Here is a 461373-nt window from a genome sequence, read left to right on the forward strand (position 1 = left end):
ATTCACGTTGAGAAATTGTTTTCCTCATCAGACACTCTCACGGCCGACTACCGAATGACGCTCGGGCTGCCCTCGCAAAACAAAAGGACGTGGAATGCCTCGAGAGGCATTCCACGTCCAGCTCACGATCGCGGCTTTCTGATTGAGGAGACAGAGGAGCAGCGCCGCTGCCGCTCCTCTCGATATCTGCTTCGCGTGAGACGTAGCTCATGCGAAAAGGCTGCTAGCGAAAAGAAGCCGTGGAGCCGTTCAGGTCACGCGTGACAAGCACCTTCACAGCCTTATCGGTGCCATAGACGTGCGTGCCCTCCGGCGCGTTCAGGGCATACTCGCCCTTCGCGGCAATCGTCACCGGCTTGTCTTCAATCAGGACGTCCATCGGTGCATCGGTCTGGTTTTTGAGGGTCATCTTCACCATCTTGACCTTGGCCTGGGCGGTCTCACCCTTGGCGAAGAATGGGAAGGCGTGCGAAGCGACGGGTGCGAAGGTGGAGGCGGCAAGGGCGAGAGCGATAACGGAACGACGGATCATGGTGACTTCTCCTAAGGGTTTAGTAGCTGGCGAAGTTCCCTGCAGGTTGAACATCGTCGCGCACTGACAGATACGTCGCAAGTTCGCTTCCGTTCCATAGTTTTTTCAACTTTCTTTCTGAGGGTGTTTCAGGACCGTGAATAGGTCACGCAAGTGAGTAAAGACCCTGCATTCATAGGGGATCTTATTCAGGAAGGGATCTTCTGAATGAATGCGTTTACATTCAAGGCAGGAGCCAATGCCATGCGATTTGCACATATCCTGTCCGCTTTCGCGGTGACGCTGTCCATAGTTGGACACTGCGCGAACTCTCACGCGCAGGAGATCAAGTCCGTCCCCGGGCAGTTCGATTACTACGTGCTGAATCTGTCGTGGGCTCCAGCGTTCTGCGACAACCTGAAGACACTTACGCCACTAGAGCGGTCAAGGTCGAGCCGCGACGACCTTCAGTGCAGCACGCCGCACGCCTTCGTGCTGCATGGCCTGTGGACGCAGAACAATGACGGCACCTATCCCGGCTACTGTGCGGAGCGGATGGGGCCTCTGCATCCCGAGCGCAACCTGGACATGACACCGAACCTCGCCCTGCTACGGCATGAGTGGGCAAAGCACGGCACCTGCACCACCCTGTCGCCGGAGGCTTTCTTCGCGACAGCACGGCAGGCGTATAACTCTGTCACGGTGCCCGAGCAGTTGACGCAGCTGGAGCACGATACGGTGATGCGGTCGGCGGACGTCCTGACGCTCTTTTATCGCGCGAATCCCTTGTTTCCACAGGGGAGCTTTGTGTTGTCGTGCAGCGACAGTCAACTGACAGCGGTGGAGGCCTGCTTCAACCGGGATGTCCAGCCGATGGCGTGCGTCAACCTGAAGAGTTGCGCATCCGACTCGATCAAGGTGACCTCCGAGTCGCCGGGCGGCATCGTCCAATAACACACAGGCCGTCGCGATAAACTGGATCCTGTCTGGAGCCGCTTCGCCACGTGTCACGTCTGCTTGAAAACATGAATCCGCAACAGCGCGAAGGCGTGCTGAGCGTTGACGGCCCAGTACTGCTGCTGGCCGGTGCCGGCAGCGGCAAGACGCGCGTCATCACGCATCGCATCGCCTACCTGATTGAAGAGCGGGGCGTTGCCCCTGACAGCATTCTTGCCGTCACCTTCACCAATAAAGCCGCGAAGGAGATGGGCGAACGCGTCGACCATCTCATCGGTCACAGCTCCCTGGCGCGACCGCTCATCAGTACCTTCCACTCGCTTTGCGTGCGTGTTCTGCGGCGAGACATCGAGGCATTGCGTGTGAACGGCGTGGGCCTGACCAAGAGCTTCGCCATCTATGACGAGACGGACCAGCAGGCCATCGTAAAGACGGCCCTCAAGCGCCTGGGCTTTGATGACAAGCAGTTAAAGCCGCGTGTCGCGCTGGGGCGCATCTCCTGGGCGAAGAATCACATGATCGACCCGCAGGAGTACTTCCTGGCTTCGACGAACCCGCTGGAAGAACGCATCGCGCACATCTTTAAGATCTACCGTGACGAAATGGCGAAGAACAACGCCATGGACTTCGACGACCTGCTGCTCGAGACCGTCCGCCTGTTGAAGACCAGCAAGGAGACACGCGAGAAGTATCAGAAGCGCTATCGCTACCTGCTGATCGACGAGTACCAGGACACCAACCGCCCGCAGTACGAGTTGATGCGTCTGCTGAGCGGCGAGCATGGGAACGTCTGCGTCGTCGGCGATGAGGACCAGTCCATCTATAGCTGGCGCGGCGCGGACATCAAGAACATCCTCGACTTCGAGAAAGACTTCAACGACACCAGGATCATTCGCCTGGAACAGAACTACCGCTCCACGCAGGTGATCCTGGAAGGCGCGGGCTCTGTCGTGCGCAACAATACGCAGCGCAAGGGCAAAGAGCTGTTCACCACGCGCGAGGGCGGCTCGCTCATCGGCTTCTACGAAGCGCCCGATGGTGAGAATGAAGCGCTCTTCGTCGCGGACCGCATCCAGACCTATATTCGCGAGGTCACGTCGGCTGGCGAGACTCCGAAGTGTGCGGTGCTGTACCGCACCAACGCGCAGTCGCGCCTGGTGGAAGAGTCGCTGCGCCGCTACAACATCCAGTACCACATGGTGGGTGGCTTCAGCTTCTATGACCGGGCTGAGGTCAAGGACATGCTCAGCTATCTGAAGCTGGTGCAGAACCCTCATGACTCCATCGCATTGAATCGCGTCGTGAACTCGCCGCCGCGCGGTATCGGCAAGACGACCATGGAGACGCTGGAGCGCATTGCTCTGACGACCGGTATGAGTTCGTGGGACGCTATCGAGCGCGTCGCCGCAGAGCAACTGCTACCCGCACGCGCGATCACTGCCTTGACGGGCTTTCGGCGTTTGATTCTGGACGCGCGGGCGATGCTGGGCCCTGGCTTTGGCGATGCGCTGGCCGCGGACGCTGGCCTTCCCGCGCCAGAGGATGCTGTTGAGTTCGTAGGCGAAGAAGAGAATGCTTCTGCCAGCGATGCGAACGAGGACACGTCCTTCGACACCAGCTTCAACTTCGGCTTCGACTTTGGTCCCAGTGAAGAGCGCAGCACGATCGCTCCCGAGAACTCCCAGATCGAGGACGCCGATACCAGCTTCGACTTCAGCTTTGATCCCCCTGCGCAAGCCGCAGTAGAGGAGGCACCGCAGCAGACTGTCTCCTTCAACCCTTTCGAGACCAGCAACAAAGCCGCGCAGAAGCGGTTGACCTCCGACAAGTTCGCTGAGCTGCGCGCCATGGCTGCCCCCATCGTGGAGAGCACTGCTCCTGCTGAGACCAGCACACGCATCGATGGCTTCCGCGCTCCGGGAGACCCGGCGACGCTGCCGGAGTTGATCAAGTTCCTCAACGATCGCAGCGGCTATATCAAGATCCTTGAAGCAGAAGGCACACCCGAAGCCTTCAGCCGGATAGAAAACCTGAAGGAACTTGCCAACGCCGCGCAGGATGCACAGGAGCGTGGCGAAACGCTCTCCGACTTCCTGGACCATGCTGCCCTGGTCAGCGACGCGGACGGCATCAACATGGACGCTCGTGTGACGCTGATGACGCTGCACGCTGCGAAGGGCCTTGAGTTCCCTCTTGTGTTTCTCTGCGGCATGGAGGAAGGCCTCTTTCCCAGTTCGCGCACCATGCAGGATCCTGCCGGACTGGAAGAAGAGCGCCGCCTTTGCTACGTGGGCATGACCCGTGCGATGGACACGCTCATCATGACGCGGGCCCGCTACCGCCGTCGCTACGGATCGGATATGCCAGACGCCACGGTGGCCTCACGCTTCCTGGAAGAAGTACCGTCGCGCCTGGTGGAAGACATGGGCTCGCCTGCGGACCGTCCCAGCTTTCGTGCCGACACGGGCTATGGTGGCTACGGCGGCGCCTATGGCAAGAAGTGGCCCAAGAAGGGTGCCGACGACTTTGACGGGGAGCGCCACTATAACTACGAGGACGAAGACCAGAGCGCAACGGCGCCCCCACCGAAGCCAAAGAGCAACTTCGGTCTGCAGTTTGGCGCATCCAAGAAGTCTGTGAGCACAGGAACCAAGCCGAACAGTATCGATAACATTGCCAGCTTTTTCGGCGGTGGTGGCAAGTTTGCCCGGCCCAAGATGGAGATTCCTGAGGCGACAGGCGCCACCCATCTGGGTCGCGGAAGCCGCGTTCGACACCCGAAATATGGCGATGGAATCGTCGCACAGCGCGAAGGGGACGGCCCGGACGCCAAGCTTACAGTACAATTTACAAAGCACGGCGTGAAGAAGCTGGTAGAGAAGTTCGCCCAGCTTGAAAAGCTCTGACGGAAGCCGGAAGGCTGCATGGAAGAGAGCTTCAAACTCTAGCGCCCTCGCAGGCGCACCGCCGGCGAAATTTTCAGGAAAAAGGTTCAAGCAATTATGGCAAACACCAAGGCACTGGCACACGACGAGCGCAAGGTAGCAAAGCGCACGGCACGCAAGAACGCAGCACCGAAGGCTCCCCGCACCACGCCGCGCGGCAGCAACAAGCAGAAGATGCGCTCCGCCGTTAAGGGCACCAGCAAGCGCTAGTCCCACACCGAACTTAGCTGAAACGGCCCGCACGGCATCTGCCGCATGCGGGCTTTTCAGCGTCCGCAGATAAGCGAGACCTCTCCTCGCTCACAACGAAACCAGCGACCCGATAAGTCATTGACCAACTCTGCAATTTAGCCTAGCCTAAATTTGTTTTAGGTAAAGCTAAATTGCATACGCAGATGTTCTTTGCACTCCTCTTCGCTCTTGGATCCATCGGTCTCCTGCCGACTTCGCCCGCAGCGCAGAGCGGCAACGCTTCGGAGCTATCCGGACTCGTGACCGACAGGACTGGAGCAGCGCTTCCACGGACGAACGTGACGCTGCTTCAGCAATCGACGCAGGCCACGCGCATCGTCGTCTCGGACGCAGAGGGTAGATTTTCCTTTGCAGAACTTACTGCGGGTAAGTACCGCATCAGTGCCCAGGGCGGGGGCTTCGCAGCAGCCTCTGAGAGTTTGGATTACTCGGGCACACCACTGCAGGTCAACTTCCGCCTCGCTCCGGTAAGTACTGCCAGCAGCGTGGATGTCACCGCAGACGCGACCGCTCTCGACCCCACGGCGCCTGCCCGCGTCTCCATCACGCTCGAAGAGATCGAACGCATCCCCAGACAGAGCGTCAGTTCCCCGCTGAGCTCGCTCATCACCAACACCACACCCGGTGTCGCCGCAAACTCCAATGGCTCCTTTCATCCCTTGGGCGATCACGCGGAGGCCTCCTTCGTCATCGACGGCCAGCCCATCACCGATCAGCAGAGCCGCACCTTCTCCTCGCAGATCTCGCTCGACGCGCTTCAATCACTCGAGGTCCGCGTAGGCGCTCCGCAGGCCGATGTCGGCGACAAGACCAGCATGGTCATCGTGGCGCATACCAGATCGGGCCTCGATCAGAACCACCCCACCGGTGAGTTCTCCATTAGCCGCGGCAGCTTCAATTCAATTCAGGCAAGCGCGCGCGTGGGCTACGGCACCGAACGTTTCGGAACCTTCACCGCCATCGACGCACTCAACAGCGGACGCTTCCTCGACACACCGGAACTCGTCCCATTGCATGCCAACGGCAATCTGGAAAATATCTTCCAGCGGCTCGACTATCGCCTCACCCCGCGAACATCACTGCAACTCAACGCCATCCTCAGTCACTCCTGGTTTCAGACACCCAACACCTACGATCAACACGCAATGCGCCAGAACCAGCGACAGACAATCCAGAGCTTCAATATCGCGCCGTCGCTCATGCATACCTTCAACGCCGCGTCGTTCCTGCGTACCAACCTGTGGGTGCGCCAGGACAAAGTACGCTACAGGCCTTCGACCGATACCTTCGCAGACACACCGGCTTACCTCGCACAATCGCGCCGTCTCATCAACGCCGGCATCCGCTCGGAGTACAGCTACGCAAAGGGTAGGCACAACGTCACCGTCGGCGCGGAGTGGAAACACGCCTTCCTCGCAGAGCGCTTCGCAACCGGCCTCACAGACTCCATGTACAACAGTCCATGCCTCACAGCGGACGGCGCATCCTCTCCCGCCACATCGCTCACAGCAACGACGCAATGCACGAGCTTCGGCCTCACCGTCAATCCTGACTTCCTCCCAAACCTTCTCGCCAGCGACCTGACGCGCGGCGGCACCCTCTTCGCCTTCGCCGGTCAAACCGACATCAAGCAGGAGGCGGTCTTCGGCCAGGACAGTATTCAGCTCGGCAACTTCACCGCGAACCTCGGCCTTCGCTTCGACAAGTACAACGGCCTCACACGATCCACCGGTTTCCAGCCCAGGGTGGGCGTGGCCTACAACGCAACGCCACTCCGTACAGTCCTTCGCATGGGCTATTCGCGCGTCTTCATCACGCCGTATAACGAGAACCTCATCGTCGCCAGCTCCGCGGGCCCGGGATCAACCTCCGCAGCACTCGGGGCTGCGAACTCGGCACCGCTCGCGACCGGCCATCGCAATCAATTCAACATCGGTAGCGAGTCGCAGCTCAGCAAGCACCTTACCCTCAGCAGCGAATACTTCTGGAAGTTCACCTACGGCGCCTATGACTTTGATGTCCTGCTCAACAGCCCACTGACCTTCCCCACGCAATTCCGTAAGTCGAAGATCGACGGTGGTCTTCTCCGGCTCAGCGTTGCACCCACTCACGGCCTCGCCGGCTACTTCACCGCGAGCCACGTTCGTTCGCGATTGTTTGGCCCGGAGACCGGTGGCGTCAGCTTCAACGCACCGTACAGCAACGTCACGCGGCCCGATCACGACCAGGGCCTTGCCACCAACACCTACGTCCGTTATCAACTCGGGCGTCGAGGCCCGTGGGCCGGCTTCTCATGGCGCTACGACGGCGGCCTCGTCTCCGTCGCCACGCCAGACGCCGCCTCCGTCCTACGCCTGACCGGGGATGAACAGGCGCAGATCGGCTTGCACTGCGGTTCGGTCTTCGCAGACGTAGGCCGACCCGTCCGCTCCTGCGCCGCTGGCAGTCTGCAGACCACGCGCATCCGCATCGCACCCGCCGGCACCGAAGACGATGACAGGAACCCCTCGCGCATCGCGCCCCGAAGCGTCTTCGACATCTCACTCGGAGAAGACGATCTTTACCACCACGAGCGGCAGCAGATCGGCATCCACGCCGACATCGTCAACCTCACCAACGAGGACGGCCTCTACAACTTCCTCTCGACGTTTTCCGGAACGCACTTCCTGACACCGCGAGCCATCACCGTCCAACTGACCTACGCGTTCTGAGCGGGTCACTTCTCTGCAGGCGCCCGCACCGAGCGATCGGAGCGTGCCTTTCTCTCTTTGGAACGGGTCATGCGGGACTCAAGGGTGAACGGTCAGATTCGCGAAGTGCGCAACCGTTCCCGGTCCTACCCACAAGGCGATGTCGCCCGCCGCCGGGGCCTGCTTCAGATCATTCACCATCAGGGAGGGCTGCTCGGCTCCGTTCAGATAGAGCCGTGCCCGTTGACCGGAGACCTCAATCTTCACGTGGATCCACTTCCCCGCGACCATGTCCGCATAGGACTCGTACTTGCCTGGGGTTTCAGACCGAAGCTTCTGCCACGGATAGCCGGGCAGCGAGATGTACTGCGTGGAATGGTTGCGCTGCAGTTGGTCCTCAGCACGACCGTTCTTGGGACGGAGATACAGGCACTCAAACCGCGACCGATCCGCCGATACTCGAAACGCAAATGCCGACGAATCCACGAGCATCGGCAGCGGCAGTAGGGAGCGTATCGCCTGCAATGTCCACCTCGATGACGCCGTCCTGAAAGGGGGCGTGGTGCAGGACAGCCAGGCGTCCGGCATCTCCAAGAGTCTCTGGTCCGTAATCTGTGATCTGGACCGACTGACGCCCGCTATAGGTGACCACTTCGGACTTCACATTGTGGAGCTCCAAGGGCCCGGGTGCCTGTGCCACCAGGAACTGCGTCATGAAGCACAGGGCCAGCATTCCAGAAACAAACCTCATCCGCTTTCTCCCTTTGGGAATGGCTAATCTTCCTGCGATGCTAACCCGGTCTGTGCACGAGACGGTGGCGATTCGATCCCTCTGAGGATGAGATCGATCCCTGCGAGAAAATCTTCGCGGTCATCATGAACTCGTAACTGCCCCGCGACGCTGCGTACGAACGGATACGCCTCCGGATCCAGCTTCGACCAGATCTTCGCCATGGCCTCCAGGAAGTCGCCTCGGTCCAGCCCGTGCGCGCGCGCAAACTGACCGTTGGCCGCATTCTGCCCACCGACGCCAACGATGTAGCTGAACAAAGCGCCTACCGTTGTCCACTGTTCCTGAGCCGGAACGCCCATCGCCAGGATCTGCTGGCCGATGCGTTCGACCACGCGCACCATCGGCGATTGCAGTTCAGCCCGTATCAACACGGAGCCCATCCAGGGATGCGCATCCAGCGCGTCGAACATACCGAGCGCCAGCGACCGGAGCTTCGCCTTCGGCGTGCCGCCAGCCAACTCGGACTGGAGCGTGCGAGCGATCACAACGTCGCAGGCAACTGTGAGCAGCTCGCCCTTATTCGCGATGTGCCAATAGATCGCACCAGGACCCGTGGCGAGTCGTTCCGACAACGCACGAAAGGTCAGACCATCTTCGCCGCTGCTATCCAGCAGCTCGATCGAGGCGTCGACGATTCGCTCCCGGCTGAGTGATTCCTCCCGCCGGGAGGGGCGGGGTGACTTCTTTGCCATGTCTTATGTTGAGACAGATGGAACGTCATTCCATAATTATGGAACGCTATTCCATTTGACAGTGGTGGAGGAGTCATTTTTTGAAAAATGCAGTCACGATCCTTGGTGCCGGTCTTGGCGGCCTAACACTTGCGCGAGTGCTCCACGTCCACGGCATCGATGCTGTCGTCTATGAAGCTGAAGCCTCACCGGCGGAAAGGTCGCAGGGCGGCCTGCTCGATGTTCATGTCTACAACGGGCAGCTCGCGCTCAAGTCCGCCGGACTCTACGAGGAATTTCTTGGCCTGATTCAGGCGGAGGCGGAGTCGCAGTACGTTCTGGACAAGGACGGCAATGTCCTGCTGTTTGATCCGGACAAGGGGAACGGGGGGCGGCCGGAGGTTGCACGCGGAGAGCTTCGAGGCATTCTGCTCGACTCGCTTCCTGCCGGCATGGTTCGCTGGGGGCATAAGACTACGGCAGTCACCTCGCTCGGCAATGGGCAACATGCGGTGAGCTTCGCCAACGGCGTGACGGCGACGACAGACCTGCTTGTCGGTGCGGACGGTGCCTGGTCCCGCGTTCGTCCGCTGCTCTCGAGCGCAATGCCGGCCTATCTGGGCACCGCGTTTATCGAGACCTTTCTGTTCGACAGCGATGTCCGTCACGGGGCAACTGCGGAAGCAGTGGGGAAAGGCACGATGATGGCGCTGGCGCCCGGAAAAGGCATTATGGCGCACCGCGAAGCCAACGCCACTCTGCACGCTTACGTGGCGCTGAATAAATCGGAGGCATGGATTGCCAGTATCGACCCAGGCGACCCCGCAGCCACCCTTGCCCGCGTCGCCACAGAATTCGAAGGCTGGGCCCCGCAGCTTACGGCGCTCCTCACCGACACGGAGACCGATCCCGTGCTTTGCCCTATCTATGCGCTGCCGATCGATCATCGTTGGGACCACGTTGCCGGGATAACGATACTGGGCGACGCCGCACACCTGATGTCGCCGTTCGCGGGCGAAGGCGCCAACCTGGCCATGTATGACGGCGCCCTGCTGGGGGAGGCCATTGCTGCAAACCCGGACGCCATCGAGGCCGCGATTGTGACGTTTGAAAATGAGATGTTCTGTCGCAGTGCGAGCGCCGCTGCGGAGGCAGACCGGAACCTGAGGCTCTTCTTCAATGAAGACTCGCCACAGAGCGTGGTCGACCTTTTTGCCAGCTTTCAGTCCGTCGGCTCCTAGCGCCGTAGATCACTTCTCCGCAGGCGCCCATGCCACGCCCACGAACGAGTCCGCGCAGCCGTAGTAGAGCCACCACTTCCCTTTGAAGAGCACCAGGCCTTCTCCAAAGGTCGTTCCGGCTGCGTACTGGCCGCTCTGCTCAAAGGGCAGCTCGGGTTTGAAGACCGGCGTGTCCGTCCGAGCGATCACCTTGAGGGGATCATCCGCAGCAAGAACCGCGCGCAGCACCGAGTACGTGCCAGCCTTGAGCGACGGATCGGCACCATCGCCGTCTTTGTTCTTGGCGTTGTAAAGCATCACGATACCTTGCCTGGTCAGCACGGGTGGAGGTCCTGCCTCAGGGAAGTCGCTGTCGGGTTTGGCGGCTCGCGGCACAAGGATGACCCGGGGTGTACCGGGAGATGACTCGACCGGGATCCAGTGGACCAGGTCGGTCGAGGTAGCAGCGCGAATGCCAAGATCGCCCCAAAACATCCAGTACTTGCCCTGCACCCGGGCAGCAACGAGGTGTTCTCCCTTTACTTCCGTCAGGATCGCCGCAGACTTGTATTTGTAGGTGTCATAACGTCCGTCGAGAGCACCGGCGAAGGCAGGCCCGTGCTTCTGCCAGTGCGTCAAATCCTTCGACGTTGCGATGCCCACGGAGTACCGGCCCAGCTTGCGCGACCACTGCGTATAGGTCAGCACGTACCCGCCATCCGGGGACTCCACGATGCGCGGGTCCTCCACGCCGCCCGGTGATTCCCGCTGCTCCTGACTATCCTTTGCTGGGAACAGCACCGGCTGCGGCATTCGACGGAAGTGCACGCCGTCTTCGCTTACCGCGAGCCCCAGTCGCGAGACGTGGCCGCCGATCTCCATCGAGCCGGAATCATCCTCGGCACGATACAGGACGTACACTTTCCCATCCCGAACCACTGCCGCCGGATTGAAGGTATGCAGTGCCTCCCAATGCGTCGATTGAGCTGTGATCGGATCGAGAAAGGTGCTGTCGGCTTGCGGTGCGATCACCGGAGCGGTGGAGGCGCGAGTCCATAGTCCTGCCAAGGGTTCGGAAGGCGCGGCTTCGGCCTGTGCCGCGCATATTCCCAACAGACCGCCCCACACGGTCATTCCCATTGCCAATCGACACAATCGCACCTCGGACCACCTTCCGGCACGGATTCCTCTGCTATCGCCCGTGGCCAACACGCTAAACTACCTCTGCCTTCATCCGCAAAACACTGAGGACACGCCGCTGCCCCGCCAGATCTTTGCCACCAAGTCCATCGACAAATTGATTGCCGACTCGGAGCGACCAGAACATGCCCTGAAGAAGACTCTCGGCCCCGTCTCGTTGACGGCGCTGGGCATCGGCGCAGTGATCGGCAGCGGTATCTTCACCGTGATTGGCACTGCGATCGGCGGCAACCCCGAGAAGCTGGCGGACTGGAAGGGCTCGCCGATCATCGACCTGATCCTGCACCACGGCGCAGTAGCCGGTCGCCCGGGAGCAGGTCCGGCACTCGCAATCTCGCTGGTGCTGGTCGCCATCGTCTGCGCACTGACGGGACTTTGTTACGCAGAGCTTTCGAGCATGATTCCGATTGCCGGTTCTGCCTATACCTATACCTATGCCACGCTGGGTGAACTGGTCGCGTGGATCATCGGCTGGGACCTGATCCTCGAATACGCCTTCAGCAATATGAGCGTATCGGTGGGCTTCGCTGCACACATCGTGGACCTGCTCGACTGGCTGAATATCCGTGTCGATCCGAAATGGCTGTCTCCGGCTTACCTGCCGCTCGGTCTCCAGGACCTTTCCGGCAAAGACATTTTTCCGCCGGGCTGGCACTTTGGCTTCGACTTCCCAGCCTTTGTCGTCGTGCTGCTGCTAACCGTGCTGCTCGTGCGTGGCATCTCGGAGTCGGCGCGCACCAACAACATCATGGTGCTGGTGAAGATCGCCGCGATCCTGCTCTTCATTGGCTTCGGTTTCAGCTTCATCCATGGCTCGAACTACCATCCTTTCTCGCCGAATGGCTTTTCCGGCGTGCTTGCCGGCGGGTCGATCATCTTCTTCACTTACATCGGCTTTGACTCCGTTTCGACGGCCAGCGAAGAATGCAGGAACCCGCGGCGCGACGTGCCGATTGGCATCATCGCCACCCTGGTCGTCTGCACCATCCTTTACATCGGAGTGGCGGCAACATTAACCGGCCTGGTGCCGTGGAGGACCATCGCCGGCGATGGAGCGCCTGTTGTGAATGCGCTGAAACGCGTGAGCCTGCTGCCCGGTGCCCACCGTCTGCACTTTGTTCGACTGGCGGTTCTGCTTGGGGCGCTGGTCGGCATGGTGTCGTCCATCCTTGTCTTCCAACTGGGCCAGGCGCGCGTATGGTTCGCGATGAGCCGCGATCGGCTGCTGCCGGACGTCTTCTCATCGGTACATCCAAAGTTCCGCACACCGGCTTTCGCAACGTGGGTTGCCGGCATCCTGGTCGCCATTCCGTCGGGTCTTTTCGATGTGGGTACCTTTGCGGAGATGTCGAACATTGGTACGCTCTTCGCGTTCGTGCTGGTTTCCATCGGCGTGATCGTCCTTCGTTACAAGGACCCCAGCCGACATCGTGGCTTCCGTGTGCCCGGCGGCCCGATCATCCCGATCCTGAGCACACTCTTCTGCGTGCTGCTGATGGCTGGTCTGCCCGCCATTACATGGCTGCGATTCTTTGTCTGGCTGGTCATCGGCCTGTTCGTTTACTTCTTCTACAGCCGTAAGCGAAGCGAGTTCGCCGGACTGGACCACTAAGTCGATCCACGCCCAGGTGCCGGATTGTGTGTCGCCCGCACGACATATACCTACAGAGTCCGAGAAGGCGAAAATATCTCTTTTTCGAACGTTTCGTTAATTTCTTCATCCGCCAAACATCGGCACGGCTCACGGCGCAAGCTGACTCAACTATGTGGGCTGTTGAACACACAGATCGTGCATCCATCTATCTGCAGACGTCTTTATGGGTCTCGCAAAGGAGCAGCGGATGGACATATATGGTCAAGGGCCGGCAAGTATCCGTCCGGTGAGGCCGTTGGTGCCCGCTGTTCTAGCGGTGTTGCAGCACGTTCCCGTCGGTATCTACACCGTGGATATCCATGGCTGCTGTGCGCAAATTAACGAGGCTGCGCTTCGACTGCTGGGCTATACCGAAAGCGAGTGCCTGGGCAAGGACATGCATGCCCTGGTTCACTATCGATATCCTGATGGCAAGCCGTACCCAGCGGCCGACTGTCCTCTGCTGCATGCGCGCGAGAAGAACGATACCGCGACTAACATCGATGAAGTGCTTTGGACCAAGAATGGCGATCCGGTTTATGTCACCTGCTCCTCGGCCCCGGTGATGTTGGCGGACAGTGTTACCGGCACGGTGGTCACGCTGACCGATGCGAGTACCCGTCACCGCACCGAACAACGACTCTTGCGTGCAGAGGCCGAACAGCGCGAGATTCTGCGTCAGCGCGATGCCACTGCTCGTATCGAACGAGACCTGGCGCAGGAAGAAGCCATTCGCCAGCGCGAGATGTCGGCGGCTGTCGAGCGGGCCGCCGCTGAGCAGCTTCGTCAGCAGCAAAAGATGTCGGAAGAGCGGCTATTGCAGAGTGAGCGACTCGCCGCCGTGGGCCGCTTGGCCGCATCCATCTCGCACGAGATCAATAACCCCTTGGAAGCCGTAACGAACCTTCTATACCTCGTGCGGAATGATCCATCACTGTCAAGTGAATCGGGCTCCTACGTCGAGATGGCGGAGAAAGAACTTGCCCGCGTCTCTGAAATTGTGGCGCAGACACTTCGTTTCCAGCGCGGCGGCGCGGCGCCCACGCTCTGCTCTCCGGAGGAACTGATCGAGTCGGTACTGGCGCTGCACCAGGGCAGGCTGCACCATCGCCGTATCGTTATTGATCGCCGTCATAAGGACTCGAAGCCGATCTTCTGCCCGGAAGGGGACATCCGGCAAATCCTGAATAACCTGGTGGGCAATGCGATCGATGCCATGACGGAAAAGGGCGGCACCATGACGATCCGCACGAAGAATATGCGGGATCCCCACACCCGCACGGCAGGACTCCGCATCAGCGTCTCAGACTCCGGCCACGGCATGACCCTGGACACCGCTTCGCAGATTTTTGAGCCTTTCTACACCACCAAGGGCGATGGTGGCTCTGGCTTAGGATTATGGATTTCGAGCACGATCGCTCGGCGGCATGGTGGAAGGCTGAACGTCCGGTCACGCACAGGCGGTGGACCCCGAGGCGGCACGACCTTCTCGTTATTCGTCCCGGAGTCCCAGCAGGACGCTGCAAAGGCAGCTCCCTCGACTCATTAGTCGACGACGGCAGCCAGTTGTCAGCAGTAGCTGGCTCGGTGAAACGGTACAATAAATTGGTTACGAAGAAATTTTAGTTGGGGAGCATCATGTCGCAGCGCACCTTTTCCATCGTCAAGCCGGACGCCGTCCGCAAGGGTTACACCGGAGCCATTCTCGCTGAAATTGAGAAGGCCGGATTCAAGATCGTCTCCATCAAGAAGATGTCCCTCACGGATGAGCAGGCACAGGGCTTTTACCACGTTCACAGCGCCCGTCCGTTCTTCAAGGACCTCACACGCTTCATGTCGTCTGGCCCCATCTTTCCCATGGTGCTCGAGAAGGACAACGCGATCCTGGATCTACGCAAGCTGATGGGTGCAACCAACCCCGCGAACGCTGAGGAAGGCACGATCCGCAAGCAGTTCGCAGCATCCATCGAAGAGAACGCGATCCACGGCTCCGATGCGGAAGATACGGCAGCATTCGAGATCGGCTACTTCTTCGCTGGTTATGAGCTGAAGTAAGTATTCCTCTCAGTTATGAAAGGAAGGCCGCTCCTCGGAGCGGCCTTTCTTTTCAGTTGCGATGAAGCACTCAGTCTTTCTGCTTTGCGGCCTCACGCGCCAGGCGCATTGCTTCTCTCTGTTTCTCCTGCGCGTCCTTCATCGCCTGCCTTGCCTGCTCCATTGCCTCTTTGGCCTGTTGACGGGCATCAGCGCCTGCCTGTGCCGCCTGCGCCTTGGCATCCGCAACTTGCTTCTTCGCGTCTTCCAAAGCGGCAGCTGCCTCGGGTGGCATGCCTGGCGTCAGTGGTATTGGCGTCTGCGGGATCGAGCCGAAGCCGGTAATCGTGGGTGCTGGCGGCCGCGGTGGCAATGGAGCGACCGAGTTCCGCGTGACATTCACATCGCCGTGCGATGTGTTGATGCGGACAGCAACGCCGCCGCCATTGACGGTCCCCGAGATTGTCCCGCGTCCGTCCGAGTTCACACCAGCAAAGTCGCTGTGCGTGTCGCCGTCGCTGGTCTCCGCATTCAGGTTGAACTTGGTCCCGTTAGGCAAAGTCACGTTGACGTCACCCTTCTGGTTGTCGATGGTGATCGCACCGGTCGGCGGCGCAGCATGGACATCCACCGTGCCGTTGCTGTTAACGACCTTCACCTCACCTGTCACCTTGTCCAGTGTGATGTTGTGGCTGCGCGTTTCTACGCGAACCGGTCCAATGACCTGCGACAGGTTCAGGTCTTCCTTATCCAGCGCCATCTGCCCGTCCAGACGCGCCAGCGTCAGGTCTGTGCGGCTGCTGTGATAGCTGACGGCACCTGTAATGCGCTCCAACTGACCGCCGCTGAGGAAGTCACCCTTGACGGTCGCGGTGCCGTTCACATCAGACAGCGAAACACTGTCGCCATTGCCGTTGACATTCACATCGCCCGTCACACTCCGCACATTCGTGCTGCGCCGTCGATTGTTTACGTGAACCAGCACGCTGCCAGTGATGGCGGCCACTTCCACGTCGCCGTTGTTCGCCGTGACGACCAGGGGCGATTTCAGATTGGTCACATGGACGTCTCCTCGATCGCTGTTCAACTGCACGCGAGTACCTGCCGGTACCAGCAGCGTGAGATCAGCACTGGCACCCTCCTTCGCAGGGATCCGCAGCCGCAGATTGTCGTCCGCACCCTCGAAGACCGGCGCCATCTCTCGGAGGCGGTCACTCGCCGTACTGTCAGAGTTGGTGTAGACCTCCTTATGCAGCGACAGGTGAACCTTACCGTCGTCGCTTGTGCCGGATACGGAGACATCACCGCGTGGGTTGTCGATGGTCAGCGAGGCCCCGGAAGGCAGTGCATGTTCCATTGCGGGGGAATCTTCCTCATGCTTCTGGCCGAAAAAGTGTCCCATATCGTCGCCACCAAACGGTCCGGTGAAACCGAAGCCATTACGGTCAGCACGCCACTGCATGGTGTGCGTCGCGAGTCCCAGGCAGATCAGAACAATCACGCCAAGAACCACGCCGCCTCCTACGGAATAGCGCATGGGTGGAGCGTCCTGCGGTGCACGCGCCCGGTCGATCGCCCACTCAGCCAATCGCAGCAGACCGATGAGGATCAATAGCAGCGGCCACCAGCGTGAGTACCAGCTGATGAAGTTCACCATGGACACGCGGCCGGTGTGGATCAGAAAGAAGATGACACCGAGTGCAATCAGCAATAGCGGACCAACAATCGACGCGCGACGCTGACTGCGCCAGTACATCTTCCACTGATCGCGATTCGCACGGCTTTGGGCGCGCCACGCGGCAGCCTGCGCCCGTGTTGCCGCACGCCCCTGGTTCGCAGCAGCGCGCTGCTGGTCGCGGTAGAAACGCTGCTGTGCCTTCTGCCATCGCGGATCGTACCGAGGGTCACGGCTTGGGTCGTAACGCGGATCGTTGACGTTGGTCGGGTCGAACGGGGCATTCGGATCGACGCGAGCGGTCGGATCGAAGGGCGGCTGGTTCGGGGGTGTGGTGCTCATGGCTAGCGTCCTTCCCCGCGGTCGTCCGCGTCTGGTTTGATCGAGAGATCGTTGTTGGGTCGGTTGTACCTCGGCAGAATCGAAGTCGATTCGGCCTCAGTGGGGGACTCAGCCCGAGTATCCGGTGGCGCCGCAGGTGGTTCTGGAGCGACGGGGTAGCCCGGGTAGCCAGCAGCAGTGTTCATCGTGTTCAGCGACATGCGTTCCAGCACCATCACCACGCCGAGGAAGATCAGCAGGAAGGGCCACGATTCGTGCCACGCGACCACGTGCAGGCCCTGCAGCAGCGTTAGCAGACCGACGATAAACACGACGCCGGCACTCCTGCTGGCACGCAGCATATTCCACCGCGCCGCTGGTGAACCAGACGGATACATGCCGTTCCGGCTGTTCTGCCGCCAGAAGATAAAGACTGCAAGGCCGATCAGGAAGAGACCGCCGGTAGCCTCCCCCTCAAGGAACGCAAAGGGATGGAGCGATCCCAGCAAGGCAAAGAATCCAAGGCCGATGAGCCAGATCGCGCCAGTGGGCAAACCGCCACGTGCCGGAGAGACCGGGGGCACTCCACCAAAGCCCGGAGGTGGAGGCGGCATGGGAGGTATCCCGTACCCAGGTGGCGGTGGCGGGACCGGAGGCACACCGTATTGCGGAGCACCATAGGGCGCGCCATAGCTTGCTGGCGGCGCATAACCTCCAGCGGGCGGAGCGTAGCCGGACGCCGGAGGAGCAGTGCTGCTAGAAGTGTAGACGCTACCATCCGGATCGACTTGATAGGTTGCACGAGCACCTGTCGCGTCAGTTCGCGAATAGTAGGCAGCACCCGACGGGTCGACGCGTGACTCGTCAACGAAAGGCGCAGCTCCTGGCATTTTGCCAACCGTCTGCGACCACGCGTTGTTCAGGTCAGGATGGTGATTGCTGTTGAAACCAAAGCGGTCGCCGATCGTGTTCAGACCAAAAGGATCGGGTAGCGGACGGCCATCGCGACGCGCGACTGCCGTCTGGTAAGCCTCGAAAACCATGTAGAAGATCCAGCCCGCGACAAACAGCCCAAAGATGCCGTTCACGTGGTCCGCCAGCGACGACAGCACGGCAAAGATTGCGATGTGTGCAATCCCCTTCGCGAACTGCCCGTTGTACATCGCGCCGACGCCGGGAATAAACCCAAGCAGACCGGCCAGTAAGGGATTGGGCACGTGGGGCATGCCCGGCCCGTATGGCGGATAACCAGCAGGAGGTGGCGGTGGGACATCCGCCGGGTTGTAGGGCGCGCCCGTTGCCGGGTCGTACGCCGCCGAAGCACCCGGCGCAGTGTAATGCTGCTCGTATGGATCCGTGTTCGGATTCTGCGTGCTCATGCCTGGACTCCTTCGCCGCGGTTATGGACCGCGATCATCTTGTTCTGATTGCTATGTACGCGTTCTAACTCTGTGCGGTTCCCGTCGGGCGAAGAAAGGTTGAAAGGACCTTCTCGATGCACGTGCGGAGCGCTGCTGTGGGGCTGTCCGCCAGGCTGCGTACGCGGCTGAGTCTGGGGCTTCGTTTCGTCAGTCGGGCGCGTCGTGTTCAGCGGCGCCGACATGATGCCGTTGCGGGGCGTTGCTTCACTGTCGCTGTCGCGTTGCATCTCGCGCACACGCGACTCAAGCTCGTAAACCACGCGGAGATTGTCGTAATAGCGCACGACCTGGCTGTTCACAGCCCAGAAGCTCTTCCGAACATTGGCGGGTCTCAGGTCGCTCGCGCGGAGCGAGCTGAGGCGAACACCCGCAAGGTTCAGAGTCAGCGCAATTGAGAAGAACGCCATTGCCGCCGTCATGGCGAAGCGCGGCTGCATAACCGTATGCACCATGCGCGACCACGGGGTACTTGGGGGTGGCACACGAAACGGCAGGACCTTCGCACCCTGACTGTGACCGAAGAGCGACGCTGCATGCGCCGTCTCCGCCATCAAGGCATGGGCCGCCTGAGGGTTACCGCTTGTCTGCGCAAGGATGCGGTCCACCAGGCCAGCTGGCGGCACAGGAGGCGCGTCCTTCAGCATCTCCATCCAGGCCCCACCCCGCTTGATATCGTCAAAGGTTGAGGTGCAGTTGGAGCAGTCGGCGAGGTGCAGCTGGAAGTGAGCCTCATCTTCCGGCAACAGCACACCGTCCGCCGCGTCCAGCAGCATGCTCTCGCACTGGGTGCAGGTCAGCCGGCTCATGCGCTTCTTCCCTTCGTTCGGATTTGATCTCTCATCGGCCACCTCACATCACCTTCCCTTCTGTGCGTCCCAGCATCCGCGCCATCTCTGCGCGGCCGCGGCTTATGCGGCTCTTTACGGTGCCCTCCGGCACCTTCAAGACCGCGGCAATCTCCTTGTAGTCCATGTCCTGCAGGTCGCGCAGGATCACTGCCTCACGCAACTCCGGAGACAGCTGCTTTAACGCATGCTGAATCCGTACACGCAGCTCAGCCTGGGCCACCTGCTGCAGCTGATTGGGGCGACTATCCGCCAGGCGGTCGGCCATGGTTGGGCCATCCTCGCCCTCGCGCGAACTCTCGTCGAGTGAATCCGTCGCACGATCCTGACGTGTCCGCCGGAAGTGATCCACCAAAAGATTGCGTGTCAGAGTTGTGAGCCACGTCGTAAACGCGCCCTTGGCAGGATCAAACCCGGTGAGGTTCCGGTAGACCTTAAGGAAGACGTCCTGCGTCAGGTCTTCCGCGTCCGTTGGCGACCCGGTGAAACGGTAGCAGATGCCGTAGACGCGCCGATGCTGCGAGATAACAAGCTGCTGCCATGCAGCACCATCGCCACGCATGCATGCGTAGACCAGCCGATGCAGCGCGTCGATCTCCGCAGCCTTCGCCGCATCCAGCGCGGGGGGCACTGCGGTTTCGCCGCGCCAAGGCTCGCGATCTGCGGGTTCTTCAGCGGTTCGCAACAAACTTACGTCTCCGTGCAGTGGCAGCAGTGTACCCCGATTATCGCGGACAACAGGCAGCTCCGCGCCACGCAGTGTCGTCGGCAGCAACTCTTCTGCGGCAGTCGAACCTAGCAGGATCTCCGGCAGCGACGCCTTGGGTGTTGCATCCAACAGCTTCGCACTACGTCCGCGAGCAAACCGGCTACCACCCGGCAGGCCCATCGTCATCGTTATCGGCATGGTCACCGTTCCCATGTCCTTCTGTACGCAAACGGACGGGAATCAGTTCCCTGAGGAGCGCTGCTTCTTCTGCATCCGGTCCAGGCCATCGCAGGCTCACGGAAGAAGCTACAATTCGCCCATGCGTCTTGCTGCTCTCCTGCTCGCTCTCTCCATACCCGCTGTTGCTGAACAAACGTGGCTGGGAACCTGGACGACGGCCGCCATGCCTCTCTCCGCCCCCGCCGCTCAGAAACTTCCTATCGGCAAGCAGGACGTTACGCTGCGGCAGATCGTTCACATCAGCCAGGGTGGAAAGCGTATGCGGATCACCTTCACCAATGAGTTCGGCACCACGCCGCTCCACATCGCAAACGCGCACGTCGCCTTTCTCTCCGCCGGGTCAAAGATCCTGCCTGAGACGGACCGCCAGCTGACCTTCGCCGGGAGGCCCGATATCACCATTGCTCCGGGCCAGTTTGCCGCCAGCGACGCTGTCGTGGAAACCGTGCCGATCTTCTCCGACCTCGTCATCTCCACCGCAATTCCCCAGCAGGATCTCCCAGTTCTTACAACGCACTCGCTCGCGCTTCAGACCACCTTCATCACTGCTGGTGACCAGACCACAGCGCTCGAATTTGATTCCGCTGCCGCCGTACCTCCCGGCGTAAGTCCTCCGGATGTCAGTGCGCCGATCCAGTCACCGCTGGGCGCCAGGCCCATCGTGAAGAGCGAAGCGCACCCGGCAATTGCTGCAGGCAATACTCCTGCGCTGCTGACAAGGACCACGTCCTGGTATTTCTTGAAGGATGTAGAAGTCGATGCGACGAGGAAATCCGGTAGCGTCGTGATGCTCGGTGACTCCATCACAGACGGTGCACAGTCCACGACCGAGACCAATCGGCGCTACCCGGACGATTTGGCTCCGCTGCTCGCGGCAAATAAGAAGACCGCTGCACTCTCTGTGCTGAACGTGGGCATCAGCGGCAATCGCATCCTGCATGTCAACTCAGGTCCCAGCGCTCTGGATCGCTTTGATCGCGATGTCCTGGCCCAGACCGGTGCTCGCTATGTGATTCTGCTGGAAGGGATTAACGATATCGGAAACATGCACCGAGCTCCTGCCGACGCAATTACCGAACAGGCTCTGATTGATGGCTTTACGAGCATGGCCAACCGCGCTCATGCAAAAGGTTTAAAGTTCTTCGTAGCAACGATCCTGCCCTACGGTGGCGCGAAGTATGACAGTCCCGATGGCGAATTGATTCGCCAGCACGTGAATGCCTTCCTGCGCACCAGCCCGGCCTTCGACGGTGTGATCGACTTCGACAAGACCATGCAGGATCCAGAACATCCCGAGCGCCTGCTGCGTAAGTACGAGTGCGGAGATCACCTGCATCCGAATGACGCAGGCTATGCGGCCATGGCCGCCGCCATCGACCTGAAGCTATTTAGAAAAAAGAAGTAATTACGGGATATTCGTATCCGGCCTGGACACAATGTCAGGCTCGCGCACAACCGCGCGCCGCTACGGAGGGTAAAGCTACTTCTTTGTGATCTCGATCGTCTCGTGGAGCGCTTTGTAGCATGGAACGGCGTCGTTGGCATGGGTTCGCAGGGTGTCGCGCACACTACCATCGAAGATCGCGCTGTCACCCTGTGTGAGGAAGATCTTCGCGCCAGACAGATCGCACTCTGGCTCTCGCGTTACCTTCATCTTGAAGAGAGTGCGGTCGCGCAGTAGCGACGTGCGGATCGGCAGACCAAATCCTGGATACTGATCAATCACGCGCGCGAACTCGCGTCCTCCGCCCTTAACCTCGACTGTCGCCAGATAAACTTCCTGGTTGCCGGCAAAGCTCTGTCGCGACGAACTGCTCATGGCCAGGATCGACACCGTTGCGGTCATCGGCTTGGACTGATTGGTAAACGGAGAGGGCTTCGCCGCCCGACCAACCGCCACGGATCCAGCCACGAGGATCAAAGCACCAAACCCACGAATCACGACTGATCGCATCACAACCTCCAACCAACTCAGTGTACCTGTAAGACTCGCACGCCCTTGGAAAGACACCGGGAGGCTGTGTGTCCTCCTGCGGCAAACAATCCAGTTTTTGCCGCTCAAGACAAAAGGCCCACTCCGAAGAGTGGGCCTTTGTTGTTTATGCCGGCGATAACCTAATCTCCCACACAGTCACCCGTGCAGTACCATCGGCTCAACGAGACTTAACTTCCGTGTTCGGGATGGGAACGGGTGTAGCCCTCGTGATATTCTCACCGGCAAATTGTCAAAACTCGCGCAATACCTGCTGCGAAGTTTCACGACTGAATAGATTGAGTAGACATATACTTCGTAATTTTCGTACTTAGTTTCGTCGCAGAGCTTGCGCTCCGAACATAACTACTTAGCTTGTGTTGAATTGTCTCAGGACAGAAACGATGTTTCTGCGCAGAGTAAATTCTATGATCAAGCCGAACGGGCGATTAGTACTGGTAAGCTACACGCATTACTGCGCTTCCACATCCAGCCTATCAACCTGGTGGTCTTCCAGGGCCCTTCATTTCCCTTTTGGGTTGGGAGATCTCATCTTAGGGCATGCTTCCCGCTTATATGCATTCAGCGGTTATCATAACCGAACTTCGCTACCCAGCCGTGCCTTTGGCAAGACAACTGGAACACAAGAGGTTCGTCCATCCCGGTCCTCTCGTACTAAGGACAGCCCCCTTCAAATCTCCTACGCCCACAGCAGATAGAGACCGAACTGTCTCGCGACGTTCTGAACCCAGCTCACGTACCGCTTTAATAGGCGAACAGCCTAACCCTTGGAACCTTCTACAGCTCCAGGATGCGATGAGCCGACATCGAGGTGCCAAACCATTGCGTCGATATGAACTCTTGGCAATGATCAGCCTGTTATCCCCGGCGTACCTTTTATCCGTTGAGCGATGGCCCTTCCATACAGAACCACCGGATCACTAAGGCCTGCTTTCGCATCTGCTCGACTTGTAGGTCTCGCAGTTAACCACACTTATGCCTTTGCACTCGACGGCTGATTTCCAAACAGCCTGAGTGTAGCTTCGCGCGCCTCCGTTACAATTTAGGAGGCGACCGCCCCAGTCAAACTACCCGTCTTACTATGTCCCTCTTCCCGATAAGGGAAGGAGGTTAGAGTCACAACATTCGCAGGGTGGTATCTCACCGTTGGCTCCTTCGAAACCGAAATCCCGAGATCAAAGCCTCCCACCTATCCTGCGCAGCAAATGCCGTAACCCATAGTAAAAGTATAGTAAAGGTGCACGGGGTCTTTTCGTCTAGCTGCGGGTAACCGGCATCTTCACCGGTACTACAAGTTCGCCGAGCAACTCGTTAAGACAGTCGTACGATCGTTACTCCATTCGTGCAGGTCGGAACTTACCCGACAAGGAATTTCGCTACCTTAGGACCGTTATAGTTACGGCCGCCGTTCACTGGGGCTTCAATTCAGAGCTTCGCTTGCGCTAACCCCTCCTTTTAACCTTCCAGCACCGGGCAGGAGTCAGCCCCTATACGTCGTTTTAGACTTTGCAGAGACCTGTGTTTTTGTTAAACAGTCGCCGTACGCGTTTCACTGCGGCCACTTCGGGCTATAAACCCTACCGTGGCGACCCTTCTCCCGAAGTTACGGGTCTAATTTGCCGAGTTCCTTAACAAGCCTTCACTCGAGCGCCTTTGGATATTCTCCTCGTCTACCTGTGTCGGTTTGTGGTACGGTTCCCAATCCCTCTCCTTAGAGGTTTTTCTTGACAGCGTGAACTCATCAGCTTTCAGGCATACGCCTTACTGTTTTACACCTCACTGTTAAGACCCGACGGATTTGCCTATCAGATCCAGCTTACGTGTATCAACCCCCATAGCCATAGGAGGGCCTGATTATCCTTCTGTGTCACCCCATCGTAATAACGAGGTATTGGGAGGTCCGGAATATTAACCGGATATCCATCGCTTACGCCTTTCGGCCTCAGCTTAGGGACCGCCTAACCCTGAGCGGATTAACCTTCCTCAGGAAACCTTAGACTTTCGGCGTCAGTGGTTCTCACACTGATTATCGCTACTTATGCCGGCAGGGTCTCTTCTCGAAACTCCAGCAGTCTTCTCAGTCTGCCTTCATTGTCGCGAGAATGCTCTCCTACCACGCACACCATAGGTGTGCATCCGCTGCTTCGGTATATCGTTTTAGCCCCGTTGTATTGTCGGCACCGGACCGCTTGACCAGTGAGCTATTACGCTTTCTTTAAAGGATGGCTGCTTCTAAGCCAACCTCCTGGCTGTCTGAGCGTTCCGACTTCCTTTCCCACTTAACGATAATTTGGGGACCTTAGCAGGCGGTCTGGACTGTTTTCCTCTCGACTGTGAAGCTTAGCCCCCACAGTCTGACTCCCGGGCTGGTTGTGATTGGCATTCGAAGTTTGGCTGGATTCAGTAAGCCGGAAAGCCCCCTAGTCCAATCATGTCTCTACCACCAATCCAAATCACCCGAGGCTAGCCCTAAAGCTATTTCGGAGAGAACGAGCTATCACGGAATTTGATTAGCCTTTCACCCCTACCCTCAGCTCATCCGAGCTTTTTTCAACAAACACCGGTTCGGTCCTCCAATGGGTGTTACCCCATCTTCAACCTGGCCAAGGGTAGATCATCCCGCTTCGCGTCTATTCCTGCCAACTTATCGCCCTATTCAGACTCGCTTTCGCTGCGGCTCGCTCACGCTTAACCTTGCTGACAAGAATAACTAGCCGGCTCATTATGCAATAGGCACGCGGTCAGACATTCCCTTACGGGCATAGTCCTCCCACTGCTTGTAGGCACACGGTTTCAGGTACTTTTCACTCCCCTCAATGGGGTGCTTTTCGCCTTTCCCTCACGGTACTGGTTCACTATCGGTCAGAATCGAGTATTTAGCCTTACGGGATGGTCCCCGTGGATTCAAGCAGGGTTTCTCGTGCCCCGCCTTACTCAGGTACCTGCTTCGAGTCCAGATAAATTTCGTCTACGCGCCTGTCACGCTCTATGGGGCCCCTTTCCAAGGGCTTTGACTATCTACTGGATTGGTAACTCTACTTGTTGCAGGCCCTACAACCCCCGTGCCACCGAAATGGAACGGGTTTGGGCTCATCCGATTTCGCTCGCCACTACTCTCGGAATCGAGGTTTCTTTCTTCTCCTGGGGGTACTGAGATGGTTCACTTCCCCCCGTTCGCTTGAGCCCGCCTATGTATTCAGCGGGTCATACATGAGTTTTGCTCATGTGGGTTTCCCCATTCGGAAATCTCCGGATCAACGCCTGTGTGCGGCTCCCCGAAGCTTATCGCAGCTTGCCACGTCCTTCATCGCCTGATTCTGCCAAGGCATCCACCGTGCGCCCTTAGTAGCTTGTTCATAGAATTTACTCGCACGCAGAAACATACTCTGCTAATGCTGCAAGTCCTTTACTTCGCCGTTTATTATCCTAAAGACACTCAACACTAAATCTTCAGATTTACTCCCAGAGAAAACCCGGGAAACTGAAGGCTCAGCCTTGTAGTTATATTTACCCAATCTATTCAGTTGTCAAACATCACAGGCAAGCTATCTCGCTTACCATCACACCCTGGGGTGCGGGACTTTTCCTCGCGGCAGACTAATCACTTAGCCGCACACGCGTTCTGTCCAAGGCTCAGGAGCACTACCGAAGTAGCTTCCTCAACCTCATACAGACTCATTCTTTCGAGAGAATGGTGGAGCTGACCGGGATCGAACCGATGACATCCTGCTTGCAAAGCAGGCGCTCTCCCAACTGAGCTACAGCCCCATTCAGAACAACTTCACCAGAGTACCGCTCGCACGGCTTCCAATCAAGTGGTTGGTGGTGGGCCTGGGTAGATTCGAACTACCGACCTCACCCTTATCAGGGGTGCGCTCTAACCAACTGAGCTACAGGCCCAGATCAGGGCGATACCGGCAGAGCCCCTCGCGGAACCCTGCCGGCAACCCTCTGATTTACCTTGAGCTCACTGCAAAGCAGTTGGCTCTCGAAAGATTTCGAGGACACAGTTGAACGTGCTCACCGGCTACGCCAGTGATGACCATCGCATAGATGGGAATTAGACCAAAGAGAGGCTTAGTTCAAGCTCTCCAGGATAAATCCTGGAGGTTGTCTGACCTCAGTCGAACTCAGCTCGTAAGCTGCTCGCGATACGCGAGGCGTTTTGACTTTGTCAGACTGGTTCTCTTTAGAAAGGAGGTGATCCAGCCGCAGGTTCTCCTACGGCTACCTTGTTACGACTTCACCCCAATCATGAATTATACCTTGGGCGGCTGCTCCTCTTGCGAGTTAGCGCACCGACTTCTAGTACGACCCACTTTCGTGATGTGACGGGCGGTGTGTACAAGGCCCGGGAACGTATTCACCGCAGCGTTCTGATCTGCGATTACTAGCGATTCCAGCTTCATGGAGTCGAGTTGCAGACTCCAATCCGAACTGAGGCCGGCTTTTTCCGATTGGCTCCCCCTCGCGGGTTCGCAGCGGTTTGTACCGGCCATTGTAGCACGTGTGTAGCCCTGGACATAAAGGCCATGAGGACTTGACGTCATCCCCACCTTCCTCCCCGTTATCCGAGGCGGTTTCGCTAGAGTGCTCAACTAAATGGTAGCAACTAGAGATAAGGGTTGCGCTCGTTGCGGGACTTAACCCAACATCTCACGACACGAGCTGACGACAGCCATGCAGCACCTATATACCGGTCCATTGCTGGACGCCGACGTTTCTGCCGGATTCCGGTACATTTCGAGCCCAGGTAAGGTTCTTCGCGTTGCGTCGAATTAAACCACATGCTCCACCGCTTGTGCGGGCCCCCGTCAATTCCTTTGAGTTTCAGCCTTGCGACCGTACTCCCCAGGCGGATTGTTTATCGCGTTAGCTTCGACACGGCAGGATTGGGTACCTGCCACATCAAACAATCATCGTTTAGGGCTAGGACTACCAGGGTATCTAATCCTGTTTGCTCCCCTAGCTTTCGCGCCTCAGCGTCAGTAATGGTCCAGTGAGCCGCTTTCGCCACAGGTGTTCCTTCCGATATCTACGCATTTCACCGCTACACCGGAAATTCCACTCACCTCTCCCATACTCAAGCCCGGCAGTTTTCCGTGCAGACTTCGAGTTGAGCCCGAAGATTTCACACGAAACTTGCCAAACCGCCTACGCGCCCTTTACGCCCAATAATTCCGAACAACGCTTGCCCCCCTCGTATTACCGCGGCTGCTGGCACGAAGTTAGCCGGGGCTTCTTCTACAGGTACCGTCATTATCTTCCCTGTCGAAAGGAGTTTACGTCCCAAGAGACTTCATCCTCCACGCGGCGTTGCTGCGTCAGGGTTTCCCCCATTGCGCAAAATTCCCCACTGCTGCCTCCCGTAGGAGTCTGGACCGTGTTTCAGTTCCAGTGTGTCCGTGCGCCCTCTCAGGCCGGATACAGATCATTGCCTTGGTGGGCCATTACCCCGCCAACTAGCTAATCTGCCGCGACCTCCTCCCCAAGCGCATTGCTGCTTTGACTCGTAAGTGTTATGCGGTATTAGCCCAGGTTTCCCTAGGTTATTCCCCACTCGAGGGTAGATTAGTCACGTGTTACTCACCCGTGCGCCACTTTACTCAGATCCGAAGACCCTTTCTCGTGCGACTTGCATGTGTTAGGCACGCCGCCAGCGTTGATTCTGAGCCAGGATCAAACTCTCGTTTGAATGCTGGTTGCACTTACTAACTCACGGAGGTGGTTAGCATAGGTGCCCGGTCTAGTCTCGAAAACTAGCCGGTTTAAAACAAGTGAGAATGACTAAACCGTAATGTCCAATGCATCTCACGACTGGCACGTTCAACCATGTTGTCAAAGATCCTAGTCAGATCAGGCCTAAGCCGTCCGCTTTGGATCAAGGACGCCGCAAGTCATTGACTCAACGGTTGTGTCCTCGAACTTGTATGGGCTGCAATTGTCTTGATTTGGGACTTACTTAGTAAGTCACTTTCTACTCGCTCGCTGCTTTCCAGTCAGCCACTTCGTGGCGTGAACCGGAACCGCGTCGCTTTCGCTCTCGACTGCCGTTCACCAACTTTTCTAGAGTATCGCGATTTCGCTTGCTTGTCAACTCGCTCGCTTCTATACTGTTTCATTCGCTTTTCGATCCTCATGGTCGACGTAGGCCCGCGGCCACGAATTGGAAACAGCTAAAAGCAGCGATGACTCTCGCGATATCACACTCCAGTTGCGAGCCTCATTGGGTCTCGCACTTGGCGTACAGCTTTACAGCACCAAAAATCTCAAACGATCCGAAGGAGCAAACGCAAACGTTTGTCCCGGGGCGTATGCCCCTTAAACTTTTACTGCAGTGTCTTGGGCTTGTCTTTGGATCAACCGGAACCCGTGGGCTCTCGATACTGACCACGCGTGACAAACGCTTGGACTGCGCTGCTGCTCTTTCGAGACTTACGCTGCAGGATGCCTTTCGGCTACCCACTCTTGCCGCGCCGTACTGGCCGCTTGCATGAGTTTCTTTTATACAAGCAACGTTTCGCTTGTGTCAAACGGTAATGTTTTCCGTTTCGTTTCGCGCCTCACAACTGCGCTCGACTTGATTGACATTACCGGAACCCTCCGTGCCATGCAACCACCGGGGTGGAAAACTCTGAGGAAAAGATGTCTCGGTTGCGACAGATCACCCGTAAACACTGGGTAAAGACGGTCTTTGTTTTTTACTCGCAGACCGGCCGGAACTTCAAGGGACTCGGTCCGGGGTCCGTTTGATACCCTTAGTGTCTCGCGACTGCGATGTTGGAGCACCACACCATGCCCATCCAAACCACCGATAAGATCTGGCACAACGGATCGCTGATCCCCTGGGCCGACGCAAACATCCACGTGATGTCGCACGTGGTCCATTACGGCTCGTCGGTGTTTGAGGGCATCCGCGCCTATACACAGGGTGAGAAGGTTGGCATCTTCCGTCTGCGCGAACACATGCAGCGCTTCATCGATTCCGCCCGCATCTACCGCATGCCCCTCCCCTACACGCTGGATGAACTGATGGAAGCGGTCGTCAGTGTTGTGGAGACGAATGGTGTGGCCCCCTGTTACATCCGCCCGGTCGCTTTCCGTGGTTACGGAGAGATTGGGGTCAACCCGCTGAAGTCTCCGGTTGAGATCTACATCGCGAACTTCCCCTGGGGAAAGTACATGCCGGGTCACCAAGGCGCAGACGTTTGTGTTTCAAGCTGGAACCGGCTGGCACCGAACACCATGCCGTCGCTGGCAAAGGCTGGCGCCAACTACATGAACTCGCAGTTGATCCGCATGGAAGCTGAGATTAACGGGTATGCCGAGGGCATCGCACTGGACCGCAATGGGTACCTGAGTGAGGGTTCTGGCGAGAACCTCTTCCTGATCCGCGAGGGCAAGCTGCTAACCTCCCCGCTGGCGAACTCGGTCCTGAACGGCATCACGCGCGCTTCGGTGATTCAGATCGCCCGCGAGATGGGTATCGAAGTCGTCGAGCAGGCCCTGCCGCGCGAGATGCTGTACCTGTGTGACGAGGCCTTCTTCACCGGCACTGCGGCTGAAGTCTCTCATCTGCGCTCGGTCGATCGCATCGTGATCGGCGACGGCACGATGGGGCCTGTGACAAAACTGCTGCATGATGAGTTCTTCGCACTGGTGAACGGCACAAAGGCCGATCGCTTCAACTGGCTGACACCGGTCAACGTAAAGATCGAAGAAGCTGAACCGGTGAACGCCTAAGCTTCAGAGTTCGCGGTAACGGGCCTGCTCCGCTGAGCAGGCCTTTTTTTTGGCCCCGCGACCCGAAATCCAGCCGCCGTGGATGAGGAACCTTGGGCGAGCTGAGACGAGACTTCCTCCTGCAATTACCTTGCGCCTGCCGCTCCTGTTCGATACCTTCCTAGTTAGTTCCCCTAATTAATCCATGCAGTGCCGCAGCCCATTTGCGCCGCAGCGCAGCCGCACCCGAAGGGATGTCGCCCATGAGCCTGACTCGTCGCAGCTTTCTCAATCGCGTTGCCCAGCTTGGTGGCTACTCCGCCGCCTTCTCTACGATGAACGCGCTTGGACTACTCGGCAGTGCGGAGGCCTCGGCCCTGACGCCACTGTCCTCCAGCCTGGGCAAAGGCAAGTCCGTGGTGATTCTTGGCGCAGGCATCGCAGGACTTGTCTCGGCGTACGAACTTCGGAAGGCTGGCTATACCGTCTCCATTCTCGAAGCACGCAACCGTCCCGGCGGACGCAATTGGAGCGTCCGCAACGGCACCGATGTCATCTTCACGGATGGCACGAAACAGAGCTGTACCTGGGAAGACGGCCATTACCTGAATGCCGGGCCTGCGCGGCTCCCGTCCATCCACAAAACCATCCTCGGTTATTGCTCGGAGCTTGGCGTACCGCTCGAGGTTGAAGTCAACGTCTCGAGGTCTGCCCTGTTGCAGTCTGACAAGCTCAACGGCGGCAAACCCGTGGAACAGCGTCAGGCCGTCTACGACACCCGCGGCTACATTGCAGAACTCCTTACGAAGTCGGTGAACAACCACGCGCTCGAGGAAGATCTTAGCGCCGAAGATTCGAAGCTCCTGCTGGACTTCCTCTCGGGCTACGGCGATCTGGACAACAAGGCGAAATACCACGGCACTACGCGTGCCGGCTTCGTCACACCACGTGGCGCCGGTTCCGATCCAAGCAAGCTGCACGACACCATTCCGCTTCACGACTTGCTCGTTGCAAATTTCTCCAAAGCCGAGTTTTATGAAGACCAGATTGACTGGCAGGCCACGATGTTTCAGCCGGTGGGAGGCATGGATCGTATTCCCTACGCCTTTGCGGAATCGCTGAAAGGTCTGATCCAGTACGGCAGCCCCGTCAGCGAAATTCGCAAGACGGCGACAGGCGTTCGGATCGCCTACAAGTCCGGCACAGAAGCGAAGGAAGCGAAAGCAGACTTCTGCATCTGCACGCTGCCCATCAGCGTTCTGCAGTCCATCCCGAATGATTTCAGCCCCGCCATGCAGAAGGCCTTTCACGGCATGCCGATGGCCGCTCTCTACAAGATGGCCTGGGAATCTCCCCGTTTCTGGGAGAAGGAAAACAATATCTACGGCGGCATCTCGTTCCTTGATCAGCCGGTCGATCTTGTCTGGTATCCGAGCGACAAGATGTTCTCGAAGACCGGCGTCATCCTGTCCGGCTTCAATGCTATTGGGGATGAGAAGGGACAGCTCACCGCGCTTGGCAAGATCCCCACGATGCAGGGTCGGCTTGATTCCTCACGCAGGAGTGTTGACCTGCTGCATCCGGGGCGTGGCAAGGATCTGACAAAGCCCATTTACATCGAGTGGACGAGAATCCCTTACAGCATTGGCTGTTACGCGAATAACCATATCGACGAGTCGCAGCCCGCTTACAACCAGTTGATTCAACCGGAAGGCGCGCTCATGCTTGCGGGCGACTATGTGAGCCGCATCGTCGGCTGGCAGGAGGGCGCGGCGCTTTCCGCGCACAAGGCCGTTGCGCATATCGCAGCGATGACGAAGGCCTGATCGATTACGGCGCTATGCCGGATCGACCACGACCTTCGTTTTCGGGATCGCGTGCAGCATCTCTTCCCCCACCTGGATGTGTTCGTTCACCAGGCGTGATGGTGTGTGGGCGAGCCACTCCGCGAGTGCGATGTCCTGATATGTGCTGATCGGAAAGACCTCAAGAAACACCAGGTCTTCGTCGCCGGTGTTCTCGATGTAGTGTGGTCGCGATACGCCGATGTAGCCCACGTCACCCTGCTGAAAGTCGAAGGTGCGAGCCTTTGCTCCGGCCTCAAAGACAGTCATGCGTCCCTTGCCGCTGACATAGTACTGCCACTCGTCACTCAGCGGATGCCAGTGCAGTTCTCGCAGGCCACCGGGCTTGAGACGAACGATGGCTGCGGCGATCGTCGTGATGGGAAAGTTCTTGTTATCGATGATGCGGACTTCGCCGCCGGGTGTCGTCTTGGTCGGCGGCATCTTGCTTGCGTAGAACGTCATGGATTGAGGCACAACTCCCGTGCTCGCGGAGGCCTCGCGAGTCTCGTCAGCCAAAGGACGCGGCGGCTCCGCTGCAAAGATGAACAACTCTTTCTTTGGCACTTTGTCGAAGGTGCTCTCTGGGACACCGAAGTTCTTTGCCAGCACCTCCTTCGGCGTGTGAGCCATGAAGTCTGTCAGGAGGAACGTGCTGAACTCATCGAAATCTCCCTGGTCGAAGACCAGCAAAAACATGCAGCCATCATCACCAATGCCTTGGATTGAGTGTGGGACACCGCCAGGAAACAGCCACAGATCGCCCGCGTTCACGTCGCTCACATGGCTGCGCGCCTCCGCGTCCACAGCGGTGATACGAGCGCTGCCGGAGATCATGAACGCCCATTCTGAACTCACATGCCAGTGCAGTTCCCTCACGCCGCCCTTGATCAGACGCATCTCTACGCCAGCCATGCGCTTTGAGACTGGTAATTCACGGGACGTCACCTGTCGCGTCCATCCACCGTCCGTGATGCGCTTGTGCGCCAGTGAGAAGGAATACCAGAACGGCTCTACTGTGCCGTTGTCTGTCTCGGGAGCCCAGACGGAACTTGGGCTCTCATTCTCAATCGGCATGTTGCGCCGCAGTGGCTGTTCTTCGTTCGGCAGATGATGATCTGCTGATCTTGGAACTGGCCGATCCTGCGCCAGCACTGGCGCAGCAAACGCTGCAGCTAAGGCTGCCGCACTGCTGCCCATAAACTTCCGACGACTAACTTCCTCTTCACGCTCTTGCATGCTTCCCTCGCTTTGCTACGGTCGTGCGTCGATCAACTTTGCTGTGCCCGATGGCAAAGACGCGAGATGCCTTAGGTTGAAGCTGCAGTGCATCACCGCCGGGGCAAGAAAAGACATACTCCGACGGGATGCTTCCACGTTACTGTCCGTCGGACGGTTTATGTGCGCCGATCAACTCTGGCAGCTTCACAGGACTAAGCTTTTGCACCTGGTCACTCACCGCACGGCGGGAGCGAGTGTAGGGCTGCAGCTTCACTGGCATGCCTGTTTTCAGCGACTGCTCTGCAGCGACCAGGATGCGAACATCCAGCAAGCCTTCTTCGCCGTCGGGTTCGGGATCGGTCCCGTTTAAAACGCACTCTGAGAAGTACTTCAACTCGCCGCCGAACTGGTCGGTCTTGTTGAAGCTTTCGGTACTCTCGTCCTTGTCGATCTTGACGGTGTGTTTCATACCGCCGGGCATACCGTAGGCCGGAGAACTGTACAGGCTTCCGAGTTCCCCCACAATGCGGAAGTCGTCAAGGTCTTGTCCGTTGTAACTGAGGACGAACGCAGCCACACGATTCGACTCAAACTTCATCGTCATTGCGACCGTGTCATCGAAGTTGAACTTCTCGTCAGTCTTCACGCCGGTTGCGAATACCTCCATCGGCTCAGAGCCGAAGAGCGTACGCACCATATTGATCGGGTACGGCCCCATGTCTGGAACGGGCCCTGCCCAAAAGCCATTCTTCGCGCGGTGATTTTCGCGGCTTACCGGTTGCGAGAAGCTGGAGTTGAAATAGCGAATGGGGCCAAACTCGCCAGAGCGCACACGCTCCAAAGCCTTTAGAGTTCCAGGCTCAAAGTGCAGGCGATACGCGATCATCAGCTTCGCACCCGTCTTCTGCGAGGCGGCAATGATGCGCTGACACTCCTCGACACTGATAGCCATCGGCTTTTCGAGCAACAGGTGCAGGCCTGCTTCGAGCGTCTTCACGGCAAGCTCAACATGATCAAAGTTTGGAGTCGCGAGATAAACCGCATCTGCTACATCAGAGCGGAGGAAGACGTCGTACTCCTCGTAGCTGTAGCCGTGCTCGATGGTTGGATACTTCTCCGCGAGCTTTTCTGTCTTGTACTCGTGCCCCGTGACGATGGTGGTCACGACAGAATTGTCTGTGTGTTCCACGCCCGGCAGCAGCGCCGTCTGTGATATCCATCCTGCGCCGACGACGGCATACCGAACCTTGCCGCCCTCCACCTTTTTCGCTGTCGCCATGTCCGTTGACTCCCTACGAACACGTGGGACGGCGAGCCATGTAGGCAGGATGCCCAGGCGGCGCGAAGCTGCGTGCGCTGCGATAAAGCTCTACGGCTGTTGTTCCACGGGATCAATCGGCCTGGTTGTCAGCTTCCCGTGCGGATCATCGACAACGCCCCATCCGGGGAGTTCCAGATCGCCGGTAATGAGGCGCGAGCCCTCCGTGAAGAAGAGGTAAGTCCAGGCCCAGTTGCGAAAAACACTGAAACGATTGCGGAAACCGATGAGGAAGAAGATATGCACCACGAGCCACGTGATCCACGCAGGGAAGCCACTCAGGTGTCCCTTGAAGGGCCACTTGACATTGGCAACAGCAGCACTGCGACCGATGGTAGCCATGTCGCCCTTGTCCCAGTAGACAAACGGTTTCTTCATCCGCTGTCCCTTGATCTCCAGCGCGATCGTCTTGCCTGCGTATTCGCCCATCTGCATCGCCGGCTGAGCAACGCCGGGGACGGGCTTACCTTCGCTCATGGCATGAGCGAGATCGCCACAAACAAAGATCTCCGGATGTCCCGACGGATGCAGGTTCTCATCCACTACGACCGCGCCACGCTTGTCCACTTCGACGCCCAGCAGTTTACCCAGCGGTGACGCCTGAACACCTGCGGCCCATAGCGTCACGACCGAATCAATGCGCTCCTTGCCATCAACGACCACAAAGCCAGGCTGCACATCGGTGACACGTGTGTTTGTGCGCACCTGCACACCAAGTTCACTCAGTTGTTTTAGAGCACTCTTCTGCAGATCCTCAGGATATGCCGTCAGGATCGCAGGCGAACCCTCGACGATCAGCACCTTGGCCGTCGCAGGATCGATGTGTTTGAAGTCGCGGCGGATGTATAGCTTTGCAATATCCGAAATGGCTCCGGCGAGCTCCACGCCTGTCGGTCCCCCACCAATTACGATGAAATTGAGCGCTGGATGACGGCCCGTCTCCTGCATCTCGCCCTCGGCTAACTCAAAGGCGAGCAGTACGCGTCTGCGAATTTCCACTGCGTCTTCGATTGTCTTCAGACCTGGCGCCAGCGGCGCCCAGTCATCACGTCCAAAGTAAGAATGTGTGGATCCAGTCGCGAGTATCAGGTAGTCATACTCCAGAACGGTGCCGCTCTTCAACGTGGCACGTCGCGCAGCCGCATCGAAGCCCACCACTTCATCCATCAGCACCTGTGTATTGGGCGATCGCAGAATGGCGCGGATTGGCTGGGCGATCTCGTTCGGAGAGAGCACGGCGAGTGCCACCTGGTATAGCAGCGGCTGAAAGGTGTGGTGATTACGACGGTCCACCAAGGTGACATTCACATCGACGTCGGCAAGCGCCTCCGCTGCCTTTAACCCTGCAAAACCACCGCCCACAATCAAGACCCGCTTGCGTATTCCACCCGTCACGCCACTCGACATCTGTACTCCTCATCTCGCATCTGCTTCTTTCGATGCGCAGGAAGCCTTCGCCGTCGCGTGACCGCTCTCACTGAACCTTCGCGAACGACGATCCTACGGGGTTTTCTGCAATGCAAGCGTGACCATTCCGTGCGTGCCAACGGCCGCCGTGATCTTCGTAGTAGCAGGAGTGTTCGCATATTGCATTTGGAGTTACTGTGAGCAATCCGTCATCGCCACTCACGCGAGGATGCGCATCAGTGGCACTGCAACTGCGTCGATTGCACCGTCCTCGTCTTCTCTATCGGTACACGAGGACGACGCGTCACAACCTAACTTTCAAACGGGCGGAGTTGAGCCTCGGTAGGCGCGGGCGTCATGAGGCTGACCAACAGAAGCGCGACAACAGATACCAGAAGCGCCGGCAGAATCGCATCACGTTGTGCAACCATCGGCGGCAGCAGGCGCTTGATGAAATCCGAATCCCAGCCAATCGTCACGACGGTTCCCAGCGCAATGGAAGCCACCGCACCGGCACCGGTAGCACGCTTCCAGAAAAAGGCCGCAAGGATCACCGGCGTGAGCGCCGCAGCGTAGATCGTGTAGGCGTACAGGCTCTTCGCCAGCACACTCTCGGTGCCTAGCGACTGCCACAAGGACCACAACCCCAGCAGCACCACCATGCCACGCGAGACCAGCAACACGGCACGATCGCCCGCCTGGGGTGCGATATATCGAACGAAGACATCGTTCACGAGATTCGTCGCCGGACTGAAGAGGTAGTTGTTCGCCGTCGAGATGATCTTGGCGAAGATCGCACCCATCATCAACGCGCCCAGCAGTTGTAGGGCACCACTGCCGTGCAGCCCGTTCATCGCGGCGTAGGCAAGGATTTCGCGCGGATGCTGGCTGACTTCGCCTGTTGGGAAGAGTGCGGATCCGGTGACGGCCAATGCCGCGATTGCCGTTTCAAGAATCACCGTTCCAATGATCCAACCCACCACCGCTCGACTCGCGTCACGCTGGCTCTTCGCACTGAAGAACTTCTGATACATCGATTGATTGCCCAGCATCAGCAGGCACGTTGGCAGAAACAGTTCCGCGGCCTGCACGCCGCTGACATCACCGAAGACCTGGAAGTGCGTCGCCGGCAACGCAGCATGCACAGCGCCCCAGCCGCCTACCAGGTGGATCAGGATCGGGAGCGCAACCAGCATGGTCACCGTCGCAAGTGAACCGATGACAACATCCATGTAAGCAACCGACCCCATACCCGCAATGGCGGTGAAGACGATCACGAAACCAGCAATGATGTAACGACCGGCAATGTTCGAGATGCTGCCCGGAAAGATCAGGTGGAGGATATCCCCGCCACCGATCAACTGGTAGCTGGTGATGGCCGTATAAGCGAACAGCACAGCGATCACGCCCAGGACGCGTGCGGTCTGGTTGTAACGAGCTTCCAGCAGGTCCGGAATGGTGAACTGGGCAAACTTTCGTGCCCGCGGGGCGATGAAGTAGATCAGCAGCAGGCCGGCCCATCCGCCGCCACCCTGCCACAAAGCGGCAAAGCCGTGTTTGTATGCGTTCTCCGCACCGCCCAGCAGCGACCCGGAACCAATCCAACTGGAAAGCAGCGTGAAGACCAGCACCGCCGCCGGCAGGGTACGGCCCGCAACCAGGTAATCCGCTTTTGTCTTTGTCGCCCGCAGCCGGGAAAGCGATACCGCCAGCAGCGTGACCACAATGATGCCAACCACAATTCCGTAGAGACTCATGTCCGAATTGAGTCTACTCGTTGGGGTGCATCGCCCGAATCCGGACTCACGTTCTCTACGATTCGTACAGGAGCCGCATCCAACCCAGCATGCCAGAAGCAGCCGCAATTAACGCCCCGGTTCGCATTGACGGTCGCGCCAAGGTCAACGGCGAGGGCCTCTACACCGGTGACATCAACAGCTTCGACCGCTACCTGCATCCGGGCGAGGCTCCGAAGTCCTTGCTGCATGCCGTGGTGGTGCCGGCAGCCATCGCCTTTGGCCGCGTTCTCCATCTGGACACGGACACCGCGCAGAGGCTACCGGGCGTTCGCTTGGTGATGACCCCTGTCAATGCACCGAAGCTGAAAAAAATCCGCTCGCTGTTGATGAGTGAGCAGTCGAACTATCTGCCGCTGCAGGATGACCGTGTGCGCTATCACGGCCAGCCCATCGCGCTGGTCGTTGCCGAGACACCCGAGATCGCGCGAGAAGGTGCTTCGCTTGTGAAAGCGACCTACTCGCCGCAGCCTGCTTTGCTGGACTTTGAGCGGAACCTCGACAAAGCAGAACCTGCGAAAAAGGTCGGCGCAGGAGCAAAGGCCGAGGTGAAGCGCGGGGATGCAGAGGCAGTGTTTGCCGTGGCTCCGATTCAGATCGATTCGCACTTCGAGTTGCAACCGGCACATCACAATGCGATGGAACCCGGCGCAACCGTCGCCCACTGGCATGCGCAGGACGGTCTCGCGAATCGCGTCACAGTCGTGTCGACAACGCAGTTTGTCTATGGCGACGCCGTCGCGATCGGCGAAGCCTTCAGCCTTGGCGTGAAGGACAAGCTGCCGCGCATCGTCGCGCAGGTGCTGGTCGGCAAAGAGTTCGACAGCGCCGTGCGGGTTATCGCGCCACTCATTGGCGGCGGGTTCGGATCGAAGGGCGGAGCGAACCAGACCATGCTGTCCACCATGGCCGCAAAGCTACTCGGACACCCCGTGAAGCTGGTACTCACGCGGCAGGATACCTTCAGCCAGATGCCATACCGCGGCGGTCTGGACGTGCGTCTTCGCCTGGGCGCAACGCCCGACGGCAAGCTAACCGCAATGGTGCAGGAGAGCCTGCTGCAGTCGTCCGAGACCGCAAGTTTCCTTGAGCCGACAAGCGAGGTCACGCAACACCTGTACGCCGTTCCCAACTTCCACGCAACGCATAAGGCCCTGCGGCTCAACACCAACTCACCCGGATGGATGCGTGCCCCTGGCGTCACGCCGGGCCAGTTTGTGCTGGAGACGGCGATGGACGAACTGGCAGAAAAACTGGGGATCGATCCGATCGATCTGCGCCTGCGTAACTATGCCGAGGTCGATCCGGAAGGCGGCAGGGAATGGTCCAGCAAGTCACTGCGCGAGTGTTACGCCACAGGCGCGGAGCACTTCGGTTGGCATCGCCGCACCGCACGCAGTGCCGAGCGCGAAGGCGCAGAGCTCATCGGTTACGGCATGGCTACCGCGGCCTATCCTACGAATCACTTCCCTGCGACGGCACGGTTGGTCCTGCAGGCCGATGGCTCCGTCATCGCCCAGAGCGCAACGCAGGAGATCGGCCAGGGCGCCATCACCTCCCTGTCGCAAGTAGTAGCAACGGAGTTGAGTCTTCCGCTTGACCGCGTACGTTTTGACATCGGCGATACCACGCTGCCTTTCGGCGCGTTCTCCGCAGGGTCCTCCACATCCCTGTCGGTTGGATCTGCGATCCGTGTTGCAGCAAAGATGCTGACGGAGAAACTCGCACGTATCGCGCGCGTTGATAAGGAAAGCCCGCTCTACCTCTGCGGCCTGAAGGACATCGTCTTCCGGGGCGGCATCCTTTCGCACCGTATCGAGTCCGCCCGGCGTGATCCTGCAACAGCCGTACTCGCGCGAGCGAAGCTGACAACGCTCGAGGTGAAAGGCATAGCGGGCCGCACCTTCGGCAAAAGTGACTACGCGCGGATGGCCTTCGGTGCACAGTTCGCGCGGGTCGCGGTGAATGAGTTCACGGGCAGCGTGCGTGTCACGCACATGACCGGAGCCTTCGCAGGTGGCCGCATCCTGAATGCGCGCACCGCACGTTCGCAGTTACTCGGTGGCATGGTTTGGGGGGTGGGTCACGCACTGATGGAAGAGAGTCTGCGCGACATCCACGTTGGCGCCTGGGTCAATGCAAATCTGGCGGAAGCGCATGTTCCTACCAATGCAGATGCACCCGATATTGAAGTGATCCTGGTACCCGAGGATGACACTCGCGGCAGCGAACTTGGCGCCAAGGGTCTGGGAGAGATCGGCATCACCGGTGTCGCCGCAGCCATTGCGAACGCTATTCACAACGCCACCGGAAGACGCTTACGAAACCTGCCCATCACGCCCGATCAGGTATTGGGCCTGTAACGAAAGGCGGGTGCCCGTACTTTCGCTGCTGAATCGCAAGAGAGTAGGGCACCCGAAACCTTGGAACAGTAAGTCTACGAAGCTTTCCTGGCAGTATTGATGTCTACCTTGTCCACCGCGGAAGATGGCGGCAGCGGACACTCACCGCTCACCAGCTTCTTCTCCGCAACCGCATGCTCGATCTCTGAATTGACCTCGCCACCCAGCAGAATCATCGCGCCGGTGAGGTAGAACCACAGCAAGAGGATAATCACCGCACCAAGCGATCCGTACGTCACCGAGTAGCTATTGAAGTAATGCAGGTAGACACGCAGCCCTACGGAACCAGCGATCCACCCCAGCAGACCGATGCAGCCGCCTGGCGTAAACCAGCGCCACTTGCGGTTCTGCACGTCCGGGCAGAAGTAATACATCACCTCGAAGGACAGCACCATCAACAGGCATGCAACCGCCCAGTAAATGATGCGGAAGATGATGGACAGTACATACGCGCCACGGAACATATGCTCCAGGTGATTCGCCGCCCAATCGCCTGCGAACAATGTCAGCAACGCAATGATCACAAGAGCCGCGACCATCAGCGTTAGCCCAATGGCCTGCAGCCGCGCCTTCCAGAACGGCCGCGTCTCTCGGACCTTATAGATGGAATTCAACGTGTCCTGCACAGCGGAGATGCCAACGCTCGCGGAGAACAATGCGAACAACAGACCAAAGGTAACTTTGCCCGTTGTGCTGGCGCTGGTCGTCTGCTTGAAGGTCTGCGTTACAAGCTCAAAGGCACTCGGCGGGATCAACTGACCGATCTTGCCCAGCAGCGTGTAGTACAGTTGCCCGCTTGACTGCGCTACCAATCCCATCAGCGAGGACATCGCGATCAGCGCCGGGAAGATCGCCGAGAAGAAGGAATACGCCAACTGCGAGGCGCGGCCAAACAGGTTGTCTTCGTTGATGCCATCCCACACCCGCTTGCCGACTTCTTTCACCGGCACACCCTGAAGATCCCACATGCTGCTCAGCGGCGTGTGCTGCACATGCGCCCAGGCATTCTGCTCCAGTGCGTGCAGGCTCCATCCGTTAGCACGGGCCTGCTGGGCGACGCCTGTCGAGACATTCGCAGCTGCCTTCGCGTTGTCCGCCCGTTCCTGTTCGCCGTGGGCTCTGGCCGTGCGCTCGCTCGCTTCCCTGCCTGCATTGGTTGCTTCACTCATCGTGGAACTCCGTGACTGCAACTGTTGACAGCCGTTGAGGATACGGACACCGCACAGCGTCCGCGAACTTGCTTCTGGAGGGTTGTGATGCGGAGGAGCGCCGGATTTGTCGTCTGGACAGAACCTGCCGCGTGACGCACTCCGCATCTCCCAACGCTTTTCTTCATCCAATGAATGTGAGCAATCCTCGTCCGCATCCCTCGGTACTGCGTAAGCTGCGCCAACTGTGGGGCGTTGTGCGCGAAAGCCATCGCACTCCCCTGCTCGGTAAGCCGAACCCGCCCAAGCTCGTCGATCCTGAGCAGTTGGGCGTGACCTTCATCGGCCACTCGTCATTCCTGATCCAGATCGCCGGCCGCAACCTGCTGGTCGACCCCGTCTTCGCGACGCGGCTGATCCTGCTGCGCCGCCAACGCCGGCCCGGCATCCTGATCGACCATCTGCCGCCCATTGACGCTGTGCTTCTGACGCACGCACACATGGACCACCTGAACCTGCCTTCGCTGCGCCGCATTGTTCGCCACGCGAAGAAGCTAACCGGCGTTGCACCGCAGGCCATTGTTCCCAGCGGCGTGCGAGATCTGGTGGAGGATCTGGGCTTCCGCAGCGTCACCGAACTGGAGTGGTGGCAGACCACGGAACTCGATGCCGAGGTAGATGAAGAGCCAGTGACCATCACCATGACGCCTGCGCAGCACTGGGGCGCGCGCATGTTCAAGGACACGCACCGGCTCTTCGGTGGCTACGTTATCTCCGGCGCAGGCCACAGCATCTATCATTCGGGCGATACGGCTTACTTCAGCGGCTTCAGCGAGATCGGCCGCCGCCTGCGGCCGCAGATTGCATTGCTGCCCATCGGCGCCTATTTCCCGGACAGCTACCGGGCCGTGCACACGTCGCCGGAAGAGGCGCTGCAGGCATTCCTCGATCTCGGCTCCGCAACGACGATGGTGCCCATGCACTACAACACCTTCCCGCTGGGCCGCGAGCCGATGACAGAGCCACCGATCCGACTGCGAACTGCGGCAAGGAAGGCTGGCGTCGCCAGCCAGGTGGATGTGCTGGGCGAAGGGGAAACGCTGGTCATCCGCGCGAAGGATCACAGCAGCGAAGCACGCTCTATGCGCTCTCGATCCGCATAAGTTTCGCTGCCGCTTCTTCCGCGGATATGCCCGTAACGCGCACGATCTTAGAGCGTGACAGTGTTCCGGATGCAATCTCAACGCTCATGCGGGGAACACTCAGCAACGTAGCCACATAGCGGATCAGCGCTTCGTTCGCTTTACCGTCAACAGCCGGAGCAGTCAGCGCGATCTTGAGTGCATCGCCATACTCGCCGACGATGCACTCGCGTGAAGCTCCCGGCTGTACACGCACCGCGAAGCTGACACCGCCATCCATACTGCTCACGGCAAAGGCCACGGGCTACGCCTCGTCTTCTTCGTCCTTCGGAGCGTACGTCCGAACACCAAAGATCGCCGACCCCACGCGCACGCAGGTCGATCCCTCTTCGATAGCAACCGCAAAGTCATGCGACATGCCCATCGAAAGTTCGGGCAGCTTGATGCCAACCTCTGCCTCGGCCGAGTCACGTAACTCGCGCAGACGGCGGAAGTACGGCCGGGCATCCTCGGGATCGTCCGCGTAGGGCGGGACCGTCATCAGGCCGCGCACCTCGACACCATCCATCTCCAGGATGCTGTTCAGCAGGCCTGGCAGAGCATACGCTGTTACGCCCTGTTTCGTCTCCTCTTCGGAGAGCTTCACCTCAATCAGGATCGGCAGCACTTTGCCTACCTGGTCGCAGACATCATGCAGACGGCGCGCGACCTTCGCGCTATCGACCGCATCCACCGCGCTGAAGAGCCACGCCGCCTTACTGGTCTTGTTGCTTTGCAGGTTGCCGATCAGGTGAACGTCCATCTCACCCACGCCTTCACCCAGAATCGAATGCAGATCGGCGCGCTTATGCTCCCACTCCTGCACACGGTTCTCACCAAATAACCGCTGGCCCGCGCGGAACGCCTCGGCGACCGCGGGCGGTCCCCACGTCTTCGACACCGCGAGCAACTTCACATCCTCGGGCTGGCGCCCGGCCTTGGCACATGCTGCGGCGATCTCCGCCCGCACACGCTCCAGATTTTCTGCAATCGACATGCTTCCAGCTTATCCCGCGGCTCACTTACCGCGCAGAAAGGTCTCTATGGTCGTGCGATAAAACTCTGGCTGCTCCAGCCAACCAAAGTGGCCGGCCTTCTCCGCGATGACCAGTTGCGCGTCCGGAATCGCATCGCGGGTCAAAGCAGCAAGATCTGGATCGAGCGAATCCTGGCGGCCCTGCACGATCAGCGTTGGGATATGCAGTTTCGCCAGGGCCGGTCGCTCGTCGTAGTCCGGCAATGCCGTCTCAAGTACCGCGGACGTCCCCATGTGGAAGTTATCCACGGTCATCGTCTGCGCAAAGCGATGTCCTGCTTCTTTGTCCACGAACTCCGCCTCAAACGTCATCCGCAACATCTCGATCTGCCGCGCATTTTGCTGTGCAACCGTGCCCGTGTTTCCGAGCTTGCTTAGTTCCGCCATACGCGCCTGCTCCGCCGGGCCAAGTCGAGCCATCCGGCTCGGCCCGACCTTCAACAGCGGGGTGAAGTTCGGCGGCATCGTGCCCAACAGCACCAAAGCGCGAATCGATGACGGATGGGCCACCGCGTACAGCATGGCCGTCAGGGAACCGGCAGAGTGACCGAGCACCACCCACTGGCGATATCGCAGCTTCGTCCGCAGAGCCTCCATGTCACTGAGCATCAGGTCTGCGCTCACCGTCTCTGGAGCGATCTTCGCCGGCATCGACCGACCGGTGCCCCGCTGTTCCAACAGGATGGCCGTATGATCCTTCGCCAACAGCCTCGCCACGGGCAGCATGTAGTCCACGTCCATGCCGGGGCCACCGGCCAGGATCAGCACCGGCGATCCCTGGCCCAGTGTGCGGTAGTACAACGTCAGACCGGCGTTCTCGAACGTCCCCTGGCCCTGCTGGGCCAGCGCAGCGGGAAGGCAAAGAAACGCCATGGACAGGACAACACAGAGAGGCACGCGGATGCCACGGCGGAGGGTGATGAGCAGGTTCAGAACGAGACGGGAGGCCATGAAGCAAGGCTAACCCTCACGGCGGATCGAACCAAACATCCCGCGTCCAGAAGTCACGGGCATGCCATGCACAACGCCTCAACGCGGAAGGTGAGGCGGCCTGAAGGTACAGCGATCGGAAGATACGGCGGGCTGAAGGTACGGCGGGCTGAAGGCCCGCGACTTCCCAGCCCAGGTTGGAGCCCTGGGTTGCAAACCCTGCACTATCCAGCGGGCTGAAGGCCCGCGACAAAGACTAACGGGTAGATTGAGGTCTCACGAAAGGCGATCACTTTGTCGCGGGCCTTCAGCCCGCAAGCTCTGCATCCTTCCCGAATCCCAGGGCGATGCCCAGGGCTGGGAAGTCACGGACCTTCATTCCGCTTGAAGCAATGTGCAACGAGTCGATGCGCACCCATCGCACTGACCAACCAATCGATGCGCGCCCCATCGCCTCACCAACCAATCGGTGTGCAACCTATCGCCTTTGTCTGTCCCAATGCGATCTAGGCGCCGGCGCCACGACCAACGGCCGATGCCCGCAGACGATCCGCCGCGTCCTTCATCGATCCCACCGCAGGCACCATCGCACCGGCCTTCGCCAAGCCGAAGCGTGGCATGTCGACATAGACGGTCTCGTAAGTACCCGGCTTCTGCAGATAGCTCTCGTGGTAAACGCCCACCGCCGCATTGCCGCGAGCAGCCCTGTTAAACGCTGCCCAGGCCGGCAGATGCGCCTTGTCCCGAGCGTGCGCATAGGCGTGCAGGTGGTCATAGCTGCGCCAGTACTGCAGCGTCATCACGTTGCGATCGGCCAGGTTCATGAAGAACTCGGCGTGCAACAGACCAAGCTCCGGCTGGCGAAAGAGTTCCTGCAACATGCGCGGCATGGCACGCGATACCGGCAACCACTTGTTCACCGCCAGAAGATTGTTGATCCGCATCCCGATCACGAAGACGACGAACTCGCCCTCCATCGTGCCCGCAAACCGCCCTGTTTCAACCTTCGCCATCGCAGCCTCCACGCAACAGTTCCATGATGCGCTGTGCCGCTACCAGGACATAGAGAGAACCGTCAGGGCGTTTTCATGACAAACGTCATCCACCGATTGAAGCGTGCGCAGACGACACACCGCTGACAGTAAGGATCCGGGTGCCGTCGTTCACGACGGGAAACTGGTCGCGCCAAAGAAAAGCCCACGTCTCAGAAACGAGACGTGGGCAAGCTTTTGTTCGAGCTGATGCTTACCGGCCGTGCTCTTCCAGGTACTTTTCGACTTCCAGCGCGGCCATGCAGCCTGTGCCGGCAGCCGTGATGGCCTGGCGGTAGCGACGGTCCTGCACGTCGCCTGCACAGAAGACGCCGGGGATGATCTTGCCATCCTTCGTGGTGAAGACGTTGTCGTGGCTCTTGATATAGCCGTCTTCGTCCAGGTCCATCTGTCCCTCGAAGAATTTCGCGTTCGGGATGTGACCGATACCGAGGAAGAAGCCGCTGAGCGCAATCTCGCTGACTTCGCCGCTGACTGAGTTGCGGATGCGGATGCCGCGAACATCCTTCTCTTCCACGCCGAGCACTTCCTCGACAATGGTGTTGGTCAGGAACTCGATCTGCGGATGCGCCATCGCGCGATCCAGCATGATTTTGCTGGCGCGGAACTGTGCCGACCGGTGGATCAGGTAGACCTTCGTGGCGAAGCGCGTCAGGAACATCGCCTCTTCCATGGCGGAGTCGCCACCACCAATCACGCAGATGACCTTACCCGAGAAGAAGAAGCCGTCGCACGTCGCGCAGGACGAGACACCATGACCGATGAGTGCCTGTTCACTTGGCAGACCGAGCCAGCGCGCGCTGGCGCCGGAAGCGACGATCAGCGTGCGCGTATGCACGATCTTATGGCCGAAGTTCAGCTCGATCGGCGACTTGGACAGGTCTGCACTGACCAGGTGTCCCATTTCCATCTCTGCGCCAAACTTCTCGGCCTGCTTGCGGATGTTTTCGACCAGCTCCGGTCCCTGCACGCCGTCGGGCCATCCCGGGAAGTTCTCAACCAGGGTGGTGATGGAAAGCTGGCCGCCAGGTTCGTGGCCTTCAATCACAAGCGGCTTGAGGTTGGCGCGCGCGGTATAAATGGCAGCGGTAAGGCCGCTGCAACCGGAGCCGAGAATGACGGTATCGCGTGTGGTGCTGGTCGTAGGGGTGACGTTCGACATGGTGTCCGATCTTGGGTGTCTTCCTGCAGTCTGATGCAGGTCGCGCCGCGCACTTGCTTTGCGGGCACGCAGCCCTCATTCTAAATGCGCCAACTCACGAAAGGATTCATTTGGGACACACTCGGCAGACCACCCGAGCCCACCGCGCCGCGTCCCAATGCCTGCTATGACTAAGACTGTGAAGCCTTTGACCAATCCGACGAAGAACCTTCTGAAGGGCGCGCTGGCCGGCCTGGTCGGCGGCCTGATCGCCACCGCTGCCAAATCCGCGGCTGAGAAACTCTACCCCCCCCGCACCCATGGCGAACCCGAACCGCCTGCCGTCCTGGCAGAAAAGCTGGGTCAGCCGAGACTCGAAACGCCGGGCAAGAAGGCAGTCGAAGAGGGCATTCACTGGACCTTTGGCGCGCTCGCCGGCGCCGCCTACGGCATCATGGCCGAACTCTATCCCGCCGTGACCGCCAAGAACGGCGCCACCTTCGGCATCGCGCTGATGTCCGTCACGCACGAGGGTGCGCTACCCGCGCTGGGCCTCTCCGCAAGCCCGGAAGAACAGGAAGGCCGCGAAAAGCGGAGCGAGATGGCCACACACGTCGTCTACGGCGTCGTCTGCGAAACGGTCCGCAGCGTGGTCCGCAAAGCCCTCTAAGCTCGGCGTATCGCGTAACGCAAGGAAGGGATTTGATTCTTTCCGCATCAGCGATGATGCGAAAGGGTCAGATCCCTTCGTGCTGCCGGGTGCAGCGATCTAGACCTGCGAGTAAGCAGTCGGCGTCAGCACCAGATTGTCCACGCGCGACACGGTCGGTTCGCTGGCGTAACGAGGGTTAGTCGAAAGCTTCTTCCAGTCCGGGTGCGTGGTGAAATTCTTCCAGTTCTGATCCATCGCTGCCAGATCTTTGTGCGCCAGCATGTACGTCAGGCTTGGAAGATCCGGGCCAATCAGATTGTCTCCGTAGAAGACCGACTTTGCGCCTGCTTCGGCAAAGATGCGGAACTCACCCTGGTGGAACATCTCCATCTTCCGCTCATGTGCTGCGTAAGTGGGACTGACGTAGGTACGGATCTGGACAATGTGCGGATCCTTCGCCGGAACAACGAGCTGCGGAAACCCCTCAAAGCCGATGGAGACGGTGCTGGTCACGGTGAGAAACGGCGGAGCGATCGCAGGTGCGGCCCAGAACGGTGCAGCCGCAGCCACGAAGGCGGGATCCTTCACAAGGTTCAGATCCAGCATGGCCAAAGCTGTCAGATCGCTGCCAGGGATGAGGACAAACATGGTCGGCGTCCCATCGCCGTACGAAAGGTTGAAAACACCCACCGGCCCCAATCCCATGCGGGTGAGCGCAGGGATCAACGCCTCACTAAAGTACTTGTTGGCGGCCGCACCGAACGTCGGCCCCGACTGCAGCTTGTAACGGCGCAGCAAAAAGTAGCTTCGGCCACCCTTTGCGGCAGGTGCCTGCGCCTCCGCAAGCTTTGTGGAAATACCTGCGGCGGCTGCCAGCGTGGCAGTGCCTTTTAACCAGTCACGGCGGTTCATAACGATCTCCTGACCCATTTCGTTGCGGTGCAAGTGTATCCGGGTTCTTGCGAGTTTTGAATCGTTTCAATCCGCGGCATTCTGCGCCCCGCAACGCTGCGGCTTTATGCTTGATCGCATGCGAAAGCTTCTTGCCGCCCTTGCCTCCTCCGCTCTCCTTGTCGCCACGATTGCACCACCATCTGCCTCGGCCTGGTGGGAGAAAGGGCATCGTCTGGTCGGTAAAGTCGCATGGGATCACCTGACGCCCGTCGCTCGCCGCAACGTAAAGGCTCTGCTCGGCACGGAGTCCTTGGCCGACGTAGCCGCATGGCCCGACGTCTACCGTCCACTGGTCGCGCAGACGGGCGGCTGGCACTTCACCGACATTCCGGGCGATAAGACGACCTACGACCGCGACCGCGATTGCCCCACCCAGCCCGGCGTAAAGGCCGGCAGCTACAACGACAAGTGGCGCGACTGCGTGACCGACCGCATCCTGTTCTTTAAGAGCCGCATCGGCGATCTGAAGCTCGACCCGAGTGAACGCGCCGAGTCTCTCAAGTTCCTCGTGCACTTCATCGGCGACGTCCACCAGCCCTTCCACGCATCGGGCGTCGAGAAGGGTGGCAACGGCATCCAGGTCACGGCCTTCGGCCAGGACACCTGCGGCAGCAAGAACAACTGCAACCTGCATGCCATCTGGGATGGCTACCTGATCGACCATCGCAACCTGACCGACGCGCAGTACCTCGCCAGGCTGGAAGCGGAGATCCGCAAGGAGCGCCTCGCCGCAGGCAGCACCGATCCCATCGCATGGACGGAGCAGTCGAAAATCCTGAGCGACGCCGCCATCGTACCCAAGGGCGCCGACATTGATGAGGCTTACTTCACCAAGAACATCCCTCTGATCGATCGTCAGCTTGAGCTCGGCGGTCTGCGCCTCGCGGCGGCCCTCAACGCTGCCTTCACCGCGCCGCCGGCGGTCTTCCACCCCGTGGATCAAGAGAAGGCAAAGTAAGTCGGCATCGACGCACCGGTCGCGAGGCCGGGGCTACGCTCCTAGGCAAGCAGGAAAGGGCCGACGCATCACGCGTTGGCCCTTAGATTTTTTGCGGCGCTGGTTACTGCGCAGCCTTCTTCGAAGTGAAGCTGCCGTCGACGTTGAAAGGGTCCACACTCATGGTGCCGGTCATGGCGCCATCGGTGCCTAACTTGCCGGTGTAGGTGATGACGAAGTCCGTCCCCTGGTAGTTCCCGCCGTGCGACCAGATGATGGTCGTGTCCGTGACAGTTCCCGTCGTTGGATAGGCTTTGCCATCGACCAGGCAGCTACCGGCCAGCTTCGCATCCGCGCCCTGCGTGAAGGTGCAGGTCTCCTGCACGGCAACGCCAGAGACATCACCGGTGGTAGACCAGACGCCTGCAACAGTTGCCGGTGCGGCTGCATGGGCCACAAACGGAACGACGACCAGCGCCGCGACTGCAATCCAATGCTTCATGTGAACTTCCCCCCTGGTATGCAATTCGATTCCTGATACGGATCAACCTGAGCGATGGTTCCTTACTTACTGATCTTCTTCATGGCAAAGGTCCCACCGGCGTTCAGCGGCTGCATGTCGATCGATCCGCTGACGGATGTGGGCTCATCCAGCTTGCCGAAGAAGGATACCGTCATATCTTCCTGCTGGTAGTTGGCCGGGTGCGAGAAATTGACACTGGTGCCCGTGACCTTGCCTGTCAGCTTGTACTTTCCCGCAGAGGTTTCGCAGATACCGCTCAGCGCGCCATCTGCCGCTTCCGTGAAGTGGCAGGTTTCATTGACGGCGATGCCCTGTACTTCCGTCTGCGTGGTCCATGTGCCGGAGACGTCGGCAGGCGCCTGTGCAAAGGCCAGCGGGGAGACACAGACGAGGGCGGCAATCGAGAACAAGCGCTTCACAAAGAACTCCTGGCAATGCGGGGATCAACATCAATGTACCGCAGCGGCCCGCTACTGCAGCACCGATCGCACAGGCTCCATCGCTTCCGGGATCTCCCGTTCGCCGATCGTCTCGAGCAGGCTGATCTCGACTGTGCGGGCCATGGCGGTCAGCGGCAAGGCGTTCAGCGTGTCGCCGAACGGCTCCTGCAACTCGTCTCCGAGCGCGTCCAGACCGAAGAATGCATAAGCGACGACGGCGCAGAAGACCGGTGTTGCATAGCGCAACGTTCCCACCAGGCCAAAGGGCAGTAAAAAACAGAACGCATACGCCGTGCGGTGCAGCAGCAGCGTGTAAGGAAAGGGCGTCGGCGTTCCCTTGATGCGTTCGCACGCCACCTGCATGGCGGCGAACGAGGTCAGACGCTCGTCGAACGTGCCATACAGCAACTCGCCGAATTCGCCCTCCGCTAGCATCGCGCCTGTCTCCATTGCAATATTGCGCAACATCGCGTCGGGAACGTTGCGGGCTGACCGCAGCGAGTCGTCTTCCGGTGCGTAAAACGCCACTTCACGCGGCATGGCGGCGCCGCGCAAGTGTGCCATCAAGGCGTAGACGAACCCGATGGCCCGCTTCACCACGCGAACCCGCCGCGCACGATCGCCGCCAGGCGTCGCAATCAGTAGGCGAGCAAAAGAACGCATCTCGCCGATGAGCGCGCCAAGCTGTCGACGCGCCTCCCACCAGCGGTCGTAACAGGCGCTGTTCCGGAAGCCAAGAAAGATGGAGAGCGCAATACCAAGCAGCGTGAAGGGCGCCACGTTGAAGGTCCGGAAGAGCGCCGGAAAGCGATCTGCAGCAAGCACCACGCCCGCGGAGAAGACGGCTTCGACCAGAATCAGAGGCCAGATGCGGCTGAGAATCGACAGCCGCCAGATGCCGAAGAGTTCCCATCCACGCGGCCTGGGGCGAACGATCACGCGTGCGCCCCAGCCAGTTGATCCAATAGCTGCGTGACACGGCCGCTATCGATGGCCGCAGCAGCAACCGCCACGCCACCACGCAGATCGTCTGCAACACCGGCCACCATCAGGACCGCCGCCGCGTTCAGCAGAACGATGTCGCGGGCGGGCCCCGCCTTTCCGGCGAAGATGCCGCGGAGGATCGCGGCGTTCTGCTCGGCATCACCACCTGCCAGTGCGTCCTGCGAACGCATGAGACCAGCGTCTTCCGGAGTGACGGTGAACTGTGTGACCTCGCTCCCCTTCACCTCGGCAACGAGACTTTCGCCGCTGAGCGACAGCTCATCCAGCCCGCTCAATCCATGCACGACCAGCGCATGTTGCATGTGACCGCTGAAGGCCAGCGCCTCCGCGACCAGCGGCACGGCCTGCGCAGAGTAAACACCGATGACCTGCCTGCGAGCCCCGGCTGGATTCGTCATTGGCCCCAGCAGATTGAAGACAGTCCGAAACGGCAGAGCCCGCCGCACGGGCCCGACAATCTTCATGGCCGGATGCATGCGGGTCGCGAGTAGAAATGCGAAGCCGTCGCGCCGCAGCGTCGCGGCGGCCGACTCCGTTGTGTGTTCCGTCGGGATACCCAGAGCGCCCAGCACATCGGCCGATCCGCAACGCGACGTCACCGCGCGATTGCCATGCTTGGCAATGCGAGCACCCGCCGCCGCCGCAACGAGCGCAACTGCCGTCGAAATATTGAAGGTGCCGCTGCCGTCGCCGCCCGTACCGCAGGTGTCGACTAAACCATCGCGCTCCGCATCGGTCAGCGGTAGCTTCACTGCCGCGCCGCGCATGGCGTCGCTGAAACCCGCGAGTTCCGCGGACGTCTCACCGCGTTCGTGCAGCGCGCTCAGAAGCGCAGACATCTCGTTCTCGCTGAACTCGCCCTCCAGCAGCGCAGACATCAGCGCGCGTGCGTCATCGAACGCGAGTGCATCGGCACCATCCACCACGCCCTGCAGAAGTTCGACCGGCTCCATAGATCCTCATTTATCAAGGTAAATGTTGTCGGACCAACGACGGCGGGTGCCCCATACTTTCGCGCATAGCGCGAAACCTTTCCTTCGATGATTGAAGAGGGGCGCGCTTCGCGCGATAGCCCACCCTCGCTTCACAAGAATGGGGTGCCTAAATCCGAGACCTCCCGATCCACGAACGAGCGGCAAGGACTGCTCTGCTGCATCGGTGGCATCACCGTAACATCGACCGGTAAACGCACAACCGTGCGGTATCCATTTACTGCTGTGATCTACGTCCGCTACCATTCCCTTGTCTTTAGATCGCTGTCCCGGAGTTTGCCACCAGATGAAGATTCACGAATATCAGGCGAAGGAAATCCTCCGCAAATACGGCGTGCCCGTGCCCGAGGGCGAGATGGTCACGACGCTGGAAGACGCCGACCGCGCCGCCAAGCAGCTCTTCTCCGCCGGCAACGCGGTTGTCGTCATCAAGGCGCAGATCCACGCGGGCGGCCGCGGCAAGGGTGGTGGCGTCAAGGTCACCAAGACGCTGGATGATGCGAACACCGCTTCCAAGGCCATCCTGGGCATGCAGCTGATCACGCACCAGACCGGACCGCAGGGCCAGAAGGTACAGCGCCTGCTGGTTGAAGCTGGTTCCGCCATCGAACGCGAACTCTATCTCGGCATCACGCTGGACCGTCTGAACGGCAAGCTGACGTTTATGGCTTCGCAGGCTGGCGGCATGGAGATCGAAGAAGTCGCTGCCGAGAATCCCGACGCCATCTATAAGGAAGCGATCGAGCCCGCGCTTGGTCTGCAGCCCTGGCAGGCACGCAACCTGGCGTTCAAGCTGGGCCTGAAGCCGACACAGATCAACGCCGCAGTCACCTTCATGCTGGGCCTGTACAAAGCTTACGTGGAGACTGACTGCTCGCTGCTGGAGATCAACCCCTTCATCACCACGAAGGACGACAAGCTCGCCGCGCTCGACTGCAAGATCAACTTCGACGACAACGCAATGTATCGCCACAAGGACCTGAAGGAACTACGCGACGTTGCGGAAGAAGATCCGCTCGAAGTGGAAGCCTCCAAGGATTCGCTGAACTACATCAAGCTGGACGGCTCGATCGCCTGCATGGTCAACGGCGCCGGTCTTGCGATGGCCACGATGGACATCATCCAGTACAGCGGCGGTTCGCCGGCAAACTTCCTGGATGTGGGCGGCGGTGCGAACCAGCAGCAGATTGAAGCTGCCTTCGCGATCCTACTGGCCGACCCCAACGTCAAGGCCATCTTCATCAACATCTTCGGCGGCATCCTGCGTGTGGACGTACTGGCAACGGCCGTCGTCGCCGCGGCTCGCAACCTGAACGTCACCTTGCCGTTGATCCTTCGCCTAGAAGGAACGAACGTCGAGGAAGGCCGTCAGATTCTTGCCGAGAGCGGCTTGAAATATGCAGTAGGCGCAACGATGGCGGAAGCCGCAAAGCTGGCAGTGGAAGCAGCGAAGGGAGCCAAGTAATGGCAGTTCTCGTTAATAACGACACGCGGCTCATCGTTCAGGGCATCACCGGCCGCGAAGGTACGTATCACGCCAAGGGTTGCCAGGATTACGGCACCAAGGTTGTCGGCGGCGTAACGCCCGGCAAGGGCGGCACCACGCACGAGGGCTGGCCCGTCTTCAACACGGTCGAAGAGGCAGTTGCCGCAACCGGCGCGAATGCGACCATGATCTTCGTTCCGCCGCCATTCGCTGCGGACGGCATCATGGAAGCCGTTGCTGCGAATCTGCCGCTGGTGGTCTGCATCACCGAAGGCATTCCGATCCTGGACATGGTCAAGGTGTGGTCGGTTGTGAAGGATTCGAAGTCTGTGCTGATTGGACCGAACTGCCCCGGCGTCATCTCGCCCGGCATGGCGAAGATCGGCATCATGCCCGGTCGCATTCACATGCAGGGCAAGGTCGGTATCGTGTCGCGCTCGGGCACGCTGACCTACGAGGCGGTGCACCAGTTGACGCAGCGCGGTATCGGCCAGTCGACCGCCATCGGCATCGGCGGCGATCCCATCATAGGCACCAAGCACATCGATGCGATCAAGCTGCTGAACGAGGATCCTGACACTGAGGCGATCGTCATGATCGGCGAGATCGGCGGCACCAATGAGGAGATCGCGGCGGAGTACATCAAGGCTCACGTGAAGAAGCCGGTAGTTGGCTTCATCGCTGGCCAGACGGCACCTCCGGGTCGCCGCATGGGCCACGCCGGCGCCATCATCAGCGGCGGCGAGGGTACCGCTGAAAGCAAGATGGAAGCTATGAGCGCTGCAGGCATCCACGTCGTCAAGTCTCCGGCTGATATCGGCGAGATGATGGCCAAGGTCCTCGGCAAGTAACTGACGGAGGGTCCATAAGAAGAGGCCAGAGCGCGTATGCGACTCTGGCCTTTTCTTTATTGGAGATCGTTCGGGGAGACTCTTCGGTCAATCGATGGATTAGCCGGGCACAGCGAATCTATCGGGAAAACGATGATATCGGCGATCCGGAAGGGCACAGCTGAAGCCGTGCCCTTCCGAGCGCCTATAGACCACCAGGCCTCTCTAAGCGTTGCGGCGCTTTGCCTTCAGCGTGAAGCCTACGGCAAGCAACAGTCCGCCGAGCAGGCCGTAGGTGGGCAGGTTGGTGCCCGAATCCGGCTGCTCCAGGTTGGGCTGCTGGTAGAAGGCAAGCTTGCCGCTGATCGCCGGCGCCTTCACGGCATTCATGGGGCGGTTGTCGCCGTCGGTACGAATGCTGACCAGCGTCAGTTCGACGGTATCGCCAACCTTGGTACCGGTGGGCACACCCTCGGCTACGGTGACTTCCTTCGACTCATCTTCAACCTTGACGACCATCTTATTCGGCGGCGACAGGCTGATGACCTTGGCCTTAACGACCGAAGCATCATCGACCACCTTGCCGCCCGTGAGGCCTCCTGTGATGGTCATGCCGGGCTTCAGGCCCGAAACGGCTACGTCGCCGGCTGCTGTCTTGACCTTGTCACCGGCGCCCAGCATGTAGCCGTAGTCCAGCTCGTTCTTCATGTTCTTTACAACGACCTGTCCGCCGGAGACATAGACGACCGTCGCGGTGTCTTCAGCGTGGGCAGCGGCTGCAAGCAGCGGGAAGGCGACGGCAGCGGTGACGACAAGCTTGCGTGCGGAAACGGAAAACAGACGGCTCATTTATCTCTCCAGATGGGGTGCGGCGGTGTTGGTCGAAACTTGTGAAGTCGAGAGCAGGGACGCACGCACGATGTACCGTTGCGGGGCCGGCCCGAGGTAGAAGAACGGATAGCAGGTGACCAGGGTCAGGACAGGCTTCGCGGTCGGCTGCAACGAGGCGACGTCGCTCGGCGAAACGATCTGCAGGCTGTCGACCTGATAGACGTTGTTCCCTTGTGTGGAGTTCACCTCGATGCGGTCGCCCACGTGCACATCTTTCAGGTGTCGGAAGTAGCCATCACGATGGCTTGCAAGGGCAACGTTCCCTGCACCACCCGGACTGGCTGTGCCCTCAATGTGTCCGGCGCCGAGATTCATCACCAGTTTCGAGGTGCCTTCCATGACCGGCACTTCGATCCCCACGCGGGGGATCCGCAGAACCGCCTCTGCAGGTGGTGCGGCAACCTTCAGTGCGTTGCGATACGCCGCCACGCGGCCCGGAGCCCAGGCAGTCGTCTCAGCGTGGTGTGCCTGAAAACGCGACAGTACGACGTGCGAGAAGACCAAGCCGTAGACCGTCGGCACGCACCAGAACCCGAACAGCACGGTACCGGCCAGCAGGCAAAGCCGGCTGATCCACTGCGTCGTCGATGGGCTAACACTCTGCATGCGGGACAAAAATCTCCGTGCGGTGCTTTGGAACTGAAAGTTGTGGAAGAGGACTTTTCGATTATTTCATTCCTTCCGTCCTGCCGGCAGCGCAAATCCTCAGGAAATCGCGCTGTTTTTCGCTCGTCCAACGAACCCGGGCCGCATGGTCCACACTAGAGGGATGAAGGAAATGGCGATCACGCCGCGCGAATGGCTGCGCGGACTTCCGAAGTGCGAACTGCACCTGCATCTGGAAGGCACCATTGTGCCGGAGACGCTGGTCAAACTCTCCCAGCGGCATGACGATGAGCCGCTGACGCTGGAAGCTGCGCGCGCGCTCTATGTGTACGACAATTTTCTCGGCTTCCTGATGGCATTTAAGGCCGTCAGCGAGCGCCTGCAGACCCCTGAAGACTACGAGCTGATCACTTACGAGATGATCCATCGCCTGAGCGAACAGGGTGTTCGCCACGCGGAGGTTTACATCTCTTATGGCATCATCCTGCGCTTCAAAACGCAGCTCACCGTCGAGGATGTCACTGCTGCCATCGAGCGTGGACGCGTACGCGGCGAAGCCGACTTCGGCACTACGGTTACGTGGCTGATCGATGCCGTGAGGCACTTCGGTGTGGAGGAGGCCGCCGTGGTCTTCACGAAGGCCGCGGAGCTACGAAAGATCTATCCCAGCATCGTCGGCATCGGCATCGGCGGCGACGAAGCGCGCGGACACGCACAGGATTTCAAGCACATCTACGCGGAGGCGAAGGCCGCTGGTCTGCACCTGACCGCGCATGCCGGTGAGAACGTTTCTGCGCAAAGTATCTGGGCTGCCATCAACATTGGCGCGGAACGGATCGGCCATGCGCTGTCCGCGGTCGACGATCCCGAGCTGCTGGACATCCTCTCTGAGAAGCAGATTCCCCTCGAGCTCAATGTCACCAGCAACCTGCGTACCGGCTGCTGTAGCAACATGGAGTCGCACCCGGTACGCCACTACTTCGAACGCGGCCTGATGATCACATTGAACTCGGACGATCCGCCCATGTTCGGCGCAGACCTGCTCGATGAATACGAGACGGTTCATCGTGAGTTTGAATTCACCTTGGAGCAGATGCGTGAGATCGCCGGTAACTCCGTCGAGGCCAGCTTTCTGCCGCCGGAACTCAAGCTGAAACTGCTGGGCGAAGTGGAGCAGTATCGTTAGGCGCTTTCGTTAGCGCGCGCATTGCAGTGCGATAAGCTTGCGCCAGAAGGTGACCCGATGACCGCAAGCGCAAGACGTACGTTCGCTCCGTTGTGCCTGCTGATGGCGAGCATGGCGCAGGCGCAGGCGCTCTCTTCCCTGCACATCGGCGATGCTTCCCGGAAGCTCGCCGCGCTGGGGAAGCCCGCGTCGTCGCAAGCGGATGGCGACCGAGCCGTCGCACGCTGGACGCTGCCAAACGGCAACGACCTCTCCGCTACCACGGGCAAGAACAGTCGAATCGTCTATCTGGAAGCCAATTGGAATCGCGTCAACAACGCCACAGGATCCGACCTTTCCTGGCTGCGCTTCGGGACAACAACGCTGACCGAAATCCGCAAGCACTTTGGCAGCAATGGCTTCGCCTTCAAGGGGCAGGCGGGGCAGCTACTCGCAGACGACGGGGCGGTACTGCTCAACTCGTACGAGGTAGGCGATGCCGTGATCACCTTCTACAACAAGGTCAACAATGCAGAAGTGGCAAAGCTGGACCCGAACGGACAGAGCACCTTTGCAGACCACGCCCGGCTCGATGCAATCTCCATCGCCTCCCAGAGCTACGCGATGACTGAGTGGGGCGACCGCGTTTACGATCCGCAGTACAAGAAAATCACTTGGAAGTAGCGCAATACGGAGCGCACTTAGGCCGACATCTTCCGCGATTTTTCGCGGTTCGCCATGACTCTGCCGACGTTGCTTTCAACCCACCCGGTCAGACTCTTCATGTGCTCGGCCAGTTCTCGGCCGAACGGGGTCAGACTGTACTCCACGCGGGGCGGCTTGGTCGGAAAAACCTCTCGCAGCACGAAGCCATCCTCTTCCAGAAGACGCAGCGTCTGTGCCAGCATCTTTTCGCTGATCCCGCCGATGCGATACGCCAACTCACTGAAGCGGTAGGTCTGCTCCAGCAAAAGAACGATCACCAGCGATCCCCATCGCGACGTGATGTTGTCCAGCACGGTCCGCGTCGGACACTCCGTCGCGTACAGGTTCCCTTTGCGAATGCGAACGGTCTTTGTGCTCTTAGGCCACGCCATGCAAGCAGCTTACTCAAAAGTACGTACTTACTACAAGTAAGCGAATGGACTAGTCTGGGTTTGTTCGCGCCAGGATGCGCGAGAAGGAGTGGGTCACTATGATCGTCGTTACAGGAGCAACCGGAAAGCTGGGCCAGCATGTTATTGAGGGCCTGTTGAAGTCAGTACCGCCGGCAGAGATCGTCGCCGCAGTCCGCACGCCCGAAAAGGCCGCAGACCTTGCTGCAAAGGGTGTCCAGGTTCGGCAAGCCGACTACTTTCAGCCTGCATCACTCGGCACAGCATTCGCCGGTGCCGATGCCCTGCTGCTCATCTCATCCAGCGAGTTGCGCGACCGCGTATCGCAGCACAAAACAGTTATCGATGCAGCAAAGTCGGCGGGCGTAAAGCTGATCGCCTACACCAGCCTTTTGCGCGCGGATACCAGCACCAACTCCGTGCTGGCACCAGACCACTCGGCCACGGAAGACTACCTGCGCGCCAGCGGCGTACCCTTCGTCATTCTGCGCAATGGCTGGTATCTCGAAAACCACACGGAAAACCTCGGACCGGCGCTGGAGCATGGAGCGATCCTGGGTGCAGCAAAGGACGGCCGTTTCGCCTCGGCTGCACGCGCTGACTACGCGGCCGCAGCGGTTGCGGTCCTTACCGGCAAGGGCCATGAGAACAAGGTCTATGAACTCGGCGGCGATGCGCCGTACACGCTGACGGAACTGGCAGCAGAAGTCACCAGGCAGTCGGGAAAGACCGTCATCTATCAGAACCTGCCCGAAGCGGAGTACGAGAAGACGCTGGAGAGCTTCGGCCTGCCAACCGCCATCGCGCATATGCTGGCCGATGCAGATCGCGGCGCGAGCGAGGGTGAACTGGATAATCCGGGGAGTGACATGCGCACGCTGATCGGTCGGCCGACGACCTCTCTCGCGGCTGCCGTCACGGCTGCTCTGCGATAGCCTGATGTGAGTCGCACGTACTGGCCCGCGGACTCATCCGTGGGCCGGTATGCTCTGTCGAAACATCAAGAAAGAAGGCTTCCATGAGCAATCCCATCGTGCCGCCATTCACGGATCCAGAGCAGGCAATACGTAAGGTGCAGATGGCAGAAGACCTTTGGAACACGCGCGATCCCGAGCGCGTTGCCCTGGCCTACACCGAAGACACCGAGTGGCGGAATCGCACCGAGTTCCTCACGGGTCGCCAGGCTGTCGTAGAGTTTCTGACGCGTAAGTGGAACCGCGAATTGGACTACAAGCTGAAGAAAGAGCTGTGGGGCTTTCGCGGAAATCGCATGGCCGTTAAGTTCCAATATGAGTGGCACGACAGCGAGGGGCAGTGGTTTCGCAGCTACGGCAACGAACTGTGGGAGTTCGCTCCGTCGGGCCTGATGCAGCGGCGCGAAGCCAGCATCAACGACCTACCCATCGCGGAGTCTGAGCGCACCCTTTAGTCGTGATCCAAAGAACTAAGCGATCTGCTGCGTGCGGCGCCGCGGACGAGCCGCTGCCGGTGATGTCACTGGCAGTACGCCGTGCTCCTGTGCGATGTAGCGGCGGTAGCGCTGCAGCAACGATGCCGGGCCGTGCGCCGTGAAGAAGATGACATTACCCTCGAATCGCTTGTCTTCGATGAAACAGCCTGCTTCCAGCGCGGCGATGGTGCGGCCTTCGCGCTGTGGGATACGGAAGCTTGCCGTAGCCGTTGGATCGACCGCTTGCGCGCCGCCGATGCGCTCTTCAATCGCAGCGATCAGTGCCTGCAAGCCATCGCCCGTGTGAGCCGAGACGGCGATGGTATTCGCCTCAGGAAAATCCTTCAGCTCCGCGATCTTGTCAGCGGGCAGCAGATCTATCTTGTTCAGCACCTGCAGTGTCGGGGTCTTCGACACTTCGAGTTCCGCGAGTACACGTTCCACCTGCATCTTCTGCTCGTCGATGTTGGGTGACGCTGCGTCGCGCACGTGCAGCAGCAGTTCTGCACGCTCCACCTCTTCCAGCGTTGCGCGGAAGCTGGTGACGAGCGCATGGGGCAGGTTGCGGATGAAGCCAACGGTATCGCTCAACAGCACCTTACGGCGCGATGGCAGTGCCAGGTGTCGCAGTTTGGGGTCCAGTGTGGCGAACATACGCGCGGACTCGAGCACGCCCGCGTCGGTGAGCGCGTTGAACAGCGTGCTCTTCCCGGCATTGGTGTAACCGACGAGTGCCACCGTGGGTACCGGGACGGCCTCACGACGCTGGCGCTGCTGCCGGCGGTTGCGCCGCACGGTGTCCAGTTGGTCCTTCAAGCGGTCGATGCGCGCGCGAATGCGGCGGCGATCCGTCTCAAGTTTGGTCTCGCCGGGACCTCGCGTGCCGATGCCGCCGCCGAGCTGGCTCATCGACTTGCCCTTACCGGCCAGTCGCGGCAGCTGGTATTCAAGCTGTGCGAGTTCGACCTGCAGGTGCCCTTCGCGGGTGCGAGCGTGACGGGCGAAGATGTCCAGGATGAGCTGCGTGCGGTCGATGACGCGGACCGGCAGCTCCCTGTCCAGATTGCGCAGTTGCGACGGCGTCAAGTCGTGGTCGAAGAGCACAAGGTTCGCGCCACTGCTGGCCACAACCGCGGCCAGTTCTTCCACCTTGCCAGGACCGATCAACATTGCCGGATCCGGTTTGCCGCGGCGCTGCACGACAGTCGCAACCACTTCCGCACCGGCCGAACGCGCCAGTTCCTGAAACTCTTCAAGCGCTGCGTCAAAATCCAGCTCGGCGATAGCCCCGGGCTCGCCGCTGTCCTCATCCCCTTCATGGATCGCAGCGGCAGCGCGTGCCTGGGCGGCAGCCGCGGTCAGGCGGCGACGCTCGCCGCTGATCTCAACTGAGACCAGAACGGCAAGCTCGCGCTCTTTCTCTGTAACGTAGCCGCCCTTGGGAGCGGCAGCAGCAGCATTTGCCGCGGTCTCAAGTCGCGAAGGGGATGGGCGCGCTCCGGAAAGCCCCGTGCGAGCTGTGCGTTGTTTTGCCGACACTGACGAACCGCCCCGCGTCGCGCTCAGGAGCCGACCGTTCCGCCCATCGCCTCGGCGCCCTCAAGCGCAGACTCACTGCGCGGAGTGCTGTGGCTGGCATGGGAGCGGTCGCTATGAAGTGCGCCGCCGCGCGTGGATACCACCGTGGAGATGGCATGCTTGAAGATCAATTGCTCTTGGGCGTTGTTCTCAAGAAGAACAGAGTACTTATCGAACGACCGGATCTTGCCCGTCAACTTGACGCCACTAACCAGGTAGATGGTGACTGCACTCTTATCTTTACGGACGGTATTAAGAAAGGTGTCCTGAATATTCTGTGCCGGCTTGGAATCCATGTGCCGATCTCCCCTTTTTCTTGCGCTGCATACGTGCGCGCGCTGTCAAATGTACTGCCTCTAAGAAAAACCTGAACGACTCGCTTTGGCAGATCGTCTTCGGTTGAGCACAAGGGCCGATGCCCCCAAGACCCTACACAATACGGGGACAACCCTAACCCTGGCAAGGGTAAACCTACCACGGAACGGCGAGCGATTGACCCCGAGGTGTTAGACGCAGGTTATCGCCCGACGACACGGCCCATTTTGGGCCATCCTTGGAAATTATTGATAGAGTGCCATGTCGCCGTGCGCTATTCCACGTATCGAACTCAATGCGCCCTTTTACCGCGATGACGATACCATCAACGGTGATGTCTTCAACCGATTTCGCTCCCGTCCCAATCCTCGACCTCAGCCGCCAATACGCCACCGTGGGCGACGAGATCGGGCGCGCCATCGCCGACGTCTGCGCGGGCGGCCGCTTCATTCTGGGTCGCGAGGTCAGCGACTTCGAAGCCGCCTTCACCCGCACGACGGGTGCAACGGAAGCTGTGGGCTGCGCGAGCGGGACCGATGCTCTCTGGCTGGCCATGGCTGCACTGGGTGTTGGCGAGGGCGCGGCCGTGGTCACTACGCCGTTCTCGTTCTTCGCGACCGTCAGCAGCATCCTTCGGGCGGGAGCGCGGCCGGTGCTGGCCGACATCGACCCCATCAGCTTCAACATCTCTGCGGATGCCGTGGCAGATGCCGTGGCTGCCAACCCCGACGTCCGTGCGGTCATACCCGTTCATCTCTACGGCCAGTGCGCGGACTGGGATGCGCTGGCACCCCTGGCGAAAAAGCACGGGCTGCTGACGATCGAGGATGCCGCACAGGCTTTCGGTGCCAGTTGGAGCGGCACCGAGGCGGGAGCGCTCGGCGATGCGGGTGCCTTCTCCTTCTACCCCACCAAGAACCTGAGCGCGTGGGGCGATGCAGGCCTGACCACCTTCCGCGATGCCGCCGCCGGCGAACGAGCCCGCGCGCTGCGTGCCCACGGCATGCGCCGCCGCTACTATCACGACGAGGTCGGCTGGAACTCGCGCCTGGATACCGTTCAGGCGGCCGTGTTGCTGGTGAAGATGAAGTACATCGCACAGTGGAATGAGGACCGCCGCAGCGTCGCCGCACGCTATGCCGCAATGTTTGCCGACACAAATCTGGTGGGGACGGTAGCAGATGGTGGCATCGTCCTGCCCACGGCCGACTCGCGCGGCGTGCACGTCTGGCATCAGTACGTCATCCGCACGCCACGCCGCGATGAACTACGCGCGCACCTGGCGTCACTCAAGATTGGCAGTGAGATTTACTATCCGGTGCCGCTGCACATGCAGGACGCGCTGCAGAACCTGGGCTATCGCGCAGGCCAGTTCCCCGAGAGCGAGAAGGCTGCGCGCGAAGTGCTGGCACTGCCGATCTATCCAGAGCTTCGCGAGGGTGAGCAGATCCGCGTGGTTGAAGCGATTCAGGGCTTCCTCCGATAGCAGGCTTTCCCCAACTCCCAGGTCGTGATCGTGTGCGAGTGCAGCGGAGTCGAAAAGGACAACCCGAAGTGGGCGAGCCTGACGCACTAAGATGGAATGCGATGAGCTCAACCGTAACCGTCGGCAACGTCACCTTCAGCAATCGATCCCCTCTGGCGTTGATCGCCGGCCCGTGCCAGATGGAGAGCCGAGCCCATGCGCTGGAGACGGCATCTGCGCTGAAGGAGATCACGTCGAAGCTGGGCCTCGGCCTGGTCTATAAAAGCAGCTTCGACAAAGCCAATCGCACCAGCGCCAATGCGCAGCGGGGCATCGGGCTTGAGGCTTCGCTACCGATTTTCGCCGAAATCCGCGAGACGCTCGGCCTGTCGACACTAACGGATGTGCACGAGAGCTGGCAGTGCGAGCCTGTCGCTGATGCCGTGGATGTCTTGCAGATTCCTGCGTTTCTTTGCCGTCAGACCGACCTGCTGCTGGCCGCCGCCGCTACGGGCCGCACGGTGAATGTGAAGAAGGGCCAGTTTCTCTCGCCGCCGGAGATGGCCCATGTCGTCAACAAGTTGAAAGATGCAGCGGGCGGCGTGCTGGTGACAGAGCGCGGCACGACCTTCGGCTACAACACGCTGGTGACCGACATGCGATCGCTGCCTGTACTGGCACAGACCGGAGCGCCGGTGATCTTCGACGCGACGCACTCGGTGCAGCAGCCCGGCGGCTTAAACGGCGCCAGCGGCGGCCAGCGCGAATTTGTGCCGGTGCTGGCACGCGCGGCCGTCAGCGTTGGTGTGGCGGGCGTCTTCATCGAGACACATCCCGACCCCGATCATGCGCCGAGTGATGGACCGAACATGATCGCGTTGAAAGATATGGAAGCGCTGCTGCGCGACCTGATGGCCTTCGACACACTGTCCAAGAGTCTGACGGCGCGTTCGGCCGATCCTGCGAACGCACCTTCTTGCAGCTAAAGGGTGCTTAAGGCGAGGACAGTCATTGTGAGCAACGAAGCCCGGCAGAGCGCAGCAGACACGATCGCGTGTGAGATTCGCGGTCTGGAAGCACTGCGGAATGCCTTCGGGGGACCGCTTGGCGCTGCGTTCGAACGCGCTGTCGAAGCCCTGACAAATGCACCCGGCCGCGTCATCGTCACAGGCGTCGGCAAGAGCGGGCACATTGCTCGCAAGATCGCGGCAACCCTGGCTTCCACCGGTAAGCCCGCGCACTTCGTGCATCCCTCGGACGCGAGCCACGGCGACCTGGGCATGGTGCGCCCGGACGATGTCGTCATGGCGCTGTCGTGGTCCGGCGAAACTGCAGAGCTATCCGACATTGTTGCCTATACGCGCCGCTTCGGCGTAACGCTGATCGCCAGCACCGGAAGTGCAGAGAGCACGCTGGCGCGCGCTGCGGACATCGTTCTGGCCATGCCCTCCTGCGACGAGGCGTGCAGTGACCTGCTCGCTCCCACGACCAGCACCACGATGCAGCTCGCATTGGGCGATGCGCTGGCCGTTGCGTTGCTCGACCGTGGCAGCTTCAGCGCGGAAGACTTTCGTACACTGCATCCTGGCGGACGCCTGGGTGCGCGTCTGCTCCGCGTCAGCGCGCTGATGCACACGGGCGACGAACTGCCGTTGGTCACAGAAGATGCCTCGCTTCAAGAGGCGATCGTCCGCATGACCGGTGGTCGATTCGGCATGACCGGCGTGGTGAATACCGATGGAACGCTCGTGGGTGTTATCACCGATGGCGATCTGCGACGTGCATTCACGCGTGGCTTCCAGGATCGACCGGCAACGGAAGTCATGGGCCGCTCGCCACGCACGATCGCACCCGACGAACTTGCTCAGGCCGCGCTCGCACGCATGAATGCTGAAGGCATCACCAGCCTCTTCGTGCTGGACCACGGTCGTGTAACAGGCGTGCTGCACGTGCACGACCTACTGCGTGCCGGCCTGGTCTGAAACGAGAGGAATTCGGATCATTGACGCGCTAATGGTTGTCGATCGGATCGGGCAGCGGTGCGGAAGCGGGACGGTGCGGCGTGAGCTTTGGCACCACGAACTCCTGCATGATGGCGGCAAAGGCGCCGAAGGCTGAACCAAGCGCCGCGTTCGTCAAAGTCAAACCGGCTCCGTTCCGATTCGCGGCCGGGTAGTACAGATTCGAGATACCGGCAGACGCGAAATTACCGAGGACGCTCGAATAGTTGAATTCGCGTCTCCCATCGTCACCCCGGCAGACGAAGACGCTGGCAATGGCGTGCTTCGCCCGAGACGTTTTGGTGCCGGTTCCCTGCCAGTAGTACCGCGGATCCTGGTGAAAGATGACTGGCAGGATCGCGCCGCCGAGGAAGGTGCTGACGGCGCCGTCCGCGAAGTTCGCACCATAACGTTGTGCGTACCCCTTGCCGTCGTAGCCCCAGCCATTGACGCCGCCGGTCGCCTGCTCAATGCCCGCGGCCACGCCGCTGCCGAGAAACGACACCGGGTCGAGCGTCGATCTCCAGGCAAGATGGAACTTCTGCTTTGTTGTGAGCGGAGCGGGATTCCGAAAGTAGACGACGTAGAAGTTTGGAATAACGCCGAGTACGCGCTGCTTCTCTTCTGCGGCGAGCTGTGCCACCGCGATGTCATGGGATGAAGCAACCACCGAAACCGAGGTGGCGACCGTAGCGGGGAGGGCCAGGGGCTCCAGTTCCTTCTGTTCCGCGGTGGCCAGCGTGCCCTCTTCCACCTCGGCCTCAAAGCCGCTCGCAGCGGCGCGGACCGTGTAGTGTCCGGCGGCCAGGCCGTAGACATGGAAGGTGCCGGAACTGTCTGCCAGTTGAGCCGTGGTACGGCCGCTCGCGGTGACCTCGACGTGCGCGCCGGGGAGCAGCCCACCCTCCTGGTCAGTGATCACACCGGTCAAGGAAGCGTTGCTGTCGGCCTTGGGCCCGTCGGGAAGTGTTGATTCCACCACTGCACCGCCCTGCTGGCCTGCGCAGATGCGCACGCAGAGGCAAACCACTAGCGCGGCCACCGGTCCACGGATGCGAAACATGCTCAAGTAGACGCCGCGCAATCGGAAGAGTTCTCGCCCACAACAAATAAACCGCGCGCTGGCGAGGCTTTCATTCCGCTTTTGGCGCGGGGGACTTCCGGTCACTTCTTTTTCTTCTTGTCTTTCTTTTCGATGGGCGCAAGCTGCGCTTCGGCCGGTGCCGTAGTTCCAGGTGCAAGGACACGTCGAGTAATATTGCCCTCAAGCCGATATGTCTTGGTGACTAACTGAGCCTTCGAGGGCCGGATCTGCCCCGTCGCCGGGTCTGGCTGCGGAACGGGCGCACCAGCTGCCAGCACCGTGTACGTGTAGGAAGGGGCAGGGCCGGTCGCGGGGATGCGGTCGTGTGCCGGTGTGCCGGGATCGATACCAATCTTGACCGGCAGATAGCCCAGGATGTTCCGGTCGCGGTTCGCCGTCTCATAGCGATGCTTCTTCAGGTTCCAGGAGAAGACGCGGATCTGGTTGAAGTCGTACGGCAGCCCCGCCTGGTACGGACTGTAGACAGCCACGTATTGCGGCACTTCCTGGCTGGCGCCTTCCACCGTCGGGTCGACGACCTTGTTCAGAACGTAAGCGCCGACGATGCGCTGGCCTTCGGAGTAGCGCGTGATGGACTCTGGCGCGTCGGTATCGAGCATGCGGCTGACCATCCAGCCTGTGCGATTCTTGCTGTCGCGGACCAGCCACCAGTCGTCCATGGCGGGCGGCGGAGGGGGTACCGGAGCAGCCCCCGGAATGGGCCTCCCAGCCTTGTCTTTCGGTATCTGGGCCGTGGGCGGAGGTGTGCCCGGCGGCAGCGGTTTCAGGGTGCTGGCGCGCTCCAGCAGCTTCAGCTTTTCACCTTCATCCAGGCGGTACAACTTATCCGTGGCGAGACCCGGTGATGCGTGCAGGTAGACATCGTCACGCACGGTGCCGGTCGCTACGAATGGCTCGTCCTTGTGGGCCTTGCCCAGGTCTTCGAACTCGGTGGCAACCTTCTCCGTTGCAACGGCGCGCTCATCAATCCAGCCAATCTCGCCGGCATCGGTCTTCACGCGGTAGAAGCGGCGGTTCTGTTCCAGGATCTCGAGGCGCTGGCCGTTCACTACGTTTCCCGTACGGTTCGACACCGCGGCAATACGATCTCGCAGGAACGTCGCCTTCGAGGTGACGTACACATAGTGTGTGAATGGCTTGGGCTTAAGGCTGCTGCAACCGGTCAGCAGCAGCGGCAACAGCACAGCAGCGGCAACGGAACGCAGGGTCTGGCGACGGAAAATCGATAAAGGCTGAAAAGGCATCCGAGCAGGTTTGAGGATAGCATCGCATTCCGCGTTGCTAATGGGATAGCGCCAACACGCTGGCGTTCGTACCAGTCGCGGCCGAACTCACGGAATACAGTCGGCCCAGGTTCGTGGCATCGAAGCCGTACAGCGACAGGTCCGGCGAGCCAGAGTAAGAGGCCGCCAGCAACCACTTCCCTGTCGAGTCCGCACCGAGCGACTGCACCGCGACACCCGAAGAGAACGGAGAGCCGGCAATCGCTGTCAGCGCGGCATTGGTGCCGATGTTGTAGCCGCTGATGGTGCCGTCCGTGCGGTTCGCCACGTAGACGTACTTGTTCGTATTGTCCAGAACGACAGAATAGGGCTGCGCTCCTGCCGCGTACGTGGTCGAGGTTGTAGGCGTCAGGTTCCCGTTACTTCCTACCGTGCTGACCACCAGGCCCGGATTACTGCCGGATCGGGCCTCATAAAGGTAGGTGCTGGTGCTGTCGATTGCGATGCCGTTATCGCTGGTGGTGCCGGGAGGCGTGGTCTGCGTCAGCAGTGCCAGTGCGCCCGTTGTGGTGTTGAAGCTGAAGACCAGTTCGCCCGCCGTACCCATCGCCGCGACAACGTAGGCGCCACTGGGCGCAATGCGCAACTGCTGCGGGATGACGGTGCCGCTGGCGGTAAAGCCAATACCGCTGTTGGGCCCTGGCGTCAGCGTTCCATCCGTGTTGATGGCGAACAAGTCAATCGAATTGCCGCTACCATCCAGGACCATCATCCACTTACCGTCAGGCGACACCTGCATGTCCGTGCAGATGGCATTGGCAATTGCGTTGCCGCTGCTCATTGCGGCAAGCGTACCGTCGGACGCAATGGTGTAGCCGTAGATCGCCGAGACCGTGCCGACCCACAGAAATTTGTTGTCGCGGCTGACGACCAGCGCTGTCGGCGGCAGGCCCAGCGTAATCGGCGAACCTGACAGGGCCGCCAGAGTACCAGTCGTGGAGATGCCAAGACCGGTGACCGTATTCGATCCGGTGTTGGCTACAAACGCATAGTTGGTGGCGGAAGTACCAGTGGTAGTGCCGGTCGTGGAGTCCTTCTGAAAAAAGCCGTTGCAACCCGAGATGGGCAGCAGGCAAAGCAACAAAAGCGACGGCTTGATCCGCATGAACTTGATGGTAATGCTCCGCATCGGGGTAGGGCGGAAGACCGCGCTAACGCATTGGACGAGCCAGCGCCCAAATCGAATCACGCCGCTCTGTGCTTTTCGCCGCTTTCAGGAACTAGTTGGGCCGCGCCTGGCAGTCCGTGCAAATGCCAATCACATCGACTGAGATGCGTTCCACCAGGAAGCCGCCGGGCAGCACCGTCTGCGAAGTTTGCAGCGTTAGTTCGTCGTCGGGCAGGTCAGCTACCTTCCTGCAGATGCTGCACACCATGTGGTGATGCGGCACCTTATTCATCTCAACGCGCAGAGTGCCGTGATGGATGGAGAGTTCGCGGAAGACGCCGCTCTCAACAAAAAGGTGGATGTTCTTGTACACGGTTGCCAGTGAGATCGAAGGGATGCGCCGCTTGACCGCTGCGAATACCTCTTCCGGCGATGGGTGGCCGTACATGCCCTGCATCGTCTCGTACAGAACCTGTCGCTGGTGTGTCACGGCGATACCGTGCTGCGAGCAGAGTTCCCGGAATGTTCTTAAACCGTCAGGCATGGCATCTTCAAGTAGAAACGCCGGTCCCCCGGGTGTCAATACACATATGGCGGATGCGTTTCTCGCGCAGGCCAGACGCGGACGACCGGTCCGGCTTTTCCACCGTCCAATGGGCAGTACGCCGGTAGACTGACCGGAACGCACGGCTTGCGAGGAGGTGCACATGCGGACATTTACCCTGCCGGAGGCACAAACACTGCTGCCCGTGCTGGATTCGCTGCTGCAGCGCGCGCAGGCCGCGGCAACTGTCGCCACGACCCGCGAAAATGCGCTTCGAGGCCTGTCGCAGGCCATCTTCCTCTCCGGTGGTCTGCGGGTGGACCTGCCTGAAGTGGCGCGCATTAAGGCGGAACACTCCGCCGCCATCACCGAAGCCAAGGACACGCTGGAGGAGATCAGCTCTATCGGTGTTGAAGTGCACGACCTGGCCGGCGGCCTGCTCGAGTTCCCCTTCCAGCTTGGGGACGAGATCGTCATGCTCTGCTGGCTCCAGGGAGACAAGAACATCACGCAGTGGCACTCGGCAGAGTCTGGTTGGGACGAACGGCAGCCGCTGGATGACCGCTTCACCCGCGGCGACCGACCCCAGTAACGGAGACGATTCAGCAAGTTAGAACGTCAGGGTTTCCGACGTTGCCGACGGCACCGGAAACCGCTACCGCCACCACCAATCCCCCCGACTTGCTATTCTTGTTTTCACGATGCCCAGCTTAGGCGATTCCATCTTCATCTTCGTGCTGGCCCTGATGCTTGTGGGCCCCAAGAACCTGCCAAAGCTGGCACGCCAGCTCGGCAAGTTGATGGCCGAGTTCCGTCGCGCCTCCAACGAGTTCCGTATGCAGATGGAAGATGAGCTGCGCGTCGAGGAACAGAAGGAACACCAGGCGAAAGTAGCGGCCATGCCCGGCCCCCCGTCGACTCTTCCGGACCCCGAACATCCGCACCTGCCGGCGCCCACGCCAAACTTCGACGAGACACCCGCCATCGACACAACCCCCATGCCGATCGCCGAAGCTGGCGAACTGAAAATGATGCCGCCCTCCACCGGCCTGCCCGTGCAGAGCGGCGCCTACGGCACGGCCCCGCATATCAGTCCGGAGGGTGCAGCGGTCGAGTCCAGCGAAATCCCGGAGCACACCATCCACCAGACCTCCGCCGGTATCAGCAGCGAAGAGCCAGTAGCGGAAGCGAGCACCAACCATGCCTGATGTGATCGACAAAGCACGCGAGGCCGTTCAGGAACGCGCGGAACTGCCGGGCATGAGCCTGATGGAGCATCTGACCGAATTGCGCACGCGCCTCATCCGGTCCTCCATCGCGCTGGTGATCTGCTTCTTCATCGCCTACATCTTCCATGAGAAGCTGTTCGCCATCATCACCGCCCCTATCGATGCGCTGCACTACCCGCTGAACTATACGCATCCGACCGATCCGCTGAATCTGTACCTCAAGACATCGCTCTACGGCGGCGCCATTATCGCAGCGCCGTTCATCCTCTACCAGATCTGGCTCTTCATCTCGCCCGGCATGTATTCGAACGAGAAGAAATACGTCATTCCCTTCATGGTGGCGACGGTCACGCTCTTCTTTGGTGGAGCTTACTTCGGCTATCACTGGGTACTGCCGTCTGCGCTGAAGATGCTGATCGGCGACTTTGGCCATCGCTTCCACCCGATCATCACCATCGAGGATTACAACAGCTTCTTCCTCTCGATCATCTTTGGCCTGGGCATTACGTTTGAGCTGCCGATCCTGATCTTCTTCCTGGCGCTCTTCGGCATCGTGGATGGACGCTTCCTGGTGAAGCATATGCGCTACGCGATCCTGATCATCTTCATCATCGCGGCCATCATCTGCCCACTGCCCGACCCGCTGAGCATGTGCCTTTTTGCCGCACCCATGCTGGTGCTCTACGCCCTGAGCGTAGGCGTGGCCTTCGCCGTAAGTCCGAAGAAAAAAGAGATTCCTGCATAGTGCGCGCCGGTAACTCCGGGTGCCCCACATCTCCCCTCTGAGATGTGGGGTTTCTATTTGCACCCAATAAGTGCCACGAAGAGTAGATCAAACTCGCCCCCTGTCTCAGAGGTGAGAGGGGGCTCCCGCTTCGAGCGCGAAGACAATGCGCCAATTCGTGACGCGAGCGCATCTGACTCATCATGCCTAACGCCCAGCCTATCGACTGGATCGTCTTCCATGCGCTCCTGTTAGTCCTGTTGGGACTCGAAGTCCTGCTGCTTCACAAGACCACGCCAGAGACCGCGCCGCGCCGCTCCTACGCTGCGACCGCGCTCTGGATCCTGGGCGCGATCGCCTTTGGCGGATGGGTCTACGTCCGCATGCACCCACAGCTCGGCCAGGAATTCCTCGCGGGCTACGCGCTGGAAGAGTCGCTGTCGATCGATAATCTGTTCGTCTTCCTGCTGCTCTTCAAGAGCTTCCGCGTTGAGCCTGCGAAGCAGCGCCGCGTGCTCTTCTGGGGCATTCTCGGTGCGGTCATTCTGAGAGCCGGCTTCATCGTCGCGGGCGTGGAACTGCTGGCGAAGTTTGACTGGGTCACCTACATCTTCGCTGTCGTGCTCTTGATCGCAGCCGTGCGATTGGTTTTACCGGAAGATCACGAACACCCGAAGAAGCCTGGCTGGCAGACATGGCTGGAGAAGCGCCAGCCCATCTCTCTTTCGCAGGACGCCTTCACGTCGGTCGAAAACGGCCGCCGCATTCCCACCGTGCTGATGCTGGCTCTAGTGGGCATCGCGTTTGCGGACTTCGTCTTTGCGCTCGACTCCATTCCCGCCGTCCTCTCGATCACGCGACACACATTCATCGCATACACATCGAACATCCTCGCGGTCATGGGACTGCGCTCGCTCTTCTTCGTGCTGACCCACGCGCTGGGCAAGCTGGCTTATCTACACTATGGTCTCGCCGCCGTGCTGGCCTTCGCCGCGGGCAAGATGCTTGCCGCACCATGGATCGACGTCACGCCAATGATCTCGCTCGTGGTGATCTTCGCGATTCTGGCCGTGACGATCGTGGTGTCGTTGCTGCTCGAACGCAAGCAGAAGACTGCATAGACGGGTGGCCCATTCTTTCGCGGCGTTATCGCGAATGGGTGGGCTGTGTATCCGGGAGTGCCATTGTCTTCCCGTGAATCCAATCCTGGGAACTGAGGGTCGCGCTTTGCACGATATCCACGCTTTGCTTCGCAAAGAACGGGGCACCCGGATTGGTGGGGCACTCTGACCGAACCCGGCAGGCCTGCGATAATCAGTTGTGAGCGAAATTCGCGTCGAAGCCGCATCGGCTAACTACTCCGTACATATTGGGCAAAACCTTTTGCCGTCTTTGGCCGCGCAATCGGTCGCGCTGGCGAAGAAAGTTTCGCGCGTCTTCATCATCACGTCGCCCGATATCGATAAGCTATGGGGCGAACCTGTCCGCCGCGGCTTTGACGCGCTTGCTGTGCCCTATAAGACACTTCTGATTCCCGCAGGAGAGCAGCACAAGCGTCTGTCGACCATCGAGCGCCTGCTGGAAGAACTGGCAGAAAACGGTGCCGACCGGGACGCGCTTCTGGTGGCTCTTGGCGGCGGCGTTCTGGGTGACATGACAGGCTTCCTCGCTGCCATCTACATGCGTGGTGTGGCATTTGTGCAAGCCCCGACAACACTGCTGTCGCAGGTGGATTCCTCCGTCGGCGGCAAGACCGGAGCGAACCTGAAGGCGGGCAAGAATCTTGTCGGTGCTTTTTACCATCCACTGGCTGTCTTCGCCGATCTGGACACGCTGAAGACGCTGCCTCCGCGCGAGCTGCACGCTGGTTTGCAGGAGTGTGTGAAGGCTGGCGTGATCCGCGACAGCGCGCTCTTTGACTACATGGAGAAGAACGTCGATCTGGTACGCAGCGGCGATCTCGCAGCCATCGCACATGTCGTGAATGCCAGTGTGCAGATGAAGGCAGACGTCGTCGCCGCGGACGAGCGCGAAAGCGGCCTGCGCATGATCCTGAACTTCGGCCACACCGTCGGACATGCGATTGAAGCGGCCACGCACTACAAGGGTCTGCTGCACGGCGAAGCGATCGGCTGGGGCATGATCGCTGCGGCCCGCCTGAGTGAAGCGCGCGGTGTCCTGAGCGAAGCCGATGCGCAACGCATCATCGATCTGGTCTACGCTTATAGCGACCTGCCACGCTTCAACGTGACGGCAGAGCGCCTGGTGATGCTGACCGGCAGCGATAAGAAGAAGCGCAGCGGTACCCTGTCATTCATCGTGCCGACAGCAATCGGAAAGGTCGACATCGTCACCGACGTGACCGATGTCGAGCTCCAGGAAGCCGTCGAGCAGATGCTGGTGGAGATGCGCGCCCGTCCCATTCCGCCACCGGTGCTGCCGTGAGTACGTCAGGACCGACTCTGGGCGCGAGGCCCGAGGGCACCGCGAACAACACAGAAGCGGCGGATGCCGTGCAGCGCATGTTCGACGAGATTGCACCGCAATACGACCGTGCAAACCACGTCCTGAGCATGGGGATGGATCGCGTCTGGTGGAATCGTGCCGCGCGCCGTTTTGACGCGACGCTGAAGCGGCCTGACGCGCGAGTGCTGGACCTTTGCTGCGGTACCGGTGACATGACGGCAGCCCTGCTGGCGCGGCGTCCTGCTGAGAATGCTCAGCCGCTACTCGCTGTGGACTTCTCGCACGAAATGATCGAACGCGGTCGCGAAAAGATGCGGGGGAAGGCCGTCGAATTCGTCGAAGACGATGCGCTGAATCTGCACATCGAGGACGGCTCGCTGGACTTGGTGGTCAGTGCCTTTGGCTTCCGCAATCTGGCGGACTACGCGGCAGGCCTGGCCGAAATACGGCGTGTCCTGAAGCCCGGCGGCGAAATCGGCATCTTGGACTTCAGCATGCCGCCCCCACCGCTGGACAGCGCCTATCGCCTGTACTTTCGGCATGTCTTGCCGCGCATCGGTGGCATGATCTCCGGCAGCACCTCGTCCTATGAATATCTGCCCGAAAGCGTCGAGCGCTTCCCGAAACCGCAGGCCTTCTGCGGCATGATGCGCCAGGCGGGCTTTGCGGATGCGGCATGGAAGCCCTATCTCTTCGGCATCGCGGGACTGTGGAGCGCACGCGCCGTCTAGGTGCATCGCGGGGTGTTGGTCGTACATCTAAATGCGGTATAACACCTGACGATGAGTAGTCGGATGGACCCGCCGGCTGTGTAACCGAAACAGCATCTGAACGATCCCAACAGGAGTCACCACCATGCCCCAGGCATCCGGATACGCCGCTCAGTCGGCGAAGGCACCGCTCGCGCCCTTTAGCTTTGAACGCCGCGAACCGCGCGAGCACGACGTCAACATCGAGATCAAATTCTGCGGCATCTGCCACAGCGACATTCACCAGGCACGTGACGAATGGGGCGGCAGCATCTTCCCCATGGTTCCGGGCCACGAGATCGCCGGCATCGTCACCTCCGTCGGCAGTGGCGTCACCAAGTTCAAGGTAGGCGACAAGGTTGGTGTGGGCTGCTTCGTCGATAGCTGTCGCCAGTGCGCGGAGTGCGTGAAGGGCGAGGATAACTACTGCCTCGTCGGCATGAATGCCACCTACAACGGTCGCGAGAAGGATGGCACGCCAACGTACGGCGGTTACTCCGACCACATCGTCGTCGATGAGAATTACGTCCTCAGCATCCCGGACAATCTGCCGCTCGATGCCGCTGCACCGCTGCTGTGTGCTGGCATCACGCTGTACAGCCCGCTGAAGCACTGGAATGCAGGCCCCGGCAAGAAGGTCGGCATCGTCGGCCTTGGCGGTCTTGGCCACATGGGTGTGAAGCTCTCGCACGCACTCGGTGCGCAGACGGTCGTTCTGAGCCAGAGCATGAAGAAGGCAGACGACGCCAAGCGCCTGGGCGCGGACGAGTTCTATGCCATGAGCGATCCGGAGACGGCGAAAAAGCTCGCAGGTAGCTTCGACCTGATCATCAGCACCGTTGGCGTGGCGATGGACTTCGGTCCTTACCTCGCCATGCTGAAGAAGGACGGTGCGATGGTCCTGGTGGGCGCTCCGGAAGACAGTTCCACGCTTAACTCCTTCTCGCTGATCGTTGGCCGCAAGTCGCTCGCCGGATCGATGATCGGTTCCATCAAGGAGACCCAGGAGATGCTGGATTTCTGCGGCGAGAAGAACATCGTCTCGGACATCGAGATCACACCGATCGACAAGGTGAACGAAGCCTACGAACGCATGCTGAAGAGCGATGTGCGCTATCGCTTCGTCATCGACCTGTCCACGTTGAAGGCGTAACTCAACTTAGCAACCACAGAGGCCGCATGCGGCCTCTGTCCTTTTGGAACTTACAAGAGACCTGTCATCCTGAGCGAAACGAAGCAGAGCGTAGTGCAGTCAAAGGACCTGCATTCTGTCAGTGACATCGCAAAGGTGCGCTGAAAACGGCCACATTTTCTCATAGCGAGCAATGCAGGACCTTCGACCACACTGCGCTTCAGGATGACAGCAGTGGAGTCTTGCGCTACGAGTTCAAGACCTTCCTTTCATAGTCCAACTCACGCCGCGTTTCAGCGATCACGTCACGGCCATCCGCGCCAACATACTCGAGTTCATAGAACGCTGGTATGGGCCATTTGTTATCGCGGATCAATTGCAACACTGCTTTGGTCGGTGCAACACCCTCGCCGAAAGGCACGCTGGCGCCTGCGTTTGCCTTGCGATCATGCACGTGAATGTTTGTGATATTTGCGTGCTGCTCCTTGAGAAACGCAACGGCATCAAAGCCTGCCGAAGCGAAGTGCGCAACATCAAGATTGATGCGGTAGTACGGCGAGAGCGCAAGCACGGTCCGGAAACTCTCGGGCGTGGTGATCTGGTCCGGATCCTCTTTGTCCGCGTGGCCATGAAAGGCGATGCGCATACCGTGCTTTGCAGCAAACGGCACCAGTCGCTTCGCGTCGGAGATCCGGCTGGACGCGGTGATCAGGTTCACCTTGAGCGCCTTTGCAGCCGCAAAACCGTACTCAATCTCCGCATCGTTCATCGTCGGTTCAAAGCTGTAGTTGAAGGCGAACAGGCGAACATTAGCGCTGGCGAAAGCATTGGCAATCTGCTGGAAATATCCCTGCGGCGGGCTGGTACGCCATGCCCGAAGCGCCATTCGCTTGGCAGCAATCTCGTCGTGGGAGGGCTTCGCTGGGGTTCCCTTCTCCACGTTTGGCAGCCACGCTCTCCAGTAGCCGTCTGCGAGCGGGAATGGCTCGATCTGCGGCGCCCACAACTCGCACAGGTCGACCCCAAGTGTCTTCATGGCGGTTGCCATCTCTTCAGCCGCTGCAACACCGCCCGTGCGCAGTTGATGGAAGGTAAAGCTCTGCAGGCCAAGCTGCACGCCGTGCGCCTGGAGTGCCTGCGTGGGTAAAGCGGTTGAAGCAAGCGCTGCAGCAAGCGCCCCGGTGAACTGTCGCCGATTCAGAACCATGGATCTATCCCTCCCTGCGGCGCTGATGCTCCAGCGGCAATCGCAGCCATCCTACCGTAGACCGTGTCGCACTGTGCGGGCGCGTGTAGGCTAAGGATTCGGCATGCCAGACCCAATGCAGAACGCGCACCCGCAAAGTACCCGCGAGCCAGACGGCGCGATCCACGCGGAGTCGCTGACGAAACAGTCCGCGGCGCTTACCAGCGTACTGGCTGCCAGCGGCATCACGCTGCTTAAGGTCATCACGGGCCTGTCCACCGGATCGCTCGGCATGCTGAGTGAGGCGGCACATTCCACCATCGATCTGATGGCGTCCGGACTGACGCTCTTCAGCGTGCGCGTCTCCGATCTGCCACCGGACGACGACCACACCTACGGTCATGGCCGCGTGGAAAGCCTGTCTGCGTTTGTAGAGACTGTGCTGATGCTCGGCTCGTCGATCTGGATCATCTTTGAGGCCGTGCGCCGCGTCCTGCGCTTCCATCGCGGCGAGGCCCTGGGCCTGCATGCATCGATCTGGCCCGTGCTAGTGCTGCTGCTGTCCATCGCCGTGGACTACACGCGATCCCGTCACCTGGCCCGCGTGGCGCACATGGTGCACTCGCAGGCTCTGCAGGCAGAAGCGCTGCACTTCGGCACAGACATCTGGTCCAGCGCCGCGGTCCTGATCGGCCTCGCAGCTTCGTTTGCAGGCCAGCGGTTTCACATCCGCGTGCTTGAACTGGCCGATCCTGCAGCGGCGCTGCTGGTGTCTTGCATCATTCTGAAGGTGACCTATCAGCTCGCGCACGAGACGGTGAACGCGTTGCTGGATGCGACAACCCCGGAGATGCGGCGCGAGTTGACCGAGGCCATTCGAGGGGTCAACGGCGTGCTGTTTGTCGAAGACCTGCGTATGCGCCGGGCGGGCGCGCGCTACTTTGCGGACGTTGCCATTGGCATGCAGCGCAACACGACCTTTCAACGCTCCGAACAGATCGTGATGGCAGCCACGGAAGCGGTACAAGGAGTAATGCCGGGAACCGACGTCGTCGTGCGCACCGTGCCTGTCGCCAGCAGTGAAGAGAGTGTCTTCGACCGTGTCCGTGCTGTCGCGCAGCGGGCGAACCTGGGCATTCACGACGTGACCGTGCAGCAGATGGACGGCGGCCTGGGCGTGGAGCTTCACCTGGAGTTACCAGAGCATATGCCGCTGCGTGAGGCGCACGAGACGGTGACGCATATCGAAGCCGACATGAAGCGCGAGGTGCCGGAGATTCGCTCGGTCATCACGCACATCGAGGCAGAGGAAAGCACCATTGAACCCGCCGTGCGGCTGCAGAACGACCGCGTGCTGGAGGATGAGGTACGGCGCGCGGCCGAGGCCTTCCCGGAGATCGAAGACGTCCACAACATCGTCGCCATGCGCACCGGTGAGCATCTCCAGATGAGCTGCCACTGCAGCATGCCGGATGACCTGCCCATGGGCGCCGTGCACCGCATCATCTCGCAGATGGAGGCAAACTTCCTGCGAGAAAGGCCCGAAGTGGACCGCCTGTTGATCCATCCGGAGCCAGTAACGGATAACGATCGCTGATGGAAGTCCGCCAGAATCGACAACCGGCGGTTGCGTGCGCGCGTCCTATGCGGTCGGTAAGATAACTCACAGTGAAGATCCGCGTTCGCTATCGCAACAACTCCAGCGAGGTAACGGCTGGCGCCGCTCGCGCCTTCCGCATCAGCATGACGCTGCTGGCCATGACGGCAGTCGCCCTGCTCTCTGCGCTCATCACAATGCGACTGGCGATCCATACCGGCGAGGTCGAGGTTCCCAGCCTCAGCGGTCTGACGGTGGAAGAGGCTGCAGACAAGACCTCAAGCGCGCAACTAAATCTGACTGTCGAAAATCGCTTCTACTCCACCACCGTGCCCGCGGGTCGCGTTCTGTCGCAGTCGCCCGCGGCCGGCGCCAGCGTGCGTAAGGGCTGGCACATGCGCATCACAGAGAGCATGGGACCGCAACGCGTTGCGATCCCGGATACCGTCGGTCTGAACGAGCGGGATGCGGCCATGGCGATTCGCCGCGCATCGCTGGACCTTGGCGAGATCGCTCACCTTCCCTCGCCCGGCCCCGCCGACATCGTTCTGGCGCAGACACCACCCGCAAACGCGGAGGGCGTCGATAAACCCGAGGTGAGCCTGCTGCTGAGCCAACCCGAGAGCGCCTCACCCCGCGCTTACGTGATGCCGAACCTGGTCGGGATGAGCTATACCGCAGCCAGTGCAAAGATGCGTGAGTTGGACCTGCGTATCTACGCCATCGTTCCGCAGCCGATTCCTGTCGCAGTGGACCCGACCGCACCCGCAGGAGCGCCGCCACCACCTCCTGTCGCGACTCTGCCCGCCGGCGTCGTGCTCTCGCAGACGCCGGCCGCCGGCATGCGCGTCAGTGCCGCCGATACCGCCCGAGTGAAGATGAGTGCCGCAGCAGTGGCCAATCCAGCCCCGACCGCGGCTCCCTCGACGATACCCACGGCTCCCGTGAACGGGACCAGCGCTCCAAAACCGCCAGCGCCCGTCGTAAGGCAAATCGCCCCGATCTCGACACCGTCTCGATAGATCCTCCGCGCCGCGGCTTTCTAAGAAGCAGAAGCAGTCAGCGAGACGCTACGGATCATGAAGTGAACGGCCCCCGAGGAAGCATGAATCGTGAGGACGCAGTCCCAAAGGACAGCACATGTCGTAACGAAACGGCTTCAAGGAAATCACGGATCGCAAAGACAGGGCTTCAGCCATATTGCATGTGGCGTGAAGCTTGGCCGGCTTTAGCCGCTGAGGTACGCCTGAGTCAAGTTGTGGGTCCCAAAGCTAACCTCAGGGACGGAAGCCCAACTTGATGGAAGTCGTGCCATCAAGCGAGTCTTCGACCACCTACCGTGTGCGCTGCAGCACTGCTGCGTAGAATCCATCGCAGGCCTGTGTGCCAGGCAGTGTTCTGAGTGCTGCATCCGTGAAGCCTGCAGCCATCAATTGCTTCAAGGCATCCGGTGCCAGATCACCGATTTTCTCGGCGATTGGCTGCGCGTTCGTCTGCTCAAAGCCCTCGACGTCCTGTAATGCTGCGGCCACTACGGCCTCGTTCTCCTCCGGTTCCAGGGAGCAGGTGGAGTAGACGAGCACGCCACCCGGTGCCAGCAGGCGTAATGCACTGGCCAGGATGGCGCGCTGACGTTCGGCCTGGCGCGGGAGATCGCTGGGGCGCAGACGATGACGAATCTCAGGATTGCGCGCGAGCGTTCCCGTGCCGGAACACGGGGCGTCACACAGGATCAGATCAAAGCCCTCGCGCAGCATGTGCGCTGTCTGGGGCACGGTCATATCCGCGACGACGGTCTTGATCGAGGAGGTTGCAGGATCGCGATCCATACGCTTGCGCATCGCGTCCATGCGCTTCTCGCTAATGTCTACGGCGACGATCTCCGCATCGGGATGCCGCACGGCGAGCACGGCGGTCTTGCCGCCGGGAGCCGCACAACAGTCGAGGATGCGCTTCGGTGAAGTGACTGCGGCCGCAGCCAGTTCTGCGACGAGGCGTGAACCGTCATCGATCTCGGGAAGTGCGGGATCGGCGTTGAACAGGGCGTGCGACGGAGGCTCAGCCTGATCGTAGTCGGCGATGCGGCGTGACGCAGCGCCGCCAAAGTTTGCGCGCCAGCGGGCGATCAGCCAAGCCGGGTGCGCCTCTTCAGACGGTGTGACAGCGACCGCGAGTGTGGAACGGTTCGACGTTGCCGCGATCTTCTCGCGCAGTACGCGACGAAGAATGGCGTTGACCATGCCTGCGGCGTGCGCGGCGCCATTGGCGCGCGCCAGTTCCACGCTCTCATTCAGCGCAGCGTGTGGCGGCACGCGGTCGAGATGCAGCAGTTGGAAGACACCCAGGCGAAGTGCAAGCAGTGCGCCGGGATGCAGTTCGGCATCGGGACGCTGCAGCATCGGGCGCATCACAGCGTCCAGGTGCAACTGCCAGCGAAGCACGCCCAGCACCAGCGCCGTGGTCAGGTTGCGGTCCTCTGCCGACAGTGCATTCACCGCAAGCGAGTGCAGCAGGTCGTCCGAATGCGAAGCGCTGTTCGTCACCTTGCTAAGGATATGAAAGGCAGCGGCGCGGGCGGGCGAGATCTTCGCAGCAGCGGCGGCACGGATCAGGCTGGCTTCGCTGGGCGGCACCACCTGACGTGCCACAGCCGGCTGCCTCGACGAGATCGGAGCAGACGATCGCGAAGCTGGAGTATGGATCGCTGACTTCGTCATTTGCTTCGGGGCACCTGCGGGCCTCGCTGCGATCACTGGCTTTGTAAAGTCCTGCTTGCCGCTGCTGGACGGCTTGCCAAATGCGGATTTGCGCGGTGGCTGGGTCATTGCGTTGTTGCCTCACCGAGCGCTTCGCCGCTCTTGATCTGGAAGCCGCGAAGAAACTCATCTGCGGGCATGCGCTTCTTGCCTTCGGTCTGCACTTCATCCAGCGCGATGGCCGTACCGTTCGCGCAGATTGCGAACATCACTCCATCGCGCAGCACCAGGGTTCCCGGCGCATCCGTCGTGTAGATCTCCGCGACGTGCATGGCATGCACAATGAGCTTCTTGCCGCGCAGCGTGGTGAAGGCGCCGGGCCAAGGCTGGAAGCCGCGGAAGCGCTGGTCGATCTCGGTTGCGGTGCGTGTGAAGAGGATGCGCGCATCGTCGCGCGTCAGGATGGGAGCCAGCGTGGCCTGCGCATCGTCCTGCTCCGTAGGCGTGACCAGTCCGGCTTCAAGACCGGCAAGTGTCTTCACCATCAGGTCTGCACCAATCGTCGAGAGCGTCTGAAAGAGCTCTGGCGACGTGGTCTGCGGCGTAATGGTGACAGCCCACTTCATCAGCATAGGACCGGTGTCCAGGCCGGCGTTCAGTCGCATGGTGGTCACACCCGTCTCGGTGTCGCCGCTGGCGATAGCCCATTGAATCGGTGCGGCGCCACGCCAGCGCGGCAGTAAGGAGCCATGCCCGTTGATGCATCCATAGCGCGGCAGATCCAGCATCCATTGCGGAATGATGCGGCCATAGGCGACGACGATGATGGCGTCCGGCGCGATCTGCGTCAGCGTCTCGCGCAGCGACTCGTTGTGCTTCAGCTTTTCCGGCTGGGTGACGACGATACCGCGTGCCAGCGCAGCACGTTTTACGGGTGTGGGGTTGATCTCACCGCTACGTCCCACGGGCTTGTCAGGTTGCGAGATCACCAGGGGAATCTCGTGTCCGGCAGCCAGCAACGCCTCAAGGGTTGGGACAGCGAACTGCGGCGTGCCACAGAAGACTAAGCGCATAGGCCACGCCCCGCCACAGGCACTACCACTCGCCGTTCTTCTGCAGCTTACGGATGCGACGAAGGATCAGGTCACGCTTCAACCGCGACAGGCGATCAATAAACAGAACGCCATCCAGGTGGTCGAGCTCATGCTGGAACGCGCGAGACAAAAGCTCCTCGCCGTCCATTTCGAACCACTTGCCGTACTCATCCTGTGCGCGGATGCGGACGGTAAAACTGCGGCTGACCTTGTCACGGATGTCCGGCAGTGAGAGGCATCCCTCTTCCTCCACCTGACGGCCTTCGCGCTGAATGATCTCCGGATTGATCAGAACGAGCCGGTCCTTCTTTTCCTTGCCGAACGACAGATCGACGATGAACAGACGTTTTGAGATGCCAATCTGAGGTGCCGCCAGGCCGATGCCCTCAGCCGCGTACATGCTCTCGAACATGTCGTCCGTCAGCTTCTTCAGCTCGGCGTCGAAGACAGTAACCGGGTCGGCCTTCTGCGCCAGAACGGGTTCGGGGTACTTCACGATGGGATAGATCATTGCTTGAATCGAATCCTGAAACGAAAGGTGCTTAGAACTTCTTAATTTGCTCGCGATAACCATCGAGATTGCGCTGTGTCTCTGCGAGGCTGTCGCCGCCAAATTTCTCCAGCACCAGCCGTGCAAGTGTGATGGCGACCATCGCCTCGGCGGCTACTCCCGCAGCAGGTACCACGCAGACATCGCTGCGTTCATAGGCTGCTTTAACGGGTTCGCGTGTCTCGAAGCTGACGGAACCAAGCGGCCGGCGCAGCGTGCTGATGGGCTTCAAGTAACCGCGTACCGTAACGTCCTGCCCGTTGGAGATGCCGCCCTCGATACCGCCGGCATTGTTGCCCGCACGCGTGAAGCGTGTATGCGCTGCCGCAGCCTCTTCATCCGATGCATACGCGATCGCGTCGTGCACAGTCGATCCCATGGATTCCGCCGCAGTGACGCCGCGGCCCAGTTCGACAGCCTTTACAGCCTGCAGACTCATGACCGCCTGTGCCAGCAGGCCGTCCAGCCGCTCGTCCCAGTTCACGTGCGTGCCGATACCGGGAGGCACGCCATGCGCCACCACTTCAAAGACGCCACCGACGGTATCGCCTGTGCGCAGTGCTCGGTCGACTTCTCCGCGCATGCGCCGCTCGACTTCCGGGTCGATGCAGTTCAACACAACGGTCTCGCGCGCGTTGCTGGCGACGATCTCGTCCCACTGATAGGGCCGTTCCAGATCCACCGCTCCCACCCGGACGACGTGCGACAACACCTCAATCCCCAGCGTGCGCAGCAGCATCTTTGCCAGCGCGCCACCGGCGACCCGGGCGGAAGACTCACGCGCGGAAGCACGTTCCAGGATGTAACGGGCGTCGGGAAAGTTGTACTTAAGTGCTCCGGCCAGATCGGCATGGCCTGGCCGTGGTGACGCGACCGCCTTATGCTTCGAGGCGTCCCCCTCTTCCACCGGCAGGATCTCTTCCCAGTTCTTCCAGTCACGGTTCGCGATCGTCATGGCGATGGGCGAGCCAATGGTCTTGCCGTGCCGGACGCCGGACAATATATGTGCAGTATCGGTCTCGATGCGCATACGGCCGCCGCGACCGAATCCCTGCTGCCTGCGCCACAGTTCGCGAGCCAGAAATGCGCTATCCACCGATACACCCGCGGGCAGCCCGCTCAATAGCGCTACCAGCGCCTCGCCATGGCTCTCACCCGCTGTAGAAAAACGAAGCATTAGTCTCCCTGATCAAAGTTTCATTGTATCAACGCGACCAGCATTCTAAAGGCGACAACGCGCAATCGAAGCGTGTTTCCACACAACGGGTAGCCTACGATGGTGCTCTTACGTCGTAGCCTCCGTGGCGAATTTGTGGGACTGGCAGGGACGGGTGTGTCATGGCCCGCACCCATAGTGCCCTCTAGTCTTTTAAGGGCTTTATGAGTACAAAGAATAATTTTGACCCGATCCCCGCGCTCGAGGACGAGATCCGGCGATACGAGACGGAGCACATCGCTTCGCTCCGTTTTTCGCCGGAACTTGAGACTCGCTTCCAGCGGGAAACCGGGCGGTCGCGGGCGCGCATGCTGCTGGTTCAGGGCCTTTTGTCGCTCCTTGCGTATGACTTCTTTATTGTGGGCGACTACTTTATGGCGCCCAGCCATATCGAGCAGGCGGTCATCGTCCGCTTCGGCATCATCACGCCAATCGTTCTGCTCGTGGCCATGCTGGTCAAGAGCCGGACCAGCGTCTTCCTCCGTGAGTCCGCAACCTCGTTTCTTTGCGTCCTGGGCGCGCTGAGCATTCTGTACCTGCACCACGACATCAGTTCGAATGTGAGTGTGGATGCGCAGACAGGTCTGATCCTGGTGCTGCTGGTCGCGAACTGTATGTTGCGCATCGACCTGCCATATGCGGCAGTGACGTCGGTGATCATTGCCCTCCTGGACGCACTCTCTCTTTCAAGAGATGTGCAAATCCCGCTTTCGAGCAAGATGGTCTCTGGCGGCATGCTGGTGTGGGTTGCCATGCTGACCTTCACGGCCAACTACACCATGGGCCGCGAGCGCCGCTTTTCGTATCTGCTGCAACTGCGCGGACGGCTGCAGCGTGGTCAGCTTGCGGAGGCGAATGCGGAACTGCTTGCGCTGTCTTCCACCGACCGCCTGACCGGCCTGCCGAACCGGCGCGCCTATGACACTCGCCTGCTGGAGCTGTGGCAGCTGACCCTGGAGCGCAAGCACCCCATCAGCGCCGTCATGGTCGATGTGGATCACTTCAAGAAGTTGAATGACAACCACGGCCATCCCTACGGAGACCGCGTTCTACAACGCGTTGGATCGCTGCTGCAGCAGGCGCTGCGAGCCGAGGACGATTTTGTTGCCCGGTACGGCGGCGAGGAATTTGTGGTTCTGCTGCCTGACGCAGACCCGGAAAGCGCCCTGAAAGTAGCCGAACGCATCCGCACGCTGGTGCAGGTGGCAGGATCACCAGCGCTGCAGCGTGACACCGTGACGCCGTCCCAGGAGGTTTGGGCCACGGTGAGCTGCGGCGTTACCACGGCGTGGCCGACGGCCTCTCTGGACCCGCACCGGCTCATCGCAGACGCCGATGCAGCGATGTATCGCGCCAAGCAGGAAGGGCGCAACCGTGTGTGTACCGCTCCGATCCAACAGGCAGCGGGCAAGGTCACAGTGTTCCCGGCAGTCGCGGGCCGCGGCTGATTTCCAGGCTGGCTGCTGTGCGTAAACCGCACAGCAGCCGTGGAACGCAGCGCGACTTATAGCCACTGAGTGCTACGCTTATGCCCATGGCGATGACCCTCTTTCAACACGTGCGGCAGCGGCACAATCAGGAACTCGGCGCGCTGATCACAGCGATCGCAGACGGCGCTGCAGCGATCGAAGCAAGGATCCGAACGGCAGGCCTGTCGGATGACATTCTGGGCGCTGCTGGCAGCGAGAACGTTCAGGGCGAGCAGCAACAGAAGCTCGACGTGTTTGCGAATGACACACTGATTGAAGTCATGAAGGCGCTCCCCACCGTGGCCGCCGTTGTGAGTGAAGAAGATGACGAACCGATCGTCTTCCCTGACCGTCCAAACGCAAAGTTCATTGCGATCTTCGACCCGCTGGATGGCTCTTCCAATATCGACGTGAACGTCAACGTCGGCACCATTGTCTCCATCCAGGTCGTCAAGCCAGGCAGCGATGTCCGCGCTGCCATCCTGCAGCCGGGCACCGAGCAAGTGGCCGCTCTCTATGTGAACTATGGCCCTTCGACCATTCTGGTTTACACCGCAGGCAAGGGCGTGCACGGCTTCACACTGGCCGACGGCGAATTTCTTCTAAGCTCCGGCGATATGCTGATGCCGGAACAGGGAACCTACTACTCCATGAACGAGGGCAACATCGGCGAGTCACTGCCGGTTTATGCCAAGGCCATTGGCCGCTTCCGCGATGGATCGATGATGGGCCGCAAGTACAGCTCGCGTTACGTGGGATCGTTCATTGCAGACTTTCACCGCACGCTGCTGAAGGGTGGCGTCTTCCTGTACCCGCCGACCGTCAAGGCGCCCAATGGCAAGCTGCGCCTGTTGTATGAAGCCAATCCGCTGAGCTTTATCGCAGAGCAGGCGGGCGGCGCCGCGAGCAACGGTCGCTACCGCATCCTTGAGATCACACCAACTGAGCCGCACATGCGCACGCCACTGATCATCGGCAGCCAGAGTGAAGTGTCCGCGATCGGCGGCATGATCACGATCACACCAAGGGAGTAGCGCTTTTCGTGAGTCATGCAGCCGAACGCATCTACTACGACGAGCCCGCGACGCTGGAGTTTACTGCCGAAGTCACCGCCATCCGTGAGGTGGCGCGTGTCGACGGCAGGCAGGTCTGGCAGATCGCACTGGACCGTACCGCCTTCTATCCGACCAGCGGCGGACAGCCCAACGACACCGGCAAACTGACCGCCACGGCACGCTCCGGCGCCTCACTCGACGCTCCCATCACCGACGTCGAAGAAGACGAAACGGGCGAGGTGTGGCACACAACGTCGAAGCCACTGCAGGAAGGCACGCCTGTTCGCGGCGTGGTCGATGCCGCTCGCCGGCGTGACCACATGCAGCAGCACAGCGGCCAGCACCTGTTGTCGGCCATCCTGCTGCGCGACTTCAACGCGAAGACTGTTTCCTTTCATCTTGGCGAAGGCCTCTCGACGATCGACCTGGACGTGCCGGCGCTGGATGATGCGCAATTGAAGCAGGCAGAGAGGACGGTCCACGATGTCATCGCATTGGCGCTCCCGTTCTCCGTCCGTTACGTCGAGCAGCAGGAGGCGCAAGCAATGCTGGCGGACGGCCTGCTGCGTAAGCTACCTCCGCGCGCCGGCCGCATCCGCATCGTGCAGATTGATGGCGGCATCGACACCAATGCCTGCGGCGGCACACATGTCGCTACTACGGCAGAGATCGGTCCCCTGCTGCTGCGCGGCACCGAGCGTGTGCGTGGCTCTCTCCGGCTCTCGTTTGTTTGTGGACTCCGCGCCATGCAAGCTGCGGCCGATGACTTCCGCCGCTTGCAGACACTCGCACAATCACTGTCGACCGGCACGGACGCAATCCTCGCCAGCGTGAGCCGCATGCAGGCAGACTCGAAGGCCGCCGCGAAGGAGCGCGCAGCGCTGCTGGCCGAAGTTGCCGCGCGCGAGGCGCAGACGCTGGCATCCAGCGCGACAGGCCCTACCACTGCGATAAGGACGGTACTGGACCCGCAGCAGCCGGGCCGGGATGCAGTCTATGCAAAGATGCTCGCTTCTTCCCTGGTAAACAGCACATCCGTTGCAGTCGCACTGATCGGCATCCCGGAGTCGGAGCGCATGTCCGTGGTACTCGCTGCGAAACCAGGCGCCGCCGACTGCGGGACGGTTCTTCGGGTAGCCCTGGATGCTCTCGGAGGGCGCGGCGGCGGCAGTAGGGATTTGGCACAGGGGGCGATGCCCATTGACCATTTCGAAGCCCTCGGAGCCGCGATCGCCGAGCAAACCGGCAGGTCAGGCTGACGATTCGCAGCGTTGAGCCCCTCTACGCTTCCTGATACACTCAGTAAGTTGTTGGAAGCTATAACGCCGCGCGCCCGCGCCGCGAGAGCAACACCAAGGGCCTGTAGCTCAGCTGGGAGAGCGCCTCGTTCGCAACGAGGAGGTCAGCGGTTCGATCCCGCTCAGGTCCACCAAAAGAATCAACAACATACGCTGCTCAACCGAAGAGGACGGCGACCTCGTGTCGCTGATTGTGTCGTAACCTTCTCTTCGTGTCGAGCAAGATATCGAAGACAAGGCGTCTAGGGCGTCTCGCTTGGCTTCAAGACGAACGTGAGAGTAGTGCTGCAGCATTTTCCGCGATACGTGCCCGGCAATAGACATGATGGTTTGATCGCTCGCTGAAGACTCTGCCAGTTCAGTGATGGCCTGATGGCGCTTCGCGCTACAGAGCCGCATCAGCCGCACCCGGGAGCGCGGGTGAATCAGGGATAAAGGAGAGATTCCGGCTGGCCCGCAAACCGTGTAGGTTCTGTGTCGCGTGTGCGCGGGGCCGGAAGCCCTACCAATTCGGACAGTCTGCGGCGACGTTCGGCGACCGCTGCGCTATCTGCATCGGGGTGTTGGATATGACAACAACGAACTTCTAGCCTCGAAATCGGGCGATGAAAGCCCTTGATTGGGCAGGGCGCCGCAGCCGCATTTTTGCTTAAACTTTTGGTGTAGCGGATCTTTCGAAAATTCCGCTCAAGTCTGTTCAGCGCCAAAGCCTGCCCAGTCGCTTGGCGCCGCTGGCTGGATACCACGCTCGTTCTTGGACGGAATTACAGGTCTGTCGGATTTGATTTTCCGAACAATCGTTGGAGTGGCGAATCACTTTGGTTATAGGCGACCTTCACCAGCGGTGGTAGGTGAGATGCTACGCGTATGTGGGAAGTTGATGACGGATCTTCCCGTCGTCTTTGGCTGGGTGGCGATTGCTGTGGACATGAAATCACTCCTTGAGCGTGTTGTTCGGAAGAGCTCATCCCAGATCGTGCTCAGGGATGAATGGTCAGGTGATTCGCGACCTGGTGGACGCCCGGTGCCTGCCAGGCAGCGCGCTCAGCCCGATCTCGTTCTGACCAGGAATGAACGTTTCCGTAGAGCGAGACGGTCCCGTCCGTGGTGTAAACGGACATAGACCGGGCATCCAGGTCAGCCATGCTTCGTAGTGCAGCCTCGATCTTTTCGCGGACCTGTTGACTGGAGGCCCTCGGGGCGATCTTTAAGAGATTTACGATGCCACGCACGCCGCCTACCGAGTGTGCAGCCAGTTCCGCATTCTCTAGTTCATAGTGCCAATCCAGGGTGCCAGCGAGAGTCACAAAGCCACCTGCAACGGTCACCTTGATCTTCGCCTCCGGCACGCTGGCGTGAAGACGCAGAGCCTCTGCCACGTCGCGCGCAATCTCGGGATCGGTTCGAGTAGTCGCCGGCTTGACCTCAATGTCATCCGCTACCGTGAGGACCCCTTAGACCGACTTGGCAGCTCGCTCTGCCGCCATCTTTTCAAGGTAGCCATGCACGAAACCCGTGAGCGTCACATTGCCGTCGATGACTTTCACGCTGATGTCCTTTGAATGGACCTCTGGCTGCCATGCAATCTGTCGCGTAACATCCTCCTGCATGCGCAGGTCGTGGACTTTTGTATAAGGAGTATTGCTTTCTGGCATAGTATTTTCCTCTTTCTTGGTCTCGATGTTGTTGAAGTAGAGCCAGTACCATTCGCCTCGCAAGGACGCTTCAGCGATGGAACCCCGAAGTCAGGCCGCGCTGACCGACCTGTACTCCGAGGCGTGCTGCTCGACTCGGCGACGCCTGGAGATTGCGGCTACCGTCTCGGCTAGGTGCTGTGCGGAATCAAGCAGTGCGACATCCGCCTGAGAAACAATGCCAACGCAAGTGCCGCTGGAATCCACCACCGGGATCCGACGGATTTGATAGAGTTCCATCTGCGACTCGCAGGACGCGAGTGTGTCGTCCGGGTGAGCGCTTACAACCTTCCTTGTCATCGCTTCCGAAACCTTGGTAAGAGGCGACGTTGCAGCGCCAATAATCTTTAGGCAGATGTCGCGGTCCGTAACGATCCCGATGAGCTTCTTGTCTTCGCGATGAATCACCACAGGAATTGCGCCGACATCATGTCTCCTCATAAGTTCGGCGGCATATTGAACCGTGTCCGTCTGCATGCAGCAATACGGCACCTTCGTCATCACATCCTTTACTTTCATGGAGTCTCCTCGTAGCCTTGAACAGGTGCTGGAACCGATCATGAGAACCTCATCCGGATCCGATGTCACAATAGGTCGCCCGATCTTTCACTTGCTGTGACCCGCATCACCGCAGCATGTGAGTAGAAAAAAATGCACGCAAGGAGAGGGTTATCGAGGCGGTCTGCAGATTAGCCAGATCAAGTGGTTGAAGCCACGCAGCGTCAATTACAGAGGGTGTTTCGCCGATCACTTCAACCACCCCTAATACGCTTCTCGTGTGCTGAACTCTGGCTTCTACTGACGGAGTCGAAATTAGAGAATCCTGGGCTGAATGCGAGAACGACGCTTGCTGAAGTCAGCTTGAGACACGAGGATTCGGTTCTTGCATGAAGAGAATTGGAACGAATTGCAATAAGGCGGTGATCGCCGTCAGGCCCAGCATCTTCACGATCAGCCACTCGGAGCTCATGAACAATGTGCCAGCCAGGGCCAGTGCTGCGGCGAGATCAACGAAACCGCACACGGCGAGAGCAATGCGCTGTACACGATGACGCCGAAGATGTCCAGACATGCGAAGCTGTGCTAACCCCAGCAGGAGTGCGTGAGGCGCAACGACCAGGCTGATGGTGCGGAGAGATACATCTGGCCGGGTCGCCAAGAAAATGCCTGATGCCAGCGCGACAGAGGCAAGGGCGGAATAGCCAGCGACCTCACGCCGGTGACTTTGCCCAAGGTCCAGAGCGGCCATTAACTCGACCAGTCCCACGCCCACGAACCCCGCGGAGACCACGATCGAGTAAAGAAGGATGACCTCTACAGCAACTTTTGCGTCCGTGTCTTCCACGCCAAGAAGGACCAGCAAAGCGATAAAGATCGCAATCCAGAGACTCAGGATGGAAAGAACGAAGCGGTGAACCTTCAACTCTGCGCGCATGGAGCACCTTCAAGCATGGCTACGAGCAAACGGATAGCACGGCACAGGGCGCACCAATGATGATCTGGAATCCCGTCTTCAATGGGAGATGCGCGTTGAGCTCACCGCTCCGATGCATTCCCATGATGAGGAGTTCCGCCTTGTCCTCTGTCGCCGCTTCAATCAGAGCCTTCGTCACCTCGGAGCTATGGATCACCTTCCACTTCACCTGGTGCTTCATGGCTTGATCCGGGAGGTAGAGCGCCATCCTCGCTCGCACAGTGTCCATGGCCGCTCTTGCATCCGTCTCCAGAACCGATTCCGTGACATGCACTACCGTGAGATGAGTCGACGGTGTCATCAAAGCCGCAAGCAGCGGGATCGGTTCGAGCGAACGCTCTGTCAAATCCGTCGCAAACATCAACTGGTCGTTGCCCATTCCAAAACGCCGCTTCACATGCGGCCCGACGGTAATTACCGGAAACCGCGTTGTCCGCAGAACCTGTTCGGCTACGGAGCCAAGAAAGAATCTCTCGATGGGATCACGGGCGTGCGTTCCCAGCACGAGGATCGCCCGCTCAAAGCGAGCAGACTCTTTCAGTAACGAACCAGCGGGGTCCTCACTCTCGATGACCTTCGTGCTCGCGGAACATTGTGAATCTTCTGCACGCTTTTTCAGTCTGCGGAGTTTGGCGTTGATGTCCCGGCGCACCTCCTCCAGCATCCAGGAGACCGGCATACGGTACCGATGGTGAATGAGGTATTGGAAGACGTGCAGGATGCACAGCTCGACATCCAGGCGACGAGCAATTTCGATCGCCGTGCCAGCCACAACTCCTGAAGTTGCGGTTAGGTCCGTTCCCAGAACTACGGCCTGTGGCTTCCATGGATGACTCATATCGATGCCCCGAATCATCCTCTGCGACGACGCCATCAGGCTTTGTGACTTCCGTCACAGAGCACCGTGCGAAGGATCGCTAGTTTGGGATCGGAGCAGTCCGCTGAAGGAATCCATGACGAATGACCCGCCGGACCTTCGAAGATTAATGAATTCTCTTTCCCTGCCGGAGGTGGCTTCCTCGCTCTCCGCCGACGTTGACGGCGGCCTGAACAGTCTTGAGGCACATCAGCGGCTGAGTCGTTATGGTGCGAATACCCTTCGGTCAAAAGAGCAGGTCTCACTGCTGCGACGGTTTCTTAGCCAGTTTATCGATCCGCAGATGTATCTCCTTCTTGGAGCCACTGTACTCTCGGTCTTCGTGTCTCTCTTCCGTGACGGGCGGTCCTTGCCGAAGGAAGCGCTTTTCATTCTGGCCATCGCCGTCACCAATGCAGTCATGGGCTTCGTTCAGGAGCTCCGTGCGGAAAAGGCCCTCGCTGAACTCAAGGATCTTCAGCCGCTGACCACCCAGGTCAAGCGAGATCGCGCGATCCTATCGATCCCGGTAGCGGAGGTGGTGCCCGGCGACCTGATCCTGCTGACTGAGGGACATCTGGTACCGGCGGATGCGCGCCTCATCCACAGCAGTCAACTTACGGTCACAGAATCGATCCTGACAGGCGAAAGCGATGCCGCAAGGAAAGCGCCGGGGCAAACGGCATCCACAGCGTCCCTCGGTGAGAGAACCAACATGCTCTTCTCCGGCACCTCCGTGATCTCCGGAGAAGGCCTTGCGCTCGTGTGTGCCACGGGCATGCACACTGAGATTGGCCAGATTGCTTCGCTCATCGCGTCGGCGCCGGAAGAAACGACGCAATTCCAACAACGACTGACCACGCTCAGCAAACAGCTTGCTCTTGCTGTCATCCTGGTGGGCGCGGTCACTGTTGTCGCCTTCGCGGCTGTCGTGAAACATCCAACGCCAGCGTTGCTGCTGAACATCCTTCTGTTTGGCGTCTCGCTCGGTGTAGCTGCGGCTCCTGAGGCACTCGGAACCATCATCACGCTGGCTCTTGCTATCGGTGTGCGACGGATGGCGAAGGCAGGTGTCATCGTTCGCAAGCTCAACGTGATGGACACCCTTGGCGGGGTGGACACGATCCTTTGTGACAAGACCGGAACACTTACCTGCAACTAGTTATCCGTCGTCACATTGCATGCAGACGGCAGGTCGGGCAGCGCGCCTGCACCGGATCTGGCCGCATCGCCGCAAGACGATATGGTTCTGAACGTTGCACTGGCGGCAGCGATGGCAAACGACGCGCACCCGGCTGAGCAGAAGGGTTCCAAGGCATTCACCGGAGATGCCATGGACGTGGCCCTGTGGGAATTCGCCGCGAACGCAGGAGTTACCCCCGACTCAATTCACCAGCGATTTCGGCTCATCGCGAAACTTCCCTTCACGTCCGAGAGGAAACGGATGACGGCGTTCGTTGAAGATGGTATCTGGCAGAAGCAAGTGGTGTTCAGCAAGGGCGCACCGGAATATCTGCTGGATCTCTGCACGCAGGAGCAATGGCAGGGCGAGGCGATACCGCTAACTCCGCACCGGCGAGCGCAGATCCTGCGAGAAGTGGAGCAGCTATCCGATCAAGGGGAGAAGGTTATCGCTCTTGCGACGAAGATCCTTTCCGACGGTATCGATCAGGAACATACGGAAGACCGTAGCCGCTTGACTGCAGAAGAGCGGGAGCTGACTTTCCTGGCCCTGATTGGAATGATCGATCCACCACGACTCGAGGTGCGGGCTGCAATCGTCGCAGCACACCGCGCAGGCATCCGCACAATCGTCGTCAGTGGAGATCATCCCCATACGGCCCTCGCCATTGCTCGCCGCATCGGCATGACGCAGAATCAGCTTGTCATCTCGGGGAGTGAGTTGCGAAAGCTCACAGATCCTGAATTGTCTCTACGCCTGAGGGACTGTTCCGTGTTTGCGAGGATCGATCCGGAAGACAAGCTCCGTGTCGCGCGTGTCCTTCAGCAATCGGGACACATCCTTGCCATGACCGGTGATGGTGTGAACGATGCTCCTGCACTCAAGACAGCCGACGTGGGAATCGCTATGGGAAGCGGAACGGATATTGCAAAGGAGACTGCCGACATGGTGCTGACGGATGACAACCTCAACACCATCCTCCAGGCAGTCCGGCAAGGAAGAGTGCTGACCGCGAATGTTGCAAAGGCTGTCACCTTCCTCTTCACCACGAACTTATCCGAAGTCATCACACTCTTTATCGTCGCGATCGCTTCCGCCACACATGCGCTCCATTCGGTGGACGAGTTGGTCCTGCCCCTGACCACACCCCAAATCCTGTGGATCAATTTGATTACGGACGCTGCCCCTGCCATTGCACTCGCACTCGCACCTGCCTCGCAGAACGTGATGGAGGGCCGGGAAGCGGAGTCTTCTCGGAAGATGCTTACAGCCTCGTCCCTAGGGCAGCTCGCCGTAGCAACACTACTGATGGTGGCAGTAACTTTGGCCTTGTATGTCCACGCCGTTGACGCCGGGGCAACGGTGGGCTACCAGAGATCCGTAACACTGACTGCGCTGATCTTCTCTCAGGCGTTTTATGCCATCGCCGTGCAAACAGGTCGTGAGAGTCTTCTGACCTACTTTCGAACTCTGAGCTGGCTGCATGGAGCGATCTTGGTCTCCGTGGGACTCCATATCGCGATGCTCTTGATCCCCGCCGCGCGCGGGGGCCTCGGTTTGGCGCCGCTTGACCGCCAGGGCTGGATCGAATGTTCGCTTGCTCCGGTCATCGTTCTCCTCGGCAGTCAATTGCAGAAGTTCTTCGTCGATCGGAACTGGCGCAATCCTGACTCGCCGCCGGTCCCCCTCGCCGCAACGGAAGACGCTTTGTGGGGAGCGCGATGACACCCGCCAACCGCGACAGGCAGCTGTCGCCACAGACCAACGACAATGCAGCACTCCTGCTCGTCACCTGCGGTGGGGTCGTCCTCTCTCTGCTGCTGTTGAAACCGTTAATCGGGGCCATCACCGGCGCACTGCTTCTTTATGCTTTCACTCGCCGCTTCTATGGATGGTGTCTCCGCCGGATTCCGAACGCCACCGTAACCGCCGCCCTCGTGGTCTGCCTGACAACGCTGAGCTTGGTGATCCCTACCGTCCTCGCACTGCGAACCGTCGGTATGCGGGCGATCGCAGCGATCGAGATGATCCGACAGCAGATTGCAGTATCCGGATCTCCAAGGCTCTTCGAGCGCATGTCCGGTGGCAGATTGGTTCTGGCCTCTCTGGGCGGTCGCGATACTCTGAGCCGGATTGCCCAGCAGATCCTGGGATTGACCTCCAATCTGGCCATGTCATTTCTTGGTGGAACCGTTGTCGTCCTCACCCAGTCCATCATCATGTTGTTTCTGCTGTACTTTCTTCTTCGCGACGGTGAGAGAGCCCTCGTCCGGTTGCATACTTATCTGCCATTTCGTTCTTCCGAGTTCCGCTTCCTGACTGGTCGTGTGACACGCTCCGTTCATGCCACGGTCTTCGGAAGGCTGGTCATTGCTCTCGTTCAGTCCTTGCTCTCCTGGGTGCTCTTCGGCGCATTACACGTTCCGGGTTCCCTGCTGCTCGCAAATCTCACCTTCGTTTGCGCTCTCATACCCACGTTTGGAGCTGTCCTTGTCTGGTTCCCAGTCATGCTGTGGCTCCTTTTCCTGCATGCGTGGACGCGGGCCTTGATCTTGCTGGCACTTGGGACACTTCTGGTCAGCACCGCAGACAACGTCCTTTATCCAATCGTTGTGGGATCGCGTGCACAGATGCATACAGCGCCGATGTTCCTGTCGATTCTTGGAGGCATGTGGATGTTCGGGATCAGCGGCATCTTCCTGGGCCCTCTGCTCTTCACTGTCACTGACGCTCTCCTTGCCATCATGAGACATCGGGACCCGGTCTCGCCCGGAGGCTAGCAGGTGTTGTCTGCCTTCGCTATGGAGAGCAGAGTCCAGATGCGCTGTCGCAGACCGGCGATTCCGCTCGGCCTCTGCAGGTAGTCGGCTTAGTGAACGACATGGTGATGCGCCCAACCTGACAGAGAAAGATCGAAAACACACGCGCCGGTATGGTCTCGACATCAGAACGTGTAACGCTGAATGGGTATATTCGCTGCGTCCGCGCAGCGTTCATCCTACGAACTTATTCGCCGGAGAACTTAGGGCGAACCGTAGCAAATGCGTCCACTAGATGCCATCCGCTAACATCACCGTCCTGCGCACCGCAGTGGCAAGCGAAAGCCGCGCCAGACCACTCACGATCAGATTCACGCCCACGAGCGTGCCAATTGCCCACGCGGCACTGGATGGCCAGTTCTCCCAAATCATGAGTCCGAGTAGCAGCGTCACGATTCCGTTAAGAAGTATCCATCCGGACCGCAAAAGCGGTGAACCAACGATGAAAAACAGTATCTCCACCACTCCCTCGAAGCAGAGAAGAAGCGTGAGCCAAAGCGTAAGGGTTGTGAGCCCGACCGATGGATGCGCCACAAGGTAGACTCCGACAGCCAGGTCGAGAGCACCAAGTAACGTTCGCCAGAGGAACGATCCGATGCGCCACGCAGCGAACGCATACACAAGGTAGGCGATGCCGCTGAGAGCGATGAGCCAGCCGACAACAATCGTGACGCCCAGCCCGGCTGCGCTGGGAAGAGCGATTGCAAGGATCCCGAGCACGATCATCAAGATCGACGAAACGCTCAGCGCTCTGCCAAACATCTTGGGTGAAGTCTGTGATGATGCCGCCATCATGATGCCCCTTTTCGAAAGCTCGGCGCGGCGTTTGGGGTCGTTGAGTTCCACAAAGCGGCAAGCTCAAGGCCAGTGTCCGATCCGAGATTCTCGTCCGATGTGATCGGGATCACCACTTCTCATCGTTATTTCAGTCAATCTTGTGTTCGCCGGATTGGTTTCCAGGCAGGACGAGACTTGCGGTCTCGACGGCAGACCCATTTGAGATTGGAGAACGCATGTTGATCGAACACTCTCAAGAGACGATTGATACGGCGTCCGTAAAAGCTCCGCTAAAACTCCAGAAGATTGTGATTGCGTACGATGGGTCGAATTCAGCGAAGCGAGCGCTCCACGATGCGGAGTTGCTTGCCTTCCAACACCACGCCGAACTGCTGATTCTTTTCGTCGATGGTGCCGACGCGATCTCAGAGGAAACCGGGCTGTCCAACGCCGCGAACGCGAGTCTCCAGGTGACTGCCCACGGTATCCACAACCAGTGGATCCACCGCATCGGAGCGGTTCACGAAGTAATCCATGAAGTTTGCTGCGACTTCGCTGCTGACCTGTTGATGATCGGAGCGTACGGGCATGGCAGCCAGGAGCGGCAGACACTGGGATCGAGCACAGAAAAGCTGCTTCGCACCGAATCGTGTCCCGTTCTCACCTACGGTCCCGCAGTGGCGCAGGATCTGTTTGCGCGCGAACGTGGCGGTCCTGTTCTCTTCACCATTGCTCTGCCATGCATTCCAGCTCAATTACCCAAAGCCCTGAGCCTCATAAAGCTATTCGACGTAAGCATCGAGGTGTTTCACACGGTTGCTGGTCCTCGGCGCCATGATGCCCACTGGTTTGAGAACGAATGCCTGAGCGTTGCGAAGTCCTTTCGGGAGCAGGGAGTACACGCGCAATGGAACGTCGTCTACGGAGATCCGGCTCTGTCCATCTGCAACATGAGTGACCAGATTAAGAGCCCTTTCATCCTGATGCCCTTAAAGAGACGAAACGAGTTGTCAACCACTACGTCGGACAACGTCGCAGCCCGCGTTGTTCGCCGAGCAACTGTTCCAGTTCTGAGCTATCGGTTCAACTGAAGTTCCAGGTTGGACTGAGCATGAGTCGGGCAGCATGCCGTCACGCTGAGGTTTTCGATGATGCTGGCTGATCGCAAAGCTGCGGGTAAGCAATTAGCTGCTAGGTTGCTGGACTACGCAGGCCATGACAACGTGCTTGTTCTTGGCATTCCTCGCGGAGGAGTCCCCGTCGCGTTCCAGATTGCGTCGCGGTTGGATCTGCCACTCGACATCTTTCTCTCGCGCAAGTTAGGAGTACCCGCGCACGAGGAACTCGCATTTGGTGCGATCGCCACGGGCGACGGACGCTATCTCGACCAAACGATCGTCCAGAAAGCTGGCCTCTCGCCAGTGCAGGTTGAGGAGGTTACGCAACGCGTCCAAAAGATATTGAGCGAGCGCGCCGCGCTCTATCGAAGTGAGCAAGCACGCCTCAATGTGACCGGTAAGACAGTCCTATTGGTCGATGACGGGATTGCTACGGGCGCGAGCGTGTATGCCGCTATCCTGGCGTTGCGACAGATGAAGCCAGCAAAGATGGTGGTGGCAGCACCCGTTGTGGCTGCATCCACTCGCGCATGGCTGCAGAAGGAAGTCGATGCATTGGTCTACCTACTCTCGCCAAAAGATTTTCAGGCCGTAGGGCAGTTCTACACTGATTTCGAACAAACAACAGACCGGGAAGTCATCGCCTTGCTGGCCGAGTCACGTCAGCATGCAAAATCTGGAATTTCGGCAATGTGCCATCAGAGCCTTTACGCATCGGACATCTGCGAATCTGATGATCGACATGACGTTCGATGAACCTCCTACAAATTGAACCTGCTTGACGCACGGGCCAAGGCAATTGCCTCTTGCTGGGCGCCGTTTGGACTCCGTCCCGCTAGGGTCCAATCGAAAGACGTCCGCTGGATGCCTTCAATAGACTGGAAGCATGCTGCGCGTACGTTCGCTTTTTCGTTTGCATCTCCCTTCCCAGCTTTGCTTCGCACTGCTGCTCTTCGCTTGCCAGATTTCAGCACAGCAGTGGAACAGTCCGCATGACGGCAATCCGTTTATCCCGGGCTATTACGCCGATGCATCCGTCGTACAGACAGCGGAGGAGACGTACGTCTTCGCTACAGAAGACCCGTGGGGAGGCGATCACCTGGGGTGCTGGCGCTCCACTGACTTCGCGATGTGGAAGTCGTGCACGCTGAACTGGCCTACGAAGCAAGCTGCAGTGAGCGCAACGGCGAATGGCAACAAGGTCTGGGCGCCATCGGTCATTCGTGCGAAGAACGGCCGCTACTACATGTATGTCTCGATCGGCAGCGAGGTGTGGGTGGGCACGGCGGATCGCCCACTTGGTCCGTGGCGTAACGCGCTGGGTTCGCGCCCGCTCATTCCCGCTACCTTCCATCGCGCATACAACATGATCGATGCGGAGGTGTTTCAGGATACGGATGGCACCGCGTATCTCTATTGGGGATCTGGGTTGCATTGGGTCAACGGACATTGCTTCGCCGTGCGTCTCAAGCCCGACATGATCACCTTCGATGGCGAGCCGCAGGATGTGACGCCGCCGAGTTACTTCGAAGGCCCCTTTATGTACAAGCACGCGGGCCTCTACTACCTGATGTACTCGCAGGGCAAGGCCACCGATAGCACCTACAATGTGCGTTACTCCATCGGTGATACACCCTTCGGCCCGTTCCGTGAGGGCCGCAACAGTCCACTGCTGAGTACGGATGAAGCGCAACAGATCCTTGGGCCGGGACATCACGCAATCTTCGATCGCGCGGGCAAGACTTACATCCTCTACCACCGCCATAGCCTGCCCTTCGATGCAAAGATAGTTCGGCGACAACTCTGCATTGACGAATTGCAATTCGACGCGGATGGCGAGATAAGACGTATCACGCCGACACACACCGGCCCTACCCTGTTGCGCGTTGCCCGCAAGACCAAAGAAGCACTGGGCGCTGATGTTACTGCGTCATCGTCACTCGATGAGTTACACCATGCGAGCGCATCGGTGGATGACAACTATGCAACGCGCTGGCTGCCTGCCACGGACGACCACGCACCATGGCTGCAGCTTAACCTGCGCAGGACTACGCAACCTCATCGGCTTGAGATTCGATTCGAATATCCCGAGAAAACCTATGCCTTCCGTCTGCAATCATCGCTTGACGGCAAGATATGGGCGGATATAACAACAGGCGTCACGCATCAAAGCGGATCGCCTGTTGTGATGGATCATCTGCCGAAGAGCCGGTATCTGAGAATGTCATTCCCTGAGCCCAGCTCAGAACCGGTCTCAATCTTTGAGTGGAATGTTTTTTAGTGCGACGCCGGGGCCGCATCGCTCATGGTGAAGCGGAGTGTGCCACCCTGCATCAGGTTCTTGTGTTGCAATTGCGCATCTGTGATCGGCTTGCCGTTCCAGGTGACGCGGCTCGCATAAAACTTTCCGCTCTCTGCACCGGGCGCAAGGATTCGTAACTTGCGTCCGGCGGGCAGCATTACGGTGATGCTGTCGAAACGCGGCGAAGCCAATGTGTACACCGGGCGGCCAGGGCACACCTGGTAGAAGCCAAGCGCGCTCATTACGTACCAGGCGCTCATCTGCCCGGCGTCGTCATTGCCGGCGAGTCCATCGGCGCCGTCTTTGTATTGCCTATCCAGAATGTTGCGGACTTCCTTCTGCGTCTTCTCAGGATGACCTGCGGCAGCGTAGAGATATGCGATGTGATGACCGGGCTCGTTGCCGTGATCGTCGTAGCCTTTACTGAAGAACTCATCCAGGCGCGCCGTGAACTTCTCTTTGCCACCCATGGCTTCCATGAGACCGGGGACATTCTGAGGCACAAAGAAGGTGTACTGCCACGGTGTCCCCTCGGTCACCCACGACACGTGCTTCGTCGGATCGAATGGAGTGACCCACGAACCATTCTGGTTGCGGCCACGTGCGAAACCTACCTGCGCGTCATACACCTTCCGCCAGTTCTCTCCACGCTTGTGAAGCATTGCCGCATCGTCCGCATGACCAAGCTTCGCGGCGAGATCGCCCGCAATTGCATCGTCGTATGCATACTCCAGAGTGCGCGAAACCTGCTCATCTTTATGGAAGGCATCGGTCATGTGATCTTCGAGTGGGATGTAGCCATACTTCAGATACGAGTCGAGGCCGCGACGTCCTTTGCCGTCGATGTATTCCGCGCGATCGCTGGGGACTTCTGTCGCATTCTTACGAATCAGCTTGTATGCACTTTGAATGTCAAAGCCGCGAATGCCTTTGTTGTACGCATCCGCAATCATGCTTGCCGCGTGGTCCCCAACCATCTCGGAGGTATAGCTATTCCATGCCGGAAAGATCGGCAGATAGCCACCCTGTTCGCCCTTCGTGATGATGGATTGCATCATCGATGCTTCCAGCTTCGGATCCAGGATCATCATGAGCGGCGCCTGCGCCCGGAAGATGTCCCACACGGAAAAGTCATCGAACTGCGTGTCGCCGCTCGCGACGTGTTCGGCTGTGCCGTGATCGTGAAAGCGCGGGTAAGTGCCGCTGACATCGCTGTAAGTTCTTGGCTGCAGCATTGCATGGTAGAGCGCGGTATAGAAAATGCTGCGCGCCGGATCATTACCGTCCACCTGAATGGCGGACAGACGCCTGTGCCAGGCGGATCGTGCGGAATGCTTGACGCGTTCGTAGTCCCAGTCGGGGATCTCAACGATTAGATTCTTCCGCGCTTCTTCGAGCGACACAAAGGAGCTGCCGACGCGGACCGTGATCACATCGCCACGATGGACCGCGCCGAAGTGCAGATATGTGCCAAAGCCGGGACGTGTCGCCGATGTTGGAATCGATGCAGCCGCAGCCGATGCGCCACCGGTCGAGGTCATCATCTTCGCGACGGGTATCACCTTCGCTGGCATGCCATCGCCTTCCTGCCTGGTGGCCCCGTCTTTCGTCGATGCCCCGACGTAAGTGCCGACGGCATTAGGCAGGCGGTCGAACTGCGCAACGAACCATGCGCTGTAACCTGCCTCCTTGCCGGACCCTGCATACTCACGCCGCACCGGGACCTGCGCGGTGACTTCCTGACGCGCGGCATCCACTTGCACGAAGCCTTCCCCGGCACGCGCGTTGTTCTCAAGCACGACCCATGCGTCCGGCTGATCCTGCTGAAACTCAAAACGCAAAATACCCGCGCGCGTCGTTCCCGTGACCGATGCTGTGATCTTCGTATCCTTCAGATCGACGGAGTACGCATACGGGCTTGCCTGTTCGCTGGATCGATCGAACGACGAAGCGCGCTGCACGGCATCTGTCTTCAGTGCTCCGGTGCCGGGCATCAGCGTGATGGTGCCGTAGTCCGGAACGCAACTGCCACTGAGGAAGTGCGATGCGCGAATACCCTGGATGCGCGAGTCCGTGTAGTAGTAAGGGGCGACGCACTTGGTCTCACCCGCACGCGTCTGCGGCGTCCACTGGGTCATCGCAAACGGCACGCCGACAGCCGGATAGGTCTGCCCTTCACTCATCGTCCCGTTCCTCGGATGTACCAGATCTTCAGGGGCCTGCTGGCACGACGCGGATGCGCCAACAAAAAGAGCGAGAGAAAGACAGGCAAGATTTTTCATAGGAGTCCAGCGCGATCAAGAGTATGGGATGTTGGGTGTTTCAGGCGAGAAAGAAATGCAGGGCGCAAAGTAAATCGGGCTGTGAGCGGCAACCGGTATGCACGGTCGCCGCTCACAGCCCATCTGTTAGAACGTCAGTTTCAACCCGGCCTGCTGGATGCGCGGTGCGACAGGACCAATCGCCGTGATGCGGCCATAGGTGCTGCTGCCAACCGTGTTGTCCGGCGTCGCGAAGCTGGTGTGATTGAAGGCGTTGAACATCTCCCAACGGAACTGCAGGTGGTAGTGATCCATCGCGGTCCAGTTCTTCATCAATGCCAGGTCACCGTAGTTCAGGCCCGGCCCCTGCAGCAGGTTGCGACCGGACGTACCGAAGGTGCCCGCTGCATTCTGCGCAAATGCCGTCGTTGTGAAGTACTGCTGCAACCACTGCGACTTGCCACCCTGATGTGTCTGCAGGTTCACGTTCACGTTCCTGTCAGCACGATCCTGGTTCTGCAGCGATCCGGAGTTGTTGTTGCCGTTGCCACCGTTGATGCCGAAAGGCAGACCGGAACGCATCGTGTAGATGATGGAACCTTCCCAATCACCCAGCGCACCGCGCAGGAAGGCATTGTGTCCCTTGAGCGAGGGCGTGGTGTACACCACGTTGGTTACGGAGTTCAGCGGAATGTTCAACGACGAGATACCGCGGTTGTAACGGACGTTGTAGGGGTTTGGCAGGTATGCCTTGGCGAACGTCACGTTGCCCGACGAGATGATGTCGATGTTTTTCGACCAGGTAAAGCTCGACTGGAACTGCAGACCGTGCGACATGCGCTTTTCCAGTTGCAGCTGCAGCGAGTGATAGCTGGCGGTGCCGAAGCTTTCGATATCCACCAGCTGCCCGATCGCCGTGTTGGGACGAACACCGCGTAAGGCAGCCGTAGCGATCTGGCCGGGGTTGCGGTCGATGCCCGTGGTCTGGTGGTACGACTGGCTGCCAACGTACGCGAGGTGCGCTGCAAAGTCCTTCCCGAACTGCTGCTCGACGGAAGCATTCCAGCTCTGCGTCATGCCCAGCTTGAAACCCGGTGAGAACGCCGCACTGACCGAAGTCTGGCTACCGAAGTTAAAGTTCGATGCCGGCGCGGCGCCGCCGTATACGAAGGGCGGGAAGGGACTGGTGAAGTTGGTCGCGGCGTAGTTCTTCCAAGGATTGGAGAGCTGAATATCCGGCGTGGTCAGTGTTGCCTGCAGCGTGTACGTCGGGCTGAAGGGGCTGACGTCCACCGTGTGGTTGTACAGCGAGTACGGCAGCGGTGCGGAGAACACACCGAAGCCGGCGCGGATCGCAGTCTTCGGAGTCCACTGATAGGCGATCGCCATGCGCGGTTCGAAGTAGCCGTAGGTGGCCTTCACCAGCGACTGCGGCACGCCACTGTCACCCGGGAAGACCAGGCCGCGGGGCGCGCCTGGGAACATCGTGCTCTGCTGTCCCGGCGAGTACACAACACCACGACCACCCTTTGCGTTGGGCATGAAGTTCGGATCCCAGCGCAGACCTGCGGTAATGGTCAGCTTCGGCGTCGCGCGATACTGGTCCTGCGCGAAGGCACCGAACAGATTGCCCTGCACCTCTGCCAGTTCGCCGGCGCCCTGCAGGTACGTTCCAACCTTACCCAGCAGATAGTCTGCAAGGCCAAGGCCCGTGTAGTAACCGCTGAACGTCGGGATCGCGTTGGCCGGGTAGGAGGTCAGCTCACGAGCCCACTGGTGCCACAGGTCGGCACCGGCTGTCAGGGTGTGGTTGCCCAGCGTCTTGGTGAAGCCTTCGTTGAAGCCGAAGCTGTTGCGGCGCTCACCGGTGAAGCCGGAGTTGCTGGCCGAGAAGGCGCCCGTGACCGAGAAGGTACCGAGATAGCAGGTGCCGGCTGGATCAGAAATGTTCGCCACCTGCGACAGGCAGAACTGCGAACCGCTGGACGTCAATGTGGGAGCACTGGTGCTGACGTTCATCTGGTTCCAGAAGAGCGACAGTTCATTCACGGCCGTCGGCGAAATCGTCCAGGTGTGGTTTAACACCTCGTTGAACAGCTTGCCCGACTTTGCCGTGACCGCTGCCAGCGCGTTACCAGGCTGCAGTGCCTGCGGACGGTTGTAGTACTGAATGAAGCTGCGCAAAGCCAGCCGCTGGTTCTGGCTCAGGTTGTAGTCGATGCGGCCCGTTGCCTCGTGAAAAACCTCGACCGTCTTCGGCGTCGTGTAGTAATACAGGCCGGTCGCAGGGTCCGTTCCCAGCGGGAACACGGTGCGGGCGATCGCCAGTGCAGCCGAGTCATACTGGTTCGGGTTGATTTGATTCTTCTTGCCGTTCACGGTCGTGAAGGGAGCCCGCAGCGTGCCGCTGTACGAACTGAAGTCGCCGTTCAGCATGGCGGCCGTCGGCAGGTTCACGCTGTTGCCGGTGCTCGCCGACGACTGACGCGTCTGCTGATAGTTCGCGAAGAAGAAGGCGCGATCCTTGAGGATCGGTCCGCCGAGGAAGCCACCGAACTGGTTGCGCTTGAGCGGATCGACGGCATGTGAGAAGTAGTTGGCCGAGTTCAGCGCGCTGTTGCGGATGAACTCAAAGACGCCACCGTGGAATGAGTTGGTACCGCTCTTGGTCTCGATGGAGACGACCGCACCCGGCGAGAAGCCGTAGTGCGCGTCGAAGTTATTGCTGATGACGCGGAACTGTCCGGTCGCGTCAGAGTTAGGCGAAGGCGCCGCCAGCAACATGTAGGTGTCCATGTTGGGCACACCGTCCAGCAGGTACAGCGTGCTGCCCTGACGGCCGCCCCCGGCGCTGGCGCCTGACTCATTCGGGAAGGTCGTCTGGTTCTGCTGCGTACCGGCGCTGGTGTTCAGAATGTTGACGATGCCCGGCGAAAGCAGCACCAGGCTGGATGGGTCACGGCCGTTCAGCGGCAATTCCCGCACGGCCTGCTCGCCCACCGTATTGCTGACCTCGGCGTTGGTGGCGTTCAGCAGCGGTGTATCAGCTGTGACGTCGACCACCTCATCCTGGCTGCCGACGATCAGGGCAATGGGCAGTGTCGCCTGCTGGCTGACGGTAAGCTGGATGCCCTTCTGCTGGAACTTCTGGAAGCCCTCGTGCGACACCGTCACGATGTAGTTGCCAGGGGGGACGGTTGGGAACTGGTAAAGACCGGAATCATTCGACTTCGCGGTCATGGTCAGATTGGTCTCGGTATTCACCAGCGTGATCTGGCTGTCAGGAACGGCGGCACCGGTGCTGTCATTCACGACACCCGATAAAACTGCTGAGCCACCCTGTGCGTGGGCCATGGCGGCCCCCGTCATCAGAACCGCAATCGTTGGCCTCAAAAACTTGTGCATCATTCAAATCCTCGCGAAATCCGGACTTAGGCAGCGTCATAGCGCGCTTCTCTAAGTGCCCGGCCATCCTTCGCGGCGCGAAATACGACTGGTAAGTTAATTCACCGTAAAGCTCGACGAACGCCCGGAGACCTCTTGCTTTCAGTGACATAGAGATAACTCTTTACAGTGAGATACCCTGTATTAGCAGGGTTTTCAGGAAGAGAGTATTCGAAGGTGCAGGCAGAAGAGGGCAAACAGACCGTAGTTTCGGTGACTGACCGGGAACGGCAGGAAGCTCTGGAACGCGTTCTGATAAGTCCGCTGCTCAACCGCTCTGTCCGCCTCCGCCGCTTCCTGAGCTTCGTCGTGGAAGAGAGTATGAAGGACGACGCTGCCGCGCTTACCGAGCAGCGAATCGGCGTTGCTCTCTTCGACCGCTCCCCCTCCTATGACACCGGGGCGGACAATATTGTTCGCGTGAATGCCACGGAACTGCGCAAGCGGCTGGAGCAGTTCTATTCGGGAGACGGCATCGCCGAGACGCTGCTCATCGAAATTCCTCGCGGGTCGTACAAGCCGGTCTTCATCCGACGTACGGTTGTGGCCTCTGCTACCGAGGAGCAGCCCCCGGCTATCGAACAGCAGGACGAGCTGCTCCCTCCCGTCACCAGCACAGATCCCGCGCTCGCAGAGCGCCGCGCCTCCGCCGTGAACAGTGGAAGCCTTCTGACCCGGGCAGCGATCGCCGCGCTCGTTCTAGTCACGGCGCTCCTGGCCATTCAGACTTACCGCGCACATAGTCTGGCGGCGCAGCTCGAACCATGGCGGGCGCAGCCGGCGCTGCAGGCCCTGTGGAGGAACTTTTTCGACAGCGATACAGAGACGACGATCGTGCTGGCCGACACCTCGTTCGCCATGGCGCAGGACGTGTCCGGCTATCGTCTGACGCTCGACGACTACCAGCGGCATCGGTTTGGTGAGGTCGCCCAGCAGTATGCCCTTCAGCCGAACGGTGGAGCGGCGAACTCCTCTGTCCTCTCCCTGCTCTTCAGCCGCTACAGCGGCAGCATCGGCGATTTCTACACGGCCCGCCGCATCCTCGCGTTGCAACCGGCCTCATCCGCAGTGAAGATCCAGTTCGCTCGCGATTTCACCGGGGAGCTCTTGCGGCACGACTCGACCATCCTGCTCGGCAGCACCCGTTCCAATCCTTGGGTCGAACCCTTCCAGGCGAAGCTTCTCTATCGCCTGCAGAGTTCGGCAGATGGACACAGTATTGAGGTCCATGTCGAAGCGCCTCAATCCGGGGAGCAGTCCGTTTATGCCACCTCGTCCGATCCCAACCGGACCGACGGCTTTTGTGTCATCGCGCTGATGCCGAGCCTGGGCGGCTCGGGCAAGACCATGATCATCGCCGGAACCGACTCCCAGGCGACCGAAGCGGGCGGAGACTTCGTAACGCAGGAAGCCACGCTGAAGCAGTTGCAGGCACGTCTGCCTGCAGCCAGCTTCGACAACTTCCAACTGCTGCTGCGCACCTCGCGCACCTCCGGCAGTCCCCTGGCCGCCGAAATCGTCTCGGTACGTGGCAACACCGCACCCCACCCCGCCACTCGCTGATTCCGGGATTACTCGATGATCGGGGCCTGATCTCACGCTCAGGATGGAGTGCCTCTCCGCACCAGGCCCCACGCCGAGCCTGGAACTTCGATTGCAATCGGCAGCAGCAAATTGCTTCAGGCGAGTGGTCTGTCGACGGTGGAACAGCGAAGACTGCTGTGTACCAGAAGGCGTGATCCGTTTCGTGTGATTCACATCACAGCGTTTCCGTTCATGGCTCCGCAGACTGATGCAGTCCCCTGATACCTGGAATCGGCCCGCAGAGTTGCGCCGGCATTCGACTTCTGGACCAGGCTGCGAACCGATCGGAGAACGAGATTCACGAAAGCGCTGAGTCCACCCGCATGGAAGGTAGCACTCCGAATGAGAGCCGCGACGGGATGCGGCCATGATGACGGAGCATTCCGAGTTAATCCTTACCATCAATCACGGCTCTTCCTCGCTGAAGATCGCCTTCTTCGAAGTTCATGGTCATACCGTTCATTGCGTCTTACGGGGCGCTGCGGAAGCGCTTGGCAACCCGCCGTCGCGCGCATTCTTGTGCGACAGCATAAGATGCGTCCTCTTCAACACCGAGAAGACGTTCGCTTCGCCAGAAAAGGCACTCGAAGTCCTGTATGCGGCCGCGATCCGGATCCTGCGGAGACGCCCGACCTGCGTCGGGTACCGCGTGGTTCACGGCGGCCCGCACCTCCTGAAGCATTGCCGCATCGACGACGAAGTTCTGATGACTCTGAAAGAGTCGATCCACTTCGCGCCGCTCCACATACCGCAGGCTCTCACGATCATGCAGCACATGCGGACGGTCTTGCCGTATGCGGTCCACTGCGCATGCTTCGATACGACCTTTCACCGCACCATGCAGGAGGTGGCTACACGGCTACCGCTGCCGCAGCGTTACTTCGACGCAGGCATTCGCCGCTATGGCTTCCATGGCCTTTCCTATGCGTCGATTGTCGAGCGCCTGGGCAGTGACGTGCCCGAGCGGATGATCATTGCGCACCTGGGCAATGGATCCAGCCTCTGCGCGCTTCGTCATGGCAATTCCATCGACACCACTATGTGCTTCACACCCACGGGCGGCATCCCGATGGCGACACGGTCTGGCGATCTTGATCCCGGAGTCTTGCTCTTCCTGATGAGGACCTACGGACTCGGTGCGGACGAACTGGAGGCCATCGTCAATCGGCAGTCCGGCCTGGCAGCGTTAACCGGAGGCGGCGGGGACATGCGCGCGATCCTGAAGGGTCGGAACGATGGAAACGCCTGTGCCGAGCTTGCGATCCAGACCTATACGCGGTCGGTCCGAAAGGCGATCGGCGCCTATGCCGCTCTGCTGGGAGGTGTCGATCGACTCATCTTCACTGGCGGCATCGGCGAGCACAGCAACGAAATCCGCGACATGGTCTGCGGCGGGCTGGAGTCCCTGGGCATACGACAGGGCGACCGTGGCAAAGGGAACGTCATGGTGATGGCCGCAGGAGAAGAGCAGGAGATCGCTCACATCTGCCGAACCATTGGATGACTTCCGAGAGTGCGCGGCTACGACGCTTCTCGAAGTGTGATCGGTATCACTGCCCGTAAATCTGCTCGTTTTTACTCTTGATGCAGAGGAAGGGAGCGAAGGCGATGCAAAGTTCGCAGCGCAGTGAAAGCCTCAGCATGCTACCCCGGCCCCACGGCCTGGAGATCGGCAAGATCCTCGTAGCGCTGGACTTTGATAACCAGGCGCTCAAGGTGCTCGAAGCCGCCTTGTGCATCGCCAGGACGTTCCGGTCCGAGGTTTTCCTGGTGCATGCCGTCCCGGCCCATTCGAACGACGATACCCTCGTGAAGGAAGATGCCTGTTTTCGGGAATCCTGCATCCAGGCAGCGATCCGAAAGCTGAAGGAGGCTGTGGCCGCGCGCCCCTCGCTCAACTCTCTGACGCACCATGAGGTCGCCGCCACGGGTTCCCCGTTCAACCTGATTCAGAAGCTTGTCGCATCCGAAAAGATTGACCTCATCATTGTGGGATCACACGGAGCGATGGGCCTTGAGCGCATTGCGATTGGGTCTTTCGCCGAAGGTCTCGTGAGGCGTGCGAACTGCCCCACGCTTGTGGTCGGCCCTCATGCCGTCATCTCCGGCGACCTCTTTCGAAAAGTTCTGCTTGCCACCGATCTCGGGAAGAGCTGCGTTTCGGCGACGGCCTTTGCCGCAGCCCTCGCAATGCATTCGCAGGGCGAGCTGTATTCCCTGCACGTCATCAGCCGTAAGAACGTGCCGATCCTGGCGCAGTCCCCGGCCACCGAAGAACAGTTCGCCCGTCATAGTATGCGAACGAGCCTGCCGCCGGATCTCACGTCGCAATGCAGTGTGGGCCTCCTCGCGAAGCACGGCGTCGCCGAAGAAATCATCGTAGACACGGCTACGGAATACGCCGCCGGCGTGATCGTCACCGGGGTATCGGAAGGCATGCTGCACGACGAACACGCACCCTGGTCGACCTTCGGAGCGATTGTTCGGGAAGCCCGGTGCCCCGTGCTCGCGATTCCGAACGGTGCTTACCTACGCACCTCGGATTCCGGAGTAAGCGATACCCTACTTGCTCACTCCGGGCACTGATCGTCAACGCACCAGCGTGAACGTCGTGTGCAGATCTGCCTTTACGGAGTCACCCGTCCACACATCGTACGTGCCCGGCTCCGTGACCCACGAGCGGCTGCTGGCGCTCCAATACGTGAGCTCGTTCGGCTGCAGTGTCAGCGTCACCGTGCGGGACTCATGCGGCTTCAGACTGATGCGCTGGAAGGCCTTCAACTCCCGAACCGGCCGCGATGCACTGCCGGCACGCTGATGCACGTAGAGCTGCACGACATCATCGCCTGCCGTGTCGGAAGTGTTCTGCACATCGACGGAGACCTGCAGCGGCTGGCCCATACGCAACGTCTCTGAAGCGGCATGCACGTTCGACACCGCGAAGCTCGAATAGCTCAGACCAAACCCAAACGGATAGAGCGGCGCACTCGAAGAATCCCAGTAGCGCGTATTCGGCTCCGATGCGATCTGCGTCAGGTTATCCGCGTAGTACAGCGGCACCTGGCCTACGCTGCGAGGCCACGTGATAGGCAGCTTGCCACCGGGATTCGCATCGCCCGAGAGCAGGTCCGCAACCGCGTTGCCACCCTCTGTTCCCGGATACCAGACATCCAGAATCGCGGGCACATGCTGCGACGCCCAGGTGATGTCGAGCGGACGTCCATTCATCAGCACCAGCACAACAGGCTTGCCCGTCGCAACGGCCGCCTCCAACAGCTCCTGCTGCTTCCCGGGCAGTGTGAGCGAAGCGCGAGAGGCACGCTCACCACTCATCGTCTGCGCTTCGCCCAGCACGAGCACAGTCATGTCGGAGTTACGAACCATTTCGATGGCGCGATCGAACTCGGCTTTCTTCGCTTCCTCGGTCGTCAGCGTTGGCTTTGGATCAGGAAACTGATCGTCGAAGATAGAGCGCTGATCACGCCAGATCTCAACACCCTTGGTGCTGCGGATCTCGCTTGTCGGGAAGCGCTTCTTCAAGCCTTGGAGCACCGTGATGGTATCTTCCGGATGCCCCGCAAGACTCCACGATCCCATGGTGTCTGCCTGCGCATCGGCCAATGGTCCAATCACTGCCAGCGTGCGCGGGGCCTGTTTCATGGGCAGCAACTTGCCCTCGTTACGAAGCAGCACCGCCGTGCGTGTTGCAGCATGACGAGTCGCCGCGCGTTGCTCTTCTGACAGTGTCTCCGCAGCATTGCGCTGCAGATCGGCATAAGGATTCTTGAAGAGACCGAGGCGATACTTTGCCACGAGGATCTCACGCACTGCACCGTCGATGGTGGCGATGGAAACCTCGCCCTTCTGCACTGCTGACGGCAGTTGTTCGCGATAGGTATGACTCGTCATCTCCATCGCAACACCTGCATTCACGGCGCGTACTGCCGCGTCGTGATCGTCGGCCGTGAAGCCATGCGTGGTCAGGCTCTTCACACTCTCCCAGTCGCTGACGACGAAGCCAGGAAACTTCCACTGGTCTCGCAGTACGTCATGCAGCAGCCACTTGTTACCCGTTGCCGGCACCGAGTTCAGATCCATGTACGCGCTCATCAGTGAACCGGCACCAGCGTTGACCGCTGCCTGATAGGGCTTCAGGTAGACGTTGTAGAGCTGGTCGTCGGAGAGATTTGCCGAGTCATAGTCGCGGCCCCCCACGGCACCGCCGTAACCTGCGAAGTGCTTCACACAGGCGAGCAGGGTATCGGGATCGCTCAGATCCTTGCCCTGGAATCCACGCACCTGCGCTTCGGCCATGCGAGCGCCGAGATACGGATCTTCGCCTGCGCCCTCCATGATGCGTCCCCAGCGCGGATCGCGCGCGATGTCCACCATAGGCGCAAAGGCCCAGCGAATGCCGAAGGAACTTGCCTCACGTGCGGCCATGCGCTGTGCCTTCTCCGCTGTCTCCGGCTCCCACGATGCAGCCATGGCAAGCGGCACGGGATAGATCGTGCGATAGCCATGGATGACATCGAAGCCGATCAACAGGGGGATGTGAAGACGCGACTCTTCCATCGCGATCTTCTGCATGCGGTTGATCTCGTTCGGATCCTTGATGAAGAGCAACGACCCAACCAGCCCCTTGCGGATGCGGTCTTCCACGCCGGGGCCGTCGGGCGAGTTCAACGCAACTTGCGTCATCTGCCCGACCTTCTCTTCCAGCGTCATCTGCTTCAACAGCTTGTCAGCAAAGCGGTAAGCCGCAGGATCAATGGGAGCGGGCGCCGTGGGCGGAGCGGCCTGTTGCGCACCCATCGTCGGAGTCATACAGCAGGAGAGCGCGAGCGAGCCAACGACCGCAGCGGCAGAGACAGAGCGAAGAACACGAATTACCAAGAAACACATCCTAAGTGCAAAGCAATCAAGCTTAGCGGCCGTTCCACGTGTAAGTGACGAGAGAATGCGCGGGCAGTGCGATGGTTGCAGTGCGCTGATGCCAGGTAAGTGCGACCGTCTGGTCTTCTTCGCCGGTGTTGAAGGCAAGCAGCACAAAGCTGCCGTCGAGGTTACGGAAGGCAACCTGCTCAATGCCCGCGCCCGTCATCACCGAGGCGATGTGGACAGCGCCGGGGTGAACAAACTTACTGGCATGCGCCAACGCGTAGAAGTCGCCATTCCACGTGATCGTCGCAGGCCTCTGCGCAGAGTCGATGGTCAGCAGGCCGCGGCACGTGCCGCATCCGCCGGCGTGCGGATTCCCTTTGGGATCGAGCGCGATGCCCCAGAGTGAAACACTCTTCGACCAATGTTGTGTCGACGAGATGATAAGCATCGCGGTGCTGGCAAGCGGCGGTTCCTTCTGCCATGTGCCACCCGAACACTCCGTCATCCAGATGCCCATGCCGGGGTCCTTCTCATGCATGCCATCCTGCACGTCGGCACGGCCGCCATAGCAGTGCATGGCTGAGCCCGCCATGAAGGGACGTGCCGCAGCATCGGCGATCACGCTCAATGGATATTCCGGATGATCCCAGTTGTGGTCGTACGCGAGAACCTGTGTCTTCAGGCCTGCGGCGCGCAGTGCCGGGCCAAGATCTTTACCGATAAAGCGCGTCTGCTGATCCGCCAACATCTTTGTCGTCGGGAAGTCTTTGCGCTCGTTCAGCGGCTCGTTCTGTACGGTCAGGTACTGTGGCACAATGCCTTCCTGCTGGAAGGCTCGCAGGGAGCGGACAAGGTACTTCGCATAAGAGGCCTCGGCATCTTCCCGCAGCGCGCCTCCACCCAAAGCATTGCCCGTCTTCATCCACGCAGGCATACTCCACGGCGAGGCGATTAAGGTCATCTTCGGATTCAGCTTCAGCGCTTCGCGCACCGTCGGAAAAACGTCTGCGCGATCCTTCTCCACGGAGAAATGCTCCATCGCAGGATCCTGCTGGCCCGCGGGCATGTCGTCGTAGCTGTAGTGTGTGCGAGACAGATCGGTGGAAGCAATGGGCAGGCGCATTGCGCTGAGACCGATACCGCTGGTCGGCGAAAACAACTTCGTCATCACCTCGGCACGCTGCGCAGCGGATAGCTCGTGCTGCAACAGGTAAGCCGATCCTTCCACGAAGGCCGCACCAAAGCCATCGATGGTCTGGAAGCGTTTTGTGTCATCGACTGCGATGGCGATGGGGGAAGCAGATAGCTTCTTCTGAAACGTAACGGCGGGCAGCGGTGCCATGGTCTTCGAGAGATCCACCGTGGTCTGCACGGCCTGCACGGTCTGTGCCGTCAATGGGGTTGCCAGCACTACGGCCGAGGCGAGGAACAACAATCGGGAACAGGTCACGCAAATCCTTGAGGGGAGAATCAGTAAGTGAGAAAAGGCTGGGCTGACCGAATCCGGTCAGCCCAGGGTTTAGGGAGAGTGCGCCGCTTAGAAGTAGATCTTCGCTGCGAGCTGGACCACACGCGGGCCACCGGGACCGCTTGGGCTGCGAACGCCGGTGGGCGTTCCCCATGCGGAATCCTTCGTGATCGACAGCGGCGTGTAGGTGTTGCTGGCCGAGTTATAGCTGGGCAGCGTCACGTTTGCGCCGTAGTCACGCGAGGAGAAGTTGGTGTGGTTCAGGATGTTGAAGAACTCACCGCGCAACTGGATGTAACGACCGCCATCAGACTTTCCGAATGCGAAGTTTTTGAAGATGGAGCTGTCCCAGGTGACGAGAGCATCGTTGCGGATGCTGCCCGGTGCACCCTGGGTGGGAGCGCCGATCGTGGGGAGGATCAGGTTGCCCTGATGATCCACACCGACGTAGGCGGGTGGCGTCTTGCTGTACTGGCGTCCGCCGGTGAGCTGGTTGGCAGGCGAGTACAGCGTGTTGCGAACAGGATTGCCGCTCTGGAAGTTTGCAAGACCAGAGAGCTGGTAGCCGTCCGTGATGTACGCGATGAAGTGCGATGCGCTTCCGAAGTGCTGCGCAATCTTCGGCAGGTCATACACGTAGTTGATCGAGCCGATGTTACGCCGATCAAATCCGGCGGGACCGTAGCTGTACAGCTTAGGGTTGAACTTGTCGACAAAGCTCTCGTCAGCCGTGGAGGTAGTCATCGCCTTCGACCAGGTGTACACGCCGCCAAAGGTCAGGCCACGCGAGAACCGGCGCTGCACGGAAAGCTGTAGCGAGTGATAGTTCGAAGTACCGTCGAACTTGTAGTACTCCATCTGGTCGTAACCCTTGTAAGGCGCCAGGTAGTTTGTCTGGTAGGCCTTCGCACCGCTGAAGCTGAGGCCAGCGGCACGATACTCCGGCGGCAGGTTCGGCTCGACCGTGGGAACAACGCCACCCGCGTACTGCGACGGATCCTGCGCGGCGCGAGTGAAGGTAGTGCCGTACGGAATCTGGTTTAGATCGCGCGCGGTTACCTGGTGACGGGAGAGCGTTCCAACATAGGCCACATCCAGCGTGGTGCCGGGTGCAACTTCGCGCTGAATACCCAGCGAGTAGCTATACGTTGTGGGTACCTGGCCGTTGATGTCTGCACCGTAGATACCAGACAGAACACCAGGGGCCGACTGCGCCGCCGTTGCAATGCCGGTAATGTTGCCGGTCGTCAGAGACGGAGTCTGCACCAGTGCCGGGTTACCGAAGACGGTGTTGAAGACCAGGTTGCCCTGCGAACGGTCATGCGAGATGCCGAAGCCGCCACGCAGCACGCCCTTGCGGTCGCCAATCGTATCCCACGAGAAACCAATACGCGGCTCATACATGATGCCGCGACCATTCCAGCCGCCCTTGGGCAGGGTTCCGTTCGAGGCATAGGTCATGCCGTTCAGACGATTGCCTGTCCCGGCCACGATAGCACCGCTTGTCGGGTTGATGGTGACGGCTGCTGCCGGGTCATACGCAGACGGTGTGAACAGCGCGATCTGGTTCTTCGCGTCATACTGCGGCGGGATCCATGCGAAACGGACGCCGTAGTCCAGCGTGAAGCGCGGCGAAAGCTGCCACGTGTCCTGCGCGTAGAACTCGAACTGGTTGTAACGGAAGAAGCCCGTCGGACGTGCGCTGGACTGCGAGAAGCTGTTGAAGGCGCCTACCAATGCCGAAGCAAAGGGCGAACCCTGGCTGCTCGAGGTCGATCCGGCGAGACAGCCGCCGGCACTGGTGCAGGCGTTGCTGAAGCTGAACTGACCGTTGCTGTTGCCGTAGCTGATCTGGTCCTTGCGCGCACGCTGGTAGAACGCACCGAACTTCATGGTGTGGCTCTTGTAGCTCCAGCTCAGGTTGTCGTTCGCGTTGATGGTGGTGGTGGCCTGGTGCCAGGGTGTGGAGCCGAGGTAGCTGCTGGGATAGGTCTGTCCGTTGCCGCTGAACGAGAAGTCCGGGATGGACGTGTCCGACGTGACCGGGTACAGCAGCGGCAGGTTAATGTTGTTGGCGCCAACGCTGATGTTGCCGTTCACACCCGCAATGCGTGAGTGGTAGACGCTGGGTCCGACGCTGACCTCATTCACGATGGTGGGTGTGATGGTGCTGGTCAGGTCAAGCGAAGCATTCCAGCCGGGCTGCGAGTTCGTGCAACCACCGGCGAATTGCAGGTTGGAGGAGCACTGCAGGCCGAAGTTGCCGAAGGGGCCTGTCTGCGTGTCCTGGTTATTGATGTAACGGCCGAAGAGGCGCTCCGTCGGGCTGATCTGGTAGTCCACACGGGTGATGTACTCCGTACGCGGATGATCGAACGACAAAGGATCCTGGCGGTTGTAGGTGGCGTTGCTGGTGACGTTGGGCTGCGGATACAGGTTCAGGATGCGCTGAATCTGCGCGTAGTTCGCCGCCTGAGCTGTTGTAAGCTGCGCTGCCGTGACCTGGTTGTTGGCAAATGGCCGACCGGTGTTCGGGTTGTAGATGGTCAGCGCGTTGCCGCTGCTGTCCTTGCTCTGGCTGAAGTCGCCCGTGCGCTCCAACGCCGTGGGCACGCGGTACTGGTTGACCGCGCCGGGCTGTAGCTGGCGATAGAACTCCGTCGAGAAGAAGAAGAAGAGCTTGTCCTTCACGATGGGTCCGCCAATCTGTGCGCCGGCGGTGTTCAGGCGGTACAGCTGCTGCGCGGTCTTGTTGTGGTTCTCAAGCCAGCTGCGTGCGTCCATGCCTTCGTTGCGATGAAAAAAGTGCACGTTGCCGTGGAAGTCATTGGTGCCGCCGCGGGTCGTCACAATGATGGACCCGCCGCCAGCCTTGCCGAACTCAGCCTGGTAGTTGCTGGTGAGCACCTTCACTTCGGAGATGGCGTCAGTGTTGATCGTCACCTGCGTGCCGCCGTTGTTCCCGGTGTCGACGTTCGAGGCGCCGTCGATGGTGAACTCGTGCTGGTTGGCGCGGGTGCCGTTGACGCTGTAGCTGTCGAGACCGCCTGTGCCGGAGACGCCGAAGCTGCCGGACCCCGAGACGCCGGGGATGACGCGGACGATGTCGAGGACGTTCCGGCCGTTCAGAGCAATGTCATTCAGCTGCTTGCCGGTGATGAGATCCGAACGCTCGCCGGAGTTTGCCTGGATCTGCAACTGGCCTTGATCGGCGGTGACGCTAACGGTCTGGGCCTCCGTGCCGATCTGGAGCTGGAAGTTGCCGGCATTCAGACGGTCCGCCGAGCTGAGAACGATGCCGTCCTTCTTGAGCTGCTGGAAGCCGTTCATGGAGACGGTCACGGTATACGTGCCACCCGGCAGGTTCGGGAGCGAGAAGGTGCCGTTCGCGCCGGACGTGACGGTGCGCGTAATGCCAAGGGCCGGCGCAGTTGCGGTTACGGTTGCGCCGGGGACCAGTGCTCCGGATGTATCCTGAACAGAGCCGAGAATGGTGCCGGACGTGACCTGCGCACCCGCAAAGGCGGCTGAACTCAACGCCAGAATGCAGGCGATCGGGAGTGGTCGCAGGGCGAGTGATGGGGCCGTCCGGGGAAGAATGACGCTGCTCCAGCTGGCCAAGCGGAGTTTGGAACGGGAAGATAGCACTTTTTTCCTACCTGCTTTCGACTGCTTTTCGAACGACCTGAACCCTAGGGATCGGCGTTAACAATTGTCATGAGAACCCTCCGAAGGTTCCCTGAGGTTTTCCTGATGGACGTTAAGTCTCACGGCAACAACGAGATAGCAGAGCCTCGGGAAGCCACAAAGAAGCCACCAAGCCCCTTTATGGCAGGCAGTTGGCTTGTTGAGCCGGAGCTGAATAGTCTTCGAAGAGGAGATATAGAGCGCCACCTGGAACCAAAGGTGATGAAGGTTCTGCTAGCGCTTGCAGAGCATCCGAACCACGTCGTCTCCAAGGATGACCTGATTACCGCAGTATGGCCCGGGACGTTTGTCAGCGATGACGTGCTCACCCGGTGCATCTCCATGCTGCGACGCGCGACGCGAGATGACCCGGCAACGCCGCATTTCATCCAGACAATCCCGAAGGTCGGGTACCGCCTCGTCGCAGAGATCCAGGAGGCTCCGCCAGAGCCGGCACCGGCCCAGCCCAAACCGCTCCCTGCGCCTGTCACCAGTAACGTCGAAGACTTGCCGGGAATCGTAGCCGCGACGAAGAAGACGGAGACTGAGACGTCTCATCGCAATGACGAGAAGCCTCAAAGCATTCATAATAAATCACTTAACAGAAAACTACTTGTACCAGTTTTTGCAGCGCTTTTCGTCGCCGCGGTCATCACAGTTGTGCTCCTGAGGGGTGCCGCCGCCAGGCAGCACGAAGTCGTACTGCGGACGCTTCCCTTTACCAGCCAGGCCGGCGAGCAGCTGCAACCGGCCTTTTCGCCCGATGGCAGCGCGCTCGCCTACGTTGGAGTCTCCAGTGACGGGCGCTCACAGCACCTGTTCCTGCAGAAGGTCGGCTCTGAGGTCATGCAACAGATCACAGACGGGCCCGGACAGGACTTCAGCCCAACCTGGGCGCCTGACGGACGTCAGATCGCCTATCTCTCGGACACACCAGAAGGGCTGGGCATTTTTCTGCTGGATCTCGCGTCACAAACGGCACGCAGGGTCTTCGTCCCGCAGGAGTTAACGCACTGGGATGAGGGCGCGCTCTCTTGGTCTCCGGATGGCCGCAGCCTGGTCTTTCCCGATCATGCTGGCTCCAGCCCCAGCTCCTCAATCTTCCTTCTGGACCTCGCCACGCTGCAGGCACATGCGCTGACGCATCCGCCGGACGGCTGGGAGGGCGACCTGACGCCAGCTTTCTCGCCTGATGGCAAGCGCATCGCCTTCACCCGCGCCAGCGAGACGGCGGTGCGCGATTTGTTCTGGGTTCCGGCCGCGGGCGGCGAGGCACGTCCCCTGACCCATGACCGCACCTACGTCGACAGCCTTGCCTGGGCAGCCGATGGCCGCTCGGTCGTGTTCTCCTCCAGCCGCGGCGGCAAGTCAGCCCTCTGGCGGGTCGCGGCGAAGGGTGGCGATCCGGAACGCATGCCGATGGGAACGGAGGATGCCGCACAGCCGGCGATCAGCCGCATGGGCGACGTCACACGCGTCGCCTACACACAGGGCTCCGCGGTGTGGAGCATCGTTGAAGTGGCCGCGGGATCCGACGCTGAGCCAAAGGCAATCGTCTCCTCCACACAGCAGGACTCGGCTCCGGCCCTGTCTCCCGATGGGAAGCGCTTCGCATTCCAATCGCAGCGCTCCGGCTTTCAGGAAATCTGGACAGCCAGCATCGACGGCTCAGACCTGCAGCAGATCACGCACCAGGGAGGCCCGTTGACCGGCAGCCCGGCCTGGGCACATACGCAAGACGAGATCCTCTTCGACTCGCGCGTCGGTGGGCACTCGCATATCTTCTCCCTCACGGCTGAGGGAAAGACTGTTCAGCTCACTTCGGGCGAGTTCAACGACATCACGCCCCGCTGGTCCAATGATGACAAGACCATCTTCTTCCGTTCGAATCGAGGCGGCCGCTGGCAGTTATGGCGCATGGACACGCGCGATCACCAGCCCACGCCCCTGACGTCTGAGGACGGCATCGTGCCCCAACCTTCCGCCGATGGAAAGTGGGTCTACTACACGCGGGGCAGCGAAGACGGGCTGTGGCGTGTGCCCGTGGAGGGCGGCCCAGAGACGCAGGTCCTGCCGCAGCCCGCCGCCGGATACTGGGGATTCTGGCAGGTCACGCCGCACGGCATCGTCTACCTCGACCTGCGGGACAAGGCTCTTCACATCTTCGAAGCCGCGACGGGCACCAACAGCCTCTTCGCCCGGCTGCGCCGCATGCCTCCAAAGTTCGCGGGTCTAAGCGTGACCTTGGATGGCCACCGCGCCCTGCTCACAGACGAAGCGCAGGCTGGTCGACACATCACCCTGACAGAGACAGGGCCATCCAGTCGATGACTACCATGGCTCTGAGCAGTGCGCCTTCAGAGGAGCGCTTCGAAGCCCGATAGAATCCATGCAGCACAGGAGCTAAGGGTAATCGTGGAGCGACAAGATCAAGCGGTCACTGAAGAATTCTGTACTGGCGTAGCAGACGTCACATCGACTCGGACTCGGCTGCTCGCCTGGCTGGGGCTTTTGGTACCCCTCGCTTCCTTCTGGGCGATGTGCGTGCGTTTCTTGTCACCGCTCCCTGTCTCGGACGACTACGACGCAGTGCTTCTGTTCTTGGCGCGCGCGCGGGAGAGCCACACATCTTGGCTCAGCGCGGTCCTATTTCATCAGCACAATGAGTACAAACCGATCTGGGCGAACGCTTTGATCGCGCTGCAGTACGGACTGGCTGGCCATGTCAACTTCATCGTGCTGTCGCTGCTCGGCGATCTGCAGGTCATGCTGCTGGGCTGGCTGCTCTGGAAGACCTTCGCGCCCGACACGACTACTCGGATGTGCCGGCTGATTCTATTTGTGCCAGTCGCGCTTCTCGTATTCCAGACCAACTACGCTGAGACGCTCAACTGGCCGATGCCAGGCATTCAAAACCTGGGAGTCGTGACTTTTGCTCTCTTGTCTCTGTGGCTGCTGAACCGCGAAGGAGCCTTAAACCTGGTGGGCGCGTGCGTCGGCTTTGCGCTCGCAATCGCCGCATCGGGCAATGGCCTCTTTCTGTTCCCGGTTGGCTTCTGGCTGCTTTGGCATCAGCGACGACGCGCGCACCTTTTCCCGTGGACATTCACCCTGCTGGCGTGCGTGGCTGTTTATTTCACGCACTACACCCGCTATTCGGCGGGCGCCGGTGCTCCCCACGCAGGTATTCACCCCATTTTCTTCCTGTCGTTTTTGGGATCCTTTGCGGGCGTCAAGCTGCCGATCATCCGGTACTTCTCGATCCCGATCGGCATCTGTGTTCTCGGGGGAATGGCTTTCGCAGCGAAGCGCGGTTTCTATCGCAGAAATCCTGCAATGGCGGGCCTGCTTGTGTTCCTTCTGATCACCGCAATCGGTGTGTCCACCACAAGAGGTGGCTTTGGCTACGCAGGCAGCCTTTCGGGGCGCTATAAAATCTACGCCGACTTGATGTTGATCGGGCTCTACGCCTTCGGTCTCGATATGGTGGCGAAACAACCGGCCAGGGTACGTCTGCGGGCGTACCGTTGGTCGCTTGTGATGGCGTCCCTCTTATTTCTGTTCGGGACTGCATTTGGTTTTCGAGCGATGAAGACGCGACTTACAGAGCTGAATAGAGGGATGGCGCTCTACCGCGTAACCGGCGGCACCGAAGGCCCGATCCCTACGCAGGCTCCGGGAAAATCTGCAGAAAGTATCGACCCTACGGCGTTCAACGTTCATTTTCGCGAGGCACTGCAGGAAGCTGCCACATCCGACGTTTACCACCTGCCATAGAGAAGAGGTAATTATTAGCCGCGAAACGAAAAGTGCTTGTGGCCAAAATAGCTGCTGACGATTGGGCTACCTACGCCCACAAGGTGCGCGACGCTCTCGGTGTGCCAGTGAAAGTTCATTTTTGGTAGAAGCCACGAAGCGAGCAGCAGGCTGACCAGTTCCACCTGGATGAAAGCAACTGCATTCACGATGGCGAAGCGAACCAGTTCTTTCTGCCACGGATTCTCCGTTTCGTCGAAGACGAACATCCGGGTAAGCGTGAAGGCTACCGCCATCCCCACCAAGTAGGCAGCGGCGACCGCAAGGGAGTATCGCATGACGTGCGAGAAGGCCATCCGGCTAAGGACGTTCGCAATGGCCGCGACGATCCCGGCGCCCGTAAAGCGGATGAATCGCTTGAGTTCGCCGTGGCGCGACTCGTTCCGTGTGTCGAGAGCCTCTTCGATATGCACTTACGCAGTCACTCGCGCGGCCATTTCTTTGCCAAAGCGCAAACTCTCTGAGATACCGCGATCTTCCGGATAGTAGAAGCAGGTATCGGCGATCTGAAGGCCGGCGATCGGTGTCTGCACAGGAGGGATCTTCGCAGCAAACCCCGGTTCGCAGATGGGCTGCGCGTACTTCAGTCGTGCGACGGACCCCGCGATAACATCGTCGTCCGTTAGAGACCGGTTGATGCGCTTGAGATATCCCAGAGCCTCGCTCAGCAGCTGATCATCAGACCAGGAAAACTTCGGATGCGTGATCGGCATGTAATACGGCACGTAAACCACGTGGTCGTCGCCAACCTTCCGCAGGTTTGAGAACTCGACAACGCCCGGAATCTCGATATCCGGCTCACTGATGTTGACCCAGAAGTGCGGTGTTACGGCCTTCTTCAACTTGAAGACAAGGCAGCAGATACCGATGTTTTCGATGGCGTCGTATCGCGCCCGCCACTCTGCGGGAAGATCCGGAATCATGTTGCCCAGCAGTGGTGTCGGGACGGTGCAGATGACAAAGTCCGCAGGCACAAAGCCGTTCGGCGTCTCAACGCCCGTGACCCGGCCATTCTCTGAAGTCACCTTGATCGCGAGCGAGCTAAGACGGATCTTGCCGCCCAGCCGCTCGATCGCGGACGTCAGGGTATCCACCAGCGTCTGGCTGCCACCTTCGATATAGCCGAGCTTCTCTCGCATCATGGAGTAGCGCGATCGGCCGATGCGGCGGATGCGCGTCCAGATCCACGCGGCAGAGATGTTGTCCTGATAGCTGAAAAATTTCAGGCGGAAGAGCGGTTCCCACAGCTTGTCATACGCTTCCTGGCCGCACCAGCGCAGAATCCAGTTCTTGGCCGACTCTGTTTCGATGCTGTCCCACCGGTCGCGCTTCACGGACACAAAGGCAAACAGGGCGTAGCGCAGCCGGGCGATGAGGCTGAGGTGAGGATAGGTGAGTAGCGCAATCGGATTGCCCCACGGAAACAGCTTGTTATTGCTGAAGACACCCATGGTCGTAACATGCCAGCGCATCTTGTCCCAGATGCCCAGCTCCTTCATAAGGTCGAAGGTGGCGAAGTCGGTGTTGCACACGAAGTGATAGAAGCGTTCCGTGGAAAGACCTGCAAGGTCAAAGTGGGCCGCCATGCCGCCTGGCTCTGGCGAGCCTTCGACCAACTCGACGGTATGACCCGCCTTGACCGCGTGGTACGCGGCGGAAAGCCCCATGGCTCCGGAACCGATAACAACAACGCGTGCGATGATCTTGCCTGCTTTCTAGGGGGAATGGATTGCAAACAATGAGAATTGCGGATGCCTAAAAGTCCAGTACGACACTAGAATACTTCGGATCGCGGAAGGTAATTTCCAGGGCTTCCTGCAACGGTGTGGCGCGCACACCAAAGATGCCGGGCCAGTCGATGACTTCGAAGACATCGGGTGTCGTCAGTGCCTCAAGCTGCTTCGGAGTGAACGCGGGATTTTTGTCAAAGATCCCGGCAATCTTCAACATTGCATAGAAGGCGTTGTAGGGAATCTTGACGATTCTCGCCTTTGCTCCAACGGCATTCCGCACCATCGTCATCAGGTCGATGTAGTCAACGCGCTCCTGGCCCGTGATGTTGTAGGCACCGGTGATCTCCCGCTCGACCGATGCAATGATCACATCGCAGAAGTCACCCGCGAAGAGCGGCTGGCGAAGATACTTGCCGTTGCCGGGAATAGGGAAGACCGGGATCTTCTTCATGAGGCGTGCCAACCAGCCCACATGCTTACGATCGAACCATCCGAACATCAAGGTGGGGCGCAGGATCACCTGCTTGATGCCCGCTTCCAGCACCAGCTTCTCCTGGGCCTTCTTGGTCTCTGTGTAGTTATCCACGGCCATGGAATTGACCACAGACGACGAGATATTCACTACATACGGAACGCCGTGTAGCTTCGCGGCTTCCATCAGCCGTTCGGAGGCGGTGACGTTGTTCCGGACGTACTCTTCCTTAAACAGTCCGCCGATCTGCGCGTTTCCTGAGACTAGCGCGGTGCAGCCCGCGAGTGAATCCTGCCAGTCATTTCCGCTTGCAAGATCTGTCTGAATGACTTGAATGTCGGGGTGGAACTGACGAAGCACGTTGCAGTTCGTGGGGTGCTTGTCTATGGCGACAATATTGGTCCGGCCACGCGCCTTCAGGCGGGCGATCAGGTTCTGGCCGACCAGGCCTGCCGCTCCAGTAATGACGATCTTGCGGTTTTGCATGAGGGTTACTTAAGCGTACACGAGACGAGCATTTTGGGCTGTTCGCAGGGTGCTCGTCCCGGCTTATAATCACCGCACGAGCGGGAGTAGTTCAGTGGCAGAACGTCAGCTTCCCAAGCTGAATGTCGCCGGTTCGATCCCGGTCTCCCGCTCCAAGGTTTCGGGCAGGCACACAAAGAAGAGCGGCACTCCTTTTGGAGTGCCGCTCTTCTTTGCCTCAACCCTGTTTACTGAATGCTGGCAGTCGTCTTTTCCTTGCTCTTGTCGCTGCGCTCTTCCAGTGCAAGCGCTTCCGGCATGAACGTAAGTGCCTTGGCGATCTGCGGATCGTCGTCCTTCGCAGCACGGAACCCTTCGTTAGCGCCGAACTGCGAGATGAACAACTGGCTGCGGATATTCATCTTGACCCATGCAAGATTGGCGTTGAAGTCGGCGTCTGTATAGTCCACCTTCTTCTCCGTCTTCAGGAATGTCTTGAAGTCGGTCAGGACAGCGTCATCTACCTGGAAGTCCTTGCTGATATTGCGATGGGCCAGATAGTGCTTCATGAAGTCAAAGAATGCGCCGTGTACCAGCAGGGCGTTCTCAAAGGCATTGGAACGCGGTGACTCGATTTTCTCGTCCGGCGTGATGCCGCCACCACCGTAGACGGTACGGCCGCTGTCGGTCTGCTTCACCTCGAGATTGCTCTTGTCGGCGGGCTTAGCGTCATTGCGGACGTAGTAATAGTCGTACAGCGACACACCGTTGTAGTCGCGCTGGATCAGGCGACCACTGGGCGTGTAGTAGTGATAGGTCGTCAGGGCGAGACCGGTGTTTTCAGCGATCTGAAACACTGTCTGCACAAGGCCCTTGCCGAAGGTGGTTTCACCGACGATCAGCGCGCGGTCGTGATCCTGCAACGCGCCGCTTACGATCTCTGCAGCAGAGGCTGTATTGCGGTTCACGAGGACGATGATGGGATACTTCTTGCCCTGCTCACCATGGTTCGCCTTATAGACCACGTCCTGGAAGCTGCGGCCCTTCTGGCTGACGACGATGTCGCCGCGGCTCAGGAACTTGTCGCTCATCGCGACAGCCTCATTCAGGAGGCCGCCCGGATTGCCACGAAGATCAATGATCAGGCCCGTCATCTCGGGGCCAAACTTCGTCAGGGCGTCTCCGACTTCATGGGAGGTCGTCTCCATGAATTGGGTGACGTGGATGTAGCCAATTCCTGGCTTGATAAAGTAGGCCAGGTCGACGGAGGGGCGCGGAATCTCATCACGCGTGAGGTCAAAGGTCAGCGGCTTGTCGGCACCTTCACGCTGCATCTGCACGGAAATGTGGGTGCCCTTCGGGCCCTTCAGCAGATTGCTGACAGCGAGCGAGTCCATGCCATCGGCGCTCTTGCCTTCAATGAAGAGGATGGCGTCGCCAGGCTTGATGCCGGACTTGTATGCGGGCGACCCATCGAAAGTATCGATGACGACGACGCGCTGAACGCCATCCTTACCCATCTGCGGCTGGATATGCATGCCGACGCCGTAATAACGTCCGTGCTGATCCTCGCGCATCTGCGCGTATGCCTTCGGATCGTAGAAGTTACTATGCGGATCCAGCACATGCAGCATGCTCGGGATCGCGCCGTCGTAAATAACCTTATCGACCTTGTCCGTATCCAGCTTGTCCGCGTAGTTGCCTTCGACGACCGAATACACGTCCGTGAACTGGTGCAGGCTGTCCCGGACAGTGCTCTCGTCCGTGGCGCTTTGGGCATTCACGCGGCCATTCAGCATGGAACCAGCCAGCGCGCAGGTGCCGAAGAACAGCGAAAGGGAGACAAGTGCGCGGCGTGTACGTGTCGGCATGCGGTACCTGAACCTCAGCATGGTGCGTTGGCCATCTGCCTGTAAGAGGCAGGGCGCTCCAGAGTAAGACGGAGTATAGCACCGGACTGTCACCCGGAAATCAGTCTGCGGCTTCGGAATTGTGGCGCAATCGCCCGCTTTGGCATCGCCCCACGCGCGCGGACAAGCATCTCGCACGCGTAGAATACGAGTTGTCTACCCAGCGCGCTTCATCGCCCGTCCAACACCCTGTGGGCACGGTGCGGCACGCGCGGTGTGGCACGCTCCGAGTCTCCTTTGCAGGTACGCATGACCGAATCGACCAGGCTGTTCCGCGCCGGCATCTTTGCCGGTCTGCTTCTCTCCACCGCGGCTGTATCCGTGGCCCAGCAGGCTCCCGCAGCCGCACCATCGAGTCTTCCGGTGCCGCGGTATCAAAGCCCCGGCGTGCCGCAGGCCCCGGCGCCCGCGCCCGTTCCGGAGTTCAACCTGCCGCAGACGCCTGCCATTACTCCCAACGCGACCGTCGTTGAGGATGTGATCGTGCGTGTGAACGATGGCATCATCTCGCGGTCTGACCTGGAGCGCGCGGAAGCCAGCCTGCAGCAGGAGCTGGCGCAGAATCCCGGAGCCGCGGGCGACGCCACGGAACGCCAGAAGAACCTGCTCCGCGACCTGATCGACCAGCAGCTTCTTCTGTCAAAAGGCAAGGAACTCGGCATCAATCCGGACGCCGAGGTGATCCGTCGTCTCGACGAGATCCGTAAGCAGAACAACCTGCCCAGCATGGAAGCGCTTGAGGCGGCTGCCCGCTCGCAGGGCGTGTCCTTTGAAGACTTCAAGGCCAACATTCGCAACAGCATTATCACCGGTCAGGTTGTGCGTGACGAGGTCGGTCGCAGCATCCGCATGAACCGCGCAGACGAGCAGAAGTATTACGACGCGCACAAACAAGATTTCGTCCAGCCCGAGCAGGTTCGCCTGTCCGAGATCCTGGTACCGACCGCGGCCAACGCAGACGATACGCAAATTGCTGCGGCCCTGAAGTCCTCGCAGCAGATCTACGACAAGCTCAAGGCAGGCGCTGACTTCGCCGCGACGGCCAAGGCCTCCTCAGGCGGCCCGACTGCCGCACAGGGCGGCGATCTCGGCCTGTTCAAGCACGGCGCGCTTGCGCCGGTGCTGGAGGAGAAAACCTTTTCGCTGCCGGTCGGTGGCTTCACGGAACCCACGCGGACACGTCAGGGCTTCGTGATCCTCAAGGCGGTCGAGCATCAGCAGGCCGGTTCACCGCCGCTGGCGCAGATCGAGGGCGAGGTGCAGAACGCCATGTACCAGGAGGCGATTCAACCTGCTCTGCGTGCGTACCTGACGCGACTGCGTGAGGAAGCATTTATCGATCTGCGCGCTGGCTTTGTGGACAGCGGCGGCAGTGCGAAGCAGACCAAGCCCGTATTCGCCGCGTATATCGCACCCGTGCCAAAGAAGAAGACTGAGAAACAGCGCATGGACGCAGCCGCTGCGGGCCGCATGGCACAGCAGAAGAGCGCTGCTGCAGTAGCGTCCGCTGCTCCCGCGACTCAGGAGCTGGACAAACATGGCAAGCCGAAGAAGGTGAAACGCGAGAAGGTCCGTATGGGCCAGGCACCGCGCACCGCACTTCCCGACGCTCCGGAGACCGCCGAGGCGACAACCGATGCAGCTGCGCCGGGAGCTGCGATCAGCCCGCTGCAGGGATCGGCCAACACCATCTCGGCCAATGCGCCCGACGAGGATGCACTGACACCGAAGCAGGCGCCTCGCGCCAAGACTCGCTATGCTTCGCGTGAGCCGGAAGTGAAGCAGGCCAAGATCGAAGCCAAGACTGCCAAGATCGTCGAGAAGGCCAAGGCAACACCGATCGCCGCGACCAGCGAAGAAAAGCAGACGCAAAACGTGCAGGCGCAGGCGCTCGGTCTGAATGGCAGCAACGCCAAAAAGCAGAAGGTGAAGCGGAAGAAGGGCGATCCGAAGGATCGTCTGCAGACCAAGCCGGTCGAGCCGAAGGCTCCGCTGAACGACAACGGTCTGCCAGATCGCCTGCACCAGGTGAATGCGCCGACGCGACCGGACGGCACCAAGGTCACCAGCGACAGCACCACGCTGCCGCCGGCCAACCAGCCCGCTCCCGGGAGCACATTACCCAGCCCCGCTCCTGCCGGCACGGGTGCGGCGCCGACCAGCAACCAGCCCGTTCCACAGCCGTAAGCAACCAGCACGAACGAGAGGGGCGCGGCGAGAGCCGCGCCCTTTCGCTTGCCCGGAACAGCTACGCCGCACAGTATTCTGGAACCTATGAAGGACTTCTATATTGCCGATGCGGCGCAGCATGAGAACGCCGTGATCACCTCTTACTTTCTGCTGTCGCAGATCTCTGCCCGCGACAAGAAGGGTGGCGGCGGACAGTACCTGGCGCTGACTCTGGCCGATAAGACCGGCACCTTCGAAGCGCGCATGTGGGAGGACTTCGCCAAGGCACTCACGACCTGCTCACAGGGTTGTTATGTCAAGGCGATGGGACGCATCGACAAGTACCAGGGACGCTTCCAGATCACGCTGCAACAAATGCGCTCGGCAGCTGACTCAGAGATCGATGTCTCTGACTTCCAACCGGCTACGCAGTATGACGTCGACACTTTATGGGCTGAGTTGAACCGCTTCGTCGACGGCTTCACGAATCCGCATCTGAAGCAGCTCGTTCGCAGCTTCCTCGATGATCCTGATCTGGGTCCGGCCTTCCGTTCAGCACCCGCAGCCAAGATGCTGCATCACGCGTGGATCGGCGGGCTGCTGGAGCACGTCGTCTTCCTGCTGCGGCTGTGCGGGCGTGTTGCGCCGCAATACGCAGAGGAGGTTGATCCCGACCTGTTGATGACCGCTGCAATCCTGCACGACTTCGGCAAGGTCCGCGAACTGGCCTGGAAGACGAGCTTCAGTTACACCACGGAAGGCCAGTTGCTGGGTCACATCACCATCGTGATCGGCATGCTGCGTGAGCGCATCGCCGCGTTGCCGGAGTTCCCGGATCGCCTCCGCATACTGGTCGAGCATCTGATCCTCTCGCATCATGGACGCTATGAGTACGGCTCGCCCAAACTTCCAATGACGCCAGAAGCCCTGGTCTTCAGTGCTCTCGATGATCTGGAAGCCAAAATGCAGAACATGCGCGCCGAGTTCTCGAAGGCTGTCGAAGCCGGCAAAAAACCGGACGAGGTCACCGAATTTTCACGTTCCATGGAGCGGGCACTGCTGAACTCGAGGGCCTATCTGGCTAACGAGTGATAGGGGTACCCCCTCCCCCATTTTCGCTAAATATTACTTTCGAAAAGGGTTGACGATTCCCGATATGGCAAAAATTAGATTCCAAAGGAGTTACGGGTAAAAATAAGATTACAAAGGACTTAGCGGACAATAGAAAAGCGGGAGAGCCAGTTGGCTTTCCCGCTTCGTTGTCATTATTGTATCGCGCGTGTCAAGCGCTCTCGGTGCCTACCATTGCCGCCCCCAATACAAAACGACTCCGGGCGCCCCATCCTTTCGCGGCTTCGTCGCGAAAGGGTGGGATATCGCGCAGAGCGCCAACCTCTGCGCACCTGAGTAGGCCACCCCATCCTTTGGAAGAGGACGGGGCACCCGGTGATCTTCACAGCTCGCTGTTATCGCGGGATGGTGATGGGCTGTGGCGGTGGCGATTGTGGGGTTGCGGGCTGGCTTGGTGTGGGCTGGATGTTGTTGTCTTCGTGCTTGCCCAGGCCGAACATCTTCTGGAAGATGTTGCGATGGGGTGTGCCGTCCGGGTTCAGATTGCCGCTACCGTTATTGCCATTGACGCCGCTGCTGTTCGTGCCGCTGCCGCCGCCAGTCATGTTGGTGCCTGCGGTGCTGCTGTCTGCGCCGAAGAGTGAGCCCATGATGCCGGTGCCGTCGCCCATATGGCTGCAGGTGTTGTGTGGCTGCGTGCCTTCCACGAAGGCTGCCGTGTAGTTGGCGATAGGGCAGGTTTCGTCTGCGAGCTGGCTGGTGGCCTTGTCGATGCGGTAGAGGCTGATGCCGTCCGGCGCAGGTGTGAAGGGCTTCATGTCGCTGTACTGCGGCAACTTAATGGCGCGCTTCATGAACTCAGCCCAGATGGGTGCGGCCGTATCGGCACCCTGCACCTTCTTGCTCAGGTTGTCGGAGATGTCCGTGTAGTCATCGTTCCCGATCCACACGATGCACAGCAGGTTGGACGAATAACCGGCAAACCACACGTCGTGCGAGGTACCGGTCTTGCCGGCAGCCGGGGCCGTAAAGCCAAGCGCACGGACGCCCGCCGCAGTGCCGCGCGTCATCACGCCTTCCATCATGGACTGCGTCAGGAAGGCCACTTTCGGGTCCAGGACCTGCCGCGCTTCCGGTGTGAAATCGGCTACGATGTCACCGCGATCATTGCGAACACTTGCCAGCAGCCACGGATTCAGATGCACGCCGCGGTTGGCAAAGACGGTGTAGACACCCGCCATATCCATGGGCGTTGCGCTGTACGTACCGATGGCAACGGACGGCGTGGGCCGCGCGGAAGTGATGCCGGCGGAACGCGCCATCGCAGCCACATTCTCGAATCCCACACGCTGTGCCAGCGAGATCGTTGCAATGTTGAGGGAATGCTCAAGCGCCACCTGGGCCGGCACCATGCCGGGATACTCGCCACGCTCAAAATTGCCGGGCGTGTACGACTTGCCGCCCGTGCTGAAATCCTGCGGATCGTCGTTCAGGGGCGTGACCGCAGTGAAGGGTCCGCTGTCACCCAGCGCCTGCCCCGCCACGCTCTGCGAGAAGGCGGTAGCGAAGACCAGCGGTTTGAAGATGGATCCCGTCGGCCGGCTGGAGACTGCATGGTTCAACTGCGACTGGCCGTAGTTGCGGCCACCCACCAGCGCAAGCACCTGGCCTGTATGCGGATCGAGGGCGACGAGGGAAACCTGGGGATACTTGAGGGGTGTATCGCCCTGGTGGCGCTTGCGAATCATCTCGTCGATGCGCGGCATCATTGCCGCTACGGCATCGGCGGCGGCCTTCTGCAGATCAGGGTCGAGCGAGGTGTAGATGCGGAGGGGCGAACCGTTGTTCTGCTGGTCTCCCAGGCGCTGCTGCAGTTGGTCGTGCACCATGTCGACGAAGTAGGGTGCTTCGCTGGCGTCGACGTTCTGCGGCGCCAGCTTCAGCGGCTCGGCCTGCGCGCGTTCGGACTGTGCGGCAGTCAGAGAGCCGGTTTCCACCATGGATCGCAGCACAAGGTTGCGGCGTTCCAGAACGCGTTCGGGATGGCGGAAGGGGTTGAAATAACTGGGGCGCTGAATGATGCCCGCGAGCAGGGCACACTCCGCCAGGTCAAGCTGCTTCAGGTCTTTTCCGAAGTACGCCTGTGATGCTTCCCCGAAACCATTGATCGCGAAAGAGCCACGCTGCCCAAGGGGAATCTGGTTGGCGTACATCTCGAAGATCTGCGGTTTGCTGAAGCGCGACTCAAGCTGCAGGGTGATCATGATTTCGATCAGCTTGCGCTTGATGTGTTTCTCCGGGGAAAGGAAGAAGCCACGCGCCAACTGCTGCGTGAGCGTCGATCCGCCGCAGGAGAAGTGACGGCTCAAGGTATCTTCCACACCGCACTTCACCAGCCGGCCGAAGTTAAGGCCATTGTGCTCAAAGAAGCGGCGATCTTCAATCGCCGTGACGGCCTGCACCAGTCGCTGGGGAATCTGGTTGTAGGTCACCAGCCGGCGCTTGGTGCGGTTCTTACTCTCGCTCAGGCTGGTGATGAGCTGCGGCTCCAGCTCGTAGGCGCGCAGCGCGGCACCGTTGTCCGCGGCAATGTTTTGAACGATACCGCCCGTTGCCGTGATGGTGGCGCCATCCGTGGAATGAAAGGAGCCGGGGCCGGGCTTGATGGTGATGGTGTCGCCCGAAAGCTGGTAGGTGCCAAGGTTCGAGTTGGCGTTATAGCCAGCCCGGCGCAGATCCTGTGCGATGGACTCCACCGTCAACGTCTGGCCGGTGCGCACCTCTTTCGGTGCGGCATAAATCTGTGCCGTGCTGGCGAAGAGAGGACCGTTGTTCATACGGTCATCCACCACTTTTTGGTAGTGGTTGTAGTAGTAGCCAAAGGTGATGGCGCCCACCAGCAGGCATGCCAGACCGACGACGACAAGGAACAGCAGGGCGCGCTGCCACAGCGGCCGATAGCCGCGGGGACGACGTGCTCGTGGGTCTTCGTCGTACCGCTTGCCGCCGTTGCCGAGCTTTACCTTGACCGCCATCGTCCTCCTACGTGTCTCCGGCCGATGGGCGACCGGAAGCGTCACAGGGCCCGTAGACTCCGCCCACTCCCGATCGCACCACGCCGCACGACTTGAAACACTACTCCGCGTTGGACGCAGTCCCGGTGCCAAGGGTCTGTTGACGGATGGTGATCATTGCATTCACCACATCGGCGACGGCGATGTTCTCCGTGTTGCCGCTGAGACGATCGACCACTTCCAGCGTGCCGTCTGCAAAGCCTTTGCCGATGGTCACGCGATACGGCACACCGATCAGGTCCGCATCCTTGAACTTCGATCCGGCACTGTCGTTGCGGTCGTCCAGCAGGACGTCGAAGCCGGCCTGTTCCAGGTCGAGCGCGATCTTCTCGCCCGCTGCGGCAAGTGTTGCGTCACTCTGCTTCGTGACCGTGACGACGACTTCGAAGGGCGCGATCGACGGCGGCAACGCGTAGCTGTACTCGCCGCGGTCGTTCTTGCCCTTCTTAGCGGCGGACTGCTCGATTGCCGAGGTCAGGATGCGCTCGATGCCGATGCCGTACGAACCCATGATCGGCGTGACTTCCTTGCCGTTGTTGTCGAGCACGCGCGCGCCCATGGACTGCGAGTACTTGTAGCCCAGCTTGAAGATGTGACCGATCTCAACTGCCTTGCCCAGGCGCAGGGGCTGACCGCCGATGGGGTCGGGCTCGCCTTCGTTGATGTTGCGGATGTCGGCGATGACGGTGGGCGTGAAGTCGCGGCCGGGAGTGACGTTGCGGAGGTGGTACTCCTCTTTGTTTGCACCAGCGATGAGGTTCTTGCGGCCCCCCAGCGCGGCGTCGAGCACGACGAGCGTACCCTTCTCTTCCCCGGCTTTTGCGGCAGCGACCCCGATGGGACCGAGGTAGCCGGCGGGTGCGCCGAAGGTGGCTTCAATCTCTTCCGCGACCATCGGACGCAGCTCCGCGCCGCCGACGAGCGAGCCGAGCTTGGCCTCGTTCAACTGGTGGTCGCCGCGGAGGAAGGCGACGATGGTGCGCGTCTTCACGATGCCCTTCGCATCTGCGGGCCAGGTGGCAAACATCGCCATGGTCTTGATCTGCGCGTGCTTCTCAACGCCGAGAAACGCGCCGACTTCGTCGATGGTGCGCTGGCCGGGCGTGTGCACGAGTTCCGGTGTGCCGTCGCCGCTTGCGTCCAGGTCTGTGACGGCTGCGAGCTTCGAGGTCGCCTTCTCGATGTTGGCGGCGTACTTGCCGTCGGGCGAGCTTGCGATCCAGTCCTCCCCGGCGTCGGTGTAGACCATGAACTCCTGCGACTGGGAGCCGCCCATGGCGCCGCTGTCTGCCTCGACGGCGACGAACTCCAGGCCGCAGCGGGTGAAGATGCGGCGGTAGGCTGCGTCGTGCTTGTTGTAGCTGACGTCAAGGCCGGCCTCGTCGATGTCGAACGAGTACGAGTCCTTCATGGTGAACTGGCGCACGCGGAGGAGGCCGCTCTTGGGGCGGGGCTCGTCGCGGAACTTGGTCTGGATCTGGTACCAGATCTGGGGGAGCTGCTTGTAGCTGCGCAGTTCGCCGCGAGCGATGGAGGTCATGATCTCCTCGTGCGTCATGCCGAGGCAGAGGTCCGCGCCTTTGCGGTCCTTGAGGCGGAACATGTTGTCGCCCATGCCGGTCCAGCGGCCACTCTCTTCCCAGATTTCACGCGGGTTCAGCGCGGGCAGGAAGAACTCCTGCGCGATGGTGTCCATCTCCTCGCGCACGATGCGGTTGATCTTGTTGATGGCGCGGGTGGCAAGCGGCAGGTAGCTGTAGATACCGGCGCCAAGCTGGCGAATGTAGCCCGCACGAAGCAGGATCTGGTGGCTTGCGACCTCCGCGTCTGCGGGTACGTCACGCAGCGTGGGAATGAAGAGTTTGGACCAGCGTTGCATTGTTGTTTGTACTTGCTTTCCCTGCCCTTTGGAGCGCGGACAAATAGTTTGTCCATTCTACCGAGTCGGGTGACAGGGCCGTCCGCACCTGCGACGACTTGTCATCCTGAGCGGAACGCAGGGCAATGAAGTGCAGTCGAAGGACCTGTATTTCGCCAGCACGGCCGGAAATGTGGTTCGGCGGTTACAGCAGCCTGGAACTCCGCACCAGATTTCTGCGCGACAGGCAGAATGCAGGTCCTTCGACTTCGCTGCGCTCAGGATGACAAATTGTTGGGGCACGGCGGGACACTTCCAGGTGGCGCGCAAGATGACAATTCGATTGGGTGTCAAAGGCGCATTCGAGCGCGTCCAATGCATCGGTACACTGTTCAGGGTCATCTGTAAGAGATTGAGGTTTGCTGAAATGCGGAATGCCGTCGTTGGTGGAATTATTGCTGCTGTCGTAGCCGTGCTGGTGTGGGCCGGCGTTCACAACCTGCGGGCTCGGCGTGTGGCCGATGCGCAGGCGAAGTCCCAGCAGATGTCCATCGGCGTCGATAAGGCCGGCGCAACCGCGACGGCAGACAGCCCGCTGGCTGCGGATATGCGCGGCAAGCAGGCAGCCGTCTTCACGCTGACCAGCAGCACCGGCAAGCGCGTTTCACTCGCCGACCTGAAGGGCAAGCCCGTCCTGCTGAACTTCTGGGCGACCTGGTGCACCCCCTGCAAGGTGGAGATGCCGTGGTTTGAGGAGTTCCAGAAGAAGTACGCCGCACAGGGTCTTGAGGTCGTCGGCATCAACGAGGACGAAGACGCGAAGAGCCCGGAGATGCAGGCGACGATCAAGAAGGTCCTGGGCCAGACGGGCGTGGACTACACAATCCTGATGAGCGACAAGAAGGTGGGCGACGCCTACGGCGGTCTGGACGTGCTCCCCGCAACCTTCTTCATCGATCGCAATGGGAAGATCGTAGCGCAGGCGATTGGCCTGGCTCCCAAGGAAGACGCGGAAGCGAACATCCAGAAGATTGTGGCGGGTAGCTGATCGTGGTGAAGATGGGTTCGTTCGTCTCTTGCTTCAAGACCGCGGGTGTCACCGTCACAGCTGCGTTGATGCTCGGCGCTGGACAGATCAGCGCGCAGAGCATCAATGCCGGCGTCGTGACTGCGGTGAAGAAGGGTCATGTGGACTTCATTGCGGACGGCCAGTCCGTCCCGGCAAACCAGCCGGCGACCGTCAAGCTGCACTTCCGCGTCGACCCGGGCTTCCACATCAACTCGCACACACCGAAGAGCGATGTGCTGATCCCGACGAAACTCACGGTCGCCATGGTGGGGGACGATCCCGAAGTGACGGGCGTCGACTTTCCCGCCGGCGAGCCGTTCGCCTTTGCCTTCGAGCCGAAGCAGAAGCTGGATGTGTACCACGGCGACATCGTCCTGACGGCGCACCTGAAGGCAAAGCCCGGACAGCACAGCATCAAGGCAGAGCTGTACTATCAGGCCTGCGATCAGGCTGCATGCTATCCGCCGAAGAAGCTGCCGCTTGAGCAGCCTTACACGGCGAAGTAGCCGTCGCTAGCGGTGGGGCCGGCGACCGGGATGCGTTACAGTTCCTGCGTGAGCACCTCTGCCCCGATCTCTGTTGCGAACGGTAATGCTGCGCTGTACCGGCGGGTGACGTTGCGCGTTGCGCCGCTGGTGTTGCTGCTGTACTTCATCGCTTTTCTGGATCGCGTGAACATTGGGTTTGCGTCGTTGACGATGAATCGCGACCTGGGCATTAGCGACACGCTCTATGGCCTGGCTGCGGGCATCTTCTTCGTTGGCTATCTTCTGTTTGCGGTGCCAAGTAACAGTGCGCTGGCGCGCGTCGGTGCGCCTCGTTGGGTCAGCTTTCTGATGGTCTCGTGGGGCATCGTCGGCTGCTGCACGGCCTTTGTGCATGGGCCCACGATGTACATGGTGCTGCGGTTTCTGCTGGGTGCGGCGGAGTCGGGCTTTTTGCCCGGCATCGTTTTCTACCTGACGCGATGGCTACCGGGGTCGGCACGCGCAGGCATCCTGGCGCTGCTCTATCTGGCGATTCCGCTGTCCAGCGTCGTTGGCTCGCCCATCTCCGCCGCGATTCTCCGGATGAATGGGGCGCATGGCCTTGCGGGCTGGCAGTGGCTGTTCTTGCTGGAAGCCCTGCCCGCGATCCTGCTTGGCCTTGCCGTACCGTGGCTGCTGGATGCAGGCCCCGCGACGGCGACATGGCTCAGCGAGGAAGAGAAGGTGGCGTTGACCGGAGCGATAGAAGCGGAGGCCGCTCTTGGCGAGGCGGCGGGTGCAGCGGAACGGGTGCCCGTGGGACTGGTGGTGGCTCTTGCAGCGACCTACTTCATGCTGATGATCGGGCTGTACGAGCTTGGCTTCTGGACGCCGCGGCTGATCGCCAGCTACGGCGTCGGGCTGCGCTGGCTGGGATGGCTGAATGCTGCACCCTACGCCGCAGGTGCAGCAGTGCTGCTGCCATGGTGCCGATGGTCCGACCGTCATGGCGATCGCCGGTTGAGCCTGGTGGTTTCATTCGGCTGCGGCGCGCTGGGCTTGGTGCTGGCTGCGCTGGGTGGCTCGCTGGTGTTGTGCGTGGTGGGCCTGTCGCTGGCGGCGTTTGGGGTGTTTGTATCGATGCCCGTCTTCTGGGCGGCTAGCAGTCAGCGCATCGCCGTGGCGGCCGCAGCGCTGGCGATTGCGATCATCAATTCCGTTGGCAACGTGGGCGGTTTTATTGGTCCCTACGCCACCGGATGGCTGCTGGCCCGCACGCATGACTATCGTGCCGGCCTGCTGGCGACAGCGGCCGCGCTAAGCCTTGGCGCATGCCTGGCTGGTGTGATCTTTTCGCCGCAGAAGCCTCTTCAAGAGGCAAGCGTGTGAGCGATGCGTTGCGTTCTGTCGCTCGCCGCATCTTTCTGAATGCGCTGCGAGCCGTCGATGTGCGCAATGCAGTGAGACAGCAGGTCAACGTTGACGCGGAGACGCTGCGACTGGGTGCGCACACGCTGTCCCGTGCAGCAGTTGAGTCGGTCATCCTGATCGCCGTTGGCAAAGCTGCGGTACCCATGTTCGAAGCTGCTTCGGAGAAGCTGCAGGGTGTTCGTGTACAGGCGGTTGTTGTGGCGCCGCGCGAGACCTTTCCTCCGGGCCATCACGAGCGTTTTCTGGTGGGGGAACATCCCACGCCGGGGGAACACTCACGCCGTGCTGCCGACACGATCCTGAGCCTTCTGGCAACGGCTACGCCACGCGATGCGGTGTTGTTCCTCGTCAGCGGTGGTGCTTCGGCGATGGTGGAAAAGCCACTCGACGACGCGATCTCACTGGCCGACGTGGCGGCTTTTCATCGCGCACTGGTCGGCAGCGGCATGACGATCACGCAGATCAATGCACTGCGTAAACATATGTCTGCCGTGAAGGGCGGACGTCTGGCCGCAGCCGCCGCGGCCGCTGCATGGCAGTGCACGCTGCTGGTCTCGGACGTGCCGGCCACGGAGCCCGATGCGATTGCCTCCGGCCCGTCGCTGCCGGATTCGACCACCGTTGAGGATTGCCTGACGCTCTTTCCGCGCTTGCAGAATGCCTGCGGATCGCTGCCGGAGAGTGTTGTTCGCTACTTCTCCAATGGCAACCTTCCGGAGACGCCAAAGGCGGGCGACGCTGCCTTTACGCGGGCTTCGTTTGACGTAATTCTTTCCGGCGATCACCTGGCGCACGCGGCGGCGGAAGCGGCGCGGGCTGCCGGCTTTCACACCGTCATCGACAACGCATGTGATGACTGGGAGTACCGCGACGCCGGTCGTTACCTGATGGACCGCAGCGCTTCGCTGGCAACGAAATACGGACGCGTCTGCGTGATCTCGGTGGGCGAGGTTGCGGTCAGCATCAGTGCGGAAGCAGGCGAGGGCGGACGCAACGGCCAGTTCGCGCTGTGGTGTGCACGCGACCTGACCCATCACACACCTGCGACTGTGCTGAGTGCCGGTTCGGATGGTGTTGACGGCCAGAGTGCAGCGGCGGGTGCGGTCTGCGATGAAACGACAATGGGCCGTGCCGAGCAAATCGGTCAATCAGTAGATGAAGCGCTGCAGCAGTTCAACACCGCTTCCCTGCTGAGGCTTGTCGGGGACGCGATCCAGACCGGTCCGACCGGGAACAACCTGCGGGATCTGCGACTCATCCTGAAGGAGCGTTAGAGTCGGACGTTTTTGAAGAGATGCAAAGCACGAAGGGCAGCCTTGGCGGCCGCCCCTCGTGGTTTCGTTCCAGGTTCGTTCGTTATGCGGGGGAGGGACGGCCTTCGCCGAAGCCTGGCGCGCGGCCACCTTCCGGCTTGAGGACCTTCTGCGTCTCGCCGCCGCCCGGATCCGAGTTCGACAGGGCGTTGCGCACTGGCGACAGGTCCTTGCCTGCGATGATGAGTCTGATCTCCTCAGCATCCAGCGTCTCGCGCTCCAACAGCAGGGCGCTCATGCGGTGCATGATGTCCTGATTGTTGTCGAGGATGGTGTACGCAGCGGTGTACGCCTCATCCATGAAGCGCTTCACTTCTGCGTCGATCGCCTGCGCGGTCGAGTCGGAGAAGTCGCGATGCTGGGTGATCTCGCGGCCAAGGAAGATTTCTCCACCTTCCTTCTTGCCGTAGGTCATCGGTCCCATCTTCGACATGCCGTACTCGCAGACCATCTTGCGTGCCAGTTCGGTGGCGCGCTCGATGTCGTTGCCGGCACCCGTGGTCATCTCGTGCAGGAAGATTTCTTCGGCGCAACGGCCTCCCATCATCATGGCCAGACGCGTCGTCAGGTAGCCCTTGGTGACGGTGTGTTGATCTTCTTCCGGCAGGTAGACCGTCACGCCCAGCGCCATACCGCGCGGGATGATGGTGACCTTGTGCAGCGGGTCGGAGTTTTCGCTAAGTGCGGAGACGAGGGTGTGACCGGCTTCGTGGTACGCCGTGACCTTCTTTTCCTGGTCGCTGAGCAGCATGCTCTTGCGCTCGGCGCCCATCAGGACCTTGTCCTTGGCAATCTCAAAGTCGTACATGTGTACGGCCTTGCGGTTGTAGCGGGCAGCGGTCAGGGCAGCTTCGTTGACCATGTTGGCCAGGTCAGCGCCGCTGAAGCCTGGTGTGCCACGGGCCAGAACGTTCAGATTGACGTCTTCGGCCATCGGAACCTTCTTGGAGTGGACCTTCAGGACCTCTTCGCGGCCGCGGATGTCCGGGCGGTCGACGATGACGCGGCGATCGAAACGGCCGGGGCGGAGGAGTGCGGGATCGAGAACGTCCGGACGATTAGTCGCGGCGATCAGGATCACGCCCTCGTTCGACTCAAAGCCATCCATCTCGACGAGGAGCTGGTTCAGGGTCTGCTCGCGCTCGTCGTGTCCACCGCCGAGGCCTGCGCCGCGGTGACGGCCGACCGCATCGATTTCGTCGATGAAGATGATGCACGGAGCGTTCTTCTTGCCCTGTTCGAACAGGTCACGGACGCGCGATGCGCCGACGCCGACGAACATCTCGACGAAGTCCGAACCGGAGATGGAGAAGAACGGAACGTTTGCTTCACCCGCGACAGCACGTGCCAGCAGAGTCTTGCCGGTTCCGGGAGGTCCGACGAGCAGCACGCCCTTGGGGATGCGACCGCCGAGCTTCTGGAACTTTGCGGCTTCGCGCAGGAATTCGATGATTTCCTTGAGCTCTTCCTTCGCTTCGTCCACACCCGCCACGTCCTTGAACGTGACTTTCTTCTGCTGCAGGCTCAGCAGGCGCGCGCGGCTCTTACCGAACGACAGCGCCTTGTTGCCACCCGACTGCATCTGGCGCAGGAAGAACAGGAACACACCGAGGATCAGCAGCATGGGCAGGAACTGCACCAGCGCCGAGAACCACAGGGAATTGTTCTGGTCCTTGATGGTGATGTTGACGCCCTTGTCATGCAGCGTCTTGTACAGGTCCGGATAGTTGGCAGGGATGGTCGTGTGGAAGGACTCCTTGGAGTCCTTGAAGTGGCCGGTCACGTCCGTTCCGTTGACAGTTACGTCAGAGATTTTGCCCTTGTCGGCGAAGTCCTGCATCTGCGAAAGGCTTACCGCAGAATCATGACCGCCCGTGGCAGAGCGCGTGACGAACTGCCAGACTGAGATCAGGCACCCCAGCATCAGCACCCAGATCAAGACGGTCTTCACAGTGGAATTCAACGTTGCTACCTCTTCTCTCTCGGCCACGGCGCCATGGGTATGGCTGCGCTGCAGCCCGCTTCCCCGGATACACGTGTCCGCCATTCATTAGACGTCTGGACGAACCGGTTGTTTCAGGGGGAGGCCGGTGCAGAGCGGCGGACGGCCATCCGCCGCACATTCCATCAGATTCTACTCCCGGCAGCAAGGATACGGATGGGTCCGATTTCACTTTTGTCGTGTCGGGTGACATTGAAATGCGATGCTACGCAGTGCGGGACAGTCGCAGCTCCCGCAAGGATCGTTCCACACGCATACCGCCAGCGAAATCGAGCCTGCTATTAGGTTTTGAGGGAACGGTCGGGGCCGGCGCGGCATCCGCAGGAGCCAAACCCGCGAACTGGAGCAGCCTGAGGGTCTCGGCTGAGCCTAGCCGGACGCCCATCCTCTCGGCCGCCCCGCGCAGCAGGCGGCGGCGCGTGGGAAGATCGAGCGAACGCAGCCGTTCCAGCTCGAAGGCGACGGACTCCTCGCCGGGCTGCGTCCCGACAGATCGACCGCCACCGCGTACCGGCTTGCCGGGCAGGGCGAGCTGGGTCAGCAGCCGGGCGATCTCGGGCTGCCAGCGGGCGTGCTCCTCGCGGGCGAGTTGAGCCGTTGCGCTCAGCGTTGCGCCGATCGACGGATTGAACTCGCGCAGGAGTGGCATCAACTGGGCGCGGACCCGGTTGCGTGTGTGTTTGTCGGAGCTGTTGCTGCTGTCCTCACGCCACGTCTGGTCCTTATCCTGCAGGAACGAAACAACATGCGCCCGTGTAGCGTTCAGCAGCGGCCGGATGATGCGCCCCGACGCGCGGTCCACCACGGGCGAGATGCCGCCCAGGCCCTCGGTCCAGGCGCCTCGCAGCAGCTTCATCATGACTGTTTCGGCCTGGTCGTCCTCCGTGTGGGCGGTTGCGACTGCCGTCGCCGTACCTGCAGCCATCAGGCGATCAAAGAAGGCCAGCCGGGTGTTGCGTGCGGCCTCCTCCAGCGATTCGCGTTCCCCCTGCCGTGCGCGGGATGCCGCGTCCGCACTGGCGGGGTTGCCGGCCGTAACCTCTGCGTGCTCCACGTGCAGCGGTATGTCGAGCCGGGCGCAGAGTTCTCGCAGAAAAGCGAGGTCGCCGTCCGCCTCAGCGCCACGGATACCGTGGTGCAGGTGCGCTGCGGAGATGCCGATGCCGAACGCCGCAGCCTGCTCGTGCAGGGTCAATAGCAACGCCGTAGAGTCCGCGCCGCCGGACACCCCGACCGCAACGCGGTCGCCCGTGCGCAGGAGCGCGCGATTCACCGGCAAAGTTTCCTTCAAAGCCATCCCTCCATCCTAAGCGGGCTGCTAGGTTGGAGGAATGGTCACCATTCGCCACTCAACGATGGAGGATGTTGCGTTGATCGCAGCGCAGCGCCACAGCATGTTCCTGGATAACGAGTTCGCCACGGCGGACGAACTGGACACAATGAACGTGGCCTTCGAGCCATGGCTGCGCGAGCGCCTGGTCGATGGCCGGTATCTCGGCCTGTTTGCCGAGGAGAACGGAACCGTGCTGGCGGGCGCTGGCATCCTGTTTAACGACTTTCCGCCTCACTACCTGCACGTCGACGCGGGTCGGCCCTACTTGCTGAACTTCTACACGTCGCCCGAGGCTCGCGGCCGTGGCCTGGCAAAAGAACTGTTGAAGGCCTGCGTGGAAGAGTGCCGTGTCCGTGGATGCAAAGTGGTCACGCTGCACGCATCGCCGTTCGGACGTCCCATCTATGAGAAATTCGGATTTGAGCAGACGAACGAAATGATGCTGAAGCTGTAGCGGCAGACGCGGCGGTAGCGAGTCACGTGGCCTCTCGCGCGGCTGTGCTGCAAGGGAGTGACGATGCAGGACGAAACGATACGGCAGGCACTGGACGATCACTGGCATGCATCCGCGGGTGGAGATGCAGATGCCGAACACGCAATCTACGCGGACGATGCTATCTGCGAGTACCCGCAGTCTGGCGAGCGCATTGTGGGACGAAAGAATCTGCAGGCGTTGAGAAGTCACCATCCCGGAAAGCCGTCGGGGTTCCAGGTACGGCGGCTTCTCGGGAGCGGCGATCTCTGGGTTACGGAATACACCATCACCTATCAAGACCGTGAAGCCTTCACGGTAAGCATCATGGAGTTCGCAGACGGTAAGGTCGTGCATGAAACCCAGTATTTCGCCGATCCGTTTCAGGCTCCGGCATGGCGATCCCAATGGGTGACAAAGGTCCCCGCAGCTCAGGTGGAATAGCTGCGATCGCAATCCTTTGTCGAGTTTCACTCCAGCGATGAATTTGCGAGCACTGGCTGCGTACGAAGGGGACAAGATCTTCCGACGCAACGTATACTCTGCAGCGCCCTGGAGGCGTCCTTCTTGAAGACTTCCTGTCCCGTAGTCCTGCTGCCGTTGCTGTGCAGCCTGGTGACCATTGCCGAGGCGCAGATGAAGTTGCAACCAACGACCATGAAGCGCGTCGCGGAAGTGAGTCCGCGCTATGTCTCGTACAACATTGAGGCCGTCGAGGTGACCGGCGGCCGCTTCTGGAAGCCCTATGGAAGTACGGCGAAGGAGTCGCAGACATCCGGGAACCAACCCGGGGCGATGGATCCCAGCCTGTACGAGTTCCGGCCTCCCATCGACTTGTCGAACGCGAAGTTGCGTGGGCTGGCGGCGGCGCTTGGGCCTGCTTATCTGCGCGTCAGTGGCACCTGGCGGAACTTCACATACTTTCAGGACGACGACCAGCCCGCATCGAAGACGCCGCCCGCAGGCTACAACGGCGTGATGACGCGCGCAGAGTGGAAGGGCGTGATCGACTTCGCGCACGCGGTGAACGCGGAGCTGGTAACGTCTGTGGCGGTTAGTGCCGGCACGCGCGATGCAGACGGTAAGTGGACACCCGCGGAAGCGAAGAAGTTCTTCGACGCGACGAAGCGCCTGGGAGGCCACGTTGCGGCGACAGAATTTATGAATGAGCCCACCTTCCCGGACGTTGGCGGAGCGCCCAAGGGATATACCGCCGCGATGTACGGGGAAGACGTCAAGACTTTTACAAAATTCATGAAGTCAGAGGCACCGGATGTCCTCTATCTCGGGCCGGGCAGCGTCGGTGAGGGACTGAGTCTCGCTCCTGAAGGAACGCCTGCCGCGTTGAAGATCCGCATGTTGGATTCGCACGACCTGATGGCATCGAGCGGGCCTGTCTACGATATTTTTTCGTACCACTTCTACCCGACGGCATCCAGCCGTTGCCTGGGGTCGAACGCGACCAAGTCAGACGTGGTTCTTACACCGGCATGGTTCGCGCGCAACATCACGGTATACGACTTCTACGCAAAGATCCGGGACGCGTCGATACCGGGCAAGGACATCTGGCTGACCGAGACAGGGGAGGCCGGTTGCGGCGGCGATCCGTGGTCGTCGCAGTTTGCGGATACCTTCCGGTACGTCCATCAACTTGGTTCGCTGGCGCAGCGAGGCGTGAAGACTGTCATGCAGAACACGCTTGCTGCGAGCGACTATGCGTTTCTAAACCCACAAACCCTTGACCCGCGTCCGAAATACTGGGCTGCTCTCCTTTGGAAGCGGACGATGGGAACTCGTGTGCTTGATCCCGGAGTTCCCGCGACGGAGGGACTTTCGATTTACGCGCACTGCATGCCGAATGCGCGCGGAGGCGTCACGCTGGTAGCGCTGAATACAAGCAAAGACGCAGCGCAGACGGTGAGTATCCCCGTGCCGGCGGAGCGATACACGATCACTTCGCCGGCGCTGTTCAGCTCCTCAGCCATGCTGAATGGACATGCCCTGACGGTTGGTGACAATGGCTCCTTACCTGAGATGAAGGCAGTGAGCGTCAAGAAAGGCGTCGTGTCGCTGGCGCCTTTAAGTATCAGCTTCCTGACCATGCCGGATGCCAGGAACGCAGCATGCCAATAGGTGCGGGACTATCCGCGCTGGCGCAGATAGAACTCCGCAAGCTCCAGATCGCCGGGCTGGGTGATCTTCAGGTTCGCGGGTGAGCCGGGGACGACGGCGACGGTGATCCCGGCGCGTTCCAGCAGGCTGGCTTCGTCGGTGCCGGCGAAGCTGTCCGCTTCTGCTTCGTCAAAGGCTCGCACCAAATCCGCGTACACAGCACCCTGCGGAGTCTGCGCCTGCACGATGCGCTCACGCGGGATGGTAGCGGTGATGATCGCGCCGTCGGCCGTGCGATCAACCTGCTTGATGGTGTCGACCGCACCCACGCCAACGATGGCCGCGCCGTGCTTCGCAATGGCGTCGATGGTGCGCTCGATGGTTGGCCCGTCAATCAGAGGACGGACGGCGTCGTGGACGAGGACAATGTCGCCTGCCTCGGCCTTCAGAGAGCGCAGCGCTGCGGCTACGGACTCCTGGCGGGTCTCGCCGCCGGTGACGACGCGCACTTTGTCCGCCAGTCCGTACTGGGTCAGTTGCTGCGCGACATGTTCGGCCTCAGAGGCGCGCACGGCAAGCGTGACCGATGCGACGTTTGCCTTGTCGGCAAAGGCGCGAACACTGTGAATCAGAATGGGAATACCGCCCAGGGAAAGGAACTGTTTGGCGCTGACACCGGGTACTGCCATACGTGTGCCGAGACCGGCTGCCGGAAGAATTGCGTGAACGACCATAGGTTGTGAAGTATAGCTGTCGCGCAGCAAGGCACAAAACCGGGTGCCCCATTCTTTCGCGGCTTCTTCGCGAAAGGGTGGGCTGTCGCGCGTCGCGCGACCAACGATGTCACATCGAGTCGTGGGCCGCTATGAGCTGGACGGTTCGAGCGTTGCTCGAATACCCCACCCTTTGCTAGCGCAAAGAATGGGGCACCCGGTTCCGTTGCGCGAACTTCGTTATGCTGGGAGGCGACGAAACTCCAGGCTGCGTGGGTGCACCGCGGCAGAAGCAGGCTGTGACGATGGGTATGAGAATTGGGTACGGCTTTGATTCGCACGCGTTCAAGCCCGGCGTGCCGCTGGTGATTGGCGGCATGAAGATCGAGCACAGCGAAGGTCTGGCGGGCCACAGCGATGGCGACCTGCTGTTGCACGCCATCACCGACGCCTTGCTGGGCGCGGTGTCCGCGGGAGACATCGGCACGTTCTTCCCGCCAAGCGATATGCGGTGGAAGAACGCCGACTCGACGATCTTTCTGAAGACGGCGCTGGAAGAGATTGCGACGGCGGGCTACCGCATCGTCAACATGGACTGCGTGCTGATCCTGATGCGACCGAAGATCGTGCCCATTGCGGGCGAGATGCGTGCGCGCGTGGCGGAGCTGCTGGATATCTCAGAGCGTGATGTGAGCATCAAGGCGAAGACACCCGAAGGCCTGAACCAGGACGGCACTGCCGTAGCGCATGTGACGGTTCTGCTGGAATCGATTGACGTACCCGGCGAGCCCAAGCGGATGACCGCCACCATGGAAGAGCCGGACGAAGTGGACGAGATGGTGCGCACGCTGATTGACGGTGAGGAGCCCTACAGCACGGCGCGGCTCGGACGAAAGCCGGCTTTCGATACCGACGATCTGACATAGCGTTTCGCTCCGAAGAAATAGCGCGTGGCACTGTCTTCGGGCTGATGTACATTGGCTCGCAACAGCGTCACGCGAACTTCTTTCTCAGGAGCCAAGCCATGCAGCAGCCCGATCCGGTTCAAGTGCAACACATGATGTTGGCGATGATGCCGATCTTCGTCCTGATGGGACTTATCGGCTCTGCGGTGATGGTCGTCCCCTTCTGGGTGATCTTCAAGAAGGCGGGCATGAGTGGGGCGATGTCCCTGCTGATGCTGTTCCCCGTGGTGAACCTGGTGATGCTGTACGTCCTCGCGTTCTCGCAGTGGCGGGTAGTGCCGGTGCCTGAGTACGGAATGCCGTATCCGCCGCCGGGCTTTCCTCCTGCCTATCCGCCGCCGGGTTATGCGCCGCCTGTGGCGTATCCCACTCAGACGGCGCAGGCGCCAGGGTACGTGCCGCCTTCCGACCCTCCCTCGACGACCTGAGGATGCCACGAAAGTGGTAGCTGCTTTGAGGACTTGTTGCCACAGAAGCGAAGACCTCAGCAGACACGCCGCCATCCTAAGTCTGCAGAGGTCTACCCCTATGCTCCCCCTGCGTAGAGTGTTTTCTGCCGCGACCGCCCTGATCATCGTTCTTCTGCTGGTGTCGTGCAGCGGTTCGAGTCCGACAACACTCCCGGCGGACTTTACGCTGACCGCCACGCCTTCGACAGTGAACCTTACCGCAGGCAGTGCGGGGCAGGTTGTGACAGTCAATGCATCCGCTGTCAACGGCTTCAACGGCACGATACCCATCACGATCGGCGGCCTGCCGACGGGCGTTACCGCTTCGCCTTCGACACTTACGCTGGCGGCTGGAGCGCAGGCGACCACGACGCTGACCGCGGCGTCCACGGCGACCGTCGGCACCGCGTCCGTTACGTTCACCGGATCGACCGGATCGCTGACACACATCGCCACGGTGACCGCGAATATCTCTGCCCCTGCCGTACCGGTGCCGGACTTTACGCTGACAGTCTCTCCTGCTGCGATCACTGCAGTTGCAGGCGGCACGGCCGGCCAAGTAAGTGTTCGCGCAGACGCCGTGAATGGCCTGACGGGCACGGTTGCTGTTGCGATTGTGGGCGTACCGGCCGGCGTCACAGCAAGTCCAACGAGTCTGGTCCTGACGCCGGGCACAGCGCAGACAGTGACCTTCACCGCCAGTGCGGCGGCGGTTGCATCGAACTCCAACCTTACGTTCACGGCCACTTCAGGCAGCCTGAGCCACACCGGTACTGCGGCCCTGACCGTGCAAAGCACACTGATCACCGTGGCGCCCGATGTGACGACGTACCACTACAACGTGCGGCGCGATGGTGTAAATGCGCAGGAGACGATCCTGACGCCAGCGAACGTGAACGCAAACACCTTCGGCAAACTCAACTTCCTGACCGTAGACGGCAAGGTGGATGCAGAGCCGCTCTTCCTGGCGAATCTTACCGTGGGTGGTGCGCTGCACAACACGCTCTTCGTCGCGACGGAGCATGGCAGCGTCTATGCCTTCGACGCGGACACTGGAGTCGTGCTCTGGCAGAAGTCGGTGATTCCGACAGGAGAAGTGCCGAGCGACGATCATGGCTGCAACCAGATCACGTCGGAGATCGGAATCACTTCCACGCCTGTCATCGATCGCACCTACGGCGCGCATGGTGGTCTGTTCACCGTGAGCATGAGCAAGGAGACGAACGGCACGTATCACCAGCGGCTGCATGCGCTGGACATCACCACCGGCGCGGAGATCGCTGCGACACCGACGGAGATCACGGCGACGTATCCGGGAGCCGGGCCGTACTCTTCCGGCGGTGTCGTGACCTTTAACCCCGGGCTCTATGCGGAACGTGCCGCGCTGTTGCTGCAGAATGGCAGCCTGGTGCTGGCGTTCACCTCACACTGCGACGGTGGCCAGTACACGGGCTGGATGATGGCCTACAACGAGACCACTTTGCAACAGACTTCCGTGCTGAACCTGACGCCGAACGGCAGCATGGGTGCCATCTGGATGGCAGGTGATGGAGTCGCGGCGGACGCGAGCGGCAACCTGTATGTGCTTGTCGGCAACGGCACCTTCGATACCACACTGGTCAATGGCTTTCCGCAGTCGGGCGACTATGGCAACGGCATGCTGAAGCTAAGCAACACCGCGGGCAAGCTGGCCATCACCGACTACTTCGAGGCGTACAACACAGTCGCCAACTCGAACGCTGATCTTGACCTGGGATCAGGCGGTGAGGTGCTCTTCGATGCGACGGACGCGGCAGCCACGGTGCATCACCTGATCGTTGGCGCGGGCAAAGACAGGAGCATCTACGTGGCCGACCGCGACAACCTGGGCAAGTTCAATCCATCGAACCTGGCACCCGACAGCAACCTGTATCAGCAGATCGATGGGCAGTTGACGGGTGGTGTCTTCTCGACGCCGGTGGTCTTCAATGGGACGCTGTACTACAGCGCGTCCGGTGATGCCTTGAAGGCCTTTCCGCTGACCAATGCGAAGCTAGCGACGACACCTGCAAGCAGATCCGCCATAACCTACGGCTTCCCCGGCACAACGCCGGCGGTAAGCGCGAACGGGACGGCTAACGGCATCGTGTGGGCGCTGCAATCCGCTACCAGCGGGCCAAACGTTCTGCATGCCTACGATCCGACGAACCTGGCGAATGAGTTCTACAACAGCAACCAGGCAGCGGCGAGCCGCGATGCCTTCGGCAACGGCAACAAATTCATCACGCCGCTGGTGGTGAATGGCAAGGTCTACGTCGGTACGACGAATGGCGTGGCAGTCTTCGGTCTGCTGCCGAAGTAACCGGGTGACACAAATTCGGGTGCCCCATTCATGACGGCTTCATCGTCATGAGTGGGACCCACCGATAGTCGACCGCGGATCCCACTCATGCAAAGAGCGTATGAATGGGGCACCCGCATCTTCTGTTACATGCGGCCGCGCAAGGCGGTGGAGGGTGGAACGATACCCTTCATCCGCATGTAGACGACCATCTGGCCGTACATTTCGTTGTCGTGCGCCACGTTCTTGCCGATCATGCCAAGCTTGGATCCGCGCATGAAGCCGGCACCGCTGATCTCCGTGGCGTTGTCCGCCGTTACCTTGGCATAGGCCGCGTCGCACAGGTCGAAGGAAGCCTTCAGAGCGGTGAGGATGGCATCCTTGGCCGTCGCGGTTACCGGCGCAGGGCGGCCCGAGCCGGGAGCGGCGCAGAGCGCGTTCTGCGTCTGGGCCACGTGTGTGAAGAGTTCGCCATAGCTGCGGATTTCGGGCGTGGGTTTGAAGCTGTAGTTCTCCGCCGGCATCTTCTCGGCAGAGGCCAGGATGATGGTCTTGATCTGGGTATAGTTCGCGACGGCCTCCGAGATCATGGCCGGGACGGAACCCTTCTCAGGCGGAGGTGGTGGCGGCGGGCCGCCAGCGGGAGGTGCCTGCGCAACGGCTATGCCCGTACAAAGTGCTGCTGTAGTCAGTGCTGCTATGAAACGATTCATCTCTGCTCTCCTATTACGTCGGAAACGCGCGCCGCGCGTCGTCGGCACGGCCCTGCAGGGAAACGGTACCCCGAAACGGGCCCGGCCGCGCCAGAAAACTTTGGGAGCGCCAAACTGCTAGCATCGACGATGGTATGAGTTCAGAGATCACAAGCATCAGCAGCAAGGCGACGGCGCCTGTCCGCGTCCGTATCGCACCCTCGCCCACCGGTGACCCGCACGTTGGCACGGCCTACATTGGCCTGCTGAACTACGTCTTTGCGAAGCAGCGTGGGGGCAAGTTCGTCCTGCGCATCGAAGATACGGACCGCACGCGCTTCGTCGCCTCGTCGGAACAGATGATCTTCGACGCTTTGCGCTGGGTGGGGCTGCAGTGGGACGAGGGCCCGGATGTCGGCGGACCGCACGGCCCGTATCGCCAGAGCGAGCGCACCGAAATCTATCGTGAGTACTGCCAGATCCTGATCGACAACGGCAGCGCCTACCGCGCCTTTGAGACGGCCGAGGAACTGGACGCCGAGCGCAAGGCGCAGATGGCCGCCAAGCAGGCACCCAAGTACGCTGGGCCGTCGCGCAACTACACGCCGGAGCAGGCGGCAGCCTTGATGGCCGAGGGCAGGCCCTACACGATCCGCCTGCGCGTGCCCGATGGCGACAAGGGGCCGGGCGTCGCCTCGACCACCTTCCGCGATGAACTGCGCGGCGACATCACGTTTGACCATAACAACGTGGACGACCAGGTGCTGCTGAAGTCCGACGGCTTCCCCACCTATCACCTGGCGAACGTCGTCGATGACCACCTGATGCAGATCACCGACGTGATCCGCGCCGAGGAGTGGATCAGCTCCACGCCGAAGCACGTGCTGCTGTACCGCGCCTTCGGCTGGGATCTCCCGCGCTTCTGGCACATGCCGCTGCTGCGCAACACGGATAAAAGCAAGATCAGCAAGCGTAAGAATCCGGTGTCGTTGATTTATTACCGCCAGGCGGGCTTTCTGCCGCAGGCGATGCTGAACTTCCTGGGCCTGATGGGCGGCGGCATGGCGCAGCCGACCGAACAGGAGATCGTCAACAAGGGCCTGGATATGAAGCTGGCCGACGTCTTCTCGCTTGAGGAGATGAAGGAGCGCTTCGACTTTGCGCGCATCTCGCTGGGCGGGCCGGTCTTCGACCTGGTGAAGCTGAAGTGGATGAACGGCGAATACCTGCGCAAGCAGACGCCGGACGAGTTCTTCGCGGCACTGCGGCAGACGATTTTCAGCGATGAGTACCTGCGCGCGATTGCGCCGCTGGTGCAGACGCGCATTGAGACGCTGGGGCAGTTCGGCGATATGACGGGCTTCTTCTTCTCAGACGATGTCATGCCGCCGCAGGACGTCTTCGTTCCGAAGAAGCGCACCGTGGAAGATACGCTGGCCTTTGCCACCGACATGCTGGCGACGCTGGAGGCGAGCGACTGGATCGCGGAGTCGATCGATGCGGCTCTGCGCGAACTGCTGACGGCAAAGGAGTGGAGCGTCAAGGAAGGCTACATGCTGCTGCGCGCCATCCTGACGGGCAAGACCGCTTCGCCGCCGCTGCTGGAGTCGCTGGTCGTCTTCGGCAAAGCACGCTCGCTGGACCGCGTACGCCGGTTCCTGGATGCGCAGAAGAAGATCGTCGCGCTCGCAGGACGAGGCAAGTAATGCCTGCGCAGACGACAAAGGGGGTGCCCCATGTCTCGCATCTGAGACATGGGTTCTCGATGCTCGGCATAGCGATTGGCCTGACGGGCTGCGGCTACCATACGGCCGGCGCCGCGGCCCACGTGCCCGCGAATGTCCGCACCATGGCCATCCCCGTCTTTAAGACAAACGTGCAGCAGTTCCACACGGAGGTCGCGCTGACAGACGCGACCATCCGCGAGATGAACACACGCACGCGTTATCGCGTCATACACTCTGACGATACGGACGCGAGCGATGCCATGCTGACCGGCACTGTGCTGACGGAGAATATCGCACCGCTGACCTACGATCCCAGCACGGGCTCGACCTCGTCGTACCTGGTGCAGATCACCGCGAAGATTGTGCTGACTGCCCGTGATGGACGTGTGCTGTACCGCAATGACAGGCTGAGCTTTCGCGAGCAATACCAGTCGACGCAGGACCTGAGCGCGTTCATCCAGGAAGACGGCGCGGCGGTGCAGAGACTGTCAAAGGACCTGGCCAGCGAGATCGTCGCGGACGTCCTGAATAGTTTTTGACGCGTTCTCCACAGCGTTTGCCTTCTGATTCCGGCTTAGATTCGCCGTGCGACCGGGCCGCGTCTCGCAGACAATAGAGGAACAGTGCCGCCACTTCGCTCCTTCGCTTCGACAGACCGCTTCCTTGCTCAGCTTGGCACCGCCGAGATGCGGCCGGGCTACGTTCTGCTGGGCGACGAGACGTTCCTGTACGAACGCGCACGCAAGGGCGTACTGGAGAAGCTGGTCCCCAGCGACCTGCGCGACTTTTGCCTGCATGACCTGGAGCTTGGCAGCGAGACGAGCATCTTCGAAGCGCTGGACCTGGCGCAGACACCGTCGCTGATGGCTCCCTTTCAGGTGATCTTTGTGCGCGGCCTGAAGACGCTTTACGGCCGCGGTGCGAAGAAGGATGAGTTCGCGGCGCTGGAGCGCTACTTCCGTTCGCCCAACCCTCAGGCACTGCTGATTTTTGTGGCCGATCACCTAAGCCTGCCCACTGACCTTCGCCGCATGGAGCGCGAGGACAAGGACCGCTACGACCGCATCCGCGAGACGCTTGGCGAGTGGTGCGGCACCGTGGAACTGCAGAAGGTGGAAGAGGGCGACGCGGCACGATGGGTCATTGGCACTGCGGATGACCGTGGCGTGAAGTGTGATCCCGAAGCTGCTCGCGAACTGGTGGACTCCCTCGCCGTGGACATGATGTTGATCAGCAGCGAATTGGAGAAGCTGTTGCTGTACGTCAGCGCACCGGTTCGCGATAACCAGTTGGAGACATCCGGCATCACTGTGGGTCGCGTCACTCTGGGCGATGTCGAGACGATGGTGCTGGCAGCCAAGCAGCGCTCGCTGTACGAACTGACCGATGCGCTTTCGCAGCGGGATCGGCTACGTGCGCTTTCCTTGCTGCATGGGCTGTTGCATGCGAGCGATGGTGGTGAGGATTCGGCCATTGGGCACCTGTACATGCTGGCGCGCACGTATCGACAGATGCTGATCATCCACGAGAAGAATGTGCGGGACTCCCGCGCGATCTGGCAGGTGCTCTGGCAGGGATTCCGTATGCCTCCCTTTGCTGCAGATGTGCTGATCCAGCAGGCACGCCGCTACAAGACACGCCGCGAAATTAGTCGTGCTCTGCGACTGATTGCACGCGCCGATCTTGAGCTGCGCAGCGGGCCGGTGGACAAGACGCTGGTCTTGGAACGATTGGTGCTGGCCCTGGCAGCGGAGCCGCACGTCAATGCCTATGGCGAATCCCCGCAGTTCGCACTGGAGATGTAAGCGATGCAGGACGGTAAGGCGCACGAACTTCCCATCGTGCTGGAAGCGGGTTCTTTCGATGCCATTCTGTTCGACTGTGATGGCACCCTGGTCGAGTCCGCACCTGCCTGGCACCTTGCCATCAGCAACGCGCTCCATCCACACTCGGAGCCCATGCCCCGCGATTGGTACTTCGAGCGGCTGGGACTTTCGCCCGCGGACCTGATGGACGACTACGAAACCGTCTTCGGCAACCTGAACATCACGCGGGAAGAGTTCTTTCACCGCTGCACGACCGGCTACGCAGAGGCTGCTCACGCCCTGGAAGAGGTCACTATCGTTGCCGATGTGGCTCGCGCCTGGCACGGTCGGGTACCGCTCGTCGTGGTCTCGAATGCACAGCGCATAGCGGTACGGGGAGCACTTACGGCCACGGGTCTGCTGCCACTGTTCGATGGGATCGTCTCGATTGAGGACGTGAAACGCGGCAAGCCGGAGCCGGATATCTACCTGAAGGCAGCGGAACAGCATGGCGTTGCCGCGGCGCGATGCGTGGTGCTCGAAGACTCGCACGAAGGCCTTACGGCTGCGCGCCGCGCCAACATGCAGGCAGTGGATATCCGCGAGTACTGGACACCGCGCTGGAAGCGTTAAGCTTCAGCTAGCAGCTCATGCGTGTGCGCCGGATGGGTGTGTCTCTTCCCTTCACTGCTTCGCCTTCTCCCACCCACGGCTGACACTCCGGGCACCAGTAGGTGCTGCGTGCGCCGGGGCCCTGTTTGCGGTATTCGATGATGCCTCCGCAGCGACGGCATTCTTTGCCGCGACGCCCGTAGACCCACAGACGCTCCTCGCGATTGGCGGAGTGGGTAGTGCGTCGATTGCCGCTGTAGGTGATGATGCCGTCGCCACTGCCGTCGAGCACGTTGGCCTTCATGTAGCGCTGGGAGACATCGGCCATCTGCCGCATCTCGTCCGTGGAGATGGTGCTCATGTGCCGGAAGGGATGGACGCGCGCGGCGAAGGCGACCTCGCTCTTGTACACATTGCCGAGGCCGGCGATTACGCGCTGGTTGAGCAGGACGTTCGCGATCTCATCGTCAGGGTGTGAGGCGGCACGTGCGCGGAGAGCTTCGTAACCCACGTCCGCGGTGTAGGAGTCGGAGAGAATGTCCGGCCCGAGCTTCGGCACGCTGCTCTTGCGTGCGAGCGATGCTGCCGTGTGGAACTCCGCGACGGGTACGTTGAAGGCGACGGCCTGCCAGCCATCGACTTCAATCAGAGCGCGCATGGCTTTGCGTGGTGACCACCACTTTTCGCCCGTCTTGTAGATGTGCCATGAGCCGCTCATGAGCATGTGGGTGACGAGGATCAGATCGCCCGAGAAGTGCATCAGGAGCCACTTACCGTTGGCTTCGACCTTCTCGATGATGCGGCCTGCTACGGGGCGGTCGTCGTTGACGGTTGCGAGGTGCGCGTAGCCTGTGTCGAATTTTGTGACGTGCTTGCCTGTTAGCACCTTTGCGAGTGCGCGGGCAGAGCGATAGATGGTGTCTCCCTCAGGCATTGCCCACCGTACGGCCGCCGCTGAACGCGCCCGGCGAAGCGCTCGGCAGCGTCGGGAGATTTCGTCGTAGATTGAAGCCCATGGGCGCCGCCTGGAAGCCTGCATCGAGGAGCACGCGGGCCATGGGGTGTTCGGCGACGTTGGTGCCGTTGATGGTCTGGATGAGCATGCCCACGCCGCCGCGGCCTTCTGCGTCTTCATTGAAGCGGCCCTGCGTCTGCGCGATGATCACGAAGTAGCGTGCGAGCGAGCGCATGACCTGGCCGCGCTGTGGCTCTTCTTCGGGCAGGAAGACCTGGATGTTCGGGTTGCCCCGACGGAGGTAGGTGACGAGTGCGCCATCGGCAAGGATGACGCGGGAGCCTACCGTGCGTGTGAGCGAGCCGCCGTCTGCGGGCTGCGGCCACTTGAGCAACGCTCCATAAGGGCTCGCCGGATCGGTGGCGGCGAGTACGACCATCTCAGGATCGGTGTCGGGCCGCTTGCTGCGAAGCGAGCGCAAAAGATCCAGCGCAGCGGGTAAGGCGAACTGCGTTGCGCCGAGCTCCGCGGCGAAGTAGCCGCGACGGATTTTGCCGGACTCTTCCAGCGCCTTCATGACGTCGTAGATGGCGGAGAAGCCGCCGGGCAGGTTCTCTGCGTGTGCGGTCTCGCGGAAGACTACGCCGTAGCGCTGGAGGAGTTGATGAGCCTCCGCGTAGGACCACTCCGTTCCGTTTCGTTCTGACATGGTCATCGACGGATGCAAGGCCCAGCGGCCCTGTGCGGTGGGTGGCGTGGTGCGGCGGCTGCGAAAGTTGGCGCTCTGGTTGTGGATGCGGCGTGCGGGCTTCTGCGAACCACTTCGGCCGGTGCTGTTGCGGTCGGTGTAGGCGCGCAGCGACTGCAACGAATCGTTGGTGATGGCTCCGCGCCAGACTAAGTTCCATAGGGCTTCAAGCGATTCGCCCGGGTAACCTGCACCGGTGCCGTCGTGCAGGTTCTGAAAGAACGATGCACCGTGCGAGCGGAGGTACTCGATGATCTTGTCTTGGCGCTCACGGGTTGCGCTGCCCTCTTCGATGACGGCTGCGGCCTGCTGCGTGTTGACGACGGGCCATAGGAGCGGCAGCTTCTCTGCAAGGTAGAGGCCGATGCGGCCGTCGCGTTCGCCGATGGGTTCGAAGCCGGCCCAGGTGACTTCGCCAGCCGCGATCAGCATGTCGAGATCGGCAGGCTTGTAGTTGGCGATGCGTGCTGGCAGGATCTCTGTTTCGAGCAAGGACGCGGGCAGCGGTGCGCCTTGCAGCGTCTCGATGGTGTCGAGCAAGGCATCGAGGCCTCGACGGGGTGTGAGGACGCCCTGCCAGTGTGTGAAGAGGCGCGCGAGTGTCTGCTGCTCGACCGGCTCTACCTCTTTGCGCAGCTTGGCTAACGATCTACGGCGGATGGTGCGCAGCACTTCTACGTCGCACCACTCGCGTTGTTGACCGCCGGGACGGAATGCCCCTTCGATGATGCGACCGATGCCGACGAGCTTCTGCAGGACGGACTCGGCCGTCTCTAGCGGGATGGCGAAGCGCGCGCTTACTTCATGCGTGGTGAACGGCCCGTGCGTGCGACCGAAGCGGCGGACGATGTCCACGATGGCTTCGGGTATCGCTTGCAGGAATGCGGTTGGCAAGCCCGGCGGCAGCGGAATACCGAGTGCGTCGCGATAGCGCGCCGCATCTTCTACGGCGAGGAAGCGCTTCTCGCCACCGATCTTCAACTCGAGTACCCGGCGTGCCTTTTGCAGGCGATCTACGGTGATCGCCACCTCCGGTGACGTCACGCGCTTGAGCAGCTCGGGTTTCGTCAGATCACCAAGGCGCAGCAGCATGTCGTGCACGCCGTCCATGTTGCGTGCGCGGTAGTCGTCGGCGAGCATCTGGAGCTGCTCTTCGGTCTCCTCGATGGCATTGGCATCAAGCAGTTCGCGAAGATCTGCGTCACCCAGCAGCTCGCGCAGTTGTTCCTGGTCGATACTGAGCGCCTGGGCGCGGCGCTCGGCGAGTGGGGCGTCACCATCGTAGATGTAATTCGCCACATAGCTGAACAACAGCGCCGATGCGAAGGGCGATGGTGTGCGCGAATCCACGGTGTGAATGCGGATCTGACGCTGCTGAATGCTACGCAGGATCTCGGACAGTGCGGGCATGTCGAAGACGTCGCGCAGGCACTCGCGATAAGCCTCAAGCAGCATGGGGAATTCGGGGTAGCGCGCGGCGACACCCAGCAGGTCATAAGCCCGCTTGCGCTGCTGCCACAGCGGTGTGCGACCGTCTGCGCGACGTCGTGGCAGGAGTAGTGCGCGTGCGGCGGCCTCACGGAACTTCGCAGCGAAAAGGGCCGTCGAGCCGAGCTGGCGTTGCACAAAGTCGTTCGCTTCCTGCGCTTCGGGGAAGAACTGGTCAACGTCAGGTGCGTCGTCTGTCTCCGGGAAGCGGACGACGAAGCCGTCCTCGCTCCACATGGTCTCGACGTCGCTGCCGCCTGCGGCGCGGATGCGGCCCTGTACCGCCATGGCCCACGGTGCATGCACTCGTGATCCGAAGGGCGTCATGATGCAGACGCGCCAGTCGCCCAACTCGTCGCGCACGCGTTCGACGACGATCGTACGGTCGTCTGGTACCTGCTCCGTTGCGATCTCCTGATCGGCGAGGTAGCGCATGACGTTCTCTGCGGCCTGCTGATCGAGATCGTGCTCGCGTGTGAGCCTTGTAAGGGCCGCGCCGCGCGGCATATCGCGTAGCTCGCGGATGAGTGCGCCGATGCGGCGGCCAAACTCCAGCGGGCGGCCTGCCTGGTCGCCGTGCCAGAAGGGCATCTTACCGGGCTCGCCGGGTGCGGGCGAGACGAGAACGCGGTCGTGCGTGATCTCGTCGATGCGCCAGGTGCTGGCGCCGAGGATGAAGGTCTCGCCTGTGCGTGCTTCGAAGACCATCTCTTCGTCGAGTTCGCCGACGCGAATGGGCTTATTGCGTTCACCGCTGAGGAAGACGCCGTAGAGGCCGCGGTCGGGAATGGTGCCGCCGTTCAGGATGGCGATCTTCTTCACGCCCTGGCGCGGTGTGATCCATTGCTTGGTGCGGTCCCAGGTGATGCGTGGGCGCAGTTCTCCAAACTCGTCCGAGGGATAGCGGCCGGCGAGCATGTCGAGCACGCCATCGAAGACCTGCACGCTGATGCCGGCGTAGCCTGCGCAGGAACGGACGATGCTGAGCAACGCGTCGTAGCTGAGGCCGGGCGCTTCGTCCTCATCGCTGCGGAACTTTGCACTGCGTCGGACTGCTTCTGCGGGAGGCAGTGGCGGATGCGCGATGATGGCGACCATCTGCTGTGCGAGCACATCGAGCGCATTGCGCAGGAAGCGTGTGCTCTCCACGTGGCCTTCATGCATGGCGCGTGTGACGGCGGCGCAAGCGATGAGGTCTGCGCGGTACTTGGGGAAGATGATGCCCTTGGACGGCGCGCCCACCTGGTGGCCCGCACGGCCGATACGCTGCATGCCGCTGGCGACGGAGGGCGGCGCTTCGATCTGGATGACGAGATCGACGGCGCCCATGTCGATGCCGAGTTCGAGCGACGACGTCGCGACGAGTGCGCGGATGTTGCCGGCCTTTAGCAACTCTTCAATCTCGCTGCGTTGCGAAGCAGCGAGAGAGCCGTGATGGGCGCGGGCGATCTGCTGACCGGCGAGTTCGTTGATGGCGCCTGCAAGCCTCTCCGCAATGCGCCGTGCGTTGACGAAGAGGATGGTCGACTGGTGCTGCAGAATGATCTCCAGCAGGCGTGGATGAATGCTCTGCCAGATGCTGGTGCGCTTGGGGCCCTGCGACGCGGGGCCGCTGGGCGTCTCCTGGATCTCACCAAGCTTGGCCATGTCTTCGACGGGGACTTCGACGGTGAGTTCCAGACGCTTCCGTGCGCCCGCGTTGACGATGGTGACGGGGCGGAAACGGATACCTGCGGTTTCGCCGCCGATGATGTTCGCCTTGGCCGGTGCGTCTTCGCCGAGGGCGAGGGCTGCTTCCCCTGCTTGTTCGGCCTTGGACTCTGCGGACGTGGAATCCAACGTCTCGGAAGCCAGACGTGGGGAACCCGCCTTTGTGGCCGGTGCGCTGAGAGCCTGTGTACCTTCTGCGCCGCCGAGGAATCTTGCGACTTCTTCGAGGGGGCGTTGCGTTGCAGAGAGACCGATGCGCTGGATCTTGTGTCCGGCGAGGGCTTCGAGGCGCTCCAGCGACAAGGCCATGTGTGCGCCGCGCTTGGTTGGAACGAGTGCATGGATCTCGTCGATGATGACGGTCTCGACAGTACGGAGAGCTTCGCCGGCGTTCGAGGTCAACAGGAGGTAGAGCGACTCCGGCGTGGTGATGAGGATGTCACCAGGGTGCTTCGCGAAGCGTGCGCGTTCGGCCGTAGGCGTGTCTCCGGTACGAACACTGATGTCGGGACTGTGCACCGGGACGCCCATGCGCTGCGCCATGTTCGCGATGCCCTGCAGGGGCGAGCGGAGGTTCCGCTCCACGTCGACGGCAAGCGCCTTCAAGGGCGAGATGTAAACCACACGCACACCCACGCCGGTCGGCAGGATGCTCTCAGGTGGCGCGGACTTCTTTGTGCGGCGCTTTGGCTTTTCGACAGCCGTGGCAAGAGGACGATCACTGTGCAGCATCAGGCGGTCGAGACACCAGAGAAATGCGGTGAGCGTCTTGCCCGTGCCGGTCGGAGCGAGGATCAGCGTGCTGTCGCCGCGGGCGATGGCGGGCCACCCCTCACGCTGTGGCTGTGTTGGGCCTTCGAAGACGGCGCGGAACCATTCTGCTGTAACCGGGTGAAAGAGGTCGAGAACCGCATCGCCACCAGCAATGGTGACTGTTGGATCGACCAACTCGACGCTTGCCATGACTTCAGCCGTCCCAGGTATTGAGGCAGCAGCCTCCGTCGCTTTGGCGGCTTTCTTCGGTTTCGTGGATGGGGTCTTTACGGGCATGCGTTCGCTGGCGGTGCGTTCCGGATGTTAGACGCAATGGTTCGGGCATGCGCCGCACCAGTTGCATGGTTTGTGGCGTGGGTTTAGCCTCAGCAATCTGATGTCTCTTGAAAAAAAGTCGCAGGAATTGACACCACAACGCATCCACGCCATGCGAGAGCAGGCAGCGTCTGCTGCACGCAACGCTTACGCGCCTTACAGCAACTTCTTCGTCGGCGCCGCGGTGCTGCTGGAGAACGGCCACCTGGTAACCGGATGCAACGTGGAAAACGCGAGCTTCCGGCTTACCACATGCGCTGAGCAGTCAGCGATCGCGCGCGCCGTGATCGAACATGGCGCGCACATCCGCGTCGTCGCCGTGGCGATCGCGAATGCGGATGCGACCGTAGCGTGCCAACCCTGTGGAGCGTGCCGCCAGACCATTGCAGAGTTCGCGGAGGGCGCCTGCCGCATCTTTTACCCGGGTGAGAAGGGTGAACCGGGTGAATGCACCCTGGCTGACTTGCTCCCCGCATCCTTCACGGCTGCTTCGCTGCAGTAACGAAACCCTGGAATCAAACGAGACGAGAGCAGCATGTCCGATACCAGCCCCATTCATCCGATTGATGTCATCCTGCACAAGCGCGACGGGGTGGAACTGAGCGACGCGGAAATCCGCTCGTTTGTCGCCGGTGTTGTGGATGAGTCCATCTCGCAGGCTCGCATCGCGGCGCTGCTGATGGCGATTTTCCAGCGCGGCTTGTCCGCACGAGAGCTGGCGACGCTGACGGATGCGATGCGTCGCAGCGGCGAGGTCTTTGACTCGACCTCGCTCGGCAAGTTCACCGTGGACAAGCACTCTACGGGTGGCGTAGGCGATAAGAGCTCGTTGTTGATTGCACCGATCGTTGCAGCGGCTGGGCTTGCAGATCCGATGATCAGCGGTCGATCGCTGGGTCACACGGGCGGCACGCTGGACAAGCTGGAAACCATCCCCGGGTTCAAGACACAACTGACTCTGAAGCAGTTTGGCGAGGTGATCGCCGCGTGCGGTTTCAGCATGATCGGCCAGACGAAAAACCTGGTCCCTGCAGATCGCATCCTCTACGCGTTGCGCGATCACACGGGCACCGTCGAGTCGCCATACCTGATCACCGCAAGCATCATGAGCAAGAAGCTTGCGGAGGGCCTGAATGGGCTGGTGCTGGACGTGAAGACCGGTTCCGGCGCCTTCATGAAGACGTATGAAGACAGCGAGCGCCTGGCGCGGCTGATGGTCGATACGGGAGAAGGCAATGGAACCCGCACCGTCGCAGTCCTGACGACGATGGACGAACCGCTGGGACGCTTCAGTGGCAACTGGGTCGAGGTGTGGGAGTGCATCGACATCCTGCGCGGTGTGCAGCATCCGATGTATGCCGACCTGATCAAACTCTCTGTGGTGCTGGCGGGATGGATGTTGTTCCTGGGCGGTGTCAGTGAAAGCGCAGAGGTTGGTAAGGTTCGTGCTCTTGCGATGCTCGAAGATGGCTCCGCTTATGAGAAGTTCGTTGCGATGACGAAGCTGCAGGGCGGAGATGTGTCTGTGTTTGACGACCCTGCTGGCTTCCACAAGCCTGCTGCGATAAGCGTGCTGATGGCGGATCGCGATGGCTATCTCGCAGGTATGGATTGCACGGAGGTTGGTTGGGCCGTGCAACGCCTGGGTGCAGGACGCGAGCTGCCCGGCGGTCCCGTCGCTGCGCATGCCGGGATTGAGATGCACGCGAAGCTGGGCGACCGCATCACGAAGGGTCAGCCGTTGGTCACGCTGTTTACGGAGGATGCGTCTCTGCTGGAGCTACCGGAACGCATGTTGCGCGAGACGATCGTGATCGCGGATACGACTCCGCCGAAGATGCCATTGGTGCGGCAGGTCATCGAGAGGTAACGGTGCGATCCATGCTGGTTCGCGCTTTGCACGAAGAGCCCACCCTTTGCTTCGCAAAGAATGGGGCACTCGGCTTGTTTACACCCCGCTGGACGGGTTAGTCGCGCCGTCACCGCGGCAGACTCACGGCTTCCTACTCAGCGGAGACAGGTGCTTCTTTCCAGTACCCATGATCCCGTTCGAAGTGGCTCCGGTTGCTGCTGTTCAGCAGCGTCCAGAAGAACAGGAAGACCATGCGGGCGTGACCGGTGCGGCGGAACCGGCGGTTTGAGGTGTGGACCTCGCCCTGCAAGACAGAGAAGCGCAGCGGCGAGATTTGCTTGGTCAGCAGGAAGTCTTCGGCGAAGAGTGCGTTCTCGTCGAACCCGCCGAGTTCCACGAAACGCTTGCGATCGAAGAGCAGGAACATACCCGTGCCGAAGGGCATACCCCATGCGGATAGTCGCTGCATGTAGCTGTTGGCACGGTAGAGAAAGCGATCTTTCCAGTTACCGTCGGCGCAGGTGATGTCGACCGTCATGCAGTGGAGACGCTGGCTCTTCATACGCAGTAAGGCGCGCCGCAACAATGTGGGATCGCGAAGTTCAACATCGGCATCCAGGAACAGCACAAACTCTGAATCACTGCACCGCGCGCCACGGTTGCGGCCCACTGAGGGTATGCCGCCGTCGATGACGGCGATGTCCAAACGGTCGCTGAAGCTGCGCGCAATCTCCGCGGTGTCATCCGTGGAGTGCGCATCAGCAACGAATACTTTCAAAGGCGCGCGATGTGCGTAGTCCTGTTGTACGAGGGAGTTCAACAGCGACGGCAGGTGCTTCGACTCGTTCTTTGCGGGAATCACTACGCATAACTCGTGACGGGTATTCATGGATCTTCACCCCTTTGAGATCGATCGTAAGAAAGGTGGCGCGCTGGTCCGTCCAGGCACCTGAGTTGAAGTACTCGATGCTGCCCCGCGTGCGCGCCAGCGCCTCATGCGTATGGCCGCAGAAGACGCGGTCGGCTTCGCCCGCCGCAGCGTACGAAAGCGCACCCTCAGCGACCTTGTCACTCAGCCGCAGCCAGCGCGTACTGAAGCGGTCGAACCAGCGCGACAACCGCTGCTGCTCGCCATCGAGCCTTTGCGAGGCCTCGTAAAACTTCTCGAAGAAGCGGCTCAGCAGAATGTTCTCGTTGATGAAGCGGTCGAACTGGTGCCCATGCACGGCGAGGTGGCGCTTGCCGCCATACTCCCACACGTAACGCTGGTAGACCGGCACGCCGACCAGGTGCGACATAACGTTGGATAGCCCGTGGTCATGGTTTCCCTCAACCCACACGATCCTCCGTCTCTGCTTTGGATTGGAGAGCCGGCGGATGCAGGACAGGAAATCCCAGTGTTCGCGTTTCAGGCGCCGGAAGTCGAGGTCCGAAAAGATATCGCCCAGCAGGATCAGCTGGCGGAAGTCCACCTTTTCGAGCAGCTCCATCGCATCTTCGGCGCGGCTGACGTCCGAGCCGAGATGCAAGTCCGAGAGGATCAGCGTGTCGCAGGTTGACACCATGATGGCTACAGCCTGCATCGCCTCTATTGCTGGCGTGTGAGCTTCTCGTGAAGGATTGGTGACTCCCGCATCCAGGGCGTCAACAGGTAACCGCGTATCATCGAGAGCAGCCTATGGCACGTCCATCCACAAAATCGGCCAAGAAAGCAGCACCGCTGGATGACGAGCAGTTCCGCGCCATCAGCCGTGCCCTGGCCGACCCGCGACGCTACGCCATCCTGCAACAGGTTGCCGCTGAGCCCGAGGGCCTGGGCTGTGGTGCCCTGCAGGAGCACGGTCAGATCAGCGCCGCCACGATCTCGCATCACCTGAAAGAACTTGCCGAAGCTGGCCTGGTGGACGTTGCGCGCGATGGCCGCTGCGCCAATCTCGCCCTGCGCCGCGATGTCTGGCAGTCCTACGTGAAGCGCCTCTCCTCCCTTTAATTTTTCTCAATCCCCTGAATCCTTCGCCGCGCCGCGCCCATCTAGTTCGATGTTTGTCGAATTTTTCGACGATCATCGAAGTAATGGAGATCCAGAATGGCGAAATTGACGGGTAAGGTTGCGGTGGTCACGGGTGCATCCAAGGGCATCGGAGCGGGCATCGCGAAGGAACTGGCGGCACACGGTGCGTCGGTCGTGGTGAACTACGCCTCCAGCAAAGAGGGCGCAGACAAGGTGGTCGCGGAGATCACTGCTGCCGGCGGCAAAGCCATTGCCGTGGGAGCAAGCGTTGCGAAGGCCGCGGAGATTGAAACACTCTTCGCCGAGACGAAGAAGGCTTACGGCAAGGTCGACATCCTGGTGAACAACGCGGGCGTCTATGCTTTTTCCCCGTTGGAAGCCCTGACCGAATCCGAGATCGATCGCATGTTCGACACCAATGTGAAGGGCCTGCTGCTGGCTACCAAGGCAGCCGTCGCCTTGTTTCCCAGCGAAGGCGGCAGCGTCATCAACATCGGGTCGAACGCAACCTCGTTGACGCCCGCCACCTCTTCGATCTATACCGGCACCAAGGGCGCCGTGGACGCCATCACGCGAGTACTTGCGAAAGAGCTTGGCCCCAAGGGTATTCGCGTCAACTCCATCAATCCGGGCCCCGTGGTGACTGAAGGCTTTGAGAGCGCGGGCATGGTGGGCAGCGACTTCGAGAAGTACTTCATCAGTTTGACACCGCTTGGCCGCGTGGGCCAGACGAAGGATGTTGCAACAGTCGCGTCGTTCCTAGCCAGCGATGAGGCTGCGTGGGTTACCGGATCGTTGCTGGAAGCTGCTGGCGGCCTGCGCTAATCGCGAGTGGCAATCAAAATCAGAACTACTAAGGAGATGACATGGGTAAGCTGACAGGCAAAATTGCATTGGTAACGGGTGGCAACAGCGGTATCGGGCTGGCAACGGCAAAGCGTTTTGTCGACGAAGGTGCATACGTCTACATCACGGGCCGGCGGCAAGCATCGCTGGATGCGGCGGTGAAGGAGATCGGCAGCAACGTGACGGGCGTGCAGGGTGATGTTTCAAACCTGGCCGATCTGGACAAGCTGTTCGCGCAGATCAAGAGCGAGAAGGGGAAGCTGGACGTGCTGTTTGCGAATGCCGGATGGGGCGAGTTCGTCACCCTGGATAAATACACGGAAGAGCACTTTGACAGCACCTTCAACACCAACGTGAAGGGCCTGGTCTTCACGGTGCAGAAGGCACTCCCGCTGCTGCCGGATGGCGCGACGATCATTCTGAATGCGTCCATCGTCTCCGTGAAGGGCTTCCCTGCCTTTGGCGTCTACAACGCGACCAAGGCTGCGGTGCGGTCGTTTGCGAGGACGTGGACGAGCGAGTTGAAGGATCGCAAGATTCGCGTGAATGTGGTGAGCCCGGGGCCGATCAACACTCCGGCGATTACCGCGATCACCGGCAACGACCCTGCCGCCGAAGAAGCCTTCAAGACGCAGATGTCAGCTGGTGTTCCCCTGGGCCGCATGGGCGAGTCGGACGAGATCGCCAAGGCGGTTGTCTTCCTTGCAAGCGATGACAGCAGCTACGTTGCCGGTGTGGAGCTGTTTGTGGATGGCGGATTCGTCGCCGTATAAGCGATTCCCGTGCAATCAACCAGGGGCTGGCCATCTTGGCCAGCCCCTGCGCTTTGTCCGGTACACTCATCTCCAACGCACAAACATCTGCAGCAGAGGAGGGCCACGCCTTTGGCCCGCTTTACCGGTCTGATCGGTCTTGTTGTTCTTCTCGGTGTCGCCTATGCGCTCTCCACGGATCGCCGCGCAATTCGCTGGCGCACCGTGGCGTGGGGCCTGAGCCTGCAGTTTGTGTTCGCCATCCTCGTCATCAAGTGGACGTTTGGTCAGCTGATCCTGGCAAAGGGTGCGGCGGCCGTCAGCGGCCTGCTGGCGCACTCCGTCGACGGGTCGTCGATGGTCTTCGGTGCGCTTGGAACGCCAACCAGCCCATTGAATGTTTTTGCCTTTGCCGTGCTGCCGACGATCATCTTCGTCTCCGCGCTTTTCGCCGTGCTGTATCACCTGGGCATCATGCAGTTCGTCATCCGTGGCATGGCGTGGGTGATGCAGCGGACGATGGGGACCTCCGGCGCCGAGTCTACAAATGTGGCCGCGTCCATTTTCATGGGACAGACGGAAGCCCCGCTCACCATCCGCCCATTTCTCGCGGGAGCGACACGCTCTGAGTTGATGACCATTATGACGAGCGGCATGGCGCACGTCAGCGGCGGCATTATGGCGGCATACATCTCCTTCGGCATCCGCGCGCAGGACCTGCTGAGTGCCGTGATCATGACTGCGCCAGGCACTATCCTCATCGCAAAGATGCTTGTGCCGGAGACGGAAGTACCAGCAACACTCGGCACGGTCCGGATCCCCACAGAGGACGAACACAAAAACGAGAACCTGATTGGCGCCATCGCGCGCGGCACCATTGACGGTGGCCAGCTCGCCTTCAACGTCGCCATCATGCTGATCAGCTTCCTTGCGCTCGTTGGCCTGTTGAACGGCATTCTGACAGGCATTCACAACCTCATTGGCGTGCATGCGGTGGGCGGCCATAGTGTCAGCTTCCCCTCCACGCTCAATTCGATTCTCGGATTTTTCTGCGCGCCCATCGCGTGGATGATCGGTATCCCCTGGAAGGATGCGCCCACGGTCGGTAACCTGATCGGCACGCGCGCCGTGCTGAATGAGTTCATCGCGTATACCGATCTGGGCAAGCTGGCGAACGCCGGCGCCATCAGCACGCGCACGCTGGCCATCGCCACGTTCGCTCTGTGCGGCTTTGCGAATCTTGGATCCGTGGGTATGCAGATCGGCGGAATTGGAGCGCTGATTCCGACTCGTCGCAACGAACTTGCGAAGCTTGGCATGCGGGCACTGCTGGCCGGGACCATCGCGAACCTGATGAGTGCAAGCATTGTGAGCATGCTGCTGAAATAACCCGGGCTATACCCGCACGAGGATGACTGTGATGTTGTCCGAACCGCCGGACTCATTCGCCATGCGGACAAGCGATGCGGCGCATGCGTGCAGGTCCTGGCCGCCGGCAATGAGCAACGCGCCGATCTGCTCCTCCTCCAGTTCGCGGGTCAGTCCGTCCGAGCACAGAAGGTAGAGGTCGCCGGGGTGCGCATCGTGCGCCGCCATGTCCGGTCGCACTTCGTCGTGCGATCCCACGGCGCGCGTGATGATGTTGCGCAAAGGCGACCGGAGTGCCTGTTCGGGCGTCAGGAGACCCAGGCGCACCTGCTCGTCCACGTAGGAGTGGTCCTCCGTCAACAGGCACAGTTCCCTGTCGCGCAGGCGATAGCAGCGGGAGTCGCCGACGTTTGCCGTCCACACCTTGCCATTGCCGTCCTCGACCTCAAGCGCGACGAGCGTGGTACCCATGCCGCGGAGCTTTGCCCGTGCAGTGGCCTGTTCGAAGACTGCATGATTTGCCGCGATCACCGCGTGGTCCAGCCGCCATGCGGCCGACTCCTCATCGTCCTGGGGCCGGGCCTGATCAAGAAAGACGCGTGACGCCAGCTGCGATGCAACTTCGCCGCCGGCTGCGCCGCCCATGCCATCACACACTACGAAGAGGCCGTTCGCTTCATCGACAGCGCAGAAGTCTTCATTGTGTGTTCGCGAACGGCCAACGTCGCTCAGCAGCGCGAATTCCACGGGTGATCTGCGGCTCATCGCTGCGATCCACTTCCTGAAATGGGTATCTGATGCGGAACAGAGTCAGGCCGGGATGGGCAGCCTCCGGTACTCTGAACAAGGTCGAAGATACACGCCCGCGGGCCCGTTGCGTGCAGGAAGCTGCGAAAGAAATGCATCGCGGGTCCCGCAAAAGGTGAATGCCAAGTTGCCGCAGATCATTCACGGAGACAACCTGCCTGCCATGCGCGCCATGCCCGATGGTTGCGTCCACCTGGTGTATGCCGATCCGCCATTCAACACTGGCCATGCGCAACGCCGCAGACGCATGCGTTCCGTCCGCGACGACAGTGCGGAACGGATTGGCTTTGGCGGTCGTCGGTACCGCGAAGAATTGCTGCACACGGCCGTGCAGTTCCTGGACCAGTACGACGACATTCTGCAATTCCTGGAACCCCGGCTGATTGAGGCACACCGCCTGTTGTCGGCGACTGGATCGCTCTTCTTCCACATTGACTACCGTGAGGTTCACTACTGCAAACTGCTGCTGGATTCGATCTTTGGCCGCGCGTCCTTTCAGAACGAGATCATCTGGGCCTATGACTACGGCGCGCGCCCGAGCCGCAAGTGGCCTGCGAAGCACGACACGATCCTCTGGTATACGAAGAGCCCGAAACAGTGGACATTTCACCGCGCCGCGAGCGATCGCATCCCGTACATGGCACCGGGCCTGGTTGGGAAAGAGAAGGCCGCACGCGGCAAGCTGCCGACCGATGTGTGGTGGCACACCATCGTGTCACCCACCGGCAAGGAGAAGACCGGCTATCCCACGCAGAAACCGCTGGGCATTCTGGAACGCATCGTGAACGTCCACACCAGCAAAGGCGAGACGGTCCTGGATATGTTCGCAGGGAGCGGGACAGCAGCAGAGGCTGCGGCGAGGAATGGTCGGGACTTTATTGCAATTGATCGCAGCAGGGAGGCGATTGCGGTGATGCAGACGCGGCTGGCGGAGTGGATGGCGTAGAAGCGCTCGCCGGGACGGGCATCGGGTACCCCATTCTTTCGCGGCTTATCGCAAAAATCGCAGGGTTCACACGGACTCGGATCACTTGGAAGGGTCGCGCTAACGCGCGATACCCCACCCTTTGCTTCGCAAAGAGTGGGGCACCCGTTTTAACTCGACACCTCGGCTCGACCCTTTAAAGCTGCGTTCACCAGTTGCTTTGCTTCTTCCTGGATTTGCTTCAGGTGATCTTCGCCCTGGAAGCTTTCGGCGTAGATCTTGTAGACATCTTCCGTGCCCGAAGGACGAGCCGCGAACCAGCCGTTCTGCGTGGCGACCTTCAGGCCGCCGATGGCGGCTCCGTTGCCGGGCGCGTTCGTCATGATCTGCGTGATGGGCTCGCCTGCCAACTCCTTCGTTGTGACTTGCTCGGGAGAGAGCTTGGCAAGTTTTGCCTTCTCGTCCTTCGTCGCAGGTGCGTCAATGCGCTGGTAGACGGGATCCCCATAACGAGCCGTCTGCAGCTTGTAGAGTTCGCCCGGATCCTTGCCGGTGCGTGCCGTCATCTCTGCCGCCAGGAGGCCCATGATGAGGCCATCCTTGTCGGTGGACCATGCGGTGCCGTCCATGCGCAGGAACGATGCGCCCGCAGACTCCTCGCCCACGAAGCCGAGCGTGCCGTTGACCAGACCGTCGACGAACCACTTGAAGCCAACCGGAACTTCCAGAACCTTGCGATTCAGGCCCGCGGCGACGCGGTCGATCATGCTGGACGAGACGAGCGTCTTGCCAATCGCGACGTCCTTACCCCAGTTGCGATGTCCGAAGAGATACTCGATCGACACGGCGAGATAGTGGTTTGGGTTCAGCAGGCCGGTCGATTTCGCGACGATGCCGTGACGGTCATGGTCCGTGTCGCATGCCCAACTCACGTCATACCTGCCCTTGTTCTCGATCATGCCCTCCATCGCAAAGGGCGAGGAGCAATCCATGCGGATTTTGCCGTCCCAGTCGATGTGCATGAAGCGGAAGGTGGCGTCGACAACGGTCGAAAGCACTTCGACGGGCAGCTTGTACTGGTCGGCGATGCGCTGCCAGTAGTGCACGCCTGCACCGCCCAGAGGATTGACGGCCAGCTTCAGGCCGCTGGCCGCGATGGCCTGCAAGTCGACCACGTTGGCGAGGTCGCCGATGTACTCCGCATAGAAGTCATGCTTCGTTGTGGTGGATGCGCTCAGCGCCTTTGCAAAGGCAATGCGCTTCACGTCTTTCATACCCGCGCGAAGGATGTCGTTGGCACGATCCTGCACCCACTTAGTCACATCGGTGTCGGCGGGACCACCGTTAGGCGGGTTGTACTTGAATCCGCCATCCTCAGGCGGGTTATGCGAAGGCGTGATGACGATGCCGTCGGCCAGGCCATCCTTGCGTCCCTTGTTGTAGACGAGGATCGCATGTGACAGCGCGGGCGTAGGCGTGTAGCCGTACTCGCCGCCCGTCTCCGGAACGCCGATATCGATCTTGGTTGCGACACCGTTCGCTGCCAGAACTTCTAATGCACTGCGGAAGGCGGGCTCGCTCAGTGCGTGGGTATCCATGGCGAGGAAGATGGGGCCGGTGATCTTCTGGCCTGCGCGGTACTCGCAGATCGCCTGCGTGATGGCGAGAATGTGGTCTTCATTGAAGGCCGACTTGAAGGCCGAGCCGCGATGGCCGCTGGTGCCAAAGGCTACCTTCTCCGATGCATTGTCCGCGTCGGGATGCAGCGTGTAGTACGCCGAGACAAGGCGCGAAAGATCGGTGAGGCTATGTGGGTCTGGCAGCTTGCCGGCGTTAGGGCTGTTGCTCATTGTGTGTACTTTCCTTTGTTATGCGCGGCCAAGTTGCGCTTGATCGACCGAGTGTACCGCGAGGCCAGGCGCGAGGCCGTAGCCGCGCACCCTGCTCCATGGTGTTTCAGACGTTGGATGCGTGTTCCAGAACGGGAATCACCGCCGTGGTTAGAATGAACTCTCTTCCCCCATGAATCCAGTGTTTTCCACCGAGCAGACCTGCAGGACCGCACGTCAGTCATGTCAGGTTTGCCCTGTGTCACCGAGTGAGCCTCAGGTCTTATGCCGTTGCATCTGCACATCCGGAACAGGCTCACGCGCGCGGCACCACTGCTTGCGTTGGCGGTCTGTTTCCCTTGGCATCCGACCTTCGCCCAGACCGGAACGCTGACAGCCGACACGGCCGTGTCAACGGTCCATCCCGCAACTAACTACGGCACACTGAGCAATCTTTACGTCAGTGGCAGCAGTACGGCCCTGCTGCGGTTTGACCTGGGGACACTGCCTTCAGGAACGACAGCAGCACAGATCAGCCGGGCGACCCTGCGCATCTTTGCGAATCGCGTGAACACGCCGGGCGTACTGACCGTATCGCCTCTGAACACGGCCTGGGCGGAGTCTGCCGTGACCTGGCAGACGATGCCCGGCGTTGCGAATGCTGTCGAGGTCTTTGCCGTGACGGACGAGAACCAATACATCACGGTCGACGTTACGTCGCTGGTACGAGGCTGGGTGACCCTGCCCACGACAAACTTCGGCCTGACACTGACTGCCAGCACTGCGGATGTGGTTCTGGACAGTAAAGAGAACGACACTACCGCCCATCCCGCCCAGTTGGAGATCGCGCTGACCAGCGCAACGGCTGGGCTCACCGGGCCTCAAGGGCCCAGGGGCGATACGGGAGCGACTGGTGAGCAAGGGCCTGCCGGACCGCAAGGAGTAACCGGCGCGGCGGGTCCAGCAGGGGCGCAGGGCCCTAAAGGCGATACCGGTGCGGCAGGTAGCGCAGGGTTGATCTTTCGCGGATCATGGCTTTCGGGAACGCTCTATGCCCTGAATGATGTCGTGACATCGGGCGGGGCCGCGTGGGTCTCGACCGCGTCAGGCAACATCGGGAACACACCTGCCGGCATGTCCTCCGTATGGAGCGTGCTGGTTCCGGCGCCGGGCGTCCCGACTGTTACGGGTGGACTGGCGTACGCGGGCGTCTACGATTCCACCTCAAACTACGCGAGCCAGGCAGTTGTCACCTGGCAGAACGCTGCCTGGGTCAGCCTGCGTGACAGCAACCACGGCAACACTCCCGACGTCTCGACCGCGGACTGGGTGATGCTGGTGCCTGCAGCGGTCGGACTCACAGGAGCTGCCGGGCCTGCCGGCAGTCCCGGAGCGCAGGGGCCGCAGGGAGAACGGGGTTACACAGGCGCTGTTGGCTCACAGGGCGACACCGGAACGACCGGCGCAACTGGCCGTCCAGGCTTTGTCTACCAAGGTTCCTATAATTCGATGACGAACTACACGGCGGGCGATGTGGTGCTCTGGCAGGGTGGGTCGTGGTCATCGCTGGTGGATGGGAATCACGGCAACACCCCCGATGCTTCGCCCACCGACTGGGGCCTGCTCACTTCGCGTGGCCTCACCGGCGACACGGGAAGTACCGGCGCACAGGGCTTGGCGGGACCTCAGGGGTTGCCGGGGACGCAGGGCCTCGTCGGCCCACAAGGGGTCACCGGGCCTGTGGGTTCAACGGGCCCGCAGGGAGCACCCGGCCGTGATGGCGCACAAGGGCTGCGGGGCGACACCGGACCGGTCGGGCTGCAGGGCGATCCCGGGCCGGTGGGCATCACGTGGCAAGGCTCCTACGATTCAGGCACGAACTACGCGACGAATGATGCTGTAGCTTGGCACGGCCAAAGCTGGCTTTCGATGCACAACACCAACCATGGCAATACGCCGGAGATCTCCGCGGCAGACTGGACCCTACTCGCCGCCATGGGCGCGACCGGATCGCAGGGCCTTCCGGGAACCATTGGTCCGCAGGGTCCGCCCGGTGACATCGGGTTGCCAGGGGCTAAGGGGACCACTGGAGCGCAGGGACTCACCGGACCGCAGGGCGCTGCCGGATTGCAATATCTGGGCCTGTACGACAGTGGGACCAACTATGCACTGCACGACGCCGTGACCTATGGCGGGGGCACCTGGATCTCCTTACAGGAGACGAACCATGGCAACACACCCGGCTCGTTGTCCGCCTGGTGGCAACAGATCGCGGCGCCCGGACTGCAGGGAGCGACTGGAATGCAGGGAGCGGCGGGCCCGACCGGCGTCGCGGGGACACAGGGAGCGCAGGGCCTAACCGGGCCGGAGGGACCCCAGGGGCAACCGGTGCACTTCCTGGGAGCATGGCTCTCCACCGCATCATATAGAGCAGGCGACGCTGTCTTTTATGATGGCTCCGCGTACATCGCAACAGGCGCTGTCGTTGGAAGCCCACCGGGCATTTCGTCCATGTGGTCGTTGTTGGCACAACGCGGCGACACCGGTGTGATGGGTCCGCAGGGAGCACAAGGCGCTGCAGGTACCGCTGGAGCAGCCGGCCCCTCCGGCCCAATCGGCCTGACGGGAGCGCCGGGGCTGCGCTGGCTGGATGCTTATGACCCTGCGAGAGGCTACATCGTCGGCGACGCGGTGTCTTTCAATGGAGCCAGCTATGTCTCTGTCTCCGATGTCAATGTTGCCCTGCCACCGGGCACGGGGCCGCAGTGGTCATTGCTGGCTGCAGCAGGAGCCGCCGGAACAACCGGTGCCAGTGGTATCAATGGAGCGCGCGGGAATGATGGGGCGGCTGCTACGGTCGCCATTGGAACTGTCGGCACCGGCGCGCCGGGCACACCCGCCGATGTGAAGAACGTTGGTACCGCAAACGCCGCCACGTTGAACTTCACCCTGCCGCAGGGTGCAACGGGAGTGGCAGGCGCTCCGGGGTTGTCCTTTCAAGGCACCTGCTCGAGCGGTAACGGCTACGTGAAGAACGACGTCGTCTACCGCTCGGGATCATCCTATGTCTCCCAACTCCCAGGAAACACCGTCGACCCTCTGGTTTCCATCGCAAATAACAGCGGCGAGTGGAAGCTGCTGGTATCGCAGGGCGCGCCCGGAGCAGCTACTGTCAGCGTGGGTACCATCACCAGCGGAACCACAGCCGCAGTCACAAATGCAGGCACGCAGACTGCGGCGGTCCTGAACTTCACACTGCCACGCGGTGATACGGGCGCGGCAGGTCCAGCGGGCCTGTCCTTCCTTGGAGCGTGGGATAGTGCTGCCGCATACGCAGCGACCAATGCCGTCAGTTACAGCGGGTCGTCCTACTTGGCGATGACTGCCAATACCGGCGTGCATCCCGTTGGCGATGCGGGGAGCGTAGGTGCATGGTTGCTGTTGGCGATGCAGGGCGCACCCGGTGTCGCCGGTCCGCAGGGCCCTACCGGTTCAGCGGGTCTCGCCGGCGCAACGCCAACTATAGCGATCGGCACAACACACACGCTTGCAGCCGGATCATCTGCGAGTGTCAGCAATGTGGGTTCGGCAACAGCGGTCCAGCTTGAATTCTCGATCCCGCAAGGTGCAGCCGGAACGGGCAGCTCAACTGCAGGAGGTGTCTTTTCGACTGTCCACACAATTGCCGCTGCGAGTCAGGGTGCACAGGTCTATGGTCCGCTGGTGGACACGAAAGCTGCTGCCGACGCCAACGCAGTGCTGGCCTATCTCCCGTCCACGTGCCTCCTCCATTCCGTCCTTGTCTACAATGCGTCTGCGGTAGACGTTACCTTCCAGGTACACACAGGCACCCCCGGCAACATGACATCAGGAGCGAACTGCACAGCGAAAGCAAACGCGGCAACTACATGCAATGGTCCGGGAACGCTTGGCACTGCTAACTTCGTTTCATTTGGTATAAGCACAACCAGTACAGCAACGAGTTACGTCTACACACAATTTTCATGTAACTAAAGCCGGCAGGCTCCACGCGGAGTGATCCCGCTGTTGTATCGTGAACGTCCACCTCCAAATCGAATAGGCGACCATCCTTTTTGGGCCTATCGAAATACTGTTTCGTCGATAACTCCGATCACTTCAAACGATGTTTGCAGGATGCCAAAGTCGCCATAAAGGCTCCCTCCCTCTGACAACTGCAAAGAATCATTTCGCTGTCTGATTGCGAGTGGTCGGCAATCCGCCGGCTCACATCCTTCGTAAGTCATGTAACACCGCACCGCCTAAGGGAGACCACCAGTGGATACGACACTGAGCAACATCGCAAAACTAGGACTATCGCGGCGAGGATTTCTTGCCGGCGCTGGTGCCGTTACTGCAGCCACACTCGTTGGCTGCGGTGATAACGGAGCCGTCACCTCGACCGTGCCGACGCCGCCTGCCGCTGTCGCCGTCACAGATGTCGACATCCTGAATTTCGCTCTAAATCTGGAATACCTTGAAGCAGAGTTCTATCTGCGCGCTGCAACTGGTAGCGGTATCTCTGCGGCAGACGGCGGTGGAGCAACCGTCACGGTTCCCGCGACCACAAAGGTCGCTTTCAGCAACGCCTTCTACCAGCAGTTTGCTTTCGAGCTGGCGCAGACTGAACTTCAGCATGTTCGTGCGATTCGCGCGACGATTACATCTCTCGGCGGCACGCCGGTTGCAGCGCCCGCACTTAATTTCACTGACGCTTTCAATGCTGTAGCCTTCCAGGCTGGGCTTAACAGCTTCAATCCTTTCAGCAGTGACGCCAACTTCCTTATTGGTGCTCTGACCTTTGAAGAGGTCGGTGTAACGGCTTACACTGGCGCCGCCAAACTCATCACGAGCACTGCGGTTCTCGACGCTGCTGCGGGCATTCAGGCTGCCGAGGCATACCACGCCGGTGCAATCCGCACCATCATGGCTGGCAGCGCTCTTTCCAGCAAGTCAACCGCAGGGCTCGATGCGTACAACAGCATTCTGCAGTTGCTGAATAAGTTAGATGGCACGACCCACACAACGAACCTGGTTACAGGTGGAACTGCCTCAACCAATGCAACTGTCGGCGCAGTCTATTCGCCTTCGAGCGTGGTTTCTGCAGATGCGAATGCAGTTGGTTATGCCCGAACGACCGATCAGGTGTTGCACATCGCTTATGCCACCCTGCCCGGCACATTTACGGCGTCCGGTGGCTTCTTCCCAAGCGGCCTGAACGGCACGATCAAGCAGCCCACCACATAAATCAGATCGCACGGCACCTGACGGAGAAGAGACCATGGCAACGCTTGAAACACAGAAACTCGACAGCATTATCGCCAGCCGCCGCTCCCTGCTGATGGGCGCGGGAGCGCTGGCCGCGACTGCGATGATCGGCACGAAGAACGCCGCCGCCGCAGTCCCGGCAACCCCCACCGATGTTCAGATCCTGAACTTCGCGCTCAACCTCGAATACCTGGAAGCGCAGTTCTACACCATCGCAACCGAGGGCGTAACAGCTGATAAGGCGACACAGGGCAGCAAGATCACCCTGCCCACCGGCAGCGGGACAGTCACCTTCCGCGCCGGCGCCAAGACCACCTTCTCCAATGCGGCAGTAGCAGCCTACGCATTTGAGACTGCGATCGAAGAGCGCAAGCACGTCATTTTCCTGCAGACAGCGCTTGGCTCGGCCGCTGTGGCCCAGCCAAACATCAACCTGCAGTCGAGCTTCACCACGCTGGGCGGCCTGCTTGGCGTGCCCACCTTCGATCCGTTCACCACGGACCTTAACTTCCTCCTGGGCTCGTACATCTTCGAGGATGTGGGTGTGACCGCTTACCACGGCGGTGCGCTAGGCATCACGAATAAAGGCAAGACCGGTCAGACGGCGGACTACCTTACGCCGGCTGCGGGCATTCATGCCGTAGAGGCTTATCACGCCGGTCTCGTACGCGTGACGCTAGCTCTGTTCGACGCAGGAGTGGTCACGCTCGGCTCGGCAGACCAGGCGCTGAAGGGTCAGGCTGCTGGGCTTGCAACGGCGATCTCAAACCTGCGGGCTACGCTTGACGGCACAGTCGGGCAGGCTCCCACGGACACTGCCGGCCTTACGGGTCAGGACGACTTCGGTCTCGCAACCTATTCGGTTCCGACGAACGGCACCACGGGTACGGCATCGCGCATCCTGAACCAGGGCCGCACGACATCACCAAACTACAGCAACTTCATCGCGTTCCATCGCACCTACCAGCAGGTTCTGAACATTGTGTACGGCTCCGCGACCGGCGCAGTCTCAGCGAACAGTTTCTTCCCGGCCGGTATGAACGGCGACATCAAGTAATCGAAGGGACACAAACACAGAAGGGCAGCTCCAAGTGGAGCTGCCCTTCTTCATGCTTAGGATCGCTCTGCAGCGCTGCAGGTTACAGCGGCTGGACGTCCGAGGCCTGCCAGCCCTTGGGTCCCTTGATCACGTTGAACTGCACTGCCTGGCCTTCCTGCAGGCTTTTGAAGCCTGTGGTGTTAATTGCCGAGTAGTGCACGAAAACGTCCTCGCCATTCTCGCGGCTGACGAACCCGAATCCTTTTGCGTCGTTGAACCACTTCACTGTGCCCTGTTCCATAAAAGTTTCCGGTCCTCTTCTGTTCGAATCTGCCGTTGAATACAAGGGATCGACGCCGCTGGGGGCGGGCGAGGACCAATTTGTCTCAAACGATGCGCATAGACTAGCACGAAAAGTCGGGGTCTTGAAAAGTGTCATTTCGCGCAGGCGCTGCGCCTGGCTGTCGTCCGTCGAGCCGCTTTACAAAATTCGCTCCGACACCAGTGCAACCGTGCGCTCGAGAACCTGGTCGAGCGATAGGCCAGTGGTGTCCAGAATGATGGCATCCTCTGCCGGTTTCAGCGGGCTCTGCTCACGTGACCGGTCGCGTGTGTCGCGGTCACGCATCTCTTTCAGGAGAGCCTCCTTGTTCTCAGCCGCGGCAGGCTGCTGAGCAAAACGGCGATCACCGCGAGCCTCGACGCTGGCGTCCAGAAAGATCTTCACCGGTGCCTGCGGAAAGACAACGGTTCCGATGTCGCGGCCTTCCATGACAACGCCGGAAGGAGACGCATTCCCGAGCGAGCGCTGCGCGGCCACCATCCACTCACGCACGGGGCCATGGACAGAGACGTGCGATGCGGCCGCCGTCACCTCTGGATTGCGAAGCTCGCCCGTAACTTCACTGCCGTCCAGGAGTACGCGATTACCACCGTCACCGGGCTCCAGCGTGATGTGCGTGGAGCGTGTCAGCAGGAGTACGGCTTCACCGTCGTCGAGAGCCGTGCCACTGCGAAGAGCCTTCAACGCCAGCGCGCGGTACATGGCTCCGGTTTCCAGGTTCAGCAGACCGAACCGCTTCGCCAGGTGCGAGGCAACGGTGCTCTTCCCCGCGCCCGCCGGGCCGTCAATCGCCACCACAAGTCCCTGCCGGCTCACGTCGCTGCCATTGTTCCCTTGAAAAGTCATCGCTTTCTATTCTGCCGTAAACCGGGCTTCCCCACCGAGGCAGGATGGGCGTCACGACAAGAGGCCTCCCACGGTGGGGAGGCCTCTCGTTTTCAAACGGTTGAGCAGGTATTTACTCCGGACGGCGGCGAGGTGCGCCACCGAACGAAGGCTTTCCACCGAAGGAAGGCTTGCGTGGGCCGGAGGACGGGCGTCCGCCAAACGACGGACGGCCGCCGCCTTCACGTGGAGTGAACGGCTTGCGGTCGCCAAACGATGGACGGCTACCACCTTCACGAGGCGTAAATGGACGGCGCTCGCCACCTTCGCGCGGTGTAAACGGCTTGCGATCTCCGAAGGACGGACGCGCGCCAAAGCTGGGACGGCTACCACCCTCACGTGGGGTGAACGGTCGGCTGCCACCTTCACGAGGAGTGAAGGGCCGACGCTCGCCACCCTCGCGAGGTGTGAACGGCTTGCGATCACCGAAGGACGGACGACCATCACCGCGCGGCGTGAACGGACGGCTACCGCCCTCACGGGGCGTGAACGGACGACGCTCACCATCGCCACGCGGCGTGAACGGACGGTCTCCACGAGGAGCAAAGGGCTTGCGATCGCCAAAGGACGGACGGCTACCACCTTCGCGCGGCGTAAACGGACGGCGCTCGCCATCCCCACGCGGGGTGAAGGGACGATCACCGCCCTCGCGGGGAGTAAATGGGCGGCGCTCGCCGCCTTCGCGAGGCGTAAACGGCTTCCGATCACCAAACGAAGGACGCGCACCGAAGCTCGGACGGCTGCCACCTTCACGCGGCGTGAATGGACGACGCTCACCACCTTCGCGAGGAGTGAACGGACGGCGCTCGCCACCTTCGCGCGGGGTGAACGGCTTGCGTTCACCGAACGAAGGACGCGCACCGAAGCTCGGACGGCTACCACCTTCACGAGGCGTGAACGGACGACGCTCACCACCCTCGCGGGGAGTAAACGGACGGCGCTCGCCACCCTCACGCGGGGCGAACGGCTTGCGGTCACCAAACGAAGGACGTGCGCCGAAGCTGGGACGGCTACCGCCTTCACGAGGAGTGAACGGGCGACGCTCACCACCTTCACGAGGCGTAAATGGACGACGCTCTGCGCCGCCTTCGCGGGGCGCGAACGGCTTGCGATCCTGATCCCACGGCCGCGCAAACTCGTTGCGCTGACTGTCGGATGGGCCGGCTGCATTGTCAGGACGCGTGAAGGGGCGGCGCTCGCGATCACCGCCGGCGGCGAAGCCGCCGGTGCGGCGCTGCGGTGCGAAACCACCCTCACGACGCGGAGCAAAACCACCCTCGCGGCGGGGTCCACCAAAGCCACCTTCGCGACGCGGTGCCGGACGGTCGCCTGCAGCGGCGGGACGGCGAACCGGATAGCTACCCGTGCGTGCGGGACGACGTTCTTCCGGTGCTCCGCCCTCCGCTGCGAAGCGCGCAGCACGCTCTTCGATCATGTGGCGGCGATCATCATCCTCGTAGCGCGAGCGCGGCGCGGCCGTGAAGGCCGGTGCGGCGGTTGCATCTGCGGGAAGCTCATCGAGTGCGCCGGGGATGTACAGCAGTGTCTTGCCATTCAGAACGGTGGACTCGAGCTGGCGCGACGCAGCCAGGCCGCTTACGACCTCGCGAACGCGCGAACGTGCTGCCAGCGGCGAGAGGAAGATTTCCATCTCATCGCTGGTTGCGGCGACTGCCTGCGACAGGTACAGCGACAGCAGTGCGGAGAGAGCCGTGGGCTGTCCCGCGTTGGCGCCTGCCTTGAGGTGACGCACGAAGCGGCCGCTCATCAGCTCCCACTTGGAGGGTGCACCGTCAGCATCGGGAACGGGGATGACGCGCTGAATCGCCCAGAGCTCGCTGAGAGCGCGGAGGACGGCAGAGTCATTCACACCCTGCCCAAGCTCGTTGGAGAGTTCGTGGGGAGCAAGCGCACCCTTCTCCTTCAGAGCTTCATAGACCTTTACTGCCAGTGGAGAAACGCGCATGGATCCGGTCTGTGCCGGCTCCTGCTTCCAGTTCTTGTCACCACGCAGCGTGTAGACAAACGAAAACGCCTGCGAAGAGCAGACAAAGTCAGGCTCGCCCGTGGTCGATCCCAACAGGTTCAACGGCACGGCCGAACCTTCGGCGATCATGCGTGCCAGCATGTGGCTGACCGTCTCCTTCTCCTCAGCGGAGAAACCATTGATGGGATCTGCCTCCGACTCAGGCTCGACGGCTTCGACATTGTTAGGTGTTGGGTTGCCCTCGGCGTCGATCAGGTCCTGCTCGGCGATCTCGTCGCCCTCATCCTCGGCGATCTCATCGTCGGTGGTCAGCATGACTTCAGGGTCAGCAGCTTCGGGGCTCCAGCCCTTCGACTCCTCGTCTTCACCTTCCTCGTCATCACCTTCGGACTCTTCGTCGTCTTCTTCGTCTTCGAAGTCCTCATCGGACTCCTCATCTTCTACGGCGAGGGCGTAGGACTCTTCCTCGCTGGGACTGCCGGTCGTCTTCGGAACCCAACCGTTTTCGGGACGGCCAAGGATGGCCTCGGCAAAGCTGGGCTGAGGCGATGCGGCGAACTGTGCGTGCGGGTAATAGGGCACAAGGCCCGCAGCATCAAGCCACGTGCGGGCGTCGTCCATGGTGCGCAGGGCGTCGCCGTTCTGATGCCAGAGGGCAATGCGCGCAAGCTTGAGTTGGTTGGGGGTAATGCTGTCTGGCATGGATGCCATGGGGTAGTCCTTCTTTCGGCGCTGCCGTCGCTCAAAGGGCGCGGCGCGGTTCGTATGCGCAAGGCCAGCAAAAATACGCGGAGACGACCCGCGCTGCTGCCTGCGTGCTGTGTTGGATGTAGGCCAGAGTGCCGCCGCTACCGCCGGAGAGCAACTCTTTTTTCGGAGCATCTGGGATGCTCGTACCTGCGACCAATGCATGGATGGGTGCGGTGACTACCCGGCCGCAAGCAAACATTGTGTCGACTTAGGAAGCGTGTCGTCCGCTTCGTTCTAGAGGAACCGCATGGTTCTTAGAAGAACGCCCGGGCTGCGCTAGGTGCGTGCGCCGATGACGTGCCAGGCTGCCCCCAAAATTAAATACGCTGGAAGGCGCGCTGGATCTCCTTATGAGAATACCGCAAAGCGATGGGTCTGCCGTGCGGACATGCCATAGGATTTTCAGTTTTTCCGAGCTCATCGAGCAGCCACTGCATCTTGCTGGTCTCCAGCGGCATGTTGATCTTGACCGCAGCATGGCAGGCAATGGACGCCGCAATGCGCCGCGCGCGAGTTTCCATGTTGTCTGCCTGGGCCGCATCATCGTCTGTTTGCAACAGTTCCGCGAGCGCCAGCTCCAGTTCCTTACCCTCAAGACCGACTGGCGCAGACTTCACCGCGAGCGTCCGAGGCCCGAAGGGCTCTGCTTCAAAGCCGTTGCGGTTCAGTTCCTCGGCCATGCCGGCGAAGTTGGCCATCTGTGCGGGGACAAGGTCGATCAGCAGCGGCATCAGCAACCGCTGGCGCTGCACGCGCTCTACCTGCCGCTCGCGCAGCACCTTCTCAAACAGGATGCGCTCGTGGGCAACGTGTTGATCGATGATCCAGAGTCCTTCTTCGTTGACCGCAAGGATGAAGGAGTTCTGCACCTGGCCAAGTGGGCGCAGACCACCGAGTCCGGCCAGGTTCGCGGTGTCTTCAATACGCTCCGCTGCAGGCACGCGTGCCGGAGTGCCTGCGGGCAGATGCGTCCCGGCGTGCGCATCCGGTAAGTCACCACAAGGCGTGAGTGCGATACCAGCACCACCAACACCCTGGGTGCCCCATTCACGCGCAGCCTCATCACGCGTAAGTGGGATCTCACCAAAACTAAGTCGGCCCGGCAGCGGCGTGAGGGGTTTCACGGTAAGTGAGAACCCGTCAACATCGCTCGCATCAATGAGACCGATGCTGCGGTCCAGGGCCCGTCGCTCGTCAGCCTCCGAAGCTTCACGAATCTGATGTTCGCTCCAGGGTGCATCACTGCCCGGCCCCGGACCACGCACGACCGGATCAAGCTCGATGCTCTCCTGCCCATCGAGCAGACCGATCCGCGGCGACGGTGCGAGTGCGCTAAGAAAGCTGGCAGCGGGACGTGCTTTGAGGACCGTGTTGCGGACGGTGTCTCGGACGAAGTCATGCACGAAGCTCGATTGCCGGAAGCGCACTTCGGTCTTGGCAGGATGCACGTTCACATCGACTTCGGCTGCGGGCATCTCCAGAAACAGGAGCACCACCGGGAAGGATGTGGGTGGCAGGATGTTCTTGTAGGCCTCGGTGAGTGCGTGCAGGATGAGACGGTCGCGCACCTGCCGACCGTTCACGAACACATAGATCGATCCGCGATTGAGTTTCTGTAACTCAGGCTTGGAGACAAAGCCTCGCACACGGAGATAGCCGGGCTCCGGGGCGACATAATCTTCTTCGCGACGCCACGGTGGCGGTTCGGGAAGACCGGCTCTCGTGAAGTCCATCTCTGCGGCGCAAGGCAGCATATCGCGCGAAATATCACTGCCGAGGATCTGATAAAGCCGCTCGCTTGCATCCCGCACCGCAGGCGCGATCAACAACGCGTGCGTCGCAGAATGTAACTCAAAGTGCTTCCCAGGATGCGCAAGCGCATAGTGCGTAACTAATGCGGCGACGTGCGATAACTCTGTCGGCTCGGACTTCAGGAACTTCTTGCGTGCAGGCACGTTGAAGAAGAGGTCCTTGATGGCGATTGTGGTACCGACCGGCACGCCAACATCTTCCACCTTCGTCATCTTGCCGCCATGGATTTCGATGCGCGTGCCGACTGCGTCCTCTTCGGAGCGTGTGTCTAACTCCACGCGAGCGACCGATGCGATGGATGGCAGTGCCTCGCCACGGAAGCCGAGCGTTGCGATGTGCAGCAGGTCCTCCGCGGACCGCAGCTTGCTGGTAGCGTGCCGTTCGAATGCGAGCATCGCATCGTCGCGCACCATGCCGTGGCCGTTGTCGACGATGCGGATCAGCTTGCGGCCGCCGCCTTCAACCTCGATGCGGATGCGCGTCGCGCCCGCGTCCACTGCGTTTTCCAGCAGTTCTTTCACAACGGACGCAGGCCGTTCCACCACTTCGCCCGCGGCGATCTGGTTCGCCACCTGGTCGGAGAGTACGCGGATACGGCCCATGCAGTGATTCTACGGTGCGCTGCGTCGTGGAAAAGCGGTACGTAATTCAGGGGACATACCGTTCGCCGAATCGCGCCAGAGGAATCGCGGTGCATCGTGCGGCATCCAATCGCCTATGGCAATGGAACAGATCAAGCTGGGATCACAGGGGGCCGTCGTCTCGCGCGAAGGCCTGGGCTGCATGGGCATGAGCGAGTTCTATGGCGAGCGCAACGATGAGGAGTCTGCCGCGACGCTGCTGCGCGCGCTGGACCTGGGCGTTACGTTTCTCGACACGGCCGATGTCTATGGCTTCGGCGATAACGAGGAGTTAGTCGGCAAGACGATCAAGTCGCGGCGCGATGAAGTATTTCTCGCGACCAAGTTTGCAAACCTGCGCGATAAGGCAAGGCCGGATTACTGGGGCATCAGCGGTAAGCCGGAGTATGTGAAGCAGGCCTGCGAGGCATCTCTGAAGCGGCTGGGTGTGGATCATATCGATCTCTACTACCAGCATCGCGTGGATGCGGAGACGCCGATTGAGGATACCGTCGGCGCGATGGCCGAATTAGTCAAGGAAGGCAAAGTGAAGTACCTGGGCCTGAGCGAGGCATCGGCTGCGACCATTCGGCGTGCACATAAAGTGCATCCGATCACGGCACTGCAGACGGAGTATTCGCTGTGGTCGCGCGAGGTTGAGGACGAAATTCTCCCGACGCTGCGTGAGCTTGGCATTGGCTTTGTGCCATACTCGCCGCTGGGTCGAGGCTTCCTTACCGGCACGCTGAAGAAGGACACGACAGACGCGAAGGATGTTCGTTTTGGCCGCTATCCACGCCTGTCCGGTGAGAACCTGGATAAGAACCAGATCATCGTCAACCGGCTGACAGAGATCGCAGAGCGTAAGGGCATCACGCCCGGACAACTTGCACTGGCATGGGTCTTTGCCAAGGGTAATGACATTGCACCGATCCCTGGCACCAAGCGGCGGAAGTATCTGGAAGAGAATGTTGCTGCGCTGGATGTGAAGCTTACGTCGGAAGAGGTCGCCGAGGTTGAAGCAGCGGCACCGCCTGAGGCGATTGCTGGAGATCGCTATAACGAAGGCGGCATGAAGACGATCGAGAAGTAAGTCGTAGCAATTTACAAAGAAGGGCCGCGCATCCTCGCGGCCCTTCTTCGTTGCTTATATCTGGTTATTTAGTGCCTGCAGATTTCGTCGCTGCTGCACCCTTCTGCGCTACGCCCATGATCTCGAAATGAGCTCCCAGAACTAACTCCTTTGCACCGATGAAAGCGCGCGCCGGATAGGGCTGATGAAAGTAATTTAGGTAGACCTTGTTGAAGGTTGCGTAGAGATTCATGTCAGTGCAGAAGATAGTTACCGTGACCAAATCATCCATGGTCATGCCTTCTTTTGTCAGCAGTGTTTTGACGGAGTCGAGCATCTTCGCAGCTTCGACCGATGCATCGGCGGGTGGCTTGCCGGTGGCTCGATCGGCACCGACGGAGCCGCTGACGTAGACGGTATCGCCCATGCGAATGAAAGAACTAAAGGGCGTTACAGCTGTCCCGGTCGGCGGGATGACACCCTGCGCGTGCGCACCCCGCGAACCCAACGCACAAGCACCACACAACACCAATCCGAGTAGGATTTTGATCATTTTCTGCCCCTTTTCGACCGTCTTTGAATCGATTCAGTTTGGCTCATCCTACACGGCGCTACAACGGCGGCTGCGGAGGCTTCTCCGGCTTGTCGGGTGGAACGGCATGGACCTTCATGCGGCGACGGAAGAGCTTGCCGTCGGTCACGGCATAGAGCCATTCCCGATTCGGGCCGCCGAAGGCGACTGCATCGACCGGTTCATCCGGCACGGGACTGTTCAGGATCATCGCAACGCGGCTGTTGGCCTCGCAGATCTGGATACCCAGGGCTGTAGCAAAGTAGACCTGGCCGAGGGAGTCGAACGCTGCGCCCTTCGCTCCAGCATCTTCGTCCAGAACCTCGAGGCGATAGAAGGGTTCAGCATGTGTGGGTGTGCCGTCGGGCTGCAACTGCATGGACCACTGGTGCCGATGCTCGGGATCCGTTACCACCAACATCGCCTGGTCGGGTGAGAGTGCGACGGCGTCAGCTTTCATGGAAGGCGAGGGCACCTCCCCTGCTCTTCCCGCTCCTGAGGTCGGGGCCCAGCGGATGTGTCCATGACCGTCCGCGATGTAGTGGATATTGCTTGCTGTGAGAGCTCGGCTTTCGAGAACCTTTTCATTCACCGGTTCCCAGTTGCCGATGGCTTCGACGGTGGCCCAAATACTGCCGCGGGTGTCCCAGCCGGGTTTGCCTAGTGCTGTGGGTGGGTGGGGTTCGATCTTCCCTACGCCGCGTGCGGGGGTGTAGTCGCGCCATAGCCAGCGGAGGGCCTCGGGTAGCTCTGCCCCGCCCTGTTTTGTGTCGTGGCCGCCGGTGCCGATGGTGAGTCTGGCGTCGTACCCCTGGAACTGGAGGGCGTCGAAGAGCATCTGGTTGGCGCGGGGCCAGGTGCCTGCGTAGAAGGTGCCATAGGGCTGATCGGGCGTGATGTGGTCGTTGGCGCCGTCCTGCATCCAGATGCGGATTGGCCTTGCCTCGGTCTTCCGAACGAGTTCCGGCAGCGTGTCGGCGCCCTTCATGGCAACGTAGGTGCCAATGAGCGAAAGGACGCGGTGGAACTGGTCGGGCCGGTGCCATGCGGCGACGAATGCGCCTACTGCTCCCGTACTGGTGCCGCCGATAGCGTGCTCGTCCGGGTTGGTAGAGAGTGCGTGCTTCCTCTCAATCGCTGGGATCAGCTCTTCTTCGAGGAAGTTCACGTAGCGGTTCGAAACGGAGTCGTACTCAAAGACACGCTCGTAGCGGTTCTGAGCGTCGGGGCGGATGGCGGGCAGGACGCCGGGGTCGACGAAGATGCCGACCATGGGCGGAATCTGCTTCGCTGCAATGAGGTTGTCAAGGACGTTGGCCGCTTGAAGATTGCCACCCAGATAGCTGCTGCCGTCGAGGAAGATCATGTACGGCAGGGGTGTGGCCGGGGCGTTTGCCGGAAGGTAGACCGCGTAGTGGTGCGGCGTACCGGGGTAGAACTTGCCCGCGGGGAGGACGAGCTTTTCGAGGGTGCCGTGCGGGACGTTCTGGATCTGGGAGTCCGGGCCTGGTGGGTATGGGGTCTGCGCGTGCAGAGTGAGGCCCAGGAACAGGAGGAGTAGAAGGAGTCTTCGCATGGCGCGGCAAGTATAGCTGCCGGATCGAACTCGGAGAGAAAATCCCTCAGCAGCAGAAGCCGCAATTTGTTGGCTGGTTGAGGGCATGGCTGAAGCCATGCCCATCCGAAAGGGTTCGCGCTGGGCGGGAAAGCCCACTCATGACAATATTGCTGTCATGAATGGGGCACCCGAGTGGCGGTTGTCCTTTGGGTTGTCTGATGTCTTGTGGGGAAGAAGTGTCGCGCTTTCGCGCGATACCCCACCCTTTCCCTTCGGAAATGAACGGGGCACCCGGGTGGGTGGTCGTCCCGGAGGTTTGTGAGGTAGATCGAGAACCCACGTCTCAGAAGCGAGACGTGGGGCACCCGAGTGAAGGATTGGCGAGAAACTGCTCCCTAAGCCCTGTTGCCTGTTCCCTGCTGCTTTAGCTGCGCTTGAACTTGTAGACGAGCTCGATGGTGATCTTGTCTTCCACGTTGGCGAGGCGGCCGATGGAGGGTTTGATGAGGCCGAAGTCGGCGAAGGTGAAGGTGGTGAGTGCGCGGCCTGCCACTGTCGAGGAGCGAGCGTCGATGGTTGCGATGCCCTTGAAGGTGACGGGTTTGGTGACGCCGTGGATGGTGAGGTTGCCGGTGAGCGCGACGCCAAGCTGACCGGTGGACGGCACCATCTTTGGCACGCCGGTGATTGCGGTAGGGATGAAGAAGGCCTCGGGGAATTTATCCGTTTCGAGCGTGCGATTGCGGATGTAGCCGTCCCGCATGCTTTGGTCGCTCGAAAGTGCTTTGAGGTCGACGACCATCTTTGAACCGGGTGCGACGTTGCCGTCGGGCAGGATGTCGATATGACCGGTGACCTTATCGCTGGTGCCGACGGCGTCATTCGGGAAGTCGATGCCGACAAGCTGTTCGGTCACGCGATACGAGGCAGACGAGCCCTCGGTTAGTTCCAGCTTGGCGCCAGCAGTGGGTGGCGGTGGCGGCTGCTGTGGACCGCCGGGACCTCCAGGGCCGCCCGGACCACGCTGCCCGGCAGGGGCGCCCGGCGCCTGAGCGAAGGTGAGCGAGGCGGTGAGCAGGAAGGCGGCGGCGGTGACCGAAAAGGTACGACGAAGCATAGGTGATCTCCAGGGAACGGCAGATTATGACGCTGTGGAGTGATAGACGGACAGGGTGCTGGAAGGCCGCAAGAATTCTTTTGCGAACCGGAATTCCCGATCGAGTTTTCCTTTGGGCCTGGGCTGGCACGCAAAAACCCCCTCACGACGGTGAAGCTGTCATGAGTGGGGCACCCGGTGCGCTGCAGGTGTCAGAATCGTTGGATTGATGAGGTCAGCCGCCGCCAGTTTCCATTGGCGAAGAGCTTCTTGTGTTGTTCGGAGAGTCCAGCGGCTTCGAGAAAAGCCTTGCCCGGTGCGCCGGGGCGGTATTGGTATGGGTAGTCCGTCGAGAACAGAATGCGTTCCGGACCGACGATCTTTAGCGAACGCTGCATGTACTCCTGACTCCACATGCCGCTGGGCGTTACGTAGAGGTTCTGACGGAAGTAGTCGTCGATGGGCCGCTGCAGCTTCGTCACGCGTGCGAGTGCGTTGAGACGTTCCAGGTAGAAGAGGACGACCTCGCCCCAATGCCCGAGGATAATCTGCAGGTCTGGGAATTCATCGAAGACACCGGCGAGGGTCAAGCGAACGAACTGGATGCCGGCTTCGTAATGCCAGCCGAGACCGAAGGCTGCGAAGGCCGTGTCGATGGGTTCGCCGAAGCCGCCATAGAGGACATCGCGGACGGAGCGCTGCGGGATCTGCGGATGAATAAAGACGGGTGCACCAAGCTTTGCGGCAGTTGCGAAGATGGGGCGCAGGTCCGGATGGTCGAGGTTCTTGTCTCGCGTGCGACCGCAGAGCATGGTGCCTGCGAAGCCGGGCTGCGCGATGGTGCGCTCGAGTTCGAGTGCGGCCTCGGCCGGCGACGCGGTCGGAAGTACGGCGAAGGCCTGGAAGCGTGTGGGATGCTTTGCCACCGTTGCCGCGAGCAAGTCGTTGGTCTGACGAGCCAGGTCGATGCTCTGTTCCGGATCAAGATTGTGGAGGGCGGGTGTGGTGACGGAGAGTACCTGAACGTCGATGCCGGCCTCATCCATAAGGGCGATCCTTCCCCCGCCCAGATCGTCCAGGCGGGATTCGATTTCGCCGCGATCAAAGGCGCTGGTGCCGTCCTGAATTGGGGAGGCAGCCCAGGCTGCCCGGATGTCGGGGGTGAGGAAGTGTTCTTCGATGGCGATCAGCTTGGTCAATGTCGGTCCTCTTGGCGTTGTTGTTCTGAGGGGTTACGGGTTTTGCTTTGCGATAGTTCCGGGGCTTATTGGGACGGTTATTTGAAGGTCAGGTCACGTTGGCGGCTCGCGCTTTGCGGTACCTAGAGAGAGAAAATCCCTCAGCGGCTGAAGCCGTTCCTCTATGGGCTGATTGATGGCATGACTGAAGCCATGCCCCCTCCGAAAAAGTTTGCGCTTTCGCGCGAGTCCCACTCATGAGGATGAAGCTGTCATGAATGGGGAGTAGGTTAGGCCATCCCGTTTACAAGTGCGGATCAAACGGAGCTCTAGATCTCGTAGTGGAGACGGGGCACCCAGTTCTTGCCTCCCTTGGTCATGTACCAAATGAAAACCCACGTCTCAGAGGCGAGACGTGGGCCACCCGGTCCGGTCATGGATGTGATGCGGGCGCGTTCTAGAAGAAGCGGCCGAGGGTAAAGACCAGTTTGCGATGGTCGTCCGTGCCGAAGGCGGGGCCGAAGGTGATGGCGCCGAGCGGGGTCTCTGCGGCGAGGCCGAAGAAGACATCCTGACGCATGACGGTGCTGGCGGGTGCGGTGCCCAGGCCGGGCGAATGGATGCGGCCGAGTTCGTAGGTGCCCACGACGTAGATGCTCTGGCCGAGGGGCTGAGGCAGCTCTGCCAGGCGGCGGAAGTATGCGGGCCGCGCCAGCAGGAAATCGGTGCCGCGGTACTCGTCGAACGATGACGCGGTCAGGCGCAGAGGTCCGCCCAGCGTAAAGCGGAAGGGATCGGCCACGTTCCGATGGAACATGGTGCCACCCTCGAACGAAAAGGACAGGGTGTTGCCGTGACCGATGTCGCGGAAGTAAGTCGTGGTGCCTTCGAGACGGGGAGCGTTTTCACTGTGCGTGGCGTTGAACTGGTAGCCGACGGAGGCGTCGACGCGCAGGCCGTGGCGCGGCACCATGGCACGGTCCTGGCCGTTGAAACGGTATTGGACGCGGGCGGTCTGGGCATTGCCTTCAAAGTTTGCCTGGCCGTCCGTACCAGTCGTGGTGTGCCAGATCTGGTGGTTTATGGCGTAACCCGCGCGAAGTTCGCTGAAGTGGCTGAAGACATAGCCAACATCCATACCGCCACCCTCCGTCAGCGACATGCGCTCGGCGACCTTTTGTTGGTCGGCCCAGATGTAAACAGGCGTGCGGAGCAGGTCAAGGTGCGGAGCGGCGAACCACTGTGTGTCGCCGAAGCGCTTGTAGTACTCCGGTGAAAGCTGCGTCAGGTAGCCGAAGCGCATGCGTGTGCGAAACTCTGACTTGAAACCGCCAAGGTCCTGCACCGTCAGCACACCGTCGATGGTTGCGCGTGCAGTGCCTCCGGTTTGCGCGATCACGTTGCCGCCCAGCAGCAGGTAGGGCGGTCCGCCGGGACGGTCGCGTACCCACAGGTTCAGGTCCACATCGCCCTCGCCGGGTTTGTAACCGGGCTGTTCTGCGGTGGCCAGTGCGATCTTGCCTCGACTGGAAGGAGCGACGGTTTCGAACGTCTGCTTCTCCTTCTGCGGTTCTGCCCCGCGTTTGCCCACGGGCAGCGAGTTGTTAATGGGCGTGGCGCTGATGGCAGAACCTGTCTGCCCAGCGGAATTATTGCCCTTGTCCGCGCTCTCGACAAGCTGGGCGACCGTGTCATCACCCGGTCCGCGACGTTCCGCTGGGTGCAGCAGTTCGCGACCGTCGACCTTGCGGCCCTCGTTCGCAGGGCCGGTCACGTGGGTATTGACGACCTGTCCGGGCTTCGTCAGGAAATAGTCGGTCTCAAAGCGTCCGTCACTGCGGACTTCGTTCAGCTTGGCTTCGATCTGGTCGGTATCGAGCTTCTTGCCGGGAAGATCGATGGCGGTGTCGCGCACACCGATGGCGTTGCGAGCCGTGGGAGCGATGACGGTCACCTTCGCGATGTTCCGCAGGGGCGAGGCCTCGCGCTTCGTGCGGACCTGCTGGTACTTCGCCCAGTCTGCGTCGTTGAGAGCGTACTTCAGAAGCTGGGGCGCCATCTTCTGCGCTGCTTCATAACCGACCTTGGTCAGATCGGCCGACTTGGCATAGTCCCCGGCGCCGACGCCGGGTGGCGCGATGGGTTCGATGATGACATCGGCGAGCGCGCGCGAGCGAACCTCATTCGACCACGAGGCGACGGAGAAGCTGCGCTGCAGGATGCCGAGAACGGATCCGGAGTCGCCCTGGCCGGGCGGCGTCAGCGGAAGCGAGACGGCGAGAACCACGTCCGCATGCAGTTCGCGCTTCACGACGTCCGTTGGCAGATTTTCGGTGAGTGCGCCATCGACGTAGATATGGCCGCCATCTTCGAGCGGAGGAAAGACGCCGGGGATGGAGATGGACGCGCGGACGGCTTCGGCCAGCGGGCCGTGCGTGAAGACGGCTTCGCGGCCGACGAGGATGTCCGTGGCGACACAGCGAAACGGCAGCGGCATCTCGTCAAAGGAAAACTCGGCGCCATAGGGCAGAAACTGCGCGTTCAAAAACTGGTTCAGACCGTAGTCCAGCAGGACTCCATTCCGCAGCGAGACACCCTTCCTGAGGCCCATGTTGATGCCTCCGGGCAGGAAGCGCTGGTCTTCGCGACGACGGAAATTCAGATCGCGGAAGTCGGCACCAATACGGAAGACTTTGGAGAAGACCTTGTCGCTGGTGAGATCTTCCATCTGCTTCGTGGTGTGGCCGGTCGCGTAGAGCGCGCCCAGGAGCGACCCCATGCTGGTGCCGGCAATGACGTCCACCGGCACATGGTTCTCTTCCATCCACTTGAGTACACCGATCTCGCTGAGTGCGAGCGCCCCGCCGCCGCCGAGGGCAAGGCCGATCTTCTTGCGGCCGGGTGGGGGTGGCGCGGGTGTTGAGGGATTGTTGGGTGCGCCGTCACCATTGGTGGGCGCGCCCGGTTGCCCCTGCTGCGGGCGGCCCTGGTCTGGCGAAATGCTGTTGCCCTGTCCGGATGGACCTTCGCCGCCGCGAGGCTGTTGCTGGCCGCCTGTCTGCGCTGCAACCGTGCCCTGAGGTGTCGCGGCTTGCTGTGCGGGGGCTGCGGTCGCGCAGGTCAAGAGAGCGCAGAGCAGCGCGCGCGCCATCGGAACTTGTTTTTCGTGATTCATAGTTTCAGCCATTCGATGCGCCTGGAGGTTCTTTGGACTTGATGTGCCGCCATCGAAGATGGCGCGGGAACATCCCTCGGGATCCCACAAAAGTCGCAGAACGAGAGCGTGCGCGTCCCCCGCAGCGAGCTAGAACAGTATCGCTCGATCCCAATTCGATCGCCTGCAACGCTGTGTTTCTGATCACAGCACTCGACGCGAAGAGGGAAGACTGTGAAGGGCATGCCGACAGAGAGAGTTGCGATGCAGGAGAAGTGTGGGACCCGAGGGATGAGCCCATGCGCCAGTTCGATGGGTGCGTTCGCGATGGGAGCGGCGGCGATCGGAGCGGTTGCATTCGGAGCCATGACGGTTGGTGCGATGGCCGTGGGCGTAATGGCCATTCGGCGACTGCGAGTGGTGGAGGCACGCATCGGGAAGCTTTCGATCGGGACATTGACGGTCGATCACCTCAATGTCCGATCGCAGTAGAGGCGGTTGCAGGCATCGATTATGCGCCGAGAGGCAGCCGGACAGATGCTTTCCGCATCACTCGCTCTAGATTCGAAAATTCTCGCACAGGCGCATGACGGCCTGACACTGGACACTCCATGGCTCGTCCTCGCCCGATGCTCGCGTTGATGGAGGGTTCGCTCACCCTGCTGGAGCGCGTGCAGGATCGCTGGTCCCCGCTAAGTCTCCGTACCCCCGATGAGCAACGCGGCGTCATCGGCGAGCGCGCCGCTTATTTCTATCTGCGACGACTTGGCTACGTGGTCGTAGCGCGCGAGTGGACGACCAGTACGCTGCCTGGCGATGTGGACTTGATCGCGTGGGACGGTGGGACGCTCGTTTTCGTTGAGGTCAAGACGCGCGAGGCATCCGGCGCCTTTGCCGCAGAACTGTCTGTGGATGACGACAAGATGGAAGCGCTGCAACATCTGGCTGACGCGTATGTGCGGCAATTGCCGCACCCTCCGGGCGAGTCGGCGACAGTGCGGACGCGGTTCGATGTGATGTCGGTTTATATGAGTGACAACGGCAAAGCAGACATACGGCTGATGCGGGATTTCTCCTCCTGAGGGCAGGGCGGTCGGAAGAACTGACCATTTTTCGTGCGACGGTGTCTAATGCAGAAGACAGATTTCACCTCGCGATGAGACCAAGGACCGCACGACCATGACCCTGATGAATGCCCCGGAATACGATCCACGCCGCCAGCAATGGATCGAACGTTTTTTGATTGGCGGCGGCGTGCTGATTGCCGCACTGGTGCTGCTCACACTCGCCGGATTCATCACCGGCCACGGCTGGCTCTTTACCAACATCCCCATCGAGCACCGTGTGAATAAGTTCTTTACGGCAATCGAGAACAAGGACTTCAACACCGCGTACGGCATCTACGAGAACGACCCCGACTGGCAGCAACACCCGGACAAGCACAAGGAATACCCGGTCGCCCGCTTCACGGAAGATTGGACCAAGTACAGTCCGGTTGGGCCGATCCTGTCGCATCACGTGGATAAATCCGTGAGCGACGGCACCGGTACCTTTGGCACCACGCTGCTGGTAGCCACGACGATCAATGGCGACAAGGAGAAGCGCTTGTTCCTCGCGGTGCAGCGGTCAGACGGGACGTTTACGTATCCTGCTCCACACGTGTTCGCGTATTGATTCGTTTCGGCGTTATTGCTGTCCACTGATGGCGGATCAGGTTTGTAAAACAGAAAGGCCCCACATCTCAGTGAGATGTGGGGCCTTACTATCTCCTTCACAGCTTTGGTGCCGTCTTCTTCTTTGCGACAGACTTCTTTGCAGCGGCCTTCTTGCCAGCCACGTTGATGTCCGGCACCGAGGCTGTGTCAACCACGGTGTGACCGTCTGCGGCGTGCGCTTCGAGGACCGTCGTTGACTTGACCGTTGCTGGTGACGACGTCGCCTTCTTCGCTGCTGATTTCTTCGGAGCCGACTTGGCCGCTGTTTTCTTTGCCGCTGTCTTAGCCGGCGCGGATTTCGCGGCAGCTTTTGCCGGGGTAGACTTTGCTGCTTTCGCCGGAGCGCTCTTAGCAGCGGATGAGGCCGCCTTTGCTGCCGCTTTTATCGCAGTAGACTTCTTCGCAGCTGCCTCTGACTTCGCTGTGAGCGCGGCGACCATCGCGTCGTACTTGTAGCCCGCGTCCGCAGCTGCCTTCAGCACTTCCGCAGACGGTACGTTGACTGCAGTTGCGCCTGCCGGTTGCAGAGCAGCGGTGAGGGTGAGCCACTGTAGCAACTGTTCCAGCGCCTCGTGGTTGATGTAGCGTGTGCCCTCGTGCTCATTCACACCCGCGAGCCACATCACATCGCCCTCAGCCCAGAAGGCGGCAGTGTCGAGCTTCGGTTGGGATAGCGCGAGTCGAACGCGGGCTGCGGCGCGCCATGCGTCTTCTCCCTGCACGCCAACCTCAGAGAAGATTTCGGCAAGCGACGGACGCAGGCCCAGGCGATCGACGATGTTGTTCTCTTCGGGGGCGGAGATGACCGGCGTCGGCAGAGCACGTAACGCCGCAACGGTCAGCAGCGGTGTCCACAAAGCCTCGGGATGCGCTTCGATCGCCATGCGTGGCGGCAGGGCGTGAGCCGCCCTGGCAATGGCGACTGCCTTTACCGCGGCATCTGCCAGTGTTGTCAGCACAGCTGCGTAGGACGTGGCGGTTGCTGCAGTTGCAGGAGCAGCCGGTTCGATCTCGCGAAGGCGGTCGAAGACCGTCCGGGCGCGTTCCCCCCACTGCTGTGTTGCCTTTGTTTCTGCGAGGGGCTGCTGACCACGCGGTGCGATGGTGCGGACTGCTTCCGCACCGACTGCGTGACGCAGCGCGCCGGTGAGTGGCCGCAGGCGGAGACGCGTCAGAGCTTCATCCAGGCTGTGTACACCCGCGCCGCCAAGTGCGTTGCACAGTTCACTCCACGGTTGCGATGCACTTGCCTGCAGCTCGCGCCAGTTGAGAAGCACCGCATACTGGTAGCCACGCAGATCGAGTGTGAGGCCTCCGTTGACGAGGTCGTTCGAGCTGCGCAGGTATTCCAGACCGGTTGCCGTGTCACGCCACGCGAGGAAGTAGTCATCGCCACGCGGCAGAGCAAGCGCGTCCGCGAGCGACCGCTGCCACAGATCGCCCGTCCACTTGTTCATCGACGCGGCCGATACGTGAATGGTGCCCCGCGTGGACTGGATGGTGTTGTTGTACAGAATCAGCGCACGCTCGCTGCCCAGGCGGTTCGAGTAGGCGAAGACGTTCTCATCGACAGTTCCGTTATCGAGCCAGAAATCGAAGAAGACGAAGTGTTCGCTCTCGGCAAAGAGTGCGCGATTCTTCAACAAGGGAGCGATCTCAGCGTTATGGCGGGCTACAAGCTGCTCGTTCGGCCATTCATCGAACTTGGCCTGCTTGTACTCCATGCCGTACTTCTCGGTGTAGCCCTCGATCTGGCCGTGCGCGAACATGGGTAAGCCGGGAATGGTCGCCATCATGGTGGAGACACCGAAGAACTTATCGCCCGTTTCAAACTGCTCAATTGCCGTCTTCTCGTCCGGGTTGGACATGAAGTTGACATAGCGCTTCATGATGTCCGGATCAAACTCGATGGTCTTTTTCAGGTAGCTGCGGTACTTCGCATTCTCCTCATCGCGCAGCATGACCATGAAGGCCGAGTTGTAGACGCGGTGCATGCCGAGCGTGCGGACGAAGTAGCCCTCAAGCAGCCAGAAGGCTTCGGCGAGTAGCAGCGTTCCGGGCACTTCTGCCTGGACGCGATCAACGACTTCACGCCAGAATTCCTGCGGCATGATGTGGTCGAACTCTTCCTGGGTCATGGCGTCTTCTGCGCGAGACGGGATGGAGCCGCCCTGGCCCGGTAGCGGGAACCACAGGCGCTGTACGTGACGCTTGGCGAGCACCATGGCTGCGTCAAAACGGATGATTGGGAAGCGCCGCGCGACCTGGAGAATGACCTGGATCACGTGCTCGCGGACGTTGTGCTGCGAGTAGTCGAGCTGCGCCGTGTCGTTCCACGCAAAGGTGGTGCCGTCATTGCCGTGATAGATGAACTCAGTGCGGTTCGAACCGTCGCGATAACGCATGCGATAGGCCACGGCCGCATCGGTCTGGTCGTAGTAATGGTCCTCGAGCTTGATCTCGACGCGTGGATCGGTCGAGAGGTCGGGGCCTTCGAAGCTGTAGTTCGGGTATGGCGATTCGTGGCGGCGGATGAACCACTCGGGATGCTCGATGACCCAGGTGGAGTCGAGGCCCATGTGGTTGGGCACCATGTCACTCGCGAGACGCAGGCCGACGGTTCCGGCGAGGTCGCGCAGCTTGGCGTACGCACCATTGCCGCCGAGGTCTTCCGCGATACTGTAGTCCATCAGCGAATATGCCGAGGCCACGGCATCCGCCTGGCCGCGCAGTCGCTTGATGGTCTGCGAGGCGCGTGAGCGCTCCCAGAGGCCAATGAGCCAGAGGCCGGTCATGCCGCGATCGCGGAGAAGCTGCAGCTCTTCCAGCGGGATCTGGTCGAGTCGATGAATGTGGCGCTGGTACTTCTTGGAAAGTTGCTCGAGCCAGACGTAGGTGCTCTTCGCCATGAGGACGACGGTAGGCATCCATGCGTCGTCATGGCTAAAGGCTTCGTACTCGTTCAACGGTGCCTGGTAGTCATGCGCAACGGCAGCATCGACGAGTGCGCCGCTGCGCGTGCGAAAGCGGCGGCGGCGCGTGACGGTGCCGTCCTCGTTCGTGACCTCTTCCCAGTACTCTTCAAAGCCGACATATTCGTCGCCGACGAAGCCTTCCTTGCCGCCATACTCCACCGGTCCGTGCTGCTTGACGTTGCGGCCGGGCGGATTGAACTGCATCCAGATGGCAACCTCTTCTTCGCGCAGCGTGTCGATGGCCAGCAGTGTCCGCGACAGTGTTGCCCGGGCCCCGTTGCCCAGCTTTGGCATCCACCGGTCGCGGATGAAGTCGAGTTGCTTGCTGAGTGAGTCCGGCGCTTCTTCGAAGGGCAGACGCAGCGCTTTCAGAAGGGTGCGGGCCTCTTCACTGAACTCTGGCCGCGTCTCAAAGTACGCCTCAAGATCGCCCTGGAACTCGACATAGGCGGGCACGTCTTTGCGCAGCGTGCTGTCATCGAAGAGCATGCGGAACGGCTTGTAGGCAGGGTTCTGGTTTGCGAGCCAGAGCAGTAGCAGCTCTTCCAACGCCGCCTCGCGGTGCGAGAGGCCATCGGTCGATCCTGCGAGCCACTGTGCAGCCGTGAGCTTGCCCTGGTAGACAGAGACATTCGGAAAGCGCTCCGTGAAGGCGAGCAGGAGGGCATCGACTTCCTTGATGCCGACACGGTCGCCGAACCATTTGAGTGCGTCCGAAAGGAGTGCCGGATCCTGCTCTTTGCGGTAATGCTCGATGACGGCGTGACTCAGTTCGTCGATCAGGCCCATGGCGAAGAGCTGCCCGGCGTGCACGACAGATTTCGGATCTTCCTGCGGCGTCGGTCCGCCGGTGGCAACGCGGGCGTCGTTCATCTGCTGTGCAAGTCGGCGGCTGGCCGCGACGTTGCCGAAGATCACATTGCCGGTATAGGAAAACAACAGATCCCGAAGGTCGAATTTATCTCGGAAGCTGCGTGCAATGTGAAACTCCATGGACACCTCTGGGACCTTTCGCGTGGGTGGAACGATGTCTGATAACCGACATCTGGCTTTCAGTTTTCTGGCGCGTCAGGTCCACTTTAGACCTGACGCTGCCGCTGCTCGCATGAATCGCATTCCGCGTCGCCTGTTTCCGTATCCGATGCGAGATTTGGTCCTAAGGTTCGCGCCGCATGCTGCCACCGGAAGATGGGCTATTTCAGAGCATAGCCGTAGGGGTAGAGCGGCCTGGCGGAATCGTGCGGTGCGCCGGGGCTTTGCGCGGCGACGGCTGCCATGCTGCTGGGTAATTCAAAGGGCAGGTGCCCCTGCGCTTTTGCCTTACCGGTCACAACGTCCAGCAGAGCTGCATCGCTGACACCGAAGTCGGCGTAGAGGGCCGCGACCTTGTCCTTAACCTCGGTCAGGATAGCCGGGCGGTCCATGTAGACGGTCATCACGACCGGCTTCTTCCCCGCCTTCAGCAGGGCGTCATACGCTGCGTCGCCTGGCCGGAAATTCAAACGGCCTTCATGCTGGCGACCGCCGAAGAAATAGCCGGGGTGCAGCATCTCAGAGGGCGTTTCCGCACGGATGATGACGACATCGGCGGCCTCGGGAGTCTCGACGACCGTTAGACCTGCGGCCCGGGCGGCAGCGGGATCGACGTGGAAGAGCCAGACCTTTGCGCCGGCCTTGACCGGAACAGCGTGGGATCTGTTTTCGAGAGGCACCATGGCGCGTTTCTGGGCGTCGGCAGAGGCCTGCAGTGAGGCGGGATTGCCGACGATCTTTTTGGCTGCATCAGCGTCAACGTAGGGGTCCTCAAAGGCGCCAGTCTCAAATTTCTGCTGCAGGATGCGGGTTGCGGCCTCGCGCATGCGCGGTTCTTTTAACTCCCCGGACTTCGCGGCAGCGAGCAACGCCGCTACATCCTCTGTGCCGCCGATCTGGTCAACGCCTGCATTGACGGTCTTCGCGAAGCGTGCGGGGCGCGGCAGGTCCATGACGCCCCAGGACATCGCGATCTGGGCGGGCGTGGCGCGTTGACCCGCTGGCATGCCTTCGCGACACTGCTGACTGCAATCGCTGGTGATGCCCCAGTCACTGATGACAACACCCTGGAAACCGTACTTTCCACGCAGCATGCCAGTCAGTAACTGGCTGTTCATGCCTGCGCCGACCTGCTCAATGGGCTTGCCGCCCAGCGTGATGTTTTCGAGGATGGAGTACGTGGGCATGACAGCCGCGACGTTCGCCTCAAAGGCGCCGAGGAAGGGCTTCACGTGGTATGGCAGTTGCGAGTTGGTGAGGGACGAGTAGCGACCGTAATAGTTGTGACTGTCCCATCCATCCTTCTGCGCGCCGTAGCCGACCCAGTGCTTGACGACGGTGATGACGGACCCGCTGTTGAGGCCGGCGGTGCCATTCTGCATGCCTTCGACATAGGCCTTCACCTGCGCGCGAGCAACGTCCGCATCCTCCCCGAACGTTCCATTCAGTCGCGCCCAGCGAGGCTCGGTGGCAAGGTCTGCCTGGGGTGAAAGTGCTTCGCGGATGCCGACCGCCATGTACTCGCGCCGGACGGTGTCGGCGTACCTGCGGGTCAGCGCGGGGTCGTTGATGGCGGCCATACCGGTCGTCTCGGGCCACTTGGAGAACGATCCCGCGTCGTTGCTTGCGCCCGCGGTGTAGAGGAAATTGTTGCGCGGGTCGGTGCTGATGGTGAGCGGGATGCCGAAGCGCGTGGCCTCAGCAATCTCCTGCAAAGCATTGTTGCTGCTGGCGATCAGCGTGGGATCGCCGCCCAGGCGTGTAATGAAGGTGTTGATGCGCTTGCCGTCGATCATCTCCTTGGACCGGGCCAGGTCATAGCCGCTGCCCCGACCGATGCTGGCCTCCGCTCCGCCTATGGCGGGCAGGGTGCCGTGCAGCATGACGCCAGCGAGATCTTCGACGGACATTTGCCGGACGAGGTCGGCAGCGCGAGCGGAGGCTGGCTTGCGCCAATCTTCGTAGAGGTCGAGCTTGCCGTTGTGGTTCAGGTCCTTGAACTCAAGGCCATCCACCTTCAGCAGGGTTGCGCTGCGGCGGCCGAGAACCGGCTGGCGCGACTTCGTGGGAGTCTGCACTAAGGCTGGTGAGAGATTGGCGGCAAGGAAAGACGCGAGGACGGCGGAGGCGGAGAGGCGCATGGTTTCAGCATGATGCGCGCTGCCGATGCAGATGGTCAAAGCAATCTGCGCTTCGCATCGACCGACTTTTGGTGGGCCCACCAGGATTCGAACCTGGAACCAAGGGATTATGAGTCCCCTGCTCTGACCGTTGAGCTATGGGCCCCGCCTGAAAAAGGCTGCAGGCCGATTCTACCTTTGTGGCAAATCCATTGCTCCTTTTCCGGTCGAGCCAACCCGGTGGCGCCATTCTGCTTCGATTCATGTGCCTGTAATGCTGCAGGTTTGGCCAGCCCGTAGAGTTGGTTCGTTCTCACCTTCTGGATCACAAAGGCCCAACTTTATGGCGACTACCGCTCCGGCACCCCAATTGTCCGCGCTGGAACAAAAGCTGCAGAAGTCCAAAACGTCGAAGACTGCGTGGGTTGGAACCGCGGTCTTCACCGTGATGCTCGTCGTTGGGCTGGGCTACATCATTACGAAGCTGTCGAAAGATCTTGCGGCGGTTCACTCGGCATCGGTGTTCCCATACCTGCTGCTTGGAGTGGCGCTGTTGATTGCGCTCGGGTTCGAGTTTGTGAACGGCTTTCACGACACCGCGAACGCAGTGGCGACAGTCATCTATACACATTCCCTCGAGCCACATCTCGCGGTGGTGTGGTCCGGCATCTGGAACTTTATTGGTGTCCTGACCAGTTCCGGAGCAGTGGCCTTCTCCATCGTTGCCTTACTGCCGGTGGAACTGATCCTGAAGGTTAGCAAGGGTTCGGGCTTCGCGATGGTCTTCGCATTGCTGGTAGCGGCGATCCTGTGGAATCTGGCAACGTGGTGGCGCGGCCTTCCCGCATCCAGCTCACACACCATGATTGGGTCGATCCTTGGCGTGGGCATCATGAATCAGATCATGCAAGGCCGCAGCGGCACCAGCGGCGTGGACTGGGAGCAGGTGACAAAGGTCTTCAAGGCGCTGCTGTTCTCGCCGCTGATCGGCTTTGCCATGGCCGCGCTCATCTTTGGCCTCTTTAAGCTGCTGCTGAAGGATGAGCGCCTGTTCAAGGCGCCAGAGGGCGAAGAACCACCGCCCTTCCACATCCGCGCGTTGCTTATTCTGACTTGCACCGGCGTCAGTTTCTTCCACGGATCCAACGACGGCCAGAAGGGTATGGGTCTGATCATGCTCATCCTGGTCGGCACGGTCCCTACAGCCTATGCATTGAATCACACGGTCGATCGCGGATCGGTGCAGACATTTGCAGCAGTCTCAACGCAGGTGGCGGGTGCTCTGCACAATTACGAGGAACCGTCCGCGGTTGTTGGAGACAGCGGGCAGGAGCTCGAACGCTTCGTCAGCTCCCACCAGTACCAGCCGGAGACCATGCTGGCGACGGAGCAGATGGTGATCGCCATCCGCAACGAGGCTGTCAGCTACGGCTCGCTGGGCAACGTGCCGCAGGATATGCAGGCGAACGTCCGCAACCAGATGTACCTGACCAGCGAGGCCTTCCGCCTGATGGCGAAAAGTGGTCCGAAGATGAACGCGGCCGATGCCGCTGTCATCGCAAACTACAAGGGCTTCCTGGACAAGTCGACTCGCTTCATACCGACGTGGGTAAAGGTGGCAGTGGCGTTGGCGCTTGGCCTTGGCACGATGGTGGGCTGGAAGCGCATTGTGATCACGGTCGGCGAAAAGATCGGGAAGACGCACCTCACCTACGCACAAGGTGCCGCTGCAGAGATCACGGCGATGATCACTATTGGCCTGGCTGACGGCTATGGTCTGCCGGTATCGACCACGCACGTACTGAGCAGCGGCGTTGCGGGCACGATGGCGGCAAACCGGAGCGGCCTGCAGCTGTCGACCATCCGCGACATCGCGATGGCGTGGGTCTTCACACTGCCGGCAGCCGCTCTGCTCTCGGCGGGTCTGTTCTGGGCATTCAACGCAATCGCGAAGTAGATGTGACAGGAAGAGTGAATTGGCCCGGCACACAGAGTCGTGTGTCGGGCCAAAGCTCTTTGGGGGCACGAAAGTCCTAATCCCGTAAGCAGCTGCGGATCAGGAATGAACTAGTTTCGCGGGGTCGTTGCGGGAGTTGTCCCAGTGTCTCCGGGAGCGGACGGGTTGATGTGACCGCCGCTGTTTTCCGGAGTCGCGGAGCGTATGCCGGTATTGCCCGGCCCCGCAGTCGATGGGTTATCGCCACGTGGGCCGGAGGGTTCAGCCTTTGCTGCGTTTGCAGCGCCAGCGATATGGCCCTCGCTGGCCGCGTGGGAGGTCGTGGATTCTGGCGTGGTGCCCTTGGATTCACTCATGGAGTATCCTTTCCCGCTTCCCGATTCCGGAAACGCGTCCCGGGATAGGACACCGGTGGTTAGCAGCAGGATGCCCGGACAGCAGTTGCTCCTTGTAACGCATCCCATCTATTACACTTTTGTGATGCGGCAGACCTTTTTGCCCGCAGGATGCGCTTTGAAGGACCTTCCCGTGACTCAAGCAGTTTCGCGCCGAGATGCTACGGCGCGCTCCAGAGATAATCTGCGAATCTTAGGTAAGAGCCAGCTGCTCTGCAGCGCTTTGCTGGTGACACTTTCTGTGGCGACCGTGCCGTTCGCAGCGGTTGCGCAGGCAGCCCCTGCAGCGCCGGCTGCACCACAGCTTGCACTTCCCTCGCAGGCAGGTCCCACCACGGGCAACACGCAGACCGGGCCCGATTGGAATCGTTCCCTTCAGCGCCAGGGCCAGAGCCAAACCCAGGGCGATGGCAAAACGGATCGCACCGACGACCGTGGAAACAATAGCGAGCATCCGGCCGCACCAGACGTCCCGACGGAGTTTCAGACTCTTGTAGCCCAGACGATCGGGAACGCGCTTCCCATCTTTGGGTCAGACCTTTTCAACAGCGCGCCCAGCACCTTCGCCCCGGTCGGCGACTCGCAGGTCAGCTCGGACTACCAGATCGGGCCCGGGGACGAGTTGCGGATCTCGACGACGGGCCAGCTGAACCAGACTGGAACATTTCAGGTAGATCGCGGCGGCACCATCACCATCCCGGAGGTGGGAACGCTTACGGTTGCCGGCCTACGCTTCGATGACCTGAAGCCGTTTCTTCGCCAGCAGCTTGGCCGCGTATATCGCAATTTCGACCTGAACGTCAGCATGGGCCAGCTCCGGTCCATCCAGGTCTACGTCACAGGAGAGTCGCGTCGGCCGGGCGCCTATACCGTTTCCTCCCTGTCGACCCTCGTAAATGCCCTGCTCGTCTCCGGTGGCATCAAGCCGCAGGGCAGCCTGCGCCGGATTCAACTGCGCCGCGGCGGCAAGCTTGTCACCGAAATTGACCTCTACGACCTTCTGCTGCACGGCGACAAGAGCAAGGACGCGAAGCTGCAGCCCGGCGACATCATCTTTGTCCCGGTGGCTGGACCACAGGTGGCCGTGGTGGGATCGGTGGCAGAATCCGCGATCTACGAGTTGCGTGGCGAAACCACCATCAGTGAAGTGCTGGCGCTGGCCAGCGGCCTCACGAGCACGGCGAGCGGAACATCGGCACGGCTGGAGCGGATCTTCAATCATTCGCAGCGCATCGTGCGAGACATCAACCTGCAGACGGCAGGAAACACGCCGCTCGAAAACGGTGACATTCTCACGGTCTCCGCGATCTCTGACGAATACAAGGACGCCGTGACGCTGCGCGGCAACGTTACCTATCCCGGCCGCTACGTCTGGCATCCGGGTATGCGCATCTCCGACCTCATCCCAAATCGCGCAGCGCTGCTGACGCGATCCTATTTCCGCGCAAGGAATGCCCTCGGTGCTCCTGTAGGCAGCTTCCAGCCGGACCAGGGACGGATTGCCGTGAGCACGTCGCCAACTACCCGCAACGGAAATGCCTCGACCCCAGGAGCACTGACGCAGAACACGCCCGGCAACCGATCCGACGCTCCCACGCCTACGACGAGCAGCGAGGCCAATGCAAATGGCAGCGGAACCACCGTGGGCGATGCCCTGACGCAGAGTAATGGCGCCTTCACCAGCTCGACCGACATTGTGCTCTCGGCTCCGGATGTCGATCTGGCTTATGCCGTCATCGAGCGGCTGGATCCGGTGACCCTCACGACATCCCTTATTTCGTTCAATTTGGGTGCGGTACTCGCAGGAGATGCAAGCCAGAACCTGAATCTGGAAGCTGGCGACGTCATCACGACCTTCTCCAAGGCTGATATTCGTGTGCCGCAGTCTCAGCAGACTCGCTTTGTCCGGCTGGAAGGCGAGTTTGTTGCCGCAGGCGTGTACAGCGTGAAGCCGGGCGAGACGCTTCGGCAGTTGATTACGCGTGCCGGTGGCTTTACGCCCGACGCCTATATCTTCGCTTCAGAGTTCACACGGCAGTCAACACGTCGTGTCGAAGAGCAGCGCCTGCGGGAGTATGCGGATTCACTGGAAACGCAGATCGACACCCAGGTAGGAGCTCAGATTGCAGGAGCGGTTGACCCCGGCTCTACCGTGCAGACTGCTAATGCCTCCGCAGACAGCGCACGCCAGGCCGTCGCCCGTATCCGACGAATGCAGCCGAGCGGCCGCATTGTGCTGAAGCTGACCCCTTCAGCGACTGGCGTTAGCAGCGTACCGGATATCGCGCTGGAGGATGGGGATCGCTTCATCGTCCCCCGGGAGCCATCCAGCGTCGCTGTCTCCGGCGAGGTCTACAACGCCGCTTCCTTCCTGTTTATGCCACACCTTCAGGTACGCCACTACCTGCGTGACGCGGGTGGCCCACAGCGTACGGCCGATTCCAAGCGCCTTTTCGTGGTGCGTGCGGACGGATCGGTGGTGTCTCGCTCTTACACCAATGTCGAGAAAGCCGGTGTACTTCCAGGCGACACCATCGTGATGCCCCCGAAACTTACCAGGGGTAACTTTCTGCGGGATGCCGTCATAATTTCTTCAGCGCTCAGCAACCTCGGAGTTGGATTGTCCGTACTGGCGTTGGTGCTGCGGTGATGGAAAAAGCTTTGACCGATTCACAGACTAGTTCTACCCGTCCTTTGCCCGCGCAAGCTAATGAAGGGTACGTAATTCTAGATCCGTTGCCCTACCTGCAAGCGCTTTGGCAGAAAAAGCTGCTGCTCGTGCTGGTCCCGCTCCTGTCCGGCGCTATCTTGCTCGGCATTTCGTACACCCGGCCGAAGCTCTATGTATCGACCGTCCGTTTCATGCCCCCGGCGCGTGCCTCCGCGACGCTGCTGTTCGCTATAGGCCGCAGCAGTGGCGACGAGTATCGCGCAGAACTCAGCAGCCGTACCATCGGCCTTGATGTTGTAGACCATCAGCATCTGATCGAGTACTTCAAAGCGAAGGACGCGGACACGGCTTTTGCCATTGTCTCCGGCATGTCAAAATTCGCGACAGACAACAACAACTTCCTCACGATCACAGTTACGTCGAAGGACCCGAAGCTTTCGGCCCGTGTCGCAAACGAATACTTCGACGCGCTATACCGACTGAACGAGAAGATATCGGCTTCCGAGGCGGAGCATCGTCTGAACTTCGTCTCTGCTCCTTTAGAGGTGGAGCGTACTCGCCTTCGTGCTGCGGAAGAAGCCCTCCGCGATGCTCAGCAACGGACAGGACTCGTCGCTCCCAGCACACAGACGACATTAGGCGTGCAGGAGATAGCAGAGCTCCAGAACCGGATCTCCTCTCTTAGCGCCCAGCTAGCCAACGCACGTGCCGGCGCAACGGATGAGAATCCCCGCGTGATTGCTTTGCAGGCCGAGCTGTCGAGTGTGCAGGCGCAAGTGCGACAACTACAATCCAAGAGCTCACAGGTTAATTCGCCGGCACAACTGCCTACGATGGCGCTCGAAGTACTTCGGCGCGAGCGTGAGGTTCAGTTCCATACCACTGCACTGGATTCGCTCACCAAATCGCTTGAGTCCGTGCAGGTCACGGAAAGCTACACACCATCCTTTGCGATGATCGATCCGGCTTTCCCGGCGAAGAACAAGTCGGCGCCGTCCCATGGTCAGTGGCTTATTACTGGCCTGGCGATCGGTTTCCTGCTTGTCGTGACTCAGGTCATTGGTCGCACTGCCTACCGCATCTTGCTGCAGGACGAGGCAAACCAGCGCCGCGTCATGGCGTATCGCAATGCTTTCCGGTCTTCCTACACGCGCAATGCAGGCTGAGGGGATTCATCGCCGGTGGAGTTGGGAATGGCTTGCACGCGGAAACTTCTATGTGCTCGCGTTTCTTTCTGCCTGGCTCTGCGTTTCTTCTCAGGTCAAATTCGCTGAAGTCCAGCTGCTGGAGATCATCTACGCTCTCGATGGTTTTCTCATCGTGGCATGGCTGCTATTCCACCACGATCGCATACGGCTCTTGCGTCCACTCTTCAATATTGGTCTCCGCTGGTTCGTCTTTCTCGTCTTAGCGGTAGTTCTTGCGCTTGTCGCTTTGCAGCACGACTTCTATGTCTCCGAGAACGTTTCGATTCTGAAACAGCCGTTTGTGGTGACGATGTCCCGTTCCGGCGAGTTGGTGCTGGACATCGGAGTGATGCTGGCGCTGGCCAGCCAGTTCATCGAAGATCGAAGGCTTTGTCGCTTCGCCACCATGCAGTTTTACTGGGCGGGGATGGCCGGATGTGTTTACGGGTTCATCTCGTTCCTCGGTTGGACGTTTTTTCATGTGGCAATGGGTGGTCTTGGCCCCGGCGCTCGCATCGACGGCTTTAATAACGAAGGCGGTCCATTCGGTGTTTATGCCGTCACCGTCATCTGCGCGACCGCAGCCGCGGAGACGCAGGGCTGGATGAGCAAGACTCAGATGCGCCTGTCGATCGGCTTTATGTTTTTTTGCGTCATAGAGTCCTTGTCCAAATCAGCGCTGATCGAGGTGGCGCTGCTCATCGTCATCATTGCTCTGCTTCGCATGAGTGCCGTTAAGTCAATTAGCGTGGTTCTGGCGACGGTCGCGGGCACCTTTATCCTTTTCTCTGCGCTCGGACTAACTGACCGAGTCACCGCCTACTTCACCATCGCTGATAGCTACGAAGTGATTAGCCAGACGCGTCCAAAAGATGGCAACTTCGTACTCGGCCGGGCGGCGGGAATCTTCCTGGCACCACGAATGATCGCGGCACATCCACTTGCAGGCATCGGGTGGGGCAATTATCCAATCGTGCGCGATGACCCCCAATATCGCCGCGGCAGTCCCGCCGTTAACGCCGCCTTGGATGCCCCGACCCTCGGACCGATCGACTACATCGTAGAGTTAGGTTTACCGCTTTTCTGCTATTTGACGTGGGTGCAGATTGTGCCTGCATTCACACTGCTTCGCAAAGGTGCACCTACGGCGATTGTCTGCCTTGTCCTGTTGCTCCCCATCAGTATCTGGTCAGGTGCCCATCTGAATTTCACCTATCCATGGATAGGTGTTGCGCTGGCTTTAGGGATGTTCTATTTCCAGGGAGACCGCTATCCGGGGTCAATGAGCCCAGCTTCCACCAGCAGATGAATCGCCACCCGCCTGCGCATTGCGGGCCACATACCGGCTATCCTGATTGGGATGATCCGAACGAACTTGGATGACGGTCCGTCGCGACAGGGTTCCCCACCGAGATCCCGTATAGCTGGCGTGGTCGCGATTCTCGCTGCTGTCGCACTCTTGGGCCATGACCTCCTGCTGATCCTGGGCCCTGAACGTCGGCTGATGGAGTGGCTCTACGATGATTGCTTTTATTACATCATCACGGCCTGGCACTTCAGCCTTCAGGGCATCTCGTCATTCGATGGAGTGACCCGCACATCTGGATATCACCCGCTTTGGATGTGGGTTTGCGCAGGCCTCGTTCGTCTTCACCCCACGCTGGATTTAGGCCTGTTAAGGCTCTGTGTTGCCTTCTCAGCGCTTCTTTCAGGATCCCTCCTGGTTGCGACCTTGCTATGGGCACTCCGTGGTCGTCGGTCAGGATGGCTTTGGGCACTCGCGCTGGCCGCTTCTTCGTACAGCGCCTGGAATAATTCGATCGCCGTCATGGAATGGCCGCTGGTACTGATTTCCTGGACCTTCCTGCATTTGCTGCTCTTGAATTCACTTCGCAAAAAGTCGGTGTCGTTCGCATTGCTCCTTGGAGCTTTTGTTGCCGGCGTTTTGCTGACACTCTCGCGGACCGACTCTGGACTCATCCCACTCTGTTACACGCTGTCCGCATATCTTCAATTCCGGCGCACGCGCATCTCTTCAACACTCTTTGCGGCAGTGGCCGCGCTGGCGGGATCCGTCGCGGGTCTGGCAGCCACGTTGCTGTATAACCACGCCTTCACTGGAGCATGGTTGCAACAAAGCGCCCGGATCAAGGAACTCTTTGCGAGCGTCACGACTCCGTTCAATCCGATCCCCGCGATCTGGCAGTTCCTCCGAATCCTGCTTTTCCTGCCGCGCCTGGAACTCACCGGCAACACTCGACTTTTTGCAGCAAAGGTGGGGGCGATACCCGCAAGCCTCATCCTGATTGGCTGTCTGATCTGGATTGCGACGCGTCTGCCCCGCATCCGCAGGTTTTGGGCATCACGTGAGGCAGCGGAGCAGCTAACCCTGACCGCCGCAGTGCTTGGGATTGTTTTTTATGTGGGCCTGTACAGCCTGAACTCTATGGCTATGTATGGCTGGTATACCGCCCCCGTCACGGGTTTCGTGCTTTGTATTGCGGCGTCTTGCTTCGCGCGGCTGCGTGCGAGCGCTGCAGCCAGTATCGTTCTGCCGTTGCTACTCTTGAACTTCGCAGGCTATGTGTATGGAGGAGGGAACGCCGCGGGCCAGTACCAAGAAGTTCTGGTTGGCAAGTATCTTCGCGACCATATCCCTATGGCCGTCCTTGCTGGTGGCGACGTGGGTAAGCCCGCTTTTTACAACCGCGGCGCGATGTTCAATACCGACGGCTTGATGAACAATGAAATTGTGCCGTATTTAGAGAGCGGACGATACCACTGTTATCTCCTGAAACGCGGGATCGAATATACGACCGGCGCCGGGTCGATCACCTCACAAGTTGTCGACAAAGTGCGCGAGCGACATGGCCAGCCCCCTCTGCCGTGGCCGCTTTATGTAACACTGCTTCACGGAACTTACGATGGCATGACCGTGGATTATTACAAGGTGAACCCGCAGGCGATCCGGGATTCCGGCGAATGTCCGGAAGAGGCTGCTGGGTCCGCCTCCGGAAGCTCATCTGTACTGGATAGAAAATGAAGACTACGTTGGATTCCCCCCTTCTTGTCACCGGCGGCGCCGGCTTTATCGGCTCGAACTTTGTGCTGCGGCACTTGCGGGATGCTGGCGCTTCCGGCGTCGTTACGCTGGATGCGCTGACCTATGCCGGTAATCCGCACAACCTTGACTCGCTGCTTGGCGATGCACGGCACACGTTGGTGCATGGCGACATCCTCGATCGCGACCTGGTCGCTTCTCTGCTGGAGAAACATCGGCCTCGCGCCATCGTCCATTTCGCTGCGGAGAGTCATGTGGACCGCTCGATCCTTGGCCCAGGCGCGTTTCTGAAGACCAATATCGATGGCACGTTCGTGTTGCTGGAGTGTGCGCGTGAGTACTTTGCGACGCTGTCCGGCGCAGAGCGGGAGAACTTCCGCTTCCTGCATGTTTCGACTGATGAGGTCTACGGCACGCTGACGCCCGATGCGCCGGCCTTCCATGAGGACACGCCCTTCGCTCCCAATAGTCCGTACGCTGCCAGTAAGGCAGCCAGCGACCACCTGGTGCGCGCGTGGACACATACATATGGCCTGCCGACACTGATCACGAATTGCTCGAACAACTACGGGCCCTACCAGTTTCCGGAGAAGCTGATCCCGCTGGTCATCAACAATGCGCTCGCGGGCAAGCCTCTGCCTGTCTATGGCGATGGCATGCAGGTGCGCGACTGGCTCTTTGTGGAAGACCACTGTTCGGCTATTGAAACGGTATTGGCGAATGGCCGTCTGGGTGAGACCTACAACGTGGGCGGCAACAATCAGCAGACCAACATCAGCGTCGTGAAGACGATCTGCGCTCTGCTGGATGAGTTCAAGCCAAAGGCCACGTCCTACACCGACCAGATCACCTATGTGACCGATCGTCCCGGCCACGACCGCCGCTACGCCATCGATGCGCGTAAGATTCAACGCGAGTTGAACTGGTTCCCCGCGCAGGACTTCGTCAACGGCCTGCGACTCACCGTCCGGTGGTACCTCGACAACCAGCCGTGGGTTGAGAACGTTACCAGCGGTGCCTATCGCGAGTGGATGGACACGAACTACAGCGCACGCACCGAGGAGGCATCGGCATGAAGATGACTACCGGTGCTCTCACATTCTCGGCATTCGATAGGGAGGTCGCGCGATGAAAGGCATCATTCTTGCCGGAGGTTCTGGCACACGGCTGCACCCGGTGACGCAAGCCGTCAGCAAACAACTGCTGCCCGTATACGACAAGCCGATGATCTACTACCCGCTGTCGACGCTGATGCTCGCGGGGATCCGCGAGATCCTGGTGATCTCGACGCCCAGCGATACGCCGCGCTTTCAGCAGTTGCTTGGAGATGGCTCGCAGTGGGGTTTGAAGCTGCAGTATGCGGTGCAGGCGTCGCCCGACGGCCTGGCCCAGGCATTCCTGATTGGCCGCGAATTTCTGGCGGGCGATAGTGTGTGCCTTGTGCTTGGCGACAACATCTTCTACGGCCACGATCTCGCAAAGTCGCTGCGCAATGCTGCGGAACGGACCGAACGCGATGGCGGCGGACATGTCTTCGCTTACGCAGTCACCGATCCCGAGCGTTACGGCGTCGTTGAATTCGATAAGGATCACCGCGCCATCTCCCTCGAGGAAAAGCCGGCGGAACCCAAGTCGCGTTACGCGGTAACGGGTATCTATTTTTACGGGACGGACGTGGTCCCGTGCGCGGAAGGTATCCAGAAGTCGCCGCGTGGCGAATACGAGATTACTGATGTGAATCGCTGGTACCTGGAAGCGGGCCGACTCCACGTGGAAGTGATGGGCCGTGGCGTAGCCTGGCTCGATACCGGCACGCATGATTCGCTTCTGGATGCGTCGATGTTTATCAGTACCATCGAGCGCCGGCAGGGTCTTAAGGTCTCTTGTCCGGAGGAGATCGCTTACCGCTTGAAGTGGATCGACGCTGCACAACTGGAAGTAGCGGCGAATCGGTATGGCAAGAGCACCTATGGCGAATATCTTCGCCGCCTGGTGCGCGACACGATCCAGTGGGAAGCTTCGTAAGTCCGTCCCCTCCCCTACGATCTTGTCCGCATCGGTTCTCCCCAGGCATCCACTCATTCACCAGGCTGCACACTTGTGTCACCCCACAAGTGCGCTTCCATGCCTGAACCGATCGAGGAGGCACCATCCAGATTCCCGGCACAATCTTAATCACAGGCACCAGCGGCCAGGTTGGCTCAGCTCTCATGCAGCGGCTCAGCACGACACGCAAAGACATCGTGGTTGCCGCGCCGACACATTCGCAGATGGACCTGTCGAACCCCGACAGTATTCGTGCATATGTGCGCGCGACTGCACCACGGTGGATCGTCTCCTGCGCCGCCTATACGGCCGTGGACGCTGCGGAGACTGACCGCGAGGCCGCGTTTGCAGCCAATGCCACGGCTCCGGGTATCCTTGCCGAGGAGGCCGCACTACTTGGTGCCGGCCTCGTGCATCTCTCCACCGATTACGTCTTCCCCGGCGATGGCACTCGTCCCTGGGTTGAGACCGACGCCACTGCCCCGCCCAATGTCTACGGCGCTTCAAAGCTTGCGGGTGAGCAGGCGATTGAGGCTGTGGCCGCGCGAACCGGCACGCTGCCCTGGTTCGTCCTGCGGACATCCTGGGTCTATTCAGGCGGCGGCAAGAACTTTGTGCGGACGATGCTTCGCCTGCTTTCAACGAAGACTGATCCGCTTCGCGTCGTAGCTGATCAGCACGGAGCACCGACCGCAGCGACCGATCTTGCAGACGCAATCCTTGCCCTGATGCTGCTGTGCGAGGACACGGCCTGCCTGACAGAGACTGGCGAGAACAGCAAGGCACGGGGAAAAGAAATCAAGGCTGACACTACGGTGGAACTGCCGCCCCTGATGCCCGCGCTCGGCGCTCTAAGCGGCATCTATCACTGCGCCGGTACGGGCGAGACCACCTGGGCCGGACTGGCAGAAGCTGTTCGAGAATTTCTGATTTCAAGTCACGGAATGACTCCACCCGAGATCATCCCTGTGCCCAGTTCGGTATACCCCACACCTGCAGCGCGACCACTGAACTCCCGTATGGACTGCAGCAAACTCGCGAATAACTTCGGGATCCGTCTGCCGCATTGGCGCCAATCGGTCGCCGATGCGCTCCAGGTGCTCGCCGCGACCGATCTGCCCTCCGGAAGTAAGTAACGGCGAATGATGATCACGACTCAACCAGGAAACTACAGGTCGTACGTCTCAACGGCGAAACGTGGGATACCCGCTTCGTAGCACCCCACGTAAGATTGAAGGCACACCATGAAGCGCGCACTCATCGTCAAGCTTGGCGCCATTGGCGACGTCATCATGACCGTCGCAGCGGTGGGTCAACTGCACGCACAGGGTTATGCGATCGATTGGGTGTGCGGGCCGGCAGTAAGCGGTCTTCTGCGCTGCTACTCCTGGATCAACGTGATTGAGGCGGATGACCGTTCGGTTCTGAAGGGTTCTCTCTCAGAGCGGGTACGTGCCGTGAGCACCGCCTGGAAACAACTCTCCGGTACGCACTACGACCTCAAGGCAACGCTGTACTACGACGCCCGCTGGCAGATTTTCACTCTCCCTGTCCGTGCGACGCATAGCGTCACGCTGAGCCACAAGGAACGTAGCCGGCGATTGCTGCCGACACGTCCACATGCGGACGAGTTTGCGCGCGTTCTGCTCGGTTGGAAGGACTCCTGCCGCGAAGTGAGCCTCGCGCCACATCGACCGGACCGGCTGCCACCCTCGCCACTCCCACGGGCTACCGCACGACGCATCGCGATGGTGCCGGCCGGTGCCAGCAACATGGTCCGTCAACAAACACTGCGGCGGTGGCCTGCTGATCGTTACGCCGCTATTGCGCGAACGCTACTGGATCGCGGCGATGAGGTTGTGCTGCTGGGCGGTCCTGGTGATACCTGGGTACGCGAGGATTTCGCAGCACTTGCCGGGCATCCGCGTCTGGTCGATCTGATCGGCAGGACCTCGCTGCCAGAGCTGATCAGCACCTGCGACACCTGTGCGCTTGTGCTCTCCCATGACACCGGCCCGCTCCACCTGGCGGGTCTCAGCACGGCACCGGTACTCGCCCTGTTCGGCCCCACTGATCCGGGCAGCTTTCTTCCCCGTCGCAGCGGTGTTCGCGTGTTGTGGGGAGGTGAGGGGTTTGCCTGTCGCCCCTGCTACGACGGCCGAGACTTTGCACCCTGTGAGAGCAACGGATGCATGCAATCGATTGCGACGGAGGCCGTCCTTCGGGTCATGGACGAAATGCTGTCACAAGCGTTCATCAATCCTGGTGCCGAGCGATGAACCTCCGTCCTGCTCTCTTCCTCGACCGCGATGGCGTAATCAATGAAGAGGTTGACTACCTGTGGACCTGGGACCGCTGCCGGTTCGTGGATGGCATCGTTTCCCTGCTGAGAACTGCTCATCGCCAAGGGTACTTTGTCGCTGTTGTGACGAACCAGGCGGGCATCGGCCGTGGGATGTATACCGAAGAAGACTTTCACCGCCTGATGGAACGCATGGCCGAGGAACTCGCGAAGCACGACGTCCACTTCGACGCTGTGTATTTTTCCCCTTTCCATCCGATTCACGGTCTGGGCGACTACAAACGGGAGACGGACTGCCGAAAGCCCGGCCCGGGCATGATGCTGCGTGCAGCGGAAGAACATGGACTGGATCTGCCCCGCTCAATCCTGGTGGGTGATCGTTGTACCGATATACTGGCCGGCGCAGCTGCGGGCATCGGTCATCTCTATCTGTTTGGAACGACCGAAAGTGATGCGTGCGAAGGAGTTTCTTACATTCCCGTCAACAGCTTTGAAGCGATAGAGAAACAGCTGTTGAGCTCTCCTTTCGGAGCGCTTTAATGGCCTCTCGCAGGCATCTTCTAAATAGCGAGCGTCGTCATACGACTACACTAGCTATGGCATGGGTACGAGAACTGTTAGCATTTCTTCAAGAACTGCTTCTAGTTCGCGACTATCAACTTCCCCCGGTGTTCTCACTGGTAGGCAGTCCAGCCATGCACCGGCCCCCCGGCCCCCCGCATGCGAGCCTTGGCAGAGGCGGGCATGACAACCGGTTGAACTAGGAAGTTAATGCATTCTGACGAACACATTGCTGGTTCGGTGCCAGCGCTGGCGAGTTACCCGGCGTCCGAATATACCGGAAGGGTTACTGCGGAGCGCCGCGTGGTCAATTCACCAACATATCGCTTTTCCTATGCCATTTTGAAGCGCTGCTTCGATGTCGGGCTGGTGATGCTCTTTAGTCCTCTTTGGATCCCGCTTTGCCTTTCCATCGCGCTGTGCGTTGTTCTCACGTCGCCCGGTCCAGTCTTCTTTTCACACCGACGCATCGGCCACGCTGGAAAATTTTTCTCCATGTGGAAGTTCCGGACCATGTGCGTGAACTCAGCGGAAGTGTTGGAGCAGCATCTGGCGCAACATCCCGAAGACCGCGAGGAGTGGGCCAGCAGTCACAAGTTGAAGGACGATCCCCGCGTGACGCCGCTCGGTCGTTTCCTGCGCCGCTCGTCGCTGGATGAGTTACCGCAGCTCTGGAACGTGTTGACCGGTCGCATGACGCTTGTTGGGCCCCGTCCTATCGTCGCCGCCGAAGCTGAGAAGTATGGTGATGATTTCTCGTACTACCTCGCCGTCAAGCCCGGCATCACCGGGCTTTGGCAGGCATCGGGTCGCTCGACACTCTCCTACGATGACCGTGTCTCGCTGGACCGTCGGTACGTCGAGGATTGGTCTCTGGCGATGGATGTCAGCATTCTGTTTCGGACGATCACCAAGGTTGCGAACTCCCACGGCGCGTACTAGCTTTGGATCCTGTTTCGCTTCCAAGACTTCTGCAATAGCCTAGAGCCATGCACATGCGTGTTGCCGTTCTGCATCACTGGTTCGTCACGCGTGGCGGCGGTGAACGCGTCGCCGAGTGCCTGGCGGCGCTGCTGCCCTCTGCCGACCTGTTCACGCTGGTGAGCTCGCCGGAAGGCCTGCCGGACTCGCTGCGTGGGCGCACACTAACCAATTCCTTTCTCCAAAAGGTCCCGGGCGCCATTGGGAATCACCGGCACTTTATGCCGTTGTATCCGGAGGCGGCCAGGTCGCTGGATCTGCGCGGCTACGACCTTGTCGTCTCGTCCGATTCCGGCCCGGTAAAGGCTGCCACGCTGGGCCCGGACGCGGTACATCTCTGCTACTGCCACTCGCCCATGCGGTACCTCTACGACGGCTATGAGAGCTACCGGGCGACGATGGGATCGGTGACGCGGGGTCTGTTCTCGGTGACGGCGCCGCGCGTTCGCAGATCTGACATCGCAGCCGCGCAGCGTGTGACGAAGTTCCTTGCGAACTCGGCATATGTCGCCGAACGGATACGGTCCGCGTATCGACGCGAGGCTGATGTCGTGCATCCGCCGATCGACCTGCATCGTGCACGGCTGAACATACCTGGTGAGGCGTACCTTGCGGCGGGGCGGCTGGTTTCCTACAAGAAGACAGGGCTGATGATCGAAGCCTGCGAGCGTCTGGGGCGGCCCTTGCGCATTGCGGGCAGCGGCCCCGAGGAGGCCCGCCTGCGCCGCATGGCTGGCCCAAACACTACCTTCCTGGGCGCGCTGCCCACCGAAGCCCTGTGGGACGAATACAGCCGTGCGCGAGCACTTCTATTTGCTGCTGACGAAGACTTTGGCATGGTGCCGCTGGAGGCACAGAGCTGTGGAAGACCCGTGATCGCATACGGTATCGGAGGTTCGCTGGAGACCGTTCGCGGCGCAGGCGAAGAGGGCGATTCGGATGAGCTGCCCCCGACGGGTCTCTTCTTCGCGGAACAGACTGCGGATTCGCTCGCAGAAGCAATTCTGCGCTTTGAGTCCCAGGAGGATCGCTTTTATCCGGAGGCTGCACAGGCACATGCGGCCGAATTTGCGACGCCGATCTTCCTCGCGAACATGCGACGGGAGATCCTGGGCGTGATGCCCCAGGCCGAGCCATGGGCGGCGTCCGTTGATGACGCTATCAGGACCGTGGGATAGCCTGAAGTCCGCCCGGAACGCGGTTACTGTGCCGGTTTGGCTGCAGGGGCTGGTGCGGCCTTGGCGGGAGCCGGCGTAACCTTCTTTGCTGCTTTCCGCTTTGGCTTGACGGGCGGTGCAGGAGCCGGCGCCGGCGGCGCGGGTGCCGCAGCAATGGTAGCGGCCTGTTGCTGCACGGTAGCCTGCAGGTCTGCAATGCGCTTTTCCTGCGACTTCAACCCAACAAGAATCGCATCGCCAAGGTCGCGACGAGCGGCATCGAGCAACTGCGCAGCCTTCTCCAGTTGTACGTTCTGATCACGTGGAGCGCTGCCTCGGGACATGATGGTCACGCGCAGAAGCACGCTGTATAACGCATCCAGGTTCAACAGGACCGGCAGTGAGGCAGAGGCTGCCGACGGCGCAGCATCGGACGCAACAATCAGCGGTGGCAGCGTATTCGCGAGATCTTTCTGCATCGAGACAAGATTCGCGTCGACCTCTTCCCGGACCGTGTTGCCGCCCTTCCACTTGTTCAGATCGACGGCGCTCCCGGCCTTCGCAACGCTGTCCAGAGCGGGCGCAATCAGCGACGAGGGCTTCTGCGTCGGCTGCTGCGCGAAGAGCGTGGCAGGCCCCAGCAGGCTGAGACCGACAATCGCGTTTACGAAGCTGCAAGGGGGAAATTTCATGGGAATCTTTGATGCCTTTCTTCATGCCGGCGTTTCTGCTGGCACGCGCTCAGCAGGAAGAGGGAAGGACCTGTAACGCGCATAACATCTGCAAAGCACAGGGGCCTCGACGTTGCCGTCGAGGCCCCCAGGTTTCATCGGTATGGCACTTACGAAGCAGACTCGACGGCAACCAGTTGCGGCTGCTCGGATGCTGCCGGAGTGGCTGCAGCGGCACCGGCCTTGGCGTCGCCGGGCTTGCGAATGTCGATACCGCCCTTGAAGAAGGCGCCATCTTCAATGGAGATACGTGCGGCGATCACGTCGCCGGTCAGCGAACCTTCGCTACGAATGTCGATACGGTCGCTGGCCTGGCAGTTGCCACGGACCTTGCCCAGAACAACGATCTCGCGCGCGGAGATGTTTGCAGCAACCTGGCCGTTGCGGCCAACGGTGACGCGGTTTCCGGGCAGATTGATGGTGCCTTCGATGCGGCCGTCGATGTACAGCGACTCAGATCCGGTGACTTCGCCCTTGATCATCAGGCTCTTGCCGATGGTGGCCTGTTCGCCGGTTGCGGCGGCTGCCTGGGGCGATGCGGTGCGGGTGCTGGGTGCCTCAAACGACGAAACCGGTGCGGCCGGCGTGGCCGGGCGGATGGGTTCGGGAGTGGAGGGTGTGGCGGGACCGGAGCCGGGAGTGTTGGGTTTCCACATGAGCTTCTGATGTTCCTTTCGGCTTGTAAAATCCGGGCGCAACGGGCGATTCCATCGGCCGCGTACGCGAGAATGTATGCCTGCATCTTACTCCGACCGTTACTCCGTAGATTCTGCTGCGATGCGGAAAACTCTTCCCGAATGCGGAGGAATCGACTTCGATACGCGAACGAATTTTCGCTGTGACGTACCCGCGACGGTTTTGGACGCCTCGCGCCCATTAGTCTTCGCATATGCTGAGAACCCTTTGCAGCGGGCTGGTGGGTTGGCTGGCGTTCTCGATCAGCGCGGCCGCCGCACCGAAAATGCACACTGTCGCACTGGGTCCTGCACGACGCGTGGCGGATGTTGCGACCGAAATTGCCCACAAAAACAAGGGGAATAGCTCCGCGACACTGCGTATCCGCGCGCTGACCGTGGACGGCATCCTGCGGGAGTGGACCACCGGCAACCAGCACAGTGTGACCGAGCGCAGTTTTGTTTCACGCCGGGTTCTGCGCGTGAACGACGCCCTGCCGGGCGATACGGCTGTCCGGTGGGTTTGGCTGCCGGGATCTTGGATCTTGGTCGATCGCATCTCCGGGCGAGTGACGCCACTGCATCTGCCAGATTTCGACTCGAGCCTGAGTGAGGTCGTCTGGTATCGCGATTACGCGGCCTACTGCGGCGTCCACACCGCCGGGAAGGGTGCTGGCGTGACCGCCCAGGTCTGGCAGATTGGCGCGCGTCGCGCTGCGCTGTCCCGGGTCATAGCGGGTTGGTCACAGGCAGAGCGTGTGCGGCCCCTGTGCGCGACGCCTGTGTGGCAGCGAGAGCCGATGCGCATCACCATGCAGGCAGCGGGCGGCGATGCCATTTCATACGAGGTGGTAGGAACCTCAATGCAGCTGGTAGAGGATGGTGAAGGAGCAGACGATGACAACTGAAAGAATCTCGCCGCTGGATCTGGATGCGCTCCTGCAGGATGCAGCCGTAGCGCACGGGCATTTATGCGCAGGACAGGTGCTCGGCGTGCGGATGGCAATGCATGCGTGCCATCTGTTGGGTGTGGAGGAGCCGCGCGGCAAGGATCGCAAGCGACTGGTGACCTTCGTCGAAATTGACCGCTGCGCAACCGACGCCATTGGCGTCGTGACAGGTTGCAGGCTTGGGAAACGCGCGCTGAAATTCGTGGACTGGGGCAAGATGGCCGCGACCTTTATCGATCTGCAGCGGGACGCCGGCGAGGATGTCTATGGTGGTGTGCGCATTGCCGCGCGTGAAAGTTCACGCGACCTGGCACGCGAGCGCTTCCCTGAGATGACGGACAAAAATCAGCAACAGATGCGTGCCTATCGCGAACTAAGCGACGACGATCTGTTCACCGTTGAGCAGGTGGAAGTGACCCTGCCGCCGAATGAGTTTCCGGGGTTCAAGAGTGGTCGAGTAGCCTGCGCGGTGTGCGGCGAGGGGATCAACTACGAGCGTGAGGTCGTCGTCGATGGGCGAGTGCTGTGCCACGGCTGCGCGGCGCCGGAGAGCCGCTACTACCGCGTTGTTTCTTAGTGGCTCTCATCCCAGACTTGTCATCCAGAGCGGAACGAAGCAAAGCTAAGTGCGTCGAAGAATGACAAGTTTGTGGTGGGAGGCGGCCACTCACGTGACGTACAAAGGCCGGTGCGTCGCCACACCGGCCTGGACCCTCGTGTCTTGAATCAGAGAATTGAGTTACCGGCGACCATAGCCCCCACGGCCGTAACCGCCGTGACCGTAGTAGCCTCCGCGTCCGTAGCCGCCTACATATCCTCGGCCGCCATAGCCGTAACCGCCACGGTAGTATCCACGTCCGTAATAAGGACGACCGTAGTAGCCGCCGTAGTAGGCAGGATAGCCATAGGCGTAGGGTGCAGGATACGCAGCATACGAGGGAGCATAGTAACCGCCATAAACCGGTGCTCCGATGCTGATGCCAAAGCCGATGCGCTGAGCTTCAGCCTTGTGCGGCGCCGCAAACAACAGGGCACCTGCAAGGGCCGCACCCGTAAGCCACTTCGAAATCGTCTTTGTCATGCTCATTACCGCACCTCCATCGTGCAATAGTGAGAACCCACCGACTCCTGGAATGTTGCGCGTTCTGCGATAAAAACGCGGTGGTGCGCCGGTTTACGCCGAGGCTTGTGCGGTCTCAACCGCGTGGGCAACCCGCAGTAATTTGCTCTCCTGAAAGTGTCCCGCCAGCAGCTGCACGCCGATGGGAAGACCCTCCTGCGTGCTGCCGATCGGCACGCTGACACCGCAGATGCCTGCAAGTGATGCGGCGACCGTGTAGATGTCCGCGAGGTACATGCTGATGGGATCGTCCGTCTTCTCGCCAAGCTTCCACGGCGGTGTGGGTGTCATGGGTGCGACAATCGCGTCGACCTGCTCAAAGGCCGCCTGAAAGTCGCGCGCGATGAGTGTGCGCACCTGTTGCGCCTTGCGGTAGTACGCGTCGTAATAGCCCGCGGAGAGCGAGTAGGTTCCAAGCAGAATGCGACGCTTGACCTCTGCACCGAAGCCTTCTTCGCGACTCTCGCGATACATGGCGGACAGGTTCTTCGGCGATTCACTGCGGTGTCCAAAACGCACGCCGTCAAAGCGGCTCAGGTTGCTGGATGCTTCAGCCGTTGCGAGCACATAGTAGGTCGGCACGGCGTACTGCGTATGCGGCAGGCTGATGGAATGCACGGTGCAGCCTTGCGCCTTCAGGTCTTCTACGGCTTTCTCGATCGCCGCACGAATCTCCGCATCAAGTCCTTCGGCGAAGTACTCGGCAGGGATGCCGATGCGCATGCCTGCGACGGGCTTTGCGGATTCTGCAACATAGTCATCCACGGGCGTCTGGGCGCTGGTGGCGTCCATGCTGTCAGGGCCTGCGAGCACGCCCAGCATGGTCGCGGCATCCTGAACGGTGTTCGTCATCGGTCCGACACGATCGAGCGAGCTTGCGTAAGCGATCAGGCCATAGCGCGAGATGCGGCCATAAGTCGGCAAAACCCCCACGACACCGCAGAAGGCCGCGGGCTGGCGTACGGAGCCGCCGGTATCCGTGCCAAGCGAAGCCGCAACGAATCCGGCCGCGACCGCTGCAGCTGACCCGCCGGATGATCCGCCGGGCACGCGATCCAGCGCACGCGGATTGCGTACCGGGCCAAAGGCGGAGTTCTCGTTCGACGACCCCATGCCGAAGGCATCGCAGTTCAGCTTGCCGAGCAGAACCGCACCGGCTGCGTCGAGCTTCGCAACGGACGTTGCATCGTAGGGCGGATGGTAGCCCTTCAGAATGGCGGAACCCGCGGTGGCAGGCGCGCCCTTCATTGCAAGCAGATCCTTGATAGCGATCGGCACTCCGGCGAGTGGTGGCAGCGTCTCGCCCTTCGCCGCCATGGCATCGATGCGCGCGGCCTGGGCCAGCGCACGATTCTCTGAGAGCGAGAGGAAGCTGTTGATCTCCTGCCCGGCGATCTGATCTTCGGCGCGGATCTTCGCGAGGTGTTCCTGCGCGAGCGCGGTTGCCGTGGTGCTGCCGTTCGTGATGGCGGCGCGGATGCTTTCGATGGTGCGTGTTTCAGTTGTCATCGGTGGTCCTGGGGTGGTGCTTGTCCTGGTCTGTTGCGGCGCTGGTGGTCGCGCTTCGCGCGATATCCCACCCTTTGCTGCGCAAAGAATGGGGTGCCCGATCTGGTGGCATCCCGAGCTAGCGCTCGATGACCTTGGGCACGCGGAAGAAGCGGCCATCGGTATTGGGCGCTTCGTGCATCACCGCGGCGCGGTCGACGGAGGGCTTGGGGTCGTCTGGTCGCAGCGAGGATCCGGTCAATGCAGGCCCCCGCTGGAGAAACTGCCCCACCTGCGCCATGGGCTCCACGCCTGTTGTGTCGAGCGCACTGAGTGCAGCGATGTGGCCCAGAATCGCATTCAAGTCGTGCTGCATGCGCGGCTCTTCTTCCGCGGTCAGTTCGAGGTTCGCGAGTGTTGCGACATGGCGCACCTCGTCCAGCGTGACGCTGCCTGCGGCGATTTCGTTCGAATCGGTGGTCATGATGTCTTTCCCGCACGCGCCCTGGAAGGAGCTTTCGCACGCGGATTGTCTTGAGATTTATCGGCCAGGCGCGCCCGTGACGCGGCTACTGGCAACAGAAAAAGTATATCGGTCAGGGGCACGCCGCTGATACGGGCGAGCTCACGCTTGAGTTGATCTGCGGTGGAGCGCAGTTGCACCTGCCATGCAGCGTCCGCCACCGTAACGGTGGCGATGCCCTCTTCGAAGTTAGTCACCGATGATCTCTCCGCGATCCCGTGCCCCGCTGCCACAGGCCATGCGGAGGCCAGGCGATCCAGTGGAGAGAGGCTGGACAGCGACTTCGCCAGCGAGCTTCGGAGCACATCGCGCATCAACTGCATGACCACTTCCCTTCCTACTCGAAGAGCGTGGGACGGTCGTACTGGCCGGCCTTCGTGGGCACGGGGATGCCGAAATGTTCGTAGGCCCGGCGCGTCGCCACACGACCGCGCGGCGTGCGGTCCAGGAAGCCGATCTGCATCAGGAACGGCTCGTAAACCTCTTCGAGCGCGTCTTCTTCTTCCGCAAGCGCTGCGGCAAGCGTGTTCAGACCAACGGGACCGCCGTCGTACTTCTCGATGATGGTCATCAGCAGACGGCGATCGAGTTCGTCGAAGCCATGTTCGTCGACTTCCAGCATCTGCAGCGCGGCCTTCGCGGTTGCGCGGTCGACTGTGCCGTTGGCGCGCACCTGCGCATAATCGCGCACCCGGCGCAGCAGGCGGTTGGCGATACGCGGTGTGCCGCGAGAGCGCATGGCGATCTCCGATGCGCCGTCCGCGTCGATGCTGACGCCCATCACCTCGGCGCTGCGTTCCACGATGAAACGAAGGTCATCATCGTTGTAGAACTCAAGCCGCAGCAGGATGCCAAAGCGCGAACGCAGCGGGGAAGACAGCAGGCCGGGGCGCGTGGTGGCGGCGACAAAAGTAAAGGGGCGGATCTCCATCACATGCGTACGAGCAGCGGGGCCGGAGCCGATGATGATGTCGAGCTTGTAGTCCTCGAGCGCGGTGTAAAGCTTTTCTTCCAATACCGGTTGCAGCCGATGGATTTCATCCAGGAAGAGCACTTGCTTCTCACGCAGATTGGTCAGGATGGCCGTGAGGTCACCCTGAATCTGCAGCGCGGGCCCGCTGGTCTGCTGAAAGCCGACATTCATCTCGTTGGCGATGATGGTGGCCAGCGTTGTCTTGCCGAGACCAGGAGGTCCAAAGAGCAGCACGTGATCCAGCGCCTCACCACGCGACTTTGCCGCTTCCAGCGCGATGGCGAGCTGCTCCTTCGCCTTCGCCTGGCCGATAAATTCGCGCAGTTGCGTAGGGCGCAGCTTCAGTTCGAAGGCGGCGTCTTCGCCCACGCTGCTGGCGCTTACCAGCCGCTCCGCCTCCGCGCTCTTGGGCGACCGGCTGCTGTCAAAACGCTTCTTGTTCAGGAAGTCCATCTACAGGCGATGGTACGGCGAAGATCGCCTTGCCGCAATCCTCACGGAGTTGCCGTCGCAGCACCGCTGCCGCGCCAGCGGAACTGGAAGTCCAGAACGGAACGCACCGTGTAGGGGCGGCCATCGATGCAGAACGGGTCGAAGCGCCACTGCTTCGCGGCGAACTCTGCTGCGGCCCGCAGCGACGGTTCGCCGGAGAGTAGCTGCGTCTGCGTGACATTGCCCTCATGGTTGACTTCTATCGCGATGACCACTTCCCCGTCGATATGCGCACGGCGAGCCTCCTCCGGAAAGACGGGCTGCACGCTGGCGATGGCATGCGATAACAGCAGACGCATGGGGACAGTCATCGGTTCGTGACGCGGCTTTTCTACCTTCTTCGGACTTCTAAGGCAGTCTGCATGCGCAATGGCTGCGGACAGCAGAACCAGTGTCGCCAACGTTCGTAATCCCGTCATGCGGATGATTGTAGGGCCGCGGGCTTGATAGTCTTGTCGGACTCACCATGACCTCCACCGCCAAGGCTCCTGCAAAATGGATCGTGCCGCTTGCCTTTGGCTGCGTGTACTTCTTCTGGGGTTCGACGTTCGTCGCCATCCGCTATGGCGTGCAATACCTTACGCCAGGGTTCGTGTCGGGCTTCCGATACCTGGCCGCGGGGCTGGTGCTGCTGGTCCTGTTGCCGATCCGCGGCGTCAGCATCCAACTGAATCGTCGCGAGTTACTGCGCGCCGTGGTTCTGGGCCTGTTGATGCTGACCGGTAACAATGTGCTGCTGGGGTGGGCGGAGATGTATGTCACCGCGGGGTATGCGGCGCTGCTGACGGCGAGTGTGCCCATCCTGATCGCGATGTGCGAGAGCCTCATTCCGGGTGGCGCTCCTTTGAATCGCATGGGATGGGTAGGCAGCGGCCTTGGACTGGCGGGGCTGGTGCTGCTGCTGTCGCCGGTTCTGCGGCATGGATTGGTGCTGAACCACGGCGGTGATGCCGAGCGAGCGCTGGCGCTAGGCACAGTGATCCTGGTGGTCGGTATCGCCTGCTGGGTGGTGGGATCGTTGTTGTCGGGACGGTGGCCTTCGAAGCTGGACCCTTTTGTCGCGGCGGCTTGGCAGATGCTGATTGCAGGCTTCGCGAATGTACTCATCGGCACGGCAGCAGGCGGATGGCACGCGGCACGCTGGACGCCGGGTGTCTTCGTCGCGCTGGCGTGGCTTGCAGTCTTTGGATCGCTGGTAGGTTATACCGCGTACACCTATCTGCTCCACCACGTTCCGGTCGCGAAGGTTGCGACCTACGCCTACGTGAATCCCATTGTTGCAGTGGTGCTAAGTGCCGTGTTTCTGCACGAAGGTCTGCATGGATCGCAGTGGTTTGCGATGGCAATCATCCTTATTGCCGTGGCGATTGTGACGGCTTCGAAGAGCAAGCCAAAGGCTGCGTAAGCAACGACTCAGTTCGCTTCCAGAACTTGAGCCGCCGCACGCAGGCCACTGCGAAGAGCTCCGTGAACAGTTCCCCAATGACCGGTGGTGTCGGTATGTTCGCCCGCGAAGAAGAGGGTCTTCTCGACGGGCAGCGACATGCGTTCGGAGGCGTCGACCGCGCCCACCGGAACCCACGAATACGCTCCCAGTGCAAAAGGATCACGCTGCCAGTCATGGCTGTGATGCGAGACAAGCTGGTCGAGCACCTGATCCTGCGTGACACCGAAGATCCGGGCGAGATCGCCGCAGGCTATGTGTGCGATCTGGTGGTCGGTCAGGGCTGCGAAACGGTCCGCGGCGGGGCCGCCGCTCCACGCGGTCAGAACCGGGTCGAGGGATGGGAATCCCGTCCAGAAGACATGGAAGTGAGGCTCATCGGTACCGCCTAGCTCGGTCGGCAGAAGGAACGAAAGCTGCTGCAAAGCTTCGTGCTGCTGGCTTGCGATCTCCGCCCACCAGCGCGTACGGAAGACAAGGTTGATGCGGCAGACCTGCCCCATAGCCATACGCCTGGCATCTTCGATGACGTTCGCTGGTGAAGGTGTGAAGCGAACCGCATCGGCCTGCAGGACACCGAGCGGCAAGGTGATGATTGCGGTATCTGCCTCAAGCACTTCGCCCGATGTGAGCGTGATGCCAACGCGACCGGCAGACCATGTGACTTCATTCACATGGGCGCTGATACGGATCGAACCGCCCGCGCGGGCAAGCCGCTCTGCAAGAGCCTGTGGGAGACGGGCATAACCACCGCGCACATGTGATGCCCTGTCGCCGTTGATGCTGTCTTCAGCACGCTGCTGCAATGCCAGCGAACGCACGGAGATGCGGGATGCATCGGCAGCATTGAAGCCCTCAACATAGCTGGTAGCGCCTGACGCAAGCTTTTCGTTCGCGTCCTGTCGTGAAAGATAGTCACGGAAGCTGAGGTCTTCGGCGGGATGTTCCTCGCTCCACGACGTCATCTGCTCCAGCAGTGCGAATGGATCCTTGTCGTCCTCGTCCTCACTCTCGGCTTCGTCTTCTACGAAGAGTGAACCGTCGGGTGTGTAGTGAAAGTTGCTGCCGGTAAGTTCGAAGGTGGGGAGGTCAAGTTCTTGAAGAAGTGCGAGCAGTTCCGGCGGCTCGCCGTGGACGAACTCTGCACCAAGTTCAACGGTCGCGTCGCCGGCATGGGCGGTAAGGATGCGTCCACCTACACGTTCCCGCGCCTCGAGGACGATGACGTCATAACCAGCTTTAGCAAGCCTCACCGCTGCAATCAGACCCGCAACACCGGCGCCAACAACTAGAACACTTTTCACGACTACCGAACCCCGCTAACTTGCTGGCTTGCTGACTCGCTGGCCTGCTGCCTCTTGAGCAAATCGCGCAGCAGGTTGATCGCCTCGGCGCGCGAGCGGATACTGCCTTCCAATTGCGCATCTTCAATCTCGCTCAGAAGTTGTTTGAAGCGTGGGCCGGGTTTCAGGCCCGCGTCGATCAGGTCGCGGCCAGTCAATAGCAGCGCGGGCTTCCACTCTTCCACGGGTGCCGCTTCGAAGTGTTGCTTCGCGTAGTCATACATCCCCAGCAGGTTGTGCGAACTGGTGACGTCGAGCTTGTGCAGCGCGAGGTGCTCTGCAAAATTCTGAAGGCGGAAGAAGCGCTTCAGCGTGCTCTGCTTCATGTTTTTCACATCGCCAAAGCGCATGTGATTGGCGACCAGCGCGACGATCTGATCGGTGTCCGCAGTCGAGAAACGCAGACGGTTCAGGATGGCGCGAGACATCGTCGCGCCGACATCTGCGTGGCCGTTGAAACGGATGCGTGGCTTCGGGTCGGCGGGATCGGGCGCGCGAAAGGTTGGCGGCTTGCCCACGTCGTGCAACAGAGCTGACCAAGCCAGAGTGGGCCTGGCACCTGCTTCCAGCTTTTCCAGCAGCATGAGGGTGTGAATCCACACATCCCCCTCTGGATGCCATTCCGGCGGCTGCTCGACGCCCCTCATCGCCCAAACTTCCGGCAGGACGTATTCAAGCAAGCCACTCTCGTCCAGCAGCTCAAAGGCGCGGCGCGCATGACCTTCCGTCAGCATCTTCGTCAGTTCGTCGCGAACGCGTTCATTGCTTACCTGGCTGATAGCTGCGGCCTGCTGCTGCATGGCTTGCATCGTCGAATGCTCGATCTCGAAGCCGAAGCGTGCGGCGAATCGCACCGCTCGCAGCATGCGCAGCTTGTCTTCGCGAAAGCGCCGTTCCGGGTCGCCGATGGCGCGCACGATGCCTGCGTGCAGATCGTCCTGGCCGCCGACGAAGTCAAGAACGCGGCTGGCGATGTTGTCTTCGGTCAGACCGATAGGGTCGAGCAGCATGCCGTTGATCGTGAAATCGCGGCGAACCACGTCTTCCTGCGGCGTGTCGGCATAGCTGATCTCGTCCGGGCGACGGCCGTCGGTGTATTCACCATCACTGCGGAAGGTAGCGACCTCGGTCTGCACTTCGCAACCGGCATCCTTGTTCGCGGTGCAGACGATCACCACGCCGAAGTGCATGCCGACCGAGAAGGTACGGTCAAATCCCATCAGCACCTTCTCCGGCGTCGCGGAGGTGGCAACGTCATAGTCCTTCGGCTCGATGCCAAGCAGCAGATCGCGCACACAACCGCCCGCGAAGTACGCGTCAAAGCCGCGTTCGCGCAAAGACCGCACGATGTGCAGCGCGGCCTGAAATCCCGGACTCTGGGCGAAGTTCATCGTAGTTTTAGATGACCCCTGGGACGGATGCGATGGGAGACAAATCTACCCCGAACGATGCAGGATATGGCGAAAATTCTTCCCTTTTGCGGGACATCCTTCGCTGCTCGAGAAGCAATGCCGGTCTGTCTCGCTAGTATAGGCATGTGGGCAGTGGACTGATTCTGGGCATTGAAAGCTCGTGCGACGAGACGGCGGCCGCGGTGGTGCGCGGTGGCCGCGCAGTTCTGTCGAACGTCGTCGCGTCGCAGATGGAGATGCACGCGCTCTACGGCGGCGTGGTGCCCGAGCTGGCTAGCCGTGAGCATCTTCGGAACATTGTCCCCGTTGTGCGCGAGGCCTTGCGCGCCGCTCATGTGTCTGCTGAAGATCTCGATGCGATAGCCGTCACCGCCGGCCCCGGACTTGCCGGTGCGCTGCTGGTCGGTATCTCGTTCGCGAAGGCGTACGCGTTTGGTTTGAGCAAGCCCCTGATCGCCGTCAATCATCTCGAAGGACATATTCACGCGGTGCTGATGGACTCGGGTGCCCCGGCTGCGTTGCTTGCTTTGGTCGTCAGCGGCGGGCATACGCATCTGTACCTGGCAAATGAAAACGATGGCTCCTGGCGTTATCGCAATGTGGGCCGAACCGTGGACGATGCAGCGGGCGAGGCCTACGACAAGGTCGCGAAGCTGCTGGGTCTGGGCTATCCCGGTGGACCGTGGATCGACCGTTTGAGCGCGCATGGCAATCCGCTGGCGGTGCCCTTCCGTTTTGTCTCGATCAACCGTGGGACCGAGGAGGAGCCGAGCTTTGACTTCTCCTTCAGCGGCATCAAGACGGCTGTGCTGCGGTACGTCGAGACGCACGGCATGAAGCCGGCGATCGAGGCCCGGCGTGCGGCGCTTGCGCGGATCGACCATCCCTCTCTGGAAGATGTGCTCGCACTTTGCGACGCGGAGACGCTGGATCTGATTGCGTCATTTCAGTACGCGGTCGTCGGCAACCTGGTACGGCAGACCATGGCGGCGGCAGGGTACTTCGGAGCGAAACACATCGTGGTCTCCGGCGGCGTCGCGGCCAACCGCGCCTTGCGCGCACGATTTGCGGAAGTTGCCGACCTACGCGGACTTTCGGTGGACTTTCCCGCAGCAGCGCTATCGACTGACAATGCCGCCATGATCGCCGCGGCAGCATGGCCGAAGCTGCGCCACGGTGAGTTCGCTGGTGCCGATCTGAACGCGACGCCGCAACTGCGTCTCGGCTAAAAGCTCCTTGTTTCCGTAGACCGCAGGCTCCTCAGCTAGAATCAAGCTCGGACTGCGGCGGCATGACAGCGCGATTTGCGCATGGTTCCGGGCGCGCACGCAAGTCGCTGAAGGAACGACCCTCCTCGGATGGCCATCGAACTCTTCAATACCCTGGGCAGCCGTATTGAGCCGCTTACGCCGTCGCGCGACAACACGCTGCGCATGTACTGCTGCGGCCCCACCGTGTATGACTACGGCCACATCGGAAATTTCCGCACTTTTCTGCATGTCGACGTGCTGCGGCGCACCGCGCGTCTGCAGGGTTTCGCGCTGAAGCACGTCATGAACATCACGGACGTGGATGACAAGATCATCCGCAACGCCGCACTTGCAGGCGTTCCGATCAACGAATACACCGCCAAGTTTGAGAAGGCCTTCTTCGAAGACATGGACGCGCTGGGCGTTGAACGGCCGGAAATCATCGCGCGCGCGACCGAGAATATCGGCGAGATGGTGAAGCTGATCGAACAGCTTGCCAGCGAAGACATCGCGTACAAGACAGAAGATGGATCGTGGTACTTCCGGATCGCCAAGTTCCCGGACTACGGCAAGCTCAGCGGCAAAGACCTTGAAGGCATGGAAGACGGCGCACGCGTCGATGTGGACGAGTATGAGAAGGACGCCGCGCGCGACTTCGCGCTCTGGAAGGCGGTAAAGCCAGGCGAAGCATCGTGGGAGACGGAGATCGGCACCGGCCGTCCGGGTTGGCACATTGAGTGCTCGGCCATGGCGATGAAGTACTTGGGACCGGACTTCGACGTACACGGCGGCGGCGAGGATCTGACGTTCCCGCACCACGAGAACGAAATTGCGCAGAGCGAGTCTGCCAGCCACCAGCCCTTTGCGCGGCACTGGTTCCACGTGCGCTTCCTGCTGGTGGAAGGCAAGAAGATGTCGAAGTCTGAGGGCAACTTCTACACGCTGCGCGACCTGCTGCTGAAGGGCTACCGCGCTTCGGCGATTCGCTTCCTTCTGATCAGCGTCCCCTATCGCCACCAGATGAACTTCACGTTTGAGGGGCTGACGGAGAGCGCAAACGCGATCGAGCGTTTGCGGACGTTTGCGCGGCGCGTCGATGCGGCTTCGAAGAATGCGGCACTGTCGGTTGAGCGCAACGAAGAGCTGGATGCACTGGTCGTGGACAAGCTGGCCGCCTACCAGGCAGCACTTCAGAACGATCTGAATACTGCCGAAGCTCGCGCCGCGGTCTTTGATGTAGTACGTGCGGCGAATATCACGCTGGACAATGGCACCTTCGGCCAAGGCAATGTGGAGCGGATTACGAAGCTGCTTGCGGACTTCGACACCGTCTTCGATGTATTGACGGATCGCGATGCCGCCATCAGCGAGGCCGCTGTCGCCTGGGCAACGTCGGAGGGCCGCAGCGATGAAGTTGCACCCGAGCTGCTGGCTGCACAGAGCATCACCGAAGAGCAAATTGAACAGCTCATCGCCGAGCGCACGGACGCACGGAAGCGCCGCAATTTTGCGCGAGGCGATGCCATTCGCAATGAGCTGATGGAGAAGGGCGTCGTCATTGAAGACGGTAAAGACGGCGTTACCTGGAAGCGAAAGTAGAGTTAATTACCAGTAATCAACAGGGGTAGCACAATCGGATACCCCCAATGCGAAATGCCGTCCGGCATTCGCGAATGGCGGCTCTATACTCCGCACAGGCGTTTCGAATTAATCGCCGAAGGAGCACAATTCATGGCGACCACGACCATTACCGTCGACGAATTCCAGGCACTTGAGCAGCGCGTCATGCGCACAGTGGAACTGATCCGCGCAGAGCGCGAAGCACGCGCCAGCGCCGAGGCGGAAGTGGCTGCGATGAAAGAACTTTTGGACGTTGCCTCCAGCGAGAACTCTGCACTTACCGTGGAACTTGCGGGCCTGAAGCAGGAGCGGGAGCAGGTCAAGGGCCGCGTGGACGCAATGTTGAAGCAGCTGGACGACCTGGGATAAGCAAGAGGTATGGAGAACACAAATCCAGTTTCGGTGTCGGTCGAGATTTACGACCAGACGTATCATCTGCGCGGCATCGACCCTGCGCATATTGATCAGCTTGCGCGCATCGTCGACGGCAAGATGCGCGCAGTTTCGGCGCACGGAGCCACCGTCGATTCGCTGCGCGTAGCCGTTCTCGCCGCGTTGAACATCGCGGACGAACTCACGGAGTTGCGTGCGCGCCATCGCGAACTGCTGGACTCACTTGACACCACGGAGACGACAAACCGCCGCCGTGCGAGTTCCTTGAGCAACATGCTGGATGAAGCGTTGAGCGAACCCTATCACCGCATCGCCGTTTAGGCGTGAGTCAACATCAACAAAGGGCCGGGCACAATGCCCGGCCCTTTGTTGTTGCTCATGCCCGGCAACGGCAAGCAAGGTTCAGCGATGGGGCTTCCGCCAAGACGCTATTGCGGCGCCCCTTGCGCAGTGACCATGAACCCTTGTCTGACTGAAGTTCGGTCGCCAATCGAGCGCATCCAATGTTTGACAGCGTTCGGCCGGGCTTCACTCTCCTGCGCGCCGCTGGGAGGAACCACATGCCGCTCCTCACCCGAGGTCTTGCCCTCACTTTGCTTTCGCTGAGCGCTCTTTGCGCGATGGCGCAGAAATCATTACCGCACGAGCAGTCGATCCAGGTGAACGTCTTCACCACTCCGGAAGCAGCGGAAACTATAACGTCCCGGGACGTTCAGCTGCTGGATAATAAGCAGCCGCGTCCGATCGCGTCGCTGCACCGGGTCGGGTCAGCAGGCGATCCGGTGCATGTCATTGTGGTGCTGGATGCGGTGAATATCCCATACATCCGCATGGCCTACGAGCGCGAAGAGATTGAGAAATACTTCAAAGCGAATGGTGGCAAACTCTCCAATCCGACGACCTTTGCCGTCATTACTGACAGGTCGTCCGAGGTGCAGAAGGGCTTTACAACCGACGGCAACGGATTGAGTGCACTGCTGGAGACGTACCCCATCGGTCTGCGAGAGGTTCGTCGCGACCAGGGTATCTGGGGTGCGGATGAGCGCACGCAGATCTCACTCAAGGCACTGTCCGAGCTCACCGAATTCGCTGCCAGCATTCCCGGCCAGAAGATGGTGCTTTGGGTTTCGCCCGGCTGGCCCCTGCTCACCGGTATTCGCATTGACCTGACCAACGCGCAACATCAGGGCATCTTCCGCAGTGTCGTCGATTACTCCCGGCAGTTAAGGCTGGCCAAGGTGACGCTCTACAACATCAACCCGATTGGGCCGGAGGAAGACCTTCTGCGGGCGAACTACTATGAGGACTTCGTCAAAGGCATTACAAAGTCACAAAACACGGACATAGCCGACCTGAGCCTGCAGGTGCTGGCCGTGCAGAGCGGTGGACAGACCATCACAGGCAACAGCGATGTCACTGGAAACCTGGCAAAGTGTGTTGCGGAGGCGCGTTCGATGTACGAACTGACCTTCACGCCAGCGCCTGCGGAACACGCAGATGAATTTCACCCTCTGCAGGTGACAATTGCGAAGACGGGCGTCACGGCACGCGCTCGCAATGGCTATTACGCGCAACCGTGATGAGACGTTGTAGCGCGGACTGCACGCTATTTGCCTTTGCAGACGACGATTCACGCCGAGTTCATGGGTGTGGAAAGAGCAGTGTTGCTTGCCTTGCCAACATGCGGGTCTCCGCGTAGCATCTGCAACAGATGACCGGCCTGCAAAGCAGGTGCGGGGAACAACGCCGGTTGAACCAATATCCATTGAACAGGGGTTCGGCTCGTATATATGGTTCGGTGTGCAGTGTCGGCCAGTCCCGAATGCCTAAAGAACCACGGCTGAATCCCACCGCTTAGTAGCGGGTTCACCGGCGCTTCCTTCACGGCCCAGTGGGTCGGTTTTCTTCCTCAGCAGTTGTGCGTCCTTTGCGATCCCAGGCAAGTCAGTGTTCTCTCGCCGAGGCCGCAACACTTCCCCGCCTACTTTCCCCTCGCTACCGCTCGATGTATCGCCGCTCTCCTGCCGGGATCGCGAACGGCATGCGATTGCTCTCAGGCGGTATGGGGCAGGATGTGTGAGCGGAGAATGCGCACAGTGGATTGCGTGCCTGGTTGAAGTCGAGCACGACCTCTCCCGGCGCACTCAGCCCATGGTCCGGTAGCCGAGCATCCAGGAATCTTCCGCCCTGGTAGGTTGTCGTGCGACTCGTCCTGTCCTTGAAGACGAAGAACAACGGCTTCTCGCGGCCCTGGTAGACGCTGGGCTCCAATCGGACAGTGCGACCGTTCACCGTGAACTCCGCCACGCCGTACGACGTGTCTTCATTCACCTGTCCAAGGATATTGGCGACGCGCAGCACCTGCGGTTTTGGGTACGGTATCCATTTGGCGACGATGCGATAACGACCATCGGGAGCGTACCAGCGAAGGCCGTGGAAGGCGAGCAGTTCTGGCGCGCGGAGATCTCGTCCAACCAGGAAGAAACCAAACTTGTGCCGGAGAACGAAGTTCACGCTCCCTTCGACGAAAGTCGGCGAAGTGCCCTCCGCATCGAAGACCACAGTGCCTGACGCAGCTGGTTTGCCACCGATGAACAGGTCGCTCGGGAAGCCACCTGAGGGCGGCACAAACTCGATCTGCTCACCATGAAGGCGCACTACGCCCAGATTCGGCGCGACGTGATCCAGATGAATCCTGCTCCCTGCGGCCGAGCCGATGGTCGTATCGCCGTCTCTCAGTTTCTCCAGTGAAACCATGCCGAGGGCGCTCTGCGGGCCTTGTAGGACCTTCGCCTGAAGTTCACGGAACTGCTGAATTTCTTCCCGTTCTGCCGGCGATAACGCCTGCACACCTGCGAGCGCCGTGAGCGGCACCAGCAACAAAGCTACAAAAGCCTGAAACTTCATTTCGAACTTCCTTCCGGGTACAACCGGCAAGCACCGTGTCATCCCGCACAACTGGACCGTGAAACGCACATCTGACGCATGAACCGCACAATCAACGTCTCACAAGTATCCTTACTAAAGATGTACCCGCACCTCGCACGATTCGGACCGATCACTATCCCCACATTTGGCGCAGTCGCGGCGCTCGGGCTGGTGCTCGCCATTTTGCTGGCGGCGCGTGGGGCTCGCGTCATGCGCATCAGTGAAGATGCCGTGTGGAACCTGTGCCTGTTCACCGCCGGCGGCACGCTGCTCCTTTCGCGCGTCGTGATCGTGGTGCAGGTCTGGAAGGCGTTTCTGCACTATCCGCTGTACATTCTCACGCTGCCCACGGTGACCAGGTTTGGCCTGCTGCTGGCGCTGCTGTGTGGCGTGGTCTACATGCTCTTCAAGCGGCTACCCTGGCTTCGGACGGCTGACGCGGTAGCTCCCGCAATCCTGCTGCTGCAGGGCGCCCTGCACCTGGGCACGCTCTTCTCCGGCGATGACCTAGGTGCCGCAACGACGTCGCCCATGGGCCATCTCATCCGCGCCGATGACGGCTATCATCCCGTCGCGCTTTACTCTGCCGTGCTGTCGCTGATGGCGGCCGCTGTTGCGTTCGCCTGGCTGCACCGCGAGTCGCAGACCGGTGAGACCTTTGGACTCTCCCTCACGATGGCCGCGCTGATTCGCTTCTTTATCGATGAGTTTCGCCCCACCTACGTGCTGCCGGACGCCTTCGTCGGTGGCTTTCTTCGCATCGACCAGTTGCTGCTGACGCTGCTTGCAGCGGCTGGCCTGTGCTTCTTCTTCACGCGAGGCAAGCGCCTCGAGCAGGGGGCACACTATGCCCAGTAAAAACATGCTGCCCAAGGGCAAGCGCCGCCAGTCGGTTAAGGCGGACTACCGCGCCGCACGCGACGTCGTCACCGATGCTGAGCGGCAGGAACTTGCGCTCGCCGAAGCGGCCCTCTACGGCGAAGTCGTCGACATTCCAACGCCCGTCATTCCCAACACCGCTGTGCCCGATCGCCCAAAGCGCGCGGGCAAGGGTGGATTTCAAAAGAGTGGTCGTCGTCAGATCGGCAATGCGGAAGCCGCGCCCTTGTTGCCGCCCTCGGAGATGGACGAGGACGACGACCTGATCGTTCCCGATCCTGCGGCACTGCCGCTGGGCGCTCGCAAGAGCTGGATCGCCGAACGCGAAGCTCGCGGCTACCGCGTGGATCAGTATCTGACCAAGGTGCTGCCCGGCATCTCGCGCGCCCGCGCACAGTTGCTGATCGACCACGGCCAGGTGCGCATCAACGACATCGTCGTGAAGTCAAAGCAAAAGATGATTGGCGGCGAGAGCGTGGTTGTCGAAGGCGAGCCTACGCCCACACCGCTGCGCGCCACCCCCGAGGATATTCCGCTCTCGATCATCTTTGAAGATCGCCACATGGCTGTCATCGACAAGCCTGCGGGCATGATGGTGCATGCGGGCAGCGGCCTGACAGATGATGCCCGCAACAACGGCACGCTGGTCAACGCGCTGCTCTTCCACTTCAAAAATCAGCTCAGCGATGTGGGCGGCCCGTTGCGCCCCGGCATCGTGCATCGCCTGGACAAGCAGACCAGCGGCCTGATCATGGTGGCCAAGAGCGACCAGGCGCATCGCGCGCTCGCCGAGATGTTCAGCGAACGGACGCTTGAGAAGCGCTACATCGCGCTCGTCCACCGGCATGTGAAGAGCGATCGCGGCCTGATTGATTTGCCCATCGCACGTGATCGTGTTCGTCGTACCCGCATGACGACACGCGTCGCCAATATCTACATGACGACCGCCAGTCATGGTGCACCCAGCCTTCGCCATCCGGATGAGCCAGAGCCAAGCATGCGCCGGCGTGCCAACGATCCGCGTCCCGCGCGCACCCATTACACCGTGCTGGAACGGCTGCACACCACCGCGGGCGACTTCACACTATTGGACCTGAAGATCGAGACCGGCCGGACACACCAGATCCGCGTGCACATGCAGTCACTGGGTCATCCTGTCGTTGGCGACACGCTGTACGGTGCGCCTGCAAAGATCCCGGGGATTGCTCCTGCGGCTGTACCTGCCGAGGGCAAAGAAGGCCCATCGCTTCGCCGTAACTTTCTGCATGCTGCGCATCTGCGGCTGCAACATCCCATCACGGCAAAGCCGTTGGATTTGTCGGCTCCTTTGCCGGCAGAGCTGACGGAGTTGCTCGACAGCCTGCGTGCGCTGGAAATACCCGCGCGAGCGCCGCAGCCAGACTTGCGCGAGGATTGGTAAACTACGCCCGATATGGCTGTTCTTCGCAATCCCGTGGTCCGCGCCCTTGCCGCCTGTTCCCTGGCTGCTTCGATTGGTTTTGCCCAGCAGGCTGGCGCTCCGACAGCGGCGCCCGCAAACCCGCAGTCGACTGCGCCTGCCGCAGCACCGGCTGCGCAAACGACGCCCGAGGTCGCTGCGCCACAGGCTGGCAGCGATTCCGCCGCGCTAACGATCCGGGCCTTCGTGCCGGAAGTTCCGCTTGTCTTCACCGTCACCGACGGTAAGGGGCGCTTCGTCACAGGTCTGAAGCAGTCGGATTTCGGCTTGCTGGACGATGGCCGCAAGCCCGACCGCATCATCAGCTTTACGCAGCAGGCGAACCTTCCCCTGCGCATCGGCATTCTGCTGGATACGTCGAACTCGATCCGCTCGCGCTTTCAGTTTGAGCAGCAGGCTGCGACAGAGTTCCTGCTGCAGGTGCTGCGGCCCAAACAGGATGCGGCCTTCGTGCTCGGCTTTGATGTGCGCCAGGACCTTGCGCAGGACTATACCAACAGCATCGACAAGCTGAGCTCCGCCATTGAGAAGCTGCGGCCCGGTGGCGGCACGGCCTTCTTCGACGCGGTCTACACGACCTGCCGTGACCAGATGCTGACGGTGAAGTCGAATGAGACCATCCGCAAGGCAATCATCATCGTCTCCGACGGCGAGGACAATTATTCGCGCGTCTACGAGCAGGATGCGATCAAAGAATGCCAGCGCGCCGAGACGATCGTCTACACCATCTCGACAAACGTCAGCCCCAGCAAGGATAAGGGCGACGAAGTTCTTTCGCGATTGAGTGACGCGACCGGCGGACGCGCCTTCTTCCCGACCAAGATCGAGGATGTGGCGCGAGGCTTTCAGGCCATTCAGGAAGAACTTCGTTCCCAGTACTCGCTACGCTATCGCCCAGCCGGGTTGAAGCAGGATGGCTCATTCCGCACCATCTATCTCACCGCACTGGATCAGCGTTATCACGTCCGTGCGCGTAAAGGTTACTTCTCGCCCAGGGCTCCTCAGTAAGGACTGTCACGGCTTCAGCCGCTGAGATGGAACAGCAAGACATAGAAATGGCTTTAGCAACAGAGATGAGAATCTCGGCAGCTAAAGCCATTTTTTCGCTCTTCGTAATCTCTCCGGCTCACGCCTTTCTGCTTCCCCAGGCGTTTGCCGATATGCCTCAACGGTGGCGAGGGGTTACAGAGTTTATCGCCGTGTCCCAAGTGCAGCGAGTAACTCAACTGCCACTGTAAGTCCCCGGCGTCCTTCAATTGAAGTAGCTCTTTTGAAGATGCCCCACAGACTGAGTGGCGGATCCGTCTTCTTCTTGCCTGACGAATTCATAGCGGCTGCGATGCAGCTCATGGTCTCGGGTTCGATGGAGCCGAGGATCTTGGCTGCTGCAATCATGTTGCGCAGTGCATCCACGCTCTCCTGAACGCGTGCTCCTTCTGCGATGTGACCGACGATGGCATCTTTTGCGTGCACCATGCCGTGCAGGGCATCCAGGATGCCCTGGTCGTGAGCTTCCTGCAGAAGGTCATACGCGACCAGCAAAGCCTCAGCATGCGCGCGAGGTGCAGCCTCCAGCCGCCGCATCAATCCGTCCTTCGGATCGTACGGTAGCGGCGTAAATGCAATTGGATTTGCCATAACTGCTTGCTCCCTGTCTCTAGACGGTCGTCGTATTGATCTGCACTAATGTGTCGCTCGCGGCGGTGCCCGGCTTGCGATAGCCAGCCTGCTCCCACTTCCGTTCGACTTCGACGCCGTGCTGTGGTGTCCGCTTTCCGTTCCGGAAGTTTTCAGCCATTAACGGCGACCGTCCCTTTGGCTCCAGGATGCGCATACGGACCGCCGTTTCCTTATACGCCGGCGTGTGTGTCGCGCGGTCCACATGCGCGCCGGTGAGCTTGTTCACGGGGTCGACCACATTGTTCATGGGCATATACAGCTCATGGCCCTGCACGCGATCCGTTACAAGGACGCGAGCACGGATGATGCCCCAGCGGCTTTCGACTTCCACCTTGGTCCCACTCTCGATGCCGCGCTCTGCGGCCAGTTCCGGCGACACCTCAACCCAGTTGGACGGTGTCATGCGATTGATGCCGGTCACCTTACTGGTCATGGCCCCCTGCTCGAAGTGTTCGAGCACACGACCGTTATTCAGATGCAGATCGAAGTCCACACCTGCGTCTTCACTTGGTGGAACGTATTCCAGCGGGAAGAATTTCGCCTTGCCATCCGCGAAGGGAAACTCTTTCAGGAAGAGTACGGGCGAATCGGTGCCGTCCTTGGCGACGGGCCACTGCAGGCTCTTATAACCTTCAAGCCGTTCATAACTCACTCCGGCAAACGACGGCGTAAGTTCTGCGACTTCAGCCATGATTTCACTCGGATGTTTGTACTCCCAGTGCGCTCCCAGGCGATTGGCGATGAGCTGAATGATCTCCCAGTCAGGCTTCGAATCGCCGAGAGGATCCAGCGCCTTATAAAGGCGCTGGATGCGGCGCTCCGTGCTGGTGAACGTGCCATCCTTTTCGAGCGAAGGAGACGCCGGCAGTACAACATCGGCATACCGCGCAGTCTCAGAGAAGAAGATATCCTGCACCACAAGGAACGGTATCCTGCAAAGCGCCTGCGCAACGAAGTTGGCGTTGCCGTCGCTGGTGATGGTGTCCTCGCCCTTGATGTAGAGCGAGTGCAGTTCACCCGCCATGATGGCGTCCATCATTTCGTGGTTGTCCTTGCCCTTCTTTACGGGCAGAGTGACCGACCAGGCGGCCTCGAACTTATTGCGAACCTCGGCATCATCCACACCTTGATATCCGGGGAAGTAGTTGGGCAGCGATCCGAAGTCACTGGCTCCCTGCACGTTGTTATGGCCGCGCAGTGGGTAGGCTCCGGCGCCGGGCCGGCCGAAGTTTCCGGTGGCAAGCAGCAGGTTGGCAAGCGATGTGGAGGTATCCGATCCGCCGCAGTGCTGCGTGACGCCCATGGCCCACAGAATGCAAACACCATCGGCCTTCACCACTTCCTCCGCTACCTGCTTCAGCGTCTCAACGCTGATGCCGGTGATCTCTTCCGCATGCTCCAGCGTGAAGGGTTCCAGGCTCTTGTAGTACTCCTCAAACTGGTTCACACGGCTGGTGATGAACTCCTCTGCGTGCCACCCCTGATCGATGATGTATTTCGTCACTGCTGAAACCCAGACAAGATCGGTACCGGGTCGCGGACGGAGGAAGAGATCTGCGCGCTCTGCCATCTCATGTTTGCGGATATCGCTAACGATAAGGCGCTGACCGCGTAGCTTGTGCGAACGCTTCACGCGTGTTGCCAGAACCGGGTGACTCTCGCTCGTGTTGGAACCGATGATCAGGACCAACCCTGCCTTCTCAATGTCTGCAATGGAACCGGAGTCACCGCCCGTCTTCACCGTGCGGCTTAACCCCATGGTTGCGGGCGTCTGGCAGTAGCGGCTGCAGTTGTCGACGTTATTCGTGCCAATGACGGCACGCGCCAGCTTCTGCATCAGGTAGCTCTCTTCGTTGGTGCACTTCGAGGAAGCGATGAAGGCTAGCGCATCTGGTCCGAAGTTCTGCTTGATCTCAGAGAACTTGCTTGCGATGAGTGTCAGTGCCTCGTCCCACGTTGCTTCGCGGTAGGTAGAGTGCTGTCCATCGTTCACGCGGATCAGTGGCGTGCGGAGCCTGGCGAGAGAGTTCGTGTACTCATAACCGAACTTGCCCTTGACGCAGGTGGAGATGCCGTTTGCAGGGCCGTGCATCGGTTCGATCTTAAGAACATGGCGATCGCGCGTCCACACATCGAACGAGCAGCCGACGCCGCAGAAGGTGCACACCGTCTTGGTGCGCTTCACACGAGCCTCACGCATCGTGCTTTCGATATCGCTGAGCGCCAGGATCGGTGGATAGCCCGTCTCCGGCTCAACGCCCTTGACGACTTCGATCATGCTGTCGAGTGTGCCGGCGGGCAGGTTGGTCAGTGTGCCGGCGCGCTGCAGCATGCTCTTTTCCATGAGCGCGTTACATGGGCAAACGGTAACGCAGTGGCCGCAACTGACGCAGCTTGATCCGGCAACCTGCTCGCCGCCATCCCAAAGCACGCGCGGGTGCTTGCTTGTCCAGTCGATGGAGAGAGTTTCGTTCACCTGCACATCCTGGCAAGCCTCAACACAACGGCCGCAGAGAATGCACTGGTCGGGATCGTAGCGATAGAACGGGTTGGAGTGATCCTGCTCATACGGCTTATGCAGGAACGGCCGTTCCTGGTGCACCACACGCATCTCGCCCACGGCGTTGTGGATGGTGCAGTTGCCGTTGTTGTTGTCGCAGATGGTGCAGTAGAGATCGTGATTCTGCAGGACGCGATCCATCGCCTCGCGCTGTGCGCGGTCGGCGCGCGCGCTTTCAGCGAACACCTTCATGCCGGGACGAACGACCGTCGCGCAGGCACGTACGAGCTCCCCGTCCACTTCGACCATGCAGGTATCGCAGGTCTGGATGGGTCCCATCTGCGGCAGGTAACAGAGCTGCGGCACGCTGCGGTAGTTCCCCATATGCTCCGAGCGTGAAGCGTCCTCTGCTGTGCCGGGATACTCCATCTTCGAGGACGCGGGGGACAGCGCAAACTCGGGATTTTGGGCTGAAGCGGCGCGTTCCGACGGCGTCAGCTTCTTGTCCTCAAGATGGAAGCCGGCATCGGCGATGGATGCATTCGCCTGCGCTGCAGCGCGATTCAGCACCTCAATCAGCAACTCGCCTTCGCCCGCGGACACTTCGCGACCATCAATCGACAGGTTGAAGGTGTGCGGCACGGCAAGCGGCGTGTTCAGCAGGCGCTTCGGGAGCTCAGTGACAATCTGCGGCATAGACACCTTAGGATGCATGCGTGGCGCAGCAGGACGTTTGCCGCCCCACGCCACGTCGCGTTTATGATATCGCCGATATGTCACCTCACCTTGCGACTGGCAGTACGCATATCGGCATCTCGGGCTGGCGCTACCAAGGCTGGCGTGGATCGTTTTACCCGCCCGGACTGCCACGGCGGCTGGAGCTGCAGCACGCATCGCGCATCTTCAACTCCATTGAAATCAATGGGACACACTACTCGCTGCTACGGCCGTCCAGCTTCGAGCAGTGGCGGGACGCGACGCCTGACGGATTCACGTTCGCCCTCAAGGGGTCGCGTTTCATCACGCACATGCTAAAGCTGCGCGGAGCTGAGGGTGCGCTGGCAAACTTCTTCGCGCAGGGCGTCCTTGCGCTTGGACCGAAGATGGGTCCGATCCTGTGGCAATTCGCGCCTCGCTTTGCGTTCGACGCCGAGCGGCTGAGTACGTTCTTCGACCTGCTGCCTCGGACTACGACCGATGTGGCAGCACTGGCGCACGAACACGGTCCCCGCCTGAAAGGCCGCGCCTTCACCGAGGCGCTGGTGAAGCAGCCGGTTCGTCACTGCATCGAGATCCGGCACGACAGCTTTGTATGCCCGGAGTTCATTGCGCTGCTGCGCAAGCACAATATCGGGCTGGTCGTCGCAGATACCGTGGAGTGGCCGCTGCTCTTCGATGTGACATCGGACTTCGTCTACTGCCGTCTGCACGGCTCCGAAGAGCTCTATGCCAGCGGCTACGGCGACGCAGCACTCGATACCTGGGCGAAGCGCGTCGTTCGGTGGGCGCACGGCGAAGAAGCCGAAGACGAGACCGCCTCCAGCAGGCTGCATGGACATCACGCGAGCCCGACACCGGCGCGCAAGCGGCAGAAGCGGGATGTCTTTGTTTACTTCGACAATGATGCGAAGGTGCATGCACCGTACGACGCGCAGGCCCTGCAACGCCGCGTGGAGAAGCTGCACACTGCAAAGAAGTAGCTCCGTCCTAAGACGGAGCTAGCCGTTCTTACACTTGTCTGTCGAACTAAGCAGCGCGGTGCTTCCCACCCAGCTTTAGCAGAGACGCAACGATTGCATCCTGCCATGCGGTGATCTCTTCCTCGCGCAGTGTTCGCTCCGGCGATTGGAAGACGGTACGCAGCAGCAGCGAGTACTCCCCGCGTGCAACGGCCTTGCCCTTCGGGTCGCGAAAAATTTCAATGGGTGCCAGCGAAATCATCTCTGCAATGCCAAGAGTGCTGATTGCGGTTTCGACATCTTTCCACTGAACGCTGTCTGCGAAGAGAAACGAGAAGTCACGCTCGACAGCCTGGTATCGCGATGGTTCTTGCGCGGAGGGCTGGCGCAATACGTATTCGAAGAGTGCCGGGATATTGAGCTCTGCCACAACGGCCGCTTCTTTCAATTTGCGGCGCTCACACTCAGCAGTGCTCAGCTCTCCCAACCATCCGACCGTCACGCCTCCAACGGCAAGACTGGCGCCGCGGCCTGCTTCAATCCACGCGGGAACACCTTCGCTGGAGAAGACCGGGGACGGCATCACGAAGCGTGACAGCAACTCTTCGACAGCGCCTTTCACTTCAAAGAAGAGCGCGTCCGCTGCGTCGATCGTCCGGGTCGCGATGGCATCGCCGAAGGCGCCCAGCGCGAGCGATGGATGTTCGACGACTTGGGCGATCGTGCCGGTGAAGACGGTGCCGTACTCGAAGATGCGTCCCGAACGAACATCGCGTGTGCCATTCAACTGCAGCATGCCGACGGTGCCGGGCAGCAGCGATGGCCGCAGCATACCGGCCTCTGCATTCAGCGGGTTTCCCATAGGCACACCGCTGGTGCCGGGCGCAGCGAAGGTTACGGCATCGGCATCGCTGCAGAAGGTGCTGCTGATGGCCTCGGTCCAGCCGAGTGCACGGAGAATCTCTCGAACCCGGTCTTCCTTTGCAGCATGTGGCAACGCAGCAACGCCGCCGCTAAAGCTGGGCAGCGTGTCTGCGAAACGGTTATAGCCGTAGACGCGCGCGATCTCTTCGATCAGATCAATTTCACGTTCCAGATCGAGGCGCCACGACGGCAACGTGACCTCGAATGAACCCGCGTCTTCCGCAGGGCGAAGATGGCAGCCAAGCGCCTGCAAATACTGCTCGATGACCTCAGGTGGAACAAGATGACCAGACGGGCCGGCCTCAAGCGTAGTGCCCAGCAGGCGCTGCACTTCGTCCACGCTCAGCAGCACATGCGGACGCCTGGTTGTGCGTAGCTCCTGAGCTTCGACGACGACCTCTGTCATCGTGCCGACGGCTTCTCCACCACATGCCGCAATGACACCGCGAGTGACCAGCCGGTTTGCGAGTGCGCACGCGCCAAGATCAGCACCGCGCTCGTAGCGATGCGAAGCGTCCGTATGCAGACCATGCCGACGCGAGCTTGCTCGAATGGCCGCGGGATCGAACCACGCGGCTTCGACGAGGATGTTCTTCGTTTCTTCCGTCACACGCGAATCCCATCCGCCCATGACGCCAGCGAGGCCGAGCGCCTTCTGCTCATCAGCGACGACCAGGTCGTCCTTCGTGAGTGTCTTCTCGCTTCCGTCCAGCAGCTTGATGCGCTCCCCGGCATGCGCGCGACGAACGACGATGCTTCCCTCAAGTTTGTCGAGGTCGAACACATGTGTGGGCTGCCCCATGGCAAGCCACGTGTAGTTCGTGATATCGACTGCGTTGGAGATGGTTTTCTGTCCAAGCTGCTCAAAGCGTGTGGCAAGGATGCCCTCGCTTGCCTTGACCGTTACACCTCGAATCACCTGCGCAGTAAAGCGGCCGCAAAGGTCTTCCGCTTCAATGCGGACCGGGTAGCCGCCAGCAAAGTCACCGGCTGGTGCCGGGATATCGCATGCCAGCGACGGCAGCTTGGCGCCGACTGCGTCGCCCATTTCGGTGTGGACCACACGACGGTCTTCCAGCGTCAGCAAAGGGACGCCGTAAATAGTCGCAGCCTCGCGAGCGATGCCGTAATGGTTCATCGCATCGACACGGTTGGTCGTGATGTCCATCTCGAAAAGATGGCCGCCATCTGCAAGCTCATGCACGCCTTCGACGGCAATGCCGCGCAGCGTGAGATCTTCGGCTAACTGCCGGTCGTTTACTTCGAGCGCGGGAAGATATTCGCGCAGCCAATTCGACAAGATATTCATTGCAATCCTGAGCGCGCTTCGCGCTTATACAAACTGAGACAGAAACCGTAAGTCGCCCGAGTAGAACTGACCGATGTCACCGACGCCGTACTTCATCATGGCGATGCGTTCGACGCCCATGCCGAAGGCGAAGCCACTGATCTTCTTCGTGTCGTACGCGGGCTCCAGGCCGTTCTCGATACGTCGCGCGTCAACTGCGGCGAAGACAGCAGGGTCCACCATGCCGCAGCCCAGCAGCTCGATCCATCCCGAGAACTTGCACTTGCGGCAGCCCTTCTGACCGCAGAAGGGGCAGGATATTTGAACGTCTGCGCTGGGCTCCGTGAAAGGAAAGAAGGACGGAAAGAAGCGCGTCTTCACACTCGATCCGAAGAAGGCCTTCATGGCGTAATCGAGCGTGCCCTTCAGGTCGCTGAAGGTAATGTTCGTGTCGACGCAGAGGCCCTCGACCTGGTGGAAGATGGGCGAATGCGTGGCGTCGCTCTCGTCGTTGCGATGCACCTTGCCCGGAATGACAATGCGCAGCGGTGGCAGGTTTGCCACCATGCTGCGGATCTGCACAGGAGATGTGTGCGTACGCATCAACAGCCGCTCGCGCAGCGGCTTCGACTCCTGCCCGGCGACTACCAGCGTGTCCTGCGTGTCGCGGGCTGGATGATTCGGCGGAAAGTTCAATGCCTCGAAATTGTAGAAATCCGACTCGACCTCAGGTCCGATGCCGACCGAGTATCCAAGCGCAGCGAAGACCGCCGTCATCTCGCGCATGGTGCGCGTCAACGGGTGCTCCACGCCAACGCTGCGGCGGATGCCCGGCAGGGAGAGATCAAGCGATGGGCCACCGCTGGACTTGGCCGATGCAGGTTCGTTCGCAAGTGCGGCTTCGATCTCGTTCTTAAGCGTGTTGAAGCGCATGCCCAGCGACTTCTTCGCTTCGGGCGGCGCGGTCTTCAGCCATGTCTCGCTCAGCAGCTTCAGGCGGCCCTGTTTACGGCCCAGCCAATCGAGGCGAAAGTTCTCCTGCGCCTCGGCTGTGGTCAATTGCGACGTGGCAGAGCGGACCTGGTCAGTCAGCGCGCGGAATGCCTGGTCAAGTGAGGCATCGTCGAACGCGGTCAAAGGTGTGATGGTTTCCGTCATAGTGGCAATGCTCGGCGCGGCCGCAGGGCCTGAGTCACTCAGAGTGATGCGCGTTCTTTCAGGATAAATGACTGCTGTGTGCTTACAGCGAAGCCCAGACAATCGCCGCGGAGATGGCGCCCAGCAGCCAGCTTGTCCTATCGGTAATGGCGTAGACGACGGGATCTTCGTGCAGCTCGCCACGGCTGGCCAGCAGCCACACGCGGCTGATCCACAGGATCAGTACAGGCATCAGCAGCCACAACCGGCCCATATGGCTGTAAAGGTGCGCACCCGTCAGGTTGGAGATGTACATCGACAGGACGACAACCGCGGCAAAGGCGCTACTGGTACCAAAGGAGCGGAGTTGCTCGATATCCGCCGTCCGGTAACCGCGTCCGGAAGCCTTGTCGCGATTATTGGCAATCATCAATTCCAACTCACTGAAACGCTTGACGAAGGCCAACGATAGAAAGAAGAAGATCGAAAATGCAGCCAGCCATTCGGACATCGGGACGCCCGTGGCGCCGGCTCCTGCGAGCAGGCGGACCGTATAGAGACCACTGAGCACGATCACGTCGATCAGCATCATGCGTTTCAGCGCGAACGAATAGGAGAGCGTGGTGATGGTGTAAATGCCCAGCCAGGCCACAAAGCCACTGGGCCCCTTCATCAGGCTCAGATGGGCTGCGCCGCCAGGGAAAGCCCGGTAGATGTAAGGCAGCAACAGGGCCAGCACAACAGAGATCGCGAAGAAGCCGAAGATAATGCCAATGCCGGCGAAGGGGGAAAGATCTCCCGATGCGAACGGTCGAAGACGTTTGCGCGGATGGCGCCGGTCGGCCTCAATGTCCAGCAGATCATTGATGATGTATGTCGCGCTGGCGCAGAACGAGATCGACAGAAAGGCAAGCGTGGAACAAAGGACACTGCGGGCTGAAAGGTCGTGCGCCAGAATGGCCGGCAGGAAGACCAGAATGTTCTTTGCCCACTGATGCAGTCGGATGGCCTTGAGAAAGACCTTGACCATCGGGCGGCGGTCAGTGAACTCGCGATGCAGCACGGTCTTATCGCGTCGGAGTGCCCGACTCAGGGAGCCATGGGGATTAGCCGCCATGGGCTGCACGCTGGCCTGCAGGAGCGTGCGGTCGGGGATCGCATTGCCAATGTAGGTGAAGCCCTCCGGAAATCGCTGCTGAAAGGCTGCAAGCTTATTCGCGCCGGCCAGGTTTAGTGTTCCGTCGGACGCCAGGACGTCGGTGAATAAATCTCCAAAGTGCGCTGCGACCTGATCGGCAAAACCCTTGTCGGCGGCGGTAGCCAGATAAATACGGCGACCGCGCGCATGCTGCTCCTGCAGATATTCGACCAGTGGGCGGTTGTACGGCAGGTGTTCCACATCGATCTGGACACGGCCGGTGATCTCGCGCTTGAAGCTTGCTTTGCCTTTGCTCACCCAACGCGCCCAGTGCAGCGGCGATGCTGGCTGCTGCCGAGCAAGGAGCAACACCGCGTCCACAAGCGTGTCGCTTTTGACAAGGGTACCGTCCAGATCAACGCACAAAGGCACATCGCCGGTTCCGTTGGCAGTCGCGGACAGCGTGTCAGCCACGGGAGTTCGGTAATCGTCCATGCTCAACGGTGTCCTTCGGGGCATCTGGCCTGATTGTTCAGTGGCGGGCGAATTTCATTATAGAGAGGCGCTAAGCGGCGCTTGAATCGCGGTCACTCGTTCTTGAAATACCTCGAAACCATTGGCGGGGGTCCACCGTCATTCCTATAGTCTATGGATTGCCCGGACAATGCTTTGTCCGGCGTCGCCAAACGAACAATTAATACATAAGAAACAAAGTCAGGACGGTCCGCCGCAGATCATGTTGCCACTTTCAAGCGAGCACTCTGCCACTTCCTCGCCCGAGCACCCGGCTTTGCCGGAGCACGCCTCGCCCTCGTCGACAGGTCTGCCGAACGACGCCTCGCAACACCCTGACGCCCCCAAAAAGCGCTCCTGGCTACGGATCGTCATCCTGATCCTGATCGCGGGCACAGTGATCGGCTTCATCACATACCGGCTGATGCATAAGCCAGCGGCAGCCGCCGGTGGTGGTGCTGGCGGTGGACGGCGTGGCGGCGGTGCCGGCGCGATCATCCCAGTGGCCTTTGATGTAGCGCAGTTGCGCACCATTCCCATCCAGCTGACCGCGCTGGGCACCGTGACGGCATATAACACCGTGACCCTGAAGAGCCGCGTCGACGGCCAGATCATGCGCGTGAACTTCACCGAGGGTCAGAGGGTCAAGCAGGGCCAGTTGCTGCTTGAGATTGATCCCCGGCCCTACCAGGCCACACTCGCAACCGCACAGGGCAACCTGGTCCGCGACCAGGCGAATGCGGCGCTGGCACAGGCTCAGGCTCAGCGCTACCAGCAGCTCTACGCTGCCGGTGTCGTCAGCAAGGAGTCGACCCAGACCCAGGAGAGCACGGCCGGACAAGCTGTAGGAACGCTGGCTGCGGACCGCGCTGCCATCCAGTCAGCACAGGTCAACCTCAACTACACGCGCATCACTTCTCCGATCAACGGCGTTGTTGGTCTTCGCCAGGTCGATGTGGGCAACATTGTGACGGCCTCCGGATCGACTGGCCTGGTGGTTATCACGCAGCTTCAGCCCATCTCCGTGATCTTCACCCTGCCGGAAGATCAGCTACCGGCAGTGTTTGAGCACATGCGCGGCGGTCACAAGCTGGTGGCCGAAGCCTGGGACCGCTCCAACTCGACAAAGCTTGCAACCGGGACACTGTTGACCATCGACAACCAGATCGACACCACCACTGGTACGGCGAAGGTTAAGGCTGTATTCGATAACGCGGATAACTCCCTGTTCCCGAACCAGTTCGTGAACATTCACCTGGTGCTTGAGAACCGGCCGAACTCGCTGGTGATCCCGGCAGCGGCTATCCAGACCGGCAATGGGGGCAGCTTCGTTTACGTGATCGACCGGACCCAGCCCCAGACGGCCAGCGGGGCGGCACCAGCCGGACGTACTTCCGGTACCGCCGGTGCCGCACAGAACACGGCAGGCGGAGCAGCTCCGGCGGGTGGCGCGGGCAGTGGGAATACCGGTGCGGATTCGACCGGAGGCGGCGCTGTCGGTGGTGGTCCTGGCGGCGGACCTGCTGGCGGTGGACGTCGCGGCGGCGGCGGTGCCGGTGGTGCCGGCAGCGGCCCGCAGACAAACTATCCCGTCCGCGTGGTTCCCGTCGTCATGGACAGCACGCAGGGCACGGACGTCATTATCAAGAGCGGCCTGAAGGCTGGCGACCAGGTGGTGACGGACGGCACGGAGAAGTTGCAGAGCGGATCGCGCGTGGTGCCTCGTCCTTCTGCCGACATGGTGGCGGCGCGGGCTGCACGCGGGCAGGCTGCTGCTCCGACCAGCACTGGGTCGGGCGCAGGCGACTTCTCCAACGGCCAGGGCTCGAACGTCGATACCGGTGCGGCTGGTGGAACACGGCATCGCGGCAACGGCTCTGCCCCCACAGACAGCACTGGCCTGACGACGAGTCACGGCCCCAACGACAACCGCAGCGAACATGGCACAGGCGCAGGAACTCCGGGCACCGGCGAACACCGCCGTCGCCCGGCCGGCGCTGCGCCAGCACAATAGTGGGCGTGACCGGAGGCGCTTTGAAGCGCATCCGGTTACGTCTGTTCCACACGCGTTACGCGATCTGGACGATCTGGCTCTTCGCGAGCGAGATGGTCCAAAGCGAAGCCTGAACCTTCAAAGATGACCTCGCGATGGAACGGCAGCGGCTCGATGCCGGATGCCGGAAGACTGCAAGTTTTTGAGACGCCGTTGCGGCGATTCTCAAGCCGACACGCCAGTACGATCTGAGCTGCCGGCAGAACCGATTCGCAGACCTGCCATGTGTCCGAACAAACGGTTCTTCGGACGCACGGCCGGCCCGCTTTACCCTCTCTCCGGAGCCTCCGCGTATGAGCCCGTCCCGGCCATTTATCCTCCGTCCGGTCGCCACTGCCCTGCTGATGATCGCCATCCTGCTGGCTGGCGGCGTCGCCTACACGCAGCTGCCAGTCTCAGCGCTGCCACAGGTCGACTACCCAACCATCCAGGTTCAGACGTACTACCCGGGCGCGTCGCCGGCCGTGATGACCTCGGCCGTCACCGGTTCGCTGGAACGGCAGTTTGGCCAGATCCCCGGCCTGACGCAGATGACCTCCGTCTCCTCCGGTGGCGGGTCGATCATCACGCTGCAGTTCAACCTGAGCGAGTCGATTGACGTGGCACAGCAGGATGTACAGGCAGCCATTAATGCGGCACAGGCGCTGCTGCCAAAGGATCTGCCAAACCCGCCAATCTACAACAAGGTCAATCCGGCTGATTCGCCGATCCTGACGCTGGCCCTGACCTCGGACACGCTGCCGCTGACCAAAGTTGAGGATCTCGCCGACACCATTCTGGCGAACAAGATTTCGCAGCTCTCCGGCGTGGGCCTTGTGTCGATCGCCGGCGGACAGAAGCCCGGCGTCCGTATCCAGGCCAATCCGACCGCGCTTGCCGGCTATGGCATGTCCCTTGAAGACCTGCGCACCGTGCTGGCTGCGGCGAACGTCGACCAGGCCAAGGGCAACCTGAACGGACCGAAGCAGGCCTTCACCGTGGGTGCGAATGACCAGTTGCTCTCCGCTGCCGACTACAACAGTGTGATCGTCGCCTACCGCAACGGATCGCCCGTGCGCATGAGCGATGTCGCCACTGCGGTCGATGGCGCGGAAAACAGCTTCCAGGCTGCCTGGATGGGCCGCCGCGACGAAAATGGCGAGACTTACACCAAGCCCGCCGTCATCATCAACGTGCAGCGCCAGCCCGGCGCCAACATCATCGGCGTGGTTGACCGCATCGAAGCCTTGCTGCCGAAGCTACAGGCAACCCTGCCTGGATCCGTCAAGCTGGAGACTCTTACCGACCGTACCGGCACCATCCGCGCCAGCGTTTCCGACGTGCAGTTTGAACTGATGCTGACGATCGTCCTCGTCATCGGCGTCATCTTCCTGTTCCTGCGCTCCTGGCGCGCGACGATCATTCCCGCAGTCGCCGTTCCGTTGTCCATCGTGGGTACCTTCGGCGTGATGTACATGCTGGGCTACTCGCTGGACAACCTGTCACTCATGGCGCTGACCATCTCCACCGGCTTCGTGGTCGATGACGCTATCGTGATGGTCGAGAATATCGACCGCTACATTGAGGAAGGCCACTCGCCGCTGGACGCGGCGCTGATGGGTTCGGAGCAGATCGGCTTCACCATCGTCTCGTTGACGGTCTCGCTGATCGCCGTGCTGATTCCGCTGCTCTTCATGGGCGATATCGTCGGCCGCCTCTTCCGCGAATTCGCTGTGACGCTGTCCGTCACGATCCTCGTCTCCGCCGTAGTCTCGCTGACGCTTACGCCCATGATGGCGGCGAAGCTGCTGAAGCACACGCCCGAGAGCGCAAAGGGCAAGTTCTACAAGGTCACCGAGGGTTACTTCAACTGGGTCATCGACCGTTATGCCACTGGCGTCCGCTGGGTGCTGCGTCACCAGACCCTCACGCTGCTGGTCACTCTCGCCACCTTTGCGCTGACACTGTTCATGTACATGGTTGTGCCGAAGGGCTTCTTCCCGGTGCAGGACACGGGTGTGATCCTGGCGATTACCGATGCCGCACAGGACATCAGCTTCTCCTCCATGAGTCAGCGCCAGCAGGCACTGGCGCATGCGATGCTGCAGGATCCTGACGTGGACTCACTCTCGTCCTTCATCGGTATCGACGCAACCAACAACACCCTGAACTCCGGCCGCATCCAGATCAACCTCAAGGATCGCGAAGATCGCAAGTCCAGCGCCGTGGAGATCATCCGCCGCCTGCAACCGAAGCTGGACAAGATCGACGGCATCAAGGCCTACATGCAGCCGCTGCAGGACCTTACCGTGGAAAACCGCGTCGCCCGTACGCAGTATCAGTATTCGGTGGAAGACGCGAACAGCCAGGAACTCGTCGAATGGTCTGACCGCATCCTGCAGAAGTTCAAGACGCTGCCTGCGCTCGCGGATATCGCGACAGACCAGACGACGCAGGGCCTGGAAGCGCAGCTGGTCATCGACCGGGACACCGCATCACGCCTCGGCATCACGCCGCAGAACATTGACGACACGCTGGACGACGCCTTCGCGCAACGCCAGGTGTCCACCATGTTCACGCAGCAGAATCAGTACCACGTGATTCTCGAGGTAGCCCCGCAGTGGCAGAAGAGCGTGACCGCGCTCAATGACATTTACGTGAAGAGCTCCACCGGCACCCAGGTTCCGCTGTCTGCCTTTACACATCTGGTGCAGACGCCGGCGACGCTGGCCATCTCGCATGAAGGCCAGTTCCCTGCTGTAAACCTGTCGTTCAACCTGGCGCCGGGCTACAGTATCGGCGACGCTGTAGACCAGGTGCGCAAGGCGGAGAAAGAGCTGAATATGCCTCTCTCCGTGAACGCCAACTTCCAGGGCACAGCGGCATCCTTCGAAGCATCGCTCTCCAACGAGCCCATCCTGATCCTGGCCGCATTGGTGACCGTGTACATCGTTCTGGGTGTGCTCTATGAGAGCTACATCCACCCCATCACGATTCTCTCCACTCTGCCATCGGCGGGCGTTGGTGCCATCCTCGCGCTGCAGGTCACTGGCACCAACCTCTCGGTCATCGCGCTCATTGGCATCATTCTTCTCATAGGTATCGTGAAGAAAAACGCCATCATGATGATCGACTTTGCGCTTGAGGCTGAGCGCGAGCATGGCAAGTCGCCGGAGGAGTCTATCTACGAGGCCTGCCTGCTGCGCTTCCGTCCCATCATGATGACCACCATGGCGGCGCTGCTGGGCGGCGTGCCGCTGGCCTTCGGATCGGGCACGGGCAGCGAGCTTCGCAGGCCGCTGGGCATCACCATCATCGGCGGCCTGATCGTGTCGCAGGTACTGACGCTGTTCACCACGCCCGTCGTCTACCTATTCTTCGACCGCATCGGTCGCAAGTACCTTGGCACTGACAAGGCAGATGCAGAGATGCAGAAGCACCTGCACGAAGCCGAGCCGCAGTACGCACACGGCGACTAACGCAGCTACGTCCAACATTCCAGACGAGATCCCGATGAACACAGCACCTGAACCCGGCGACAAGGACCCTACGGACCACGCACACAGCGGCGATGCCGCGAAAGTGCATGGCACCGCCATTCGCGGAGGGGACGAGCACCCCAACGATCGTGCCTCCGCGCGCGACGAACATCAGAATGCCGACCCGGCGGAAGGCGAGCACGCACCCGAAGGCGGCACCGTCAACGGGCCGCACTTCTCCGCGCCCTTCATTCAGCGCCCGATTGCGACCTTCCTGCTCTCATTCGCGATCCTTCTGGCTGGCGCCGTAGCGTACAAGCTCCTGCCCGTGGCGTCGCTGCCGAATGTGGAGTTCCCTGTGATCTCCGTCGGCGCAAGTCTGCCGGGCGGCGATCCGGAGACGATGGCTTCGTCGGTGGCGACACCGCTGGAGCGGCAGTTCTCACGCATCGCCGGCGTGAACCAGATGACGTCCACGTCTTCTCAGGGTTCCGCAAACATCAATCTTCAGTTCGATCTGAACCGCGACATTAATGGCGCAGCCCGTGACGTACAGGCCGCCATCAGCGCGGCGCGTGCACAATTGCCGGCCAACCTGCCAATGAACCCGACGTACCGCAAGATCAATCCGTCGGAAGCACCGATCCTGATCCTTTCGCTAAGCAGCAAGACGCTCACAGTGCCGCAACTCTATGACGCCTCGGATTCCATCCTGGCGCAGAAGCTTGCAGCGGTTCCTGGCGTAGGGCAGACATTTACCGCAGGTTCAGCCAAGCCGGGCGTTCGTCTTGAGGTCAATCCAAACCAACTTACGGCAAACGGTCTGTCGCTGACGCAGTTTGCCGCAGCCGTTCAGACGATCAACGTCAATCAACCCAAGGGATACCTGAATGGTGACAAGCAGCGCATCGCGCTGTCCACGACGGATCAGCTCTTTGGTGCGGACGCCTATCGTCCGCTGGTGATCGCGACCAGCCGCGGCGCCGTGAGCAATGCCCAGGCCGCAAACGGCCTCGCTTCCAGCGTTGCCAGTGCACTGTCCACGGCGAGCACAGGAAACAGCGCCACGACCGTTGGCGGTGCAATCAGTGCCCAGGTATCCACGCAGCGGTCGAACGTACCGCAGCTTACGACCAGGCAGCTTGATAACACTGCAGGCTACACCTCGGCGGCGGTCAGTAATTACGGATCGAACACTGCGACGACCAGCACGAACGCGGCAGGAATCGTGCGCATTGGCGATGTTGCCCAGGTAGTCGACGCAACCGAGAACACATATACCTACGGCACGACGAACGGGGTTCCGTCGGTACTCGTGATCGTCTTCAAATCGCCGGGCGCGAACGTCATTGAGACCGTTGATTCCGTTCTGAAACAACTGCCAACCCTGCAGGCGGCACTCCCGGCTGCCATTCACCTGGAGGTAGCTCTCGACCGCACGCAGACCATTCGTGCCTCGGTTGAAGACATCACACGCACCATGGTCATCACTATCGTGCTGGTCATTCTGGTGGTCTTCCTGTTCCTGCGTGAGGTGCGCTCCACGCTGATCCCCTCAGTCTCCGTGCCGCTGTCGATCATGGGCACTTTCGGGATCATGTACCTGCTGGGCTACACGCTGGACAATCTTTCGCTGATGGCGCTGACCATCTCCACCGGCTTCGTGGTGGACGATGCCATCGTCGTCATTGAAAACATCTCCCGGCATCTTGAAGAAGGCAAGAATCCCTACGAGGCGGCCATGATCGGCTCCGCCGAGATCGGCTTCACCGTCATGAGCATGTCCATCTCGCTCATCGCTGTCTTCATCCCCATCCTGCTGATGGGCGGCATCGTCGGGCGTCTCTTCCGCGAATTTGCCGTCACGCTTTCGGTCGCCATCCTGGTATCTCTGGTGGTATCGCTCACCACGACGCCTATGCTGTCGGCGAAGTTCCTCGAGCCGCACAGCGCGCGCAAGCATGGAAAGCTGTACCGCCTGAGCGAGCGCTTCTTCGACTGGATGCGCGATGAGTACGACCACGGCCTGCGCTGGGTGCTGCGGCACCAGTGGCCGGTCATGATTATCTGGCTGATCACTTTCGCATTGAATATCTGGCTGTTCATCCTGGTTCCCAAGGGTTTCTTTCCGCTGCAGGACACGGGTCGCATGGGTGGAAGCATCCAGGGCCAGCAGGACGTCTCCTACGACGTCATGAAGCAGAAGGTCATCGACTCCGCTGCCGTTGTGAAGAGCGATCCGGACATTGAAAACGTCATGGCATCCGTCGGCGGCGGAGGTCCCGGTGGCGGCGCCTCCAACCGCGGCCAGATGTTCGTCTCCCTGAAGGCGATCAGCGACCGCAAGGATCACGCAACCGTCGATGACATTATCAATCGGCTGCGACCAAAGCTGTCCCGCACACCGGGACTGCAGACGTTCTTGGTTTCGCAACAGGAGCTGAACATCGGCGGACGTCAGTCCGCAACGCAATACCAGTACACGCTCACCGCGGACTCTGTCTCCGACCTGAACAAATGGGGTCCGCTGATGATGGCTGCCATGCAGAAGATTTCCGCTCTGCGTGACGTCAACACCGACCAGCAAAGCAACGGCCTGGAAGCAAAGCTCGTCATCGACCGCGATACGGCGTATCGGCTCGGCGTGACCGCCCTCAACGTGGATCAGACCCTGTCTTCCGCTTTCGGCCAACGGCAGGTCTCTACCACCTACAAAACGTTGAACCAGTACCACGTCGTGATGGAAGTTGCGCCGCAATGGCAGCAGACACCCGAGGCGCTGCGCGACATTTACGTCAAGACGTCGAACGGCACGCAGGTGCCTCTCTCAGCCATCACACACTTTGAGATGCAGCGTATTCCCCTGCAGGTGAACCATCAGGGACTTTCGCCGGCCACAACCCTGTCGTTCAATCTTGCCCCCGGCGTCTCACTCTCGCAGGCTACCGAACTCATCAACAACATGAGGGTCTCGATTGGCATGCCGGCCAGCATCACGGGCGGATTCCAGGGTTCCGCAGCAGCGTTCCAGGACTCGCTCTCTTCTGAGCCGATCCTTGTCCTGCTGGCGCTGACCGCCGTCTACATTGTGCTGGGCGTGCTCTATGAGAGCTTTATCCATCCGCTGACGATCCTGTCCACACTGCCCTCTGCAGGCGTGGGTGCAGTGCTGGCGCTGCTGTTGACCGGCACCGATATGTCCGTCATCGCCATGATCGGAATCGTTCTGCTCATCGGCATCGTAAAGAAGAACGCCATCATGATGATCGACTTCGCCATCGTTGCCGAACGGCAGCATGGCAAGACTCCTGAAGAGGCCATCTACGAAGCGTGCCTGCTGCGCTTCCGTCCCATCATGATGACCACGATGGCCGCAATGCTCGGCGGCGTGCCGCTCGCCTTCGGTACTGGATCCGGCAGCGAACTGCGACGTCCGCTGGGCATCACGATCATCGGCGGCCTGATCGTCTCCCAGTGCCTCACACTGTTCACCACGCCGGTCGTCTACCTCTACTTCGATCGCTGGCGCCAGCGCGTGGAGCGCTGGAATAAGCGCTTCTCAAAGAAGAAGTCCGAGAGTCATGGGCACCTGGAACCGTCTCCGGCCACCGGGGATTAACAAGCCCCAGGGACAATAAAAAGGGGATGCGCAATCAGCGCATCCCCTTTTTCTTGCATTTGATCCCTAAGCCTTCTGTGCGCTCCGACGGAAGAGCACGAGCGCTAGTGCCAAGCACACGGCCGAGAACGCTCCAAGCCACACCACATGCGCCGCTACGGACCAGCGGATCGGATAGCCGATGTTGTGAATTGCCAACTGGCCGAGGTGCCACGTCGGCCATACCGGCGCAATCGCCTGAATCCAATACGGCAAGCCCTTCAAGGGAAACCACAGGCCGCTTAAAAACGACATGGGCAGGTAGATCAGGTTGACGAAACCGATAGAAGCATTGGGTGGTACCACTTGCGAGAGCAGTATGCCCAGGGATGCGAACGGGAAGACGCCCAGGATCACCGTCATCAGCAGCCTCGCGGTCTGCCCCGCGGTGAAATGCACATGCCCCAGCGTCGTACCGCACAATAGCAACACGCCGAAGATGATGACACCGAACGCAATCGCCGTGAGCAGCTTCGACATCAGGTACGCCGCGGGCGGCATGGGACTTGCCTGTTTCAACTCCAGCCAGCCCTGCGCGCGCTCGTTCGAGATGGTGCTGCATAGCCCGAAGAGCGAAGACCCGACGAGACCGAAGACGGAGTACGTCGCCAGCAGATACGTCGCGCGCTCCGCACTCTCCGGCCCCGAACCGGCGGCGACCACGCCGAAGAGCAGGTAGAAGCTCAGCGGAAATCCGATCGTCGCAATGGAGAACGAACGCGCGCGCAGCAGGCGAAGGAACTCATACTTCGTCTCCTTCACGTAGGGAGTCAGGGGCGAATGGACAGCAACGGCCGCAGTGCTCATGCGATCTCCTTTTTGGTCAGCGCGAGGAATGCATCCTCAAGTGCTGGACTGGACACTTCCAGGCTGTGCAGAGATGGGTCCGCGGCGAGCATGGTGCGCAGAACGTCTTCCGCCGCGTCGACTGTAAGCGTGATCCCCGCACCCGTCGCATCCACGCTGCGCACCCCCGGCAGGGAGAGCAGGAAGGCCTTCTGCAGGCGGGTGACACACTTGATCTTGCGACCCGTGACCCGGCTCTTGATCTCCGTGGGCGTGCCCTGCGCGACCACGGCGCCTTCCGCAATGACGAGAATGCGGTCCGCAAGCGTATCGGCCTCCTCAAGATAGTGCGTCGTCAGCAGAACGGTCTTCCCGCGGTCGGCCAAAGCGCGGACCTCGCGCCACAGGTTGTGCCGCGTCTCGATGTCCATGCCCAGCGTTGGCTCATCAAGGAAAACAAGATCCGGATCACCGCAGAGCGCCAAAGCAAACAGCATGCGCTGCTTCTGGCCTCCACTCAGATCCTTGAACTGCCGCTTTTCGATTCCCTCCAAGCCCGCCGATGCAATGATCTGCGCGGTAGGCAGTGGATGCGGATAATAGCTGCGAAAGAGGTCCAGGTACTCGCCGACAGTCAGCGTCTCCGGCACACGGGCCACCTGCAACATGGCTCCAATACGCTGGCGGACGATGCGGTCCGTCGGACTCTTACCAAAGACTGTGACGGCGCCTTCACTCGGCTTCAACAGGCCGAGCAAGAGCTTTACCGCAGTTGTCTTGCCGGCACCATTGGGTCCCAGCAGTGCAACAACCTCGCCGGGGTGCAGTGTCAGCGACAGGTCACGTAGCGCAGTGTGGCTGCCATAACGATGTGTGACGTTTTGAAGAGCCGCGGCACTGGCGGCCGCGGCTTTTACTGGATTGGGAAGGACTGCCGTGGTGCTCATCGTGCGTCACCTCTTGGTGCGGGGGCCGCCTGCAGTTGACTTCGCTGCAGCGCTCGGACTCCCGCTCACAAGATCAAGCTTGCTCTCTCGACACTTCCTCGAACACTGTTCCTCGTCACGCTTGTCGCATGACGTTTGTCACCTTTCAGATGACGCGGCTATGGCGGTACCCATTCTCGGTCAGCGCCAGCAGCAGTTCGTCCACCTGGTCGCGACCACGTGTCTCCATGGTGATATCGATCGTCGTATCGCCAAGGTTCACGCCGTAGTAAGCGCGGTTGTAGAGCGTGTCCACGATGTTAACGCCATGTTTCGCGATGATGCCCGTCAGATCCTGCAGAGCACCGGCGCGGTCCAGCAGGTGAATGCGCAGACGAATCAAACGTCCATCCTGCACCAGGCCTCGCTCGATGATGCGCGAAAGCAGCGTGACATCGATGTTGCCGCCGCACACCAGCACCGCTGTCCGCGCGCCCTGCAGCGACGTCCGCTTCTGCAGCAGAGCCGCCAGAGCCGCGGCACCCGCGCCCTCGGCCAGCGTCTTCTCGCGTTCCAGCAGTACGAGAATTGCAGCGGCGATCTCGTCTTCATCGACCGTAACGATCTCGTCGACATACCGCTGCACCAGCGGCAGCGTCTTCTCACCACTACGGCGAACCGCAATGCCGTCGCCAATGGTGGTCGCCGCGTCGATGGTGACCGGATGCCCCGCAGCCATCGCCGCCTGCATGCTCGGCAGCCGGGACGTCTGCACGCCAATCACGCGCACATCCGGCTTCAACGACTTCACCGCACACGCGATACCGCCGATCAGGCCACCGCCGCCGATGGGCACAATCACCGCCTCAAGGCCGTCGACCTGCTCCAGCATCTCGAGGCCAATGGTTCCCTGCCCCGCGATCACATCCGCGTCGTCGAAGGGGTGGATAAAGGTCGATCCATCGATGTCGCAACGGCGCCGAGCCTCGGCATACGCCGCGTCGTAGTTCGCACCGTGCAGGATCACCTCCGCACCAAAGCGGCGGGTGGCATTCACCTTCACCATGGGCGTCGGTTCCGGCATCACGATGGTCGATCCGATGCCGTGGCGCGTCGCGTGGTACGCAACGCCCTGGGCATGGTTGCCGGCGCTGGCCGCAATCACTCCACGAGCCTTCTGCTCGTCGCTCAGCAGCAGGATCCGGTTCAGAGCTCCGCGCTCCTTGAAGGCGCCGGTCATCTGCAGGTTTTCCAGCTTCAGGTGAACCTGCTGGCCGGTCAGTTCGCTCAGCGTGCGCGAGTGAGCACACGGCGTCAGGTACACCGCGTCCCGCACGCGCTCACGCGCGGCCTGGACGTCGGCTAGGGTGATGGCTAAAGCTGTCTCTGTAGCAGGCATGATGTGCCTTCTAGACTAAGCTGTTTTGCGGTGAGATGCGCTCTTGCCGTGCAGTGCGTCCAGATGTGGCTGCAACCGGTCTACCGCTGCAGCCAACAGGGCATTGAGCATTTCCATCTCGGAGAGCTTCGCTCCATCCCACGTCTGGCGTGCAATCCCCGACCACAACTCCATGCCGCGCTCCAGAACGCGCCGTCCTTTGGGGGTGAGGGAAGCTGTCAGCACCCGGCGATTTTGCGGCGATGGCGTGCGAGTAATCCAACCCTCTTTTTCGGCCCGTTGCACCACGGCCTGCATGCTCTGCGGTGTGATGTAGCAGATGCGGGAGAGGTCGGCCGCCGAAGTCTCGGGTTGCTCCTGCAACGCATTCAACATGCGCAACTGGGCAAGGGTGACACCCTCTTCTTCCAGGTCCGCCTCCAACAGAGAGCGATAACCGGTGATCAGGCGCTTCATACTGACGGCGATTCCCTTCGCCTGCGCATCCCGAATTTCCTGTTTCGATTTCCGCATCGTTATCAGCCTGCTGATACTCTATATCAGCATCCTGACATGTCGACAATCGCACACCAAATCGAATGGAAGCCGAAGCACAACCCCTGGTTGATCGCGCTGACCGTGACGCTGGCGACGTTCATGGAGGTTCTCGACACTTCCATCGCAAACGTCGCGCTGCCGCACATCGCCGGCTCCATGGGTGCTTCGCAGGAGGAGGCAACGTGGGTGCTGACCAGTTACCTGGTCGCGTCGGCGGTCATCCTGCCCATCTCCGGCTGGCTCTCCAATCGTTTCGGCCGCAAACGCTTTTACATGACCTGCGTCGTCCTGTTCACGCTGTCGTCGCTGCTGTGCGGCCTCGCGCCCACACTACCCTTCCTGATCCTCGCACGCATCCTGCAGGGCCTTGGCGGTGGCGGTCTCGCACCCAGTGAGCAGGCGATTCTCGCCGACACCTTCTCCGTGGAAGACCGCGGCAAAGCCTTTGCACTCTACGGCGCTGCCGTCGTCGTCGCGCCTGCCATCGGCCCTACGCTGGGCGGCTGGATTACCGACAACTACAACTGGCACTGGATCTTCTTCATCAACCTGCCCATCGGCCTGATCTCGCTCTTCCTGTCGAACCGCATGGTGGAAGATTCGCCGGAGATCATCGCGCGTACCAAGCGTCGCGACCCCGTCGACTTCATCGGCCTGCTCTCCGTCGCCTTCGGCGTCGCCATGCTGGAATTCACGCTGGATAAAGGACAGGAGAAGGACTGGTTTGGCTCTGGCGAAATCCAACTCACGGCCCTGCTTGCGGTCATAACACTCATCTTCTTCGTCTACTGGGAATGGCATCACGTCGATCCCATCGTGGACTTGAAGCTGCTGAAGAACCGAAACTTCGGCACCGCCGTCTTCCTGCAACTCGTCCTAGGCATGGTGCTCTTCGGCTCCACCGTACTCATCCCGCAATTCCTGCAGGGCCTGCTGGGTTACACAGCAGAGCGTGCCGGTATGGTGCTGTCGCCTGCGGGTATCGCGATGATGTTCGGCATGGTCATCGCCGGTCGAACCCTGGGCAAGGGCGACCCCCGGATGACCGTCATGCTCGGCTATCTCGCCACGGCAGCAGGCCTCTACAACCTGACGCGGCTTGACCTTGGTGCGGCCTTTGGCACCATCACCTGGTGGCGCATCGTGCAAGTGCTTGGACTGCCGTTCATCTTTATCCCGATCAGCACACTGAACTACGTTGGCGTGCCGCGCGAGAAGAGCAACCAGATCTCGTCCCTCTCGAACTTCGCGCGCAATATGGGCGGCTCTGCAGGAACGGCGCTGCTGACCACGTTCCTTGCACGGTCGGCACAGGTACACCAGATGCAGCTCGCGTCGAACATCACGCAGGGCGGGTACGCGATCTCGGCCTACACCAGCCGCTTCGCTGCGGCAACGGGTATGTCCTACGCTGCGGCGCAGAGTACAGCCATCGCCTCCGCCTACCAGCAGATGCTGCTGCAGGCGAACATGCTCGCATACAAAAACGCATTCGCACTGCTGGCTGCCGCAGTATTCTGCCTGGCGCCGCTGGTGTGGATCATGCGCCTGCCACCCAAGAACGTGAAGATCGATCCAGAACTTACCGCCGGTCACTAAAGGCGCTGGTGGGCGTGTCACGATTGTTATCCTGAGCGGGGCGCAACCCCTCTCGTCTCCAAGAGATTTGTCGTCCCCTCAGAGACTTGTCATCCTGAGCGCAGCGGAGTCGAAGGACCTGCATTCTGCTTGTGCAGTCCCCAATGTGGTGAGGTTCGGCAGAGAAACGGCATCTTCGTAGCCGCCGAGATAGATAGCAATCGAGAGCGGCTTCAGCCGTCGAGGTCCGCATCCGGGCGGCTGAGCCAGAGCCCGTGCGCTCTGCAAGCAATCTGTTAGCGCAGCGGATCGATCCGCTTGCGGAACTCATTCGCTCGCGCAAACTCTTCACGCAACTCGGCTGTCTTCAGGTTCTCGCGCATGTGTTGCAGGCGCTGCTCCAGCGTGTGCAGCGTCTCGGCGATCGGCTCCTCGTTCGTATGGGCGATATCCCGCCACATGCTGTACGGGCTGGCGCCCAGCCGCGTCATCTCGCGCAGGGCGCGGCCACCGATGGCACGCAGCTCGGGCGAGTCGCCAAACTCGTCCTCAAGCATGGCAGACATCGCCGTAGACACCATCTGCGGCATGTGGCTCACCCACGCGCAGATGCGGTCGTGACGTTCCGGCGGCAGATCGATGATGTGCGCGCCGAAGCGCTCAACCCAGCCGCGCCATGCTGCTTCGACAGCCGTCGCAGTATGCAGCGGCGTGAAGATCCACGTCGCCCCGCGGAACAGAGCCGCCTCTGCAAGCGCGGCACCGCCACTCTCTTTGCCGGCCATGGGATGCCCCGGCAGGCAGCGGCCCGGCATCAACTCCTGGGCAAGCTCCGCGATGCGTGTCTTGGTCGAACCGACGTCCGTCACAAGCTGGTGCGCACCCATGTGCGGTGCAATCTGCCGCATCCAGTTCAGGATGCCGAGCACCGGCACGGCCAGCACGATCACGTCAGCCGCTTCCAACGCCGCACGATGCTCGTCCGGCGCACGAGCCGCCTTGTCGATGGCGCCTGCGGTCAGCGCTGCCTTCAGCTCATCGCCGCTGGCGTCGATGCCGGTGATGCCGCCAGCAAAACCGGCCTCGCGCAGTGCGAGGCCGATGGATGCGCCGATGAGGCCCGTTCCGATGATGGTGACGTGGTTCAAGTTAGAAGACCAGGTGTTGCTCGAAGAAGAGCACCGAACGCTTGGTAGCGAGGGTCGCCGCATCCGCAACGTAAGCGGTCGGATCGACCGAGCGAGCGAAGGCGTGGCCGGCGTTTTCATAGACGAAGATCGGCACTTCCGGATGAGCGACCTGGATCTTAGCGATCGTCTCTGCGGGGATGTGGTCGTCCTGTCCACCGAAGTGCAGCATCACCGGGCATTGCGGCTTCTCCTGCGCGAACTTGACGATCGCGCCGCCGTAGAAACCTACGGTCGCGTCCACCTTCAAGCGGCAGGCCGCAAGCCAGGCCATGGTGCCACCGAAGCAATAACCCACCACGCCAACCGGCGTCTCCACTTCGTTGCGCAGCCAGTCAATGGCTGCATCCACGTCGATGGTCTGCGGCTGCATGTCCGGCGCGAACTGGCCCACCAGGCGCATCGCCTCGGCCCAGCCTGCCTTGTCATAGCCCAGGTCGACACCCTTTTCAAAGCGGTCAAACATCTGCGGCGCAATGACCAGGAAGCCGTGGCTCGCCCATTCTTCCGCCGCCAACTGGATGTTCTTGTTGACGCCGAAGATCTCCTGCACGACTACCAGCGCGGCCTTCGGCTCACCCTTCGGACGCACGACGTACGCGTCCATCTCGTTGCCATCACTCGCCGTAAGCTTGACCCACTCTGACATTGCTATCCCCTTGCACTTCGTGCCGTTCTCGCACGCGTTCTGTTCCTGCGTCCGAGAACTTGGATGCACGCAGAGCGGGCATCCGAAACCTTACGCGACCGTGCGACCCACAACCGGCGCAAGCTGGCGAAGCTGTTCGATCAGCTTGGTCAGTTGATCCGGGAAGAGTGACTGCGCGCCATCGCTCATGGCCTTGTCCGGATTCGGGTGCATCTCCATCAGCAGGCCATCGGCACCTGCTGCGACCGAAGCGAGTGCCATCGCCGGAACAAACTCGCGGATGCCAACACCGTGCGACGGATCGCCGAAGACCGGCAGGTGCGTCAGCTTCTTCAGCACCGGAATCGCAGAGATGTCCATGGTGTTGCGCGTCGCAGTCTCATACGTGCGAATGCCACGCTCGCAGAGCATCAGGTCATAGTTGCCGCCGCTCAGGATGTACTCCGCCGACAGCAGGACCTCTTCAATCGTCGCGGAGATACCGCGCTTCATCAGCACCGGCTTGCGCACGTGGCCAAGCTCACGCAGCAGGTTGAAGTTCTGCATGTTGCGCGCACCAACCTGGAAGCAGTCAATGTACGGCAGCATGGGCTCAATCTGCGAGATCTCCATGACCTCTGTGATGACAAGCAGGCCGGTGATATCGCCAACCTCACGCAGCAGCTTCAAGCCCTCAATGCCCATACCCTGGAAGCTGTATGGCGACGAGCGCGGCTTGTACGCACCGCCACGCAGGAATTGCGCGCCGGCGGCCTTCACCTGCTGGGCGGCAAGAAGGATCTGCTCGCGCGATTCTACCGAGCATGGGCCCGCCATGATGGTGACTTCCTTGCCGCCAACCTTCACGCCGTTGGGAAAGGTGATGACCGTGCCCTCGGGGCGGAAACCACGACCCGCAAGCTTGTACGGCGACGAGATACGATAGGCCGTCTGCACGCCTGGCAGAACGCTGAACTCCGCTACCTCAAAGGAGCCGGGGGTGCCGACGCCGGCAAGAATCATCTGCCCTTCGCCGCTGGTGCGGTGTACGTTGAAGCCGAGCTCGACCATCTGCTCGATCACCGCCTGAATGTTCGCCGGCGTGGCGTTGCCCTGCATGACCACAATCATCGCTACTGTCCTTCACTTCCTGTAAATGTCGCGGCGCTCAGCACCGCGAGAATCCTTTGCTGCCTAAGCCCGTCGCTGCAGGCCACGCATCACGTCCATGATGCGTTCGTAGATAACCGTCAACTGTGCCGGGGGCAGTTCGCCTGTATTGCAGGACTGCACATGTGCCAGCACATTCTGTTCACGCTCCGGCTCATAGATGTTGCCGCCGGTCTTCGACTTCAGCTCACCGATCGCGGCAGCCGCAGCCGCCCGTTCACACAGCAGCTTGACGATCTGTTCGTCCAGCCCATCGATCTTTGCCCGCCAGTCTGCAATCTCCATCGTTTCCTACCCTCTGCGTGTTCGTTTGGTGTCCCTGTTCATTCTAAGTTGCAGCCGGTCAGACGGCGCGCAGATCGCGCACAAACTGGCCCACATTCTTCGCCTCTTCACCCGGCTTCGACGTCTCGATCAGCGCAACAATGGCGCTGCCGACAATCGCCGCATCCGCGTAAGCGCTCACGCTCCGCACATGTTCCGCATTCGAGATCCCAAAACCCACCGCCACCGGCAGCGAAGTGAACTGCTTGATCCGCCCCACCAGCGATTCCGCGTCGGAGGCAATCTTGTCCTGCGTACCGGTGATACCAACCCGGGAAATTGCGTAGACAAACCCCTGGCTATGCTCCGCAATAGCCTTCAGCCGGTTGTCCGGAGATGTCGGTGCGGCGAGAAAGACAGGCGCGAGGCCCTGCTTCTTCATCTCCGCGAGATAATCACCAGCCTCTTCGACGATCATGTCGGTCAGCAGCACGCCGTCCGCGCCGTTAGCCTTCGCAGCCTCGCAAAACGCCGGCAGTCCCATGCGAACGACCGGATTGAGATAGCTGAACAGAATGATGCCGGCCTGCGGCCTCGCCTCGCGAATCTTCTTCGAAAGCTTCAACACATCGTCGAGGCGCGTCCCACGAGCCACCGCCCGTTCACTCGCCCGCTGAATCACCGGCCCATCCGCCAGCGGATCGCTGAACGGCACACCCAGTTCAATCACCTGCGCGCCGTTGTCGATCGCGGCAAGCGCAATGTCGTACGTCGCGTCGAGCGAAGGATCGCCTGCAGTCAGGTACACCACGAGTCCCGGTTTATTACTGAAATCGATCGCCACTTAGAGACTCTTCCCTTCTGCACCGTTCAGGTCCATCTCGCGCGCGAGGATGCCCATATCTTTGTCGCCACGGCCTGACACGTTGATCATGATGACCTTGTCCTTGCCCAGCGTGGGAGCCAGCTTGATTGCGTGTGCCACGGCATGTGCAGATTCCAGCGCGGGCAGAATGCCTTCGGTCTGCGCCAGCACCTTCACTGCATTCAACGCCTCGTCATCGGTCGCGCTCACATACTCGGCACGCTTGCTGTCATGCAGCATCGCGTGCTCCGGTCCGACGCTGGCATAGTCGAGACCCGCACTCACAGAATGTGTCGTAGCCACCTGCCCCGCATCATTCTGCAGGACGTAGCTGTAGGTGCCCTGCAACACGCCGGGCAGGCCACCACTGAAGCGCGCCGCATGATCGCCTAGCGCCGAACCACGGCCACCCGCCTCAACGCCAATCAGTCGAACCTTGTCATCCGGAATGAACTCGTAGAAGGCGCCGATCGCGTTCGATCCGCCGCCAACACAAGCGATCACAACATCCGGGTTCCGGCCCACCTGCTCTGCAAACTGCTTCTTCGCTTCAATCGAAATCACGCGATGGAAATCGCGCACCATCGTCGGATAAGGGTGCGATCCAAGCGCCGAGCCAAGAATGTAAAACGTATCGCGAACGTTCGTGACCCAGTCGCGCATGGCCTCGTTGATGGCATCCTTCAGCGTTGCCGAACCGCTGTTGACGCCACGCACCTCCGCACCCAGCAGGCGCATGCGCAGCACGTTCAACTCCTGCCGGCGCATGTCCTCTTCACCCATGTAGATCACGCAGTCCAGACCCAGCAGGGCGCACACGGTCGCCGTAGCAACCCCATGCTGCCCAGCGCCTGTCTCTGCGATGATGCGCTGCTTGCCCATCCGTTTCGCCAACAAACCCTGGCCCAGCGCATTGTTGATCTTGTGCGCGCCGGTGTGCAGCAGGTCCTCGCGCTTCAGCCAGATCTGCGCGCCGTCCAACTGCTCGGTCATGCGTTTCGCAAAGTACAGCGGCGTGGGACGGCCGACGTAGTGCTTCAGCAGGCCATCCAGTTCCATCTGAAATGCCGCGTCTTCCCGTGCCGCCATGTAGGCCTGCTCCAGCTCGAGCAGGGCGGCCATCAGCGTCTCCGGCACATACCGTCCGCCGTACGCACCAAAGCGGCCGTTGCCCATGGACCGCGCTACTTCCGTGACTGATTCCAATACCGGCATTGCTTTCAACCTTTCGGCACTTCGTGAAAAGTGCCCTAACGCAGGAACCGCGGCCCTAGTGGGACCGCGGCTCCGGGAATCTTTGATCTCTGTGATTGCTGCACTGATGCAGCGTGGTGCTTAGAGAGCGTGTTCCTTTGGCGCCGCGGAGGTTGCTCCGTAACGGGTGGTAAATCGCCAAAAGTTCACAGCGCGTGTCATGACAGTCAGGCTACCGCAAATTCGGCAGATTGGGAAGGAAACCGCTCACGAACATGCGCCATCCATGCAGAGGCAAGTGTTGGCAAGGCCACACAAGGAGCCGGACGAATGAATTTCAAGCAGGTGGCAGCAGGATTGATTCTGGCGGGCGTACTCGCCCCCATGGCAGCGATAGCGCAGGAATCGCACGCCGATGCAAAGGCCCAGGTTGAGGCAAAGGACAAGCGCCATCACAACAAGGCAAAGATCGTCGGCGGCTCCGCAGCGGGTGGCGCGGCAACCGGTGCGCTGGTCGGCGGCCCCGTGGGCGCTGTAGTTGGCGCGGGTGTCGGCGCAACCGGCGGCGTCGTCGCCAACAAGATCCGCAAGCACCACTCCATCAAGAAGCGCGAGAACGGCGAGCAGTAGTCCCGACTGGTTCCCCCACTAGGCGGCAACCGCAAAGTCGCCGCTCACTCAATACAGGACGAGAGGAACCATGAAACAACTGAAGCACTGGAAGCGGATTGCAGCATCGGTAGCACTCGCAGGCGCGTTGGTGTCGCCGATGGCGCTGGTTGGGCAGAGTGTTCACGATCGCGCGAAGGCGCAGCAAGAAGCACACGACCGTCGCCATCACACCAAGGCCAAGATCGTCGGCGGTAGTGCTGCTGGCGGTGCCGTAACAGGCGCACTGGTGGGTGGACCCATCGGAGCAGTTGTCGGCGCCGGCGTTGGCGCGGGCGGCGGTCTCATCGCGAACAAGATCCGCAAGCACCACGGGATCCATAAGAAAATGCACCGCATGACCCGGTAATGTTTTCCGGCTGTGACGGTAATCTTTCCTCTAGACCAGAGAACCGATCCGTTACTAAACTCTTGAGACGTCCTTTGGCGAGGACCGGGCAGGGGCAGGCAGCGACGGCTGCTTGCCCTTTCTCATTGCGCGGATGTCAATAGACGTTCACGAACCCTGGGATGCAGCAGTATCGAACAGTCGAGCAGCCGTGATCAGCGCCTGCATCTTCTCGTGGTCCTTTATGCCGGGTGATACTTCCACGCCGCTCGAGGTATCGATCCCGTCCGGATGCAGCGCTTCGATAGCAGCGGCAACGTTGTCAGGACGCAGGCCACCTGCAACGATCACCGGCAACGCAAGGCCCCGCAAGGCTGGCGCAGCAGCAGACCAGTCGAACGAAATTCCGGTCCCGCCGCTTGCTTCCTTTGTGCGGGAATCCACCAGCAATGCATCCACCAGTCCGCTCGCCGAGATGCGTTCGCAATGAGCACGGAAAGATTCCATCTGCTGATCGGCGTCAACATCCGTGAACCAGTGCACCACCTGCAGCAAACGCATGCGTCCCCTGGTCTTGGAGAAGTGGCGTCGAATGATCCGGGCACGTCCCGGATCGAATTCGCTGTGGAGCTGTATCCCGGTGATGCCGGCAGACGCAGCCGTCGCCAGGATCTGTGCCGCGTTGGTCTGGGTGAAGACACCGATGGTGTCCAATGTCTCCGGCAGTTCCGAAGTGATGGCGCGCGCATGCTCTGCAGTGATCAGCCGTTTGCCGGATGCAAAGATGAATCCGACGGCGTCCGCACCAAGTTCAGCTGCGCGCTGGCAGTCTTCAAGGCGCGTGTTCCCACAGATCTTGATCCACACGGCCGCGCTACTCCGTCAGCGAAGCGGATGCGATCTCTTCCGCTTCGGGCTGCAGCAGCGCCAGCAGCGCATCTCCGGGATTCGGCGCGCGCATCAGCGTCTCGCCGACCAGGAAGGCGTTGTAGCCAACGGCGGTCATGCGGCGGATGTCCGCTGCCGATCCGATGCCGCTCTCCGCAACGCGGATCACCTCTGCCGGCAGCAGGTGTGCCAGCTTCTCCGCTTCGGCAGTGTTCACCTCAAACGTGCGCAGATTGCGGCTATTCACGCCCACCATCTCGCAGTCGAGCGGTAGCGCGCGATCCAGTTCGGCACGGTCATGGACTTCGCACAGAACGTCCAGGCCCATAGCACGCGCGGCACCGCGCAGATGCTTCAACTCTGCGTCGGTAAGTGCTGCGACGATCAGCAGGATTGCGTCCGCACCATAGGCGCGTGCTTCCAGAATCTGGAACTCATCGACGATAAAGTCCTTCCGAAGGCAAGGCAGCAGCGTATTTGCCGAGGCCGTCTGCAGGTACTCCAGGCTGCCCTGGAAGAACGGTTCGTCTGTCAGCACGGAGAGGCAGGCAGCGCCGCCCAGTTCTAACTGTGCGGCAAGTTCTGCGGGATGAAAAACTGGCCGGATCAGGCCCTTCGAGGGCGATGCCTTCTTCAGTTCTGCAATCACCGCGGGACGGGTGACTGCGGCGTTACGTAGCGACGCGGCGAACCCGCGCGGCTGGTGCGATCCGGCCATGGACTCCATCCGCCGGTCGCGTTCGGGATTGCGCCGCAGCGGCAGGTCAGTACGGGTCTGTGCCAGGATGCGGTCGAGGTGTGTTTCCGTGCTCATCTCGTCCATGCTAAACCCGACGCAAAAGCAAAGGCGCGATGCAGAAGCATCGCGCCTTTGAGATGTATGGTGCCGAAAAGAGGACTCGAACCTCCACACCCTTGCGAGTACGTGGACCTGAACCACGCGCGTCTGCCAATTCCGCCATTTCGGCACGGTAGCGAGCGTCTGGTGTTTCAGACCTTCAACTTCGCTTGCAGCTTGATCAGTGTCCCAAAGTGTTGCGACGATGTCAAACGGAGCGTCCGTTTACTGGAGTGCCGCCTGGCTTAGAAGAACCACCTTCATCCAATGGCCCAATCTGGGAATCGAGGCGATTGGTTCGAAATCAACCGATTGGCAGTAAGCTGCATCCAAGTGGCAACGTCTTAATCCATGCGGCACGCCGCACTTCCGTCTAAAGGGAACCAAGCTATGTCTGAGCAAAACCCGTTGCCGACCTCCCCCGCGACGGATGTCGTAATTCCGGAGGACCTGGCGCTCGAGATCCGCAAGTTGGCGCACGATCTGAGCAACGCGCTTGAGATCATTGTGCAGACGGGCTACTTGCTGAGCACTGCCGATCTGAAGTCCCCCGCCAGCGACTGGCTGCGTATGCTGGACAGCGGCACCACGAAGGCTCTTGAGATCAACCTGGCCCTGCGCAGCTACATCAAGGCGCACAGCCCCCACTAGAAGTAGGGGCCGTCGTTTCAATTCGTAACAAACAGAAAGAGGCGCCCATCGCGGGCGCCTCGTTCGTGCCTGCTGTAATTACTTCTTCGCGACAGTCTTCTTTGCGACCTTCGCAGGTGCAGCCTTTTTGACGGCCGCCGCCGTCTTCTTTGCAACAGCTTTTTTCGCGGGTGCAGTCTTCTTGGCCGCAGCCTTTGCAGGAACAGCCTTCTTCGCAACCGTCTTCAACGGAGCCTTAACGGGCGAGGCCTTTTTCGCGGGTGCAGACTTCTTAGCGGGAGCCGACTTCTTCACCACGGCTGCCGACTTCTTTGCTGCGGACTTCACGGGAGCTTTGCCGGTTGCCTTCTCCTTCGCGGCCGTGTGGCGCGCGAAGAGCGATTCAAGCTGCTGCAGCAGGATGCGTGTGTGCATCGGCTTCACCAGCATCTTGTCGGCGCCCATGTTGTTCAAGCTCTCGTCGTCAACGGGGAATGCCGTCAGCAGGGCGATCGCCGGCTTGTAAGGAACTTCTTTCGCCGCGGCAATCACTTCCGCGCCGGCATGCTCGTCTTCCATGCGCATGTCGGTGATAACCATCTCGTATTCGCGATGGCGAAGACGGCTCTTGCCTTCGCGTGCAGAGGTGGCGGTGTCCACATCAAAGCCGCTGATTTCCAGCACGGCTTTCAGGGTCAGCAGAACGGCGACTTCATCATCGACCAGCAGAATGCGACGCTTCATGGATCTCTGTGTCTCCTAAAATCTTCGGCGCCAGCGCGTGAATTGGCCGTGGCGCACCGATGGCAAGCATACTCTCTTGTAAAAATCTTCAACGCCAAAGTTACTGTGCCACATAGCGCTCGGCAAGCGTCGTAACGCGCGGGAACGCTCCGCCTCACAGCGAACACAATGCGGCCTGACTGCCCAATGTATACTCAAGGATGCAGCGCCGCAGAACCTGCGAGCCCCCACTCGGGAGTCGCCGGTCAGAAACGAGCGCTGCGGAGGCGCACTATTCCACCGTTTACTGACAAGCGAGCCATCAAGTCGTTCATCCGCACCAACGAAAAGATTCGCGCGCGCGAAATCCGCGTCATCGACGAAAATGGCGAACAGCTTGGCATCATGGCACCGTTTGATGCGCTGAAGATTGCACGCGAGCGCTCACTGGACCTGGTCGAGATCTCTCCCAACGCTGCGCCCCCCGTGTGCCGCATCCAGGATTACGGCAAGTACCTGTACGAGAAGGACAAGAGCGACCGCGCTGCACGTAAGAAGCAGAAGGTCATCGTCATTAAGGAAGTGAAGTTCTCGGTCACCGTCGACGAGCACGATTACCAGACGAAGAAGAATCAGGCTGTCCGCTTCCTTGGCGAGGGCGACAAGGTCAAGGCTTCCCTCCGTTTCCGTGGCCGCCAGATGGCGCACCGCGACCTGGGCTATAAGATTGTCAATCGCCTGATCATGGACATTGGCGCAGCGGGCATCGTCGAATTCATGCCGCGCATGGAAGGCACCACGCTCCACGCCATCATCGCGCCCAGCAAGAAGGCTGAGCCGGCACCCGTGAAGAAAACCGCTGCCGATACTTCGGCAGACGAGTCATCGGCTACCGAAGCATAAGGGTCCTGGGATCCGAAGTTGAGAAGGGGCGCGCCAGTGGCGCGCCCCTTCTTTCGTTTCCCGCGACGGTCGCCTTCTGGGTACCGCCGGAGCTACCCCATCCCTTTTGCACCGGGGCCGGGGTTTGCGCCTCGGTAAACTGAGGTCGGTTTGGCCCTCTCTCTTCCATCCCGGGGCGCGCGACTCGTGCTGCTTGCGGCGCTGCTGCCGCTCGCCGCGTCGTGCGTACTGGCACAGGCTCCTCGATCCGCTCGATCGACGCCGAAGTCCGCTGCCAGGAAGCCGGTCGAGTTGACACCGTGGCAGATCGCAGAAGCCGCGCGTCAGCAACTGCTGGAAATGACCCCGGAACAACGCACACGCGACGACTACAGCACCGTTATGGACGCGTACCGGCTCATCTATCACGGCAATCCTGCAGACCTTCACGCTCCGGAGTCCATCTACAACGTCGGCCTGCTGCTCGCCGACGAAGGAACGACGCTGCATGACACGCGCATGCTGACCGCGGCCATCGGCCAGTTTGAATTCCTGCGCACGCAATATCCACGATCGTCCTTCCGGATCGCCGCTCTGCTGGAAGAAGCTCATGTCGCCGCGGATCGCATGCGCGATGTGAAGCTGGCTCGAACAAAGTACGGCGCCTTCGTCGAGGAATATCCTCAGTCCTCTCACATCGACGAAGCGCAAACCGCGCTCAAGAGCCTTCGTGCGGGCGTGCTGCCTCCGCCGCTTACAACGGCTGCGCCGGTGCAGACTACGACCTCGCAACTTCCAGTCATGCCAGCGACCACGCGCGGTGCCTCAAACTCCAGCGGAATTAATGCAAACACTGTGCCGCCCGAGGTTCATGCCGAAGCGAGTCTTGCGGCGTCGCAGGGCAGCGTCTCGCAACCGGTTGCCGTCGCATCGCCGGTTGCCCAGTCGACAAAGCATGCCGGAACTCCCGTGCAGGACGCGAGCGCCAACGTCCCCGCACATACAAAAAATGGCCTCGCCACCGTATCCGCGATTCGTCACTGGTCCACGCCCACCTACACGCGCGTCGCCATCGACCTTGGCGATGAAGTGCAGTATGAAGCAGCAAGAGTCCCCAGCCCGGACCGCATCTACTTCGACCTGCACGGGACGCACCTGGCCCAGGAGCTAAGCGGCAAGAGTTTTACCGTGACTGATGATGGCTTCCTGAAGCGCATCCGGGCAGCGCAGTATTCGAATGACATGACTCGCATCGTGCTCGATGTCAATGACGTCACAGAGTACTCAGCCTTCCTGCTGCCAAATCCCTACCGGCTCATCATCGACATTCACGGCGGCGCGAAGAGCTCCACGCCCGACGCAGCCGCTGCCAGTCATCCTGCGACGCCCTCACGGCTCAGCGGGAACGATCTGCTCAAGCAGCCATCTGCCGTGCAGGGTTCGGTCGATCGCATGGGCAACGGCGCGGTCATGTCGTCCACCGGTACCTCTCTACCGCCAGCGCCCTACCCGCAGGACACTTCGGCAGTTCCCAGCACCGTCGCATCGCGCACCACCAGCGGTAGAGAGGTTGCCGCGCTGAGCAATCAACCGGACAACCAACGCGCCACCGCACAGCCCACATCGCAGCCCATCGCGGTCATCTCGGACACACCTCGCTCTCCTTCCGCACCGTCGATTCCGGCGAAGAAGGGCAAGCACAGCGAGGTACCCCTGATCGCTGCGACGCCGGGTCACGTCGCCGCGCCGACCTCCGAAGGCGAGCGAACACTGCAGCGTGCCCTTGGTCTCAAGATCGGCCGGATCGTCATCGATGCAGGCCACGGCGGCCACGACAGCGGCACGCTGGGTGCAGGCGGCATCATGGAGAAGGATGTCGTGCTCGACGTCGCTCTGCGCCTCGGCAAGCTGCTGCAGGACAAGCTGGGCGCGCAGGTGATCTACACGCGCAGCGATGACACCTTTATCCCGCTCGAAACGCGCACCGCCATCGCCAACAAGGCGGAGGCAGACCTTTTCATCAGCGTCCACGCCAACAGCAGCCAGGACGAGACGGCACGCGGGGTTGAGACCTACTACCTGAACTTCACCTCGCAGCCGGACGCGCTCGATGTAGCAGCCCGCGAGAATGCGGTCAGCGACCAATCCGTCCACCAACTGGCCGACCTGGTGAAAAAGATCACGCTGAAGGATAAGATCGACGAGTCCCGCGAATTCGCCTCCGATGTGGAACAGTCGCTCTACGACGGCCTGCACAAAGGCAACGAGGGATTGAAGAATCGCGGCGTGAAGAAGGCGCCATTCGTCGTGCTGATCGGCGCGAACATGCCGTCGATTCTCACGGAGATCAGCTTCGTCACCAACGGGAAAGACGCCGCCCAACTGCGCACGCCGGAATACCGCGAACGCGTGGCCCAGTCGATCTTCAAAGGCGTCGCACAGTACACAAGCGGCCTGAGCGGTGGCGGGGTGCGCGTCGCAAGTGCCGCCAAGCAGGATTCGCGCGGCTATTAGCGCGTGCGTACCTGCAGGTCGAAGACATCCGGCCTGCTGTAGTGTCCGGCCACATCCAGGTCGAACTTGCCGCGCGGTACCTGATCGAGGTCGATCTCTGCGAAGAGCAAGCCTTCTCGCTTCAGCGGTCCGGCAATCACCTCGCCCGTCGGCGCGATGATGACACTGCCGCCATCGATCGTTCCACCCTCTTCCCGAAGGTCCTCAGGCCAGTCATCTTTGGTCAGCCAATGGCAGGCGCTCAATACGAAGCAGCGGCCTTCATAGGCAATATGCCGCATGCTGATCTGCCACATCTCGCGGCTGTCGACCGTCGGCGCACACCACAGCTCCACGCCCTGCGCATAGAGGTGCTGGCGATAGAGCGGCATGTAGTTCTCCCAGCAGATGGCCGTGCCGACACGCCCGACGCCCGTGGCAACAACCTGCATGGTCGTTCCGTCACCCTGGCCCCACAGCAGACGTTCACTCGCCGTCGGCATGAGCTTGCGGTGTTTCGCGGCGAGTCCCATCTCCGGCGTGAACAGCAGACTGCTGCAGTAAAGCGTGCCTAAATCGCGTTCGATCACGCCGATCACGATATGCATCTGCAACTCGCGCGAAAGCTCTGCCAGGCGTACCGTCTCCACACCCGGGCAATCGATAGCCGCGCGGAAGTAGCGCAGGAACAGATCGCGCCCTGCCTCCGTCCTCTGGCCAAGCGTCGCGCCGAAGGTCTGCAGTTTGGGATAGCCACCCAGCAGTGCCTCCGGGAAGACGAGCAGCTCCGCCCCCTGATCCGCGGCAGTGCGGCACCATTGCTCCACACGCTCCATTGTTGCAGCGGGATCAAACAATACGGAACCAATCTGTGCGACGGCTGATTTCATGCCTACCAGTCTATGGCGGCCATCGCATGCCGCCTGCTACCGCAAGCCAAGCGGTGGTAGTCTCACCCTTGTTATGGTTCGTTTCCCTGCAAAACTCGCTTTGCTGGCCATTCTGGCCGCCCCCCTGTCGCTGATGGCGCAGGCACCTGCCGCGCCCACCCCGGCGCAGACCTCCTCGGCGACGACCGTTGTTACGCCACCAACGCCGTTGCTGCCGGACAAGTTCGGCGAGTGGCAGGCGAGTGGTCCCGCGGACACCAGCATCCATCTGCCCGACAATATCGCCGCAGAGCTCATCGTCAAGCGGAGTGATGCGAAGAAGTACGCTGCAGAAGGCAATGCCTCAATCGTTTCTGCGACCGAGTTTGCCGATGCGACAGGAGCCTATAGCGCTTACACCCTCCTGCGCACGCCAGAGATGCATCGCTGCGCCGGCGGCAACAGCCTGGGTGTCGACTGCTCCATCTCTTCCGGCACCATGATCTTCTGGCAGGGCGACACACTGGTGCAGATCGCTCCCGCGGGCAACAAGGCGATCTCCGCCAGCAGCTTCAACGAGCTTGTCGGTATGTTGCCCAAGCCCAGGGGAGCAAAGGGCGCACACCCGCTGCTGCCTTCGCGCCTGCCACAGGATGGCCTGGAGAAGGAAAGCCTGCGCTACGCCGTTGGAGCGCTGACCTATGCGGCCGAGGGAGGCAGCCTGCCGGCGAACGTCATCGACTTCAGCAAGAGCCCGGAAATCATCACCGCGCGCTATCACGGCGGCAAGTCCGGCAATGGTCTGCTGACCATGATCTTCTATCCGACGCCAACCATTGCAGGAGACCGCCTGCGCGCGATCGAAAAGGCCATCGACGACAAGTCACTGCCCGCTTCGTTCCTCACAGGCGATCCAAAGTCTGCCCGGTCCGGCCCCATCGTCGCAATTGCAGCCGGCGGCTTCACAGCACGCCAGGCTTCGCGCATGGTCGGCGGTATCAAGTACGAGGCGAACATCAGCTGGAACAAGCCGGAAGGCTACATGGAGCAGTTCAAGGTCTCCCAAGCCGCGAGCGTCATGGTGCAGATCATGATCTTCGTCATCGTGATGGTCGGAGCGGCACTGGCGCTGGGCATCGTCTTCGGTGGAGGACGAGCGGCGATCCGTAAGGCGCGTGGCAAACCACTCTCCACGATGAATGACATTGAAGTCATCAGCCTGGGACTTCGAGGCCCCGCAAATCGCAAGTTGCAGTGACTCAGCCCCCTAATGGTAAAGCGAATATAAAGCGAAATAAATACCCGTGGGCAACACTCTAACGCTTGTACAAGTTGCTCATTTGCAAGGATTTGCGATTATTCTTGACACTGCCCGAGGGTGAGCCATAGACTTTCGCCAGAAAGTTCAGATGGCTTTGCCTCCGTCCGGACTATTCTCCCTGAAGAAAAGGCCACCCGTTTCGCGGGTGGCTTTTTCGTATTTGGAGTCGAGCGTCCTCTGGACAAACGGGCGCCTGAAGTCTCACGTTTCAAGGCCTGGATCGTGTTGGCATCGATGGGATTCGCAGTGCCTCACATGCTCATGAAGCTGAGGAAAACTCGCCGCTTAGAAGTAGCACTTGTGGTGCCCAGCCAGCATCGTCGCCACCACTTTTGCAACCTCGGCCAACGCCAGTTAGAATCAACCTCGAGGCCGACGTAGCTCAGTTGGTAGAGCAGCTGATTCGTAATCAGCAGGTCAACGGTTCAAGTCCGTTCGTCGGCTCCATTCAGGCCTTGCACCATCGCAGCGCAAACGGTTCATCCCGCAGCGCGCAATCTCGACAGCAAGCCGATTTCCGCTTCACTTCCCAGTCCACATCCTTCCCATTGACGCGGCCTCTGCGCGGCAAGGCACCGTGGAAAACGCGGCTCGTAACTCTGGCACAACAAAAAGTATCGATTCAGGTACAAGTTATCCACGAGATTCTGCTTTCTGTGCTTATGAACGTCTTGCAAGCAGGCTGGCGCCGCATCATACTCGGCACATGGTTGCAGCCCGCGGGGATTTCCCTCGCGGCGCAGGCCTCCAGGAGCACAGACGATGCCGGCAATGACAGCGCCTGTTTCCCTCTACTCGCGGCAGGACGCGGCGCGCATCCTGCGCGTCCCTGAGAAGCAGATCGCGGCGTGGCAGCGCGCCGGTCTGATCCCTGCCGCCTCAAACAAATTCAGCATCCGCGACCTGGCCGGCATGCGCAGCCTGCGGGACCTTCGTGAGCAGCGCCTCTCCGTCCGTTCCATACGCTCTTCGGTCGAGGCCATGCAGCGCATCGCGGGCATGGAAGACCCCTTGCGTGAGGCCGCTCATGTCTCCCGCGGCGCACGGCTGGTCTTCCGCCACAGTGGCGCCCTGCTGGACCCGCTGACGCAACAGCTTGCTTTCGACTTCGACGCGCCCCCGCGCCGGGAACTCTCCCTGCTGAAGCGCGAGCCTCCCCGCGAACAGGTTCTGCGCGATCAGGCACAGGCGCAGGAGATCTTTCAGCGCGCCGTGCAGCTTGAGGAGAAGCCGGAGACACTGGCCGAGGCCGCCGCGCTCTACCTGCAGGTCTTGGAGTTGTGTCCGCGACACGCGCCCGCCTCCATCAATCTGGGAACGATCCTTTACAACGACCGCCGCTACACCGAGGCAGAGAAGCGCTACCGCACCGCAGCAGAGATTGACCCGGACTACGCCCTGGCCTTCTTCGACCTGGGCAATGTGCTGGACGAGCTACGTCGTCTGCCGGAAGCCATCGCTGCCTATACGCGCGCAATCCAGCTGGTACCGCAATATGCTGATGCGCACTACAACCTGGCGCTGGCCTATGAACGCACCGGCGAACGCCGTCGAGCTCTGCGCCATTGGCTCTGCTACGTCCGTCTGGACCCGGTGGGACCCTGGGCGACCCACGCCCGCATGCAGGCACGCCGAACGCTCGCGACGGAACGCCTGAGCATCGTGACACGCGGCGGCAAACTGGCTTAGCGCGCACCCGTTCCATCCCCAGCTGGACCGATGCTCAACCTCTTGGTTCCGAGGTGTCTGTTCTGCAGACATTCCGCTCTGCAAGACCGCTCCACGCTGACTTGCCAACACTCCTTCGGTGGGAATAGAACATCCTCGCAAGTGCAGTCGCAGCGCCGATGGAGGGCGCGCGGTATGTGGCGAGCATCTTCCCTCTTTGGACATACGACCACCGCTGACCATCACGCAGCCATGCACATCCAGACCCACGAGCCGACCGACGAGCAGTCCGGCATGTTGGGCGATCACGTCGGACACGGCCTGTGGGGCGAGGCGACGGCCCTGTGCCATGTCTGCCACGCAGAGTTGCTACCGCACGAGGCAGCAAGCGGGTGCTGCGAAGACAAGGACGCCTGTTGCTGGCGCGCGCTGAGTGAGCGCTGCTGCTGGTAGTCGCGGGCAGCAAAAATCTCTGGTCAGTCGATACAAAGCGGCGTTACAACAATGCTCAACGTGTCGGTCACGCCCCGGAGGACGTACCCATGTCACTCTTCAAGCACACACAGCCTTCGCAACCACGCGGAACGCCGCTGCCGCAGAAGCTGCGCCACTTCGGCCACAGCGTTGGAGACACGGTGCTTCATCCGCACATGCCGCAATCTCTGAAGCATCTCGGCCACCAGGTCAGTGAGAGCCTTCTGCATCCGAAACGAACCCGATGCCGCGCCTGCTTTGCAGAACTGTCACCCGAGGATGTGCCGCTCGGCTGCTGCTCCGACAGCGTGGCCTGCGGTTGCCGGGCGTCATCGGCTCGCTGCTGGTAGACGGTTTACTGCAGGTAGTAGTCGACTGTCGTGACGACGCGGACCTGCTTCATCACGGTGGAGTCGGCAGATGGGCCACCGCCACCTTCTTCACCGCTCCCAGTGCTCGCAGCCGGCCCGGCAGCCGAGATGGAAAAGACGCCCTGGTTGGCCGTGCGGATAGCGCCGACGTGGCTGCCCGAGTCCGCGGCAAACCGATCAGCCGATGCTCGCGCATTGCGCGTGGCTTCCGTGATCATGTCTGGCTTCAAAGCGTTCAGCCCCGTCCACCTGTAGGAAATGCCGGATCCACCGCCGAACTGGTTCCCGCCGACCACAATGCCGGCCTGCACCAGGTCTGCCGTGTTCTGGCCCGCGCGCTGCAGCTTGTCGACGTCATGCGTCGTCAGCGTGACAGTCTGCTGCACGATGTAGCGATTTCTCGCCTGGTTGCCGCCATACTCGTTCGCCTGCGTGTCTGTGACCTGGATCTGGCCGACGGAGACTTCGCTGCCTGAGAAGCCTTGCTTCGCGAAGAAGTCGACAATCGCCTGCTTGTCGGCCTGGCTCTTCGCGAAGACCGGCGGAAGATCGTTTCCGGCCTCCTTGAAGGCCACATTCCAGATGCCGGTATCAGACTTCACCGTGCGTTCGACGAGGCCCTTCACGGTGACGTAGCGATCACTGAGCTTGGTCGCCTTAATCTGCGAACCCATGACCCAACCGGCAATGACGAGGCTGACACCCAGAGTGCCACCAAGCGCAAGTGCCGTCGTTACCAGTGACTTCCGATCGTCCACGTCATCTCTCCGAAAGGGTCCTAGCCGATTAGGTCTCCCACTGTAGCACCGGCGCTTGCGAGGGCTGCATCAAGTTGTGAAGGATCGGTGCCGCCTGCCTCTGCGAGGTCTGGTCGTCCACCGCCCTTACCGCCGACCTTCACTGCGAGCGCACCAACGATCTTGCCTGCCTGCACCGTACCCACAAGATCCTTGGTGACTGCGGCGATCAGTGCAACCTTGCCATCTTCCGTGGCCGCGCCCAGCACAACGACACCAGAACCGAGGCGGCTACGCAGCGTGTCCGCGAGCGTGCGCATCTGGTTGCGATCAAGACCGATGACCTTCTGCGCAAGCACCTTGATGCCCTTCACTTCGACGGCCGACTCGGCAGCGTTCTCGCTGGCTGCGGAAGCCGACTTCATGCGGGCCTGGTCCAGCTCGCGGCGCAGCTTCTTGAGTTCTTCATCCTGCGCATTCAGCTTCGCCTGCAATGCGACTGCCGGATACTCCGTGCTGCCACCGATCAGCGTACCGGCAACCTTGGCAAGATCGAAGTCACGACGGAACTCCGCGAGCGAGCCGGTACCGCTTACGGCCTCAACACGCCGGATGCCGCTCGACACCGACGATTCACCGGTCAGCTTGATGAGACCAATCTCGCCCGTAGCGCCGGTGTGGATACCGCCGCAAAGTTCTGTGGAGAAGTCGCCGATCTTCACGACGCGAACCTTGTCCCCGTACTTCTCACCGAAGAGAGCGGTTGCCTTGAACTCATTCACTGCCACGTCAATGGGCACATCTACAAAGGTCTCGACCTTCGTGTTGCCCATGACCTCGCGGTTGATGATGTCCTCGATGTCTTGCAGCTCTTCATCCGCGACCTGCGTGAAGTGCGAGAAGTCGAAGCGGAGGCGCGAACGATTGTTCAACGATCCCGCCTGCTTCACATGCGTGCCCAGCACCTCGCGCAGCGCGGCATGCAACAGGTGCGTCCCGGTGTGATTCCGGATGGTCGCAGCGCGTTCGGTGCCATCCACTACAGCGTCCAGCGTGTCGCCGACAGCGATGGGACGGCGTACCGTGACCTTGTGCGCGAAGACGCCCTGCACCGGCTTCGTGCAGCCATGCACGTCAGCCAGCGCGCCGGTGTGGTCGGTCGGATACAGCCAGCCGGTATCGCCCACCTGGCCGCCCGAGTCCGCGTAGAAGCTGGTGCGATCGAGCACGACCTCGCCCTCATCGCCCGGCATCAGCACATTCACGCCTTCGCCGTTCTTCACAAGTGCGAGAACAACCGCATCATCCGCACGCAGCCCGCCGTACCCGAGGAACTGTGTCTTCTCAAGCTCGCGATAGACGGGGCTCGCTGTCTTCTGCGAGCCGCCTTTCCACGACGAACGGGCACGAGCCTGCTCCTCTTCCTTGGCACGCTCAAAGCCGACCATGTCGAACTCAACGCCCGCATCGCGGGCCGCGTCCGTCATGAAGTCCAGCGGCATACCGAAGGTCTCGTACAACGAGAACGCCTGGGCGCCATCCTGCAGGACTTCGTTGGTCATGCGAACGAGACCAAGCTGCAGCGTCCGAGCGAACTGCTGCTCTTCCTGCAGCACAACCTTCGCAACGCGATCCGCAACATCCGCGAGCTCGGGATATGCAACCTGCATCTCATCGCGAACGGCGTAGACCATCTGGTGCATGAAGGGCTGTTCCTGCCCAAGCAGACGTCCATGACGGATGCCGCGACGGATGATCTTGCGCAGAACATACTCCCGCTGACCGTTCCCCGGAACAACACCATCGGCGATCAGGAAGGTCGCGGCGCGTGCATGGTCAGCAATGATGCGCAGGCTGGCCGCCCCCTTCAGATCGACAACCGCACCCTCTTCGGCGGTGAGCGCCTGGAAGCCGGTCAACTCGATCGCCTTCGCGATCAGCGGCACGAACAGATCGCTCTGGTAGTTCGACAGCTTGCCCTGCAGTACGCAGGCAATACGCTCCAGGCCCATGCCGGTGTCGATGCTGGGCTTCGGCAGCGGCAGCAACTCCACCGCGCCACCCGCACTTACCTGCCGGTCAAATTGCATGAAGACGAGGTTCCAGATCTCCATGTAGCGCTGGTCGTCTTCGCCGAAGGGCTTGTCTTCGCCGGTCTCGCTCGCCTCAAGGCCCAGATCGAAGTAGATCTCGGAGCACGGGCCGCAGGGGCCGGTCTCGCCCATCTGCCAGAAGTTGTCCTTCGCACCCAATTCGTAGATGCGATCCTTCGGCACGCCCGCGGCCAGCCAGTACTGCTCGGCCTCGTCGTCGCGCGGGGTCTGCGCGTCGCCTTCGAAGATGGTGACGTAAAGCCGATCCTTGTCGATCCCGAACCAGTCCGGCGACGTCAGCAATTCCCACGCGAAGGCGATGGCATCCTGCTTGAAGTAATCGCCAAAGCTGAAGTTTCCCAGCATCTCGAAGAAGGTGTGGTGGCGACGGGTGAAGCCAACGTTTTCCAGATCGTTGTGCTTGCCGCCCGCGCGGACGCACTTCTGCGAGGTGGTGGCGCGGTTATAGGCACGCTGCTCCGCTCCCAGGAAGACGTCCTTGAACTGGTTCATGCCGGCGTTGGCGAACAGCAGCGTTGGATCGTTGTGAGGGACGAGCGATGACGAGTGGACACGGCGGTGTCCCTTCTCCTCAAAAAACCGCAGAAAATCTTCGCGAATCTGGCTTCCAGTTAAGTGGCGCATGGCCTATAAAGTCTAGCAGCGCGGCTCACTGTCCATCTGCGATGCCCTGACCCGCCTTGCTGCTGTTGGCTGCTGCAGCGGCGCGTGTGGAGGCATCCCTGTGGCGTGCGGGATGTCACTCAGATCCATGGGCGTTCTCATAGTGATTCGATTCCACTTCGAGTCGATAAGGCAAGTAGGGTCTGTTCCACAGCCTATCGACGCTTGAAGATCAACACACGAAGTTGCTCGCCACCCTTTGAATCCAGTTGGATAACAACGAAAGTGCCATTGCAGTGCACCGCGCCTTAGTAGAGTTTGATAGATAGTTCTTCGCCGAATCATTTCTCTTTCTGACAAGGACCCTCCATTGTTGGAGCACAGGACAGTTTTCGTGATGCAAGCGGCTCTGCTCATCTTGTTGAGCGGTGTGATCCTGCTCGCGTTTCGGGACTATCGTCGGCAGCGTGGCGATCGAAGCGCGCCGTGGCTGGTGGCGGCTTACCTGACCAACGGCGTCGCACTTGCCCTGCTGGCCCTGGAACAGACGCCACATCCTCGACTGACGATCGTTTTGGGCAACGTCCTGCTGCTCGCATTTCCAGGCCTTGCCTGTCGCGCACTCTCTGAGGCGACCGGTCAGCCACGCAGTCGAGCATGGATCACTCTGCTTGCGCTGGACGTTGTGACAGTCGCTGCCTTCTCCTTCTTCACCTTCGTGCATCCGAGCTGGATGCTGCGGAGCTGGGCGGCCGGCATCGTGACCGCGGCGATGTACGGCTGGCTCATCTTGCTGGTGCTGCGGTCAGAGGAAGAGGTGATTCAGCCCGCAGTCAAGACCATGGCGTGGCTGTTTGCATTGCATATCGCGGTGAATGCTGCACGGTTGATCGTGTGGCGCTATACCGGCACGCAGCTCTGGTTCAGCGGCATGAATATACTCACCATCGGCGGCGTCGCCCTGTGTCCCGCCTGGATGGACAGCCTTCGGAAGCACGAAAGCATGGAGCGCACGGCCATGTCCGATCCATTGACGGGGCTCTATAACCGTCGTGCGCTGGACGCTGTTGGTGTCTCCGAGTTACGCCTGGCGACGGCGGCCGGCCAGCCATCGTCCGCACTGATGTTGGACGTGGACAACTTCAAGGAGATCAACGATACCCAGGGCCATGGTGCTGGCGACGCCGCGCTGCGCGCCATCAGCGGCATTCTGCGGAGCGTTTGCCCCATAAGCATGCGCATTGGCGGCGATGAGTTTCTTGCCCTGCTGCCTGGGGCGGATGAACACGCAGCAGGCATCGTGGAATCGCAGGTCCGAATGGCGCTTGCCGCGCTTGCGCTGCAAACACCATGGGGCGAACCTTATATCTTGACTGTGAGCATCGGCTCAGCGACGCTACGCGGCGCCACCACGACCCTCCCCAACCTGATGCACGCCAGCGATGTCCTGCTGTACCAGGAAAAACAAGCGAGAGCGATGCGCGGGAACCATGGATCCGATTCCTGGCTGACCCGGCAGGACCGTCAGAGTGTTATTACTTCGGCCCACTAGTCGCTCAGGATGGTACCGGCTGATATTTTGTTTCTTAACCGTCCGACGCAGGACAGGCAGCCGAACGTATGGACCGTCGAACCCTTTTTTCAATGCAGGCCGGCCTGTTGCTCTTTCTGGGCGGCGTGATTCTGCTCGCTTTTCACCGTCAACGCGGCCAGAAACGCGACAAGGGATCCGTATGGTTTGCCGCCGCTTACCTTTGCTCGGGCCTGGGACTTGCGCTGCAATCGGAACGGGATGTCATTCCGCCTTTCTTCGCGATCGTCCTTGGAAACTTCTTCTTCCTGCTCTTCGGTGTTCTCGCGAACTACGCCGTGTGCGCAACCACGCGCCAGCGGAGCCGGACCTGGACGTACCTGCTTGCACTGAACTTCGCTACCGTCGCGAACTTCACCTACTACACCTACTGGCAGCCGAACCTGTTTCTGCGTGTGATGGAAGCGGGCGCCGTGATTGTGCTGATGCACCTGGCACTGATCGTCGCGCTGCTGCGGGTCCGTGAGCGCGTCATTCAACCAGCGATGCGCAGCATGGCACTGCTGCTGGGGCTGCACTCCTTCTTTGCCCTTGCACGAATGTCGATGGTCGTGCAGCGACGCAACGCCGATGTTCTGCTTTCCTGGATCGGCGTGATCACCATCGCAGGCCTGGCGCTCTGCTACCTGTGGATGGACAGCCTGCGGGTCCACGCGGAGTTGGAACAGAGCGCCATGACGGACCCGTTAACCGGGCTCTACAATCGGCGAATCCTGGAAGTGACTGCTATCCATGAAATTCAGCGGGCGGCCCGCAGAGGACTGCCCTGCTCCGCGATAATGCTGGACGTCGATCGCTTCAAGGTCATCAACGACGAACTGGGGCACGCCGCCGGCGACTCATCCCTGAGTGCGGTCGCTGGGGCTCTGCAGGCAAGCCTGCGGGCGTCCGACATCGCAACGCGCCTGGGTGGCGACGAGTTTTTTGTCCTGCTGCCGGGCGCTGATGAGGCCTCCGCCGGGCTGGTTGTAGCGCGTATCCGAGCTGCCATCGCCGCCCTGAGGTTGCAGACGATGGGCGGAGAGAGTTTCTCCGTCTCAGTCAGTGTGGGCCAGGTAACGCAGCGCGGCACAAAGATGACCGTGGAAGATCTGCTGCATGCCAGCGACATCATGTTGTACCGCGAGAAGCAGCTCAGCCGCTCCCGGGGCTTTGGTAGCGGGACACGTCAGGCGGGCGGAGCCCAGGTCCACCCCTCCAACGCGTAGGCAGGATCACGTGGATCCGGCAGCCGGTAAAATCCATCGCGATGCTGCGCCATCACCATGCAGCTGACCAAGGCGTCAAAAGCATCCTCGCCATCCCGCGCCTTCGCCATCGCGGTGCGGCTCAACGCCGCATAGGCGGGATCCGTGCGGCGCTTCTGCTGCAGGTAAGCCGCACGCTTCTCGGGGTTGGACTTGTGCACCGGGCCGGTATTCAGCCGCGAATACATCTCGACCATAAGAGGTTTGCCTGGCTTCGGCCTGTCGAAGGGCCACGCAAGAAAGCCCGCACTGTGCAGCCGCTGCAGCGTCTTCATGCCACGCAGAGATGCCGTGCCCACGGAACCCGAGCCGCCGATCTGAAAGACCGACTTGGGCGTAATGCCCTTCACGCGCAGCGCGCGCTCTTCCTCAGGAATGTGCGCAATCAGCTTGCAGTCGATGTCCGTTGCACGCAGCATTCGATGCAGCATCGGTCCGCTGAACTCCGCAGGACGCTTATGTGGCTTGCCCCAGAAGCGACGATCCTCGCTCTCGCGTGACAGCCACCGCTCGCCGTGCTCCGCGACTGTCTGCCAAAACTGCGGTGCAGACTTTGCGCCGACTTCGTGTAAAAACCACGCGGGAAAGCTGAAGCAGAAATCGAAACCAACGACGAGCGCCGGATCCTTTTTCGCGAGCGCGATCAGCCACTCGCCAACCTCGTCCCGCGTGCGACCGTTCTCAACGCGCACCTTGCCCTGCTGCCACACCGCCGCAACAATGTGGCGACGCTGCCCGGCGATGTCGATACGGCCGGACCAGTCAATGGCAATGACGGTCGTCGGTGCGGGAATCGGAGAAGGAAGCACCCTCGTTGGATGCGGCGGATGCGCGTTAGTCGTCGCTGCTCTCAGCCTCGGCACGATCCAGCGCGGTCTCCCCCGCCTTCAACGACCGCAGCACTGTAACGATTGACTTGGATGAGAAACCAGCGGAAGTCAGCCGGCGCAGCACGCGCGCGGTGCTCTTGTCGTCCGTCGGTGGCGGAATGCGCTTGCGCTCCATGTGCGTGCGGACCAGCATGAGTTCATCCACGCCGTCGTACGCCTCAGAGAGTGCGGACGAGATGAGATCGCCGGCGATGCCCTTCTGCTGCAGATCCTGCTGGACTCGCCGTCGTCCCAGGCTCCGGTTTTCCTGCCGCAGTCTCGTGAAGTCAGCCGCGAAGCGCTCATCGCTGAGATAGCGCATCTCCTTCAGCTTCTCCAGGATGCGGTCCATCATCGCCTCGCCCTCGTCTCCCGGCGCGACGCGGTCCTTCATCTTGCGGCGCAGGTCACGCACAGACTGCATGCGCGCGCCCAGCGACTTACAGGCGTAGTCGAACAACTCCAGTTCAGTCAGTGGTTCCTTCGACTTGCGCTTGGCGAACGGCATGAACATAAGATTACTCGCGCCATGCAAGCCAGCATTCGCGCGGAGTGTTTAGAATTGCCACCGCAAGGAGATATACATGCTGACGCGCCGCGAATTTTCCAAGACCATTGCTGCATCTGCCGCAGGCCTGGCCATGAGCACGACCGCAAAGAGCTACGCCCGGGTAATGGGCTCCAACGAGCGCGTGCACTGCGCCGTCATCGGCCTCAACAGCCGCGCCTACGCACACCTCAGCAGCCTTCGCGCCAATCGCAATGCTGCGGCCATCACGCATGTGGTCGACGTCGATTCGACCATCCTGGCAAAGTTCGCTGCCTCCACCGAAAAGCAGATGGGCACCGCGCCCAAGACCGAAGGCGACTTCCGCAAGGTCCTTGAGAACAAGGACGTCGACGTGATCACCATTGCCACCCCGGACTTCTGGCACACGCCCATGGCCATCATGGGCATGCAGGCGGGCAAGGATGTCTATGTCGAAAAGCCCTGCAGCCACAACCTGCATGAGGCAGAGCTGATCGTCGCTGCGCAGAAGAAGTACGGCAAGGTTCTGCAGATGGGCAATCAACAGCGCTCGTCACCGCACACCAAGGAGATCGTGGGCCAGATCCACAGTGGCCTCATTGGTCGCGCATACTACGCGAAGGCCTGGTACACCAACAATCGCGGCACCATGGGAACAGGCAAGCTCGCTCCCACGCCCGCCACGCTCAATTGGGATCTGTGGCAGGGGCCCGCGCCACGCCGCGCTTACAAAGACAACGTACATCCCTATAACTGGCACTGGCTGAAGATCTACGGCACCGGCGAGACGCTAAATAACGGCACGCATGAAGTCGACGTCTGCCGCTGGGCTCTCGAAGTGCCCGGCTATCCCAGCCGCGTCACCGCTTCGGGTGGCCGCTACCACTTCAAGGACGACTGGGAGTTCTACGACACGCTGAACACCAGCTTCGAGTACGACGGCAAGCTCATCGAGTGGGAGGGCCGCTGCTGCAACGACATGCCCATCTACAACCGCGAGCGCGGTCTGGCCGTCTACGGCACTACTGGCGCCGTCATCATCGATCGCGACGGCTACGAGATCCATGACCTGAAGGGCAAGATGGTCAAGGAATATAAAATCCCGAAGGAAGGTAAGACCTCGAGCAGTGACACAGTCGGTGCTGACTCCATGACGGATCTGCACTTCGCCAACCTCCTCGACGCCATCAAGACGCCAGGCACCAAGCTGGACTCACCGATCGATGACGCATCGAAGTCGGTCGCCATCCTGCTGATGTCCAACATCGCCTACGAACTGAAGCGCGACCTGAAGGTGCATCCCGAGAACGGTACCTTCGTCAACGACCCCGCGGCAACCGCACTGCGCGGACGCCTTTACGAGAAGGGCTGGGAGCCAAAGCTCACCTAAACCAGCATTTGTACGAACGCAACATCACAGATAGGATCGGCGGCATGAGACTCAGCATTCTTACTCTTGCCGCCGTTTCTCTTTGCACCGCCGCCCACCTGCAGGCGCAGGACCAGACGGACCGGTCCGACGAAAACTGGAAGGCCGTTTGCAAGTCCGCACAGGCAACGCCTTTGCTCATCGAGCCTCCTGCAGGTCCCCTCTCCGCCAGCCAACTGCCATCCTGCGACGAACAGGCGCTGTACTATGGCCCGGGCGGCAAGCCGAACTATGCCGCAGCCTTGCAATGCGGCTGGTGGCAACGCGCCCATCCACGCCCAACCGTCGGCGATATGTTTTATGGGCCGGGCGTATTGACCATGCTCTACGCCAACGGTCGAGGCGTCGAACGCAACTACGATCTCGCAATCCGCTTCGCCTGCGAAAACGACTGGGCCGCCCCGGCGGAACAGGCCTCCCGCATTGGCCACATCGAGTACTTGCGCACCACTCACGCCGACAGCGGCAACTTCGACCTATGCGACGACATCACCAGCGGACTCAGCATGGGCGCCTGCCAGGCAGTGACCTCGGACAAGGTAAAGACCGCTCGCGATCGCAAAATTGCAGTTGAAGTCTCCACACTGCCCGCTGCGGCTAAGCTGCTGCTTCCAAGCCTGCAGAAAGCAGAACAGGCCTTCGAACAAAGCCGAACCCGCAACGAGATCGATCTCTCGGGCACGGCAAGAGGCATGTTCGCGCAGCAGGAGGAAGACAAACTGTCCGATCAGTTCCTGATCAACTTGCAACGCTTCCACAAACGCGACGTCCCGGCGACATCCGCAGCAGAACTCGCAAAGCTCGACACGAAGCTGAACGCCACCTACCAGCAATTGCAACATGCGCCAGCCAAGAGCTGGGAGTTCGGCACCATCAAGCCCGAGGGCATCCGCGACACAGAGCGTGCATGGCTCAAGCTAGCGGATGCCTGGGTCAGCTTCTCCCGCGCCGCGTACCCGGACCTGCCACAAACAACAGTGCGTGCGCAGCTCATTCGGCTGCGCACGCACCAGTTGCAATCACTGCTAAGTCTTTCGAAAGGATGCTAGGCGCTGTAACCCATCTCCGCCAGCGTCTTACGCATCGACGCAAAGCTCTTCATCACGCCCGGCATCGGATCGTCACCGTGAATCTCATACTCCAGGTCAACCACACCCGGATACTTGAGTTCGACCAGCGTCTCGAAGATCTTGCGGACAGGCATAACACCCTCGCCCACGGCGACCTGGCTCTCCTTACTCTTAGGATCGGCAAGATCCTTGATGTGCATCGCCAGCAGGCGCGGCCCCACCTCACGCAGCGTCGCCGGAATGTCGTCGCCCGCGCGCATCGCGTGGCCCACATCCACACAGCAGCCCATCCGCTTGTCCATCTTCCCGATCAGCTTCAGGATGTCGTGCGGCGAAGGCCACTCCTTATCCTCGGGGCCGTGATTGTGGATGGCCAGCTTGATGTCGTACTTCTTCACGAAGCTCTCCACGCGGCCTAGCGCCTCGTGCGAAGGCGATCCGACGATCATTGGAATGCCCGCCGACTTCACGTACTCAAACTTCTGACGAATGTCCTCGTCCTCATCCTTCGGGAAGTAGATGGTACCAGCGGCCGTGAGGGTAAGGCCCGCAGCCCGGTACTCCGCCGCCTGCTTCGGCGCAGCATCCGGCGGCGTCATGGGCAGGTGCACATCCTTCAGGTTCAGATACGGCGTCTTCAGCTGGTGCATGTAGTCAATCAACTGAGGCGGTTTGAAGTTACGGAAGGTGTAGCTTGCAATGCCCAGGCGAATGGGCGACGGCTTCAACGCATAACCGAACGAGAAGCGCGGCGCCGCTGCAGCTGCGGATGCCATCAGCATCGTCTTCAGAGCAGAGCGGCGCGACAACGGATGATTCAACATGAGCTAGTCTCCTTACGATCCGACTTACGCTTCGTCCAGCTTGACCCACTTAGCCTTCATCTGTGCCTCGATGACGAGTTCGGCTGCGAGCAACGTTTGTACCTGGTCCTGAGCGGTATGCGTGCGATGCACGATGTCTGAGACGAACTGGCGGCCGAAGGGCAGATCGACATTGTTGCAATCGATATAGCGCTGCTGCTTGCCGTCGACAAGGAAGAGGTTGTTCCCGGTCTTGTTCACGCCGACATTCGTGTACTTGCGCGCTTCAATGTAGCCCTTGGTGCCAAGGATGAACAAGCGTCCGTCACCCCACGTGCCAAGACCATCCGGCGTAAACCAGTCAAGCCGCACATAGCCAAAGCCACGATCGCCGCGCAACACCATGTCGCCGAAGTCCTGGAACTTCGGATGGTCGGGATGGCCAACATTCGAGATCTGCGACTCGACGATCTCTGCTGACTTGCTGCCCGTGTAGTACAGGAATTGATCCACCTGGTGTGAACCAATGTCGCAGAGGATGCCGCCATACTGCTCCGGCACGTAGAACCAATCCGGACGCGGATCCGCACCACCGCCATTACCGCCACCCTGCACAATCTGGTGCGGGGCGATGTTGATGGTCTGGATCACACGACCGATCGCGCCGGAGTGCACCAGTTCGCCTGCCTTCACGGCAGCCTTCACTTCGAGCCGTTCACTGTACAGGATGCCGTAGATGCGGCCCGTCTCTGCGATCGTCTTGCGGATTGCCTCAACCTGCTCCAGCGTCGTGGCGCCCGGCTTATCGCTCAGAAAGTCCTTGCCGCGCTTCATGGCGCGCACACCCAGCGGCGCACGCTCATTCGCAATGGTTGAGCTCAGGACAAGCTGGATGTTCTTGTCATCCAGGATCGCCTCTTCGCTCATCACCTGCTTTGCGTTGGGGTAACGCTTGCGGAACTTCTCAACCTTGATCGGCTCGGTGCCATACCAGGCGACCAGCTTGCCGCCGCCACGGATGATGCTGTCCGTCATGCCGTAGATGTGGTCATGGCTCATGCCGCAGACGGCGAAGTTCACCGTGTCGGTCGGTTTGATCTCCGGCCCCGGTGCAATGACCTCATGCGTGATGTTGGTCTGGTCGAAACCGCCTGCGTAAGCCATCAGTTCCGGCATTGCTGCTCCCATCACGCCCGCGGCGCCCGCGCGCCGAAAAAACTCACGCCGATTGACGCTATCCTGCATACCCATGTCTTTCACTCCGGCGGCAATATGCCACGCTGAAACGTATCCACGTTACACGATGCCGTGCGCTGCGCCAACGCGCCACAATCTGCGTCTAACTGCGGGGGAGAGGTGTGCATGCGGCGTGTCGTGTTTGGCCTGGTTTTGGTGATGATGGCGGCGCTGCCGGCCATGGCGCAGGATGGCCTTGGGAAGCTCGACCCGTCGCAGCCAGACGGAAAGACGCCGGAGCAGATCGTCACGGAGATGGGCAAGCACGAATCTGCCTTTGCGAAGGCACGTGAGAACTACACCTTCCGCCAGACAGTCGTCATGCAGACCATCAATGATGACAACGGCAAGCCGGACGGTGAGTACCGCCAGATCACCGACGTCGGCTTCAACCGCGACGGCACCCGCAACGAAACCGTCGTCTTCGCGCCACAGAACACCATGGAGCGCGTCATCATCGACCAGTACGACTTCGAGGATCTGCGCCTGCGCATCCCCCTGGTGCTGACCACGGAAGATCTGCCCAACTATGACGTGAAGTACCTGGGGAAGCAGCGCGTGGACGAGCTGGATACCTACGTCTTCCAGGCCACGCCGCTGCACGCCGACCTGAAGCACCGCTTCTTCGAAGGCAAGGTGTGGGTCGACCAGAAGGATCTGGAGATCGTGATGATCAACGGCAAGAACACGCCGGATGACCTGAAGAACGGTCACTTCTCCATCCCGTTCACCACCTATTACGAGCAGGTCGACACCGTGAACTGGTTCCCGACCTACACGCGCGCGGATGGTACGGTACACTTTGCGGCCAGCAGCCGGAACGGCCCGGCCAGCGACATCCACATGCGTAACACGGTCAAGTACACGGACTATCGCCGCTTCCGTTCGACGTCGCGCATCTTCTACAACGGCCAGGAGATTCCGAACGACACGGCGCCGGATGCGAAGAAGCCCGATTCGACCGCGCCTCCGCAGAAGTAACTCAGCGCCCCAAAAAAAGAAAGCGCGGTCGAAGGTCTTCACCTTTGCCCGCGCTTTTCCTTTGTTGCAAAGAGTTACTCCGCTACGGTCGGCAGCAACTCCGATAACCGCAGGTGGTAGTCCGCCAAGGCCGAGTCCCGATGCTTCGCATAGCGCTCGGTCAGTTCCGCGCCCTTGCCGTGGAAGTGATGGGCAAGCTGTTCCAGCAGCAGCCAGTCGTGCCAACGACCGCCGGCCTCCTGCATGCTCTCGAAGCGTTCTGCCAGCCCACGCACCGCGGTCCCTTCCGGCGCGCTCTCTGCCATGTAGCGGCAAAGCTTCGCGGCTTTGCGGACGGCGTGCAGACCATCTTCATCCAGCCCTTCAATCGCTATGCGCAATGAGTCTTTGGCTGTCTCGCCCTTCTTCTTCGCCCGCTTCAGCAACAGGGCCGTCTGCAGCGCGAACCAATGCTGCACGTGCGACGAAAGCGCCGTCGGAGGTGCCGTCGACGACTCCGCAGGCTTCAGGACCTTCTCCAGTGCGCGCAGATTCGCTGCAAGCTTGTGCTCTTCGGCCTGCAAAATGATCTGCAGCTTCTGAGCCTCGTGCTCGCGCGCTTCATCCAGATGCTTGCGCAACTGCTTTGCCTGCCGGCGCATGGTGTCTCCCGGCGATCCCTTGTGAACTGTCGACTTCAGCGGCGCATCCATGCGGATGATGGTGGTCTGGACGTCCAGGTCGCGCACCACACCCGCTGCGCGACGAACCTTCCTGAGCCGGCTGCGAACGGCCTTCGCCTCTGCCGCGTAGTCCGGCAGTCGCAGTCGCTTACTTCCCGTCGCCATCAACTCCAAAAGGCGCATCTGCGCCTCGACCCGTCGTGTGGTCGTGCGCAGCTTGTGGACTGCGCCCACTTCCGTAGCCGTTACCGCCACCAGCATCGCCGCATCCAGCGCCACGACCTGCTGCTCCAGCGCCGCCAACGGTGAGACACGCGGTCGCTTACTTCCCTTTACTGCAATTGTCATAGTTCATTCGATGCACGACGGACCCGACGGACTTATCGCAACGTCGATTCGCGCTGTGATGTATTACCCCGCCAGCTAACTGGCGGCTGCGGGCCACACGGCGGGAGGAGTCACGGTGTGCATCCAACCACATCAGAGGACTCATCTGCATGGCGAGGCAGCACGTACAGGAACATATCGACCTGATCGCGAAGCAGGAGCAGGACTTCTTCGAAAACCGCACCGCTACGGAACGCGCTGGCGATGCCATCGCAGCTTTTGCAGGCAGTCTGCGCTTTGTTGCGCTGCATCTCGCAGGCTTTGCTGCGTGGTTCCTGTTGAACTCCTTGCCCGCGCTACGGCATTGGCGCTTCGATCCTTACCCGTATCCCATGCTGGACACGCTTGTGGCGATCGAGGCGATTCTGCTGGCCAGCTTCATCCTCATGCGTCAGTCACGGACCAGCCGCCGGTCCGATGAGCGCGATCACCTGATTCTGCAGGTGCTGCTGCTGACGGAGAAGGAAGTCACCGCGGTCCTACAGGTGAGCCGAAAGATCGCAGCGCACCACGGCATGGAGCATGTCACTCGCGACCGTGACCTGGCAGCACTGGCGCGCGAAACGCCGATCGATGAAGTCGCGGAGAACATCAAGGAAAGTCTGCCGCAGGAACAGTAGAAATTTCGCGAGGCATCTCCAAACGCACGAATGCCTCGCGCTTCCATCGGAAGACGCGAGGCGATTCGAAGACGTCAGGGCTAGATGCTGCTGCCGCGACCGAAGAGCAGCCAAAGGATGACAAGTAGCACGATCAGGCTCAGACCGCCGCCGCCGTAGTAGCCGACACCGGGTCCCATGTAATAGCCGCCACCACCAAATACGAGCAACAGAACGATCAGCAGTACTAGAAGCATTTTCGTACCCTCAGAAGAAGTTCGCTCGACAAGCACTGCCGATCGCGATAGTGGTACGAGTCTGCCGGACGCCAAAGGGATGTCTCGCATTTTCGTTTCATGCAGTTGCCGTCGGTTTCTCGCTCCGCACCTTACGAATGAAGTCTTCCAACCGCTGGCCGCGCCTGCTGGCAAAGACCTCGTCGCTGACCGCAACTTCTCGCATTCGATCCAGCCGAAAGTGCCGGAAGTCATCGCGCCGGCGGCACCACGCGACCAGCGTCCATCGGTTGCCCCAGAAGAACAGGCCCAGTGGATGAACGGCTCGTTCTGTCTCACGACCTGCCTCGTCGGCATAGCCGAAGCGGAGCACGTAGTTCTCCGCGCAGGCATTATGCAATCGATCCAGCAGCTTGCGTGTGCGTGCTGGGTGCGGGAAGGGTGGCGCGAAAAGCAACACACGATCGACACGACTGCGATGCTCGGCTGGCAGCGCTGCCTCGATCTTCAGAAGCGCATCATTGGCCGCGATCTGTGTCGACTCACTGCCCCACGCACCCGCCATACGCGCACCCAGCACCAGCGCTGTCAGTTCTTCCGGCGTGAAGTGCATGGGAGGCAGATGATCGTCTTTGCGCAGGGTGTAGCCGACACCCGCCTCGCCGATGATGGGCGTGCCGGTACGCTGCAGATCTGCCACATCGCGGTAAAGCGTGCGCGGCGAGATCTGCAGGCGCTCCGCCAGTTGCGCACCGGTCAACATGCGGCCGGAACGCAGCAGGCTGACGATTCGAAAGAGCCGGTCTGCGCGTCTCATGCTGCTGCCATCCTACTGCCATTGCCGCGGTTTAGTGGGAGGCATGGAGGCCGATGTGATTGCCTTCCGTGTCAGCAATGACGCAGAACGTGCCGCCAACATTGGGCACGACCATGGCGCCTGTCACCAGCGATCCGCCTGCTGGCTCGACCTTTGCCATGGCATCGCGCAGGGCTCCACCGATGTGCAGGTAGACGAGCGTGCCGTCAGCCGATGCACCCCGGCCCGGTCGCTGCACCAGCGCCCCTGTGACTTCGCCATTCTGCATTGGAAACATGAACATCGCCTCATCGCGGCTGACGTCGATCAGTGGTTCCGGCAACACCGCGTTGTAGAAGGTTTTCGCGCGCGTGATGTCTGCAGTGGAGACTTCAAACCAGGTGATGCCACCCTTCGGCAACGGCTTCGTTTCGATATCGCTCATGGGTCTTGCTCCTCGGCGGTCGTTACCGCACAGAGCCAAACTACTGACACGCTGCTGACAGCATGGTGTCAGTAGACTTCGCGCGCAAACAGAAAAGCACGGCGCGAGCCGTGCAGAATGAATCGATTCAATCTAAGCCTCAGTGACGTTCGTCGAGCTTCCCGATCTGATCCGCGGTCATTTCGCCACGCAGTTGCAGTTGCATGTGCGTGTAGGCCTGCTCAAGCTCCGCACGCGCCTGCGCCGCGCGATCGATCTCGCTGAACAGCGCGGTCTCTGAGGCATTGCCGTTCTGCTTCAGAGCGTCGAGTCGGGCCTGCGCCTTGGTAAAGGCGTCGTAGCGCTGCTGCAGCGTGTCGCGGTTCTGCTGGAAGATGTTGTCCATCCGCTTCTGCTGGTCGCCATTCAGGCCCAGAGACTTCGCAAATTTGTGATCGTCCCACCAGCGGCCCGTGGGGCCAAGGCTGCTGTGCGTCGTGCCGCTGGACATCTTCCCGCGCCCGGGGGAGGCCATGCCCCCGCTTGTGAGGCCATTCCGTTCAGCGCCACCCATGCGACCGCCGCCGCCCGGCATCCCCATGCCGCCGCGCATCCCTCCCGGCCCACCGCCAGGTCCCTGCGCCGCAGTGCAAAGGGCACTTGCGGCAACTACCGCAGTCAGGCAGAGCATGCGAATTGTATTTCCCGACTTCAAAGGCCTTGCTCCTGAATCCTCTACTTGCGCTTGCGCTCTTCTTAGTTGAGAGCTTCTGCGCCAATCTCTCCCACGCTGCGACGCTATTCCACGTTGCGGCGCTGGGCGCCGGCGTCCTGTGCCGACTTCAGACCCAGGCCGTCTACGGGCGACGCGCCAGCATAACTGAGCGCAGCATCGATTGACGTCAATAATTCATTGTCTGATGCGAAGTCTCTCTCCGGCAATGCGCTTGCGGACAAGGTACTGGATGTTGCGATGGTTGGTGTGCTGGCAACCGCATCGTTCGCATTGCTGCCGGAGAAATGCCCAATGCCAACCGCAACTGCCGCCACTGCAACCGCTGCCAAAGACCACTGCGGAACAGCCATCCACCGCGCGCGGCGACGCGCTGCCGGTGCCAGCGAAGGCGCCGAGGCGGAACGGCGTTCTGCCCACACCAGGCTCTCCGCACGATAGCTGTGCAGCGCAGACTTCAATGCCACCAGTTCTGCCGCGGCATCCGCATCACCCTGCAGGTCAGCGAGTGTCTCCGACGTCGGCCGACCGGCCAGCAGGTCGGCAAACTGCTCGTCAGTGAGTGCGTGGTGCTTCGTCATACTCTGCCCCCTCCGACCCGGGTCCGTACGGATTTTACCGCGCGATGCAGGTGCGTCTTCACGGTATTCACCGGCATATTCATGGCTGCCGCAATCTCCGCAAGCTCCATCTCTTCGATGAAGCGCATCAGGAAGACGGTGCGCTGATTTGGCGACAGGTCCTCCATCGCTGCATGCACCTGCAGCGCCTGTTCCCGCGCCAGCAGCGATCCCTCCGGGGACGATCCGCTGCTGCGCAGGTGATTCGCCATGTCCGTCGCATCGACGGCTGTAGCGTGCGCCTTACGCCAGAACTTGAACTTCTGGGTGCGCGCATGATCGCGGATCAGGTTAACGGCAATACCGGTCAGCCAGGTATTCACACTGCAGTCGCCCCGAAAACCGGAACGATTGCGGTAGGCCTTGAGGAGCGTGTCCTGCACGATCGTGTCAGCCAGATCCTCGTCACGCACCGAGGCCACAACAAAGCGCAACAGCCGCGGTCGGTACGTCCGCGCCAGCGCGTCAATGTCGTCGAGCTCAGAGAGCGTCTTTTCCTGCACGAAATTCAGCACACCAGCGTGGAGAGTATAGGCCATCGGTCATATCCTGCGGTTTCGGCACCGGGCAGCGATGCGGGTCGGGTTTCATACCGGCGCATGCCGCCCGGCCAAAGCGTGGAGTGTCTGCAGAATTTGGGACGAGCGGGCCGCCTCGGAGAGTACATCGGGGCAAAGATTTCCCGCTTCCCAAAGCCCGGCTGGCGCGTCGTGACCGCCTCTGTCTATGACCGACGACCCCGGGGAGATCACGTCTCTCCTATTTCGCCGTTACCGTCAGTGAGAGCGTCGCGGTGTGCGATAGCTGGCCATCCGTAACAGTGAAGACATAATCGTAGGTTCCCGGCTCCGTGTAGGGCGAGTTCAGTGCCGGCAGCTTGCCGCTGCAGCCCGACATCGCCCCTGCCGCGAGCCCCAGGAAAACCAGAGTCAGCAGTAGCCGCGCTGCCTGCCTGCCACGGCCACGCGCCATGCATAGCGCGGTTGCGCTCAACAGGCCCAGCAGTGTCATCCACCGACCGCGGCCCGACTGGAAGAGCAGCGCTCCGTAGCCGATTACCGTGTACTTGCTGGTGGTTGTGATCGTCGCGGCAGAGACCGTAGTGCCCGACAACGTGAAGCCGGATGGGGCCAGCGAACAGGCGGAACCAAGCGCCTTCGTGGTGCAGGTCAGCGTGACGGGGGCGCTGAAACCACCGATGGCGGTCACGGTAACCTTCGCGTCCGTGTAGTTGTACCCTGCGATCGTGCTGCCCGTGGTGGGTGTCACACGAACGGAGAAATCAACGCCATTGCCCGTGAGCGCAACGATGATCACCGGGTACCTCGTGTCATTTGTCGTAACAACCAGCGCGCCGGTCCGCACACCGGTTGTGGTTGGCGTAAAGATGATGGAGACGGCGCAACTGGCGCCACCGCTCAGCGTGCCGCCGCAGGTGGTCGTCTCCCGGTAATCGCCGCTGATGCTGACGCCGGTCAGCGCGATGGCGGTCGTGGTGTAGTTGGTGATGGTGACCGTCTGCGCGGCGGAACTGAAGCCGACATCGACATTGCCGAAGTTCAACGCATCCACATCCGCCTGCACATCTGCGATCCCGTTGCCGGTAAGCGATGCCGTGAGTGTGCCGTTGGCAGACGAATCCGACACGACCGTGAGGACGCCGGTCCGGGTCTTCAACACCGTCGGCTTGAAGACGACGCTCACGCTGCAGACTGTGCCGGCAGCAACGGCACCGCTGCAGGTAGTAGCGCTGATCGAATAATCGCCCGTGACCGTGACGGAAGAAACGGTCAGCGGCACCGTCGAAGTGTTCATCCAGACAAAGGTCTGCGCAGCGGAGGTACTTCCCAGTACCACGTTGCCAAAGTTCGCGGCCGCGGGCGTCAGCGTTGCGGTCGTCGCAAGGCCGTTGCCGGAAAGCGCAACAGTCAGGGTGGCGTTGCTGGTGGAATCCGTCGTTACGGTCAGTGTTGCCGTTCGCGTGCCGGTTGCCGTCGGCTTGAAGGTGACTGTTACTGTGCAGGTGGATCCCATGCTAAGTGACGTGCAGGTGCTGGTCTGTGAAAAGTCTGTCGCGCTGGCGCCGGAGATCGCGATGTTCGTAATGTTGACCGTGCTGGTGAACGTCGTGGTGTTGGTCACGGTGGCCGTGAGTGACTTGCTCGCACCAAGGACGACGTCCCCGAAGTTCAGGCTGGAGGGCGTGATGGATGCGGTAGTGGGCACGGGCGGAATCGCGAAGTTCACCAGGAAGCCGTCATGCGGCGTGAGGCCGGCGGGCGTGGTGGCGTCGTTCGCGCTGACCGCGCTGTAGTCCGTGGAGAAGTGCGGCTGCGTCACGGTGTTGACATAGCTGGCGAGCGACGCCGATGCGGTACTGGAATCCGTTACCGTCGCCGAGGCAAAAATATGTTCCAGCGCAGCGGCATTGCCTCGCTCGATGATGTTGTAACGAGTGTTCGCCGTAACATCGGTCGTAAAGTCATGCAGTGGCGCGGTGGTATTGCTGGCCTGGTAGAGCGTCACAGCAGTCGCTGCAGCGGGCGCGCCGTCGATGATGCCCGTCACGTCCACATAGCCGTCGTTGTACTCGTAACCGTTGAGATTACCTGCCACAATCACATTTGCCCCGGCGCTTTGATACTGCTGCACCAGCGTGCTGATCGCGGATGCCTGGGCCGCGCGATGGGCACGCACATCCGGCCCCAACGTGGCATCGTCAATGTTTTCCCGCGGTGTCATGTGTACGTCAAGGACAGTGACCGGATAGTTCTTGCCCACACGCACAAACTCGCCCTGCAGCACCAGCGGCGGATGCTCCCACAGCGTGGCCGTTCCACCCGACGACGTTGCATAGGTGACACCACGGCCGACCTCCGTGTAACTGGAACTCTTCAGCGTGTTGGTGTTCACCAGAAAGCCGGAGTTGATGGTGTCCGTGCCGAGAACGGTTGCGACGTAGTTGGTCGACCCGCCGTTGACCGTGTTGGCTGCAGCCGCCAGGTACTGCAGCGTACTTTGGTCTCCGACCTCCTGGAGTGCAAGGATGTCCGGCGATCCAAACACATTCGTCACAGCGAGCGTGGCCTTCGCAAGCGCCGTCTGGAAGACGGAGGCGCTGCCCAGGAAGGTGTTCACGTCCAGCGTGCCCACCTTGAAGTGCGTGGTGTCTGCAGCGGCGGAGACCGAAGTCGGCACCGATCCGCTCACAGTGCATGTCACCGTGTTGAAGATCAAAATGCGCGCGTAGCCAAGCGTATAGTCGACGACACCAATGCCGTTCGTAGCGCCGAGCCCGCTGGTGTTGTGGTTGGTGCAGGTAACGGCCTGACCCACGGTGATGTCGACGGGCGATCCGCCAAAGCTGGCGGTATCGATCAGCACACGCTGGGGATTGCCGCTCCACGTGGGCACGCCTGCAGGTGCGGTCGTTGGCCTGTACTCGTCCCCACCAATGCCCGCGCTGCGGAAAAGATGGTTATTGGTACCGGAGTTCGTGTTGAGTGTCGCCCAGAACTGCCCCGTACTGGTTACCGCGTTTGCGCCGCTGGCGAGTGTTCCGGTGGTCGGCTGTACCGCATAAAAACTCGTGTTTGACACGGCCATGCCGGTGTACTTCAACGCATCGCCGAAGGTGGTAAGCACGCCACTGACGCTGATGGTCTGCGTCATCGAGCTGGTACCGCTGGTGGAACATGCGGTTGGAGCGATGTAAGTGCCCGGTGTGTTCGCGGCTGTGAGATTCGGTGCAACAGAGTTCGTCACGATGCCCGTAACCGTCGCGACCTGACCCACCGTCACGGTGTTGCATGCGGCCACGGCGGACGCAGCAACGAAGATGCCCTCGGCCGTATTGACGTCGCTATCGTAAGTTGCGAGGCTGATGTAGAAACCTCCGTTCGTTCCTGTCGTCGCCGACGTCATGACACCAACCACGATCCCGCTGGTCGTCACGTTCTGCCCCAGCAGCGGCGAGTTCGGCAGGCTCGTCATGATCTGGTGGATGGTCACTGCCGTCTGTGCCGGGGTCGATCGCGGAGCAAGCAGGCATAGAAGAAAACCGAAGAAAGACACCGCGCGAAGACCGACACAACAGGTGAAGCGAGGGGAGGAACTGGGCATCGGGAACGGGTCTCCTGGACGCCGTGGGGTGCGGCGGCTGAGCGCTAAATAGTAAGGAATACGGCATATACGACGTCTCTTTCGGTAATCGCGATTACAGCGAATGATCTGCGTCTTCAACAGAGAGCGGCGCTCACTCCGATCCGCAGAGCCGCACAGGTTTTTGTGCAGGCCGCACTGAGCGGTACGATGAAGCTGCAACTATGGATACCCTTCGACTTCGCCAGGCCACCGCATCCGACCACGCAGGCACGGAAGATACCGTACCGCTGATGAGCCCAGCGCTCACGCGCGAACAATATGTGGATGTGCTGGGTCGCTTTTATCGCATCGTCCGCGCCTGGGACGCATGGGCCGACACCCACGCACCGGAAGACCTGCGCGCCATGGTTGCGGGACGCCGCCGCGCATCGTTGCTGGCCGACGATCTGAAGACGATGGGCGCATCCTCTCCCGTCTCCGACGATGAAGTGCCGCACGAGAGCATGGCGACAACAGCGGTAGCGGGCGATCCGCGCGCCGTGTTCCTGGGCCGCATGTATGTGATGGAGGGTTCCACGCTGGGCGGCCAGTTACTCGCACGCCATGTGGAACAGCAGCTCGGATTGGAGCCCGGCCTGGGCGACAGTTACTTCGCGGGCTATGGCGATCACACCGGCCAGCGTTGGAAAGAGTTCAAAGCGCTGCTGGAAGTGTTACCCGAAGAAGACGCAGACACAGTGATCGCAAGTGCCAAGAACATGTTCTTTCTGTTTGGGGAGAGCATGCGAAATTCCATCACGCCAAAAAATTCCTTGAGTGCCCGTTAACCGCTGAGAGAACCGGCGCGTTTTGCAAGGGCGGCTGCGCTGCACGACGCATCTCAACACAATAGAGATGAGTTCAGACCTGGCAAACCCTGCTGCAAATTCGACTCCTGCCTCTCCGGCTGCTGCCGAGCCCATTACGCTGGACAATTGCGCCTCGGAGCCGATTCGCATCCCCGGCTCCATCCAGCGGCACGGCTTCCTGCTTGGCCTGGATGAAGCCCAGGAACGCGTCGTACTGGCTAGCGAAAACACCGAAGAATTTCTGCGTACGCCTTTAAAGCTCATTCTTGGCGCGCCCTACGTCCACCTGTTTGAACGCGAGCTTTCCGCCGTTATCTATCGCCAAAGCTGCATGTCGGACCCGGACGGTATGGTCAGCTATCTGGGCGCGTTCCGCATCCACAACGACCTGTTTTCCGTGGTGACGCACTGCGTTGAGGGCAAGCGACTGCTGGAGTTTGAGCTGCAGGACAGGCTGGTTGGATCGGAGATGATGAATACCGTCATCACCAACTTCGTCGCGACACTCTCCAAGCTCGAGACGGAGATCGAGTTGGCAGACGCCGTCACCCAGCAAGTGGCAGCGCTGACAGGCTTCGACCGCGTCATGCTGTACTGCTTCGACGAAGAGGGCAACGGCACCGTGCTGTCTGAAGCCAACAGTGGCCTGCTGCCGAGCTATCTGAATCTGCACTTCCCCGCCTCGGACATTCCTCAACAGGCGCGCGAACTCTATGTCCTGAACACCGTTCGCATCATCCCGAACGGGAGTTACGAACCGTCTCCCCTGCGCTCTCTTGATGGTGCTCCGCACATCGTGGATCTTTCGCTTTCGGTCCTGCGGTCGGTTTCGCCGATCCACCTGGAATACATGCGCAACATGGGCACAGCGTCGTCCATGTCCATCTCCATCCTGAGTGAGGGCCGTCTTTGGGGCTTGATCAGCGGACACCATGCGGAGCCGCGGATGGTGCCGTTCCTGGTTCGATCCGCATGCGACATGCTTTCCAAGCTGGTGGGCACGCAATTAACCACCTTCCGCACCGCGGCACGTCTGCAGACGCTGACCAATTTTCATGCGGTCCAACGGGAACTGCTGACCCACATCGCGGCACAGTTTGACTACATTGGTGGCCTCTCGTCGCAGATGGATCTGACGCGCCAGGTGACCGACGCAAGCGGAGCCGTGCTGTGGGTCGATGGTGATTTCCAGCAGATCGGCATCACGCCCGACAAGGCATCCGTAGCGCGCATCGTGGAGTGGCTCGACAGCCAGCCCAATATGGAGCTGTACGAGACGCGCTACCTCGGCGGTGTGCTGCCGTGGACCTCTGAGATTGCCGATGTCGCAGCCGGCATGCTCGCGATCCGTGTCTCGGATATCCGGCAGAAATACATCCTGTGGTTCCGTCCGGAACTCGTCCACACCGTCGATTGGGCTGGCGAGCCGGTCAAGCTGAGCGGACCGAATGACAGGCTGAATCCACGCAAGTCTTTCGAAAGCTGGAGCCAGACCTTCCGTGGTCAGGCGAAGCGATGGTCCACTGCTGAGATCGAGTCGGCGCGAGAGTTCCGCGCAGCCATCACCACGGTCAGCCTGCGACGCGCCGAGGAAGAGGCAGAGCTCTCCACCGCTCGTTTTGAGCAGTTGACTCATGCGCTGCCCGAGAAGATCTTTACTGCCGACGATGATGGTCGCATTCAATACGTGAACGACCGCTGGCGCGAGGCCGGCCTGTCCGAAGGCGGCTGCTGGTACAGCGAGGGCCGTCTGGCCGCCGAAGACGAAGAACGCATCAAGACGCTGTGGCGCGAACATGTGCAAAGTGGCCAACTCTTCGAAGAGGAAGTGCGGCTGCTGACCGGCAAGGACCACGCGCCACGCTGGAATTTAGTACGTGCCGTTCCCTTCATGCGTCGCGGAGCCGCCCGTGCCGGCTGGGTCGGCTCAATGATCGACCTGACTGAGCGCCGCGAGCGCGAGACCGCCCTTCGCATGACGGAAAAGCTGGCACTCACGGGCCGAATGACCTCCGTCATTGCACATGAAATCAACAATCCTCTGGAGTCCATCACCAACCTGCTCTACCTGATCCGGCACGACCTGCCGACCACTTCCGATGCCATGCAATACATCGGCCAGGCAGAGAGTGAACTCGAACGCATCTCCGGCATCACCAAGCAGACGTTGCGCTGGAGCCGTGAAAACTCCGGCGGTGCTGAGAGCTTCACCGCGGACGCCGTCTTCAACGATGTGCTGCGCCTCTTCCATGGCAAGATCCGTAACCGCCACGTGACGGCCGAAGTCCGTGGAGGCGAGGGGATCGAGATCCAGGGGATCCAGGGGCAGATCCGCCAGGTGATCGCCAACCTTGTCGCAAACGCGATCGACGCTGCGCGCGTCGGCGGCAAAGTCTGGATGGACGCACGCTTCCTTACGGACGACATCGTGGAAATTCGCGTGGGCGACGACGGCGTCGGCATGACACCCGAGACCGTCCGCCAGCTCTTTCAGCCGTTCTTCTCCACCAAGGGCGACCTGGGGAATGGCCTTGGGCTCTACATTTCGCACGAGATCGTGGAACGCCACGGCGGAGAATTGCACGTGGATACTGAACCGGGCAGAGGAACCGTGATGCGGATTCTGTTGCCGCGTGTGACGAAGGTCCGCACGGAGAGCGGTGCAGACGGTTTGCCCGGAAAGTCCGCCTAAGTACGCATCCACCTTGCCTCGGGCTGCTGTGAGTCGACGCGCTGAGGAAATGCAGGACAAGCGCGTCCACTCGCGGCTCGACATCGGGTACGGAAAGCTGGCATCCTGTGATCACGCGACTGCGGTGCCGGTTCCCCACCCTCCAATGCCTCGCACTGGATCTCCCCGCAAGTCCGATCCAGTCCGGCTACGCTTCGTGACTACAACAGAAACTGGAAGGACGGCGCGCGCCTTGAAACGCGCGTCCTATATGCCCATGAGACGTGAATTTGCCTTGGCTGCCGCTGCCATTGCCGGACTGCTTCTTCCTGTCGCATCGCGGGCGCAGGCCACGGAGACGGCCACCGAGAGGATGCACCTGAACGTCTTCGCCGTGGGATCCTACGACCGTCCTGATTTCGGTCTCTACGTGGGCGCCGGCGGTTTTGCAGTGGGCGGCGGCGTGGGCTTCACCGTGCCCCATCTCCACCGCATTGAGCCATCCATCGATCTCCGTTACAACTACGGCACGAACCAGGCCATGACGCAGACAGCCTTTTCCGGCGGCCTGCGGGTCGCTTACAACGTGGCACGCTTTCATCCCTACGGTGACCTGCTTGTGGGAGCCGGCAACATCCACTTCGTGCAGACCAACCCCGCCTACCCCGACTACACGCACGACAATTCTCTCGTGTACACCTACGGGGGCGGCGTAGACGTGGATGTGACACGAAGCGTCGCCCTGCGCTTCGACCTGCAGGAACAGCACTGGCGCTTCAGCGAGATCAGCCCGTCGTTTTATCCCAAACAGGCCAGCGCGGGCATCCGCTACCAGTTCCACTTCCGCAATCCCCATGGCATGGACTAACAAGCCGCAGCACGCCCGCGAACCCGTGGTCGCGTGTACACTGAATAGGACGCAGGCGGGAACCCCGTGCAGCCCCAACCGGGCAGCGCAGCCTGTGCCAACGAGACGAAAGTCTCCCGGTCGGGACGTGGCTCAGCCTGGTAGAGCGCACCCTTGGGGTGGGTGAGGTCGCTAGTTCGAATCTAGTCGTCCCGACCATTTAAACCTCTTAATCCTCACCACATGAAGCAGGCTGGACCGGCCTCTCGGCTTGTGTCTGCCTGTGACGGTCATGGCAGGAATGAACTTCTTTGCCAACCTGCCGCCCTTCGCGTGGAGCGCAGGCATTGTTCCAGAGGTGGATCTTTCCACTGGCAAGGACAACAACACGCAGTTTTTATCTGCTGCAACTTCTCTTGCAGCACACTGCGCATTCGGTATTTCCAATACATCTCTTGCATGGGAATTTCGACATCTAATGGAGCGCTTATCAGGAGCTCTTGTTAGGGCATGCAGACCCGAGAACGATCCTTTTTAAGACGAGCCGGCGCACGCCTCGGACAGACAGAGAATCTTCAAAGCATTCGAGCATTGGAGTGGACCAACTTCTTCCTGGCTGATGTCCAGGCCGGGCTGGGTCCCTTTGTGGCTGCATACCTGGCCAGCATCGGTTGGCAGGCGGGCGCAGTAGGTCGGGCGTTGACCTTCGGCGGCATCATCACCGTCCTGCTGCAGACGCCTGCCGGCTGGGTGGTGGATCGCGTTGCATGGAAGCGCCTTATCCTCGTCGCAGGCAGCGCTGTCCTTGCCGTAGGTGCTTTGCTGCTGGCCTTCTCCGGCAGGGCCTCCGTCGTGTACACCGCTCAGGGACTTATCGGCCTCGCAGGTCCTTTCCTTGGACCAACCATTGCCGCCATCACTATGGGGCTGGTGGGTATGCGCCTGTTTGACTGTCAGTTCGGACGGAATCAGGGGTTCAATGCTGCCGGAAATCTATTTGCAGCGGCAGTTATCGCGGTCACAAGCCACTTCCTGGGGAACCGCGCGATCTTCTACGCGATCGCCCTTCTCGTTCTGCCAACCATCGTGGCAGCCATGGCGATCCGGCGCGACGATATCGACCAGGAACTTGCGCGGGGCGGATGCGACGACAAGGGGTTTGAGGGCGGAAGCAAGGCTGTCCTGCTGAAGCTTGTAAAGGATCGTGTGCTGCTTGTCTTCCTCGCCTGCGCGTTTCTCTTTCACTTCGCAAACGCGGCGATGCTGCCGCAGCTTGGGGAACTGCTGGCGCATGGTTCGGTGAAGGCCGCCGCACCCTTCATGGGAGCGTGCGTTGCGATCACTCAGATCGTCATGCTGTGCACTGCGGTATCTATCGGCCGCTATGCCAACCAGCACGGACGCAAAAGGCTTCTGCTGCTGGGCTTCGGCGTCCTCCCCATCCGTGCGGTCTTGTATACCGTCTTCCACTCAGTCGCGGCGCTCCTAGCAGTGCAGATACTGGATGGCGTCGCGAACTCCATCTTCGGTGTTGTTTCCATCCTTGTCATCGCTGATCGGACACGCGGTACGGGACGCTTCAATCTGGCACAGGGCGCGCTCGCGACGGCGGTTGGAATGGGGGCTGCGTTGAGTAACGGCTTTGGCGGGATGCTGATGGAAAAGGCCGGCTACCGTATCTCATTTCTCGCGCTGGGTGGCATGGCCTGCCTGGCTTTCTTGCTGCTTTTGTTCACAATTCCCGAGACAGCACAGGGAAAAAGTGAATCCAACCAACCTGCAAAAGGATAAGTACTCGAATGCCCGCACCGATCACCGATTCCCTGCCTTTCTCCGCCTCAGGAACCGTCAGCTGGATCCACCTTGGCGATCTGCACATGACCCGTCCCGGTGAGCAGAATGAGATCGACCTTGGCCGTATCGTCGATGAAATCAACGCTGTCTATGCCAGGGGCGGCATCGACTTTGTTTACCTGCCCGGGGACATTGCAGACGATGGCAGTGTTGTCGCTTATGAAGCAGTGCGGAGACACCTGGACCGTCTGAAAATACCGTGGTGTGGGATTGTTGGCGATCATGACGTGCATGAAAAGAGCTTCGATAACTTCCGTCGCTACATCTCGGAGGAGTTATACGGCCGATTCTCCATCGGCCCGTACTGCTTCCTGCGACTGAACGCCTTCTCATCGCCCAGGCCGGACGCATTCACACTTAGTGAAGAACAACTGCGCTGGCTGGAAGAAGAACTGCGGCAGTGCGACGAGGCCGGCGAGCGTGCAATCCTTCTGCTTCACTGCTATCCCAGTGATCTGAAACAGGGCGGCGAAGAACTGAAGAGGATTTTGCAACGGTACCCCGTGCTGCTGGTGGACATGGGCCACACGCACTACAACGAATTAAGCAACGACGGCCGCGTCCTCTACAGCGCGACTCGTTCGACAGGACAGATCGAGGAAGGGCCCGTTGGTTACTCGGTGACAACGATCGACAAGGATGCGGTGAGCTGGCATTTCGTTGAACTTGGATCTCGTGGTCTGGTCGCCATCACGCAACCGCAGGACGATCGCCTTATGACGCAGCGAAGCGCGACGTCAAAACGGCCCGATGAAGTTCTTGTCTCCGTGAAGACGTGGTCCGATGCAGATGTCCGTGACGTTGTTGTTCAAACCAACAATGTCCGCACGTCGCTTTCCTCGACCGATGGCCTCCTCTGGAGAGGCAAGCTCGACACGCATCATCTTATCGACGGAACCCATGAGTTGATAGCCACGGCGACGACCATCACGAACAAGGAAATCTCCTCTTCCCTTCAATTGCGGATCGGTCCGCATCCTGACCGCACATTCTCTGATGTGGACTACGAGAACGCAATCGGTGAATGGTGTGACCGCGGACTCCTCGGCACGCAGTTGGGCCCTAACAAGAATGGAAAGAAGTGGTAACGGTGTCTCAACCAACAGCGACGATCCTCATCCTCATCATCTCGGCGTTGAGCATCCTGCTGATGCTGATCCGTCCGAAAAACCTGCCGGAAGTCTACTGGGTGGGTGCAGGTGCCACCCTGCTCGTAGTGTTGCGCCTGATACCTGTACGTCTCGCAGGCAAAGCCATCGCAGAAGGCAGCGACGTCTACTTTTTCCTGATCGGCATGATGCTGCTCTCCGCCCTTGCAAGGGACAACGGCGTCTTCGATTGGGTTGCAGCAAGGTCGATCCAGGCAGCGAGAGGATCCTGCGGAAAGCTGTTCGCCATCATCTACGGCGTCGGTACGATCGTGACAATCTGCATGTCGAATGACGCGACTGCGGTTGTCCTGACACCTGCCGTGCTGGCAGCTGTGCGTAAGTCAAAGGCACAGCCTCTTCCGTTTCTCTTTGCCTGCGCCATGATCGCTAACGCCGCATCCTTCGTGCTGCCAATCTCCAACCCGGCGAACCTGGTTGTCTTCCATGAAGGCATGCCACCACTCGGCCGATGGCTTGCCTCGTTCCTGCTGCCGTCTCTGCTTTCCATCGGAGCCACTTTTCTTGTGCTTCGTTGGTACTTTCGCGAAGATGTCTGCTTCGACTTCACGGGTGACAGCGAGACAGTCGAGTTGAAGCCGGAAGGCAGAATGGTGCTGTATGGCCTGGCTCTCGTCGTCGTCGTTCTACTGGTAATGTCGTCCCTGAACAAGGACCTCGGCCTGCCAACCTGCATCGCGGCCCTGTGCGTCACCGCTGCTGTCTGCTTCAGAAACAAGAGCAATCCGCTGCCGCTTGCGAAGGAGATCAGCTGGGCCACGCTTGGGCTCGTCGCTGCGCTCTTTGTCATTGTGGATGCAGTGGAGAACATCGGCGCGCTGCGTGTCATGGAAGCGGCCCTGCATCGCGCCGAGGCAATGGGCCCGTATCTTGGCTCGCTGGTGACATCGTTCGTTGTTGCAGTCGGTAACAACCTTCTCAACAATCTGCCGTTGGGACTGCTCGCCGGCGGAACACTCACGGCGACCCACACCCACGGCCTGATGGCGAATGCCGTACTCATCGGTGTCGATCTTGGACCGAATCTTTCGGTCACCGGATCACTTGCAACGATCCTCTGGCTACTTGCATTGCGTAAGGAAAACATCGAAGTCAGTGCGATGGACTTTTTGAAGGTCGGTGCAATCGCCATGCCCGTCGCACTGGTCGCGAGCATGGCTGGGGTCTTCGCCATGCATGCGATCTTCCCGACACTTTAATTCCCAAGGAGAAACGATGAACGCCTCTTGGATCATTCCCTTCATCATTTTGGGCGGTGCGCTGCAGACCTGTGGCGCCGCCATGAATGGGCAACTGAATAAGTCGCTCGTGAATCCCTATCTGGCCTCCGCTGCTTCGTTCCTCATCATTACGTTCTTCTTCCTCGCGCTGTTCTTCGCGATGCCGCATCCGCTGCCGACCCTGCATGATCTTCGCGAGATGCCGTGGTGGGCGGTCTTTGGCGGACTGGTCGGAGCGGTGCAGGTCTTCGCCGGCCTGACGCTGGTCCAGCGAGTTGGCGCCGGTCCCTTCATGGCACTTACCGTCTCTTCCGCGCTCATTGCATCGCTCGTCGTCGACCACTTCGGATGGTTTCGTATGGCGGTCCACACGGTAACGCCATCGCGTATCGTCGGCGCAATCTTGCTCGTCGGCGGAGTGGTATTGATTTCGAAGAAGTAATAACACGCATGACAGGTCTGAGTGCCGGGCTCAGTGAGTCTGCCCTGAGCCCAGCGCTCTCATACCCATCTCTCAGTGTTGCCTCGATGCTTGCTTCTGGTATGCGAGGTAGAAGCCGGCCGGCACCAGGAAGATCGTAAGCGCCACCGACAATGTCAGCCCCCCGATGAGTGCCTGCGCCAGTGGGGCATACGATTCGCTGCCTTCACCAAGCTTCAGCGCCATGGGCAACAGACCGATCAACGTTGCGAGCGACGTCATCAGGATAGGTCGCAGACGGACTCGGCACGACGTGGTAATCGCCTCGCGCACGCTGTGTCCAAGTCCCAACAAGTGATGCGCAAACTCAACAATAAGAATGCTGTTGGAGAGTGCAATGCCCGCAAGCATGACGACACCCATCAACGACATCACGTTGAGTGTTGTGCCCCACAGCAGCAGTGCCACGATCACACCCGTGATGCCCGGCGGCAGCGCCAGCAGAATGATGAATGGATCGACAAACGAGCGGAACTGCGCAACAAGAATGAGGAAGAGCAGAACGATCGAGAGCGTAAGACCGATGGCGAAGCTGCGGAACGATTCGTTCATCGACTTGACGCTGCCAGTCAGTGCAACGCTGATGCCATGCGGCGGATTGGACTGATCCACAATCGCCTGGATCTGCTTGGTCAGCGTGCCCAGGTCTTCCTCTTGCGGACGCACATAGACATCGAGATTGCGGCGGATCTGCGTGTGATCGAGCTCGGTCGGCGCGTTGAACTGTTCAATCTTTGCGACCATGTCCAGGCGCGTGGGCTGCGTGATGTTCGCACCATGCAACGGAATGGCCTTCAGGTCCTCAATCGACTTCACCTGGCCTTCCTTGTACATCACGGTCAGGAAGTAGTTGTTGCCACTCTTGGGATCAATCCAGATGGAGGGCGCGATCATCTGGTTTGAAGTCAGCGCCGTGATGATGTTGGAGACAACCTCCTTCTCGGTCAGGCCAAGCTGGCTGGCCCGTGTGCGATCGACCGAGATGCGCAGTGAGGGATAGTCGATGTCCTGTGGGATGTAGACATCGGCGACGCCATGCACGCCGCGGATCTTGCTCGCGATCTTCTGTGCGAGTGCATAGTCTGCGTTGACGTCGTTGCCGGTGATGCGCACATCGATAGGAGCAGGAGCGCCCATGTTCAACACGCCGTCGACAAGGCTGCCGGAGGAGTAGAACGTCTGTATCTCCGGAATCTCTTTCGCTATGGCAGCTTTCACTTCATCGATGTAGTGAAAGCTGCTCGCCTTGTGATCTTCACTGAGTGCGACCTGCGTGAAGCCTGTGTGCATGGCGGCATTCGGCGAGAAGAGCGCGGAGAAGCCAGGGTCGACGCCGATGTTCGTGACGACGATGCCGAGATCATGCTTCGACACAACGCGTTTGACGATGGCTTCGATCCTTGTCGCTTCACCTTCCGTTGCCTGCAGGTTGGTACCGGAGGGCGCTTTGAAGCTGATGACAAACTGGCCGGCATCGGTACGCGGGAAGAACGACAGCCCCATGAATGGGGAGAGCAGCAGCGACATAGCAAACAAAGCGCCTGCGGCACCGAGTGTCTGCCAGGGACGGACGAGCACCCACGCGACAGCCCGGTCGTAGCGATGCAGCAGACCATCGAAGCCACGCGTAAAGCCGGCATTGAATCGCGCCCACAGACCGTGGTGCGTGCTGGCCGGGTCGGCAGCTACTGCCAGTTCCTCTTCAGCAGATTCATGGAGAACTTCACCGTGCGGACTCTTGATGAAGCGTGCGCAGAAGAGCGGCACCACGGTGAGCGCAACAAAGTAAGAGGCGAAGAGCGAGATGACAACCGCAAGTGCAAGCGCGGAGAAGAGAAACTTACTGACGCCATAGAGCATCGTCACGGGAAAGAAGACGACCACAGTGGTGAGCGTCCCGGCCAGCACGGGCAGCGCGACTTCCTTGCCGCCGTTCTCGGCAGCAACGACCGGCGACTCCCCTTCTTCCATGTGCCGGAAGATGTTCTCAAGCACGACGACGGAGTTATCGATCAGGCGCGAGAGCGCGAGTGCCAGGCCGCCCAGCACCATGCTGTTGATGGAACTGCCCGTCATCTTCAAGACGAAGAAGGTTGCGAGCAGCGAGAGCGGGATCGAGAAGAAGACCGCAACGGTGGCGCGCATGCTACCCAGAAAGATCAGGATCATCAGGCAGGTAAGGAAGAGGCCAACACCTCCTTCATGCACCAGCGTTGTGATGGCGACCTTCACGAAGCGCGATTGATCGAACTCCACGTCGGTCTTCAAAGAGCTGGGAACGTCCACCAGCGTATTCAGCGTGTCCTTGACGCCGTTCACAATGGCGATGGTGTTGGAGTCGCCGCCCTGCTTGAAGATCGGCAGGTACACACCACGCTGGCCGTTCACGCGGACGATGTTGTACTGCAGGCCGAAGGAGTCCTGCGGCGTTGCGACATCACCCACGCGCACGGGCGACTGGCCCACCATCTTCAGCGGTACCTGCGCGATATCCGCTGCGCCGCCCAGCATGGAGTTGGTATAGATGTTGTAGTCGTAGCGGCCGATCTGCACATCGCCCGCAGGCAGGATCACGTTGGCGTCGTTGACCGCACGCACCACATCCATGGGACTTAGCTGATTCGCCTCAAGCTTGTACGGGTCGGCATACAGCATGATCTGCCGCCAGCGACCACCGAAGGGCTGCGTGACGGAAGCTCCCTGCACGCTTGCAAGCTGGTTGCGGACGAAGTTCTGTCCCACGTCCTTCAAGGTACTTTCGTTCAGTCCAGAGCCACTGAGAGTAACGAGCGCCACCGGCGTGCTCGCGGCATCCTGCTTCAACACGATGGGCGGATAGGTGCCCGGCGGCATGTCACGAAGATCACTGCTGGCAAGCGAAGAGATGCTCGCAGCATCCGCATCGGGATCCGTGCCCGCACGGAAGTAGACCTTGATCAGCGACACACCCGGCAGCGATCGGGACTCCATGTGATCGATGCCGGCGGCCAGTGTGAACTGCCGCTCCAGGTGATAGGTGATGTTGGTTTCAATCTGCTGCGGCGGCATACCGGAGTAGAACGTAGCGACAGCGACCACCGGCAGGTTCACGGGCGGAAACATATCGACAGGCATGCTGCCAACGCTGACCGTGCCAAGGATCATCACGACCAGGCACAGCACCACGATCAGATAGGGGTTGCGGATGGAAAATCCCGACATGCTTTGAGCGTTTCCTCTCTGGGCTGTGGTGCTTAATGACTTATTGCGGACTCGTAGGCAGCCGGCTGCGGATCGACCTTCTGTCCGTCGGACATACCGGTATGGCGACCCACGATGACCTTGTCGCCGGTGTTGAGGCCGGAGAGGATCTCGACGCGATTCGCCGTCTGCAGGCCCACCTTCACGGTCACCTGGTGGATCACGCCATCGCGTACCGTGTAGGCCTGCTGCACGCTCGTGCCAAGGCCGTCCACTGCATCCAGCGGAACGCTAAGGGCCGCAGGTCGATTTGCAAGATGCAGATGCACCTCGGCATACATGCCGGGCACCAGAGAGCCATCGGGATTGGGCACGTCGACTTCAGTGTTCATGGTGCGCGTTGCCATCTGGATGGAGTCGGCGGTGCGCGAGACCTTGCCCTGCAACGTGCGATGCAGGCTGCTTACCTCGACGTCCACAGTCTGTCCGTCCCGCACGTCGGAGACGGCGTTAACGGGGATCGGCAATGTCAGACGCAGCCGGTCGTTCTGCGCCAGTGTGACCACAGGCATGGCCTGTGTCTGCGACGATGTTCCGGCCTGGATCATGGATCCGGTATTCGCGAAGCGCTTGGTGACAACGCCAGTAAACGGCGCACGGATCGTGGCGTACTGCATCATCGTGACGGTGCGTGCATACTCCGATTCGGCCTGCAACTTCTGCTGCTCCGCGGCCCTCAGCGATGAGTTTGCACTGGCGAGTTGGGCCGATGCTTCCAGCTGCTTGGACTGCGCGACATCGATCTCCTGCCGTGGCACCAGTCCCTGGTCGCGAGCGGCCACGTCCTTGATGCGCTGGAACGACAGCGACGCAATGTTGGCTCCAGCTTGAGCCCGTTGAATCGCGGCCTGGGCGGTGATCACGTTGGCCTCAGCGGCGGCAACGCCTGCCTTGGCCTTCGCGACGTCGTCCTGAATCTCAGGCACTTCCAACGTGGCGAGCACAGCGTTCTGCTGCACGTGGCTCCCAATGTCAACGTTGATGGCCTTCACATAGCCAGCCACCTTTGCCATCACGTCCACTTCCTGAAAGGGACGAAACTCCGCAGAGAGCACGAGATTGTTTTCGAGGCTGGCGGCTTCGGCCGTTGCCACGGGCACCGTGACCACCGGAGCCGCAGTTGGTGCCGGTGCTTTGCAGCCCTGCAGTGCCGCGAGACCAGCGATCGCACTTGCGGTGAATACCTTCTTGATTGCAACCAAAGCCCGCTCCCCTTTAGTTCAAAAGTCCAGCTGCAAAGTCGAGCTCTGCGCGTCGTGACAGATAGGTGTAAGTTGCAGCCGCTGAAGTAATCTCTGCGGACGTCTCGTTGAGCTGTGCTTCGTTCAACTCCACAATGCTGCCAAGGCCCGCGTCGTACCGGTCCTGTGCCAGGCGCAGCGCTTCCTTGCTCTGCGCTACGAGACGGGCGGTGACGCCCAGGCTCCGATAGGCCTCGTCGGCCCGATACCACGCGTCGCGAACCTGCTCGTTCACCTGCAGTTGCACCTGCTCGACATCGCGCTGACGTGCGGTGGCTTCGAGTTCTGCCTCGGCACGTCGTGCGGCAAACAGGTTGCCGTTGAAGACGGGAATGTTCAGGTTGAAACCCGCGGCAGCGTAATTGTCATGCAGGGTGTGATCGTGGAACGGAATCTGACCAGCCGCGCCCAGCACGTTGAGTGACGGATAGCTAAGCCGCTTCTCTGCAAGAGCAACTTCATGCGCGGCCTGTTGCGATGCCTGCGCCGCACTTAGATCCGCACGCTGCGCCTGAGCCTGTTGCTGCAACGCATCGGGAGCGGGCGGCAGCGGGTCAGCGAGGGATGCCGGCTCCGTCAGAGTTTCGGTGACAGGCTTCGCTTGCCCCATAGCGGTCGCCAGTCGCGATCGATCCTGCGCGACCGCGCTCTGCGCCTGCACGACGGCGAGGTCGGCTTCGCTCTCCAGCACATTCGCGAAGTTCACATCCAGTGTCGAGCGCAACTCGCTCTGCGCCAGCGCGGATAACTGCCGCGAGATGAGATGGCGGTTCGCCTGCGCAGCTTGCGCTGCTCGCAGCACGGCCTCAGCACCCAGCGCGCCGAAGTAAGCTTCGCGCACGTTCAGACGAACCTGCGCCTTCGTCAGCGTTGCCATGTCAGCCTGTGCTGCAGACTGAAACTTCGCGCTGCCAATCAGGGCGTTCGTGCGACCGAAGTCCGTTACCAACTGCGTGAGATTGCCACCATACGCAAATCGATCGGAGACTGCGGACGTGGTGACATTGCCGGCAGCGGTTGAGGTACCGGTGTCTGCAACCAGTGCTCCCGTTGCGTTGAAGTTCACCGTTGGCAACAGGCCCGACCTTGCCTGACGGATACGTTGTGAGGAGGCGCGGGCGCGCAGTTGCGCGGCGAGTAACTGCGGCTGGCGGGCGATAGCGGTCGCCTCTGCCTGGTCCAGTGTCAAAGCGGGCGCAGCCGTCTGCGCGTTCGCTCGAACGGCCGCTGCCAGCAGAAAGACAGCGATGCGGGAAGCGTGGGCGCTCGCCATTAACGGCTGGCCTGCTGCACGGGCAAAACCTCCAGCAGCGCCGTGGAATGCTTCGGTACTTCCGCCGCACGCCGTGCCGAGACAAAGGTCAGCGTGGAGGGCTGCGCCGCCGATCCCGTTTCCACAGCTCGCATACCGGTAAAGCCGTACACACCGCAGGCTGACGCCGAGTAGATCCCCATGGAGACTTCCGTCGATCCACCATCGCAACGTCCGCTCGCGATCAGGTGAGCATAGACACCGTCGCGACGGCTGTAAGCCACAACATCTCCATCTTTGTTCTCGATTCCTTCCTGCGAGGCGTACATCTGATCGCCGCCCACAAGGGTCCGCGTGCTGCGCGAATCCAGGTCATTCGATACCGGTGCGTACGCGTTGATGCTCGTGATGGAATCAGCAATCGCGCGGACCGTCACATGCAACGGAAGGGAGAGTGAACCGCTCTGTACGCTGTCAAAGCGAATTGAGAGCCGCGATGCTGCCTGCTTTGCATAAGGCGTCTTGTCGAAGGTGTAACCCGATACTTCAACAACGTGGCCCGTAACGCGTGCGCCGGAAGGAAGCACGGCACCGCTGGAGAGCTTAACCTGTTGGAAGGTCTTTGCCTCTACCAAGTCACCGGCCTTTGCGTGGCTTGCATCGACCGAATGCGTGAAGGTGATGGGCAAGGTAGTCGATGCGTCCAACCAGGGACTCTGAGCAGAAATAGCCAGCGGAGAAAGCAGCAGTAACGAGAAAGCGAGGGTGCGGGACATAATGACCTCCGGGTCAGGACAGCGCCTGCTAGCCCGAAGTTGACCACCTGTTCGCCTTACACTCCCTTACAAGAATCTGACAAGAGAAGAAGGCCGCTTGTACCCTGCGGTGCTGTACGGAATCATAGGTAGGGATAGGGGAAACACGCATGGTGCAGGCTCGCTCGAAAATTCTGGTGGTTGAGGACGATCGAAAACTCTCCTCCGCACTGGTGTCGGGCATTGAGGCCGCCGGTTATGAGGTAAGCGCTGCCGCCTCTGCCGAAGAGGGTTTCTTCCTTCTGCACCGGCTGCAACCGGACCTGCTGCTGCTGGACCTGACCCTTCCCAATCGCAATGGCTTGGAAGTACTGCAACAGATTCGACAGGAAGGCCTCGATGTTCGGGTGCTAATCCTTACCTCGCACAACACCATTGATGACCGTGTTGCGGGCCTGAAGACGGGTGCCGATGACTATATGGGCAAGCCGTTTTCCTTCCCGGAGTTAATCGCTCGCATCGAAGCACTGTTACGCCGCGTGCTGCCGCCGCCTCCTCCGCAGAAGTTAGTCATTGGAGATCTTGCGCTGGATGTCCGCACTAGAACCGCCACACGCAGCGACACAAGACTGGAACTTACTGCGCGTGAATTTGACCTATTGCTTTATCTGGCAGAGAGCAACGGCAGGACCGTTTCGCGCGAGATGCTGGCACGCGATGTCTGGCAGGAGACTTCGCGATACACGCCACTCGACAACGTGATTGACGTCCAGATGGCCCGCCTTCGCCGCAAGATAGACGATCCCTTTCCCGTCAAATTGCTGCAGACAGTGCGCGGTATCGGGTTCAGCCTGAGGGAGCCCTAAGTGCGCGTCGCCCGCCCCGCAAGCATCCGTGCGCGCCTCACCGCCTGGTATGTCGGCGTGCTGGCGGCAATGCTGCTGGTCTATGCGGTCATCGTCTTCGTCTTTCAGTACGCCACGCTTACCAACCAGATCTTTCATGATGAAGTGCAGGACATTGTGACGGTCGAAGGTCTTCTCTACTTTGACGCGCACGGCACGCTGGAACTACGGCAGGACTACTACTCGCGACCGCAGTCCCACCTTCTGATCGATCGCATGATGGAAGTGCGTGATCTTTCAGGGAACACGCTGTATCGCAGCCCAACGCTGCGCGGGCAATCACTGGGCGGACCGAATCAACCGAACGAAGGCGATGCCGGCTTCAACGAACACATCACCCACCTTGCCGATGGCAATTACGTTTTTGTCATCAGCCACGTGCACGGTATGAATGGACGTGTGGTGCTTATCCGTCTGGGCTATAGCCTGGCGCCGCTTCGTGATCGCATGGAACAGTTTCTCCTCCTGCTGCTGATCGCGTTTTCGCTGGTGCTTGCAGTCGCCGCAATGGCCGGCCAATTCATCGCAAAACGGGCGCTCCTACCGCTGGAGCAGATGAGCACAAGAGCTGCAAGCATCACGGCACTTAACCTGAGTGACCGCCTGGTGATTCAGAATGCGAACGATGAACTGGGCCACATGGGCCTGGTCTTCAATCACCTGCTCGAGCGGTTGGAACAGTCGTTCCAGCAGCTTCAGCGGTTCACTGCAGATGCAGCGCACGAGTTGCGAACACCCCTCGCGTCCTTGCGCGCGGTTGGTGAGGTCGCGCTCCAAAAAGAAGAGGACATCGAGAGCTATCGCGAAGCGCTAAGCAGCATCCTGGAAGAAACCAATCGGCTGAACGAAACCGTGGACAGTCTGCTCCTGCTCGCTCGTACCGAAGCCAATCTTGGTACGGAGGATGCAGAGGTCTTCGCCATTGGCGAGCCAGTCTACGAGATCCTCAACCTGCTGGGCGTACTACTGGAAGACCGGCAAATCTCTGTGCGGACCGATGGAGAAGATGAAAGCCGGATAAGAATACGAGCGAAGCGAGGGCTGCTTCGCGTGGCGCTGATGAATGTCATTCACAACGCGCTCAAATTCTCACCCGATGCTTCGACTCTGACGATCTCCTACCAGCCACTCGCAGCTCCGGAGGCCAGAATGCGGCTCACCGTGGAAGACCAAGGCCCCGGCATAGCACCAGGTGAACACGAACAGATCTTCGAGCGCTTTTTCCGTGGGCACCAGCAGCCTCAAGAAGGCACCGGGGGCACCGGTCTGGGTCTCGCCATCGCACGGCTCATCATCGAACGCAGTGGTGGCACCATCCACTTCGATGAAACGGCAAAAGACGGCGCACGCTGCATCATCGAACTGCCCACTTACATCGATTGACGCAGTCTCAAGAGGCTATCTCGGTCAAGATCGTCGAAGCAGCTTGGGACAGTCTTGGAATCGGGCAGGCCTGACTTCTTCCTACGACATAAATCGCAACAAAGCTACGGCGAATAGATCCTCACGCTCGATACGGCGTTATCGGCACCGATCCGCGACACGAAGATCTTAAAACCCTCTCGCTACAAACAACAGGAAGCACTTTGTAGGCGGCGGTGCTTTGATCAGCAAAAGACAACCCCACCTGTGGTGGGGTTGTCTTTTGCCAAAGCTACTGACTAGAAAACGTACTTCGCTGATAGCTGCATTTGACGGGCTTGTGACCGAGCAGACGTAATCTGTCCGAAGGCCGCAGACTGGGTGTTGTTTGTCGGATTACCAAGTGAGGTGATGTTGAAGACGTTCGCCGCGTCGGCACGGAAGCTAACATGCTGGCTTTCGGTGATGCTGAAGTCTTTGTAGACCGAAGCATCCGCGGACTGGTAGCCCGGAGCGCGCTCCGAGTCCACCCGAGCCGTGCCAAAGGTTCCGTTGAGCGGCTGACCATAAGCGCAAACGCCGTTGTCATAGCCATGCGATGTTGCGGGAGAGTTCGATGGGGTGCAAGGAACCGCGGACGCGTCTGTACCAAACCAGTTATTTGCGGTACGGTTCGTGTGCGTAATGGCACGGTAGTAGTTCGCCCGTTCCGAGTTGTTTTTCGTGAAGCTGACAAGACTGGCGCCCATGTTCACCGGGAAGCCCGTATAAACGATTGCTGACATCGCGACGTGCCACCCGCCTACAACCTCGTCGAAGGCGCGATTCATGTTTGCGCCGAGCATCCGACCACGACCAAATGGCAAAGCGTAGTTCATGTGTCCGTTGATATTGTGCCGCACGTCCTGGGCAGTCGGGCCGTACTCTGCATGATTGTCGTAATAATTCTGAGCATAAGCCGACTGACCGTTAATGCCCTGCGCACCGAAGAAGCCAGTGCTATTGGTCAGGGCCTTCGCCCAGGTGTAGTTCGCCGTCAGCTCTAGTCCTTTGCTTAGACGCTGGCGGTAAGTCGCCTGCAGGCTGTTGTAGTTCTCCATCGCATTCGAGTTGGTGAACACAACGGAACCTGTCTGGCCCACCAGGTTCACATACGGCGCCGGACAGGCAGTAGCAAGCGCGGCGTTGTTTGGATCGGTTGCCACGCCATTGATGTAGCAGGGTGCCGCGAGTGCATTGCCTGCGCCGGCCGTTACGAGATGCTGACCCGTCTCACCGAGGTAACCGACGGTCAAAGACGCCGTTTTGCTGACCTGATACTCGGCCGTCAGACTAAACTCCTGAAGGAACATGGGCTTGATCTTCTGGTCCCAGGCGCGAATGGTCGTGGTGCAGGGCGTGGTGCTCGTTGTGATGTCGCAGGACGTGTTGCTTGTTCCGAAGCCTTGGGACGTGGTGTACGGTGTTCCGGCGCTTGTCGCCGTAGGCACAGCTGCGGCTGCTGTGAAGCCGTTCTGGAACGGGTAGTTGAAGTTCAGACGGAGATTCGCGCCGGTGCCTTCGAAGAAGGTTGTGATTCCGTAGCCGCCGCGCAGCACGGTTTTCGGAGTGACGTTCCAGGCGAATCCTAAACGCGGCATGAAGTTAGTCCACACACCGTCGTAAAGTGCGCGACTGTTCCCGTTCACGCCGGCCAGTAAGACTTTCTTGGTCGCAACATTGATATTGGCTTGCTTGTTGTTGACCTCCAGAATTGGCTGGTCGTACTCCCAACGCAGTCCCAGGTTGAGTGTCAAATTAGGAGATGCTTTCCAGTCATCTTGGATGAAGGCCGAATTGCGGAACTGACGCTGGCCAGCGAGACCAGTAACACCACCGATGGCACGCTGATAGATGCGGTTCAGGTTGAAGTCAGCAAGTGAGAAGCCACCTGACGTACCGGCCTGCGCTGTGAACTGACCGCTGTAGTCAAAGTGGCCCAGGGCACCGTCGTTGCCGGGATAGAAGGTGTTCTGCTGATAGCGCAGAATCTGTACGCCACCCTTGATAGTATGCCGGGCAAGCTGGTAGGTAAGCGTGTCGGTGTAGCTGAAGGTGTTATCGATGTAAGTCGTACCGGTCGACAGGTTACCCAGGTTGGTGAGTCCGCCCGTGTTGTTGCCGGTAAAGGATTGCTGCGTAAAGCCGTTCTGGGGCTGCGGGATGCTGCCGAGGCCGACGATGGAATTGCCATTCATGCCGAAGTGACCGGTCGGGTCACTGGTATTCGCGCCAAGTACCACAACTCGCGAAAATCCCATGTTGTAGTCATTGATCAGGCGCGGCGAGAACTGATGCACTTCATCAAACGAGAAGCTCTGGAAGGGCAAAACGGTAGAGCCAGGAAATGTAATGCCCAAAACCGGCGTGGTGTAATCGCCAGCCAGCGCATGCGAATAGCTGCCAGAAAAGTTATCCCGTTGAGACAGTGTGTAGTTCACCTTGATGTCGAACTGATCGTCATAACGGTTTGTCTTCGTGGGTGCCTGGTAGTTGTTCTGCGTGATCAGGCCGCCCGGAGTGGGTGCATGATTCGGCAGAGGGTAGTACTCAGGATGCGCATAGAGATATTGCGCTACCGGATTGGTCGCCGCGCCAAGCTGGTTGTTAACGTAGGCGGGCTGTCCCGCCACCTGCGTGTTGTACAGCTGGATCGTCTTGCCGCCGTTGAGAGAAGGGGCAAGCAATTCGCTGAAATCGCCAGCACGCATCTTTTGCGTCGCTACGGAACCCAAGCCGACGCCCGCCGAATGGTAACGCCGTCCTTCATAGTCGACGAAAAAGAACAGCTTGTCCTTGATGATGCGTCCGCCGAACGTGCCACCGAAGATCGTCTGAGTGTAGGGCGTGATCGGCACAAACGATGCCGCGGAAGCCTGGTGCTTGTTCGCGTAGGTATTTGCGTCCATGTTGTAGTTCGACAGGTTCATGAAAGCGCTGCCGTGAAATGCGTTTGTACCGCTCTTCAGCAGCGTGATGATGTCACCACCGCCAACGTTTCCGAACTCTGCATTTGCGTTCGCAGAGATTACGCGAACCTGCCCAATCGCATCCGCACTCGGGTTGTAGCCGAGCTGGTTGTTGATCGTCTCGTTGATGTCGATGCCTTCCAGCAGGAAGTTATTCGCTTCCTGGCGGTTGCCGTTCTGCGAGGCAAGTGTGCCATTACCATTACGCTCAATAGCCGCGGCGCTGCCGGTAAACGAAGCCGGCGAGCCTGTTACCGCACCGGGCACGTAGAGTGTCAACTCTGTAAAATTGCGGCCCACAAGGGGCATGTTCTGGATTGCATTTGTATCGAGCGTCGATCCCAGGGTGGCATTCTCCGTGTTCAGGAGAGGAGCCACATCGCTGCTTACCTGAATGTTGGTGTTGCTGCCTTCGACTCCAAGCTTGGAGTCGAGCTTGGCTTCCTGACCGGTCTCAAGTGTGAAGGGTCCAAGCGTCTGCGTTGCAAACCCGGCGGATTCCACTGTGAGCTTGTAGTCGCCGACCTGCAGGTTACGGATGACGTACACACCATCTTTGGTGGTTGTCTGCGTAATGGACACATTTGTGCCAACGTTCGTCGCAGTGACCTTTGCGTTGGGGATCACTGCGCCTGATGCGTCGGTCACAGTGCCATTTACGCCAGCAGTGATTGTTTGAGCTCCGGCATTACAGCTATACACCGCAGCTAACGCCAAGGTTGACGCCAAGATATGTTTTTTACGCACGGATCCTCCAGAGACGCATTCGTATACGCCCTTCAGGTCGCGCCCTCGGGGTCGTTAGGTTGTAAATGTTTTTGTGAGCATAGCGCAGATTTAACGCAAAGGCGACATTTCTTTCGTGAGTTCGTTCCACAGGAGAAATACAACTTTCATCAAAGGATCGATCTCGCTACGCACATCCTGACTGAAGCAGGTTGGGCTAAGCTATGTAACTTATCGGCGGGTGAGTGTTTGTCTCAGCCTTTCCGTGGTTGATGGATCGTCATTCTCGAAACTCCAGTGGGCCAATCGAGCACGCACCTATCCCGCCAGGAAGGCATTGCGACCGAAGAGTGCCGGGTTCGGGGGCTGAAGCAGCCGAAATCGAAGCCGGACACAGCGCGAAAACGGAACCGCAAGACTACCACCGCTAGGCGTAGGGGTTCCAGCGTGCTAGTTTTACGGCTTCGGATGGTCTTGTCGGAGCAAGTGCGAAGCCCTAGTGCGGAGATACACGGAGAAGGCGGGCTTCACGGTTCCGTCGTCGAGACGTAAGAGCTCGTCCGTATAGAACGTCATCGTCAGTTGCTCTGAGGTAAGTGTCTTGTGCGCAGCTACCATTTTAGGGTGACCATTCCTTTGGAACCTGAGGAAGGACAAACGTCCGCCCGTTGCTAGCAACGGCAAGCAGACGAATGGTCGGAGACATCTGTTGCCACGTGATAAGTGTTGACAGGTCCCGTCGACAGCCCGTCGCATTTGGCAACGTAAAACGTTTTCTTGTTTGTTGACAGAGCCATGGCCCTGGGCGGCATCTGCATGAAGGAAGCACGCGAGTGCCACCCCACTGCCGAGGCGTCCCGTAGGTACGGATACTATCGTCAACGGTCACGAACGCGATTCGCTTGTCTGCTGCTTGGGCGAAGCTGGCGAAACCGGCTATTCCACTTAAGCGACAGCCGTCCCCATTAGCTCCGGAAAGCTCCGTCGGCTGACCAGCGACTTAGGCATCTCTTCAGCTGTTTGGTAGAAAAATTTGCTGATCCCAACCCCTTCGCGCTCTACACGAAGGGTGTCGGGATCAGCTTGCTGCCAACGCAATCCCGGATAGGGCGCGGAAGAGTTAGACCTTTCGTGCCTTGCTGAAGACTTCCGTCAGACGATCGGCGATGAGCTTATCTTCCCCTTGCTTCAACTGCCACAGGGCAAATCCGAACACCTGCGGATCGCCTTCGTCGTGGCGGGGGTGAGTGGGCACGTCGGATTTCGCCTTCTGAACGGCCGATCCCGGCCTTGGCTCACCAGCTTTGCGGCCGCGCATGCCGCTTGCATCTGCGCCAAAGGTGCCGATGCCAACCGGGCGTGTGTCCGCCAGAGCCTGCAGCACGTCGTGTCCGGTCATGTTGAGCTTCTTTGGATCCACATGCCACGAGTAAGTCGGCGTCACGTTTCCAAGGGCATCCGGATTGTATTGGCGCGGCAGGGCAGTTACGCCAAAGGGAGCGACCGCGCGGGAGATGGTCTCGGCGCGCTCGTCGTACATGCGAAGCGTCGCGTTCTCATCCTGATTCACAAAGAGTTCCAGCGCCTTAAGGAAACCAAAGATCGTCTCCTTACCCACCTTGCAGCAACGGCCAATGCGATCTTCCTGCGGGCTCATGTTCAACAGGCACCAACGGATGAGTTCTTCCTTGCCGATGAGCATGCCGCTGGCCTGCGGTCCGCAGATGTCTTTACCACCGGAGAATGTCGTGAGATCGAAACCCACTGCCGGGTACTCCCAAAGGCGGCGTACCGGCGGGACGTCGGCACTTGCATCGTTGAAGGTATACAGACCATGCGCGCGGGCGATCTCTACCGTCTCCGGGCCGCTTACCTTACCGTGATCGGACAAGATGTTAGTGAAGTGGATGGCGACGGTCTTCGGATTGATGGCCGCGATCATCTCTTCGCGCGTGACTACCTCGACCAGCTTTGCACCGGTCTGTCGAATCTGGTGATCGAAGGCGTAGCGATGGGACTTTTGAATAATGACTTCATTACGCGGGAAGTTTGAGGTGTCGGGCACAGAGACCAGGCGGTCTTCCAGATCTTCCGTCATGAATGCGGAGTAGCCCACGACCAGCGCCGCTGCGGCGCCGCCTGTCACCAGACCCGTGCAGCCTTCAGGCGATTTGCAGAGCTTTGCGATGAACTTGCCCGCAGCCTTCTCCAGCTCATCGATCAGGATGAAATGCTCGTTACCGCGGCGGATGAGTTCCATCACCTCAGGCTTCATCACCGAGCCACCAATCACCGTGACGGTGCCGTTGATGTTTACAAGCGGCGTCACGCCGAGTTCGGCGTAAATATCACCCGTTGACCCCAGGCCCGAAGTGATGGGAACGATTGGACTTCCGTCAACGCCAGAGGCCTTGGGCCCCTTGGCACCGGCCATGCTCGCCTCAGCACTCGGTACGATTGCGTTGCCACTCAGTGCGGCAAGCGCAGAAAGAAACGTGCGACGGCTCCAGCCAGTGTTCCAGCTCATAAGAAGGTTTCCTTTCGAGGTAGCCACCAGTGTCACCGCTGGTGGTCAAGATGTTCTAAGACCAGAGACCTAGTTGCGTACAGAACTTTCCGTCGCGCTATGGAAGGGCGACAGGCTCTCCGTAGATGGTCAGCAACGGATGCGCGAGCACGGCGCGCACCTCATACTGTTCGCCCGCGGTGGGCTGAAACTGAGCGGTGTAAGAGCCCGGCTTCGACGTTGGCTGCATGGCCAGGTGCTGCCATCCGTGCAAACGCGATTGCGTGTCCTCACCCGTGATGATTCGATAGTCGAAGCCAAACTGGGCGCCGGGCGCATCTGCGGCATCCTTCCATTCTCCGCGAAGCGTGACCGTGTTGCCGGAACGCGTCGGTGCCAGGGTCCGGACCGTTGGCGGGGTAAACGCTTCCGCGACATCGGTAAGACGGATCACCGAAGGATAGGGCCATTCGTCGCTATCCCGCAGGCGCTGGGCACGCATCACGCGGATGTGCAGACCGTCGGCCTCCTGGTGGAAGCTGCTCTTTGGATCGAGTCCCGGCCGATACTCCACCAGTTTGTCGTTCTGCCCTAGAAGGTTGACCGTAGTCTTGGGGGTCGCGCGGACTGTCTTCAGAAGGAACTCGCGGACTGTCCCGCGCTTCCATTGCGCGGTGTTCGCTTCGCCCTGCGCGATCACGTAGAGCGCATGGTGATCCTTGGACTGCGTAAACCAGAGATCGCCTTCGTTCGTCACGACCCAGGGACGCGTTGCATAGATCGCGTCCGAGTTGATGAACATCCAGGAACCGAGTGTACGGATGCGATCTTCCTGTTCCTTCGGCAACGAACCGTCTGCTTCAAGGCCGATGTTCAGCAGCAGGTTGCCACCGCGTGCGCGCGTCTGGATCAGGATGTTCAGGAGATCCTGCACGGATTTGAACTTCTCATCGGAGGGCTGAAAGCCCCACGAACTGCCGATGGTCATGTTGGCTTCCCAGGCGCCCGGGAGTGGGGCACCCGGAACGTTCTGCTCCGGTGTTTCGATGGCGCCGCGGGTCACGACCGTATCGGGCTGCAGTTTCCATGCGATCTCCCGCAGACCCTTGGCTTCTCCGTCGAAGAAGACGACCGAGACCGGGCCGTAGCCCTTCATCAACTCCGTCATCTGCGCCTGATCCAGGGCGAGCAAACCGGGATTCGCGCTTGGCTGCACCTCCGGCACCAGTCGCTGGATCTGCTTGCCGTTCTCATGCAGCCAGCGAAAGTCGTCCGGCGAGAAGTAGACGCCGGTCGCCAGCCCCTGCTCACGGAACGCCGTAAACAGTTGCTGTGTGATGTCCTTGCCGTAGGGCGTGTGCGCAACGCTGAATGGCTCCGTCTTCGTGTTCCACATGGCGAAGCCGCTGTGATGCTTCGTGGTGAAGACCATGTAGCGAAAGCCTGCGAGAGAGGCAAGACGGGCAAGTGCGTCCGGTTCCAGGTGCGTCGGATCGAAGGTCTTCGGCAGATCGCGATAGTAACGATCCACATATTCGTCGCTGGCACCCGCAAGCGAATGACTGATGATGGTGCCGAGTTGTGAGTCCGCACTCCAGTGGAGGAACAGACCTAAGCCCTGATCGCGAAACCACTCCAACCGGTCGGGCTTGTTACCAGGCTGCGTGGCGCTCTGGGCTCTCGCGCACCCGGGGAGCGCGAGAGCGCACAGCAGGAGAGAAGAACACCAGGCACGGCCGAACAAACCTGCTCCTAGAATCTTTGCCATGGTCAAGCGCCGATGCTCATGCTGTTATGAAAGACATTATGCGGGTCGTACCTGTGCTTCACCTTCTTCAGAAAAGGATACAGGTCACCCGTTCCGTAATAGAGTTGCGGCCAGAAGTCGTACCGGGCCATATCGACATCCGGATAGTTGATATAGCAGCCCTCGTAATTCGCGCCCTCGAAAGGTGTGCCGGCATGCTTCCCCTGTACATTGGCCGAATAAATATCGGTGTACATCTCGTCGAAGTACTTCAACCGAGCTGCATCTTCCTCCGGCTTCTGCCAGTACATCTGGAACTGTAGCTTCATGACGGAACTACGCTGCGGAACGGAAGTCTCATGGGCCAGGTGCCGCTGATTAGCCGCACCACCGTAAGAATCCACGGCTATGACGCACCCCGTGTTGACGTCGGGGATGTCCCGCGTCAGCCAGGCGTACATGCGCTTTAGCTCGGCCGTGGTGAAGTTCTGCTTCATGTAGCAGGATTTGTACTTGCCGCGCGTGGTGCCATACCCCCCACTGCCACCACTCCCACGCCCCACGGTCGCTTCGATCCAGGGCGTCGTGCTGAAGCGATGCTTGCCTTCGACACACGGCGACACCTGGAAGCGGCTGACCGGTGCGTGCGCGCTTGTCTGCGGATCGCTGTCCGAGGACGCGTCGCCGCACTTAAGAAACAGATCGAGGAACTCCGTTGGAACGCTAAGATCGTTTTTCCCATCCATGTCGTGCCAGTTCATGCCGATGCCGATACGGCCGTTCGGTCCCTTGTGCGAGAGGCCCATCATGGCGAACATGGGCCATGTGTCCTTTTCTTGTCCACGTGTCGCCATGTAGTTGCCATAGGTTTGCGCGATGTGGATGAACTGCTCCTCTGTCATGGTGTCCCACGGAAAGGACACGCCTCCGCTGGTCAGCTGCTTTGGAGCGGCCGGCAGTTTGTCGAAGTAGAAGTTCGTAATGATGCCGAAGTTTGCGCCACCCGCGCCACGAATCGCACGGAAGAGATCGGGATGGTGGTGCCGGTCCACCCGCTGCGCAACGACCTTGCCACTCGCATCGACGGTGAGAACATCTGCCGCCGTCAGAAAGTCCACGGTGAGTCCCTGCTGCCGTGTGAGCAGCCCGTAGCCGCCTCCGCTGATATGTCCACCTGCGCCGACGGTATAGCAGCTCCCCAGGGGCAAATTCAGGCCGGCCTGCTCGAACAGTGCACTGTAAATCTCTCCGAGAACAGCTCCCGGACCGACCTGGTAGCCGCCGCCCGGAGCCGCCGATATCTGACTGAGCTTGCGAACGTCAATCAGAACGCCGTTTGGATTGTTAACGACAAAGTCCTCGTAGCAGTGGGCTCCGGCACGCACCGTGGGGCGCAGCCCCGCAGCAACGGCTCGTCGCAGCGCGTCGGCAACGTCCTCCGCGGTTTCGCACAGCTCGACACGCGCAACGGCTTCGGCGTCCGTGTAAGGAAAGCGCGCATTCCTGCCCCGAGAAAGCGCCGGGTAGAGGGAATCGTTTCGGGTAACGGTCTCAATCAAATTCTGCCCTGCAGACGAGAACACGCCGTCACTGCACTGCGGTAAGCCACAGTGCGGCATGTCGCTCGGTGAAAGTTAGCAACTTGCGCTTAGGAGCATTATCCCGGTCTGATGGCCGGAAGTCATTCGGACAAAAGTCCTATTCCGATGGAAGGCGTCACTTGTCAGGCATGCCAGCCAGAAGCGAAGCGTTCGCACCGTCACTGACTTCCTGCTTTCTAGGGCCGAACTTCTAAAGCACGAAGATGAACCGATCAACCCGTTCGCCGCTAGCTATCTCAAACGCAGCCATCGTCGGCCGTGATCGCGAAGATTGCCAAATCGCTGAGTGCTCATCAACTGGAAGCGAGTGCAACGACGGGGTGGCCGCATATCCGAATCTGGCGATGCGGCCGCCCAGGAATGTGTGTCTCGGCTAGAGCACTGACGGTCTACTGGATGCTGCCTGTCACGTGTCTCCAGCTATCGATAGACAGCGCTGTCGTTAGTTCACCCGCGCCGACTGTGAAGCCCACGAAGGCCGTGTTACCGCCAAGCAGTGCCGGCAGTCCACCACCTTGGACCAGATAAATGTCTTTCCGGTATTGGGTTCACTTAGCAGTAACGTCAGCGTTGTTCCGTCATACGTCACGCGTCCCGGGCTAGGAGCAAGGAAACGTCCGGGTAGCTCCCCAGCGCCATAGTCTTGCGCCTTCCATCGTGGCGCTACTTCCATCCCCAGAGCTTTCCTCCCGACGGAGTCACCTGAAGATAGGGCCCACGACCGTCGGTGAGCTTGTCGGGATCCTCCTTCGCCTTGGCATCGCGGAAGGTCACCATCTTTCAGCTTCATCGATCCCCAAATCCGAATACCGCCACCTCTTCGAGGCGTATAGCGCCACGCGTACCGCCAAAGCAGCCGGATGCTATGGGCACGCGCTGGACGACGATAGACGGAAAACCCATATTCTGCGGGGCTTTCTTCATGCTCTTGGGTTTTATGGGACGGCTTAGACAGGAATGTGGCGGAGGGAGAGGGATTCGAACCCCCGGACCCTTTTACGGGTCGACTGTTTTCAAGACAGTAGGCATAAACCACTCGCCCATCCCTCCGCTCGGTACCGCGGCTTCCGCTAGGTTAGCAGTTTCGGGGTTTCCGTTACAGAGTGTGTGCGGCTGGCCTCGTTAGCTTTATTCAGCAGCCGGCTGGCCCGTGTGGAGCGGAGATTGTCGAGTGCGTTTCAGGGACTGGCCTATCGATGTGCGGCGCTACTCAGTTTGGCGCTGCAGCGGGCAACGAAAAGCGCCCCCGCGGTTGGGAGCGCTTTGGCTTCTGGCCTGGATTGAATCTAAGCGCGGCGACGACCGTGCTTCCGGGTGTGGGTGGACGCCATCTGCGTGCCGCGACCGCCGCCGAACTGCCACTGGCGGACTGGGCCAACGTCCACGTGGACAAACTGGCTGGTGGGGTAGTAGCCCACGCCGCCCATGCCCAGTGCAAGTGCCGCGTTGCGGAGCTTGAGCGTGCTGACACCGGGGATACGGATGTCGATTGCCTTCGACAGCATGTGCTGCGAGTGCTCGGCCACACCGGTATCGGCGCTGCGGGTGCGCAGGAAATTGTTGGAGAACGGGGTGCGGTAGCCGCAGACGATGTCGATCGTCGCATTTGGCTTACCCAGCTTCACCAGCAACGCGTGCAACAAGTCAAACTCGCGCGGATCGTAGTCGGCCGTGTCCTGCGTGCGGTGGTCGCGCAGGAAGTGATTGAGCATGCCGACGCCCTGATCGGAGTACTGACCGCCTTCTTTGTAAGCCACATCGATCGACTCGCCCGTGTGCAGATGATGCAGCTTCAAACGCAGACCCGCGATGATGCCCGTCTTCGGTGCAGTCATCGAGGCGGATGGTGCCGTAGGGACCGATTCCTCAGCGCGTGATGCGCCGGAGAGGCTGAGAAGCGCGAAGGCGAGCGTCGAAGAAAAAGCGATGTGTCGAAGGCGAGATGAGATCAATGTTGGGCTGCTCCAAAGCAAAATGGGTGGTGCCACTTCTCTTGCTGAGCGGTGAGGATGGGTCTCTATCTGCGAATCGCCGGGCCCTGTCTTTCGTCAGCCGCCATGCGATCCCCGCTCGCAGATCGATGAGTCAATTTTACCGCGAATCAGGGCAACCTCGCCGTTTCGAATTGCAACTTATGCGCCACGACAGGACACGTCAAGCCAAAAGTTGGAACCGCCATCCCCGGGCGGATGCCTATTATGACATCTCCAGTGTCGTGAACTGGGTTGTTCTCCACCACACCTGCGTTACGCTGGGACCGCATGTCACTCCTTTCATGGCTCAAACGCCCGGCTGCTTCCACCCCTGACAGATTCGGCTTTGCCGTGGTCGGCCTTGGCCACATTGCGGGCTATTTCCTGGACGCCCTGCGCGATTCGCCAACCGTCGCCGTCCCGGCGCTTGTCAGCGGAGACGCATCAAAAGCGACTTCGATGGCTAAAAAGTATGGAGCGACCCGCACCTATACTTATGCGGACTTCGACCGCATCGCCGACGACCCCGCTATCCACGCCGTCTACCTGGCGCTACCGGTCAGCCAGCATCGCGAGTTCACGGAGCGAGCCGCCGCCGCGGGCAAGCACGTACTGTGCGAAAAGCCCATGGCCCCGACCGCGGCTGATGCCCGAGCCATGATTGCTGCCTGCGCCGCAGCGAACGTGCGCCTTAGCATCGCCTATCGCTGTCCCTTCGACCCGGCCCATCAACAGGCCCGCAGGCTCGTGCAGGATGGAGCACTTGGAGAGACGGCCAGCCTCCACATCGCCTCCGGCTTCGGCTTCGAGCTGAAGCCGGGCTGGCGCACGGAGCCGGGACTTGCCGGGGGAGGATCCCTCTACGACGTCGGCATCTATCCGCTCAACGCCTCGCGCTACCTGCTGGGCGAAGATCCGAACGCTGTGCCGTACGCCAAGGCAATGACCGACGCGCAGGGGCTGGAACGCTCTGTCGCCTGGACGAGCAGCTTCCCTTCCGGCGCCCGTGCAGACTGCCGATCGTCCTACGTGCAGGAAATTGCCGACACGCTCCGCATTGAGGGCGAGCATGGCTGGCTTGAGCTGAATCCAGCGTTCACCCATCGCGGTCGATTGCATCTGCGCGGCAGCTATACCGGCGCCGACGGACGCAAAGTCGCCCTTGACGCCCCCTCACCGAGGAGCCTGCCATCGCACTTCCGTCTTGAGGCGGAGCATCTGGGTGCAGTGGTCCGTGAGGGAGTGGAACTGATCACACCCGGCGAGGACGGCCTTGCCGACATGGTTGCCATGGAGGCGATCTACGCTGCTGCGGGCGTCCGGCTACCATAACCCCATGCAACTCACTGCCATTGAAGTCCGCGTCCTGGGCGCACTGATCGAGAAGGAAATCACCACGCCGGAATACTATCCGCTCTCGCTGAATGCGTTGCTTGCCGCCTGCAACCAGAAGAGTTCGCGCGATCCGGTGATGACGCTGGAAGAAGCAGATGTCCGCACTGCGCTGCGATCACTGGAGGATGCGGAGCTGGTTTCAGTCGACCACGGCAGCCGCGTGCAGCGCTATGAACACCGCGCACGCACCGTCTTTCAACTGCGCCGCGATGAGACCGCGTTGCTCGCATTGCTGCTGTTGCGCGGTCCGCAGACACCCGGCGAATTGCGCAGCCGGGCCGACCGGATGCACAGCTTTGACGGGCTGGATGCAGTCGTCTCCGCGCTCAGCCGTATGTGCGCACCGACGGAGCAGCGTGCGGAGCCGATTGCGGTTCTGCTGGCGCGCCAGCCGGGATCGAAAGAGCAGCGTTATGCCCACACGCTGGGCGACCCGGCCGAGCTTGCGGTGGCTGCCGCGACCACTGCTGCCGTGCCGGTGGAAGCGTCCGGAGGCGCGTCCCTGGCGGGTCGGGTGAGCCAGTTGGAGGCGGAAGTTGCCGACTTGAAAGCCGCAGTGCAGCGGCTGGTGGAGCAGCTTGGTGGGTAGTTTTTGCAGGTTGAGAAACGCTAGACTCGCCCCAATCGGAAACGTCGCAAAATTGTAATCAGCTGTGGTACGCTATTCGCAATCGTTTGACCCTCAGTTAAGGTTCTTTGCTCGCCCTGCCCAAAACGCACTTGCAAAACCGTATTGAGATTCAACGAAACACAAGACGTAACAGGACAGGGACAGGCAAATGGAACAGGGTAATGTGAAGTGGTTCAACGATGCTAAGGGCTTCGGATTCATCTCGCGCGATAACGGCGAGGACGTATTCGTCCACCACACCGCCATCCAGTCGCAGGGCTTCCGCTCGCTGCAGGAAGGCCAACGCGTCACCTTCAATGTAGTGAAGGGACCGAAGGGCTGGCAGGCTGAGAACGTTTCGCCGGCGTAAACTACGCCCGACCGTTCCGCAACCAAAGATCACACCAAAGGACGGCATAAGCCGTCCTTTGGCCGTTTTAGCCTCGGTCCCCTTGTTGTAAGCCACCTCTCGCGCCGAAGACGAGGCAATCCGCTCGCGCCACTGACCGCCTCCCCCCCAGGCGTAGAATGGTGGAAGTCCTTCCGTGAGCCAAGGCGCAGCCCACAGAGCTGCCGGGCCGGTCAGCTTTCACATATTTTCCCCGGCCTCTTCCGCGACTGCCATTTTCGGCATCCAAGACTTCATACGCTGCAAGCGGCAAATCCACACAGGGTCGCCGCGACCCAGTTCCTCATTTTGAAAACCTAGTTATTTGGCCGCCAACGGCCCAGGAGCATCCCAACTGATGCGTACTGTTGTGCAGGATAAGTATTTCCTCCGTGATCTTCATCGTGAGATCGACCTTTACGACCGCAAGCTGATCCACCTGCTGAAGCATGAGGTCTTTGCGACCGAAGCTCTGCGTGATGCCGCCGTGCGCAAGCTCTCCACGAAGCGTGAGTCCCTGGCAGCTACAGCCCGGACCCTCGTCGAGTCCGGCATTGAATTCCATGACAATGATCTTCCGCGCTCCTTCCGCCCTGAAGGTTGGGTAGGCGCACCGGCCGACACCGAGTCGTCCCCTGCAGAAGTCGCAGTGGCCAGCGCGTCGCTCGGCACCACGACCGCTCCCACCTCAGCATTCGGCACGCAGGTCGCAAACCTGCAGCGCCAGGCCCTGCGCGAGGAAGAGTCGCCACTGGCGACCGCTCTCGGATCCTGGCAGGACGACCTGGCTGCTTACAAGAAGAAGCGCCAGAAGACCGCGGTAGCCACGGCCGTTTAGCCACTCTCGTAAGGGATGCACGTCATCCCTGCATCAAGCGAAGGGATCTGCCCATCGTCTGTCACCGGCATACAAGCCGGCGCCGGCAGCAAGCAGATCCCTTCCCTGCGTTTTACCGCAACCCATCCGCCGCGGAGAGTATCTATACGTCTATGGCAACCGATCTCTATAGCATTCCCGTCACGAAAATCGATGGCAGCGACGCCTCGCTCGGCGACTATCGCGGCAAGGTTCTCCTGGTCGTCAACGTAGCCAGCAAGTGCGGCCTGACACCGCAGTACGACGCGCTGGAGAAGACCTACGCTCGCTTTCACGATGCAGGCTTTGAGGTGCTGGGCTTCCCGGCGAACGACTTCGGCGCACAGGAGCCCGGATCCAACGAAGAGATTGCCCAGTTCTGCCGCGGCACCTTCGGCGCCAGCTTCCCCATGTACTCGAAGATCCCGGTAACCGGCCCGTCCAAGCACCCGCTCTATGCCGCGTTGACTGAGGCCATTCCGGAGTCCACTGGCGAAGGCAAAGCAGGCTTCATCGAGGGCCTGATCCGCTTCGGCGCGAAGCCGAATCCGGAACCGGAGATCCTGTGGAACTTTGAAAAGTTCCTGATCGGCCGCGACGGCAAGCCCGTAGCCCGCTTCTCGCCTGACACCCTGCCCGATGCACCACAGGTCACAAGCGCGATCGAAGCGGAACTAGACAAGAAGTAAGAGAACGATGTGAAAGCCCGGCGGCCCACGTCTCGCGTGTGAGACGTGGGCACCTTTACGGAGTGACAAATCCCGCCGCCAGCACCGGCTTCAATTGCTCCCAGGGCAGCACCGCATCCTCCGGCTGGGCCACGCGAGGCGCGATGGTGTAATCGGGATAGCCGATGTGGAGGCCATCCTTCTCCAACGTCCAGTTCGTGGGATCGGCGATGACCTTTTGCAGATCGGGAGCACTGGGGCCGTTCACCTGTTCGAACAGATACTGCTTCCCGGACCACTTCTGCAACTGATCCCAGCAAAGCGCTCCTACAATCTGCTTCCACGCCTCCCCTGCGAAGACATCCTCGGCACGCAGCGTGCGCTTTGCATCCAGCAGCCAGGTCATCGACTCGGAAGTCTCAAAGGGATGAGCGGCTCCGTGTCCCATACCGTTCGCGTGCAGCATGGCCGTCACGCGCCCATGGTCCACGCTGCGTAGATGCGCTTCCAGCGTTGTGTCCTGCGCCTCCGCCATCTCGTCCACCCATGAGAACGGCAGCTTGCGCTTGCCCTGCACAGTTCCCTGCTGCTCGCCCGCACCGGCCATCCTCAGCATGTGAGCTTCCACCGCTGCGCTCCACGCGATCCATGCTGGATCGTCCGAGTCTGCGCGCGGCCAGCTTGCCTGCAGCGTGCCAAATCCCGGGATCTCTGGTGTGCCGAAAGCTTCCTCCGCCTGCACCGGCATCGCCAGGAACTGCGTGCGCTTCAGCAGTGTCAGACCATCGACCACGGAGATTGCAGAACGGAGCTGCTTCGCGCGGTCCGCGTACAGCGGTTGCAGACATGCAGCGGCCTTCGGATGTTCTGGCTCATCCACCTTGCAGACCTGCTGGGACCAGGCCAGCCACTGCACCTGGTCGGCCCGCAAAAGCCCAATGCCAGCGGACGACAAGCGGGGCAAACCGGCACGATACGCCGCGGCCATGCCCGAGTCCGCGGCACTGAGCTTCGCGTCGCCACAGATAACTTTCTCAATGGGACGTACGGCTTTCGCGCAGTCGAAACTTGCAGCGTAAGACGACACACAGGAGGCAGCGAGCGCGGCAAAGACCAGCGCGATGGGACGGAGTGACATATTCGGCTTCCACAACTCCTGGGACTGCTGATGCAAGATACACCCGAGTCACAACGTCGGGGCAAAGCGAAAGCGCCGCCCGGTTGGGACGGCGCTTCGGGTACATCCACTCACGCCTAGTAGCGACGGCCGCGCGAGTCATAACGAGCTTCATCGCGATGACGCTTGTTTGCATTGGCGTTGCCAACCAGAGCGCCGCCACCGGCACCCAGTGCGCCACCGATCAATGCGCCCTTACCGCCGCCCACGAGTGCACCGATACCAGCACCGCCTGCGCCGCCGATCAGCGCGCCCTTGCCTGCGCCGATACCGCTATGACGCTTGTGGCGACGTCCGTGGCTGTCGCGGTAGTACTGCTGCGCGTGTGCGTCCGTCGTCATTACCAGCGGCGCCGTTGCGCCAAACATCATCACTGCACTCAGAACCAGACCCGTAAGTTTGTTGCGCATCTCTAGAACTCTCCCTTGCCGCAAGGAAGCGGCTTACCACTTTTCTGCATACTGAAAGATAGATGCGTCGTGCCGTACGTGCGAGGCCTGACACACCGCATAAATTGCAGAAATTGCAAGAAGCACGCAGGTGCGCTGCGCCGCCGCACCAACCCCTGCCAGCAGACGTGTTACCGTGGCAATCAACACTCCGCACAGCGACTGACGGTATGCTGTCGAAGTGCCAGCCAAAGCCAGGCGCCCACCCCTGCGCTGCTTTGCGGTCCGGACACAAAATCAGAAAGCATCATGGTGGCGAATCGGATTCGCTGCCTACCTGGCTTCGCAGAGGGGGAACTGCAAAGAAATGCCGCATAACTCCGTTGCCACAAGGAGAACTCTCACAGCGCTGCTGATACTGTCTCTGGTTCCGCTGCTGTATTTCGCCCCATCGCTCCTGACCCGCGCCTTCTCATCCAGCTATCTTCCCCATGGCGTCTGCTACATGTGGGACAGGCAATTGCTCGGCTTCAGTGTCTCGGCCGATGCCGTCATCTTTCTCTCGTATGTTGCCATCGCATCGATGCTGACATGGATCGCCTACCGCAACCGCCGGGAGATTCCCTTCGGCGGAATGTTTGCTGCATTCGGTGCTTTCATCGTCGCCTGCGGCCTGACGCACCTGATGGACATCATCGTCCTGTGGCATCCGTACTACTGGCTCGCCGTAGACATCAAGATCATTACGGCCGTTGCCTCTGCCATCACAGCCTGCCTGCTGCCTCCGTTGGCGCCAGCCCTTCGCAGCATGGTGAAGGCAGCCGCCATCTCGAAGAAGGCGCAGGCCGAACGGGAACAGGCGCATGCCTTCACCCGCTCCATCATTGACAGCTCCTCCTTCAGCATCATCGTGACCGATCGCAACGGAACCATCGTCTCCGCGAATCCGGCCTCCGAGCGCATGCTCTGGTACACCACGGCTGAGCTTACGTCGAACCAGAACATTGCATCGCTCATTCCCCAGCAGGAGATCACTGCACGCGCAGCCGAACTCACCGACGACCTGGGGCAGGCCACTCCGCCGGATGCCAGGGCACTGATGGCACGCGCAGGCATGGGCCTTATCGATGAAGGCGACTGGACCTTCGTCCGCAAGGATGGATCCACCATCCCCATCCGGCTCACGGTGTCAGCTCACTCCGGTGTCAGTGGCGTTGAGGGTTATATCTTCACTGCCTTCGACATCACGGAGCGGCTGCGCAGCCAGGAATACCTTCGCCACGTCGCCACGCATGATGCACTGACCGGTCTGCCCACGCGTGTGCTCTTCCGCGATCGGCTTGATGTTGCACTGGGCCGCGCTCGCCGCTATCAGCAGGCCGTCGCCGTCATCATGATTGACCTCGACAACTTCAAACGGATCAACGACTCCATGGGTCACCAGGCCGGTGATGAGGTCCTGGTCACCGTAGCCCAGCGGCTCCGCGACGCCGTGCGTGTGACCGACACCGTCGCACGCATGGGCGGCGACGAATTCGTCGTCATCCTCAGCGATCTTCGCGAACCGAAGGTCGGCGGCCAGCTTGCACAGAACCTGCTCGACTGCCTCGCCGTTCCCATCGTCGTCAACCAGCAGGAGATCGTCGTCACGGCCAGCATGGGCATTTGTACCGACACCGTAAATGCCGACGCCGTCTCCATTCTCAAGAACGCGGACCTCGCACTCTATCGCTCCAAGACCAATGGCAAGAACCAGGTCTACTGGTACACGGAAAACATGAAGCATGCGACCATCGAAAAGTTGCAGCTGGAAACCAACCTGCGGCTGGCGATCGAGCGTGACGAACTTACTCTGCACTACCAGCCGCAATTCTCACTCAAGACCGGCGCATGCACCGGCATGGAAGCACTCCTGCGCTGGGAGCGCAAAGGCCATGGCGTCATCATGCCAAGCGAGTTCATACCGCTGGCCGAAGAGACAGGACTGATCGTCCCCATCGGCAACTGGGTATTGCACCGAGCCTGCCTGGAAGCCGTTCACCTCTTTCAGCAACTCGGGAAGAACCTGACCGTCGCGGTCAATATCTCGCCGCGACAGTTTCTCGATAAGAGCCTCTTACGGAATATTGAGATGGCACTTAGAAACAGCGGCCTGGCGCCCGGCTCCCTCGAGTTGGAAATTACAGAAAACATCCTGATGCATGACGAAGAATCTCTTGTGCTGCTGGAACGCGTACGCGACCTCGGCGTGCGCGTCTCCATCGACGACTTCGGCACAGGCTTCTCCTCCATGGCCTACATCACACGCTTCTCCATCGATCGGCTCAAGATCGATCAGTCCTTTGTTCGCAACGCCACCACCGACGCCGGCAACGGAGCCGTCATCACCGCAATCATCGCCATGGCACACGGCCTTGGCGTGGAAGTGCTGGCCGAAGGCGTCGAGACCGCGGAGCAACTCGGCTTCCTGCTGCAGCATGGCTGCGACGCAGCACAGGGCTACCACTTCTCCCCACCGGTCGTAGCGTCAGAGATGATCCAGCACTTCAGCCCACGCAAATTTCCAACCGCCTGATGCGTGCAAGGCTCGTTTCGCCTGATCGCTAACATCCGTCTTACACCGCGGACGTACTTACCCGGTACGAGCTATCTCCCTCAAACGCTTGTTATGCGGTTTCCATGACGCGTTCACGCTCGACTTTCGGGCGAGACGACAGCGCGCATGAAATATTCCTCACTTTGACCTGTACATGGCGGATGCGCTCGCATACGCTTGCCACACTCCACAAATCAGGTCCCCCAATGAAACCTCTTGTTGCACTGCCTCTAGCAGGCGTTCTTGCGCTTGGTCACTCTGCTTTCGCCCAGTCCGTGGCGGCTCCAATAGCCACCACCCCACAGGCCGCCACCACCGCACAGGCCGTCACCACCGCTCCCCCAGAGGTCCCGCGCGCAGCCGTTCCGAACACCCTTATGGACGGCACTTCCGTCTCTCTGCGCATCGCTGAGACGATCTCCTCAGCCGATGCGCATGTGGGACAGATGGTGCCCTTCGAAGTGACGGAAGACGTCATCGTGCAGGGCATCACCGTCATTCCAAAGGGAAGCCCGGCGATCGCGAATGTCACCGCAGCCGAGTCAAAGAAGCGCATGGGCCGCGGCGGCAAACTCGACGTCGTCATCGACAGCGTCCGCCTCGCCGACGGCAGCAAGGTTCAACTCAGCGCCACCAAGAACACCAGCGGCGGCGGACACGTGGGAGCCATGACCGGCGCCATGGTCGCCACCAGCATCGTCTTCTTCCCCGCCGCACCACTCTTCCTCTTCATGCACGGAAAAGACATCACCATCCCCAAGGGCACACCCATCACCGCCTTCGTAAAGGGCGACACCAAACTCGACATGGCCCGCCTGGCGCCAAAGCCTGTAACACCGACAGACGCAACAGCAGCCACCCTTATACCCGCAGCCGCAACACTCAACACAGCCAGCCTGCAGATCGAAAGCAGCGTTCCCGGAGCTGATATCGAGATCGACGGAGCCTTCGCCGGCAACACCCCATCCACACTCGCCGTAGCGCCCGGACAACACACGATCGCAGTCAAGAAAAAGGGCTACACCGACTGGACGCGGACCATGAACGTCAGCGGGAGTGCGGTTCACTTGAAGGTGGATTTGGAGACGGCAAAGTGAAGCTCCCAGTGTGGGCAAAGGTCAGCTACTGGATGATGCTTGTCATCCTGGTAGGATCTGTCCTCCTACGAAGACTTGACCTGATAGTGGCGGGCGACTCGACTCCATTTGACTCAGTCATCTTTGTCATTTGGATCGCTTTATTGCTGGCGCCTATATTTAGCGAGGTTAAGATTTGGGGAGTCGAACTAAAGCAGGAAGTTAAAGAAGTCAAGAAGGAGCTAAGTCGAGAAATCGAGTCGGTTAGAGCAATGGTGACTAACCAAGTGGTGGTAACCTCCAATTTTGGTACACTTGCCCCTCCCGCAGAAAGTGAAATGCCTCGGATTAAAGAGGAAGTGGAACGTGCGATACCTCAAAAATTGAACGACAAGTCGTACCGTGAAAACGAGCACAACAGAGCGATTCCTCTTGATGCGATCTTCCTTTTTTCTGTTCGATATCAGTTGGAGGAGCAGGTTCGCCGTATAGGCATTCACACCGTCGACGAACCGCATCATATGCCGTTCCTTAGATTAATTTCGCTACTGAAACGTCACGGCGCAATATCGGAGTCGCTAGCTCTCGCAATAATCGACGTCTACCGGATCTGCAGTCCAGCGATTCACGGTGACACAGTCTCTCAGTCCCAGGTCGCATTTGTGCGCGACGTTGCCCCAAGATTGATCGTTAAATTGAGTGAAATACAGTCGATCTCAAGCGCCGCCCCCCTCGGCGACTGATGCACCAAGGCCTTTGATCTAAAGACTTGCAGTCGGCCTTCACTGGGGTCTTGTAACGTGGGCCGCTCGTCTCGAAGGATCTTGGCGGAAGATCGAAGCAGCAATTAAGAGCCCCGGCATCGCCGGGGCTCTTTATTGCTACCGAAAGGACTAAGCGGAAGCGCCCGAGATTGCCGGCGGCTCGCCCATGGTCTTCGTCGGCTTGGTGGCGCCGATCTGCTCCAGGATGCCCAGTTGGTCTGAGCTGCCCCAGCGTTCTTTGATCTTTGCGTCGCTGTTGAACTTGGCGATCTGCAGACCGCGTGCCTTGATCTTCTTGCCGGTTGCGGGGATGCCTTGGAACGGACCGTCCTGCGTGCCGGTGACTGTGTACGCGATGGCGATGTTGTCCTCGTCCGCGACCAGGTGATCCACGGCAATCTTCAGATCAGGAAACGCCGCGCGGAACTGGGTGAAGAAGCCGATGAAGCCCTCGGGCCCCTTGCCCTGATCCGGAGCCGGATCGTGGTCGACCACGTCTGCAGCGAATACGTCGTGAAACTGCTCCAGCTTGCCGGAGTTGATGGCATCGCCCATCTTCGTTGCTGTTGCGATGTTTGCTTCCTTGCTCATATGCACTCCCTCGATGACAGGTAGGATGCCGGCAACGGCTCTCCCGGCGCTCCATGCCGACGACACCAGGGCCCGCCACTTTCCGCTTACGCGATAAAACTTATTTCATCGGGATGCCCGATGGAACAAAGCTCTCGCCCTTCAGGTAAGCGCCCAGGCGTATCGGGCTGCCGTGCTGGACGGTGATCATCCGCTCTGTCTTTTCTCCGGGCTTGAGAGAGAACGGGATCTCCGTCGGCGCTATAGTCCCGCCTTCCGCTCCCTGGTCGGTCCACATCTGAAAGGTGCCGGTCTGCGTGCTGCGTCCCTGGTTTTCGATCGTCAGCTTTGCTTGCGTTGGGCTCACTTCCGTCAACCGGCGCGCGACCTGCGGTGTATCGATGGCAAGCCCCATGCCTCGGATCCATGCCGGGTTCCATACGGGTCCTTGCGGATGGATCTGGTTGCCGGAGGAGTCCATGTTTTTCTCCGTCAACTTGTCGCGATAATCCACCCATACTCTGCACCAGCACTGGTTGTCGTGGATGGCGTTGCCTGTCGGCATGCCCGGCGGCTGGTCCAGGAATTGCAGCAGTTGCGGATAGCGGCTGCGCCATGGTTCTTCCTTGTAGGGCATCGCCTTCAACCGGTTCAGGAGTGCCGGGTTGGTCCCATCAAAGTAAGCCTTCTGCCAGCCCATGCCGCGTGCGTCGAAGTGGACGCCGATGTCATCGTCGACGAAGCGGTTCTGCTCCAGAACATTGTCGTTACCGCCGCCGATCTTCACACCCCGAGCGGATCCCCGAATGACATTGCCTGTCACGAAGGACCCACTCGATTCGTCATCCAGATAGATCGCGTTGATATCTCCCAGGCCGAGATTATGAAAGTAGTTGTCGCGTACCGTGTTGCCACGCTCCGTGGTGTCCGCGCCGATGTAATAGGCGCTTGCGTCGGCCGTCTCCATGGCCACGGTATGGATGTCGTTCGCTTCGATAAGGTGCTCGTTCCCATGCACCCAGATGGCAAAGTGGGGTGCATGGTCAATGGTGTTGCCGGTAACGCGATTCCCCACGCCTGACACGTTAATCGCCGGCGTATAGGTACGCGACCAGCGAGCGTAGTCGTGAATGTGATTACGCGCTGCGACGTGCGCCGCTGCCGTGAGGGTTCTGCGATCGCCACCATCGAGAACAATACCGCCATCACCCGTTGCGCGAATCTCCGAGTCTTCGACCGCATCCCCTGCTCCGCCGCGGATGACCACGCCTGCGTTACCGGTATTGGCAATCGTGCAATGTTGAATGCGGTCATGGTCGCCGTCCTGAAAGACGATCCCGTCGGCACGAGTCAGTGCAAAATCCATGTCGTGGAACTCCACGTACGAAGCACCTTCCACACTGACCAGTGGCTTATCGAGCAGGGAGACCTCCGCCGTTCCAGAGGCAATGGGAGACGGCGGCCAGAAGTACAGGACACCCGCCGCGCGGTCCAGATACCACTCACCCGGCTCGTCCAGTTCCTCCAGCACATTCACTAACTGCCAGCGCTGCCCGGCCCTGTAGTTGTAATTCGGATTGGGCGCTGCGGTGTCGATCACATGGTGAGCCGTATCAATGGCAGTGATGCGTTCGTAATGATCGGCCCAGTCGTAATACCAATAGCCGTGAACCCATGCATCGGGAGCCTTTGCCCACCGTGCCGCGCGCTCACCCTCATAAGCAAACTGGTTCTGGGACTTATCCCTTGTGGCTGCGGCGGTGTAGGCCCAGCCTGTGTTCGGCCATCGGGCCAGCGTCATCGGCCGCCCCTGGAAGAACAACTCCAACGCGGCAAGGTTCGGCCGCCCCATGCCGCGCGAGACGATCTCTCCATAGTTCGTGATGCCCTGTGCACGCAAATCCGCGCGCAGGATCTTATCGTGCCATTTTCTGAAGTGAGTGATCGGCGCGCCGCCAACGAGGCGCACCTTCTCGCCCGGCATGGCGCGATAGATCACGGGCGCCATCGCAGTTCCGCTATCTGCGGAAGTCAGTGCGAATGTCGTTGTCCGGCGGTATTCTCCGGCTCGCAGCCAGATGGTGATGGGTGCATCATGCCTCGCGGCGCGTGCTGCGTCCCGCGCTCGTTCGAGTGATGCAAAAGGCCGCGCCTTTGTGCCGGGATTTGTGTCCGCTCCCCTGGGTGAAACATACAGGTCTTCCCCATGAAGCGGCGCTGCAGAACAAAGCGCCAGCAACAAAAGCGCCATTAAAGACCGCGCGTACATCAGGATCAACAGCGCCCCCGGGAAAACCCTACTTTCTACCGGGAGATACCGTATCCCTCTCACCGCAGCCTTGGCAAAGAGAACGCCACCGTCAACGCTGCATGGGGGCGTGGACGGTGGCGATTTTGATCGAAAGTAATTCCGGGCTGACTTACTGCATTCACAGCGAAGACTACTTGGCAGCCCGAACCGGCGGCGCGGCCGTCTGCTTCACGGCAGCATCCACCACGGCATAGAGCAACTGATCGGGATCGCGGCGCGCGATGGTCTTGATCAACATGCCCATCTTGCGTCCGGCTGCTTCGGTGTCCGGCAGCGTCACGCCGCGCTTCTGTGCGCTCATCTCCGCACACTGCTTCACCATGTCGAAGAACTTGTCTTCGTTGCGGTCGCTTGCCAGCCATGCCTCATGCACGGTGCTGGTCAGCAATTCCCGATTTACACGTGCGGCGTCCGCACTGTTGGCCGCCGTCACGCTCGGTGCGCTCGGCTTCTGCGCCTGCGTGGCCATGGGAGCCAACAGCAAGCCACTCATCACTACGGCACGTACTGCATCCTGCATCTTCATCGTTCGTATCCTCTCGCAGACCTGCGCTTAGTAGCGGCGGTAGCCGTTGTAATACCCGTTGTTGTAGTCGCGATAGTCGCGGTCATGCCGGCGATCGGCGTTCGCCTTGCCCAGCAGGGCACCACCACCCGCACCGATGCCGCCGCCGATGAGCGCGCCCTTCATGCCGCCGCCCAGCAGACCACCGATCAGCGCACCCGCGCCGCCGCCGATCAAAGCACCCTTGCCCGGTCCGATGCCGCCCCGGTTCCGATCCCGATACCGGTCGCGGTCATAGCGGTCGTCATACGGCCGCGCGCTGCGATAGCCCCGGTCATACCCGCCGCCGTACTGCGCCTGGGCGGACGTCACACTCGCCACGGGCGCCAGTCCTCCCAGCAACAACGCACCACTCAAAACGATTCCAAGCCGTTTCATCGTCTTTCCAATCCGCCCCGCCGGCTGCCCGGCGACGCCTTACCGGACAAGTAGATGCGGCCACACCGCCACACGGTCACCCGGCATGCCAAAATCCGCCAATATCGGGCAGGGAGCGGGGATCAGGGATGAGGAATTGGGAACTGTTCCCTGGTCCCCGATCCCTCTTTTCGTGCAGCCTCCTCACGCATCGGACCCGCGTCAAACCTGCCTCCTGACGTAACGCAGCAGTTATACTTAAGTCACACATGGCAGACGATCAGAACCTCTTCCCGAACGGCCCAGACGGCACCCCAAACGGCTCAAATCCTGAGGAAACGACACCTCCAGCGGCAGCCGCCGCGGGCGGTGGTGACGGCGGTGCCACGCCTCCCGGCTCTACCGGCCCCGGCGCGCTCTTCATGATCCCGATCAACATTGAAGAAGAGATGCGCCGGTCGTATCTCGACTACTCCATGTCGGTCATTATCGGCCGCGCCCTGCCCGACGTTCGCGACGGCCTGAAGCCCGTGCATCGCCGCATCCTGTACGCCATGCAGGAGATGGGTCTGCAGGCCAACAAAAAATACACCAAGTGCGCCAAGGTGGTCGGCCACGCCATGGGTAACTATCACCCGCACGGCGACTCCGCCATCTACGACGCCATGGTCCGCCTGGCGCAGCCCTTCTCCATGCGCTACCCGCTGGTCGACGGCCAGGGCAACTTCGGCTCGGTTGACGGCGATCCGCCGGCCGCCATGCGTTACACCGAAGCCCGCCTCCAGAAGATCGCCGGCGAAATGCTCGCCGACATCGACATGGACACCGTCGACTTCACGCCCAACTACGACGAGTCCACGCTCGAGCCCACGGTCCTTCCCGCGAAGTTCCCGAACCTGATCGTCAACGGTTCGTCGGGCATCGCCGTCGGCATGGCCACCAACATTCCGCCGCACAACCTGACCGAGATCGTCTCCGCAGCCATCGCGCTCGTGAACGCGACCGGCCTCAGCCGCGACGAAGAGCTCGACCTCGTCCTCTCCCACGTGCAGGGTCCGGACTTCCCCACCGGCGGCTTCATCTTCGGCAAGCGCAACATCCGCGAGGCCTACCGCACCGGCCGCGGCCGCTTCCTCATGCGCGCCAAGTGCGCCACGGAAGACCTGAAGGGTGGTCGCGAGTCGATCATCGTCAATGAGATCCCCTACCAGGTCAACAAGAACAACCTCATCAAGCGCATCGCCGAACTCGTGACCGATAAGGTCATCGAAGACATCAGCGACGTCCGTGACGAGTCCGACCGCGACGGCATGCGCATCGTCATCGAACTCAAGCGCGGCGCACAGCCTGAGATCGTTCTGAACCAGCTCTTCAAGAACACCTCCATGCAGGAGAGCTTCAGCATGATCTTCCTGGCCGTGCACAACGGCCAGCCGCGCGAGCTGCCGCTGCCCGACGCCATCCGCGCCTTCATCGAGCACCGTATCGACGTCGTGCGCCGCCGCACCGCCTTCCTCCTCGGCAAGGCCCGCGAGCGCGAGCACCTCCTCCTCGGCTACCAGATCGCGCTCGACTACCTCGACCAGGTCATCCGCATCATCCGCAACAGCAACAACCGTGCAGACGCCCGCGAGAACCTCTTCGCCTTCTTCAGCGGCCGCCGCATCAACCTGCGCGGCACCGAACTCGCAGGCGTCACGCTCGACGCAGGCAAGTATGGCGTCGACACCACGCTGCTGCCCGTCGCGCTCGCCCCCGGCGAAGTCGGCACACTCATCCTCAGCTACCGCCAGATCGACGCCATCCTCGAACTGCAGCTCTACCGCCTCACCCAGCTCTCCATCGACGAGATCCTCAACGAACTCAACAAGGTTCGCGACAACATCGCCGAGTACGAATCGATCCTGGCCAGCGAGAAGAAGCTGCGCAAGGTCATCGTCAAGGAGCTCGAAGAGATCCGCGACAAATACGGCGACGTCCGCCGCACCATCATCGTCGACGAGACAGCCGAACTGCAGCTCGAAGACCTCATCGCCGACGAGCAGGTGGCGGTCACCGTCTCGCACTCCGGCTACCTCAAGCGCACGCCCATCTCCACTTACCGCCAGCAGCGCCGCGGCGGCACGGGTCGCCTGGGCATGAAGACGCGCGAAGAAGACTTCGTGGCTTCTTTGATTGTGGATAGCACCCACGCCTACCTGCTCTTCTTCACCAACACCGGCCGCGTCTTCTGGATGAAGATCTACGAGATCCCGGACGTCGCATCCGCCGGCAAGGGCAAACACATGGCCTCCATGCTCGCGCTGCAGCCCGGCGAAAAGATCGTCAACTACCTCGCCGTCCGCGACCTGAAGGAAGAGGGCAAGTTCGTCTTCTTCGCGACGAGAGAGGGTGTGGTCAAGAAGACACCGCTCGTCGACTTTTCCAACGTCATGGCCCGCGGCATCATCGCCATCAACATCGACAAGGACGATGAACTCATCGCCGTCCGCGTCACCAGCGGCGACGACGTCGTCTTCCTCGCAACCCGCGAGGGCATGGCCATCCGCTTCGAAGAGAAGTACGACCCCGAACGCTCCGGCGGCCTCCGTCCCATGGGCCGTAACGCCGGCGGCAACAAGGGCATCACGCTCAAGAAGTCCGACTACGTCATCGGCGCCGCCGTCACCCCCAGCGAAGCCAGCCGCAACCGCAAGCGCCTGGAGTTCGCCGCAAAGCTCGACGCCGCCAACCCACCCAAGCCCGGCAAGCCGTCCATGGTCGAACAGGTCCAACAGGCCATCGACGACATCGCCCGCGCCAAGTCCAACACACCGCTCGAACTCGAAGGCGACCCGAACGAAGTCGTCGTCGAAGCCGGCACCCCGGAAAACCACTCGGACCGTCTCGACGCCCTCGACAAGCAGCTCGGCGTCACGCCCTGCCTGATCCTCACCGTCAGCGAAAACGGCTTCGGCAAGCGTACCGACGTCGACGCCTACCGCCTCCAGTCCCGCGGCGGCAAGGGCGTCATCAACATGCGCACCACGCCCAAGATCGGCAAGGTCTCCAGCATCCAGCTCGTCGATGAAACAACGGAACTCATGGTCATCAGCCAGTTCGGCAAGATCATCCGCATCGACACCAAGACCATCCGCGCAGCAGGCCGAGCCACCATGGGCGTAAAACTCCTCGACCTGGACGACGCCGACAAGGTAGCCGCCGCAGTCACCATCCCACCCGAAGAAGTAAAGGAAGAGAGCGAAACCAAGCCGCCAACCATCCAGTAGGCGCCTCGCACTCAACCAAACCAACACGTGACAACAAAGGGCCGACGCAAACGCGTCGGCCCCTCGTTTTTTCCTCATAGCATCGTCATCCTGAGTGGAGATCAGCCCTCTTCCCTCAAACAGAATTGTCATCCTGAGCGAAGCGCAGCCCTCCTCGCCCAAAGCATTGTCATCCTGAGCGAAGCGCAGCCCTCCTCCCCCAAAGCATTGTCATCCTGAGCGAAGCGCAGCGAAGTCGAAGGACCTGCATTCCGCTCACTCACCACAAATGTGGAAGGCAGCGAATCACTCAGACCGCCTTAATATCTAGGGCGTCTCCAACACATCCGAGGAACACAAACCCGTCCGCGCAAAGCGCGAACCCCTCGTAAGGGCACGGCTTAAGCCGTGCCACACCTCCCGGCACGAAGAACGGCTTCAGCCGCTGAGGTCAGCCTGTCCAAGCCTGAATGGAGAAAGAACCCCACAGGAAGCCACGGAAACCGGGCGCCCCATTCTTTGCGAAGCAAAGGGTGGGTTATCGCGCAAGGCGCGACCAAGCACCCCAGATCACCCAACCACCAGCCGAATCCGATACACAACCGCCCCAACACCCGCATAAAGCAAAACACTCAAAGGCAACATCGCCAACCCCGAAAACAGACGAACTGAAGTAGCAAGGGGAAGGGCAGACGTATTTCCGTTGGCCCGTCCATTCTTGCCTAACTTCGAATCCAGATGTAACTACCAATTAGATGAGTAGGCACTCTAAGGTCGCCTGATTGCCTTCGTGGTCGCGCAAGCTCTGGCGAAGAAAATCGGCCTCGTTGAAAGCTAGCGGTGCAGATGGCATGGCTTGGCGAAGCGCCTTTAACATCTTGAATGGATACGCAACTATTGCGTGCTGCTCATCAAACACGTAAACGTCATCCGTCGTATAGGCGGTCAGCACTTTGCGAAGGTCGTTCGTTGCTGCAAAAGTCAAATGACTTGGAGCTACAGGTTCAGAAAACCTTGAGTTCCGATAATTGGCATCTTCGCGTAGCGCCATCAACCAATCGAGAGGTGGCTTCCCACCTATGTCCTGAGAAAGAAAATAGTCATTGGGAAAACGCGATGAAAATCGGGATATTACAGCCTTATGAGTAGTACCGGAAAGCTTTACAGGACTGGCATTATCCGATGCCTCAAGCGCTAACGGAGAATGACCAGCATAGAAAATGCACTCACGATTGAGCGCTAGGCGCGCACGAAGCGAATAAAACACGAAATATAACTTCACCGTTGCCCAACTGAAGTAACCTAGCTCAATTCCTCGAAGTGCATCGAAGAACGTCACTGCTGCCGACTGGAAATAGTCATTCGCATCTGCAAGCAAAAATAGCCCCAAAGCCTGCGCTTCAGAGTTGTCAATTACCGCTTGGCGCACAGCTTTGCCAATTCCGTATAAATAATTATTCGCGGCGTGCACGCGTCAAATCTCAATCTCGTGGTCGCCGCTGTTATCCTCCGGCTCGTACATCTCAAGCAGGCGATCGTATATCAACGACACCGCCTTACTTCCTGATTGCCCGCGCACTTCAGACTGCTTCAATCTTTGTGATTTTGGCATGTTGATAAGACTGCTTATCAAATCCTTCTTGAACGATTTCTTGCTGGTGCAATAGTCAATGATCTTGTTCCTGAACAACTGAAGGGCGCCTAGAAAACCCGATGCATAAAGAAAAGGATTATCAGGGGAATTCCACTGATCGCCATACTTATCGTTTAGCGCCCCAAACAAATTAATTAGAACGGAGGTTTGCCTCTCGAGTTCGCGAACCTTCGCGTTGTCGAGCGGGCCTTTGTTATCCACTAGAGGCTTCAAAGCTGAAACAACTGTCGAGAGGGCGATTCCTCCTTTCATGCGCGGCGAGCCTGGGAACTTGATCCATCCGCGATACGGCGACTCGTCACTTTCGTTTAGCGCTGTCGCGATATCCTTAGCACGCAATGCTGTCTCGTCGATAAGGTATTCGCTCGCGACGCCGTAAAGATCGAAAACGAGCGTTCGCGAAACAGGCTTCTGTTCCGTATTGATGGACAAGAAAATGTCTGCGCACTCACGTGTGTCTAAATTTTCATAAATTGCCACTGGTATCTCAACGGATGAAACCGTTTTGTCGCTCTTAATGGCGTCCTTAAGCCCTGCTACTCGGTGCTGGCCATCAATTATTTGGGCGCAACGGGGGGCGTCCGCAAGCGTGACCTTTCCGCCGGCTACAAGGAGCTTATCCTTCGACACCCATTCAATACGATGCAATTTGGATAGTCTCCACCCTCCATCGCAAACTGCTTGAGCCCCGCGATACGCCTTGGGTTCAGAAAGCGTTGTACGGCACCCTCCTCGTCGTTTTCACCACGGATCGAGGCATATGCAATTCTCGTCAGATGGGCAGCTTGCATCTTGGTGAGTATGAACTGGCGATGAGCCTGTTTCACTTTGACGCATGGGTAAGCTCTTGCGGGCACGGAAGCTCCAATTGGATCGGATTCTTACGGCAATCCTACTAGACCTTCCGGATAAGAGGATCGTCTTTGGCGTCGGAGTCCACTGCTAGGTCACCACCGCTGTAAGTGGTTTTTATTGCTAGCTAAAGCACCCCGCCGTGAAGCGCGACGCACGCGCTCAAATGGAGCTGGCGTCCGCAAACATCCGTGGCATTGCGAGAAGCGGACAAGACCACCTTCAAAGATGTGATGCGTTCTTCATTCCTATTCCCCACGGAGAGGTGAAGATGCCCCACCGCACCCATCCAGCGGCTACGAAGCGATCTCCGCCCAATGGCTCGCAACCCGTGGCAACCGCAGCACCCACGCGGCCGACCTCGGCGTGACGGAGGTGCGAGGATGGGCGAAGACACTGCCGCAGGGCAGCAGCGTAATCGATCTGGGTTGCGGCCCCGGCTTTCCCTTCACCGCCGTCCTGCTCGAATAGGGGCTGGAAGTCTTTGGGGTGGAGGTGTCGCCTCGCTGGGGTCAGCGTTCCAACAGGAGTTGCCGCCCAACGGAGCTCTGAGTTCGGGGTTCCGACGGGTGCCGGGTGCCCCATTCTTTCGCGGCTTCCCGCGCAAGGGTGGGTTATCGCGCGCGGCGCGACGAGCGATGCGGATGGGGCGTGGAGTCTGCAGGGTGAGCGGTTCTACTTCGTTCGAAAAGCCAACCCACCCTTTGCTTCGCAAAGGATAGGCACCCGGCCTCTGGGGCCGCTCCATGCGGATGACCCCGGCGATTTAAACCAGTGCAAATCCCACGGCGCCATTGATCATGCCGCCCACGGCGTCGATGGCGGCGTTGATGGCGGACTCTGCCGTGATTTTGCCGACACCTTCGACTTCCGCAAGGATGCTGGTTGCGGCGTCCTGCTCCATGGCGAAGAGCTCCGCCGCCTCTGCCTGGGTGATCTTCCCCAGTGCGAGCTGGTTGGAGATGTGCTCGGTCTGCAGCGCGATGGCGCTCAACTGCTGGGTGACGACAGGTCTTGCGGCGGCCCATCCATTCAGCAGCGGGACCTTAGCGGCGGCAATCATCGCGGGCAGCACTTCGTCGGGAGAGAAGCTCATGCATCACCTACTGGAACAGGGTGGGCGCTACGGGTTTGGGCATTGCATGGATCGGTCTACTTGGAGATCGGCGGTGCGGTCGCGTTGGGAGGGACACCCTTCAGGCGTGTCCTGAGTGCGACCTGGAGGCGCGCGATGGAGGCGAACTCCGACTCAAGCGGCGCGCTGGCAAGCTCCACCACTTCCAGGCTTGGCCCGTTCGGGCCTGCGGATCGGTGCAACGTCTGGAGATGGTGGAGGGAGCTGGTGAGCGCGTCGATCTGGGTGAGCACTTCGGTGCTCTTCGGCTGGAACTGCACGCGTGTGCGAACGGTTTTGAGCGCAGCGTCTTCCCGGATGTAGAACGTCTTCGTGTTGTCGTAGGAGGCAGCGGGCGTGCCCGTGTCAGCCTCAAGCTGGCCAAGGAACTGTTCGGTGTCCTGCTGCACCTGGTTCAGCCCATGGTCCACCACGTCGTCATACCCCATGACGAGCACAACGTGGCAACCCGTGGTGAAGAGCAGGCAGACGAAGACCATCAACGTCGCAAGGGGCGCTCGCATGAATCGCTGCATGGACGCCATTCAAACGGCAGGCGGGTCGCAAGGCAAGAGTCTGTCGGCTATGTGCGGAACGTCTGCGCAGCCTCAGAACGTATTTTCGAAGTTCACGGAGCGGGAGCTTGAATCGCTGTCAAGCCCCTGGGCGTCCCGTAGTGATCGTAAGCTGTACCTTATGAGTCGTTTACGAGCGCAAATTGGTTGGCCGGTTTGCTGACACCGCTCACTACAATGGAAGTAGGGCTTCCCTCGGTGTCGAGACGCCGTTGCGCGGGGCACCCGATCTTAGGCGCACTCGGGCACGGCTGCCGGGCATCTGGCTTCGGGATGCTCTCACTTCGGATCGAGCAAGTAGCAAAGAAGCCCTCCGTGCGCCGTAAGTCCTTTCGAATCTAATTCTTGCGTATAAGTCCTTTGGAATCTAATTTTTACCGTTTCGGGAAACGTCAACTCCTTTGGAATCTAATTTTTACGGGAAATGGCGGGGGGGGGAGGGTCCTCAGTGGCCGTGGTTCAGCCCTGCGTCCCACCCTCCGTGCCCGGTCGGCTCATGGCAGCGAACTGCATGGGTGGCGGGTCGGGCTGACCGGCATCCGGCAGCGAATCATCCTTGGTGGGTTTCAGCTTCGTAGGAACCAGCTTCGAGTTGAGCAGGTTGATCTTTGGCATGGTGTTCATCCTTTCGGTGATGGTGATGAGCGTGGACGAGTGGGTGTTCAACCGACTCCGCCGAGAAGTGCAACAGGCGTGTAATCGCGATGAACAGAATGTCTCCGAAGATGAGCAGCGGAGGCAGGAACCGCAGGGCAAGTGCCAGGACAGACGTTCCAGCAATCAATACAACTGCCCAGAACACCACCCACACATACCGCTGGCGCGGGTAAGCGTACCGCAGCAGAAACTTGTTCCTCCAGTGCGGTCGATAGGTGACGAGCACGACCGGAAGACCTTCCATGACGAGCACAAAGACTGCGAACAGACCGAAGCTGAATGCCATCGGCAGCGTGCGTAGGTAGTCGCCGGAGAGCAGGCTCTCAACGTATACGGCCTGTAGCTGGAAGCCCCACATGCGCCGGCCGAGCACGGTCTTCAGGTCCGTGTTGCTCTCGGAGCCGATGACCGCGACCTTGCCCAGCAGCCGCGCCGGTAACGCCTGCCCGGTGCAGGGAACTCCCCAGCGCTGTCGCGCGGCGTCATCGCCGGACGAGCACAGCAACTCGGTCGTAGTCACACGCGGCAATGGCATTGCGAGGTTCGCGTAGGCATGATCGTCCCGGTCAATCAGCCGCTGGACGCTGCGGTGCTGCGCGAACGCCGGATCGTACTGCTTCACGGCTGAGAGCATCAGCGAGTCGACGAACTCTGCCTTCGGTTCCGCTTCGGCATGCTGAACGTGCTCGTCTGGAGAAGATTCCAGCACCTGCCAGCGCAGTGGCAGCCGCTCCGTCTCGCTGTCCAGCCTTGTCAGGCCACGCACCACGTTGGCGGAAGCGAAGTCCAGTTGCGGCTTGCGCACAAGGCACGCGTTGCCCACGCGCTCCTCGATGCCGTCGGTCGATTCCCCCACCACAATCGGTGCATGGATCGAACGCACCGCCTGCAGCAGCGCATCGGTCGTCGCGGGTTCGCGGCTGCACGCATTCGGACTGAAGAACTTGTCGACCATGATGACCGAAGGATTCTCGCGCGCGACGGCTCGAAGAACATCTGCCAGATACGCTCGGCCAAGGCAGACGTTGCTCTGCACTTCCTCCAGCTCCGCGGGAATCACGACGGTGACTACGTGGCCCGTGGTGACCGGGCTCGCCCAGCCCAGGAATTTGGAATACCACTGGCTGTAAGCGCTGGACCGCGTCTCATCGCGCAACACGCACTCACTGGAAAGCACGTCGAGCCGCTCGCGATACTCCCAGATGATGAGCAGGCTCAACGCGCAGAGGTACAACAACGCCAGCCACACATGCGACCATCGCCCATGATGTCCAAAGCGCGCATGTGCTTTTGCAGGCCGTGCGTTCATCGCATCTCCGTCACCGCGGTGCAGAATCCATCGCAGCCCTGCCGGGACGGATCGCCGCAGCATAGTTCCCCAGATTTCCGGTTATCTGTCTCTTTGTAATCCATCCACCAAACCGGTGTCCCGGCCATATCGCCTAACGCCGACAGCTCCGAGCGACAAAGCCGATTCGCAGATTCGCGCGAATTGACCGCCGTCTCAAGCGACTGGCGAGCTCAGCGGACGGTACGATAGCGGCAATGGATTCCGGCACAAGCGATCTATCTCCTGAAGCTGCAGGCGCTCGACGGTACTATCCGCCCTGGATGTTCGGCATTCTGTACGGTGGTACGTTCAACGGCTTCGCCGCGGTCAGCCTGTCGCAGTTGCTGCCGGATCGAGGCGTCTCGCTGGAGCGCGTCGCAGAGATCGTGACGCTGATCCTGACCGCGAGCTATGTCAGCTTCCTCGTCACACCGCTGGTAGATTGTGGCTTGCCACGTCGCGTATGGGCTGGTCTGCTGGCGATCACCGCTGCGATCTGCCTAGGCTTCAGCGTCCCGCTGCTGAACGCCGCGGGACACAATGCCGGACACGGCGCAGGATCGGTGACGCTGATGCTGGTGCTGTTCTTCGGCTACCTGTGCAATCAGGTTTACACCAGCGCCATCGGCGGCATGGTGCCCAACCTGGTCGCACCGAAGCTGCACGGCTCCGTGAGCGCGTGGATGAACATCAGCTACCTCGCGCTGACCGGCGCGGGCGGTGCGCTCTCCGTGTGGGAGATTCGACACCTGCCGCTGCCACTGGCCACGGTGCTGGTGCCGATTCCGATCCTGCTCGGAGCAATTCCACTGCTTTTCCTGCCAAAGGAAGCACGCAAGCCGCGCCCGGTCGGCGAGGCAATGCGACAGCTCGTCCACGACCTGAGCGCGACGGCGAAGAAGCCGAGTTACCTGTTCGCTCTGATGGTCTTCGTGGTGCCGTCTGCGACGTTTGCGCTGCAGAACCTGTTCGGTGGCATGGGTGGGGACTTCCACGCAGGACCGGAGCTGACGAACCTGTCGGTCGGCCTGCTATTCACCATCGCCTGCGCGATTGGAGCAGCAATCGGCGGCCCGCTGAGCAGCCGTATCGATCGCCGCCTACTGTTCATCGCACCTGCAATGCTCGCTGCGCTTGGGAACCTGGTGATGATCTTCGGCCCACACACACCGTGGATGTTCGCCGGCGGATTGTTCTTCTACAACCTGATGGCAGGCATCAACTACACGGCAACGAGCGCGCTGGTCTTCCAGATCGTCGGCCGTGACAATCCGCTGTCCGCCACGCAGTATTCGGTGTGCATCGCGGCCTGCAACCTGGCCATCGCAGGCTCGGTCTTCATGGACGGTCGCGGCTCAGGCCACGGCGGAGCGAACGGCGCGCTGGCTGTCGACGCCGCGCTGAGTCTGGTGCTCGGCACCATCGTGCTGGCGCTGGTGGGTAAGTTTGGCGGAGGCTTTCCGAAGCCGCCTGCAAGTGAAGAAGAGCTCGAGAGCGTCGCGAAGGCTGCCTAGTTCGTCGCAGCAATGGCAGCAACGATGCGATCCATCGCCTTCTGGTCGTCGCTGGTGCGCGGCGTGTGCGCGTTGACCATGATGGAGAAGATCAGCGTCTGCCCACTGGCACAGTCGACGTAGCCCGAGAGACCACGCGCCTCGCTGAGCGTTCCCGTCTTGGCGAAGACATGGTCCTTCAGCGGCGCCGCAGGAAAGCGCGCCCGCAACGTACCGTCTTCCCCGCCGACTGGGAACGAGTCCTTCCAGAACGCTCCCCAAGGCTGCGTAGCAGCGTAGGCCAGCAGCTTGGTGGCAGCGCGAGGCGTGACGAGGTCGTGTCCGCTAAGACCTGAGCCGTCGAAGAACAAGAAGTCGTCGCCGTCAATGCCGACTGTCTTGGTGAGGAAGTAACGCACCACGCGCGCGCCCTGTGCTGACGTGCCCGAACCGAAGTAGTAGAAGCCAAGCTGCCGCAGGAAGAGTTCCGCGTGCTGGTTCTCGCTGGTCTTGTTGGTGATGGTGATGTCGTCGCGAAGCAACGGACCGACATGTTCGGCGAGCACACGAGTGCCGCAGTCGGAGCACGTTGGCGCGGCGAGCAGCACCTTACGACGCGGCGAGAGAGTCAGGTTGTTTACAGGCTCAGTCGAATGCCGTGTGAAGGAAGTCTCGTAGAAGCTGGAATGCTTCGCCGTAGTGGTCCCACTCACCAGGACGCCACGAGCTTCGAGCGCTGCTTTCAACGCTGCGGCAGCATACTCTGCGGGTTCAGCGATGCTCATGTCTTGCGAATAAGGTGCAGAGCCGATGGCGAGTGTGCCGTAAATGCGGATGACGCGCGAGCCCATGCTGCGCTGGATGTCCAGCGCGGATTCGCCGCCCTTCGTCGTCGTTGTGGCCTGCATGTCAACGGTGTAGAACGGCAACGCAGGATCCATCACTACCGTCGGCTTGCTGCCGATCGCAGCGCCTGGCAGCACCTTCAGGTTGAAGGCGTTGTCCGCGATCATGAGCGCGTTGATCGGCGCGCCGTAGTACCAGGGCGAGTCATCGATGGACCAGTCTGCTGGATAGAGATCGTTGGGGAAGAGTGAGTCGTCGCCGACGATGTCTCCCTTGATCTGCGTGATGCCTGCAGCCTTCACCTTGTCGGCGAGTTCGTCGATGTAACGGAGCTCGTCGCGATGCGGTGCCGTCGTGCCTGCGGGAACACGCACAAACGGCACAGGACGGCCGGAGAAGTTGGCATCGCCAACGCCCTTTAGCACCAGGTTTCCGTCGAGAGTTCCCTTCCCGTAGTAGTTGCCGCTGGCGATCACCTGCGTCTTCAGGTGATCATCCATGGGCAGCAGCGCCATCGCCGCGGCCGTCGTGAAGAGCTTGGCGTTCGACGCTGGCTGGAAGAGCTGACCATCGTTCATCGCAGCGACTGGCGTGCCATCCAGCCTCGTGACGCTGACGCCCCAGTGCGCGCGCACCACGCCCGGTTCGCTGGTGATGCGCGTGATCTGCTCTGCGAGCGGCAGGTCAGCGTAGCTGGGTGGCGCTGTGGGCGTCTGCGCGTGCGCGCAGAGTGCGATGCCGAGCGCGATCGCAACGGAGAGTTTGCGGAACATGCCGCGAGTGTAGCAAGGAACGCTGCGGTTGCGTCAGATGCTGAACCCACGTCTCAAGTGCGGGATGTGAGAGCACGCCGATTCTGTAGCTGCATAAAATGCTCTTATGTCTCCTTCTGCGCGAGCGCACTTCGATTGGCAACTGCGCACGCGCGCGCTGACGTTGGGTGTATACCCGCTTGTGATGGGGATCGTGAATGTCACGCCAGACTCCTTCAGCGATGGCGGCCAACACGCTACCACGCAGGCCGCTGTGGCCTACGCACTGCAGCTGCTGGATGACGGCGCGGACATGGTGGACATCGGTGGCGAGTCGACGCGACCTGGAACGTCTGCAGGGACTGACGTTGCGCTTGAGGCACTGGAGGAACAGCACCGCGTTCTGTCCGTCATCGAGGGCATCGTTGGGACTCGGCCGGGTGCAATCGTGTCGATCGACACCTATCGCGCAAGTACCGCACGGCTTGCAGTGGAAGCAGGCGCTGAGATGGTGAACGATGTCAGCGGCGGCCTTTGGGATCCGGCGATGCTCGCAACCTGTGCGGATCTGCGATGCGGCGTTGTGGTGATGCACACGCGTGGCCTGCCCTCCGAGTGGACCGCGCAACCGCCCATTGCAAGTGATGCGGTCGTTCCTCTGGTAGTCGAAGGACTAAGGGAACGGGTCGCAGCGGCGCTTGCTGCAGGCATCGCGCGCGAGCGCATCGCGGTCGATCCGGGATTCGGTTTTGGCAAACGCGGTGAGGAGAACTGGGCTCTGCTCGCGGGGCTCAAACAGCTTCAGACACTCGACCTGCCACTGCTTGTAGGTCTGTCACGGAAGGGATTTCTTGCCCCGTCGAAGTCTGCAGCAACACGTGATGCCGCAACGCACGCGGCAGATGCGAAAGCCATCCGCGCAGGTGCCCATATCGTGCGCGTGCACGATGTACGCGGCGCCATGCTGTCAGCCAGCGCAACAGACCGGAAGCTGTAGAGGTCTTACTTCCCTTTACTGAGTCGCCGGTAGTAATCGGCTACCGAGTCGTTGTAACCCGCAGGCACTGTGTATGCCTTGCCGGTATGTGCATCGGTTGTGTCGCCGGAGCGTTGCAACTGCAACTCCAGCTTGTCGACAGCGCGCAACACTTCGCCATGCATCTGCTCCACCAGCGCCGGATTGCCGGGGAAGCGCGTGGGATCAAGACCCTGCATCTGCCGCTGTAGTTCCGCCAGGTCCTTCTGCGCCTGTGGGTCGTCCTTCACCATGCCACGCAGCGCCTGCAGGTCGCGCAGACTCTGCTGGAAGGTGCGCTCTGTGTCCGCAGGATTGCCTTCCGTCCCCTTCGCTCCATAACGAGGACCGCCCGTTGCGTAGGTGTTGTTGCCCGTGTTCGATCCGCCGAAGACGCCGCCCTGACCACCACCTCCGCCGACTCGGTTGCCGATGTCGCCGACACGACCGTTTTCACCACCGCCACCGATGTCGTTACCGCGCGAGAGTGCACCGCCGCCCCGATTGCCAGCCTGCTGGCCGCCGCCCTGCTGAGCACCGCCGCCCTGACCACTACCCTGACCGCCCTGCTGTCCTTGACCGCCTTGCTGTCCCCCAGCCTGGGCGTTCTGCGCAGACTGTTGACCGCTGCCATTGCGTCCCTGACCGGCTTGATTTCCGCCCTGCGCCTGGCCGTTCTGCTGCCCCTGTTGATTGCCGTTGCCCTGGCCGCCGCGGCCGTTCGCGCCCTTGCCGTTGCCCTGGCCACGATCCAGCGCCGTGCCTTGTCGGGCAGCCTGCATCGCCTGCAGCTGGCTGCGAAGACGCTCCACCTGTCCGAGCGCTGCTGTCTGATCCGGCTTGCCCCTGTCTGCACCGGCTCCGACTGCCAGCGATCCTTTGCCGACGGAGCCCTGAGCGGCACGCAGCTGCAGGCCGAGCTTCGACAGTCCGTCTGCAATGTTCTTCTCCGTGCCATTGGAGTTCGGATTGATCCCGCTGCGCAGCCAGTCCGCGGTGCGCTGCATGTGATTGTCCAGGTCAGACCGGTCCATCTCCGACAGCGCGTCGCGCAACTTCTTCGATGTCTCAGGCTGGCTGCCGGCCATCTGCCGCGCGGTCTCGCGCATGTCCTTCTGCAGTTTCGACAGGCTGTTCGAGAGTTCCTGGCGGTCTGCCGAAAGCTGGTTGCGCTCCTGGATTTTGCGCATCATGGAATCGCGATCGAAGTTCTGATTCTCCGTCGAAGAGGCGAACTTGTTGATGCGCTCGGACTGCGCGCGTTCCTCCTGCTGCAGGCGGTCGGCCTCGCGGGAGAGCGATCCCAGGCGATTGCCCGCGATGTCCTGCTGCGCGCCACCCAGCAGGCCCGTCGCCTCGCGGAGGCGTTCGGCGGCTTGCCGCTGCGCCTCGGTGCTGCTGCCCTGCTGTGACTGTCCGGATGTGCCCGCGCGCTTCATCGCATCATTCGCGGAACGCATGCGTGACAGCGCCTGCTCGATCCGCTGATCGGAAGCAGACTTCGTTCCATTGCGGCCACCGTTTTGTTGCCGTGACGACGCCTGCTGTTGCGAGCCCGAAGATCCGCCGCCCTGGGAGCCGGGGGCGCCCTGGCCGCCCGACTGACCGCTCTGTCCCTGCTGACCGGACTGGCCCTGCTGTCCAGACTGGCCCTGTTGTCCGGACTGGCCCGACTGCCCTTGCTGTCCCGGCTGTCCGTTCTTTGCGAGCTGCTCCATCTGCCGTTGCAACTGCTCGGCCTCGCGCCGCAACATCTCCTGCTGCCAGCGCTCCTGGAAGCTCTGCTGGGGATTCTTCTGCTGGTTCGCGAGTTCTTCCTGCCGCTTCGCGAGGGCGTCCAGCTTCGCCAGAGCGTCCTCGACTTCCTTGGCGTGCTCCTCCTGCGGAGACGATGTGCGCGCGGTCTCGTACTGATTCTTTTCCGTATCGAGTTCCAGGTCGAAGAGGCTTGCGAGATCGCGACCAGAACTCTGTCCACCGCCGCCGCCACCACCGCCCTGCTGACCGAAGGCGACCTGGATCTGGCGGAAGGTAGCCTCCGCGCGTGACAGCGCCTGCAGCGCCTTCTGCTCGCTGACCAACGCGTCCTGCCACTTCACCACGGCCAGCTTCTCGCTGGCAGGCAGCATGTTCTTCGCGGCTTCCTGCATGTCCTTTTCGAAGCCTGTGAACTCCTCGTTGGCGCCCGCCAGATCGCGGCTGTTGATGCGCGCGGAGAGCGCCATTACCTGATCGCGCAGCTTCGACTGAGCACCACTCAGGAAGTCGCCCTGCGTCTTCGCTGTCTTCTCCGTTGCCGACTTGTCGTTGATCTGTTTCCATGTCTGCGCGATCAACTCCTTTTCGCGCTTGGAAATCTCGGTCTGACCGCCCTGCTGCCCGCCACCACCATCACCACCGCCTCCACCGCCACCCTGCTGCGATTGTGAAAACTCGCGCTCAAAGGGATCGGCCTGAATGAAGCTGATGTCCGTCTTCGCCTCCGCGTGGCCGTCACGGGCAGTCGCGTAGACGCTGACCAGGTCGCCCGGCTGCATCTTGAAGTCCTCGAGTCGCAGCGTGTAGGAGCCATCTGCATTCTTCGCGCCCGGCTGTTTCAGCATCGCGATGTCTTTGTCTGGACCACCGTTGACCGAGTAGTGCAGATGCATATCCCGCAGGCCGAACTCCGCCGATCCCTTCACGCCGACAGTAACCTCTTCAATGGGGCTCGCGCGGTAGTCACGGCCGGGCTTGTCGATGGCGATCTGCGGTGCCTCCGCTTTGTCGGTCGCAATGAAGTAGTCCTCGCTCAACCGCACCGGCTGCCCGTCGCTGGTGGCTGCGACGTGATACGCACCGTCCTTGTTCATAGCGATGGTGCCTTTGTACTTGTTCCCCACGACGCTGGTCAGATGCACGGTACCGCCGCTGTCCAGTGTCAGGTTGCCGTCCTTTAGCGGCCGATCCATCTCGATCTCAAGCTCAGCGTTTGTGCCCTCAATGGCACGAAGATCGCCGGCATGGTCGCTCGTCTCTGTCTTCATGCCAGTCCATGACGGGTAGTGATACGTCACCTTTACGGACTTCACGGACGGCAGATCGACCACGCGCACTTTGTAGTGTGGCGATGTGAGCGGCCCTGCGGTGACGTAGTATTCGACGTTCTCCGGTAGGCCGGTGAAGGTGAACTGATACGACGGATTGCCGGTCATGGATGCCGTGGGTTGCATGGCTACCGGCTCCCATCCGTTGCTGCTGTTGAAATGCGCGAAGATCTCAACCTTCTCCGGATGCAGGTTCGTGACCTGCGCGGTGATGAGCTGGTCGCTGTTTCGCCGTACGGCCACGTCACCGGGCAGCACGTTGATCGCATACAGCGGCTGCTCGGTCTTCTTCGGCCCGGTCCAGAGCAGCGATGCACCATAGCCCAGGTAGCCCGGACCGGCATAGATCATCCACAAAAGAACGCCAAAGCAAGCAACGGTAACACCGGCCAGAGCAGCCAATATCGGTGCGGGTGCCATGGACGAGGGCGGCGCTTCCGCTGTGCGTGTGAGCGTGTCGGCGGCAAGCAATTCCAAGAAGGGATTCGATGTATCGGCATCGCGCTCGTGAAAGGTGCGCAGACGGTCTTCCAGTTGCGGATGTGCCGCTTCGGCATCGTGCACCGCGCACGACCTGGTCAGTCGCAGCAACGGCCAGAAGAGACCAGCAGCCGCGGCGGCGATCAGGCCGACGATCAGCACCAGTCGTGCCTTGACGGTGCTGTTCTCTGGAAAGGCGTAGTGGTTCAGGAACAGAACCAGCAGCACGGTCAGGATCAGTGCCGTGGCGAAGAAGACAGCCGCACCGCGAAGGCCGGCGCGCACCTGCAGCATGCGCCGAACGCGTGCAATATAGCTCTGAAGCTCGCTCTGTTTGCTCATGCGTCCTCCCGCTGCGTGCCCATGTAGCCGCTGGAGACCGCGATCTCCGCAAGCGCTACGAGAAGTGCAAGCAGCATAACCCACCACCACAACCCAACGGGCCGATATTTCACTCCGCTGGCCGCTGCGGTCTGCGCCGCCTCCGCCGGTGCGGCGGTGTTGCTGCCAGTCCACAGCTGCAGCGTGTCGTCCGGCATAGGCTGCAGATCGCTCTCAAGCCGATCGGGGTTCACGCCGATGACAGCGTCCTTGCCGTTCGCGAACCGCACCTGGTAGAAGCCCGCGTGATCCAACCGGAATGCCTGCGCAGTACGCGCCTCTTCCAAAGACAGCGGACGTCTGCCCGCGGGATCGACCACCTCAGCGCTTGCAACTGCCCCAGCGGGTACCCCGCCGTTACGCAGTTGCACAAAGCTGTCGACCAATCGCGATCCACTCAACCGCTCCGTCCCGCTGAGATACCGTGCCGTGCGATCGACAAAGGCAACGAAGACCGGATGCAGCGGCAGGTCATTCGTCAGGTTGTCGAAGCCTGTCGTGAAGAGCAACACATGGCCCTCGCCCATCGGCTTGTCGAGCAGCAGGGGCGTGCCATCGCTAAGCCGCGCCACCACGCGCGCATTGCCCGCATCGACGACCGATGCATAGAGAATCTTCGTCTCCGCCCAGCCACCGTTATCGCGCCCGGGCTGCGCATCTGCCAGCGCAGGATGCGTGAAGTCGACCTGTCCCACAGTTGTCGCCGCACCACCGCCGCGCGAGAAATCGCGATTGTCTTTCACCTCAGATCCCCACAGCGGGATACGAGCGTGATGTCCCGCTCCAGTGCCCAGGGCAATGAAGACGCTGCCACCTTTGTTCACGTAGTCCTGCAGATTGCGCTCGAAGATAGGCGGCAGTGCGACGGCATCGGAGAGCACAACAAAAGCAAATCGCGAAGGGTCAAGATCGTTCGTGCTGGCCGCGCTCGCCGCCTGCATGGTGAATGAAGCCTGCGCCGCCGCAGTGAGCGCTGTTCCGAAGTAAAGTTCGGAGCGCGTATCTCCAAGGCCGCGCACAAACAGCACCTTCTGCGGATCGGAGCGACGCACCGCGAAGACACTCGCATCATCCAGCGGGAAGGCATCCGCCGCATCGACGCGCACCTCACACTTGTTGAAGCCATAACCAATGTCGAGCGGAGAAAACTCGACCGTCGCGCGCCCGTTCGCGGGCACTTCAACCTTCCTAGTCGCGATGCTGCGGCCGTTCACCAACAGAGACACGCTCTTCGAAGTAGCAGGCGTATTCAACCCGGCAATCACGGCCAGCACGCGGGACTTCTTCGTGTCCTTGGGATCGGCAAGCTCTGCGGGCGCATCGACACTGGCGACCGTCCAGTTAGGCACCGCCACCCCCTTCACCACGGGATGCACGATCAGCTTTGTCTCCGCGGGCAGCACCATGTCTGCGAAGTTCGCGGGCATGGCCGACCTCTGCATGTCGCTGAACAGGTGCAGATCTGCAGGGCCTTTCATCTGCTCGCCCAGCGTGCGAATATTCCGACCAAGCTCTCCAAAGCTGGCGTGGCCATCGCCAGGCTGGATACCCTCCAACGCATTGCGTAGTTGCGCCAGGTCCTCGATGGGCTGCGTCAACATCGCAACCTGACCGCCCAGCGCAACGATCTGCGCCTTCTGGGAAGAAGGCTTCGCATTCAGCGTGGCCAAGGCCTGCTGCTTCGCGTCCCCGAAACGCGAACCCGCGCGCATGCTGAAGGAGTTGTCGAGAACGATCAGCAGCAGTCTCCCTGTCGGATCGCTCGCAGGCCGACGGAGGAACGGGTTCGCAAATGCCAGCACCAGCAACAACAGCAGAGCCGCACGCAGCGCGAAGAGCAACAGGTATTTCAATCGCCGGTGCTTCGTAGAGCTCTGTGTACCGCGCTCGAAGAACATCAGCGACGCCATAGGCCTCGGTACGGTGATGTGACGCTTCAGCAGGTGCACAAACACCGGCACACCCAGCGCGAGCAGACCACCCAGGAACCATGGAGAAAGAAGTCCCATCAGTTGCCCGCCTGTCGCAGTGTGAGGTACTCACGCAAGGCATTGTCGAGCGGCTGATCAGTCAGCAGCAACTGATAATCCATGCCGGCCGCCTTCGTCTTCGATCGCAACGATTCGACATGCGCGTCGATCTTCTCGCGATACGTCGTCTTCGCGTATTCCGGAATCACTTCAATGCGTTGTTCCGTCTCAAGATCCACCAGCACCGACGGCCCATTCATTACCGGCCGCACCTCCTGCGGATCGAGAATGTGAAAGAGTACGACCTCATTGCCATGGAAGCGTAGCGGCTCAATGGTCTTCACAACGAGCTCAGGATCTTCGTAAAAATCGGAGATGACGATGGCAATACCGCGCCGGTGCAACAACTCCTGAAAATGCTGCAGTGGTTTACCAAAATCCGTCCGGGCACGCGGCTCTGCAGCTTCAAGACCTCCGAGCAGACGAGCAAGCTGCCCGTTGCGCACGGAGGGCCGAACGTAATCACGCACCTCATCGTCAAAGACGATTAGACCCGCAGCATCGCGCTGCCGCTTGATCGCGAGATAGAAAAGTGCCGCCGCTATGAAGCGCGCGTAGTCCATTTTCTTGACGCCGCCGCTGGTGAACTCCATTGAGTTACTCGCATCCAGCAACACGGTAAGTTGACTGTTCGTCTCACCGCGATAGCGCTTGATGTAAGTGCGATCGGTGCGCCCGTACAAGCTCCAATCGACATGCCGCAGATCGTCCCCGGGCGCGTACGCGCGATACTCCGCGAACTCCTGCGAAAACCCAAAGTCCGGCGAACGGTGCAGGCCGGCGACGAAGCCGTCCACAACCGTGCGCGCCAGCAGGTCCAGCGAGGAGATGGTGCCAAGCACCGCGGGATCGAGGAAGCGTTGCACCGTGTCAGCCCTTCGGCTGCGGAATCGCAGCAATCAAACGATTAAGAATGTTGTCCGTGTCGATGCGCTCAGATTCCGCATGAAAGTTCAGCAGGATCCGATGACGCAACACTGGCACTGCAACGGCGGTGATGTCCTCGTAGGTGACGTGATACCGCTTGCGCGACAAGGCCCGAGCCTTTGCAGCGAGCACGATGAACTGTGCCGCACGAATGCTGCCGCCGTAACTGACATACTTCTTCACAAAGTCCGGAGCGTTGTCGCTCTTATGACGAGTGGCACGGACCAGGTTCACGACATACCGTGCGAGTGTCTCCGCAATGGGGACCTGCCGCACCAGTGTTTGAAAGCCAAGAAGCTCCTCCGCATGGGTCACCGGCACAATCTTCGGCGTACGAGTTGCCGTCGTCAGATCGACAACCTTCAACTCATCCTCAGGGCTGAGATAGTCGAGGATGCTGTTGAACAGGAAGCGATCAAGCTGCGCTTCGGGTAGTGGGTAAGTCCCTTCGAGTTCAATCGGATTTTGCGTGGCAAGCACAAAGAAAGGCGCAGGCAATTGATAGACGTGCCCGCGCACCGTGCACGAGCGCTCCTGCATCGCCTCCAGCAGTGCAGCCTGCGTCTTCGGCGGTGTGCGGTTGATCTCGTCCGCAAGCACGATGTTGCCGAAGATAGGTCCCTGCACGAACGTCCACTTACGATGACCCGTCACCGTATCTTCTTCAATGATGTCGGTACCCGTAATGTCCGACGGCATAAGATCCGGCGTGAACTGGATCCGGCGAAAGACCAGGCCCAGCGCGTCCGCCACCGTGCGCACCATCAGCGTCTTCGCCGTGCCGGGCATGCCGGTCAGCAGCACATGACCACCGACGAACAGCGCAATCAGCACCTGGTCAATCACTTCATCCTGGCCTACGATTACCTCGCGTACCTGGCGCAGGATATCTTCGCGCACCACGTGAAAGCGCTCGATGCGTGTCTGGAGCTGTGCTGCGTCGGGATTCAAGTCAGTGAACGCCATGCGTGTCGGTTCCCTTTCACTTCGTGCTTAGTGGCCCTGCAATTCCAGTAGGAGCTTCTGTGCAGGACGGTAGTCTGGCGCAGCTTCGAGCGCTATCAGCACCGTCTCCTGCGCCTTATCGCGCTGCCCCGCAGCCATGTAGGCCGCGGCTAGGTTGTACTCCGCACCAGCCTTGTCTAGAGGGTTCGTGGCAACGACAGCGCTGTATTCGCGGATGGCACCGCCGAATTGCTTCTGCGCCATCAGCAGCGTACCCAAATGCTGATGCAACTCCGTGTCTTTGACCGGATAGATGTACAGCACGCGCGTAAGCGTCGCGATGGCTTCGGCCTTATCCCCCGCTGCCTCCTGCAACGCAGCAAGTCGCTTTAGCAGTTCCGGCTGCTGACCCCCCTGGTGCTCATACTGCAGCAGTACCGCGGCCTCGGCCTTCGCATCGCCCTTGTCGTGCTGCGCGTCGGCAAGCAGTTCATAGGCGTTCGCGTCACCGATGTATTCGGGATAGAGCGCGATCACCGCAGGTGCCTGCTGCACAATGACGTCCATCTGCTTCGCTTGCGCAGCGGTTGCAAGAGCCTTCAGTTTCGCGCGCCACTCATCAAAGTGCGCAGCCTCTGCGCCATACTTCCCATCGACGCTCGCAAGAAATTGCTTGTCAAACTCTTCGTGCGACATCGCAAGATTCGTCTGGATCACCTCAGCCGTCGTCTTACCTGCGGCGTAGGAGTGCACCATCTCCAGCAGCTTGCCTTCGCCCCACTTCGCCGCGATGTAGTCACAGATGCTGCCGCCCTGGAAGTATGAGACAAGCACCTGTTGCGGATATTCCTGGAACACAAAACCGCGATCGAGCTTCAGGATCGGCAGCAGCTTCTTAGCGCGAATGGCAAGCAACACATCGGGCGTCACGCGGTCGCTCCACTCCGGCGAGCGCTGCCCTTCTTCATGCACGGCAAGGCCTTCGGTAAACCACCGCGGCACCCGTTGATTGGTTGCCGTGATGATGAAGACGTGGCTCATCTCGTGCCACAGCGTGGCGCCCCAGTTGAAGTCGCCGGGCTTGCGTCCGCTGGGACTGTCCATGGCAACCACCTCACCGAACGTCACGCCCAGCGCACCCAGGCCCGGCATGCCCATGGTGCGAACGGCGAAGTCTTCATGGTTGGGATAGACCTCCACCTGCACCGGCGCAGGCAGAGTCATCTTGTACTTCTTCGAGTAAGTCTCGAGGATGGTGTGAAGCTCCGCCTGAATATATGGCTCAAGAAGATCGTTCTCCTTCTTGTCCAGCCGAACAATCGTAGTTGCGTCGCGCGTTGTGGTGAAGTTCTTGTAGGTGTCCAGCAGTCGCAGGCTGTTAACCGTAGCTGGATTGCGGTAGCCGTTTTCGTAGGCCAGTTCCAGCTGCTTCAGCGGCTCGTCTTCCTGGCCAAGGCGCATCAACTCCACACCCAGCAGCGAATGCGCGGCCCACAGGCTGGGCTGCACCTCGGTTGCCTTGCGGTAATAGACCGCCGCGTCTGAGAAGCGATAGTGCAACTCAAGATGTTGGCCAACGCGTGTGTACGCTTCGCCATCGTGTGGATTGATCGCAGTGATCTTCGAGAACCATGCGTCCGCTGGTTTGTCGGCAATGAGTTCGAGCGACGCGCGAACTGCCATTGCATCCACCGCCTCGTTGTCGATCGCCAATGCCTTGTCGGCTTCCGTTGCAGCAAGCTCGCGATTGTCATTGTCGAGCGCGATGGTCGCAGCAAGTTCATGCGCGGCTGCAAGCTTTGGATCGATCGCGAGCGCCTTCGCGATGGACTCGTTCGCATCGCCGCTGTAGTCCTGCGCCTGCACCGTGGCGAGACCAAGATATGCCGCAGCATTGTTCGGATCTTTCGCGAGCGCTTCGCGGAACAGGTCGGATGCCTCGGCGTTGTTGAAACGCTCGTGCAGCAACATGCCCCAGCGGACCTTGTACTGGGCGGGACTTGCGGCAGGCGCGGTCGCTTCCCGAAACGCCGCATTGGCGTTCTGCCAGTCTTCGACGCCCCAGAAGCCCTCGGCACGCTCGTACGCATCCCGGCTCAGCGTCAACTGCGTGAAGCAAGCATCGGCCTGCTTCTGCTGGCCATGCTTCTGCATCTGCCAGCAGGTCGCAGGCAAAACGGCATGCGCGCTCACACAAGCGCAAAGCACAGTCGCGATGGCGAGAACACGCATCATTGGTCCAACTCCGCCTGCACCTTTGCGAGCTCCAGCAGCGATGCCGTTAACTGCTGCCGATACTGCGATGGATCCATCGCAGCCTTGCCATATTTCAGCGCGTCGATTTTCTGTTCCAGATCTTCTTTCCGCGCCAGCAACGCTACCTTCGCCGGATCACTCGCGGCCTTCTGCGCCGCGCCGAAACGCAGGATGGTGAAGTTGCTTAACTGTTGCCCCTGCCCGTTCCCGGCTTCACGAACAGGCTCCCCATGGCCGATGTCATCGAAGACGGCGTGCTCCGTTGCAAGGCGCTTCTGCGAGTCATAGAAGGCCGCCGTCTTCTTCGACGCGTAGACATACGCCTCCATAGCGGTTAGCGACTCGTTCTTGTCCGTGTCCGCCGACGGATCCTGCAACGCCTCAACCCAATAGCGCGCGAAGACCGTTGCATTCTTCTCTGTGCCGGACTTGGTCGCTGCGATGACGGCACGGTTCTGGCGCTCAAGCGCCGCGACGGCCCCACCACTGCTGCTTGTCGTATCGACGACGAGTTGTCGCTTCGCCGGGACGCGATCGCAAAGAGTAGCAAGTTCTGCTGCCGACAGGTCCGGACCGACGAGATTGAACTTGTACTCGGTGCCATCGAACGATCCATGACCAATCAGGATGAGGACAAGGTCGTCGCTTGCAGTCGCCTGCTGCGCAACCGTGGCCATAGTGCTGCGAAGCTGTGCCGCCGTGGCCTGCGCGCCAAAGAGCGTGTACACGTGCGCAGTTGTCCCGCTCGACTTGAAGACCTTGTCCAAATCCTTTGCGCTGGCCGTGAAGCGCTGTTCGTAGTCCGGCTCTCCACCAAGGCCGGCCACCGTGACGTAATACGTTGCGGCGCGTGCATGCGCGGTAAGAAGAGCAAGCGCGATGAGGATCGCGCGCTTCATACAACACCCCACTTACGCCGCAACAACCACTCTGCGACGGGCAGGCCCAGCAGCAGAAGGAAGACAATGGGCATGTTCCAAAGCTCCTTGGTCGAGCGCACAGAGATGCCGGCCTCAGAATACGAAATGTCGCGCGGCAGATCTTTCAAGTCATTCAACGACCAGGCGCGGCCACCTGTCTCCTTTGCCAGCTGCTCCAACAACCTGGGGTTGGCTTCCGTGTGAAAATTCTCCGCGACTCCGTTCTCACGCTGGAAGGTGACGACGTCCCGTCCAAGTTCACCGGTTTTTGTGTCATTCGCATCCGCAGTCACTTCGGTGAGATACGGCCCAGCCTTCTCGGCGGTGTAGTCCGCTATGTAAAGACCTGGTGTCTCCTGTGAGGGCGTCATGTCCAAAACGGCATTGGCTCCTTCAGGCCCGGAGACATGCGCGCTGACACGAGCATTGCGAGCAGGCTGAAAGTCCTTGCTGCGCACCTGCGCGGTGATCTGCAGGTGTCCCTGATCTGACAAGGTGCGCGCCGACACGCTGGCACTGACACCGCCAGGCGTGTCGGCCACCAGCCATCGCAGCAACTGCTGCCAGAACAGGTTGTGTGATGGATCGCCCAGCGCCTCGCTCATTTGCCAGCGCCACGTGCCGCCTGTTGCCAGGATGGCTGTGCGGCCGTTGCCATAACTCTGCGTGATGAGCATGGGCATCTTGCGACGGCCGCCACTGCTCATCTCGGCAAGCACTGTCGCACCGGGCTTCGGCGACCCCGGGTCTTCGTAATCGGCGAGATACGTAAGCTTGCGCCAGCGCTCCGCATTCCTCTGCGGGTCTTCCAACAGACGAGTGATGGGTGACTGCACCCCGGCATCCGTCAAATTCACCAGTGCCGCATTGCGATGGAAGTTGTTGCGACCTCCGGGGAGAAAGGTAGGTAGCAAATCATTCAGGCTGGATGCAGTCCAGCCACCATCGCTAAGCGACGAGCGGCCACCGAGAAACAAAACACCGCCGCCACGCCGATCTACATACTCGCGAATTAACTCTTGCTGCGTGGGTGTGAAGTAATCGGCATCGACCGATCCAATGATGATGCCGCTGTATTGGAACAGGTCTTCCGCCTTCGACGGAAAGCCATCCGCAAGTTCATCGGGCCCGCTGATGCCCTGTCGGTAGATCTTGTTCTCGCTGGTGCGCAGCATGGAGACCACCTGCACCGTTGGGTCATCCTCCTCCGCGCGGCGCAGGAAGCGGAACTGCCAGCGCGGCTCGCCTTCGATATAAAGGATGCGCCGTTTGGAAGCGCTGACCAGCACAGGCCGTGTCAGCGTGTTGTTGTGCGTGTTCTCTTCGCCCGCGATTGGCTCTACGCTGAAGCGCAACGTCCTGGCGCCAGCAGCACCTGCGTAAAAGTACAGGGGCTCGCTTTGAAGGACACCGCTCTGACCCAACATGACATCGTGTGCTGCCAGCGTCTTATCTCCATCGCGCACCGTCACGGTTGCGTGGCCGTTGACGTAGCCATGCTGCGTAAAGGTAATGGTCGCGGCAATGCGCGCATTCGCGACGACAGTTGGCGAGACGCTTACATCTTCCACCTCGACGTCATGCTTCAATTCCGGCGATCCAAAGGCGACCGTATGCACCGGCAGCCGGCGGTTGCGCAGTGCCTGCATCGCCTCAAGGCCGATGCCCGATCCGCCCATGCCAGCGGCATTCTCACCACCGTCAGTCAGCAGGACCACAGCGCCCACCGGCAGGTCGCTGGTCTCATTCGCAAGCTGCTGCAGGCCATCGCCTAGATGTGTCGCTGGCGCCGTTGGGACTATGCTGTCGAGCGAATTCACTTGAGTCAGCGATCTATCGAGTTTGTAGAGGCGAGTGCGGAAACGCTTGTTCAAGCCATCAAGCACACCACTCTGCAGCGCGGTCAAAGCGGCCTGCTCGCGCGGTTTGTCGTCGACGTCAGTCGTCGCCATACTCTTCGAATCATCGACGACAACAGCAATGATGTTCTGCTGCGAGCTGAGTTCCGCTACGTTCATCGCGGGCTGCCACAGCAGCACAAGAATCAGCGCCACGAGCAGGGACTGCGCAGCCCAGATGGCCCATGCACGACGCGGGCTCAGCGCCGCTGGCTCACCGCGCAGCCCGGGCTGTATCTGCCGAAGCCGGTACTGAATCAGCACCGCAAGCCCCGCACTTGCGAGCACGATCAACACCGGCAGCAGCCAGACAGGCGCGCTGCTGAGGAACACCAGGTGCCCCTTTGTGAAGACCGGACTCGGATACTTGAAGAGCAGCGGAAACATGTGCGCCGACTTAGCCCTGCGATGAAGTGGGTCGTGCCTGGTACTGTGGTCGCCCGTGAAGGCTAATGCGTCATGCCGTACAGGATGTAATCAAGCCCCACGCGAAAGGCCGCGGAGGCGAAGGGCTCGGGGTAATTCGGGTCGTCCGCCCACTCCCATGCGTCGCCCAGGTGCATGTTGTGACAGATGGCGACCATGATGCGTCCGTCCTTATCGCGAATTGCGCGCCACTTGGGTGTGTAGCCGTCTTTTTCATACGTGCGATTGGTGCGGATGTAGTGCTCGCCGGGAATTTGAACTTTCTCATCCACGTCATACAGCGTGTGAAAGATCTCGTCGTTCTGCTGCAGATCTTCCACGGGCGAATCGGGCAGCACCTGCCGCAGGCCCGTCATAAAGTTTTCCCAGTCCTGCGTGCCATGGAAGTCATCCACCATGAGAAACCCACCCTTCAACAGGTATTCACGCAACCGCTTGGCTTCGGGCTCCGTGAAACTCCAGGTCTGCACCTGCACCGCATAGATCCACGGATAGTTAAAGATTTCGTCCGAGTCGAGATTGACGACCTGCTCGTAGGGCCGGCCATCGATGCGTGTGAGACGGTGCATGGCGATCAGAAACTGCCGGTCAGCCTTCGGGTAATCACGAGACCAGGCGCTGCGACCCCAGTAACCACCGCCATAGCCGCCGTAGTTACTCATACTGGAGCTGTAAGCCAGTCGCGACCAGTAGAACTCACTCTTCACATTCGTGGCCGAGTCGTCGCTGCCAAACCCGAAGTCGGCCGTCCGCTGATACGCGCGAATCCCCATGGCACAGCACAGGCCAGCCACGGCAGACAGTAGCGCGATACGCGAGAGCTTCATCCGAAAACGGCCTCCGCTGGTTGAGTGTGCGGCGAGACTATCAGAAGTGCGGTACGTCTTACCTCTACAGACGGAGCGCACCATGCAGTTGTTGCAGCCCGACGAAAGAAGAGGCGGAATCCTTGCAGAGGGCGGTATTCCGCGTCTTGCCGCACGCGTTTGGCTCATGAGACGATGCAGCCACGCCGCACGTTAGCGTCCTTCCACGGAGCAGAGCGATTTTCGACCGGCGGAGTCTTCTGAAGTTCGGCGGCATGGCGGCCCTGGCGAAGGCGGGCCGGTTGCCACTGCTCGGCCAGATGGCAATGCCGGGCATGCCGGCGCAAAACGCGCCCGCGATCAAGGCAGACTTCGAACTCCGCATCGCGCCTGTGCAGGTAGAACTCGACCCCTCGCGCACCCTCTCGACTATCGGCTACAACGGGCAAGCACCCGGCCCTCTGCTGCGCATGAAAGCCGGCAAGCCAGTCTCCATCGACATCGTCAACAACACCGACACTCCCGAACTAGTCCACTGGCACGGCATGTTGATACCGCCGGAGGTCGACGGTACCGAAGAGGAGGGCTCGCCCTACATCCCGCCGCATGGCCGGGCGCGCATCACGCTGACGCCTGGCCCGGCAGGGCTGCGCTGGTATCACTCCCACGCCATGGCAATGGACGACTTGACCAAGGGCGGTTACACCGGGCAGTTCGGCCTGGTCTACGTGGAGGACGGCAATGACAAGGGCGCGTACGACCAGGAGCTATTCCTCTCCCTGCGCGACTGGCAGCCCTTCTTCTCCGGCTCCATGGAGGACGATGACGACGACACACACGACGCGCCCATGCTGGAGAGGCCGCCGCACATGAACACTGATCCCAACGGCCTTGAAGTCGTGTCGATGACCTACTCCATTAACGACAAGGCACTGGGAGGCGGCGAGCCCATCCGCGTGCGCGAAGGCCAGCGAGTGCTCATTCACTTCTGCAACGCCAGCGCCATTGAGAATCGTCGCGTTGCGCTCGCGGGGCACCAGATGCGCGTGATCGGCATGGACGGCAACCCGGTCCCCTCGCCTAAGCTGGTGGACTCCGTATTCCTGGGCGCCGGCGAGCGCATCGACGTCGAAATCACCATGAACAAGCCCGGCGTCTGGATTCTCGGCTCGACCGAGAAGATGGTGCGCGAGTCTGGCCTGGGCGTGGTGGTCGAATACGCCGGACAGAAAAAGCAGCCAACCTGGGTGGATCCCAGGAAGGCACCATGGGACTACGCAAACTTCGGCATCGCCGCGCCAACCTTGCCGACGCCCAAGAACGTCCTCGATATGCGCTTTGAGAAGATTCCGCGCGGCATGGGCAAGTTCAACGTCTGGACGGTCAACGGGACACCGTACCCGCATGACAAAGAATTCCTCCTGCAGCGCGGCGAGCGCTACCGGCTGATCATGCGCAACTGGAGCGACGACGCACATCCCATGCATCTGCACCGGCACATCTGGGAACTTGTCGAGATCAACGGCAAGCCCATGGGTGGCCTGATGAAGGACACCGTCGTCATCCCCTACTATGGCCGCGCCGTCGTCGACTTCACTGCGGACCAGCCGGGCCTGTCGCTCTTCCACTGCCACATCCAGCAGCACATGGACTACGGCTTTAAAGCGCTCTTCCGCTACGCGTAGCTTTGGGTTTTTTGATGCGGAATCGAGCACACGGGGGCCTGCGGCGAATCGTAAGGGCACGGCTTCAGCCGTGCGCTAATCACCCTTATGTCGAGCCGGGCTTTAGCCCCTGAGGTGTGCCCGGACATCCCAAAGCGCACCTCAGCAGCTGAAACCGCCGTCAAATCCCTTCGCATTGCGGCACGGCTGAGGCCGTGCCGTTACGGTCCCAGCGTTCTCGACGCAGGACACTACGAGTCTGAACTTCTCTTCCACACGGGCAATCGGTATGCTTTCAGGTGAAGGGAAGGCGAAACCATGCTGCTCGCAGTTATCGCGCTCCAGATCATCGTATTGCTGCTCGTAGCAGTACTGTTTCTACGAAAATCCGTGCCGGCGGCACCGATCGACGCGCGCCTGAACACCCTGCCCGATCGCATGATCGAACTCGGCGCAAAATTGGAGGCGGTAGACGCTGCGTTGCGCAGCAACGTCAGCGAACTAAGGTACGAGCAGGCGAAAGCCGCGCAGGACGGCCGCGCCGCCGCCGATAAGGCCAGCCGCGATCTACGCGAAGAGATCGCCGCATCAATCGCGTCGCTGACGAAAACGCTTACCGACGGCCTCGGCGCCTTCCGCGGTGAAAACAACGCGGCATTCAGCGCATTCCGCAGCGACAATACCGCAGCGGCAGAGAAGCTGCGGGAGGCGGTCGCTCGCGATCTGGCCGCGATCAGTGAACGCCTTAACGGCTTCTTCGCCGACGCAAGTAAGGTGAGCCTTGAAGCCCGCACGGAGCTTCACCGCTCGCTGACGGACCTCCTTCAGAAGAATGCTGCGGGCCAGCAGGAGTTGCGTGATGCCCTGCAGCGCTCGCTCGCGACCATGGGTGCCGACCAGCGCGACGCGGGCGAAAAGCTGCGTGGCACCGTCGAGGCAGGACTCAAGAGCCTCAGCGCAGAGAACTCCGAGAAGCTGGAACAGATGCGCATCACCGTCGACGAAAAGCTCGAAACCACGCTCAACGACCGCCTGACGAAGAGCTTCGGCCAGGTCACAACTCACCTCGGAGAAGTCCAGAAGGGTCTTGGTGAGATGAAGGAGCTGGCGACCGGCGTCAGCGACCTGAAGAAGGTCTTCAGCAACGTGAAATCCCGTGGCATCGTTGGCGAGTTCCAGCTCGGCATGCAGTTGGAGCAGATGTTCTCGCGTGACCAGTACGAGGTCAACGTGGCGATCAAGGCCGGTTCTGGCGAACGCGTGGAGTATGCACTGAAGATCCCGGATGGCGACCGAGACCACATCCTTCTGCCTATCGATGCAAAGTTCCCTCGCGAGGACTGGGAGCGCCTCGAACACGCCTATGAGCACGGCACGCTTGAGGAGCAGGCGAAGGCCGGCATCGCCTTTGAGCGCGCCATTCGGACGGAGGGTAAGCGCATCTGCGAGAAGTACATCGATCCGCCCAACACGCTTCCGTTCGGCATCATGTTCCTGCCAACCGAGGCCCTCTACGCCGAAGTCATGCGTAGACCGGGTCTGCATACCGAGTTGCAGTCCTCGTGCAACGTGACGGTCGCTGGACCATCCAGCTTCATGGCCATCCTTACCAGCTTCCAGATGGGCTTCCGGACGCTCGCCATTCAGAAGAAGGGCAACGAAGTCTGGAAAGTACTCGGCAACGTAAAGAATGAGTTCAACAAGTTCGAGCTGCTGATGAACAAGGTGGAGCGCAACGTCTCAACGGTCCAGAACACGCTCAACGAGATCGGCACTCGCACCCGTGTGATCAATAAGAATTTGCACAACGTAAGTGAACTGAACGCGCCGCCTGTCCCCATGGCATCGGGGTTGTTGTCCTTCGATGGCGCTGCAGGCATCGCGCCGCTGCTTGCCGCCACGAGCGAAGAGGAAGAGCCCGTCGCATAACGTCTATCACCGTATACGAAATACGAAGACAATGCTTCTAGGTGAGAAGCGATCGAGCAGGTAAAGGGGCCAGCCAGACGCCCAGCCCCTAGGCGGTCCGCAACGTTAGTGGGGCTTTCTCGCCGGTCTGGCGGAGGCGTGCCCGCTCCTTCTTCTGGCCGTACATGCGGTGATCCGCCAGGCGCATCAGGCTCGTCGCGTCGGTGCCATCTTCCGGAAAGAACGCGACGCCAACACTCGCTGATACCCGCGCCACGTTATTTCCGTAGGCAGGGCCTAGAGGCACCGGCAATTCCACGGCCTCCAGCATTGAGGCGAAAATCCGCTCTGCCTGCGGCAGAAGGATCGGGTGCGGCACGGGGCCCATGGGATCGTCGCCGATGTCGACGGCGACCAGGGAGAACTCATCGCCACCCACCCGCGCCAGCGTGTCCGTTCTACGGGTTGCGTTTTCCAGATTTCGGCCGACGGTCTTCAGGAGCACATCGCCGGCGTCGTGGCCCAGTGTGTCGTTGATCTGCTTGAAGCCGTCCAGGTCCAGGTTGAAGATGGCAACCCGGTGGCCGTCGCGGGCAGCACGATCCAGCGCGTTCTGCAGGCGGTCGTCGAACAGCCGCCGATTGGGCAGGCGGGTTAACTCATCGTGCAGTGCGAGCCACTGGTTGCTTATAACCTGTCGTTCCAGCCTCACCAGCAGAAAGCCGACGGTGATGATGAACTTCTGCATGTTCCAGAGTTCGTTCAGGAAGTCTGTCCAGTCCGGGTGAACCTCCGAGACCCAGGGATGAGCGAGAAAACAGCCTGACCAGATCAGAAATCCTGCGACGACGGCGATTCTGCCTCGACTGCTGGATGGCAGTGTTCGCGCGAAGGCGATGGCGCACATCACGTACAGCAAGGCCAGGCTGAGGTAGGCCGCCATACGGAAATGCCCACCACTCGAGTAGATCGCCAGAGGAACCCAGAGTCCGGCGATGACGGCGTAGTAGGTCCAGCGCCGGCGCATAAGCAGACAGGTCAACAGGCCCCCAAGCAGGCCGAAGCCGATGAGTGCCTGGTAGAGCGCAACTGTACGGGAATCAAGCGCATAGATGGCGAGCATCGCCATGGCAGGACCGATCGTGATGATCAGGAAAGTTCTGCTGCGCGGCATCCGACGGAGACCCGGTGAGGCCGAAAGCAGGAACATTACGCCCGCCAGCAGGTACGCATCCAATGCCACCACATGAGAGACGCGGTGCACCGCCAGGCTCTCGCGCATGGTGTAAACGATGCGTGCAGCGCATTCCAGCAGGATGAGCAGCAGCCCAGCCGTCCACAGGCGCATATCGTCCCGCTCGCGCCGTCCGCTGAACATCAACACGGACACCAGGAGAGCCATTGCAAACAAATCAGGCAGTAAGAGGTAATTCATTTCGAACCGGCGCCTGAAGGCTTTCCTTGGAATCCCTGAACATACCGACGATACGACTTCGAAAGGGGTAAAACGGATTGTAGCGTTCGTTTTGGTGCCGTGCGATTTATTTCCATGACGAGCTGCGTACGCTGCTTCGAGGCGCTCTCTGGTAACGTGGCATGAGCCTCTGTACACTAGGGAGCGGCCCGCACGTCGCACAGGGTGCGAAGAAGTTGGAGCTCGCAAAGCGCAGAATGGCTGGGAACGCATCCAACTTTCGCGGCACAGTTTGAGATTTGTTTAGGAGAAAAGCAAGATGGCATCGGTTGACGAGAAGGTAAAAGGCATCATCGTGGAGCAGCTTCAGGTGGACGAGGCTGAAGTAACCCCCGGCGCGTCGTTCCAGGAAGACCTGGGCGCGGATTCGCTCGACGTGGTCGAACTGGTGATGCAGTTTGAAGAGGCCTTCGATATCCAGATTCCGGATGAGGACGCCGAGAAGATCAAGACGGTGAAGGACGCAACGGACTACATCGAAGCGCACGCAAAGGCAAAGTAAACGTGGCACAAGCAACAACCATTCCCGCGCGGCGTGTGGTCGTAACGGGCATCGGACTCATCTGCGGCATCGGCAACACCGCCCCTGCTGTCTGGGACTCTCTGATGGCCGGCACGAGCGGCATGGCGGAGATCACGGCCTTCGATCTTGAAGGCCATCCCGCCCGCTTCGCCGCGGAAGTCAAGAACTTCGATCCGCACGTGTTCATTGAGAAGAAAGAGGCCCGGAAGATGGGCCGCTTTATTCACTTTGCCATCGCTGCGGCCCAGGAGGCGATGGACCATAGCGGTCTCCAGGTGACCCCAGAGAACGCTGAGGACATTGGCGTCCACATCGGTTCAGGCATCGGCGGTTTCGACATCATCGAGCGCGAGCACACCAACCTGATGAACGGTGGCCCGCGTAAGATTTCGCCGTTCTTCATTCCTGCATCGATCGTGAACCTTGCTGCCGGGCACGTCTCTATCCGCTTCGGCGCGAAGGGGCCAAACCAGGCAGCGGCGACAGCCTGTACCACCTCAGCTCATTCCATTGGCGACGCCTACCGGATCATCCAGCGCGGCGACGCGGAGGCAATGATTGCGGGTGGAGCCGAAGGCGCTATCACACCGCTCAGCGTCGGTGGATTCGCGGCCATGAAGGCGCTGTCCACGCGCAATGAAGACCCTACGCACGCTTCGCGTCCGTGGGATAAGGACCGCGACGGCTTCGTCATTGGCGAAGGCGCAGGCATCCTGATCCTCGAATCGCTGGAGTTCGCACAGGCGCGTGGTGCAAAGATCCTGGGCGAAGTGGTTGGCTACGGCATGAGTTCGGACGCCTTCCACATGACGGGCATGGCACCGGGCGGCGAAGGCTGCGCGCGTTCCATGAAGAACGCCATCAAGTCCGCGGGAGTGCAGCCGGATGAGATCAACTATGTGAACGCGCACGCCACCTCAACGCCCCTGGGCGATGTGATGGAGTCGAAAGGCATGGAGACGGTCTTTGGTGATCACGCACTGAGCCACAAGCTGCTGGTGTCTTCCACAAAGTCCATGACGGGCCACCTTCTGGGTGGCGCAGGTGGTCTTGAGGCCGGCATCACGCTGATGGCCATGCAGAAGGGCATCGTCCCACCGACGATGAACCTGGACAACGTGGACCCAGAGTGTCGATTGAACTATGTCCCGAACAAGCCGCAAAATGCTCAGCTGAACTACGCCCTGTCGAACTCGTTCGGCTTCGGCGGCACCAATGGTTCATTGATCTTCAAGCGTTGGGATGAATAAATACGGAACCTGCTAAAAAGAGAAGCCCGGCCATGTGCCGGGCTTCTCTGCTTGACTGTCCTTCGGCCCGTTCAGCGCGCAGAGACCCAGAGCCAGGTTCCGCACAGGATCGCCTGGGCCAGGACTGTGGTCACCACGACCGCCAGGAACAGTTTGCGCTGTCGGGTCTCCGTTGCATCGGCGAATGCACCGCCAACGAAGGTAAGCAGGAAGGGATAAGCCCAGACGACGGGAATGCTGCTGATTTGAGTCGTCTCAATCGGGAGAAGCGCCAGCGTCACGAGCAGCGGAACAGTGTTGCCGAAGTAGCGTGCCGGACGCAGCAAAACCATCAGCACCAGGGCGATCCCGGCCGCAGCCGTCACCGCGAGTTGCAGTGGATCGCGCACCAATTCCAGAGCAGGCATGTAGTCCAAGGTGAAGCGCCCCGCACCTCCAGTGAACACGTACGTGAACAGGCTTAGCCGGAAGGTGTACGACGCGAATACCAGCATCAACGCGCCGAACGAGGACACCAGCAGCACGGGGATGACGAGGGTGCGTCGCCGCTCTGCGACGTAGAGCATGAAGACTGCCGAAGCCAGCAGACCGAAGACCGCTGCCAGCAGGTGCGCGCACGCCGTCAGCCCAAGCGCCAACGTGAACAGCACAATTCGCGGTCGCCACTTGCGCGGCGGCCCGTACATGGCGTGCGCGATCCCGATGGCTGTGTAGATAACGGCATACAGGCCCCAGGCGGCCAGAATTTCGTTGTTCGGTGTTGTCGCATAGCGCAATACCACCGGCGAGAGGCAGTAGAGCGCAAGCGACATCGCTCCACCCACATTGCCGAAGAGTCGTCGCGTCACCCACCACAGGCCCGCGCCGAGCATGACAGCCGCCAGCGCGAACGGCACCCGCAGCAGGTAGCGGGTTCCCACAATCTGGTGACGCAGGTCATAAACCGATCCGCCAATGGGGTCGGACTCCACCGTGGCATGACTCCGCTTTGCAGCGATCCAGTCTTCCACGCGCAGGGTGGTCACGTACACGCTCAGGGGCAGCGCAGCTGCGCGGTAGGCCAGCGTCCCATCGCCCTGCATGTTGCCGCAGGTGGTGAAATAGCCGGCGGCGGGCGCAGGCTTCTCCCACATCTCGCGGCCGCACAGGGCATAGCGATAGTCGCTCTCTGACAGCGGCGCGCGACCGATGACAAACAGCGTTCCCGCAAAGAACAGCAGGAGGATTAGGGCGGCGATCTTCTGGGGCAATCCAAAGTGAAAACGAAAGCTCATGAGGCGGCACTTCGAGTGTACCGTCCACAGGCATTCGGCACCGAGGGGCCGGCGCTCCGCATTTATCCTTACAGCATGGATTCGTTGGAGTTGCAGGTGGGCGCCGGTCGCCTAGTGAGTTACTCGCCCGCGCGCGAGTTGCCGTGGCGCGTGGTGTTTGAGGATGAGGGCGCTGCGGGGTACTGCTACGCCTGTGACGGCCGCCGCGCCACCGTGGACGAGGATTTTGACGTCACCGTCATGGACGCCATGCTCGTCTACAACGTGGAAGCCATGCAGCGCGAAGACGACGGTGACCGCAAGCGCCTGCTGACCGTCGAGTGGTCGCGCGACGGACAGCGAGCGGCGGTGAGACTGGATGGTGTGCCCCAGGTATTGATCGACTTTGAGCACCGCGAGAGCCGCTGCCGAAGCAACTTTCCTAACTTCATGGACGACGGCCGGAACCAATGGCGCAGCGCTGACCACGCGTGGGATGATGCGGCGATGACACAGTTCGAAGAGGCCGCACTGACAGCCGAATAACTGCTAAGTAGGAAACCCTTCTTAGTCATCGCATGAACGGATCGCAATGCGAATTGATGCGGGGCGCACGCATCGCCGTCTGCTATCACGCACAGTAGCCATGTAAGCGACGCTGCTTTGCGAGCGTGCATCACACGACTCGCTGTGATCATCTCCATCATTGACGACCAACAATGGCTTACCACGCTCACGCAGGTGCCGGCATGGACTCCATTGCCCTTGCCTGCGCTGGTTGTTGCGCCGCATCCCGACGACGAAACCCTGGGCGCCGGCGCACTGATCGCGACGCTTCGTGCGCAGGGCATACCCGTTACCGTGGTGGCCGTGACCGATGGAGAAAATGCCTACGACACCTCTCCAGAGGAGCGTGAGCATCTGCGCCGCGTACGCGAGCGGGAACAGGCCGAAGCACTGCAAGAACTGGGCGTACGCGCCGACAGCGTCCATCGACTGCGCCTGACCGACAGCGGCCTGATGGAGCGACAGGAAGAACTGACGCGACTGTTGCTTGGACTCGCCAGGGATGGCATGCAGATCATCGCTCCGTGGTCTGGGGACTTTCATCCTGACCATATGGCCTGCGCGCACGCCGCGGAATCTGTTGCGAATGCGAAAGGTCTGCCGCTGGTCAGCTATTTCTTCTGGACGTGGCATCGCGGCACCATCGATTTGCTGGCTGGCCTGCCCATGGGCCGTTTTGTACCGGACGCGGCCGCACTGCGGGCAAAGTCTGACGCGCTCGCCTGCCATCGCTCGCAGTTGGATCATTCGAGCGGCGAACCCATCCTGCCTGATCGCCTGCTTGGCCCGGCACGCTGGCCGTTTGAGGTCTTCCTTCAGGGATGAGCATTCTCACCACAACTTCCTCGGAATTCTTCGAGGCAAAGTATCGCGGGGGAACCGATCCCTGGAACTTTGCAGCGAACGCCTACGAACAGGCGCGCTATCGCACCATCCTCCGCGCGTTATCGCCAGGCCGATACCAGCATGCGTGGGAGCCCGGCTGTTCCGTCGGCGTCTTGACGGAACAGCTTGCAGGCATCTGTGAGCAGGTGGATGCCTGCGACTTCGCGCAGTCGGCCGTGGAGCAGGCGCGTGTTCGTTGTGCGGGTCTGCCGGGCGTATCGGTTTACTGTGCTTCACTCACCGAGGATGCGCCTATCGCGATGTTTGACCTGGTCGTGCTCAGCGAGATTGGCTATTACTTCACTGCGGAAGAGTGGCATGACCAGGTTGCGCGGATCGCGCACGCCTTGCAGCCCGGAGCGACTTTGCTGGCCGCGCATTGGCTCGGACACTCTCCCGATCACATCCAGGGCGGCGATGCCGTGCACGCGGAGCTACTCGCATGCCCCCGGCTCCTGCTCGACCACAGCGAGCGACACGAGCAGGCGGACAGCGGTTTCCGTCTGGACCGTTTCAGCGTTCGAGCAGGTAAATACGCATGACTACAGCTCCCTGGCATATGGCAGTGCTGATCCCGGCACGCGACGAAGAGTCGCTTTTACCTCGCTGCCTGCAGTCGGTTGAGGCCGCTCGGGCGATGCTGCCAGCCGGTGTGACCAGCGATGTGATCGTCGTTTCAGACGGTTCCACCGATGCCACGGTAGATCTGGCGCGAGCGATGCTTCACCATTCGAATGGTGCCGTGCTTAACGCAGATGCCGGCAAAGTCGGTATCGCCCGGGCACTTGCGGCTGAACTGGCTCTGCAACGCTACTGCGGAGACCTTTCGCGCTGCTGGCTGGCTAACACAGACGCTGACTGCGAGGTGCCGCAGACCTGGCTGCTGGACCATCTGCGTCTGGCGCAGCGCGGCTACACTGCCGTTGCGGGCATTGTCGATGTGGACTGCTTTGCGGAACATCATGCCCATGTGGAGACGAGGTTTCGCCTGACCTATCAGATCAACGAGGACGGATCGCACCCGCATGTACACGGCGCCAACCTGGGTGTTCGTGCGGACGCTTACCTTCTGGCCGGTGGATGGAACGCGCTCGAAACGGCAGAGGACCACGATCTTTGGGGACGCCTGCGTACCGCAGGAACACACCTATCCGATGCGGCACTTCGCGTGGTAACCAGTGGACGCCGCGTGGGCCGTGCTCCCCTGGGCTTTGCCGGTGCGCTTGCGGCACACAACGACTTTGTCGCCGATAGCGAGAACGCCGCGTGACCCCGCAGGAGATCGTCACCCGCTTCGCCGATCTGTGCTCGGAAGATCTTCCGTCCCCTGGAGGCGGTCGCACGTCTGTGCGGCATCGACGCATCTTCGACGCAGGCCGCGAGGATTTAAGCCTGGCCAAGCTGGCCGAAGCGCATTGGGACGCGGTTGCGATCCTGCGGGAGAGCGGACGGGAGCCTGTCGAAGGCGCAAAGTATGCGGTCTGGGCAAGCGAAATCCCGGGCCGGGCGATGGAATTCGCCGAGGGCAGGCTGACCGGGATAAAGGAGTTTTGCAGCGGCGCAGGGCTTGTAAATCGCGCGCTGATCTCCGCGGGAGCCTTGCTGTTGGAAGTGGATCTGACGGCTCACCCGGAACAAATCCAGACCGACTCGACTGGATGGCAGACGGAGGCATTTCGAGCCACACAGACCTCCGCGCTGACCTTCGTCAACTACCCCGCAACAATCGTCGGAGAGAATAGTTGGTATGTCGAACGGCCCGGCTTCTGGCAGGGTGCATGTGGACCCGCCGCAGCGTGGGCGGGTGGCGCCGCAGGGCTTTTGGACTATGCAATGACAGCCAAACGCGACGACGCGCATACGTCTGCTCATCTGGCGGCCATGCATGCCAACGTCTGGGCCACGGAAGCCATCCTGTCGGCAGCAGCCGCCGAGTTCGACCTCGATCCTGCCCGGAATGCGATGGAGCGTGCCTTAGAGGTACGTCACCTCGTTGAACAACTTTGCACGGATACTCTGCGGCGATTCGCTCGCGCTCTTGGCCCTGCCCCGCTGGCGAAGAATGCCGGAATGGCACGGCGCTACGCGGAGCTTGACCTGTTCCTGCGGCAGTCGCACGCGGAGCGAGATCTGGAATCGCTAGGCCGCTCATTGCGGTCGCAGGGTTAGCAACCGCACCGGCCTCGGTATACGGACTCAAACTGGCTTAGCACCTCGGTACCGTCGCGACACGCCTCGGCGCGAAGTAGACTTGCAACCGCGACCGTTCACGAAGTCGCGGCCAGCTCTATCGGCACCAATTTCCGAGGTTACCTTGCGACACTTTGCTTCCGTGCTCTTCCTCGCCTGCGCTATGACGCATACCTCCGCGCCCGCGCAAACACCTTCCTTTGAGGTGGCGACGATCAAGCCGGTGGATCCTGCGCCAAAGGCAGGCAGATTCATGCGCGTCGAGGGAACGCATCGGTTCGTGGCACGCAATTACACGCTGCGCCTGCTGATTGCAGCGGCATACGACCTGAATCCACGCACTATCTCAGGCGGTCAGGGTTGGGTCGATACAGACAAATATGAAATCCAGGCGGTTACACCGGGCGAAACAGCTCCGGATCACGATGCGCAGATGCTGATGCTGCGCTCGCTGCTGGCCGAGCGATTTCACCTGGCGTTCCATCGGGAGTCAAAGATCTTCGCCATCTACGAGATCACCGTCGCCAAGGGCGGCCCAAAGCTGGCGCCAAGCCTTACACCGGAGGCGCCGCCGCAGACCGTAAGCGTCGTATATCCCGACAAGATGGTCATGCCAGCACGCAACGCCACCATTGGCGACCTGGCCCGCGTCATGCAGCGAGCCATCCTGGACCGGCCTGTGGTGGACCGCACGGGACTGACCAACCGTTACAACTTCAATCTGGAGTGGGCCCCGGACGAGACGCAGTTCAGTGGTGATGTCCCGCCGCCGGAAGAGTCGCAAAGCCCGCCACTGCTGCTGGCCATGCGACAACAGCTTGGGTTGCAGATGACCGCCGTAAAGGGCCCGGTGGACACAATCGTGATCGACCGCGCGCACAAGCCGACCGCGAACTGACCGCTACGATTCCCGGGCGGCTCGAAGTCGGGCGATCAGAGCAGCTGCCTGCATGAGGATTGCGACCGCAAGGCAGGTGAAGCCCAGGGCGTGCATGCCCTGCGCTGCCTTCTCATTCCACTGGTACAAGATCGTATGCACGCCGGCGAAGGCAAATGCGGCGTAGTTCCAACGCTGCAGCCGTTTCCATTGCCTTGGGCCAAGCCGTCGAAGCAGAAGATCACTGGACGTAGCAAAGAGTGCGAGGACGATCAGGGCCGAGAACAGCCCGGAGAAGTTCTCGATGCCGAACTGGTCGTGTCGCAGCGGAAAACCGGGATGGCTACCAGCGGGATAGACGTAGTAAAGCCAGGGACGCCCCCGCAGATGCACACACTGGCCTACCACTGCGTGGAGGGTCGAGAGGATACCGGCCCAGATGCCAATATCGCGTCGCAGATCGTAGGAGAGCGGAAGACTCTGGCCTCTCAGAACTCGCCACGGGCCCAGGAGGAGCGTCAGTGTCAGCAAGATGAGGGCAGGGTAAGCCGTCGCAAAGCTGGCGCGGCTGATGGTGTCGCGATAAGGCCGGGTTACGAAGAGGATGGCAACTGCCGAGCTGCATAGAAGCAAAAGCGGGATATGGTGACACAGGAACCGCTGCTTGAGCCTTGGCAGAAACATTCCGGAAGTACATCATGGCAAAGGGTCCGTCGACCAGCTCTCATCGCTTCTTGACCCAGCCTCAAATTCCCGGTATTCTTGTCAGGTTTGGCGTAGCAGGATTTTTGGCTGTGTGCCTTGGCGGTTTTCCTGCGCCGGGCCAGCCCTGCCGGGCAGGCGAAGGTACCCTGAATCCTTCCCCGCCGCCTTTCATTTTGAGCTCAATGGTTTGTGAGGCGCACCGGCGGACGGCCGGGCGTGGAGGTTTGTGATGTACGCAGTGATTCGCACCGGTGGAAAGCAGTATCGTGTCGCTCCCGGAGACACCCTGAAGATTGAAACGACCGCGCACACCGATGGCGCCATTGAGTTTGCTGACGTGCTGGCTGTAAGCGGCGAAGAGGGCAAGTTTGAGCAGGAGCTGACGGGCGCCAAGGTCACGGCAACCGTGCTCGGCGAAGGCCGCGGCGAGAAGATCCTGGTCTTCCACTTCAAGCGCAAGAAGCAGTACAAGAAGATGCAGGGCCACCGCCAGAACTTCGTTGAAGTAAAGATCAACGAGATCCTGGTCAACGGCAAGAGCTTCAAGGCTGAAGCCAAGTAGTTTTGCAGCATCTGCCGCACCAGCGGCAAACATTTTGAGATATCTGCGGGACGTCTCCCTGACGAGAACCAACCCCGCAACGAGGCAATGTAATGGCACATAAAAAAGGTGGCGGTTCTTCTTCCAACGGACGTGACTCAAACGCGCAGCGTCTGGGCGTGAAGAAGTTTGCAGGCGAAGTGGTAACCGGCGGCAGCATCATCGTGCGTCAGCGTGGAACACCGCTGAAGCCGGGCCTGAATGTTGGCCGTGGCAAGGACGACACCCTGTTCGCCAAGATCGGCGGACGTGTGCAGTTCATCGACCGCGGCAACCACGGTCGCTTTGTGTCGATCGACCCGGTCGTCGCGTAAGAACCTCTCAAGCAATGACAAAGGCCCTGCGCAAGCAGGGCCTTTCTGTTTCTGCAGTCCGAGAGCGGGCCGCTGCAGCCGAATCCTAATTCGACATCTTCAGGGAAATCGTCAGCGCACTCTTGTTATCGAACGAGCTGATGGTCTTGACTGCGCTCTTGTCGCCATTCATATCCGCCCAGATCTCGTAATCCGTTCCGGTCGAGAGCTGGCCAAACTTGAACTGGCCATCGTCGGCGGTGATATAGCTGCGCTGCGAGAGAGACTTGGTGTCCTTCAGGTGCACCACTGCACCCTTGACCTTGTCCCCGCTCTTGCTCGTGACGTCGCCGCTGACGGAACGGAAGGTGGCGGCCTGCCCCCATGCCTGCGCCGTAGGCAGGAGGAGTGTGGCGGGTGTCAACAATGCGGCTGCGGCAAGTGCCGTGCGGAGTGTGCGGGCGATGCTCTTCATGGTCATCACTGTAGGCGGCAGATCGTCTGCGACCTATCCTCTTCCATTACAGACACGGGAAAAGCCACACAGTCGCGCCCTGACGGCCCGACGGTGCGCTTCCCCGTACTGTGTCTAGTCTTCTTCGTCGTCGGTTGCTTCACGACCGTAGTCGTCATCTTCGTCGTCATAGCCTTCAGCGTCGACGGGCACAATCTGCAACGGTTCGGTGGAGATGATGTCGAACTCCGATCCGCACTCGTCGCAGGTGATGGTTTCCCCTTCTTCGACTTCGTCCGGGTCAATGTCGAGCGGGTTATCGCACTCGGGGCAAGTCACTGCCATGGATCGCTCCCTCTTATCTTGTTCGGTGGTTGCTGTTAGCCCGGCGAAGTCGCCCGGGTCCATAGATTCTACGATGCTCGCTGTCCATGCCGGTTACACACGGGACAGGCTGCCATCTGTGGTTGTGAAGACGCGAAGGGTCGCGCGTAGGTTGTTTAGCCCCTGTGACGGGATGCGCAAGAATTTGATTACAGGCCGATTTTGATGCTGCATGACGCTACGAAGTTCCATAGACGACACGCGGTGGTCCAGCGCAGTGCGCTGTGGTGAAATGGAGTGGATGCCCATCGGCCGCGGTCCAGTCACGCTCTCCCTGCCTGCCTTCCGCGGCGCCGTCCGCCGGCTGGTGATCCTGTTGGTGGGCGCATTCTTCGCCATTGCCCTGCTGAACTTCATCTCCGGGACCGTCGCCACAACGGTGGTCGGGCTGATGATCCTGATGCCGTCGGCCGTATTGGGCCGCCTTCACATCTGGGAGCTGGTCACCTATGCCTTCCTGAATGTCGGCATCCTGAACACGGCCTTCTCGCTGCTGACCCTCTGGTTTACGGGCTCCATGCTGGAAGACAGCCGTGGCTCGCGCTGGTTTACCGAACTTTTTTATACCTCCGTTGTGGGTGGTTCGTTGCTCGCGACGCTGCTGGCCGGCCTGCCTCTGTTCACCGGCGACCGCATCAGCTTCTTTGGCATCCACCCGGGCGTGGGGCTTGTTGCGGCGGGTATTTCGGCCCCGCTTTTTGGCGTGCTGGTCGCGTTTGCACTCCTGTTTGGCGATGTCGAGTTCATGCTGTTCTTCGTCCTGCGTATCAAGGCGAAGTACATGGTGATTCTGGGCGCCCTGCTGTATGTGGCTACGCTGCTGCGCGAGAAGGACAGCTTCGGTGCGCTGCTGGCGCTGTGCTGTGGCCTGGCAGGCCTCGCCTATGTGAAGCTGGCTCACCGCCGTGGTATGTCCGCTACCGCCGCAGAGCGGTACTACGGACTCCGCAATGACTACATCCGGTGGAAGCGCCGCCGTGCCGCGCGCAAGTTTGAGGTCTACATGCGAAAGCAGGATCGCATCGTGAAGTTTGACGATGAAGGCCGCTACATCGCACCGGAAGACGAAGCCCGCAAACCAAACGACCGCAAGTGGATGAACTAGCCACTTCGTGCGGTTCTCGACACGCTTCGCGTGTGTCCCCTGAATGAAATCTTCGCGATAACAAAGGCTCTCGCAAAGTCACGCCGCATTGCGTCGTGAACCATGCGCCACAAGCGTTCTCAGACGGGTGTCCCGCATCCAACGCCGTGAGGAGAAACAACCATGGCTGATCTGGCAACGCTGCAGCAGAAGTACGAACCCGTTCTGAAGGCAATCGACCGCTTCACGCCTGAAGGCGCTGCGCTGCAGGATGTATCGCTCGACGGTGACAAGCTTCATGTAAAGGCAACACTGCCCTCGCAGGTATGTCTGAACTTTGTTTGGGATCAGATCAAGAAGGTCGATGCCACCTATGCCGACCTGCATCACGAACTCATCAACACCGGCGGCGACACGCAGCCCTACACGGTAAAGCCCGGCGACATGCTGAGCAAGATTGCGCAACATTTCTACGGCGACGGAAACCTCTACCCGCAGATCGTGAAGGCAAATAGCATCGCGAATCCTGACGCGTTGAAGGCCGGCGAAAAGCTCACCATTCCGCCGAAAGCCTAGCGGTCGTTCCCTTGAAATGACTCAGTCATCCCGCGACAGTGGGATGACTGAGTCGTGACCAGGTCCGGCGGTACCGCTACTTCACGTCCGATGGCGGAACATCGCCAGCGTAGTAATTTCTGCGCGCGCGGATATCAGCTTCCGGGTATTCCGGTACCGTCACCTTGATCTCGTGCAGACCGTTCTCTGCCCCGCTGGGGACAGGGAAGCTGAGCAGGTAGTAGTTGTGCACACGATTCGTCAGCTTGCCTAGGCTCTCATCAAAGCCCGCGCGATTATTGAAGTGAAAGTAGTCTCCGCCTGACTCTTCGGCGATTGCCTTTGCCGTGTTCTTGCGCATCCCCTGCACTGCCATGATCAGGGTGCCAATGGGACCACGGCCTCCCGAGAAGTGCTTTAGGTCGTCCATGGTCTCATTGCTGCCGGGCGAGTATGCGACTGCATCCACCACCGTATTGCTGCGGCCCAGCTGCGCGATCAGATCCTTCTCTTTGACCGACGAGCCGTGGTCGCGCGCCTCCCCCACCAGCAACACCGCATGGCGGTTATGCGTGTCACGGTTCTCCAGGATGGAGCTCGCATAGCTGACGGCATCACGCGTCGCCGCTTCATCGTCTTCGCAGGGCCCCATGCGAGACATCGCGCTTGCGACCTTGTCCAGCGACCGCGTAAAAGGCTGCACAAGCTCCGGGTGCGCGCCATAGCGAATCAGTGCGATCTCGTGCGGGCCACCCCCCACCAATGATTCCACCAGTGTGGGCAGGCCTTGCAGCTTCTCGTACTCCATCATCGCCATGCGCGAGCACTGCACAGCGACGACCAGCGACAGGCCGAAGCCCTGGGCATCCTCATCCAGCGTGACGGCCTGCGAAACGCCGTTGTCGAGTATGCGAAACTTGTCGGCCTTGAGGCCATAGACGATCTGGCCCTTGATACTGACGGTCGCGGGCACCAGCACGATCTTCGCGCCGGCCTTCAGTGTGTACGTCTGCTGTGACGGATCCTGCGTGGGCGCGGCATCGGTGGCAGGCGGCGCGGCAGGTGTTTGCGCATACGCAGCTGAGCCCAACGCCAGGAACAACATTGTCACGAACTTCCTTGCGGCCATCATTCCCAACATTCTCTCTCAAACACCTTCGCCATATTGATGATTAGACTTTCATCAGCAGCAAAGGAGCAACGCCATTCTTCCCTACCCCAAGCCGCACACTGTCGATCAGGTTGACGATTACTTTGGAACGCAGGTCGCCGATCCCTTCCGCTGGATGGAAGATATCGATGCGCCCGAAACGAAGGCGTGGATCGATGCGGAGAATCGCGTCACTGCAAGCTACTTTGAACCGCTGAGCTTCCGCGCGGGCTTGCTGGACCGGATGGAGTCGCTGACGAACTACGAGCGATTCTCTGCACCGTCGCGCTATGGATCGCGCTACGTCTATGCGCACAACAGCGGTCTGCAGAACCAGTCCGTCGTGTATTGGACGGAGGGGCTGGAGGGTGAGCCGCAGGTGCTGGTCGATCCCAACACCCTGGCTGCCGACGGGACCGTCGCCCTGGCAGGGATGAGCGTCACCGAAGACGGCCGTCTCGCAGCGCTCGCCTTCGCCGATGCAGGCAGCGACTGGAAGAAGATCATCGTGCGCGATGTTACAACTGGCGCTGATTTGGAGGACTTAATCCAGTGGACCAAGTTCGGTTCACCGGCATGGCTGCTGGACGGATCCGGTTTCTATTACAGCGGCTACGACGCTCCGCCCGAGGGCGATGCACTGAAGGCGCTGAATCACTTTGCAAAGATCTTCTTTCATAAGCTGGGCACGCCGCAGAGCGAAGATCTTCTTGTTTTCGAGCGTGCCGACGATCCTGAAATCTTCCTGCACGCTGGCATTACGGATGACGGCCGCTACCTTGTTCTGTCGCAACATAAGGGCACCAGCCCGAACAATGCCCTGGCATTTCTGGACCTCTCCGATCCACGGGCGAAGGTGCAGCGCGTGATCGATACACCGGATGCGGCTTACTCGCCCATTGGCAATGATGGCGCGTGCTTCTGGCTGTACACAACGCTCGATGCACCGAATGGCAAGATTATCTCGATCGACCTTGCATCCCCGGAACGCGAACACTGGAAGACGATCATCGCCGAGTCCTCTTCGACGCTGGAAGGCGTTTCGCTGGTGCATCGCAGGCTGATTGCAAGTTATCTGAAGGACGCGCGATCCCAGGTGGAGATCCATGCAGAAGACGGTACACATCTGCAGACACTGGCGCTGCCTGGTGTCGGATCGGCTGGCGGTCTCGGTGGGCGTCGCGAGGATGCCGAGACCTTCTACACCTTCACCAACTTCACGACGCCGGGCGTGATCTATCGGCTTGACCTTGAGACGATGACCTCGGCGCCATATCGGGAGCCGAAGTTACTCTTCGATCCTGCAGCTTTCACCACGGAACAGGCATTTGTAACTTCGAAGGACGGAACGAAAGTCCCGCTATTTCTTACTTACAAGAAGGATCTGGTCCGCGATGGCAATAACCCGGCGCTGCTGTATGCCTATGGCGGCTTCAATGTATCTCTGACACCTGCGTTCTCACCGACAAACATTACCTGGCTGGAACGCGGCGGCATCTATGCACAAGCCTGCCTCCGTGGGGGTGGCGAGTATGGCGAGGCATGGCACGAGGCTGGCACGCGTACCAAGAAGCAGAATGTCTTCGACGACTTCATCGCGTGTGCACAGTGGATGATTGCGGAGCGCTACACCTCCACGCCGAAGCTCGCCATCCAGGGTGGATCGAATGGCGGCCTGCTCGTGGGTGCAATGTTGACGCAGCGTCCGGATCTGTTTTGCGCAGCGAATGCTGCGGTAGGCGTGATGGACATGCTGCGCTTCGACAAGTTCACAGTCGGCTGGGGATGGAAGCAGGACTACGGAGCCCCCAGCGAGGACGAAGCGGAGTTCCGCGCGATTTACGCTTATTCGCCCCTGCACAACCTGCATGCGGGCACGCGCTATCCTGCCACGCTGATCACAACGGCAGACCATGACGACCGTGTGTATCCCGCGCACAGCTTTAAGTTCGCCGCGGCGATGCAGGCAGCGCAGGCGGGCGAGGCTCCCGTGCTGATCCGCGTGGAGACCCGAGCGGGGCACGGAGGCGGCATGCCCGTGCGCAAGCGTCTGGAGCTTGCGGCTGATACCTTCGCGTTCTTCCTGCATGAACTCGGCTGCGCCTGAACGCGGGATAAGCAACGACTCGTGTCGCCACAGGAAAGTTGTTGATGCCACAGCTCTGTGGGGTGCCCGACATGGCGGCGGATGGCCAGATCAACAGGCCACTCGCCGTCCTCTGAACCCGTCTATGGGTACTGCAGGGACGCCCTGCGGGAGAACAGAGCAATGGCAGAGACAGAGCAGGTAAGGTTTCCGCGGCAAGGCAGTGACTACAATCCGCTGCCACGCAGTAAGAAGGATGGCCGCGTTGTAGCGCATGCGGTACAGACCATCGCCGCAACACCACACGAGGTCTACCAGGTCTACAGTCGCGGCGAGTTGCTGCCCACGTGGCAGGAGGGTGTCATTTCCGTTACTGCAACAGGGGAGAAGACCTTTCATTGGTTGATCGAAGACCCCGCCACGAAGAAGCAGATGGAGTTCGACTCGGAAGTACTGGAGGCTGTACCCGGCGAGCGGCACGTCTCCCGCATCGTGAATGGTCCGCTTGAAAGCACCACGGACACGGTCACCTTTGTCCAACATCCGGCCGGCCGCGGCACCATTGTCACCATGATCAGCGACTACAAGATCCCTGGTGGTGTTCTAGCGAACGTTTTCGCAGCCGTTGTCTCTCGGAGCCCTGAGCAGCTCACCATTGAGAACCTCCGCCACTTGAAGGAACTGATCGAGAGTAAGGAGATCCCCACTGTGGAGGGGCAGCCTGCCGGACCGCGTGGCGTGATGGGTAAGTGGAAGGAATTCCTGATGGGTGAGAACCTGCCCACACCTCCCGGCACAAGTGATCGCGCACGTCCTCAGGATCTACCGGAACAAGCTGGCAGACTATCGCCGTTGCTGATTGGCGGTGTGGCTGTCGCCGCCGGTACAGCCGCCTGGTTCGGCGTTCGCGCCATGCTGGATGAGTAACAGCGCTCACTTACCGACTTTTTACAACGATTCAAAGCAGCAGTATGAGCGCTCAGCGCCGGGAGTAACACGATGAAGGCAGTTTGCTGGATGGGAACGGGCAAAGTAGAAGTGCACACGGTGGATGACCCAAAGATTCTGAACCCGGGCGACGCAATTCTGCGGATCACGCGCACTGCAATCTGCGGTAGTGATCTGCACCTGTATGACGGCTACATTCCGACGATGGAGTCGGGTGACATCCTTGGTCACGAGTTCATGGGCATCGTGGAAGAAGTTGGCAGTGAGGTGAAGAAGCTGAAAGTTGGCGACCGTGTCGTGGTGCCGTTCACCATCGCCTGCGGTAATTGTTTCCCGTGCAAGACAGATTTGTGGTCCCTCTGCGATAACAGCAATCCGAACGCGCATGTTGCCGAGGCTATGTATGGCTACAGCGGATCCGCGTTATTTGGTTACTCCCATATCTATGGCGGCTACGCCGGTGGACAAGCGCAGTATGTTCGTGTCCCGTTCGCAGACGTGGGGCCGATCAAAATCGAAAGCGACATTGCGGATGAGAAGGTACTCTTTCTGTCGGATATCTATCCGACCGGCTACCAGGGTGCAGAGAATGCACAGATCAAGCCCGGCGATAACATTGCGGTGTGGGGAGCTGGACCCGTTGGGCTATTCGCCGCTGCCAGTGCGTACATGCTCGGAGCGGGAAAGGTGTTTGTGATCGACCGCTTACCGGAGCGGCTCGCTCTCGCACGCGACTACTGCGGCGCTACCGTCATCGACTACAGCGATGGCAAGAGCATCGTGGAAGCGTTGCGCGATCTGACCGGTGGCATCGGTCCGGATAGCTGCATCGATGCTGTCGGCATGGAGGCACATGGCACCGACGTGTCGGCAATGTATGACAAGGTCGAGCAGGGGCTGATGCTCGAGACCGATCGCCCGACAGCGCTGCGTCAGATCTTCCAGAGTGTGCGCAAGGGTGGCACGGTCTCTATTCCGGGCGTCTACGGCGGCGTGTTGAACAAGCTGAATTTTGGGGCAGCATTTGGTAAGGGTCTGACGTTGAAGATGGGCCAGACCAACATGCACAAATATCTGAAGCCGTTGCTGGAACGAGTGGAACAGGGGCAGATCGATCCGAGCTTCCTGATCTCGCACCGTATCGGGATCCAGGACGTGCCGGACATGTATAAAATTTGGCGCGACAAGAAGGACCAGGTGACGAAGATTGTCATCGATCCCTTCCGCGAGACAGGTATCGAGAAACTGCGCGCTGCATAAGTCGGATTAAGAAAAGTACGGTGCCCCATTCTTTCGCGGCCTTTTTGCGAAGGGTGGGGCACTCGTATGAAGCGCGAACCTTCTTTGTTCCCACAGGTAGCGCTGTGCGATGACCCACGAGGTGCTGCGCAAAGAATGGCGCCCGATCCTTTTAGGGCTTCAACCGCCAGATGCCACAATCCTCGTAGCCTGTGGTGACGTAGAGGCCATCCGCGTCATGCTCGATGACTGCCTTGTCGGCGACGCGATCTTCTTGGGAATGATGGATGCGTCCTCGCCATAACTCCTGGAACTCAGGATGCTCTTCCTGCATTAATCTGCGTTGTTCGTCATTGACATACAGGATATCGAGTTCACCCGGTCGATTTCGAAACTGCGTCTTCAGGCGATCCAGCAGGCGATCCATCAGCACGATATCGAATGGATTGAAGAGGAAGATAAGGCAGGGACCGGACGGTATGCGGAGCCCCATCGCATCGCCCTCTTCGAGTCGTATTGCCGGGCCAGCATGTGTTGCCTGCCAATGTTCCAGATTGCTGCGTGTGGTCGCTGCCAGCGCGGGATGAAGTTCGACACCGACGATACGGCGAAAGGAATACCCGGCCGCCAGCAGCATCGCACGGCCCTTGCCCGCGCCGATATCGAGAAACGCGGTACGCTCCACGGGATGAAGCAATAGTTGCAGCCAGCGGTCCATCAGCTTGCGAAAGAGCGACGGAGCGACACCGTGATACGCGGTGATGTGACGATCATGGCGGTGACCGGTGGCAAGATCTTCGCCTGGAATCAGCGAGCCCGTGTCGGTGCCATGCAGTAGATCGAAAGGATGAACAGGCGCCGGTCCGCGGCGTTGACGTCGGCGTGCGGGAATCATGCTTAGGCGAGTTTATCGGAACGTTGCGTGCATATTCCGTGCGACATGCATCGATACGAGTTGATCACATGTTTCCAAACAAAAAGGGGCGCCGCTTTTGCGGCGCCCCTTCTCATGACTTTGAACGACGAGCTTAGTCGCGCTCGCGCTCATTCTCGTAGTCGCCGCGACCACGCACCGCGCCCTCATCGGCGGCGGCAGCGGCTGCTGCGTGCGCACCGGGAACGTAGTTGGGATCATCGCTCTTGATGGTGACCTTCACGTGTGCAGAGATGTCGCGGAACAGCTTGACCGGTACGTGGAACTCACCGATGGCCTTCAGGGGCTCATCCAGCGCGATCTTGCGACGGTCAATCTCGTAGCCCTGCTTGGCCAGCTCAGCCGCGATGTCCTGCGACGTAACCGAACCGAACAGCACATCGTTCGCGCCAACCTTGCGCTCAAAGGTGACCTCAACAGCGCTCAGCTTGTCAGCCTGCTCCGTTGCGGCAGCCTTATCCTTCACAGCCTTGCGAACTGCCGATTCCTTCATCTGCACGATGACGGCCTTGTTAGCGGCGGTGGCTTCAATTGCCAGGCGCTGCGGCAGCAGGTAGTTGCGGCCGTAGCCGGTCGCAACCTTCACGACGTCGCCGCGATGACCAAGCTTCTCGACGTCTTCCTTCAGAATAACTTCCATGTTCAATCTCCTTGCGGATGCGTATGCGCAGTCCGGTGAGAGCGCGACTTAGTTTCTAAGTCACGCTTCGAATAAGTCGTGACTTAGTACTTCGCGGCGAAGGGAAGAAGGGCGATGTTGCGCGACTGCTTAATGGCCTGCGACAGCTGGCGCTGGTGCGTGGTGCAGACACCGGTCAGGCGACGCGGCGTGATCTTGCCGCGCTCGGCAACGAAGCCCTGGAGCAGGCGAACGTCGCGGTAGCTGATGGCGTCAATCTTCTCCACGCAGAACTTGCAGACCTTCTTGCGGCGGAAGAACTTACGGCCACCGGGACCGCCCGACGGACGCGGAGGACGCGGGCCGGAGTTGTTGCCTTGGTATCCGCCACCGGTCGCCGGTGCGGAAGGAGTGGTGCTGGGTGCGCTTGGGGTGCTGGTTTCGTCAGCCATGTTGCCTGATCCTTTCAAGTGGTTCGGCGAAGTCATGCTCCGGGATTGCGTTGAATCCCATGGTCATCTGGAAGCAGACCCTCGCGGGTGCGGATATCTTGTAAGCCGGCTTTGCCGTTCTTACACAACTTGATAAGTCGCCTTGCGATGACTTACGCGGTGACGGGGGCTGCTTCCGACTCAGCAGCAGCGGCCGGTTCGGCAGCAGCTACAGGCTCAGCGGCAACCGGTGCAGCTGCTGGCGGTGCGACGGGAGCGGGTGCCTGCTGTGCAGAGACCTTAACCTTGCTGTCGCGCAGTGCCTTCACCTTGGCCAGGCGCTTGTTCTCCTCGTCCGTGCGGACGGTGATGAACTTGATGACCTGTTCCGTAACGCGCAGACGACGCTCCAGTTCGAGGACCAGCGGGCCGTCCGCGGAGATGTGCAGCAGGATGTAGATACCGTCCTGGAACTTGCGGACGATGTAAGCCAGACGGCGACGGCCAAGCTTCTCAATGTTGGTAACTTCGCCACCACCATTAGTTACAACGGTATTGAAGCCTTCGATCAGCTTCTCCAGATCGGCCTCTTCGAGGTCCGGGCGGACGATGTACATTACTTCGTAAGTACGGTTCATGTGTTTCTCTTTCTGCGGGCCTTCGCTCGCACCTTCGCATTGGAAGGTTTGGAAGATACGGTTTCGTTGTTGCCGTCTCTTTCGTTGATACCGTTCTTCACGTCTTACAACGAGTGCAACGAACAACGTGAGCAACGGTTCTTCAATCGCGGCGGTTGAACTGGTTCATTGCTACTGCAATGCCCTGTCCCACCACTACCTCGATCGCCTTATTCACGCGATCGAGTACTTCATCCAGCACCGCGAGCTCGGTCTTGCGCAGCGGAGTCAGTAAGTAATCCTTACCCCCCGCCTTGATCTCGCGGCCGTCCGGCAGTGCGGGTTTCCCGACACCAATCCGAACGCGAATCCAATCTTCTGTGCCGAGCACACCGGTGATGGACTTCACACCGTTATGCCCGTTGCTGCTGCCATTCGGCCTCAGCCGGAACTCGCCAAGAGCGAAGGCCAGTTCGTCATACAGCACGATCAGATCTCGCTTTGGATCAAGTTCGTATTCCTGAACCAGCGGCGCGACAGACAGACCGCTCAGGTTCATAAAGGTCTCTGGCTTCACCAGCAGGCACTCTTCGCCTGCGATGACCACCTTGCCGGTAAGTGCCCGGCTGCGGCGGTTTGCCACAACCGCACCGCGGTCTTCTGCGATGCGATCGATGGCAAGAAAGCCCGCGTTATGCGGCGTGAAGGTGTACTCGGGGCCAGGGTTACCGAGGCCGACAATCAGCTTCACGCCGCAGTCCCGCTTACTTCTTTGCCGCAGGTGCTGCAGCAGCAGCTTCCGGCTTACCCTTGCCCTTGGTTACTTCGGGCTCAGCTGCAGCAGGAGCAGCAGCAACATCAGCAGCTTCTTCCTTGATGATCGTGACGTGCGCAACCAGTGCCGTCTCGTCCGCGAGGAACTTGACCGAACCGGTATGCGGCAGGTCGGAGACGTGGATCGCGCCATGCAGCTCCAGGTTCGAGACATCGAGGTCAATGTGCGACGGGATATCGCCCGGGAAGCACTCTACTTCGATCTCACGCAGGATGTGATCCAGGATGCCGCCGCCCATCTTCACGCCAACGGGAATGCCCGACAGCATGACCGGCACGGAGACCTTCATGGTCTTGTCCATGGCGATGCGCTTCAGATCGATGTGCAGCAGCTTGCCCTTGATGGGCTCGTACTGCCAGTCAACGATCATCGCCTTCGCGCCTGCACCGTTTTCAATGTTCAGATCGAAAATCGTGTTGTGGCCCGACTCCGAGTGAAGGATCTTCAGGATCGACTTCGGATCGACAGCGATTGCCTGCGACTCAACGCCTGCACCGTAGATGACTGCGGGGATAAGACCGGAGACGCGAACGCGACGCGCTGCGTTCTTGTTGAACTTACCGCTGCGGAGTGTTGCCTTGACTGCTTCTGTGGTGTTTGCCATGTTGTCCTTTCGGGCTCGGAATGCAGGGAACAGGGTTCAGGCAACAGGGAACAGAACTCTCCCCGGTTGCTGAATCCATCTCTGCCTCCACTCCCTTTGCGACGTTGATCGCTGTTATTGGCCTTGCCGTTGCGAGGCTCAGTCGTTTCGTTTCAAACCGGCTCGGGACAGGCTGTTTCCTGTTCCCTGTTGCCTGTTCCCTAAAAGTTTAGGAGAAGAGCGAACTCACGCTCGTCTCCATGTGGATGCTTTCGATCGCGCGGCCAAGCAGGCCGGCGACGGAGAGCACCTTGATCTTGGCCAGCGCTGCGGCCTCAGGCTGCAGCGGGATGGTGTTGGTGACGACCAGCTCCTTCAGCGGGCTGGCTGCAATGCGCTCGATCGCGGGCCCGGAGAGCACAGCGTGTGAGGCGCAGGCATAGACGTCGGTTGCGCCATTCTTCAGGAGCGCCTCCGCCGTCTTGGTGAGCGTGCCGGCCGTGTCGACGATGTCGTCGAGGATGATGCAGGTGCGGTCCTTCACATCGCCGATTACGTGCATCACTTCGGTGACGTTGATATCCGTGCGGCGCTTGTCGACGATTGCGAGTGGCACGCCAAGCTTCTGCGCGAAGAAGCGTGCACGCTCCACGCCACCGGCATCCGGACTGACAACCGTCAGGTTCGGCAGGTTCAGATCGCGGAAGTAACCGACGAGGACAGGCGATGCGAACAAGTGATCGACCGGGATGTTGAAAAAGCCCTGGATTTGCGCGGCGTGCAGATCCACCAGCAGGGCTCGGTTCGCGCCTGCGGCCTGCAGCAGGTCGGCGACCAGCTTTGACGTGATGGCGACGCGCGGACGATCTTTACGGTCCTGGCGGGCGTAGCCATAGTACGGAATGACGACGGTAATACGGCCTGCCGAAGCGCGCTTCAGCGCGTCAATCATGATCAGCAGTTCCATGATGTGGCGGTCCACCGGGAAGCTGGTGGGCTGAACGAGGAAGACATCTGCGCCGCGCACATTCTCAAGAAGCTGGAAGTGGATCTCGCCATCAGAAAACTGGATGAGTTTGGTCTGGCCCAGGGGCACGCCAAGGAAGCTGCAAACCTCTTCTGCCAGTGCCTGGTTTGCGGAACCACAAAAGATCTTGAATCGGCGGTCGTCCGCAAGGCGATTGGATCGCTTGCCGGCCGCAGCGGGCTGCTTGACCCGGTCCGTAGCCATCAGCGTGGCACGATCCGGCTGCAGCGCGGTCGCGCTGACTGCCTGGTTTTCTGGTGTTGTTGCGGGAGCGACGGGTGCCATCGTGTTCTGAGCGGTCATGCGGTGCGAGCCTCCAAGCCGTTTAGCGTTGGTTGGTTCTGCCGGATTGTCCTGTCTCTGCTCCCTTCCTGACGATTCCGCACGGTTGCATGCGGGATTCTTTCGCCAAGGGAGCATCGACGCATCATGGCTGGGCGACTAGGATTCGAACCTAGACAAAGTGCTTCAAAGGCACTGGACCTACCATTAGTCGATCGCCCAAAGATCATTCCGGTTGAGTTGCCCGGAAGAGCTCTGCCGCAACCAGTGTACTAAGGACACCCGTGCGGCCGATGGCCAATTTTCGCCTCATCTCGAAAACCGCAAATTGCGGACTACGAAACGAAGAGACCGCGCCAGTACGCCTTGCGGGTTAAGGTGGTCGTCAGAAACGACCGCACACCCATCGCCTGCGCGCGCGCCTGTGCCGCTTCAGCGGAAGCCATTGATCCATAAAGGCCAAACAAGGAAGATCCGGAGCCGGAGAGCGAAGCCATGAGGGCGCGCTGCTCCCGCGGGAGGGCCTCGTCACCGCCTGGAACGTATCCGAGCAGGGCGTGCAGAATGTCGCGTAAAAAGGGATGCTGCGAAAAGACGACCTCTTGGAAGTCGTTTTCCATCCCGGTACGGACAAGCGCAGGAAGAGGATTCCCGGCCAGGCTCCCAGATTCGTGCGGGAAAGTTTCCCCGGCATCGAGTGCCCCGGAAGCACCGGAGGCGCCGGTCTCGCTCGCCGAACCCGTTTGGGCAAAGGCTGACGCGTAGACGCGGCTCAACTCATTGAGTCTATCCTGTGCGGCCTCAGGGGTCAATGCAGACACACGCTCATCCCACGCGCGAAAGGCCAGCGGTGTCGACGATCCGACGCCCGGTGCGACGATCACACAATGCGTCTCCGGAATATCCGGGTACGGCATCACCAGTTCGCCGCGGTTGTGACCGTAAACCGTCCCTCCGATCAGGAAGAGAGGCACGTCCGACCCGATACGCTCGGCCAGCGTCAGGCGCTGCGCACCCGGCAGAGCGATGCCCAGCTGGCGCTCCAGCCCCAGCAACGCGGCGGCGGCATTCGCCGATCCGGCTCCAAGCCCACCCTGCATCGGCAGGTTCTTGCGCAGATAGATTCTGACCCGGGCCGTCACCCCCATGGCCAGCAGCGCCGCCTCCACCGTGCGGTAGACCGTATTACGGCCGTCCGTGGGGACGCGCGGATCGCTGCACTGCAAATGGATCTCCGTAGCACTGACGCGTTCCGCTTCAACCGACAGCTCATCGAACAGACCAATAGTCTGGTACAGCGTGTGCAGGTGGTGGAATCCGTCCGCGCGTGGTGGGCCGATGCGCAGGCCCAGGTTGATCTTCGCGAAGGAGCGGACAGCGGTGACTGTGGGCATACCATCTGAGTCTAAAGCGCTGTTGCGCCGCGACAATTCCCGTTACTTTCATGGTTCTTTTTTGTGCTTTCCTCAGCCCTGCTGCCTACTCTGAGAAGAAGATGCCGAAACCCGAAAGATTTCGGGATCAGACCGCCTGCGGTTTGCGTATTGGCCTGCAGAAGCCTGATGAATCTGTTCCCCCATACCTCAGCTCGCCCCGTTTTTCCTTACGCAACACTCCTCGCAGCCATCGGTCTACTGATGTGCGCGCCGGTGCGCGTTCACGCGCAGGATTCCGCGAATTCCCAAAGCGGTGTGAGGGCCAGCCGCACGCCTGCCTCCCCACGGGAAGTCCACGGAGCGAACCTGCGGGCCACAGTGCCGAAGCTTGATCGCGATGTCACACTGGATGATTTTGACGGCATGAACCCCTCTGCCTGGGTACGCGCCCACATGGCACCGGTTGAAGGATTTGTTCAGAACTCCCCGATCGATAACGCTCCGCCGAGTGAGCGAACGAACGTTTGGCTGGGGCGAACCGCGACAACCTTCTTTGCAGTCTTCGTCTGTTACGACCACCACCCGGAAACTATCCGTGGCCACCTTGCGCGTCGCGAGAATATCGAAGCGGACGACTCGGTCGGCATCCTGCTGGACCCTCTTCAGGATCGCCGCCGCGGTGTGCTCTTCCAGGTGAATCCTGCAGGTGTGCAGGAGGATTCCAACTGGGTCGATCCGGGCAACAGCGACAACAGCTACGACCAGGTGTGGAACAGCGATGCGCGCCGAACATCCCAGGGATGGATCGCAATGATGGCGATTCCCTTCCGCAGCATTCGTTCGCGTGCCGACGCACCGGAGTGGGGCGTGGTGCTGCGCCGCGACCTGCCTCGCAACAGCGAGACAGACTACTGGCCGCGCGTCACACAATCCATCAGCGGCACGCTCAGCCAGGAAGGTACGCTGCTGGGCATGCAGGGTGCGTCGTCCCACAACATTCAGCTGAACCCGTACGGCATTGCTCACCGCATCAAGCAACTGAATAACGACGACCCGAATAATCCATTCTTCAGTAATCGCAACCTCGGCGGCACTGCCGGCGGAGATATCAAGGCGGTCGTGAAGGACACCATCGTCCTGGATGGAACGATCAATCCTGACTTCAGCCAGATTGAGAGCGATCAGCCGCAATTTCGCGTGAATCAGCGCTTTGCCCTGTACTACCCGGAACTTCGCCCTTTCTTCCTCGAGAACAGCAGCTATTTCGACGCGCCGATCACGCTGCTGTACACACGCACCATCGGTAATCCGGAGTTTGGAGCGCGCGCCACCGGCAAGATTCACCACACCAACATCGGCTTCCTGTCGATCGATGACCGCGATCCCGGCATCTTCGTCGCACAGGACGATCCTCTGTTTCACAAGCGCGCGGTCACGGTTGCAGCGCGGGTCTCGCAGGATCTGGGCAGACAGTCCAGCGTAGGCGCCATGTACGTGCAGCGGACGCTGGACGGACACGCAAACCGTGTGGGCGGCGTGGACTTTCGCTGGCAGATCAACCATCACTGGACGGTTAGCGGCATGGCCGTGGCCAGCAGCACGCACCAGCAGGATGGCACCTACTCGGCTGGACCGGCAGAGCGACTGCAGGTGATGCGCATCGGGCACAGCTTCTTCTTCCAATCGAACTATCGTGACTTCAGCCAGGGCTTCGAGACAGACTCGGGGTTCGTCTCAGTCCCGCAGGTGCGCCAGTCGAATACACAGGCCAACTACCAGTGGTACCCCACCGCTCCATGGGCGAAGCGCCTTGGCCTGCAGTCCTACGGCATCGAAACGAATCTGCGCGTAGCCTTCAACCGCAGCGGTCAGCGACTCTTCCGGTATACGAATGACGACGTCTTCATCGCGCTGGCTCACAATACGGTCTTCGCGCCGATCTTCGACGGCAACAGTGACACACTGGGGCCGAACGACTTCTCTGCGCTGACGCGCCGTACCAATTTTGCGGAGAACAAGATCGGGTTTGTCTTCCGCTCCGCACCGAAGCCGCAGTTCTCCGTGAATCTACAGGCTTTCCATGGTGCGACTGTGAACTACAACCCCGTCGGGACGGCAGCGCCGACGCTACTGACGGATGACACCGTCAATGCAACGTTGACCCTGCAGCCCATCAGCCCGTTGACCGTCGACAACATCTACCTGCTGGACCGCGCGGACGATGCGCATACGCACGTACACACCTACGAAAGCCAAACCTTCCGCACGAAGATCAACTACCAGTTCACGCGGTCGTTCAGCCTGCGCGCCATCGTGGAGTACGACTCCGTGGCCCGCAATCCACTGGTCAGTTCTCTGGAACGCACCAAGCAGGTTGGTACGCAGGTGCTGTTCACCTGGCTGCCGCATCCCGGCACAGCGATCTATGCCGGCTACAACAGCGATCTGCAGAACCTGGACCGGTCGCTCTGCACGCGACTGTCCACAGGCAGCTGTGACACCAACCAGGCGATCCTGCCGCGCGCCTCGCAATATCTGAACGATGGGCGAGAGTTCTTCGTGAAGGCAAGCTACCTGCTGCGGTTTTGAGGAGCGCCTCCGTGCTGCTACGCCGCAGCATTTCTACGCGCGGCTAAGCAGTACGGAGAGGCCCCCTAGGCTTGTCCGGGTGATTTTGCTCAAGGTAATGACCCTCCGTTGGGACGAGTCTGACAAAGCGTCGGAACCCGCGAGACGCCCGAGGTCCACGCTGCATCTCACGATGCGAGGAGATTACAAGTCATGAAAGCTTTCCCGTGGTTGATTGCAGGTCTTACCATCGGCGCGGCCGTCGCCGTGATTCTGAATGAGCCGGCACCCGCCTACGCCGATCCCGATGTAGAGAGTGCTGCGAACAAAGCCGGTGCATGGGGAGCAAAGCAGCGCGTGACCGGCAGTGGCGGCAGCATCCTGGGCGCGGCCAAGCAGAAGATTGGTGAGGCCACCGGAAATTACGACCTGGCAGATGAAGGTGCAGGCGACCAGCTGGTCGGCCACGTGAAAGATGCAGCAGGCAAGATCGCAGGCGGCGTCAGCGACGCTCTGAAAGACATTAACCGCTCGTAGCATCGCTAGCATAGCGCCCCCCGAGTGCCCCATTTTTCCGCAGATTTCATCGCGAAAGAATGGGGTATTCGTCTGTAGGCGCAGACCTTGCCACACAAAGAGAAACCCCACTCTCTGCTTCGCAAAAAATGGGGCACGCAATCTCTCGAAAAGTACGAAGAGCGCTTACTTGATGATGATCTTCGTGCCCTCTTCCTTCACCATCGCTTCGCCGCTCGTCGGCTTGATGACAACGTTGTGCATCGTCACCTCCGCATTGCGAATCTGCAGACCCTTTTCGCCCGAGATGTTAATGTCCGTCAGCATCAGGTTCTTCACCGGGTACTCCGGAATGCCGATGATGATGGCATCCTTCGCCCCGGTCGCCGTAATGTTCTCAAGCGAGATGTCGTGGAAGCGCGGCGTGTGTGCGTCCATGGGCTTCGCCGTGTCCGTGCCTGCTGCGGGAGCCTTCGGGTAGTATTCGGTGATCTGGATGGGCTGGCCCACATCCGTCATCTTGATGTTCTTGTAGTGCAGGTCATGAATGTCGTTGCCGCGGGTGCGATTGCTCTTGATGCGCACGCCCGCCTCCGTGCCTTCCATCACAACGTTCTCCACGCGCACATCGCTGATGCCGCCCGCGAGTTCGCTGCCTACCGAAAGGCCGTGCCCGTGGCGGAAGATGCTGTCGTGAATGTAGACATGCTCTACCGGCCCGATCTTCGGGTCACGCTCCACCAGGCCGCTCTTCAGCGCGATGTCATCGTCTCCCGTGTCGATATCCACGTGCGAGATCTCGATGTTCTTCGACGAGAATGGATCGATGCCATCCGTATTCGGAGCGCCCTTCGCCGGGTTGCGAATGATCGCGTGGTCGATCTTGATGCCATCGCAGAAGAAGAACGTGAAGTTGTACATCGGCGAGTTCTGCACCGTGATGTGGTCGAAGGTCAGATGCTGCGACTCCGTAATGTCCAGCAGCATGGGCCGTGGAAAACCGCCCGAACCGCTGGTGTCATTCGGCACGCGGTGCATGTGCGCCAACTCCCAGAAGACCTCGCCCGAACCATCGATGACGCCGCCCTCCGTCTTCCCACCGGTGATGCGCAGGTTGCTCACGTGGTCCGCATGCAGCAGGGCCACGCGACGCCACTTGGCATCCTCGCGCAGTGGGTAGTCGTCGAGGTCGCGCGATCCCTGCAGCGTTGCGCCCTTATCAATCTCCAGCGTCAGATCGCTGCGCAAGGTCAAGGGAGCGGAGACGAACGTGCCGCCCCTGAGAATCACCGTTCCATGCTTCGGGGCGCAGGTATCGATCGCCTTCTGGATGGCAGCGGTGTCCTTGGTCTTGCCGTCCGCCTTTGCGCCAAACGTATGCGGGTCACAGACGGTCTGCGCTGCGGCTGGAAGACTGAAGGCAACGGCGGAAAGCGCGGCGAAAAGAACAACAGACTTCATATAGTTCAGGCTCCAAAGGAATCCGCTCCATCATACCGATCCGCGTCAACCACTGTCTGCGCAGGAATCACGGCACTGATGAGGCCACTCACCTCTTGAGAGACGCTTGTTAGGGCTGCGTTGGGTTTTTGGCGGCGCCCGGTGTCGACTCAGCGGTAGCGCTAGGCATGCGGTCGCGATCCACTGCCCAATTTGTTACGAGCGAACGAACCACAACGTCACCCACCCGGAAGGCCGAATCCAGCGCTGGAAGAAAAGCGCTGTACTTGGTGATCTTTGTCTCGGCGAGGCTATCCGCGGCGGAGATGCCCTGACGCTGCTGGTCATAGTTGCTGGCGGTGCGCAGGATGAGCACCCGTTTGGCATCGACCTTACCGGCACGATCGAGCCACGTAAGCGACTGCATGGTTCCCGTGTCTTCCATGCCACAGATGGCATATGTACCCGCACCGCCTGTCTGGTATCTCACCCAGTCGCGCGCCCACTGATTCAGCAGCTTGCCGTGCCAGAAGGTGCCCGCAGACAGGTTGTCGCCGCGCAGTACAAACGGTGGCCGCTTCGCGTTGTCCCCGGCATACTCCTGGCGACGGTCACGGATCTCCGCCGTGTCCGGTAGTTTCACATCATGCGTAAGCGTGTAGGCCCAGTCGACAAGGCCGGTGTTCAGGTGAAAGGCGATGCCGTTCTCATCGGTGCGCGGCAGCTCGTAGGGCGTGCTCTTACGCAGCGGAACGTAACCCGTCTTCCAGTCTTTTGGCGCTTCGCGTGGGTCAATCTCATGCGCGATGTCACCGTCGACGATCCAGTCCGACCAGACAGCAGAGCCGAGTGACCCCATCTGCGGATCGATGCCACCAATGCCCGCGACGAGCCAGTAGGCATGCGTCAGATCGAAACGCGGGTCCGTTCCCAGCGCCATGACCGTTGCCGCGGCCCGCGCGGTGCCGATCCCCGTGACGATGCCGAGCACGCCGTCGTCGTTCATCATGGCATCGTGATACGCGGCGGGCATGGCGTAGCGCCTGGTCAGGTGCTCGCCTTCTGCCCAGTGTTGAAACTCACCGGGAAAATCACCGGTATCGTTGCCAACCTCAAACATGGCCAGGACGACGACTTTTACGGGAATCTTCGCAGGGGTCTGCGCAGAAGAAGATGCGAACGGGTACACGAGTGCCGCGGCTAGCAGCAGAAGAGCAGTTGGGCGCATGACGCCATGCTATCGCGCCGGAATGGCAATGGCATGACCGTGATGTCTAGACCTGGCCGAAAGGCTGGTTGTACAGATTGTCGATTAGTTTGCGCGTGATGCCATAGCAGTCGCATGCGGCGTCAGTCAGCGCCTGCCGGTCCAGGATTTTTACCAGGCCGCGTCGATAGCCGATCATGCCCGCACGCTGCAGCGTACCGGCGACCAGCGCAACCGTTGTGCGGCGCGTTCCCAGCATCTGCGAGATCGCTTCCTGGGTCAGGCTGACGGTGTCGCTGTTGACGCGGTCCGCCGCGGTCAGCAGCCAACGGGCCAGTCGTTCCGAGGCCTGATGCAGCTTGTTGCAGCCTGCAATCTGATCCAGCATGAGCATCTGCAACTGTAGCGCTTCCAGAATGCGGGCACGCAGTTCCTCAGATTCCAGAAAGAGCCTGCGGAGTTCTGCAATGGTCACACGCAATCCGCTACCGGATACCTGCATGAAGCACTGTGCAAGCGGCGGTCGAGGTCCCAGGAGCGCGTGTGCGCCGGCGACACCCTCGGCGCCGATCATGCCTACCTCGGCAGAGCTGCCGTCAGAGACGCTCACCACCACGGAGGCGACACCGGCCGTCAGGAAATATGCGTAGTGACATGGCTCCCCGGAGGTGTACAGCACCGTGCCTTGCGGCAGGTCGATGGTCCGGGCAGCACCGAGAATCTGTTTCCGCAGTTCGGGCGAAAGTGCTTCGACCAAAAGGTTTGTCGGCGCGGGCATTATCGCTCCTTTGCCCCCAGGAGCAATAGACATGAGGTCCACTGCGAAAATTTGTTGAGGACGGGATGGCTCATGTTTCTCATATGCTTGCGGGAACGACCTCACGCGAATGTACGTCGCGGCGGTGCAACACTTCTGCCGCCTATCGGACATTTCAGGGGCCGCTGAAAATTTATGTTTCTCATATGGAACAGTCGAGAAGATCGCTATCGCATCGCGGCGTGAGCGGCTCCAAAAGGCGGAATCAGCGTCGAAGATTGTCTAATGCGCGCTTCGACACGGCATAGCATTCGCATGCAAGAGATGTCAGGAGCGTCCGATCCAGAATGCGCACAATTCCGCGACTGTAGGCGATGGCGCCTTTTTCCTGTAGTTGCCCTGCCACCAGGACGACGGTGCTGCGCTGGGTTCCCAGCATCTCTGCCAGGAACTCCTGCGTCAGGGCCAGCGTGTTGCTCTCGACGCGATCTGAGACCATCAACATCCAACGAGCAAGCCGTGATTGGGCGTCGTGCAGCTTGTTGCAGGCGACCGTCTGTAACGCAACCACTACCTGCTCCTGCACATAACCAAGCGCCAGACGGCGAAACTCCGGCAGTGCATCGAAACATTCGCGCGCGGAGGCCAGCGGTATGCGATAGCCCTGCCCAGTGACCTGCATGAAGCATTCGGCGTACATGAAGGATGGCCCAAGCAGCGCATTCACGCCAACCATGCCTTCCCTGCCGCACATGCTCACTTCGGCAGAGCCGCCATCCGACATCACCACTACTACGGACGTAAGCCCTCCCGTCAGGAAGTGGATGTACTCCGGAGGTTCTTCGGGACGGAAGAGCGGAGTGTGTTGCGGCAGGTCCAGGAACGAGGCCGACGCAATAACCCGGTCCCGAGCCCCCTGAGGCAGCTTGTCAAGCAGGAAGTTGCCAGTCGTCGAACTCATCGCCGATAGGTGCCCTTTCGGCCTGTTCCCAGGCATGACATTGAACTGCGCTCTACAACTTCGTAGATAAAGATGCAGATTGTCAAAAAAAGGGAAAGCCGGGGCCAGCGACGGCAGGCGATTTATTGGTACAGACGATCGGTGATCTGACGCGTGATCGCATAGCAGGTACAGGCAGCCGCGGTCAGTCCTTCACGATTTGTGATCTTCACCATGCCGCGCCTGTAGTCGATCAAGCCAGCCCGCTGCAGCACACCCGCAACCAGTGCGACGGTGGTCCGCTGCGATCCGAGCATCTGCGCGAGGTATTCCTGCGTCAGGCCCAGAGCCTCAGTGCCAGACCGGTCGGCCGCTGTGAGCAGCCACCGTGCCAGGCGCGCCTCTGCCTCATGGAGCTTGTTGCAGGCGGAGATCTGACCGGAGATGTTGATCTGCGCCTGCTGAAATTCCAGAACGCGACCGCGCAGTTCTTCATGTTCGAGAAAAAGCGACTCCATGGTCTTGACGGGGATGCGCAGGCCGGCACCGGCGATCTGTACCACCGTATCGACCGTGCTCGGTGCGGGACCCAGCAAAGCATCGCCGCCCACCAGGCCCTCACGGCCAATCATGCCAACCTCGGCCGAACCGCCCTCCGACATATGAACGACGAGTGAGACAGCCCCGCGCAGAAGAAAGTAAATGTGAGTGGGAACTTCATGCAGGCGGTGTAGGTGCACACGCGCGGGTAGATCAACGGGTCGCGCAGATGAAAGAATCGTCTTCTGTACAGGTTCGGATAGTTTATCGAGCAGACGATTGCCTGTGGCAGCCAAAGCACTTCCTCGCATCAAGTCGCAAGGAGCGCATCGCGCTGATCACGGCATGAACATCACCGGTTGATCCGGAGGATGCTCTTCCACCTTATGGGCGGCCCACAATTTTCATTGTTGTTCAGCCGACACAAATCGAACATACTCCTTTTCGGGACGGGACGTACGGACATGTGTCGCTCAGGAGACAGACGGCTCAGACAATTCCGTCGAAAGTAGAGTGCATCTCCGCGAGAACATGCATGATGCCCGACACACCCTTGCGATATGTCGTCCTATGTTTTGGCAACTACGCACCACTGCTCATGACGCGCCAGCGGTTGCTGCAACGGGAGGGATACGCGGCCCTTACCGTCAGATCGCAGGCGGATTTCCGAATGGAGATCTGCCGCAACACTGTGGCTCTCGTATTACTCTGCGAGACGCTGAGCGACGAGGAACGACGGAAAGCGGTGCTCTTCTTGGTGGAGTATGCGCCGGATGCACGCTGCGCCGTACTGACCGCCCCTGGCGGAGATCGAATGGGTCAGGATTTGATCGCGATCGACATGTGCAACGGGCCGGTGAACTTCCTGCAGACGATCGCAAGCATGCTGCCCTTACGCTCGCCGATCCTTCCCATCTCTACGACAGGCTTGCCCAGCTAAACGCCTTTTTTCTGTGGCTCCCAAACGAACTTATGGATCTGCAGCGATAGTCGCGCGGGCAATCCATCCGCCAGCATCCAGTCCACCAGTTCGCGGCCGTCCAGCTCCATGTTGTCGGCCGTGCGCAGGATCGATGGCGCCTTCAGAAACGCGGGCGACAAAAGAATGTGGCCCACTGTACCGTCCGCGATCTTCGATGCAAGGTGTTCCCGGATGAAGTCACGCGCGAATTCGTAATCCACCCGATCCCGAAGGACGAATTTCACCTCGTCGCGCGCGGTGAGCGCATCCAGGTTGCTGGTGCGGAAGGAGCCGAACGCACTGCCGCTGCCGGGGCACTTCACATCCACGATCTTGTGTACTTCCCTGGGAACTTCGCCAAGCGGGCGCTCGCCGCTCGTCTCCATCATCAGGGTGTACTTCGTGGTCGTATCGGCCAGCAGGCGATGCATCAACGGCAGCAATTCCCGCTCGTGCAACATGGGTTCGCCGCCCGTGAACTCAATCAGAGGGCAGGGCGCCAGCGCCTCAATCTGCGCGATAACCTCATCCTCGGTAAACGGCTTACCGCCGGTAAAGGTGTACTCGGAGTCACACCATGCGCACCGCAGGTTGCAGCCCGCAAAGCGCACGAAGATACACGGCACGCCGGTGAACGACGATTCCCCCTGCACGGATTTGTAGAGTTCAATCAGGCGCATGGGCTACTCGTAGTACGTCGCCTGGCTGGTGTCCGTTTCGAAGATCGTGCTCTGCTTCACCCGCACGCGACCGCCTGTGATCTCTGACAAACGTAAGTTCGTCTCGTCGAAGAAATACTTCGCTAGATTTTCCGCGGAAGGGTTCACCACGTCGAAGGGCGGCAGCTCGTTGATCATGTGATGATCGAGGTAGTTCACCACGGGCCTCAGAATGTCTTTCAAAATCTTGAAGTCGAGCAGAAGGCCGTTCGGTTCCAGCTCTGCGCCGGCCAGCGTCACGAGCACGCGATAGTTGTGGCCGTGCGGGTTCTCGCACTTGCCGTAATATTCGCGAAGAAAATGGCCGGATGAAAAATGGGCCTCTACGGTGACTTCGTACATGGTCCGTCCTGGGGAATGCGCGTCGCCGCGCGAATGCTTCCGTTCTAAGTTTACCGGTCAGGACGCTTTCCGGCCCGTGCGGATCTAACCTCGTCCGGAGTTGGGCGGTCTCGAAGCGTTCTTCTGCGCCTGGCGGCGCCGCTCATATTCGCGATGCACGCCCGCCTGACCACCCGGCGTGCGGCGGTCTGCCTGCTCAAACATGGACTGCAGAACGCCCAGCAGCGCTATCACCAGCCCAAGCAGCAGCATGACGATGCCGATGGTGCGCCACAAACTGGCGTCAGACGGCGCTCCGGGCTCGTGCGCCAAACCGGTGACGGCCACCACATAGGAGATCGTAGCGAACAGGACCAGCGTTCCGGACAGGATGTAAAGATTGCGGCTCAGCATGGCAGTTATGCGGCGGTAGCGCCGTGATTGCCCATCGCCTGCGCCCATCCCTTGACGGTGGCGATCGACGGAAGAAGGAAGAAGATCGCCGTGAAGACCAGCGTGGATGCCAGGTCATTCCGGTAAAACGGCAGACCAGCCACGTAGCACTGGGTCAGGCCGGCGGCCGTATGGTCGTACATGTTGCCACGCAGCCACACCATGCCGTTACTCAAAAGGAAGAAGCTCGTCGACGATGCCAGCGCAGCGAGGCCCAGTCGCATTACCGACTTGCGCTGCAACAGCGCGGATGCGCCCAGGCAGACAGCAGCGTACCAAAGCCAGGTGACGACATAGCCGGAGATGTGAAAGGGGTACCCATAGGCATAGATGGTCAGCCACCAGTCGGTTGCCGCCATCGCCAGCACGGCGAACAGCGCCAGGGCCCGGTTACGGCCACGCAGGCTGGCCCCGAAATACAGCAGACCCGCACCGACGCACGTCACATTGCCGCCAGTGGTATGCAACAAATGCGGCACCACACGGCTGAGGACGGCGATCAGAAGCACAAAGAATGCCATAGAGACATTCTCCCACGCGAGGTACGCGCTGCGGCAGGCTTATTTCGACCGAAGGAGCAGGCGCGCCCTAGTGAGCGCCGACCTGCTCCGCCCCGCCGAGAAAAGCCTCCTGGACACGCCGGTTGGCATCCACCCATGCTTCCGCAGAGAGCACATTACTACTGGAACGCAAGCCCAGGACGTCATAACGGAAACGCAGGTCGCTGAATACGACATTCCGCAGCGCTGCCTCCGCTGGCGTTGGCGAAAGCTCAGGATGCGTCTCGCCCACCGTTCCCTCGTCCACCACCAGCGGAAACTTCGACCAGTCAAGGTAAACCTCGCCCAGCCAACTCTGCTTCGCGGCTAACGTCGCCAGCGTGACCTGCGGCTTGGCATAGATCTGCTGGGGATCGGTCTCGAAAAGGCCCTGGCGTGTGTCAACGGTTCCGATCTGAAAGTTCTCGGGTGTCTCCACCACAACGTGCCAGCGGTATGGGTCGATAGGATATGGGTTCAGCGAACGCCGCATAATCCGGCCTCCACGAAACTCGTGCGCGTCGACCACGGTAGCTGCATCGTCACGTTGAGAGCCGCGGTAGCCCCACAACCCCACCATCATCACCAGCGCAGCGGCCGACAGCGCCCTGCCCTGGTAGCGCGGCCGGCGAATCCCCATCTCGCGATGTACCAGCGAAAACAGGAATGGCAGCAACAGTGCCAGGGAAAGCACTAGCAGGAGCAGGGGCTCCACGATGTACACCAGTTCCCCCGCGTACCAGCGAGGATTGAACGGCGCAAACGGTCGAATGCCATAGTTGTTCGTCCAGTCCAGCAGCAGATGGCTCAACAGGGCTAACAGCGCCATGCCAGAGAGCATCAGCCATCGGGTGGGCGCCGGCTCCTCTACGGAACGGCGCTTCTTCCACGTTCGTCGCGTCGCATGCAGACCATAAAAGACGCCTACCAGCAGCGCCGCCTGCAGCGGCAGCGACCACAGAGCGTGCGTCCAGCCGCGATGATGCTGGAAATAGACCAGCGGACCACCGAGGCGATAGACGAAGTCAGCGTCAGGCAGTTCCGCTGCGATGACACACGCGGCCGTTGCATAGCGTGCCCGCGCCGGGAATCCGAATGCGCGCGAGAGGCACGCGCCGGTCAACAGATGGGTGACTGGTTCCACGAGGCAAAGCATACACGGCAACCAACAGCACCGTGCTTCAAGGCCATCTCAGGCTGCGGGAAGAGCGCCCGCGATGCTCCAGCCGTCACTATCCGTGAAGAACGGACCGGTTGACCGCAAAAATCCCTCAAAAAAACGGATGGCTCGATACAAGCGGGACTTCACCGTGGGCATGCGGATACCCGTGACTTCCGCAATCTCTCGCATGGTCAGATCTTCGTAGAAGTGCAGCACCAGAACCTCGCGGTGGATGGGATTGAGCTTCGCCATGGCATCGGCCAACGCCGCCGCCCGCTCCAACACGCCGATCTGCTCCAGTGGCGAGGGCGACTTCGCAACCACGTCAAACGGTGCCGAGCCGTCTTCCGGCTGCATCAGGCCGTCCAGTGACAGCAACGAGCGGCGACGGAAGTAGTCCAGCGCTCGATTGCGGGCAATGGTGAATAACCACGCGTCGAAGCTGCCGCGATCGTCGTACTGTTGCCCGCGTTCCAGCACACGTATCCACGTCTCTTGGAAGATGTCCTCCGCCAGTTCCGGCCGGCCGGTCATCGCAGTCAGGTAGCGCATCAGCCGATGCTGATACTGCGCAATCAGTTCCTCCAGCAGTCCGGCATCTCGAAGCTTCAGACCTCGGGCGATGCGCTGACGGTCTGACACGTCAGACCCCATGGGAGCTGCAGCCGAAAAGAACGAAAGCGATGGTGTGTGCATGTTATTTTCGAGACTCCGCGGAACGCCCCTGATTCACGTTGTGAATATTACCATTTTGGAAGTATCCCTTTTGCGAATTATTTTCGCTACGGATAATCCACGGTTTTCGCAGGCTTCTGCTTGGCAAGGGAACGCCGGGCTGCATAGGATGGGCGTAATGGCTACACGAACCAGGACGTCCGCCGCCCAGCCAGCGGCGACACCCGCTAGCGACGAATTGCCGCGCGAACTGATGCGCGCCATGGACGGCATGTTCCTCCGCATGCTGAAACAGACCAACGTGCAGGAGATGTCGCGCATGAACACGTCTCCCCACGAGAGCCGATCGCTGGGGATACTGCTGCGCGAAGGGCCGCTGCTGATGAGCGAACTCGCCAAGAGCATGGAGATCCCGCTCAGCTCTGCCACGAATCTGGTCAACCGGCTGGTGGAAAAAGGTCATGTCGCCCGGGAACGATCCGACGAAGACCGCCGGATCGTCCGCGTGACGGTAACGGCCAGCGGTCGACGCTTGATGGCGAAGCTGGAGCAGTTCCGTCTGGAGGCAAGCAGGCATGCGCTGACACGACTCGATACTGCGGAACAACGCACGCTCATCGCTCTGCTGCGCAAGACCGCAGAGTAGATCCCTGCCTGGGATACCACCGCCCACATGTCCGAGCTTTGTTAGTCTCGTTGCAAAGGATCAAACCATGGCTGAGACGACACCTGCACTGGAAACACCGCTGGCAAAGCATGATGCATCGCACACTCCGAAGCGCTACCTGGTGCTGGGCGCTACCTCCGGCATTGCGGAGGCTACCTGCCGCATGTGGGCGGCACAGGGCGCGAACATCTTCCTGGTGGGTCGGTCTGAGAGCAAGTTGAACGCCATGGCCGGTGACCTGCGCGTGCGCGGCGCGGCCTTTGTGGACATTGCCGTGGCGGATCTGGACAGGCTTGAAGACCATGCCAGCCTGATGGCCCATGCCATCACACAGCTCGGCGGCCTCGACGTGGCGTACCTCGCCTTCGGCATCCTCGGCGATCAGCCTCAGGCAGAGATGGATGCCGCACACGCAGAACAGATTCTGCACACCAACCTGACCGCGCCCGTCAGCATGCTCACCTGGCTAGCGAACTTCTGCGTGAAGCAGGGACGTGGGACGCTTGCCGTACTGTCCTCCGTCGCCGGGGATCGCGGTCGCAAAAGCAACTATGTCTATGGAGCGTCGAAGGCCGGCCTGACCGCTTTCGTCGACGGCCTGCGCAATCGCGTGGACCGCGAAGGCGTTGCTGTGCTGACGATCAAGCCCGGTCCAGTAAAGACCGCGATGACTGCCAGCATGAAGGGCAATGAAAAGTTTGCAGATGTGAATGCGGTCGCGAAATCCATTGCGGATGCCATCGCCAAGGGCGAAGGCGGCGTGATGTACGTGCCGGCCAAGTGGCGTCCCATCATGGCTGTCGTCCGAGCGATCCCGGACTCGATGTTCAAGAAGCTCAATCTCTGAGCACTTTGCGCTGACTCGACGCGCTTCGCGCGTGTCCGTGCAACCGCAAGCAACATCGAAAGCCCGGCCTCGCGCCGGGCTTTCAGTCTTCGTGACGTCATCCTGAAAAACTATCGTCGCCTCGAATCCGGCCGCGACAGCCCACCCTTTGCTTCGCAGGATTGGGGTTACCCAAACAACACGAGTATCGCCCGGATACTTACTTGTTATCGATTTCCGAAAGTCGCCGCGCGACCGCGTGTCCCAGCACCGGTACATGGCCAACCAGGCCAAGCACTGCATCCCGCACCGCATGCATCACCGGCGACGACGTTGCCGCGAGCTTCGTCATGGTGTCTGTCGTGCTGACAACGTTGCGAGCGATCTTCAGCCGCTCCGCCTCCCACTTCGCGATGCCGCTCTCGTCGCCCGTTGCGATGGCCTGATGCAGAGCAGCGGCGAGCGTCGTTGCGTCTTGGATACCGGTATTCATACCCTGTCCGCCGGCGGGCGAATGCACATGCGCTGCATCACCTGCGATGAGGATCCGGCCCTGCCTCAGCTTGCGCGCAACGCGATGCTGAATGCGAAAACGTGAAGACCAATGCACGTTGTGCACGACAGCGCCGGGAACGGTGCGCTCGTTCAAAATCTTCTGGCAGTCGGAGATCGTGGGATGCTTCGGTGCGTCCGCAACCGTGGCGATGATGCGATACAGGCCACCCGGCAGAGCGACCACGAGCGTCAGGCCCGCCTCATGCAGGAAGAGTTCCATCGCGTCGCGGCCCAGCGGCCAATCCATCTCGACATCGGCGAGGATGAAGCTCTCTTCGTAATCGCCGCCTTCGAAGGCGATGCCGGCGGCTTGGCGCACGATGCTGTGCAGCCCGTCGCAACCAACCACCCAGCCTGCGGTGATGTCCTGTACCAGGACGCCCGCGGCCGTGTACGTCAGCGTGACGGAGTCGGGTGTATGCGCCAACGATGTGACGTCGATGCAGCGAGTGACGTGACCGCCCAGCTCCTGCAGCCGCTGGGTCAGCACGGACTCCGTGCGGTCCTGCGTGCACACCAGGATGTAGCTGTATGCTGTGGGCAAATCATCAAAGCTGATGGTCGCCTTGATCTCCGAGCCCTCACGCAGGTGCGCCGTATGCAGGATCAGGCCGTTGTCGATGAGTCGCTTCGAGATGCCCAGAGGTTCCAGCACCTCAAGCGTACGGGCATGTACGACCGTTGCACGCGAAGTGGTGCCGGCGTACGACTCTTTCTCGAAGAGCATCGCATTCACGCCCAGCCGGCGAAGCTCCGCGGCCAACGCCAGACCGGTGGGGCCAGCGCCCACTATGATCACATCCTGTTGTTTCGCCGCCATGTTCTTTCCTTTACTTCTACGTTCCGATGCACCGCGAGGCCGGTGAATCGCCTGTCTGAAAGTCCTTTCAACAGGATGCTTCCTCGATACGGAAGGATGCGGCGGCGGATCTGTATATGCCCCAAAGGTTGCGCCTTTCCTGCGCCAGATTGACATCGCCGGCTGCAACCCGGCCACATCGCGCTGCCATCCATTCAATGCATGGGTATAGTCACTTCAATCCTGGCGGCGGCATTGATCGGCGCAGCCGCGGTCTCGCCTCAAACTGTGGCTACAGCTCAAAGTGCTGCGCCATCCTCTGCCGGGAGCACACAGGCAGCAGCACCGGCGGCGATCAGCCCCGCGGCTGCGAGTGCGCAAGCCGCCTCGGCTGCGGCCACGGCTAACTCCGCGACACTCGGCTCGCAGGCAAAGCAGGCCGGCGACGCTGGCACACGCTCTCCTGCAGCCGGTATCACCGGCGTGCCGCGGTATCGCGCAGGCTTTCGCGGCCCGAAGGGCACAAGCGCGCCGAACGCAACAGCGTCGGTCGGAGTAACGGGAGATGCAGACGGCAATGGCCTGCCGGATGGAACGGCACTCCTGCCCGGCATTGCAACCTTTCGGAATGGCGTGAAGGCAGGCACACCCATCCAGGTGCGATTGCAAAGCCCCGTCGACAGTGGCCACGCCAGGAACGGTGACATCGTACGCGGCATACTCGTGGCACCGGTTGGCGACGCTCCGGCGGGCGCACCCGTCGAACTGACCGTTGTGGCCGCGGCGGCAGCCGGACAGATGACCAGCGCAGGCGAACTGAGCCTGCAGGTAGTCAAAGTAAACGGCACCACCGTCTTGTCGGAGGTGATCACTGCGACCGGCGAAGAGGGCAAGAAGATCATCCCGGATGCTGCACCGGAACGCGGCACCGAGGCCATCTTCACCCCGGAAAAACCACTCACACTGCCAGCGGCATAGTCCTGCGGGTCTGAAACCCCGACCAAAGAATGTATAGCTGCGCTTGCGGGGCAAGCCGTGTAGAACACGGCACGGATATTTAGCTGACGCCCTTTACCAATGCGAGCATCTCTGCCGCGTGGCCTTCCGGCTTCACCTTGCGGAACTCGGCTTCCAGCTTTCCCGCACGATCGAAGACAAACGTGGACCGCTCGATCTTGGTGACGGGCTTGCCGTACATGCTGCCCTCGCGGACCAGGTCGAACTGCTTGCAGACCTTCAGATCAGGGTCGGCCAGCAGCGTGTAGGGCAGCGAAAATTTATCCGCGAACTTCTTCTGCGCCTTCACCGCATCGCGCGAGATGCCGAGCAGGACTGCGCCTTCAGCCTTGAGATCACTATAGAGATCGCGAAACTCGCAGGCCTCCACGGTGCACCCGGGCGTATCCGCGCGCGGGTAGAAGAACAACACAACGGGCGATCCGCGGAATTGCGCAAGCGAGACCGTCTCGCCGTTCTGGTTCTGGAGTTCGAAGTCGACCTGGTCACCAATCTGCATGGCAACAGCTTACCCGGCGGCTGCCGCCTCCGCCTGTGGAATCATCAGGGAGGCCATGCCCGATATGATCGCCACCATTGCCGAGCTGTGGCGCTACCCGGTGAAGGGCATGCGCGGTGAACGCTTGTCCTCTTTGCAACTGGACGAACACGGCATCGCGGGCGACCGGCGGTGGGCCGTCCGAAGTTCTGGTGCGCCACGCGGCAAACCGATGCTCTCCGGTGCGGAACGCGCGGCGATGCTGCTCTTCTCTGCGTCGGGCGACGGTGACTCTACCGCAGTGACGACTCCGGACGGCGCGCGCTTTTCCATCCATGACCCTGCCCTGCTCGCAGCCATCGCCCATCACCTGCCGGGCGAGCACTCACTACAACTCGTCCGTTCGCAGACACCGATGACAGACGTGCGGCCGATCGCCATGCTGGGTTACGCGACCGTCCGGCAGCTGGGGCAGGAACTCGGCCGGCCGGTGGACGCGAGACGGTTTCGTGCGAATCTTCTGCTGGATTTTCCGCCGGCCAACGAGGGTTTCGCTGAGGATGGTCTGGTCGGCCGGTCGATCCGTCTTGGTGCAGATGCCATCCTGCACATCACAGAGCGCGACCCACGATGTCGCATCGTCACCCTCGATCCGGAGACCGCTGCCGCCGATCCGGCCCTGATGAAACACCTGGATCGGCATCATGAGGGACGCGTGGGCGTCTACGCGACTGTGGAAACGATGGCCTGCTTGCGCGTCGGCGACCCCGTCAGGCTGCCGTGAATTGCCGAGCGGGCGCCGGGTGTGCCTTCCGCGTAGAATCGTCGTCCAACACTTTGATGAAGCACGCCCGCTCGTCCCTTCGCCGCTTTGTGACCCATGTACTGCCGCTTGCTGCCGCTGCGGTGGCAGCGCTGCCGATCGCAGTCCCTTCCATGCGGGCGCAGATGCACAAGGTGGCCGCACCTGACCAGGTGACGCGGGCCGTGGGTGTCTACGAGTATGTTGGCGACGCACAGCACCCCAGGGCAGCCCGATTCATCCCGGTTTCCCTTTTCATCGGCGGTCATTTCGAAGATGCGGGCGTCTACCTGGCCCGGCCCATTCCCTTTGCCATTCAGACCGGCTTCCGGTACGAGTTACAGAAGTCCGGCACACAACAAAACTTCCTCGACCTGCTGGTCGCGCGCAACTTCGCCAGCTCTGCCTCAGCGGCAGCACAGAGTTTTGACGATGGCTGGTTCGCCTACGGCCACGTGGTGCCGCCGACACCACCGCGGACCGCGAAGCTGAAGGCCAACTGCAACCCCAGTACGGCGCGCGTGGTGAAAGAAAGCGACAACGGCAAGAAGGACGACAGCAAACCGCACTTCGGCTCGAAGTCCGATTCGACGGACGATGCCAAGTCCGATGTTAAAGCCGACGCGAAGCCGTCGGACACCAAGGCTGACAGCGGTCCCCGCTTTGGCCGTCGCTCGGCCCCCGATCCCTGCCAGGATGACGATCCGTCGGAACACATCACACTGTCGGACGATTCGCCAAAAGACAAAAACACACCGGACCCCGAGCGCCCAACGCTGCACCGCTCGCCCGAGACCACCGCGAACAATACCGGCGCGGCGGGCAAGCCGGACAAAAAGGCTCCCAAGCCACCACCGGCGACGGTGACCGCGAACAGCGGCCCCGCGGATGACCTGGACCGGCCGAAGATCCGTCATCGCACGACCGATGAGGACGATCCAAACGCTTTGCCACCGGATCCCATCGATCTTGCCAGTCACGAAGCAAAGGCTGCGAAGGCGAAAGACACAACGGTGGCTGCGAACAATGCGCCAGCAAAATCTGCGCCGACCGCCGTCAACGCGGATGGCAGCGCGTCGACCAACACCACCTCGGACGACGGGTCGACCATCAGCGCCGGCTCCACCATGTCCGGCGGCCCGGTACTGCGTCGTGGCCGGGTCTCTGCCCCTCCGCCAGAACCCGCTCAACCGAAGATCACCGCCGGGCAGGCTGCTGCGCTTGCGAAGTCCGCTCCAAAGCCCGGAACGAATCCGAACGCGATCGCGCCGGCGATCCCGGCTCCGCTTGATTCGCTTGTCGCTGTAAGCGATGCGAAGGAACGCGCGCCACACGACTACCGCTACAAGTTCGCCAGTAATACCGAGCGCGCGACCGTCGTGAACACCCTGGAGGATATGGCCCGGGCTGTGCTGGCGAATCCAGCACTCGCGACCGACGCTCCCTCCGGCGCAGTCTCCGGTGCGAACACCGCCAACACCCCTGCCTCAAAACCCTCGACGACAAAGCCCGTTGCGACGAAAGCTGCAGGCGCCCACACGACGGCTCATACCGGCAGCGCCGCAACCCGCACCACGACGCGAAGCCATGCCGCCGCGAAGCCGGTGGCAGTAGCAACCGCCGAGTTTGCGGACGAAGAGGTCAACGCCTTTCAGCTCTATTTTTCTGCGCCGATCACCTACACCTTCAGCGCGCGTATGCCGGCGACGGACAGCACGCCGGAGCGCTACGTAACCATCGTGGCGCAGACCGATGCCGAAGGTCGCCTGCAGCCCGCGATGCGCTCCGTGACGGACGCGATGCATCTGGACCGCACACCGCGCTACCGCCTGATCGACGTGGTCGACGCGGACGGCAGCAATCGAGCCAGCCTCCTGATGGAACTGCGCATGCAACACGCGCGGCAGTTCGCTCTCTACCGCCTGCTCGGCAACAAGCCGGACCAGATCTTCGTGAGCGGCTCGACCCTGCTTTAGACACACAAGCGGGTAATCTTTCATGCGCGCCGGGCCCGCCCCACTCATGCGCGCTCTGCGCACGAGTGGGTTTTACACGCTTACTGAAACCCAATCCTGACGGTAGAGCTGTCATGAAGGGGGCACCCGGTCTTGTGGCTACCACATGGCGACTCGGCGATAATCAGTCGATGCCTAACGGAGACCTTTTCGCAGCCGAAGCTTCCACCAGATCCCGCAGCACGGGCGGCACTGTTCTTGCCCATTGCGACGGAGGCGCGCGCGGCAATCCTGGCCCGGCCGGCTATGGCGCAGTCATCGCCGCGGAAGACGGCACGGTGCTCGCCGAACTCAGCGAGTTCCTCGGCCATAAGACGAATAACTACGCGGAGTACAGCGGCCTCCTCGGCGTCCTGCAGTGGGCCATCGATCACAACCACCTGCGCGTGCGCCTGGTCAGCGACAGCGAATTGATGGTCAAGCAGATCCAGGGCAAGTACAAGGTCAACAGCCCCGATCTGAAGCCGCTGTGGGAAGAGGCAAAGCGCCGCATTGCGAAGCTGGAGTTCTTCAACATCAGCCACGCCCTGCGCCACAAGAACAAGACCGCCGATCGCCTGGCCAACGAAGCCATGGATCGCGGCATGGGCCGGCCCGCAGCCGCACCGCCGCTTAAGGCAATTCCCTATCCCACCAAGTCCTCCGAGCCACCTGCGCCGAAGCGGATGGATCCTCTACCGGCCGAGCCACGTCCATCTGCCCCTGCTGCCGGCGAGATGCTGCGTGGCTTTGTGCGCGATGGCTCGATCGTTCTACTGGGTGGCAAGACTCTGCCGGACGGCGTCTTCGTCAAAGTCATCCGCGAGTAAGTTCGGGTACCAGCCACGCTATCCCCGGGTGCCCCATTTCTTTGCAGCTTCCTCGCAAAAAGGGTGGGATATTCGCGCTCGCGCGAACCAGATACTCAATGGAAAGATCGCGTTTCACGCGATATCGCACCCTTTGCTTCGCAAGGAATGGGGTACGCAACTACCTGGGCCGCACCAGATATCTGGCCAAGAGCACCATCACGGCAATGCAGATCGCGACCGCCGGCAGATGCCAGACTCGCCAGTGACGGAGCAGATCGCGCACGACATAGAAAAGGGCCGCCAGTGCGGCGACCCCAATCCCCAGCAGAATCTGCCCGGTCTGATTTGAAACCCGCACGCGGCTAGTCCTTCGCCAGTTCTTCCTTGAGGATCGTGCTTACCGTTTTGTTATCGGCGTGCAGGCCGCTGGCCATGATGCGGGCCTGGACAACACGCATGGCTGCGCCCATGTCCTTCGGGCCGGGCTTCGGACCGTCCTTCGCCAGGTGCGCAATGGCACCTTGAATCACTGTACGGATCTCATCATCGCCCGCGGTCTGCGGCATGTAGATCTCCAGCAGCTTGATCTCCTCATGCTCCTTCGCAGACAGTTCCGGCCGATTGCCCTTGGCAAACTGCTCGGCTGCGTCCTTGCGCTGCTTGATCATGGTCTGCAGGATCGAGATCTCTTCGGCATCCGTCAACGCCTCACGCTTGTCGATCTCCTTGCTCTTGAAGGCAGACTTCGCCATGCGCAGCGTCTCTACCTTGAACGGCTCTTTGGCCTTCATGGCCGTGATGATGTCTTTACCAATTTGTTCGCTGATCGCCATCTTCGATGTTCCTCGTCCCATCCAGTTTAGCGCCGTGGGGCGAGCCAGCCAGCGATGTTCTTCCAGGCGCGGGACGCACCTTTCTCTCCTGCGACCAGCCTTGGCCGCGCGTTTCGTGAGGGTGCTATTTCGGCACTGCTGAAGCCGTGCCCTTCCGAAAGAGAGCTTCAGGCAAAGCTCACAAGATCCCGCAGAATGGCAGAAGGCCTAACCCGCCGACCGCTCGCTGACTCGCTAAACTATCATCATGATCCGCAAGACACGCCTCTTCACGTCCGGTCCGACGCCTTTGCTTCCAGCAGCGCAGTTCGCGATGGCCGCCGCGGACATGCACCATCGCACGCCCGAGTTCCGTGCCCTGTTCACGCGCGTGCTGGGCCAGTTGAAAGAGTTTGTCGGCACAAAGAATGACGTTGTTGTCCTGTCCTCCAGCGGCACGGGAGCAATGGAAGCCGCTGTGTCGAACCTGACCTCGCCCGGCGACCGCGTGCTGGTATTGACCGCTGGCAAATCAGGCGAGCAATGGGTTGCACTTGCAAAGTCTTTTGGCTGCGCGGTCGACGTCGTGCGTGCGCCCTACGGCGAGACCTTCGCGCTGGACGCGGTCAAGTCCGCGCTCAAGCTGGAGACACGCGCCGTCTTCATGCAGGCGACCGAGACCAGCACAGGCGTTCGCCATTGCGTACCGGCCGTGGCCAGGCTGCTGAAAGACACACGGAGTGAGGCCCTGCTGGTCGTCGATGCGGTGACGGGCCTCGGAACCACGCATCTGGACATGGATGCCTGGGGCGTAGACCTGATGATTGGCGGATCGGAGAACGCTGTGATGATCCCGCCCGGCCTGTCTTACCTTGCCGTCAGCGAGAACGCGTGGGACCGCATGGAGGCAAGCTATAACCCGCGCTATTACTTCGATCTACGCAAGGAGCGCAAGAACAACAGGAGCGGCGAGAGTGCTTATACGCCACCGGTTTCGCTGATCGCCGCACTGGGTGCGGCTCTGGACTACGTCGCAGCGCAGGCCGACGGCAACCTCGTCGAGGGTCGTAAGAAGTTCATCGAGAACGCCGAGACGACTGCCGCCATGACCCGCGCGGCGTGCCTCGCCATGGGCATGAAGCTCTTCAGTGCCGATGTTTCGTCGGCAGCAGCAACGGCAGTGATCGCATCCGAGGGCATCCCCTCAACGAGCATCGTGCAGGCACTGAACGATCGCTTTGGCGCCATCATCACCGACGGAGAAGGCGAGATGAAAGGCCAGATCCTCCGCATCGCACACCTCGGCTTCTTCGATTATCTCGACACCATCGCCCTCATCGGCGCGCTGGAACAGGTGCTGGTGCAGGATCTGAAACTGACCGGCTTCGCATTCGGCACCGGCCTCATCGCCGCACAGAAGATCTACGCAGAGCGAAGCGCCAACGCGGCAGCCGAACGTAGCTGCTTCTGTGGTCGTACCGACAGTTGTTGCAGCCTGCTCAACCCCGGCTACGGCGTGACTGACGTGAAGGCTGTGATGTAACCGGCAATCCGAGCAACGAAGAGGACCCGCAGCCGGATCGGTGCGGGCCTTTCTGTTGCGCACAAACTACTGGCAGCAAGCGTATTCAGAAAATGTGTTTGATACCGCGCCCGGTCCCCTTGACGATCTTGCCGGTCCCCTTCACCGCACCGACGCCGACGTCTTTGCCTGCGGTTCCGGCTCCCTTGCCCACGTCGCCTGCGGCGTTCAACGGGTGTAGCGTGGCCAACTGCCCAGCTCCCTTGCCGGTGTCTTTCGCAGCAGACCCGGCCCCCTTCCCAACGCCTTTGCCGATGTCGCCCGTGCCGCTGCCCACATCACCACCCGGACTGCGGCCTTGCGACTGCTGCGGGGCGGGGCCGTTCGTCTGCTGTTGCGCGTAAGCCCCCAAGGTGGAAGCGAGCAAGGCAATTGAAAGGAGTTGGGCAGTTCGTCTCATGGCTATGACTCCATCATTTTTGATGCCCAGAGCCGCATGGCTGGAATGCCCTAAGCCCTGCAGTGCTGCGTCCACCCGACGCCATAAAACGCAATGACTCCCATTGCAGTCAAGACACTGCCTCGAGACAGAAAACGCGCTGTTCCCTACTTCAGGTATCGGGCGAGCGTGCCGTCGCGACGCAGGGCCTCAGCAACGCTGCCGGCCACCAGTTCCGCCCCATCCGCGCTAGTATGCGTGTGGTCGATGGGGAATAACTTTGCTGTGGCTTCGGGCCCCAGCTTCTCCAGACGGTCTGCCTCAACGTTCGAGACGTCGAGATAGGGTACGTGGGTCTGGACGCCTACCTGCTGGATGAAGCCGTCATAGCCCATGTCCCGCTCGATGTGGCCAGCCGTCCAGATGTTGCGCACGGTCAGCCCCAGCAGCAAGGGCGTCGCGCCCTTTGCGCGCGCATCCGTAATGTACTTGCGCAGATACCAGCCGAAGGTGTGCACCGTCTCATGCGATCCGTTCGGCAGAGTGACTTCCTTGCTCTCTTCCCCCACGCCCTTCAGCGTGCCACGCGGCTTGGCTCCGTCCAGATCGCCGCCGTCATTGTGGCCCATCTGAATTAGGACGTAGTCACCGGGCTTCAGGCTGGCGAGCACGAGATCCCACGCGCCCTCGTGCATGAAGGTCCGGCTTGATCGACCGGCACGCGCCCGGTTCACCACGTTGATGCGCGAGGTGTCGACGTAGTGCGAAAGATGATCGCCCCAGCCGAGGTCAGCCTTGTTCTGCGCGGTGGAATCGCCCACGATCCAGAGGCTGGGCAAGGAAGGATTCGCCGGCATGGGCGCCTGCGCCGCATACGCGTCAACAGGCCGCGCGACATTGTCATCCTGATTCGTGACTTGTGCATGCGCCGCCACGGACAGCAGCGCGGCCAGGGCGAATCCAGCGAGACGAAGCGTGTATTTTTTCATGGGCAGAAGCTTACTGCTTGCACAGAATTAATGCTTTTCCTGCAGGTTCTCCACTGAGTCAGCATTGACGTCGAAGAGTCTGCAACTCTCCGTGACTTGGTGGAAACGATAGCTGGGGTGCATGAACAGGCCGACGCGAGCATCGCCGGAACCCCACACCTCCTGCACCAGCCACACGCCGTCAGCCTTCGGCGCTGTAACGATGTGCAGCAAAAAGCCCTTATGAATGTTGGCCAGCAGGCCACCGGCCAACTTCACATCGCGCGTGCCATGCACATTGGTGTCCTGCACGTGACCGCTCGCTTCGTCGACCGATATGGTCCCGGCCATGGCTTCGACAGCCTTTTCAATCATGCCGTTGGCCTTCTGCGATGGATCGCCAACGCCATCGAACACGATGGTCGGCCTGCCCGACACCATCACGCGACGCTCGTTGGTCAACTTGATTAACCGCAGAATCTCCGACTGGCTGATGCCATTTGGATTTGGCTTACCCGCTTCGGCATCCTTGATCTGCTTCTTGACCTTATCGATCTCTTTCTTCGCATCGCCGCCGGTTAAAGGTTTCCCATTGTGCGTGACCGTCTGCGTGATCTGACGCTGCTTCACGAAGAAGATCTCGCGCTCATCGTCATCGACCTTCTTTTCGCCGCCTTTACCGTCCAGCTGCGTCGTTTCGGTGCGGACCCGGCAAAGGTATCGCTCGCGCTGCTTCTCTGTGGCTGCGTTCTGCTCCAGCGCCAGCTTGCGCAGCGTCTCAATCGCGGGAAGCGGCTTCTCCTGCGCGTGAAGGGTGAGGGCTGCAGCCAGCAGGGGCACTATCGTAAGGCTTCGGTAGATCATCCACTCATACGATGCCAGAAGTGGCGCGCGGCTTCTGGCATCTTTGCGAGTGGCGTGGAACTTCCGCACCAAAGTGGCGTACCACTCATGGGGACAACCTTCGGGGTCTCGCCGCGTCCCACTTGTGGACGCGCAGGCGTCGTGGAATCCAGGAGAGAAGGCAAGGGCATGACACAGCAGGAACAGCAGCTTCTGAATGGCTTGATCGATCGCGTCAACGGCACACAGCTCGCCAGCAAGGACACGGAGGCCGAGGCGCTGCTACAGCGCACGCTCGGCACGAATCCTGACGCGCTCTACATCCTTTGCCAGACCGTCCTGGTGCAGGGCTTCGCCATGGACAAGGGACAACGCGACCTTGCAGCAGCACGTGAAGAGATCGACTCCCTGCGGCAGGCGCAGCCTGAGAAGCACGGCAGCTTCCTCGGGAATCTCTTCGGACTTGGCAAGGATGATGAGCAACAGCAGCAACCGCCCCGGCAAGGGAACCCGGCTCCGGGATATTCCAATCCGACCGGCTACGGCGCTCCCTCCTCCACACCCGGCTATGCCCCGGTAACGAACGCACCGGCACCGCCGCAACAGGGCTACCCCGTGCAGCCCGGCTACGGACAGCCGGGATACGGACAACCCGCCTATGGATACCCACCCCAGGGCGCACCGTATGGCTATGGCGGTCAGCCTCAGGGCGGCATGTTCGGCGGAGGCGGCGGTGGGTTCCTGCAGGGCGCGATGCAAACTGCGGCAGGCGTCGTCGCAGGTGAGTTCGCCTTCCGAGCGATCGAAGACGTCTTCAGCGGCTTCGGTCACGGCGGTGGAGAGCGTGGCTTCGGTGGCGGAGAAGTCGTAAACAACTACTACGAAGACCGTCCCGCTGACAGCGGCGGGGGTGGCTTCGGCGATCGCCTGGCCAAGGCAGACGATTACAACGGCGGCGTCAGTTCGGACATTGAAGACCGGCGCGGTGAATCCCATGGCTTTCTGGGATCCAGTGACGACAGCGGCAACGACGGTTCAAATTTTGCCGATGACTCTGGCAGCTTCGACGACGGCGGCTTTGACGGCGGAGATAGAGGCGGGGACGACAACAGCTACTAGCCACCAGATTAGGTGCCCCACGTCTCGCTCGATGGGTGGGATCCGAGACACAAACTGTCACAATCCTGAATGTAAGGGGGCGCGGCCAAAGCCGCGCCCCTTTCATTGCCTGCAGGCAGATCTACTGCTGCGTGACCCGCTCCCAGAAGCTGCTGGTCAGCAACGGATCCTTGTAGCGCGCGAACTGCTGCCACTGCGGATACGCTGTCTGGAACTGCGCCGCAGTCATACGCGCATCCTTCGCGGGATACAGCTTGCCGCCGTAGTCCAGCGTCATGCTCGCGAGACGGTCGAAGAGCGGGAAGCTCTTGTCCGGTTTGATCGGGAAGTCCAGGGCCAGCGTAATGCCCGGCTGCGGAAAGCTCATCAGGCCGGGCGATGGCACATCGCCAAATGCCTTCAGCACCGCAAGGAAGCTGGCCAGGCCGGACTTCGCCACCTCGTTCAGAATGGCAATCGTGCCCTCGCGCGCGCTCTCCCACGGGATGGCGTACTGAAACTGCAACAGGCCGCTCTTGCCGTACATACGGTTCCAGTGCAGCACCTTGTCCAGCGGATAGAAGAACGGCTCGTAGTCCTGCAGGGCACGCACACGCGGCTTGATCTGCTTATGGAAGAAGACCGTATTGAACGCCGACACCGTAGCCGAGTTCAGCGCCATGCTGGGCGCGTCAAACGGGAAGACCAGCTTCGGCTCCGGTGAGATCGTCAATTGATCCGGAATCTTGGAGTGATCGCCCAGCATGAAGATGCCGCGAGCAAAGTTCTTGCCGGTGCTGCTGCAGTCGATCCAGCTAACGGTGTACTCCACGTGTTTGTACTGTTCGGTCAGCGCGAGGAACTCGTCAACGCCGTGAAACTGAATCCCCTCGTAATCAATCAACCGCGAGACAACGGGCTTCAGCCGGATCTGGATCCATGTGATGACGCCGGTCAGCCCAAGTCCACCGATGGTGGCCGCATACCAGTCGGGGTTTTCCGTTGGGGAGCAGAGCATGTGCGTGCCATCACTACGCACCAGCTCAAACTGCGTGACATGCCGACCAAAGGTACCGTTCACGTGATGGTTCTTACCGTGGATGTCGTTCGCCACCGCTCCCGCAAGGGTTACGTACTTCGTGCCGGGCGAGACGGGCAGGAAGTATCCACGAGGAACAGCAAAATCGAGCAGCTGAGCCAGCGTGAGGCCCGCTTCGGCGGTCAGAATACCCGTCTCCTGATCCCAGGCCAGCAGGCGGTTCATTCCCGTCGTCACCAGCAGGTGACCATCCTTCAGCAGGCAGCTATCGCCATAGCTGCGGCCCATTCCCACGGCAAGCGCGCCACTGGCCATACCGTCGTACTTCTTCACAACGGCAGGAAAATCCGTCTGCCAGCTTAGTGGCACCACGGTCGCGTTGTAGTTCGGGTAGCGCCCCCACGACGAAAACGGTGCGGCCCCTTCAAACTGATCGTCAACGTGAGACTGCGGCCGCACAGGCGGCTCCGTGGAGGGAGACGTGCGATGCAAAAGCTCCGGGGACTGTGCGGGGTTAGCCATTATGCCTAGGATACTGGAGCGGGAAGCGCGGCGGCCTGTGGTTTTTGCACGAATCACCGCTTCGATAAGGGGATGGCCGACCTACGGATTCGCACGGCCAGCCGCTATGGCGGCAGGCGTGTATCCCTCCCACTCCCAAGGGGTCACTGAGTCGCCCAGAATCTTCTCCAGCAGCGGACGAAACGCGAGTTCGCCGTTGTCACTGTTCGTCAGCACGACCATGCAGTCCCGCCGCCGCGTGAAACAGATCATGTAATTTTGCGCACCATCGCCGTGCCCTTCCTTAAAGAAAGCCGGCCCGAAGCGCGTATGCGTCAACAGACCCCAGCCCACACCGTAGGCGAGGCCGACCTGCTTCGCCTCCACTCCCTCAGGCTCGTTCTTCGCGAAGGCAAATTGATGCAGCGTCTGAATGCGTACTTGCGGAAAGAGCATCTGCTGCTGCGTCTTTGCACTGAGGATTTTCCCGGCGAAGAGTGCCTCGGCAAAGCGCCCCAGGTCCTCCGCGCTCGTTGTCATATTGCCGGCAGCTCTTGCAGGAAAACGTCGCGTTTGTGCATGAAATCTCTCATCCCGGTCGAATCGGTCAGCCACGTTATCTGCGAACCGCTTCTGGTAGATCTCCGATGTCCGTGTCATCTCAAGGGGCCCGAAGATAGCGTCCTGCATGAGGATGTCCAGCGGCTTGCCCTGCTGTTGCTCAAGAACAAATTGCACCAGGTTGATGCCTTCACCGGAGTACGAATAATGGTCGCCGGGCTCAGAGTGGAATCGGAGCTTTCCTTCCGGCTCCTGCATACGCGCGATGTTCAGCAGACCGGACGTATGCGAAAGACACATGCGCGGCGTCAGCTTGGACCAGCGAGGATCTTTCACGATCTCGGATGCAGCATCCTTGTACGCTTCGTACTCGTCCAGCGGCTTCGGCAACTGCTGCGCAATCGGCTTATCCAGATCGAACTGATGCCGCTCCACTAACTGCATGACATACGTCGCAAAGACTGCCTTCGTAATCGACGCAGCCCACGTTGTCGTCTCCGTAGTCATGGGTTGATCGGGATCTTTATGCCGCAAACCGTACGCATAACTCCACACCGTCTTGCCATCGTTAAGAACGACGATCTGCGCTCCGGTAACGTGATCTTCTTCAAGCGTCTTCGCGGCAAACTGACCGGCATCCTCAGCCGCGATGCGCGTTCCATCCAGACGGCGAATACTCTGGCCGGAGGCACTCACTGAAACAAGCAAGGCTCCAAGAACAACTGCACTGCGCGTGGCGGTCATGCCAACACAATACGTGCCTCCCAGCCTCTAAGTTCCCCAAATTTTCCCTCCGTGTTCGAAAGGACGACACGGCCGTTCGCGACTGGCTCCGGAAGCGCAACCGTATCCCGCGAAAAGTTCAGCGCGATCAGGTAACGTTCGTCCCCCAGAGTTCGTTCGTAAAGGAAGAGCGACGGATGCTCCGGCGCCATGTCTTCAAAATCACCGTACACCAAGGCCAACGTGGCCTTGCGTAAAGCGAGCAGATTTCGCGTGAACTGATAGACCGAGTAGGGATCTGCAACCACCTGCGCCGCGTTTATCCCGGTGTAATTGGGATTGACTGCCAGCCACGGCTTGCTCCCACTCGTGAAACCCGCATTCGCCGATGCGTCCCACTGCATGGGCGTCCTTGCATGATCGCGACTTACTTTGGCAAGGTTCTCCAGATAATGTTCCGCCGATTCATAACCGGTTAGTACATCATGAGCCCAGGCGTTCTTTGCCTCAATGTCGTCGTATTCTTCAATGGATCGGAAGGGATAGTTCGTCATCCCGAGCTCGTCACCCTGGTATAGATACGGCGTCCCTTTCAGCGTGAGTAACATCGTCACGAGTAATTTGGCGCTCTTCTCGCGATATTCGGGAGAATCATCACCGAAGGCGCTCACCAGCCTGGGATTGTCATGGTTGGCGAGGAAGATCGTGTTCCACGAGTGCTTGCCAAGAGCAACATCCTGGCGCGTGTAGATCGCCTTCAACTCGGGCAGCGACCAGCGCCGCCAGTTGCGCCCATCGCGATTCAAGCGCACCGTGTCGAAGTTGAAGATCATGTTCAATTCGTGGCGACGCTCATCCACTAACTGCGGAGTGTCCTCGATGGTGATGCCATGTGCCTCACCCACCGTCGTGCAGTCATAGTGCGAGAGCACACGATCGTTCATCTCCCGCAGATACTCGTGCAGATGCGGACCATTGGCGTTGATGTGCACCTGGCTCTCATGCGGCAGCACATCCGGAAAAGCCGCGTCCTTGCTGATGAACGGAATCACGTCCATGCGGAAGCCATCAACACCCTTGTCCAGCCAGAAGCGCATCAGGTCGTAGACCTCGTCACGCACCTTCGGATTGTCCCAGTTCAGGTCCGGCTGCTTCTCCGCGAATAAGTGCAGATAGTATTCGCCGGTCGATGCATCCAGCGTCCACGCAGGACCCGAAAATGCAGATCCGAAGTTATTCGGTGGCAGCAACTGGCCGTCTGGCTGAGGCTTGCCAGGGCGCCATAGATAGTAATCGCGATAGGGATTGTCTTTGGATTTACGGCTCTCAACAAACCACGCATGCTCGTCCGATGTGTGATTCGCGACAAGGTCGACAATCATACGCATGCCACGTCCCTTGACACCGGCAAGCAGGTCATCAAAATCCTGCATGGTGCCAAACTCTCGCATCACCTTGCGATAATCGCGGATGTCATACCCATTGTCGGCATTCGGCGAATCATAGTGTGGCGAAAGCCACAGGACATCAACGCCAAGATTCTTCAGATAATCCAGGCGCGACGTGATGCCCGGCAGATCGCCGATGCCATCCCCATTCGAGTCCTGGAAGCTACGCGGATAAATTTGGTAAACAACCGCTTCTTTCCACCAGTGACGCGTGTAGCCGTTGATGCTCTCTTGTGCCATGCGAGGTTCGATGCGGGCGGCGGGCGGGGGAAAGCAAAAGGGCGCCGCTTTCGCGACGCCCTCTTTTCGAATCGATGAATCGGAACTTACGCTGCAGCGCGTTCGCTCTTGGCCTTCTCGTTCGCTGCCTTGGCGGTTACGGCCAGGGCGGCGAAGCCGGCTGCATCGCGGGTTGCGATGTCGCTCAGGACCTTGCGATCGAGTTCAACGCCAGCCTTCTTCAGGCCGGAGATGAAGGTCGAGTAGCTCATGCCGTTCAGGCGGGCGCCTGCGCCGATGCGGACGATCCACAGCGAACGGAACTGGCGCTTCTTCTGCTTACGGCCGGTGTAGGCGAACTTGAGTCCGCGCTCAACAGCTTCCTGGGCAGCCTGGTAGAGCTTTGATTTTGTGAGGAAGTAACCGGACGCGCGGCGAAGAATCTTCTTGCGGCGGTCGCGGCGCTTTGTGCCACGTTTAACGCGGGGCATGTATTTCTCCTTTTGCGTACTACGTTGGTCAGCGGCTGGAGGTAAGGTCGCCGGATTGCACCGGCTACGGCCTCTTCACACGCTTGCTGCTTTCCGTCTCCTATCGAGCGCTTTCACGCATCGAGGGCCCGTTAACGCGTTCGGACCGATGTGCAGAACCACCTGCACGGCTGGACGGAAAAACTGTCTTGCCTGCGCTTCATCCCCGGAGGGTGAAAGCTCAGGCGTAGGGGATCATCCGGCTGACCTTGGCGTGATCGCCATCGGATACGTAAGCCTGACGGGTAAGCTTGCGCTTTACCTTGGTCGACTTCGAGGTCAGGATGTGACGCTTCTTCGTCTGGCCGCGCTTGATCTTGCCGGTGCCAGTCTTGCTGAAGCGCTTTGCAGCCCCTGAGTGGGTCTTCATCTTAGGCATTGGGTGTTCCTGTCTAAAGGGACTACTGAATGCGTTGACCGGTGTTTTGGACAACCCTCTGAGTATAGCCCAGATTGGGGTACCGCCGGAGGTTTCCCTGGGAAAAAGCTGCTTTCAAGACACCGAACGACGCCGACACGTCCCCATTGCGGGACAGCCTTCCGCGTACTCAAAATCCGGCAGCCGAATGGTAGAATGAAAGGTGAAAAGAGCCAGTCGAAAACGTGCTAATTCCTGCGTTTTTCGCCGGTTTGTGCTCGACCGACCCTCAGGAGAACGATGGCCACCGAAACGCCCCTGCTAGACCTGCAACAGACCGACCCGACCAACGCCGCTGAGCCCACCGCGGCACCCATCACGTCTGAGACGGGCAAGCCCAGCTACACCAGCGCGAATATCAAGATCCTGGAAGGGCTGGAGGCGGTGCGCCTGCGCCCGGCCATGTACATCGGCTCCACGACGGAAGCCGGCCTGCACCACCTGGTCTATGAGGTCGTCGACAACTCGGTCGACGAGGCGCTGGCGGGACACGCCACGCGTATCGACTGCATCATTCACGTCGACAACTCCATCACCGTCATCGACGACGGCCGCGGTATCCCCGTGGACATGAAGGACCTGGGTAACGGGGAAGAAATGCCGGCCGTACAGGTCGTACTGACCAAGCTGCACGCAGGCGGCAAGTTCGACGCCAGCAGCTACAAGGTCTCCGGCGGTCTCCATGGCGTCGGCGTAAGCTGCGTCAACGCACTCTCCGAAGAGTTCGACGTCGAGATCTGGCGTGACGGTCACACCTGGCAGCAGGACTACAGCAAGGGCGACCCCATCAGCGCGCTGCGCCAGGTAGGCGTCTCGCAGAAGCGCGGCACCAAGATCCACTTCCTGCCCGACAAGACCATCTTCTCCGTCACCGAATACAACTACGACATCCTTGCCGGACGTCTGCGCCAGCTTGCCTTCCTGAACAAGGGCATCATGATCACGCTGACCGACCAGCGCGTGACCGACGCCAAGACCGGCGAGTACAAGATGGCCGAGTTCAAGTACAAGGGCGGCATCGAAGAGTTCATCCGCCACCTGAACAAGGGTAAGGTCGTCCTGCACGAGAAGCCCATCTACATGGAGGCCGAACGCGGCCAGCTCGTCATGGAGATCGCGCTGCAGTACAACGATGCCTACTCCGAGACGGTCTTCTCGTTTGCGAACAACATCAACACGGTCGACGGTGGCACCCACCTCTCGGGCTTCCGCACTTCCCTGACCCGCACCATCAACGCTGCAGGACAGTCGCTAGGCCTGTTCAAGGACCAGAAGGAAGCGCTCAGCGGCGATGACGTCCGCGAAGGCCTGGTCGCCGTCGTCTCGGTCAAGCTTCCGCAGCCACAGTTCGAAGGCCAGACCAAGGGCAAGCTGAACAGCGATATCGCCGGCCAGGTGCAGAGCTTCGTCAACGAGCGCCTGGGCGTCTTCTTCGAGCAGAACCCGCAGGTCGCCAAGAAGATCATCAACAAGGCCATCGACGCTGCTCGCGCTCGCGAAGCCGCACGCAAGGCACGCGATCTGACACGCCGCAAGGGCGCGCTGGATGGCGGAGGCCTGCCGGGCAAGCTGGCCGACTGCTCCGAGCGTCAGCCCGACCGCTGCGAACTGTACCTGGTCGAGGGTGAGTCGGCAGGCGGAACCGCCAAGCAGGGCCGCGATCGCCGCTTCCAGGCCATCCTGCCGCTGAAGGGTAAGATCCTCAACGTCGAGAAAGCCCGCTACGACAAGATGCTGGGCCACGAAGAAATCCGCGCCATGATCACGGCGCTGGGCACCGGCATCGGCAAGGATGACTTCTCGCTCGAGAAGCTCCGCTACGGCAAGCTGATCCTGATGACCGATGCAGACGTCGACGGATCCCACATCCGCACGCTGCTGCTCACCTTCTTCTTCCGGCACATGCTGGAACTGATCAAGCGCGGCCACGTGTACATCGCGCAGCCACCGCTCTACAAGATCAAGAAGGGCAAGTTCGAGCAGTACGTGAAGGACGACCGCGACTTCGTAAAGGTCATGGTCAAGCGCGCGGCCGACGGCATGGTCGTCCGCTACGGCGACGGCAAGCAGTCTCTGGAAGGCGCCGAGCTCACCAAGTTCATGGGCTCGCTGAATGAGTACCTGGGCTTCTTCGACAAGGCAGACAAGCGCTTCCGCAACGACCAGGTCACCACCGCCGTCGCACAGCTCTTCGCCAACGAAGGCAAGGAACCCGCAAAGCGCAGCGACTTCGAAACAGCGGACAAGCTGCACGAGATGTCGACAATCCTCAAGGGCATGCAGCGCGAGTTCCAGTTCAAGAGCGTCGGCGAGCCCGTCCGCGACGAAGAACATGGCATCTGGTCGCTCGAGTACGTTGACGCGCAGGGCGCACATCGCCGCATCGACTACACCGCTGTCAGCAGCCCGGAGATGCGCCTGATGCTGGGCAAGTACGCCACCATCCGCGAGCACCTGAAGCCGCCGTTCTTTGTGGAGTACGCCGTCAAGGGCGCCGCCAACGATAGCAAGGCGGAGATCGCCGCAGCAGACGAGGCAGAGGAAGCAGCCGAGACCGAGGGAGTCAACGAGACGATCGCTGCCGCTCCCGGAACAGCAACCGAAGCAAAGGGCGCCAAGCGCAACAGCAAGGTCGCCCAGGATCCCGTCGAAAAGAAGACGCCGCGCGAGCTCTTCGAGTACGTCATCGAGCAGGGCAAGAAGGAATACCAGGTCCAGCGCTACAAGGGCCTTGGCGAGATGACGGCGGAACAGCTCTGGGAGACCACCATGGATCCCGAGCGCCGCACGCTGCTGCAGGTGCGCCTGGAAGACATCGCCGCAACGGAAGAGATCTTCACAACCCTGATGGGCGAGGACGTGGAATCACGCCGCCGCTTCATCGAAGAAAACGCGCTGGACGTAAAGAACCTTGATATCTAAACGGTTGCTGAATCAAGAGCGAAGGCGCACGGGTTAGCCCCATGCGCCTTTTGCTTTGGGATCATGAATGACAGCCAGTTGCCTTGCTATGACGGGTTTGTCATGACAAATGTTTTCGGCCTACCAGCCGTGGCTCGATGCATGCATTGGCCTGTTATCTCCAATTAACTCAGCAAGGTCAACGCACGCCACCATTATGGAAGTTCGTGGCTGCTTTTGCTGGACCTTGGAGCCGCTTGCGCGGCATCATGGAGTCGCGCTCGCTAGTGTTCCATAGGAATATCGCTTCGACAATGGCCGCTTGCTCCAAGTCTTCCGCATGAAGATGATCAACGGTGTCCAAGTTTGAGTGATGTGTGCGCGTCTCATATTCGAGCTCATCCTGCACAAACTCGAATCCAGGCAGGCCATCCGCGTCGAAGCTTTCGTGATCGGACCCAACATAAACTCGGTTGGTGACGATTGTGACGCCGAGCTCCTTGAGCGGGGCGATACGTTCGTGGAACCGTCTTCGTTACGCGTACTGATGAGTACGACCGGTGTTCCGAAGTAGAGAATTGAGGGTTCGATAGTCTTGTGCATACAGCTAGTTTCGGGCAGGTCTTATGATTGCTGCATCCCGGTTCTTGCTCTTGAATTCGTGCGTGAATCGCTGAAAGCAAAAGCTCTTACAAGAGACGCGTGAGGCTGTCTTCATCAAGCGGAATATCTCGCCTGAGCCAAGGATCAGCAAGCGCGTAGCATCGCTGTTCTCCAGCATTGCATCCGGGTCAACGCAGGTCTCTCTTCCTAACGAAGAGCCGGTGGACGCGATCTCGGAGGCACTCGCGACGAACTGCTGCCCATAGTTGACCCGGCCACACCGTTGTAATCGTAAGCTGCATCTGCGCATGCTCTACCCCGCGAACCGGAAGGTAATGTTGTAGCGTACAGAGCCTAGACGGATGTGCTCTCCACGCTTGATGGGTGCCACTCCATGGAATCGGAGCCGTGATTGTCCGCCCCACACGGCGACGTCCCCGTGCTGCACCTGGATCTTTGTTACCGGGTCGGTACGTCGCTCCCCACCGAAGAGAAAGGTTGCTGGTAGTCCCAGCGAAACAGACACAATCGGCTTCGTGAAGTCGCCTTCATTCCTGTCTTGATGAAGATTGAGTTTGGTTCCGATCTCGTAGCGATTCAATAGACATGCGTTTGGAATGAATCCCGGATAGCCCGCGCGCTCCGCAGCTAGGGTGGCAAGCAGGACAAATGCCTCCGGCATCGTAGGCCAAGTTTTGCCGGTTGCTGGATCGGCCTGCACATAGCGGTAACCAGACCGGTCCGAAACCCATCCGAGGCTCCCGCAGTTGGTCATCGCGACTGACATGCGATGTCCTCCAGGTGTTTCCATGTTTCGTAAAGGTGAAGCATCGATCACACGAGCCAACGAAACGAGAACGGCATCCTCGGTGGCCAGAGCAAACCCCGGCAACAACGCTGCCCCCGGACCCAGAACGATCGGCGTGACCGCTCTTGGCTCGGGAGACGTGGCGAAGAGAAAAAGAGCCATGTAACTCCTAGTTGGCGTCGTGGAAGATGATGCCCAAGACGTGTCGATGGCCAGAGCGGATTCGGCTCACACCGTGTCTCAAATTGACACGGTAGAAGCCTCGAGTTCCCTGGTGCGGCCGATGATGAACAGCAAAAGCTACTGCGTCCCCCTGACGAAGCGGAACGACCTCCGGGCGCGACTGCATGCGAGGACGTTGCTCCGTGAGTACAAACTCCCCGCCCGTAAAGTCCCTGCCGGGTTCGGAGAGGAGGAACGCTACCTGAATGGGGAACACATGCTCACCATATAAATCCTGGTGAAGGCAGTTGTAGTCCCCGGCTTCGTATTGAAGTAGCAAGGGCGTGGGCCGCTGCTGACCAGCTTCATGGCACCTTTGGATGAAAGCGTCATGTTGCTCGGGATACCGTGTAGCGATAGGTACTTCAGGAGAACTTATGAAGTTGAAACAGTTTCTGCCTGCATTCCTGATGTGCGCCTCGTGGGCGTTGGCGATCCCTGCACGTCCGCTTGCAGCGCAAGTTTCGACGTCCAAAGTTTACGAGCTTCGCATTTACACCGCGAATGCAGGGAAACTTGCCGAACTCGAAGCACTCCTGGGTGCCCAGGGAATCCGCATCTTTGGGAAACACGGCATCCAGAATGTATTCGATGGCACGGTCCTTGAGGGCGCGCCGATCGACGGTGCCGACGCGACGAACATGCTTATTTGCATTCTTGGCCATAAGAGCAGCGCGGCTGCAAACAAGGACTGGGCAGAGGTCGACGCCGATCCTGCATGGAAGACTGCCTGGGCTGGTGCGGAGAAGAGTGGTCCGCTCCTGTCCAGGCCTGCTTCTTCCTTGCTGCTGGAGGCGACAAGTTTCACGCCTGTGCTTGAGGCACCCACGGCTGCCGGCGCTCCAACGAGAGTGTTTGAGCTTCGTAAGTACAACACCGGCGCGGAGAGGCTTCCGGCAATGGTGGATGAGTTTCAATCTGGCCTAGCGGCGATCCTTGTGAAGGTCGGGATGACACCCATCCTCTACACAACCGCCGAGGATAAGAGTTCGTTCGTCTACCTGCTTGCGCATAAGGATCGTGAGGCGGCCCGCGCGTCCTGGACGGCGTTCACGCCAGAGTTCCGCCCCTTCATGGCGCAGTTCAATGCCAAACAGGCAGCCACTGCACCACCTGCTGATCCCGCAGCGCCACCACGTCGGCGAACGCCGGACGACAACCGCTTTCTGGTACCCACGTCGTTTTCGCCGATTCGATAGATCTAGGTCGAAGATCGCCGATATCTGCTCCGTCAATACGAGAAAGGGTCGCCACTCAGGCGACCCTTCACTGCGTTCAGGCATATTTTTCTTGTCCAGTGCCGCGGCCGCCTTGCACCGGAATCTCCGCGAGGATCGTGGAGATCTCTTCCAGGTCGCCTGCGGAGAGCTCGATCTCTGCCGATGCCAGATTTTCGTCCAGCCTGGTGAGCTTGCGGGTGCCGGGGATAGGAACAATCGAGGGGCTCTGAGCAAGTAGCCAGGCTAGTGCAATCTGCGCTGGGGTGCCCTTCTTCTTGGCTGCAATGTCGTTCAGCGCGTCCACAATCGGCTGGTTGGCCTTGCGAGCCTCTTCCGTAAAGCGTGGGAAGCGGCTACGAACATCACCGCTCTCGAAGGACGTGTTGGCGTCTACTTTGCCGGTAAGAAAGCCCTGACCGAGAGGGCTCCAGGGGACGAAGCCGATGCCGAGTTCTTCACATGTCGGCAGCACCTCTTCCTCGGGATCTCGCGCCCAGAGAGAGTATTCGCTCTGCACCGCAGCAACGGGCTGCACAGCGTGTGCACGCCGGATAGTGGCGGCGCTCGCTTCCGACAATCCGAAGTGCTTGACCTTGCCTTCAACGATCAAGTCCTTCACGGCACCGGCAACCTCTTCGATCGGAACATTCGGGTCAACACGATGCTGGTAGAACAAGTCGATCACGTCGGTACGCAGACGCTTCAGCGATGCTTCGGCAACCTGCTTGATATGCTCCGGACGGCTATTGAAGCCCTTTCGCTCCGAGGTCTTCGGATCGATGTCGAAGCCGAACTTGGTGGCGATGATGACCTTGTCGCGGACTGGCTGAAGCCCCTCACCGACAAGGTCTTCGTTGGTGAACGGTCCATAGACCTCTGCGGTATCGAAGAAGGTGATGCCACGGTCGACTGCCGTCCGCATCAATGAAATCATGCTCGCGCGATCCGCAGCGGGTCCGTAGTTCATGCTCATTCCCATGCATCCAAGGCCAAGCGCCGAGACTTCGAGACCGCTCTTACCAAGCATTCGTTTCTTCACTGCATTCTCCTTTTTCTTCTTCACTTCGTTTTGCGGCCTAATTTGTAAGGGGACTGCTGGAGGCAGCTGCTGCCCGTTGTGCATCCCGCCAGTTTTTCGGGGGCACACCCTCCCACGACCGGAAGGCCCGCGCGAAGGAGTTGCATCTTCGTACCCGAGCAGATAAGCCGCCTCGGCCAGTTCGAAGACCGAGTTGCTTAGGTAGTAGCGAGCCATCTGGTGCCTGGCTTCATCGAGAACTCGTTGGTAATTGGAACCAATATCCTGCAGGCGTCGCTGGAGGGTGCGGGGACTCATGTGCAGGTCTCTTGCAACATCGTCCACGACCGGGCGATGTCCGGTGAGCCTCTGCTGGATTGCGCCCCGGACCAGGTCAAGGAAGTGATCCTCATTTGACACACGATCCTTCAATTGCTGTTCAAACTGAGGCGCGAGCATCTCCAGCAGTTCGGCATTGCGTGTGACAAACGGGAGGGCGGAATCTTCCGCGCGGAAGATGATTGCGTTCCGCGTCGAACCGGTGACCACAGGACAACCGAAGTGTTTTTCAAGCGCTCTCGTGTGTTTGCGAGGTTGCACCAACTCCACGCGAAGCGGCTTGATGCGGGTTCCGCTGCCCTCCCGCGCGATCGTCAGAACCCAGGCGAAGCAGTGCTCCACGAGAACGGCCGGCTCGACTTCCATGGCCAGTGTCCAGCGGAATTGGATCGCCCATTCACCGGCTCTGGTTTCGTGCAGAATCTCTTCCGGTGCGGAGAGCTTCTTGTATCGCGCCATATGGTCGATAGAAGCTCCAAAGCTTGCCGTGGAAAGCGCTGCAAGCCCCATTGGGTGAAATCGGGCGATGCTGGTTTCCGTTCCAAGCAGCAGACCGATGGACGGGTCCTTGCTCATTTCGCCGATAGAACGCCACAGTGCGAAGAGTTCTTCAGTCGAGACGAGGATGCTGGTCTGCTCAAAGAGATTCTGCGGAAGCCCCGCCCTGCGAAGTACCGCAGGGAGAGGGATACCCGCTTCTTCCAACCTCAAACGAAGACTGCCTGGGACACGGAAGTGTTTGACCATTTTTACTCCGCCTCAAAAGAAACCCTGTTAGTAGAAGCATTGCTTCGTCAGCCCTAAGGAGCCCGCTAAGTGCTAATTGAGCGTTGGATGATAATTCCGTCGACGTCGCCGCAATGCTGTACACGCTGCGAAAGTCCTCTCGTTTCTCCGCAATCCCGCCGACGCGCTAGGCATTCGCGCGCAAGCTGAATTAAACCTAGACTGCTGGTTATGCGTGCGCCATGCAAAGTGCGCCAACGTGTAGGCGAAGAGCGCCAAACAGATTCCAGCAATCGGTACGCTCAAGCTGGAACTGAGTCGAAGTCTGCAGGCTTCAAATCCGCCGTTCCACGAACCGAGGCCGGATCGTTGCGAGTGCCCGTAGCAAGCATAGGAAAGCGACGGCGCGGGCTTTCAGTTGGGCGTCTGAAGGACCGCTAGTCCGTTCCCTAGGGTGTAGGCAGCAGCCCAGCGAGCATGGCGGAGATAACACCACCATCGATCAGGAGGTCGCTGCCGGTGACAAAGCCAGCATCTGGGCCGAGGAGGAAATTCGCGGCAACCGCGATCTCATCAGGCGAGGCCATGCGCTTCGCGGGCGAAGCCTCGATCATGGCGCGATACATGTCGCCAATAGGCGAGTTCAGTTCATGCAGCGCGAGCGGCGTCAGGATGATGCCGGGGCTGATGGCGTTGACACGTGCTCCACGCTTGCCCCAGCTGATGCTGGAGGCCTGCACGCGCAGATGGTTCGCCCGCTTGGACATGATGTAGGCGACCATCGAGTTCGGCACCGCGTCCGCATTCAGGAAAGGTAGCTTCAGGAGGTCATCCGCAGGTGTAAAGGCAAGAGCATAATTCTGATCTTTAGACAGCGACGGCATCATGTGGCCAGCCATGCTGGACACAATCAGCGCTGAACCGCCTTCGGCAATCACGCGCTCAAACTCTTCGAATACCACTGCGCTGCCGCAGAGGTCCACCGCGAGAACACGCTCTGGAGGAGCCATGTTCGGGGATACGCCTGCCGCGTTGACTAGGTTGATCACGCTTCCGAGCGACGCCGCCTTGTCTGCTAGAGCGCGCACGGACTCGCGCGAAGAGACATCGACCTTCAAAGTGGAAACCTGGTAGCTCGCCTCCTCGAGCTGCTTCGCGGCGGCAGCCAACAGCGTCTCGTTGAAGTCAGCCAACAGAATGTGTTTGCCGAAGCCTTGGCGGCGAGCGATCGCCATTCCAATTCCGCCAGCACCAATGACTACGATCACTTCAGTCTTCATGGAATCTCCTTTGGATCACCGACTCGGCTTTGGCACAAACAACGTGCAAACCGTTTCGTATCCGACAGTCTTAACTTAGGACTTGGAGATGGGGCGCGCCCTGCAGAGCGCGCCAATAATCCTACAGAGCACGCCATTGATCAGATTCGATATCAGAGGCCACCTGTTCGCGGATTTGGTACATAAAAGGGCGCTGGAAGTACTTCACACGCCGGTCGTGACTCGCCGAGTGCAAAATCGCCAACGCGCGCTTTGAGCGAGACGGGATGTGGAAACGTGCATCGGCCTGAAGGCACCAGCCGAAGTCAAACAAGAGGCTGACAGACGCAAGTAGACATCGGAGGAGCTCAAGACTAGGAGAGCGACAAATAGTCCGGGTAACGCTCTTTGTTGATCACCTCGACTACTGCCGGAGGCGGTCCCGAATTGGCTGCAGAAAGCCACACCCTCAACTCGATGGGGCTAACAGATGTGGCTGGGAGATATCTCTCCCAGCCACAATTCCTTCCCGGACCGACTCAAGAGTACCTGCCGCCTACAGTTTGATGAATGCGAGCACATCAGCGTTGATTTGCTCTGCCTGGGTGGTTGTCATCCCATGGGGGAAGTTGGGATAAGACTTCAGGGTGCCATGTTTAAGGAGTTGAGCCGCAACCTCGCCCGTGGTGGCGAATGGTGCAAGCTGGTCGTCTTCGCTGTGCAGCACAAGGACGGGAACGTCAATGATCGCGAGGTCGTCGTAAAACGTTGATTCGGACCAAGCCTTGACGCAGTCGTATTCCGCCTTGATGCCGCCCATCATTGCCTGTCGCCACCAGTTGTCGCGAATGCCCTGTACAGGTGCAACGCCGGGGCGGTTGAATCCGTAGAAAGATAGGGTGATGTCCTCATAGAACTGCGCGCGATTGGTGGCCACACTCTTCCGAATGCCGTCAATCACTTCGATTGGAATGCCGTTCGGATTTCTCACTGACTTCACCATCGCCGGCGGAATGGCGCTGATGATGACTGCCTTCGCCACGCGTCCCTTGCCATGGCGTGCAACATACCGAATGACTTCGCCACCGCCGGTGGAATGGCCGACGTGAATCACATTCGACAGCTTGAGCGCCGTCACAACTTCGTCGACGTCCGCAGCGTAAGTGTCCATATCGTTTCCCGTCGCAGTCTGGGTGGAGCGTCCATGGCCGCGACGGTCGTGCGCGATGACTCTGTAGCCTTGCTCCAGGAAGAACATCATCTGTGCGTCCCAATCGTCTGACGAAAGCGGCCATCCGTGGTGAAAGAAAATCGGCTGACCAGTACCCCAATCCTTGAAGTAGATCTTCGTGCCGTCTTTGACGGTAATGGTATCCACGGGACTGCCAGACGCCCCGGGGTTTGACGACTTCGCCGTCTCGCCGGCTTCTGCTGCGCTGGTGGCCAAAGGCGTTGCCAATGTGGCAGCAATGGCCGCGCCACCAAGCAGAATCTTCCTGCGGGACGATGTTCTATGCCAGTCGGGATTCGTGGATGTCTCTTCGTCAGTGCGTTTGGTTTCGTTCTTGTGACTCGTCATGTTATCTCCTGATAAAGCTGTTGGGAATCAAAGGGCCTGTAGCAATTGCCGGTGAGTGCACTTGCCGGAAGTTTTCAGTGCGTGAGCAGGCGACGACCCGTCGCCGTAAGAAGCGGAACGGGTGCACTCTTCCATACCGGCAAGACTGCGCTTTGAAGGTGAGGCTGGCGCGAGTGCACAGACCTGCCTGCTATTCGGCGATCTGCTCGAATCCCTGTTGAGCGAGCTGGATGATTCTCGCCATTGCATCTGTGTTGATCCTGATGTCCGGGAGCAAGTCGGCGTTGACCCAGTTGTGCGCCTTGGCTGTCGCGCCGCACAATTCGACATGAACCCCGTTCTGCACGAGGCCGGCGATGAGATATTTGTATGGGTTGCCGGTAGTGATTTTCCGCTCAACGTTATAGGTCTCGTCGTTCAGCGTCACGTGGCCGGCGTTTGTGTGGAAGACTGCGTAGAGTTCGGACACTGCATTCCACGCATCGATGTCCTGCTGGATAAGTTGCAGGTGAAACATGGAAGCAGGGAGATCGCCCTCAAACGATAAACTCGCGATGCTGAAGACTGCTTTTACCTCCGGAAGTAGAACCGGAATATCGATGTGAAGGACTCGTTCTGTCGAAGACATGGCCATTCCTTTCAAAGCATGGATGTTGCGCATGAGCTAGACGCCCCGGTAGACGAGCCCTGTGAATTTGGCCGGCGTGATGAGGAAATTCCCCCAGACGGGATCGAAGGCAAGTGTGGGCTTTGCCATGACCGTGTCTTCCAAGGTGCGGCCATCTTTCTTCAACCTGGCGACGTTCTCTCGAATGGTGCTGAGCATCTCGAAATACTCAATGAGTTTTGCGCGATTGCTAACAGGGCCGTGCCCGGGAACGATGATCGTGTTCTGCGTTACTGCAGCGATGTTGTTCTTCGTCGCGAGGATTTTGCCATCAATACTTCCTCCGGTGGAGTAATCAATGAACGGATAGAAGCCGTTCCACCACGTGTCGCCGACGTGGATAACATCCGCCTCCGCGAAGCGGACGGAAATGTCACTGTCCGTGTGTGCCGGCTGATAATAGTTGAGATCTAATTGGGCGTCATTCAGACGGATCTCAAGGTGTGAGTCAAAGACAATGGACGGGCGTGCCGCCATAGGGACAGCAGGGAAGGTGAATTGCCAACCTTCCACGGGAGTGTCGACAGAAAGATGCTTGAGGGTGTTGTGATGCGCGATGATCTCGGCACCGGCCGCATTGATCCAGGCGTTCCCGTCAGTGTGATCGATATGCCAATGCGTGTTGATGAGGTGTGTGATTGGCTGCGGACCCAGCGATGCCAATGCTTCGCTCAACCGCTTCCGCGAGACACTGAAGCCCGCGTCTACGAGGAGCTTTCCATCTTTCCCGTCGAGGACGGCGATGTTGCCGCCAGCTCCCTCCACGATGCTGATATTGCGTCTGAGGGGTGTGACCGTGATCTGAGCTGAGGTCGCTTCCCGGATCATAGTTGGAACGATTCCAAGCTCTTGGGCGCTACTGAAGCGGGGCGCAACCCAGGCCATTGCTGCCGACATACCCATGCCTTTGAGGAGGCTTCGGCGCGAACATTGTGCTCCCTGAGTGGTGGTCATAGTGTCCTTTCAGCTCGTGGTGAGCGGGTACTCGATCAAAAAGCGGAAGTTCAGGCATTGGATCCTAAGGAAATTTCGCGAAGAAACCATGCGCGATTCTGGGCTTCATCGATCCAGTTCTCGATAAAGCTGGCGGTAGCAACGTCCGTTGCTTCTTCGCAGACACGATGGGCGCCGTCGAGATAGGCAACCAGAGTGTTGTTGTCGGCCAGCAGTTCCGCAAACATGCTTGCGGTGGAGACAAAGTCTTCCTCGCTATCGCGCAGCCGCTGATAACGGGAGATCTGGCCGATGGACTTGAGAGTTGTGCCACCTAGCTTTCGTGTTCGCTCGGCGATGCTGTCTGTCATCGCAAAGAGCTGATCCGCGTGTTCGTCGAGCAGAAGGTGGTAGTCGCGGAAGTGGACTCCGGTCATGTGCCAGTGAAAGTTCTTGGTCTTGAAGTAAAGAACAAAGACATCCGCGAGGAGGTGTCGAAGCTCGGAGATGGCTTTGTTGCCCCCTCCCCGACTCATGCGGCGTGGGAAGTCTGAAAAGGGGTTGGATTGCAATGTTGCTGATAGTTGACTCATCTAGCTCTCCTTATGAACGGATATGGTGCGATCGTTCCCAAACACCGCTCGCAGATGTTCCCAGCAAGCGTGACGAGCAATCAAGCATGCCCTCCTCGCAGGATTACACCCCGTCTGCCGAGGAGAATTGATTAAGAAAGTGAATCGAAATGTAAGGCGCTTGAAAGTGGGCGGCAGCGTGACACGCAAGAAAAGTGACCAAAGCCTGCTGAATCTGCGCATGCGTACAAGTACTTCTCATGTTTACCAATAGGCTTTCTGTGGGTTGCGCCAGATATTGCTGGTTTCGGTCACTTCTTGCTGCCTCTATGATGGGGAAATGATTGAGTGCCCCAAGGATGACCAAAACCCTGACGGTGGCACGTTGGGCCATGCGCCGCGCCTTCTCGTCGGCGATGGTCGGGTGTTGGACAAGCGTGTTTCAGTGTTGAGGGGGACTCGCTCTGTTCCACTGCTTCCCGGAACTCCGAAGCTGGATAGTCTCAAGTCGCCCTGGTCGGGGCTGATCATTGAGAAGCACCTTGTAGGGGCAGTCGAAATTCCCTTTCATGAGCACCCAACGCTTTGCATCCATCTGCAGACAACGGGCCCGGTGGAGATGGATTGGAACAGTGCCGGCCGGAGTGGCCATATTCGGTCCACGCGGGGAGACCTGATCCTTCTGGCACCGGGGACGCGTGACAGTCTTCTTTGGTATGGGACATCCGAGCGGGTGATTGCATCTGTCTCTTCCACGCTTCTGGTGGAGGCCGCGAGGCAACTGGAGATGCCGGCGCTTGGGGAGATCAGGAATATCTGGTCGCTTCAGGACGACCAGTTGAGGCTGCTGCTTACGGAGATGGAACGAGAGATGAGTTCCGGCTGGTCGCTTGGCTCGCTCTATGGGGATCTCTTGAGCATGGCCTTTTCGGTGGCACTACTAAAGAAGTATGCGCAGTTTACGACTCTGAAGCCACCGTTTCGCGGAGGTCTTTCGAGGAACAGACTTCGACACGTTGTTGCCTTTATTGAAGAACATCTCGAGCACGATATTCGCCTCGGGGAGTTGGCTGCTCTGACGGGCCTTAGCATCTTCCACTTCGCTCGTAGTTTTCGAGAGAGCACTGGCATTACACCACATCGGTTTGTGGTGCAGATGCGCGTCGAACGGGCGAAGAGTCTGCTGACGCGATCTGCGTGGACCGTCCAGCAGGTCGCGTCAGCAGTGGGTATAGAAAACGCAAGCCAATTCTCTAAGATCTTTCGCGCCAGCGTTGGAGTCGCGCCGAATCAGTGGAGACGATCTAATTAGATCGAGGTTAACGACCGAAGTCATTGAGCACCGACAAGTAGTGACGTTCGATGCTCAATTAGCGCGAAATCGCCAATGCACGCATCGACTGAGATCAGTAACGAAAAGTCGGAATTGTCATGAGTTATCAAGCCATTGAGCTTCGTCGATAGGGCGATCTCGGGCCGCAAGCCCTTCTGCAGATGATGCTGCGGTTCGTATCCGCCTACGCTGAGCAAACCACAAGGGCTGGAAGTCATGCCGCAAACAGGACTGATGTCCCCGTCGTTCGATGACACACGGTGTGGCCGCGCCGCACTGGTATCCGGGCTGCAGGTGACTGGGAGATGCGGACCTCCCAGGGACATCGTCGACTAAGAAGGCTTACTGCGATCCAGAGCTTTCATGACTGGCGATAGCGGGTCGCGTTGTTAACGCGCGCAGCAACTGCGCATCGTTCGTGTCGCCGCTCAGCTCCCAGATCATCATGCCGCCCAGCTTATGCTGGCGCGCGTACGCTGCCTTTGCCTGCAGCGAAATCGAATCTTCAAAGGTTAGGAAGTTATCACCGTCGTAAATCCACGGCGCCTGCGATGCCGGATCGCGATAGAGCTCTGCGTCCTCATTCAGCATGAGCGCCGCGGCAGTCGTCTGGTTTAGATTGCCGCGCACCGGGTCGCCCTTGCTCAGGAAACCGTGATTGGCGCCCTCCGGAACGTTGTGCCACTGGTAGGCATAGAAGGGCAATCCGATGAGAAGTTGCCGGGAAGGCACGCCTGCCGCCAGGTACGCCTCAATGACAGACGCAACCGTCTCTGCCTTTGGATCGTTCGCGCGCAGTGGCGCGACGAAACCGGTATCGTGCGACCACGGTCCTTGGAAGTCATAGGTCATCACACCCACCTGGTCGACACTCTTCGCGACACGTGCCCAGTTGATGGGATCAATCGCCTTATGCGATGCGCCGCTGGCGATGGAGAGGGTGAAACCTCGCTGTTCGGTTCCTGAGCGAATGCTGGCGCTCTTCCACCGGACGGCGTCCATCTGTTTCCGGAACTCTGCCATCAGTCCGTAAAAATTGTCCGCGTTCTCTGCCGTGGGATACTCCCAGTCGACGTCGATGCCGTCGAAAAGCTGCGCTGCTTCGATGCCGGGCGCGATATGGCCTTCAAGGAAACGTGCAACGCAGGAGTGGACGAAGGCGACACGGTTCTGCGGCTTCGCAGCCTCTTCAAACAGGCTCTTCTGGCCTTCGATCGAGACGAGGACGCGCAGTTTCGGATACATGCGCCGCAGCAGCTGCAACTGGTGAAAGTTGCCACGCAGTGGCGCATCCGGCGCGTCGGCGTTGCCATCCACGGAATCCTCTGCCTTATAAGGTGCATTGGTGTCCGCCAGCGGATCCGCCACGATGCACGCGTTGTCCTTGATATTGACCTGCGCATAATCCAACTGCGTCAGCGACTTGATGGCACCACTCTTGATCAGATCCAGCGGCACATAACGCCGGTTGTAGATGCCCCATTGCGGGAAGTAACCGACGATCTCCTCCGCAGATGGGGACCGTGTGGCGTGCAGCTTTGTGGGCGCAGGATCTGCCGTCCTGCCCTGCGCGAACGCGGAGACAGAGACGCAGAGCGCGAGTACGGACGAGAGAATTTGGCGAGGACGATTCATGTGTTGAAGGTTTAGACGCTGGTAAGGCCCTCCGAGACCCGGTTCATCCGGGCGCGGCAGCAGATTGCGTACGGTTTCTATGCTGTTTCCGGTCGATCTCCGCGATAAAGTGAAACGCATGATGGACAGGCGTGATTTTCTTGAGCGGTGCGCAGCCGCGGGCCTTGGCAGCACCATGCTGCCGGGTGCGCTCGCTGCACTGGCAGTCAACTCGGTGGTAGCGCAAACGAGCACGGGCAGCACAAAGGCGGAACCGCCTGCAATCACGGCCTTTCCGCCCATCACCGTCGAGATGCTGGACGCTGCCGCCGTCATCGCCGGCCTCACTCTGACGGCCGAACAAAAAGCGATGATGCTGGACGGGGTACGCGAACAGCGCGCGGGCCTGCAGGCTATCCGCGACCTGCACCTGCCGAACTCCGTTGCGCCCGCCATGGTCTTTCATCCGCTGCCACAGGGCTACCAGATGCCCGCCGCCCCAGACGTGCATCGTCCCGCAAAACGGCACGACGCCGTGCCCATCATCCCGGGCGAAGAGAAGCTCGCCTTCGCCTCCATCCCCGAACTGGGAGGGCTGTTGCGTTCGCGCAAGATGACCTGCCTGGAGATGACACGGTTCTTCCTCGCGCGCACACAGGCTCTTGATGCGAAGCTGCATCTCCTGGTCACGCCGACGACCGAACGCGCACTCGCACAGGCCGCCCAGGTGGATAAAGACATTGCCGCAGGCAGGTATCGCAGTGGCCTGCACGGCATTCCGTGGGGCGCGAAAGATCTGCTGAGCGTGAAGGGCTATCGCACCACCTGGGGCGCGGCCGGTATGGAGACACAACAGTTCGACGAAGACGCAACCGTCGTGCAGCGGCTGGATGCGGCCGGCGCCATCCTTATCAGCAAACTGACACTGGGCGCGCTGGCTCAGGGTGATGTATGGTTCGGAGGCAGAACACGCAACCCGTGGAATACAAAGCAGGGATCGAGCGGCTCTTCCGCGGGACCGGCCTCGGCGGTGAGCGCGGGCTGCTGTGCCTTCGCGATTGGGTCTGAGACGCTTGGCTCCATCTCGTCACCCAGCACGCGTTGCGGCGTGACCGGTCTGCGCCCCACCTTCGGCTTCGTGCCGCGCACCGGTGCCATGGCCTTGAGCTGGAGCATGGACAAGCTCGGCCCCATCGCACGCAGCGTGGAAGACGCAGCCATGGTGATGGCCGCGATTCACGGCAGCGATGGCGTCGATACCAGCTGTATCCCTGCGACCTTCGAGATCTCCTCGAAAGACCTGTCGTCACTGCGCGTGGGCTATCTTGAGAGCGCCTTCAACGAACCCGTGCTGCGCACCCCTGACGCCAATGCCGAGAAGCCGGAGACCGAGGCGCAAAAGCGCGAGTCAGCTCAGCAGCGCCAGCAGGCCTTCGAACGGCAACGTTACGACAATCGCTACGACCGCGCCACGCTCGACGTCCTGCGCAGCATGGGCATCCAGCTGATCTCGGTAAGGCTGCCGGATCTTCCTTTCAGCTCCATCAGCAAGGTGCTGAGCGTCGAGGCTGCAGCCGCCTTCGACGAGATCACCCGCAACGGCCGCGTGAACCTGCTGACAGCGCAGAGTGCGAACGACTGGCCCAACCAGTTCCGCACCGCGCGCATGTACAGCGGCGTGGACTACGTGCAGGCCATGCGGGCCCGCACAGTACTCATCGCGCAGATGGCAGAGCTCTTCCGCACCGTCGACATCATCGTCACGCCCAGCGGTGGACCGCAGCTAACGGCAACCAACCTCAGCGGACATCCTGCGGTCATCATCCCGAACGGTCTGCGCGGCAACGATGCTCCGTTACCGCAGGACACCACGGACGGCGGCCGCATGAACGCTGGCGGGCCGGGTACACCGGTCAGCATCACCTTTCTGGGCAAGCTCTATGACGACGCCACGGTACTGGCCTTCGCGCAGCGCTACCAGGAGAAGACGGGGTTCCACAAACTGCATCCGCAGGTAGGATGAGAGCTCAGGAGACACAATGAAGATTGGTGTGGGAGTTATGGTTCTGCTGGCAGCCTCGGCTGCCTCGATGACTGTGCAGGCTCAGGATGCAGTGAACCCGGTGGTCTCAAGTGCGAACGAAATCGTCGTTCGGCAGTCGGCCTACATCATCACCGCTGCAGAGCAGATGCCCGCGGACAAGTACGGCTATCGCCCGACGCCGGATCAGTGGACTTACGGCAAGATCGTCGCGCACGTTACGCAGGCGAACTTCGGTGTCTGCGGCATGCTCACCGGCGACAGCGCCGGCAAAGGGCCCGCCGTTGCCGAGACCGACCCGAAGGAAAAGCTGGTCGCAGTCCTGAAGCAGTCCTTCGATACCTGCAAGACGGCGATGGACGGTCTGAAAGATGCGAGCCTCGGCGGCACCATCACCTACTTCGGTGGAGCCAAGAAGCCACGCGCACGCGCCCTGGTGGAACTGACCGACGACCTCGAGGACCACTACTCACAGATGGCCAGCTATCTGCGCCTGAACAGTATGGTCCCGCCCTCGGCGAAAAAGTAAGAGCCTAAGCTTCAAACAGCTCCAGCAACATGAATGCCCGCGACGGCAAAGGCGAACGCAGTCTTTGCTGCCGCGGGCATTTGTTGCTACCAGGCAAATCCAAAACGCAGAGTTCTTTGCATTCGGAGGGGAATGGCTTCTGGCGTACCACGCGACGCCCTAATGCGCATACTTCTATGCTCTCCGGGGGCATGGCTTCAGCCATGCCATTTCACCAGGCCCAACGATGGGCTTTAGCCCCTGAAGGATTTCGCCTCAGCGGCTAAAGCCGGATTATCTGGTAGTCCTTTGTACGGCAAGGCTAAAGCCATGCCCCTCCGAAAACAGCCGCCCAGCCATAGCGAGACTTACCCCAGGCCTTCCACAGGCGCTTCGATGGCAACAGCCGCAGCAAGATCGTCCGCACTCGTCTCGCGGATTGCGAGAAGACCGCAGATGGTAAGTACGGCTGCGGCGCTGAGGTAGTACCCCACATACTGCAACCCATACACCGTCGCCAGCTTCGTTGCGATGTAAGGCGTCAGCGATGCGCCCAGGATACCGGCCACGCTGAACGCCAGCGAACTACCGGTGTAGCGCACAGGCGTCGGGAACAGCTCTGAAAGGACCGTGCCCAGCGGGCCATACGTCAGCCCCATCAGGGAAAGGCCTACGATCAGCATCGCCAGCGCTCCACTGTGCCCAGCCTGAAACATCTTTGCAAAGAACAGACCGAAGACGGCGATGCCAAGGCTGATCGCAATCATCACTGGCTTGCGTCCACGCTCCGCGAGCACTGCCGCGGCAGGGATAGTCAAGGCAAAGAAGATCACGCCGACAAGCTGCATCTGCAGGAAGGTTGACTTGGGATAGTGCAGGGCCGTGGTCGCCCATGTGAGCGTGAAGACGATCATCAGGTAGAACAACACGAACGTCGCCAGGCAGGTGAGCGTGCCCGCAACGAGCGCTCCGAAGTGATGCCGAATGACCGTAAAGATCGGCACCTTCACTGGTTCTTTGCGTTCCAGCGAAGCGGCAAAGACCGGTGTCTCCGTAATCGTCAGCCGCACATACAGCCCCAGCAGCACGAGCACACCGCTGGCCAGGAACGGCAGACGCCAGCCAAAGCTGAGGAACTGCGCAGGCGTCAGCAGGTTCGAAAGCAGCAGAAAGATCGCGCTCGAAAAGAAGAATCCGATGGGCGCGCCAAGCTGCGGGAACATGCCATACCAGGCGCGCTTGCCTGGCGGCGCATTCTCCGTCGCCAGCAGCACCGCGCCACCCCACTCACCCCCCAGGCCGATGCCCTGGCCGAAGCGGCATAGCGCCAGCAACAGCGGAGCGGCAACGCCCACCGCCTTGTAAGTGGGCAGCACACCGACCGCAAACGTCGAAAGACCCATGGTCGACAGGGCCAGCACCAGCGTCGTCTTCCGTCCGATGCGATCGCCAAAATGGCCGAACAATGCCGATCCGATGGGTCTCGCGATGAACGCAATGGCGAAGGTCGCCAACGACTGCAGCGTCGCGGCTGTTGCATCGCCCGCCGGAAAGAACAGCAGCGGGAAGACGATCACAGCGGCCGTCGCATAGATGTAGAAGTCAAAGAACTCGACGGTCGTTCCGACGAGGCTGGCAAAGAGCACCTGGCGCGGCGTGTTCCGCGGCTTATCGCTTGGGGTAGGCATGAATACTTGATGATGCGTTGCCGGATAGGTCGCAGGCAAGTCCCAACTGGGTCGCGAACCTAACGATGTGCCATCAGCTTCACCAGCAAGGGCGCGAGCGCAGCCGTCAGCAGGCCGTTAACGCCGATGGCAACGCCCGCAAACGCCGCCGGAATTGGCCCCAGCGGAATCACGCTGGCCGCAGCGATGCCGCTCCCCGCGGTCCCCGCCGCCAGCCCCGTTGCTGCCGGATGATTCACCCGCAGCAGCCGCAGTACGCCCGGCAGGATCACTGCGACAAGAATGCCGGCAGTAATGCCGAAGACCGCAGACAGCGCAGGAACGCCACCGAGACTCTCCGACACACCCATCGCAATCGGCGTTGTCAGAGACTTCGGCAACATGGAAAGCGCAAGCTGTTGCGTGCCGCCGCACAGCCGCACCAACAGGAAAGCACTCACCGCACCCGTCACACTACCTGCCACCAGCGCCAGCAGCGTCGGCCACAGCCCACGCCGCAGATGTTCCAACGACAACACCATCGGAATCGCGAGCGCCACCGTTGCCGGGCCGAGCAGAAAATGCAGTAACTGCACGCCAGCAAAGTATTGCGCGTAGGGCATCCGCGCTGCCCACAGAAACAGCCCTACCAGCACGATGGCAATCAACGTGGGGTTCGCAATCGCAACGCGCGTGCGCCGTTGCAGCCAGGCACCTGCAAGATAAAAACCAATCGTGATGGTCAGCAGAAACAGCGACTCTGACCGCAGCGCGACAAGGCCGTTCATCGCGGCTCTCCAACATCTATCGTGACGCGTTCACCGCGCTTCAAGAGCCCCTGCATCACCAGCGCGGTCACCGCAATGGTCAGCAGAGTCGATACCACCAGCGCAACGGCAATGGGCAACCATGCGGTTCGCAACAAGCCAAGGTTCGCTACAACACCGGTACCCGCCGGCACAAATAACAACCCAAGCCACCGCAGCAGTCCATTGGACGTCCTGACCAGCGCCTCCTCGGGCTCGGGTCTGCGCAGCAGCAGCACCAACGCCAGCAGCGCCATGCCCAGCACCGGCCCCGGTAGCGGCAAATGCAGCACACGGTGCAGCGCCTCACCCACCAGTTGCGCCAGCAGCAGGATGCCAAAGCTTCGCAGCACTTCCATGCATGCCAGACTACGCGACCGGCCGCGATGATAGCATCCGGCTTGTGCCCGAACCGCTCCTCATCGCCGAAGGTCTTTCCAAGGTCTACGGCAGCTCACGTGTGGTCAGCGATGTGACGCTTTCCATCGCGCGCGGCGAGATCCTCGGCCTCGTCGGCGAGAGTGGCAGCGGCAAAAGCACCGTCGCCCGCATGCTGCTACGCCTCATCGAGCCGACCAGCGGCACCGTCCACTTCGACGGCTTCGACATCCTTGATGCCAACCGATCTCAGATGAAAGCCATGCGTCGCCGCATGGGCGTGGTCTTTCAGGATCCCTTCGCCGCACTCGATCCACGCATGCGCGTCCGCGACATCCTCGCGGAACCATTTGCGATCCACGGCGACGGAGGACTGCGGGGAGAAGCCATGCAGGCCAGGCTCACAGCCATGCTGCAGGAAGTCGGACTCGACACGACAGCGCTCGAACGCTATCCGCATGAGTTCAGCGGAGGGCAGAGGCAGCGCATCAACATCGCCCGCGCCCTCGCTTTATCACCAGACTTCCTTGTGCTGGACGAGCCGGTCAGCGCGCTCGATGTCTCCGTCGGCGCACAGGTCATCAACCTGCTCCGTGATCTGCAGCGCACGCGCGGCCTCACCTGTCTGTTCATCTCGCACTCCATGCCGCTGGTGCGATACCTTTGCGACCGCGTCGCCGTCATGCAGCGCGGGTGCCTCGTCGAAGTCGGCGATGCCGTCACCATCTGCGAACATCCCCGCGAGGCCTACACCCAGGCGCTCATCGCCGCCACACCAGAGTTCGCCCTGCCCGCCCGCTAAGAACCCCTGTAACTCAATCGGTTCCCGGAAGCTTAGGCTTTTGTTTTCGGAGGGGCGTGGCTTTAGCCATGCCATTTCATCTCGCGAAAAGGAACCGGCTTTAGCCGCTGAGGGATTTTCTCCCGAAAGCGGAAGCCCTTCTCCCGGAAAGCTCGCCCAACATCGCCGGTAGAATGAAGGGATGGCCGTTTCCCTGCTCGCGCACGCTCATTACGCCTGGCTGGTAACAGCCTCGCTGCTTGCGGGCGCGGTCAACGCAGTCGCCAGCGGCGGATCATTCATCTCATTCCCCGCGATGCTGGCGATGGGGGTTGCTCCCGTGCAGGCCAACGCGACCAATACCGTGGCGATCTGGCCCGGCCAGTTGACCAGCGTCTTCGCTCTGCGGGGCGACCTGCGCAAAGACCTGCTGACCGTCGCAGTCCTTTGCGCCATATCAGGCGGCATCGGCGGAGCGGAGATCCTGCTGCACACGCCGCAGTCCATGTTCCTGCACATCCTGCCGTGGATGATTCTTGCAGCGACAGTGCTCTTTCTCTTTGCAGGACGCATCTCCGCTTGGCTGAAACGCGGCGCATCGCACGCCCACAAAGACCGGCCCATCTCGATGATCGCCCTGACTGCGATGCTGCTGCCGGTATGCCTCTATGTCGGCTACTTCGGCGCGGGTGGTGGCCTGCTCATCATGGCCGCACTCGGCGTGCTGGGCGTGGAGGCCATGCATGAACTGAACAGCATGAAGGTGCTGGTGGCGTGCATCGCAAACCTGTCTGCAGTGGTGACGTTCGTCGTATCGAACTCGGTGGCGTGGCACTACTGCCTCATCGCGATGGTCTTTGCAGGTCTCGGCGGCTACGTCGGCGCACACTATGCACGTCGCCTGCCCGCCGCTGCCATGCGGGCCATGGTCATCGCTGTCGGCTTCGCTGTATCCGGTTGGTTTTTCTGGGTAGCGCATACGCGCACCTAACGCATTAGGAGATTGGAAGCATGAGTCACGAAGGCATACGCATGATCAGCCGCGAGGAGAGCGAGCTCGTCGCAAAGACCGAGCAGCCTCTGCCGGCTGCAGCGATCACGCCCGCGAAGGTGAAGATCGCCATCACGGAGGGCACCGGCGTCACCATCCTCTGGAAGGACGGCCATGAATCGCACTGGACCTTCCCCTATCTGCGCGATGCCTGCCCCTGCGCCACCTGCCACGAAGAGCGCGAGCAGACAGGCCGCGCCCTGGGCGAGCCGAAGCCGAAGACCACGCAGTTGCTCCAGCTCTACACGCCACCCGCGAAGCCCAACTCCGCAGAGGCGATCGGCCGCTACGCCATCAAGTTCAAGTGGGCTGACGGGCATGAGAGCGGCATCTACTCGTGGGACTTTCTGCGGCGGCTGGATGAAGGCGCTCTGCCGGTGAAGGTGGCGCGATGAACACACCACTGCACGCACTCGAAGAGAAGCTGAAGCCGCTCTACGCACGGCTCGCAACGCATCCGCTCTACGCTTCGTTCCGCACCATCGAAGATCTGCGCGCCTTCATGGAAGCTCACGTCTTCGCCGTATGGGACTTCATGTCGTTGCTGAAGGCATTGCAGCGCGGCCTGACGTGCGTGGAGGTACCGTGGCTGCCAGGAGCCATGCCCGAAAGCCGTCGCCTGGTCAACGAGATCGTCCTTGGCGAAGAGAGTGACATCTACCAGGGCCAGCACCTCAGTCACTTCGAACTCTACCGGCTCGCCATGCAGCAGTGCGGCGCTTCCACCGTCGCGATTGATCGCCTGCTCTTCGCACTGCGCGATGGAGCGGACATGCATGAAGCCGTCCGCGGCAGCCATGCACCGGACGAAGCCAAGCACTTCGTTGGCGACACCTTCCACATCCTCGGCCAGGGCAAGCTGCACGCCATCGGCGCAGCCTTCACCTTCGGCCGCGAAGACCTGATTCCGGAGATGTTCAAGAGCTTTGTGCGAGATCTGAATCGCGACGTCGCCGGACAGCTTGAGACCTTTATCTGGTATCTCGAACGCCACATCGAAGTTGATGGCGAAGAGCACGGACCAATGGCACTCCGCATGATCGCGGAGCTGTGCGGCGACGACGCGACGAAATGGGCCGAGGCTGAAGAGGCCGCGATCTTCGCACTCGAATCCCGGCTGCGGCTATGGGACGGCATTGCCGCCCGCATCGCGTAATCGTTTCGGGTGCCGGGGCGATGCCCGTCTGCCTGGGTGCATCATTCTTTCGCGGCTTTCTCGCGAAGGGGTGGGTATCGTGCGAGGCACCAACCAAAAGCGTAGAGACGGAAAGATGGTCGCGCTTTGCGCGATACCCCTCCCTTTGCTGGGCAAAGAATGGGGCGCCCGAGACGGAAGGGGCACCCGGCGCGGTAGCCTTATTCGACGGTGACGGCCTTGTCCTTCACGAAGGTCATGGTTACCGGCTTGCCATCGTTGTCATACACAACGGTACGATTCCCCGGCGCGCCCGGCCCCGGTTTGCTCACCTGACCCAACGCAAGCTGCGCCTGCATCTCGCTCATGCCCTTCTCCGCCCGATGCTCGTCGATCGCCTTCCAGCGCGCTTCGCCCCAGTGCTTGTACAGCGTGTGCGGATCGTCGTAAAAGAAGCACTCGTCCAGATAAAAGGTGTAGAACTTGCCATCCTTGAAGCCGACCGGCGTGCCCCACAGCTTGCCGGGATCGCTCGGCCGATGGAAGAGCAGGAACACCTGTCCGTCACCCTTGGGCACACGGCTAAACGCACTTGCAGGCGCCTTGCCCTCGATGAAATTCACCACATCGATGGGTTCCGCGCCCAGCAGTAGCGGGCCGGGATGCGCGTAATCCATATGCGTCGGTGTTGCCGGATAGGCGTTGAGCTGACCCGCAGCGTACACCCACATGCGTTTGCCATTCAGCTCTTTCGCATCCTTCACGTCGGTCTGGTGAAGGTGACGCGGCATGATCATCTGGTCGTCGGTATAACTTGGCGCGGCTGCGGCCGCAGCGGGCTTATCCGCTTCCACGCGCTCACGGTGGATGAGGTAGATGCGCACCGCAACTGCGATGAGCGCAAGAACCGTAAAGGCGAAGAGCAGGTTGCGAACGCCGTTGCCTTTGGTCTCTGGAACGTCGCTGGAGTGCTGATCATTGAGCATGCGTGAATCCTCGTCAAGCAGGATAACTGTTAGTCGATGGGTTCGCTCGAGGCATAGGCCGTGTTGGCAGCCAGCAGTGCCTCGGCATCGAGCGAGTCCACCTTGCGCAGACGCGGGAAGAACACGCTCCAAAGCCCCGTGACCACGAGTGAACCGATACCACCGAAGACCACCGCGCGTACCGCTCCAAGCCAGCGAGCCGTCAATCCGCTCTCAAACTCGCCGAACTCGTTGGATGCGCCGAGGAAGAGCCAGTTGATGGCAGAGACACGGCCACGCATTTCCGGCGGTGTGCCCAGTTGGAGAATCGTCTGCCGGATGATGACGGAGATGTTATCGCTGGCCCCAATGAAGAACAGCGCCACCAGCGAGAGCGGCAGTGACTTCGACAGGCCGAAGACGATGGTCGCCACGCCAAAGATGCCGACAGCAACGAGCATCAGCTTGCCGGCATGATGCCTGATGGGTCGCCGCGCCAGCGTGATGGAAGTGCACAGAGCACCGATGGCCGGCGCTCCACGCAGAATGCCAAGACCGCGCGGCCCGGCGTGCAGGATGTCCTGCGCAAAGATGGGCATCAACGAAACCGCACCACCCAGCAGCACGGCAAACATATCCAGTGAGATGGATCCCAGCAGCAGCTTCGCCCTGCCGACGTAGCGAGCCCCATCCATCATGGTCTGGAAGCTGAAGCCCTTCTTTTCCGTCGTCTCCTTCCGGGGACGCAGCGTGCTCACCAGGATCGAGAAGACCGCCATCGTGATCAGCGTGAGCGCGTATACGATGGGCGAGCCGGTCCAGCGTTCCATGCGGCCATGGAACTGAATGGCGAAAAGCAACCCGCCAATGGCCGGCCCCGTGATATTCGCCACCTGAAAGATTGCCGAGCCCCAGGTCATGGCGTTGACGAACGCGCCCTTGGGAACCAGTTGCGGCTGGATCGCAGAACTGGCAGGGCCTGAGAATGCCCGGCCCGCACCAATACAGAAGAGGATCGCGTAGATCCACAGCACACGCCGCGTTCCCACCAGCGAAAGATAGAGCAGCAGCGCGGTGCAGAATGCCTGCAGAACATAGCAGGACACGATGATGGTCTTGCGGTCGTAGCGATCCGCCGCATGACCTGCTGGCAGCACGAAGAAGATGCCGGGAAGGAAGAGTGCGAGGCCGGTATAGCCGAGGAAGAGCGCCGAGTGCGTGATCTGGTAAATCTGCCAAGCAACCGCGACAGACTGCGCCTCTGCACCAACGATGACCAGCAACCGCGCCATCTGGTAGCGGCGGAAGTTGCGCGAAGAAAATGCCGCGCCTTCCTTGCCGTCAGAGTCGAGCGGACGCCTGGGTCTTCGTGGGGAACTGTCGCTGGATTGTGCGGCGTTGGGCATCCGTCCATCTATGGTGACACAGGGCGATGAGCCACGTGTGACCTACCCCTTGAAGACGAAGCAGAACAGAATTAGTCGCCAAGATACGTATCAAACTGCGACTCAACCACACCGGTGTTGCGTGCCAGCTGCAGCTTGGCATTGTTGAACTGGAAGAGGGCGGACACAAGCTGTGCCTGCGCGTTGGCCAGGGTGGCCTGTGCGCGAACGACAGGCAGATTGTCATCAATGCCCGCGCGGTACCGGTCGCGAGTCTCATCCAGCGCTTCCGCGGCAAGGTTCACGTTACTGGTGGCATCGCGAACGAGCTCGTTCGAAGTGTTCATGTCCAGCATGGCCGACTGGATCTGCTGCTCAATGTCGCCGCGCAGGCCGCTGAGCTGGTTCCGCAGCTTCGAGAGCTGCGAATCCGCTACTTCGCGATCGCCGCGGATACGGGCTTCCTGGAAGATGGGGAAATCGATACCGCCCTGCGCACTGAAGACGCCGTGATACAGACCCGTTGTCTGGCCCAATACCCCGTAGAAGCCATTCACCTTTACGACGGGCAGGCGTTCATACGCAATCGCGCGACGCTGCAGCTCCGTCGAACGAAGCTGAGCCTGCAGACTCAACAGGTCCTTGCGACGCTTGAAGGCAACCTGCTTCGCAACATCCAGCGGCAGAGCTTCCAGCTCGTGGTACGGCACGGCATCAGTCAACTGCAGCGGCTGGTCTGCCGCGATGCCCATCAGACGATTGAGCTGGATCTTGTCTTTCTCGAAGGTCGCAACATCTGCAATCAGCTCCTGCTCGCGCGTCTGCCGTTCCACGCGGGCACGCAACAGGTCCAGGTTGGTGCCGGTACCAGCATCCTTGCGAGCCTGGGACTGACGCTCCAGCTCGGTATCGCTGGCAACCTGCGACTGCGCATTCGTGATTGAGGCGGTATCCGCCAGCACTCGAAGATACTGACTCGCAACCTGCTGCACGATATCGCCACGGTCAAGCAGGATGTTCCACTTCGCAACATCGGCCTGAGCCTTCGCGGCGCGATAAACCTCAAACGCCGGCAGGTTGAACAGCTGCTGGCTAAGGCTCAGTCTTGCAGAAGTCGTGCTGACTTTGACGATCGTGCTGAACGTCACGCCTGCAGGCAGCAGGCCAACCAGCGACGATGGCTTGAACCCCATGGCAGCCAGGTTCAGCTCCTGGGTACTGCTCTGGGCACTGGCTGTGAGCGACGGAATCAGCGCATTGAACGCGGTCAACTGCAGGCCGGTAATCTGGCGCTGGTTCTGGAGATCAACCGAGATCGTGAGGTTGTGTTCCAGCCCGAGGCGAACCGCGTCGTCCAGCGACAGCAACAGCGGCTGTGCCGTTGCGGTCGGCGTCTGCACACCGTGTCCCAGGTCACGCGGCGCGGCGGACTTCAACTGATCGATGACCGCAGCGGACGCCGTCTGCGGCGCGGGCGCCTCCGGCAGATTCATGGCATCACCGATCGGTGGCTGCTTGCTTGCAGTGCGAGCAGTCGTGATGGCCGGTGTGGGCGGCGGCGCAACAGGCTGTGCAGGCGGCGTGACCTGGGCGCCTGCAAAAGCAGGCGATAAGAGGAGCGCAGCAACACCCGGGATGAATTGGATCTTCGTTCTCATGAAGCTAATCAGTTGATTCGATTCTCGCAGCGCCTCTGCGGTTGCGGAAAGTTTGCCGCAAATGATTTTGCTCATCACCGCCCTCACGGTCACGAAGGGATCCCTTCCCACGGTGCGACCGGGTGACCTCCCAGCGCGGCCTGCGTCTAGAATGAAACAGGCGTCTTCCGGGCCCTTGAGACCCAAACGCCGGGAGCAACGACACCGATGGCGAAGCACACTCTCTTTGGCCGGACGATGATGGCCGCAACTCTGCTGGCTGCGGGCCTTGTCCTTGGAACGAGTGCCCATGCGCAGTTTGCCGGCACACCCGATCCCGCCACCTTCCGCGACACCTCCATGCTGAAGCCGCCAGCCGGACAGAAGGTCGCCATCGTGGAGTTTGTCGACCTGGAATGCCCCGCCTGCCGCGCTGCGCACCCCATCGTGCAGAAGGCCGCCGCCCAGTATCACGTGCCCATCGTCCGTTATGACTTCCCGCTGCAGATGCACATCTGGAGCAAGGACGCTGCAGTCTTCGCGCGTTACCTGCAGGACAAGGTGAACCCCGGCATCGCCGACCAGTACCGTACCGATGTCTTCCAGCAGCAGCCCGCCATCAACAGCAAGGACGACTGGAACGGCTACACCCGCCGCTGGATGCAGCAGCACGGCCAGAACATGCCCTTCGTCGCAGACCCCTCCGGCGAAGAGCTGCGTAAGGTCATGGCCGACTACCACTTGGGCGAACGCCTCAACGTCACCCGCACGCCAACCATCATCGTGGTGACCAACAACAAGTGGCAGATCGTCTCCGGCAGCGAGTCGGGATCGAACGACGTCAACCGTATCTTCTCCATCCTGGAAGGTGCGTTGAAGCAGGCCGGCGGCGCGCCCGCGCTGACAAAGACTGCGACCGCAGCACACAAATAAAACCGACGCTTTTGCAACGAATGAAGGGCGCGGAGATCACTCTCCGCGCCCTTCGTCCTTCAGAAGCAATGGTCCTGCAATCCACTCGTATCGACGAGTTTTATGGCTTTTGGCCGCCAGCTCCATTAGGCGTGCTCGTACCATTCACAGTCGTCGTGGAATGCGCCGCTTTGTTCTTCGAGTTGCGGGTCTTGCCTTTTGTACCGGCACTCGATGAGTTTGCAGGCGTTCCGGGCGCCTCGCTGGAGGTACCCTCCGTCGTCGCTCCGCCGTGCGCGCTCTGACCGGTCTGCTGTGCCTTGGCTGCTTCGCCGCTTGGCACGGAGTTTGGTGCTGCGGTCTGGCCTGACGTCGGCGCAGCCTGCGCGGGCGAAGGAGCGAGCGGCGCGGGCGCCGGCCGTTCCGGCAGGGTGCCGGGAGCAACCGGCGTCTCCGGCGATCCGGGCGCGACCGGTGCTACCGGCGGCGGGGCCACGGGTGCTGCAGGTGCACTGGGAGACGCAGTACTCTGCGCGATTGCCGTGCCTGTCATAAGGACCGCGGCAAAGAATAGAGGAGCGGAAAGGGGGGACTTCATGGTTCACCTCATGCCCCCATAGGATGGGGCGGCACGCTCGGAGGTAATCCAACAGCCTCGCTGTCCAACGCCAGAGCACGTCACCGCATCGTATGCTCGCCAGACAACATATGCCTCCAGAACGCTTTCCACAGATCAAACGCGCCCTCACCGCCGCCGCCCTCCTGGCCTGCATGGCGCTGCCACAGCCAGCGCACGCCTACTCCGTCATGACGCATGAGGAAGTCGTGGACATGGCGTGGCTGCAGCACATGGTGCCGCTGCTGCGTGCGCGATATCCCTCGCTGACGGACGACCAGATCCGGGAAGCGCACGCGTTTGCCTACGGCGGCTGCATTCTCCAGGACCTTGGCTACTATCCGAAGGGCAGCGCCTTTTTCAGCGATCTGACGCACTACGTCCGTAGCGGCGACTTTGTGCAGGCCCTGCTGAACGACGCCACCACGCCGGACGAGTTCGCCTTCGCCATGGGTGCCCTGGCGCACTACACCAGCGACGAAACCGGCCATCCCTACGTCAACCAGGTCACCGCGCAGGAGTTTCCAAAGCTGGAACACCGCTATGGGCCTATCGTCACCTATGAGGAAAGCCCAAGCCACCACCTGCGCACCGAGTTCGGCTTCGACGTCGTCGGCGTCTCGCGCGGCAAATACGCGCAGATCGACTACCGCAACTTCATCGGTTTCGAGGTTGCAAAACCGTTGCTGGAACGGGCCTTTGAAGAGACCTACGGTCTGAAACTTACAGACGTTATCCACGATGAGGACGCATCCATCGGCGCTGCTCGCTGGGCCGTACACTCGCTCATCCCGAAGATCACACGGGTCGCCCTGCTGACCTATCACGACAACATTGAGCACGCGAACCCGGGCTTCGACCGCAGCAAATTCCAGTACCGTATGAGCCGCACAGAGTACGAAAAGAGCTGGGGCAAGAAATACAACAAGCCGGGCTTCGGATCGCACCTGATGGCCATTCTGATCACGATTCTGCCGAAGGTCGGACCGCTCAAGGCATTGAAGCTCAAGCTGCCCGATGCCGATCAGCAGACGCTCTACATCAAGAGCGTGAATGAGACGGTCGACCGGCTGGATGCTCGTCTGGACAAGATGCGCAGCGTCATCACCGCCGTTCCGGTCCCGGTCGTGGCACAGAGCAATGGCAAGTCTCCCGATGCCGGCACAGCAACCGCGGATAAGGCGACCGAAACCGCTGCGAACGCCAGGGGCGAAGCGAAGGAGGGAGGCGCGATCGTGGCGACAAGCGTCGCTGTAGCCGCTGCCGACCCCGCACCCGCCGAGCCCGTGCAGTCCGCAAAGGCGGACAGCGGCGATGCCGCCCAACATCCCGCGACACCCGCAGT

The 461373-nt window shown here is 60.5% G+C and carries 386 protein-coding genes, 10 tRNA genes and 3 rRNA genes (1 of these 399 cut by a window edge); 184 read left to right on the forward strand and 215 right to left on the reverse strand.

The features are described 5' to 3' along the window. Positions 1–223 precede the first annotated feature (223 nt). Positions 224–532, reverse strand: a complete 309-nt coding sequence (locus BLW03_RS06570) for a hypothetical protein (RefSeq protein WP_074652883.1) — start codon at positions 530–532, stop codon at positions 224–226. A gap of 243 nt (positions 533–775) precedes the next feature. On the opposite strand from BLW03_RS06570, the gene BLW03_RS06575 reads away from it, so the two are divergent. The 4 genes from BLW03_RS06575 (at position 776) to BLW03_RS06585 (ending at position 7376) form a co-directional block, all read left to right on the forward strand. Next, complete coding sequence (locus tag BLW03_RS06575) at positions 776–1465, forward strand: ribonuclease T2 family protein (protein WP_074655823.1); 690 nt, start codon at positions 776–778, stop codon at positions 1463–1465. A 71-nt stretch (positions 1466–1536) separates the two neighbouring features. Beyond that, positions 1537–4374 (forward strand): ATP-dependent helicase, encoded by a 2838-nt coding sequence (locus BLW03_RS06580; protein WP_432279824.1) that lies wholly within the window; start codon positions 1537–1539, stop codon positions 4372–4374. Between the two features lie 96 nt (positions 4375–4470). Continuing rightward, the gene (locus tag BLW03_RS20590; protein ID WP_014784736.1) at positions 4471–4623 is read left to right on the forward strand and encodes a hypothetical protein; all 153 of its coding nucleotides are present in this window, start codon (positions 4471–4473) and stop codon (positions 4621–4623) included. Between the two features lie 185 nt (positions 4624–4808). Then, entirely contained in the window at positions 4809–7376 is a 2568-nt protein-coding gene (locus BLW03_RS06585; protein WP_074652885.1) for a TonB-dependent receptor, read from the forward strand. Positions 7377–7454: 78 nt separating this feature from the next. Here the strand turns inward: BLW03_RS06585 and BLW03_RS20815 are convergent, their stop codons facing one another. The 3 genes from BLW03_RS20815 to BLW03_RS06595 are packed head-to-tail and all read right to left on the reverse strand — an operon-like array spanning position 7455 to position 8840. Further along, positions 7455–7847 carry a LamG domain-containing protein gene (locus BLW03_RS20815; RefSeq protein WP_083350369.1) on the reverse strand — a complete coding sequence of 131 codons (393 nt, stop codon included), beginning with the start codon at positions 7845–7847 and terminating at the stop codon, positions 7455–7457. Beyond that, on the reverse strand, positions 7789–8106 hold the full coding sequence (locus BLW03_RS20820) for a hypothetical protein (RefSeq protein ID WP_212733148.1): 318 nt from the start codon (positions 8104–8106) through the stop codon (positions 7789–7791). The genes BLW03_RS20815 and BLW03_RS20820 overlap by 59 nt, the downstream gene beginning before the upstream one ends. Positions 8107–8129: 23 nt before the next feature. Further along, positions 8130–8840: a TetR/AcrR family transcriptional regulator gene (locus BLW03_RS06595; RefSeq protein ID WP_074652886.1), complete on the reverse strand. Its 711-nt coding sequence runs from the start codon at positions 8838–8840 to the stop codon at positions 8130–8132. Between the two features lie 80 nt (positions 8841–8920). Between BLW03_RS06595 and BLW03_RS06600 the strand changes: the two genes are divergently transcribed. Next, on the forward strand, positions 8921–10060 hold the full coding sequence (locus tag BLW03_RS06600) for an FAD-dependent oxidoreductase (RefSeq protein WP_074652887.1): 1140 nt from the start codon (positions 8921–8923) through the stop codon (positions 10058–10060). Between the two features lie 9 nt (positions 10061–10069). On the opposite strand, the gene BLW03_RS06605 is transcribed toward BLW03_RS06600, so the two are convergent. After that, entirely contained in the window at positions 10070–11179 is a 1110-nt protein-coding gene (locus tag BLW03_RS06605; protein WP_244502194.1) for a glycoside hydrolase family 130 protein, read from the reverse strand. Between the two features lie 61 nt (positions 11180–11240). On the opposite strand from BLW03_RS06605, the gene BLW03_RS06610 reads away from it, so the two are divergent. The 3 genes from BLW03_RS06610 (at position 11241) to ndk (ending at position 14927) form a co-directional block, all read left to right on the forward strand. Beyond that, positions 11241–12851 carry an amino acid permease gene (locus tag BLW03_RS06610; RefSeq protein ID WP_432279814.1) on the forward strand — a complete coding sequence of 537 codons (1611 nt, stop codon included), beginning with the start codon at positions 11241–11243 and terminating at the stop codon, positions 12849–12851. A 280-nt stretch (positions 12852–13131) separates the two neighbouring features. Next, positions 13132–14421: a two-component system sensor histidine kinase NtrB gene (locus tag BLW03_RS06615; RefSeq protein WP_170834982.1), complete on the forward strand. Its 1290-nt coding sequence runs from the start codon at positions 13132–13134 to the stop codon at positions 14419–14421. An 89-nt stretch (positions 14422–14510) separates the two neighbouring features. Then, positions 14511–14927 carry a nucleoside-diphosphate kinase gene (gene ndk, locus BLW03_RS06620; RefSeq protein WP_074652889.1) on the forward strand — a complete coding sequence of 139 codons (417 nt, stop codon included), beginning with the start codon at positions 14511–14513 and terminating at the stop codon, positions 14925–14927. 70 nt (positions 14928–14997) lie between these two features. Here the strand turns inward: ndk and BLW03_RS06625 are convergent, their stop codons facing one another. Genes BLW03_RS06625 through BLW03_RS20145 form a run of 4 tightly spaced genes read right to left on the reverse strand, consistent with a single transcriptional unit; the run spans position 14998 to position 20075 of the window. Then, entirely contained in the window at positions 14998–16923 is a 1926-nt protein-coding gene (locus BLW03_RS06625) for a DUF4097 family beta strand repeat-containing protein (protein ID WP_074652890.1), read from the reverse strand. Between the two features lie 2 nt (positions 16924–16925). Next, entirely contained in the window at positions 16926–18281 is a 1356-nt protein-coding gene (locus BLW03_RS06630; protein WP_074652891.1) for a hypothetical protein, read from the reverse strand. Continuing rightward, positions 18278–19129 carry an anti-sigma factor family protein gene (locus BLW03_RS06635; RefSeq protein ID WP_139285125.1) on the reverse strand — a complete coding sequence of 284 codons (852 nt, stop codon included), beginning with the start codon at positions 19127–19129 and terminating at the stop codon, positions 18278–18280. The genes BLW03_RS06630 and BLW03_RS06635 overlap by 4 nt, the downstream gene beginning before the upstream one ends. Positions 19130–19172: 43 nt before the next feature. Continuing rightward, a complete protein-coding gene (locus BLW03_RS20145) occupies positions 19173–20075 on the reverse strand; it encodes an RNA polymerase sigma factor (protein WP_244501986.1) in 903 nt (300 codons plus the stop codon). A 121-nt stretch (positions 20076–20196) separates the two neighbouring features. Here BLW03_RS20145 and BLW03_RS06645 point away from each other — a divergent pair, with 121 nt between their 5' ends. Next, positions 20197–21522, forward strand: coding sequence for an SGNH/GDSL hydrolase family protein (locus tag BLW03_RS06645; protein WP_074652893.1), 1326 nt, complete (start codon positions 20197–20199; stop codon positions 21520–21522). A gap of 75 nt (positions 21523–21597) precedes the next feature. On the opposite strand, the gene BLW03_RS06650 is transcribed toward BLW03_RS06645, so the two are convergent. The 6 genes from BLW03_RS06650 to BLW03_RS06675 all read right to left on the reverse strand — a co-directional run bounded on the left by BLW03_RS06650 (position 21598) and on the right by BLW03_RS06675 (position 27805). After that, the gene (locus BLW03_RS06650; RefSeq protein WP_074652894.1) at positions 21598–22071 is read right to left on the reverse strand and encodes a hypothetical protein; all 474 of its coding nucleotides are present in this window, start codon (positions 22069–22071) and stop codon (positions 21598–21600) included. 148 nt (positions 22072–22219) lie between these two features. Continuing rightward, positions 22220–22336: ribosomal RNA gene (gene rrf / locus BLW03_RS06655) — 5S ribosomal RNA — on the reverse strand. A 181-nt stretch (positions 22337–22517) separates the two neighbouring features. Next, positions 22518–25466: ribosomal RNA gene (locus tag BLW03_RS06660) — 23S ribosomal RNA — on the reverse strand. A gap of 336 nt (positions 25467–25802) precedes the next feature. Then, positions 25803–25878: transfer RNA gene (locus BLW03_RS06665), tRNA-Ala, on the reverse strand. 55 nt (positions 25879–25933) lie between these two features. After that, a tRNA-Ile gene (locus tag BLW03_RS06670) sits at positions 25934–26010 on the reverse strand. A gap of 293 nt (positions 26011–26303) precedes the next feature. Then, positions 26304–27805: ribosomal RNA gene (locus tag BLW03_RS06675) — 16S ribosomal RNA — on the reverse strand. Together the 16S, 23S and 5S rRNA genes with 2 tRNA genes alongside form the textbook arrangement of a ribosomal RNA operon. Positions 27806–28905: 1100 nt before the next feature. On the opposite strand from BLW03_RS06675, the gene BLW03_RS06680 reads away from it, so the two are divergent. Both BLW03_RS06680 and BLW03_RS06685 read left to right on the forward strand, forming a co-directional pair. After that, complete coding sequence (locus BLW03_RS06680) at positions 28906–29853, forward strand: branched-chain amino acid transaminase (protein ID WP_074652895.1); 948 nt, start codon at positions 28906–28908, stop codon at positions 29851–29853. Positions 29854–30095: 242 nt separating this feature from the next. Next, complete coding sequence (locus tag BLW03_RS06685; protein WP_074655827.1) at positions 30096–31658, forward strand: flavin monoamine oxidase family protein; 1563 nt, start codon at positions 30096–30098, stop codon at positions 31656–31658. 12 nt (positions 31659–31670) lie between these two features. Here the strand turns inward: BLW03_RS06685 and BLW03_RS06690 are convergent, their stop codons facing one another. The 4 genes from BLW03_RS06690 to BLW03_RS06705 all read right to left on the reverse strand — a co-directional run bounded on the left by BLW03_RS06690 (position 31671) and on the right by BLW03_RS06705 (position 37379). Continuing rightward, positions 31671–32753 (reverse strand): cupin domain-containing protein, encoded by a 1083-nt coding sequence (locus BLW03_RS06690; RefSeq protein ID WP_244501987.1) that lies wholly within the window; start codon positions 32751–32753, stop codon positions 31671–31673. Positions 32754–33054: 301 nt separating this feature from the next. Continuing rightward, positions 33055–34176 carry a Gfo/Idh/MocA family protein gene (locus BLW03_RS06695; protein WP_074652897.1) on the reverse strand — a complete coding sequence of 374 codons (1122 nt, stop codon included), beginning with the start codon at positions 34174–34176 and terminating at the stop codon, positions 33055–33057. A gap of 90 nt (positions 34177–34266) precedes the next feature. Then, positions 34267–35622 (reverse strand): NAD(P)/FAD-dependent oxidoreductase, encoded by a 1356-nt coding sequence (locus tag BLW03_RS06700; RefSeq protein ID WP_074652898.1) that lies wholly within the window; start codon positions 35620–35622, stop codon positions 34267–34269. Positions 35623–35933: 311 nt separating this feature from the next. Next, positions 35934–37379, reverse strand: coding sequence for a sodium:solute symporter family protein (locus BLW03_RS06705; protein ID WP_074652899.1), 1446 nt, complete (start codon positions 37377–37379; stop codon positions 35934–35936). 89 nt (positions 37380–37468) lie between these two features. Between BLW03_RS06705 and BLW03_RS06710 the strand changes: the two genes are divergently transcribed. Continuing rightward, positions 37469–39781 (forward strand): xanthine dehydrogenase family protein molybdopterin-binding subunit, encoded by a 2313-nt coding sequence (locus BLW03_RS06710; RefSeq protein ID WP_074652900.1) that lies wholly within the window; start codon positions 37469–37471, stop codon positions 39779–39781. Positions 39782–39855: 74 nt separating this feature from the next. On the opposite strand, the gene BLW03_RS06715 is transcribed toward BLW03_RS06710, so the two are convergent. Beyond that, the gene (locus tag BLW03_RS06715; RefSeq protein WP_074652901.1) at positions 39856–40989 is read right to left on the reverse strand and encodes a YihY/virulence factor BrkB family protein; all 1134 of its coding nucleotides are present in this window, start codon (positions 40987–40989) and stop codon (positions 39856–39858) included. A gap of 170 nt (positions 40990–41159) precedes the next feature. Between BLW03_RS06715 and BLW03_RS06720 the strand changes: the two genes are divergently transcribed. After that, positions 41160–42131, forward strand: a complete 972-nt coding sequence (locus BLW03_RS06720) for an MBL fold metallo-hydrolase (protein ID WP_074652902.1) — start codon at positions 41160–41162, stop codon at positions 42129–42131. Here the strand turns inward: BLW03_RS06720 and BLW03_RS06725 are convergent. The 5 genes from BLW03_RS06725 to trxB all read right to left on the reverse strand — a co-directional run bounded on the left by BLW03_RS06725 (position 42109) and on the right by trxB (position 46329). Then, positions 42109–42411: a DUF167 domain-containing protein gene (locus BLW03_RS06725; RefSeq protein ID WP_083350371.1), complete on the reverse strand. Its 303-nt coding sequence runs from the start codon at positions 42409–42411 to the stop codon at positions 42109–42111. The genes BLW03_RS06720 and BLW03_RS06725 overlap by 23 nt on opposite strands. A gap of 3 nt (positions 42412–42414) precedes the next feature. Beyond that, positions 42415–43146, reverse strand: a complete 732-nt coding sequence (locus BLW03_RS06730) for a YggS family pyridoxal phosphate-dependent enzyme (RefSeq protein ID WP_074652904.1) — start codon at positions 43144–43146, stop codon at positions 42415–42417. A gap of 21 nt (positions 43147–43167) precedes the next feature. Further along, on the reverse strand, positions 43168–44136 hold the full coding sequence (locus BLW03_RS06735) for an alpha/beta fold hydrolase (protein ID WP_074652905.1): 969 nt from the start codon (positions 44134–44136) through the stop codon (positions 43168–43170). Positions 44137–44621: 485 nt separating this feature from the next. Further along, positions 44622–45128: a DUF4188 domain-containing protein gene (locus tag BLW03_RS06740; RefSeq protein WP_074652906.1), complete on the reverse strand. Its 507-nt coding sequence runs from the start codon at positions 45126–45128 to the stop codon at positions 44622–44624. 232 nt (positions 45129–45360) lie between these two features. Then, positions 45361–46329 (reverse strand): thioredoxin-disulfide reductase, encoded by a 969-nt coding sequence (gene trxB / locus BLW03_RS06745; RefSeq protein ID WP_074652907.1) that lies wholly within the window; start codon positions 46327–46329, stop codon positions 45361–45363. Positions 46330–46495: 166 nt separating this feature from the next. Between trxB and BLW03_RS06750 the strand changes: the two genes are divergently transcribed. Beyond that, positions 46496–46978 (forward strand): DUF1440 domain-containing protein, encoded by a 483-nt coding sequence (locus tag BLW03_RS06750; protein ID WP_074652908.1) that lies wholly within the window; start codon positions 46496–46498, stop codon positions 46976–46978. 99 nt (positions 46979–47077) lie between these two features. On the opposite strand, the gene BLW03_RS06755 is transcribed toward BLW03_RS06750, so the two are convergent. Then, positions 47078–47872: an NIPSNAP family protein gene (locus BLW03_RS06755; protein WP_074655828.1), complete on the reverse strand. Its 795-nt coding sequence runs from the start codon at positions 47870–47872 to the stop codon at positions 47078–47080. 118 nt (positions 47873–47990) lie between these two features. Here BLW03_RS06755 and BLW03_RS06760 point away from each other — a divergent pair, with 118 nt between their 5' ends. Next, the gene (locus BLW03_RS06760; protein WP_170834983.1) at positions 47991–48872 is read left to right on the forward strand and encodes a S1/P1 nuclease; all 882 of its coding nucleotides are present in this window, start codon (positions 47991–47993) and stop codon (positions 48870–48872) included. Between the two features lie 103 nt (positions 48873–48975). On the opposite strand, the gene BLW03_RS06765 is transcribed toward BLW03_RS06760, so the two are convergent. The 4 genes from BLW03_RS06765 to trpD form a co-directional block, all read right to left on the reverse strand. Continuing rightward, positions 48976–49353: a hypothetical protein gene (locus BLW03_RS06765; protein ID WP_074652910.1), complete on the reverse strand. Its 378-nt coding sequence runs from the start codon at positions 49351–49353 to the stop codon at positions 48976–48978. A 62-nt stretch (positions 49354–49415) separates the two neighbouring features. Further along, positions 49416–49793, reverse strand: coding sequence for a DUF2147 domain-containing protein (locus tag BLW03_RS06770; protein WP_074652911.1), 378 nt, complete (start codon positions 49791–49793; stop codon positions 49416–49418). Between the two features lie 51 nt (positions 49794–49844). Further along, positions 49845–50753, reverse strand: a complete 909-nt coding sequence (locus BLW03_RS06775) for a bestrophin family protein (RefSeq protein ID WP_074652912.1) — start codon at positions 50751–50753, stop codon at positions 49845–49847. Then, positions 50750–51772 carry an anthranilate phosphoribosyltransferase gene (trpD, locus tag BLW03_RS06780; protein ID WP_074652913.1) on the reverse strand — a complete coding sequence of 341 codons (1023 nt, stop codon included), beginning with the start codon at positions 51770–51772 and terminating at the stop codon, positions 50750–50752. Before trpD ends, BLW03_RS06775 begins: the two co-directional genes overlap by 4 nt. 325 nt (positions 51773–52097) lie before the next feature. On the opposite strand from trpD, the gene sucC reads away from it, so the two are divergent. Both sucC and sucD read left to right on the forward strand, forming a co-directional pair. Further along, on the forward strand, positions 52098–53276 hold the full coding sequence (sucC, locus tag BLW03_RS06785; protein WP_074652914.1) for an ADP-forming succinate--CoA ligase subunit beta: 1179 nt from the start codon (positions 52098–52100) through the stop codon (positions 53274–53276). Next, positions 53276–54148, forward strand: a complete 873-nt coding sequence (gene sucD, locus BLW03_RS06790; protein WP_074652915.1) for a succinate--CoA ligase subunit alpha — start codon at positions 53276–53278, stop codon at positions 54146–54148. The genes sucC and sucD overlap by 1 nt, the downstream gene beginning before the upstream one ends. A 204-nt stretch (positions 54149–54352) precedes the next feature. Here the strand turns inward: sucD and BLW03_RS06795 are convergent, their stop codons facing one another. Both BLW03_RS06795 and BLW03_RS06800 read right to left on the reverse strand, forming a co-directional pair. Further along, positions 54353–54976 carry a hypothetical protein gene (locus BLW03_RS06795; RefSeq protein WP_074652916.1) on the reverse strand — a complete coding sequence of 208 codons (624 nt, stop codon included), beginning with the start codon at positions 54974–54976 and terminating at the stop codon, positions 54353–54355. Continuing rightward, entirely contained in the window at positions 54977–55624 is a 648-nt protein-coding gene (locus BLW03_RS06800) for a class D sortase (protein WP_074652917.1), read from the reverse strand. A gap of 163 nt (positions 55625–55787) precedes the next feature. On the opposite strand from BLW03_RS06800, the gene add reads away from it, so the two are divergent. After that, on the forward strand, positions 55788–56810 hold the full coding sequence (add, locus tag BLW03_RS06805; RefSeq protein ID WP_074652918.1) for an adenosine deaminase: 1023 nt from the start codon (positions 55788–55790) through the stop codon (positions 56808–56810). Positions 56811–56867: 57 nt separating this feature from the next. Next, complete coding sequence (locus BLW03_RS06810) at positions 56868–57473, forward strand: hypothetical protein (RefSeq protein WP_074652919.1); 606 nt, start codon at positions 56868–56870, stop codon at positions 57471–57473. Between the two features lie 17 nt (positions 57474–57490). On the opposite strand, the gene BLW03_RS06815 is transcribed toward BLW03_RS06810, so the two are convergent. Further along, the gene (locus BLW03_RS06815; RefSeq protein WP_074652920.1) at positions 57491–57886 is read right to left on the reverse strand and encodes a winged helix-turn-helix transcriptional regulator; all 396 of its coding nucleotides are present in this window, start codon (positions 57884–57886) and stop codon (positions 57491–57493) included. Positions 57887–57984: 98 nt separating this feature from the next. Here BLW03_RS06815 and BLW03_RS06820 point away from each other — a divergent pair, with 98 nt between their 5' ends. Continuing rightward, positions 57985–58839 carry an SDR family oxidoreductase gene (locus tag BLW03_RS06820; RefSeq protein WP_074655829.1) on the forward strand — a complete coding sequence of 285 codons (855 nt, stop codon included), beginning with the start codon at positions 57985–57987 and terminating at the stop codon, positions 58837–58839. A gap of 83 nt (positions 58840–58922) precedes the next feature. Next, a complete protein-coding gene (locus BLW03_RS06825; RefSeq protein ID WP_074652921.1) occupies positions 58923–59333 on the forward strand; it encodes a nuclear transport factor 2 family protein in 411 nt (136 codons plus the stop codon). A gap of 15 nt (positions 59334–59348) precedes the next feature. Here BLW03_RS06825 and hflX read toward each other — a convergent pair whose 3' ends face one another. Beyond that, positions 59349–60893, reverse strand: a complete 1545-nt coding sequence (hflX, locus tag BLW03_RS06830) for a GTPase HflX (protein WP_074652922.1) — start codon at positions 60891–60893, stop codon at positions 59349–59351. Between the two features lie 23 nt (positions 60894–60916). Then, a complete protein-coding gene (gene hfq / locus BLW03_RS06835) occupies positions 60917–61228 on the reverse strand; it encodes an RNA chaperone Hfq (RefSeq protein WP_074652923.1) in 312 nt (103 codons plus the stop codon). A 353-nt stretch (positions 61229–61581) separates the two neighbouring features. Between hfq and BLW03_RS06840 the strand changes: the two genes are divergently transcribed. From BLW03_RS06840 to BLW03_RS06850, 3 genes are all read left to right on the forward strand, one after another. Continuing rightward, positions 61582–62733, forward strand: a complete 1152-nt coding sequence (locus BLW03_RS06840; protein ID WP_074652924.1) for a DegT/DnrJ/EryC1/StrS family aminotransferase — start codon at positions 61582–61584, stop codon at positions 62731–62733. 101 nt (positions 62734–62834) lie between these two features. Next, positions 62835–63698 carry a 3-deoxy-8-phosphooctulonate synthase gene (gene kdsA, locus BLW03_RS06845; RefSeq protein WP_074652925.1) on the forward strand — a complete coding sequence of 288 codons (864 nt, stop codon included), beginning with the start codon at positions 62835–62837 and terminating at the stop codon, positions 63696–63698. Between the two features lie 27 nt (positions 63699–63725). Further along, the gene (locus BLW03_RS06850) at positions 63726–64694 is read left to right on the forward strand and encodes a KpsF/GutQ family sugar-phosphate isomerase (protein WP_244501988.1); all 969 of its coding nucleotides are present in this window, start codon (positions 63726–63728) and stop codon (positions 64692–64694) included. A 28-nt stretch (positions 64695–64722) separates the two neighbouring features. Here the strand turns inward: BLW03_RS06850 and BLW03_RS06855 are convergent, their stop codons facing one another. The 4 genes from BLW03_RS06855 to BLW03_RS06870 form a co-directional block, all read right to left on the reverse strand. Next, positions 64723–65775 (reverse strand): carboxypeptidase-like regulatory domain-containing protein, encoded by a 1053-nt coding sequence (locus BLW03_RS06855; RefSeq protein ID WP_139285126.1) that lies wholly within the window; start codon positions 65773–65775, stop codon positions 64723–64725. Between the two features lie 101 nt (positions 65776–65876). Further along, positions 65877–67061 carry an SH3 domain-containing protein gene (locus tag BLW03_RS06860; RefSeq protein WP_074652926.1) on the reverse strand — a complete coding sequence of 395 codons (1185 nt, stop codon included), beginning with the start codon at positions 67059–67061 and terminating at the stop codon, positions 65877–65879. A gap of 37 nt (positions 67062–67098) precedes the next feature. Beyond that, positions 67099–68205, reverse strand: a complete 1107-nt coding sequence (locus tag BLW03_RS06865; RefSeq protein ID WP_074652927.1) for a lactonase family protein — start codon at positions 68203–68205, stop codon at positions 67099–67101. A 115-nt stretch (positions 68206–68320) separates the two neighbouring features. Then, positions 68321–68752 carry a Fur family transcriptional regulator gene (locus BLW03_RS06870; RefSeq protein ID WP_074652928.1) on the reverse strand — a complete coding sequence of 144 codons (432 nt, stop codon included), beginning with the start codon at positions 68750–68752 and terminating at the stop codon, positions 68321–68323. A 163-nt stretch (positions 68753–68915) separates the two neighbouring features. On the opposite strand from BLW03_RS06870, the gene BLW03_RS06875 reads away from it, so the two are divergent. From BLW03_RS06875 to BLW03_RS06905, 7 genes are all read left to right on the forward strand, one after another. Further along, a complete protein-coding gene (locus BLW03_RS06875) occupies positions 68916–69344 on the forward strand; it encodes a DUF2203 domain-containing protein (protein ID WP_074652929.1) in 429 nt (142 codons plus the stop codon). Positions 69345–69453: 109 nt separating this feature from the next. Further along, positions 69454–69960, forward strand: coding sequence for a twin-arginine translocase TatA/TatE family subunit (locus BLW03_RS06880; protein WP_074652930.1), 507 nt, complete (start codon positions 69454–69456; stop codon positions 69958–69960). Beyond that, a complete protein-coding gene (gene tatC, locus BLW03_RS06885; protein ID WP_083350374.1) occupies positions 69953–70726 on the forward strand; it encodes a twin-arginine translocase subunit TatC in 774 nt (257 codons plus the stop codon). The genes BLW03_RS06880 and tatC overlap by 8 nt, the downstream gene beginning before the upstream one ends. Before the next feature lie 182 nt (positions 70727–70908). Then, positions 70909–71826, forward strand: coding sequence for a TerC/Alx family metal homeostasis membrane protein (locus BLW03_RS06890; RefSeq protein ID WP_074652931.1), 918 nt, complete (start codon positions 70909–70911; stop codon positions 71824–71826). A gap of 199 nt (positions 71827–72025) precedes the next feature. Next, positions 72026–73150 (forward strand): 3-dehydroquinate synthase, encoded by a 1125-nt coding sequence (gene aroB / locus BLW03_RS06895; protein WP_074652932.1) that lies wholly within the window; start codon positions 72026–72028, stop codon positions 73148–73150. After that, complete coding sequence (gene ubiE, locus BLW03_RS06900; RefSeq protein WP_074652933.1) at positions 73147–73902, forward strand: bifunctional demethylmenaquinone methyltransferase/2-methoxy-6-polyprenyl-1,4-benzoquinol methylase UbiE; 756 nt, start codon at positions 73147–73149, stop codon at positions 73900–73902. The genes aroB and ubiE overlap by 4 nt, the downstream gene beginning before the upstream one ends. 124 nt (positions 73903–74026) lie before the next feature. Beyond that, positions 74027–75073, forward strand: a complete 1047-nt coding sequence (locus tag BLW03_RS06905) for an NAD(P)-dependent alcohol dehydrogenase (RefSeq protein WP_074652934.1) — start codon at positions 74027–74029, stop codon at positions 75071–75073. Positions 75074–75299: 226 nt separating this feature from the next. Here the strand turns inward: BLW03_RS06905 and BLW03_RS06910 are convergent, their stop codons facing one another. Further along, the gene (locus BLW03_RS06910; protein ID WP_074652935.1) at positions 75300–76259 is read right to left on the reverse strand and encodes a sugar phosphate isomerase/epimerase family protein; all 960 of its coding nucleotides are present in this window, start codon (positions 76257–76259) and stop codon (positions 75300–75302) included. A gap of 103 nt (positions 76260–76362) precedes the next feature. On the opposite strand from BLW03_RS06910, the gene BLW03_RS06915 reads away from it, so the two are divergent. Together BLW03_RS06915 and BLW03_RS06920 are read left to right on the forward strand one after the other, a co-directional pair. Beyond that, the gene (locus BLW03_RS06915; RefSeq protein ID WP_074652936.1) at positions 76363–77835 is read left to right on the forward strand and encodes a cation diffusion facilitator family transporter; all 1473 of its coding nucleotides are present in this window, start codon (positions 76363–76365) and stop codon (positions 77833–77835) included. Between the two features lie 71 nt (positions 77836–77906). Then, the gene (locus BLW03_RS06920) at positions 77907–78857 is read left to right on the forward strand and encodes a PASTA domain-containing protein (RefSeq protein WP_074652937.1); all 951 of its coding nucleotides are present in this window, start codon (positions 77907–77909) and stop codon (positions 78855–78857) included. 312 nt (positions 78858–79169) lie between these two features. On the opposite strand, the gene BLW03_RS06925 is transcribed toward BLW03_RS06920, so the two are convergent. The 4 genes from BLW03_RS06925 to aroC are packed head-to-tail and all read right to left on the reverse strand — an operon-like array spanning position 79170 to position 83352. After that, positions 79170–80660 (reverse strand): transcription antitermination factor NusB, encoded by a 1491-nt coding sequence (locus BLW03_RS06925; RefSeq protein ID WP_074652938.1) that lies wholly within the window; start codon positions 80658–80660, stop codon positions 79170–79172. Continuing rightward, positions 80657–81604: a methionyl-tRNA formyltransferase gene (gene fmt / locus BLW03_RS06930; RefSeq protein ID WP_074652939.1), complete on the reverse strand. Its 948-nt coding sequence runs from the start codon at positions 81602–81604 to the stop codon at positions 80657–80659. Before fmt ends, BLW03_RS06925 begins: the two co-directional genes overlap by 4 nt. Before the next feature lie 22 nt (positions 81605–81626). After that, entirely contained in the window at positions 81627–82136 is a 510-nt protein-coding gene (def, locus tag BLW03_RS06935; protein WP_139285127.1) for a peptide deformylase, read from the reverse strand. A gap of 31 nt (positions 82137–82167) precedes the next feature. Next, the gene (gene aroC, locus BLW03_RS06940; RefSeq protein WP_074652941.1) at positions 82168–83352 is read right to left on the reverse strand and encodes a chorismate synthase; all 1185 of its coding nucleotides are present in this window, start codon (positions 83350–83352) and stop codon (positions 82168–82170) included. A 203-nt stretch (positions 83353–83555) separates the two neighbouring features. Here aroC and BLW03_RS06945 point away from each other — a divergent pair, with 203 nt between their 5' ends. The 4 genes from BLW03_RS06945 to BLW03_RS06960 all read left to right on the forward strand — a co-directional run bounded on the left by BLW03_RS06945 (position 83556) and on the right by BLW03_RS06960 (position 87347). Continuing rightward, positions 83556–84839, forward strand: coding sequence for a GGDEF domain-containing protein (locus tag BLW03_RS06945; RefSeq protein ID WP_074652942.1), 1284 nt, complete (start codon positions 83556–83558; stop codon positions 84837–84839). A gap of 86 nt (positions 84840–84925) precedes the next feature. Continuing rightward, positions 84926–85894 (forward strand): class 1 fructose-bisphosphatase, encoded by a 969-nt coding sequence (fbp, locus tag BLW03_RS06950; protein ID WP_244501989.1) that lies wholly within the window; start codon positions 84926–84928, stop codon positions 85892–85894. A gap of 8 nt (positions 85895–85902) precedes the next feature. Further along, positions 85903–87174 (forward strand): alanyl-tRNA editing protein, encoded by a 1272-nt coding sequence (locus BLW03_RS06955; protein WP_074652944.1) that lies wholly within the window; start codon positions 85903–85905, stop codon positions 87172–87174. A gap of 97 nt (positions 87175–87271) precedes the next feature. Next, positions 87272–87347: transfer RNA gene (locus BLW03_RS06960), tRNA-Ala, on the forward strand. A gap of 846 nt (positions 87348–88193) precedes the next feature. Here BLW03_RS06960 and BLW03_RS21020 read toward each other — a convergent pair. The 5 genes from BLW03_RS21020 to BLW03_RS06980 form a co-directional block, all read right to left on the reverse strand. Continuing rightward, positions 88194–88643: a BON domain-containing protein gene (locus BLW03_RS21020; RefSeq protein ID WP_348270850.1), complete on the reverse strand. Its 450-nt coding sequence runs from the start codon at positions 88641–88643 to the stop codon at positions 88194–88196. A gap of 24 nt (positions 88644–88667) precedes the next feature. Further along, a complete protein-coding gene (locus BLW03_RS21025) occupies positions 88668–88868 on the reverse strand; it encodes a BON domain-containing protein (RefSeq protein WP_244501991.1) in 201 nt (66 codons plus the stop codon). Between the two features lie 90 nt (positions 88869–88958). Continuing rightward, the gene (locus BLW03_RS06970) at positions 88959–89426 is read right to left on the reverse strand and encodes a CBS domain-containing protein (RefSeq protein ID WP_074652945.1); all 468 of its coding nucleotides are present in this window, start codon (positions 89424–89426) and stop codon (positions 88959–88961) included. 337 nt (positions 89427–89763) lie between these two features. Next, on the reverse strand, positions 89764–90342 hold the full coding sequence (locus BLW03_RS06975; protein WP_074652946.1) for a hypothetical protein: 579 nt from the start codon (positions 90340–90342) through the stop codon (positions 89764–89766). Between the two features lie 19 nt (positions 90343–90361). Then, positions 90362–91255 (reverse strand): universal stress protein, encoded by an 894-nt coding sequence (locus BLW03_RS06980; protein WP_074652947.1) that lies wholly within the window; start codon positions 91253–91255, stop codon positions 90362–90364. Positions 91256–91367: 112 nt separating this feature from the next. Between BLW03_RS06980 and BLW03_RS06985 the strand changes: the two genes are divergently transcribed. From BLW03_RS06985 to BLW03_RS06995, 3 genes are all read left to right on the forward strand, one after another. Next, the gene (locus BLW03_RS06985; protein WP_074652948.1) at positions 91368–92399 is read left to right on the forward strand and encodes a P-type ATPase actuator domain-containing protein; all 1032 of its coding nucleotides are present in this window, start codon (positions 91368–91370) and stop codon (positions 92397–92399) included. An 81-nt stretch (positions 92400–92480) separates the two neighbouring features. After that, on the forward strand, positions 92481–94145 hold the full coding sequence (locus tag BLW03_RS06990) for a cation-translocating P-type ATPase (RefSeq protein ID WP_139285128.1): 1665 nt from the start codon (positions 92481–92483) through the stop codon (positions 94143–94145). After that, complete coding sequence (locus BLW03_RS06995; RefSeq protein WP_074652950.1) at positions 94142–95200, forward strand: AI-2E family transporter; 1059 nt, start codon at positions 94142–94144, stop codon at positions 95198–95200. Before BLW03_RS06990 ends, BLW03_RS06995 begins: the two co-directional genes overlap by 4 nt. A 270-nt stretch (positions 95201–95470) precedes the next feature. On the opposite strand, the gene BLW03_RS07000 is transcribed toward BLW03_RS06995, so the two are convergent. Further along, complete coding sequence (locus tag BLW03_RS07000; RefSeq protein WP_212733150.1) at positions 95471–96001, reverse strand: HdeD family acid-resistance protein; 531 nt, start codon at positions 95999–96001, stop codon at positions 95471–95473. 251 nt (positions 96002–96252) lie between these two features. On the opposite strand from BLW03_RS07000, the gene BLW03_RS07005 reads away from it, so the two are divergent. The 3 genes from BLW03_RS07005 (at position 96253) to BLW03_RS07015 (ending at position 99415) form a co-directional block, all read left to right on the forward strand. After that, a complete protein-coding gene (locus BLW03_RS07005) occupies positions 96253–97107 on the forward strand; it encodes a universal stress protein (RefSeq protein ID WP_074652951.1) in 855 nt (284 codons plus the stop codon). Between the two features lie 57 nt (positions 97108–97164). Then, entirely contained in the window at positions 97165–97890 is a 726-nt protein-coding gene (locus BLW03_RS07010) for a phosphoribosyltransferase (protein WP_074652952.1), read from the forward strand. Positions 97891–98020: 130 nt separating this feature from the next. Next, entirely contained in the window at positions 98021–99415 is a 1395-nt protein-coding gene (locus tag BLW03_RS07015; protein WP_083350378.1) for a family 43 glycosylhydrolase, read from the forward strand. Here BLW03_RS07015 and BLW03_RS07020 read toward each other — a convergent pair. Continuing rightward, a complete protein-coding gene (locus BLW03_RS07020; RefSeq protein WP_074652954.1) occupies positions 99412–101718 on the reverse strand; it encodes a GH92 family glycosyl hydrolase in 2307 nt (768 codons plus the stop codon). The two genes, BLW03_RS07015 and BLW03_RS07020, sit on opposite strands and share 4 nt — an antisense overlap. 126 nt (positions 101719–101844) lie before the next feature. Continuing rightward, entirely contained in the window at positions 101845–105105 is a 3261-nt protein-coding gene (locus tag BLW03_RS07025) for a TonB-dependent receptor (RefSeq protein ID WP_074652958.1), read from the reverse strand. Positions 105106–105318: 213 nt separating this feature from the next. Here BLW03_RS07025 and BLW03_RS07030 point away from each other — a divergent pair, with 213 nt between their 5' ends. The 3 genes from BLW03_RS07030 to BLW03_RS07040 all read left to right on the forward strand — a co-directional run bounded on the left by BLW03_RS07030 (position 105319) and on the right by BLW03_RS07040 (position 109311). After that, complete coding sequence (locus BLW03_RS07030; RefSeq protein WP_074652962.1) at positions 105319–106704, forward strand: hypothetical protein; 1386 nt, start codon at positions 105319–105321, stop codon at positions 106702–106704. Between the two features lie 388 nt (positions 106705–107092). Beyond that, a complete protein-coding gene (locus BLW03_RS07035; protein ID WP_212733151.1) occupies positions 107093–108229 on the forward strand; it encodes an acetate/propionate family kinase in 1137 nt (378 codons plus the stop codon). 104 nt (positions 108230–108333) lie between these two features. Further along, a complete protein-coding gene (locus BLW03_RS07040) occupies positions 108334–109311 on the forward strand; it encodes a universal stress protein (RefSeq protein WP_074652963.1) in 978 nt (325 codons plus the stop codon). Positions 109312–109314: 3 nt separating this feature from the next. Here BLW03_RS07040 and bglX read toward each other — a convergent pair whose 3' ends face one another. From bglX to BLW03_RS07055, 3 genes are all read right to left on the reverse strand, one after another. Then, on the reverse strand, positions 109315–111621 hold the full coding sequence (bglX, locus tag BLW03_RS07045) for a beta-glucosidase BglX (protein WP_244501992.1): 2307 nt from the start codon (positions 111619–111621) through the stop codon (positions 109315–109317). A 31-nt stretch (positions 111622–111652) separates the two neighbouring features. Further along, positions 111653–113059, reverse strand: coding sequence for a glycoside hydrolase family 30 protein (locus BLW03_RS07050; protein WP_139285129.1), 1407 nt, complete (start codon positions 113057–113059; stop codon positions 111653–111655). Positions 113060–113146: 87 nt separating this feature from the next. Then, positions 113147–116614 carry a TonB-dependent receptor gene (locus BLW03_RS07055; RefSeq protein ID WP_074652970.1) on the reverse strand — a complete coding sequence of 1156 codons (3468 nt, stop codon included), beginning with the start codon at positions 116612–116614 and terminating at the stop codon, positions 113147–113149. Between the two features lie 291 nt (positions 116615–116905). Here BLW03_RS07055 and BLW03_RS07060 point away from each other — a divergent pair, with 291 nt between their 5' ends. Together BLW03_RS07060 and BLW03_RS07065 are read left to right on the forward strand one after the other, a co-directional pair. Further along, entirely contained in the window at positions 116906–119095 is a 2190-nt protein-coding gene (locus BLW03_RS07060; RefSeq protein WP_280138044.1) for a winged helix-turn-helix domain-containing protein, read from the forward strand. Positions 119096–119179: 84 nt separating this feature from the next. Further along, positions 119180–120541, forward strand: coding sequence for a hypothetical protein (locus BLW03_RS07065; protein WP_139285130.1), 1362 nt, complete (start codon positions 119180–119182; stop codon positions 120539–120541). Positions 120542–120555: 14 nt separating this feature from the next. On the opposite strand, the gene BLW03_RS07070 is transcribed toward BLW03_RS07065, so the two are convergent. The 3 genes from BLW03_RS07070 to BLW03_RS07080 are packed head-to-tail and all read right to left on the reverse strand — an operon-like array spanning position 120556 to position 123271. Further along, positions 120556–120993 (reverse strand): GtrA family protein, encoded by a 438-nt coding sequence (locus tag BLW03_RS07070; protein WP_212733152.1) that lies wholly within the window; start codon positions 120991–120993, stop codon positions 120556–120558. Beyond that, on the reverse strand, positions 120994–122283 hold the full coding sequence (locus BLW03_RS07075) for an NAD(P)/FAD-dependent oxidoreductase (protein ID WP_348270851.1): 1290 nt from the start codon (positions 122281–122283) through the stop codon (positions 120994–120996). It lies immediately after the preceding gene. 52 nt (positions 122284–122335) lie between these two features. Continuing rightward, complete coding sequence (locus BLW03_RS07080; RefSeq protein ID WP_074652976.1) at positions 122336–123271, reverse strand: NAD-dependent epimerase/dehydratase family protein; 936 nt, start codon at positions 123269–123271, stop codon at positions 122336–122338. 80 nt (positions 123272–123351) lie between these two features. On the opposite strand from BLW03_RS07080, the gene BLW03_RS07085 reads away from it, so the two are divergent. Next, a tRNA-Gly gene (locus BLW03_RS07085) sits at positions 123352–123426 on the forward strand. A 72-nt stretch (positions 123427–123498) separates the two neighbouring features. Here the strand turns inward: BLW03_RS07085 and BLW03_RS07090 are convergent. Further along, positions 123499–125121, reverse strand: a complete 1623-nt coding sequence (locus BLW03_RS07090) for a S41 family peptidase (protein ID WP_074655837.1) — start codon at positions 125119–125121, stop codon at positions 123499–123501. Positions 125122–125409: 288 nt separating this feature from the next. On the opposite strand from BLW03_RS07090, the gene BLW03_RS07095 reads away from it, so the two are divergent. Both BLW03_RS07095 and BLW03_RS07100 read left to right on the forward strand, forming a co-directional pair. Continuing rightward, positions 125410–127347, forward strand: a complete 1938-nt coding sequence (locus BLW03_RS07095; RefSeq protein WP_074652978.1) for a peptidylprolyl isomerase — start codon at positions 125410–125412, stop codon at positions 127345–127347. 87 nt (positions 127348–127434) lie between these two features. After that, complete coding sequence (locus tag BLW03_RS07100; RefSeq protein WP_074652980.1) at positions 127435–128421, forward strand: 3'-5' exoribonuclease YhaM family protein; 987 nt, start codon at positions 127435–127437, stop codon at positions 128419–128421. Positions 128422–128795: 374 nt separating this feature from the next. On the opposite strand, the gene BLW03_RS07105 is transcribed toward BLW03_RS07100, so the two are convergent. Together BLW03_RS07105 and BLW03_RS07110 are read right to left on the reverse strand one after the other, a co-directional pair. Beyond that, on the reverse strand, positions 128796–131435 hold the full coding sequence (locus BLW03_RS07105; RefSeq protein WP_074652981.1) for a transglycosylase domain-containing protein: 2640 nt from the start codon (positions 131433–131435) through the stop codon (positions 128796–128798). A gap of 100 nt (positions 131436–131535) precedes the next feature. Further along, positions 131536–133353 carry a proline--tRNA ligase gene (locus BLW03_RS07110; RefSeq protein WP_074652983.1) on the reverse strand — a complete coding sequence of 606 codons (1818 nt, stop codon included), beginning with the start codon at positions 133351–133353 and terminating at the stop codon, positions 131536–131538. Positions 133354–133759: 406 nt separating this feature from the next. Here BLW03_RS07110 and BLW03_RS07115 point away from each other — a divergent pair, with 406 nt between their 5' ends. Genes BLW03_RS07115 through BLW03_RS07130 form a run of 4 tightly spaced genes read left to right on the forward strand, consistent with a single transcriptional unit; the run spans position 133760 to position 137573 of the window. Beyond that, the gene (locus tag BLW03_RS07115) at positions 133760–134380 is read left to right on the forward strand and encodes a TlpA family protein disulfide reductase (protein WP_074655838.1); all 621 of its coding nucleotides are present in this window, start codon (positions 133760–133762) and stop codon (positions 134378–134380) included. 11 nt (positions 134381–134391) lie between these two features. After that, the gene (locus BLW03_RS07120) at positions 134392–134907 is read left to right on the forward strand and encodes a protein-disulfide reductase DsbD N-terminal domain-containing protein (RefSeq protein ID WP_074655839.1); all 516 of its coding nucleotides are present in this window, start codon (positions 134392–134394) and stop codon (positions 134905–134907) included. Between the two features lie 48 nt (positions 134908–134955). After that, positions 134956–136257, forward strand: coding sequence for an MFS transporter (locus tag BLW03_RS07125; RefSeq protein ID WP_244501994.1), 1302 nt, complete (start codon positions 134956–134958; stop codon positions 136255–136257). Next, entirely contained in the window at positions 136254–137573 is a 1320-nt protein-coding gene (locus BLW03_RS07130) for a glycerate kinase type-2 family protein (protein WP_170834985.1), read from the forward strand. The genes BLW03_RS07125 and BLW03_RS07130 overlap by 4 nt, the downstream gene beginning before the upstream one ends. A gap of 82 nt (positions 137574–137655) precedes the next feature. On the opposite strand, the gene ftsH is transcribed toward BLW03_RS07130, so the two are convergent. Together ftsH and tilS are read right to left on the reverse strand one after the other, a co-directional pair. Next, positions 137656–139575 (reverse strand): ATP-dependent zinc metalloprotease FtsH, encoded by a 1920-nt coding sequence (gene ftsH, locus BLW03_RS07135; RefSeq protein WP_074652986.1) that lies wholly within the window; start codon positions 139573–139575, stop codon positions 137656–137658. A gap of 244 nt (positions 139576–139819) precedes the next feature. Then, positions 139820–140911, reverse strand: coding sequence for a tRNA lysidine(34) synthetase TilS (gene tilS / locus BLW03_RS07140; protein WP_074652988.1), 1092 nt, complete (start codon positions 140909–140911; stop codon positions 139820–139822). Positions 140912–140945: 34 nt separating this feature from the next. On the opposite strand from tilS, the gene BLW03_RS07145 reads away from it, so the two are divergent. The 3 genes from BLW03_RS07145 (at position 140946) to BLW03_RS07155 (ending at position 143552) form a co-directional block, all read left to right on the forward strand. Further along, positions 140946–141401 carry a GNAT family N-acetyltransferase gene (locus tag BLW03_RS07145; RefSeq protein ID WP_074652989.1) on the forward strand — a complete coding sequence of 152 codons (456 nt, stop codon included), beginning with the start codon at positions 140946–140948 and terminating at the stop codon, positions 141399–141401. A 63-nt stretch (positions 141402–141464) separates the two neighbouring features. Beyond that, on the forward strand, positions 141465–141863 hold the full coding sequence (locus BLW03_RS07150; protein ID WP_074652991.1) for a nuclear transport factor 2 family protein: 399 nt from the start codon (positions 141465–141467) through the stop codon (positions 141861–141863). Between the two features lie 123 nt (positions 141864–141986). Further along, the gene (locus tag BLW03_RS07155) at positions 141987–143552 is read left to right on the forward strand and encodes a hypothetical protein (RefSeq protein ID WP_244501995.1); all 1566 of its coding nucleotides are present in this window, start codon (positions 141987–141989) and stop codon (positions 143550–143552) included. A gap of 8 nt (positions 143553–143560) precedes the next feature. Here BLW03_RS07155 and ispD read toward each other — a convergent pair whose 3' ends face one another. Beyond that, entirely contained in the window at positions 143561–144265 is a 705-nt protein-coding gene (ispD, locus tag BLW03_RS07160; protein WP_074652994.1) for a 2-C-methyl-D-erythritol 4-phosphate cytidylyltransferase, read from the reverse strand. Positions 144266–144549: 284 nt separating this feature from the next. On the opposite strand from ispD, the gene ispF reads away from it, so the two are divergent. From ispF to BLW03_RS07175, 3 genes are all read left to right on the forward strand, one after another. Beyond that, positions 144550–145170: a 2-C-methyl-D-erythritol 2,4-cyclodiphosphate synthase gene (gene ispF / locus BLW03_RS07165; RefSeq protein WP_074655841.1), complete on the forward strand. Its 621-nt coding sequence runs from the start codon at positions 144550–144552 to the stop codon at positions 145168–145170. Between the two features lie 98 nt (positions 145171–145268). After that, entirely contained in the window at positions 145269–145637 is a 369-nt protein-coding gene (locus tag BLW03_RS20825) for a hypothetical protein (protein WP_212733153.1), read from the forward strand. A 100-nt stretch (positions 145638–145737) separates the two neighbouring features. Continuing rightward, positions 145738–147999: a PQQ-binding-like beta-propeller repeat protein gene (locus BLW03_RS07175; RefSeq protein ID WP_074652997.1), complete on the forward strand. Its 2262-nt coding sequence runs from the start codon at positions 145738–145740 to the stop codon at positions 147997–147999. A 125-nt stretch (positions 148000–148124) separates the two neighbouring features. On the opposite strand, the gene BLW03_RS07180 is transcribed toward BLW03_RS07175, so the two are convergent. After that, positions 148125–148691 carry a DinB family protein gene (locus BLW03_RS07180; RefSeq protein ID WP_074652999.1) on the reverse strand — a complete coding sequence of 189 codons (567 nt, stop codon included), beginning with the start codon at positions 148689–148691 and terminating at the stop codon, positions 148125–148127. Between the two features lie 134 nt (positions 148692–148825). Between BLW03_RS07180 and gltX the strand changes: the two genes are divergently transcribed. The 4 genes from gltX to BLW03_RS07200 all read left to right on the forward strand — a co-directional run bounded on the left by gltX (position 148826) and on the right by BLW03_RS07200 (position 152835). Further along, positions 148826–150376: a glutamate--tRNA ligase gene (gene gltX, locus BLW03_RS07185; protein ID WP_074653001.1), complete on the forward strand. Its 1551-nt coding sequence runs from the start codon at positions 148826–148828 to the stop codon at positions 150374–150376. Between the two features lie 59 nt (positions 150377–150435). Further along, a complete protein-coding gene (gene lptE, locus BLW03_RS07190; RefSeq protein ID WP_244501996.1) occupies positions 150436–150936 on the forward strand; it encodes an LPS assembly lipoprotein LptE in 501 nt (166 codons plus the stop codon). 84 nt (positions 150937–151020) lie between these two features. Further along, complete coding sequence (holA, locus tag BLW03_RS07195) at positions 151021–152202, forward strand: DNA polymerase III subunit delta (protein ID WP_074653004.1); 1182 nt, start codon at positions 151021–151023, stop codon at positions 152200–152202. A gap of 3 nt (positions 152203–152205) precedes the next feature. After that, complete coding sequence (locus tag BLW03_RS07200) at positions 152206–152835, forward strand: HAD family hydrolase (protein WP_074653006.1); 630 nt, start codon at positions 152206–152208, stop codon at positions 152833–152835. Positions 152836–152842: 7 nt separating this feature from the next. Here BLW03_RS07200 and BLW03_RS07205 read toward each other — a convergent pair whose 3' ends face one another. Together BLW03_RS07205 and BLW03_RS07210 are read right to left on the reverse strand one after the other, a co-directional pair. Further along, on the reverse strand, positions 152843–153748 hold the full coding sequence (locus tag BLW03_RS07205) for an Fpg/Nei family DNA glycosylase (RefSeq protein WP_074653007.1): 906 nt from the start codon (positions 153746–153748) through the stop codon (positions 152843–152845). Further along, positions 153741–158765 (reverse strand): Lhr family helicase, encoded by a 5025-nt coding sequence (locus BLW03_RS07210; RefSeq protein WP_083350385.1) that lies wholly within the window; start codon positions 158763–158765, stop codon positions 153741–153743. The genes BLW03_RS07205 and BLW03_RS07210 overlap by 8 nt, the downstream gene beginning before the upstream one ends. A 100-nt stretch (positions 158766–158865) precedes the next feature. Here BLW03_RS07210 and cdd point away from each other — a divergent pair, with 100 nt between their 5' ends. Then, entirely contained in the window at positions 158866–159306 is a 441-nt protein-coding gene (cdd, locus tag BLW03_RS07215; RefSeq protein ID WP_074653010.1) for a cytidine deaminase, read from the forward strand. Between the two features lie 33 nt (positions 159307–159339). Further along, positions 159340–160674, forward strand: a complete 1335-nt coding sequence (locus tag BLW03_RS07220) for a thymidine phosphorylase (protein WP_074653012.1) — start codon at positions 159340–159342, stop codon at positions 160672–160674. Positions 160675–160807: 133 nt separating this feature from the next. Here the strand turns inward: BLW03_RS07220 and BLW03_RS07225 are convergent, their stop codons facing one another. Further along, positions 160808–161518 carry a glycosyltransferase gene (locus BLW03_RS07225; protein ID WP_244501997.1) on the reverse strand — a complete coding sequence of 237 codons (711 nt, stop codon included), beginning with the start codon at positions 161516–161518 and terminating at the stop codon, positions 160808–160810. Further along, positions 161415–162239 carry a UDP-2,3-diacylglucosamine diphosphatase gene (locus BLW03_RS07230; protein ID WP_074653015.1) on the reverse strand — a complete coding sequence of 275 codons (825 nt, stop codon included), beginning with the start codon at positions 162237–162239 and terminating at the stop codon, positions 161415–161417. Before BLW03_RS07230 ends, BLW03_RS07225 begins: the two co-directional genes overlap by 104 nt. 95 nt (positions 162240–162334) lie before the next feature. On the opposite strand from BLW03_RS07230, the gene BLW03_RS07235 reads away from it, so the two are divergent. From BLW03_RS07235 to BLW03_RS07250, 4 genes are all read left to right on the forward strand, one after another. Then, a complete protein-coding gene (locus BLW03_RS07235) occupies positions 162335–162646 on the forward strand; it encodes an ArsR/SmtB family transcription factor (RefSeq protein WP_074653017.1) in 312 nt (103 codons plus the stop codon). 96 nt (positions 162647–162742) lie between these two features. Continuing rightward, positions 162743–163492: a glucose 1-dehydrogenase gene (locus BLW03_RS07240; RefSeq protein WP_074653018.1), complete on the forward strand. Its 750-nt coding sequence runs from the start codon at positions 162743–162745 to the stop codon at positions 163490–163492. A gap of 41 nt (positions 163493–163533) precedes the next feature. Next, positions 163534–164286: an SDR family oxidoreductase gene (locus BLW03_RS07245; protein ID WP_074653020.1), complete on the forward strand. Its 753-nt coding sequence runs from the start codon at positions 163534–163536 to the stop codon at positions 164284–164286. 111 nt (positions 164287–164397) lie between these two features. Further along, positions 164398–165654 carry a NupC/NupG family nucleoside CNT transporter gene (locus tag BLW03_RS07250; RefSeq protein ID WP_074653021.1) on the forward strand — a complete coding sequence of 419 codons (1257 nt, stop codon included), beginning with the start codon at positions 164398–164400 and terminating at the stop codon, positions 165652–165654. 6 nt (positions 165655–165660) lie between these two features. Here the strand turns inward: BLW03_RS07250 and BLW03_RS07255 are convergent, their stop codons facing one another. Beyond that, entirely contained in the window at positions 165661–166398 is a 738-nt protein-coding gene (locus BLW03_RS07255) for a Stp1/IreP family PP2C-type Ser/Thr phosphatase (RefSeq protein ID WP_074653023.1), read from the reverse strand. Positions 166399–166567: 169 nt separating this feature from the next. Between BLW03_RS07255 and BLW03_RS07260 the strand changes: the two genes are divergently transcribed. Then, entirely contained in the window at positions 166568–167386 is an 819-nt protein-coding gene (locus BLW03_RS07260) for a DNA-methyltransferase (RefSeq protein ID WP_074655842.1), read from the forward strand. 149 nt (positions 167387–167535) lie between these two features. On the opposite strand, the gene pgm is transcribed toward BLW03_RS07260, so the two are convergent. Next, on the reverse strand, positions 167536–169215 hold the full coding sequence (gene pgm, locus BLW03_RS07265) for a phosphoglucomutase (alpha-D-glucose-1,6-bisphosphate-dependent) (RefSeq protein ID WP_074653024.1): 1680 nt from the start codon (positions 169213–169215) through the stop codon (positions 167536–167538). Between the two features lie 264 nt (positions 169216–169479). Between pgm and BLW03_RS21125 the strand changes: the two genes are divergently transcribed. From BLW03_RS21125 to BLW03_RS07280, 3 genes are all read left to right on the forward strand, one after another. Then, the gene (locus tag BLW03_RS21125) at positions 169480–173208 is read left to right on the forward strand and encodes a DNRLRE domain-containing protein (protein ID WP_074653026.1); all 3729 of its coding nucleotides are present in this window, start codon (positions 169480–169482) and stop codon (positions 173206–173208) included. 282 nt (positions 173209–173490) lie between these two features. Further along, positions 173491–174459 carry a ferritin-like domain-containing protein gene (locus tag BLW03_RS07275; protein WP_074653028.1) on the forward strand — a complete coding sequence of 323 codons (969 nt, stop codon included), beginning with the start codon at positions 173491–173493 and terminating at the stop codon, positions 174457–174459. Between the two features lie 34 nt (positions 174460–174493). Beyond that, the gene (locus tag BLW03_RS07280; protein ID WP_074653029.1) at positions 174494–175537 is read left to right on the forward strand and encodes a ferritin-like domain-containing protein; all 1044 of its coding nucleotides are present in this window, start codon (positions 174494–174496) and stop codon (positions 175535–175537) included. A gap of 82 nt (positions 175538–175619) precedes the next feature. Here the strand turns inward: BLW03_RS07280 and BLW03_RS07285 are convergent, their stop codons facing one another. From BLW03_RS07285 to mutL, 4 genes are all read right to left on the reverse strand, one after another. After that, positions 175620–175820 (reverse strand): cold-shock protein, encoded by a 201-nt coding sequence (locus BLW03_RS07285; protein WP_074653031.1) that lies wholly within the window; start codon positions 175818–175820, stop codon positions 175620–175622. A gap of 180 nt (positions 175821–176000) precedes the next feature. Beyond that, complete coding sequence (gene cmk, locus BLW03_RS07290; protein WP_074653032.1) at positions 176001–176708, reverse strand: (d)CMP kinase; 708 nt, start codon at positions 176706–176708, stop codon at positions 176001–176003. A gap of 112 nt (positions 176709–176820) precedes the next feature. Beyond that, the gene (locus BLW03_RS20595; protein WP_074653034.1) at positions 176821–179445 is read right to left on the reverse strand and encodes a hypothetical protein; all 2625 of its coding nucleotides are present in this window, start codon (positions 179443–179445) and stop codon (positions 176821–176823) included. Between the two features lie 356 nt (positions 179446–179801). Then, entirely contained in the window at positions 179802–181898 is a 2097-nt protein-coding gene (gene mutL, locus BLW03_RS07300; RefSeq protein WP_074653035.1) for a DNA mismatch repair endonuclease MutL, read from the reverse strand. Positions 181899–182019: 121 nt separating this feature from the next. Here mutL and BLW03_RS07305 point away from each other — a divergent pair, with 121 nt between their 5' ends. Continuing rightward, entirely contained in the window at positions 182020–183009 is a 990-nt protein-coding gene (locus BLW03_RS07305; protein WP_074655843.1) for an aldo/keto reductase, read from the forward strand. Positions 183010–183073: 64 nt separating this feature from the next. Here BLW03_RS07305 and BLW03_RS07310 read toward each other — a convergent pair whose 3' ends face one another. The 5 genes from BLW03_RS07310 to BLW03_RS07330 form a co-directional block, all read right to left on the reverse strand. Next, positions 183074–183541, reverse strand: coding sequence for a RidA family protein (locus BLW03_RS07310; RefSeq protein WP_083350386.1), 468 nt, complete (start codon positions 183539–183541; stop codon positions 183074–183076). A gap of 58 nt (positions 183542–183599) precedes the next feature. Further along, a complete protein-coding gene (locus BLW03_RS07315) occupies positions 183600–185135 on the reverse strand; it encodes an alpha/beta hydrolase-fold protein (protein WP_074653037.1) in 1536 nt (511 codons plus the stop codon). 406 nt (positions 185136–185541) lie between these two features. Further along, positions 185542–186234, reverse strand: a complete 693-nt coding sequence (locus tag BLW03_RS07320) for a YceI family protein (protein ID WP_083350388.1) — start codon at positions 186232–186234, stop codon at positions 185542–185544. A gap of 191 nt (positions 186235–186425) precedes the next feature. Beyond that, positions 186426–187412, reverse strand: coding sequence for an amidohydrolase family protein (locus BLW03_RS07325; RefSeq protein WP_074653039.1), 987 nt, complete (start codon positions 187410–187412; stop codon positions 186426–186428). Positions 187413–187848: 436 nt separating this feature from the next. Continuing rightward, entirely contained in the window at positions 187849–190566 is a 2718-nt protein-coding gene (locus BLW03_RS07330) for a patatin-like phospholipase family protein (protein ID WP_212733155.1), read from the reverse strand. A gap of 222 nt (positions 190567–190788) precedes the next feature. Here BLW03_RS07330 and BLW03_RS07335 point away from each other — a divergent pair, with 222 nt between their 5' ends. The 3 genes from BLW03_RS07335 (at position 190789) to BLW03_RS07345 (ending at position 192219) form a co-directional block, all read left to right on the forward strand. Next, positions 190789–191037, forward strand: coding sequence for a hypothetical protein (locus BLW03_RS07335; protein WP_244501998.1), 249 nt, complete (start codon positions 190789–190791; stop codon positions 191035–191037). Between the two features lie 119 nt (positions 191038–191156). Next, the gene (locus BLW03_RS07340; protein WP_244501999.1) at positions 191157–191627 is read left to right on the forward strand and encodes a YraN family protein; all 471 of its coding nucleotides are present in this window, start codon (positions 191157–191159) and stop codon (positions 191625–191627) included. Positions 191628–191724: 97 nt separating this feature from the next. Further along, positions 191725–192219, forward strand: coding sequence for a hypothetical protein (locus BLW03_RS07345; RefSeq protein WP_074653042.1), 495 nt, complete (start codon positions 191725–191727; stop codon positions 192217–192219). 97 nt (positions 192220–192316) lie between these two features. Here the strand turns inward: BLW03_RS07345 and BLW03_RS07350 are convergent, their stop codons facing one another. The 3 genes from BLW03_RS07350 to BLW03_RS07360 all read right to left on the reverse strand — a co-directional run bounded on the left by BLW03_RS07350 (position 192317) and on the right by BLW03_RS07360 (position 198553). Beyond that, the gene (locus BLW03_RS07350; protein ID WP_074653044.1) at positions 192317–196228 is read right to left on the reverse strand and encodes an alpha-amylase family glycosyl hydrolase; all 3912 of its coding nucleotides are present in this window, start codon (positions 196226–196228) and stop codon (positions 192317–192319) included. A gap of 200 nt (positions 196229–196428) precedes the next feature. Next, positions 196429–198408, reverse strand: a complete 1980-nt coding sequence (locus tag BLW03_RS07355) for a glycoside hydrolase family 3 protein (RefSeq protein ID WP_074655848.1) — start codon at positions 198406–198408, stop codon at positions 196429–196431. A gap of 69 nt (positions 198409–198477) precedes the next feature. Further along, positions 198478–198553: transfer RNA gene (locus BLW03_RS07360), tRNA-Ile, on the reverse strand. Between the two features lie 177 nt (positions 198554–198730). Between BLW03_RS07360 and BLW03_RS07365 the strand changes: the two genes are divergently transcribed. After that, entirely contained in the window at positions 198731–200344 is a 1614-nt protein-coding gene (locus BLW03_RS07365) for an inorganic phosphate transporter (RefSeq protein WP_074653045.1), read from the forward strand. Positions 200345–200454: 110 nt separating this feature from the next. On the opposite strand, the gene BLW03_RS20360 is transcribed toward BLW03_RS07365, so the two are convergent. Then, the gene (locus BLW03_RS20360) at positions 200455–200700 is read right to left on the reverse strand and encodes a hypothetical protein (protein ID WP_139285131.1); all 246 of its coding nucleotides are present in this window, start codon (positions 200698–200700) and stop codon (positions 200455–200457) included. Positions 200701–200968: 268 nt separating this feature from the next. On the opposite strand from BLW03_RS20360, the gene BLW03_RS07370 reads away from it, so the two are divergent. From BLW03_RS07370 to BLW03_RS07420, 11 genes are all read left to right on the forward strand, one after another. Continuing rightward, positions 200969–203389, forward strand: coding sequence for an SLBB domain-containing protein (locus tag BLW03_RS07370; protein ID WP_244502000.1), 2421 nt, complete (start codon positions 200969–200971; stop codon positions 203387–203389). 86 nt (positions 203390–203475) lie between these two features. Next, entirely contained in the window at positions 203476–204576 is a 1101-nt protein-coding gene (locus tag BLW03_RS07375) for a GumC domain-containing protein (RefSeq protein WP_074653047.1), read from the forward strand. Next, complete coding sequence (locus BLW03_RS07380) at positions 204539–205906, forward strand: O-antigen ligase family protein (RefSeq protein WP_139285132.1); 1368 nt, start codon at positions 204539–204541, stop codon at positions 205904–205906. The genes BLW03_RS07375 and BLW03_RS07380 overlap by 38 nt, the downstream gene beginning before the upstream one ends. A gap of 120 nt (positions 205907–206026) precedes the next feature. Beyond that, positions 206027–207640 carry a glycosyltransferase family protein gene (locus BLW03_RS07385; RefSeq protein ID WP_074653050.1) on the forward strand — a complete coding sequence of 538 codons (1614 nt, stop codon included), beginning with the start codon at positions 206027–206029 and terminating at the stop codon, positions 207638–207640. Positions 207641–207648: 8 nt separating this feature from the next. Beyond that, on the forward strand, positions 207649–208734 hold the full coding sequence (gene rfbB / locus BLW03_RS07390) for a dTDP-glucose 4,6-dehydratase (protein ID WP_348270836.1): 1086 nt from the start codon (positions 207649–207651) through the stop codon (positions 208732–208734). A gap of 52 nt (positions 208735–208786) precedes the next feature. Then, entirely contained in the window at positions 208787–209683 is an 897-nt protein-coding gene (rfbA, locus tag BLW03_RS07395; RefSeq protein ID WP_074653054.1) for a glucose-1-phosphate thymidylyltransferase RfbA, read from the forward strand. A 149-nt stretch (positions 209684–209832) separates the two neighbouring features. Then, positions 209833–210840, forward strand: a complete 1008-nt coding sequence (rfbD, locus tag BLW03_RS07400) for a dTDP-4-dehydrorhamnose reductase (protein ID WP_280138045.1) — start codon at positions 209833–209835, stop codon at positions 210838–210840. A gap of 108 nt (positions 210841–210948) precedes the next feature. After that, positions 210949–211983, forward strand: coding sequence for a glycosyltransferase family 9 protein (locus tag BLW03_RS07405; protein ID WP_074653058.1), 1035 nt, complete (start codon positions 210949–210951; stop codon positions 211981–211983). Then, on the forward strand, positions 211980–212546 hold the full coding sequence (locus tag BLW03_RS07410; RefSeq protein ID WP_074653060.1) for a D-glycero-alpha-D-manno-heptose-1,7-bisphosphate 7-phosphatase: 567 nt from the start codon (positions 211980–211982) through the stop codon (positions 212544–212546). Before BLW03_RS07405 ends, BLW03_RS07410 begins: the two co-directional genes overlap by 4 nt. A gap of 231 nt (positions 212547–212777) precedes the next feature. Further along, complete coding sequence (locus BLW03_RS07415) at positions 212778–213509, forward strand: sugar transferase (protein ID WP_074653061.1); 732 nt, start codon at positions 212778–212780, stop codon at positions 213507–213509. Positions 213510–213556: 47 nt separating this feature from the next. After that, a complete protein-coding gene (locus BLW03_RS07420; RefSeq protein WP_244502001.1) occupies positions 213557–214726 on the forward strand; it encodes a glycosyltransferase in 1170 nt (389 codons plus the stop codon). A 23-nt stretch (positions 214727–214749) separates the two neighbouring features. Here BLW03_RS07420 and BLW03_RS07425 read toward each other — a convergent pair whose 3' ends face one another. Further along, complete coding sequence (locus BLW03_RS07425) at positions 214750–215397, reverse strand: hypothetical protein (RefSeq protein WP_074653063.1); 648 nt, start codon at positions 215395–215397, stop codon at positions 214750–214752. 149 nt (positions 215398–215546) lie between these two features. Beyond that, positions 215547–216092 (reverse strand): bactofilin family protein, encoded by a 546-nt coding sequence (locus tag BLW03_RS07430; RefSeq protein WP_074653065.1) that lies wholly within the window; start codon positions 216090–216092, stop codon positions 215547–215549. Positions 216093–216325: 233 nt separating this feature from the next. On the opposite strand from BLW03_RS07430, the gene BLW03_RS07435 reads away from it, so the two are divergent. Beyond that, positions 216326–217018 (forward strand): hypothetical protein, encoded by a 693-nt coding sequence (locus BLW03_RS07435; protein WP_074653066.1) that lies wholly within the window; start codon positions 216326–216328, stop codon positions 217016–217018. Next, complete coding sequence (locus BLW03_RS07440) at positions 217008–217637, forward strand: FmdE family protein (protein WP_074653068.1); 630 nt, start codon at positions 217008–217010, stop codon at positions 217635–217637. The genes BLW03_RS07435 and BLW03_RS07440 overlap by 11 nt, the downstream gene beginning before the upstream one ends. 162 nt (positions 217638–217799) lie before the next feature. On the opposite strand, the gene BLW03_RS07445 is transcribed toward BLW03_RS07440, so the two are convergent. From BLW03_RS07445 to BLW03_RS07470, 6 genes are all read right to left on the reverse strand, one after another. Then, entirely contained in the window at positions 217800–218141 is a 342-nt protein-coding gene (locus BLW03_RS07445) for a hypothetical protein (protein WP_212733156.1), read from the reverse strand. A gap of 93 nt (positions 218142–218234) precedes the next feature. Continuing rightward, complete coding sequence (gatA, locus tag BLW03_RS07450) at positions 218235–219689, reverse strand: Asp-tRNA(Asn)/Glu-tRNA(Gln) amidotransferase subunit GatA (RefSeq protein WP_074653072.1); 1455 nt, start codon at positions 219687–219689, stop codon at positions 218235–218237. Positions 219690–219807: 118 nt separating this feature from the next. Next, positions 219808–220152, reverse strand: coding sequence for an Asp-tRNA(Asn)/Glu-tRNA(Gln) amidotransferase subunit GatC (gene gatC / locus BLW03_RS07455; RefSeq protein ID WP_074653073.1), 345 nt, complete (start codon positions 220150–220152; stop codon positions 219808–219810). After that, complete coding sequence (locus BLW03_RS07460) at positions 220149–220514, reverse strand: DciA family protein (protein WP_074653075.1); 366 nt, start codon at positions 220512–220514, stop codon at positions 220149–220151. The genes gatC and BLW03_RS07460 overlap by 4 nt, the downstream gene beginning before the upstream one ends. Positions 220515–220528: 14 nt before the next feature. Further along, the gene (ruvB, locus tag BLW03_RS07465; protein ID WP_074653077.1) at positions 220529–221617 is read right to left on the reverse strand and encodes a Holliday junction branch migration DNA helicase RuvB; all 1089 of its coding nucleotides are present in this window, start codon (positions 221615–221617) and stop codon (positions 220529–220531) included. Positions 221618–221658: 41 nt separating this feature from the next. After that, the gene (locus BLW03_RS07470) at positions 221659–222075 is read right to left on the reverse strand and encodes an energy transducer TonB (protein WP_083350390.1); all 417 of its coding nucleotides are present in this window, start codon (positions 222073–222075) and stop codon (positions 221659–221661) included. Between the two features lie 47 nt (positions 222076–222122). Between BLW03_RS07470 and BLW03_RS07475 the strand changes: the two genes are divergently transcribed. After that, a complete protein-coding gene (locus tag BLW03_RS07475; RefSeq protein WP_074653080.1) occupies positions 222123–223061 on the forward strand; it encodes an EamA family transporter in 939 nt (312 codons plus the stop codon). Between the two features lie 8 nt (positions 223062–223069). On the opposite strand, the gene BLW03_RS07480 is transcribed toward BLW03_RS07475, so the two are convergent. Beyond that, positions 223070–224404: a flavin monoamine oxidase family protein gene (locus BLW03_RS07480; RefSeq protein WP_074653082.1), complete on the reverse strand. Its 1335-nt coding sequence runs from the start codon at positions 224402–224404 to the stop codon at positions 223070–223072. Positions 224405–224406: 2 nt separating this feature from the next. After that, positions 224407–225834 (reverse strand): CCA tRNA nucleotidyltransferase, encoded by a 1428-nt coding sequence (locus BLW03_RS07485; RefSeq protein ID WP_074653083.1) that lies wholly within the window; start codon positions 225832–225834, stop codon positions 224407–224409. Positions 225835–225980: 146 nt separating this feature from the next. Here BLW03_RS07485 and tsaD point away from each other — a divergent pair, with 146 nt between their 5' ends. From tsaD to BLW03_RS07510, 5 genes are all read left to right on the forward strand, one after another. Continuing rightward, complete coding sequence (gene tsaD / locus BLW03_RS07490; protein ID WP_074653085.1) at positions 225981–227084, forward strand: tRNA (adenosine(37)-N6)-threonylcarbamoyltransferase complex transferase subunit TsaD; 1104 nt, start codon at positions 225981–225983, stop codon at positions 227082–227084. A gap of 129 nt (positions 227085–227213) precedes the next feature. Beyond that, positions 227214–228704, forward strand: coding sequence for a cysteine--tRNA ligase (gene cysS, locus BLW03_RS07495; RefSeq protein WP_074653087.1), 1491 nt, complete (start codon positions 227214–227216; stop codon positions 228702–228704). A 132-nt stretch (positions 228705–228836) separates the two neighbouring features. Next, positions 228837–229094, forward strand: a complete 258-nt coding sequence (locus BLW03_RS07500) for a hypothetical protein (RefSeq protein ID WP_074653088.1) — start codon at positions 228837–228839, stop codon at positions 229092–229094. Positions 229095–229103: 9 nt separating this feature from the next. Beyond that, the gene (locus BLW03_RS07505; protein ID WP_074653091.1) at positions 229104–229439 is read left to right on the forward strand and encodes a cell division protein ZapA; all 336 of its coding nucleotides are present in this window, start codon (positions 229104–229106) and stop codon (positions 229437–229439) included. Between the two features lie 239 nt (positions 229440–229678). Beyond that, a complete protein-coding gene (locus tag BLW03_RS07510) occupies positions 229679–230698 on the forward strand; it encodes a VWA domain-containing protein (RefSeq protein ID WP_074655851.1) in 1020 nt (339 codons plus the stop codon). Between the two features lie 415 nt (positions 230699–231113). Here the strand turns inward: BLW03_RS07510 and BLW03_RS07515 are convergent, their stop codons facing one another. Beyond that, positions 231114–232025, reverse strand: a complete 912-nt coding sequence (locus BLW03_RS07515; RefSeq protein ID WP_074653093.1) for a DUF1684 domain-containing protein — start codon at positions 232023–232025, stop codon at positions 231114–231116. Positions 232026–232145: 120 nt separating this feature from the next. Here BLW03_RS07515 and BLW03_RS07520 point away from each other — a divergent pair, with 120 nt between their 5' ends. The 3 genes from BLW03_RS07520 to BLW03_RS07530 are packed head-to-tail and all read left to right on the forward strand — an operon-like array spanning position 232146 to position 235392. After that, positions 232146–232904, forward strand: coding sequence for a prolipoprotein diacylglyceryl transferase (locus BLW03_RS07520; protein ID WP_212733157.1), 759 nt, complete (start codon positions 232146–232148; stop codon positions 232902–232904). Further along, positions 232894–234345, forward strand: coding sequence for a pseudouridine synthase (locus BLW03_RS07525; protein ID WP_074653097.1), 1452 nt, complete (start codon positions 232894–232896; stop codon positions 234343–234345). The genes BLW03_RS07520 and BLW03_RS07525 overlap by 11 nt, the downstream gene beginning before the upstream one ends. A 12-nt stretch (positions 234346–234357) precedes the next feature. Next, positions 234358–235392, forward strand: coding sequence for a VWA domain-containing protein (locus BLW03_RS07530; RefSeq protein WP_074653098.1), 1035 nt, complete (start codon positions 234358–234360; stop codon positions 235390–235392). Between the two features lie 183 nt (positions 235393–235575). Here the strand turns inward: BLW03_RS07530 and BLW03_RS07535 are convergent, their stop codons facing one another. Next, complete coding sequence (locus tag BLW03_RS07535) at positions 235576–236022, reverse strand: helical membrane plugin domain-containing protein (RefSeq protein ID WP_074653100.1); 447 nt, start codon at positions 236020–236022, stop codon at positions 235576–235578. Positions 236023–236041: 19 nt separating this feature from the next. Beyond that, positions 236042–239260, reverse strand: a complete 3219-nt coding sequence (gene fdhF, locus BLW03_RS07540; RefSeq protein WP_074653101.1) for a formate dehydrogenase subunit alpha — start codon at positions 239258–239260, stop codon at positions 236042–236044. 77 nt (positions 239261–239337) lie between these two features. Here fdhF and BLW03_RS07545 point away from each other — a divergent pair, with 77 nt between their 5' ends. Continuing rightward, positions 239338–240264, forward strand: coding sequence for a DUF72 domain-containing protein (locus BLW03_RS07545; RefSeq protein WP_074653103.1), 927 nt, complete (start codon positions 239338–239340; stop codon positions 240262–240264). Positions 240265–240310: 46 nt separating this feature from the next. On the opposite strand, the gene pheT is transcribed toward BLW03_RS07545, so the two are convergent. From pheT to BLW03_RS07560, 3 genes are all read right to left on the reverse strand, one after another. Continuing rightward, positions 240311–242476, reverse strand: coding sequence for a phenylalanine--tRNA ligase subunit beta (gene pheT / locus BLW03_RS07550; protein ID WP_074653105.1), 2166 nt, complete (start codon positions 242474–242476; stop codon positions 240311–240313). Between the two features lie 24 nt (positions 242477–242500). Further along, positions 242501–243613: a phenylalanine--tRNA ligase subunit alpha gene (gene pheS / locus BLW03_RS07555; protein WP_074653106.1), complete on the reverse strand. Its 1113-nt coding sequence runs from the start codon at positions 243611–243613 to the stop codon at positions 242501–242503. A gap of 82 nt (positions 243614–243695) precedes the next feature. Next, entirely contained in the window at positions 243696–245225 is a 1530-nt protein-coding gene (locus tag BLW03_RS07560; RefSeq protein ID WP_074653108.1) for a UbiA family prenyltransferase, read from the reverse strand. Positions 245226–245466: 241 nt separating this feature from the next. Here BLW03_RS07560 and BLW03_RS07565 point away from each other — a divergent pair, with 241 nt between their 5' ends. The 3 genes from BLW03_RS07565 to BLW03_RS07575 all read left to right on the forward strand — a co-directional run bounded on the left by BLW03_RS07565 (position 245467) and on the right by BLW03_RS07575 (position 254373). Next, on the forward strand, positions 245467–247257 hold the full coding sequence (locus tag BLW03_RS07565) for an efflux RND transporter periplasmic adaptor subunit (protein WP_074653110.1): 1791 nt from the start codon (positions 245467–245469) through the stop codon (positions 247255–247257). Positions 247258–247589: 332 nt separating this feature from the next. Further along, positions 247590–250754, forward strand: coding sequence for a multidrug efflux RND transporter permease subunit (locus BLW03_RS07570; protein WP_074653111.1), 3165 nt, complete (start codon positions 247590–247592; stop codon positions 250752–250754). A gap of 34 nt (positions 250755–250788) precedes the next feature. After that, complete coding sequence (locus BLW03_RS07575) at positions 250789–254373, forward strand: efflux RND transporter permease subunit (protein ID WP_074653113.1); 3585 nt, start codon at positions 250789–250791, stop codon at positions 254371–254373. 66 nt (positions 254374–254439) lie between these two features. Here the strand turns inward: BLW03_RS07575 and BLW03_RS07580 are convergent, their stop codons facing one another. The 4 genes from BLW03_RS07580 to BLW03_RS07595 all read right to left on the reverse strand — a co-directional run bounded on the left by BLW03_RS07580 (position 254440) and on the right by BLW03_RS07595 (position 258036). After that, positions 254440–255219: an ABC transporter permease gene (locus BLW03_RS07580; RefSeq protein ID WP_074653114.1), complete on the reverse strand. Its 780-nt coding sequence runs from the start codon at positions 255217–255219 to the stop codon at positions 254440–254442. Then, complete coding sequence (locus BLW03_RS07585; RefSeq protein WP_074653116.1) at positions 255216–256145, reverse strand: ABC transporter ATP-binding protein; 930 nt, start codon at positions 256143–256145, stop codon at positions 255216–255218. The genes BLW03_RS07580 and BLW03_RS07585 overlap by 4 nt, the downstream gene beginning before the upstream one ends. Before the next feature lie 145 nt (positions 256146–256290). Beyond that, positions 256291–257523: a threonine ammonia-lyase gene (locus BLW03_RS07590; RefSeq protein WP_074653118.1), complete on the reverse strand. Its 1233-nt coding sequence runs from the start codon at positions 257521–257523 to the stop codon at positions 256291–256293. 15 nt (positions 257524–257538) lie between these two features. Next, positions 257539–258036, reverse strand: coding sequence for a MarR family winged helix-turn-helix transcriptional regulator (locus BLW03_RS07595; protein ID WP_074653120.1), 498 nt, complete (start codon positions 258034–258036; stop codon positions 257539–257541). A 39-nt stretch (positions 258037–258075) separates the two neighbouring features. On the opposite strand from BLW03_RS07595, the gene BLW03_RS07600 reads away from it, so the two are divergent. Next, a complete protein-coding gene (locus BLW03_RS07600; RefSeq protein WP_074653121.1) occupies positions 258076–259659 on the forward strand; it encodes a DHA2 family efflux MFS transporter permease subunit in 1584 nt (527 codons plus the stop codon). A gap of 275 nt (positions 259660–259934) precedes the next feature. On the opposite strand, the gene BLW03_RS07605 is transcribed toward BLW03_RS07600, so the two are convergent. The 6 genes from BLW03_RS07605 to trpB all read right to left on the reverse strand — a co-directional run bounded on the left by BLW03_RS07605 (position 259935) and on the right by trpB (position 264967). Further along, complete coding sequence (locus tag BLW03_RS07605) at positions 259935–260786, reverse strand: prephenate dehydrogenase (protein WP_074653123.1); 852 nt, start codon at positions 260784–260786, stop codon at positions 259935–259937. Between the two features lies 1 nt (position 260787). Continuing rightward, positions 260788–261474 carry a dienelactone hydrolase family protein gene (locus tag BLW03_RS07610; RefSeq protein WP_074653125.1) on the reverse strand — a complete coding sequence of 229 codons (687 nt, stop codon included), beginning with the start codon at positions 261472–261474 and terminating at the stop codon, positions 260788–260790. Positions 261475–261564: 90 nt separating this feature from the next. Next, positions 261565–262584, reverse strand: a complete 1020-nt coding sequence (gene aroF / locus BLW03_RS07615; protein WP_074653127.1) for a 3-deoxy-7-phosphoheptulonate synthase — start codon at positions 262582–262584, stop codon at positions 261565–261567. A gap of 63 nt (positions 262585–262647) precedes the next feature. Continuing rightward, the gene (gene pheA / locus BLW03_RS07620; protein WP_074653128.1) at positions 262648–262908 is read right to left on the reverse strand and encodes a chorismate mutase; all 261 of its coding nucleotides are present in this window, start codon (positions 262906–262908) and stop codon (positions 262648–262650) included. A 58-nt stretch (positions 262909–262966) separates the two neighbouring features. Further along, positions 262967–263731: a tryptophan synthase subunit alpha gene (gene trpA / locus BLW03_RS07625; RefSeq protein WP_074653130.1), complete on the reverse strand. Its 765-nt coding sequence runs from the start codon at positions 263729–263731 to the stop codon at positions 262967–262969. Continuing rightward, the gene (gene trpB / locus BLW03_RS07630; RefSeq protein ID WP_074653132.1) at positions 263732–264967 is read right to left on the reverse strand and encodes a tryptophan synthase subunit beta; all 1236 of its coding nucleotides are present in this window, start codon (positions 264965–264967) and stop codon (positions 263732–263734) included. Between the two features lie 309 nt (positions 264968–265276). Here trpB and BLW03_RS07635 point away from each other — a divergent pair, with 309 nt between their 5' ends. Then, positions 265277–265576 carry a hypothetical protein gene (locus BLW03_RS07635; protein WP_074653133.1) on the forward strand — a complete coding sequence of 100 codons (300 nt, stop codon included), beginning with the start codon at positions 265277–265279 and terminating at the stop codon, positions 265574–265576. A 70-nt stretch (positions 265577–265646) separates the two neighbouring features. Then, entirely contained in the window at positions 265647–265964 is a 318-nt protein-coding gene (locus BLW03_RS07640; protein ID WP_074653135.1) for a hypothetical protein, read from the forward strand. Positions 265965–266111: 147 nt separating this feature from the next. On the opposite strand, the gene BLW03_RS07645 is transcribed toward BLW03_RS07640, so the two are convergent. The 3 genes from BLW03_RS07645 to BLW03_RS07655 form a co-directional block, all read right to left on the reverse strand. Continuing rightward, a complete protein-coding gene (locus BLW03_RS07645) occupies positions 266112–266810 on the reverse strand; it encodes a phosphoribosylanthranilate isomerase (RefSeq protein WP_074653136.1) in 699 nt (232 codons plus the stop codon). Positions 266811–266817: 7 nt separating this feature from the next. After that, positions 266818–267645 (reverse strand): indole-3-glycerol phosphate synthase TrpC, encoded by an 828-nt coding sequence (gene trpC / locus BLW03_RS07650; RefSeq protein ID WP_348270837.1) that lies wholly within the window; start codon positions 267643–267645, stop codon positions 266818–266820. A 67-nt stretch (positions 267646–267712) separates the two neighbouring features. After that, positions 267713–267799, reverse strand: a tRNA-Leu gene (locus tag BLW03_RS07655). A 260-nt stretch (positions 267800–268059) separates the two neighbouring features. On the opposite strand from BLW03_RS07655, the gene BLW03_RS07660 reads away from it, so the two are divergent. After that, complete coding sequence (locus tag BLW03_RS07660; RefSeq protein ID WP_074653139.1) at positions 268060–268320, forward strand: hypothetical protein; 261 nt, start codon at positions 268060–268062, stop codon at positions 268318–268320. A 78-nt stretch (positions 268321–268398) separates the two neighbouring features. Here the strand turns inward: BLW03_RS07660 and BLW03_RS07665 are convergent, their stop codons facing one another. Further along, positions 268399–269043, reverse strand: a complete 645-nt coding sequence (locus BLW03_RS07665; protein WP_074653141.1) for a response regulator — start codon at positions 269041–269043, stop codon at positions 268399–268401. A 312-nt stretch (positions 269044–269355) separates the two neighbouring features. Here BLW03_RS07665 and infC point away from each other — a divergent pair, with 312 nt between their 5' ends. Both infC and BLW03_RS07675 read left to right on the forward strand, forming a co-directional pair. Further along, the gene (gene infC, locus BLW03_RS07670; RefSeq protein ID WP_170835095.1) at positions 269356–269925 is read left to right on the forward strand and encodes a translation initiation factor IF-3; all 570 of its coding nucleotides are present in this window, start codon (positions 269356–269358) and stop codon (positions 269923–269925) included. 150 nt (positions 269926–270075) lie between these two features. Next, positions 270076–272418 (forward strand): N-acetylmuramoyl-L-alanine amidase, encoded by a 2343-nt coding sequence (locus BLW03_RS07675; RefSeq protein WP_244502002.1) that lies wholly within the window; start codon positions 270076–270078, stop codon positions 272416–272418. Here the strand turns inward: BLW03_RS07675 and BLW03_RS07680 are convergent. Beyond that, positions 272415–273287: a carbon-nitrogen hydrolase family protein gene (locus BLW03_RS07680; protein WP_074653144.1), complete on the reverse strand. Its 873-nt coding sequence runs from the start codon at positions 273285–273287 to the stop codon at positions 272415–272417. The two genes, BLW03_RS07675 and BLW03_RS07680, sit on opposite strands and share 4 nt — an antisense overlap. 73 nt (positions 273288–273360) lie before the next feature. Here BLW03_RS07680 and BLW03_RS07685 point away from each other — a divergent pair, with 73 nt between their 5' ends. The 5 genes from BLW03_RS07685 to BLW03_RS07705 all read left to right on the forward strand — a co-directional run bounded on the left by BLW03_RS07685 (position 273361) and on the right by BLW03_RS07705 (position 277079). Further along, complete coding sequence (locus tag BLW03_RS07685) at positions 273361–274524, forward strand: DUF6599 family protein (protein WP_074653145.1); 1164 nt, start codon at positions 273361–273363, stop codon at positions 274522–274524. 434 nt (positions 274525–274958) lie between these two features. Then, positions 274959–275034: transfer RNA gene (locus BLW03_RS07690), tRNA-Thr, on the forward strand. 315 nt (positions 275035–275349) lie between these two features. After that, positions 275350–276276, forward strand: a complete 927-nt coding sequence (locus BLW03_RS07695) for a tetratricopeptide repeat protein (RefSeq protein WP_074653147.1) — start codon at positions 275350–275352, stop codon at positions 276274–276276. 174 nt (positions 276277–276450) lie between these two features. Then, a complete protein-coding gene (locus BLW03_RS07700) occupies positions 276451–276708 on the forward strand; it encodes a hypothetical protein (protein WP_139285135.1) in 258 nt (85 codons plus the stop codon). 89 nt (positions 276709–276797) lie between these two features. Beyond that, positions 276798–277079 carry a hypothetical protein gene (locus BLW03_RS07705; RefSeq protein ID WP_074653151.1) on the forward strand — a complete coding sequence of 94 codons (282 nt, stop codon included), beginning with the start codon at positions 276798–276800 and terminating at the stop codon, positions 277077–277079. Between the two features lie 5 nt (positions 277080–277084). On the opposite strand, the gene BLW03_RS07710 is transcribed toward BLW03_RS07705, so the two are convergent. Then, positions 277085–277858: an SIMPL domain-containing protein gene (locus BLW03_RS07710; protein WP_083350393.1), complete on the reverse strand. Its 774-nt coding sequence runs from the start codon at positions 277856–277858 to the stop codon at positions 277085–277087. A 20-nt stretch (positions 277859–277878) separates the two neighbouring features. Then, positions 277879–280575: an alanine--tRNA ligase gene (gene alaS, locus BLW03_RS07715; protein WP_074653153.1), complete on the reverse strand. Its 2697-nt coding sequence runs from the start codon at positions 280573–280575 to the stop codon at positions 277879–277881. Between the two features lie 376 nt (positions 280576–280951). On the opposite strand from alaS, the gene BLW03_RS07720 reads away from it, so the two are divergent. Then, the gene (locus tag BLW03_RS07720; RefSeq protein WP_074653155.1) at positions 280952–282106 is read left to right on the forward strand and encodes a GGDEF domain-containing protein; all 1155 of its coding nucleotides are present in this window, start codon (positions 280952–280954) and stop codon (positions 282104–282106) included. A gap of 68 nt (positions 282107–282174) precedes the next feature. Next, positions 282175–283353: a GGDEF domain-containing protein gene (locus tag BLW03_RS07725; protein WP_074653157.1), complete on the forward strand. Its 1179-nt coding sequence runs from the start codon at positions 282175–282177 to the stop codon at positions 283351–283353. Here BLW03_RS07725 and BLW03_RS07730 read toward each other — a convergent pair. Then, complete coding sequence (locus BLW03_RS07730; protein WP_244502003.1) at positions 283314–284201, reverse strand: hypothetical protein; 888 nt, start codon at positions 284199–284201, stop codon at positions 283314–283316. The genes BLW03_RS07725 and BLW03_RS07730 overlap by 40 nt on opposite strands. Before the next feature lie 25 nt (positions 284202–284226). Continuing rightward, positions 284227–284769, reverse strand: coding sequence for a regulatory protein RecX (locus BLW03_RS07735; protein WP_074655855.1), 543 nt, complete (start codon positions 284767–284769; stop codon positions 284227–284229). A 76-nt stretch (positions 284770–284845) separates the two neighbouring features. Here BLW03_RS07735 and BLW03_RS07740 point away from each other — a divergent pair, with 76 nt between their 5' ends. Next, positions 284846–286180: a Gfo/Idh/MocA family protein gene (locus BLW03_RS07740; RefSeq protein WP_074653158.1), complete on the forward strand. Its 1335-nt coding sequence runs from the start codon at positions 284846–284848 to the stop codon at positions 286178–286180. 44 nt (positions 286181–286224) lie between these two features. Next, positions 286225–287268 carry a lysozyme inhibitor LprI family protein gene (locus BLW03_RS07745; protein ID WP_074655856.1) on the forward strand — a complete coding sequence of 348 codons (1044 nt, stop codon included), beginning with the start codon at positions 286225–286227 and terminating at the stop codon, positions 287266–287268. Here BLW03_RS07745 and BLW03_RS07750 read toward each other — a convergent pair. Together BLW03_RS07750 and BLW03_RS07755 are read right to left on the reverse strand one after the other, a co-directional pair. Continuing rightward, complete coding sequence (locus BLW03_RS07750; RefSeq protein WP_074653160.1) at positions 287265–288113, reverse strand: sugar phosphate isomerase/epimerase family protein; 849 nt, start codon at positions 288111–288113, stop codon at positions 287265–287267. The genes BLW03_RS07745 and BLW03_RS07750 overlap by 4 nt on opposite strands. 24 nt (positions 288114–288137) lie before the next feature. Then, entirely contained in the window at positions 288138–289343 is a 1206-nt protein-coding gene (locus BLW03_RS07755; RefSeq protein WP_244502004.1) for a Gfo/Idh/MocA family protein, read from the reverse strand. A 111-nt stretch (positions 289344–289454) separates the two neighbouring features. Between BLW03_RS07755 and BLW03_RS07760 the strand changes: the two genes are divergently transcribed. Next, the gene (locus BLW03_RS07760; RefSeq protein WP_074653161.1) at positions 289455–290309 is read left to right on the forward strand and encodes a hypothetical protein; all 855 of its coding nucleotides are present in this window, start codon (positions 289455–289457) and stop codon (positions 290307–290309) included. A 74-nt stretch (positions 290310–290383) separates the two neighbouring features. Here BLW03_RS07760 and BLW03_RS07765 read toward each other — a convergent pair whose 3' ends face one another. Next, positions 290384–291319 carry a CHAD domain-containing protein gene (locus BLW03_RS07765; RefSeq protein WP_083350395.1) on the reverse strand — a complete coding sequence of 312 codons (936 nt, stop codon included), beginning with the start codon at positions 291317–291319 and terminating at the stop codon, positions 290384–290386. A gap of 149 nt (positions 291320–291468) precedes the next feature. On the opposite strand from BLW03_RS07765, the gene BLW03_RS07770 reads away from it, so the two are divergent. Continuing rightward, the gene (locus tag BLW03_RS07770; protein WP_074653165.1) at positions 291469–291978 is read left to right on the forward strand and encodes a DUF1003 domain-containing protein; all 510 of its coding nucleotides are present in this window, start codon (positions 291469–291471) and stop codon (positions 291976–291978) included. Between the two features lie 80 nt (positions 291979–292058). Here BLW03_RS07770 and BLW03_RS20365 read toward each other — a convergent pair whose 3' ends face one another. From BLW03_RS20365 to BLW03_RS07800, 7 genes are all read right to left on the reverse strand, one after another. Continuing rightward, complete coding sequence (locus BLW03_RS20365) at positions 292059–292214, reverse strand: DUF3309 domain-containing protein (RefSeq protein ID WP_139285137.1); 156 nt, start codon at positions 292212–292214, stop codon at positions 292059–292061. A 97-nt stretch (positions 292215–292311) separates the two neighbouring features. Further along, positions 292312–293010, reverse strand: coding sequence for a helix-turn-helix transcriptional regulator (locus BLW03_RS07775; RefSeq protein ID WP_074653167.1), 699 nt, complete (start codon positions 293008–293010; stop codon positions 292312–292314). A 31-nt stretch (positions 293011–293041) separates the two neighbouring features. Further along, on the reverse strand, positions 293042–293434 hold the full coding sequence (locus tag BLW03_RS07780) for a VOC family protein (RefSeq protein ID WP_074653169.1): 393 nt from the start codon (positions 293432–293434) through the stop codon (positions 293042–293044). A 139-nt stretch (positions 293435–293573) separates the two neighbouring features. Beyond that, positions 293574–294104, reverse strand: coding sequence for a Spy/CpxP family protein refolding chaperone (locus BLW03_RS07785; protein ID WP_212733158.1), 531 nt, complete (start codon positions 294102–294104; stop codon positions 293574–293576). Between the two features lie 107 nt (positions 294105–294211). Beyond that, positions 294212–294727, reverse strand: coding sequence for a hypothetical protein (locus BLW03_RS07790; RefSeq protein WP_074653172.1), 516 nt, complete (start codon positions 294725–294727; stop codon positions 294212–294214). Then, complete coding sequence (locus BLW03_RS07795; RefSeq protein ID WP_074653174.1) at positions 294724–295305, reverse strand: RNA polymerase sigma factor; 582 nt, start codon at positions 295303–295305, stop codon at positions 294724–294726. Before BLW03_RS07795 ends, BLW03_RS07790 begins: the two co-directional genes overlap by 4 nt. 220 nt (positions 295306–295525) lie before the next feature. Next, the gene (locus tag BLW03_RS07800; protein ID WP_074653176.1) at positions 295526–298888 is read right to left on the reverse strand and encodes a choice-of-anchor D domain-containing protein; all 3363 of its coding nucleotides are present in this window, start codon (positions 298886–298888) and stop codon (positions 295526–295528) included. A gap of 203 nt (positions 298889–299091) precedes the next feature. Between BLW03_RS07800 and BLW03_RS07805 the strand changes: the two genes are divergently transcribed. The 9 genes from BLW03_RS07805 (at position 299092) to BLW03_RS07840 (ending at position 307921) form a co-directional block, all read left to right on the forward strand. Then, the gene (locus BLW03_RS07805) at positions 299092–299697 is read left to right on the forward strand and encodes a biliverdin-producing heme oxygenase (protein ID WP_074653177.1); all 606 of its coding nucleotides are present in this window, start codon (positions 299092–299094) and stop codon (positions 299695–299697) included. 67 nt (positions 299698–299764) lie between these two features. After that, positions 299765–302410: an ATP-binding protein gene (locus tag BLW03_RS07810; RefSeq protein ID WP_074653179.1), complete on the forward strand. Its 2646-nt coding sequence runs from the start codon at positions 299765–299767 to the stop codon at positions 302408–302410. Positions 302411–302666: 256 nt separating this feature from the next. Further along, positions 302667–303257, forward strand: a complete 591-nt coding sequence (locus tag BLW03_RS07815) for an outer membrane protein (protein WP_212733159.1) — start codon at positions 302667–302669, stop codon at positions 303255–303257. A gap of 121 nt (positions 303258–303378) precedes the next feature. After that, positions 303379–303455: transfer RNA gene (locus BLW03_RS07820), tRNA-Pro, on the forward strand. A gap of 73 nt (positions 303456–303528) precedes the next feature. Further along, positions 303529–303774, forward strand: coding sequence for a hypothetical protein (locus tag BLW03_RS20370; protein WP_170834986.1), 246 nt, complete (start codon positions 303529–303531; stop codon positions 303772–303774). Beyond that, a complete protein-coding gene (locus tag BLW03_RS07825; protein ID WP_074653183.1) occupies positions 303747–305027 on the forward strand; it encodes an MFS transporter in 1281 nt (426 codons plus the stop codon). Before BLW03_RS20370 ends, BLW03_RS07825 begins: the two co-directional genes overlap by 28 nt. A gap of 8 nt (positions 305028–305035) precedes the next feature. Beyond that, complete coding sequence (locus tag BLW03_RS07830; protein ID WP_074653185.1) at positions 305036–306178, forward strand: metallophosphoesterase family protein; 1143 nt, start codon at positions 305036–305038, stop codon at positions 306176–306178. A gap of 2 nt (positions 306179–306180) precedes the next feature. Beyond that, the gene (locus BLW03_RS07835) at positions 306181–307458 is read left to right on the forward strand and encodes an ArsB/NhaD family transporter (protein WP_244502005.1); all 1278 of its coding nucleotides are present in this window, start codon (positions 306181–306183) and stop codon (positions 307456–307458) included. A gap of 16 nt (positions 307459–307474) precedes the next feature. Next, on the forward strand, positions 307475–307921 hold the full coding sequence (locus tag BLW03_RS07840) for a DMT family transporter (protein WP_074653188.1): 447 nt from the start codon (positions 307475–307477) through the stop codon (positions 307919–307921). A 72-nt stretch (positions 307922–307993) separates the two neighbouring features. Here BLW03_RS07840 and BLW03_RS07845 read toward each other — a convergent pair whose 3' ends face one another. From BLW03_RS07845 to BLW03_RS07860, 4 genes are read right to left on the reverse strand one after another with little or no spacing between them, the layout of a single operon-like run. After that, positions 307994–311161, reverse strand: coding sequence for an efflux RND transporter permease subunit (locus BLW03_RS07845; RefSeq protein WP_074653189.1), 3168 nt, complete (start codon positions 311159–311161; stop codon positions 307994–307996). Between the two features lie 32 nt (positions 311162–311193). Beyond that, the gene (locus tag BLW03_RS07850; RefSeq protein WP_074653191.1) at positions 311194–312402 is read right to left on the reverse strand and encodes an efflux RND transporter periplasmic adaptor subunit; all 1209 of its coding nucleotides are present in this window, start codon (positions 312400–312402) and stop codon (positions 311194–311196) included. Positions 312403–312415: 13 nt separating this feature from the next. Further along, positions 312416–313714, reverse strand: coding sequence for a TolC family protein (locus BLW03_RS07855; protein WP_074653192.1), 1299 nt, complete (start codon positions 313712–313714; stop codon positions 312416–312418). After that, positions 313714–314469, reverse strand: coding sequence for a hypothetical protein (locus BLW03_RS07860; protein ID WP_074653193.1), 756 nt, complete (start codon positions 314467–314469; stop codon positions 313714–313716). Before BLW03_RS07860 ends, BLW03_RS07855 begins: the two co-directional genes overlap by 1 nt. A 149-nt stretch (positions 314470–314618) precedes the next feature. Between BLW03_RS07860 and BLW03_RS07865 the strand changes: the two genes are divergently transcribed. Together BLW03_RS07865 and BLW03_RS07870 are read left to right on the forward strand one after the other, a co-directional pair. Next, a complete protein-coding gene (locus tag BLW03_RS07865; RefSeq protein ID WP_074653195.1) occupies positions 314619–315314 on the forward strand; it encodes a response regulator transcription factor in 696 nt (231 codons plus the stop codon). Further along, a complete protein-coding gene (locus BLW03_RS07870; protein ID WP_074653197.1) occupies positions 315315–316736 on the forward strand; it encodes an ATP-binding protein in 1422 nt (473 codons plus the stop codon). A gap of 278 nt (positions 316737–317014) precedes the next feature. Here BLW03_RS07870 and BLW03_RS07875 read toward each other — a convergent pair whose 3' ends face one another. The 6 genes from BLW03_RS07875 to BLW03_RS07900 all read right to left on the reverse strand — a co-directional run bounded on the left by BLW03_RS07875 (position 317015) and on the right by BLW03_RS07900 (position 328138). Then, positions 317015–320371, reverse strand: a complete 3357-nt coding sequence (locus BLW03_RS07875; RefSeq protein ID WP_244502006.1) for a TonB-dependent receptor — start codon at positions 320369–320371, stop codon at positions 317015–317017. 1198 nt (positions 320372–321569) lie between these two features. Then, entirely contained in the window at positions 321570–322976 is a 1407-nt protein-coding gene (locus BLW03_RS07880; protein ID WP_074653200.1) for an L-seryl-tRNA selenium transferase, read from the reverse strand. A 97-nt stretch (positions 322977–323073) separates the two neighbouring features. Next, positions 323074–324723: an alpha-L-fucosidase gene (locus BLW03_RS07885; RefSeq protein ID WP_244502007.1), complete on the reverse strand. Its 1650-nt coding sequence runs from the start codon at positions 324721–324723 to the stop codon at positions 323074–323076. 2 nt (positions 324724–324725) lie between these two features. After that, positions 324726–326261: an FAD-binding oxidoreductase gene (locus BLW03_RS07890; protein WP_074653202.1), complete on the reverse strand. Its 1536-nt coding sequence runs from the start codon at positions 326259–326261 to the stop codon at positions 324726–324728. A 1002-nt stretch (positions 326262–327263) separates the two neighbouring features. Then, positions 327264–327353: transfer RNA gene (locus BLW03_RS07895), tRNA-Ser, on the reverse strand. Between the two features lie 236 nt (positions 327354–327589). Further along, positions 327590–328138, reverse strand: a complete 549-nt coding sequence (locus BLW03_RS07900) for a peptidoglycan L,D-endopeptidase MepK (RefSeq protein WP_244502008.1) — start codon at positions 328136–328138, stop codon at positions 327590–327592. Positions 328139–328564: 426 nt separating this feature from the next. On the opposite strand from BLW03_RS07900, the gene BLW03_RS07905 reads away from it, so the two are divergent. The 5 genes from BLW03_RS07905 (at position 328565) to BLW03_RS07925 (ending at position 332214) form a co-directional block, all read left to right on the forward strand. Next, positions 328565–329608, forward strand: a complete 1044-nt coding sequence (locus BLW03_RS07905; RefSeq protein ID WP_074653205.1) for a Gfo/Idh/MocA family protein — start codon at positions 328565–328567, stop codon at positions 329606–329608. A gap of 4 nt (positions 329609–329612) precedes the next feature. Then, on the forward strand, positions 329613–330260 hold the full coding sequence (locus BLW03_RS07910; RefSeq protein WP_074653207.1) for a YceH family protein: 648 nt from the start codon (positions 329613–329615) through the stop codon (positions 330258–330260). Between the two features lie 190 nt (positions 330261–330450). Next, the gene (locus tag BLW03_RS07915; RefSeq protein ID WP_074653209.1) at positions 330451–330651 is read left to right on the forward strand and encodes a cold-shock protein; all 201 of its coding nucleotides are present in this window, start codon (positions 330451–330453) and stop codon (positions 330649–330651) included. Between the two features lie 376 nt (positions 330652–331027). Beyond that, a complete protein-coding gene (locus tag BLW03_RS07920) occupies positions 331028–331507 on the forward strand; it encodes a hypothetical protein (protein ID WP_074653210.1) in 480 nt (159 codons plus the stop codon). Between the two features lie 152 nt (positions 331508–331659). After that, entirely contained in the window at positions 331660–332214 is a 555-nt protein-coding gene (locus BLW03_RS07925; protein ID WP_074653212.1) for a glutathione peroxidase, read from the forward strand. 55 nt (positions 332215–332269) lie between these two features. Here BLW03_RS07925 and BLW03_RS07930 read toward each other — a convergent pair whose 3' ends face one another. Further along, positions 332270–333331, reverse strand: coding sequence for a DUF3298 domain-containing protein (locus tag BLW03_RS07930; RefSeq protein ID WP_074653213.1), 1062 nt, complete (start codon positions 333329–333331; stop codon positions 332270–332272). Positions 333332–333447: 116 nt separating this feature from the next. After that, complete coding sequence (locus BLW03_RS20150) at positions 333448–333780, reverse strand: hypothetical protein (protein ID WP_083350396.1); 333 nt, start codon at positions 333778–333780, stop codon at positions 333448–333450. 346 nt (positions 333781–334126) lie between these two features. On the opposite strand from BLW03_RS20150, the gene BLW03_RS07940 reads away from it, so the two are divergent. The 3 genes from BLW03_RS07940 to BLW03_RS07950 all read left to right on the forward strand — a co-directional run bounded on the left by BLW03_RS07940 (position 334127) and on the right by BLW03_RS07950 (position 338174). After that, positions 334127–336334 carry a putative bifunctional diguanylate cyclase/phosphodiesterase gene (locus BLW03_RS07940; protein ID WP_074653215.1) on the forward strand — a complete coding sequence of 736 codons (2208 nt, stop codon included), beginning with the start codon at positions 334127–334129 and terminating at the stop codon, positions 336332–336334. 227 nt (positions 336335–336561) lie between these two features. Continuing rightward, complete coding sequence (locus BLW03_RS07945; protein WP_074653216.1) at positions 336562–337452, forward strand: PEGA domain-containing protein; 891 nt, start codon at positions 336562–336564, stop codon at positions 337450–337452. Beyond that, a complete protein-coding gene (locus BLW03_RS07950; protein ID WP_074653218.1) occupies positions 337449–338174 on the forward strand; it encodes a hypothetical protein in 726 nt (241 codons plus the stop codon). Before BLW03_RS07945 ends, BLW03_RS07950 begins: the two co-directional genes overlap by 4 nt. Before the next feature lie 150 nt (positions 338175–338324). Here BLW03_RS07950 and BLW03_RS07955 read toward each other — a convergent pair whose 3' ends face one another. From BLW03_RS07955 to BLW03_RS20380, 4 genes are all read right to left on the reverse strand, one after another. After that, on the reverse strand, positions 338325–338786 hold the full coding sequence (locus BLW03_RS07955) for an ester cyclase (RefSeq protein ID WP_074653219.1): 462 nt from the start codon (positions 338784–338786) through the stop codon (positions 338325–338327). A gap of 100 nt (positions 338787–338886) precedes the next feature. Next, positions 338887–341007: a right-handed parallel beta-helix repeat-containing protein gene (locus tag BLW03_RS07960; protein WP_212733160.1), complete on the reverse strand. Its 2121-nt coding sequence runs from the start codon at positions 341005–341007 to the stop codon at positions 338887–338889. 199 nt (positions 341008–341206) lie between these two features. Then, a complete protein-coding gene (locus tag BLW03_RS07965) occupies positions 341207–341602 on the reverse strand; it encodes a hypothetical protein (protein WP_074653223.1) in 396 nt (131 codons plus the stop codon). Between the two features lie 27 nt (positions 341603–341629). Continuing rightward, a complete protein-coding gene (locus BLW03_RS20380) occupies positions 341630–342019 on the reverse strand; it encodes a hypothetical protein (protein WP_074653224.1) in 390 nt (129 codons plus the stop codon). A 248-nt stretch (positions 342020–342267) separates the two neighbouring features. Between BLW03_RS20380 and gyrA the strand changes: the two genes are divergently transcribed. After that, a complete protein-coding gene (gene gyrA / locus BLW03_RS07975; RefSeq protein ID WP_083350398.1) occupies positions 342268–345267 on the forward strand; it encodes a DNA gyrase subunit A in 3000 nt (999 codons plus the stop codon). A gap of 730 nt (positions 345268–345997) precedes the next feature. Here gyrA and BLW03_RS20385 read toward each other — a convergent pair. From BLW03_RS20385 to BLW03_RS08000, 6 genes are all read right to left on the reverse strand, one after another. After that, positions 345998–346717, reverse strand: a complete 720-nt coding sequence (locus tag BLW03_RS20385) for a hypothetical protein (RefSeq protein ID WP_139285141.1) — start codon at positions 346715–346717, stop codon at positions 345998–346000. Positions 346718–346720: 3 nt separating this feature from the next. Beyond that, the gene (locus BLW03_RS07985) at positions 346721–347548 is read right to left on the reverse strand and encodes a DGQHR domain-containing protein (RefSeq protein WP_212733161.1); all 828 of its coding nucleotides are present in this window, start codon (positions 347546–347548) and stop codon (positions 346721–346723) included. Positions 347549–348518: 970 nt separating this feature from the next. Beyond that, on the reverse strand, positions 348519–348848 hold the full coding sequence (locus BLW03_RS07990; RefSeq protein ID WP_074653228.1) for a hypothetical protein: 330 nt from the start codon (positions 348846–348848) through the stop codon (positions 348519–348521). A 56-nt stretch (positions 348849–348904) separates the two neighbouring features. After that, entirely contained in the window at positions 348905–349402 is a 498-nt protein-coding gene (locus BLW03_RS07995; RefSeq protein WP_074653229.1) for a hypothetical protein, read from the reverse strand. A gap of 498 nt (positions 349403–349900) precedes the next feature. After that, positions 349901–350056 (reverse strand): hypothetical protein, encoded by a 156-nt coding sequence (locus tag BLW03_RS20830; RefSeq protein WP_212733162.1) that lies wholly within the window; start codon positions 350054–350056, stop codon positions 349901–349903. After that, entirely contained in the window at positions 349992–351407 is a 1416-nt protein-coding gene (locus BLW03_RS08000) for a CHASE2 domain-containing protein (protein ID WP_170834987.1), read from the reverse strand. The genes BLW03_RS20830 and BLW03_RS08000 overlap by 65 nt, the downstream gene beginning before the upstream one ends. A 236-nt stretch (positions 351408–351643) precedes the next feature. On the opposite strand from BLW03_RS08000, the gene BLW03_RS08005 reads away from it, so the two are divergent. After that, on the forward strand, positions 351644–352942 hold the full coding sequence (locus BLW03_RS08005; protein WP_139285143.1) for an MFS transporter: 1299 nt from the start codon (positions 351644–351646) through the stop codon (positions 352940–352942). Here the strand turns inward: BLW03_RS08005 and dacB are convergent. Then, on the reverse strand, positions 352939–354540 hold the full coding sequence (gene dacB / locus BLW03_RS08010) for a D-alanyl-D-alanine carboxypeptidase/D-alanyl-D-alanine endopeptidase (RefSeq protein WP_074653234.1): 1602 nt from the start codon (positions 354538–354540) through the stop codon (positions 352939–352941). The genes BLW03_RS08005 and dacB overlap by 4 nt on opposite strands. A gap of 106 nt (positions 354541–354646) precedes the next feature. Between dacB and folP the strand changes: the two genes are divergently transcribed. Next, a complete protein-coding gene (gene folP / locus BLW03_RS08015) occupies positions 354647–355516 on the forward strand; it encodes a dihydropteroate synthase (RefSeq protein ID WP_083350399.1) in 870 nt (289 codons plus the stop codon). A 5-nt stretch (positions 355517–355521) separates the two neighbouring features. Here folP and BLW03_RS08020 read toward each other — a convergent pair whose 3' ends face one another. From BLW03_RS08020 to BLW03_RS08055, 8 genes are all read right to left on the reverse strand, one after another. Then, entirely contained in the window at positions 355522–359442 is a 3921-nt protein-coding gene (locus BLW03_RS08020; protein ID WP_074653236.1) for a hypothetical protein, read from the reverse strand. Then, positions 359439–361490 carry a vWA domain-containing protein gene (locus BLW03_RS08025; protein ID WP_074653238.1) on the reverse strand — a complete coding sequence of 684 codons (2052 nt, stop codon included), beginning with the start codon at positions 361488–361490 and terminating at the stop codon, positions 359439–359441. Before BLW03_RS08025 ends, BLW03_RS08020 begins: the two co-directional genes overlap by 4 nt. Then, the gene (locus BLW03_RS08030; protein WP_244502009.1) at positions 361490–362410 is read right to left on the reverse strand and encodes a DUF58 domain-containing protein; all 921 of its coding nucleotides are present in this window, start codon (positions 362408–362410) and stop codon (positions 361490–361492) included. Before BLW03_RS08030 ends, BLW03_RS08025 begins: the two co-directional genes overlap by 1 nt. Beyond that, positions 362382–363404: an AAA family ATPase gene (locus BLW03_RS08035; RefSeq protein ID WP_074653242.1), complete on the reverse strand. Its 1023-nt coding sequence runs from the start codon at positions 363402–363404 to the stop codon at positions 362382–362384. The genes BLW03_RS08030 and BLW03_RS08035 overlap by 29 nt, the downstream gene beginning before the upstream one ends. 27 nt (positions 363405–363431) lie before the next feature. Beyond that, positions 363432–365618, reverse strand: coding sequence for a peptidase MA family metallohydrolase (locus tag BLW03_RS08040; RefSeq protein ID WP_244502010.1), 2187 nt, complete (start codon positions 365616–365618; stop codon positions 363432–363434). Next, complete coding sequence (locus BLW03_RS08045; protein WP_074653243.1) at positions 365615–366538, reverse strand: hypothetical protein; 924 nt, start codon at positions 366536–366538, stop codon at positions 365615–365617. Before BLW03_RS08045 ends, BLW03_RS08040 begins: the two co-directional genes overlap by 4 nt. Then, positions 366535–368844 (reverse strand): glutamine amidotransferase, encoded by a 2310-nt coding sequence (locus BLW03_RS08050; protein ID WP_074653245.1) that lies wholly within the window; start codon positions 368842–368844, stop codon positions 366535–366537. The genes BLW03_RS08045 and BLW03_RS08050 overlap by 4 nt, the downstream gene beginning before the upstream one ends. Positions 368845–368906: 62 nt before the next feature. Beyond that, the gene (locus tag BLW03_RS08055; protein ID WP_074653246.1) at positions 368907–369710 is read right to left on the reverse strand and encodes a DUF4159 domain-containing protein; all 804 of its coding nucleotides are present in this window, start codon (positions 369708–369710) and stop codon (positions 368907–368909) included. Between the two features lie 254 nt (positions 369711–369964). Here BLW03_RS08055 and BLW03_RS08060 point away from each other — a divergent pair, with 254 nt between their 5' ends. Then, positions 369965–371374, forward strand: coding sequence for a multicopper oxidase family protein (locus BLW03_RS08060; protein WP_074653248.1), 1410 nt, complete (start codon positions 369965–369967; stop codon positions 371372–371374). A gap of 297 nt (positions 371375–371671) precedes the next feature. Further along, positions 371672–373282 (forward strand): DNA recombination protein RmuC, encoded by a 1611-nt coding sequence (gene rmuC, locus BLW03_RS08065; RefSeq protein ID WP_074653249.1) that lies wholly within the window; start codon positions 371672–371674, stop codon positions 373280–373282. Positions 373283–373370: 88 nt separating this feature from the next. Here rmuC and BLW03_RS08070 read toward each other — a convergent pair whose 3' ends face one another. Continuing rightward, positions 373371–374696 (reverse strand): GGDEF domain-containing protein, encoded by a 1326-nt coding sequence (locus BLW03_RS08070; RefSeq protein WP_074653251.1) that lies wholly within the window; start codon positions 374694–374696, stop codon positions 373371–373373. A 298-nt stretch (positions 374697–374994) separates the two neighbouring features. On the opposite strand from BLW03_RS08070, the gene BLW03_RS08075 reads away from it, so the two are divergent. Together BLW03_RS08075 and fabF are read left to right on the forward strand one after the other, a co-directional pair. Beyond that, entirely contained in the window at positions 374995–375237 is a 243-nt protein-coding gene (locus tag BLW03_RS08075; protein ID WP_014784471.1) for an acyl carrier protein, read from the forward strand. 2 nt (positions 375238–375239) lie between these two features. Next, positions 375240–376508, forward strand: a complete 1269-nt coding sequence (fabF, locus tag BLW03_RS08080; protein WP_083350401.1) for a beta-ketoacyl-ACP synthase II — start codon at positions 375240–375242, stop codon at positions 376506–376508. Between the two features lie 71 nt (positions 376509–376579). Here fabF and BLW03_RS08085 read toward each other — a convergent pair whose 3' ends face one another. Continuing rightward, positions 376580–377782, reverse strand: coding sequence for a hypothetical protein (locus BLW03_RS08085; protein WP_074653252.1), 1203 nt, complete (start codon positions 377780–377782; stop codon positions 376580–376582). 75 nt (positions 377783–377857) lie between these two features. On the opposite strand from BLW03_RS08085, the gene BLW03_RS08090 reads away from it, so the two are divergent. The 6 genes from BLW03_RS08090 to BLW03_RS08115 all read left to right on the forward strand — a co-directional run bounded on the left by BLW03_RS08090 (position 377858) and on the right by BLW03_RS08115 (position 382301). Continuing rightward, entirely contained in the window at positions 377858–378307 is a 450-nt protein-coding gene (locus BLW03_RS08090) for a DUF2251 domain-containing protein (protein WP_074655863.1), read from the forward strand. Between the two features lie 144 nt (positions 378308–378451). Further along, a complete protein-coding gene (locus tag BLW03_RS08095) occupies positions 378452–379153 on the forward strand; it encodes a PIG-L deacetylase family protein (RefSeq protein WP_074653254.1) in 702 nt (233 codons plus the stop codon). Further along, positions 379150–379755, forward strand: coding sequence for an SAM-dependent methyltransferase (locus tag BLW03_RS08100; protein ID WP_074653255.1), 606 nt, complete (start codon positions 379150–379152; stop codon positions 379753–379755). The genes BLW03_RS08095 and BLW03_RS08100 overlap by 4 nt, the downstream gene beginning before the upstream one ends. Continuing rightward, on the forward strand, positions 379752–380483 hold the full coding sequence (locus tag BLW03_RS08105; RefSeq protein WP_074653257.1) for a glycosyltransferase family 2 protein: 732 nt from the start codon (positions 379752–379754) through the stop codon (positions 380481–380483). The genes BLW03_RS08100 and BLW03_RS08105 overlap by 4 nt, the downstream gene beginning before the upstream one ends. Then, positions 380480–381382, forward strand: coding sequence for a hypothetical protein (locus tag BLW03_RS08110; protein ID WP_083350403.1), 903 nt, complete (start codon positions 380480–380482; stop codon positions 381380–381382). Before BLW03_RS08105 ends, BLW03_RS08110 begins: the two co-directional genes overlap by 4 nt. Positions 381383–381527: 145 nt before the next feature. Beyond that, on the forward strand, positions 381528–382301 hold the full coding sequence (locus BLW03_RS08115; RefSeq protein ID WP_083350710.1) for a TIGR03435 family protein: 774 nt from the start codon (positions 381528–381530) through the stop codon (positions 382299–382301). Positions 382302–382304: 3 nt separating this feature from the next. On the opposite strand, the gene BLW03_RS08120 is transcribed toward BLW03_RS08115, so the two are convergent. Then, on the reverse strand, positions 382305–382964 hold the full coding sequence (locus BLW03_RS08120) for a ferric reductase-like transmembrane domain-containing protein (RefSeq protein WP_083350404.1): 660 nt from the start codon (positions 382962–382964) through the stop codon (positions 382305–382307). 250 nt (positions 382965–383214) lie between these two features. Between BLW03_RS08120 and rplU the strand changes: the two genes are divergently transcribed. Continuing rightward, the gene (rplU, locus tag BLW03_RS08125; protein ID WP_014784462.1) at positions 383215–383547 is read left to right on the forward strand and encodes a 50S ribosomal protein L21; all 333 of its coding nucleotides are present in this window, start codon (positions 383215–383217) and stop codon (positions 383545–383547) included. A gap of 92 nt (positions 383548–383639) precedes the next feature. Further along, positions 383640–383900, forward strand: a complete 261-nt coding sequence (gene rpmA / locus BLW03_RS08130) for a 50S ribosomal protein L27 (RefSeq protein WP_074653263.1) — start codon at positions 383640–383642, stop codon at positions 383898–383900. An 85-nt stretch (positions 383901–383985) separates the two neighbouring features. Here rpmA and BLW03_RS08135 read toward each other — a convergent pair whose 3' ends face one another. After that, a complete protein-coding gene (locus BLW03_RS08135) occupies positions 383986–384354 on the reverse strand; it encodes a carboxypeptidase-like regulatory domain-containing protein (protein WP_244502011.1) in 369 nt (122 codons plus the stop codon). A 114-nt stretch (positions 384355–384468) separates the two neighbouring features. Next, on the reverse strand, positions 384469–384678 hold the full coding sequence (locus BLW03_RS08140; protein ID WP_074655865.1) for a hypothetical protein: 210 nt from the start codon (positions 384676–384678) through the stop codon (positions 384469–384471). A gap of 280 nt (positions 384679–384958) precedes the next feature. Here BLW03_RS08140 and BLW03_RS08145 point away from each other — a divergent pair, with 280 nt between their 5' ends. Next, positions 384959–385822 (forward strand): rhomboid family intramembrane serine protease, encoded by an 864-nt coding sequence (locus BLW03_RS08145; protein ID WP_074655866.1) that lies wholly within the window; start codon positions 384959–384961, stop codon positions 385820–385822. Between the two features lie 162 nt (positions 385823–385984). Then, positions 385985–386377: a LysM peptidoglycan-binding domain-containing protein gene (locus BLW03_RS08150; protein ID WP_074653266.1), complete on the forward strand. Its 393-nt coding sequence runs from the start codon at positions 385985–385987 to the stop codon at positions 386375–386377. Positions 386378–386453: 76 nt separating this feature from the next. Here BLW03_RS08150 and BLW03_RS08155 read toward each other — a convergent pair whose 3' ends face one another. After that, positions 386454–387461: a VWA domain-containing protein gene (locus BLW03_RS08155; protein WP_244502197.1), complete on the reverse strand. Its 1008-nt coding sequence runs from the start codon at positions 387459–387461 to the stop codon at positions 386454–386456. Between the two features lie 100 nt (positions 387462–387561). Here BLW03_RS08155 and BLW03_RS08160 point away from each other — a divergent pair, with 100 nt between their 5' ends. The 3 genes from BLW03_RS08160 (at position 387562) to BLW03_RS08170 (ending at position 391800) form a co-directional block, all read left to right on the forward strand. Further along, positions 387562–389613 carry a prolyl oligopeptidase family serine peptidase gene (locus tag BLW03_RS08160; RefSeq protein ID WP_074653267.1) on the forward strand — a complete coding sequence of 684 codons (2052 nt, stop codon included), beginning with the start codon at positions 387562–387564 and terminating at the stop codon, positions 389611–389613. A gap of 162 nt (positions 389614–389775) precedes the next feature. Continuing rightward, positions 389776–390519 (forward strand): SRPBCC family protein, encoded by a 744-nt coding sequence (locus BLW03_RS08165; RefSeq protein ID WP_074653269.1) that lies wholly within the window; start codon positions 389776–389778, stop codon positions 390517–390519. Between the two features lie 72 nt (positions 390520–390591). Next, the gene (locus tag BLW03_RS08170) at positions 390592–391800 is read left to right on the forward strand and encodes a zinc-dependent alcohol dehydrogenase (protein ID WP_074653271.1); all 1209 of its coding nucleotides are present in this window, start codon (positions 390592–390594) and stop codon (positions 391798–391800) included. Positions 391801–391951: 151 nt separating this feature from the next. On the opposite strand, the gene BLW03_RS08175 is transcribed toward BLW03_RS08170, so the two are convergent. The 9 genes from BLW03_RS08175 to BLW03_RS08215 form a co-directional block, all read right to left on the reverse strand. Further along, positions 391952–392674 carry a class I SAM-dependent methyltransferase gene (locus BLW03_RS08175; protein ID WP_074653273.1) on the reverse strand — a complete coding sequence of 241 codons (723 nt, stop codon included), beginning with the start codon at positions 392672–392674 and terminating at the stop codon, positions 391952–391954. A 133-nt stretch (positions 392675–392807) separates the two neighbouring features. Beyond that, positions 392808–393353 carry a 50S ribosomal protein L9 gene (gene rplI, locus BLW03_RS08180; protein ID WP_074653275.1) on the reverse strand — a complete coding sequence of 182 codons (546 nt, stop codon included), beginning with the start codon at positions 393351–393353 and terminating at the stop codon, positions 392808–392810. Positions 393354–393436: 83 nt separating this feature from the next. Next, on the reverse strand, positions 393437–393784 hold the full coding sequence (gene rpsR / locus BLW03_RS08185; protein WP_074655868.1) for a 30S ribosomal protein S18: 348 nt from the start codon (positions 393782–393784) through the stop codon (positions 393437–393439). Between the two features lie 152 nt (positions 393785–393936). Then, positions 393937–394401: a 30S ribosomal protein S6 gene (gene rpsF / locus BLW03_RS08190; RefSeq protein ID WP_074653276.1), complete on the reverse strand. Its 465-nt coding sequence runs from the start codon at positions 394399–394401 to the stop codon at positions 393937–393939. Between the two features lie 142 nt (positions 394402–394543). Further along, positions 394544–395131 carry an aminoacyl-tRNA hydrolase gene (pth, locus tag BLW03_RS08195; protein WP_074653278.1) on the reverse strand — a complete coding sequence of 196 codons (588 nt, stop codon included), beginning with the start codon at positions 395129–395131 and terminating at the stop codon, positions 394544–394546. Between the two features lie 13 nt (positions 395132–395144). Continuing rightward, a complete protein-coding gene (locus BLW03_RS08200) occupies positions 395145–395819 on the reverse strand; it encodes a 50S ribosomal protein L25 (protein ID WP_074653280.1) in 675 nt (224 codons plus the stop codon). Positions 395820–396027: 208 nt separating this feature from the next. After that, positions 396028–397128: a ribose-phosphate diphosphokinase gene (locus BLW03_RS08205; RefSeq protein WP_074653282.1), complete on the reverse strand. Its 1101-nt coding sequence runs from the start codon at positions 397126–397128 to the stop codon at positions 396028–396030. A gap of 127 nt (positions 397129–397255) precedes the next feature. Then, a tRNA-Gln gene (locus BLW03_RS08210) sits at positions 397256–397329 on the reverse strand. Between the two features lie 113 nt (positions 397330–397442). Continuing rightward, entirely contained in the window at positions 397443–398501 is a 1059-nt protein-coding gene (locus BLW03_RS08215) for a 4-(cytidine 5'-diphospho)-2-C-methyl-D-erythritol kinase (RefSeq protein WP_074653283.1), read from the reverse strand. Positions 398502–398669: 168 nt separating this feature from the next. Between BLW03_RS08215 and BLW03_RS08220 the strand changes: the two genes are divergently transcribed. After that, positions 398670–401072, forward strand: a complete 2403-nt coding sequence (locus BLW03_RS08220; RefSeq protein ID WP_074653285.1) for a carbohydrate binding family 9 domain-containing protein — start codon at positions 398670–398672, stop codon at positions 401070–401072. Positions 401073–401264: 192 nt separating this feature from the next. Continuing rightward, positions 401265–401588, forward strand: a complete 324-nt coding sequence (locus BLW03_RS20835; RefSeq protein WP_074653287.1) for a CsbD family protein — start codon at positions 401265–401267, stop codon at positions 401586–401588. Positions 401589–401753: 165 nt separating this feature from the next. On the opposite strand, the gene BLW03_RS08230 is transcribed toward BLW03_RS20835, so the two are convergent. From BLW03_RS08230 to BLW03_RS08250, 5 genes are all read right to left on the reverse strand, one after another. Then, the gene (locus BLW03_RS08230; protein ID WP_074653288.1) at positions 401754–403028 is read right to left on the reverse strand and encodes a glycoside hydrolase family 28 protein; all 1275 of its coding nucleotides are present in this window, start codon (positions 403026–403028) and stop codon (positions 401754–401756) included. A 109-nt stretch (positions 403029–403137) separates the two neighbouring features. After that, positions 403138–404235 carry a purine nucleoside permease gene (locus tag BLW03_RS08235; RefSeq protein WP_074653290.1) on the reverse strand — a complete coding sequence of 366 codons (1098 nt, stop codon included), beginning with the start codon at positions 404233–404235 and terminating at the stop codon, positions 403138–403140. 46 nt (positions 404236–404281) lie between these two features. Next, positions 404282–404992, reverse strand: a complete 711-nt coding sequence (locus tag BLW03_RS08240; RefSeq protein WP_074653291.1) for a Crp/Fnr family transcriptional regulator — start codon at positions 404990–404992, stop codon at positions 404282–404284. Positions 404993–405236: 244 nt separating this feature from the next. Next, positions 405237–405932, reverse strand: coding sequence for a Crp/Fnr family transcriptional regulator (locus tag BLW03_RS08245; RefSeq protein WP_074653293.1), 696 nt, complete (start codon positions 405930–405932; stop codon positions 405237–405239). 122 nt (positions 405933–406054) lie between these two features. After that, positions 406055–406747, reverse strand: a complete 693-nt coding sequence (locus tag BLW03_RS08250) for a Crp/Fnr family transcriptional regulator (RefSeq protein WP_074653294.1) — start codon at positions 406745–406747, stop codon at positions 406055–406057. 239 nt (positions 406748–406986) lie between these two features. Between BLW03_RS08250 and BLW03_RS08255 the strand changes: the two genes are divergently transcribed. Further along, on the forward strand, positions 406987–407391 hold the full coding sequence (locus BLW03_RS08255; protein WP_074653296.1) for a hypothetical protein: 405 nt from the start codon (positions 406987–406989) through the stop codon (positions 407389–407391). Here the strand turns inward: BLW03_RS08255 and BLW03_RS08260 are convergent. From BLW03_RS08260 to BLW03_RS08285, 6 genes are all read right to left on the reverse strand, one after another. Beyond that, positions 407388–408092: a 7-carboxy-7-deazaguanine synthase QueE gene (locus BLW03_RS08260; RefSeq protein ID WP_074653297.1), complete on the reverse strand. Its 705-nt coding sequence runs from the start codon at positions 408090–408092 to the stop codon at positions 407388–407390. The two genes, BLW03_RS08255 and BLW03_RS08260, sit on opposite strands and share 4 nt — an antisense overlap. A gap of 3 nt (positions 408093–408095) precedes the next feature. After that, the gene (gene queD / locus BLW03_RS08265) at positions 408096–408473 is read right to left on the reverse strand and encodes a 6-carboxytetrahydropterin synthase QueD (RefSeq protein ID WP_074653299.1); all 378 of its coding nucleotides are present in this window, start codon (positions 408471–408473) and stop codon (positions 408096–408098) included. Positions 408474–408557: 84 nt separating this feature from the next. Next, the gene (locus BLW03_RS08270) at positions 408558–408866 is read right to left on the reverse strand and encodes a hypothetical protein (RefSeq protein ID WP_074653300.1); all 309 of its coding nucleotides are present in this window, start codon (positions 408864–408866) and stop codon (positions 408558–408560) included. Positions 408867–408871: 5 nt separating this feature from the next. Continuing rightward, complete coding sequence (locus BLW03_RS08275; protein WP_074653302.1) at positions 408872–409426, reverse strand: DUF6580 family putative transport protein; 555 nt, start codon at positions 409424–409426, stop codon at positions 408872–408874. 67 nt (positions 409427–409493) lie between these two features. Next, positions 409494–410588, reverse strand: a complete 1095-nt coding sequence (locus tag BLW03_RS08280; RefSeq protein WP_074655869.1) for a metal-dependent hydrolase — start codon at positions 410586–410588, stop codon at positions 409494–409496. Between the two features lie 48 nt (positions 410589–410636). After that, positions 410637–411302, reverse strand: coding sequence for an RNA polymerase sigma factor (locus tag BLW03_RS08285; protein ID WP_074653303.1), 666 nt, complete (start codon positions 411300–411302; stop codon positions 410637–410639). A 157-nt stretch (positions 411303–411459) separates the two neighbouring features. Here BLW03_RS08285 and BLW03_RS20160 point away from each other — a divergent pair, with 157 nt between their 5' ends. Together BLW03_RS20160 and BLW03_RS08295 are read left to right on the forward strand one after the other, a co-directional pair. Next, positions 411460–411927, forward strand: coding sequence for a MarR family winged helix-turn-helix transcriptional regulator (locus BLW03_RS20160; protein ID WP_170834988.1), 468 nt, complete (start codon positions 411460–411462; stop codon positions 411925–411927). 67 nt (positions 411928–411994) lie between these two features. Next, entirely contained in the window at positions 411995–412795 is an 801-nt protein-coding gene (locus tag BLW03_RS08295; protein ID WP_074653307.1) for an SDR family oxidoreductase, read from the forward strand. 199 nt (positions 412796–412994) lie between these two features. Here BLW03_RS08295 and BLW03_RS08300 read toward each other — a convergent pair whose 3' ends face one another. Beyond that, positions 412995–414149, reverse strand: coding sequence for an FAD-dependent oxidoreductase (locus BLW03_RS08300; RefSeq protein WP_074653308.1), 1155 nt, complete (start codon positions 414147–414149; stop codon positions 412995–412997). Between the two features lie 201 nt (positions 414150–414350). On the opposite strand from BLW03_RS08300, the gene BLW03_RS08305 reads away from it, so the two are divergent. Next, positions 414351–415106, forward strand: a complete 756-nt coding sequence (locus BLW03_RS08305) for a hypothetical protein (protein WP_074653310.1) — start codon at positions 414351–414353, stop codon at positions 415104–415106. Between the two features lie 79 nt (positions 415107–415185). Here BLW03_RS08305 and BLW03_RS08310 read toward each other — a convergent pair whose 3' ends face one another. After that, positions 415186–415644 carry a peroxiredoxin gene (locus BLW03_RS08310; RefSeq protein WP_074653312.1) on the reverse strand — a complete coding sequence of 153 codons (459 nt, stop codon included), beginning with the start codon at positions 415642–415644 and terminating at the stop codon, positions 415186–415188. A gap of 55 nt (positions 415645–415699) precedes the next feature. Here BLW03_RS08310 and BLW03_RS08315 point away from each other — a divergent pair, with 55 nt between their 5' ends. The 3 genes from BLW03_RS08315 to BLW03_RS08325 all read left to right on the forward strand — a co-directional run bounded on the left by BLW03_RS08315 (position 415700) and on the right by BLW03_RS08325 (position 419249). Next, complete coding sequence (locus BLW03_RS08315; protein WP_170834989.1) at positions 415700–416407, forward strand: MOSC domain-containing protein; 708 nt, start codon at positions 415700–415702, stop codon at positions 416405–416407. A gap of 56 nt (positions 416408–416463) precedes the next feature. Next, positions 416464–418401 carry a hypothetical protein gene (locus BLW03_RS08320; protein ID WP_074653315.1) on the forward strand — a complete coding sequence of 646 codons (1938 nt, stop codon included), beginning with the start codon at positions 416464–416466 and terminating at the stop codon, positions 418399–418401. A gap of 170 nt (positions 418402–418571) precedes the next feature. Then, on the forward strand, positions 418572–419249 hold the full coding sequence (locus BLW03_RS08325; RefSeq protein WP_074655870.1) for a reverse transcriptase-like protein: 678 nt from the start codon (positions 418572–418574) through the stop codon (positions 419247–419249). Positions 419250–419409: 160 nt separating this feature from the next. Here the strand turns inward: BLW03_RS08325 and BLW03_RS20840 are convergent, their stop codons facing one another. Both BLW03_RS20840 and BLW03_RS08335 read right to left on the reverse strand, forming a co-directional pair. Beyond that, positions 419410–419589, reverse strand: coding sequence for a hypothetical protein (locus tag BLW03_RS20840; RefSeq protein ID WP_074653318.1), 180 nt, complete (start codon positions 419587–419589; stop codon positions 419410–419412). Between the two features lie 4 nt (positions 419590–419593). Beyond that, positions 419594–420064, reverse strand: coding sequence for a GatB/YqeY domain-containing protein (locus tag BLW03_RS08335; protein WP_074653319.1), 471 nt, complete (start codon positions 420062–420064; stop codon positions 419594–419596). Between the two features lie 247 nt (positions 420065–420311). On the opposite strand from BLW03_RS08335, the gene BLW03_RS08340 reads away from it, so the two are divergent. Continuing rightward, the gene (locus BLW03_RS08340) at positions 420312–421586 is read left to right on the forward strand and encodes a pyridoxal-phosphate-dependent aminotransferase family protein (protein WP_074653320.1); all 1275 of its coding nucleotides are present in this window, start codon (positions 420312–420314) and stop codon (positions 421584–421586) included. Between the two features lie 85 nt (positions 421587–421671). Here the strand turns inward: BLW03_RS08340 and BLW03_RS08345 are convergent, their stop codons facing one another. The 3 genes from BLW03_RS08345 to BLW03_RS08355 form a co-directional block, all read right to left on the reverse strand. Continuing rightward, positions 421672–422025 (reverse strand): hypothetical protein, encoded by a 354-nt coding sequence (locus BLW03_RS08345; protein WP_139285144.1) that lies wholly within the window; start codon positions 422023–422025, stop codon positions 421672–421674. 146 nt (positions 422026–422171) lie between these two features. Further along, on the reverse strand, positions 422172–422993 hold the full coding sequence (locus BLW03_RS08350) for a rhamnogalacturonan acetylesterase (protein ID WP_074653322.1): 822 nt from the start codon (positions 422991–422993) through the stop codon (positions 422172–422174). A 27-nt stretch (positions 422994–423020) separates the two neighbouring features. Next, on the reverse strand, positions 423021–423836 hold the full coding sequence (locus BLW03_RS08355; protein ID WP_139285145.1) for a hypothetical protein: 816 nt from the start codon (positions 423834–423836) through the stop codon (positions 423021–423023). A gap of 168 nt (positions 423837–424004) precedes the next feature. Here BLW03_RS08355 and BLW03_RS08360 point away from each other — a divergent pair, with 168 nt between their 5' ends. Further along, on the forward strand, positions 424005–424934 hold the full coding sequence (locus BLW03_RS08360) for a DUF2076 domain-containing protein (RefSeq protein ID WP_074653324.1): 930 nt from the start codon (positions 424005–424007) through the stop codon (positions 424932–424934). Positions 424935–425055: 121 nt separating this feature from the next. On the opposite strand, the gene BLW03_RS08365 is transcribed toward BLW03_RS08360, so the two are convergent. The 5 genes from BLW03_RS08365 to rpmI form a co-directional block, all read right to left on the reverse strand. Continuing rightward, complete coding sequence (locus BLW03_RS08365; RefSeq protein WP_244502013.1) at positions 425056–426474, reverse strand: FAD-binding oxidoreductase; 1419 nt, start codon at positions 426472–426474, stop codon at positions 425056–425058. 81 nt (positions 426475–426555) lie between these two features. Next, entirely contained in the window at positions 426556–427758 is a 1203-nt protein-coding gene (locus BLW03_RS08370) for a serine hydrolase domain-containing protein (RefSeq protein ID WP_074653328.1), read from the reverse strand. After that, positions 427755–429425: an alpha-glucosidase gene (locus BLW03_RS08375; RefSeq protein WP_074653330.1), complete on the reverse strand. Its 1671-nt coding sequence runs from the start codon at positions 429423–429425 to the stop codon at positions 427755–427757. Before BLW03_RS08375 ends, BLW03_RS08370 begins: the two co-directional genes overlap by 4 nt. Positions 429426–429511: 86 nt before the next feature. Next, positions 429512–429895: a 50S ribosomal protein L20 gene (gene rplT, locus BLW03_RS08380; protein WP_074653332.1), complete on the reverse strand. Its 384-nt coding sequence runs from the start codon at positions 429893–429895 to the stop codon at positions 429512–429514. Positions 429896–430115: 220 nt separating this feature from the next. Continuing rightward, positions 430116–430313 carry a 50S ribosomal protein L35 gene (gene rpmI / locus BLW03_RS08385; protein WP_074653334.1) on the reverse strand — a complete coding sequence of 66 codons (198 nt, stop codon included), beginning with the start codon at positions 430311–430313 and terminating at the stop codon, positions 430116–430118. A 279-nt stretch (positions 430314–430592) separates the two neighbouring features. Here rpmI and gyrB point away from each other — a divergent pair, with 279 nt between their 5' ends. Continuing rightward, positions 430593–433274 carry a DNA topoisomerase (ATP-hydrolyzing) subunit B gene (gene gyrB / locus BLW03_RS08390; RefSeq protein ID WP_074653336.1) on the forward strand — a complete coding sequence of 894 codons (2682 nt, stop codon included), beginning with the start codon at positions 430593–430595 and terminating at the stop codon, positions 433272–433274. Between the two features lie 178 nt (positions 433275–433452). Here the strand turns inward: gyrB and BLW03_RS21205 are convergent, their stop codons facing one another. From BLW03_RS21205 to BLW03_RS08405, 3 genes are all read right to left on the reverse strand, one after another. Next, entirely contained in the window at positions 433453–433767 is a 315-nt protein-coding gene (locus tag BLW03_RS21205) for a zinc-binding metallopeptidase family protein (RefSeq protein ID WP_348270852.1), read from the reverse strand. 402 nt (positions 433768–434169) lie between these two features. Further along, a complete protein-coding gene (alkB, locus tag BLW03_RS08400; RefSeq protein ID WP_074653339.1) occupies positions 434170–434826 on the reverse strand; it encodes a DNA oxidative demethylase AlkB in 657 nt (218 codons plus the stop codon). Between the two features lie 7 nt (positions 434827–434833). Further along, a complete protein-coding gene (locus BLW03_RS08405) occupies positions 434834–435361 on the reverse strand; it encodes a 2OG-Fe(II) oxygenase (RefSeq protein ID WP_244502014.1) in 528 nt (175 codons plus the stop codon). Between BLW03_RS08405 and BLW03_RS08410 the strand changes: the two genes are divergently transcribed. Further along, positions 435264–436085: an NIPSNAP family protein gene (locus tag BLW03_RS08410; protein WP_074653340.1), complete on the forward strand. Its 822-nt coding sequence runs from the start codon at positions 435264–435266 to the stop codon at positions 436083–436085. The two genes, BLW03_RS08405 and BLW03_RS08410, sit on opposite strands and share 98 nt — an antisense overlap. Positions 436086–436161: 76 nt before the next feature. Here BLW03_RS08410 and BLW03_RS21210 read toward each other — a convergent pair whose 3' ends face one another. The 6 genes from BLW03_RS21210 to BLW03_RS08445 form a co-directional block, all read right to left on the reverse strand. After that, positions 436162–438174: an aldo/keto reductase gene (locus BLW03_RS21210; RefSeq protein WP_348270838.1), complete on the reverse strand. Its 2013-nt coding sequence runs from the start codon at positions 438172–438174 to the stop codon at positions 436162–436164. A gap of 464 nt (positions 438175–438638) precedes the next feature. Beyond that, positions 438639–439469, reverse strand: a complete 831-nt coding sequence (locus BLW03_RS08425) for an SDR family oxidoreductase (RefSeq protein ID WP_074653342.1) — start codon at positions 439467–439469, stop codon at positions 438639–438641. Positions 439470–440004: 535 nt separating this feature from the next. Further along, positions 440005–440826: an alpha/beta fold hydrolase gene (locus tag BLW03_RS08430; protein WP_074655872.1), complete on the reverse strand. Its 822-nt coding sequence runs from the start codon at positions 440824–440826 to the stop codon at positions 440005–440007. 391 nt (positions 440827–441217) lie between these two features. Continuing rightward, positions 441218–441688 (reverse strand): DsrE family protein, encoded by a 471-nt coding sequence (locus tag BLW03_RS08435; RefSeq protein ID WP_212733163.1) that lies wholly within the window; start codon positions 441686–441688, stop codon positions 441218–441220. A 3-nt stretch (positions 441689–441691) separates the two neighbouring features. After that, a complete protein-coding gene (locus BLW03_RS08440; protein WP_244502015.1) occupies positions 441692–442522 on the reverse strand; it encodes an MBL fold metallo-hydrolase in 831 nt (276 codons plus the stop codon). 176 nt (positions 442523–442698) lie between these two features. Beyond that, positions 442699–443220, reverse strand: coding sequence for a Dps family protein (locus BLW03_RS08445; protein ID WP_074653346.1), 522 nt, complete (start codon positions 443218–443220; stop codon positions 442699–442701). 319 nt (positions 443221–443539) lie between these two features. Between BLW03_RS08445 and BLW03_RS08450 the strand changes: the two genes are divergently transcribed. Further along, positions 443540–444511, forward strand: coding sequence for a helix-turn-helix domain-containing protein (locus BLW03_RS08450; RefSeq protein ID WP_074653347.1), 972 nt, complete (start codon positions 443540–443542; stop codon positions 444509–444511). Positions 444512–444874: 363 nt separating this feature from the next. On the opposite strand, the gene BLW03_RS08455 is transcribed toward BLW03_RS08450, so the two are convergent. Continuing rightward, positions 444875–446167 (reverse strand): glycoside hydrolase family 18 protein, encoded by a 1293-nt coding sequence (locus BLW03_RS08455; RefSeq protein WP_074653349.1) that lies wholly within the window; start codon positions 446165–446167, stop codon positions 444875–444877. Between the two features lie 118 nt (positions 446168–446285). On the opposite strand from BLW03_RS08455, the gene BLW03_RS08460 reads away from it, so the two are divergent. Continuing rightward, positions 446286–448169: an amidase gene (locus BLW03_RS08460; protein WP_074655874.1), complete on the forward strand. Its 1884-nt coding sequence runs from the start codon at positions 446286–446288 to the stop codon at positions 448167–448169. 16 nt (positions 448170–448185) lie between these two features. Further along, on the forward strand, positions 448186–448716 hold the full coding sequence (locus tag BLW03_RS08465; RefSeq protein ID WP_074653351.1) for a DinB family protein: 531 nt from the start codon (positions 448186–448188) through the stop codon (positions 448714–448716). A 347-nt stretch (positions 448717–449063) separates the two neighbouring features. Here BLW03_RS08465 and BLW03_RS08470 read toward each other — a convergent pair whose 3' ends face one another. Genes BLW03_RS08470 through BLW03_RS08480 form a run of 3 tightly spaced genes read right to left on the reverse strand, consistent with a single transcriptional unit; the run spans position 449064 to position 451527 of the window. Next, positions 449064–450383: an MFS transporter gene (locus BLW03_RS08470; protein ID WP_074653352.1), complete on the reverse strand. Its 1320-nt coding sequence runs from the start codon at positions 450381–450383 to the stop codon at positions 449064–449066. Positions 450384–450442: 59 nt separating this feature from the next. Then, complete coding sequence (locus BLW03_RS08475; RefSeq protein ID WP_074653354.1) at positions 450443–451150, reverse strand: LrgB family protein; 708 nt, start codon at positions 451148–451150, stop codon at positions 450443–450445. Beyond that, positions 451147–451527: a CidA/LrgA family protein gene (locus BLW03_RS08480; RefSeq protein WP_083350411.1), complete on the reverse strand. Its 381-nt coding sequence runs from the start codon at positions 451525–451527 to the stop codon at positions 451147–451149. The genes BLW03_RS08475 and BLW03_RS08480 overlap by 4 nt, the downstream gene beginning before the upstream one ends. Positions 451528–451571: 44 nt before the next feature. Between BLW03_RS08480 and BLW03_RS08485 the strand changes: the two genes are divergently transcribed. From BLW03_RS08485 to BLW03_RS08500, 4 genes are all read left to right on the forward strand, one after another. Further along, positions 451572–452348 (forward strand): ATP-binding cassette domain-containing protein, encoded by a 777-nt coding sequence (locus BLW03_RS08485; RefSeq protein ID WP_139285146.1) that lies wholly within the window; start codon positions 451572–451574, stop codon positions 452346–452348. A gap of 181 nt (positions 452349–452529) precedes the next feature. Further along, positions 452530–453318 carry a sulfite exporter TauE/SafE family protein gene (locus BLW03_RS08490; protein ID WP_074653357.1) on the forward strand — a complete coding sequence of 263 codons (789 nt, stop codon included), beginning with the start codon at positions 452530–452532 and terminating at the stop codon, positions 453316–453318. 20 nt (positions 453319–453338) lie between these two features. After that, the gene (locus BLW03_RS08495; RefSeq protein ID WP_074653358.1) at positions 453339–453773 is read left to right on the forward strand and encodes a DUF971 domain-containing protein; all 435 of its coding nucleotides are present in this window, start codon (positions 453339–453341) and stop codon (positions 453771–453773) included. Beyond that, positions 453770–454534, forward strand: coding sequence for a DUF3050 domain-containing protein (locus tag BLW03_RS08500; RefSeq protein ID WP_074653360.1), 765 nt, complete (start codon positions 453770–453772; stop codon positions 454532–454534). The genes BLW03_RS08495 and BLW03_RS08500 overlap by 4 nt, the downstream gene beginning before the upstream one ends. Before the next feature lie 200 nt (positions 454535–454734). On the opposite strand, the gene BLW03_RS08505 is transcribed toward BLW03_RS08500, so the two are convergent. The 3 genes from BLW03_RS08505 to BLW03_RS08515 form a co-directional block, all read right to left on the reverse strand. After that, positions 454735–455499, reverse strand: coding sequence for a hypothetical protein (locus BLW03_RS08505; RefSeq protein ID WP_074653362.1), 765 nt, complete (start codon positions 455497–455499; stop codon positions 454735–454737). Positions 455500–455528: 29 nt separating this feature from the next. Then, positions 455529–456884 (reverse strand): MFS transporter, encoded by a 1356-nt coding sequence (locus tag BLW03_RS08510; protein WP_074653363.1) that lies wholly within the window; start codon positions 456882–456884, stop codon positions 455529–455531. 71 nt (positions 456885–456955) lie between these two features. Continuing rightward, entirely contained in the window at positions 456956–458521 is a 1566-nt protein-coding gene (locus tag BLW03_RS08515; RefSeq protein WP_074655876.1) for a TolC family protein, read from the reverse strand. 207 nt (positions 458522–458728) lie between these two features. Here BLW03_RS08515 and BLW03_RS08520 point away from each other — a divergent pair, with 207 nt between their 5' ends. After that, positions 458729–459433 (forward strand): DsbA family protein, encoded by a 705-nt coding sequence (locus BLW03_RS08520; RefSeq protein ID WP_074653364.1) that lies wholly within the window; start codon positions 458729–458731, stop codon positions 459431–459433. A 100-nt stretch (positions 459434–459533) separates the two neighbouring features. Here BLW03_RS08520 and BLW03_RS20600 read toward each other — a convergent pair whose 3' ends face one another. Beyond that, entirely contained in the window at positions 459534–460010 is a 477-nt protein-coding gene (locus tag BLW03_RS20600) for a hypothetical protein (RefSeq protein ID WP_170834991.1), read from the reverse strand. Positions 460011–460120: 110 nt separating this feature from the next. On the opposite strand from BLW03_RS20600, the gene BLW03_RS08535 reads away from it, so the two are divergent. Next, a protein-coding gene (locus tag BLW03_RS08535) for a zinc dependent phospholipase C family protein (RefSeq protein WP_074653368.1) crosses the window boundary here: on the forward strand, positions 460121–461373 show its 5' portion. 373 nt of this gene lie beyond the right edge of the window; only the first 1253 of its 1626 coding nucleotides appear in the window; the start codon lies at positions 460121–460123; the stop codon falls past the right edge of the window.

The organism is Terriglobus roseus, from assembly GCF_900105625.1.
Lineage (GTDB): Bacteria > Acidobacteriota > Terriglobia > Terriglobales > Acidobacteriaceae > Terriglobus > Terriglobus roseus_B.

What these genes read in the sequence shown, in the direction of transcription:
- cmk (WP_074653032.1), bottom strand. Translation starts at nt 176,708, where the DNA reads ATGACTTTTCAAGGGAACAATGGCAGCGACGTGAGCCGGCAGGGACTT.
- BLW03_RS07405 (WP_074653058.1), top strand. Translation starts at nt 210,949, where the DNA reads ATGAAGCGCGCACTCATCGTCAAGCTTGGCGCCATTGGCGACGTCATC.
- BLW03_RS07930 (WP_074653213.1), bottom strand. Translation starts at nt 333,331, where the DNA reads ATGTCACTCCGTCCCATCGCGCTGGTCTTTGCCGCGCTCGCTGCCTCC.
- BLW03_RS08150 (WP_074653266.1), top strand. Translation starts at nt 385,985, where the DNA reads ATGGCTGATCTGGCAACGCTGCAGCAGAAGTACGAACCCGTTCTGAAG.
- BLW03_RS06995 (WP_074652950.1), top strand. Translation starts at nt 94,142, where the DNA reads ATGACACCCGCCAACCGCGACAGGCAGCTGTCGCCACAGACCAACGAC.
- BLW03_RS08325 (WP_074655870.1), top strand. Translation starts at nt 418,572, where the DNA reads ATGCCTAACGGAGACCTTTTCGCAGCCGAAGCTTCCACCAGATCCCGC.
- fmt (WP_074652939.1), bottom strand. Translation starts at nt 81,604, where the DNA reads ATGCGCTTAGTCTTCTGTGGCACGCCGCAGTTCGCTGTCCCAACCCTT.
- BLW03_RS07745 (WP_074655856.1), top strand. Translation starts at nt 286,225, where the DNA reads ATGAGACTCAGCATTCTTACTCTTGCCGCCGTTTCTCTTTGCACCGCC.
- BLW03_RS07315 (WP_074653037.1), bottom strand. Translation starts at nt 185,135, where the DNA reads ATGCGAAGACTCCTTCTACTCCTCCTGTTCCTGGGCCTCACTCTGCAC.
- BLW03_RS07210 (WP_083350385.1), bottom strand. Translation starts at nt 158,765, where the DNA reads ATGCCCGTAAAGACCCCATCCACGAAACCGAAGAAAGCCGCCAAAGCG.
- BLW03_RS08075 (WP_014784471.1), top strand. Translation starts at nt 374,995, where the DNA reads ATGGCATCGGTTGACGAGAAGGTAAAAGGCATCATCGTGGAGCAGCTT.
- BLW03_RS07010 (WP_074652952.1), top strand. Translation starts at nt 97,165, where the DNA reads ATGATGCTGGCTGATCGCAAAGCTGCGGGTAAGCAATTAGCTGCTAGG.
- BLW03_RS08230 (WP_074653288.1), bottom strand. Translation starts at nt 403,028, where the DNA reads ATGAAGTCTGTTGTTCTTTTCGCCGCGCTTTCCGCCGTTGCCTTCAGT.
- BLW03_RS06755 (WP_074655828.1), bottom strand. Translation starts at nt 47,872, where the DNA reads ATGAACCGCCGTGACTGGTTAAAAGGCACTGCCACGCTGGCAGCCGCC.
- BLW03_RS08370 (WP_074653328.1), bottom strand. Translation starts at nt 427,758, where the DNA reads ATGACCGCCACGCGCAGTGCAGTTGTTCTTGGAGCCTTGCTTGTTTCA.
- BLW03_RS08085 (WP_074653252.1), bottom strand. Translation starts at nt 377,782, where the DNA reads ATGAGCTTTCGTTTTCACTTTGGATTGCCCCAGAAGATCGCCGCCCTA.
- BLW03_RS07365 (WP_074653045.1), top strand. Translation starts at nt 198,731, where the DNA reads ATGGCGACTACCGCTCCGGCACCCCAATTGTCCGCGCTGGAACAAAAG.
- BLW03_RS20360 (WP_139285131.1), bottom strand. Translation starts at nt 200,700, where the DNA reads ATGAGTGAATCCAAGGGCACCACGCCAGAATCCACGACCTCCCACGCG.
- BLW03_RS07685 (WP_074653145.1), top strand. Translation starts at nt 273,361, where the DNA reads ATGGTTCGTTTCCCTGCAAAACTCGCTTTGCTGGCCATTCTGGCCGCC.
- folP (WP_083350399.1), top strand. Translation starts at nt 354,647, where the DNA reads ATGTCTCCTTCTGCGCGAGCGCACTTCGATTGGCAACTGCGCACGCGC.
- BLW03_RS08425 (WP_074653342.1), bottom strand. Translation starts at nt 439,469, where the DNA reads ATGAAGACTGAAGTGATCGTAGTCATTGGTGCTGGCGGAATTGGAATG.
- BLW03_RS08465 (WP_074653351.1), top strand. Translation starts at nt 448,186, where the DNA reads ATGAAGATTGGTGTGGGAGTTATGGTTCTGCTGGCAGCCTCGGCTGCC.
- BLW03_RS07415 (WP_074653061.1), top strand. Translation starts at nt 212,778, where the DNA reads ATGCATTCTGACGAACACATTGCTGGTTCGGTGCCAGCGCTGGCGAGT.
- BLW03_RS07860 (WP_074653193.1), bottom strand. Translation starts at nt 314,469, where the DNA reads ATGTCCCGCACCCTCGCTTTCTCGTTACTGCTGCTTTCTCCGCTGGCT.
- BLW03_RS07925 (WP_074653212.1), top strand. Translation starts at nt 331,660, where the DNA reads ATGGCAACCGATCTCTATAGCATTCCCGTCACGAAAATCGATGGCAGC.
- BLW03_RS07785 (WP_212733158.1), bottom strand. Translation starts at nt 294,104, where the DNA reads ATGCTCTGCCTGACTGCGGTAGTTGCCGCAAGTGCCCTTTGCACTGCG.
- BLW03_RS07020 (WP_074652954.1), bottom strand. Translation starts at nt 101,718, where the DNA reads ATGAAAAATCTTGCCTGTCTTTCTCTCGCTCTTTTTGTTGGCGCATCC.
- BLW03_RS06630 (WP_074652891.1), bottom strand. Translation starts at nt 18,281, where the DNA reads ATGAGCACGCAGAATCCGAACACGGATCCATACGAGCAGCATTACACT.
- BLW03_RS07530 (WP_074653098.1), top strand. Translation starts at nt 234,358, where the DNA reads ATGGCTGTTCTTCGCAATCCCGTGGTCCGCGCCCTTGCCGCCTGTTCC.
- BLW03_RS06970 (WP_074652945.1), bottom strand. Translation starts at nt 89,426, where the DNA reads ATGAAAGTAAAGGATGTGATGACGAAGGTGCCGTATTGCTGCATGCAG.
- BLW03_RS07510 (WP_074655851.1), top strand. Translation starts at nt 229,679, where the DNA reads ATGCCGCTCCTCACCCGAGGTCTTGCCCTCACTTTGCTTTCGCTGAGC.
- BLW03_RS07505 (WP_074653091.1), top strand. Translation starts at nt 229,104, where the DNA reads ATGGAGAACACAAATCCAGTTTCGGTGTCGGTCGAGATTTACGACCAG.
- sucD (WP_074652915.1), top strand. Translation starts at nt 53,276, where the DNA reads ATGGCAGTTCTCGTTAATAACGACACGCGGCTCATCGTTCAGGGCATC.
- BLW03_RS06735 (WP_074652905.1), bottom strand. Translation starts at nt 44,136, where the DNA reads ATGGCCTCCCGTCTCGTTCTGAACCTGCTCATCACCCTCCGCCGTGGC.
- BLW03_RS07855 (WP_074653192.1), bottom strand. Translation starts at nt 313,714, where the DNA reads ATGGCGAGCGCCCACGCTTCCCGCATCGCTGTCTTTCTGCTGGCAGCG.
- BLW03_RS07035 (WP_212733151.1), top strand. Translation starts at nt 107,093, where the DNA reads ATGATGACGGAGCATTCCGAGTTAATCCTTACCATCAATCACGGCTCT.
- BLW03_RS20590 (WP_014784736.1), top strand. Translation starts at nt 4,471, where the DNA reads ATGGCAAACACCAAGGCACTGGCACACGACGAGCGCAAGGTAGCAAAG.
- BLW03_RS07720 (WP_074653155.1), top strand. Translation starts at nt 280,952, where the DNA reads ATGCAAGCGGCTCTGCTCATCTTGTTGAGCGGTGTGATCCTGCTCGCG.
- BLW03_RS08145 (WP_074655866.1), top strand. Translation starts at nt 384,959, where the DNA reads ATGCCCATCGGCCGCGGTCCAGTCACGCTCTCCCTGCCTGCCTTCCGC.
- BLW03_RS07770 (WP_074653165.1), top strand. Translation starts at nt 291,469, where the DNA reads ATGGCGAGGCAGCACGTACAGGAACATATCGACCTGATCGCGAAGCAG.
- BLW03_RS08340 (WP_074653320.1), top strand. Translation starts at nt 420,312, where the DNA reads ATGATCCGCAAGACACGCCTCTTCACGTCCGGTCCGACGCCTTTGCTT.
- BLW03_RS06740 (WP_074652906.1), bottom strand. Translation starts at nt 45,128, where the DNA reads ATGGCGAAGGTTGAAACAGGGCGGTTTGCGGGCACGATGGAGGGCGAG.
- BLW03_RS07920 (WP_074653210.1), top strand. Translation starts at nt 331,028, where the DNA reads ATGCGTACTGTTGTGCAGGATAAGTATTTCCTCCGTGATCTTCATCGT.
- BLW03_RS07110 (WP_074652983.1), bottom strand. Translation starts at nt 133,353, where the DNA reads ATGCAACGCTGGTCCAAACTCTTCATTCCCACGCTGCGTGACGTACCC.
- BLW03_RS07805 (WP_074653177.1), top strand. Translation starts at nt 299,092, where the DNA reads ATGGATACCCTTCGACTTCGCCAGGCCACCGCATCCGACCACGCAGGC.
- BLW03_RS08135 (WP_244502011.1), bottom strand. Translation starts at nt 384,354, where the DNA reads ATGAAGAGCATCGCCCGCACACTCCGCACGGCACTTGCCGCAGCCGCA.
- BLW03_RS07090 (WP_074655837.1), bottom strand. Translation starts at nt 125,121, where the DNA reads ATGCCGACACGTACACGCCGCGCACTTGTCTCCCTTTCGCTGTTCTTC.
- BLW03_RS08505 (WP_074653362.1), bottom strand. Translation starts at nt 455,499, where the DNA reads ATGCTCAATGATCAGCACTCCAGCGACGTTCCAGAGACCAAAGGCAAC.
- BLW03_RS07100 (WP_074652980.1), top strand. Translation starts at nt 127,435, where the DNA reads ATGAAGGACTTCTATATTGCCGATGCGGCGCAGCATGAGAACGCCGTG.
- BLW03_RS07635 (WP_074653133.1), top strand. Translation starts at nt 265,277, where the DNA reads ATGAATTTCAAGCAGGTGGCAGCAGGATTGATTCTGGCGGGCGTACTC.
- add (WP_074652918.1), top strand. Translation starts at nt 55,788, where the DNA reads ATGAAGGAAATGGCGATCACGCCGCGCGAATGGCTGCGCGGACTTCCG.
- BLW03_RS07995 (WP_074653229.1), bottom strand. Translation starts at nt 349,402, where the DNA reads ATGCAGCGATTCATGCGAGCGCCCCTTGCGACGTTGATGGTCTTCGTC.
- BLW03_RS07310 (WP_083350386.1), bottom strand. Translation starts at nt 183,541, where the DNA reads ATGATCAAAATCCTACTCGGATTGGTGTTGTGTGGTGCTTGTGCGTTG.
- BLW03_RS08490 (WP_074653357.1), top strand. Translation starts at nt 452,530, where the DNA reads ATGGCCGTTTCCCTGCTCGCGCACGCTCATTACGCCTGGCTGGTAACA.
- BLW03_RS07410 (WP_074653060.1), top strand. Translation starts at nt 211,980, where the DNA reads ATGAACCTCCGTCCTGCTCTCTTCCTCGACCGCGATGGCGTAATCAAT.
- BLW03_RS08205 (WP_074653282.1), bottom strand. Translation starts at nt 397,128, where the DNA reads ATGACCGCTCAGAACACGATGGCACCCGTCGCTCCCGCAACAACACCA.
- BLW03_RS07420 (WP_244502001.1), top strand. Translation starts at nt 213,557, where the DNA reads ATGCACATGCGTGTTGCCGTTCTGCATCACTGGTTCGTCACGCGTGGC.
- BLW03_RS08455 (WP_074653349.1), bottom strand. Translation starts at nt 446,167, where the DNA reads ATGAATCGTCCTCGCCAAATTCTCTCGTCCGTACTCGCGCTCTGCGTC.
- BLW03_RS07840 (WP_074653188.1), top strand. Translation starts at nt 307,475, where the DNA reads ATGAACGCCTCTTGGATCATTCCCTTCATCATTTTGGGCGGTGCGCTG.
- BLW03_RS08275 (WP_074653302.1), bottom strand. Translation starts at nt 409,426, where the DNA reads ATGGCATTCTTTGTGCTTCTGATCGCCGTCCTCAGCCGTGTGGTGCCG.
- BLW03_RS07145 (WP_074652989.1), top strand. Translation starts at nt 140,946, where the DNA reads ATGGTCACCATTCGCCACTCAACGATGGAGGATGTTGCGTTGATCGCA.
- BLW03_RS20815 (WP_083350369.1), bottom strand. Translation starts at nt 7,847, where the DNA reads ATGCTCGTGGATTCGTCGGCATTTGCGTTTCGAGTATCGGCGGATCGG.
- gyrB (WP_074653336.1), top strand. Translation starts at nt 430,593, where the DNA reads ATGGCCACCGAAACGCCCCTGCTAGACCTGCAACAGACCGACCCGACC.
- cysS (WP_074653087.1), top strand. Translation starts at nt 227,214, where the DNA reads ATGGCCATCGAACTCTTCAATACCCTGGGCAGCCGTATTGAGCCGCTT.
- BLW03_RS07900 (WP_244502008.1), bottom strand. Translation starts at nt 328,138, where the DNA reads ATGACTGCACCGAAGACGGGCATCATCGCGGGTCTGCGTTTGAAGCTG.
- BLW03_RS07845 (WP_074653189.1), bottom strand. Translation starts at nt 311,161, where the DNA reads ATGTCGGGATTTTCCATCCGCAACCCCTATCTGATCGTGGTGCTGTGC.
- aroF (WP_074653127.1), bottom strand. Translation starts at nt 262,584, where the DNA reads ATGATTGTGGTCATGCAGGGCAACGCCACGCCGGCGAACATTCAGGCG.
- lptE (WP_244501996.1), top strand. Translation starts at nt 150,436, where the DNA reads ATGCTCGGCATAGCGATTGGCCTGACGGGCTGCGGCTACCATACGGCC.
- BLW03_RS08200 (WP_074653280.1), bottom strand. Translation starts at nt 395,819, where the DNA reads ATGGCAAACACCACAGAAGCAGTCAAGGCAACACTCCGCAGCGGTAAG.
- BLW03_RS07945 (WP_074653216.1), top strand. Translation starts at nt 336,562, where the DNA reads ATGAAACCTCTTGTTGCACTGCCTCTAGCAGGCGTTCTTGCGCTTGGT.
- BLW03_RS07520 (WP_212733157.1), top strand. Translation starts at nt 232,146, where the DNA reads ATGTACCCGCACCTCGCACGATTCGGACCGATCACTATCCCCACATTT.
- BLW03_RS07695 (WP_074653147.1), top strand. Translation starts at nt 275,350, where the DNA reads ATGCCGGCAATGACAGCGCCTGTTTCCCTCTACTCGCGGCAGGACGCG.
- fbp (WP_244501989.1), top strand. Translation starts at nt 84,926, where the DNA reads ATGGCGATGACCCTCTTTCAACACGTGCGGCAGCGGCACAATCAGGAA.
- BLW03_RS07955 (WP_074653219.1), bottom strand. Translation starts at nt 338,786, where the DNA reads ATGAGCAAGGAAGCAAACATCGCAACAGCAACGAAGATGGGCGATGCC.
- BLW03_RS08450 (WP_074653347.1), top strand. Translation starts at nt 443,540, where the DNA reads ATGATTGAGTGCCCCAAGGATGACCAAAACCCTGACGGTGGCACGTTG.
- BLW03_RS06650 (WP_074652894.1), bottom strand. Translation starts at nt 22,071, where the DNA reads ATGCGATCAGTCGTGATTCGTGGGTTTGGTGCTTTGATCCTCGTGGCT.
- BLW03_RS08300 (WP_074653308.1), bottom strand. Translation starts at nt 414,149, where the DNA reads ATGGCGGCGAAACAACAGGATGTGATCATAGTGGGCGCTGGCCCCACC.
- BLW03_RS07570 (WP_074653111.1), top strand. Translation starts at nt 247,590, where the DNA reads ATGAGCCCGTCCCGGCCATTTATCCTCCGTCCGGTCGCCACTGCCCTG.
- BLW03_RS08055 (WP_074653246.1), bottom strand. Translation starts at nt 369,710, where the DNA reads ATGAAGCTCTCGCGTATCGCGCTACTGTCTGCCGTGGCTGGCCTGTGC.
- BLW03_RS07780 (WP_074653169.1), bottom strand. Translation starts at nt 293,434, where the DNA reads ATGAGCGATATCGAAACGAAGCCGTTGCCGAAGGGTGGCATCACCTGG.
- BLW03_RS08470 (WP_074653352.1), bottom strand. Translation starts at nt 450,383, where the DNA reads ATGCCTACCCCAAGCGATAAGCCGCGGAACACGCCGCGCCAGGTGCTC.
- BLW03_RS08245 (WP_074653293.1), bottom strand. Translation starts at nt 405,932, where the DNA reads ATGAGTTCGACGACTGGCAACTTCCTGCTTGACAAGCTGCCTCAGGGG.
- gatC (WP_074653073.1), bottom strand. Translation starts at nt 220,152, where the DNA reads ATGACCACCGATTCGAACGAAATCGCCGCAGGCAGCGTCACGCTGGAC.
- BLW03_RS08295 (WP_074653307.1), top strand. Translation starts at nt 411,995, where the DNA reads ATGGCTGAGACGACACCTGCACTGGAAACACCGCTGGCAAAGCATGAT.
- rplI (WP_074653275.1), bottom strand. Translation starts at nt 393,353, where the DNA reads ATGGAAGTTATTCTGAAGGAAGACGTCGAGAAGCTTGGTCATCGCGGC.
- pheS (WP_074653106.1), bottom strand. Translation starts at nt 243,613, where the DNA reads ATGACGGAAACCATCACACCTTTGACCGCGTTCGACGATGCCTCACTT.
- BLW03_RS07025 (WP_074652958.1), bottom strand. Translation starts at nt 105,105, where the DNA reads ATGATGCACAAGTTTTTGAGGCCAACGATTGCGGTTCTGATGACGGGG.
- BLW03_RS08460 (WP_074655874.1), top strand. Translation starts at nt 446,286, where the DNA reads ATGATGGACAGGCGTGATTTTCTTGAGCGGTGCGCAGCCGCGGGCCTT.
- BLW03_RS08170 (WP_074653271.1), top strand. Translation starts at nt 390,592, where the DNA reads ATGAAGGCAGTTTGCTGGATGGGAACGGGCAAAGTAGAAGTGCACACG.
- BLW03_RS06795 (WP_074652916.1), bottom strand. Translation starts at nt 54,976, where the DNA reads ATGAGCCGTCTGTTTTCCGTTTCCGCACGCAAGCTTGTCGTCACCGCT.
- BLW03_RS07825 (WP_074653183.1), top strand. Translation starts at nt 303,747, where the DNA reads ATGCAGACCCGAGAACGATCCTTTTTAAGACGAGCCGGCGCACGCCTC.
- BLW03_RS07470 (WP_083350390.1), bottom strand. Translation starts at nt 222,075, where the DNA reads ATGACGGGATTACGAACGTTGGCGACACTGGTTCTGCTGTCCGCAGCC.
- BLW03_RS08320 (WP_074653315.1), top strand. Translation starts at nt 416,464, where the DNA reads ATGAAGCACGCCCGCTCGTCCCTTCGCCGCTTTGTGACCCATGTACTG.
- BLW03_RS06580 (WP_432279824.1), top strand. Translation starts at nt 1,537, where the DNA reads ATGAATCCGCAACAGCGCGAAGGCGTGCTGAGCGTTGACGGCCCAGTA.
- BLW03_RS07525 (WP_074653097.1), top strand. Translation starts at nt 232,894, where the DNA reads ATGCCCAGTAAAAACATGCTGCCCAAGGGCAAGCGCCGCCAGTCGGTT.
- BLW03_RS08315 (WP_170834989.1), top strand. Translation starts at nt 415,700, where the DNA reads ATGCCCGATATGATCGCCACCATTGCCGAGCTGTGGCGCTACCCGGTG.
- BLW03_RS06730 (WP_074652904.1), bottom strand. Translation starts at nt 43,146, where the DNA reads ATGTCGATTGCAGAAAATCTGGAGCGTGTGCGGGCGGAGATCGCCGCA.
- BLW03_RS07340 (WP_244501999.1), top strand. Translation starts at nt 191,157, where the DNA reads ATGGCTCGTCCTCGCCCGATGCTCGCGTTGATGGAGGGTTCGCTCACC.
- BLW03_RS07245 (WP_074653020.1), top strand. Translation starts at nt 163,534, where the DNA reads ATGGGTAAGCTGACAGGCAAAATTGCATTGGTAACGGGTGGCAACAGC.
- BLW03_RS07180 (WP_074652999.1), bottom strand. Translation starts at nt 148,691, where the DNA reads ATGAATCGTTTCATAGCAGCACTGACTACAGCAGCACTTTGTACGGGC.
- BLW03_RS08035 (WP_074653242.1), bottom strand. Translation starts at nt 363,404, where the DNA reads ATGGCGTTCACTGACTTGAATCCCGACGCAGCACAGCTCCAGACACGC.
- trpB (WP_074653132.1), bottom strand. Translation starts at nt 264,967, where the DNA reads ATGCCGGTATTGGAATCAGTCACGGAAGTAGCGCGGTCCATGGGCAAC.
- BLW03_RS07880 (WP_074653200.1), bottom strand. Translation starts at nt 322,976, where the DNA reads ATGAGCTGGAACACTGGCTGGAGCCGTCGCACGTTTCTTTCTGCGCTT.
- BLW03_RS06810 (WP_074652919.1), top strand. Translation starts at nt 56,868, where the DNA reads ATGACCGCAAGCGCAAGACGTACGTTCGCTCCGTTGTGCCTGCTGATG.
- BLW03_RS21025 (WP_244501991.1), bottom strand. Translation starts at nt 88,868, where the DNA reads ATGCCAGAAAGCAATACTCCTTATACAAAAGTCCACGACCTGCGCATG.
- aroC (WP_074652941.1), bottom strand. Translation starts at nt 83,352, where the DNA reads ATGCTTCGTTTTTCTACAGCGGGTGAGAGCCATGGCGAGGCGCTGGTA.
- BLW03_RS07660 (WP_074653139.1), top strand. Translation starts at nt 268,060, where the DNA reads ATGTCTGAGCAAAACCCGTTGCCGACCTCCCCCGCGACGGATGTCGTA.
- BLW03_RS20365 (WP_139285137.1), bottom strand. Translation starts at nt 292,214, where the DNA reads ATGCTTCTAGTACTGCTGATCGTTCTGTTGCTCGTATTTGGTGGTGGC.
- BLW03_RS06825 (WP_074652921.1), top strand. Translation starts at nt 58,923, where the DNA reads ATGAGCAATCCCATCGTGCCGCCATTCACGGATCCAGAGCAGGCAATA.
- cdd (WP_074653010.1), top strand. Translation starts at nt 158,866, where the DNA reads ATGTCTCTTGAAAAAAAGTCGCAGGAATTGACACCACAACGCATCCAC.
- BLW03_RS07115 (WP_074655838.1), top strand. Translation starts at nt 133,760, where the DNA reads ATGCGGAATGCCGTCGTTGGTGGAATTATTGCTGCTGTCGTAGCCGTG.
- gyrA (WP_083350398.1), top strand. Translation starts at nt 342,268, where the DNA reads ATGGCAGACGATCAGAACCTCTTCCCGAACGGCCCAGACGGCACCCCA.
- BLW03_RS08005 (WP_139285143.1), top strand. Translation starts at nt 351,644, where the DNA reads ATGGATTCCGGCACAAGCGATCTATCTCCTGAAGCTGCAGGCGCTCGA.
- BLW03_RS08025 (WP_074653238.1), bottom strand. Translation starts at nt 361,490, where the DNA reads ATGGGACTTCTTTCTCCATGGTTCCTGGGTGGTCTGCTCGCGCTGGGT.
- BLW03_RS06685 (WP_074655827.1), top strand. Translation starts at nt 30,096, where the DNA reads ATGAGCCTGACTCGTCGCAGCTTTCTCAATCGCGTTGCCCAGCTTGGT.
- hfq (WP_074652923.1), bottom strand. Translation starts at nt 61,228, where the DNA reads ATGGATTCCAAGCCGGCACAGAATATTCAGGACACCTTTCTTAATACC.
- pgm (WP_074653024.1), bottom strand. Translation starts at nt 169,215, where the DNA reads ATGAGCAACAGCCCTAACGCCGGCAAGCTGCCAGACCCACATAGCCTC.
- BLW03_RS08000 (WP_170834987.1), bottom strand. Translation starts at nt 351,407, where the DNA reads ATGAACGCACGGCCTGCAAAAGCACATGCGCGCTTTGGACATCATGGG.
- BLW03_RS07060 (WP_280138044.1), top strand. Translation starts at nt 116,906, where the DNA reads ATGGCAGGCAGTTGGCTTGTTGAGCCGGAGCTGAATAGTCTTCGAAGA.
- BLW03_RS07585 (WP_074653116.1), bottom strand. Translation starts at nt 256,145, where the DNA reads ATGAGCACCACGGCAGTCCTTCCCAATCCAGTAAAAGCCGCGGCCGCC.
- BLW03_RS07760 (WP_074653161.1), top strand. Translation starts at nt 289,455, where the DNA reads ATGCGGCGTGTCGTGTTTGGCCTGGTTTTGGTGATGATGGCGGCGCTG.
- fdhF (WP_074653101.1), bottom strand. Translation starts at nt 239,260, where the DNA reads ATGCCGCAGATTGTCACTGAGCTCCCGAAGCGCCTGCTGAACACGCCG.
- BLW03_RS07425 (WP_074653063.1), bottom strand. Translation starts at nt 215,397, where the DNA reads ATGAAATTTCCCCCTTGCAGCTTCGTAAACGCGATTGTCGGTCTCAGC.
- BLW03_RS08345 (WP_139285144.1), bottom strand. Translation starts at nt 422,025, where the DNA reads ATGAGACGAACTGCCCAACTCCTTTCAATTGCCTTGCTCGCTTCCACC.
- BLW03_RS20160 (WP_170834988.1), top strand. Translation starts at nt 411,460, where the DNA reads ATGGCTACACGAACCAGGACGTCCGCCGCCCAGCCAGCGGCGACACCC.
- BLW03_RS20370 (WP_170834986.1), top strand. Translation starts at nt 303,529, where the DNA reads ATGGCAGGAATGAACTTCTTTGCCAACCTGCCGCCCTTCGCGTGGAGC.
- BLW03_RS08480 (WP_083350411.1), bottom strand. Translation starts at nt 451,527, where the DNA reads ATGGAAGTGCTGCGAAGCTTTGGCATCCTGCTGCTGGCGCAACTGGTG.
- BLW03_RS07965 (WP_074653223.1), bottom strand. Translation starts at nt 341,602, where the DNA reads ATGAAGATGCAGGATGCAGTACGTGCCGTAGTGATGAGTGGCTTGCTG.
- BLW03_RS08255 (WP_074653296.1), top strand. Translation starts at nt 406,987, where the DNA reads ATGATGCCCGACACACCCTTGCGATATGTCGTCCTATGTTTTGGCAAC.
- ispF (WP_074655841.1), top strand. Translation starts at nt 144,550, where the DNA reads ATGGGTATGAGAATTGGGTACGGCTTTGATTCGCACGCGTTCAAGCCC.
- BLW03_RS07735 (WP_074655855.1), bottom strand. Translation starts at nt 284,769, where the DNA reads ATGCCGTTCGCCAAGCGCAAGTCGAAGGAACCACTGACTGAACTGGAG.
- BLW03_RS20825 (WP_212733153.1), top strand. Translation starts at nt 145,269, where the DNA reads ATGCAGCAGCCCGATCCGGTTCAAGTGCAACACATGATGTTGGCGATG.
- BLW03_RS06710 (WP_074652900.1), top strand. Translation starts at nt 37,469, where the DNA reads ATGCCAGAAGCAGCCGCAATTAACGCCCCGGTTCGCATTGACGGTCGC.
- BLW03_RS08445 (WP_074653346.1), bottom strand. Translation starts at nt 443,220, where the DNA reads ATGAGTCAACTATCAGCAACATTGCAATCCAACCCCTTTTCAGACTTC.
- rpmI (WP_074653334.1), bottom strand. Translation starts at nt 430,313, where the DNA reads ATGCCTAAGATGAAGACCCACTCAGGGGCTGCAAAGCGCTTCAGCAAG.
- BLW03_RS07535 (WP_074653100.1), bottom strand. Translation starts at nt 236,022, where the DNA reads ATGGCAAATCCAATTGCATTTACGCCGCTACCGTACGATCCGAAGGAC.
- BLW03_RS07815 (WP_212733159.1), top strand. Translation starts at nt 302,667, where the DNA reads ATGAGACGTGAATTTGCCTTGGCTGCCGCTGCCATTGCCGGACTGCTT.
- BLW03_RS07000 (WP_212733150.1), bottom strand. Translation starts at nt 96,001, where the DNA reads ATGTTTGGCAGAGCGCTGAGCGTTTCGTCGATCTTGATGATCGTGCTC.
- BLW03_RS07320 (WP_083350388.1), bottom strand. Translation starts at nt 186,234, where the DNA reads ATGCTTCGTCGTACCTTTTCGGTCACCGCCGCCGCCTTCCTGCTCACC.
- BLW03_RS07175 (WP_074652997.1), top strand. Translation starts at nt 145,738, where the DNA reads ATGCTCCCCCTGCGTAGAGTGTTTTCTGCCGCGACCGCCCTGATCATC.
- BLW03_RS06605 (WP_244502194.1), bottom strand. Translation starts at nt 11,179, where the DNA reads ATGGGAATGACCGTGTGGGGCGGTCTGTTGGGAATATGCGCGGCACAG.
- BLW03_RS08335 (WP_074653319.1), bottom strand. Translation starts at nt 420,064, where the DNA reads ATGGCGATCAGCGAACAAATTGGTAAAGACATCATCACGGCCATGAAG.
- BLW03_RS07775 (WP_074653167.1), bottom strand. Translation starts at nt 293,010, where the DNA reads ATGAGACGCGCAGACCGGCTCTTTCGAATCGTCAGCCTGCTGCGTTCC.
- BLW03_RS07255 (WP_074653023.1), bottom strand. Translation starts at nt 166,398, where the DNA reads ATGAGCCGCAGATCACCCGTGGAATTCGCGCTGCTGAGCGACGTTGGC.
- BLW03_RS06760 (WP_170834983.1), top strand. Translation starts at nt 47,991, where the DNA reads ATGCGAAAGCTTCTTGCCGCCCTTGCCTCCTCCGCTCTCCTTGTCGCC.
- BLW03_RS20145 (WP_244501986.1), bottom strand. Translation starts at nt 20,075, where the DNA reads ATGCCGATAACGATGACGATGGGCCTGCCGGGTGGTAGCCGGTTTGCT.
- BLW03_RS07580 (WP_074653114.1), bottom strand. Translation starts at nt 255,219, where the DNA reads ATGAGCACTGCGGCCGTTGCTGTCCATTCGCCCCTGACTCCCTACGTG.
- BLW03_RS06865 (WP_074652927.1), bottom strand. Translation starts at nt 68,205, where the DNA reads ATGCGGATCAAGCCGTCGCTTTTGTTGCTTTGCCTGCTGCCCATCTCG.
- BLW03_RS07105 (WP_074652981.1), bottom strand. Translation starts at nt 131,435, where the DNA reads ATGGCGGTCAAGGTAAAGCTCGGCAACGGCGGCAAGCGGTACGACGAA.
- BLW03_RS08060 (WP_074653248.1), top strand. Translation starts at nt 369,965, where the DNA reads ATGGCGGCCCTGGCGAAGGCGGGCCGGTTGCCACTGCTCGGCCAGATG.
- BLW03_RS06975 (WP_074652946.1), bottom strand. Translation starts at nt 90,342, where the DNA reads ATGCGCGCAGAGTTGAAGGTTCACCGCTTCGTTCTTTCCATCCTGAGT.
- BLW03_RS06575 (WP_074655823.1), top strand. Translation starts at nt 776, where the DNA reads ATGCGATTTGCACATATCCTGTCCGCTTTCGCGGTGACGCTGTCCATA.
- BLW03_RS07600 (WP_074653121.1), top strand. Translation starts at nt 258,076, where the DNA reads ATGTCGACAATCGCACACCAAATCGAATGGAAGCCGAAGCACAACCCC.
- BLW03_RS07500 (WP_074653088.1), top strand. Translation starts at nt 228,837, where the DNA reads ATGGCGACCACGACCATTACCGTCGACGAATTCCAGGCACTTGAGCAG.
- BLW03_RS08285 (WP_074653303.1), bottom strand. Translation starts at nt 411,302, where the DNA reads ATGCACACACCATCGCTTTCGTTCTTTTCGGCTGCAGCTCCCATGGGG.
- BLW03_RS07240 (WP_074653018.1), top strand. Translation starts at nt 162,743, where the DNA reads ATGGCGAAATTGACGGGTAAGGTTGCGGTGGTCACGGGTGCATCCAAG.
- BLW03_RS07285 (WP_074653031.1), bottom strand. Translation starts at nt 175,820, where the DNA reads ATGGAACAGGGCACAGTGAAGTGGTTCAACGACGCAAAAGGATTCGGG.
- BLW03_RS08105 (WP_074653257.1), top strand. Translation starts at nt 379,752, where the DNA reads ATGACTACAGCTCCCTGGCATATGGCAGTGCTGATCCCGGCACGCGAC.
- rpmA (WP_074653263.1), top strand. Translation starts at nt 383,640, where the DNA reads ATGGCACATAAAAAAGGTGGCGGTTCTTCTTCCAACGGACGTGACTCA.
- BLW03_RS07200 (WP_074653006.1), top strand. Translation starts at nt 152,206, where the DNA reads ATGCAGGACGGTAAGGCGCACGAACTTCCCATCGTGCTGGAAGCGGGT.
- BLW03_RS20150 (WP_083350396.1), bottom strand. Translation starts at nt 333,780, where the DNA reads ATGCGCAACAAACTTACGGGTCTGGTTCTGAGTGCAGTGATGATGTTT.
- BLW03_RS08220 (WP_074653285.1), top strand. Translation starts at nt 398,670, where the DNA reads ATGAATCTGTTCCCCCATACCTCAGCTCGCCCCGTTTTTCCTTACGCA.
- rpsF (WP_074653276.1), bottom strand. Translation starts at nt 394,401, where the DNA reads ATGAACCGTACTTACGAAGTAATGTACATCGTCCGCCCGGACCTCGAA.
- BLW03_RS07705 (WP_074653151.1), top strand. Translation starts at nt 276,798, where the DNA reads ATGTCACTCTTCAAGCACACACAGCCTTCGCAACCACGCGGAACGCCG.
- BLW03_RS07700 (WP_139285135.1), top strand. Translation starts at nt 276,451, where the DNA reads ATGTGGCGAGCATCTTCCCTCTTTGGACATACGACCACCGCTGACCAT.
- BLW03_RS06570 (WP_074652883.1), bottom strand. Translation starts at nt 532, where the DNA reads ATGATCCGTCGTTCCGTTATCGCTCTCGCCCTTGCCGCCTCCACCTTC.
- BLW03_RS07015 (WP_083350378.1), top strand. Translation starts at nt 98,021, where the DNA reads ATGCTGCGCGTACGTTCGCTTTTTCGTTTGCATCTCCCTTCCCAGCTT.
- BLW03_RS07885 (WP_244502007.1), bottom strand. Translation starts at nt 324,723, where the DNA reads ATGGCAAAGATTCTAGGAGCAGGTTTGTTCGGCCGTGCCTGGTGTTCT.
- pheT (WP_074653105.1), bottom strand. Translation starts at nt 242,476, where the DNA reads ATGAATATCTTGTCGAATTGGCTGCGCGAATATCTTCCCGCGCTCGAA.
- BLW03_RS07560 (WP_074653108.1), bottom strand. Translation starts at nt 245,225, where the DNA reads ATGGACGATTACCGAACTCCCGTGGCTGACACGCTGTCCGCGACTGCC.
- BLW03_RS07345 (WP_074653042.1), top strand. Translation starts at nt 191,725, where the DNA reads ATGACCCTGATGAATGCCCCGGAATACGATCCACGCCGCCAGCAATGG.
- BLW03_RS07905 (WP_074653205.1), top strand. Translation starts at nt 328,565, where the DNA reads ATGTCACTCCTTTCATGGCTCAAACGCCCGGCTGCTTCCACCCCTGAC.
- BLW03_RS07150 (WP_074652991.1), top strand. Translation starts at nt 141,465, where the DNA reads ATGCAGGACGAAACGATACGGCAGGCACTGGACGATCACTGGCATGCA.
- BLW03_RS08365 (WP_244502013.1), bottom strand. Translation starts at nt 426,474, where the DNA reads ATGGCTAACCCCGCACAGTCCCCGGAGCTTTTGCATCGCACGTCTCCC.
- BLW03_RS06645 (WP_074652893.1), top strand. Translation starts at nt 20,197, where the DNA reads ATGCGTCTTGCTGCTCTCCTGCTCGCTCTCTCCATACCCGCTGTTGCT.
- BLW03_RS08165 (WP_074653269.1), top strand. Translation starts at nt 389,776, where the DNA reads ATGGCAGAGACAGAGCAGGTAAGGTTTCCGCGGCAAGGCAGTGACTAC.
- gltX (WP_074653001.1), top strand. Translation starts at nt 148,826, where the DNA reads ATGAGTTCAGAGATCACAAGCATCAGCAGCAAGGCGACGGCGCCTGTC.
- rplU (WP_014784462.1), top strand. Translation starts at nt 383,215, where the DNA reads ATGTACGCAGTGATTCGCACCGGTGGAAAGCAGTATCGTGTCGCTCCC.
- BLW03_RS07940 (WP_074653215.1), top strand. Translation starts at nt 334,127, where the DNA reads ATGCCGCATAACTCCGTTGCCACAAGGAGAACTCTCACAGCGCTGCTG.
- BLW03_RS08510 (WP_074653363.1), bottom strand. Translation starts at nt 456,884, where the DNA reads ATGCCCAACGCCGCACAATCCAGCGACAGTTCCCCACGAAGACCCAGG.
- BLW03_RS06595 (WP_074652886.1), bottom strand. Translation starts at nt 8,840, where the DNA reads ATGGCAAAGAAGTCACCCCGCCCCTCCCGGCGGGAGGAATCACTCAGC.
- BLW03_RS06840 (WP_074652924.1), top strand. Translation starts at nt 61,582, where the DNA reads ATGTCTTCAACCGATTTCGCTCCCGTCCCAATCCTCGACCTCAGCCGC.
- BLW03_RS07765 (WP_083350395.1), bottom strand. Translation starts at nt 291,319, where the DNA reads ATGACAATTGCAGTAAAGGGAAGTAAGCGACCGCGTGTCTCACCGTTG.
- BLW03_RS07795 (WP_074653174.1), bottom strand. Translation starts at nt 295,305, where the DNA reads ATGGCCTATACTCTCCACGCTGGTGTGCTGAATTTCGTGCAGGAAAAG.
- BLW03_RS07800 (WP_074653176.1), bottom strand. Translation starts at nt 298,888, where the DNA reads ATGCCCAGTTCCTCCCCTCGCTTCACCTGTTGTGTCGGTCTTCGCGCG.
- BLW03_RS08070 (WP_074653251.1), bottom strand. Translation starts at nt 374,696, where the DNA reads ATGAATTACCTCTTACTGCCTGATTTGTTTGCAATGGCTCTCCTGGTG.
- alaS (WP_074653153.1), bottom strand. Translation starts at nt 280,575, where the DNA reads ATGCGCCACTTAACTGGAAGCCAGATTCGCGAAGATTTTCTGCGGTTT.
- BLW03_RS07565 (WP_074653110.1), top strand. Translation starts at nt 245,467, where the DNA reads ATGTTGCCACTTTCAAGCGAGCACTCTGCCACTTCCTCGCCCGAGCAC.
- BLW03_RS06945 (WP_074652942.1), top strand. Translation starts at nt 83,556, where the DNA reads ATGAGTACAAAGAATAATTTTGACCCGATCCCCGCGCTCGAGGACGAG.
- BLW03_RS06855 (WP_139285126.1), bottom strand. Translation starts at nt 65,775, where the DNA reads ATGTTTCGCATCCGTGGACCGGTGGCCGCGCTAGTGGTTTGCCTCTGC.
- BLW03_RS08355 (WP_139285145.1), bottom strand. Translation starts at nt 423,836, where the DNA reads ATGATCTACCGAAGCCTTACGATAGTGCCCCTGCTGGCTGCAGCCCTC.
- BLW03_RS08215 (WP_074653283.1), bottom strand. Translation starts at nt 398,501, where the DNA reads ATGCCCACAGTCACCGCTGTCCGCTCCTTCGCGAAGATCAACCTGGGC.
- BLW03_RS07590 (WP_074653118.1), bottom strand. Translation starts at nt 257,523, where the DNA reads ATGCCTGCTACAGAGACAGCTTTAGCCATCACCCTAGCCGACGTCCAG.
- BLW03_RS07080 (WP_074652976.1), bottom strand. Translation starts at nt 123,271, where the DNA reads ATGCAAAACCGCAAGATCGTCATTACTGGAGCGGCAGGCCTGGTCGGC.
- BLW03_RS07005 (WP_074652951.1), top strand. Translation starts at nt 96,253, where the DNA reads ATGTTGATCGAACACTCTCAAGAGACGATTGATACGGCGTCCGTAAAA.
- BLW03_RS08100 (WP_074653255.1), top strand. Translation starts at nt 379,150, where the DNA reads ATGAGCATTCTCACCACAACTTCCTCGGAATTCTTCGAGGCAAAGTAT.
- BLW03_RS07430 (WP_074653065.1), bottom strand. Translation starts at nt 216,092, where the DNA reads ATGTGGAAACCCAACACTCCCGGCTCCGGTCCCGCCACACCCTCCACT.
- BLW03_RS07205 (WP_074653007.1), bottom strand. Translation starts at nt 153,748, where the DNA reads ATGCCTGAGGGAGACACCATCTATCGCTCTGCCCGCGCACTCGCAAAG.
- BLW03_RS21125 (WP_074653026.1), top strand. Translation starts at nt 169,480, where the DNA reads ATGCCGTTGCATCTGCACATCCGGAACAGGCTCACGCGCGCGGCACCA.
- tatC (WP_083350374.1), top strand. Translation starts at nt 69,953, where the DNA reads ATGCCTGATGTGATCGACAAAGCACGCGAGGCCGTTCAGGAACGCGCG.
- ndk (WP_074652889.1), top strand. Translation starts at nt 14,511, where the DNA reads ATGTCGCAGCGCACCTTTTCCATCGTCAAGCCGGACGCCGTCCGCAAG.
- BLW03_RS08120 (WP_083350404.1), bottom strand. Translation starts at nt 382,964, where the DNA reads ATGTTTCTGCCAAGGCTCAAGCAGCGGTTCCTGTGTCACCATATCCCG.
- BLW03_RS06820 (WP_074655829.1), top strand. Translation starts at nt 57,985, where the DNA reads ATGATCGTCGTTACAGGAGCAACCGGAAAGCTGGGCCAGCATGTTATT.
- trxB (WP_074652907.1), bottom strand. Translation starts at nt 46,329, where the DNA reads ATGTCGAACGTCACCCCTACGACCAGCACCACACGCGATACCGTCATT.
- BLW03_RS08350 (WP_074653322.1), bottom strand. Translation starts at nt 422,993, where the DNA reads ATGAAAAAATACACGCTTCGTCTCGCTGGATTCGCCCTGGCCGCGCTG.
- BLW03_RS06890 (WP_074652931.1), top strand. Translation starts at nt 70,909, where the DNA reads ATGCCTAACGCCCAGCCTATCGACTGGATCGTCTTCCATGCGCTCCTG.
- BLW03_RS06925 (WP_074652938.1), bottom strand. Translation starts at nt 80,660, where the DNA reads ATGACCCAGCCACCGCGCAAATCCGCATTTGGCAAGCCGTCCAGCAGC.
- BLW03_RS07990 (WP_074653228.1), bottom strand. Translation starts at nt 348,848, where the DNA reads ATGAGCTTCTCTCCCGACGAAGTGCTGCCCGCGATGATTGCCGCCGCT.
- BLW03_RS08440 (WP_244502015.1), bottom strand. Translation starts at nt 442,522, where the DNA reads ATGATCCGGGAAGCGACCTCAGCTCAGATCACGGTCACACCCCTCAGA.
- mutL (WP_074653035.1), bottom strand. Translation starts at nt 181,898, where the DNA reads ATGGGCCGTATCCGCGTACTCTCCGACCAGGTGGCGAACCAGATCGCC.
- BLW03_RS08435 (WP_212733163.1), bottom strand. Translation starts at nt 441,688, where the DNA reads ATGCGCAACATCCATGCTTTGAAAGGAATGGCCATGTCTTCGACAGAA.
- BLW03_RS06750 (WP_074652908.1), top strand. Translation starts at nt 46,496, where the DNA reads ATGACTAAGACTGTGAAGCCTTTGACCAATCCGACGAAGAACCTTCTG.
- BLW03_RS20380 (WP_074653224.1), bottom strand. Translation starts at nt 342,019, where the DNA reads ATGAAACGGCTTGGAATCGTTTTGAGTGGTGCGTTGTTGCTGGGAGGA.
- BLW03_RS06585 (WP_074652885.1), top strand. Translation starts at nt 4,809, where the DNA reads ATGTTCTTTGCACTCCTCTTCGCTCTTGGATCCATCGGTCTCCTGCCG.
- BLW03_RS08360 (WP_074653324.1), top strand. Translation starts at nt 424,005, where the DNA reads ATGACACAGCAGGAACAGCAGCTTCTGAATGGCTTGATCGATCGCGTC.
- BLW03_RS08175 (WP_074653273.1), bottom strand. Translation starts at nt 392,674, where the DNA reads ATGATTCCCGCACGCCGACGTCAACGCCGCGGACCGGCGCCTGTTCAT.
- BLW03_RS06690 (WP_244501987.1), bottom strand. Translation starts at nt 32,753, where the DNA reads ATGCCGATTGAGAATGAGAGCCCAAGTTCCGTCTGGGCTCCCGAGACA.
- BLW03_RS08020 (WP_074653236.1), bottom strand. Translation starts at nt 359,442, where the DNA reads ATGAGCAAACAGAGCGAGCTTCAGAGCTATATTGCACGCGTTCGGCGC.
- BLW03_RS08045 (WP_074653243.1), bottom strand. Translation starts at nt 366,538, where the DNA reads ATGAAGCGCGCGATCCTCATCGCGCTTGCTCTTCTTACCGCGCATGCA.
- BLW03_RS07380 (WP_139285132.1), top strand. Translation starts at nt 204,539, where the DNA reads ATGCTTTCCGGTCTTCCTACACGCGCAATGCAGGCTGAGGGGATTCAT.
- BLW03_RS08040 (WP_244502010.1), bottom strand. Translation starts at nt 365,618, where the DNA reads ATGATGCGTGTTCTCGCCATCGCGACTGTGCTTTGCGCTTGTGTGAGC.
- BLW03_RS06870 (WP_074652928.1), bottom strand. Translation starts at nt 68,752, where the DNA reads ATGCCTGACGGTTTAAGAACATTCCGGGAACTCTGCTCGCAGCACGGT.
- rfbA (WP_074653054.1), top strand. Translation starts at nt 208,787, where the DNA reads ATGAAAGGCATCATTCTTGCCGGAGGTTCTGGCACACGGCTGCACCCG.
- BLW03_RS08410 (WP_074653340.1), top strand. Translation starts at nt 435,264, where the DNA reads ATGAAGTTGAAACAGTTTCTGCCTGCATTCCTGATGTGCGCCTCGTGG.
- BLW03_RS06705 (WP_074652899.1), bottom strand. Translation starts at nt 37,379, where the DNA reads ATGAGTCTCTACGGAATTGTGGTTGGCATCATTGTGGTCACGCTGCTG.
- BLW03_RS07830 (WP_074653185.1), top strand. Translation starts at nt 305,036, where the DNA reads ATGCCCGCACCGATCACCGATTCCCTGCCTTTCTCCGCCTCAGGAACC.
- pheA (WP_074653128.1), bottom strand. Translation starts at nt 262,908, where the DNA reads ATGGAGATTGCAGACTGGCGGGCAAAGATCGATGGGCTGGACGAACAG.
- BLW03_RS07740 (WP_074653158.1), top strand. Translation starts at nt 284,846, where the DNA reads ATGCTGACGCGCCGCGAATTTTCCAAGACCATTGCTGCATCTGCCGCA.
- BLW03_RS06625 (WP_074652890.1), bottom strand. Translation starts at nt 16,923, where the DNA reads ATGAGCACCACACCCCCGAACCAGCCGCCCTTCGATCCGACCGCTCGC.
- BLW03_RS06860 (WP_074652926.1), bottom strand. Translation starts at nt 67,061, where the DNA reads ATGCCTTTTCAGCCTTTATCGATTTTCCGTCGCCAGACCCTGCGTTCC.
- BLW03_RS07610 (WP_074653125.1), bottom strand. Translation starts at nt 261,474, where the DNA reads ATGTCAGAGTGGGTCAAGCTTACGGCGAGTGATGGCAACGAGATGGAC.
- BLW03_RS07865 (WP_074653195.1), top strand. Translation starts at nt 314,619, where the DNA reads ATGGTGCAGGCTCGCTCGAAAATTCTGGTGGTTGAGGACGATCGAAAA.
- BLW03_RS07280 (WP_074653029.1), top strand. Translation starts at nt 174,494, where the DNA reads ATGGCAACGCTTGAAACACAGAAACTCGACAGCATTATCGCCAGCCGC.
- BLW03_RS08260 (WP_074653297.1), bottom strand. Translation starts at nt 408,092, where the DNA reads ATGCGCCTGATTGAACTCTACAAATCCGTGCAGGGGGAATCGTCGTTC.
- BLW03_RS08270 (WP_074653300.1), bottom strand. Translation starts at nt 408,866, where the DNA reads ATGCTGAGCCGCAATCTTTACATCCTGTCCGGAACGCTGGTCCTGTTC.
- sucC (WP_074652914.1), top strand. Translation starts at nt 52,098, where the DNA reads ATGAAGATTCACGAATATCAGGCGAAGGAAATCCTCCGCAAATACGGC.
- BLW03_RS07680 (WP_074653144.1), bottom strand. Translation starts at nt 273,287, where the DNA reads ATGAAATCAGCCGTCGCACAGATTGGTTCCGTATTGTTTGATCCCGCT.
- rpsR (WP_074655868.1), bottom strand. Translation starts at nt 393,784, where the DNA reads ATGGCTGACGAAACCAGCACCCCAAGCGCACCCAGCACCACTCCTTCC.
- BLW03_RS06700 (WP_074652898.1), bottom strand. Translation starts at nt 35,622, where the DNA reads ATGTCGAGTGGCGTGACGGGTGGAATACGCAAGCGGGTCTTGATTGTG.
- BLW03_RS07220 (WP_074653012.1), top strand. Translation starts at nt 159,340, where the DNA reads ATGTCCGATACCAGCCCCATTCATCCGATTGATGTCATCCTGCACAAG.
- BLW03_RS06715 (WP_074652901.1), bottom strand. Translation starts at nt 40,989, where the DNA reads ATGAGTGAAGCAACCAATGCAGGCAGGGAAGCGAGCGAGCGCACGGCC.
- BLW03_RS07435 (WP_074653066.1), top strand. Translation starts at nt 216,326, where the DNA reads ATGCTGAGAACCCTTTGCAGCGGGCTGGTGGGTTGGCTGGCGTTCTCG.
- BLW03_RS07725 (WP_074653157.1), top strand. Translation starts at nt 282,175, where the DNA reads ATGGACCGTCGAACCCTTTTTTCAATGCAGGCCGGCCTGTTGCTCTTT.
- BLW03_RS06990 (WP_139285128.1), top strand. Translation starts at nt 92,481, where the DNA reads ATGGTTCTGAACGTTGCACTGGCGGCAGCGATGGCAAACGACGCGCAC.
- BLW03_RS08305 (WP_074653310.1), top strand. Translation starts at nt 414,351, where the DNA reads ATGGGTATAGTCACTTCAATCCTGGCGGCGGCATTGATCGGCGCAGCC.
- BLW03_RS06635 (WP_139285125.1), bottom strand. Translation starts at nt 19,129, where the DNA reads ATGAGCCGGCTGACCTGCACCCAGTGCGAGAGCATGCTGCTGGACGCG.
- BLW03_RS08375 (WP_074653330.1), bottom strand. Translation starts at nt 429,425, where the DNA reads ATGGCACAAGAGAGCATCAACGGCTACACGCGTCACTGGTGGAAAGAA.
- BLW03_RS07305 (WP_074655843.1), top strand. Translation starts at nt 182,020, where the DNA reads ATGGAACAGATCAAGCTGGGATCACAGGGGGCCGTCGTCTCGCGCGAA.
- BLW03_RS07485 (WP_074653083.1), bottom strand. Translation starts at nt 225,834, where the DNA reads ATGAACTTCGCCCAGAGTCCGGGATTTCAGGCCGCGCTGCACATCGTG.
- dacB (WP_074653234.1), bottom strand. Translation starts at nt 354,540, where the DNA reads ATGTTCCGCAAACTCTCCGTTGCGATCGCGCTCGGCATCGCACTCTGC.
- BLW03_RS07910 (WP_074653207.1), top strand. Translation starts at nt 329,613, where the DNA reads ATGCAACTCACTGCCATTGAAGTCCGCGTCCTGGGCGCACTGATCGAG.
- trpC (WP_348270837.1), bottom strand. Translation starts at nt 267,645, where the DNA reads ATGAGCACGGAAACACACCTCGACCGCATCCTGGCACAGACCCGTACT.
- queD (WP_074653299.1), bottom strand. Translation starts at nt 408,473, where the DNA reads ATGTACGAAGTCACCGTAGAGGCCCATTTTTCATCCGGCCATTTTCTT.
- BLW03_RS07445 (WP_212733156.1), bottom strand. Translation starts at nt 218,141, where the DNA reads ATGACAAAGACGATTTCGAAGTGGCTTACGGGTGCGGCCCTTGCAGGT.
- tilS (WP_074652988.1), bottom strand. Translation starts at nt 140,911, where the DNA reads ATGGCTTTGAAGGAAACTTTGCCGGTGAATCGCGCGCTCCTGCGCACG.
- BLW03_RS06985 (WP_074652948.1), top strand. Translation starts at nt 91,368, where the DNA reads ATGAATTCTCTTTCCCTGCCGGAGGTGGCTTCCTCGCTCTCCGCCGAC.
- BLW03_RS08140 (WP_074655865.1), bottom strand. Translation starts at nt 384,678, where the DNA reads ATGGCAGTGACTTGCCCCGAGTGCGATAACCCGCTCGACATTGACCCG.
- alkB (WP_074653339.1), bottom strand. Translation starts at nt 434,826, where the DNA reads ATGGCTCTTTTTCTCTTCGCCACGTCTCCCGAGCCAAGAGCGGTCACG.
- rmuC (WP_074653249.1), top strand. Translation starts at nt 371,672, where the DNA reads ATGCTGCTCGCAGTTATCGCGCTCCAGATCATCGTATTGCTGCTCGTA.
- BLW03_RS07640 (WP_074653135.1), top strand. Translation starts at nt 265,647, where the DNA reads ATGAAACAACTGAAGCACTGGAAGCGGATTGCAGCATCGGTAGCACTC.
- rplT (WP_074653332.1), bottom strand. Translation starts at nt 429,895, where the DNA reads ATGCCCCGCGTTAAACGTGGCACAAAGCGCCGCGACCGCCGCAAGAAG.
- BLW03_RS08235 (WP_074653290.1), bottom strand. Translation starts at nt 404,235, where the DNA reads ATGCGCCCAACTGCTCTTCTGCTGCTAGCCGCGGCACTCGTGTACCCG.
- BLW03_RS07230 (WP_074653015.1), bottom strand. Translation starts at nt 162,239, where the DNA reads ATGCAGGCTGTAGCCATCATGGTGTCAACCTGCGACACGCTGATCCTC.
- BLW03_RS08520 (WP_074653364.1), top strand. Translation starts at nt 458,729, where the DNA reads ATGGCGAAGCACACTCTCTTTGGCCGGACGATGATGGCCGCAACTCTG.
- BLW03_RS06695 (WP_074652897.1), bottom strand. Translation starts at nt 34,176, where the DNA reads ATGGCGACAGCGAAAAAGGTGGAGGGCGGCAAGGTTCGGTATGCCGTC.
- BLW03_RS08090 (WP_074655863.1), top strand. Translation starts at nt 377,858, where the DNA reads ATGGATTCGTTGGAGTTGCAGGTGGGCGCCGGTCGCCTAGTGAGTTAC.
- BLW03_RS06800 (WP_074652917.1), bottom strand. Translation starts at nt 55,624, where the DNA reads ATGCAGAGTGTTAGCCCATCGACGACGCAGTGGATCAGCCGGCTTTGC.
- ruvB (WP_074653077.1), bottom strand. Translation starts at nt 221,617, where the DNA reads ATGGACTTCCTGAACAAGAAGCGTTTTGACAGCAGCCGGTCGCCCAAG.
- BLW03_RS08500 (WP_074653360.1), top strand. Translation starts at nt 453,770, where the DNA reads ATGAACACACCACTGCACGCACTCGAAGAGAAGCTGAAGCCGCTCTAC.
- BLW03_RS07440 (WP_074653068.1), top strand. Translation starts at nt 217,008, where the DNA reads ATGACAACTGAAAGAATCTCGCCGCTGGATCTGGATGCGCTCCTGCAG.
- gatA (WP_074653072.1), bottom strand. Translation starts at nt 219,689, where the DNA reads ATGACAACTGAAACACGCACCATCGAAAGCATCCGCGCCGCCATCACG.
- BLW03_RS08240 (WP_074653291.1), bottom strand. Translation starts at nt 404,992, where the DNA reads ATGCCCGCGCCGACAAACCTTTTGGTCGAAGCACTTTCGCCCGAACTG.
- BLW03_RS06720 (WP_074652902.1), top strand. Translation starts at nt 41,160, where the DNA reads ATGAATGTGAGCAATCCTCGTCCGCATCCCTCGGTACTGCGTAAGCTG.
- BLW03_RS07575 (WP_074653113.1), top strand. Translation starts at nt 250,789, where the DNA reads ATGAACACAGCACCTGAACCCGGCGACAAGGACCCTACGGACCACGCA.
- BLW03_RS20830 (WP_212733162.1), bottom strand. Translation starts at nt 350,056, where the DNA reads ATGCCAAAGATCAACCTGCTCAACTCGAAGCTGGTTCCTACGAAGCTG.
- BLW03_RS06875 (WP_074652929.1), top strand. Translation starts at nt 68,916, where the DNA reads ATGCGGACATTTACCCTGCCGGAGGCACAAACACTGCTGCCCGTGCTG.
- BLW03_RS06980 (WP_074652947.1), bottom strand. Translation starts at nt 91,255, where the DNA reads ATGGCGTCGTCGCAGAGGATGATTCGGGGCATCGATATGAGTCATCCA.
- BLW03_RS08495 (WP_074653358.1), top strand. Translation starts at nt 453,339, where the DNA reads ATGAGTCACGAAGGCATACGCATGATCAGCCGCGAGGAGAGCGAGCTC.
- BLW03_RS07040 (WP_074652963.1), top strand. Translation starts at nt 108,334, where the DNA reads ATGCAAAGTTCGCAGCGCAGTGAAAGCCTCAGCATGCTACCCCGGCCC.
- BLW03_RS06905 (WP_074652934.1), top strand. Translation starts at nt 74,027, where the DNA reads ATGCCCCAGGCATCCGGATACGCCGCTCAGTCGGCGAAGGCACCGCTC.
- BLW03_RS07350 (WP_074653044.1), bottom strand. Translation starts at nt 196,228, where the DNA reads ATGGAGTTTCACATTGCACGCAGCTTCCGAGATAAATTCGACCTTCGG.
- BLW03_RS08310 (WP_074653312.1), bottom strand. Translation starts at nt 415,644, where the DNA reads ATGCAGATTGGTGACCAGGTCGACTTCGAACTCCAGAACCAGAACGGC.
- def (WP_139285127.1), bottom strand. Translation starts at nt 82,136, where the DNA reads ATGATCTATCCCATCGTGAAGTACCCCGAACCCGTTCTGGCGCAGAAG.
- BLW03_RS07755 (WP_244502004.1), bottom strand. Translation starts at nt 289,343, where the DNA reads ATGGGTATGCAGGATAGCGTCAATCGGCGTGAGTTTTTTCGGCGCGCG.
- ispD (WP_074652994.1), bottom strand. Translation starts at nt 144,265, where the DNA reads ATGGTCGTTCACGCAATTCTTCCGGCAGCCGGTCTCGGCACACGTATG.
- BLW03_RS07460 (WP_074653075.1), bottom strand. Translation starts at nt 220,514, where the DNA reads ATGCAGTTGATGCGCGATGTGCTCCGAAGCTCGCTGGCGAAGTCGCTG.
- BLW03_RS07095 (WP_074652978.1), top strand. Translation starts at nt 125,410, where the DNA reads ATGACCGAATCGACCAGGCTGTTCCGCGCCGGCATCTTTGCCGGTCTG.
- BLW03_RS08050 (WP_074653245.1), bottom strand. Translation starts at nt 368,844, where the DNA reads ATGTTTCCGCTGCTCTTCAAGTATCCGAGTCCGGTCTTCACAAAGGGG.
- BLW03_RS07515 (WP_074653093.1), bottom strand. Translation starts at nt 232,025, where the DNA reads ATGAAGTTTCAGGCTTTTGTAGCTTTGTTGCTGGTGCCGCTCACGGCG.
- BLW03_RS07665 (WP_074653141.1), bottom strand. Translation starts at nt 269,043, where the DNA reads ATGAAGCGTCGCATTCTGCTGGTCGATGATGAAGTCGCCGTTCTGCTG.
- BLW03_RS07790 (WP_074653172.1), bottom strand. Translation starts at nt 294,727, where the DNA reads ATGACGAAGCACCACGCACTCACTGACGAGCAGTTTGCCGACCTGCTG.
- BLW03_RS20595 (WP_074653034.1), bottom strand. Translation starts at nt 179,445, where the DNA reads ATGGCATCCATGCCAGACAGCATTACCCCCAACCAACTCAAGCTTGCG.
- BLW03_RS07235 (WP_074653017.1), top strand. Translation starts at nt 162,335, where the DNA reads ATGGCACGTCCATCCACAAAATCGGCCAAGAAAGCAGCACCGCTGGAT.
- BLW03_RS06910 (WP_074652935.1), bottom strand. Translation starts at nt 76,259, where the DNA reads ATGGTTCTGAATCGGCGACAGTTCACCGGGGCGCTTGCTGCAGCGCTT.
- BLW03_RS07595 (WP_074653120.1), bottom strand. Translation starts at nt 258,036, where the DNA reads ATGCGGAAATCGAAACAGGAAATTCGGGATGCGCAGGCGAAGGGAATC.
- kdsA (WP_074652925.1), top strand. Translation starts at nt 62,835, where the DNA reads ATGAGCTCAACCGTAACCGTCGGCAACGTCACCTTCAGCAATCGATCC.
- BLW03_RS06815 (WP_074652920.1), bottom strand. Translation starts at nt 57,886, where the DNA reads ATGGCGTGGCCTAAGAGCACAAAGACCGTTCGCATTCGCAAAGGGAAC.
- BLW03_RS07750 (WP_074653160.1), bottom strand. Translation starts at nt 288,113, where the DNA reads ATGTTGAATCATCCGTTGTCGCGCCGCTCTGCTCTGAAGACGATGCTG.
- BLW03_RS06680 (WP_074652895.1), top strand. Translation starts at nt 28,906, where the DNA reads ATGCCCATCCAAACCACCGATAAGATCTGGCACAACGGATCGCTGATC.
- BLW03_RS07810 (WP_074653179.1), top strand. Translation starts at nt 299,765, where the DNA reads ATGAGTTCAGACCTGGCAAACCCTGCTGCAAATTCGACTCCTGCCTCT.
- trpD (WP_074652913.1), bottom strand. Translation starts at nt 51,772, where the DNA reads ATGGAGCCGGTCGAACTTCTGCAGGGCGTGGTGGATGGTGCCGATGCA.
- BLW03_RS08155 (WP_244502197.1), bottom strand. Translation starts at nt 387,461, where the DNA reads ATGTTGTTCCTGGCGTTGGGCTCAGCTGCGTATGCGCAAACACCTGCC.
- BLW03_RS07545 (WP_074653103.1), top strand. Translation starts at nt 239,338, where the DNA reads ATGTCACCTCACCTTGCGACTGGCAGTACGCATATCGGCATCTCGGGC.
- BLW03_RS20835 (WP_074653287.1), top strand. Translation starts at nt 401,265, where the DNA reads ATGAAAGCTTTCCCGTGGTTGATTGCAGGTCTTACCATCGGCGCGGCC.
- BLW03_RS08475 (WP_074653354.1), bottom strand. Translation starts at nt 451,150, where the DNA reads ATGAACGGCCTTGTCGCGCTGCGGTCAGAGTCGCTGTTTCTGCTGACC.
- BLW03_RS07915 (WP_074653209.1), top strand. Translation starts at nt 330,451, where the DNA reads ATGGAACAGGGTAATGTGAAGTGGTTCAACGATGCTAAGGGCTTCGGA.
- BLW03_RS06880 (WP_074652930.1), top strand. Translation starts at nt 69,454, where the DNA reads ATGCCCAGCTTAGGCGATTCCATCTTCATCTTCGTGCTGGCCCTGATG.
- BLW03_RS20600 (WP_170834991.1), bottom strand. Translation starts at nt 460,010, where the DNA reads ATGAAGTCCCCCCTTTCCGCTCCTCTATTCTTTGCCGCGGTCCTTATG.
- BLW03_RS08515 (WP_074655876.1), bottom strand. Translation starts at nt 458,521, where the DNA reads ATGAGAACGAAGATCCAATTCATCCCGGGTGTTGCTGCGCTCCTCTTA.
- BLW03_RS07330 (WP_212733155.1), bottom strand. Translation starts at nt 190,566, where the DNA reads ATGAATCACGAAAAACAAGTTCCGATGGCGCGCGCGCTGCTCTGCGCT.
- BLW03_RS07120 (WP_074655839.1), top strand. Translation starts at nt 134,392, where the DNA reads ATGGGTTCGTTCGTCTCTTGCTTCAAGACCGCGGGTGTCACCGTCACA.
- BLW03_RS07475 (WP_074653080.1), top strand. Translation starts at nt 222,123, where the DNA reads ATGACCTCCACCGCCAAGGCTCCTGCAAAATGGATCGTGCCGCTTGCC.
- BLW03_RS06765 (WP_074652910.1), bottom strand. Translation starts at nt 49,353, where the DNA reads ATGAAGCATTGGATTGCAGTCGCGGCGCTGGTCGTCGTTCCGTTTGTG.
- BLW03_RS07355 (WP_074655848.1), bottom strand. Translation starts at nt 198,408, where the DNA reads ATGCGCCTCTCCGCCTCCGCCGTCCTCGCGTCTTTCCTTGCCGCCAAT.
- BLW03_RS20820 (WP_212733148.1), bottom strand. Translation starts at nt 8,106, where the DNA reads ATGAGGTTTGTTTCTGGAATGCTGGCCCTGTGCTTCATGACGCAGTTC.
- BLW03_RS06915 (WP_074652936.1), top strand. Translation starts at nt 76,363, where the DNA reads ATGCCAGACCCAATGCAGAACGCGCACCCGCAAAGTACCCGCGAGCCA.
- BLW03_RS07335 (WP_244501998.1), top strand. Translation starts at nt 190,789, where the DNA reads ATGCCGACAGAGAGAGTTGCGATGCAGGAGAAGTGTGGGACCCGAGGG.